The 365,529-nt window shown below is 71.4% G+C and carries 310 protein-coding genes, 2 tRNA genes and 9 pseudogenes; 153 read left to right on the forward strand and 168 right to left on the reverse strand.

Annotated features, from left to right (window positions below; all coding sequences use genetic code 11):
• Window positions 1–98 precede the first annotated feature (98 nt).
• Window positions 99–1,592 (reverse strand): SDR family oxidoreductase, encoded by a 1,494-nt coding sequence (locus tag P3T35_RS11695; RefSeq protein WP_101379223.1) that lies wholly within the window; start codon window positions 1,590–1,592, stop codon window positions 99–101.
• A gap of 351 nt (window positions 1,593–1,943) precedes the next feature.
• On the reverse strand, window positions 1,944–3,269 hold the full coding sequence (locus P3T35_RS11700; RefSeq protein ID WP_101379224.1) for a deoxyribodipyrimidine photo-lyase: 1,326 nt from the start codon (window positions 3,267–3,269) through the stop codon (window positions 1,944–1,946).
• Window positions 3,270–3,424: 155 nt separating this feature from the next.
• Here P3T35_RS11700 and P3T35_RS11705 point away from each other — a divergent pair, with 155 nt between their 5' ends.
• A complete protein-coding gene (locus tag P3T35_RS11705; protein WP_280705765.1) occupies window positions 3,425–3,805 on the forward strand; it encodes an integrase core domain-containing protein in 381 nt (126 codons plus the stop codon).
• A 204-nt stretch (window positions 3,806–4,009) separates the two neighbouring features.
• Here P3T35_RS11705 and P3T35_RS11710 read toward each other — a convergent pair whose 3' ends face one another.
• Both P3T35_RS11710 and P3T35_RS11715 read right to left on the reverse strand, forming a co-directional pair.
• Window positions 4,010–5,047: a recombinase family protein gene (locus P3T35_RS11710; protein WP_101379225.1), complete on the reverse strand. Its 1,038-nt coding sequence runs from the start codon at window positions 5,045–5,047 to the stop codon at window positions 4,010–4,012.
• A gap of 234 nt (window positions 5,048–5,281) precedes the next feature.
• A complete protein-coding gene (locus tag P3T35_RS11715; RefSeq protein WP_101379226.1) occupies window positions 5,282–5,797 on the reverse strand; it encodes a hypothetical protein in 516 nt (171 codons plus the stop codon).
• Window positions 5,798–6,023: 226 nt separating this feature from the next.
• Here P3T35_RS11715 and P3T35_RS11720 point away from each other — a divergent pair, with 226 nt between their 5' ends.
• Window positions 6,024–6,242 carry a hypothetical protein gene (locus P3T35_RS11720; protein ID WP_143676741.1) on the forward strand — a complete coding sequence of 73 codons (219 nt, stop codon included), beginning with the start codon at window positions 6,024–6,026 and terminating at the stop codon, window positions 6,240–6,242.
• Between the two features lie 35 nt (window positions 6,243–6,277).
• Here the strand turns inward: P3T35_RS11720 and P3T35_RS11725 are convergent, their stop codons facing one another.
• The 4 genes from P3T35_RS11725 to P3T35_RS11740 form a co-directional block, all read right to left on the reverse strand.
• Window positions 6,278–8,635, reverse strand: a complete 2,358-nt coding sequence (locus P3T35_RS11725; RefSeq protein WP_101379227.1) for a lantibiotic dehydratase — start codon at window positions 8,633–8,635, stop codon at window positions 6,278–6,280.
• Complete coding sequence (locus tag P3T35_RS11730) at window positions 8,632–9,897, reverse strand: MFS transporter (RefSeq protein WP_101379228.1); 1,266 nt, start codon at window positions 9,895–9,897, stop codon at window positions 8,632–8,634. Before P3T35_RS11730 ends, P3T35_RS11725 begins: the two co-directional genes overlap by 4 nt.
• Before the next feature lie 136 nt (window positions 9,898–10,033).
• Window positions 10,034–13,471: a non-ribosomal peptide synthetase gene (locus P3T35_RS11735; RefSeq protein WP_101379229.1), complete on the reverse strand. Its 3,438-nt coding sequence runs from the start codon at window positions 13,469–13,471 to the stop codon at window positions 10,034–10,036.
• On the reverse strand, window positions 13,468–14,781 hold the full coding sequence (locus tag P3T35_RS11740) for a condensation domain-containing protein (RefSeq protein WP_280705769.1): 1,314 nt from the start codon (window positions 14,779–14,781) through the stop codon (window positions 13,468–13,470). Before P3T35_RS11740 ends, P3T35_RS11735 begins: the two co-directional genes overlap by 4 nt.
• A 340-nt stretch (window positions 14,782–15,121) precedes the next feature.
• Here P3T35_RS11740 and P3T35_RS11745 point away from each other — a divergent pair, with 340 nt between their 5' ends.
• The 14 genes from P3T35_RS11745 to P3T35_RS11810 all read left to right on the forward strand — a co-directional run bounded on the left by P3T35_RS11745 (window position 15,122) and on the right by P3T35_RS11810 (window position 32,172).
• A complete protein-coding gene (locus tag P3T35_RS11745) occupies window positions 15,122–16,267 on the forward strand; it encodes a radical SAM protein (RefSeq protein WP_101379231.1) in 1,146 nt (381 codons plus the stop codon).
• Between the two features lie 14 nt (window positions 16,268–16,281).
• Window positions 16,282–18,399, forward strand: coding sequence for a DegT/DnrJ/EryC1/StrS family aminotransferase (locus P3T35_RS11750; RefSeq protein ID WP_101379232.1), 2,118 nt, complete (start codon window positions 16,282–16,284; stop codon window positions 18,397–18,399).
• 70 nt (window positions 18,400–18,469) lie between these two features.
• Window positions 18,470–19,345, forward strand: a complete 876-nt coding sequence (locus tag P3T35_RS11755) for a phytanoyl-CoA dioxygenase family protein (protein WP_280705771.1) — start codon at window positions 18,470–18,472, stop codon at window positions 19,343–19,345.
• 5 nt (window positions 19,346–19,350) lie between these two features.
• Window positions 19,351–20,592 (forward strand): aldehyde dehydrogenase family protein, encoded by a 1,242-nt coding sequence (locus P3T35_RS11760; protein ID WP_143676742.1) that lies wholly within the window; start codon window positions 19,351–19,353, stop codon window positions 20,590–20,592.
• Entirely contained in the window at window positions 20,589–21,692 is a 1,104-nt protein-coding gene (locus tag P3T35_RS11765; RefSeq protein WP_101379234.1) for a hypothetical protein, read from the forward strand. The genes P3T35_RS11760 and P3T35_RS11765 overlap by 4 nt, the downstream gene beginning before the upstream one ends.
• Before the next feature lie 75 nt (window positions 21,693–21,767).
• Window positions 21,768–22,784 (forward strand): LD-carboxypeptidase, encoded by a 1,017-nt coding sequence (locus P3T35_RS11770; RefSeq protein ID WP_101379235.1) that lies wholly within the window; start codon window positions 21,768–21,770, stop codon window positions 22,782–22,784.
• A complete protein-coding gene (locus P3T35_RS11775) occupies window positions 22,784–23,047 on the forward strand; it encodes an acyl carrier protein (protein ID WP_101379236.1) in 264 nt (87 codons plus the stop codon). Before P3T35_RS11770 ends, P3T35_RS11775 begins: the two co-directional genes overlap by 1 nt.
• Window positions 23,044–24,525 carry an amino acid adenylation domain-containing protein gene (locus P3T35_RS11780; protein WP_101379237.1) on the forward strand — a complete coding sequence of 494 codons (1,482 nt, stop codon included), beginning with the start codon at window positions 23,044–23,046 and terminating at the stop codon, window positions 24,523–24,525. The genes P3T35_RS11775 and P3T35_RS11780 overlap by 4 nt, the downstream gene beginning before the upstream one ends.
• A gap of 34 nt (window positions 24,526–24,559) precedes the next feature.
• Window positions 24,560–25,534, forward strand: coding sequence for an aldo/keto reductase (locus tag P3T35_RS11785; protein WP_280705997.1), 975 nt, complete (start codon window positions 24,560–24,562; stop codon window positions 25,532–25,534).
• A 208-nt stretch (window positions 25,535–25,742) separates the two neighbouring features.
• On the forward strand, window positions 25,743–26,345 hold the full coding sequence (locus tag P3T35_RS11790; protein WP_180356344.1) for an IS5 family transposase: 603 nt from the start codon (window positions 25,743–25,745) through the stop codon (window positions 26,343–26,345).
• Window positions 26,346–26,636: 291 nt separating this feature from the next.
• On the forward strand, window positions 26,637–28,658 hold the full coding sequence (locus P3T35_RS11795) for a serine/threonine-protein kinase (RefSeq protein ID WP_180356345.1): 2,022 nt from the start codon (window positions 26,637–26,639) through the stop codon (window positions 28,656–28,658).
• Window positions 28,659–29,611: 953 nt separating this feature from the next.
• Window positions 29,612–30,322 (forward strand): transposase, encoded by a 711-nt coding sequence (locus P3T35_RS11800; RefSeq protein WP_180356347.1) that lies wholly within the window; start codon window positions 29,612–29,614, stop codon window positions 30,320–30,322.
• A gap of 423 nt (window positions 30,323–30,745) precedes the next feature.
• Window positions 30,746–31,360, forward strand: a complete 615-nt coding sequence (locus tag P3T35_RS11805; protein ID WP_101379242.1) for a GPP34 family phosphoprotein — start codon at window positions 30,746–30,748, stop codon at window positions 31,358–31,360.
• A 599-nt stretch (window positions 31,361–31,959) separates the two neighbouring features.
• Entirely contained in the window at window positions 31,960–32,172 is a 213-nt protein-coding gene (locus tag P3T35_RS11810; RefSeq protein WP_180356348.1) for a hypothetical protein, read from the forward strand.
• Window positions 32,173–32,298: 126 nt separating this feature from the next.
• Here P3T35_RS11810 and P3T35_RS11815 read toward each other — a convergent pair whose 3' ends face one another.
• On the reverse strand, window positions 32,299–32,982 hold the full coding sequence (locus P3T35_RS11815) for a response regulator transcription factor (RefSeq protein ID WP_101379243.1): 684 nt from the start codon (window positions 32,980–32,982) through the stop codon (window positions 32,299–32,301).
• Window positions 32,979–34,181 (reverse strand): histidine kinase, encoded by a 1,203-nt coding sequence (locus P3T35_RS11820; protein ID WP_180356349.1) that lies wholly within the window; start codon window positions 34,179–34,181, stop codon window positions 32,979–32,981. The genes P3T35_RS11815 and P3T35_RS11820 overlap by 4 nt, the downstream gene beginning before the upstream one ends.
• A 143-nt stretch (window positions 34,182–34,324) precedes the next feature.
• Here P3T35_RS11820 and P3T35_RS11825 point away from each other — a divergent pair, with 143 nt between their 5' ends.
• On the forward strand, window positions 34,325–35,053 hold the full coding sequence (locus P3T35_RS11825) for an ABC transporter ATP-binding protein (protein WP_101379244.1): 729 nt from the start codon (window positions 34,325–34,327) through the stop codon (window positions 35,051–35,053).
• A gap of 82 nt (window positions 35,054–35,135) precedes the next feature.
• Window positions 35,136–37,538, forward strand: coding sequence for an ABC transporter permease (locus P3T35_RS11830; protein ID WP_101379245.1), 2,403 nt, complete (start codon window positions 35,136–35,138; stop codon window positions 37,536–37,538).
• A 456-nt stretch (window positions 37,539–37,994) separates the two neighbouring features.
• Here P3T35_RS11830 and P3T35_RS11835 read toward each other — a convergent pair whose 3' ends face one another.
• Window positions 37,995–38,270: a DUF4873 domain-containing protein gene (locus P3T35_RS11835; protein ID WP_101379246.1), complete on the reverse strand. Its 276-nt coding sequence runs from the start codon at window positions 38,268–38,270 to the stop codon at window positions 37,995–37,997.
• Window positions 38,271–38,619: 349 nt separating this feature from the next.
• On the opposite strand from P3T35_RS11835, the gene P3T35_RS11840 reads away from it, so the two are divergent.
• From P3T35_RS11840 to P3T35_RS11850, 3 genes are all read left to right on the forward strand, one after another.
• Complete coding sequence (locus P3T35_RS11840) at window positions 38,620–38,907, forward strand: cytochrome P450 (protein WP_107503343.1); 288 nt, start codon at window positions 38,620–38,622, stop codon at window positions 38,905–38,907.
• A gap of 46 nt (window positions 38,908–38,953) precedes the next feature.
• Window positions 38,954–39,250 (forward strand): methyltransferase dimerization domain-containing protein, encoded by a 297-nt coding sequence (locus P3T35_RS11845; protein WP_101379247.1) that lies wholly within the window; start codon window positions 38,954–38,956, stop codon window positions 39,248–39,250.
• A 177-nt stretch (window positions 39,251–39,427) separates the two neighbouring features.
• Window positions 39,428–39,574, forward strand: coding sequence for a hypothetical protein (locus P3T35_RS11850; RefSeq protein WP_180356350.1), 147 nt, complete (start codon window positions 39,428–39,430; stop codon window positions 39,572–39,574).
• Between the two features lie 88 nt (window positions 39,575–39,662).
• On the opposite strand, the gene P3T35_RS11855 is transcribed toward P3T35_RS11850, so the two are convergent.
• Window positions 39,663–39,974, reverse strand: coding sequence for a hypothetical protein (locus tag P3T35_RS11855; RefSeq protein WP_143676744.1), 312 nt, complete (start codon window positions 39,972–39,974; stop codon window positions 39,663–39,665).
• On the opposite strand from P3T35_RS11855, the gene P3T35_RS11860 reads away from it, so the two are divergent.
• Entirely contained in the window at window positions 39,955–40,599 is a 645-nt protein-coding gene (locus tag P3T35_RS11860) for a transposase (RefSeq protein WP_218976637.1), read from the forward strand. The genes P3T35_RS11855 and P3T35_RS11860 overlap by 20 nt on opposite strands.
• Before the next feature lie 13 nt (window positions 40,600–40,612).
• On the forward strand, window positions 40,613–41,404 hold the full coding sequence (locus P3T35_RS11865; RefSeq protein ID WP_101379249.1) for a class I SAM-dependent methyltransferase: 792 nt from the start codon (window positions 40,613–40,615) through the stop codon (window positions 41,402–41,404).
• 201 nt (window positions 41,405–41,605) lie between these two features.
• Here P3T35_RS11865 and P3T35_RS11870 read toward each other — a convergent pair whose 3' ends face one another.
• On the reverse strand, window positions 41,606–43,081 hold the full coding sequence (locus P3T35_RS11870; protein ID WP_143676745.1) for an NADH-quinone oxidoreductase subunit NuoF family protein: 1,476 nt from the start codon (window positions 43,079–43,081) through the stop codon (window positions 41,606–41,608).
• Window positions 43,078–43,917: a hypothetical protein gene (locus P3T35_RS11875; protein ID WP_143676746.1), complete on the reverse strand. Its 840-nt coding sequence runs from the start codon at window positions 43,915–43,917 to the stop codon at window positions 43,078–43,080. Before P3T35_RS11875 ends, P3T35_RS11870 begins: the two co-directional genes overlap by 4 nt.
• Window positions 43,918–45,102: 1,185 nt before the next feature.
• On the opposite strand from P3T35_RS11875, the gene P3T35_RS11880 reads away from it, so the two are divergent.
• Window positions 45,103–45,411: a calcium-binding protein gene (locus P3T35_RS11880; RefSeq protein ID WP_101379251.1), complete on the forward strand. Its 309-nt coding sequence runs from the start codon at window positions 45,103–45,105 to the stop codon at window positions 45,409–45,411.
• 55 nt (window positions 45,412–45,466) lie between these two features.
• Window positions 45,467–46,630 (forward strand): hypothetical protein, encoded by a 1,164-nt coding sequence (locus P3T35_RS11885; protein WP_101379252.1) that lies wholly within the window; start codon window positions 45,467–45,469, stop codon window positions 46,628–46,630.
• A 527-nt stretch (window positions 46,631–47,157) separates the two neighbouring features.
• On the opposite strand, the gene P3T35_RS11890 is transcribed toward P3T35_RS11885, so the two are convergent.
• A complete protein-coding gene (locus P3T35_RS11890; protein ID WP_180356215.1) occupies window positions 47,158–47,403 on the reverse strand; it encodes a hypothetical protein in 246 nt (81 codons plus the stop codon).
• 29 nt (window positions 47,404–47,432) lie between these two features.
• Here P3T35_RS11890 and P3T35_RS11895 point away from each other — a divergent pair.
• A pseudogene (locus P3T35_RS11895) lies at window positions 47,433–47,603 on the forward strand (transposase); the annotation flags it as partial.
• Here P3T35_RS11895 and P3T35_RS11900 read toward each other — a convergent pair.
• The 3 genes from P3T35_RS11900 to P3T35_RS11910 form a co-directional block, all read right to left on the reverse strand.
• Window positions 47,593–47,844: a hypothetical protein gene (locus P3T35_RS11900; protein ID WP_101379253.1), complete on the reverse strand. Its 252-nt coding sequence runs from the start codon at window positions 47,842–47,844 to the stop codon at window positions 47,593–47,595. The pseudogene P3T35_RS11895 and the gene P3T35_RS11900 overlap by 11 nt on opposite strands.
• A gap of 482 nt (window positions 47,845–48,326) precedes the next feature.
• Window positions 48,327–48,797 carry an SSI family serine proteinase inhibitor gene (locus tag P3T35_RS11905; RefSeq protein ID WP_143676747.1) on the reverse strand — a complete coding sequence of 157 codons (471 nt, stop codon included), beginning with the start codon at window positions 48,795–48,797 and terminating at the stop codon, window positions 48,327–48,329.
• Between the two features lie 424 nt (window positions 48,798–49,221).
• A complete protein-coding gene (locus P3T35_RS11910; RefSeq protein ID WP_280706000.1) occupies window positions 49,222–50,397 on the reverse strand; it encodes a S53 family peptidase in 1,176 nt (391 codons plus the stop codon).
• 702 nt (window positions 50,398–51,099) lie between these two features.
• On the opposite strand from P3T35_RS11910, the gene P3T35_RS11915 reads away from it, so the two are divergent.
• From P3T35_RS11915 to P3T35_RS11940, 6 genes are all read left to right on the forward strand, one after another.
• Window positions 51,100–51,366: a hypothetical protein gene (locus tag P3T35_RS11915; RefSeq protein ID WP_101379256.1), complete on the forward strand. Its 267-nt coding sequence runs from the start codon at window positions 51,100–51,102 to the stop codon at window positions 51,364–51,366.
• Between the two features lie 83 nt (window positions 51,367–51,449).
• Window positions 51,450–52,310, forward strand: coding sequence for a haloalkane dehalogenase (locus tag P3T35_RS11920; protein ID WP_101379257.1), 861 nt, complete (start codon window positions 51,450–51,452; stop codon window positions 52,308–52,310).
• A 1-nt stretch (window position 52,311) separates the two neighbouring features.
• Window positions 52,312–52,830 carry a hypothetical protein gene (locus P3T35_RS11925; RefSeq protein WP_280705798.1) on the forward strand — a complete coding sequence of 173 codons (519 nt, stop codon included), beginning with the start codon at window positions 52,312–52,314 and terminating at the stop codon, window positions 52,828–52,830.
• 51 nt (window positions 52,831–52,881) lie between these two features.
• On the forward strand, window positions 52,882–53,250 hold the full coding sequence (locus tag P3T35_RS11930; protein WP_101379258.1) for a hypothetical protein: 369 nt from the start codon (window positions 52,882–52,884) through the stop codon (window positions 53,248–53,250).
• Window positions 53,247–53,918, forward strand: a complete 672-nt coding sequence (locus P3T35_RS11935) for an SMI1/KNR4 family protein (protein WP_101379259.1) — start codon at window positions 53,247–53,249, stop codon at window positions 53,916–53,918. Before P3T35_RS11930 ends, P3T35_RS11935 begins: the two co-directional genes overlap by 4 nt.
• 936 nt (window positions 53,919–54,854) lie before the next feature.
• Window positions 54,855–55,073 (forward strand): hypothetical protein, encoded by a 219-nt coding sequence (locus P3T35_RS11940; protein WP_180356216.1) that lies wholly within the window; start codon window positions 54,855–54,857, stop codon window positions 55,071–55,073.
• Window positions 55,074–55,155: 82 nt separating this feature from the next.
• Here P3T35_RS11940 and P3T35_RS11945 read toward each other — a convergent pair whose 3' ends face one another.
• The 6 genes from P3T35_RS11945 to P3T35_RS11970 form a co-directional block, all read right to left on the reverse strand.
• Window positions 55,156–56,163, reverse strand: a complete 1,008-nt coding sequence (locus tag P3T35_RS11945) for a cupin domain-containing protein (RefSeq protein WP_101379261.1) — start codon at window positions 56,161–56,163, stop codon at window positions 55,156–55,158.
• A gap of 183 nt (window positions 56,164–56,346) precedes the next feature.
• Window positions 56,347–57,360 (reverse strand): cytochrome P450, encoded by a 1,014-nt coding sequence (locus P3T35_RS11950; RefSeq protein WP_143676748.1) that lies wholly within the window; start codon window positions 57,358–57,360, stop codon window positions 56,347–56,349.
• A gap of 621 nt (window positions 57,361–57,981) precedes the next feature.
• Window positions 57,982–58,227, reverse strand: coding sequence for a hypothetical protein (locus P3T35_RS11955; RefSeq protein ID WP_101379263.1), 246 nt, complete (start codon window positions 58,225–58,227; stop codon window positions 57,982–57,984).
• 417 nt (window positions 58,228–58,644) lie between these two features.
• Entirely contained in the window at window positions 58,645–60,090 is a 1,446-nt protein-coding gene (locus tag P3T35_RS11960; protein ID WP_101379265.1) for a hypothetical protein, read from the reverse strand.
• Window positions 60,090–60,536, reverse strand: coding sequence for a hypothetical protein (locus P3T35_RS11965; RefSeq protein WP_101379266.1), 447 nt, complete (start codon window positions 60,534–60,536; stop codon window positions 60,090–60,092). The genes P3T35_RS11960 and P3T35_RS11965 overlap by 1 nt, the downstream gene beginning before the upstream one ends.
• Window positions 60,537–60,702: 166 nt before the next feature.
• Window positions 60,703–60,867, reverse strand: a complete 165-nt coding sequence (locus P3T35_RS11970) for a hypothetical protein (RefSeq protein WP_218976639.1) — start codon at window positions 60,865–60,867, stop codon at window positions 60,703–60,705.
• A gap of 29 nt (window positions 60,868–60,896) precedes the next feature.
• Here P3T35_RS11970 and P3T35_RS40395 point away from each other — a divergent pair, with 29 nt between their 5' ends.
• Complete coding sequence (locus P3T35_RS40395; protein ID WP_348533407.1) at window positions 60,897–61,175, forward strand: hypothetical protein; 279 nt, start codon at window positions 60,897–60,899, stop codon at window positions 61,173–61,175.
• Between the two features lie 125 nt (window positions 61,176–61,300).
• On the opposite strand, the pseudogene P3T35_RS11980 reads toward P3T35_RS40395, so the two are convergent.
• Window positions 61,301–62,693, reverse strand: a pseudogene (locus P3T35_RS11980) (HAD-IC family P-type ATPase).
• On the reverse strand, window positions 62,677–62,934 hold the full coding sequence (locus P3T35_RS11985; protein ID WP_143676749.1) for a hypothetical protein: 258 nt from the start codon (window positions 62,932–62,934) through the stop codon (window positions 62,677–62,679). The pseudogene P3T35_RS11980 and the gene P3T35_RS11985 overlap by 17 nt, the downstream one beginning before the upstream one ends.
• Window positions 62,935–63,513: 579 nt before the next feature.
• Here P3T35_RS11985 and P3T35_RS11990 point away from each other — a divergent pair.
• Entirely contained in the window at window positions 63,514–64,278 is a 765-nt protein-coding gene (locus P3T35_RS11990) for a DUF4118 domain-containing protein (RefSeq protein WP_101379267.1), read from the forward strand.
• A 343-nt stretch (window positions 64,279–64,621) separates the two neighbouring features.
• Here the strand turns inward: P3T35_RS11990 and P3T35_RS11995 are convergent, their stop codons facing one another.
• A complete protein-coding gene (locus tag P3T35_RS11995) occupies window positions 64,622–65,788 on the reverse strand; it encodes a nitric oxide synthase oxygenase (protein WP_218976640.1) in 1,167 nt (388 codons plus the stop codon).
• Window positions 65,789–66,061: 273 nt separating this feature from the next.
• Between P3T35_RS11995 and P3T35_RS12000 the strand changes: the two genes are divergently transcribed.
• The gene (locus P3T35_RS12000; protein ID WP_101379268.1) at window positions 66,062–67,498 is read left to right on the forward strand and encodes a DUF2254 domain-containing protein; all 1,437 of its coding nucleotides are present in this window, start codon (window positions 66,062–66,064) and stop codon (window positions 67,496–67,498) included.
• A 104-nt stretch (window positions 67,499–67,602) separates the two neighbouring features.
• Here P3T35_RS12000 and P3T35_RS12005 read toward each other — a convergent pair whose 3' ends face one another.
• Window positions 67,603–68,334 carry a DJ-1/PfpI family protein gene (locus tag P3T35_RS12005; RefSeq protein WP_101379269.1) on the reverse strand — a complete coding sequence of 244 codons (732 nt, stop codon included), beginning with the start codon at window positions 68,332–68,334 and terminating at the stop codon, window positions 67,603–67,605.
• A 167-nt stretch (window positions 68,335–68,501) separates the two neighbouring features.
• Here P3T35_RS12005 and P3T35_RS12010 point away from each other — a divergent pair, with 167 nt between their 5' ends.
• Entirely contained in the window at window positions 68,502–69,506 is a 1,005-nt protein-coding gene (locus P3T35_RS12010) for a GlxA family transcriptional regulator (RefSeq protein WP_101379270.1), read from the forward strand.
• A 622-nt stretch (window positions 69,507–70,128) separates the two neighbouring features.
• Here P3T35_RS12010 and P3T35_RS12015 read toward each other — a convergent pair.
• From P3T35_RS12015 to P3T35_RS12025, 3 genes are all read right to left on the reverse strand, one after another.
• Window positions 70,129–72,366, reverse strand: coding sequence for an exo-alpha-sialidase (locus P3T35_RS12015; RefSeq protein WP_101379271.1), 2,238 nt, complete (start codon window positions 72,364–72,366; stop codon window positions 70,129–70,131).
• A 265-nt stretch (window positions 72,367–72,631) separates the two neighbouring features.
• On the reverse strand, window positions 72,632–73,531 hold the full coding sequence (locus P3T35_RS12020) for a M48 family metalloprotease (protein ID WP_180356352.1): 900 nt from the start codon (window positions 73,529–73,531) through the stop codon (window positions 72,632–72,634).
• A 24-nt stretch (window positions 73,532–73,555) separates the two neighbouring features.
• Window positions 73,556–73,930: a BlaI/MecI/CopY family transcriptional regulator gene (locus P3T35_RS12025; RefSeq protein WP_280705817.1), complete on the reverse strand. Its 375-nt coding sequence runs from the start codon at window positions 73,928–73,930 to the stop codon at window positions 73,556–73,558.
• A 267-nt stretch (window positions 73,931–74,197) separates the two neighbouring features.
• On the opposite strand from P3T35_RS12025, the gene P3T35_RS12030 reads away from it, so the two are divergent.
• A complete protein-coding gene (locus tag P3T35_RS12030; protein WP_101379273.1) occupies window positions 74,198–74,797 on the forward strand; it encodes a cation transporter in 600 nt (199 codons plus the stop codon).
• A 166-nt stretch (window positions 74,798–74,963) separates the two neighbouring features.
• The gene (locus P3T35_RS12035; RefSeq protein ID WP_101379274.1) at window positions 74,964–75,695 is read left to right on the forward strand and encodes a hypothetical protein; all 732 of its coding nucleotides are present in this window, start codon (window positions 74,964–74,966) and stop codon (window positions 75,693–75,695) included.
• 466 nt (window positions 75,696–76,161) lie between these two features.
• Here P3T35_RS12035 and P3T35_RS12040 read toward each other — a convergent pair whose 3' ends face one another.
• The 4 genes from P3T35_RS12040 to P3T35_RS12055 all read right to left on the reverse strand — a co-directional run bounded on the left by P3T35_RS12040 (window position 76,162) and on the right by P3T35_RS12055 (window position 82,219).
• Window positions 76,162–78,741 (reverse strand): ABC transporter permease, encoded by a 2,580-nt coding sequence (locus P3T35_RS12040; protein WP_101379275.1) that lies wholly within the window; start codon window positions 78,739–78,741, stop codon window positions 76,162–76,164.
• Between the two features lie 60 nt (window positions 78,742–78,801).
• Window positions 78,802–79,587 (reverse strand): ABC transporter ATP-binding protein, encoded by a 786-nt coding sequence (locus tag P3T35_RS12045; RefSeq protein WP_101379276.1) that lies wholly within the window; start codon window positions 79,585–79,587, stop codon window positions 78,802–78,804.
• A 188-nt stretch (window positions 79,588–79,775) separates the two neighbouring features.
• Window positions 79,776–80,489, reverse strand: coding sequence for a response regulator transcription factor (locus tag P3T35_RS12050; RefSeq protein WP_101379277.1), 714 nt, complete (start codon window positions 80,487–80,489; stop codon window positions 79,776–79,778).
• Window positions 80,486–82,219 carry a histidine kinase gene (locus tag P3T35_RS12055; protein WP_101379278.1) on the reverse strand — a complete coding sequence of 578 codons (1,734 nt, stop codon included), beginning with the start codon at window positions 82,217–82,219 and terminating at the stop codon, window positions 80,486–80,488. The genes P3T35_RS12050 and P3T35_RS12055 overlap by 4 nt, the downstream gene beginning before the upstream one ends.
• A 168-nt stretch (window positions 82,220–82,387) precedes the next feature.
• Between P3T35_RS12055 and P3T35_RS12060 the strand changes: the two genes are divergently transcribed.
• A complete protein-coding gene (locus P3T35_RS12060) occupies window positions 82,388–84,463 on the forward strand; it encodes a potassium transporter Kup (protein ID WP_280705822.1) in 2,076 nt (691 codons plus the stop codon).
• A 145-nt stretch (window positions 84,464–84,608) separates the two neighbouring features.
• Here P3T35_RS12060 and P3T35_RS12065 read toward each other — a convergent pair.
• The 5 genes and pseudogenes from P3T35_RS12065 to P3T35_RS12085 all read right to left on the reverse strand — a co-directional run.
• A pseudogene (locus P3T35_RS12065) lies at window positions 84,609–84,863 on the reverse strand (zinc ribbon domain-containing protein); the annotation flags it as partial.
• Window positions 84,864–84,896: 33 nt separating this feature from the next.
• On the reverse strand, window positions 84,897–86,474 hold the full coding sequence (locus P3T35_RS12070) for an AMP-binding protein (RefSeq protein ID WP_101379280.1): 1,578 nt from the start codon (window positions 86,472–86,474) through the stop codon (window positions 84,897–84,899).
• Window positions 86,475–86,496: 22 nt separating this feature from the next.
• The gene (locus tag P3T35_RS12075; RefSeq protein WP_101379281.1) at window positions 86,497–87,738 is read right to left on the reverse strand and encodes an acyl-CoA dehydrogenase; all 1,242 of its coding nucleotides are present in this window, start codon (window positions 87,736–87,738) and stop codon (window positions 86,497–86,499) included.
• Window positions 87,739–87,800: 62 nt separating this feature from the next.
• Window positions 87,801–88,625, reverse strand: coding sequence for a 2,3,4,5-tetrahydropyridine-2,6-dicarboxylate N-succinyltransferase (locus tag P3T35_RS12080; RefSeq protein WP_218976641.1), 825 nt, complete (start codon window positions 88,623–88,625; stop codon window positions 87,801–87,803).
• Window positions 88,626–88,991: 366 nt separating this feature from the next.
• Complete coding sequence (locus tag P3T35_RS12085) at window positions 88,992–89,882, reverse strand: LysR family transcriptional regulator (protein WP_101379283.1); 891 nt, start codon at window positions 89,880–89,882, stop codon at window positions 88,992–88,994.
• 84 nt (window positions 89,883–89,966) lie between these two features.
• On the opposite strand from P3T35_RS12085, the gene P3T35_RS12090 reads away from it, so the two are divergent.
• Window positions 89,967–90,932: an EamA family transporter gene (locus P3T35_RS12090; protein ID WP_280705825.1), complete on the forward strand. Its 966-nt coding sequence runs from the start codon at window positions 89,967–89,969 to the stop codon at window positions 90,930–90,932.
• A gap of 57 nt (window positions 90,933–90,989) precedes the next feature.
• Here the strand turns inward: P3T35_RS12090 and P3T35_RS12095 are convergent, their stop codons facing one another.
• Complete coding sequence (locus P3T35_RS12095) at window positions 90,990–91,805, reverse strand: helix-turn-helix transcriptional regulator (protein ID WP_101379284.1); 816 nt, start codon at window positions 91,803–91,805, stop codon at window positions 90,990–90,992.
• A gap of 71 nt (window positions 91,806–91,876) precedes the next feature.
• On the opposite strand from P3T35_RS12095, the gene P3T35_RS12100 reads away from it, so the two are divergent.
• The 12 genes from P3T35_RS12100 (at window position 91,877) to P3T35_RS12155 (ending at window position 110,263) form a co-directional block, all read left to right on the forward strand.
• Window positions 91,877–92,593, forward strand: a complete 717-nt coding sequence (locus P3T35_RS12100) for an SDR family oxidoreductase (protein ID WP_101379285.1) — start codon at window positions 91,877–91,879, stop codon at window positions 92,591–92,593.
• Between the two features lie 1,031 nt (window positions 92,594–93,624).
• Window positions 93,625–94,590, forward strand: coding sequence for a glycosyltransferase family 2 protein (locus P3T35_RS12105; protein ID WP_218976642.1), 966 nt, complete (start codon window positions 93,625–93,627; stop codon window positions 94,588–94,590).
• Complete coding sequence (locus tag P3T35_RS12110; protein ID WP_101379286.1) at window positions 94,590–95,891, forward strand: GNAT family N-acetyltransferase; 1,302 nt, start codon at window positions 94,590–94,592, stop codon at window positions 95,889–95,891. Before P3T35_RS12105 ends, P3T35_RS12110 begins: the two co-directional genes overlap by 1 nt.
• Window positions 95,878–97,029: a glycosyltransferase gene (locus P3T35_RS12115; protein ID WP_101379287.1), complete on the forward strand. Its 1,152-nt coding sequence runs from the start codon at window positions 95,878–95,880 to the stop codon at window positions 97,027–97,029. The genes P3T35_RS12110 and P3T35_RS12115 overlap by 14 nt, the downstream gene beginning before the upstream one ends.
• A complete protein-coding gene (locus P3T35_RS12120) occupies window positions 97,026–98,114 on the forward strand; it encodes a glycosyltransferase family 4 protein (protein ID WP_180356353.1) in 1,089 nt (362 codons plus the stop codon). Before P3T35_RS12115 ends, P3T35_RS12120 begins: the two co-directional genes overlap by 4 nt.
• Complete coding sequence (locus P3T35_RS12125; protein WP_101379289.1) at window positions 98,111–100,072, forward strand: hypothetical protein; 1,962 nt, start codon at window positions 98,111–98,113, stop codon at window positions 100,070–100,072. Before P3T35_RS12120 ends, P3T35_RS12125 begins: the two co-directional genes overlap by 4 nt.
• Window positions 100,069–100,917, forward strand: a complete 849-nt coding sequence (locus P3T35_RS12130) for a hypothetical protein (protein WP_101379290.1) — start codon at window positions 100,069–100,071, stop codon at window positions 100,915–100,917. Before P3T35_RS12125 ends, P3T35_RS12130 begins: the two co-directional genes overlap by 4 nt.
• Window positions 100,904–102,316: a lipopolysaccharide biosynthesis protein gene (locus P3T35_RS12135; RefSeq protein ID WP_101379291.1), complete on the forward strand. Its 1,413-nt coding sequence runs from the start codon at window positions 100,904–100,906 to the stop codon at window positions 102,314–102,316. Before P3T35_RS12130 ends, P3T35_RS12135 begins: the two co-directional genes overlap by 14 nt.
• A gap of 13 nt (window positions 102,317–102,329) precedes the next feature.
• Window positions 102,330–103,601, forward strand: coding sequence for a glycosyltransferase family 4 protein (locus P3T35_RS12140; protein ID WP_101379292.1), 1,272 nt, complete (start codon window positions 102,330–102,332; stop codon window positions 103,599–103,601).
• Window positions 103,598–104,920: a UDP-glucose/GDP-mannose dehydrogenase family protein gene (locus tag P3T35_RS12145; RefSeq protein ID WP_218976643.1), complete on the forward strand. Its 1,323-nt coding sequence runs from the start codon at window positions 103,598–103,600 to the stop codon at window positions 104,918–104,920. The genes P3T35_RS12140 and P3T35_RS12145 overlap by 4 nt, the downstream gene beginning before the upstream one ends.
• Before the next feature lie 11 nt (window positions 104,921–104,931).
• Window positions 104,932–106,524 (forward strand): glycosyl hydrolase, encoded by a 1,593-nt coding sequence (locus P3T35_RS12150; RefSeq protein WP_143676750.1) that lies wholly within the window; start codon window positions 104,932–104,934, stop codon window positions 106,522–106,524.
• A gap of 34 nt (window positions 106,525–106,558) precedes the next feature.
• Window positions 106,559–110,263 carry a choice-of-anchor D domain-containing protein gene (locus P3T35_RS12155; RefSeq protein WP_101379295.1) on the forward strand — a complete coding sequence of 1,235 codons (3,705 nt, stop codon included), beginning with the start codon at window positions 106,559–106,561 and terminating at the stop codon, window positions 110,261–110,263.
• An 88-nt stretch (window positions 110,264–110,351) separates the two neighbouring features.
• Here the strand turns inward: P3T35_RS12155 and P3T35_RS12160 are convergent, their stop codons facing one another.
• The gene (locus tag P3T35_RS12160) at window positions 110,352–112,970 is read right to left on the reverse strand and encodes a SpoIIE family protein phosphatase (protein WP_280705846.1); all 2,619 of its coding nucleotides are present in this window, start codon (window positions 112,968–112,970) and stop codon (window positions 110,352–110,354) included.
• Between the two features lie 184 nt (window positions 112,971–113,154).
• Entirely contained in the window at window positions 113,155–113,424 is a 270-nt protein-coding gene (locus tag P3T35_RS12165; RefSeq protein ID WP_101379297.1) for a LapA family protein, read from the reverse strand.
• Window positions 113,425–113,466: 42 nt separating this feature from the next.
• On the opposite strand from P3T35_RS12165, the gene P3T35_RS12170 reads away from it, so the two are divergent.
• Entirely contained in the window at window positions 113,467–114,087 is a 621-nt protein-coding gene (locus P3T35_RS12170) for a hypothetical protein (protein WP_101379298.1), read from the forward strand.
• A 2-nt stretch (window positions 114,088–114,089) separates the two neighbouring features.
• Here P3T35_RS12170 and P3T35_RS12175 read toward each other — a convergent pair whose 3' ends face one another.
• The gene (locus P3T35_RS12175; RefSeq protein ID WP_101379299.1) at window positions 114,090–115,088 is read right to left on the reverse strand and encodes an amidohydrolase family protein; all 999 of its coding nucleotides are present in this window, start codon (window positions 115,086–115,088) and stop codon (window positions 114,090–114,092) included.
• A 198-nt stretch (window positions 115,089–115,286) separates the two neighbouring features.
• Here P3T35_RS12175 and P3T35_RS12180 point away from each other — a divergent pair, with 198 nt between their 5' ends.
• A complete protein-coding gene (locus tag P3T35_RS12180) occupies window positions 115,287–115,832 on the forward strand; it encodes a DUF1707 and FHA domain-containing protein (RefSeq protein WP_101379300.1) in 546 nt (181 codons plus the stop codon).
• Window positions 115,833–115,881: 49 nt separating this feature from the next.
• Here P3T35_RS12180 and P3T35_RS12185 read toward each other — a convergent pair whose 3' ends face one another.
• Both P3T35_RS12185 and P3T35_RS12190 read right to left on the reverse strand, forming a co-directional pair.
• The gene (locus P3T35_RS12185) at window positions 115,882–116,796 is read right to left on the reverse strand and encodes a hypothetical protein (RefSeq protein ID WP_101379301.1); all 915 of its coding nucleotides are present in this window, start codon (window positions 116,794–116,796) and stop codon (window positions 115,882–115,884) included.
• Window positions 116,797–116,810: 14 nt separating this feature from the next.
• Window positions 116,811–118,745: a glycosyltransferase gene (locus P3T35_RS12190; protein ID WP_101379302.1), complete on the reverse strand. Its 1,935-nt coding sequence runs from the start codon at window positions 118,743–118,745 to the stop codon at window positions 116,811–116,813.
• A gap of 681 nt (window positions 118,746–119,426) precedes the next feature.
• Here P3T35_RS12190 and P3T35_RS12195 point away from each other — a divergent pair.
• The 3 genes from P3T35_RS12195 (at window position 119,427) to P3T35_RS12205 (ending at window position 123,750) form a co-directional block, all read left to right on the forward strand.
• The gene (locus P3T35_RS12195; protein WP_101379303.1) at window positions 119,427–120,719 is read left to right on the forward strand and encodes an NAD-dependent epimerase/dehydratase family protein; all 1,293 of its coding nucleotides are present in this window, start codon (window positions 119,427–119,429) and stop codon (window positions 120,717–120,719) included.
• Between the two features lie 11 nt (window positions 120,720–120,730).
• Complete coding sequence (locus tag P3T35_RS12200; RefSeq protein ID WP_101379304.1) at window positions 120,731–122,308, forward strand: HlyD family efflux transporter periplasmic adaptor subunit; 1,578 nt, start codon at window positions 120,731–120,733, stop codon at window positions 122,306–122,308.
• 95 nt (window positions 122,309–122,403) lie between these two features.
• The gene (locus P3T35_RS12205) at window positions 122,404–123,750 is read left to right on the forward strand and encodes a glycoside hydrolase family 55 protein (protein ID WP_218976644.1); all 1,347 of its coding nucleotides are present in this window, start codon (window positions 122,404–122,406) and stop codon (window positions 123,748–123,750) included.
• Window positions 123,751–123,839: 89 nt separating this feature from the next.
• Here P3T35_RS12205 and P3T35_RS12210 read toward each other — a convergent pair whose 3' ends face one another.
• Entirely contained in the window at window positions 123,840–127,025 is a 3,186-nt protein-coding gene (locus P3T35_RS12210; protein WP_101379305.1) for a cytochrome P450, read from the reverse strand.
• Window positions 127,026–127,222: 197 nt separating this feature from the next.
• On the opposite strand from P3T35_RS12210, the gene P3T35_RS12215 reads away from it, so the two are divergent.
• From P3T35_RS12215 to P3T35_RS12225, 3 genes are all read left to right on the forward strand, one after another.
• Complete coding sequence (locus tag P3T35_RS12215) at window positions 127,223–127,915, forward strand: PAS domain-containing protein (protein WP_101379306.1); 693 nt, start codon at window positions 127,223–127,225, stop codon at window positions 127,913–127,915.
• A 76-nt stretch (window positions 127,916–127,991) separates the two neighbouring features.
• Window positions 127,992–128,065 (forward strand) — tRNA-Ile (locus P3T35_RS12220).
• Window positions 128,066–128,150: 85 nt separating this feature from the next.
• Window positions 128,151–128,720 (forward strand): SUKH-4 family immunity protein, encoded by a 570-nt coding sequence (locus P3T35_RS12225; RefSeq protein WP_101379307.1) that lies wholly within the window; start codon window positions 128,151–128,153, stop codon window positions 128,718–128,720.
• A gap of 10 nt (window positions 128,721–128,730) precedes the next feature.
• Here P3T35_RS12225 and P3T35_RS12230 read toward each other — a convergent pair whose 3' ends face one another.
• From P3T35_RS12230 to P3T35_RS12245, 4 genes are all read right to left on the reverse strand, one after another.
• Entirely contained in the window at window positions 128,731–129,282 is a 552-nt protein-coding gene (locus tag P3T35_RS12230; RefSeq protein WP_180356354.1) for an SMI1/KNR4 family protein, read from the reverse strand.
• Window positions 129,283–129,360: 78 nt separating this feature from the next.
• Window positions 129,361–131,796 carry a glycosyl hydrolase family 65 protein gene (locus P3T35_RS12235; protein WP_101379309.1) on the reverse strand — a complete coding sequence of 812 codons (2,436 nt, stop codon included), beginning with the start codon at window positions 131,794–131,796 and terminating at the stop codon, window positions 129,361–129,363.
• 307 nt (window positions 131,797–132,103) lie between these two features.
• Window positions 132,104–132,553 carry a universal stress protein gene (locus P3T35_RS12240; RefSeq protein ID WP_101379310.1) on the reverse strand — a complete coding sequence of 150 codons (450 nt, stop codon included), beginning with the start codon at window positions 132,551–132,553 and terminating at the stop codon, window positions 132,104–132,106.
• 198 nt (window positions 132,554–132,751) lie between these two features.
• Complete coding sequence (locus P3T35_RS12245) at window positions 132,752–133,432, reverse strand: pyridoxamine 5'-phosphate oxidase family protein (protein WP_101379311.1); 681 nt, start codon at window positions 133,430–133,432, stop codon at window positions 132,752–132,754.
• Between the two features lie 211 nt (window positions 133,433–133,643).
• Between P3T35_RS12245 and P3T35_RS12250 the strand changes: the two genes are divergently transcribed.
• Window positions 133,644–134,129 (forward strand): GreA/GreB family elongation factor, encoded by a 486-nt coding sequence (locus P3T35_RS12250; RefSeq protein WP_101379312.1) that lies wholly within the window; start codon window positions 133,644–133,646, stop codon window positions 134,127–134,129.
• A 24-nt stretch (window positions 134,130–134,153) separates the two neighbouring features.
• Here P3T35_RS12250 and P3T35_RS12255 read toward each other — a convergent pair.
• Window positions 134,154–134,732: pseudogene (locus tag P3T35_RS12255) on the reverse strand (molybdenum cofactor guanylyltransferase); the annotation flags it as partial.
• A 1,744-nt stretch (window positions 134,733–136,476) separates the two neighbouring features.
• Between P3T35_RS12255 and P3T35_RS12260 the strand changes: the two are divergent.
• The 4 genes from P3T35_RS12260 (at window position 136,477) to P3T35_RS12275 (ending at window position 142,470) form a co-directional block, all read left to right on the forward strand.
• A complete protein-coding gene (locus tag P3T35_RS12260) occupies window positions 136,477–138,765 on the forward strand; it encodes an FdhF/YdeP family oxidoreductase (protein WP_101379314.1) in 2,289 nt (762 codons plus the stop codon).
• Window positions 138,766–138,831: 66 nt separating this feature from the next.
• Window positions 138,832–139,695: a formate dehydrogenase accessory sulfurtransferase FdhD gene (gene fdhD, locus P3T35_RS12265; RefSeq protein ID WP_101379315.1), complete on the forward strand. Its 864-nt coding sequence runs from the start codon at window positions 138,832–138,834 to the stop codon at window positions 139,693–139,695.
• A 5-nt stretch (window positions 139,696–139,700) separates the two neighbouring features.
• Window positions 139,701–140,627 (forward strand): LysR family transcriptional regulator, encoded by a 927-nt coding sequence (locus P3T35_RS12270; RefSeq protein ID WP_101379316.1) that lies wholly within the window; start codon window positions 139,701–139,703, stop codon window positions 140,625–140,627.
• Between the two features lie 121 nt (window positions 140,628–140,748).
• The gene (locus P3T35_RS12275; protein WP_280705858.1) at window positions 140,749–142,470 is read left to right on the forward strand and encodes an FUSC family protein; all 1,722 of its coding nucleotides are present in this window, start codon (window positions 140,749–140,751) and stop codon (window positions 142,468–142,470) included.
• A gap of 3 nt (window positions 142,471–142,473) precedes the next feature.
• On the opposite strand, the gene P3T35_RS12280 is transcribed toward P3T35_RS12275, so the two are convergent.
• Window positions 142,474–142,680, reverse strand: coding sequence for a hypothetical protein (locus tag P3T35_RS12280; RefSeq protein WP_180356217.1), 207 nt, complete (start codon window positions 142,678–142,680; stop codon window positions 142,474–142,476).
• 140 nt (window positions 142,681–142,820) lie between these two features.
• On the opposite strand from P3T35_RS12280, the gene P3T35_RS12285 reads away from it, so the two are divergent.
• The 3 genes from P3T35_RS12285 (at window position 142,821) to P3T35_RS12295 (ending at window position 145,233) form a co-directional block, all read left to right on the forward strand.
• Window positions 142,821–143,105 carry a hypothetical protein gene (locus P3T35_RS12285; RefSeq protein WP_101384875.1) on the forward strand — a complete coding sequence of 95 codons (285 nt, stop codon included), beginning with the start codon at window positions 142,821–142,823 and terminating at the stop codon, window positions 143,103–143,105.
• Window positions 143,106–143,360: 255 nt separating this feature from the next.
• A complete protein-coding gene (locus P3T35_RS12290; RefSeq protein ID WP_180356355.1) occupies window positions 143,361–143,855 on the forward strand; it encodes a very short patch repair endonuclease in 495 nt (164 codons plus the stop codon).
• Window positions 143,856–143,889: 34 nt separating this feature from the next.
• A complete protein-coding gene (locus tag P3T35_RS12295) occupies window positions 143,890–145,233 on the forward strand; it encodes a DNA cytosine methyltransferase (protein WP_101379319.1) in 1,344 nt (447 codons plus the stop codon).
• On the opposite strand, the gene P3T35_RS12300 is transcribed toward P3T35_RS12295, so the two are convergent.
• The 3 genes from P3T35_RS12300 to P3T35_RS12310 are packed head-to-tail and all read right to left on the reverse strand — an operon-like array spanning window position 145,158 to window position 149,202.
• Window positions 145,158–146,060, reverse strand: a complete 903-nt coding sequence (locus P3T35_RS12300) for a DUF6339 family protein (RefSeq protein WP_101379320.1) — start codon at window positions 146,058–146,060, stop codon at window positions 145,158–145,160. The genes P3T35_RS12295 and P3T35_RS12300 overlap by 76 nt on opposite strands.
• Complete coding sequence (locus tag P3T35_RS12305) at window positions 146,057–147,061, reverse strand: hypothetical protein (RefSeq protein WP_101379321.1); 1,005 nt, start codon at window positions 147,059–147,061, stop codon at window positions 146,057–146,059. Before P3T35_RS12305 ends, P3T35_RS12300 begins: the two co-directional genes overlap by 4 nt.
• Entirely contained in the window at window positions 147,058–149,202 is a 2,145-nt protein-coding gene (locus tag P3T35_RS12310) for a helix-turn-helix transcriptional regulator (protein ID WP_101379322.1), read from the reverse strand. The genes P3T35_RS12305 and P3T35_RS12310 overlap by 4 nt, the downstream gene beginning before the upstream one ends.
• Window positions 149,203–149,733: 531 nt before the next feature.
• Between P3T35_RS12310 and P3T35_RS12315 the strand changes: the two genes are divergently transcribed.
• From P3T35_RS12315 to P3T35_RS12335, 5 genes are read left to right on the forward strand one after another with little or no spacing between them, the layout of a single operon-like run.
• Window positions 149,734–149,985 (forward strand): hypothetical protein, encoded by a 252-nt coding sequence (locus P3T35_RS12315; RefSeq protein WP_101379323.1) that lies wholly within the window; start codon window positions 149,734–149,736, stop codon window positions 149,983–149,985.
• Between the two features lie 58 nt (window positions 149,986–150,043).
• Window positions 150,044–154,807, forward strand: coding sequence for a DEAD/DEAH box helicase family protein (locus P3T35_RS12320; protein ID WP_101384877.1), 4,764 nt, complete (start codon window positions 150,044–150,046; stop codon window positions 154,805–154,807).
• Window positions 154,804–156,720, forward strand: coding sequence for a UvrD-helicase domain-containing protein (locus P3T35_RS12325; protein ID WP_101379324.1), 1,917 nt, complete (start codon window positions 154,804–154,806; stop codon window positions 156,718–156,720). The genes P3T35_RS12320 and P3T35_RS12325 overlap by 4 nt, the downstream gene beginning before the upstream one ends.
• Window positions 156,717–159,980: a helicase-related protein gene (locus tag P3T35_RS12330; RefSeq protein WP_101379325.1), complete on the forward strand. Its 3,264-nt coding sequence runs from the start codon at window positions 156,717–156,719 to the stop codon at window positions 159,978–159,980. The genes P3T35_RS12325 and P3T35_RS12330 overlap by 4 nt, the downstream gene beginning before the upstream one ends.
• Entirely contained in the window at window positions 159,977–161,842 is a 1,866-nt protein-coding gene (locus P3T35_RS12335) for a DUF1998 domain-containing protein (protein WP_101379326.1), read from the forward strand. Before P3T35_RS12330 ends, P3T35_RS12335 begins: the two co-directional genes overlap by 4 nt.
• A 68-nt stretch (window positions 161,843–161,910) precedes the next feature.
• Here the strand turns inward: P3T35_RS12335 and P3T35_RS12340 are convergent, their stop codons facing one another.
• Entirely contained in the window at window positions 161,911–162,906 is a 996-nt protein-coding gene (locus tag P3T35_RS12340; RefSeq protein ID WP_101384878.1) for a DNA cytosine methyltransferase, read from the reverse strand.
• Window positions 162,907–163,528: 622 nt separating this feature from the next.
• Here P3T35_RS12340 and lysS point away from each other — a divergent pair.
• Window positions 163,529–165,193: a lysine--tRNA ligase gene (gene lysS / locus P3T35_RS12345; RefSeq protein WP_101379327.1), complete on the forward strand. Its 1,665-nt coding sequence runs from the start codon at window positions 163,529–163,531 to the stop codon at window positions 165,191–165,193.
• A 42-nt stretch (window positions 165,194–165,235) separates the two neighbouring features.
• Here the strand turns inward: lysS and P3T35_RS12350 are convergent, their stop codons facing one another.
• The 9 genes from P3T35_RS12350 to P3T35_RS12390 form a co-directional block, all read right to left on the reverse strand.
• On the reverse strand, window positions 165,236–165,793 hold the full coding sequence (locus tag P3T35_RS12350; RefSeq protein ID WP_101379328.1) for an AAA family ATPase: 558 nt from the start codon (window positions 165,791–165,793) through the stop codon (window positions 165,236–165,238).
• A gap of 37 nt (window positions 165,794–165,830) precedes the next feature.
• A complete protein-coding gene (locus P3T35_RS12355) occupies window positions 165,831–166,688 on the reverse strand; it encodes a class I SAM-dependent methyltransferase (protein ID WP_101379329.1) in 858 nt (285 codons plus the stop codon).
• Window positions 166,685–167,521, reverse strand: coding sequence for a class I SAM-dependent methyltransferase (locus tag P3T35_RS12360; RefSeq protein ID WP_101379330.1), 837 nt, complete (start codon window positions 167,519–167,521; stop codon window positions 166,685–166,687). The genes P3T35_RS12355 and P3T35_RS12360 overlap by 4 nt, the downstream gene beginning before the upstream one ends.
• Entirely contained in the window at window positions 167,518–169,365 is a 1,848-nt protein-coding gene (locus tag P3T35_RS12365) for an amino acid--tRNA ligase-related protein (RefSeq protein WP_143676751.1), read from the reverse strand. The genes P3T35_RS12360 and P3T35_RS12365 overlap by 4 nt, the downstream gene beginning before the upstream one ends.
• Window positions 169,326–169,991, reverse strand: coding sequence for a hypothetical protein (locus P3T35_RS12370; RefSeq protein WP_101379332.1), 666 nt, complete (start codon window positions 169,989–169,991; stop codon window positions 169,326–169,328). The genes P3T35_RS12365 and P3T35_RS12370 overlap by 40 nt, the downstream gene beginning before the upstream one ends.
• Window positions 169,984–170,517, reverse strand: a complete 534-nt coding sequence (gene dcd / locus P3T35_RS12375) for a dCTP deaminase (protein WP_101379333.1) — start codon at window positions 170,515–170,517, stop codon at window positions 169,984–169,986. The genes P3T35_RS12370 and dcd overlap by 8 nt, the downstream gene beginning before the upstream one ends.
• A complete protein-coding gene (locus P3T35_RS12380) occupies window positions 170,514–171,011 on the reverse strand; it encodes a deoxycytidine deaminase (RefSeq protein ID WP_101379334.1) in 498 nt (165 codons plus the stop codon). The genes dcd and P3T35_RS12380 overlap by 4 nt, the downstream gene beginning before the upstream one ends.
• A complete protein-coding gene (locus P3T35_RS12385) occupies window positions 171,008–172,210 on the reverse strand; it encodes a cytochrome P450 (RefSeq protein WP_101379335.1) in 1,203 nt (400 codons plus the stop codon). Before P3T35_RS12385 ends, P3T35_RS12380 begins: the two co-directional genes overlap by 4 nt.
• A gap of 97 nt (window positions 172,211–172,307) precedes the next feature.
• Window positions 172,308–172,667, reverse strand: coding sequence for an ATP-binding protein (locus P3T35_RS12390; RefSeq protein ID WP_280705868.1), 360 nt, complete (start codon window positions 172,665–172,667; stop codon window positions 172,308–172,310).
• Window positions 172,668–173,021: 354 nt separating this feature from the next.
• On the opposite strand from P3T35_RS12390, the gene P3T35_RS12395 reads away from it, so the two are divergent.
• Window positions 173,022–174,155: a helix-turn-helix transcriptional regulator gene (locus P3T35_RS12395; RefSeq protein ID WP_101379337.1), complete on the forward strand. Its 1,134-nt coding sequence runs from the start codon at window positions 173,022–173,024 to the stop codon at window positions 174,153–174,155.
• A 21-nt stretch (window positions 174,156–174,176) separates the two neighbouring features.
• On the opposite strand, the pseudogene P3T35_RS12400 reads toward P3T35_RS12395, so the two are convergent.
• Window positions 174,177–174,713 (reverse strand): annotated as a pseudogene (locus P3T35_RS12400) (NUDIX hydrolase); the annotation flags it as partial.
• A 377-nt stretch (window positions 174,714–175,090) separates the two neighbouring features.
• Between P3T35_RS12400 and P3T35_RS12405 the strand changes: the two are divergent.
• On the forward strand, window positions 175,091–175,624 hold the full coding sequence (locus P3T35_RS12405) for a DinB family protein (RefSeq protein ID WP_280705871.1): 534 nt from the start codon (window positions 175,091–175,093) through the stop codon (window positions 175,622–175,624).
• Between the two features lie 15 nt (window positions 175,625–175,639).
• Here P3T35_RS12405 and P3T35_RS12410 read toward each other — a convergent pair whose 3' ends face one another.
• Window positions 175,640–177,043, reverse strand: coding sequence for an MFS transporter (locus P3T35_RS12410; protein WP_280706003.1), 1,404 nt, complete (start codon window positions 177,041–177,043; stop codon window positions 175,640–175,642).
• A gap of 632 nt (window positions 177,044–177,675) precedes the next feature.
• On the opposite strand from P3T35_RS12410, the gene P3T35_RS12415 reads away from it, so the two are divergent.
• On the forward strand, window positions 177,676–178,635 hold the full coding sequence (locus tag P3T35_RS12415) for a glycosyltransferase family 2 protein (protein WP_101379340.1): 960 nt from the start codon (window positions 177,676–177,678) through the stop codon (window positions 178,633–178,635).
• Here P3T35_RS12415 and P3T35_RS12420 read toward each other — a convergent pair.
• Window positions 178,625–178,756: a hypothetical protein gene (locus P3T35_RS12420; RefSeq protein ID WP_280705874.1), complete on the reverse strand. Its 132-nt coding sequence runs from the start codon at window positions 178,754–178,756 to the stop codon at window positions 178,625–178,627. The genes P3T35_RS12415 and P3T35_RS12420 overlap by 11 nt on opposite strands.
• Between P3T35_RS12420 and P3T35_RS12425 the strand changes: the two genes are divergently transcribed.
• From P3T35_RS12425 to P3T35_RS12450, 6 genes are all read left to right on the forward strand, one after another.
• Window positions 178,749–180,173, forward strand: a complete 1,425-nt coding sequence (locus P3T35_RS12425; RefSeq protein WP_218976645.1) for an NAD(P)/FAD-dependent oxidoreductase — start codon at window positions 178,749–178,751, stop codon at window positions 180,171–180,173. The genes P3T35_RS12420 and P3T35_RS12425 overlap by 8 nt on opposite strands.
• Complete coding sequence (locus P3T35_RS12430) at window positions 180,166–181,611, forward strand: aspartate aminotransferase family protein (RefSeq protein ID WP_280705879.1); 1,446 nt, start codon at window positions 180,166–180,168, stop codon at window positions 181,609–181,611. The genes P3T35_RS12425 and P3T35_RS12430 overlap by 8 nt, the downstream gene beginning before the upstream one ends.
• Window positions 181,608–181,991, forward strand: coding sequence for a hypothetical protein (locus P3T35_RS12435; RefSeq protein ID WP_101379341.1), 384 nt, complete (start codon window positions 181,608–181,610; stop codon window positions 181,989–181,991). The genes P3T35_RS12430 and P3T35_RS12435 overlap by 4 nt, the downstream gene beginning before the upstream one ends.
• Entirely contained in the window at window positions 181,988–183,445 is a 1,458-nt protein-coding gene (locus tag P3T35_RS12440; protein ID WP_101379342.1) for a GMC family oxidoreductase, read from the forward strand. Before P3T35_RS12435 ends, P3T35_RS12440 begins: the two co-directional genes overlap by 4 nt.
• Window positions 183,442–184,626, forward strand: coding sequence for an MFS transporter (locus P3T35_RS12445; protein ID WP_280705882.1), 1,185 nt, complete (start codon window positions 183,442–183,444; stop codon window positions 184,624–184,626). The genes P3T35_RS12440 and P3T35_RS12445 overlap by 4 nt, the downstream gene beginning before the upstream one ends.
• Before the next feature lie 175 nt (window positions 184,627–184,801).
• Entirely contained in the window at window positions 184,802–185,626 is an 825-nt protein-coding gene (locus P3T35_RS12450; RefSeq protein ID WP_101379344.1) for an SAM-dependent methyltransferase, read from the forward strand.
• A gap of 114 nt (window positions 185,627–185,740) precedes the next feature.
• Here P3T35_RS12450 and P3T35_RS12455 read toward each other — a convergent pair whose 3' ends face one another.
• Window positions 185,741–186,154, reverse strand: a complete 414-nt coding sequence (locus tag P3T35_RS12455) for an organic hydroperoxide resistance protein (protein ID WP_101379345.1) — start codon at window positions 186,152–186,154, stop codon at window positions 185,741–185,743.
• Between the two features lie 133 nt (window positions 186,155–186,287).
• On the opposite strand from P3T35_RS12455, the gene P3T35_RS12460 reads away from it, so the two are divergent.
• Both P3T35_RS12460 and P3T35_RS12465 read left to right on the forward strand, forming a co-directional pair.
• On the forward strand, window positions 186,288–186,767 hold the full coding sequence (locus P3T35_RS12460) for a MarR family transcriptional regulator (RefSeq protein WP_101379346.1): 480 nt from the start codon (window positions 186,288–186,290) through the stop codon (window positions 186,765–186,767).
• A gap of 37 nt (window positions 186,768–186,804) precedes the next feature.
• A complete protein-coding gene (locus P3T35_RS12465) occupies window positions 186,805–188,142 on the forward strand; it encodes a DUF2254 domain-containing protein (RefSeq protein ID WP_101379347.1) in 1,338 nt (445 codons plus the stop codon).
• Window positions 188,143–188,218: 76 nt separating this feature from the next.
• On the opposite strand, the gene P3T35_RS12470 is transcribed toward P3T35_RS12465, so the two are convergent.
• The 12 genes from P3T35_RS12470 to P3T35_RS12525 all read right to left on the reverse strand — a co-directional run bounded on the left by P3T35_RS12470 (window position 188,219) and on the right by P3T35_RS12525 (window position 201,882).
• Window positions 188,219–189,589, reverse strand: coding sequence for a hypothetical protein (locus P3T35_RS12470; protein WP_101379348.1), 1,371 nt, complete (start codon window positions 189,587–189,589; stop codon window positions 188,219–188,221).
• Window positions 189,590–189,691: 102 nt separating this feature from the next.
• Entirely contained in the window at window positions 189,692–190,558 is an 867-nt protein-coding gene (ddaH, locus tag P3T35_RS12475; RefSeq protein ID WP_101379349.1) for a dimethylargininase, read from the reverse strand.
• Window positions 190,559–190,625: 67 nt separating this feature from the next.
• Window positions 190,626–191,795 (reverse strand): hypothetical protein, encoded by a 1,170-nt coding sequence (locus P3T35_RS12480; RefSeq protein WP_143676752.1) that lies wholly within the window; start codon window positions 191,793–191,795, stop codon window positions 190,626–190,628.
• Window positions 191,788–192,285 (reverse strand): hypothetical protein, encoded by a 498-nt coding sequence (locus P3T35_RS12485; protein ID WP_280705888.1) that lies wholly within the window; start codon window positions 192,283–192,285, stop codon window positions 191,788–191,790. The genes P3T35_RS12480 and P3T35_RS12485 overlap by 8 nt, the downstream gene beginning before the upstream one ends.
• Window positions 192,282–193,532: an ATP-grasp domain-containing protein gene (locus tag P3T35_RS12490; protein ID WP_101379351.1), complete on the reverse strand. Its 1,251-nt coding sequence runs from the start codon at window positions 193,530–193,532 to the stop codon at window positions 192,282–192,284. The genes P3T35_RS12485 and P3T35_RS12490 overlap by 4 nt, the downstream gene beginning before the upstream one ends.
• Window positions 193,529–195,199, reverse strand: a complete 1,671-nt coding sequence (locus P3T35_RS12495; protein WP_280705891.1) for a class I tRNA ligase family protein — start codon at window positions 195,197–195,199, stop codon at window positions 193,529–193,531. The genes P3T35_RS12490 and P3T35_RS12495 overlap by 4 nt, the downstream gene beginning before the upstream one ends.
• A gap of 56 nt (window positions 195,200–195,255) precedes the next feature.
• Window positions 195,256–195,636 (reverse strand): cupin domain-containing protein, encoded by a 381-nt coding sequence (locus tag P3T35_RS12500; RefSeq protein ID WP_348533408.1) that lies wholly within the window; start codon window positions 195,634–195,636, stop codon window positions 195,256–195,258.
• Between the two features lie 28 nt (window positions 195,637–195,664).
• The gene (locus tag P3T35_RS12505; protein WP_348533409.1) at window positions 195,665–196,960 is read right to left on the reverse strand and encodes a SidA/IucD/PvdA family monooxygenase; all 1,296 of its coding nucleotides are present in this window, start codon (window positions 196,958–196,960) and stop codon (window positions 195,665–195,667) included.
• Between the two features lie 152 nt (window positions 196,961–197,112).
• The gene (locus P3T35_RS12510; protein WP_101379354.1) at window positions 197,113–198,195 is read right to left on the reverse strand and encodes an FAD-dependent oxidoreductase; all 1,083 of its coding nucleotides are present in this window, start codon (window positions 198,193–198,195) and stop codon (window positions 197,113–197,115) included.
• Between the two features lie 4 nt (window positions 198,196–198,199).
• A complete protein-coding gene (locus tag P3T35_RS12515) occupies window positions 198,200–199,153 on the reverse strand; it encodes a ParB N-terminal domain-containing protein (protein ID WP_218976646.1) in 954 nt (317 codons plus the stop codon).
• 170 nt (window positions 199,154–199,323) lie between these two features.
• The gene (locus P3T35_RS12520) at window positions 199,324–200,598 is read right to left on the reverse strand and encodes an MFS transporter (RefSeq protein WP_101379356.1); all 1,275 of its coding nucleotides are present in this window, start codon (window positions 200,596–200,598) and stop codon (window positions 199,324–199,326) included.
• A gap of 30 nt (window positions 200,599–200,628) precedes the next feature.
• Complete coding sequence (locus P3T35_RS12525; protein WP_101379357.1) at window positions 200,629–201,882, reverse strand: ATP-grasp domain-containing protein; 1,254 nt, start codon at window positions 201,880–201,882, stop codon at window positions 200,629–200,631.
• Between the two features lie 796 nt (window positions 201,883–202,678).
• Here P3T35_RS12525 and lysA point away from each other — a divergent pair.
• Window positions 202,679–203,956 carry a diaminopimelate decarboxylase gene (gene lysA / locus P3T35_RS12530; RefSeq protein ID WP_101379358.1) on the forward strand — a complete coding sequence of 426 codons (1,278 nt, stop codon included), beginning with the start codon at window positions 202,679–202,681 and terminating at the stop codon, window positions 203,954–203,956.
• A 33-nt stretch (window positions 203,957–203,989) separates the two neighbouring features.
• On the opposite strand, the gene P3T35_RS12535 is transcribed toward lysA, so the two are convergent.
• Entirely contained in the window at window positions 203,990–204,457 is a 468-nt protein-coding gene (locus P3T35_RS12535) for a MarR family transcriptional regulator (protein WP_101384884.1), read from the reverse strand.
• Window positions 204,458–204,553: 96 nt separating this feature from the next.
• Between P3T35_RS12535 and P3T35_RS12540 the strand changes: the two genes are divergently transcribed.
• Together P3T35_RS12540 and P3T35_RS12545 are read left to right on the forward strand one after the other, a co-directional pair.
• Window positions 204,554–205,402 (forward strand): alpha/beta hydrolase, encoded by an 849-nt coding sequence (locus P3T35_RS12540; protein ID WP_101379359.1) that lies wholly within the window; start codon window positions 204,554–204,556, stop codon window positions 205,400–205,402.
• 162 nt (window positions 205,403–205,564) lie between these two features.
• Window positions 205,565–206,374 carry an inositol monophosphatase gene (locus P3T35_RS12545; RefSeq protein ID WP_101379360.1) on the forward strand — a complete coding sequence of 270 codons (810 nt, stop codon included), beginning with the start codon at window positions 205,565–205,567 and terminating at the stop codon, window positions 206,372–206,374.
• Window positions 206,375–206,385: 11 nt separating this feature from the next.
• Here P3T35_RS12545 and P3T35_RS12550 read toward each other — a convergent pair whose 3' ends face one another.
• Complete coding sequence (locus tag P3T35_RS12550) at window positions 206,386–206,901, reverse strand: hypothetical protein (protein WP_101379361.1); 516 nt, start codon at window positions 206,899–206,901, stop codon at window positions 206,386–206,388.
• Between the two features lie 195 nt (window positions 206,902–207,096).
• Here P3T35_RS12550 and P3T35_RS12555 point away from each other — a divergent pair, with 195 nt between their 5' ends.
• From P3T35_RS12555 to P3T35_RS12565, 3 genes are all read left to right on the forward strand, one after another.
• The gene (locus P3T35_RS12555) at window positions 207,097–208,953 is read left to right on the forward strand and encodes an LCP family protein (RefSeq protein WP_101379362.1); all 1,857 of its coding nucleotides are present in this window, start codon (window positions 207,097–207,099) and stop codon (window positions 208,951–208,953) included.
• Window positions 208,954–209,155: 202 nt separating this feature from the next.
• On the forward strand, window positions 209,156–210,868 hold the full coding sequence (metG, locus tag P3T35_RS12560; RefSeq protein ID WP_101379363.1) for a methionine--tRNA ligase: 1,713 nt from the start codon (window positions 209,156–209,158) through the stop codon (window positions 210,866–210,868).
• 10 nt (window positions 210,869–210,878) lie between these two features.
• Entirely contained in the window at window positions 210,879–211,883 is a 1,005-nt protein-coding gene (locus tag P3T35_RS12565) for an NAD-dependent epimerase/dehydratase family protein (RefSeq protein WP_101379364.1), read from the forward strand.
• Here the strand turns inward: P3T35_RS12565 and P3T35_RS12570 are convergent.
• Together P3T35_RS12570 and P3T35_RS12575 are read right to left on the reverse strand one after the other, a co-directional pair.
• Window positions 211,840–212,703 carry an ABC transporter permease gene (locus P3T35_RS12570; protein WP_101379365.1) on the reverse strand — a complete coding sequence of 288 codons (864 nt, stop codon included), beginning with the start codon at window positions 212,701–212,703 and terminating at the stop codon, window positions 211,840–211,842. The genes P3T35_RS12565 and P3T35_RS12570 overlap by 44 nt on opposite strands.
• A complete protein-coding gene (locus tag P3T35_RS12575) occupies window positions 212,703–213,668 on the reverse strand; it encodes an ATP-binding cassette domain-containing protein (protein WP_280705902.1) in 966 nt (321 codons plus the stop codon). The genes P3T35_RS12570 and P3T35_RS12575 overlap by 1 nt, the downstream gene beginning before the upstream one ends.
• Before the next feature lie 157 nt (window positions 213,669–213,825).
• Between P3T35_RS12575 and P3T35_RS12580 the strand changes: the two genes are divergently transcribed.
• Window positions 213,826–215,034, forward strand: coding sequence for a cytochrome P450 (locus P3T35_RS12580; protein ID WP_348533410.1), 1,209 nt, complete (start codon window positions 213,826–213,828; stop codon window positions 215,032–215,034).
• Window positions 215,031–215,279, forward strand: coding sequence for a ferredoxin (locus P3T35_RS12585; RefSeq protein ID WP_180356356.1), 249 nt, complete (start codon window positions 215,031–215,033; stop codon window positions 215,277–215,279). The genes P3T35_RS12580 and P3T35_RS12585 overlap by 4 nt, the downstream gene beginning before the upstream one ends.
• A gap of 48 nt (window positions 215,280–215,327) precedes the next feature.
• Here the strand turns inward: P3T35_RS12585 and P3T35_RS12590 are convergent, their stop codons facing one another.
• Both P3T35_RS12590 and P3T35_RS12595 read right to left on the reverse strand, forming a co-directional pair.
• Window positions 215,328–217,250, reverse strand: a complete 1,923-nt coding sequence (locus tag P3T35_RS12590; protein WP_280705907.1) for a Xaa-Pro dipeptidyl-peptidase — start codon at window positions 217,248–217,250, stop codon at window positions 215,328–215,330.
• Window positions 217,251–217,380: 130 nt separating this feature from the next.
• Window positions 217,381–217,657 (reverse strand): annotated as a pseudogene (locus P3T35_RS12595) (DUF1876 domain-containing protein).
• Window positions 217,658–217,878: 221 nt separating this feature from the next.
• On the opposite strand from P3T35_RS12595, the gene P3T35_RS12600 reads away from it, so the two are divergent.
• The 4 genes from P3T35_RS12600 (at window position 217,879) to P3T35_RS12615 (ending at window position 222,076) form a co-directional block, all read left to right on the forward strand.
• Complete coding sequence (locus P3T35_RS12600) at window positions 217,879–218,589, forward strand: hypothetical protein (RefSeq protein WP_101379369.1); 711 nt, start codon at window positions 217,879–217,881, stop codon at window positions 218,587–218,589.
• A 163-nt stretch (window positions 218,590–218,752) separates the two neighbouring features.
• Window positions 218,753–219,460 carry a class F sortase gene (locus P3T35_RS12605; protein WP_101379370.1) on the forward strand — a complete coding sequence of 236 codons (708 nt, stop codon included), beginning with the start codon at window positions 218,753–218,755 and terminating at the stop codon, window positions 219,458–219,460.
• A 94-nt stretch (window positions 219,461–219,554) separates the two neighbouring features.
• Window positions 219,555–221,165: an alpha-amylase family glycosyl hydrolase gene (locus tag P3T35_RS12610; protein ID WP_101379371.1), complete on the forward strand. Its 1,611-nt coding sequence runs from the start codon at window positions 219,555–219,557 to the stop codon at window positions 221,163–221,165.
• 56 nt (window positions 221,166–221,221) lie between these two features.
• Window positions 221,222–222,076: a polysaccharide deacetylase family protein gene (locus tag P3T35_RS12615; RefSeq protein ID WP_101379372.1), complete on the forward strand. Its 855-nt coding sequence runs from the start codon at window positions 221,222–221,224 to the stop codon at window positions 222,074–222,076.
• A gap of 30 nt (window positions 222,077–222,106) precedes the next feature.
• Here the strand turns inward: P3T35_RS12615 and P3T35_RS12620 are convergent, their stop codons facing one another.
• Window positions 222,107–223,006, reverse strand: a complete 900-nt coding sequence (locus P3T35_RS12620) for an alpha/beta fold hydrolase (RefSeq protein WP_218976647.1) — start codon at window positions 223,004–223,006, stop codon at window positions 222,107–222,109.
• A gap of 315 nt (window positions 223,007–223,321) precedes the next feature.
• On the opposite strand from P3T35_RS12620, the gene P3T35_RS12625 reads away from it, so the two are divergent.
• The 4 genes from P3T35_RS12625 to P3T35_RS12640 are packed head-to-tail and all read left to right on the forward strand — an operon-like array spanning window position 223,322 to window position 227,221.
• Complete coding sequence (locus P3T35_RS12625; RefSeq protein WP_101379373.1) at window positions 223,322–224,191, forward strand: nuclear transport factor 2 family protein; 870 nt, start codon at window positions 223,322–223,324, stop codon at window positions 224,189–224,191.
• The gene (locus P3T35_RS12630; protein ID WP_101379374.1) at window positions 224,191–225,174 is read left to right on the forward strand and encodes a TIGR03619 family F420-dependent LLM class oxidoreductase; all 984 of its coding nucleotides are present in this window, start codon (window positions 224,191–224,193) and stop codon (window positions 225,172–225,174) included. Before P3T35_RS12625 ends, P3T35_RS12630 begins: the two co-directional genes overlap by 1 nt.
• A 55-nt stretch (window positions 225,175–225,229) precedes the next feature.
• Entirely contained in the window at window positions 225,230–226,651 is a 1,422-nt protein-coding gene (locus P3T35_RS12635; RefSeq protein ID WP_280705911.1) for an MFS transporter, read from the forward strand.
• 30 nt (window positions 226,652–226,681) lie between these two features.
• Complete coding sequence (locus P3T35_RS12640; protein WP_101379375.1) at window positions 226,682–227,221, forward strand: cupin domain-containing protein; 540 nt, start codon at window positions 226,682–226,684, stop codon at window positions 227,219–227,221.
• 23 nt (window positions 227,222–227,244) lie between these two features.
• On the opposite strand, the gene P3T35_RS12645 is transcribed toward P3T35_RS12640, so the two are convergent.
• Window positions 227,245–228,063, reverse strand: coding sequence for an SDR family oxidoreductase (locus P3T35_RS12645; RefSeq protein ID WP_101379376.1), 819 nt, complete (start codon window positions 228,061–228,063; stop codon window positions 227,245–227,247).
• 264 nt (window positions 228,064–228,327) lie between these two features.
• On the opposite strand from P3T35_RS12645, the gene P3T35_RS12650 reads away from it, so the two are divergent.
• The 3 genes from P3T35_RS12650 (at window position 228,328) to P3T35_RS12660 (ending at window position 231,422) form a co-directional block, all read left to right on the forward strand.
• Window positions 228,328–229,197 (forward strand): 3-hydroxybutyryl-CoA dehydrogenase, encoded by an 870-nt coding sequence (locus tag P3T35_RS12650; protein WP_101379377.1) that lies wholly within the window; start codon window positions 228,328–228,330, stop codon window positions 229,195–229,197.
• A gap of 98 nt (window positions 229,198–229,295) precedes the next feature.
• Entirely contained in the window at window positions 229,296–230,534 is a 1,239-nt protein-coding gene (locus tag P3T35_RS12655; protein ID WP_101379378.1) for a glycosyltransferase 87 family protein, read from the forward strand.
• A 108-nt stretch (window positions 230,535–230,642) separates the two neighbouring features.
• Window positions 230,643–231,422 (forward strand): alpha/beta hydrolase, encoded by a 780-nt coding sequence (locus tag P3T35_RS12660; protein ID WP_101379379.1) that lies wholly within the window; start codon window positions 230,643–230,645, stop codon window positions 231,420–231,422.
• Between the two features lie 53 nt (window positions 231,423–231,475).
• On the opposite strand, the gene pheT is transcribed toward P3T35_RS12660, so the two are convergent.
• The 7 genes from pheT to infC all read right to left on the reverse strand — a co-directional run bounded on the left by pheT (window position 231,476) and on the right by infC (window position 238,977).
• Window positions 231,476–233,995: a phenylalanine--tRNA ligase subunit beta gene (gene pheT / locus P3T35_RS12665; protein ID WP_101379380.1), complete on the reverse strand. Its 2,520-nt coding sequence runs from the start codon at window positions 233,993–233,995 to the stop codon at window positions 231,476–231,478.
• Entirely contained in the window at window positions 233,995–235,116 is a 1,122-nt protein-coding gene (gene pheS, locus P3T35_RS12670) for a phenylalanine--tRNA ligase subunit alpha (RefSeq protein WP_101379381.1), read from the reverse strand. The genes pheT and pheS overlap by 1 nt, the downstream gene beginning before the upstream one ends.
• A gap of 117 nt (window positions 235,117–235,233) precedes the next feature.
• The gene (locus tag P3T35_RS12675; RefSeq protein ID WP_280705917.1) at window positions 235,234–236,361 is read right to left on the reverse strand and encodes an ATP-binding protein; all 1,128 of its coding nucleotides are present in this window, start codon (window positions 236,359–236,361) and stop codon (window positions 235,234–235,236) included.
• An 80-nt stretch (window positions 236,362–236,441) separates the two neighbouring features.
• Complete coding sequence (locus P3T35_RS12680; protein ID WP_101379383.1) at window positions 236,442–237,317, reverse strand: RNA methyltransferase; 876 nt, start codon at window positions 237,315–237,317, stop codon at window positions 236,442–236,444.
• A gap of 101 nt (window positions 237,318–237,418) precedes the next feature.
• Window positions 237,419–237,805: a 50S ribosomal protein L20 gene (rplT, locus tag P3T35_RS12685; protein ID WP_101379384.1), complete on the reverse strand. Its 387-nt coding sequence runs from the start codon at window positions 237,803–237,805 to the stop codon at window positions 237,419–237,421.
• Between the two features lie 105 nt (window positions 237,806–237,910).
• A complete protein-coding gene (gene rpmI / locus P3T35_RS12690; RefSeq protein ID WP_101379385.1) occupies window positions 237,911–238,105 on the reverse strand; it encodes a 50S ribosomal protein L35 in 195 nt (64 codons plus the stop codon).
• Window positions 238,106–238,251: 146 nt separating this feature from the next.
• Complete coding sequence (gene infC, locus P3T35_RS12695; protein ID WP_101379386.1) at window positions 238,252–238,977, reverse strand: translation initiation factor IF-3; 726 nt, start codon at window positions 238,975–238,977, stop codon at window positions 238,252–238,254.
• Window positions 238,978–239,405: 428 nt separating this feature from the next.
• Between infC and P3T35_RS12700 the strand changes: the two genes are divergently transcribed.
• On the forward strand, window positions 239,406–239,750 hold the full coding sequence (locus tag P3T35_RS12700; protein WP_101379387.1) for a DUF1844 domain-containing protein: 345 nt from the start codon (window positions 239,406–239,408) through the stop codon (window positions 239,748–239,750).
• A gap of 30 nt (window positions 239,751–239,780) precedes the next feature.
• Here the strand turns inward: P3T35_RS12700 and P3T35_RS12705 are convergent, their stop codons facing one another.
• Window positions 239,781–240,524: an SseB family protein gene (locus P3T35_RS12705; protein ID WP_101379388.1), complete on the reverse strand. Its 744-nt coding sequence runs from the start codon at window positions 240,522–240,524 to the stop codon at window positions 239,781–239,783.
• Between the two features lie 49 nt (window positions 240,525–240,573).
• On the opposite strand from P3T35_RS12705, the gene P3T35_RS12710 reads away from it, so the two are divergent.
• Window positions 240,574–241,662, forward strand: a complete 1,089-nt coding sequence (locus P3T35_RS12710) for a glycosyl hydrolase (RefSeq protein WP_101379389.1) — start codon at window positions 240,574–240,576, stop codon at window positions 241,660–241,662.
• Window positions 241,663–241,839: 177 nt separating this feature from the next.
• A complete protein-coding gene (locus P3T35_RS12715) occupies window positions 241,840–243,036 on the forward strand; it encodes an alanine racemase (RefSeq protein WP_101384888.1) in 1,197 nt (398 codons plus the stop codon).
• Between the two features lie 44 nt (window positions 243,037–243,080).
• Here the strand turns inward: P3T35_RS12715 and P3T35_RS12720 are convergent, their stop codons facing one another.
• Entirely contained in the window at window positions 243,081–244,277 is a 1,197-nt protein-coding gene (locus tag P3T35_RS12720; RefSeq protein WP_280705920.1) for a DUF2510 domain-containing protein, read from the reverse strand.
• A 241-nt stretch (window positions 244,278–244,518) separates the two neighbouring features.
• On the opposite strand from P3T35_RS12720, the gene P3T35_RS12725 reads away from it, so the two are divergent.
• The 9 genes from P3T35_RS12725 to P3T35_RS12765 all read left to right on the forward strand — a co-directional run bounded on the left by P3T35_RS12725 (window position 244,519) and on the right by P3T35_RS12765 (window position 255,405).
• Window positions 244,519–245,592 (forward strand): cation diffusion facilitator family transporter, encoded by a 1,074-nt coding sequence (locus P3T35_RS12725; protein WP_101379390.1) that lies wholly within the window; start codon window positions 244,519–244,521, stop codon window positions 245,590–245,592.
• 54 nt (window positions 245,593–245,646) lie between these two features.
• A complete protein-coding gene (locus P3T35_RS12730; RefSeq protein ID WP_101379391.1) occupies window positions 245,647–246,219 on the forward strand; it encodes a hypothetical protein in 573 nt (190 codons plus the stop codon).
• 406 nt (window positions 246,220–246,625) lie between these two features.
• On the forward strand, window positions 246,626–247,174 hold the full coding sequence (locus P3T35_RS12735; RefSeq protein WP_101379392.1) for a GNAT family N-acetyltransferase: 549 nt from the start codon (window positions 246,626–246,628) through the stop codon (window positions 247,172–247,174).
• A 33-nt stretch (window positions 247,175–247,207) separates the two neighbouring features.
• Entirely contained in the window at window positions 247,208–248,056 is an 849-nt protein-coding gene (locus P3T35_RS12740; protein WP_101379393.1) for a PhzF family phenazine biosynthesis isomerase, read from the forward strand.
• An 89-nt stretch (window positions 248,057–248,145) separates the two neighbouring features.
• Window positions 248,146–249,054, forward strand: coding sequence for a 5'-3' exonuclease (locus P3T35_RS12745; RefSeq protein ID WP_101384889.1), 909 nt, complete (start codon window positions 248,146–248,148; stop codon window positions 249,052–249,054).
• Window positions 249,055–249,114: 60 nt separating this feature from the next.
• Window positions 249,115–249,750 carry a hypothetical protein gene (locus P3T35_RS12750; protein ID WP_101379394.1) on the forward strand — a complete coding sequence of 212 codons (636 nt, stop codon included), beginning with the start codon at window positions 249,115–249,117 and terminating at the stop codon, window positions 249,748–249,750.
• Between the two features lie 6 nt (window positions 249,751–249,756).
• A complete protein-coding gene (locus tag P3T35_RS12755) occupies window positions 249,757–251,037 on the forward strand; it encodes a hypothetical protein (protein ID WP_101379395.1) in 1,281 nt (426 codons plus the stop codon).
• A 13-nt stretch (window positions 251,038–251,050) separates the two neighbouring features.
• Window positions 251,051–254,179 carry a hypothetical protein gene (locus P3T35_RS12760; RefSeq protein WP_143676755.1) on the forward strand — a complete coding sequence of 1,043 codons (3,129 nt, stop codon included), beginning with the start codon at window positions 251,051–251,053 and terminating at the stop codon, window positions 254,177–254,179.
• Between the two features lie 188 nt (window positions 254,180–254,367).
• Entirely contained in the window at window positions 254,368–255,405 is a 1,038-nt protein-coding gene (locus P3T35_RS12765) for a sphingomyelin phosphodiesterase (protein WP_101379397.1), read from the forward strand.
• A 65-nt stretch (window positions 255,406–255,470) separates the two neighbouring features.
• On the opposite strand, the gene P3T35_RS12770 is transcribed toward P3T35_RS12765, so the two are convergent.
• Window positions 255,471–258,338 (reverse strand): DEAD/DEAH box helicase, encoded by a 2,868-nt coding sequence (locus tag P3T35_RS12770; protein ID WP_101379398.1) that lies wholly within the window; start codon window positions 258,336–258,338, stop codon window positions 255,471–255,473.
• 184 nt (window positions 258,339–258,522) lie between these two features.
• On the opposite strand from P3T35_RS12770, the gene P3T35_RS12775 reads away from it, so the two are divergent.
• Complete coding sequence (locus tag P3T35_RS12775) at window positions 258,523–258,900, forward strand: hypothetical protein (RefSeq protein ID WP_101379399.1); 378 nt, start codon at window positions 258,523–258,525, stop codon at window positions 258,898–258,900.
• Between the two features lie 34 nt (window positions 258,901–258,934).
• Here P3T35_RS12775 and P3T35_RS12780 read toward each other — a convergent pair whose 3' ends face one another.
• The 6 genes from P3T35_RS12780 to P3T35_RS12805 all read right to left on the reverse strand — a co-directional run bounded on the left by P3T35_RS12780 (window position 258,935) and on the right by P3T35_RS12805 (window position 265,841).
• A complete protein-coding gene (locus tag P3T35_RS12780; protein ID WP_101379400.1) occupies window positions 258,935–260,083 on the reverse strand; it encodes an aminotransferase class V-fold PLP-dependent enzyme in 1,149 nt (382 codons plus the stop codon).
• Window positions 260,084–260,202: 119 nt separating this feature from the next.
• A complete protein-coding gene (locus P3T35_RS12785; RefSeq protein WP_101379401.1) occupies window positions 260,203–261,171 on the reverse strand; it encodes an oligopeptide/dipeptide ABC transporter ATP-binding protein in 969 nt (322 codons plus the stop codon).
• Window positions 261,168–262,142 carry an ABC transporter ATP-binding protein gene (locus tag P3T35_RS12790; RefSeq protein ID WP_180356357.1) on the reverse strand — a complete coding sequence of 325 codons (975 nt, stop codon included), beginning with the start codon at window positions 262,140–262,142 and terminating at the stop codon, window positions 261,168–261,170. The genes P3T35_RS12785 and P3T35_RS12790 overlap by 4 nt, the downstream gene beginning before the upstream one ends.
• Window positions 262,139–263,128, reverse strand: a complete 990-nt coding sequence (locus tag P3T35_RS12795; protein WP_101379402.1) for an ABC transporter permease — start codon at window positions 263,126–263,128, stop codon at window positions 262,139–262,141. The genes P3T35_RS12790 and P3T35_RS12795 overlap by 4 nt, the downstream gene beginning before the upstream one ends.
• Window positions 263,125–264,078, reverse strand: coding sequence for an ABC transporter permease (locus tag P3T35_RS12800; protein ID WP_280705931.1), 954 nt, complete (start codon window positions 264,076–264,078; stop codon window positions 263,125–263,127). Before P3T35_RS12800 ends, P3T35_RS12795 begins: the two co-directional genes overlap by 4 nt.
• A 20-nt stretch (window positions 264,079–264,098) precedes the next feature.
• Complete coding sequence (locus P3T35_RS12805) at window positions 264,099–265,841, reverse strand: ABC transporter substrate-binding protein (RefSeq protein ID WP_101379403.1); 1,743 nt, start codon at window positions 265,839–265,841, stop codon at window positions 264,099–264,101.
• A 240-nt stretch (window positions 265,842–266,081) separates the two neighbouring features.
• Here P3T35_RS12805 and P3T35_RS12810 point away from each other — a divergent pair, with 240 nt between their 5' ends.
• Both P3T35_RS12810 and P3T35_RS12815 read left to right on the forward strand, forming a co-directional pair.
• Window positions 266,082–267,527, forward strand: a complete 1,446-nt coding sequence (locus P3T35_RS12810; RefSeq protein WP_280705934.1) for an aminopeptidase P family protein — start codon at window positions 266,082–266,084, stop codon at window positions 267,525–267,527.
• Between the two features lie 160 nt (window positions 267,528–267,687).
• The gene (locus P3T35_RS12815) at window positions 267,688–268,743 is read left to right on the forward strand and encodes a porin PorA family protein (RefSeq protein ID WP_218976648.1); all 1,056 of its coding nucleotides are present in this window, start codon (window positions 267,688–267,690) and stop codon (window positions 268,741–268,743) included.
• A gap of 60 nt (window positions 268,744–268,803) precedes the next feature.
• Here P3T35_RS12815 and P3T35_RS12820 read toward each other — a convergent pair whose 3' ends face one another.
• A complete protein-coding gene (locus P3T35_RS12820) occupies window positions 268,804–269,031 on the reverse strand; it encodes a hypothetical protein (protein WP_143676756.1) in 228 nt (75 codons plus the stop codon).
• Between the two features lie 4 nt (window positions 269,032–269,035).
• Between P3T35_RS12820 and lanKC the strand changes: the two genes are divergently transcribed.
• The 4 genes from lanKC to P3T35_RS12840 all read left to right on the forward strand — a co-directional run bounded on the left by lanKC (window position 269,036) and on the right by P3T35_RS12840 (window position 274,204).
• Window positions 269,036–271,660 (forward strand): class III lanthionine synthetase LanKC, encoded by a 2,625-nt coding sequence (gene lanKC, locus P3T35_RS12825; RefSeq protein WP_101379405.1) that lies wholly within the window; start codon window positions 269,036–269,038, stop codon window positions 271,658–271,660.
• A gap of 127 nt (window positions 271,661–271,787) precedes the next feature.
• A complete protein-coding gene (locus P3T35_RS12830; protein ID WP_180356358.1) occupies window positions 271,788–271,925 on the forward strand; it encodes a hypothetical protein in 138 nt (45 codons plus the stop codon).
• 159 nt (window positions 271,926–272,084) lie between these two features.
• On the forward strand, window positions 272,085–273,059 hold the full coding sequence (gene pip / locus P3T35_RS12835; protein ID WP_101379406.1) for a prolyl aminopeptidase: 975 nt from the start codon (window positions 272,085–272,087) through the stop codon (window positions 273,057–273,059).
• Between the two features lie 182 nt (window positions 273,060–273,241).
• Window positions 273,242–274,204 (forward strand): hypothetical protein, encoded by a 963-nt coding sequence (locus tag P3T35_RS12840; RefSeq protein ID WP_101379407.1) that lies wholly within the window; start codon window positions 273,242–273,244, stop codon window positions 274,202–274,204.
• 30 nt (window positions 274,205–274,234) lie between these two features.
• On the opposite strand, the gene P3T35_RS12845 is transcribed toward P3T35_RS12840, so the two are convergent.
• The 5 genes from P3T35_RS12845 to P3T35_RS12865 all read right to left on the reverse strand — a co-directional run bounded on the left by P3T35_RS12845 (window position 274,235) and on the right by P3T35_RS12865 (window position 277,523).
• Window positions 274,235–274,606 (reverse strand): hypothetical protein, encoded by a 372-nt coding sequence (locus P3T35_RS12845; RefSeq protein ID WP_101379408.1) that lies wholly within the window; start codon window positions 274,604–274,606, stop codon window positions 274,235–274,237.
• Window positions 274,607–274,670: 64 nt separating this feature from the next.
• Window positions 274,671–275,099: a roadblock/LC7 domain-containing protein gene (locus P3T35_RS12850; protein WP_348533411.1), complete on the reverse strand. Its 429-nt coding sequence runs from the start codon at window positions 275,097–275,099 to the stop codon at window positions 274,671–274,673.
• A gap of 79 nt (window positions 275,100–275,178) precedes the next feature.
• Window positions 275,179–275,799 carry a transcriptional regulator gene (locus P3T35_RS12855; protein ID WP_143676757.1) on the reverse strand — a complete coding sequence of 207 codons (621 nt, stop codon included), beginning with the start codon at window positions 275,797–275,799 and terminating at the stop codon, window positions 275,179–275,181.
• A 146-nt stretch (window positions 275,800–275,945) separates the two neighbouring features.
• On the reverse strand, window positions 275,946–276,332 hold the full coding sequence (locus P3T35_RS12860) for a hypothetical protein (RefSeq protein ID WP_101379411.1): 387 nt from the start codon (window positions 276,330–276,332) through the stop codon (window positions 275,946–275,948).
• Window positions 276,333–276,554: 222 nt separating this feature from the next.
• The gene (locus P3T35_RS12865) at window positions 276,555–277,523 is read right to left on the reverse strand and encodes a threonine/serine dehydratase (protein ID WP_101379412.1); all 969 of its coding nucleotides are present in this window, start codon (window positions 277,521–277,523) and stop codon (window positions 276,555–276,557) included.
• A 153-nt stretch (window positions 277,524–277,676) separates the two neighbouring features.
• Here P3T35_RS12865 and P3T35_RS12870 point away from each other — a divergent pair, with 153 nt between their 5' ends.
• On the forward strand, window positions 277,677–278,174 hold the full coding sequence (locus P3T35_RS12870; RefSeq protein WP_101379413.1) for a GNAT family N-acetyltransferase: 498 nt from the start codon (window positions 277,677–277,679) through the stop codon (window positions 278,172–278,174).
• Between the two features lie 8 nt (window positions 278,175–278,182).
• Here P3T35_RS12870 and P3T35_RS12875 read toward each other — a convergent pair whose 3' ends face one another.
• Window positions 278,183–279,196 (reverse strand): NADP-dependent oxidoreductase, encoded by a 1,014-nt coding sequence (locus P3T35_RS12875; protein WP_101379414.1) that lies wholly within the window; start codon window positions 279,194–279,196, stop codon window positions 278,183–278,185.
• A gap of 39 nt (window positions 279,197–279,235) precedes the next feature.
• Entirely contained in the window at window positions 279,236–279,949 is a 714-nt protein-coding gene (locus tag P3T35_RS12880; RefSeq protein WP_101379415.1) for a type 1 glutamine amidotransferase domain-containing protein, read from the reverse strand.
• A gap of 165 nt (window positions 279,950–280,114) precedes the next feature.
• Between P3T35_RS12880 and P3T35_RS12885 the strand changes: the two genes are divergently transcribed.
• The 3 genes from P3T35_RS12885 to P3T35_RS12895 all read left to right on the forward strand — a co-directional run bounded on the left by P3T35_RS12885 (window position 280,115) and on the right by P3T35_RS12895 (window position 282,411).
• On the forward strand, window positions 280,115–281,023 hold the full coding sequence (locus tag P3T35_RS12885; protein WP_101379416.1) for a LysR family transcriptional regulator: 909 nt from the start codon (window positions 280,115–280,117) through the stop codon (window positions 281,021–281,023).
• A 333-nt stretch (window positions 281,024–281,356) separates the two neighbouring features.
• Window positions 281,357–281,770 carry a cytidine deaminase gene (locus P3T35_RS12890; RefSeq protein WP_101379418.1) on the forward strand — a complete coding sequence of 138 codons (414 nt, stop codon included), beginning with the start codon at window positions 281,357–281,359 and terminating at the stop codon, window positions 281,768–281,770.
• A gap of 71 nt (window positions 281,771–281,841) precedes the next feature.
• Window positions 281,842–282,411 (forward strand): hypothetical protein, encoded by a 570-nt coding sequence (locus P3T35_RS12895; RefSeq protein ID WP_143676758.1) that lies wholly within the window; start codon window positions 281,842–281,844, stop codon window positions 282,409–282,411.
• Window positions 282,412–282,431: 20 nt separating this feature from the next.
• On the opposite strand, the gene P3T35_RS12900 is transcribed toward P3T35_RS12895, so the two are convergent.
• Both P3T35_RS12900 and P3T35_RS12905 read right to left on the reverse strand, forming a co-directional pair.
• Entirely contained in the window at window positions 282,432–283,316 is an 885-nt protein-coding gene (locus P3T35_RS12900) for an aldo/keto reductase (RefSeq protein ID WP_101379420.1), read from the reverse strand.
• A 14-nt stretch (window positions 283,317–283,330) separates the two neighbouring features.
• On the reverse strand, window positions 283,331–284,272 hold the full coding sequence (locus tag P3T35_RS12905; RefSeq protein WP_101379421.1) for an NAD-dependent epimerase/dehydratase family protein: 942 nt from the start codon (window positions 284,270–284,272) through the stop codon (window positions 283,331–283,333).
• A gap of 71 nt (window positions 284,273–284,343) precedes the next feature.
• Here P3T35_RS12905 and P3T35_RS12910 point away from each other — a divergent pair, with 71 nt between their 5' ends.
• The 6 genes from P3T35_RS12910 to P3T35_RS12935 all read left to right on the forward strand — a co-directional run bounded on the left by P3T35_RS12910 (window position 284,344) and on the right by P3T35_RS12935 (window position 290,025).
• Window positions 284,344–285,258, forward strand: a complete 915-nt coding sequence (locus tag P3T35_RS12910; RefSeq protein ID WP_101379422.1) for a LysR family transcriptional regulator — start codon at window positions 284,344–284,346, stop codon at window positions 285,256–285,258.
• Between the two features lie 97 nt (window positions 285,259–285,355).
• Entirely contained in the window at window positions 285,356–285,844 is a 489-nt protein-coding gene (locus P3T35_RS12915) for a glutathione peroxidase (protein WP_101379423.1), read from the forward strand.
• A gap of 85 nt (window positions 285,845–285,929) precedes the next feature.
• Window positions 285,930–286,721 (forward strand): prolipoprotein diacylglyceryl transferase, encoded by a 792-nt coding sequence (gene lgt / locus P3T35_RS12920; RefSeq protein WP_180356359.1) that lies wholly within the window; start codon window positions 285,930–285,932, stop codon window positions 286,719–286,721.
• Window positions 286,722–286,811: 90 nt separating this feature from the next.
• On the forward strand, window positions 286,812–287,765 hold the full coding sequence (locus tag P3T35_RS12925) for a MerR family transcriptional regulator (RefSeq protein WP_101384892.1): 954 nt from the start codon (window positions 286,812–286,814) through the stop codon (window positions 287,763–287,765).
• Window positions 287,766–287,869: 104 nt separating this feature from the next.
• Window positions 287,870–288,625 (forward strand): response regulator transcription factor, encoded by a 756-nt coding sequence (locus P3T35_RS12930; protein WP_180356360.1) that lies wholly within the window; start codon window positions 287,870–287,872, stop codon window positions 288,623–288,625.
• Window positions 288,622–290,025 (forward strand): HAMP domain-containing sensor histidine kinase, encoded by a 1,404-nt coding sequence (locus P3T35_RS12935; protein WP_101379425.1) that lies wholly within the window; start codon window positions 288,622–288,624, stop codon window positions 290,023–290,025. The genes P3T35_RS12930 and P3T35_RS12935 overlap by 4 nt, the downstream gene beginning before the upstream one ends.
• 110 nt (window positions 290,026–290,135) lie before the next feature.
• On the opposite strand, the gene P3T35_RS12940 is transcribed toward P3T35_RS12935, so the two are convergent.
• From P3T35_RS12940 to P3T35_RS12950, 3 genes are all read right to left on the reverse strand, one after another.
• Window positions 290,136–290,759 (reverse strand): hypothetical protein, encoded by a 624-nt coding sequence (locus P3T35_RS12940; protein ID WP_101379426.1) that lies wholly within the window; start codon window positions 290,757–290,759, stop codon window positions 290,136–290,138.
• Window positions 290,760–290,918: 159 nt separating this feature from the next.
• Window positions 290,919–291,944, reverse strand: a complete 1,026-nt coding sequence (locus P3T35_RS12945; RefSeq protein WP_101379427.1) for a nitronate monooxygenase — start codon at window positions 291,942–291,944, stop codon at window positions 290,919–290,921.
• A 324-nt stretch (window positions 291,945–292,268) separates the two neighbouring features.
• The gene (locus tag P3T35_RS12950) at window positions 292,269–292,913 is read right to left on the reverse strand and encodes a TetR/AcrR family transcriptional regulator (protein WP_101379428.1); all 645 of its coding nucleotides are present in this window, start codon (window positions 292,911–292,913) and stop codon (window positions 292,269–292,271) included.
• A gap of 142 nt (window positions 292,914–293,055) precedes the next feature.
• Here P3T35_RS12950 and P3T35_RS12955 point away from each other — a divergent pair, with 142 nt between their 5' ends.
• Together P3T35_RS12955 and P3T35_RS12960 are read left to right on the forward strand one after the other, a co-directional pair.
• Window positions 293,056–294,141, forward strand: coding sequence for a hypothetical protein (locus P3T35_RS12955; RefSeq protein ID WP_101379429.1), 1,086 nt, complete (start codon window positions 293,056–293,058; stop codon window positions 294,139–294,141).
• 239 nt (window positions 294,142–294,380) lie between these two features.
• Window positions 294,381–295,316, forward strand: coding sequence for a hypothetical protein (locus P3T35_RS12960; RefSeq protein WP_101379430.1), 936 nt, complete (start codon window positions 294,381–294,383; stop codon window positions 295,314–295,316).
• A 685-nt stretch (window positions 295,317–296,001) separates the two neighbouring features.
• Here P3T35_RS12960 and P3T35_RS12965 read toward each other — a convergent pair.
• Both P3T35_RS12965 and P3T35_RS12970 read right to left on the reverse strand, forming a co-directional pair.
• Window positions 296,002–296,646: a response regulator transcription factor gene (locus P3T35_RS12965; RefSeq protein ID WP_101379431.1), complete on the reverse strand. Its 645-nt coding sequence runs from the start codon at window positions 296,644–296,646 to the stop codon at window positions 296,002–296,004.
• Entirely contained in the window at window positions 296,643–298,325 is a 1,683-nt protein-coding gene (locus P3T35_RS12970; protein ID WP_348533412.1) for a sensor histidine kinase, read from the reverse strand. Before P3T35_RS12970 ends, P3T35_RS12965 begins: the two co-directional genes overlap by 4 nt.
• Window positions 298,326–298,508: 183 nt before the next feature.
• On the opposite strand from P3T35_RS12970, the gene P3T35_RS12975 reads away from it, so the two are divergent.
• The 3 genes from P3T35_RS12975 (at window position 298,509) to P3T35_RS12985 (ending at window position 301,219) form a co-directional block, all read left to right on the forward strand.
• Window positions 298,509–299,582 (forward strand): FtsX-like permease family protein, encoded by a 1,074-nt coding sequence (locus tag P3T35_RS12975; protein ID WP_101379433.1) that lies wholly within the window; start codon window positions 298,509–298,511, stop codon window positions 299,580–299,582.
• 118 nt (window positions 299,583–299,700) lie between these two features.
• Complete coding sequence (locus P3T35_RS12980; RefSeq protein ID WP_101379434.1) at window positions 299,701–300,411, forward strand: ABC transporter ATP-binding protein; 711 nt, start codon at window positions 299,701–299,703, stop codon at window positions 300,409–300,411.
• Between the two features lie 430 nt (window positions 300,412–300,841).
• Entirely contained in the window at window positions 300,842–301,219 is a 378-nt protein-coding gene (locus P3T35_RS12985) for a YrdB family protein (protein WP_101379435.1), read from the forward strand.
• A gap of 506 nt (window positions 301,220–301,725) precedes the next feature.
• On the opposite strand, the gene P3T35_RS12990 is transcribed toward P3T35_RS12985, so the two are convergent.
• The 18 genes from P3T35_RS12990 to P3T35_RS13075 all read right to left on the reverse strand — a co-directional run bounded on the left by P3T35_RS12990 (window position 301,726) and on the right by P3T35_RS13075 (window position 317,964).
• Entirely contained in the window at window positions 301,726–302,448 is a 723-nt protein-coding gene (locus P3T35_RS12990; RefSeq protein ID WP_101379436.1) for a GntR family transcriptional regulator, read from the reverse strand.
• A gap of 91 nt (window positions 302,449–302,539) precedes the next feature.
• Complete coding sequence (locus tag P3T35_RS12995; RefSeq protein WP_280705957.1) at window positions 302,540–303,577, reverse strand: ornithine cyclodeaminase family protein; 1,038 nt, start codon at window positions 303,575–303,577, stop codon at window positions 302,540–302,542.
• 104 nt (window positions 303,578–303,681) lie between these two features.
• Window positions 303,682–304,740 (reverse strand): proline racemase family protein, encoded by a 1,059-nt coding sequence (locus P3T35_RS13000; protein ID WP_101379438.1) that lies wholly within the window; start codon window positions 304,738–304,740, stop codon window positions 303,682–303,684.
• The gene (locus P3T35_RS13005; protein WP_101384894.1) at window positions 304,740–306,086 is read right to left on the reverse strand and encodes an aldehyde dehydrogenase family protein; all 1,347 of its coding nucleotides are present in this window, start codon (window positions 306,084–306,086) and stop codon (window positions 304,740–304,742) included. The genes P3T35_RS13000 and P3T35_RS13005 overlap by 1 nt, the downstream gene beginning before the upstream one ends.
• A 26-nt stretch (window positions 306,087–306,112) precedes the next feature.
• Window positions 306,113–307,117, reverse strand: coding sequence for a proline racemase family protein (locus tag P3T35_RS13010; RefSeq protein ID WP_101379439.1), 1,005 nt, complete (start codon window positions 307,115–307,117; stop codon window positions 306,113–306,115).
• A 55-nt stretch (window positions 307,118–307,172) separates the two neighbouring features.
• Complete coding sequence (locus tag P3T35_RS13015) at window positions 307,173–308,036, reverse strand: dihydrodipicolinate synthase family protein (RefSeq protein ID WP_101384895.1); 864 nt, start codon at window positions 308,034–308,036, stop codon at window positions 307,173–307,175.
• Between the two features lie 175 nt (window positions 308,037–308,211).
• On the reverse strand, window positions 308,212–309,645 hold the full coding sequence (locus tag P3T35_RS13020) for an FAD-dependent oxidoreductase (protein ID WP_101379440.1): 1,434 nt from the start codon (window positions 309,643–309,645) through the stop codon (window positions 308,212–308,214).
• Window positions 309,626–309,940, reverse strand: coding sequence for a (2Fe-2S)-binding protein (locus tag P3T35_RS13025; RefSeq protein WP_101379441.1), 315 nt, complete (start codon window positions 309,938–309,940; stop codon window positions 309,626–309,628). The genes P3T35_RS13020 and P3T35_RS13025 overlap by 20 nt, the downstream gene beginning before the upstream one ends.
• Before the next feature lie 13 nt (window positions 309,941–309,953).
• Entirely contained in the window at window positions 309,954–311,114 is a 1,161-nt protein-coding gene (locus P3T35_RS13030) for an FAD-dependent oxidoreductase (RefSeq protein WP_101379442.1), read from the reverse strand.
• Window positions 311,115–311,242: 128 nt separating this feature from the next.
• Complete coding sequence (tatC, locus tag P3T35_RS13035) at window positions 311,243–312,205, reverse strand: twin-arginine translocase subunit TatC (RefSeq protein ID WP_101379443.1); 963 nt, start codon at window positions 312,203–312,205, stop codon at window positions 311,243–311,245.
• A gap of 70 nt (window positions 312,206–312,275) precedes the next feature.
• On the reverse strand, window positions 312,276–312,536 hold the full coding sequence (locus P3T35_RS13040; RefSeq protein ID WP_101379444.1) for a twin-arginine translocase TatA/TatE family subunit: 261 nt from the start codon (window positions 312,534–312,536) through the stop codon (window positions 312,276–312,278).
• 126 nt (window positions 312,537–312,662) lie between these two features.
• On the reverse strand, window positions 312,663–312,839 hold the full coding sequence (locus P3T35_RS13045) for a hypothetical protein (protein WP_180356361.1): 177 nt from the start codon (window positions 312,837–312,839) through the stop codon (window positions 312,663–312,665).
• Between the two features lie 6 nt (window positions 312,840–312,845).
• Window positions 312,846–313,097: a hypothetical protein gene (locus P3T35_RS13050; RefSeq protein ID WP_101379445.1), complete on the reverse strand. Its 252-nt coding sequence runs from the start codon at window positions 313,095–313,097 to the stop codon at window positions 312,846–312,848.
• A complete protein-coding gene (locus P3T35_RS13055) occupies window positions 313,094–314,047 on the reverse strand; it encodes a WYL domain-containing protein (RefSeq protein ID WP_101379446.1) in 954 nt (317 codons plus the stop codon). Before P3T35_RS13055 ends, P3T35_RS13050 begins: the two co-directional genes overlap by 4 nt.
• Window positions 314,044–315,039: a WYL domain-containing protein gene (locus P3T35_RS13060; RefSeq protein WP_101379447.1), complete on the reverse strand. Its 996-nt coding sequence runs from the start codon at window positions 315,037–315,039 to the stop codon at window positions 314,044–314,046. Before P3T35_RS13060 ends, P3T35_RS13055 begins: the two co-directional genes overlap by 4 nt.
• A 162-nt stretch (window positions 315,040–315,201) precedes the next feature.
• Window positions 315,202–315,576 carry an FKBP-type peptidyl-prolyl cis-trans isomerase gene (locus P3T35_RS13065; RefSeq protein WP_101379448.1) on the reverse strand — a complete coding sequence of 125 codons (375 nt, stop codon included), beginning with the start codon at window positions 315,574–315,576 and terminating at the stop codon, window positions 315,202–315,204.
• A 149-nt stretch (window positions 315,577–315,725) separates the two neighbouring features.
• Window positions 315,726–317,048, reverse strand: a complete 1,323-nt coding sequence (locus P3T35_RS13070; RefSeq protein WP_101379449.1) for an FKBP-type peptidyl-prolyl cis-trans isomerase — start codon at window positions 317,046–317,048, stop codon at window positions 315,726–315,728.
• 154 nt (window positions 317,049–317,202) lie between these two features.
• A complete protein-coding gene (locus tag P3T35_RS13075) occupies window positions 317,203–317,964 on the reverse strand; it encodes an FKBP-type peptidyl-prolyl cis-trans isomerase (RefSeq protein WP_280705962.1) in 762 nt (253 codons plus the stop codon).
• On the opposite strand from P3T35_RS13075, the gene P3T35_RS13080 reads away from it, so the two are divergent.
• Entirely contained in the window at window positions 317,954–318,223 is a 270-nt protein-coding gene (locus P3T35_RS13080) for a hypothetical protein (protein WP_280705964.1), read from the forward strand. The genes P3T35_RS13075 and P3T35_RS13080 overlap by 11 nt on opposite strands.
• Before the next feature lie 69 nt (window positions 318,224–318,292).
• Here the strand turns inward: P3T35_RS13080 and pafA are convergent, their stop codons facing one another.
• The 7 genes and pseudogenes from pafA to arc all read right to left on the reverse strand — a co-directional run bounded on the left by pafA (window position 318,293) and on the right by arc (window position 325,625).
• Window positions 318,293–319,654, reverse strand: coding sequence for a Pup--protein ligase (pafA, locus tag P3T35_RS13085; protein ID WP_101379450.1), 1,362 nt, complete (start codon window positions 319,652–319,654; stop codon window positions 318,293–318,295).
• A 149-nt stretch (window positions 319,655–319,803) separates the two neighbouring features.
• Window positions 319,804–320,562: a proteasome subunit alpha gene (prcA, locus tag P3T35_RS13090; RefSeq protein ID WP_101379451.1), complete on the reverse strand. Its 759-nt coding sequence runs from the start codon at window positions 320,560–320,562 to the stop codon at window positions 319,804–319,806.
• A 66-nt stretch (window positions 320,563–320,628) separates the two neighbouring features.
• Window positions 320,629–321,471 carry a proteasome subunit beta gene (gene prcB / locus P3T35_RS13095; RefSeq protein ID WP_101379452.1) on the reverse strand — a complete coding sequence of 281 codons (843 nt, stop codon included), beginning with the start codon at window positions 321,469–321,471 and terminating at the stop codon, window positions 320,629–320,631.
• Window positions 321,472–321,491: 20 nt separating this feature from the next.
• A pseudogene (locus P3T35_RS13100) lies at window positions 321,492–321,887 on the reverse strand (endonuclease VII domain-containing protein); the annotation flags it as partial.
• Between the two features lie 12 nt (window positions 321,888–321,899).
• On the reverse strand, window positions 321,900–322,118 hold the full coding sequence (locus P3T35_RS13105) for a ubiquitin-like protein Pup (protein WP_101384897.1): 219 nt from the start codon (window positions 322,116–322,118) through the stop codon (window positions 321,900–321,902).
• 105 nt (window positions 322,119–322,223) lie between these two features.
• Window positions 322,224–323,735: a depupylase/deamidase Dop gene (dop, locus tag P3T35_RS13110; RefSeq protein ID WP_101379453.1), complete on the reverse strand. Its 1,512-nt coding sequence runs from the start codon at window positions 323,733–323,735 to the stop codon at window positions 322,224–322,226.
• 123 nt (window positions 323,736–323,858) lie between these two features.
• The gene (gene arc, locus P3T35_RS13115) at window positions 323,859–325,625 is read right to left on the reverse strand and encodes a proteasome ATPase (RefSeq protein WP_101379454.1); all 1,767 of its coding nucleotides are present in this window, start codon (window positions 325,623–325,625) and stop codon (window positions 323,859–323,861) included.
• A 223-nt stretch (window positions 325,626–325,848) separates the two neighbouring features.
• On the opposite strand from arc, the gene P3T35_RS13120 reads away from it, so the two are divergent.
• Window positions 325,849–326,151: a ferredoxin gene (locus P3T35_RS13120; protein ID WP_101379455.1), complete on the forward strand. Its 303-nt coding sequence runs from the start codon at window positions 325,849–325,851 to the stop codon at window positions 326,149–326,151.
• Window positions 326,152–326,198: 47 nt separating this feature from the next.
• Here the strand turns inward: P3T35_RS13120 and P3T35_RS13125 are convergent, their stop codons facing one another.
• From P3T35_RS13125 to P3T35_RS13135, 3 genes are all read right to left on the reverse strand, one after another.
• Window positions 326,199–326,807, reverse strand: coding sequence for a hypothetical protein (locus P3T35_RS13125; protein WP_101379456.1), 609 nt, complete (start codon window positions 326,805–326,807; stop codon window positions 326,199–326,201).
• A gap of 147 nt (window positions 326,808–326,954) precedes the next feature.
• Window positions 326,955–327,911 carry a tRNA (adenine-N1)-methyltransferase gene (locus P3T35_RS13130; protein ID WP_101379457.1) on the reverse strand — a complete coding sequence of 319 codons (957 nt, stop codon included), beginning with the start codon at window positions 327,909–327,911 and terminating at the stop codon, window positions 326,955–326,957.
• Between the two features lie 49 nt (window positions 327,912–327,960).
• Window positions 327,961–329,403, reverse strand: a complete 1,443-nt coding sequence (locus P3T35_RS13135; RefSeq protein ID WP_107503346.1) for a site-2 protease family protein — start codon at window positions 329,401–329,403, stop codon at window positions 327,961–327,963.
• An 11-nt stretch (window positions 329,404–329,414) separates the two neighbouring features.
• On the opposite strand from P3T35_RS13135, the gene P3T35_RS13140 reads away from it, so the two are divergent.
• Together P3T35_RS13140 and P3T35_RS13145 are read left to right on the forward strand one after the other, a co-directional pair.
• Complete coding sequence (locus tag P3T35_RS13140) at window positions 329,415–330,362, forward strand: RecB family exonuclease (protein ID WP_101379458.1); 948 nt, start codon at window positions 329,415–329,417, stop codon at window positions 330,360–330,362.
• Window positions 330,363–331,034: a response regulator transcription factor gene (locus P3T35_RS13145; protein ID WP_101379459.1), complete on the forward strand. Its 672-nt coding sequence runs from the start codon at window positions 330,363–330,365 to the stop codon at window positions 331,032–331,034. It abuts the gene before it with no gap.
• A 78-nt stretch (window positions 331,035–331,112) separates the two neighbouring features.
• On the opposite strand, the gene P3T35_RS13150 is transcribed toward P3T35_RS13145, so the two are convergent.
• The 3 genes from P3T35_RS13150 to metH form a co-directional block, all read right to left on the reverse strand.
• On the reverse strand, window positions 331,113–332,741 hold the full coding sequence (locus P3T35_RS13150) for an ABC transporter substrate-binding protein (protein WP_101379460.1): 1,629 nt from the start codon (window positions 332,739–332,741) through the stop codon (window positions 331,113–331,115).
• Between the two features lie 267 nt (window positions 332,742–333,008).
• Complete coding sequence (locus tag P3T35_RS13155; protein ID WP_101379461.1) at window positions 333,009–333,713, reverse strand: HAD family phosphatase; 705 nt, start codon at window positions 333,711–333,713, stop codon at window positions 333,009–333,011.
• A gap of 91 nt (window positions 333,714–333,804) precedes the next feature.
• Window positions 333,805–337,308 carry a methionine synthase gene (gene metH / locus P3T35_RS13160; protein WP_101379462.1) on the reverse strand — a complete coding sequence of 1,168 codons (3,504 nt, stop codon included), beginning with the start codon at window positions 337,306–337,308 and terminating at the stop codon, window positions 333,805–333,807.
• 137 nt (window positions 337,309–337,445) lie between these two features.
• Between metH and P3T35_RS13165 the strand changes: the two genes are divergently transcribed.
• Together P3T35_RS13165 and P3T35_RS13170 are read left to right on the forward strand one after the other, a co-directional pair.
• Complete coding sequence (locus P3T35_RS13165; RefSeq protein WP_101379463.1) at window positions 337,446–338,492, forward strand: hypothetical protein; 1,047 nt, start codon at window positions 337,446–337,448, stop codon at window positions 338,490–338,492.
• A 15-nt stretch (window positions 338,493–338,507) separates the two neighbouring features.
• Window positions 338,508–339,317 (forward strand): alpha/beta hydrolase, encoded by an 810-nt coding sequence (locus P3T35_RS13170; RefSeq protein WP_101379464.1) that lies wholly within the window; start codon window positions 338,508–338,510, stop codon window positions 339,315–339,317.
• 51 nt (window positions 339,318–339,368) lie between these two features.
• Here the strand turns inward: P3T35_RS13170 and P3T35_RS13175 are convergent, their stop codons facing one another.
• A complete protein-coding gene (locus tag P3T35_RS13175) occupies window positions 339,369–340,010 on the reverse strand; it encodes a DsbA family protein (protein WP_101379465.1) in 642 nt (213 codons plus the stop codon).
• Window positions 340,011–340,212: 202 nt separating this feature from the next.
• On the opposite strand from P3T35_RS13175, the gene P3T35_RS13180 reads away from it, so the two are divergent.
• The 4 genes and pseudogenes from P3T35_RS13180 to P3T35_RS13195 form a co-directional block, all read left to right on the forward strand.
• The gene (locus P3T35_RS13180) at window positions 340,213–340,911 is read left to right on the forward strand and encodes an HAD family hydrolase (protein ID WP_101379466.1); all 699 of its coding nucleotides are present in this window, start codon (window positions 340,213–340,215) and stop codon (window positions 340,909–340,911) included.
• Window positions 340,912–340,991: 80 nt separating this feature from the next.
• The gene (locus tag P3T35_RS13185; protein WP_101384898.1) at window positions 340,992–341,774 is read left to right on the forward strand and encodes a GNAT family N-acetyltransferase; all 783 of its coding nucleotides are present in this window, start codon (window positions 340,992–340,994) and stop codon (window positions 341,772–341,774) included.
• Between the two features lie 113 nt (window positions 341,775–341,887).
• On the forward strand, window positions 341,888–342,928 hold the full coding sequence (locus P3T35_RS13190; RefSeq protein WP_101379467.1) for a PAC2 family protein: 1,041 nt from the start codon (window positions 341,888–341,890) through the stop codon (window positions 342,926–342,928).
• Between the two features lie 233 nt (window positions 342,929–343,161).
• Window positions 343,162–343,914: pseudogene (locus P3T35_RS13195) on the forward strand (slipin family protein); the annotation flags it as partial.
• 56 nt (window positions 343,915–343,970) lie between these two features.
• On the opposite strand, the gene P3T35_RS13200 reads toward P3T35_RS13195, so the two are convergent.
• From P3T35_RS13200 to P3T35_RS13220, 5 genes are all read right to left on the reverse strand, one after another.
• Window positions 343,971–345,428 (reverse strand): APC family permease, encoded by a 1,458-nt coding sequence (locus tag P3T35_RS13200; protein WP_101384900.1) that lies wholly within the window; start codon window positions 345,426–345,428, stop codon window positions 343,971–343,973.
• 291 nt (window positions 345,429–345,719) lie between these two features.
• Complete coding sequence (mshC, locus tag P3T35_RS13205) at window positions 345,720–346,949, reverse strand: cysteine--1-D-myo-inosityl 2-amino-2-deoxy-alpha-D-glucopyranoside ligase (protein WP_101379468.1); 1,230 nt, start codon at window positions 346,947–346,949, stop codon at window positions 345,720–345,722.
• 125 nt (window positions 346,950–347,074) lie between these two features.
• Window positions 347,075–347,872 carry an SCO1664 family protein gene (locus P3T35_RS13210; protein ID WP_101384901.1) on the reverse strand — a complete coding sequence of 266 codons (798 nt, stop codon included), beginning with the start codon at window positions 347,870–347,872 and terminating at the stop codon, window positions 347,075–347,077.
• Window positions 347,873–347,955: 83 nt separating this feature from the next.
• Window positions 347,956–348,525, reverse strand: coding sequence for a DUF3090 domain-containing protein (locus P3T35_RS13215; protein ID WP_101379469.1), 570 nt, complete (start codon window positions 348,523–348,525; stop codon window positions 347,956–347,958).
• Window positions 348,526–348,582: 57 nt separating this feature from the next.
• A complete protein-coding gene (locus tag P3T35_RS13220; protein WP_101379470.1) occupies window positions 348,583–349,284 on the reverse strand; it encodes a histidine phosphatase family protein in 702 nt (233 codons plus the stop codon).
• A 70-nt stretch (window positions 349,285–349,354) separates the two neighbouring features.
• Here P3T35_RS13220 and P3T35_RS13225 point away from each other — a divergent pair, with 70 nt between their 5' ends.
• Window positions 349,355–350,251, forward strand: coding sequence for a CorA family divalent cation transporter (locus P3T35_RS13225; protein WP_180356362.1), 897 nt, complete (start codon window positions 349,355–349,357; stop codon window positions 350,249–350,251).
• A 10-nt stretch (window positions 350,252–350,261) separates the two neighbouring features.
• On the opposite strand, the gene P3T35_RS13230 is transcribed toward P3T35_RS13225, so the two are convergent.
• On the reverse strand, window positions 350,262–351,308 hold the full coding sequence (locus P3T35_RS13230) for an LLM class F420-dependent oxidoreductase (protein ID WP_101379472.1): 1,047 nt from the start codon (window positions 351,306–351,308) through the stop codon (window positions 350,262–350,264).
• 150 nt (window positions 351,309–351,458) lie between these two features.
• On the opposite strand from P3T35_RS13230, the gene P3T35_RS13235 reads away from it, so the two are divergent.
• Together P3T35_RS13235 and P3T35_RS13240 are read left to right on the forward strand one after the other, a co-directional pair.
• The gene (locus tag P3T35_RS13235) at window positions 351,459–352,454 is read left to right on the forward strand and encodes an aldo/keto reductase (protein ID WP_101379473.1); all 996 of its coding nucleotides are present in this window, start codon (window positions 351,459–351,461) and stop codon (window positions 352,452–352,454) included.
• Between the two features lie 10 nt (window positions 352,455–352,464).
• Complete coding sequence (locus P3T35_RS13240) at window positions 352,465–354,630, forward strand: AAA family ATPase (RefSeq protein ID WP_280705981.1); 2,166 nt, start codon at window positions 352,465–352,467, stop codon at window positions 354,628–354,630.
• 86 nt (window positions 354,631–354,716) lie between these two features.
• On the opposite strand, the gene P3T35_RS13245 is transcribed toward P3T35_RS13240, so the two are convergent.
• Window positions 354,717–355,325 (reverse strand): hypothetical protein, encoded by a 609-nt coding sequence (locus tag P3T35_RS13245; RefSeq protein ID WP_101379475.1) that lies wholly within the window; start codon window positions 355,323–355,325, stop codon window positions 354,717–354,719.
• A gap of 443 nt (window positions 355,326–355,768) precedes the next feature.
• Between P3T35_RS13245 and P3T35_RS13250 the strand changes: the two genes are divergently transcribed.
• Window positions 355,769–355,963: a DUF5703 family protein gene (locus tag P3T35_RS13250; protein WP_220140391.1), complete on the forward strand. Its 195-nt coding sequence runs from the start codon at window positions 355,769–355,771 to the stop codon at window positions 355,961–355,963.
• A 115-nt stretch (window positions 355,964–356,078) separates the two neighbouring features.
• Here P3T35_RS13250 and P3T35_RS13255 read toward each other — a convergent pair whose 3' ends face one another.
• The 3 genes from P3T35_RS13255 to P3T35_RS13265 form a co-directional block, all read right to left on the reverse strand.
• Entirely contained in the window at window positions 356,079–356,861 is a 783-nt protein-coding gene (locus tag P3T35_RS13255) for a chaplin family protein (protein ID WP_348533413.1), read from the reverse strand.
• A gap of 211 nt (window positions 356,862–357,072) precedes the next feature.
• Window positions 357,073–357,267 (reverse strand): chaplin, encoded by a 195-nt coding sequence (locus P3T35_RS13260; protein WP_280706013.1) that lies wholly within the window; start codon window positions 357,265–357,267, stop codon window positions 357,073–357,075.
• 227 nt (window positions 357,268–357,494) lie between these two features.
• Window positions 357,495–358,826 carry a M20/M25/M40 family metallo-hydrolase gene (locus P3T35_RS13265; protein ID WP_101379479.1) on the reverse strand — a complete coding sequence of 444 codons (1,332 nt, stop codon included), beginning with the start codon at window positions 358,824–358,826 and terminating at the stop codon, window positions 357,495–357,497.
• Window positions 358,827–359,064: 238 nt separating this feature from the next.
• Between P3T35_RS13265 and P3T35_RS13270 the strand changes: the two genes are divergently transcribed.
• Window positions 359,065–359,149 (forward strand) — tRNA-Leu (locus tag P3T35_RS13270).
• 187 nt (window positions 359,150–359,336) lie between these two features.
• Here P3T35_RS13270 and P3T35_RS13275 read toward each other — a convergent pair.
• The 5 genes and pseudogenes from P3T35_RS13275 to P3T35_RS13295 form a co-directional block, all read right to left on the reverse strand.
• Window positions 359,337–360,462, reverse strand: a pseudogene (locus P3T35_RS13275) (integrase core domain-containing protein).
• 382 nt (window positions 360,463–360,844) lie between these two features.
• The gene (locus P3T35_RS13280) at window positions 360,845–361,138 is read right to left on the reverse strand and encodes a hypothetical protein (protein WP_143676759.1); all 294 of its coding nucleotides are present in this window, start codon (window positions 361,136–361,138) and stop codon (window positions 360,845–360,847) included.
• Window positions 361,139–361,592: 454 nt separating this feature from the next.
• Window positions 361,593–362,678, reverse strand: coding sequence for an integrase core domain-containing protein (locus P3T35_RS13285; RefSeq protein WP_101379480.1), 1,086 nt, complete (start codon window positions 362,676–362,678; stop codon window positions 361,593–361,595).
• Window positions 362,679–363,018: 340 nt separating this feature from the next.
• Window positions 363,019–363,702, reverse strand: a complete 684-nt coding sequence (locus P3T35_RS13290) for a hypothetical protein (RefSeq protein WP_101379481.1) — start codon at window positions 363,700–363,702, stop codon at window positions 363,019–363,021.
• A gap of 167 nt (window positions 363,703–363,869) precedes the next feature.
• On the reverse strand, window positions 363,870–365,288 hold the full coding sequence (locus P3T35_RS13295) for an RHS repeat-associated core domain-containing protein (RefSeq protein ID WP_101379482.1): 1,419 nt from the start codon (window positions 365,286–365,288) through the stop codon (window positions 363,870–363,872).
• Window positions 365,289–365,529: the final 241 nt, after the last annotated feature.

The raw sequence follows: 365,529 nt of genomic DNA on the forward strand, positions 1-365,529 counted from the left end.
CCAGCCCCCTCGATCGAGACCGAACCAGCCACCTGGCCCGCCTCGACCTCACACTCACCGCCTGACACCGAATTAGGCAACGGAGTCCTTCAGGCACCTCAGGAGGCTGCCTGGGCATGCTCGGTGATGTTGCGGGCCATCCCGCCAAAGACGACCGAGTGGAAGGGTGCGACCGACCACCAGTAGGCGTGGCCGGCCAGTCCGTGCGGGTGGAACAGCGCCCGCTGGCGGTAGTGCGTGCCGCCCTCGCCGTCCGGGGTGACCGACAGCTCCAGCCAGGCCAGGCCAGGCAGTCGCATCTCGGCGCGCAGTCGCAGCAGCCGCCCCGGTTCGATCTCCTCGACCCGCCAGAAGTCCAGCGCGTCGCCGACCCTCAGCCGCGCCGGGTCACGCCGCCCACGGCGCAGGCCGACACCGCCGACCAGCCGGTCCAGCCTGCCGCGCAGCGCCCAGGCGAGCGGGAAGGAGTACCAGCCGTTGTTTCCCCCGATGCCTTCGACGATCTGCCAGACGGCGGACGGGGATGCCTTGACGGCGCGTTCCTGGACGTCCTGGTAGAGGCTGCCCCCCGCCCAGTCGGGGTCGGTGGGCAGAGGGTCGCTGGGCGCACCGGGCAGTGAGGCCGAGGACCAGCGGGTGGCCACCTCGGCTTCGCGGATCCGGCGCAGGGCGAGCGCCACCGCCCGGTCGAAGCCGGTCAGGCCGCCCGCCGGGTCGGGCACCCAGCGGGCGATGTCATGCTCGCCGCACACCACCTCGTGGCGCAGCGACTCGACCAGCGGCCGGGCAATGGCGTTCGGCACCGGGGTGACCAGGCCCACCCAGTGGCTGGACAGCCGTGGCGTGAGCACTGGCACCGGTACGATGACGCGTCGGTGCAGCCCCGCGACCCGGGCGTAGCGCCGCATCATGCCCTGGTAGGTGAGGACCTCGGGCCCGCCGAGGTCGAAGGTCCGGTTGACCTCGGGTGGCAGCTGGGCCGCGCCGACCAGATAGCGCAGCACGTCGCGTACCGCGATCGGCTGGATCCGGGTCCCCACCCAGCTCGGGGTGACCATCACCGGCAGGCGCTCGGTGAGGTAGCGCAGCATCTCGAACGACGCGCTGCCGGATCCGATGATCACCGCGGCGCGCAGCTCGGCGGTGGGCACGCCACTGCGCCGCAGCGTGCGGCCGACCTCGGCGCGCGAGCGCAGGTGCGGAGAGAGCTGCTGTTCGGGCACGCCGCGAGGGATCAGCCCGCCCAGGTAGACGATGCGGCCCACGCCGGCCGCGGCTGCGGCCTCGCCGAACGCGCGGGCAGCCGCGCGGTCGGTCTCCTCGAAACCGGGCCCGGTGCCCAGCGAGTGGATGAGGTAGTAGGCCACATCCACCCCGTCGAAGGCGCCGGAGAGCGTGTCAGGCCGGGTGACATCACCGGTGGTGGTCTCGACCTTCGCCCGCCACGGCTGGTCGCGCAGCCGGCCGGCGTCGCGGACCAGGCAGCGCACCGCGTGGCCGGCCGCGAGCAGTTCGGGCACCAGGCGGCCGCCGATGTAGCCGGTGGCACCGGTCACCAGGCACCGCGGCGGGGTGTGCGGCTGGTGGTTCATGCCCGCTCCTCCTCCCGGTGGCCGCAGGCCGCCGGGCACTGCCGGGTTCCCGGGTACTCGGTGGACCCAGACTCTCGCACGGCATTCGGAGCCCGCAACCGGGCGGATTGGCGATTCCGCCGACCAATCCGGCCGGTTTCCGGTCAGGAACAGCCGCTCCGGCGCGCCGGCGGCGGCCGGGCCGTTCGCGGCGGTCCTCCCGCGAACGTCAGGGTGCCGTACGACTGGCAGCGCCGGCCGGCCCCGCTGCGCGCCGCCGCGGTGGACCGCACCGAGCAGGCCCCGCCGATCACCTGGGCCCTGCGGGTCGCCCGGTCCTGAGCACGGGGCGGGGCGGTCTCGGCCCGGGGCTCAGTCCAGGCCGCGGGCGTGCCGCAGCCGGTCGGTGAGCGCATCCGGGGCGATGATCGGGTCCGGGTAGCCGTGGCGGTCGGCAAGCAGCCAGGGCCGGTGCACGGCCCGGCCCGGCACATGGGCGAGCTCCGGCACCCAGCGGCGCACATAGTCGCCGTCCGGGTCGTAGCGGTCAGCCTGGACCAGCGGGTTGAGGATCCGGTTCGGGCGGGTGTCCGTCCCGGTACCGGCCACCCACTGCCAGTTCAGCTGGTTGTTCGCCACGTCTCCGTCCACCAGCAGGGACAGGAAGTGGCGGGCGCCGATCCGCCAGTCCAGGTGGAGCGACTTGGCGAGGAAGCAGGCCGTGAGCAGCCTGGCCCGGTTGTGCATCCAGCCCTCGTGGGCGAGTTGACGCATCCCGGCGTCGATGATCGGGTAGCCGGTGCGGCCCTGCCGCCAGGCCGCGGCCTCGCGCTCGTCGTGGTGCCACGAGTCGTGCCGGGTGCGGTAGTCCCGGTACGCGGTGTCGGGCCGGGCGGCGAGCACCTGGTGGTGGAAGTCCCGCCAGGCGAGCTGCCGGACGAAGGCCTCGGCGCCGTCCCCGCCGCGTCGCGTCGCGCGCGCTGCCAGCTCGCCGGCGGACAGGCAGCCGAAGTGCAGGTACGGGGAGAGCCGGGAGGTGCCGTCGGCGGCGAGCGCGTCGTGCACGTCGGCGTAGTCGTCGAGGTCCCACCTCCGCCACCGCGCCCGTCCGGCCGTCTCCCCGCCTGGCGGCAGCGCGGGCGAGGCCGCCGGGGCCGTGGGCAGATCGTCGCCGTGCACGGTCTGCGGGGTGTGGAGCGTCCGGGGGGCGGACAGCACGGCGCGGCGAGGGACGCGCTGCCAGGCGCGGTGGTACGGGGTGAACACCGCGTAGTGGTCCTTCCCCGCCGGGGTGACCTGGCCGGCCGGTACCACGGTCAGCACGGCGTCGTGGACGTGCAGTCGGCCGCCGAGCAGCTCGCGCAAGCGGGCCTCACGGCGCTGGGCGAACGCGCTGACGCCGACCGCGAGGTGCACGCTGGCCGCGCCGGTCTCCTGCGCGATCCGGGCGGTCTGCTCGGCGGCGTTGCCGTGGCGCACCACCAGCCGGGAGCCGATCCGGCGCAGCGACGCGTCCAGGTCGGCGAGGCAGCCGGCGAGGAAGGCCCGCCGGTTGGCGGTGGCGAAGCCCGCGGCCTCGACCGCAGTATCCACCACGAACACCGGGACGACCTGGTCGGCGGCGGCGCGGGCGGCGTGCAGGACGGGGTTGTCGTGCAGGCGGAGGTCCTGGGTGAACAGGGCGACGGAGACGGTCATCGGGGGCCTCGGAGCTGGTAAGTACGGCTGGGCGAGCGGTCGAGCGGCCGGTGTGCGGTCGGCTGGAGAAAGGTGTCGGGTACCCGGGTCGGCGTGAGCCTGGGGAATGGGCCCTGCAGCAGGCACGGAATCTCACCGCTGACCTGGGCCTGCGCATGGATTCCCGACGCTTCCTGCTGCGCGACCGCGACAGCAGGTACAGCTACGCCTTCGACGCCGTCTTCGAGGCTGAAGAACTGGACGTGATCACGAGCGCGCCACGGGCTCCTCGGATGAACGCCCACTGCGAGAGGATCATCGGCACCATCCGGCGCGAAACGCTCGACCACGTCCTCATCCTCAACGAGGCCCACGCCGGGCGCGTCCTGGCCGCCTATCAGCGGCACTACAACGAGCACCGCCCGCACCAGGCCCGCAACCAACTACCGCCCGGCGCCCGTGAACAACCCGCCACCGAACAGGGCCTCGACAGTCGCAGAATACTGCGCAGCCGAATCCTCGGCGGCCTGATCAACGAGTACCGTTATGCCGCTTGACCAGCGGCGATGACTCTTCGAGCGGCACAGGTCTGGCTATCGCTGACCCGCTACGCGGGAGTTTCGTTTCCTCTCCCGGCTGAAGCCGGGGGTATCCACGAAAGGACCCTGATGACTCAGCATCATGCGATTTACCATCGCTCGAAGGAGTGAATCGGAGTCGCCTCCCTAACGCCACCGGCACGGCACTGGCAGAATGATCACTTAAGTCAGCTGGACTTCGATCACTGCTGGTAGTCCTGCGATCATCGGGGAGCACCCAGATCCAACTCCCCCGACACCCCCGACCGTCGTCGGCTCACGGTCTGTGTCCGGCCTCGGACACCGACCGTAAGCCCACGGCACTTTTTGCTTTCCCGAGTCGTAGGTCAGGATCAGCCCGAGCTGCCGGTAGAGCTCGACACGGTCGGCGGGCTCGGCGGCGGCGAGGACGGTGACCAGGTTGCAGTGACTGCGGGCCAGGGCTGCGATGTCGTCCCGGGTGAGTTCGCCGGTTCGGGCGGTTCGGGCGGCGCGGAGTTCGGCTTCGGCGCGGGCGCGGGTGGCCTGGGTTTGGGTGATCCACTGGGTGATGACGGCCGGGTCGGCGCCGGCTTCGAGAGCGGCGCGGTGGGTAGCAAGTTTGGCGTCGCAGTCGGCGATCGTGTTCTTGGCGTGTTCGGCGCAGGCGGTGTGGTTGTTCGGGGCGGGGTTGAGGTTCTGGGCTGCGGCGAGGAGGTCGATGGTGTCGTCGAGTCGGTGGGGGGCGAACATCTTGGCGAGCCAACGGTCGAGCGGGCCGAGGATGTCCTTCTCGCGTAGGTAGACGTTGCGCGGGTGCTGAACGCGGTTGGCGAGGGCGTATTCGGCGGGGAAGCGGCAGCGGTAGTAGGCCTCGCCGTGGGACCAGTTGCCCTGCATCTTGCGCATGCAGTCGATGCAGATGAAGGAGCCGCGCAGGAGGTAGAGGTTCCTGGTGCGTTCAACACCGTGGGCGGCATGGGTGCGGACGCGGGAGTTGATGATGTCCTGGACCTGGGCGAAGGTCTCGTCATCGACGATCGGCGGGTGGACGATGCGTTCGGAGACGATCCACTTGTCTTGGGTGTTCCAGCGCAGGGTGGTGGTGTAGCCGAGGGTGACGTCCTCGATGTCGAGGAGGGTCTCGTCCTTGCGCTGCTTGTTCCAGACCTGACGGCCCGTATAGCGGGGGTTGGTCCGCCCGGGTGAAGTCGCAGACGGGACGCGGCGCGACCAGTGCACCCACCGCGTTCTCGCGGGGGCGTGCCACCCTGTTCACCCCCGACCCCTGGCCGGGCTCGACCCTGCGCTTGGGCGTGCCAGCCGCTGGTTCGGACTCGGTGACGGACACGGCCTGCTGAGCAGCCGCCAAGCGACGGTAGAGGCGAGCGGCCGGGGCCGGCCGGCGGCGCACGTCGGGTGGTAGGCCGTGAAGGGACCGGTTCACTCAGCCGACACGGCCTCCACGTCCTTGTCTCATGGCTCAACCAGCGTCGCCACGCCTTCTGGGCTCCAGGCGACGCGCAGGTCCCGGTTGTCCGCGTGGGCCCGCCAGCCGTGCATCCCGGCGTCGTAGTCGACGCAGATCAACGCGGCGCGAACCCGGACTGGGCGGCGCGGGGAGACGGTCTCGTCCCATGCGAGGACATCCAGGACCGCGCGGCCGTCCAGCACCGCCCAGCCCGGGGCCGCGACCTGCCGGGCCCAGATCGAACGCACCTGCAGCTGGATCATCGGCGGCCCGCCGTACTCGACCTTGTGGCTGAACCACATGCCCGGGCTGTCATCGGTGATCATGGACTCCACCACAGCCGCGGGTACCTCCGGCACCCGGGACGAGTCATGGCCCGACCGGTCCCGGCCGGCCTTGAAAGCCGGCTCCGGCGCCGGGTGCTGCGCATACCCCATCGCCTCGTAATCGTGGGCGAATCCGGCGCGCACCGCACCCACCACCGCCTCGCCGATCAGCTCCCGCGCCTCGCCGACCTTCACAGCCCACCGCCCTCTTTCGGTTCAGGCATCAGCAGTCCCGGGCCCCGGGCAAGGTATCGCACACCCGGACGCGGCCCTGCCCGGAAACCGCGCAACAACACCCGGGAGAGCAGCCAGGCACTGACACTCTGGTGTCCCGTCAGGAGCGACTACGGCGCGCCGCCGGCCGCGTCGGGAAGGCCCTAGACGGGGCGGGCAGCTGCTACTGGCCGAGCTGAGCACCGCGGTGACAACGCACAGCGGGAAGCCGCCCTGGTGTGCCTGGGACCGCTCTTCTCCGGTGCTCCGGTTCGCCGGTGCGCAGCGTGGCGTCGGCGACCTCGTAGACCAGGTCCTCAACTGGCAGCTGCGCCAGCGCGAGGCGGCCCGGGCCCGAATCTGCGCCGCGCTTCTGCGTCTTGACGTCATCGGCGGAGGGCTGCGGATCGGCTCAGCTTACCTGTAGCAACTTAGTAGATCGTCCCATTCGTTGAGTTCACGTCAGTGGGCCGGATCGCCGACCGCCGCCGGGCCTCGGGTGAGCACCAGGCGGAACTCCGAGGTGTAACGCCGGTCCTGGGCATCCGGCAGCCACAGGCCGTCGAGGTCGGGGAGCATCTCGCCCACCGTGAGGTGCTTCGCGGCCTCCTCGGGCGGGGCGCCGCGGACCGCCTTGGCCAGCAGCTCCACCAGGACCGGGCTGGTGAAGTCCACCGCCACCGGCTTCACCTCGTAGGGCACCTTCCAGAAGGCCCGTTCGGGCAGGCCCAGTTCGGCCCGCCAGGCCCGGGCGGCCAGGAAGCGCCGCCGGACGTCCTTGACCCGGGTCCACGCCAGCTCGGCCAGCGGGATCCGCCAGGTCTCGCGGCACAGCACCATCCGGTCCACGGTGATCCGCGGCCGGTGGGCGACCGGTGCCAGCAGGCCGAACGCCCCGGAGACGGCCGCGCACAGGAACTCGCCCAGGACCTCCAGCAGGTCGAGGTCGCCGCCGTCCGGGCCGCGCACCAGCAGGGCTCCGTCGGCGGCCTGGTACGCCGTCAGGCCGGCGGCGGGCAGCACCGTCCCCGGGCCCTCGACGCTGTCCTGGCCCTCGCTCCAGGTCCAGTAGCGGTAGTCGGGCGAGAGCAGCCCGGCGGGCGGGGCCATCCGCGAGGTCACGAACGGGGACTCCTTGGGCTGCACCGCGTAGATCCGCCGGCCAGCGTAGTCCGCCTCGGCCCGGGCGAGCAGCCGCTCCGGCGCGTGGTGGTGCGCCACGAAGGCGGGCTGGTCCAGGCTGTTGATGGCCGGGTGGACCTCGCCCAGCACCAGCAGGAACTCGCCCCGCGCCAGCGCCAGCCGATCGGCGGCGTGGACCATCAGGTCGGGACTGTGGTGGGCGGCCGCCGCCCAGGGCAGCGGGCCGGGTGGGAAGGCCCGGGCCACCCGGTCGGCGAGTTCCGCGCTGCTCCACCGCGGTCGCTGCTCGGGCCCCTCGGCCGCCGGGCCGAGCACCTGCGACCAGCGGCGCTGCAGCTCGGCGACGGCCTCGGCGACCGGTGGCGGCACGGACCGCGCACCGACCGTCAGCCGGTCGGCGGCGAGTGCGAACAGCCGTGCCAGCGGCATGCCGTCCGCCGCCGCGCGCCGGTTGCCCAGCAGCTCGGCGAAGACCGCGCGGTAGTTGTCGGCGACCCGCCGCACCAGCCAGTCGGCGCTGTCCAGCACCAGCCCGAGCGGGCCGGCCGCCGCGTCCAGCAGCCCGGCGCCGACCTGGACGTCGACGTCCCGGACGGCGTCCTCGTAGATCAGCGTCCGACCGGCGTACATGGTGCCGGCCCGGCGGGTGGCGGCCGCGCCGGTCGCGCTCTCGAAGCCCGCGGAGAGCCGGTCCAGCGCCTCGCCCAGCCTGGTCGCGTCGCCGGCGGCCGCGCTGACCTCGTCGCGCAGCGCGCACAGCCGCTTCAGCGGAGCGAGCGCGCGCTCGCGCAGCCCGGGATCACCGATCGCTTCCAGGCGCCGGCGCAGGGTGTGCTCGGGCTGGGACTCCGCGGGGCCGAGCAGGTCCAGCCGGAGCAGTCCCCGGTCAGCCAGGTCGGTCAGGCGGAGCAGGTCGTCCGGCTGCCCGTCGAGGTCGGCGAGCACCTCGGCGACGGTGCGCCGGCCGTCGCACCGCAGCAGCAGCGCGCGCTCGCGCTCGGCGAGTACGACGGCCGCCCGCCGGGGCCGGGCCACCAGGGAGCCGCGCAGCAGATGGGAGGCGGGCCGGCGGGGCACCAGCCAGGGCAGCACGCCCGGCAGTCGGCCGGTGCGCTCGGCGAGGGCGTCGACGGCCCAGCCCTCGAAGCAGGTCCGGCGCGAGCTGAGCAGGCCGGTCCCCGGCCGCACCAGCACGCTGTGCGGGCCGTCGCTGAGCCAGGCCCAGCCGATCGGGCCGAAGAAGCCGATGGTGTCGTTCTTCAGGCAGTAGCGCTGGAGGTAGGAGGCGAGCGTCAGTTCACGTCGTCGGGTCTGGGCGTTCCAGGGGCTCACGGCGTCCAGCCGGTCCAGCACGTTGCGGGCGGCCTCCCGGTTCTGCCAGGTCACCGCCTCCCGCACGGCCGGGGAGGCGGCCTGCTCGGCCAGCGCCCGGGACAGCTCGGGCTGCGCGACCTGCCAGAGCTTCTCGTAGTGCTGCGCGGCCTCGGCCTGGTCGGGCAGCCCGAGCGCGGCATCGGCCGCCGCGGCGAGGTCCGGCGCGCGCAGCGCGTCGAGCTCGGCGGCGGGAAAGCCGGCGGACCGGAGCATGGCGTCCGGCCAGGCCCTCCAGCCGGAGGAACCCAGCGGGACCAGGGGCGGCGGATCGGCCGGCGAGGCGGTGTGCGGCGGGTGGGTCACTGAGCTGGCTCCGGGTTCAGGACGGGCTCGGGGACGGGCAGTTCACGCATGGTCCGCAGGGGCGAGAACAGGATCACCAGGAAGCACGACGCCCCTCCCAGTGCGGCGATCCACAGGGTCGGCCGGGCTCCCCAGGCCTGTCCGAGCACGCCGGCCACCAGTCCGCCCAGCGGCATGCTGCCCCACACCAGCACGCGCCCGGCGGAGCTGACCCGGCCGAGCAGCCGGTCCGGCGTGGTGGCCTGGCGGTAGCTGACCACCGAGACGTTGAAGACCACCATCGCGACCCCGGCCACCGCCTGCCCCGCGCAGACCAGCACCAGCAGAGCGCCGTGGCCGGCGAGCGGCGCGGCCAGTCCGGCCACCCCGGCGACGGCCGCGCTGCCCCACAGGGCGGGCCCCCGCCCGAACCGCTCGACCAGACGGTTCACCAGGAACGACCCGAGCACCCCACCGACCCCGCCGCAGGCGAAGACCACGCCGATGGTGGACGGCGAGAACCGCAACTCGCGGGCGAGGACGAGCACCAGCATGGGCTCGCCCATCATGTAGAAGAAGTTGAAGGTGCTGGTGCAGACCGTGGCGCGCAGCAGCAGCCAGTGGCCGAACAGGAACCGCAGGCCCTCGGCGATCTCCTGGCCCAGGTGCGTGCCAGGGCGGGCGGGCGCGGCGGGCTCACGGCGTCGGATCCGCAGCACGCACAGCACCGCCCAGCCGTAGCCGCCCGCCGTGGCCAGCAGCGCGTACGGAGCCCCGAGCCATCCGATCATCAGACCAGCCAACCCGGGACCAGCGATCCGCGCGACGGACTGCGCGCTCTGCAGCCGGGCGTTCGCGTCGACCAGCTGCTCGGCCTCGACCAGCCGGGGCAGGTAGCTCTGGTAGGCGCATTCGAAGAACACCGTCAGCACGCCCACCACCAGGGCGACGGCCAGGAGTTCGGGCATGGTCAGGACCCTGAGCCGCCACAGCAGCGGGACCGCGCCCAGGGCCAGCAGCCGTCCGGTGTTGGCCCACAGCATCACCGGCCGCCGCCGCGCCCGGTCCACCCAGGCCCCGGCGGGGAGCCCGATCAGCAGGAACGCCGCCGTCTCGAAGACGGTGAGCAGCCCGACCTGGAACGCGTTCGCGTGCAACAGGCCGATGGCGGCCAGCGGCAGGGCGATCGGCGCGATCGCCGCGCCGAGCTGGCTGAGCGAGTCCGCCAGGAAGAGCCTGGTGAAGTCCGGGTTCCGGAAGACGCCGACGGATGCGGCGGGCATGGCACTCCAGGGTGCTGGTGCGCGGGAGGCGCGGTGGAACGTGGTCTCTAGTGCCGACACCTCGGTCGAGCGCGGGTGCCGGCGCCTCAAGCGGGCGCGGACGACGACACCTCGGTCGAGCGCGGGTGCCGGCGCCTCAGTCGAGCGTGGAGGCGATCAGCCGCTGCGCGAGGGCCAGCCGGTCGGCGGCCGGGAGCTGGGCCAGGGCGGGCCACAGCACATCCCCGGCGCCGGTCGGCCGACCCGCCGAAGTGGGCGGTGCGGCGGCGGGGGCGAGCTGCTCGGCGGGGGCGACCGGTGCCGGGCTGCTGTCCTCCCCCGCCCAGGCCTTGATCAGCAGGCCGACGTCGCCGCACTCCAGCAGCTCCGTCAGGGTGACCTCCAGCCCGTGCTCGCGCACGGCGATGTTCACCAGCCGGGCCGCCTCCAGGGAAGACCCACCGAGTTCGAACCAGGCGGCGTCCAGGGTGGACGAGCGCAGCAGCTCCTTGGCGCGGGCGGTGAGCGCGGTGCCGGCGGCTGAACCAGCGGCGGGCACGGGGGTGGAGAGCATTGTGACGTCGACCTTTCCGTTCGGGGTGAGAGGCAGCCGCGCGACGCAGCGCAGCGTCAGGTGGCGCAGGTAGCCGGGCAGCGCGTCGCGGACCTGGCCGATGACCTCGGTCCAGTCGGTGCCCACGGCCGGGACCAGGACCAGTTCGAGGCGGGTGCGGTCGGCCCCCTCGACGACCACCGCCGCGGCCTGCCGCACCCCGGGCTGGGCCAGCGCGGTGGCCTCCAGCTCGCCCAACTCGACGCGCACGCCGGAGACCTTGAGCTGGCGGTCCAGCCGGCCCAGGTAGTCCAGCGCGCCGTCGGGCCGACGGCGCACCAGGTCACCGGTGCGGTACACCAGGTGGACCCGGTCGCGGTGCGGGTCCGGGACGAACCGGCAGCGGGTCTGTCGCGGATCACCGTGGTAGCCCAGCGCCAGCGCCGGACCGCCGAGCCAGAGTTCGCCCGGCTCCGACTCCGGCACCGGGGTGCCCCGATGGTCGACGATCCGGGTGTCGAAGTACGGCAGCGGCCTGCCGATGGGCGGCTCGCCGGCCCCCGGCGTCACCCAGTCGGCCACTGAGACGATGGTGCACTCGGTCGGCCCGTACAGGTTGAGCACCCGGAACGGCAGGTCCTGGGCGGTCACCGGGTGCAGGCGGTCGCCACCGGAGCCCAGCACGCGCAGCGCCGTCCCGCTCGGCCAGGGGCACTCGACCAGCAGCTGCGCCACCGGCGCCGGTGCGAAGGCGACCTCGACGCGCTGCTCGACCAGCCACTGCGCGAGTTCGTAGGGGTCGGCCCGCAGCGGATCGGGGATCAGCTGGATCCGGGCACCCGCGGTGAGGGCCGGCCACACGTCCCACAGCGAGGCGTCGAAGCCGATGCTCGCCCCCTGGCTGACGACCGTGCCGGGGGCCAGCTCCAGCGTCTCGCGCCCCCACGCCGCAAGTCGGCTCAGGGCGTCCCGGCCGATCACCACGGCCTTCGGGGCGCCGGTGCTACCTGACGTGAACATCGTGTAGGCGGGCAGGTCCACGGCGGCCTGCGGGTCGGGGGTGCCCGAGTCCCAGGGCTCGACCGCGCCGCGCAGTTCGGCCCACCGAAGGACCGGTGCGCCGCCGAGCCGGTCGGGGCCGTCACCGTCCAGGTCGACGACCAGCCGGCAGCCCACCCGCTCGACCATGGCGTCCAGGCCGGCGGGGTAGCGCCGCCGGTCCAGCGGGACGAACGTGGCGCCCGCGTGCAGGACGGCGTACTCAGCGGCGAAGAACCGCGCGGACGGGGTGCCGATCAGCCCCACCACCGCCGGGCCGCTACCGAGCCGCCGCGCCAGGGCCTCGCCGAGCGCGGGGAGTTCGGCGTAGCCGATCTCGTCGGTGTCGTCCCGCAGGGCGGTCAGCGCGCCGTCCGCCCGGGCCGCCCGCAGCACCAGGGCGACCACGTCGGGTGCCCGGTCGGCGGCCCCGCTCAGGTCAGCGTCGTCCTCGAAGCCGGTCAGCGCGACCAGAGCACGGACGAACTCGTGCCACAGCAGCCACAGTTCGTCGGCGTCGACGTGGCTGCGGGTGGCCTCGAACAGCAGCGTGGTGTGCTGCTCGGCCGCACTGCGGTCGACCAGCGCGATGGCGTTGACCGGGAACTTGGCCGCGCCGTTGTAGGCCCCCACTTCCACCTCGGCCTCCCGACCGCCGAGCCGGATCCGCGACTGCAGCTGCTCGTGCATGCTGAACGCGGCCTGCACCAGGCCGCGGTCGGTGCCGCCGCGCACGCCGGAACCCAGCGCAGCCACCAGGTCGGGCAGCGGCACGTCGGCGCGGGCACTCGCCCGGGCCAGTGCCCGCGCGGTCGCCGCGAGGACCTCGGCCGGAGCCGACCCCGCGGCGGCCCGCACCACGACCGGCGCGGTGGAGACGAACATGCCGACCGTGTCGTGGAGTTCGGCCGGCCGGTTGCCGACGGCGGTGCCCACCAGCAGAGGTCCTGCGGCGTCCGGGCGGCGCACGGCGGCCAGGGCCTGTCCGAAGGCGGCGAACAGCACGGTGAAGTACGAGACGCCCTGCGCCCTGGCGGTCGACTCGGCGGCCCGGGCCAACTGCCGCGGCAGGGGCAGCCGCAGGTGGTGGTCGGCCTCCGCGGTGGGCGCGGGCAGCTTGGGGAAGAGCTCGGGGAAGTCCTCGCGCAGTTCCTCGAGCACCTCGTCCGCGACCGCCGGACCCCGGCGCTGCGCCACCGCCCGCGCCTGGCGCCGGGCGTAGTCGAGGTAGCGCCCGTCGACGGCGGTCGGCCCGCCGTCCGCCAGGGAGCGCAACAGCAGGTTGAACGACTCCCCGTCGTGGACCAGGTGGTGCTCGGAGTGGACCATTACCGCCCTGCCCTGCGGCAGGTGCACCAGCGACCAGCGCACCAGCGGGCCGCCGTCCAGCTCGAAGGAGCGGTCGGCGCCCACCGCCGCCAGCAGCGCCTCGCTGGAGTGCGGCAGGTGGTCGAGGTGCAGCTCGTGGATCTCGGCGGCCCGGCGGGACTCCTGCGGGGTGGCCGGCCGCTGCCGCGGCTCGCCGTCCACGACGACCAGCCGGACGCCGAGCCCGCGGTGGTGTTCCAACAGGCCGTACAGGGCCTGGCTCAGGGCGGCCGGGTCGGGGGCCCGCTCGAAGCGGAACAGGGCGTGGAAGTGGTAGCGGGTGGAGGCGGGTTCCAGCATCGTCTGATACCACACCAGGCGCTGCTGCCAGCTGAGCGGCACCTCGTCGTCGGTGGGGTGCGGCTCGGCGGACGCGTCGGCGGCGGCCGGGGCGAGCGGCGCGCTGCCGGCCTCGCGCAGGGCCAGCCCGAGGTCGGGCGCGGTGACCAGCTGCACCGCCGACACGTCGAGCCGCAGGGTGGTGCGCAGGAGGAACGCCAGCCGGGCGCCGTCCAGCGAGCTGCCGCCCAGGGCGTGCAGGCTCTGGCCGTGGAGGTCCTCGGTGGCGCAGCCGAGCAGGGCCGCTGCCTCGCGCAGGGCCGCCGCGGGGTCGGACGTGAGAAGGCGCTGGTTCATCGGTGCGGAGCCTCCGGGCGCGGGGAAGGGGCGGCGAGGATCCGGCCGAGGTCGCCGACCGGCTGGTCCAGGTTGTCCGCCATGGCGTGCAGGACCCGCAGCAGGTCGCGTGCCAGGGTGGCGGGAGCGGGCCGGTCGGTGGCAGCCGGGTGGCGTTCGACGGTGATCCGGGGGCGCTCGGCAGCGAGGATCACGGACACCGTCAGCGCGTTGGGCGCGGCCCCCGGCGCACTCGCCGTCACCCGCAAGCCCCCGCCGGGCTGCGGGCTGCCGGAGCCGACGGCCAGCACGACGTCGAAGAAGGACGCCTCCCCGGCCGCCGTGACCGAGCGCGGCAGCCCGGTCAGCTCCGGCAGTCGGGTCAGCGGCGTGTACTTGTGGGTCTGCACCTCGATGAGCCGGCGCCGTGCGTCGGCCACGACCTGGCGCAGCGTCATGTCGGGGTGCGCCTCGGTCACGACCGGCAGCACGTTGAGGAACAGGCCCACCAGGTCGAACCCGATGGCGGGATGGTCGCGCAGCGACATCGGCACGCCGACCGCGACGCGGCTGCCGCAGCCGTAGTGCCGCAGCAGGGCCGCGAGCGCCGCCTGGACGGTCATCGCCGGGGACGCGTTGGCGCGCCGCGCCAGCTCGCGCAGTGCGGTCAGGTCGGCGGACCCGAGCCCCAGGCTGTGGCGCGGTGGCGCCTCGTCGGCGTCGGGCGCGGCCATGGTGACCCGCGCCGTGGGCGGTGGCTGGTAGCGGCCGCACCAGTACGCGCGCGACCCGGACGCGCTCTCCTGCGCGGTGAGCACCGCCCGGACGGCGTCCTGGTAGCGGGCGGCGGAGAGCTCCGGCGAGAGGGCCGGCCCCGGGAGCGCCCGGCCGAGCAGCAGGTGCCCCAGGTCGTCGGTGAGCCGGCCGACGGCGGCCTCGTCCACCAGGACGTGGTGCACCGCGAGCAGCAGCCGGGTCGGCTCGCCGTCCCGGCCGGCTGGTGCCACGGCCAGCCGGACCAGCACCTCACCGAAGGCGTCGAAATCGGGTACCGCCACCTCGGCCGACGGTGCGAGGTCACGGGTGGCGGGCGGCAGGTCGTGGTAGCCGCGAACCTCCTGGCACACCTGCCCGTCGACCACCTGATAACGCACGCGCAGCGCCGCGTGAGTCTGCAGCAGCATCTTCCAGGCAATTCGGACGGATTCCACCGGAATCGATCCGGGAATGGCGATGGTGAAAATCAGCGAACCACTGCCGAGCTCCTCTGAGATTTCCGAGCTGAGCAGCTGCAGACACTGGGCCTGAGTGGCTTCGAGCGGGTCGGGCAAAAGGTCTCCCAGGGTCGGCAGAGTGCTCTCTGCACGGCTTGGTCAAAACCACGTGCGGGACGCTAGTAGCACTGGCAGGCCACTGTCAATGGGTTGTGACTGATACTCATATAGAACCCTTCATAAGGAACTTGACCACCGTGCATGCCGACACCGACCGCACCGTCATGACCTCATTTGGATACGCCCCACTCCATTGACAGGTCCGCACCCATGCCGGACGATCAAGCCCCGGGAGCTGCCGTTACCGACGGCAGCCGGCTCTTCGGGGAGTGATTGCGTGGACCAGGAAAAGGCGACGCCCATTTACGACATTGCGCGCCCCAGCAACCCGGACGATATGCCCAAGGTGTCTCTCGACCAGGCGCACGCGCCCAACAAGGTGCTCGCCCACGATGACCTGCTGCGGCGGTTCGCGCGGGGCGAGGAAATCCGTCCGATCCATATGCGGATCGGCATCATGGGTGCCTGCAACATGCGGTGCAACTTCTGCAATTTCCACTCGCCCAATGAGAAGAGCTTCTACGATCTCTTCTCATTCAAGGACTCCATCGCCACCGACGCCGCCATCCGGCTGATGGGCGAGTTCGCCGCCACCGGCGGGCGGGCCGTGACCTTCTGCGGCAGCGGCGAGTGCACCATCCACCCCGGTTACCAGGACATCGCGCGCGCCGGTCACGCCGCCGGGCTGCGCCTGGGCCTGATCACCAACGGGTCCCGGCTGTCGAAGCCGGACATGGCCGCCTGCATCGCCGAGACCCACACCTGGGTCCGGATCGGCATGAACGCCGGCACCAAGGCCACCTTCGAGGAGATCACCCGGGACCACGACGACACCTTCGACACATTCCTGACCACCCCGCGCGCCCTGCGCGAGGCGGCCGTCGATCCCGAGTTCCGGATTGGCTTCAACTTCGTGATCACGCAGCAGAACTACCAGGAGATCCGCCAGGCGGCCCGGATCGCACACGATTCGGGTGCCCACTACGTGCGCTTCGAGCCGGAGTTCTACAGCGCGATGGGCCACGAGACCATCGAGTCGGTCATGGCCGAGGTCTCCGAGGCGCTGCAGGAGGTCGCCCAGCTCTCCAACGAGGAGTTCGAGGTCTCCGTACCCAAGCTCGACCGCGGTCCGATGGACCAGGTCGAGGCGGTCGAAGGCGACTTCGAGCACTGCCACTACAGCCGCTTCGTGACCGCGGTCGGCGCCGACGGCAACCTCTACCCCTGCCCGCAGGTGCACCTCAACAGCCGCTACCAGATCGGCAACGTGCTCCAGGACGGCTACCTCACCGTGCTCGAGGGCGGCAAGCGCGCCGCCTGGGAGGCGGAGAACCCGCAGCGGACCGACCTGTGCAAGTCCTGCTTCTACCGCCCCCAGAACGAGCTGCTGGAGTGGCTCAAGCGGGGCCAGGTCCAGCTGGACGAGGCGCTGGACGCGTACCGGGTCGAGATCCCCGCCACGCTCCACGCCGACTTCGTCTGATCGGGAACCGAACCGTGCACTCTCTCCGGCTGGCACGCGACTTCGAGCGTGCTGCGACGCTGCGAACTGCGACGCGCGACCGCGGCGGGTCCGCCGCGGTCGCGCGCTCGGTCCGCGCGGCGGTGGCCCGGCTCGCCCAGGTGGACCCCGACGCCCCCGTGGCGGCGCTCGAGGTGCTCCGCCACCAGGTCGAGCACCGCGACGGACTACGGGTCGAGGACTACGAGTTCGCCTCCACGGGGCGCACCGGCATCCGGGCCACCCTGCTGGTCCCGGCCGACCTCACGGCGCCGCGCGGCGCCGTGCTGGTCTCCCCCGGGCGGCGCGCGGTCCTGGAACAGGTCACCGGCGCACATCCGGCCGACTACCCGGACCGCAACATCGCCGAGCGGCTCTCCCGCGCCGGGCTGGTCACCCTCACCCTGGACTACGGTCTGGACGGGGTGCTGCCCGCCGCGGACCTGGCCGGGCGCGACGAGGCCGCCGTGCTCGCCCTGGCATTCTCGCTGGGCGGCCGGCCGCTGCTCGGCGCCCTCGTCGAGGACAACCTGGCGGCGCTGGCCTGGCTGCGTGAGCACCCGGCCGTGGACCCGGGGCGGGTGGGGCTCTTCGGCCACAGCCTCGGCGGCGCGGTCGCCCTGCACACCGCGCTGCTCTCCCGCACGCCGCTGCCGCTCTGCGTGGCCGCCCACTTCGGCAGCTACCCGGCGCTCTACGCCCAGGCGTTGAGCGGCAACGCGGTCGCGGCGCTGCCCGGCATCCTGCGCCACGCGGACCTGCCCGAGCTCTACGCGGCCCTGGAGCCACGGCCGTTGCAGATCCAGTACGGGACCAAGGACCCGGGGCTGCTCGCCGCGGACGCGGCCGCGGCCGCCGACACCCTGCAGACCGCCTGGCCCGCCGACGCCCAGGAACGGCCGCAGGTGCTCGGGCTGGAGATCGGTCACGCCACCGACACCGCACGGGCGTTGGAGTTCTTCGAGCGGTCGCTGGCTCGCCCGTCGGCGAGCCGGCCCACCGTGCCACCGCTGCGGGTGCGCTTCGACCTCGAAGCCCGGCTCGCCGTGGCCGACCGTGTCGACGACGCGCTGGCCTCGGGCGTGCTCACCCTGGGCCCGGTGCTGGCCGACTTCGAGTCCCGGGCACAGCCCTGGGTCGGCCGCCCGGCGGCCGGCGTCAGCTCCGGCTCGGCGGCGCTGGAGATCGCCTTCCGGGCGATCGGCGTGACCGGACGGACCGTCCTGGTGCCCGTCAACACCTTCTTCGCGACCGCGGCTTCGGCCGTCCGAGCCGGCGCGCGGGTCGACTTCGTCGACATGGAGCTGGACGGCCTGGGCCTGGACCCCGACGCGCTGGAGGCGGCGCTGGAGCGCCACCCCGACACCGCCGCGGTGGCGGCCGTCCACATCGGCGGGGTGGTCTCGCCGTCCCTGGAGCGGGTCCGGCGGCTGTGCGAAGCGCGCGGCATCGCCCTGGTCGAGGACGCGGCACACGCCATCGGCTCTCGACTGAACGGCCGACTGGCCGGTACCTTCGGCGAGTTCGGGGCCTTCTCGCTCTACCCGACGAAGGTGCTCACCAGCGCCGAGGGCGGCATCGTGACCGCCGCCACCGAGCATGGCCTCGACGCGGCACTGCGGCTGCGGGACCACGGGAAGACCGGCTTCGAGTCCATGCTGCACGACTCGCCCGGCGGCAACTGGCGCCTCAGCGAGGTGCACGCGGCGGTCGGCCTGGCCCATCTGGACACCTTCGCCGAGATGACGGCCGAGCGGCGGCGGCTGGCCGCCTGGTACGACGAGGCACTGGCCGACCTGCCCGCGCTGACCCCGTACCGGGTCCCGGACGGCGTCGAGGCCAACGGCTACAAGTACCTGGCCTACCTGCCCGAGGGCGTCGACCGGACCGACCTGAAGCAGCGACTCCGTGCCCGCCACGGCGTCAGCCTGGCCGGCGAGGTCTACTCGACACTGCTGCACCAGCAGCCGTACTTCGCCCCGCAGAACCCGGGCGACGACGCCTTCCCCCGTGCGTGCTGGTTCGCCGACCGGCACATCGCCCTGCCGCTGTTCCCGTCGATGACCACGCAGCAGCAGGAGCTGACGGTCGCGGCGCTGCGCGCCGAACTGTGAGTTCCCACCGGGTCGGCACCCCACGCGGTGCCGGCCCGGCATCCGACATCGGCACCCACCAGAGGATGACGTGAGGTCCACCCCAGCGGCCGGCGCCGTGCTGACGTCCAACGGCGAGAAAATACCCTTCGACGAGGCGCACTTCGCGCCGATGCGGGACAGCAGCGAACTGCTGGGCAACCGCACGGCCCTGCGCGCCCGACTGGACGAGGACGGCTACCTGCTCCTGCGCGGCGTGCTCGACCAGCAGGACGTGCTCGACCTGCGGCGCCGCTACTTCGAGTTGCTGCCGGCCGGCTACCTGGCCCCGGACACCGAGCCCGTGGCCGGCCTGTTCTCGGGGACAGTCCCGGCCGAGCTGTCCCAGTACGGCGTGCACGGGCACCCCGCGCACGGGTTCGTCCGCTCGGAGCGGTTCCAGGAGTTCTGCTCCGCACCGGCGTTGAGCGCGCTCACCGCCGCCCTGCTGGGCGGGCCGACGGAGCTGCTGCCCCGGCGGATCCTGCGCCACTTCTGGCGCGGCGCGAACCGCGCCTCCCGTGCCCACACCGACTACGAGTACATGAGGCTGGGCACCGACCAGGTGCTGACCACCTGGATCCCGATCGGCGACTGCCCTGTCGCGACCGGCGGCCTGGTCTACCTGGAGGGCGGTCCCCTCGACCCCGAGCAGCTGAGCCGGCTGCGCAAGGTCACCGACCGCGTCCACGACCAGCGGCCGATCAGCCACGACCTGGCCCACACCGCCCGGGAGACCGGGCGGCGCTGGCTCTGGGCCGACTTCTCGACAGGAGACCTGACGGTGCACTCCCCGCACATCGTGCACGCCACGCTGGACACCAGCACCGAGGCGATGCGGCTCTCGACCGACCTGCGATTCCAACTCCGCGGCGAGCCGGTGGACCACCGCTGGACCACCGCCTGGTCCGCCGACGACGGGGCGTGAACACCATGGCGACCGAGACGACGTCCGACACCCGGCTGATCCCGCTCTTCCGGCGGGGACGGTGGTACGAGTCACTGGACGCCCAGGAGGTGCCCGGCCGGGCCGGCTGGCGCCTGTCGCTGGCGCCCGCGGTGATGGCGAAGGGCGACGCGGCGCACTCCCAGCGCTCCGCCGCCGGTCGTGCCGCCCTCCCGCTCGACGCCCGCGGGCACGTGCTCGCGGCGGCCGTGGAGCTCTTCGCCACCGGCGAGGTCCAGCTCGGCCCGCTCGGGACGCAGTCGGCTACCGACTTCCATGAGCAGCTGCGGGCGACCGTCGGCCTGCCGACCCCGCTCACCGACCGCTGGACCGCCATGCTGCGCCAGCAGCTCGACGAGGCGACGGCGGCCGCGACGGGCGGCGCCGGTCCCGCCGCCACTTACCGGCGGACCCTGGTCGCGTTGCCGGCCAACACCTTCACCTGCCTGGCCGCCGTCATCCAGGCCGTCCTCGACAGCGAGGAGGTCTGGATCCGGCCCAGCCGCCGCGAGCCGATCTCCGCCCTGCGCTTCGCCGCCGCGCTGCTCCAGGCCGGCTGGCCGAGCGACCGGCTCGGCTTCTACCCGACCGCGCCCGACGTGCTGCCCGCCCTGATCGACCTCACCGACCGGCAGGTCGTCTTCGGCGGCGACCAGATCAGCGAACGCCTGTCCGGACTGGCGGACCTTGACCTGCGCGGCCCCGGACGCGGCCTCGCGCTGGTTCCGGCCGGGGCCGACCCGCGCGAGCGGGCCGACTGGCTGCTGCCGCTGCTGGCGGCCGACAGCGGACGCTTCTGCAAGAACGTCTGCACCGTCCTGTGCGAGGACGACCCGGAGCCGCTGGCCCGGGAACTCGCCGCGCGCCTGGACGCGATCCGGCTCGACCCCGCCGACCCGGCGCTGCCGCAGGCCGCCCAGGTCGACCCGGCGCACGCCCGGGCGCTGGCACGCTCGATCGAGGAGCGGCTGAGCCCGGCGGACCGGGTGCTGACGAGCCGTCCACTCGTCCACGAGGGCGAGCACGGCACCTTCCTGGCGCCCGCACTGGTCCTGCTCGACGATCCGGGCAGTCCGGACCGGCCGCACCCGCTGCTGGCCTACGAAGTCCCGTTCCCGTTCGCGTCCATCTGCCGCACGGACCCGGCGCTCACCGCCACGACCCACGACGGGTCGCTGTTCGTCTACCGGATGCCCGACCCCGCACCCGCCCCAGGAGGAGCCGCGTGACCGCGCCCCAGCCCGCCCCGGCCAGCCCGCTGCCGCTGATCCAGGAACGCCTGTCGACCGTCGGCGGCGACCTGAACGAGTGGACGCTGCGGACGGTCCACTGGCACTTCTCCGAGGCCACCGGCTCGCCGTTCTGGCTGCGACGCCGGTCCGAGCTGGGCTTCGACCCGCTCAAGGACATCGTCGACTTCCGGTCCCTGGAGCTGTTCGGCCACTTCGACAAGAAGCTGCTGCGTGACGGCAACCCGCGGGACCTGCTGCCGCGTGGGCTGCACGGCAAGCCGTTCCGGGTCTTCGAGACCGGTGGCACCACCGGCGAGCCCTGCCGGGTCGTCAACGTCAGCAAGCTGGATGAGGAGGTGACGGTCTACCAGGTCATGCTGGAGATCCGCGGCCTGGCCGGCGGGGACATCGTCGCCATGACCCCGAGCGGTCCGCACCAGTACGCGCACTTCGTGGCCAGGCTCGCGGACCGCTGGTGCGGCTCGGTCGGGTTCATCGACTTCGACCCGCGCTGGGTCAAGGCCGAACTGCGCAGGGACGGCGGGGCCCAGGACTACGTGGCCCATCTGCTGGACCAGACCAAGGTGCTGCTGGAGCGCCAGCGGCCCTCGCTGCTGTTCACCACCTCCAAGCTGCTGCTGGCCCTGGTCGCCGAGCTCGACCGGCCGCTGCGCGAGTACGGCGTCCGGGCGGTCTGCACCGGCGGCACCTCCTGCACGCCCGAGGAGGTCCGCTACGTGCAGGAGGAGCACCTGGAGTCGATCGCCTGGATCGACACCTACGGCAACACCCTGGTCGGGCACGCCCTGATGGCGGACCCGGTGAACCCCGGCGATCCGCGCACCTATCACCTGCCACCGCCGCTCGCCGTGATGAAGGTGGTCGACCCCGCGGACACCTCGCGCGAGGTGGAGTACGGGCAGCGCGGACGGGTGGTGACCACGACGCTGCTGGAGGACCTCTTCCTCCCCAACCTGCTGGAGCGGGACAGCGCGGTCCGGGTCCCCGCACACCCGTGGTTCCCGTGGGACGGCGTGCGAGACGTCCAGCCGTACCTGGAGGTCGACGGCGAGAGCGCGGTCGAGGGCGTCTACTGACCCGCAGTCCCAGTCGAAGACACCGCCGCCCTGCGTGGGTTGGGGGTGGCAAGCACCGCAACGCCGAGGAGATACATGCTGCGCGCAGTACGTCCGCCAGACCCGGTCGGCCCGGGTGGTCACATCCGAGTGGTCAGCCCGGGCCTGCCGACCCTCGCCCACGTCCCGGAGCGCGGCGAGCGGGCCGAGGCGGCCCTGCACGGCCTCGGCTACCGGGTCAGCTTCTCGGAGCACGCCTTCGGGATGGCGGCGGACGGCATCACCTCCGGCACGCCCGCCGAACGCGCCGGTGACCTGCTGGCCGCCTTCGCCGATCCGGGCGTCGACGCCGTGCTCATCTCCGACTCCGGCACCGGCAGCCGCGACCTGCTGGCCCTGCTGGACCCCGAGGTCCTCGCCCGCACCCGCAAGCCGCTCATCGGCTTCTGCGACACCGTGTACCTGCACCACCACCTCGCGCTGGCGCACGGGACGGGGTCCTACTACGGCTGCTCGCTGGTGGTCCACCTGGGCGACGCGCCGGGCCCGTTCCCGGAGACGGTCGACTACCTGGGCCGCGCCCTGGCGCTCGACTCCCCGCTTCGCTGCCGGCCGGTCGGCCCGCGTGCCAGGCCACTGGCGACCTGGCACGATCCCAAGATCGAGTCGGCTCCCCGCGAACGCGACTACCCGGCCGGCTGGACCTGGCTGCGCGAGGGCTCCTGCGAGGCTCCGCTCTACGGCGGCGAGATTTCACAACTCCCGGGAGTCGTCAAGGAGTTCGGGCTCGACTACACTGGAGCGCTGTTCTTCTGGGACATCACCGAGGAGCAGACCCGGCCGCTGGGCGAGCTGCTGGAGCGGCTCTGCTCCGCCACCGACCTGCGCCGTCTGGCCGGCATGGTCGTCGGCGCCAACCCGAACATGGACCCGCAGGACTGGGCGGAGCTGGTGGCGGCCGAACTGGCGCGCCAGCTGCCGGACGCCGACTACCCGGTGCTGGTCAACTCCGACCTCAGCCACGCGGCACCCTCTTGGACCGTGCCGTTCGGCGAACAGGCGGTCCTGGACCCGGTCGACGGCCTGGTCTTCCCTCGACACGGAGCCCGGTGATGACGACGCCCCTGGCCACCCAGCAGATCGTGGAGATCTTCAGCGCGCTGCTCGACAGCGACGACGTGCGCGAGGACGACTCCTACTTCGACGTCGGCGGCACCTCGATCACCGCCCTGACGCTGGTCGCCCGCCTCAACCAGGCCTCCGGCGCCCGGCTGCGGCTGCGCGACGTCATCCGGTCGCCCAGCCCGGCCGCCCTGGCCGCGGCCCTCGCGGCCACCGCGGCGCGGGAGGCGGCGGTGCAGGAGGCGGCCAAGTGACGGACATCGCCGGGCAGTTCCTGCGGCGCGCGGCCTGGCAGCCGGAAACCGTCGCGGTGGTCGCGCCGGGCGGATCGCTCACCTACCGCGAGCTCGCCCAGCGCGTGAACCGACTGGCCGAGCAGCTCACCGCGCTCACCGCACCGGGCTCACTGATCGCCCTGGAGGCCTCCAGCGGACCCGCCGGCCTGCTCGCCCTGCTGGCCGCCGGGGCCGCGCGCCGGGCCCTGCTGCCGCTGGACCTCTCCTACCCGCGGGCCCGGCGCGACACGGTGCTGCGGGACGCCCGCCCGGCGCTGGCGCTGCGCGAGGAGGACTCCGAGCTGGTCCCGGACCCCCTGGCGCCACCGGTCGGGGTGCCGCCCAGGACCGGGCTGGAGCAGGTGGCATACGTCATGTACACCTCGGGCTCGACCGGCACGCCCAAGGGTGTCGCGGTCTCCCACCTGGCCCTGTCCGAGCGGATCGCCGGACTCGCGCGGACACCCGGACTGGCGGCGGGCGAGTCGATGCTGGCGCTGACCGCGCTGTCCTTCGACATCTCCCTGGCCGAGCTCCTGCTCCCGCTCCAGGTCGGCGGCACCGTGGTCGCCGCCGACCCCGACGCCCGCACCGACCCCGACCTGTTCACCGAACTCGTGGACCACTACCGGCCCGACGTCGTGCAGGCGACACCGAGCTTCTGGCGGCTGGTGACGGCAGCCGGCTGGCCCGGCCTGCCCCAGGGCCGCATCTGGTCCGGCGGCGAGGCACTGACCGGACCGCTGGCGGAGCGGCTGCTCCCCATGGCGAAGGAGCTCTGGAACCTCTACGGGCCCACCGAGGCCACCATCTGGGCGACCGCGCAACTGGTCACGGATCCCGCCGCGGTGGGCCTCGGCGAACCGCTGCCCGGCACCTGCCTGCACCTGGACCCGGAGCCGGAGCCGGTCGACGCGGCCCCCGGGGGCGACACCGTGGGAGAGATCCTGCTGTACGGCGCCGGACTCGCCGAGGGCTACCTGGACCGGGAGAGCCTCACCGCCTCGCGCTTCGCCGACTGCGCCGTGCCCGGCGGCCCGCGGCGCTGCTACCGCACCGGGGACCGCGGCCGCCGCCGCGCCGACGGCAGCCTGGAGTTCCTGGGCCGGATCGACCAGCAGGTGAAGATCAACGGCCACCGGGGCGAGCTGGGCGACATCGAGACCGCCTTCGAATCGCACCCGGCCGTCAACGAAGCCGTCGCGGTCCTGCTGCCGCCGGACGACGCCGACCGGCTGCCGGCGGAGCTGGTGATCCTGGTCATCCTCGCCCAGGCCTCCCCCGCCACCCCGCGCGAGCTGCGCGGCTGGGCCACCGACCGCCTCCCCCGGGCGCTCGTGCCCGCACGCATCACCGTCACCGGCGAGCTGCCGCGCACCCCCGCGGGCAAGACCGACCGGACCGCCGTCCATGCCGACCTCGTCCGTCGGTACCGTCCAGGAGCCACCCGTGCTTGAGGCCTACCGCGCCACCACCGACCGCTACGACCGGATGCCCTACCGGCGCGCGGGAGCGAGCGGCATCAGCCTGCCCGAAGTGTCGCTCGGCCTCTGGCACAACTTCGGCGACACCCAGCCGCTCGATGTCCAGCGCGCGGTGCTGCGCCGCGCGTTCGACCGCGGCGTCACCCACGTCGACCTCGCCAACAACTACGGCCCGCCGTACGGCTCGGCGGAGCGCAACTTCGGCTACCTGTTCGCCCAGGACTTCCGGCCGTACCGCGACGAGCTCTTCCTCGCCACCAAGGCCGGCTACCACATGTGGGCGGGCCCGTACGGCGAATGGGGTTCCCGCAAGAACCTGCTGGCCAGCCTCGACCAGTCGCTAAGGCGGATGGGCGTGGACTACGTCGACGTCTTCTACTCGCACCGCTACGACCCCGACACCCCGTTGGAAGAGACGATGGGAGCCCTGGACACGGCCGTGCGCCAGGGCAAGACGCTCTACGCCGGCATCTCCAACTACGGCCCCGAGGAGCACGACCGGGCCGTCCGGATCCTGCGGGAGCTGGGCACCCCGCTGCTGCTCAACCAGGCTCCCTACTCGCTGCTCGAACGAGCCCCGGAGCAGGGCCTCCTCGACGTGGTGGACCGGACCCGCACCAGCCTGATCGCCTACTCCCCGTTGGCACAGGGGCTGCTGACGGACCGCTACCTCGACGGCGTGCCCGCCGGCTCGCGCATGGCCACCAGCCACTTCCTCCCCCCGCAGGCCCGCACCGAGCACCTCCTCACCCGACTGCGCGCCCTCGCCGCGGTCGCCGACGGGCGCGGCCAGACCCTCGCCCAGCTCGCGCTGAGCTGGGTGCTGCGCGACCCCCGGGTCTGCTCGGTCATCATCGGCGCCAGCAGCGTCGCCCAGCTCGACCAGAACCTGGACGCCGCCGGCGCCCCACCCCTGCACCCGGACGAGCTCACCGCCATCGACGCGGCCCTGCGCACACCCGGGGCAGTCGAGCCGGACTGACCCGCGCGCCACGCTCCTTCCCGGCAGCGAACCTGTGGTCAGAAGCGATTACCAAACCGGGGGACATGGCTGCCGATCGAACCTCTGAGCGGATCGGGCTCGTTCGGGTGATCGCTCCGCGGTCAGTGCATGAGAGAAGGGCCTCCTGCGCAGTTCGGTGATGTCGAGTCAACGAACCAATCAGGAGGCCCTGGTGCCCCACTGTGGCGTGTCCGCACTGTCCGCGTCCAGTTCCGGCATGTCGTGCGATTGCCTCGCACACCGGCTCGGGAATGCCACTGACCAGCCGGATCGCACCCGCCGCTACAGCTTCGACCTGACCGACGCCGAATGGGCACTGGTCCGGCCGCTGCTTCCGGTCCCAGCCTGGCTGAACGGGCAAGGGGGCCGTCCTGAGGGCTTCTGCCACCGCCAGATGCTCGACGCGGTGCGCTACCTGGTCGCCGAGGGCGTGCGCTGGGCGAGCCTTCCCGCCGACTTCCCCAACTGGCGGGCCGTGTACCGGTTCTTCCGCCGCTGGCGCGACAACGACCTGGTCAAGGAACTCTACGGCCGGCTCCACGCCCGCCTGCGCGAGCTGGCCGGCAAGAAAGAAGAGCCCACCGCCGCGATCATCGACTCCCAGACGGTGAAGGCCGACGCCACCGTGCCCGCCGGCACACGCGGCTTCGACGCCGGCAAGAAGACCAACGGGCGCAAGCGCCACATCGCGGTCGACACCCTGGGCCTGCTTCTGGTCGTGATGGTCACCGGGGCATCCGAATTCGGTAACCCTCAACCCACCTGTCGTGGGGAAAAGCGTGACCGCTGACACGTCAGTCAGACTGAGAGTCAGGCCCCGAGCGATGCCGGGCTACATCCTCATTGTCAGACTGGGACAAGGCCATCGCGCACCTCTCACTCAACGAGCATGCCTACTCGCAGAGTTGCGCGATGGCTCCTTTATGACCAGGGGTTACACCAAGATCCCTGCTACACCACTTGGTGGGACGCCATCAAGCAGTGGCCGGTGCTTCGGATCCCTGGATGTCGGCGTCACCGAATCAGTAGCCTGTCTGCAGAGGGTCATGGACTCGGGTGCCGGGCGGGTGATGGGGGATCAATGTCGCAGCGGGTGATCGGAGGGCGGTTCCGGCTGATGTCCATGCTCGGGTCAGGCGGGTTCGGCCAGGTGTGGAGCGCCTTCGACGAGAAGCTGGGCGTCGAGGTGGCCATCAAGCAGATCCGGCTCGATCCGTCCGCGACCGACGTCGAGCGCGCTGCGACGGTTACCGACGCCGAAAACGAAGCGCGCAACGCTGCCAAACTGCGCGACCACCCCAACATCGTTGCCGTCTACGACGTCGTCATTGCGGCCGGGGAGCCGTGGTTGGTGATGCGGCTGGTGAAGGGACGCACCCTGGCACAGGAGATCAGAGCTCGTGGCAGGCTCCACCCGGACGAGGCCGGGAAGATCGCAGCCGGAGTGCTCGCCGCTCTCGGCGCCGCACACGCGGCCGGAATCGTGCACCGCGACGTCAAGCCCGCCAACATCATGCTCGCCGACGACGGCACCGTTCTGCTGACCGACTTCGGCATCGCCAAGCAGCACACCAACACCACCCAAGCAGTGGTCATGGGGACTTTGCCCTATATGTCTCCCGAACGGCTCAACGGGAAAGACCTGCCGGCCGGAGACCTGTTCGCCGTGGGTGCGATCATCTACGAGATGACCGAGGGCGTCTCGCCGTTCGCTCGCGCGACTCCCACGGCGATCATGTCGGCGGTGGCCTTGGAGCAGCCGCCTCCTCCGCAACATGCCGATCGCCTAACCGCGTTGATCCTTGCGCTGTTGGAGAAGGATCCCGCCAAGCGCCCTAACGTGACGGCGGCGCAGGTGCTTCTGACCGGCCGCAGCGCGTTTCCCACCGAGGAAGCGACGATCGACGCTCCGGCCGTCCAGGACCAGGATGTCGTGTGCACCCGCGTCGACCAGGAGCTCACTCGCCGGTGGCGTCCGAGTCGGCGTGGTGTCTTGGTGGCTGGGCTGGGCCTGGCCACCGCGGCGACGATTCCGGTGGCTCTTACGATCTACCCGTCTTCGCGCTCGACAGGTGCGAGTAAGCGCCCGATCGCCGCTCCAGACACGACCAGCGGCTCTGTGCGGCCGCAGGGCCCTGTGACGCTTTCGGACGGCGGCAGCGCCTCGCCACTCGCAGTGTCCTTCAACCCGGCCAGTACGCTGCTGGCCAGCGTCGGCGAGGACGGTGCGGTCAGGCTGTGGAACACGGCGACCTGGAAGTCGGCCAAGACCTTCGCGCACCAGGCCGTCAACCCATGGTCGAAGCCGCTTGACCAGGTCATCGCGTTCAATTCCCGCTTCACGGCCGCGCTGTCCCTCGCATTCAGCCCGGACGGGGCCGTCCTGGCGGTCGGCAACGGTGATGGGACGATCAGCCTGTGGAACATCGCGGACGGCACCGAGACCACGCTGCCCTACCTCGACCCGGTCGAATGGAACGGGGCGACCAGTTCCGTATCCTTCGCCCCCGGCGGCGGGAGGCTCGCGGCCACCTACGACGCGCCAGCCATCAGGATTTGGGATGTGGCTACTCGGACCAGCCTCGCCACCCTGACCACCGGCGACACGAGCTGGGTAGCCCAGGTGGCGTTCAGCCCCTCCGGGCAAATCCTGGCCAGCGCTAGCGGCAACGGCAATCCGAACAACACCGTCACCGACGGCCGGCTCCAGCTGTGGGACACCTCCTCCCGAACCAGGATCGCCACTCTGACCGACTCCAATTCCCCCTGGCAGTCCCTGGCGTTCAGCCTCGACGGGAAGACGCTGGCGAACCTCCGCAGCGACGGGGAGATCACCCTGTGGGACGTCGCGGCTCGCACGGCGACCGGGACTCTCGCCAGCTCTGATTCCGGAGTGACGTGCGTTGCGTTCGGCGCCGGCGGCGTTCTGGCGGGTGGTTTCAAAGACGGCACCATCACCCTGTGGGACACCGGGTCGGGCAAGAGCATTGATGTCCTCGCCACCGGCACCGACAGCACCGTCAACTGCGTTGCGTTCAGCCCAGACGGCAAGACCATTGCCAGTGCCGCCAAGAACCTCACCGTATGGACACTCAAGCAATAGCAACTCGACTCTCGACGCTTTCGCTGATCGTCGTTGGCATCGCTCGGGTGGGTGATGTGGCGTCATCCGGCAGCGCGGGCCGGAGACAGCAGAGAAGTATCGGTGGTGCTTACGTCTCCTCCGGGGAGGGACCCGCCGATGCTTCCGGATCCGACCGTACCGGCTTCGCTGCTCGCCGTGTTGGAGTTGGTGCGGGGCAACTTCACCGCGCCGACGTTCCGGACCTTCGCAGCGCTGGTCACGGGACTGATCGCGCAGACCGGTCGGTGCACGGTGACCGGGATGCTGAGTGGTGCGGGGTTGACGCGGGCCTGGTCCCACGACCGCGCGCACACCTTCTTCTCCCGCGCCGCCTGGAGTCCGGACATCCTGGGCATCTGCCTGTCCCACCTGATCGTGCGCCGTCTGCTGCCCGAGGAGGCGGCGCTGACCGTTGCGGTGGACGACACCCTGTTCAAGCGGCGAGGGAAGAATTTTCGGCGCGGCCTGGCAGCACGACGGGGCGGCCAAGGGCCCCAAGCCCATCGGGCGCGGGACCTGCTTCGTCGTGGTGGGCCTGGTCGTCGAACTTCCTTTCCTGGCCCGGCCGGTGTGCCTGCCGGTGATGGCTCGACCGTGGCGGCCGAAGCAGGAGCAGTCCAAGGTCGACCTCGCCGCGTCCATGCTCCGCTTCCTGGCGGCCTGCCACCACGACCGGCGCATCCACGTCGTCGCGGACGCCGCCTACCACGGAAAGTCCCTGCGCGAGTTGTCCGCGAGCTGCACCTTCACCACCCGGTTGCCCACCAGCGCGTTGCTGTACGACCTCGCCCCGCCGCGCACCGGAAGACGAGGCCGCCGTCTCTCCCCACGATCCGCAGGCCCGCTTCAGCCACAAGCCCGGCAAGGCCGAGTGGGTCGGCTACAAGGACCACCAGACCGAGACCTGCGACACCGGCCTGCCGAACGTGATCGTGCACGTCGCCACCACGCCGGCACCCGAGCAGGACATCGACGCCCTGGAACGGATCCACTGCGACCTCGCCGCACACGACCTGGCCCCGGCCGAGCACCTGGTCGACGGCGGATACATCAGCCCCGCCACCATCCACCGGGCCAGGACCGAGTACGGAATCGACCTGGTCGGCCCCGTCCGGCTCCCATCCCGGTCACGGGCACTCCCGGGCTTCGACAAAGAGGATTTCCATCCCAACTGGGAAGAACGAACGCTTACTTGTCCCAACGGCGCCACCAGCCCGCCCTGGAAACCGACCCTCGCCGACGGTCAGCCACGCCTGTCGGTACTCTTCCCACGCGCTGTCTGCCGGGCCTGCGACGACCGCCCGAAGTGCACCGGAAACGTCGACGGCAAAGGCCGCCACATCCTGCTCCTGCCACAGCCTCTTCAGGAGATCCAAAACCGCGTCAGGAACGAGCAGAAGACCAGGGCCTGGCAGGACCGATACGTCATGAGAGCCGGCTGCGAGGCCACTGTCTCCGAGACCGTGCACGCCCATGGCCTGCGCAACTGCCGCTATCGCGGCACAGCGAAGACCCACGTCCAGCACGTTCTCACCGCAGCCGGAACCAACATCATCCGCCTCAGCCAGCACCGCGACGACGGCGGATCAACCGACCCCAACGAGGCCAGAGCACCCGCCTCCAGCATCTGTGCCAACGACTGAGCGACGGGACTCGAACCCGTCGCTCATGAAGATCACCAACAGCATCAGTTCCGTGATCGGTGCCGTGGTCCTCCTCGCCCACCTCTGTTGGTCATAGGGCATCTTCCGCCCGCTGTGGGAGGCGGCCACCGAGCACACCCGCCCCCACACAGCGGGCTGGCCGGCCGCAGGCAGCGCCGCTGCCTGGCAACGAGTCGCCCGTCGATGCGGTGGCGTAGGCCTCGGAGCCGATGGGTGCTCCAGCATCATGACCACGCAGGCTTGCTGAGTTACAGTCAGTGATATGAATCCAGCGATGGGGCAGGACTTCGTCGACGCTCTTGTGGCCTACACGGAGGCGTGCAACGGCTCGACAAGGTGTGAGGCGGCCGGGTACGTCCTCGGCCTGCCGTGCCGACTCTCCGGATCGAGGTGAACTGCCCTATGACCACCGCACGGGATCTGATGATCACCGCCGTGGACGTGGCGCCCAGCCACCCCGTGGAACAAGGCGACCTGTCACTGGCGCTCGCCGGGGCCGAGGTGATCGATCTCCTCGATGCCCGGGCACTGAGCCTGGACGACGATCGCATCGTGCCCGGCTACCGCCCTACCACGGCCGATCCCCTGCTGGACCAGGCCGCAGCGGCGCTGGTCCGCGAGACGCCGTACGAGTCGGTCGAGGACTGGCTGTGGCGCCGCGGCCGCGGCCTGTCCGCAGCCTATCTGGCGACCCTCGAATCGGAAGGGCTACTCAATCGGCAGCCCCGCCGCGGCATCCCCCTCCTGGCCGGTCGGATCGTGCTGGCCGATTCCGCGGAGCGGCGCGCCGCGGCCGCCCGTCGGGCCTCCGACGAACCCGTCCTGACCGCCCTCGCGGCGGCCCTCGGGCTCCGTGGTGGGGACCGCACGCAGGCGGTGGACCCCCCGAGTGTGGACGACGAGGGCGTGGACACCGTGCTTGCCTCCGTCCACGACGCACTGATGCACCTGGAGGCCATGCGTCAAAGGCGCGCGATCGAGCAGGCCGCCTTCGACAACGTCTGGCGAGGTTACTGAGGTGATCCGCGGAAGGCTGTGGACAGGCCCTACCGGGCGCCGGGACTGGTGGGCCCGCGTGTTAGAGGTGTCGCGTGTTCACTGCTGGACGACGCGCCGAACTACGCAGCGTTTCCGTCGAACGGTGCCGCCGGGCTGTCACTCCGGGGCTCCGAGGGCGGCTTGTGTGTGGACGATCACGTAATTACGTGACGCTGATCATGAAGATCGTGGGGAATTGCACGACCGCTGACACCTTGTCGAAGTGTGAGGCCTCAGAAGCGATTCCCAAAGCGGACGTAGCTTCAGTTTTCGCTGTTCAGGCCTGTAGTCGCCGCCGGGTAGGCGGGCTGGAACGGCTGTGTTCACGCTTGCTCTGCGCGGGGTGGCGGATGCCGGTGGTGGTGAGACTGTTGGAGGAACGCGAACGGGCCGCGCTGGCCCGGGCGGAGGAGTTGCGCGCCGAGCTGGGACACTCAGTTGACTCGACATCACCGAGCTGTGCAGGAGGCCCTACCTTTATGCACAGACTGTCGATCGATCACCCGAACGAGGCCGATCAGCACAAATAACCGAACTGCAGGCGTGTTAAACGGATTGAGAATCGCTTCTGAGATTTTATGACGGATGCCGTGATGCTGGAGCGGATCGCCGCGCGACGTGCTGACCTGGGTCTCCTGGAGGAGCAGGTGGTGAAGCAGCTCGCCGAGGTGCGGGTCGAGCGGGGACGAGCTGGTGGTGGCCGAACGCGTGGTGCAGCGGATCAGCGAGCAGGGCTGCGGATCAGCGAGCAGGGCTTCGGGGAGTACCTGTCCCTCGCGCCGGCGCCCTAGGAGGCGCAGGTGGGGTCCGTGACTTCCTGAACAACCTCGACTCGGATCCCGCTGCGGCCAGGTGGGTGTGCTGGCGCTTCTGGAACGCGGCGAACTCGTGGTCTCGATCGTCCTTCTCATCCTGTCCTACCGTCTACGCGGCACGAGTCCGGCCTCGAAGGCGGTGATCGCCAGGTGGACGCGGTCCCGAGCTTCGAGCTTGGCGAACAGACGCGCGACATGCGTCTTCGCCGTCGCCGCGCTGATCACCAACCGCTCGGCTATCTCAGCGTTCGACAATCCCTGTCCGACCAGTGCCAGCACCTCGCGCTCCCGGTCGGTGATCCCCGCGATGAGACGTGAGTCCGCGGCGGGCTCGGCGTCCGGCTCGGGGGCCGCGGGGCCGGACGTTCCGGCGAAGTCCGCGATCAGCCGTCGGGTCACGCTCGGCGCGATCAACGCGTCGCCGGCCGCCACCACGCGGATCGCGTCCAGGATCGCGTCCAGGGCCATGCTCTTGAGCAGGAATCCGCTGGCCCCGGCGCGCAGTGCGCCGTAGACGTACTCGTCGTCGTCGAAGGTCGTCAGCACCAGCACCTTGGGCGGGTCCGGCTCGGCGGTCGCCTGCCGGGTCGCCTCGATCCCGTCCATGCCCGGCATCCGGATGTCCATCACCACGACGTCCGGCCGCAGCTCACGCACCAGGCGCACCGCCTCGCGGCCGTCGCCGGCCTCGCCGACCACCTCCAGGTCGTCGGTGTCGCCGATCAGGATCGCGAGCCCGACCAGCATCAGCGGCTGGTCATCGACCAGCAGTACCCGCACGCTCATGCCGGGAGCCTCGCCGCCACCCGGAAACCGCCCTCCGGACGCCGGCCCGCGCTGAACTGACCGGACAGCAACGTCACCCGCTCGCGCATGCCGAGCAGGCCGAAGCCGCTCCCGCCGACCGCAGCCGGGGGCCTCGGACGGCCGGGCCCGCCGGGACCGTCGTCCCCGTCATCCACCACCTCGATCGTCACTCCGGTCGGCTCGTAACCGACCGCGACCCGGCACGTCCGCGCACCGGAATGCCGCACCACGTTCGTCACCGACTCCTGGATGATCCGGAACGCCGACAGTTCGATCTCCGGCGGCAGCGGACGCCGCTCGCCCTGCCAGGTCACGTGGACCCGGACCCCGGCGCCGGCCGTGCGTGCGGCGAGCTGCGGGACGTCGGCCAGGCTGCCGGCCGGCGCCAGCGGAGCGGCTCCTGGCATGGCGTCGTCGGGCTCGGCGCGGCGTAGCGCTCCGAGCATGCGCTGCAGCCCGAGCAGCGTCTCCCGGCTGGTGGTCTCGATGCCGGTCAGCGCCTGCCGCGTCTGCTCGGGCTTGGTCTGAACGACCCGCGCCGCCGCTCCCGACAGCACCGTGATGATCCCGATGCTGTGCGCGACGCTGTCGTGCAGTTCGCGGGCGATCCGCAGCCGCTCCGCCATGACGGCGCGGGCCGCGGTCTGCTCGTGCAGGGCTTCGAGGTATTCGCGGCGTTTGCGGTACACCCCGCCGAAGACCCATGCGACCGCGAACACGAACGCGAACTGCCCGGCCCCCCGGGCCGCGTCGCCGACGGGTTCCCCGTGGGGGACGAGGGTGCGCTCGACGAACGCGATCGCGACGGCCGCGACGGAGCCGACGGCGGCAGCCGTCGGCCGCCGGGCAGCGAGGTACCCGGTCAAGAGCGGGAGCAAGAGGGGCAAGATCACGGGCCGCGCGCCGAAGAGGTCGCCGAGGGCTACTTCTTCGACCAGGACCGCCGCGAAGACCGTCGCGGGCAGCCGACGAACCAGCAGGATCGGAAGGGCGAGCCCGACGCAGAGACCGATCATCTGGTCGGGCCTGACCTCGGGGAACCGGCGCTGGATCTGACTGACCGGCATCGTCAACAAGAGCAACAGCGCGTAGAGGCAGGCGGCAGCCAGCACCACGGCCCGCGACGTCAGCCAGGCCACGGGTGCCGATGTCGAGAAACGCCGGAGCAGCTCTTCCATACGGAGATCGTATGGATCGACGTCACCTCAGCGCGTCACCCCGGGGGTGTACGCGGGGTACGCCGCCGGGCCGATGGCCTGGGGGAGGGGTGACATCCGCCGGCCGACGCGATGGATCATGGTCCGTTCCTAGGTTGATGGCCATGACGAATGAACCGATGATCGCTCTCCAGGACGCGACGAAGAAATATGATGACGGCCCGCCCGCGCTGGCCGGGGTGAACCTGTCTGTGGCGGCTGGTGAGTGCGTGGCGATCCTCGGCCATTCCGGCAGTGGCAAGTCGACGCTGCTGAACCTGGTCGCGGGTCTGGACAAGCCTTCCAGCGGCACCGTGACCGTCAACGGAACCCGGGTCGATCAGCTCGGCGAGGCCGGTTCGGCGAAGTACCGGCGGGCTTCCATCGGCATGATCTTCCAGTTCTTCAACCTGCTCGATGACCTGACGGTGCTGGACAACGTGATGGTTCCGGCGCAGTTGGCCGGGATGGGCAAGGGCGAGGTGAAGCGGCGGGCGACCGAGTTGCTCACCTCGCTGGGTATCGACCGGCACGCCAAGGCCTACCCGCAGCGGCTGTCCGGCGGTCAGCGGCAGCGGGTGGCGGTGGCCAGGGCCCTGATGAACCGGCCGGCGTTGCTGCTGGCCGACGAGCCGACCGGCGCGCTGGACTCGCGCTCGGCCGAGGACGTGCGTCAACTGTTGCTGGATCTGAACGCCGAGGGTCAGACCATCCTGCTGGTGACCCACGACATCCAGCTGGCCGCGGACACCGCGCGACGCACGATCGAGCTGGTGGACGGTGCCGTGGCCCGGGACGTGGTCAACACGGTCAGCGGCGCCGCCTCCAACAGCTCGGCGGGAGCGGTCCGATGACGCGGCCCCCAGCGCTGCCGTCCCAGTGCCTGTACGAGGTTTCCTTCCGGGCCGTGGCCCGTCTGCTGCCGGTGGCGGGCCGATGAGCGCCCTGGGCAAGGTCGTGCGCTCCGGCGTCGGCCGGCGTCGTGTGCAGTCCTTCGTGATGGCCCTGACGACGTTCGCGGCCGTCACCTCCTCGGTGCTCTCGCTCGGTCTGCTGGTCGTCGTGCAGGCTCCGTTCGAGCACGCCTTCAAGGCCCGCAACGGCGCGCACCTGTCCGTCCAGTTCGACGGCTCGAAGGCCACTGCCGCGCAGGCCGCCGCCACCGCGCACACCGCCGGCGTCACCGAGGCGTCCGGGCCGTACCCGGTGACCGCCGCCCTGACCACGAGCTTCGGCACGGACTGCACCGCGAACTTCGCCCCGGGCATGCCGATGGCCGGTCACACCAACGAGCCGGTCGTCGCCGCCACCCGACCCGACCTGGCCGGCACCTCCGGCCTGGACCAGCTGGCCCTGATCCAGGGCAGGTGGCCGACCACCGCGAACGAGATCGTCCTGTCCTCATGGGACCGTATCTGCCCAGACGGTTCCGTGGTGTTCGACTCGCTGCCGGGCAAGCCCTCGTTCAAGGTCGTCGGCCTGGCGAACTCGCTGACCAACACCGCGACCGGCTTCCTCACCGCCGACGGCTTCGCGCGGTTGACCGCCGCCGGCGCCAAGACCGACGAGCAGATGCTCTACCGGTTCGCCAAGTCCGGGACCGACGCCGACCTCACCACGGACAAGCAGGCGATCGCCGCCGCCGCGCCGGCCGGCTCGGTCGAGAGCGGACAGTCCTACCTGGCCGTGGAGAAGCAGGCCGTCGGCAACGCGAAGTCCTACGTGCCGTTCCTCGTCGTCTTCGGCATCCTCGGCCTGTTCCTGTCGGTGCTGATCATCGCGATCGTGGTCAGCGGCGCGGTGGTCTCGGGAATCCGGCGCATCGGGATCCTGAAGTCGCTCGGCTTCACCCCCTGGCAGGTGGCCCGCGCCTACGCCGCACAAGCCCTGATCCCGGCGACGATCGGCGTGGCGGGCGGCACGCTGTTCGGCAACCTGCTGGCCGTTCCGGTCCTGAACGATGCCAGCAAGGATCTCGGTGCCGCCAGCACCAGCCTGCCTGTGTGGGTCAGCCTCGTCGTGCCGATCGGCACCTTGGTCATCGTCGGTATCACCGCGCTCATCCCGGCACTTCGGGCCGGCCGACTGCCGGCGGTGCAGACCCTGGTCGTCGGCCGCGCCCCGAAGGCCAAGCGCGGCCAAAGCGCGCAGCGCCTGGCAAGCAGGCTGCCGCTGCCCCGGCCGATGTCGTTGGGACTGGCCCAACCGTTCGCCAAACCGGCCCGGGCCGCGCTGGTCGGCGCCGCGGTGCTGTTCGGCGCGGTCAGCGTCACCTTCGCGACGGGGCTGGAGACCGCGTTCACCAAGTACACGGACACGGGTACCTCCGGTTTCAACGCCGCGTCGATGATCGTGGTGCCCGCCGGCACGCCCACCGGTTTCCACTCCCCCGGCGGCGGTCCTGCCAACCCCCACCTGGACTCCACCAAGGTGGCCGCCGCGCTCGCCTCGATCCCGGGCACGAAGGCCGCGTTCGGCTGGGGCAACAGCGGCGCGACCGTGATCGGCGCGCCGACCGGGGACTACACGATGGTGGACACCACCACCGGCGACCTGTCCTGGACCAACCTGGAGCTGGTCAACGGCCGCTGGTACCAGAACCCCGGCGAAGCCGTGATCAACGACCACCTGGCCTCGGCGGCCGGCAGGCACGTCGGCGACACCGTCACCGTGGTGCAGGACAACAAGCGACTGCCGCTGCGGATCGTCGGCATCGACTTCGATGCCAGCGGCAACGGGGTCGTGATGACCGATTCGGCCACGTTCACCGCCGCCGGTCTGACGCCGTACATCACCCAGTTCAACGTCAAGCTGGCCGGCAACGTCAGCGGCGCGGACTGGTCCGCCTCGGCCACCCCCGCGCTGACCCCGCTGCACGCCGCGGCCACCCCGAACATCACGTACGAGAACCTCACGGTGCTCACCATGAGCGCCCTGGTGGCCACCCTCACACTGATGATGATCGCGGTCGCCGCGCTCGGCGTGCTGAACACCGTGGTGCAGGACACCCGGGAACGGATCCACGACCTGGGGATCTTCAAGGCCCTCGGGATGACGCCCAAGCAGACCATCGCGATGGTGCTGACCTCGGTGAGCCTCACCGGCCTGGTCGCCGGGCTGATCGGGGTCCCGATCGGGATGGCGGTGGAGAAGGCGACGCTGTCCCAGATGGTGAGCGCGCTCGGCAGGAACCTGCCGTCGAGCGTGACCCACGTCTACACCCCCGGGGCACTGCTGCCGCTGCTGGCCGGCGGGATCGCGATCGCCCTGCTCGGGGCACTGCTGCCGGCCGGCTGGGCGGCGCGCTCCCGGACCGCCACCGCGCTGCGGACCGAGTAGAACCGGTCGCTCGTAGCACTGAGAAGCGATTCCCAATCCGTTTAACACGCCCGGCGTGATGGTGCCCGACGAGCACCACACCCGGGCGTTCCACGACCGGGACGAGGGCCCGCTCGCGGGCTGACCGGGAGCACGGGCAGCGATTGGTCCGCCGGATCGCCACCGCCACAGCGACCTCCGGCGCCCTCTCCCCGTCCTCGCCGTGGCCGGGGTCCGGCAGGAGTTGCCGGCCGACCGGATCCGGCCGACCGGCTTCCGGGCCGGGGATCATTCGCAGGACCGACCCGGTAGCGCATCCTGGAAGGAGGGTCTGACCGCTACCGGGACCGATGCGCGGGCAAACGGCGAGTCTCCTTGATCACCACCTTGCAGGGCAGGACCGTGGCCTTCCTCGCGGCGCCCAAGGGCGTCGAGCAGATCGATGGCACCGTTCGCGGGGCTCGTCGGCTCAAACCCTCAGAAGGGTGCCGCGCTGCGTCCGACGATGTCCAGGCCGCCGGAACCGTTGGTGGCGACCTCGACGAAGGCGGCTTCGCCGCCCTCCGGCATCCGCAGGCGGCCCTCGCGGACCTTCTCCATCAGCTCGAAGTCCTCGTCCCGATCCGCCTGAACGTGCCCGCCCCAGCTCAATGGGCCGTCGGGCGAGCCGCGAGTGGCCAGATCTGCATGGACCACGATCTCGAAGCCCCGATCGATCAGGGTGGCCCATCCGCGATATCGGTTCTCGCTCACCCCGCCAGTCTCCACCGCCCGGCCCGCGTCTGCACACTGTGTCCGACTCCTCGACGGCAGGCAGGCTGGCGTGCGGAGGGCACGCCGAACCCCAGCTGCCCGGGGCAAGGGCAAACGACGACGCTGACCGCTGGACCGACGAGCCGCCAGTCCACAGCAACTCACTCCTCCAGGTGACGCCCCGCAGCCTTCCGTCGCTGCCTGCTCGCGGCCAAACTGCTGGAAGGACTAGGAACCGGGCACTACGCCGGCCGCTCCTTCGGAGAGACGAACCGGTGTCCGTCACCGCGCTCCACGAGCAGTCGGCCGCGGCGATGGCCGACCGGGTGGCCGAGATCGCCACGGCAAGATCCGCCGGGGCGAGGTCGTCGTCCTGTTCCTCGCGGCGGCCAACCGTGACCCCGGCGTCTTCGCGCACCCCGATGACGTCGATCCGCAACGACGCAGGGGCGTTCATGTGGCGTTCGGCCGAGGCGCTCACGCGTGTCTGGGTGCGAGCCTGGCCGCTTCGCAGCTGCGAGCCGTTCTCACGGCGATGTCCGGCTCAGGTCTCAGCCTCACTGCGGCCGCGGCGCCGGTGTTCGACCTGACCGCGACCCTGCGTGGACCGCACTCCCTACCCGTGTTCGTCCGCTGAGCTGACCGGCCGTTCCCCTGGATCTTCGAGCGAAGGACCTGCCACCGTGGAATCCGAGCGCAGCCGAGCCGGACACCTCGCCGCTCTCCTGGACAGCCATATCGTCACCCAACTCATCGCGTCCGCAGTCCGGTTCAAGATTCCGGACCAGCTGGCCGGCCGGACGCTGACGGAGGAGCAGCTCAGCGGAGCCACCGGTATCGGCGTACCCGTGCTGCGCCGCTACCTGCGGGCGCTGCAAGGGCTCGGACTGGTCGAGGAAGTCGGCGCCGCCCAGTACCGGGGCACCGCACTCGCGGACCTGCTCCGCAGCGACTCCGGTTCCTCCACGGACATTCATTGATGGCGGGGGACGACTACTACGGCGCCTGGGCCGAGTTGGACCACGCCCTGCGATCCGGTGAGTCGGCGTTCGAGCGCCGCTACCGGAGCTCGCTGTGGGACCGGCTGAACGAGCAGAGCCAGGTCGCAGAGTCCTTCACCCGCACCATGCAGTGGAACAGCGAACGCGCCCTCGGCGATGGTCCTCGGCCTGTACGACTTCTCGGCGGCCAGGACCATCGCCGATCTCGGCGCAGGACACGGCACGCTGACGGCCGGACTGCTCGACCGCCATCCGCAGCTGCGCGCCATCGTGCTCGAACAACCTTCCGGCAGCGGTGTTTGACGCCCGTACCAGGCCTTCGGCCAGGTACGGGCGTTCTGTCTTCAACTCCCTGCCTGCTCCCTGGTGCTGGTGATCCTCGGGGCGGCAGTCAGCCGATGAAAATCCTCTCCTCTCGGTCGGTGTTGGCGATCAGGGTCTGCGCTTCCGGGTCGTAGGTGAGCGTCAGGTTGCCGTGACGGAGGTACCCGATGCAGTCGGCAACGCTCGGCGTCTCAGCCATACCAGGTGAGACGGCGGCGACGGCGGTAGGCGTGAGCCGGATCGCGAGGGCAGGCAGGTGCGGCAGGATGCTGTCCTCGGGGACGTAGGCGTTGCGCGGCCGGTCGGGTCTCGGGGCGGCGCTGGTCTGGCCGTGCCGGCAGCGGTAGCCGGGGCGCTGGTTGGCCCAGCAGGACTCCACCGAGGTCCGCCGCCGGGTCACCGTGACGCACCGCGGCCGGGTCACCGTGACGCACCGCGGCCGGCGCGGCCGCAAGGGCAACCGTGAGTGGGACCTGCGCAACCGGCTCACCCGTTCCGCCGCCCGGATGCGCGGCGAGCACGTCGACGCTCTCCTCGACGAGCTGTCCAACCTGCCCAAGGCGATTGGCGAACCGATCACCGCGGCATGGAACGCCAAAGAAGACCTCTTGGACCTGCTTGCCACCGCCCGGACCGCCCGGACCGGGAACAGGTCCGCGATCTGCTGTACCGGTTCTACCCACGCTGCGCCGACGCCGGCCTTCCCGAACTGCAGTGCCTGGCCACAACCGTCGAGACGTGGCGGCCAGAGATCCCGGCCTTCCTGCACACCGGGCTCAGCAATGCCGGCCGGCTCCGAAGGCACCAACCGGGTCATCAAGACCGTCGCCCGCGGCGCCTATGGCTTCCGTAACCCCGTCAACCAGCGCCTACGCACCCGCTGCGCAACCACCCGGCAACCCGTGGGCACCTCGACGCCCGCTAATTTCGTTGAGCCCGCACCTGTGATCGTGTTGGCTAGCGGCGTCGAACTGTCGGTACCGCTCGTGTCCGCTTGGTTGTAGCAGGGAGTTAAACGTGCAGGACCTTGCCGTCGACCCCGGTGCCCATAATCGGGCAGCCTGGGACAAGTATGTCCAGGAGGGCAACGAGTGGTCGAGGCCGGTGAGTGCTGAGGATGTCGAGCGCGCCCGCATGGGCGACTGGTCGATTGTTCTCATCGGGCGTGAGCCAGTCGACCGTTCCTGGCTGCCGACGGACCTGACCGGCAAGGACGTGTTGTGCCTGGCCTCCGGCGGTGGCCAGCAGGGTCCGGTCCTCGCCGCCGCAGGGGCGCGGGTCACCGTGTTCGACAACTCGCCCCGCCAGCTCGGCCAGGACCAGATGGTGGCGGCGCGCGACGGACTTGACCTGCGCACCGTCCTGGGTGACATGCGCGACCTCAGTGCCTTGGGCGACGCAGCATTCGATGTTGTGTTCCACCCGGTCTCGAACCTATTTGTACCCGACTTGGCACCGGTGTGGCGTGAGTGCTTCCGCGTCCTGCGACCGGGCGGAACCCTGCTCGTGGGCTTCCTCAACCCTGATGCGTACTTGTTCGACCACGAGGCGCTCGACGAGCGCGGCGAGCTGGTCGTCGTGCACAAGCTGCCCTACAGCGATGTCACGCAGTACTCCGCCGAGGAACGCGCCACGAAGTTCGGCGCGGATGCCCCTCTTGAATATAGTCACACCCTCACCGACCAGATCGGCGGGCAACTCGCCGCGGGGTTCGTCCTCACCGGCTTCGCAGAAGCACCGGACCAATCCAACGCATCCGCCCAATACATGTCGAACTATTTTGCGACGCTGGCGGTCAAGCCAGGCTGACCCTGCCGCGGCGCCGGCCGCGACGGCCGTGAACAACCAAATGCCATTCGAAGATTGGCCACTGGTTTATTCGATATGGCCAATCTCCGACTGGCCAATCTCCGACTGGCCAAGTGGAGCGCTGTGCCAGCCGACCCCCACTAACTTCGCTGACCCCAAAGACCTTGACTGCCGCATGGTCGGCTACGCGGTCCCGGCACGTCATGGCTGGATACGCAGCGCCAGCGCGGGGCACTGGTTGACGGCACGGCGGGCGTCGTGTTCCTGCCAGGCGGCGACCGGGATGGTGGAGGAGGCGGGGTAGCCGTGCGGGCCGAGCCGGATCAGGTCGGGGGCGAGCACCGCGCACAGGCCGTGGCCGTCGCAGCGGGACCAGTCCACCTCCAGGCGCACGCCCTCCGCACGAGGCAGGGGCAGCGCCCCTCGGACCGCGCGACCGCAGCCTGGGCCGGACAGGTGCGCGTCGACGTCCTGGGCGAAGACGTCGAGCGCAGTGAGCACGAAGCGGGCCGTGCCGTCCGGGTGCGAGCAGGCTCCGCCGCCCTGGGCAGCGCCGAGGGCGCGCCGGGCGTCCTCCACGGCTGTCGGCGGGGCGCCGCCCGCGGCCAGCGCGGCGAGCGCCTCGGCGGCGTCCGGCAGCCCCCGTCTGCACGGCCCGCACTGGCCGGCCGACTCGGCCGCCAGCCAGGCCGCGACCCGGGCGATCTCACCGACCGGGCAGGTGTCGGACGGGAGCGGGACGATCGCGCCGGCGCCGAGTGTGGCACCGAGACCGGCCAGGCCGGCGCGGGAGAGCGGCGCGCCGACCGCGTCCAGGGGAGGCAGCCAGGCTCCGTGGTAGCCGCCCACCAGCACGCCCTCCCCCGGGGCCAGGCCGAAGGCGTCCAGCACTGGTCCCAGCGGGGTCCCGGCGGGCACCTCGGCCACCAGCGGGTCGGCGCCCGGCCGGTTGACGGTGAGCAGGATCGTGCCGGGCTCGGCAGCGGTGCCGACCTCGGCGTACCCGTCCGGTCCGAGCCGGGCGGCGATGGCCAGCTGCGCCCAGGTCTCGGCGTTGGACAGCAAGGTCGGGCGGCGGCGCACGCCGCCCGTTCCACCGTCGGCGGCGCGCGCCTTCAGCGGCGCCGGCAGCACCGGCAGGCCGTTCACGCCCCGGATCAGCGCCCCGGACTCCCCCGAGACGAAGCGCTCGGGCAGGCAAACGGTTCGGGTCGGACAGGGCAGGTCGCGCTCGTCGAGCGCGGCCGGGACCGAGATCTCGCCCGGGCCGCCCGCCCCGACGCCGATCACGATCTCCTCGGCCCCGAAGGCAGCCGCGGCGAGGCAGGCGCCGTCCAGCACCAGGTGTGGTACGCGGGCGAGCAGCATCTTGTCCTTGGCACTGGGCGGCTCGCCCTCGGTGCCGTTGACGACGATGACGGGCGGGGCGCCGGTGCGGTCGGCGGTGGCCAGGGTAGCCCGAGCCTTGCGGGCGAACGGGAACCCGGCGCCGCCGCGTCCGCGCAGGTCGACGGCGTCGGCCAGGGTCAGCAGGGCGTCTCGGTCCAGCGGGGCAAGCGGCGGGTGGACGCGGGTGTGCGCGGCGAGGTCGAGGCGCTGGTGGCGGTCGAGGCCCGCGGTCAGCCGGGCGGTGCCCAGCCAGCGCACCTGCGGCAGCGTGAGCGCGGCGCCGCTCACCAGTTCCTCCCGAGCTGAGCCAGGCGCAGTGGCCTGGGGTTCGGCGACGCGGCGTGCTTGGGTGGCCTGGACGGCTGGGCGGTCGGCCTGGAGCGCAGCGCCATCGCTGCGCCGGACCCGGCGGCCAGGGTGATCGGCTGGGCGTGGGCATCGCGCCGCGCGGATGGCGCCGACATGTGGGCGAGCGCGGCCGGCTGTTTGGTGGCGGGCCGGTAGGCCTTCGAGCCGCGCTGCCTCCGGGCGCGGGTGTGGTGGCGACCCAGGTGGGCGAGTGCACGCACGAGCAGCGCGAGCGCCACCACGGCCGCGCACAAGCCGTAGCCCCACAGCACCCAGGCATGTGCCTGGCGACCCGCCGTCAGCCCGTGCGCCAGCGCGATCGGCCAGCAGGCGTAGGCGGTCGAGTGCAGCACCCGCCACAGCCAGGGGCGACGGCTGCCGGCGAACCGGCCGCGCAGCACGCCGGTGGCGGCCACCAGGACGAGCAGGTCGGAGGCGACGGTGCCCAGGCTCACCGCGAGCGCCGTGCCACCGGTGAAGGGGACGACCGCGGTCTGCGGACCGGCGTGCCGTTCCGCGATCTTGACGGCGACATGGATGGCCAGGAAGCCGAGCGCCGCGACGGCGCTCGCACGGTGCACCGACTGGACGGCCACCCGCAGCCGGGCGGTGAGCACCAGGCGGTCGGTGGCGGCGAGCCCGCACACCACCACGGCGGTCAGCGACAGCAGGGTGAACACGCCGGCGAAGTAGTCCAGGAAGGCCATCATCCGGCCGCCCACTGTGGCTGGCGCGCTGCCGAGGGAGGCCGCGACATCTGGGGCGAAGCTGGACATGTGTGCACCTTTTCCGTGGGATCCGGCCGCGCGGCCGGCTGCGGCGCCCTTCGGGAGCGCAGCGGCCGACGCGGCACGAATGGCCCATTGTTAGCGGGCGTTCAGCCGGGGACAACGGCCCGCGCATACGACTCCCGACCGTAGGAGAGCTGTGCGGACACCCGGACTTCGCTGGAGCCGCCCGGTGAAGGCAGCTACGACCGTCCGTAGGACACGCTGGAAGCCGCGTAACTGGCCTCACATCCCACGGGCACGTCCTGCTACGAATCGGTATAAAACGGCTCCATTCCGTAATGAGCGTCGCCGGTCGAGGCCCCGCCAGCGACGCCGCCGCCGTCCCGCGCCGCCGTGCCGGGCGGCTACAAGGCCTCCAGGCGCTCGATCAGGGGGCGCATGAGCGGCTGCAGGACAGTGGTGGCGGGGGCGGGGCGGTCCGGGGCGCGGGCACCGACCGGCGCGCAGGTGGGCCAGCCCCGGGAGGGCTCCATCGCTCTGCAGTGGTCACGCTCAGCGCAGGCTGCTGGTGCTGCCGTCGAGACCAGCAGCACCAACACGCGCCAGTCAGAGCAGTTCCAGTACCCCCCCACCACCCCCGACCGCCGTGGGGTGACGGCCTGTGTCCCCCTCGATCACATAGCCCTCAGGTCGCCCTTTCAGAAAGGCCCGAGGTCGTGGCTCGGCGCCGGCGCGGTGAGGGGGAAGAAGCCGGGCCTACCGGTGCCGCTGCCGGCGAAGCGGTAAGCCCGGCAGGTCATGTCGACGTCGTGGCCGACCGGGTCACTTATGGGATCGCGGTAAGTGACGACGGGGGAATCCAAGACCACGAAGCCGGTATGGGGTGTGTCGTTGTCACGGCAGTAGCGAGCCAGGGCGGTCGTGATCGCGGAGTGGAGGACCGAGCGCACGCCCTTGCCGCGGCTGGAGCGCAACCGGTTCCCGGTCCGCTGATGGGCCGCACCATACTGAGCCAGAGCTGTTCCAGCGGTATCACCATCACCCCGAGCTGCTGTAGGCCCGTCAGGCTGGTCGACCGTCGGCTTGCTCTGCGCGCCGGGAAAGCGTCGTGAGACCGCCCCGCTTGGTCGGCCTCGTCCAGCCTCTGCCAACGAGGTGGCCACCCTCAGGAGTAGAGAACCTCGGCTTTCCTACCCCGGGAAGGCGACACGCTGGATACGCTCTGCGGTCATGAGCACGATGAGCAGGGCGCAGCTGGAGGCGATGGCTGAGGAGGCCACGGTCGACTGTTACGACGAGGACGAGGCGCTCTCTGGTTGGCACGCGATGTTCGAGGAGCACCTGGCCGTGCCCTTCGCGACGGCGGTGCTCGGGGTGGAGGTCGTCGTTGAAGAGGTCGATCTTCGTGGCAGTCAGATCGTGGCTGTCTGCTCCCACGGGGCGCATCGACAGGTGATTGGCATCCTTGACCTGCCGCTTCCGTCGCCCGCGCCCGAAGGTGCGGAGTGGATCGAGGCGTTCTGCCGGTGGGCCTCCTGACGGTGCCCGTCCGTATCAGTCCCGACAGTCCCGTGAGCGCGGTGGAGCAGGTCCGTTGAGTGAGTATCAGTACTACGAGTTCCTGGCCGTCGACCGCCCGCTCAGCGCGGCCCAACTCGCCGAAGTCCGCGCACTGTCCACCAGGGCACGGGTGACCTCGACCAGGTTCACCAACAGCTACCAGTGGGGCGACTTCCGCGGCAGCCCGGACAGGATGATGGAGCGGTACTACGACGCCCATCTCTACGTCGCCAACTGGGGTACCCACAGGGTGATGATCCGGCTGCCGAAACACCTGCTGGACCTGCGGACCGCGCGGCAGTACTGCTTCGAGGAGTCCGTGCGGGCCTGGTCCTCCGACCGGCACGTGCTGCTCGACCTGAGCAGCGAGAACGACGAGGGTGACTGGGACGAGGACGCCGAGGACTCACTCGCCGCGCTCATCGGCGTGCGCGCGGAACTGGCGACCGGAGATCTGCGCTCCCTGTACCTGGCCTGGCTGTCCGCACTCAGCGGCTGGGAACTTCGCGAGGACGATGAGGAGGAGTTCCAGAGCGAGGTCGAGCCGCCCGTCCCGGCGGGCCTGGCCACGCTGAGTGCACCGCAGCGCGCCCTGGCCGACTTCCTGCGGGTCAACCCCGACCTGCTGGCCGTCGCCGCCGACGCCAGCCCCGCGCAGGCAACGACGACAACCTCGGAGGGCGACCTGACCCGGTGGGTCGAGGCCCTGCCGGCGGCGGAGAAGAACGCCCTGCTGCTGCGCGTCGTCCGAGACGAGGACCCGCCTGTCCGGGCCGAGCTGCTGCGTCGCTTCCACAGCACCACGCGGCAGGCACCGGCCGACGCGATGAGGCGTACAGCAGCCCAGCTCCTTGACGCCGCGGCTGTCCGTCGCGCTGAACGGCAACGCCTCGCCGCCCAGCGCCAGGCGCAGGAACTGGCCCGCCAGGAGCAGCGGGCCGCGCTCGCCCGCGAGAAGCGCCTGACGAACCTGGTCGGCCAGCAGGAGCAGACCTGGCTGCGTGTCACCGCACTGATCGACACCAAGAAACCGCATGAGTACGACACCGCCGTCGAGCTGCTCAAGGACCTGCGCGCGGTCAGCCAACGCACAGGTAGTCCCGACGAGTTCAGCCAGCGCCTCGCGCTCCTGCGCCAGCAACACCAACGCAAGTCCAGCCTCATCGAGCGCTTCAATCACGCCGGACTCACTGCCTGAACCACTGCGGCAGCCCCCGGCGGGAGAGCGGCATCCACCACCCGCCCGCCGGGGGTTCCCGGGCGACAACGGAACGGGTCCGTTCGGGGGCGCCAGTGCTCGACGGAGTCGTAGGCGACCAGCACTCGGTGCTGAGCCTCCGCGGGACACGTCCAGGGAACTGCGCACCGCGATCTGGGACGCCTACCAAGAGGCCCACGCGTACCCGAGCGGCTGACCCAGTACGGCTGCAACTACTCGCCCGACGGCCGCGATGCACCACCCGGGGCGGCAACCCGGACACACCGCTACCAACGGCGCAGAACCTTCCAACGCTCCTCGAACACGGCCAAGCCATCGGGGCCGAGCAGGTGCCGGTACGGAGCCGGCGGGTTCAGGCAACAGTCAGCCTCGCAGGCGGCAGCCAGGGTGGCGAGGCGCTCGGCCAGCTCCAACGGGTCGTTCCGCAGCTGCTCGCACAAATCGAGGTGGAGCGCCGCAAGTTCAGAGCCGATCTCGACCGACTCGTTGTCGTACGTACGCCAGTCCTAGCTGAGGACCCGGGCGAGATGGTCCCAGCACTCGACGACGTACTCAACCGCATCGAGCAACTCGCCCGACGGCGGGCGCAGCACCTGGGCTCGAAGTTCCGCAAAGACGGCGCGCATGGCGGTGGTGAGGGCCTCGCGGTAGCGGGCGAGCTGCTGGTCGCAGGCGGCGACCGCGGCTCGTGCTTCGATCTCGGTCGCCTGGGACTGCGCGGGGGCCGGGTGGAGTCGGCGGATGGGCGGCACGGTGGCCGGGGGCGAAGACGAGGGCGAGCCAGCCCGACGTCGTCCAGGTCTTCCCCAACGACGACGCGCTCCTGCGGCTGGTCACCGCCGTGCTGTTCGAGATGCACGATGAGTGGATCGCCTTCCCGCGTCGCTACCTGCCCGAGGCCGGCATGGAACAGATCTACCCCACTCACGACGAACTTCCGTCTACCGCATGACCGTTGGCATGCGACCACTCCACCGGCCCATGGGACACGACCCGTCAAGGAGGGCGCAGGCATGGGGCCTGCGGCGCCAGGGCAGGGCGCGGGAGTGGCCGATGTCGAAGAACTCGGCGACGGTGCGGCCCTCGGCCGGGGCGATGAGGGTGGTGGCGGGGGTGAACTGCCAGTTCCTGGACGCCACGGGGTCCTGGAGGTCTTCGGTCGAGCAGCGTCCGGCGAACGCGAAGTGGCGCATCTGACTGGGTCCTTGTCGGATGGAAGGAGCAGGCCCGTGGCGATCCCGTGGCCGGCTGGTGCGGTCGACCACCGGACCGTGATCGGTCGTTCCGTCGTCACTCGGACGGGCGAGGTGCTCCAGCTCCGTCACCCGAACGACGTGCCGGGGCCTTGCTTCTGACGGTGCTCGATGAGGATCCGCAGAAGGAGGGCAGCAGCCTGGCGAAAGGACGTTGACAACCAGGTAAACGCCGGAGACAGCCTCTTCCTGACGCTCAGCCATCGCGCCGATCTTCAAGACCTCGCCGATCGTGGACTCTCGCGCCGCCTACAGCAGCGCCGACTGACAGGCGACCGGCGACGCTGTCTTGCGAAGATCGAACACCGGGAGACCGCATGGGCCACCGGATGAGGGAGATGTTCCGGCGAGCGCGGCCGGCGCCGGGGGTTCCCCGGCCGCCGGCCGCGCTCGCCGGGCCGTTCACCTCCCTGCGGCGTCGGTCAGAATGCGAAGACTCGCCCGGTCGCGCGCCACAGCGCGCACTCGTTGGTGAACGTCTGCTGGTACGCGATGGGTTGAGCGCCCCACAGGCCCGCGGCGGTCGCGGTGACCGGCAGGTAGAGCTCCGGACAGAAGGTGTGGGACGGCACCAGAGCGCTGAAGTCGCCTTGTGCGCCCAGCAGTTCCGCACAGGCGGCCGCGGCGTCGGGGTGGTCCCCGGTCGGCGCCGCGCCGCCGCAGTCGAGCGTGACCGTGCGGGCCGCTGCGGCGGTGTTCGGGGCGGTCGCCGCCACCGTCAGAAGCAGCAGGTCGGGCCCCGGGTCGGCGGCAGAAGCAGCGGCGCCGGGAGCGGTGGCGGTGGGCGTGGTGGCGACCGGGGCGTCGGCGGCGGCGAGCGGGGCGCTGCCGGCCACCAGCGCCGCGGCCGCGACGACGCCGAGCACTGCCTTGAGGACACTGCGAGTACGCATATCGAACTCCTTTGGTCGACTGTCCGGACGGACTCGGCAGTATCAGCACAGGGGCTTGTCATGGACACAATTGATGGGCGGACGGCAGCCACCCACCACGGCCGTCCCCGTGGCCGGATCCCGCCCTCGCAGTCGCCACGGTCACCCCCCGACTTCACTCCCATCCCACCCCGCACCGGCGCGCCGAATGCGGCAGCCCCACCACTTCGGCGAGTCGGCCACGCACGAACGGCTGAGATGGACACCATCCGTGGAGTCCTGATCCACAATCAGTGACGAATGGTCAACTTTCAACATCTCCAACGGCGAAGGCCGGCCACCGCGTGCGGCCGGGAGGCCTCGCGCGGTGGCCGGCCGGTCACTCGGCTGGCGCTGGTGGATCAGACCGGAATCGGCCGGAAAGCGAACGGGAAGCGGACGGGAGTTAGCCGCTGAAGGCTGCAGTCCCGTTCGGGGTGCCGAGCCCGGTCGGGCCGTCGTAGCCCGGGCCTGCGGTACACAGGTAGGAGCCGCAGTCACCGTTGGAGCCGGTGGTGACGTCGTTCAGCGCGGAGGTCTTGGCGTACAGGTCGGCGGCCGGCGTGGTGTTCGCGCCCGGATTGCCGGCCAGCGCGTAGACGCTCGCGATGATCGGCGAGGAGGCGCTGGTGCCGCCGTAGACCTGCCAGCCGGAGGCGCCGTAGGTGTCGTACACGGCCACGCCGGTGGCCGGGTCGGCGACGGCGGAGACGTCGGCCACCGTGCGGTTGCCGCAGCCGCTGTCCGTCTGCCAGCTCGGCTTGGCCTCGTAGGCGGAGCAGCCCGAACCGGTGCCCTCGGAGGCGCTGGTGCCCCAGACCGACTCGCTCCAGCCGCGGGTGCTGGAGTCCTTGGTCAGCGAGGTGCCGCCCACGGCGGTGACGTACGGCGAGGCCGCCGGGTACTCGACGCCGTAGGCGCTGTCGCCCGCCGAGGCGGTGATCGCAACGCCAGGGTGGTTGTAGTACGAGCTGTCGGCCGACACCTCGTCGGCCGACTCCGAGCCGCCGTAGCTGTTGGAGACGAACTTGGCGCCCAGCGCCACCGCCTTGTTCACCGCGGTGCCCAGGTCCTGAGTGCTGGCCGTGTTCGCCTCGACCAGCAGAATGTTGCAGTTCGGGCAGGTGGCGCTGACCATGTCCAGGTCGAGCGATATTTCGCCGGCCCAACCGGAGTCGGGAGAGGGGTAGTTGGTCCCGCCGTTCTCGTCCACCTTGCTGAAGCACCCATTGGCGGTGCTGCACGCACGCAGGCCGAACTGGCTGCGGTAGGCGGCCAGGTCGGCTTCGGCGTTGGGGTCGTCCTGGGCGTCGACGATCGCCACCGTCTCACCGGCGCCATTGGAGGCGGCTGCGGAGGCGAGGTTGTACGCGCTCTGGATGTCGGTGGGGCCGTAGCCGGACACCGTGGCGGCGGCCTGCGCGGCGGCGGTGTGGGTGGCGGCGGCCGGGTGCGCGAGCCGGGTGCTGACGGTGGTTCCGCCGGTGACGTGCAGGGCGTTGCAGGCCAGGTAGCCGGCGTGCTGTGGGATGGCGCAGGATCGGGTGAACGTCACGTTGTGGTGCGCGTTGCCGGCCGCCATCGTGGTGGCGGAGGCAGCCTGGGTGCCGAGGCCGAGGCCGGCGATCGCCAGACCGGTCGCGGCGGTGAGAGCCAGCGTGGTGCGCCGGCCGTTCGGGGTCATGTGGGTACGCAAAGACGTGCTCCTCTGTGCGGTGCACCAAGCAGCGCACCAAGTGGGGGGAGACCGTGCGGGCGTGGGGTGCCGGCCGGCCGACCGCGCCCGCCTCCGGCGCCGTGGGGGTGTCAGAGGCTGGTCAATTAGGCGGCTGCGCAAGAGAGTAGAAGCACGTGACCATGACAACAATGGCACTCCCAGGAAACGTACAGAATCCACGCAGGTGCGCCAGTGTCGGGCCCTGACCTGCACTCACGTCCGCAGGTTCCACACCTGACGTGGTGTCGCATGCCGGTTCGGTGCCACCGTCCGGGGCGGCGGCTTCCGCCTCCGGATACCCGACGAGCCGAAGACCGCCGCCACCATGCTCGCCCTTGACACGGCCTGGCCTACCGTCACCAATTCTCATGAGCGCCGCATGCATGACTCCCGGCTACGAGAGGGCGAACCGGAGCCGGGCGGGGCGCACTACTTCGTTCCCCGGGTCGCATCGTGCAGGGTGGGCGACCCGCGCGCGGGACGCGGCTCGCCGCCGGCACGGAAGCCAGGGCGACGTCCTGATGGACAGGGATCGCGTTCGCTTCCGCGAGCCCCTGAGGAGCCGTCATGTCCGGCAGGTTCGACCGTCGCGGTCTTGCTGATCCCATGTGGGCGGAGAGCCTGTGGAAGTTCAGCCGACCGGCAGCTGTCCTCGCCCGGCCCCGGCCGGAATGGCAGCGCCTGTCAGCCGGGTTGACGGCCGACGACGTGCTCCACCAGCTGGAGGTCGGGTACTACGACGCGGACCGCAACAACCTGGTGCAGGTCATCACCCACCGCCGGCGGCTCCGTCCTCATGTCGGCGTCCTTGACGGTGTGGCGACGGGCCATTGAACACAGTGTGGAGACGGCCAGTTCGGCGGAGCCTGCCACATTCGGCTACTACACATGTAGTGTGGCAGTCGAGGGAGGGTCCGATGCTGATCGACTTCATTCCCGACGGGAGTCTGTACCCTTTCGAGTCGCGCTGGTTCGACTCGTCCGTCGGTCGGGTGCATTACATCGACGAGGGGGCCGGGCCGCCGCTCCTGTTCTGTCATGGCGCTCCGACGTGGAGTTTCCTCTACCGGCACATCGTGAAGGCCCTACGTGACCGGTACCGGTGCATCGCCGTCGACCATCTGGGTTTCGGACTGTCCGAACGTCCCGCGGGTTTCGGCTACACGATCGCCGAGCACACCGCGATCCTCGGCGAGCTGATCGACCACCTGCGGCTCGACGGCTTCGTTCTGATGGGACATGACTGGGGCGGACCCATCGGTCTGGGTGCGGTCACCGCGCGCGCGGATCGGCTGCGAGGGATCGTGCTCGGCAACACCCTGTTCTGGCCGATCGAAGCGATGGCCAATCGGGCGTTCAGCATGATCATGAGCAGCCGTCCGATGCAGCGGCGGATACTCGAAGAGAATTTCCTGGTCGAGCGCGTCCTGCTCGCAGAGCTGGGGCGCAAGCTCACCGCGGCCGAGGCCGACCACTACCGTGCGGTGCAGCCCACCGCGGAAGCCCGGCGCGGACTCGCCATGATGCCCAGGGAAATTCGCGCCGCGCGGCCCCTACTGGACCAACTCGCCCGGGACGTACCCGTCCTGCTCGGCGACAAGCCGGTCCTGGTGGTGTGGGGTATGCGGGACATGGTGTTCCGTCCGAACGCCTGTATCCCGCGAATTCGTGAGTCCTTCGCCGATCTCGACGTAGTCGAGCTGCCAGGTGCACGGCACTTCATCCAGGAACACGCACCGGACGCGATCGCGGCGGCGATCGCGAAACGGTTTCCGTGAGTTGGGAACTCGCCCTCAGCGCCGCTGTACCGGGACGGCCCTGATCATCGCCGGCAACAGCGCTACCCTCGCCGAGCAGAACCGCGGCGCCTGGGACCGGGAGCTGATCGCCGAGGGGCACGCCCTGGTCCGCGCACGCCTGGCCTCCGGCGAGGCGCCGGGGCGCTACCAGATCCTCGCCGCGATCAACGCCGTCCACACCGACGCTCCTGGCGTCCGCGACACCGACTGGTCGCAGGTCGTCGCGCTCTACGACCAGTTGGCCCGGCTCGACCCCTCGCCGATCGTCCGCCTCAACCGGGGGATCGCGCTCGCCGAGCTCGACGGCCCGGACGTCGCGCTGGCGGACATCGATGGTCTGCCGCTGGCCGGCTACCACGCCTTCCATGCCACCCGCGCCGACCTGCTGCGCCGACTGGGCCGCAGCGAGGAGTCGCGGGCGGCGTACGACCGGGCGATCGCGCTGGCAGGCAACACCGCCGAGACGGCCTACCTGACCCGCCGACGCGACCAGCTGTAGGCGCATCAATCCCATTGCCCGTCCGCGCACCCGCCTGACACGATCACGCGCATGGTGATCCCGGGGGACCTGGTCGGTCGGCGACTGGACCGTGTGGCGTGCTCGTGGTTGCACGCGCGCGGGCCCTCCGACGCGCTGGAACTGCTGCACATGTGGCTGACGCTGGATGGGCTCCGGGTGCGGCCCGCCGACCAGCATGCCGGCGTGTACACCGTCAGGATCGAACACACGCGCGCGAACGACATCGAGACCATCGGGCTCCCGGAGAGCGTGTCGGCGCTGCGGGCGCTCGGCGAACGCCCGGTGCGATTGGAGGCCATCGACAGCCCCGACCGCTGCTGGCACTTCGCGCTCTTCCTGGCCGACGGCGGCTCGTTGGTGGGCTGTGCCGGCGTACGACGAAGTGGAGCAGCGGCATGAACCCCACGACCTGGTCCGGCGTCCGCGAGCGGGTCCTGGCACTGCGCGAGGCCCCGAACGCGGCTCAGGTGTTCGGCGCGCGCGGGCACCGCTTCGAGTTGCTGCCGCCGTTGAGCGAGGTCGAAGTGGCGGAAGCCGAGCAGGAGTTCGGTGTCGGCCTCCCTGCGGACTACCGCAGCTTCCTACTCGAGGTGGGCGCAGGCGGGGCCGGTCCGCACTACGGTCTGTATCCACTGCAGCGCGACGAACGCGGCTGGGCCTGGAACGAGGGCCGGGGGGTACGCAGTGACAACTCTCTGCTGCCCCAGCCGTTCCCCTCCCCTGCAGAACAAGCCCGCCTGCGCGCGGCGTACGACGCTCGCGAACCGGTCGAGAGCGCTTTCCCCGACGAGCCCGCGTTCCGCGTGGCGTTCCGTGCCTGGGACGACGAGTGGGAGGCGCTCAGCGCGACGTTGACCGCAGGCGCGGTCTGCCTGAGCCACGAAGGATGCGGCTACTTCGACTGGTTCGTGGTGACCGGCCCTGAGCGCGGCACGGTGTGGGTGGACCTCGGAGCAGCGGACGGCCCTCTCCAATCGCTTGCCCGTACCCCCCACGAGCGGCTTGGCTTCCGCGAGTGGTACCTGACCTGGCTGACCGCTGCCACCCGACAGGCCCACGGCCGGTGACCGAGCCCAACGGCGGGGTGCCCCCAGTCACCACTCGCCGTCGCTCGCCAGCATCACCTGCAGACGGGCCAGGCGCTCCGCTACGAACGCCGGGTGCATCCCCCAGCCGCAGCCCGGCCGGGGTCAGCGGTCTCGCCAGACGCTGTTCGAGCACGGCAGCGACCTCGTGCCCGCGACGCGCGTAATCGCGCCCGCAATGGTCGATGCGGCGCTCGTGGGAGGCGCGGCGGCCGTCGCCCCCGTCGGGAACGGATAGCCGTCCCTGGGGAGCGGGCCTGTCGGGGGTTGCGCGATGCAGCCGCAGCGTGTGCTGATAGAGCGTGAATTGACCCGCCGCGAGCAGCGGGCCTTGGTCTCGGGCGCCGATTCCGCAAGTGCCCGCGAAGGCCGGAACCGCAGCTCCCCCTCCAGCGCCTGGTGCTCAGCAGCCGATTCGGCGCCTCGTCCGGTCCGGAACCTGCCACCGGTTCCGGACCGGACAGGACCTCTGGGGCAGGGCCAACGACGCGCTCAGCGGCAGGGGCGTGAGGTGGTACTGAGGTCTAACCCGGCTGTCCGTCCACAGCGGAGCGCACCTGGCGACCTGGTGTCCGGAGCGGGTCAGACATCGTTGGAGGCATCTCGTCGGCCAGTAGCGGGGGTGCTGAGACCCGGGACAAGGCCCGCATGCGCAAGCTGCGCGGGCCGGATGTGCCGGCGAGTGCAGGGCGGACTTCTGCCGGGGAGGTGGGCTGCAGGCTCCAGCCGGCCGCGATAGTGGCGACCGCGAGTACGGCTTCGGCCGTTCCGAAGGTGTCGCCGATACATTAGCGGGGGCCTGTGCCGAACGGGATGTATGCGGAGTCAGACGGTGAGGGCATGTCGTCGTCCCGCCGCCCGGGATCGAAGCGGGCCGGGTACAGGTCAGGGCGGCGGTGGATCGGGTAGGGGCTGCAGATGACGGTGGTGCCAGCGGCAACGAACGCGGGAGACAAGCGCGGAGACGAGCGCCGAGCGATCCGACCGCAGCGATCCAGGCCTTGCGTTCAGCACCCGTACGCGGAGACGCAGTTCGAGTACGCCTTCGCCCAGGGGCAGCCCAGGGAGCCGCTGTTGGAGCCCGTGCAGCGCGGCGGCCGGGATCTCGCCTTCCAGCAGGCGGCCGGCGTCCCGTAGTTGTGGGGCGTGCGGGATGACGCCGAGCTTGGTCAGCAGCGCCAGCGGTTCACCTGGGCGGGCTTGTCGCTGTGGCTGTGTGTCAGCCCCCGGCGCGTGCCGCGTCGCGCAGCCTGCGCCAGGTGCGGCTGACGGACGCCACCCCGGTGCGCCTGGCGCCGGGTCCACCGGGCTCCCAGTTCCGGGCCGTCTCGGCGAATGTCTCCGCCCGCGTCGTCGCGGCCGGTCGCCGCGCCTGCGTGGCCCGGGTGGCGAGTCGCAGGTCCGCTGGCTCGATCGTGTCGAGCTCCGCCCGGACGTGGCTGAGCAACGTGGCGCAGGCGTCGGCGATCGCGGCCTCGCCCAGCGGGCGCGCCGGGAGGTCCAGCCCTTCGGACAACCGCTGCTCCAGGGCCGTCCGCAGGTCCTGCAGGGAGATGTCGCGGATCGTCAGCGACAGGTGGGCGGACAGTCCGGCGGCGCCCACCGCACGGTGCGCGAAGCCGCGCGGGATGTAGAGCACGCTGCCGGGCTCAAGGACGCTGTGCAGGAGCCGCGGGGAGTGCTCGTCGTCCGGGAGCTCTCCCGGCGACCAGTCCGCCACCGTCGGCGCGTCATGGACGTACCAGGTCTTGCGCCCGGCCACCTGGAGGACGAACACGTCGGCGTCGTCACGGTGCACCGCGAGGCCCTGACCGCCGGCGGGCGTGACGAAGAAGAACGCCTCCACGCGCCGGTCGAGCTCGTCGGACAACCGCGCCAGCAGATCGCCCGTCGGGCGGTGCCACTGGTCGACGCATCGCAGGAGCAGCGTCGCCCCGGCGCGCAGGAGTGCGACGACCTTCGCGCGGTCGGCGAAGCCGTGGTGCGTTGTGCCGTTGACCACGCGCGGCGTGGTGTAGGCATCGGGCGGGACGGTGACCTTGTTGGAGCGGACCATCTCCAGGTAGGGGGTGCGCAGCAGGCCTCCGTCGAAGGCGGCGTCCAACTCGTCGAGGTCGAACGGCGAGGCGAGTGTCTGCGGTGTGAAGACCGCGGGCTTGCGCTGCCACTGGCTGCCGGTGAAGCTCTTGACGTCGCCGACCCAGTCGGCCAGCGTGGGCGATTCCATGGTGTTTCCCGTGGTGTCAGGGTGTTCGGTGCTCGCGGCCGGCAGCGCCCGCCCGGAACGGGGGCGTGTGCGGGCTCCGTGCCGGGAGGGGTTCTGCGTGGTGGTCACCCTGCCCTCGTCGAACGGCGGGCGGAGCAACGGCGGGCGGAGCAACGGCGGGCGTGGCAAGGGCCCGACGCCGGGTCATGCGCCGGTTTCCGCGACGAACCGCACGGAGAGCAGGGAGCGCAGAGGGACGTGCGTCTCGTCCCGCGGGCTGCGAATGGCGAGTCGATGGTCGAAGGCCGCGGTCAGTAGGCGCTCGGCCAGGGGCACGACCAGGTGCTTGGCCCAGCAGCGGGCACCGTCGAACCCGAACGGCATGAACGCGGGCGTGTTCTCCGGGTCCGCCACCCCGGCCCACCGCTCGGGCCGGAACTCCAGCGGGTCGGACCAGTAGTCCGGGTGGCGGTGCATCAGGAGTGGGAGAAGCGCGACGCGGTCCTCGGGACGGATCTCGGGGTGCAGTCCGGTGTACGCGTCCCCGCCCATGCGGAACAGCATCCAGGCGGGTGGGAGCAGCCGCAGCGTCTCCCACAGGACCGCGGTGAGGTCTGCGCGGGGTTCCTCGTGTTCCCGCGCCGGCCCCATGAGCCACAGCGCGTTGCCGGCCAGTGCGGCCACGCCGTCGCAGAGGGTGGCCGTCGCTCGCCGGTACAGCGCGATGGCCTGCCTTCTGTCCTGGGTGCCGGAAGCGACGCGGATCTGCTCGGCCAGCGCGGTGCCCTTGCCCTCGGCAGGGGATCCCGGCCATCCGGTGACGGCGCGGTCGACGATCCGGGAGAGCATGTCGGAGCGCGTGACGCCGCGTTTCGACAGCAGGGAGACCGGCAGGGGGTCGGACGAGAAGAGCCACTGGCGCAGGTAGGAGGTGGCCGCGTAGGGCCAGGCGCCGGACAGCCCGCGCGCCGGGGGCGGCGGAGTCCGGATGCCCGCCATGACGTCCTGCCCCAGCGCGCGGATCGTCCGTGTCGCAGTGTCGTGGTGGATGTCGGCTCCTGCGGCGGGCTTGTAGACCGAGCGCTCCGTTGCCAGCACAGGACGCGCCGCGACGATCTCGGCGATCAGGTGGCAGTCGGAGACGCCGACCGTGGTCGCGTCGATCCGGAATACCTTCTCCCCCCGGGCCAGCAGGTCCTGAATCCGCGGGGCGTACACGATGGAATGGTCGCGCACCGCCGCCGGCGCCATTTCTTCCACGAGAATTCCGCCTCCACTGGAACGGCGATGAATACATTCCCCGCGACAGGCGGAGAAATCCGGGCATGGAACGGGCAGGACCGCCGCTGCGCGCCGCGGCCCGGTCCGCGGCGGAATCCGACACGATCGTGGCCGCCAGGGCCGGGCAGGGCGACAGGCACTCTGCAACATCGGCGGAGGCAGCGGCACGGCCGCGTCCTCCGCCGACGGCGGTGCATCAGATCACGTGCAGGATCCACGCGTGGTTGGCGAGGTCCTCGTCCTGCTTGAACTTCTTGACGAGCGCCTTGATCATCTTCATTACTGACTCCATTCCCGGGATTGCGGGCAAAACAAGAAGTGCCCGCACCATCATCGAAATTCAGCATTTCGGTCCGAAAACCGAACGGCCTCATGAATCCCAGACCATAACCGAAGGCGAGCCTCCCCTGACAGCCCTTTTCGACGGACGCCGATGCGATCTGCACTTTCAGGCAGGACATGAAATAGATGTGAACCGCCGGTGATGTCGTAGCCGTAGGGGATGCGGCGACGTCGCACTCGCCGGTCGGCGGCTCTCCGATGAAATGTGCGGCAGTGTCAAGCGCTCCAGAGGGGGACGGTCTTGTCCTGGCTGCCGCTGGCGAGCAGCTTGCCGTCGCGGCTGAACGCCACCGACGTCACGGGTGCGCGGCGGCCCGAGCGTGTCGTGACGGCGCTGTGGGTCGCCACCTCCCACCGGTGGACGGTGCGATCGTCGCTGCCGCCGGCCAGGATCTTGCCACTGGGGCTGAACGTCACTGACCGCACGGGCTCTTGGTGGCCCGTGCGGGATGCGAAGGGCATGCCGTGGTTCTGAGCGGCAACGGGGACGTCCACAGCTGAACGGCGAACTTATGGCTGGCGTCTGGGCAGCCCGACCGTATCCCGCAGTGCCAGCCCGCCCCGCCGGACAGTCCGGATGCACGCCAGCTGGCACAGACCCCGGAGACCGAACGCACGTCCATCTACGAGGTCCGGGGCACCCGGCTCGCCCTGCAGCTTGCCAAGGCGCTGCACGAGGCCGGCCCCATGCAAGCGCTCCTGCGTGACGAGCTCAGTCGTGGTCGCCACCGCAGAATGCCTGACGGGGCATCACCTACTGCCGGCCGCCTCCTTCGGCCGGTGTCGCCGCGCTGCCGGTACGGAAGTGTCGAGCGCAGAAGTCCAACTGATCGAGGAGGCTGCCGTCTGAGACTCCCCCTACCTGTCGGAGCAGCCGGCTCAGGAGCTCGTGTGCAGAGCTGGGTTGAGAGTCGCCAGGATGGAGTCCGAGACGGTCTGCGGAGGCGGGTGTGGACTCGGCGGTGGTGTCGGGTCGACCGGATGCGTCGGCAGGTCCGGCCCGAGCTCCGGGGGTGGCAGCACGGGAGGGCCACCGGATGTCGGTGGGGCGTGCTCGGTCGGTAGCGGTGGGAGCGGCCTGGTGGGGACGGGCGGTCGGGTGGAGGTGTCGTTCGGGGCGTGGGACTGGGATGGCGGAGTCGAGGCCTCGCCGTGCGTCGCTCTGAAGTCGCCGATGGGGGCGGGAAAGTGGCCCATCTCATGGGACAGGCTCGAGAGGTCCGTATCCAGCGGTGGCAGTGGCGGCAGCTCATGGGGCAGATCCCCGACCGGCCCGAGCTCGATCTCCGACGAGCCACCGCCCGACGAGCCACCGCCCGACGAGCCGCCGCCCGGTGGGCGCGGCCCCTCCAGCTTGCCGTTCAGCCAGCCCTCGATGTGGTCCGCCGGCGAGATGGAGAACTTGTTCCCGGGGTTCATCGCCCCGTGTCGCGCACCCCATGCCCCGGCGAACGCGCCGTTGGCCGCGCCGGACACATAGTCGCCCGACAGCCCGAAGGCCGCGTCCTGCGCCGCGCCTTCGGCCATCCCGGTCAGGGCCCCGTAGCCGGTGTTCCAGACCAGATCGGCCGCGCCCTTGGTGAGCCTGCCGGGCTCATGGCCGGTCAGCGAGGTGAAGCCCTTCCCGAGGCCCTTGCCCAGGCCCTTGGAGAGGCCCTTGCCGAGCCACCCGGCGCCGACGCCGACAGCGCCACCGATCGCACCGTTGATGGCGGCGGTGCCCAGCTCACCGCCGTCGATCGACTTGCGATGGTGCTGACCCAGCTCGATCACCTGGGCCAGCAGGTCGAAGCCGACCTGGGCCAGCACCGACTCGCTGACCCGGGTCACCGCGCTGATCAGCGCTTTGCGCAGGAACGCCCACACCATGGCCCTGGTGAAGGCGATCTCCACGGGCGCCGCCTCCGCTCCGCCGAAGAGGAACATCGCTGCGTCGATGGCCAGTTGGATGGCGAGGACCACCAGCGCGCCGATGATCTCGATGCGCAGGGTCTCGATCTCGTTCGCCATGTTGTTCAGCGCGTCGGCGGCGGCGTCGCAGCACTGCGCGATGAGCGGCAGCGCGGCGTCGTCGGTGGTGGCGAGCTTGGCCAGATAGGTGTCGACGGCGTCCTTGGTGCTGCCGCTCAAGCCCTGGTCGAGCCGGGACTTGGCGTCCGTCAAGTCCCGGACCGAGTCGCGGATCAACTTCGCCGTCTCGGTCCAGGCGTCCGCCTCGGCCCGCAGCGCGGTCTCGTTCCCGGTGGGCCACTTGTTGCCCACCAGGATCATCAGCAGGTTCTGCAGGTCGTCCGGTAGCGAGGCGTTGGGGGCGTCGACCGCCATCACGCGCCTCCAGTACCGGGAGGCGGGAACGACTGGGCGAGTTCACTGGTCTTCTCGTCGCCGTTCTCGAGGGTGCTGTGGGCGGCGCCGAGGGCTTCGGCGAACTTCCGCAGGGTGTCCGGCAGCGCCTGCACGGCCTTCAGCAGATCATCGCGCGGCTGGGCGAAGACCTGGTCGAAGCCCTGGCCCAGGGCGGGGTCGTCACCCCAGGGCGCCGCGCCGAACAGGGCGGCGGAGCTCAGAGTCGTCCATGCGGCGGCCATGGTGTCGGCCGCGTTGCCGGCGTCGATCCCGGCCTTGCCGACCTGGGCGAAGTCGACCACCAGAGTGCCGTCGAGTGTCGGCAGCGCCGGTGGTGTCGACCCGTTGTACGGCGGGTCCCCGGTGGGGGCGTTGCGGTAACCGCCGGTGGGACCGGGGACGTCGGGCAGTGGAGGGGTCGGCACCCGTCCAGCTCATCTGACTTCCGGTCCGGTTCACCCGCTCTTGACGGGATCCCAACGATCAACGCTCGGGCCCTGATGCGATATTGACGCGGCCTCAGCTGATGAGGCCCGCTCAGCCGCAGCCCGTTGTTGCTGCTTTGTCGCCGGCAGCTCCCCGCCGCAACGGCTACGGATGCGCGTCGGCGCCGTCCGGATGCCTCGCGGGTGACCAGGTGGACGTCGATGGCAGGCCCTCGTCGAGCATGCGGTAGCTCTTGCCCATGCCCGGGGCGGCTCCGAGGTAGATCTTGAACCGGCCCCGTCCGGTCCGGGCCTCGGACGGCTGCGTCACCACACAGCTCCTGGGCCGGAGCGGGTCCGATGTCAGCCGAGCCGGGCGAGGGCGAGGTTGAGCGTGACCACGTCCACCCGGGGTTGGCCGAGGAAGCCGAGCGGGCGGCCCTTGATGTGCTCCTCGATCAGCTGGTGGACCGCCGCAGTATCCAGACCCCGTGCCTTGGCGACCCGGTCGACCTGCTCATAGGCGTAGGCGGGCGAGATGTCCGGTCGAGGCCGGAGCCGCTCGCGGTGAGCGCGTCCGGGGGCACCTGGCCGGCGGGAACGCCGTCGAAGGCGGCGGCCGAGGCGCGGCGGTCGTGAACCGTCTGAGTCAGGCTGCCGTCGTTGGGGCCGAGGTTTGAGGCGCCCGAGGCCAGCGTCGGCAGGGGGCGTGCCACGGCGGTCTCCTTCGGTCGGTGCGGGCTCGGTGCGGGCTCAGGGCTGGCTCAGTGCAGGCCGGGGACGAACTGGACGACCAGGTCGATGAGTTTGATCCCGAGGAACGGCAGGCTCAGGCCGCCGACCCCGTACACGCCGAGGTTGCGGCGCAGCAGCGCGGAGGCCGAGGACGGCTTGTAGCGCACGCCGCGCAGGGCCAGCGGGATGAGGCCGATGATGATCAGCGCGTTGAAGACGATCGCCGAGGTGATCGCGGACTTCGGGCTGTGCAGTCCCATGATGTTGAGGTGGTGCAGGCCCGGGTAGACGCTCGCGAACATCGCGGGGATGATCGCGAAGTACTTGGCGACGTCGTTGGCGATCGAGAAGGTGGTCAACGCGCCGCGGGTGATCAGCAGTTGCTTGCCGATCTCGACGATCTCGATCAGCTTGGTGGGGTTGGAGTCCAGGTCCACCATGTTCCCGGCCTCCTTGGCGGCCGAGGTGCCGGTGTTCATCGCCACCCCGACATCGGCCTGGGCCAGGGCCGGCGCGTCGTTCGTTCCGTCGCCGGTCATCGCGACCAGCTTCCCGCCGCCCTGCTCCTGGCGGATCAGGGCCATCTTGTCCTCCGGTGCGGCCTCGGCGAGGAAGTCGTCCACTCCTGCCTCGTCGGCGATCGCCCTGGCGGTCAGCGGGTTGTCACCGGTGATCATCACGGTCCTGATGCCCATCGTCCGCAGGTCCTCGAACCGCTCCCGGATGCCGTGCTTGACCACGTCCTTCAGGTTGACGACCCCCAACACCCGTGCCGGCTCGGCCGTGTGCTGGACCGCCACCACGAGCGGAGTGCCGCCCGCCGAGGAGATTTCCTCGACCAGGCGGCCGCTCTCCTCGCCGGCCCGGCCGCCGTTCGCCTCCACCCAGGCGACGACCGAGCCGGCCGCGCCCTTGCGGAAGTTGCCGACCTGATCGGTTCGGTTGCGGTGGAAGCCGCGGATCAGCGCTGCCACCACCGCGATGCCCACTGCGGCGGACAGGAAGTTCTGCACCGCCAGACCGGCCATCTGCACCAGGTGGCCCATGGTCGACAGCCCGAGTAGGACTGCCAGTTGGTGTTGGTGACGAAGGAGGCGGCGGTGTTCACGCCGTCGCCGGGCTCACTGCGGGGAAGCCGAGGCAGAGCCAGAGGGGGTTCTGCAGGCGCTGGAACGCGTAGAGGAAGAGCACCGAGACGGCCGAGAAAGCGAGCACACTGCGCAGGTACGCCGTCCATGTCTGGTCGTAGTCACCGTGGACGCCGATCAGCCGGTAGGCACCGCGCTCGAACCGCAGATGCCTCCGGCTGGTCAGCAGGTGCGCCAGGTAGTCGCCCAGCGGACGGTACGACAGCGCGAGCGCGGCCCGGCCGCCGCGCCCGGCGCGAGGGCGCGGTGCGCTCACGTCAGCGCGGGCGTCCATGTCGCTGAGCGCGAAGTACAGGTCGGCGCTGCGGACGGCCCTGGGGCGCGGCCCGGTGGCCGATGTCGTCGATGCCCTGCCGGGCTCCGCCCAGCACGGTGGCACTGACGGCCGCCGCGCCCGGCCGGACGGCGACGCAGAGCGCGCTGAGGCCGCGCACCAGGCGCGGCGTGGTCCACCAGGAACGGGCCGGCGGCGCCGACCAGCGTGCGGGGCCCGGCCGCCATGCCAGGCCCCGCACACCTTTCCCTCGGCGCACGGGAGTGCGAGCGTGCGGCGCGGGTACCGGCTGCGGCTCGGTCGAACCTGGGCCCGTCTCCCCCGACGGGTTCGTCTTCCCCGGTTCGACCGTTCCGGCCGGTACCCGCTCTCTCATGTGCCGCGCGCTCCCCGTCACCTGGCTGCCAGTGCCGGCCCCTGGGCGTCGCCACTGGTGGATGGCACCGGTTGGACTCCCCCACGGAGCGATCCCGAGCCTCTCGAGAGCTGACGCTATGCGGGCGATCACCGGCCATGACCGTTCCTGACGCGTTCTTCGCGTGGCCAGGCGTGATCTTGACGCGTCGCTAGCACCAGGCGATCGCCACCGCGATCCGGCACCGGTGGCGGACCCCCGCCCGGACCGCAGCGCACTCCAACGAGCCGAGCCGAGCCGCGCACTCGCCGAGGCGGCAGGCTTCGTACCGGTGCCCGAGAAAGTCGCCTCCTGCGTCGGGGCGGCCGTCTGAGGCCCGTCTCACGCAAGGATCCCGTCAATGCTGCGCGGCTACCGGTTCCGGGGCGGGGTGAGCCTGCTACACCGGAGATCAGGAGGTGCGCGATGCGCCGAATTCTCAACCGGCTCTCCGCCCGGGGACCGCTCGCCCTGCTCGCGGCCGTGGCAGCCCCGATCGTCCTGTGCGCGGTGCTGCTGCCGTTCCGTGGCAGCCTGGCCAACACCAATGTGGCGCTGCTGCTGGTCGCGGTGGTGGTCGCGGTGGCCGCGCTCGGGCACCGGACGGCCGGTGCTCTCGCCGCGGTGGGCGCCGCCGTGTGGTTCGACTTCTTCTTCACCCGTCCGTACGAGCAGTTCGCCATCAGCAAGTCGGCCGATCTGGCGACCGCTGTCCTGTTGCTCGCCGTCGGCCTCGCGGTCTCCCAACTGGCCGCCCGCGCCCGCCGCTTCAAGGTGGTCGCGATCACCGACGCCGGCTACCTGGCTCGGATCCACGACACCGCGGTGCTCGCCCGCTCGGCGAACTCCGCGCTCACCGTCGTGGACCACGTCCGCGACGAGCTGATCGACCTGCTCCAACTGCGCGGCTGCCGCTTCGAGTACGGCTCCCTGCTCGGCCACCCGCCGCGCCTGGAACACGACGGCTCGGTCCTGACCGGGCAGCGCAGCTGGGACGCAGACCTGCTCGGACTGCCCGAGGAGGACGTGGAACTGCGTCTCGTGGGCGGCGGCCGGTACATCGGCCGGTTCATGCTCGAGCCCACCCCGGGCACCAAGCCGTCCCGGCAGGCTCGCCTGGTCGCGGTCACCCTGGCCGAGCAGGCCGGGGCGGCACTAGACACCATGCGCCAGCCGGTGAAAGCAGCCTGAGTGGAGTGTGCCGGGGGCGCGGCGCGGCTTTCACCCGTCGCCGCGCCCCCTCCCTCAACACTGGCCGCCGATGCGGACCCGGTGTGGACCACCGAGTTGAGAAGGGCCATCGGCTGGATTCCACCCTCGTCCTTCCACAAGCGGGGCGGAACCCTTCTCGCGGCCGACGCTATGCGGCGGTGCCCGGGAGCTGTGGATTCCTGACGATCTCCTGGCGCTCCTGGGCCCGTTCCTGACGGGGTCATAACGCCCTGCCTTGTGGCAACGGCAGGGGCACTGCCGCAATGAGTCTGCGATGGGTCAGGGTGGCGTAGCGTGTTGGCCTGCCGCTGAGCGGCGCCGCTCAGCCGTCCGTGCCGGACGGCCAAAGTGTCGGCTGTGGTGCGAAGTTGGGGTGCACTCGGGTCGGCTCGTAGCGGCGCTGCCAGACCGGCGTGGTCGACCCGCTGGTAGCAGGCACGATCGCGGACCAGTCGGCCGGGCAGCCGCGGCCGTGCTTATGCTCGCGCTCCTCGTGCCGGACGAACTGCTTGGTGGCGAAGTGGTGGTCGATGATCGACACGCCGGCTTGGTCGTAGGAGTGCAGCACGGCCGCGGTGAGCTCCAGCAGCGCGCGGTCCCGCCACAGCGTGCGGTCCCGGGTGGTGTCCAGGCCCATCCCCCGGGCCACCGCCGGGAGTTTGTCGTAGCGATTGGTGTCGGACAGGTTTCGGGCACCGATCTCGGCACAGGTGTACCAGGCACTGAACGGCGCCAACGTGTAGCGCAGGCCGCCCAGTTCGAGAACCTGGTCGGAGATCGTCGGAAAGGCGTGCCAGCGCAGTCCGAGCGCTTCGAACCACGGGTACTCCGGGTGGCTGATCCGCACCTCGGGCACGGCATCCGACGGCAGCTCGAACCACCTGGGCTCACCTCCGGGCCACTGCACCACCAGCGGCAGCACGTCGTACTCGGTGCCCTGCCCGCGCCACCCCATCCGCTGGACGGCCTCGGTGAGCTCCACCGTCCCGGGATCGCCCACCACCGACCCGTCGTGCTGCCGGTAGCCGGCGTAGCGGATGAGCTGCCCGTTCCACACCCGCGGACCACCCGGCATGCCGGGCTCAGTCGGCGTGAAGACGGTCAGCAGCAGGCGGACCTTCCCACCGTTCCAGGCCAGCCGCAGGTGCTCGACCAGCACCTCGAACAGGCCGCTCTCGTCGCAGCCGCCGACACCGACTTCGCGGCAGTCCCAGACCTCCAACCCCTTCCAGTAGAACTTGCCGATGCACTGCGGGTTGTTGCGCCAGGCGATCCGGGCGCCCTGCAGGAGCTCCTGGTCGCTCTGCCGGTAGCCGCCCGTGGCGGCCAGTTCGGCCGCGATCTCCCTGGTCCGCTGCTCAGCGGCCTCGGCCGAGAGGTGCCCTTCCGCGACGAGCTGTCGCAACAGGTCGGCGGCCTCAGCGGCCACCGGACCGACGGGCTGGGTGGAGGGTACGGACTGTGCTGCGCGCAGGTGCGAGGTCTTCACGATGATCCCCTTGTCAACGGCGAGAGGTAGGCACCCAGTTCACACATACGAAACACCTGACTGCGTCCGGACACTACTCACGGAGGCCGACGTTCCCCTGTCCCGCCAAGCCGATTTGACGAAACCCATGCACCCGACCACGTCACGGCCGTGGTGCCGGTCAAGTCGGCGACCGCAGTGCAGACTTGACAGTAGCTCGGGTAGGCTCGGTGGACGGTGCGCCGGGAAGCCTGGTCGGCAGTGGACGACGTCCTGCCCAGAGGAGCTTCACCCGTGCCCGTCACTCCGTTCTCGACAGTTCGTCAGAACACCTCCTTCAGTGGGTCTTCCTGGCGTCGCGAGCGGCTGCGCACCAACCTCTGGCTGGTGCCGGCGGTCGAGGCGCTGCTCTTCGCGTTGCTCTTCGCGGGCACCATCACACTGGACCGGTTCGCCTACGATGGCCGGTTCTCCTTCGCCGACTGGGTGCTGAGCGGGACGGCCGACGGTGCCCGGCAGATCCTCACGACCATCGCCGCCGCGCTCATCACGGTGGTCGGGCTGGTCTTCTCGATCACCATCGTGGCGCTGACCCTGGCCTCCACCCAGTTCGGTCCGCGGATGCTGCGCACCTTCATACGCGACCGGGGCACCCAGCTGACGCTGGGAACCTTCGTGGCCACCTTCTTCTACACAGTGCTGGTCCTGGCCGCGATAAGCCCCGGTCCGCACGGCGATTTCGTGCCGCACCTGTCGATCACCGTCACGCTCGCCTCCACCCTGGTCGACCTCGGGCTGCTGATCTACTTCATCCACCACATCGCCACCATGATCCAGCTGCCGCAGGTCATCGCGGTCATCGCCGACGACCTGGCCCGGGCGATCGAGGCGCAGAGCGGCGCCGACCAGGAGCCGCCGACCGGCGCCGACTGCGGACCCACGGCCGTCGACCTGCTGCGCTCGGTCGACGAGTCGGGGACGGTGATACCGACTCCGGCCACCGGCTACCTGCAGTTCCTGAAGCACAACGAGCTGGTCCGCCTCGCCGAGGCCGCCGACGCGGTGCTCCATCTGCCCTACCGTCCGGGCCACTTCCTGGTACAGGGGCAGCCGCTGGCCGTGGTCTGGCCGCCCACGGCCGCGCCCCGGCTGGCTGCGCAGCTCGCGCGGGTGCAGGTGACCGGGCCGTACCGCACCTTGACCCAGGACGTGTCCTTCGGCTTCGACCAGCTGGTGGAGATCGCCATCCGCGCCCTCTCCCCCGCCGTCAACGACACCTTCACCGCGCTGACCTGCATCGACTGGCTGAGCGACTGCCTCTGCCGGATCACCCACGGCTGGCACCCGCAGCGCGTCCACCGCGACCGCGCCGACCGGATCCGCGTCCTGACCTACCAAGCCGACTACGACCGCCTGGTCCAGCGCGCCTTCGAGAAGATCCGCCAGTGCTCGGCCGGCATGCCGGCCGTGATGATCCGTCAACTCGACGCCCTGTGCCGCGTCATGGAGCAGACTGCGATCCCGCGTCGGCGTCAGGTCCTGATGGACCAGGGCACGATGATCTGGCGCTGCTGCGAGGCGTCCGTACCGGAGCCGGCCGACCGCGAGGACGTGCTGCGCCGCTACGAGGCGCTGCTCGCACGCCACCGGTCGGAGCACTTCTCGTCGCCCGAGCACGCGCTCAGCGCGAGGCCGCCCAGCAGCAGGACGGACCCCATGGCGTACTGGTAGCGGGCTCTGGTCGTACGGAGCATGGAGTCCGTCCCTCCTGGGACAAGGCCTCGTGCCGAGGCGGGTTGATCGAAGGTACTGGGTGGGCCGGGGACGCCGTCCGCTCAGCCCGCGAGGCGGGCGAGCAGCTCCGGGTGGTCGGCCAGGGCGTCTGCGAGCACCTGCTGGGCGAGCGGCTGGTAGCGCTCAACGTCCGTGCCGGCCCAGTCGATCGGGCCGAACGGCGGCTGCGGGTCGTACTCGATGAGCAGCTGGATCTCGCGCGCCGTCTCCTCGCCGGCTACCCGGGCGACGAGCTGGAGCGCCATGTCGATGCCGGCCGAGACGCCGGCGGCGGTGACGTAGCGGCCGTCCTCGACCCAGCGTTCCGCCACCGGCGTCGCACCGAAGCGGGTCAGGAGGTCGCGGTACCACCAGTGGGTGGTGGCTCGGCGGCCCTCCAACAGGCCGGCGGCGCCCAGTAGCAGTGAGCCGGTGCAGACCGAGCCGACCAGGTGGGCCTGGCTCGCGGCCTGACGCAGGCGGTCCAGCAGGTGCCCGTCGGCCAGCGCCGTGAGCGTCGGCGCGAGGCCTCCGGGGACCACCAGCGCGAACGGCTCGGGAACCTCGTCGAAGGTGTGGCTCGGCAGCACCGCGAGCGGGGTGTCGGTGCGCATCGGCTCGATCCGCTCGCCGAGCACCACGGTGCGGAAGTCCTGCGACAGGTCCTGCAGCGCGGAGCAGACCTGCAGCGGGCCCGCCAGGTCGAGCAGGGTGATGCCCGGGTAGGTGACGAAGGCGATGGTCCGGATCGGGGTCGCGGGGCCCGCGGTCGCTCCGGTCAGGCTCTGGGACATGGGTTCGGCTCCTGGTGTGGTGATACGGCTTTTCGGGGTCCGGCGGCCTGTTCGGCTGCCCGACTCACCGTCGCCCACGCCGCGCGCCGCCCCGGGCCGTACCCGGGCACTGTGTCCGAAATCCTGCGATCCCTGTCTGTCAGACCGGCCGGCGTAGGCTGCGCGCCATGACAGCCCCCACCCGACAGGTCGTGATCATCGGTTACGACCAGTGCGAACTCCTCGACATCGCCTGCGTCAGCGACACCCTGGACGCCGCCAACCGACTCGGCGCGGACCCCGGTTACCGAATCCGGCTGGCCTCCGCACAGGCCCGCCCGGTGCGTTCGGCCGGCGGGCTGGCGCTGGTGAGTCAGGCCGCGGTCGAGAAGCTCCGCGGCCCGCTCGACACCCTGGTGATCGCCGGCGGCCCCGGCCACCTCGACGCGGCCGCCGACCCCTCGCTGCTGGAGCAGGTGCGCCGGCTGGCGCCAATGAGCCGCCGGGTGGCCTCGGTGTGCACCGGGGCGAGCGTGCTGGCCGCGGCCGGCCTGCTCGACGGGCGGCGGGCCACCACCCACTGGGCGTACGCCCGCAAGCTCGCCGACCGGCACCCGGAGGTCACGGTGGACCCGCGCCCGCTGTACGTCATCGACGGCGAGGTCTGCACCTCGGCCGGGGTGACCAGCGCCCTCGACCTGACGCTGGCCCTGGTCGAGGACGACCACGGGCCCGATCTGGCCCGCTCGGTCGCCCGCTGGCTGGTCACCTACATGCAACGACCGGGCAACCAGGCCCAGTTGTCGCCCTATGTGAAGGACGCCCCGCCCGCCCACCGGCTGCTGCGCCAGGTGGTGCGGTACATCACCAGCCACCTGGACGCCGACCTCTCCACCGCCGCCCTCGCCGCCCGCAACGACGTCAGCGAGCGGCACCTGTCACGCCTCTTCCTCGACCAGCTCGGTGAACCGCCCGCCCGCTACATCCGCACCGCCCGCACCGAGGCCGCCGCCACCCTGCTGACGAGCACCGCGCTGCCGCTGACCGCGGTCGCCCGGCGCTGCGGGTTCCGCTCCACCGAAACGCTGCGCCAGGCCTTCCTGGCCCACTACGGCACCACACCCTCCGCCCACCGCACCGCGCTGGGCCCAGGGACGGCGCATCAGGCCCACTCGCCGAACGCATCCCGCTAGGCCGGAGGGGGTCGTCCCACCGGTGCTGGAGGCCGACCGTTCCCGGCACCGAAGGCCGCAGCATCTCGCCGATCCCACCGGGGAACCAGCGGACAGCGCGTATCGTCCAAGGCGCACCCAACCCCGTGACCTGACCAGAGTTCGGAGATCGACAGATGAACAGGCGCACGGCAGCCCTCGCCGCCGGCACGGCGGTCATGGTCGCGCTCGCGGGCTGCGCGTCGACCGGCGGAGCGTCGCACAGTCCTGCCGCGCACTCCCCGACGACCTCATCGGACACCGTGCCCACCGCTGCCACCACTGCCCCGTCGGACGCTGCCACGCCCTCCGCCTCGGCTGCGTCACCTCCTGCGTCACCTCCTGCGGCCGCTCCGAGCGCCGCGAGCCCGTCCCCCACCCGCGCCGCAGCGTCCTCCTCCGCCCTCCCGGCATCGCCCACGGGTGCCGCTCGGCCCACGACTGCCGCGCCCGGCACAGCCGGACCTGGTGACGTCGAGAACCCGGTCGACCCTGTGCACGGCACCCTCGGCGGGCCGACGCGACCGACCGGCTGAAGTACCGAGGCGTCAGAGGGCGGCCGGCCCACCGGGAAGGGTGGGCCGACCGCCCTGCTGTCAGGCCGTCAGTTCCTGACAGGCAGTGAGCCGAAGCCCGCCCGATGGCTGCCCACCGTGGACAGGACGGGCCCGGTCGTGGCGGGCGTCGTCCCGGCACGCAGGGCCAGACCGCCCTGGACGGTGTACATGGCCTCGTCGAAGGCCTGACCGTTGGTGGGGGTCTTGCCGACGGCGAAGACCGAGACGCTCCTGCCGTTCACCACGGAGCAGGAGATGTAGTCGCCGACCATGCTGCCCTGGGTGCTGCCGGCGACCTGGGAGAGCGACATCGGTCCGGCGACCGTCTGCGGGGTGCTCCAGGTGGTGCCGCCGTTGGTGGAGGAGATGAAGCCGACCTCCAACTGGCAGGTGGCCGTGGTGCAGTTGGCGTTCGGGTAGAAGTAGTAGTAGACCCCGAGCTTGGCGGTCGTGCCGGAGGTGGTGTGGTCGACACCGAAGCCGGGGATGAAGTGGTCCGCGCCGCTGGTGACCGCGTCGATCGGAACCCGGGTCACGGCCGACCAGGTGGCCCCGTCGGTCGAGGTCGAGTAGACGATGTCGTTGGACGAGCAGCCGGAGCGGAAGCGGCAGTCCTGCCAGGCGACGTAGATCTTGCCGCTCGCGTCGATCTCGGCGGAGGGCAGCCCGCTGCCGTCGCGCAGTCCACCCGCGACGGTCGCGTTGGTGATGTTCGAGACGAGCACGGAGGAGCCCCAACTCGCACCGCCGTCCGCGGAGGTGAAGGCGCGGACAGAGGAGCCGTTGGTGGAGAACGGGACAACGACGTTGCCGTTCGGCTGGACCAGCGGCTGGCCGCCGAGTCCGGCGTCGCCGCTCGCGGGCGAGGCGGGGGCGGACCAGGTGGCACCGCCGTCGGTGGAGGTCGCCATGATCACCGCGTTGCCGGAGGAGGTGAGGTCGACCTCGACGTAGCAGTTGCCGTAGTGCGGACTGGTCGGGGTGCTGTCGCAGACGATCCAGTCCTTGTCGTAGCCCTGGCCGTCGTTGCCGACCGCGATGACCGGGTTCTGCCAGGTGAGCCCGTCGGCGGAGCGGCTGACGGAGACCCCGGCGCCGTTGACGTTGGCGTCGATGACCAGGCCGGCGATCATCCAGGTGCCGTGCTTGGCGTCGTAGGCCACCGTCGGGTCCGAGACCCGGGCCCAACTTCCGCCGCCCTGGTAGGTGGTGATGCCCGGGAGCATGCCGTGCTGCCAGGTGGTGCCGCCGTCGGTGGAGGTGACCCAGCCGGTGTCGGAGGCACCGCCGTCGGTGAACCGGCCGACCTGGGAGGCACCGACGATGGTGTTGCCGACGGCGAAGGTGTCCGGCTCCAGCTCGGTCGCGTGCTGGCTGGTGGAGTTGGTGAACGGATCGGTGCTGACCTGGACCAGGCTCGGTCCGCTGCCGTTGACGGTCAGGCTGAAGGTCGCGGTGTGGGTGGCCGAGGTACCGGTGCCGGTGATGGTGATCGGGTAGGTGCCACCGGGGGTGCTGCCGGAGGTGGTGACGGTCAGGGTCGACGAGCCGCCCGCGGTCACCGAGGCGGGACTGAAGGACGCGCTGGCGCCGCTGGGCAGGCCCGAGGCGGAGAGCGCGACGCTCTGGGCGGAACCGGAGGTCACCGCCGTGGAGATGGTCGAGGTCGTCGAGCCGCCCGCGCTGACGCTCGCCGCGGCGGGGCTGTCGGTGAGGGAGAAGTCGTTGGCCGTCGTGCCGCCGGTGAGCGTGACATCGTCGTAGAGGGTGTAGGTCGGGTCACCCGGGTAGTTGTCGTCCTTGCTGCTCAGCGTCAGCGTGTAGTTGTGCCCAGCCGTCAGCGTGCTGGTGATCTGCTTCCATCCGCCGCCGCTGGTACAGGTCTTGGGCAGCACCGTGGCGGTGGTGTTGCTGGTCGTGTCCTTCAGGGTCGCGGTGGCCCAGTCGTAGGTGACGGTGTCCGGGCAGAAAACGTCGTACCAGAAGCCCAGTTGCGGACTGCCTGACGGGGCGGTGAAGGACTGGCTGACCGAGGACGTGCCGTTGGTCGGGGCGGTGCCGCCGACCTGGGCCGCGTAACTGCCGCTGTGCGGGCCACTGGTGGTGACCGAGGTGGTGCCGGCCGTCGTCCAGCCCGAGAGGTTCCCGCTCTCGAAGCCGCCGTTGGTGATCGAGGTCGCCGCCTGAGCCGGGCTCGCGGTGAGCGCGACGCCGGTCAGGACGAGCGCCACGGAGGCGGTAGCGGCGAGGCCGCGTCGCCAGCTGGGCAGGTGGGGTCGTTTCATCCGGATCTCCTGTGTCTGGGCCGGACTTGGTGCGTCGGCCCGTTCGCGCCTGTGGGGGTAGGTGTGCTCGACCGTGCGGAGGTGCGGAACGACGCGGGGCGGACCGCAGTGCTGTGGCACTGGGCCCGCCCAGGTCAGGTGGAAGGACGCTCACGCAACGTGCATGCGTGTTCGTGATTCGGAAGTCTGGCCCAGGACATGACATCGCACAAGATGTGCGACCGACATCCCCCCGGCCGCAGGACGCGCCCCTCAGGGACGACAGCTACGGAATGAGCACGTTCAGACAACGGACGAGCGCGACGGTGACGTCGATCAAGGCAACTGAGGTGACCAGCAAGGCAGTTGCGACAGGCCAGAGCAGGCTCCAGCGACTCGGCCGGCACGTCGTCCGCAGCGCGCCGACGCGGGCGGCCATGCGGTGGCGCACGTAGGCGAGAGCCTCCGGCGACCCCGGGACGCAGGTGGTGGCGAGTGCGGCCCGGGCCAGCGAGCGGGCGGCGAGCTGCCGCGAGGCCACCGCATCCGCTGCCTCTTCATCGGCCCAGCGCTCGATGCCGAAGGCGATCTGGTCACGCACGCGGTTGAGCAGCGGATTGAGCGCGGCAGCGGCCTGGGCGAGTGCTGTGTAACGGTGGTGATGGTGAGTCAGATGGGCGCGCTCGTGAGCGAGCAGGACAGCGCGTTCATCGGCGCTCAGGGCCCGCAGCATCCCGACCGTCACCACGATCCGCGCGGGCCGGCCCGGCAGCGCGTATGCGTCGGCGTGATCCCCGGCCAGGACGATCAGGTCTCCCGCGGCCGGACTTGAGCGCACCACCGACAGCGCCCGGCGTCCGCTCGCGCGTCGCCGGCCCGTGACGGCGAACCGCACCACGACGACGGCGAGTACGACGACGGCGACCGCTCCGAGGCCGCCGGGGACGGGGTCCGCCGCAGCCAGCGCCGCCGGACTGCTGTGCGCGTACGCCTGCAGCTGCGAGGTGCGCGCGAGGCCTCCGACGGCGAGCACCGCCAACCCCCACACCGTGGCACCGGCCGCGACCGTCGCGAGGCAGGTGAGGACGCGAACCGCGGCCGCCGGCGCCAGATGACGGGACACGGCGGACGCGAGCCACGCCAGGACCGCAGGAGCGAGCAGCAGCGCGTAGACGGTGAAGTACACGGGCAGCCCTCCTGCACGGAAGTCCTAGTCGCGGGCGTCGAGCAGATCCCGCAGTGCTCGCTCGTCGTCCGGGTCGAGCCCGTCGACGAAACGCTGAAGTACCGCAAGGCGGTCGGCGCCGCGCGCCAGCGCCTGGTTCATCTCGGAGGCGACCTCCTCGGCCGGCCCCCTGCGCGGGAGGTAGGCGTGTGCCCGGCCGACCCGCTCACGATCGACCAGGCCCTTGGCGTGCAGCCGGCCCAGGACGGTGAGCACGGTCTTGTAGACCAGCGCCGAGCCACCGAGCGCGGCATGCACCTGACCCGCTGTCATCGGTGCGCCCCCGGCCCACAGTACGGCCATGACTTCGGCCTCCAGCGCGCCGCTCTCGCGCCGCTGGTCCCGGGACTGCGCACCCACGCTGCTCTCCGTTCGCCCGAGTCCGTTGTCGATCTGCCGTCGATGGCGTGACTGTACCCAGGCCCAGGGGTGGCGATCCGTCCGCGCCTGTCACTGTGGGGGGAGGACCGCCCGCCGATGCCCGGACGGCGACCTCTACGCGGCCACCCACGGCCACGGCATCTGGTCCTTCGACCTCAGCAAGCTCCCCCACGGTAATCCTGGACTCGGGTACCGGACGCAAGCCCGATACCGCGCTACGACCGACGAGCCTGAGAGGATCACGCGGTGACCGCTTCGAATGAGATCTCCCGCCAGGCCCTGCTCCGCCGCGGCTTCTTCCTGGAGTACGCCACGCTCGGCTGGAACGTCGTCGGCATCGCGGTCCTCGCGGTGGCGGCGATCTCCGCCCGGTCGGTGGCACTGGCCGGGTTCGGCCTGGACTCGCTGATCGAGATCGGCGCCTCCACCGTGGTGATCTGGGAGCTGTCCGGCACCGGCCAGGCCCGGCAGGAGCGCGCGCTGCGGCTGATCGGCATCGGCTTCGCACTGCTCGCGCTCTACCTGCTGGTGCAGTCAACCGTGGTGCTGGTCATCGGCTTCCACCCGCACCACTCCACACTCGGCATCGTGTGGACCGCGGTGACCGCGCTGGTGATGTTCGCCCTGGCCGCCGGCAAGGCCCGCACCGGAGCCGCACTCGACAACCCGGTGCTCAGGACCGAGGGCCGCGTCACCCTGATCGACGGCATCCTGGCCGCCGCCGTCCTGCTGGGCCTGGCCCTCAACGCCGCCGCGGGCTGGTGGTGGGCCGACCCGCTGGCCGGCTACGTCCTGGTCTACTACGCCGTTCGCGAGGCGAAGGAGATCTTCTCCGGCCACCACTGACCGCGCGGACAGCGCCGGCTGCCGGAGCTCGTTATCGCTTGACCTTCGAGACGGGTCAAGAGGTCTACGGTCGCGGCATGACGACCTTGCGCAGCTCCCAACTGGCGGAACGCTCGATCAACAATTCAGTGTCGCTCGCCAGTTCGGCACTGGTAGCGTCCTCGACGTGGCAAAGCTGAACCAAATCATCGCCGTCGAAAAGGGCGTCAAGTCCAAGTCCTTTCAGGAGCTGACGCAGGCCCACCAGGACTTGCAGAAGCCCGCGCTGCTGGCCGGGATCTCCCGCACGTACCAGCCCAAGGACGAGGAGGGTGAGCAGCTGCCGCCGGAGTCGACCCGGGTGCAGCTGAAGGCCGAGGACATCCTGCGGTCCACCGCGGGCACCCTCACCCGGCTGTTCGACGTGACGGCTACCAAGGACTGGGCCAACGTCGGTGCCAGTGCGGACGTGGTGGTGGATGGTCAGGTGCTGCTCGCCCAGGTGCCGGTCCCGTACCTGCTCTTCCTGGAGAAGCAGCTCACCGATCTGTTCACGTTCGTGAAGAAGCTGCCGGTGCTGGACGCCTCCGAGTCCTGGAACCTCGACCCGTCGACCGATTCCTGGAAGACCGAGCCGGTGCGCACCATTCGGACCAAGAAGGTGCCGCGCAACCACGTCAAGGCCGAGGCCACCGAGAAGCACCCGGCCCAGGTCGAGGTCTACTACGAGGACATCGCGGTCGGCTACTGGACCACGGTCAAGTTCTCCGGTGCGCTGCCTGCCCGTCGGGTGAACGAGCTCGCCGAGCGGGTGGAGAAGCTCCAGCAGGCGGTCAAGTTCGCCCGCGAGGAGGCCAACGCGGTGGAGGTCACCGACCAGCGGGTGGGCGACGCCGTCTTCGGCTACCTGTTCCGGTAGCCTCATGATCGCCCGCCCGGGGAGCCGGGCGGGTGCGCCGAGCGCTAGGAACCCGTCCGGGAAACCGGGTGGGTGCGCTGCACGGTGCGAAAAGCTGACACTGATGTTGAAGCTGACCAGGAGTCACAGTGGAGGTTCGAATCCTCCCCCCGGCACCACCGGCCGGGGTAGCCCAAGCCAGGCAGAGGCAGGCTCCATCAAACTCAGACTCTCGCTCCAGTCTCAGCATTCGCCGCCGAACGCCGGATCGACCGGGTGTGGACGAATATCGACGAATGCAGGTTCAAGTCCTGTCTGTGCCGCTCCGTGGCACGGTAGTTCAAAGGCAGAACGCGTCGATTTCAATCTGATCCGCGACCCTTAAACGTGCCGGCGTGCGCAATTGGGCGGCACACAGGGGCCCGGGAGCTGGCTACGCTCCCGGGTCCTCTCGCGCTCCAGGTGCCTTCCTCGGTGGCCGGATGCGCTACTGCGCGTTGATCGCCCGCAGCATGTTCAGGCGGGCCGCCCGCCGGGCCGGCCAGACCGCTGCCAGCACCCCGATCACCAGGCCGAGCAGCAGGAACAGGCCGAGCCGCGGCCAGGGCAGCACGGTCTGGTACTGCGGAAGCGAGGCCTTGGTGAGGCTGCCGCACGCCCAGGCCAGGAAGATCCCCGTGCCGATGCCCAGGGCCGCGCCGAACAGCGAGATCACCACCGATTCCAGGCGCACCATATGCTTGACGCCCCTGCTGTCGAGGCCGATCGCGCGCAGCAGGCCGATCTCCCGGGTCCGCTCGAAGACCGACATGGCCAGGGTGTTGATGACGCCGAACACTGCGATGACGACGGTCATGCCGAGCAGGCCGTACATCATGTTGAGCATCGCATCACTCTGGCCGGACTGCGCCTTCGTCAACTGCTGCTGGTTCTGCACCTTGAGGAGCGGACTGTTGCCGAGGGCCTCGCGGATGTCCTGCTCGAGGCCGCTGGTGTTCCGGTCGGTCGCGGCCTTGACCAGAATGCTGTCGAACTTCCCTCGGTCCGCGTACCGCAGGGCATCGTCCATGGTGCCGATGGCGCCGCCGACGGCGTGGGACTGCTGGTAGACACCGACGACGGTCAGCTCCTTCTTGCCGTGGCCGACGAAGCCCTCCAGCGTGCCTTGGAAGGTGTCGCCCTTCGACAGGCCGGTGACCTTGGCCAGCTTGTCGGAGAGCACGACCTTGCCGGGGCCGAGGTCTGCGAGCGAGCCGCTGCTGAACTTCAGGTCGGTGACCCTGCCGAGCCGCTGCGGGTCCGCGCCGGTGAGCGTGGTGAACTCGCCCCGCGCGCCCAGGGTTGCGGAGGCGAGCGGCACCGACTCCGCGACACCCGGGACTCCGGCGACCTTCGCGCCGAGTGCGGGGTCGATGCCGCCGGAGGCGGTGTTGGACACCTTGTAGTCTGCGGTCAGGCCCCCTACTGCCGCCGCCTGGAGAGCGGCGCTGGTAGAGCTGCCGGTCACGCTCAGACCCGTGATCAGGGTGAGCCCGATCATCAAGGCGGAGGCGGTGGCGGCGGTGCGGCGCGGGTTGCGCAGCGCGTTCTCCTTGGCGAGCTTGCCGCTGACGCCGAAGAGCCGGGTGGTGACCGCCCCCGCGAGCCGGATCAGCGGCCCGGACAGCAGCGGTGCGATCACGATCATGCCGGTCAACGTGAGCACGGAGCCGAGTCCGGCGGTTTCGAGGTTGGTGTCGGCTCCGTCCGTCCGCGTGGAGACGTACAGCATGGTGAGGACGCCGACGCCGGTGAGCAGCGCGCCGAGGCTGTTGCGGAGCACCAGGCTGCGCCTGGGCGGCGTCTGGTCGACGGTGCTCAGCGCCTCCACCGGTGCGACCTTCGCGGCCTTGCGGGACGGCAGCCAGGCGGCGATCACGGTGACGCCGACGCCGACCAGGAGGGACCGGACGAGCGCGTCGGTGGAGATGGCCAGGGGACCGTCCGGCAGGCCCGCGCCGCTCGCGTTGAGGAGTGGCCTGATGACGGTCGCGATAGCGATTCCGAGCGCGATGCCGGCTGCGGAGGCGCCGAGTCCGAGCAGCCCGGCCTCGGTGAGGACCGCACGGACGACCTGGCGGCGCGAAGCCCCTACGGCGCGCAGCAGCGCGGTCTCACGGCTTCGCTGGGAGATCAGCATGGTGAAGGTGTTGGCGATGACGAAGACGCCGACGAACAGCGCGAGTCCGGCGAAGGCCAGAAGCATCCGGGTGAGCGCCTTGGTCTGCTCGGCGATCTGCTCCGCCTGCTCCTTCGCGAGTTGCGCTCCGCTGGTGACCGTGATGCCCTCGGCGGGCAGCAGCGTGCGGATCTTGCTGGTGAGTTCCTGATTGTCGGTGCCTGGTGCGGAGCCGACGGCCAACTCGTCGTACTGGCCGGCCTGCAGGAAGAGTTGCTGTGCGGTGCCGGTGTCGAAGAGCGCGAGGCTGCCGCCTGCGGTCACGCGCGGGTCGTCGGTGTTGACGGTGCCGACCAGCGTCTTGGTGAGTGTGGGGCCCTTGGTGGCGAAGCGGACGGAGTCACCGATGCGGTAGCCGGCCTTCTCGGCGGTACGCCGGTCCAGAGCCATCTCTCCGCCGGCGGTGGGGGCGCGTCCGGCGCTGACGGGGAAACGGCTGTCCCGGTCCGTGCCCGGTGTGTCCGGTGAGTAGTTGGTCGCCAGGTTCTGCCAGCTGTTGTCGGCGTTCAGCGGCCGGCCGTCCTTGGCTGCCAGGGTGGCGGTGCCGTCGACGATGGGGTGCACGGACGTGACGCCGGGCACAGCACGGACCTTGTCGGCGAGCTCACTGGTGAGCGCCGTGAACCGGGTGTCGTCCGCCTCGTTGTCGGGGTTGCGCTGGGATTCGGCCTGCACGGATACGGCGACGTCCTTGAGGTTCTTGGCAGAGGCGGCGCGAAAGGCCTGGGCGACGGTGTCGCCGAAGACGAGCGTGCCGCAGACGAAAGCGACGCCGAGCGTGATCGCGAGGGCGGTCATGACCAATCGGGCTTTGTGCGCGAAGACGTTGCGCAGGGCTGTACGCAGCATGGCGGTGGTCCCACTTCTAGGGTGCGTGGCGGAGGTGCGCGCGAGGTACGGGCGGTCGGGTCAGCTCGTGCGGGCCTTGGCGTCGAACTGCCTCATCCGGTCCAGGACGCCCTCGGCGCTCGGTGCGAGCAGCTCGTCGGTGAGTCGGCCGTCGGCGAGGAAGACCACGCGGTCGGCGTAGGCGGCGGCCGCCGGGTCGTGGGTGACCATCACGATGGTCTGGCCCCACTCCCGTACGGAATCCCGCAGGAAGCCCAGGATCTCGGAGCCGGCCCGGGAGTCCAGGTTGCCGGTCGGCTCGTCCGCGAAGATGATCTCCGGCCGGGACGCGAGGGCGCGGGCCACGGCGACACGCTGCTGCTGGCCGCCGGACAGCTGAGCGGGGCGGTGGCCCAGTCGCCCGGAGAGGCCGACGGTCGCCAGTAGCGTGTCCAGCCACTGCTGGTCCGGCCTGCGGCCCGCGATGGCCATCGGCAGCGTGATGTTCTCCAGCGCCGTCAGCGTGGGGAGCAGGTTGAACGCCTGGAAGACGAAACCGACGCTGTCCCGGCGCAGCCGGGTGAGCTGTCGGTCGTTCAGGCTGGACAGCTCGGTGTCACCGATCTGTGCGGAGCCTGCGGAGACCGAGTCGAGACCCGCCATGCAGTGCATCAGCGTCGACTTGCCGGAGCCGGACGGCCCCATGATCGCGGTGAACCGGCCGCGTCCGAACTCCACCGAGACCGAGTCCAGGGCGACGACCTGGGTGTCGCCCTGGCCGTAGACCTTGCACAGCCCGGTGGCCCGAGCGGCGGCGGAGCCCGTGGAGGAGTAGGCGGGTACGGGGGCGGCTGCCTGCATCGACATGTCAGCTCCGGAGTTACGGGGATGAGGTTGGGTGGCTGCTTCTCATCCTCGATGCGCCGTGCCGGCGAACCGTCAGCCTCAGGGCGTGACTGCGGCGTCTGTCGAAGGTCAGGCCCGGGGGCGCGCGTAGTCCTCGGGGCGGACGGCCGTCTCTGTCCTTCGGCAGAGCCGGCGGGCCGGGTTGCTGCTCAGGGCAGCAGCCCCGCGTGGTGGGCGAGGACCGCCGCCTGAACCCGGCTGTCCGTGCCCGTCTTCACCAGGACGGCGCTGACGTGGGTCTTCACCGTGCCCACGCCGATGCCCAGTTGACGGCCGATCTCCGCGTTGGCCAGGCCCTGGCCCAGCAGTGCGAGGACGTCGCGTTCCCGGCCGGTGAGCGCTGCCAGCCGCTGCTCGGGGACGGAAGCGCAGGCCGGTACTGACGCCCCCTCGGGTCCCGGTCTGCCGGAATCTGCGTTGAGCATGCGTTCGATGACGGTGCGGGTGACCTTGGGTGAGAGGACCGCGTCGCCCGCGGCGGCGGCCCGTACCGCGCTGATCAGCTCCTGCGGGCCCTCATCCTTGAGGAGAAAACCGGTGGCGCCGGACCGCAGCGCACGCGTCACGTTCGTCTCGTCGCCGAAGGTGGTGAGCATGACGACCTGCGGTCGGGGGTGGAGAGCGAGGAGCCGCTCGATCGTGGCGAGCCCGTCGAGCACGGGCATCCGGATGTCGATCAGGGCGACGTCGGGACGGGTCTCGCCGGCGACCCGCACGGCCTCCTCGCCGTTCGTCGCCTCGCCGACCACCTCGATGCCTTCGGCATGACGCAGGATCAACCGGACGCCGTGCCGGATCAGCTCCTCGTCGTCGGCGAGCAGGACCCGGATCGGGCGGTGGTCGGAAGCAGGAAGGTCGGTCATGGAGACTCCCACGGTGGTGTACGCGACACCACGGGCACGGTGAAGCGGTCGATCGTGGCCAACGTATCGCCACGGAAGCAGAACCGGGTGATGTCAAGGTGGTCGGGGACCTCCTCGGCGCCCGCGGCACCGGAGTGCGCACGGCCGGCGCCCGCGGTCGGCGGCGGGGAGTCGACGAACGAAATCGTCGAGTACATGCAGCTCGTCACGGACTGCGGGTGGGCCGGCTCCCGACCCGTCGCCGCCGCACGCGCCAGTGAGCTGTCCCCGTAGACGGCTTGTTCCACCATCGTGCGGGACATCCCGATCCGGGGCAGCTCAGGATCGCGACCGCGGGGGGAGTCGGGTTCCGGGAACGCCTGGGCGACCAGAAAGAGGCCGCACATCATCAGCACGCCCACGCCGATGAGGCCGAGGAGCCCGCTGAGAGCCTTCATGGCACGGCGTTGGACACCGGCGGATACGTGGTCGGAGCGCGGCTCGGACGCCGATTCAGGCAGCGGAGCGCCCGTGGCGGCCAGACTCGCTCCCGGGGCCGGCCGCGCCGGGATCCGTGCCGTCACCGCGAAGCCACCGGCCGGCGTCGGGCCCACCTCCAGGGTGCCGCCGAGCAGCGCGACCCGTTCCCGCAGCCCGATGTGGCCGCGCCCCGAGCCCAGACCGGTCTCCGCCGGCGGGGCCACGGGCGGGGGCCCGTTGCGAACGAGCACCGCCACACGGTCGTCGGTGTGGGTGACCGCCACGGTGACACGGGCTCCGGCGGCGTACCGGTGCACGTTGGTCAGCGACTCGCGCACCACGCGGTGCACCGCACGCCGCACCTGGGCCGCGCGGTCGTTCAAGTCGGGGCCGTCCCAGGTGAGATCGACGGGTATGCCGCCCGAGCGCGACTCCTCGGCCAGTGCCTCGACATCGGAGCGGGTACCCGTCGTGTCGGTCAGCGCGTCGGTCCCGGTGTCCCGCCCCAATGGTCCCAGGACACCGAGCACTTCGCGCAGTTCCCGCATCGCCTCCACGACGGCCCGGCGCACCAGGGCCGCCTCGTCGCGCAGTTCGGGCGACTGCTTCTGCAGTGCCATCTCCAGGCCGCCGGTGTGCAGCGAGATCACACTGAGCCGGTGACCGATCAGGTCGTGCATCTCCGCGGCGATCCGGGACCGTTCATGGATCCGCGACTCGCTCTCCGCGAGCCGACGGGCCGCCTCCGCGGCGGCGGCACGTTCCCGAAGCGCCCGCAGCAGCCGGTCCTCCTGCCCGCCAGAGCTGCCGAGAAGTCCCGGCACCACCAGCGTGGTGGCGGCGAGTACGGCCCCGACCGCGAGCCCGAACGAGTGGCTGCCGAGCCCGATGCCCGGGGCGAAGGCCGCGCAGGTCAGCGTCGCCAGCACGGCCGAGGCGAGCAGCACGGCGCTCCGGCGCCGAGGGGCCGTCAGGTGCTTGACCGTGGTGTACGCGGTGATGGCGGCCGGCAACCCGGCGGTGGGCAGCAGGCCCACGACTGCGGAGATGCCCAGCAGGCTCATCGTGGGGAAGCGACGGCGGACGGCCAGCAGGACCAGGGCGGCGGCACCGAGCAGCAACTGAATCCCGCCGGACGAGCCCCGGCCCCCCAGGATCTCCTGGGTGAGGACCATCAGCAGCGCGCCGCCGCTCCCTTCCGCGAGCGCGCGCCACAGTCCCCTGCTCGGTCTGCCGGGGGCCGTGAACGGATTGCGGGAGATGGGGGCCATCGGCCAATTGTCGAGGGCGGCGGTGCGTTTCCGTCTCCGACCTGGGGATGAGGTACTGCTCTGCCGAAAGCCAGAGGCGCAGGCCGCCGAGGTCTGCCGTGAAGTGGGCAGCGCCGAGGGCGTGCGCTTGGCCGTGAAACAGCTGGGCATCGCCCGACAGGCGCTGCGATGAACCTCAACAGCTCGGGCCACCCCCGGAACGTGTTCTCCGAGGCCGGGGCCCCACCCCCGATCGAGCCGTGCGTATCATCGTCGCTCATTATGCGTATAGAACCCGCCAAGAGCGCGCTCGACAGCCCCACTGCCACCGAACCCGGCGGCGCGCCCCATGGCAACAGCCCCCGCAGCCTCCGCCCTGGCATGGCAGCTCTGACTCTCGGTGCGCTGGGAGTCGTCTTCGGTGACATCGGCACGAGTCCGCTGTATGCGATCCAGACTGTTTTCACTGCCGACAACAACGCGGTCGGGACGACGCCGGACCAGGTGTACGGGGTCATCTCGCTGGTGTTCTGGGCGATCACCCTGATCGTGTCGGTCAAGTACGTGACGTTCATCATGCGCGCCGACAACGGCGGCGAGGGCGGCATCATGGCGCTGACCGCCCTCGTCCAGAAGCTGCACTTCAAGTCGGTGCGCAGCAAGGTGATCCTGGTGGCGCTCGGGATCTTCGGGGCGTCGCTGTTCTATGGCGACGGGATGATCACCCCGGCGATCTCGGTGCTGTCGGCGGTCGAGGGGCTGAAGGTCTCGGCACCGGGTCTGAGCGACTTCGTGATCCCGGTGACGATCGCGGTGCTGGTGGTCCTCTTCGCGCTGCAGCGCTACGGCACCAACCTGGTCGGCAATCTGTTCGGCCCGGTCATGACCGTCTGGTTCCTCGTCATCGGCGCTGCCGGCGCGGTCGAGCTGGCGGGCCACCCGGCGATCTTCAAGGCGCTGTCGCCGGTGTACGGCGTGCAGTTCATCGTGAACCACGGGATGATCGCGTTCGTCGCGCTGGCCTCGGTCGTACTGGCCGTGACCGGTGCCGAGGCGCTCTACGCGGACATGGGCCACTTCGGCCGAGCACCGATCCACCGTGCCTGGTTCTTCATCGTCTTCCCGGCCCTGACGCTCAACTACCTGGGCCAGGGCTCGCTCATCCTGCGCTCGCCGTCGGCGATCTCGAATCCGTTCTTCCTGCTGATGCCGGGCTGGTCGCAGTTCCCGATGGTGATCCTCGCCACCGTTGCCACCGTCATCGCCTCGCAGTCGGTCATCTCCGGCGCGTTCAGCGTCACCCGCCAGGCGGTGCAGCTCGGTGTCCTCCCCCACCTGACCATCCGGCACACCTCTGAGCACGAGGTCGGCCAGGTCTACGCGCCGCTGATCAACTGGGGTCTGTTCGGCGCGGTCGTGGCCCTGGTGCTGGGCTTCGGCTCGTCCGCCTCGCTCGCCGCCGCGTACGGCTCGGCGGTCACCGCCACCTTCGTGCTCAACACCGTGCTCTTCCTGGCCGTGGCCCGGGTCATGATGCGCAAGCCGCTCTGGATGATCGTGCTCGGCGCCGTCGTCTTCCTGACCAGCGAGGTCGCGTTCTTCGCGGCTAACCTCACCAAGGTCGTGCACGGCGGTTGGCTGCCGCTGCTGGTCGCGTTCTCGGTCTTCACGATCCTCATCACCTGGCAGCGGGGACGGAAGATCGTCACCCCGAACCGGACGGCGCTGGAGGGCCCGCTGCGCGCGTTCGTCGACGAGGTCGACGCGATGGAGCCGCCCGTGCACCGGGTCGACGGCACCGCCGTGTTCCTCAACGCCAACGCCGAGACCACCCCGCTGGCGCTGCGCGCCAACGTCGAGCACAACCACACCCTGCACAAGAACGTGGTCATCCTGTCGGCCGTGGTGGAACGGGAGCCGCACGTCCCCGAGGCGGAGCGGTGCGTCTTCGACGACCTCGGCCACAGCGACGACGGCATCACGCACCTCACCGCGCGCTTCGGCTTCATGGACGAGCCGAACATCCCGCAGGTCCTGCGGCTCGCCTCGCAGCACCCGGACGCGGGCCAGATCCACGGGCTGAACGTGGACGAGGTGTCCTACTTCCTGTCGCGGATGACGATCATCAGGAGCGACGCGCCGGGCATGCGACGCTGGCGCAAGAAGCTCTTCATAACCATCGCCAACAACACGAGCAGCCCCGTCGCGTATTTCGGGCTCCCCAGCGACCGGTGCGTCATCATGGGCGCCCAGGTCTCGGTGTGATGCGGTAACGCCGGGCAGGAGCCTGTTGCCGTACGCACGTCCGTGCGTACGGCAACGGGTGGCGGGCGGTGACGGCGCTATGACTTGACTTCCGCTCCCCGGCCTGAAGGCCGGGGATTCCTACCACGGTCGTCTGACCGTCTCGGTGGGTTCCTGCTTCGCCGCGCTGCGCCGGTACGAGTACCGGTCCTACCTGCGCTCCGCAGGCTGTCACCGCCAGTCCGGCGGCCTGGGCGATGTCGACCGCCGCGTTGATGTCCCGGTCCAGGACGCTCCCGCGCGCCCCGCACGCCCACTCCCGGACGTTGAGCGGCTTGGGGCCGTCCTGGACGCCGCAGGCCGAGCAGACCTGTGACGTGGGCTCGAAGCGGCCGATCCGGTGGAAGGCCCGCCCGTACCGGGACAGGGCTGGACAGCACCGCTGCATTTCACCTCAGCTGACATCAAGTGGCTTGATGTCAGCCTGGCTAGGCACGTCTGCCTGGCGGCTGGTCACCTGCCGACGGAGGAGCTTCTTGTCGGGTTTGCCGGCGTCGGTGAGCGGGAGTGCGGGGAGGAAGGTGATGTGGGCCGGTTCGTGCAGGGGACCGCGCCGGGTGCGGACCAGGTTGCGGAGCTCGTCCGGGTCGAGCCGTGTACCCGGGAGGGGCACGACGACGGCGTGGACCCGTTCCACCTGGTTGGCATCAGGGACGCCGAAGACCGCGCTCTGGCCCACCTGGGGGTGGGAGTTGAGCAGGTCCTCCACCTCGGAGGTGTACACGTGGCCGCCACCGGTGTTGATCAGGTCCTTCAGTCGGTCGACGATGTACAGATAGCCCTCGTCGTCCAGGTAGCCGATGTCGCCGGTGTGCAGCCAGCCGTCCTTGAGGACTTCGGCGGTCAACTCCGGCTGTTTCCAGTAGCCCAGCATCAGGCTGTCCGAGCTGACGCAGACCTCGCCGCGCGCACCGGCGGGCAGGTCCCGGCCCGACTCGTCGCGGATCACCACCCGGTAGCCGGGGGTGATCCGGCCGACCGAGCGCAGTCGCTCCGGACGGCTCGGATCGTGGTCGGCGGCATCGAGGACGCTGACGATGCCTGCCTCGTGCTGCCCGTAGAGCTGCACCAGCACCGGGCCGAAGCGCCGGATCGCATCGGTGAGCCGGGCCGGTGATGCCTGGCAGCCGCCATAGGTGATGCGGCGCAGGCTGCTGGTGTCGGTGCGCTCGGAGCGCGGGTGATCCAGCAGTTGGTAGAGCAGTGGCGGCATCAGGAACACGTCGGTGATGCGTTCCTGTTCGATCGCCGCCAGGACGGTGCCCGCGTCGAAGTCGTCCAGCAGGACCGCACTGCCGCCGGCCCGCAGCACCTTGTCGATCATCTGTCCGGCGGCGTGGGCGATGGTGGTGCAGACCAGCAGCCGTGGCGGGTGCGCCGGGTCGCCGGGCAGGTCGGGGCCGAACCGGCGGACCTGCTGGTAGCCGATGCAGATCCCTTTGGAGTGGCCGGTGGTGCCGCCGGAGTGGCGGATGGTCCGGACGTCCTGCGGCCGGGCCCGGCTCGGGAACGGGTCGGCCGGCTGGGCGGCAGCGAGGGCCAGCAGGTCGGTTCCCACCGCGCTGGGGCCGAGGACCAGGAGGGCCCCGACGGGCGCGTGCTCGGTGATCTCGGCGGCCCGGTCCGCGTGGCGGGGATCGACGATCAGCGCGTGCGTCTCGACGTCGCGGACCATGACGGCCTGTGTCTCGGCGGGCAGCTTGTTGTAGAGCTGGTTGACCCGGCAGCCGACCAGGTTGGCGGCGTAGCGCGCGGCGACGGCCTGCGGCAGGTTGCCGCTCAGCAGCGTGACGGTGTGGCGGCGGTCGATGCCCTGGGCGTGCATGGCCCGTGCCAGGCGGTGGGTGAGGTCGCGAAGTTCCCGGGCGGTGGTGGGCCGCCCCTGGTGGACCAGTGCCTCCCGGTCGGGTGCGGCCCCCAACTCCTCGATGATTTCAGTGACTTCGGTTCGGGTTGGCGGGGTGGCTGGCATCAGCGGTTCCTTGCGCCTTGGTTCAGTGGTGGGCGAGGAGCTCGACGGCTGCGGGCTGCTCCTCGGGCTGCTGCTCCTCGATCTGCTCCTCGGTCAGCAGGGAGTGGGCCAGCACGCTGTAGAGCGTGTCGTTGGGGCCGTCGGCGATGCGCAGCCCGCGGATGTCGCGAAGTCGCTTCTCCATCGGGGTCTGCTTGGTGTAGCCCTCGCTGCCGTGGAGTTGGAGGGCGAGGTCGACGGCACGGTAGGCGGCGTCGGTGGCCAGCGCCTTGGCGGCGGAGCAGGCGGCGACATCGCTCTCGCCCTGGTCGATGCGCTCCAGGAGTGCGAAGCACCAGGCGGTGGCGGCCTCGACCTCGGCGGCGGCGGTGCCCAGCCGGGCGGCGACGGAGGGAATGCCGGCCAGCGGCATCCGGCCGACGGTGCGGCTGCGGGTGCGGGCCGCGGACTCCCGGATCGCTGCCGCGGCGGCGCCGAGGCACACCAGGGACATCATCAACCGCCAGGCGGAGAAGTGCGCGTCGAAGATCCGGCGGCCGTCGCCGGGCTCGCCGAGGAGGAAGTCCTTGTCCAGGCGGGTGTCGACGAAGTGCAGGTGGCCGAAGCTCCAGCCGCGCATGCCCAGCGGGTCGGTCGTCTCGGTGAGCACGCCCGCGGCGTCCATCGGGACCCAGACCGCGGAGAGCGGCACGGTCCGCAGGTCGATCCGGTCGACGTCCTGCCGGTCGACGAGCTTGCAGAAGACGACGAAACCGTAGGCTTCTTCGACCCGGCTGATCAGGCCCTTGGAGCCCGACAGCGTGAAGTGGTCACCGTGGTCGACCAGTACGGTGCGAAAGCCCCGCAGGTCCGACCCCGAGTGCGGCTCACTGGCCGCGATGCCCACCAACTTGCCTGCCGTGACGACCTGTTCGCGGGCGTGACGAGCAAGAGCGGGCGAGCCGTAGCGCAGCGGCATCGCGGCGTGCCCGGTACTGAAGATCTCACGGGCGTCACAATCCCGTTGCCCGGCAAGGAACATGGCCATGCCCTGGGCCACCCGCCCGGTCACACCCGGCTCGTCCGGCTCGTCCGGGGAGGCGACGTCGATGCCGGTGAGCCCGGCGGCCGATGCCCGCGCCCGCAGGGCGAGCCAGTCGGGCCGGGGGTCCCCCTCGCAGACCGGCGCGGGCAGGTGGGTGTCCAGAAAGGCCGTCAGGCGGGACCGCAGCTCCCTGAGCTCGGGGTGACGGGCCAACAGGGGGATGATGCCGGTGGCAGGCATGGTGAGGGTTCCTTGGGAAGTCGTCAGCAGGCGGTGTGACGGGCGGCGCTGCCCGGGGGGTGTCAGAGGATGACCGGCGGCTGCGCGCGGACCGCGTCGTTGAGCTTGGCCTTGTCGTGCCGCTCGCCCTTCTTGAGGTGCTTGATCACCAGCAGGCAGGGCAGCCCGAAGGTGCCGCCGTCGAACTCGCGCGGACGGCTGGCGGGGACGGCGACCGTCCACGGCGGCACCTCGCCGCGGCTCAGCTCCTCGCCGGTGGCCGCGTCGATCACGGGGATCGTGTCGGTCAGCAGGGCTCCGGCACCCAGCAGCGCGCCCTCGCCGACCCGCGCCCCGCTGTAGACCATCGAACGGGCGCCGATGAAGGCGTCGTCCTCGATCACCACCGGCTTGGCCATGGGAGGCTCGATCATGCCGCCCAGCCCGACCCCGCCGGACAGGTGGACGTTCCGGCCGATCTGGGCGCACGAGCCGATGCCGACCCAGGAGTCCACCAAGGTGCCCTCGCCGACGTACGAGCCGATGCCGATGTGACTCGGCATCACCACGACGCCGGGCTCCTGGTAACTGCCCCGCCGGATCACCGCGCCCGGCGACACCTGGACCCCGGAGCCGTCGATCCGGGACTTCAGCGGGATCTTGTCGGCGCACTGGAAGGGGCCGAACTGCGAGGCCTGCGGCGACGCCTGCTTGTAGAGCAGGAGGATCGCGTTCTTCAGCCAGTCGTGGACCACGACCTGACCATCCATCAGCTCGGCGACTCGCGCACGACCGGTGTCCAGCAGGTCGATCGCCGCGTCGACGGCGGCCACCGCCTCGGCGGACTGCAGCAAGACCTCGTCCCGCCGCTCCCAGAGGTCTTCGAGCTCGCTGCGCAAGCTCGCCACATCGACACCACGATTCCGCATCGCACCCCACGCTTTCCAGGTTGAATGGGCGGCCCTTCCGGTGAGCGCCGGGGCCGCCGGCCGGACGGCCCGCACGCACTGCCCCCGTGTACGGTCTCCGGCTATGGCGCGCGACGCCCGCCGCTCCCTCCGCAGGCGTCCGCACATGATTGGCACGGCGAGTTACCTGTCGGTAACGGCGTGCCAGGGACAGCCTGGCACACCTGCGATTCGTAGATCAAACTGGCTGAATATCATCGATGTTAAGGTTGAAAAGTAAATTTTTGCCCTTCCCAAAGGCGCCCTATGGGCGCCAAGGGAAGGGGGTCATCGGCGGGAACGGTCGGCTCTGCGCGCGATCGAGGGTCATCGGCTCGCGGTGGCGTTGAGCAGGTCGGTCACCAGCGCGAGCGGCGGCCAGTCGAGGCGCCCGTGTCGGGCCACCGCGTACGCGCGCAGTTCGACGTCGGGGGTGGCCAGCGGGAGGAGCCGCACGCCGGGCAGGGTCGGGAAGTCGACCGGCAGCAGCGCCACGCCCAGGCCCGCCGCGATCATCTCCTGCACCAGGTCGAGGCTGTCGGCCTGGTGGGTGACCCGGGGCCGGAACCCCGCCATCGAGGCGAGCGTGCGGATGACCTCCTCGTCCGCCGTGTTACGGGAGTTGACGATCCAGTCGTGCGTCCGGAAGCGGGCGAAGACGTCCAGCGTCGTCCCGTCGCCCGGCTCGGCACCGGCCGGCACGCCGAGCCCCCACCTGGCGGTCCACAGCGGGGTCGCGCTGACCGTGGGATCGTCGGCGGCCGGAGCCAGGTTGTAGTCGTAGGTGAGCGCGAGGTCCGCCTCGTCGGCGGCCAGCAGCTCCAGCGACTCGGCGGGCTCGTGTTCGCGGATGAGGACGTGGACCTGCGGACTGGTCGCGGCGAGGTCGACCACGACGGGCAGCAGGTATCCGCGGATGGCGGTGGCGAAGCCGGCGACCCGCAGAGTGCCGTTGGGCTCGGCTCCCGGGGCCAGGTCGCGGTGCGCCGTCTCGACCGCGGCGAGGATCGTCACCGCGTGCTCGGCGAGCCGCCGACCCGCCGGCGTCAGCCGGACCAGCCGCCCGGCGGGCTCGATCAGCGCGGTGTCCATCTCGCGGGAGAGGGCGGCGATCTGCTGCGAGACCGTCGAGGTGGTGATGCCGAGCACATCCGCGACCGCGCGCATCGAGCCCAGCCGGGACAACTCCGCCAGGATCTGCAGCCGCCGTGTGTCCATCCGGCCATTGTTCAGCTTTTGCGAACGGATTGTCCATGATCGGCACGTGGACGGAAACGGTACGCGCGTCATGTACTGGTGGCCATGAGCCCGCTGGAAGCCGTCGCCCGCCCCTCCTCCACCCGCCCGCACCTGCGCACCGCCCAGGGCGGAGCCCTGATGGCCATGGCGGCGATGTCCTCGGTCCAGCTCGGGCTGGCCCTGTCCGTACCGCTCTTCGCCCAGCTCGGCGCGGTGGGCACGGCCGGACTGCGACTGGCCTGGGCCGGCGTGCTGATGCTGGTGCTGATACGCCCGCGCCCGCGCGACTTCGCCGGCCGGGACCTGCTGGCCTGCGCCCTGCTGGGCCTGGTGACCGCCGGCATGGTGCTGCTCTTCATGCTGTCCGCCGCGCGCATCCCGCTGGGCACCGCGAGCGCGCTGGAGTTCCTCGGCCCGCTCGCGGTCTCCCTCCTCCGCCCCGGCGGCGGGCGCAGGCGCTGGGCCGCGTCGGCCGCCGTCGGCGTCGTCCTGCTGACCGAGCCCTGGCACGGCGGGATCGACCCGGCCGGGCTCGGCTTCGCACTCGGCGCGGCAGCCTGCTGGGCCGGGTACATCCTGCTGACCCAGCGCGTCGGCGACCGGGTCACCGGGCTGAAGGGACTGGCCGTCTCGCTCCCCGTGGCCGGCGTGATCGCCACCCTGGTCGCCGCGCCGTCCGAACTCAGCCACGCGACCTGGCCGCTGGTCCTCGTCATGCTGGGGCTGGCCGCCCTGAGCACCGTCCTGCCGTTCTCCCTCGAATTCCTCGCCCTGCGCCGCCTCACTGCGGGAGCCTTCGGCACCCTGATGAGCCTGGAACCGGCGATCGCGCTGGTGATGGGCATCCTGGTGCTCGGCCAGATCCCCGGCCCGGCACCGGCGGCCGGCGTCATCCTCGTAGTGATCGCGGGCGCGGGCGCCACCCGCACCGGAGGCCGGGAGACGGCGGCGGCGGAGGCCGGGGCGGCAGCGGCCGACGCGGAGGCAGTCCCCGAGCGCGACGTCCGGGAGCCGGCGCTGTGCGCCTGAGGGTGATTGCTGCTCACCGCAGCGGGCGCCTATGGAGACCGGTGCGCGTGCTTCGTTTCAGGTCGCCTGGCCGGCCAGCCGGCGTAGGGCCCGCATGGCTGGTGATCCGGGGTCGGCCGTCACGAGGACGACCTCCTGGTCGTCCTCGGGCACGAGCAGCACGTCGCAGTTCAAACGCAGCGCACCGGCTTCCGGGTGGTCCAAGGTCTTGGTGCGGTGCCCGGGGGCGTGGACCGGACGGGTCTCCCAGATCTGCCGGAACTCCGCACTGCCGGCGTGCAGTTCGGCCAGCAGGGCGGCCAGCCGCGGGTCATGCGGGTAGCGGTCCGCGGCCCGGCGCAGCCGCGCCACCACGATGTGCCCGAACTCCTCGGCGCTGGAGCTCTCGTACGTCCGCCGCCCGCCCAGGAAGCGGCGCCTGGCCAGGTTCGTCGTCCCGCCTGCGCGGTCGGTGCCGAGCAGTGCCCGGGCCAGGGGGTTCCAGGCGACGACGTCGTACGCCGCGTCGGTGACGATGGCACCGGTCTCCGGCAGCCGTTCCAGCATCCGGGCCACGTGGGGGCGCACCCTGCGCACGACGCTGGTGCCGGGCGGCACGGTCGAGCCCGCCAGGCGGAACAGGTGGCCGCGCTCGGCCGGTGTGAGCCGCAGCGCGTGGGCCAGCGCGTCCAGGATCCGGGGCGACGGCCGCGGCCCCCGGGCCTGCTCCAGCCGGGTGTAGTAGTCGACCGACATGTGGGCGAGCTCCGCCACCTCTTCGCGGCGCAGGCCCGGTGTGCGGCGGGCTGTGCCCGTCGCCACCAGGCCGATCTCGTGCGGACGCAGGGCCGCGCGGCGGTCCCGCAGGAAGTGGGCCAGCTCCTGGCGCGCCACGTCGCCTCCTCCCACTGCCTGGTACAGGCTGTCCCTGGCAGGCTACCCACAACCAGGGAAGCGTGGTTGCCATGAACGAACGCACAGCTCTGGTCACCGGTGCCAACAAGGGCATCGGCAAGCACATCGCCCGGCTGCTCGCCGCCGAGGGCCTCACCGTGTACGTGGGCTCGCGCGACCCCGGGCGCGGGCAGCGGGCCGTCGAGGAGATCGGCGCCGGCGCCCGCCTGCTGGTCCTCGACGTGACCGATCCCGACGGCATCGCCCAGGCCGCGGCACAGGTTGACCGCCTGGACGTGCTGGTCAACAACGCCGGCATCTCACCGTCGCTCGCCCCGCCGGTCGACACCGCCGTCGAGGAGTACCGGCGCACGTACGAGACCAATGTGTTCGGGGTGGTGGCGGTGACCGATGCCTTCCTGCCCGCCCTGCGCCGGTCCCCGCACCCGCGCATCGTCAACATCTCCAGTGGCACCGCGTCGCTGACCTGGAGCACCAACCCCAATCCCCAGTTCACCCCGGGGAGCGGCGGTGCCGCCGCGTACCGGTCGTCCAAGGCCGCCCTCAATGCCCTCACCGTCCTCTACGCGCAGACGCTGGCCGGGGACGGTTTCAAGGTCAATGCGCTCGCCCCCGGCCTGCGGGCCACCGATCTCAACGCCCGGGCCGCCGCTGCCGGGGGCGACCCGGCCGAGGCCGCGCAGGGCGCCCTCCGCCTGGCCCTGCTGCCGGACGACGGCCCCACCGGCGGCTTCTTCTCCTGGGACGGGACGTCCGTGCCCTGGTGACCGGTCATGGGCGGCGTCGCCACTCGGAGCACACCAGCTCCACCGTCCTGACACTCCAAGCACCTTGGTGTGACCGCGCCGTGGGGTGACGGCAAGACACTGGTGTCACCCCACGACCACTTCGGGTACCACATTGACACCAGTTAACTTGTGACCGTTTTGTCCAGCTATCAGGAACGCGTTGATTTACGAGATCACCTGATTTACTGGTTTTCCCGTGCGGCGACTGCAAGGATGACAGGCAGCTGGCGAAGGGCCGATCCCTGGTGAAGGGAATGTCATATGCCTGTAACAGACGGATGCGGCCCCTTCATCACCATCGTGGGAAGCTGACAGGCGGACGGGGCCCTGAGGGAGGGCTCCGTCGCACGTCCCGCCATAAGCCCGGGGAGCATCTGGGAATGTCGCGCAAATGTCGATCTTCGCCGCTCATCAACACCATCGGCATGCGGAGAACCGTTGTCGGCATCGGGGCCGCACGCACTGCACGGTGCGCTCCGGAGCAGCGGCGAGCCCTGCCATGGTGTCTGAACAGCTAGTTGACGATTCGTCAGCAACGGTCAGAGGCGAGCAGGTCAGGGTGCCATCGGCCGTTGGGCTCTCGTTCAGCAGCTGATTGCGCCGGGCCGCCGGGCAGGCCGCGATACTCCTAGTCACCCGCCGCACCGGCCCGCGACGTCCGCGGCCGCGGGGTGGCGGAATTCCCTGGCGCCGTGGGCGTGTTCGGCGTGCTCGCATTCTGCTTTCCGTCTGTTCCGTGGCTTGTTTCCGCCTGCCCTTTTTCCCGCCCTGGAACCTCGCCCTCTCAACTCCGCAGGCCCGTCGACAAACCCCCGTCGGCAAAGGCTCGTCGACATACCCCCGTCGGCAATCGCTCGTCCGTAAAAGCTCGTTGACAGACGCTCGTCGACATCCACCATCGCCTCGCGCCACCGGCATCCGTCGTTTTCGAACGCCTTCGGCGGCGGGCCCGGAGGCCAAGAATGCGCCAAAGAAGGTCCGACCCCAGTGATATGGACAGTGGAGGCCTCATGAAGCCGATACGCGCGACCGCGACCCACATCGCCGCCGCCCCTCCCGGGATGGCCGATGGGACCGGTTCGCTCCGCGGAGCCGTCGCCGCCGGTCGCCGGTTACGGTCCGGCCGTGCCTGGTCCGGCGAGGAGCCGGTCAAACTCTCACTGCTGATGCCGGCCTACAACGAGGAAGAGACCATCGCCGCGGTCGCCGAGGCGCTGCTGTCCCAGGACTACCCGTTCGAGATCGAGCTGATCATCGTGGACGACGGCAGCTCGGACCGAACTCCCCTGCACATCGCGCAGATCGACGACCCACGGGTGATCACGTACCGCCATCCACGCAACTTCGGCAAGGGTGCGGCGCTGCTGACGGCCGCCCAACTCGCCTCCGGTACCCATGTGCTGCCGTTCGACGCCGACCTGGAGTACGCCCCCGCCGACATCCCGCGCCTGGTGGAACCGGTGCTGGCCGGACGCTGCGACGTGGTCTACGGGGCGCGGCTGTTCGGGGCGAACACGGTCTACCAGTCGTACCGGTTCGCGATGGGCAACAAGATGACCACGCTGGCGGCGAACGTGCTGTTCGACGCGCACCTGGCCGACATGCACACCTGCCTCAAGTTGGTGCCGCTCGGCCTGTTCCGGGCGCTGCGGCTGCAGGACACCGGGTTCGGCCTGGACAGCGAGCTGACGGCCCGTCTACTCCGGCTCGGAATCCGGCCGTTCGAGGTGCCGATCAGCTACCACAGCCGCTCGCACAACGAGGGCAAGAAGCTCACCTGGCGCGACGGGTTCGGCTGCCTGGTCACGCTGGGCCGGGTCCGGTTCGGGCGCGGGCCGCGGAGCATGGCGCAGTTGCTGGACGCCGCGACGGACGCGGCGGGCGCGGCGGGGCACGGACCGTCGGCCGTGCCCGAGGGCCGGCCGGCGGCGGTGGGCGCCCCGTCGGACGAGCAGGCGTCCAGCGGAGTGGCCTGATGCGGCTGCACGTCACCGACGCAACCGGCGAGCGGGAGGGACGCCCCCGAGGTGGCCACGGGCAGCGGCTGGAAGGCGAGTTGACGGTCCGTCGGATCGGCGACTTCGCCGGGCTGGCGGCCCTGCACGAGCCCTGGCGGGCGCTGCACCAGCGCGTCGACTCCCGCAATCCGTACGCCGCTCCGGAGTGGTCCGAGGTCTGGGCCCGGCACTTCAGCAGTGAGCGGGAGCTCAATGTGCTGGCCGTCGAGCGCGGCCCGGAACTGGTCGGCGTGGCGCCCTGCTATCTGCGCCGGCTCGGCCCGGTGCTGCGGACCGTGCACCTGCTGGGCGCCGGCCGGCACGATGAGCTGACCGAGCTGCCGGCGGTGCTCTGCGCCGCGGAGGACGCGCGGACGGTGCTGCGCGCGGTGGTGCGGCACTGGTGCGAGCGTTCGGCGGAGTGGGACTGGCTGGACCTGCCGCTCGGCGCCGAGCAGGGCTGGCTGGAACCCGAGTGGCTGAGCGGGCCGGTGGCGCTGCGCGGACTGATCCGGCATCGGACCACCCGCCCCTCGGTGGTGCTGCCGCTGCCGGCCTCGGTCGAGGCGCTGCGGCCGGGCCTGAAGCGCAATGTGAAGGAGAGCGTGCGGCGGGCCCGAAACCGGCTGAACCGCAGCGGCCGGGAGTGGACCGTCACCACCCACCGCAGTCCGTCGCAGGTGGCCCGAGCACTGCCGTGGCTGGCCGACCTGCACGCGGCGCGCGCACAGTTGGCGGGCCGCCGACGGCACGGCGATGTGCTGGCCGACCCGCGCCACCGCGACTTCCTGGCCGAGGTGCTGCCGCTGCTCGCCGAGCAGGGGCGGGCCGAGATCCTCACTCTGGACGTCGAGGAGCGGCCGGTGGCGGCGCTGCTGGTGCTGCACGCACCGGGCGCCGGCTATCTGGGCGTCAGCGGGGTCGACCCGGCCTGGTGGAGCGTCAGTCCGGTGACGCTGCTCCAGCTGACGGCCGCCGAGAACGCGGTGCGGTACGGGCGCGGCGAGTTCAACCTCTCGCTCGGCCCCGATGTCGCCAAGCTGCGCTGGAGCGAACGGATCGTCCAGCACCCGGAGTTCACGGTCTGCGGGCCCAGCACCCGGTCACGGGCGGGCTACACCGCCTATGCGGCCGCGGCGGCGGTCGCCGGGGTCCGCCGGGAAGCCGCGCGGCACCGGATCCACGGCGGGAGCACCAGCAGCGCAGGCGCCGACGGCAAGGGCGCCAACGGCAAGGGCACCGACAGCAAGGGCAAGGAGGGGATCCATGGCGGGCAGTGAACGCCGGCCGAGGGTGTGCGTGGTCGGCTCGGGCTGGCGGTTCACCGGCGGGCTGAGCCACTACACCTGCCGACTGGCCGGCGCGCTCGCCGAACACGCCGAGGTCTCAGCCCTGTTGATGCGCCGGCTGCTGCCCGCCTTCCTCTACCCGGGCCGCAAGCGGGTGGGTGTGAAGGTGGCGGCCATCGACTACGACGAGCGGGTCGACGTCTACGACGGCGTGGACTGGTTCTGGCTGCCCAGCCTGCTGACCGCGCTGCGCCGGCTGCGCCGCAACCGCCCCGACACCATCGTCTTCCAGTGGTGGACCGGCACCGTGGCGCACACCTACCTGGTACTGGCGGTCGCGGCAAGGGCGTTGGGCGCCCGGGTGGTGGTGGAGTTCCACGAGGTGCAGGACACCGGGGAGATCCGGATCCCGTTCGTCGCCGGCTACACCCGCTGGTTGCTCTCCGCGCTGCTGCGCCGCTCCGACGCCTTCCTGGTGCACTCGGCGTACGACGAGGAGCTGCTGCGCGGACTGTTCGACCTGTCGGGCCGGCCGGTCACCGTGGTGTCGCACGGCCCGTTCGACCACTACGCGGTCGAGCGCGTGCCGTCCACCGACGGCGCGTTCCGGCTGCTCTTCTTCGGCCTGATCCGGCCGTACAAGGGACTGGACCTGCTGATCTCGGCCTTCGACCGGCTCTCCCCCGAAGAAATCGAGGGAGTTCGGCTGACCGTGGTGGGCGAGACCTGGGAGGGGTGCGTGGAGCCGATCCGGATGATCGAGAACTCCCCGTACCGGGACCGCATCACGCTGGTCAACCGCTATGTGTCGGACGAGGAGGCGAAGGCCCACTTCGCCGCGGCCGACGCCCTGGTGCTGCCCTACCGGCGCTCCTCCGCGAGCGGTCCGCTGCACATCGCGATGAGCAACGGACTGCCGGTGGTGCTGAGTTCGGTCGGCGGGCTGGTGGAGGCGGTCGGGGACTACCCCGGGGCGGTGCTGGTGCCGCCGGAGGACGTGGACGCACTACTGGAAGGTTTGCGCAAGGTGGTCACCATGGCCGGAGAGCACTTCTCCGACCCGCACAGCTGGGAACGGAACGTCGAGGCCGTCATCGGCACCGCGCGGGCGGAAGGCGGGGAACGGTGAGGCTCGCACTGGTCAGCCCGGGGTACCCGCCGACCCCCGGGGGCGTGGAGGCGGTGGTCGCGCAGACCGCGCGGGCCCTGGTGCGGGCGGGGCTGAGCGTGGAGGTGCTCGCCCAGCAGCCTCGCCCGACGGGCCCCGCGGTCAGCACCGAAGACGGCGTGCTGGTGCGGCGGTTCGCCGCCAACCGCGCCGAGAACTACCGGACGGCGCCCGGCCTCTACCGTCATCTGGCCCGCCACGCTGCCTCGTTCGACGTGGTGCACGGGCACAGCTACCACGCGCTGACCGGGGTGGGCGCCGCGCTGACCCTGCAACTGCGCGGGCTGCGGGTGCCGTTCGTGCTGACCCCGCACTACCACGGCACCGGCCACACGGCGGCCCGGGCGCTGCTGCACCGCGCCTACCGGCCGGCCGGCCGGGCCGCGGCGGGCCGGGCCCGCGCGGTGCTGTGCGTCTCGCGGCCGGAAGCCGAGCTGTTCGCACGGGACTTCCCCGCGGCGGCCGGCAAGGTCGCGGTGGTGCCCAACGCGGTGGACCGCCGGGCGCTGCTCGCGGCGGCGCCGCTGCCCGACGAACCGCCCACGGTGCTCAGCGTCGGTCGGCTGGAGCGCTACAAGCGGGTCGACCGGGTGATCGAGGGGTTCGGCCGGCTTGCGGATCCCGAGGCGCAGTTGGTGATCATCGGGGACGGGCCGGACCGGTCGCGGCTGGAGCGGTTGGCGGCCGGCACGGGCGCCGGGGTGCGGATCCGCTTCCTGGGCCGGGTCGGCGACCTGGAGCTGCGCCGCTGGCTGCGGACCGCGGCGGTGCTGTGCAGCCTGTCGGAGCACGAGGCCTACGGGCTGGCCCCGGCCGAGGCGCTGGCCACGGGAGCCTGGGCGGTGCTCTCGGACATCCCGGCGCACGCGGAGCTGCCGGCGGCGAGCGCGGTGCGGCTGCTGCCGGAGGGCGCCTCGCCCACCGAGCTAGCCCGCCGACTGGCCGACTGCCTGGCCGGACCACCCGCGCCGGGCAGCGAGGCGATCCCCGACTGGGACGCCGTCGCGGCCCAACTGGTGGGCGTTTACCGCGAGGTGGCGGCATGAGCAACTCGACACTGCTCGCTGAGGAGTCCGCCGCCACGCCCGACGGGCCGCCGGGCAGCCCGACGGCCAGGCCGGACCACCGCGCGCCACGGTTCGGTTCGCCGCTCGCCTGGGCGGTGCTGTGGCTGACCGCCACCGCCGGTGCGGTGCTGATCGCCGTCGCCTTCTCCATGGCGGCAACCGATGGCGCGGACACCGCGCACTACGCGGTCTTCTGGGCCGGCATGCTGCTCTTCTTCTGCCCTGCCGCAGTGGTTCTGACGGCTCCTCAGATCGCGCCGAGGGTGCGGATCGGCTGGCTGCTCGGCTACGGGCTGTTCAGCTACGTGCCCAAGCTGCTGCGCAATCCCGGGCAGCCGCTGTTCCATGACGAGATCGCACACTGGCGCCAGGCCACCGACCTGGCGGCCAACGGGCAGCTGTTCGCGCAGAACCACCTGATCGGCATCGTCGCGCGGTTCCCCGGCCTGCACATCGTCACCGCCTCGATCAGCGACGCCACCGGCCTGACGGTCTGGCAGAGCGCCCTGGTGGTGATGGTCGTCGCCCATGTGCTGGCGCTGTTCGGCGCGTTCCTGCTCGGCGAGGCGCTGTTCGGCTCGCTGCGCGCGGGCGCCCTGGTGGCGCTGGTCTACAGCCTGAACTCCAGCTTCATCTACTTCGACACCGAGTACGCCTACGAGTCGCTGGCGATGCCGTTCTTCCTGTGGTGCCTGGCCTGCCTGGCCAAGGCGCACCGGGCGAAGGAGCGGCCGGAGCGGCTGCGCTGGACGGTCGGCGCGGTGCTGGCCGGCTGCGGCGCGGTGCCGACCCACCACCTGACCACGGTGCTGATGACCGCGCTGCTGGTACTGCTCACCGTGGTGGCGACGGTGGCCGCGCTGCGCGGCACGGCGCCGCGCGAGAAGGCGGTGACCATCGGCACGGTGGCGCTGCTGGTCGGCGGCGCCGGGGTGCTCTGGCTGGTGCTGGCCGCCCCGGCGACCTTCGCCTACCTCTCCCCCTACATGGGCGGCGGCGCCAAGCAGTTGCTGCACATGTTCTCCGGCGGCAAGGGCACCCGGTCGCTCTTCAAGGCGAGCACCGAGCCGTTCTACGAGCGGTACACGGCGTTCACCGTCCCGCTGCTGAGCTTCGCGCTGGCCGCCTGGGCGCTGTGGCGGCGGCGCCGGCAGCCGGGCGGGCTGTTCGGCGGGGACCCGCTGATGCTGGGCCTGAACCTGTTCGGGCTGCTCTACTTCCCCTCGCTGCCGTTCATCATGGTGGAGTTCGGGGCCGAGGGCGCCCGGCGCACCTGGGGGTTCACCTGGATCGGGCTGGGCGTGCTGCTCACCCCGGTGCTGATCCTCGCGCTGGACCGGCTCGCCGAGCTGCGCGGGCGGCGCTGGCGGGCCGGCGCGCTGGTGGCGGTGCTGGTGGCCGGCGATGCGCTGATGGGCAATGTGGCGGCCGGGCTGGACGAGGACTACCGGTTCCCCGGCACCCCGGTCTTCGGCTCCGACACCCGCTCGGTGACCGCCGAGGCGGTCGGCACGGCCGCCTGGTTCAAGGCGCACCTGGGGGCCAAGCTGCACGTGGTCTCCGACCGCTACACCGGTCTGGTGCTGGTCCGCGAGGCGGACGCCGAGCCGGCCCAGCCGGCCAAGGGCTTCCCGACCTACGACCTGTACTTCAACTCGACCCCGCCAACGCCGTTCCTGGTCCGCGAGTTGGACTCGTCGGACTACACCTATCTGGTGATCGACAAGCGGACAGCGACCCAACTGCCGGAGATCGGCGTGTACTTCGAGCCGGACGAGCCATTCGCGTTCGGCGGCACCAGCCCGATCGGCGTGCGGAACCTGGACCGCTACAACTACCTTCCGTGGACCACCAAGGTCTACGAGAGCGACGCCTACGCCATCTACCGCTTCGACTTCAAGGCGATCCACGCAACCGTCCCCGGGGAGGCGCGATGACCAGCACACCCGAGACGATCGGCGGCAGCGGCCGCGACGGCGGCCGCTGGTCCGGACTGCCGCTGTTCGCCACGCAGGCCGGTCTGGTCCTGCTGGCGCTGATCGGCGAGTCGGCGGTGCCGGGCGGCCCGGCCCGGGCCGTGCTGGTGCTGCCGGTGCTGCTCTGGTCGCCGGGGCGCAGCCTGGCGGCCGGACTGGGCCTGGCGCGCGGCGCGGGGCGGTTCCTGACCCCGCTCTGCGTGCTGCTGAGCATCGTGGCGCTGATCGCGGCCGGGCTGCTCTGCTTCGTGGCGCTGGGCCGGGTGCGGCTCGCCGTGCTGCCGCTCGCGGTGAGCACGGTGCTGCTGCCGCTCTGCCTGCTGGAGCGGCGCGCCGAGCGGCCCCGGCTGCCCGAGCTGCTGGCGGGCGGGCGGCGGCACGCGGTGTACGGGGCGAGCGTGCTGGCCGCGGCGGCGCTGCTCTGGGCGGTCGCCGCGCGGCTGCCGACCACCCCGCAGCAGCCCTACCTGTCGTTCTCGCTGGGCGCGCCGTACGCGCAGGTGCCGGGCGTGCTGCCGGGCACCGCGGGGCAGCGGCTGGACATCCCGGTGGTGGCGGACGCCACCCGCCCGGCGGACCTGGCCGGGCTGACGGTGTCGGCCGGCGTGGACGGCACCGGTTGGAGCGCCCCGGCCCCGCTGACCGGCACCACCCCGGGCCAGGGCACCGCCCGGCTGCAAGTCACGGTGCCGCAGGGCGGCTGCCTGCACCGGGTGGAGCTGCGGCTGAGCCGCGGGGCGGAGCAGCTGCGCAGCGTGGACCTGTACGTCAGGACCGGGGAGGGGAGCGGCTGTGGCGACGGCTGAGGCCCCGCTGCCCGAGGCCTCGTTGCCGTCCGCGCAGCCGTCAGCCGACAAGTCACCAACTGACGGCTCGTCAATCGGCGGACGTCCATCCGACAAGCCGTCGGATCGCGGCGCGCTGCGCTCGCTGACCGTCAACAGCCTCGGCATCATGGCCACCACCGTGGTCAACGCGGGCCTGGGCTACGGCTACTGGACGCTGGCCGCGCGGATCATGCCGAGCGCCGAGGTCGGTCTCGGCTCGGCGGCGACCTCCGCACTGGTGATCATCTCGCTGGTGGTGCACCTGGGCGCGGGGGTGGGTCTGATCGCCCGGCTGCCGCAGCGCGGGACGGCCGAGCAGTGGCGGCTCACGGTGGTGGCCACGCTGGCGGCCACCACCGGCGGCACCCTGCTGGTGGCCGCGGTGGCGGAGCTCCCGCTGGGGCTGCTGGTCGCCCCGCTGGGCCCGTTGACCCGCGACCCGTGGTTCGCTCTCTGGTTCGTGTTGGGCGCGGCCGGCTGGACCGGCTCGGGCGTGCTCGACTACCTGTTCATCGCGGAGCGCCGGGCCGGCCTGATGCTGGTGCGCAACGCCGCGACGGCGGTGGCCAAGCTGGGCGGGCTGGCGGTGGTCGCGGTCGCGGCGCCCAGGACGGGCGCGATGGGGCTGCTGCTGACCTGGTCGCTGAGCGGTCTGCTGGGCACCGGGGCAGGGCTGGTGCTCTGCCACCGCCGGGTGCGGCCGCTGGGCCGGGTGCCGCTGCGGGCGGCCGGGGCCGAGCTGTTGCTGCTGGCCCGCCCGGCGCTGGGCCACCACGCGATCAGCGTGGCGGGACTGGTGCCCACCTATCTGCTGCCGGTGGCGGTGACCGCGCGGCTCGGTGCCGGGGCCAATGCCGCGTTCTTCATCACCTGGATGATCGGCAGCGCCATCTTCATGATCAGCCCGGCGGTCTCCTCGGCGCTCCTCGCCGAGGGCAGCCATCTTCGGCACAGCGCGGAGGGCGGCGGGCAGCGCGGGGGGCTGCGGCGGATCGCGCTGCGCTCGCTGGGGGTCACGGTCGCCTCGATCACCGTGCCGGCGGGGGTGCTGTGCGCGATCGGCCACCCGGTGCTGGGCATCTTCGGTGCGGGCTACCGGCAGGGGTACGGGCTGCTGGTGGTGCTGGTGCTGTCGGCGTTCCCGGACGCGGTGAGCAATGTGGCGGTCGCCACCCTGCGGGTCCGCGGCCGGCTGAACCGGGCGGCCGCGCTCAACGCCGTGATCGCGGCCATCGCGGTGGCCGGCACCTGGTTCAGCACCCCGCCGCTCGGCATCCTGGGCGCCGGCGTCTCCTGGCTCGGCGCCCAACTGGTGGGCGCGCTGGCCGTTCTGGTGTTCCACCGGCGGTTGCTGCCGCCCAAAGACCGAAACGACTGAAAGGCCGTCACCCGTGCGGATCCTCCAGCTCACCGACTTCTACCGACCGACCATCGGCGGTCTGGAACGCCATGTCGAGTCCCTCTCCACCGAGTTCGTCCGGCACGGCCACGAGGTGACCGTGCTGACCCTGCGGATCGGCGACCGTCCCACCAGCGAGGTGATCGACGGCGTCCGGGTCGAGCGGGTGCCCAGCTGGTCGGGGCGGCTGTCGGGCCTCTACGCGGACGCCTCGCGCCCGTTCCACCCGACCGTGCCGGACCCGGGCGCGCTGGCCGCGCTGCGGGCGGCGGTCAGACGGCTGAAGCCCGACATCGTGCACAGCCACAGCTGGCTGCAGTACTCGTACTTCCCGCTGTTCCGCCGCGCGGCCGAGGCTCCCGGGCACGTGGTGACCCTGCACGACTACGGGCTGAGCTGCGCCAAGAAGACCAACCAGCAGGACACCGGCCCCTGTTCGGGCCCGGCGCTGGCCAAGTGCGTCAAGTGCGCGGCGGCCGGCTACGGCACCGTCAAGGGCGTCGCGCTGGCCGGCGGCCTGCACGCCTCCCGGGCGCTGCACGGCCGGGCCGACGCCTACGTCGCGATCAGCACCGCCGTGGCGACGGCCTCCCAGGCTGCGCTGCTGCCCGAGACCGACCTGCGGGTGATCCCCAGCATGGTGCCGCGCGGCATCGCCGAGCTCGCCCACAGCACGGCCCGCCCCGACTTCCTGCCGGCCGAGGACGGCTATCTGCTCTTCGTCGGGGCCCTCGGGCCGCACAAGGGTGTCGACGTGCTGCTGAAGGCGCACCGGCGGCTGCGGCACAAGGTGCCGCTGGTGCTGATCGGCACTCCGCGCGCGGACACGCCGGCGATCGACGACCCGGCGGTGACGGTGGTCCGCGACGTGCCGTCCGCGCAGGTGATGGCCGCCTGGCGGCGCGCCTCGGTGGCGGTGGTGCCCTCGGTCTGGGAGGAGCCGCTGGGGCAGGTCGCCGTGGAGGCGATGCTGGCCGGCCGCCCGGTGGTGGCCTCGAACGTCGGCGGACTGCGGGACGTCGTCGAGGACGGCGTGACCGGCCTGTTGGTGCCGCCGTCGGATCCGCAGGCACTGGCCGACGCGATCGACCGGCTGCTCGCCGATCCGCAGGAGCGCGCGCGGTTCGGCGGCCGCGGCCGGGAGCGGGCCGCCGCCTTCACCGTCGAGGTGGTGGCTCCCCAGGTGCTCGACCTGTTCACCGAGGTGCTGGCGCGCCGTCGCGCCCACCAGACCCCTGTCCCACAGAAAGTGAGTCAGCGATGAGGATGACTGTCGTCGGCACCGGCTACCTCGGCGCGACCCACGCGGCCTGCATGGCCGAGCTGGGTCACCAGGTCGTCGGCCTGGACACCGACCAGGCCAAGATCGAGCGGCTGACCGCCGGTGAGGTGCCGTTCTACGAGCCCGGCCTCGCCGAGTTGGTGCAGCGTCAGATCACTGCGGGCCGACTGGAGTTCACTACTGACCCAGCTCGTGCGGTGGCCGGATCGCAGGTGGTCTTCCTCTGCGTCGGCACCCCGCAGAAGCACGGCGAGTACGCCGCCGACCTGAGCCAACTGCACGGCGCCACCGACACTCTGGCGCCGCTACTCGACCAACCCTGCCTGGTGGTGGGCAAGTCGACGGTGCCGGTGGGCACCGCGGCCGCGCTCGCCGAGCGGATCCGGCAGCTGGCCCCGGCCGGGGCCGACGTCGAACTGGCCTGGAATCCCGAGTTCCTGCGCGAGGGCCACGCGGTGGACGACACGCTGCGGCCCGACCGGCTGGTGATCGGCACCGCCTCCGGGCAGGCCGAGAAGACCCTGCGGGAGGTCTACGCCCCGCTGCTGGACGCCGGAGTGCCGCTGCTGGTCACCGACTTCGCCACCTCGGAGCTGGTGAAGACCGCCGCCAACGCGTTCCTGGCCACCAAGATCTCGTTCATCAACGCGATGGCCGAGGTCTGCGAGGCAGCCGGGGCCGATGTCTCGCAGCTGTCCGCCGCGCTCGCCTACGACCCGCGGATCGGCGGCCGGTTCCTCAACGCCGGGCTCGGCTTCGGCGGCGGCTGCCTGCCCAAGGACATCAGGGCGTTCATGGCCCGGGCCGGCGAGCTCGGCGCCGACCAGGCGCTGACCTTCCTGCGCGAGGTCGACGAGATCAACATGCGCCGCCGGGTGCGCACCGTGGACCTGGCCCGGGAGCAGGCCGGCGGCTCGCTGCTCGGCCGGCGGGTCGCCGTGCTGGGCGCGGCCTTCAAGCCCGAGTCGGACGACGTGCGCGACTCCCCCGCGCTGCACGTGGCCGCCGCCGTGCAACTGGCCGGTGCCCATGTGCGGGTGTACGACCCGCAGGCGATGGCCAACGCGAAGCGCACCTTTCCCGGCCTCTCCTACGCCGACTCGGCGCAGCAGGCCGTCGACGGCGCCCATGTGGTGCTGCTGCTGACCGAGTGGCAGGAGTTCCTCGACCTCGACCCGGCCGGGCTCGGCAGCCTGGTGGCGGAGCGGCGGGTGGTCGACGGCCGTAGCTGCCTGGACGCCGACCGCTGGCGCGCGGCGGGCTGGACCTACCGCGCGCTGGGGCGCCCCAGGCAGGGCTGACCGGCCGCGCAATGGTGACTCGGAGATTCGCCAGGGGCCGGCGGTGGCCGGTGCTGCTGCTGGTGGTGGCGCTGCTGACCGCGCTGGCGGTGCACTTCGCCGGCTCGGACGGCACCGGCGGCGGCGCGGCGCGGCATGCCACCGCCGTGCCCGCCTGCACGCCGTGGCAGGCGGCGGCCACCGGCCCGGACGCCGATCCGCAGTCAAGCGCGCGCCAGTTCGCCGCGCGCTCCCGGCTGGCCGGCCTCAAGCTGCTCAGCTACTACCCGGCGCAGGCGCCGTGGAGCCGGATGTGGCAGGACTGGCATCCGGGCCGGATCGACGCGGACTTCGCCCGGATCAACGGGCTGGGCGCCAACGCGGTGCGGCTGATGGTCCATGCGAAGACCTTCGGCTACCCCGCCCCGGACCCGGCCCGGCTGGCTGAGCTGCGGCAGACGATCGAGCTGGCGGCCCGGCACGGCCTGGCCGTCCAGCTCACCCTGTTCGACTGGTGGGACGACTACAGCGACCTGGCCGGCAGCGACCGCTGGGCGCACGGGGTGCTCGATCCGTACCGCGACGACCCGCGGATCGCCTTCGTCGAGCTGAAGAACGAGGTGGACCCCGGCGACCGGGCGGCGGCCGACTGGGTGCGCCACGAGCTGCCGGTGGTCCGGCAGGCCGCCGGCCGCATCCCGGTGACCGTCTCGGTGACCGGCTCCGACCCGGTCGCCCGGCTGGCCGCGCTGCGCGACGTGCTGGCCGACGACCCGCCCGACTTCTACGACCTGCACTACTACGGGGAGGCCGGCTACGCCCGCACGGTCTTCGAGGCCGCCGAGGCGGTCGTCGCGCCGGCCCCGCTCTACATCGGCGAGACCGGCACCGCCACCGGCCCCGGCGACGGCGCTGCGCAGGCCCAGGCCGAGGCCGCCCAGGACCTGTACCTGCGCACGGTCGAGTGGGCCGCCAGGTCGGCCGGCCTGCCCGCCGCCGCGCCCTGGATCTTCCAGGACATCTCCCCCGGCGATGTGCCGGAGGGCGCCTCCCGGGCCCCCGAGGACCTGGACTTCGGCCTGCTGCGGGCCGACGGCAGCGAGAAGCCGGCGGCGGCCTCGCTGCGCGCCCAGTTCACCGGCCCGGGCATCGGCACCGACTTCAACGGCGACCTGTCCGGCGGCCAGGACGGCTCCCCCGACGACTGGACCGCCCACGACGCCTCCGCCGCCCAGGCGTTCTGGGACCCGAAGGACGGCCACCGGACGCCGGGCAGCGCCGTGCTCAGCGGCACCTCCGGCGATTCCGGGCAGAGCCCGTCCTTCATGGTGGAGCCGGTCGAGCAGCCCACCGCCGCCGGCCAGCGGGTGCGGCTGACCGCCTGGGCGCGCGGGGTGCACGCGACCGGGCGGAGCACCGTCGCGATCACCTGGTTCGACCGCAACGGCAGCTACCTGGGCGAGGACGAGTCGCCGCCGCTGCCGGCCGGCAGCAGCGGCTGGCGCCTGCTCAGCGTCGACTCAACCGCCCCGGCCTGTGCGGCGGCGGCCGTGCTGGCGCTCAAGTCCCGCGGCAACACCGGTCAGGCGCGGTTCACCGAGGTCGCCTTCACCGTCCATCCATAACCCCGTCACCGATGCTCCGCCAGAAGGGACACCCATGCCCAATCCGCCCTCCCGTCCACTGCGCTCCTTACTCGCCGGCGCGCTGTTCCTCGGCATAGCCCTGACCTCCGGTCAACTCACCCTGGCCGCACCGGCGGTGGCCGACGAGACCACCGTCTCGCAGGACACCCTGCGGACCGGCTGGGACCAGAACGAGCCGGGCCTGACGCCCTCCCAGGTGGCCGGATCCGACTTCGGCCGGCAGTTCTCCACCGCCGTCGACGGCCAGGTCTACGCCCAACCCGTGGTCACCGGCGGCACGGTGGTGGTCGCCACCGAGAACGACAAGGTCTACGGCGTCGCGGCGGCCGGCGGCGCGACCACCTGGTCCCGCGACCTGGGCTCGCCGTGGCCCGCCTCGGTGCTCGGCTGCGGCGACCTGACGCCGAACATCGGGGTCACCTCCACGCCCGTGGTGGACAGCGCCACCAACACCGTCTACCTGACCGCCAAGGTCGACGACGGCCCGGACAGCTCGCACCCGCACTGGTACGTGCACGCGCTCGACGCGACCACCGGCGCGGAGCACACCGGCTGGCCGGTGACCGTGCAGGGCTCGCCGGTCAACAACCCGGGCCGCACCTTCGACCCGCTCTACGCGATGCAGCGCCCCGGCCTGCTGCTGATGGGCGGCACGGTCTACGCGGCCTTCGGTTCGCACTGCGACCTGGGCAACTACGTCGGCTACCTGGCCGGCATCAACACCACCAGCCGCGCACTCACCCTGTGGGCCACCGAGGACGCCTCCAGCAGCGCCAAGGCCGGCCTCTGGATGAGCGGCGGCGGCCCGGTCTCGGACGGCGCCGGACGGATCTTCGTCACCACCGGGAACGGCGTCTCCCCCGCGCCCGGCCCCGGCACCAGCCCGCCGGGTCAGCTCGCCGAGTCGCTGGTGCGGGTCGGCGTCAACGGCGACGGCTCGATGTCCGCGCAGGACTTCTTCAGCCCGTCCAACGCCGGCGTGCTGGACCAGAACGACACCGACTTCGGCTCCGGCGGCCCGATCGGCCTGCCCGGCCCGGCCTTCGGCACCACCGCCCATCCCCACCTGATGGTGACCGTCGGCAAGGACGGCCGGATCTTCCTACTCGACCGCGACAACCTCGGCGGCCGCTCGCAGGGCCCGAACGGCACCGACGCGGTGCTCGGCACCAGCGGGCCGTTCGAGGGCGTCTGGGGCCACCCGGCGGCCTTCGGCGGCACCAGCCCGTTCGTCTACACGGTGGGCAGCAACGCGCCGCTGCGGGCGCTGGCCTACGGCACCACCGGCTCCGGCCAGCCCGCGCTGACCAGTACCGGCACCAGCAGCGGCACCTTCGGCTACTCCTCCGGCTCGCCGATCGTCACCTCCAGCGGGACCGACCCGTCGACCGCCCTGGTGTGGGTGGAGTACAGCGACGGCGCCAACGGGGCCAACGGCCAACTGCGCGCCTACGACGCGGTGCCGGTCAACGGCGTGCTGAACCTGCGCTACTCCGCGCCGATCGGCACCGCCTCGAAGTTCGCCGTTCCCGCGACCGACAGCGGGCGGGTCTTCGTCGGCACCCGGGACGGCCACCTGCTCGCCTTCGGCCGCCCGTCCGGCGCCGCGCTGAGCGGCACCGCCGTGGACTTCGGCGACGTGCCGGTGGGCAGCACCGCCAACGGCACGGTGACCGTCACCGCCACCCGGACCGTCACCGTCTCGGCGCTGACCGCGGGCGCGCCCTTCGCCGCGCCGCAGAATCCGGTCCTCCCCGCGACCCTGACGGCGGGTCAGACCCTCAGTGTGCCGGTCTCGTTCAGCCCAACCAGCCCTGCCGGGGCGATCGGCCAACTGGCCCTCACCACCGACGCCGGCACGCTCAGCGTGGGCCTGAGCGGCTACGGCCTGCAGTCCGGGCTGACCGTCACACCGGCCGCCCTGGACTTCGGCGAGCTACCCACCAGCCTCACCAAGACGCTGGGCGCGACCTTCACCAACACCGGCAGCACCGCGGAGACGGTCTCCGCCACCACGGCGCCCGGCTCGCCGTTCCAGACCGGTGACCTGCCGCCGGCCGGCACCGTGCTGCAGCCCAAGCAGTCGCTCATCGTCCAGGTGACCTACGCCCCGACCGCCGCCCGGAGCGACACCGGTTCGCTCGCCGTCACCAGCACGAGCGGCACCGCCACACTGAGCCTGACCGGCAGCGCGGTGGCCGGGCAGGCCGTGCTCACCCTCACCCCGGCCGGCACCGACTTCGGCTCGATGCTGGTCGGTCAGACCGCCCTGCGGTCCTTCGACATCAGCAACACCGGCAACATCCCGCTGACCATCACCAAGGCCGCTCCGCCGGCCGCCCCGTTCGCGGCGATCAAGCCGGTGGCCGAGGGCCAGCAGCTCGGCCCGGGGCAGGTGATCCACCAGACCGTCAGCGTCACGCCCACGGCGGTCGGCACCGTCACCGGCACTTACCAGATCACCTCCGACGACGGCCGCGGCCCGCAGCCCGTCACGCTGACCGCGACCGCCACCGCGCCGACCACGCCCACCCGGGTGACCGTGCCGGCGCCGGGCGCGGGCGGCTGGCAGCTCAACGGCTCTGCGGTGCTCTCCGGCACCGACCTGCAGCTCACCCAGGCCGTGGCCCACCAGGCCGGCTCCGCGGTCTACCCGACACCGGTGCTGACCGACGGGCTGACCGCCGACTTCACCTCGGTGATCGGCGGCGGCAACGGCGCCGACGGCCAGACCTTCGCGCTGCTGGACCCGGCCGCCGACACGGCCAAGTCGCTCGGCTGGTCCGGCGGTGGGCTCGGCTACCAGAGCCTGACCGGCGTGGCCGTCACCATGGACACCTTCAAGGCCACCGGCGCACCGTCCGGCAACTACATGGCGATCACGGTCAAGGGCGGCACCGGCTTCGTGCAGACCGCGACCAACGTCCCGAACCTGCGCTCCGGACCGCACGCGGTCTCCGTCTCGGTCAGCGGCACCACCCTCACGGCGTCGATCGACGGCGTGCAGGTGCTCAACGCGAGCGTGCCCACGCTGCCGCCGGCCGCCCTGGTCGCCTTCACCGGCGGCACCGGCGGGCTCGACGACATCCACACCGTCCGCGATGTGAACATTCAGGCCAACGGCTATGCGGTGGCCCCGCCCGGCCCCAACGGCTGGACCGACAACGGCTCGGCCGCGATGTCCGGCACCGACCTGGTGCTCACCCAGGCGGTGGCCAACCAGGCCGGCAGCGCATTCGCCGCCACCCCGGTCGCCTCCGCCAACCTGCACGCCCACTTCACCGCGCAGATCGGCAACGGCAGCGGCGCCGACGGCCTGGCCTTCGTCCTGCTCGACGCGTCCAAGGCCGGCCCGACCGCGCTCGGCGGCTCGGGCGGCGGCATGGGGTACGCCGGACTGCCCGGTGTGGCCGTGGTGCTGGACACCATCAAGCACACCGGCGACCCGTCGAACAACTTCGTCGCGGTCGCCACCGGCGCCGTCAACAACCGCCTGCAGTACGCGGCGACTTCGACCACCGTGCCGCAGCTGCGCCAGGGCACCCACACGGTCGACGTGACCACCACCCCGGCGGGCCACCTGCAGGTGGCGATCGACGGCAGGCAGGTGATCGACACCCCCGTCACGCTGCCGGCCAATGTGCTGACCGGGTTCTCCGGGGCCACCGGCGGCTACACGGACGTGCACACGGTGCGGGGGGTGAGCATCGGGTACTGAGGCACCACCGCTGACGGGCTCGCGGGGCGGGGACGGCCGTCCCCGCCCCGCGAGTCGTCCGGGTGGCCGGCGTGCGAGCCGCGCGTTCCTACCCGTTCTCGTCCGAATCGGTGGTCGAAGGGGGCAGCGACTGCTCGGCCCAGATGATCTTGCCCTGCGGGGAGTACCTGGTGCCCCAGCGCTTGGTGAGCTGGGCCACCAGGAACAGCCCGCGGCCGCCCTCGTCCGTCGTCGCCGCGTACCTCAGGTGCGGGGAGGTGTTGCTGCCGTCGGCCACCTCGCAGGTCAGGCCGCGATCGCGCAGCAGCCGCAAGCGCACCGGCGGCGAGCCGTAGCGGATCGCGTTGGTGACCAGTTCACTGAGGATCAGCTCGGTGCTGAACTCCAGCTCGGCCAGGCCCCATTCGTCCAGCTTCGCGGCGGTCCACGCCCGGATGTCGGCGACGGCGGCCGGGTCGAACGGCACCTCCCGATCGGCGACCCGCTCCGCACCGAGCACCCGCGTCTTCGCTATCAGCAGCGCCACATCGTCCTGTTGGCGGGCCGGCAGCAGGTCGTCGAGCAGGGTCTGGCAGTTCTCCTCGGGCGGCCGGTCCTGGCGGCCGGAGAGCGCCTGGCGCAGCAGCTCCATGCCGATGTCGAAGTCCCGGGTGCGGTCCTCGATCAGCCCGTCGGTGTAGAGGACGATCTGGGTGCCTTCGTCCAGGTGGACCTGCGCCGTCTCGAACGGCATCCCGCCGCCCGCACCCAGCGGCGGGCCGATCGGAAGCTCCGGGAAGACGACGCTGCCGTCGGGCCTGAGCAGCGCGGGTGCGGGGTGTCCGGCCCGGGCGATGCTGCAGAGCCGGGAGACCGGGTCGTAGATCGCGTACAGGCAGGTGGCTCCGGTGACGCCGGTGCCGGTACCGCTGTCGGTCTCCTCCTGGTCGATGCGGTCCACCAGCTCGTCGAGGTAGCCGAGCAACTCGTCCGGCGGGAGGTCGAGGGTGGAGAAGTTGTGCACGGCGGTGCGCAGCCGGCCCATGGTGGCCGCGGCGTGCAGCCCGTGGCCGACGACGTCGCCCACGACGAGGGCGACCCGGCTGCCGGGCAGGGGTATCACGTCGAACCAGTCGCCGCTGACTCCCGACTGTGCGGGCAGGTAGCGGTGTGCGACGCCGAGGGCACTCTGCTCCGGGAGGGCGCGCGGCAGCAGGCTGCGCTGCAGCGTCACCGCCATGGCGTGCTCACGGGTGTAGCGGCGGGCGTTGTCGATGCTGACGGCGGCCCGTGCGGCCAGTTCCTCGGCCAGCGCCAGGTCCTCGTCGTCGAACGGCTCGGGCTTCTGCGCCCGCCAGAAGTTCGCGACGCCCAGGATGATGCCGCGCGCCGTCAGCGGAGTGGTGATGAGGGAGTGGACCCCGTAGTCGACGATCTGCCTGGTCCAGTCCGGGTCCTGGGCCTGCCAACCGGGAGCCGCCGAGAGGTCCGGAACCACCTGTGACCGCCCGCTGCCGAACCCCCGGGCCTGGGGGCTGGACGGGATGAAGGCGATCAGCCTGCCGCGCGGGTAGAAGGGATCGTCCTCGCGGATCCCGTGGACCGTGACGCGCCGCAGGTCCTTCCCGGTGCCGGTGGGCTCGTCGCCCTGCAGGACGGGGTCGGCGAGGTCGACGGTCACGAAGTCCGCGAGGCCGGGAACGGCGACCCGTGCCAGCTCCTCGGCCGTGCGCACCACGTCGAGGGTGGTGCCGATGCCGACGCCCGCCTCGTAGAGCAGCGCGAGGCGGTTGCCCGCCACCTCGGCCTTGCCGGACAGCGCGAGGAGCTCGGTGGAGTCGCGGATCGTCGCGACCGTTCCCATCCCGCCGCCGTGGCGGTCGGTCGGCCGCTGGTTCACCACGAGCAGCCGGCCGCCCGCCGGAAGCACCTCGTCCGTGGCCACTCTGCCGGACAGCAGCAGTTCCGCGGCGTCCGGGTCGAGGTCACGCAGTTCGCCCAGGTGCCGGCCCTCCGCATCGGCCGGCAGTCCCAGCAGCTCCCTCGCCTCGTCGTTCGCCAGGAGCAGCCGCCCGTCCTGCCCGACGATGACCACGCCCTCCCGGACCGCGTGCAGTACGGCGTCGTGGTGCTCGTACATCCGGGTCATCTCTTCCGGCCCCAAGCCGAGCGTCTGCCGCTTCAGCCGCCTGGCCACCAGGGCGGTCCCGGTCGTGGCCACCGCGAGTGCGGCGGCGCCGGCCCCGAGGATGACGGGCAGCTGCCGGTTTCCGGCCGTGGTGACGTGGTTGACCTTGAGCCCGGCCGACACCAGGCCCACGACCTTGCCGTCGGGTGCGGTGACGGGAACGATGGCCTGGACCTCGTGCCCGAGCGGCCCGTACACGCTCTCCGTGTAGACATGGCCGGCCAGGGACGGGCCGATCGTTCCGACGAAGTGCTTGCCGATCTCACTTGGGATGGGGTGCGTGTAGCGGATCCCCTGGGTGTTCATGATCACGATGAAGTCGACGCCGGCCGGTCCGCGCGCCGCCTCCGTCAGCGGCTGGAGGATCGCCGTCGGATCGGGCGACTCGAGCGCCGGAATGATCCCGGGCGAATGCGCGAACGATTCCGCGACGGCCACCGACCGGTTGCGGGCCTCCGTGTCACTGGAGTTCCGCTCCTGGAGGACCAGCGCCAGGATCGCCCCGAGGACGAGCAGCAGCACGACCGCGACCTGCAGCATGAATACCTGTCCGGCAACGCTGCGGGACTTCTTCCGAAGGTCCCTCTTCGCATTCGGCGACTGCTTCGATACGGTCCGGATTCGGTCGGCGTATTCGACCATGCGTCATTTCTAACACTGCACTACGGGCAAGTACGAAGCCGTTTGCGGATGTGCGGACGCGCAATCCGCATGAGGCTTCGTTTCAGCGCTCGGGCCGGTCGCGGTTCGCCCCGCGGCGGGCCAGGAACCAGCCGATCAGAAGCCCGGTAGCCAGCGTCACGGTCAGGACCGCCCAGAGCGGGAGCGTCACGGTGCTGACCCAGAGCCGGACGGAGACCGAGCCGGTGTTGGCCGCGATGAACCAGACGGCGAGTACCGCCAGGACGGCCATCCCGATCGTGCGCAACCGTACGGTTCGACCCTTCACCGTGATGGAGGAGCGGCTCTGCGGCGGACGGGTGTTCTTCGCCATGGTTCCAGTATGTGACGGGGTCCTCGGTCCGACCATGTCGCCATGGACATCGAATCGCTCGCACGCACCCGCCGCGCGCTGCACGCCGTCGCGGAGCTGGTGATGGCGGGCCCGCAGTTCCGCAGCAGCGGCACGATCAGGCTGCGCGCCGCCCTCGGCGGCTTCGCCACAGTGGCGGAGCCGAACGTGCAGGTCGTCGCCGCGGACCTGGTGGTGCCCGGGCAGCGCCTCTTCCTGGAGCGGACCAGCTGTGCCGCGCTGGGGGCCGCGATCGGGGTGGTGCCCGGTGCGCCCGAGGGGCTCTATCAGGGCGGCTCCGGTGTCGGCCCCGAGGACGTGATCGAGGCCGAGCCGCAGTCGGCACATCTGCTCGCGCACGCCTTCGCGGTCGGCGACGCCGCGCTGCGCCGCGGTTTTCCCGGGACGGAGCCGGTCATCTGGCCCGAGCATTTCGACATCGCCGTGACCGTGGCCGGGGTCGACTACGGAGTCTCCCCGGGCGACGACTTCCAGGCGGAGCCGTACGCCTACGTCGGCCCGCCCGTCCGGCAGCAGGGGGAGTACTGGAACGCGCCGTTCGGGGCGGCGGCCGTGGTCGGTGAACTCGGCGGTGTCGACGGCCTGCTGGCCTTCTTCGAGCAGGGCCGTCGGCTGGTCGGCTGACCTCACCCCGTCAGCGGTGCCAGGCGGGCGGCGAGCTGCGGGAAGAGCGGCAGTGCGTTGTCGGCGGCGATGGCGCGCCGGGTCTGGTCGCTGAACCCCGGATAGTCGGCCAGGCCACGGCTGTTGGCGGTGATCAGGGGCTCGGGGCTGAAGGGGTGGTCCGTGCCGAACAGCAGGTGCCCGGGGTCGGCGAGCTCCAGCAGGGCGGACAGCGAGTGGGGGTTCGCACCGAGGGCCACGTCGTAGTAGAGCCCGCGTAGTTGGGCCAGGACGCTCTCGGGGCTGAGGTGCGCTCCGGGGGTGAGCGCGGGCTGCGCGGCGAAGGCGGAGATCCGCCAGGCGAGCGCGGGGACGGCTCCCCCCGCGTGCGGGAGGATGATGCGCAGGTTCGGATGGCGGGTCAGCGCGCCGGTGTAGATGAGATGCGTGACGGTGCGGGCGACGTCGAAGACGAACTCCACGAGCGGCGCCGGGTGCCCGAGGCCGGTCTGCGCGAAGCAGGCCGGGGCGGTGGGGTGGAGCAGGATGGTGGCGCCGCGCCGGTCGAGCTCGGCCAGGACCGGGTCGAAGGCGGGCTCGCCGAGGTAGCGGGCGGCGTAGTTGGTCGCCAGGATCACGCCGTCGAGCGCGAGGTCGCCCAGGCTGTGGTCGATCTCCGCCAGGGCCGCGTCCACGTCCGGCAGTGGCAGGTGCGCCAGGGCGCCGAAGCGACTGGGGTGCTGGTCGATGATCTCGGCCGCCGCCTCATTGAGACGGCGGGCGAGTTTCGCTGCGCCGCCCCGCCCGGCGAGCCGGTGCGCGGTGGGCGACGGGACCGACAGGACCTGGGCGTCGATCCCCTGACGGTCCATGAAGTCCAGCGCACCGGCCAGGCTCCACTCCGGTACGGGGATGCCGCCGTCGAAGCTGCTCAGCCCGGCCTCCCGGGCGGCCTGCAGATAGGCGGCGGGCAGGAAGTGGGCGTGGACGTCGACCCGGGTGGGGGTGGCCGTTGTGCGCATGGTGGTGATCTGCTCCTCGCCTATGGGTAGTCAACCAGGTTGACGACTTAGACGGTATGGGCGGCGAGCAAAAAGGTCAACCATGTTGACTATTGGCGGAGCGGCCGCAGCAGACGGGCGGGTCCGTAGTGTCCTCGAACTGCCACAGCTGCGGCCGGGCGCTGGACGGCCGGGCATGACGGCGCCGACAATCGGCGCATGAGGCCTGCCGAGTTCCCGACGTACGAGGTCCGGCCGTCCGAGACCGATCGGGAGCGGGCGCTCGAGGTGCTGCGGGAGGGTGCGAGCAGCGGCAGGCTGTCGCACGACACCTTCCTCGGCCGGATGGAACTCGTCCTGCACGCCACCAGCCGCGCCGAGTTGGACACGGCGCTGGCCGGCCTCCCGCTCGGCCGGCCGCTGGAGACCTTCCTGCTGCGGACGGTTGGCCGGGTCTCCGGATTCCGGGCGCGGCTCGTCCGGGCCTGGCGCACCGAGCGGCTGCCCGGCCTCGACTTGCCGCAGGCCGGGGCCCGGACGCTGACGATCGGCCGGACCCCCGGTTCTGGACTACGACTTCAGGACTCCTCGGTGTCCCGGCGCCACGCCGAGCTGCGGCGCGAAGGCGACGGCTGGGTGCTGTACGACCTCGGCTCGGCCAACGGCACACATGTGAACGGGCGCCGGATCGCGGGCGCCGTGCGGGTCCGCGCCGGGGACCAAGTGCGGTTCGGCAACCAGGAGTTCCGGCTGGCAAACGGTTAGGGGCGTCGGGTTGGGCAGCTGAGGGGCGCGCAGTGCCCGTGCCGGCTCGCTAGCCCAAGTCCCGCAGCGCCGTGAGCGCGAGCTGCGGGAACGGCCCCTTGCAGACCTCGCAGGCCGGCGAGTGGGCGGGGTCGTTGAGCCAGAAGCCGTCGACCTCGGGGCGCACCGCCTGGGCGGCGCGGTCGATCGCGGTAGCACTGGCCTTGGCGCCGGAGGGGTTGGTGCTGATGCCGGCGAGAACCTTGAGTCGCGGATTGGCGGCGCGGGCTTGGGCGGTGGCGGCCTTGACGAAGGAGGCGAAGAGCGCGGGATCGTTCTCCGCGCCCTGCGCCTGCAGGTCCAACAGGTCGGCGGAGCTCGCGACTTGGCCGAGCAGGCCGAGTCGGAGGAACGCGTCGAACTTGCCCCCGGCCGGCGTCTGCGGGCTCAGCTTGTCGACCAGGTCGGTGGCCGGGGCCGCGATGAAGAGCAGGTGGTGCTGGTGGACCAAGTCGGCGGCCAACTGGTCGTAGTGGGCCGGATCCGCCTGCTCGCCCTGCGGAGTGAGCGACCAGTGCTCGTTGTCGTAGAGCACGGCGCGGATCCGCGGGTCCAGGCTGTTGCGGGTGAACGCGGACTTGAGCGCGGCGTAGCTGGTGAAGTTCGCGGTCGGGGTGCTGCTCCAGCCGGCGGGGACGGACCAGTGGGCGTCGCCGGTGAGGACATAGGCGTTGGGGGTGTCGAGCAGCTTGGCGGTGGCGGGGTCGGTGGCGACCAGCTCGTCGAGGGTGCTGCCGCTGATGATCCATGAGGCCCCGTTGGCGGCGGCGGAGCCGCTGGCGGACGGGACGGCGGTCGGCGGGCTGCCGCTCGGTGTGCCGTGGGCGGCCGGGTGGTCGGGCCGGGCGGCCAGCACGGCGTAGGCAGCGACGGCGGCCAGGATCAGCAGCAGCGCGAGCGCCGCGATCTGTCGCGCAGTTGTCATCGGGTTCCGTGGCCTCATCGGGTTCCGGGCTCTCGTGCGGGGGCGGGCAGCAGCGCGCGGATCGCCGGCGGCAGCCGCACCGGGCGGGTGCCGCAGGCCAGCAGCGACTCCAGTTGGAAGAAGCGCTTGAGGAAGGCGAAGGCGATGAACAGCGGTGCCCAGACGAGCAGTCGCCAGCGCCGGTAGTAGAGGATCACGCAGAGCCGGGGCAGCAGCGCGGGCAGTTGGGCCAGCACGAAGACGACCAGGAATCGCGGCACGTTGTGCTGCATACCCGGGTGCAGCACTCCGTACAGGACGGTCAGGATCAGCACGAAGAAGTGGATCGGGTAGGCCAGCTTGCCGCCGGCCGCGCGCGGCAGTTGGAACCAGAAGCGCGGCCCGGGCGCGCCCTGCCCGAACGGGGTGAAGCGCGCGAAGGTCATCATGTTGCCGAGCCCCCAGCGGAACCGCTGCACCCGCAGCTGTCCGACGGTGGCCGGCACGTCCTCGTAGGAGACCCCGCGCGGGTCCAGCACCGCGCGCCAGCCGAGCCGGGCCAGCGCGCAGGTGAATTCGGCGTCCTCGCCGAACATCCCGTGCACGAAGCCGCCGAGCTCGGCGACCGGCGCGCGGCGGAAGCCGCAGAAGGTGCCGGGGATGCACGGCACCCCGTCGACCGTGCTGACGCAGGCGAGCGAGTAGCCGTAGGTGAAGAGCTGCTCCATCGCGCGCATCCGGTCGATCCAGGTGGCGTACGGCTCCTTGGGCAGGGTCAGCAGGCCGACCGTGCCGACCCGGGGGTCGGAGAGGAAGTGCGGCATGGTGTGCACGAAGGCGTTCGTGTCCAACGCGCAGTCGGCGTCGACCCGGTAGACGTAGTCCGCGGTGCAGCGCTCCAGCGCGAGGTTGAGCGCCTTGGCCTTGCCCGCGTGGGCACCCTGGATCACCACGCCGGTGGCGTGCCGGTAGCCGGCCACGACGGCCTCGGCGAGCGCGCGGGTGTCGTCGGTCGAGCCGTCGTCGCACATCACCACGTGCACCGGTCCGCCGTACGCCTCGGCCGCCCGGTCGATCGAGCGCAGCAGCCGCTCGATGCCGGCCGCCTCGTTGTACGCCGGGATGATCACGTTCAGGGCCGGGCGCTCCGGTCCGAGGCGCGGGCGGCGGGTGGTGCTGAGGCGGACCAGCCCGAGCAGGGCGTAGGTCACGTCGGTGACCGCGAAGCGCAGGCTGGCCAGCACCAGGAACTGCGCGACGGGATGGCCGCCGACCTGTTCGACGAGGGCCAGCGCGAGGCCGCCGACCAGGCTGAGGGTGGCGACCAGGCAGCACGCGAGGACCAGGTTGTCCGGCCAGTCGCCGCGCCGCAGGTTGGGCAGCGGGGTCAGCCGGGGCAGTTGGTAGGCGGTGAAGCTGAGCCGGTAGACCAGCAGGTAGCCGAGCGTGGTCTGGAGCACCAGGGCGAGCAGCGGGGCCGGGCCGAGCGGCAGGCCGGTGGCGGCGCCGACCAGTGCGGTGAACACCTCGGTGAGCACCGACATCGCGACGAACACCGGTGCGTGCGCCAGGATCACCAGCCGCCGGCCGATGGTGGCGGGCAGCACCAGCGCGATCGTGACGAGGTAGCCGACCACGGCGGCGGGCACCAGCGGCGGCAGGCTGTTGGCGTACATCGCGGTCAGCCGGGTGTCGCTGTCGGCGGCCGACAGCGTGTCGGCGACCACCGCGCGGTACGCCTGGTCGAGCTGCGGGTGCCGCAGTGCCACGATCAGCACGCTGACGGCCGCACCGACCAGCAGGAAGGCCAGCGCGCGCGGCACTGAGGGGCGGCGGATCGGCGGCAGCTTGACGATCCGCCCGGCGCCGCGGTCGGAGTCGTCGAAGCGCCGGGAGAGCGGCAGCCGGATGATCAGCAGCAGCAGGGCCAGGTCCGCGGCGAACAGCGCGATGGCGGTGGGGTGGTACATGACTGGTCCGTCACCGGCCTCGGGGCTCGGCCTCGACGCGCTCCGCGAGCGCGCGTAATTCCCCGTCGGAACGGGCCCTTATTTCCATGGAGCCTTCCCTTCCTGGGACGAGTGGTACCCAGGTATACAGCGGATGCTCATTCGATGGCAGCCTTCCTGACAAAATTTCTCAGCTGCATGGGCGAGGTTAGCGAAAGGCACCTGACGTGCCATCGGGTGCCAGTTTCCCGGCGTCCGCTTGTGGCGATCTTGAATAGCCGCTCGGGGGATCTTGAATAGGCGTCGGCGACGGCCATATTGCGCCAGTGGCTCGAACATGCCAAAGTTACCCACCAGTCCAGATCAGTCGGCCGCCCTATGGCTACACCAGCCATGACCTGCTGAAATGCATGATGATCAAGGCTGCGGGACGCATTGTCGGGGATCACTCGCTGTACTGGACACGTCACCGAAGTTCTGGCAGAGTCGCTGAACGTCCGGCGGCCCCCCACTTCGGCTCGCCGCCCCGCAGCCGCTTTCAGAAGCGCCGCTGCGCATTTCCCGGAACGACCGCACTGCTTGCTCTGGCAGCAATCGCGTCGCGCCGTCCTGCGTTTCCCGCACCGTGGTCCTGCACGACCAGCACCGTTTTCCGCACCGCGTCGTCGGCGCGCTCGCGGCCATTTCACAGGGAGTGTACACATGCGTGTCCTGGTACTCGGTGGCGACGGATTCTGCGGCTGGCCGACCGCACTGTATTTGTCCGACCGCAGCCACGAGGTGACGATCCTCGACAACCTGAGCCGGCGCGCGATCGACCTGGAGCTGGAGGTCGAGTCGCTGACCCCGATCCGGCCCATCGGCGAGCGGCTGCGCGCCTGGCGCGAGGTGTCGGGTCGGGAGATCGGCTTCGTCCGGCTCGACCTGGCCACCGAGTACGACCGGCTCGCCGAGCTGCTCCCCCGGCTGCGGCCGGAGGCCATCGTGCACTTCGCCGAGCAGCGCGCCGCGCCGTACTCGATGCGCTCCACCCAGGCCAAGCGCTACACCGTCGACAACAACGTGCGCGCGACCCACAACCTGCTCACCGCACTGGTCGCCACCGGCACCGACGCGGCGCTCGTCCACCTCGGCACGATGGGCGTCTACGGCTACGGCTGGTCCGGCTCGGCGCCGATCCCGGAAGGCTATCTGACCGTCAAGGTCCCCACCCCGGACGGCGACCTGGACCGCGAGATCCTGCACCCGGCCAACCCCGGCTCGGTCTACCACCTGACCAAGACGCTCGACCAGCTGCTGTTCGCCTTCTACGCGGCCAACGACCAGCTGCGGATCACCGACCTGCACCAGGGCATCGTCTGGGGCACCCAGACCGCGCAGACCGTGCGCGACGAACGGCTGGTCAACCGCTTCGACTACGACGGCGACTACGGCACGGTGCTCAACCGCTTCCTGATGCAGGCCGCGCTGGCGCACCCGCTGACCGTGCACGGCACCGGCGGCCAGACCCGCGCCTTCATCCACCTGCGCGACACCGTCCGATGTATCGAGATCGCGCTGACCAACCCGCCGGCTCCGGGGCAGAAGCCGATGGTCTTCAACCAGGTGACCGAGACGCACCGGGTCAGCGACCTGGCCAAGTTGGTCAGCAGCCTGACCGGGGTGCCGGTGGCGAACCTGCCCAACCCGCGCCGCGAGGCGGTGGAGAACGACCTCGTGGTGCGCAACGACCGGTTCCTCGCGCTCGGACTCGAGCCGACCACGCTGTCCGAAGGGCTGCTGGAGGAGTGCACGGAGATCGCCCGGCGCTACCGGCACCGGGTGGACCTCAGCAAGATCATCGCCCGGTCGGTCTGGCGCTCGGGGATGGCGACGGCGGACGACCTGCTGACGGACCTGCCGGCGGACGGGCCGACGGGCCTGACGGCGGACGGGCCGACGGACCGGCCGGCGGCTGCGGCTGATGGTTCGGCGGTCGCCGAGCCGCTGCGCTAGGGAGGGCGGCGATGGCCAAGTCGGCGCGCCCCATGCGCGGGATGAACGCCGCGCTCGCCAGCGGCGAGGCGGGGGTCGGCGAGATCCGGCCGGCCCGGACCGCGATGAGCGTCAAGCAGCTGTCGGTGGCGCTCTGCGTCGCACTGGTCGGTGCGGGTATCGGTGTCGGGACATACCACGCGATCGCCTCGCGCCCGGTGAGCTTCAGCGGCCAGGTCACCCCCGAGCACGCCTACTACCTCAACTTCCAGAACACCGGCACGGTGCAGACGCTGACGGTGCGTCCGGGCGACCACGTGAAGGCGGGCCAGGTCCTCGCGACCCAGGTGAGCAGCGTGGCGGCGGCGAACGTCGCCGCCGCGCAGGCCGCCGTGGACGCGGACACCGCGCTGCTCGCGCAGGACCGCAACCCGCAGACCACCGCCAACCAGTCCACCCAGGACCAGCTGGACGTCGCCAAGGCGCAGGCGGCGGCGAACACCGCGCAGGGCGCACTGGCGCTGGCGGCGAACAGCACGCAGAACAACGTGGCGGCGCAGACCACGGTGGTGACCTCGGACCAGACGACGCTGGACAACGACAACGCGCGCTACGCGCAGTACTGTTCGGCGACCGCCTCGGCGTTGGCCCCGACCTCGCAAGCGCCGGGCTCACCCGCTCCGGGCACAGTGGCTCCGGTCTCCGTGGCTCCGGGCGCGGGCATGCCGGTGCCCGCTGCCGCGCCGGCCAGGACGCCGACCGGTAGCCCCACGGCCACCCCGCCCCCTTCGCACTCCCCCTCCCCCTCGCCGACCCCGTCGCCGGCCGGTTCCACCCCCGAACCGAGCTCGAGCGCAACGTCGTTCGGACAGGAGCAACTCTGCAACGACCTCCAGTCGCAGATCGAACGGGACGGCGCCGCACTCGCCCAGGCCAAGGCGAGCCTGGCCTCGACCCAGTCCACCGGCCAGGCGCAGCAGCAGCAGGACGAGCAGAGCCTCGCCCAGAGCGAGGACACGCTCCAGGCCGCGCAGGCCCGGGTCGCGGCGCAGGGCACCGCGCTCACCCCCGCCTCGATCGCCCAGGCGCAGTCCCAGTTGGCCTCCGCCCAGGCGCAGTTGGCGGCCGATCAGCTGGCCCTCAAGCAGGCCACGATCATCGCGCCGGCCGACGGCATCGTCGCCGACACCGCGGGCGCCGCCGGCGACACGGTCGGACCGGAGGGCGTGCACGCCTACGAGGGCCCGGCGGCGCAGTCCGGCACGCTGGTCAACCAGGAGCCGGGCATCCAGCTCTTCGTGCCGAGCGCCGCGCCCGGCAGCAACGCCGGCAGCACCCAGGCCACCTACTCGGCGCTGCTCACGGTGTACGCCGGCCCGCTCAGTGTCACCGCGCAGCTGCCCGAGGCGCAGATCGCCTCCGTGCACCAGGGCCAGGGGGCCACTTTGAGCTTCCCCGCGACCGGGCGCGCCGTGCCCGGTCGGATCAGCGAGGTGCGACTCGACCCGGCCCGGGTGCCGGGCGCGACCTACTACAACGTCACGATCACCACCGACGCGCAGCGGGCGGGCGCGCTGGCCGGCATGTCGGTGGACGTGACCATCGGCTGACCACGGCCGGCCCACTGCTGTCCTACGGCCGACCTGCTGTTGTCCCCGGCTGACCTGCGCCGACCCCCCTCGACCCCAGATGAAGGTGAAGACCCGTGTCCAGCAATCCCAGCCGCCGAACCGCGCTCCGGCTCGCTGCCGCAGGTGGCGGCGCCCTGGCCGCCGCCGCCCCGGGCGGGTCGGCCGCAGCGGCGCCGGCCGTGCACGCCACACCGCCGACCGTCTTCGACGTGGCGGCCTACGGCGCGGTCGGCGATGGCACCACCGACGACACCGCGGCGATCCAGAGCGCGCTGAACGCAGCCGGCAAGACCCCCGGCTCCCTCGTCAACTTTCCACCCGCAGCCGGTGGTTGCTACCGCACCTCCGGGTTGGCCGTGCCCGGCGGCGTGGCCGTGCTCCAGGGCCAGAGCTGCCTGAGCGCGGCGAACGCCCCGACCACCGCCGCACTCACCGGCTCGGTGCTCGCACCGCTCACCGCCAGTACCTCGACCCTGCTGGCGATCGGCAGCAGCGGCAACGGCGCCGCGGTCGCCACGAACCCGCACGGCCTGATCATCGACGGCCTCGGGTTCCTCGGCACCACCCCGGCCGGGTCCGGGATCACCGGCTTCTGGGCGGCCAGCGTGGTCGACACCTCCGACGTCACGTTCCGCAACTGCCGTGACCTGTACTGCGATCCGCCCGGTTTCAAGGGCTATCCGACCGGTGGCAAGGGCAACGGCGGCTTCGTCCGGTTCCTCTCCTCGGGTACCGGCAACTTCTTCTCGGTCAACGGCCGGCTGCTCTTCTGCTCCTCCTACGGCGCCGGCACCTTCCTGCTCGCCGACGGCCTGTCCGCCGCCTATCCCGGCGGCGGCAGCACCGACGGCCAGGTGATGGGCTGCCAGGTCAACGGCCACAACCACGGCGCGCAGTTCGGTCCCCTGCTGGCCGGCGCCGGCGGGTGGATCGTGTTGGAGAGCCACTTCTCCTCGGCGGAGGGCACCAACCACATCTCCTACGGTCTCGCGGGCCACCCGTGGACGCTGCGACTGGACGGCTGCTACTTCGACCTGATCCGCGCCCTCCCGGTGGACTGCCACGGCCGCGGCCTCCAGGCGATCGGCAACTACTTCCGGGCGCTGAGCAACAGCACGGCGATCGCCTTCGGACCGGGCCTGGCCACCAGCGGCAGCGACCCGGCGGCGGTGTTGACCGGCAACATCCTCGACCTCAACGGCGCGACGACCGTCGCCAGCTTCGCCCGTTTCGACGGCTTCACCGCCGCCGACTTCCCGACCAAAGCCGGCGGTCAGTACTCCGGCAACGTGGTGCACAACCACGGCGCCGCGATGCCGAAGAGCTGGGTCGGCCAGTTCGTGGACAGCAAGGCCGCGGTGATCCCCGGCACCTCCTCGGCCCGGCTCCAGCTGCAGGAGGGGCCGGTCCTGTCGGCCTGACAGGACCGGCGCTCTCGGCCTGACGGTCGGCCGAGGAAGGTGTGGCGGCTCGATGCAGCAGGGGCCGGGTGCCCGGTGGCGGGTGGCCGTCAGCCGGCGTAGACGTCCTCGACGTAGCGGCCCTGGTCGACCAGTTCCTGGAGCCACTGCCGGGCGGCGGCCTCGTCGGCGCCGGGGGTGTGCTCCAGGTACAGCCTCTGGAAGGCGTCCCGCACGCCGGGGGCCATCCGGGCGCCGTCTCCGCAGACGTACACCTCGGCGCCGGACTGCAGCAGCTGCCACACCTCCGCGCCCTCGGCCGCGATCCGGTGCTGCACGAAGCGCAGCCCGTTCGCCGGGGCCTCGCTGAACGCCGGCCGCATCGACACCGCCCCCGCCAGTTCGGCGGCACGCAGTTCGTCCGCGTGCAGGTAGTCGGCGTCGGGGCGGTCGCAGCCGAAGTAGCAGAAGGCCGGGGCCAGTTGAGCACCGGAGGCGAGCAGGGCGCGGCGGTCGGCGATGGCACCGCGGAACGGCGCCAGGCCGGTGCCGGCGGCGATCATGATCACCGGGGTGCGGTGGCCGATCCGGAACGCCTCGCGGCAGGGCTGGATCCGGGCAAGGACGGTGTCACCCGGCCGGATGCGCGCGAGGTGGCCGGAGCCGGTGCCGCGGTAGGTGCCGCGGCCCGAGCGGGCGGGGGCTTCGAGCAGGGAGACCATCAGGTCGATCCGGTGCGGGTCGTTGGTCGGCGAGGACGACACCGAGTAGTGGCGCGGCCGGATCGGGGGCAGCAGCTCCAGCAGGACGGGCCAGGTCAGGGCCTCGCGCAGGGCCGGGTGGTCCTCGATGAGGTCGAGCAGCGTCCGGGAGTCGTCGGCGGCTATGGCCCGCAGCGCGGCCCGCTCGGGCGGGCAGGGGTTGAGCTCGGCCAGGGTGGCCAGTCGGTCGGCGGTCGGGCGGTCCTGCAGCTCGACGTAGTGGGTGAGCAACTCCCTTACGGTCAGCGGCCGGTCGACGGCCAGGCCGCTGCGGCGGGGCGCGACGATGCTGAGCAGGGTGTCCGGATCGGCGCCCAGCACCCGGGCGGCGCGCTCGACCAGGGCGGGGTCGTTGGCGGGGAGCACGGTGAGGTGGTCGGCGGTGCGGAAGGTCTGGCCGTCCGGCAGCGCCAGCCGGACCAGGCGCTTGACCCTCGGGTAGGCCGGGTCGGTGAGGGTGTCGACCGAGGTGACGGTCATCGCGGTCATGCCGTGCCGGGCCGCCAGCGCGTCCAGCGGGCCGCCGGTGACCTCGGTGACCTGGTACCCGTCGGGCTCGGGTGCGGTGGCGGTGCTGTCGGGGTCGCCGTGGCGCTCCAGCAGAGCGGTGCGCAGCGCGGCGGTGAACGCCTTCACCGTGCCGGCCAGGTCGCCGGAGGCGTCCGCCGCGGCCCGCTCCAGCAGCCGGGTGCCGCCGAGCGCGGCCAGCCGGTCGTCGATCAGGGTGGGGATGCGCTGGTAGGTGGCGGCCCAGTTGCGGTCGCCGACGCCGAGTACCGCGTAGTCCACCCCGTCGGCGGCGCCCTCGGCCGCGGTCTCCAGCCAGCCGACGAAGGCCGCCGCGTCGTCGGTGGGTTGGCCGTTGTACGAGGCCGCGGTGATCACCACGGTCCGGTCGGTGGGCAGCGCGCCGGTGTGCGCGTCGAGCGGGGCAATGGCGGTGTCGCAGCCGATCTCGGCGGCAGCGTCGGCGAGTTGCCGGGTGAACTCGCGGCAGGCGCCGTAGTTGGAGCCGTGCAGGAGCAGCACCCCGGTGCCCTGGCGGACCCGGGCGGGCAGGCCGGCGTCATCGGCCGGTTGGCCCTGGGCGGCGGCCGCCGGGTGTGCCACGGGCGTGCGCGACGCCGGGGTGGGCGTGCGCCGGGCCAGGGTGAGGGTGAAGTCGTCGGGCTTGATGGTGAGGGTCTGCTTGATCGCCAACTGGTAGTCGGTGTGGTCGATCAGCCGGTAGCGGTGGACCAGCATGGCGAGCAGCATGGTGGCCTCGTGCAGGGCGAACTGCCGTCCGATGCAGGCGCGTTCGCCGGTGCCGAAGGGCTTGAACGCTTGCGGGGAGCGGGCCGCCTCGAGCTCCGGGTCGAACCGGGCGGGGTCGAACAGCTCCGGGTTGTCGCCCCAGACCGGGTCGCGGTGCAGCATCGGGGTCAGCACCAGCACGGGCTGGCCGGCCCGCAGCGGGATCCGGCCACCGAGCAGGGTGTCCTCGTGGGCCTGCCGGCTGAACCCCGGCGCGGTCGGCCACAGGCGCAGCGACTCCAGGAGCACCTGGCGGGTGTAGCGCAGGCGGCCGATGTCCTGGTACGACGGGTCCGGGTCGGCCTGGTCGCCCCACAGCCCGTCCACCTCCTGCTGGAGCAGCCGGAGCGCGGTCGGGTGCTTGACCAGGTGGTAGAGGGCGAAGGCGAGCATGCCGGAGGTGGTCTCGTGGCCGGCGATCAGGAAGGTGATCACCTGGTTGCGGATGTTCTCCGCGTCCAGCGTGGTGCCGTCGGCCGGGTGGGTGGCCTCGAGCATCAGGCCCAGCAGGTCCTCGACGTGGTCCCGGCCTCCGTCATCGGTCTCACCCTTGGTGCGGGCGGCGATCACCTCGTCGACCACCGAGGCGAGGTAGTCGGCGTCGATCCGGAACGCCTCGTCCCGCTCGGAGTAGTCAATGCCGGGCGCCCGGGAGATCCGCGTCATCGCCCATTCCAGGCAGCGCACCATGCCTTCGACGAACGGGTGCGGTTCGGCGCTCTCGAACGAGCCGAAGTCGAAGCCGAACCCGGCCAGTCCGATGGTGTCCAGGGTCATGCGGGTCATGTCGCCTGGCACGTCCACGGGTTCGCCGGCGGCCGCCCGGCGGTCCCAGGAGTCGAGCAGGCGGCGGGCGACCCGCAGCATCACCGGGTGGAAGGTGTGCATCGAGCCGAGCGCGAAGGCCGGCATCAGGATGTCATGGGCCTTGAGCCAGTTGGGCTCCTCGTTGTAGGCGGTGAACAGGCCGTCCCCGGTGAACTCCCGGACGTTCAGTAGACCCGCTCCGATGCCCTTGGCGAACCGCCGCTCATCCGCCAGTTCGGTGACCAGGTCAAGGCTGCTGACCATCACGATGTCGTTCCCGTGCATGCGCTGGACGAAGGCCGGACCGTACTGCCGGGCCAGCCCCATAAGACGCAGTATCGGCGCGGCGGCCGGGCCGGCCTGGGAGACGTCCACCACGGGGATCGGGCCGTCGGTGCTGACGGCATGCGGGGTTAGCAAGGTCTCGGTCATGACGCGGGTCGCCTTCCGCAGTAGGAGATCACCAGTGCCGCGCGGACGGGTGGATCCGTCGGCGGCCGTTATCCACTCTGGGCTTCCCGAGGCGGCTTGGCGTCCCGCCGGACTACATGATTCTGTAGTGTCGGCGCCGAGGACGTCTTGCTTTCACGGCGTCAGATGTGGCACGCACCAAGGAGCGGAGTGCCGGTATGGATCGTGTGGCAGGCGAAACACCGAGCCAGGCGCTCCCGGAGGACCCGCGCGAGCTCGCGATCCTCTGGCGCAACCGGTTCCTGATGCTGTTCGACCACCTGCCGCTGCCGATCGCGGTGTGCGACACGGCCGGCCGCATCCACGTCGTCAACCGGGCGATGGGCATCGAACTGGGCGTACTGCCGGGCCACTTGAGCGGGCGAAAGATCCTGGAGCTGCTCCGCCCGCAGGGCCGCAGGCCACTGCGGCCGGTCATGGAAGCCGTCCGACTGCAGCGCCGCTCCCAGTACCCGATCGAGGTGCTGTGGGCCGCCGCCGACGGCACCGAGCGCCGGGGCGAGCTGACCATCGAGCCGGTCAGCGACCTGCCGGACGACGACCCGAAGCTGCTGCTGTGGCTGCGCGCCCTGGGCCCTCCGGCCACCGCACCGGCCGACCGGCCGACCGAGCGGGTCAGCCCGGTCGAGGCGCGCATCCTCGCCGCGGCGGCCCGTGGCGCCACCACGGCCCAGATCGCCAGGGAGGTCGACCTGACCGTCGACGGCGTCAACTACCACCTGACCCGCCTGACCCGCCGCTGGCACGTCCCCAACCGCACCGCCCTGGTGGCCCGCGCCTACGCCACCGGAGTCCTCGCCCCCGACACCTGGCCGCCCCGCCCGAGCGCGGATGGCACACCATCGGGGTGACCGGCGGGTAGCGGCGCAGAAGGCGGAATGAATTTGTGAGACTGGCGGCTCGTCGGTTAACGTTTCCGCGCGGCAAGGGCCTATAGCTCAGACGGTTAGAGCGCTTCCCTGATAAGGAAGAGGCCACAGGTTCAAGTCCTGTTAGGCCCACCGGCACGGAACGCCCGGAGTGGAAACCCACTCCGGGCGTTTCGGCGTTCAGTAGTTCGGCGCGTCTGAGGAGGAGGGGCGAGGCATGGGCCCGCTGATCGACCGCGCTCGGATGGAGGCGGTCTTCGCCCCCGAAGACCTGCTTGCCTCAGCGGACGAGGTACTGGCCGGGATCGCCCACGCGCCGACGCGCGCTTTCCTGCGGGACGTCGGCCTTCCGGACCGCGTCGGGTGGTTCGAGTCGGATCAGCACCTCGCGGACGGCGAGCTGCTGATCGGAGGCGAGGCCTGGCAGCGAGTCGCGGAGCGGTATCCCGGGTGCCCGTTCGACATGTCGGTGTGGCTGGCGCTCGGAGGCATCGCCCTCGACGACGTGATGGTGGATACGGTGACCGGCGTCGTGTACTGCATCCCCGACGGGGGTGCTCCGCACCGTCTGAACAGCAGCGTCGACGCACTGGCGTACTTCCTGCACGCTCTCGAGGTGGAGCGCGACAACTACGATCCGGAAGCCGACGGCGACGGCCTCGACCCGCACGGCGCCGAGGAGCGGCTGCTCGAACGGATGCGCGCCGCCGACCCGATCGCGCTGGAGAACCCCCGGTCGACCTGGTACATGGTCCTGCGCTACGTGCGCAACTGGATGCAGGACTAGCAGAGCCCCCCTACTGCGACTCGCTGAAGGCTTGGAAGGGTTCGAAGGTGTGGGGAGTGGTGGGGAAGTAGTGGTCACTGAGGATCTCGGACCGGATCTCCCCGGTGAGGGCGGAGCGTAGGAACCGGGCAAAGCCCATGTCGAGGTACTCGTACCAGTCGCCGCGGGCCTCGTTGATCACGATGGTCCAGTCGTCGGGGTCCTGCCCGGGCTTGGCCAGCCAGTAGATGAACTCACCGTTGTCGGTCGATGCCCAGGGGATGAAACGGGCGCCGGGCTCCCTGAGTTCGGCGGGCTTCTCCTCCGAGCTGTCCCAGAGGTAGTCGAACGCCTCGGTCCGCTCCTCGACGTTGCCGACCAGGTCGCAAGAGCGGTTGGCGCAGTCCGGTTCCAGGACGTAGAGGTAGCCGTCGACGTAACCGCCGCCGCGCAAATCGATGAATTCCTTGTAGTCGCTGGGAAGTTCGGTTCCCAGCCGCTCAGTGGTGGAGACCCAGTCCTTCGGTCTCCCAGTGGGGAATCCTGGGAGAAGGCGGGCCAGTTGCTCAGCGGCGTTCTTCACAATGGTTCCTACTGCGGCTCGTTGCCGATATTCAGCGGGCAAGCTTACGGCCCCCGGCCATGCCCGAGGAATGGCGGCTCACAGTGCGAAGGTGTGGCTGCCGCCCGGCGGGACCAGCACGGTGGTGCCGCGGAAGCGGACCGGCACCGGGGTCTGGTGGTCGGCCGGGAGGCTGACCGTGGCCGTGTGGCGGTCCACGGCGATCCGGATGCCCCAGTGCTTCCGGTAGTGCAAGTCGAGGGCCAGGCTGCTGAGTTCGGGGGGCAGCTGCGGGTCCAGCCAGAGCGCGTCGTCGCGGAGCTCCAGGCCGGTGTAGCAGCGCTGCAGCAGGTCCACCGCGCCGGCCATGGCGCCGAGGTGGATCCCCTCGGCGGTGGTACCGCCCTGCAGGTCGAGAAGGTCACTGGTGAGCGCGTCCCGGAAGAACCGCCAGGAGCCGCCGCGGTCGACCCGGGTCAGCACCCAGGCGTGTACTACGGCGCTGAGGGTCGACCCGTGCACGGTGCGGCGCAGGTAGTACTCGGTGGTGCGGCTCAGCAACTCCTCGTCGGCCGGGCAGCCGAGTCGGCGCAGCAGGTCGCGCAGCTCCGTCGGGGAGAAGAGGTAGGCCAGCATCAGCACGTCGGCCTGCTTGGAGGCCTTGTAGTTGTTGACGCTGTCGCCCTCGGCCTCCAGGATCCGGTCCAGCCGCCGCGGGTCGGGGTAGCGTCGCCGATAACCGTCCCAGTCGAGTTCGGCGAGGCGCTCGTAGCCGTCGAACTGGCTGAGCACTCCCTCGTGGAACGGCACGTGCAGCCGGCGGCCGACCTGCTGCCAGCGGTCCAGCTCGGTGCCGTCCAGGGCCAGCCGCTCCAGGAGTTCGGCGCGGCGGTACCCGGGGAGCAGCTCGACGCATTCCAGGGCGCGGGCCAGCACCCAGGAGGCCAGCACATTGGTGTACGTGTTGTCGTCCAGTCCCGGGTGGTCCGCCCACGGGTAGGCATCGTGGTACTCGTCGGGGCCGAGCACCCCACGGATGGAATAGTGCTCCCGCTCCGGGTTCCACTGGGCACTGGCCGACCAGAAGCGGGCGATCTCCAGCAGCATCTCGGCACCGGTGGTGGCCAGGAAGTCGAGGTCGCCGGTCGCCTGGTAGTACTGCCAGATGTTGTAGGCGATGGCCGATCCCACATGGCGCTGCAAGTGGGTGTGATCGGGCAGCCAGCGGCCGGACAGCGGGTTGAGGTGCAGGCGCTGTGACTCCTCGCGGCCGTCGGTCCCGCTCTGCCACGGGTACATCGCCCCGTGCAGCCCCGCCTCCCGTGCCAACTGCCGTGCGGCGTACAGGCGTCGGTGCCGGTAGCGCAGCACCGCCCGGGCCAGCTCCGGGAAGCGCAGGTTGAGCACCCGCAGTACGAACAGCTCGTCCCAGAAGACGTGCCCCCGGTAGGCCTCGCCGTGCAGCCCCCGGGCCGGAATGCCCGCGTCGAGGTCGGTGGAGTGCTCGGAGTAGGTCTGCAGCAGGTGGAACAGGTTGAGGTGGAGCGCCATGGCGCCGTCGAAGTCGGCCTCGATCCGGCAGCGGCGCCACAGTTCGGCCCAGCGCGCGGCGTGGGCGGTGGTCAGCTCGGCGAAGTCGGCTGCCTGGGCGGCCAGCCAGTGGACCGCCCGCCGCGGTGCTCCGATGGCCGGGTCCCGCGAGGTGGCGACGGCGACGGTCTTCTCCACGGTGACCGGCCGGCCGGCAGCCAGTTGCAGGGTGAGCAGTTCGGCTGCCCAGCCGGGGCGCAGCTCGGCGGCCCGTTCGACGTCCAGCGGCGTGCCGTCCTGGTGCACCCGGTGGCGGACGGCCAGTGCGATGGCCAACGGCGCGTTCTCCGTGACCACTTGGAGCCAGAGCACCCCGTCGTCGGTCCGGCCCTGCCCGTCGGGGCGCAGGTGGCGGCTGGTCAGACCCCGGTAGCGGGCGACGCCGGCGTTGGCCATGGTGCCGTCCAGCGCTGAGCGGATCTCGACGGTCCCGGACCAGTTCTCCGCCCGTAACTCGGTCTGCAGCGCGACCAGATGGGGCTGCGCCTGGCTGGCGATCCGCCGCTGGACGAGCCGGGTGCGCCGCCCGCTGCCGTCCACCACCAGCAGTTCGCGGGTCAGCACTCCGCGGCGCAGGTCCAGGTCGAGCCGCTGCTCGGCCGGCGGCCCCGCGAACCACTCGCCGCCCGCGGGACGGAACGAGAACGCCTGCCAGTCGGGGCAGTTGACCAGGTCTTCGTTGACCACCTCGCGGTCGCCGACGGGTGAGGCGGCTCGGTCGTACACGCCCGCCAGGTAGGTGCCGGGGTAGTGGATGCCGTCGGCGTGCGACTCGGGCGCGGCGGCCCGGCTGACCAGGTACCCGTTGCCGACCGCGCAGAGCACCTCGCGCACGCCCTCCTCCGACGGCTCGAACCCCTCGAAGCGCAGGTGCCACGGGTCGCTCGACCGCGCCCGCTCGGCGACCGGGCCGGGCGTGCCGCCACCACGCACGCCAGCTGCCATCCCTGCACTCCTCCGGCACTCTTTCAGCGGTCGGGGCTCTGCCGTGCGGCGGCCCCGCTCTCCATCGTGCGCACCGGCGGGCCGGGTGCGCACGGCGGGCCGGGTGCGCACGGTAGCGGGTCGGCGGAGGCTGGAATCGAGGGGGTACTCGAGCGCGTGCGGATTCCGACGGAAGTGACTCGATCACCGGTTCTGCCTGGACGAGATGCCGGACGCCTATGACGTCTTCAGCGACGCCGGGAGCACGGGGGCGCTCAAGGTGGCGCTGTTCCGTACCTGACGTGCTCAGCGCCTCGCACCTGGCCGCTCAGTCCGCGTGTTCCGGCCGGACGATCACCACGGGGCAGGACGCGTGGATGGCGCAGCGCTGGCTGACCGAGCCCAGCAGGGCGCGGGCGAAGGCGCCGCGGCCCCGGTTGCCGACCACCAGCACGTCCGCACCGTCCGCCGCCGAGATCAGCGCGTCGGCGGGGTTGCCCCGGACCATCAGCCGCTGCACCGGCACCGGTGGCTGCCCGCCGAGGGTCTCCGCCAGCTCGGCATCGAAGTTCCGGCGCGCGAGGTCTTCGTCCATCCGGGTGTCGACGGCCGGCGCTCCCCAGCCGTAGTCCATGGGAACCTCGATCGCGCCGACCACGTCGATGGTGCCGCCGATCCGCTCGGCGTAGCGCACCGCCCAGCGCAGCGCGGCCCGCGAGGAGGGCGAGCCGTCGATGCCGACCACCACTCTCGGGGGTGCCGTCTCCGCTTCGGTCATTCCGTTCACCTCGCCTCAGCGCTCGGACACACTCATCGGTCAAACACACTCACGGGTCAGACACACTCATGGGTCAGACACACTCATGGGTCAGACACCCTCATCGGTCTCGGACACACTCCACGCTGCGCCCGTGCGCCTTGGTCCGCCAGCAGGGGGCGATACCGCTCGCCGCACTGCCCTCGCGTGCACGGCCGGTCAGGCGGCACCCGGCAGGCTGGTGACCCGCCGGCCGGTGACCTGGCCCGGGCGGATGCGGATCCACAGCGGCCGTTCCCCGCCGGCCCACGGCTGTGCGAGGGCCTCGTCCCGCAGTCGCCGCACCTCGTCCGGATCTGTCACTCGTTCGGCGGTGCCCATCAGCAGCACGCTCCAGGCATGGCTGCGCTTCTCGTCGATGCGGTCGGCCTGGAAGGACACCTCCGCGCCGTCGTGGACCGCGGTCGCCGCCCGGGGGTCGGTCCGGTAGACGATCGTCTTCCGGTCGACCGCGTAGTTCACCGGGAACACGGCGGGGCCGGGATGGGTGGGCAGGGCGATCCGGCCCACGCCGTGGGTGCCGAGCAGGTCCCAGCAGTCATCCTCGGTGAGCCGGATGACCGCCGGATGCGGCGCGGGAGCAGTTCGCCCGGGCGGCAACTCGGCGCGCCCTTCGAGGAGTTCCCCGTACGACAACCCGAGCGCCGCCGCGATCCGCATGAAGCCGGCCGAGTCGAACGCCGGTCCGGCCTTCAGCAGGATCTTCAGATAGTGGGGCGACATCCCCGCATCGCGCGCCAACTGTTCCGGGCTGAGGCCGAGCTGCGCCCGGCGGTCGGCGACCCGCGCGGCGATCACCTCGGGGTCGTGCTCGATGCCGGGCCCGGGGGTCGTCTCCATCGGGTCTCACCCTCTCGTCGTGCGTGGTCGCGGCATGGTGGCTACCGACTCAGCGTGCTGGACGGCACCGTCGAGCACCACCCGTCGGCGAGCACCACCGGCCCCGGGCGCCGTGACGCCGTGGCGCCGTGACGCGACCGGGCGATATGCTCCGTCATAACCCATTTGTGCCGCTTCATCCGACTGCCCTGCCGACACCACGGGAGCAGAAGTGACCACTGGACCCGCCGGCCCCGCGCCGATCAGCCCCGAAGCCCGCCGAGCGCTCGAAACAGAACTCGCCGACGTACGCACCGAACGCGCGGCGGTCGCCGCGACGCTGCGGGGCGGGGAGGGTGTGGGTGATCGGGCCGACGAGGCCGACGAACTGCAGCGGGTCTCGGATCTGGCCCGCCTGGACCGCCGGATCGGCGAGATCGAGGGGCGGTTGACGGAGGGCGCCATCGCCGGAAGCCCCCGGACGGGCACGGTCGGCGTGGGCAGCGCGGTCACCCTCCGGTTCGCGGACGGCGCCACCGAGACCTTCGAGATCAGCGAGATCGCCAACGAGATGGACGACTCGCTGGTCACCGACGACAGCCCGCTCGGGCTTGCCCTGCTCGGCCGCCGGGCCGGGGAGACGGTGGCGTACGACACGCCCGGCGGCCGGATGAGCGCGACGGTGGTGTCGATCGGGCAGGGGCGGCCGCAGGCCTGATCAGTCGCCGAGCGTCGCCGTCTCCCGCTCGCGGGCGTGGGCGAGTTCCTCCCAGGTGTCGCAGTCGTAGGCCGCCTCACCGGGGTCGGCCAGCCGTGCGGTGTCCAGCGGGGCGACCAGCCGGCGCAGCGGGCGGCCGGCGGGCGCGCCGAGGGCGGCGAGCGAGGCGCGCAGCGGGGCGGTGCGGTAGGCGGCGGCGAGCGGCTGGTCCCGGCCGGTGGCGTCGACCAGCATCACGGCCTCGGCGTCGTCCAGTGCCGCCAGCAGGCGTTGCACGGTGCGGCGGTCCAGGAACGGGAGGTCGGCGGCGAGCAGCAGGACCCGCTCGGCCGTCACCAGGGAGAGCCCGGCCGCGACCGCCGCCACCGGCCCACCGCCCGGGGGCTCCTCGCGGGTCCAGGTCACGGCGGCCGGCCCGGCCTCACCTCGTCCGGTCTCGCGCTCAGGACCCACCACGACGGTGGTCCCCGCACCGGCGCAGGCGTCGAGCACCCGGTCGAGCATGCTGCGCCCGCCGACCGTCAGGCCCGGCTTGTCCACCCCGCCCAGCCGCTCGGCGGCGCCGCCGGCCAGGACGAGCGCGTCGTACTCGGGCTCGGGCATCGGGTCTCCTCGTGTCACGGTCGTCCTCGCCGTCGATTGTCCCGCGCCAGGTCAACCACCTGACGCCTCCGCAGCGCCCGCCCCTCCCCCGGCAGCAGCCGCCCCGCGCACCCCATCCGCGGTCAACCACCACCCCCCACCGTGCCGCCCGCCCCTCCCTCATCCGAAGCCATGCCCCCCGAGATCGGCCGCCTCTGGACGCATCAAGCGGTCACCGAGCGCGTGGCTGGCAGCAACGACCGCGGAGCTCACCTCAGCGCGTGCTCGATGTTCTCGCGGTTTGCCTCCGCGTCCGCCAGCGGCGTGACAAGCTCTGGCCGTCCGGATCTGCAACAGGGCCGGGCACCGGCTTGATGGGGAGGAGTATTCAGTGGGCAGGACCGTGCGGGCAGTTGGCCGCTCACTGCGCCGCGCACTGGTGTGGTACTCAGGGCCGGGACAAGCCTCCGCGCCCAAGTTCCTGGAGGACGTGCAGGCCGCGCTCGACGCTACAGCAGTGGGTCGGCGTATATCGCCAACCTTGAGAGCCGAAGTCGATGCAGGCTATGGTTCGTTGAGAGTCTTCAACCGCTTGAGGTACATGATCGCGCTATATGCGCTACTCATAACGTCTGTTGAAACCTCCGTCGCGCACAGGCTCCTGGGTAAGGTCCTCATGCCCATGAACAGCTGGCTGCAGTCGTACATCGTGGCGGCAATCGGGCTGCCCTTCGTCTACTGCGGGGTGTGGGCTCTCGACGCAATCGCCGTGAAACTCACCCGTGGCAAGTGGGGGTCCTTCAGGACACTGCGACCCATCCTTCGGGCGCTGGTAGCGTGCCCCTCCGATAGCGAAGAGCACGTTCCGCTGCCGCGACTGCTCCGCACCACCGAACGAGCGATACGACTTGCTCGGCGGCGCCGAGCGACAGTGCCCCGGTTCTCGCACCGGCACCGCGCACTCAAGAACCACGCCAACGCGGTAATAGCCGCACTCCGGGCCGCCGAGAGCGGATTGGACACCAATCCCGATCTGGCGCGAGCCGACCTGGCCGCGAAGCTGCACACCATCGCCGAGCAGTACGCCGACGCCCGTATCGGCGCCCTCCTGCCAGAGTCCGAACTCACCGGCATCGAACCGCAGCGCAACTGGGAGGCTGCGGCTCGCAGTCCTGGCCGTCATCTTCCCGAGCCTGACGTGGGCAACGCTTGCCGTCGGCATAACAGGGCCGGCCCAAATTGCGGTGCTCAGCAGCGGCATGCTGCTGGCAGGCGTCCTACTCTTCGGCCGGGACGGACTCGACACGTTCAAGGAAGTCCTGTCCATACTCCGCGGCGGCTCGTAGCGGGTCGCCGTCTTCCGTTCAGGGTTTTGAGCTCCAGGCCTCGCTGTCGCCCTCGCTGAAGGTGCGGTCTCGACGAGTTCGAGATCGCCCGGCACTCGTGCTGCGGATAGACCGGGCGCTTACCCAGCGATCACTCCGTGCCGTCGAATACCAGATTTCGCCCGACCCATCATCATCAGCCTCGACGGTGAAGCCAAAGAGGGATCAGGGCCCGCTCGATCGGCCCTACCTATCGCCAGCCACCGAACACCCCACCGCAAGCCCCTGCCTGATAGGCACCGCCTATCAGGCCATAGCCGCTACCTCTTTGACATTCCACCACCGAAGCACGGAAACTCTCGCCGGCGGATGCGCGGAGACCACGGCAAGGAATCCACGGGAAATCAGCGGGAGAGCTGCGGAGAAGGACGGTGCGGACGATGACCGGCAACGAGGACCCGAGCGACCACCTCACCGTCACCCCGCCCAAGACCTGGGCCACCGGCCTGCCCGCGGTGGCCCACGCGTTGGAGTACTCGCTCTCCCAGACGTCGGTCCGGCGCACCGCGCTGACGCTGCTGAACGTCAACCAGGTCAAGGGCTTCGACTGCCCGGGCTGCGCCTGGCCGGAGCCCAAGCCGGGCCGGCGGCACCGCAACGAGTACTGCGAGAACGGCGCCAAGCACGTCAACGACGAGGCCACCTCGCGCCGGATCCACGCCGACTTCTTCCGCGAGCACTCCATCACCGAGTTGGACGGCAAGTCGGACTACTGGCTCAACCAGCAGGGCCGCCTCACCGAGCCGATGGTCAAGCGCCCTGGCGCGACCCACTACGTGCCGATCGGCTGGGACGAGGCGCTCGGCCTGCTCGCCGGCGAGCTGCGGGCGCTGGACTCCCCCGACCAGGCGCTGTTCTACGTCTCCGGCCGGTTGAACAACGAGGCCGCCTTCCTGCTCCAGCTGTTCGCCCGCGCGTACGGCACCAACAACCTGCCGGACTGCTCCAACTTGTGCCATGAGTCGAGTGGTTGGGGCCTCCGCCAGTCGCTGGGCATCGCCAAGGGCAGCGTCTCGTTGGACGACATCCACAACTCCGACCTGATCTTCGTGGTCGGCCAGAACCCGGGCACCAACCACCCCCGGATGCTCTCCGCGCTGGAGGAGACCAAGCTGCGCGGCGGTCGGATCGTCGCGGTCAACACCCTGCCCGAGGCCGGCCTGATCCGCTTCAAGCACCCGCAGAAGGCGCGTGGTGTGATCGGCCGCGGCACCCCGATCGCCGACCAGTTCCTGCACATCCGGGCCGGCGGCGACCTCGCGCTCTTCCAGGCGCTCAACAGGCTGCTGCTGGAGGCCGAGGACGCGGCGCCGGGCACCGTGCTCGACCACGCCTGGATCGAGCAACACAGCACCGGTTTCGAGGAGTTCGCTGCCCATGCCCGCTCGATCTCCTGGGACGACATCCACGCCGCCACCGGGGTGACCCGCACCGAGATCGAGCAGGTGCACCAGCGGGTGCTGGCCAGCGGGAGCGCCATCGTCTGCTGGGCGATGGGCATCACCCAGCACAAGCACGGCGTGGCGACCATCCGGGAGATCGCCAACTTCCTGATGCTGCGCGGCAACATCGGCAAGCCCGGAGCCGGCGTCTGCCCGGTGCGCGGCCACAGCAATGTGCAGGGCGACCGCACCATGGGCGTCTGGGAGCAGATGCCCCAGCCCTTCCTGGACGCCCTGGGCCGCGAGTTCGGCTTCATCCCGCCGTCGCACCACGGCCTTGACGCGGTGCGCGGCATCCAGGCGATGCTGGACGGCGACGCCAAGGTTTTCGTGGGAGTCGCGGGCAACTTCGTCCGGGCCACCCCGGACAGCACCGCCACCGAGCGGGCGATGCGCAACTGCCGTCTGACGGTGCAGATTTCGACCAAACTCAACCGCTCGCACACGGTCTGCGGCGAAACCGCGCTGATCCTGCCCACGTTGGGCCGCAGCGACCGCGATGTGCAGGCGAGCGGCGAGCAGTTCATCACCGTCGAGGACTCGATGAGCGATGTGCACGCCTCCCGCGGCACGTTGCCGCCGGCCTCCCCGCAGCTGCTCAGCGAGGTCGCGATCATCTCCCGGCTGGCCCGTCTCACCCTCGGCGAGCAACCGGCCATCCCCTGGGAGGAGTTCGAGGCGGACTACGACGCGATCCGCGACCGGATCTCCCGAGTCGTGCCCGGCTTCGAGGACTTCAACGAGCGGGTCCGGCAGCCCGGCGGCTTCAACCTGCCGAACCCGGTGAACCACGGCACCTTCCCCACCCCCAGCGGCAAGGCGGTGTTCAGCCGCAACGCCTTCGAGATGCCGCAGGTGCCCGAGGGCCATCTGCTGCTGCAGAGCCTGCGCTCACACGACCAGTGGAACACCGTTCCGTACGCACTCGACGACCGGTACCGCGGCATCCACAACGCCCGCCGTGTCGTCATGGTCAACCCGGACGACCTGGCGGAGCTCGGCATCGCCGACCGCGCGGTGGTGGACCTGGTGAGCGTGTGGCGCGACGGCGTCGAGCGGCGCGCGGCGGGCTTCACGGTGGTCGCCTACCCCGCGAGCCGCGGCTCGGCCGCCGCGTACTACCCGGAGACCAATGTGCTGGTCCCGCTGGACAGCACCGCCGACGTCAGCAACTGCCCGACCTCCAAGGGCATCGTGGTCCGCCTGGAGCCGGCCCCCACCGCCTGAGCCTTAGGCTTCACAGCGATGGCACCCCCGCAGGGCGTAGAACCCGCAGGACGTAAGGAGCGAACGATGGGCCGAGTGACCGCGCGACGGCGGGTGCTGCGCTTCAGGGACGGCGCGTTCTCCGAGCGGCCCGACACCCTCGCCGCCGAGGAGCCGATGGAGATCCGGGTCGGCGGCCGCCCGCTCACCGTCACCATGCGCACGCCCGGCGACGACTTCGACCTCGCCGTCGGATTCCTGGTGAGCGAGGGCGTGCTGCACCACGCCGACCAGGTGGCGGGCATCCGCTACTGCGCCGGTGCCACGGCGGACGGCGGCAACACCTACAACGTGGTGGACGTCGCCCTCGCCCCGGGCGTCGCCGCCCCCGACGCGTCGCTGGAGCGCAACTTCTACACCACCTCCTCCTGCGGGCTGTGCGGCAAGGCCAGCCTGGACGCGGTCCGCACCACCGCGGCCTGGACCGTCGCCGAGGACCCGCTGCGCACCACCCCCGAGGTGCTGTCCGCCCTGCCCGACCGGCTGCGGGCCGCCCAGCGGGTGTTCGAGGCCACCGGCGGCCTGCACGCCGCCGGCCTGTTCACCGCCGACGGCGAACTGCTGGTGCTGCGCGAGGACGTCGGCCGGCACAACGCGGTGGACAAGGTGGTCGGCCACGCCCTGCGGGAGGGCCTGCTGCCGCTGCGCGAAACCATCCTGATGGTGAGCGGCCGGGCCTCCTTCGAGCTGGTGCAGAAGGCCGTGATGGCGGGCATCCCGATGCTGGCGGCGGTCTCCGCCCCGTCCTCGCTGGCCGCCGATCTGGCGGCGGAGAGCGGGCTGACCCTGGTCGGCTTCCTGCGCGGCACCTCGATGAACGTCTACACGGGCACCGAGCGGCTGCAGCCCGTGCCGGGCACCGATCGGCTGCAGCCCGCGCCGGTGGGCTGACCCGGATGCTGTTCCGCCAACTCGAGTACCTGGTGGCGCTGGCCAGGGAGCGCCACTTCGCGCGCGCCGCGCAGTCCTGCTCGGTCTCCCAGCCCACGCTGTCCGAGGCGATCCGCAAGCTGGAGGAGGAGTTGGACGTGCCGCTGGTGCGGCGCGGCCGCAGCTACCAGGGCCTCACCCCCGAGGGCGAGCGGATCGTCCTGTGGGCGCAGCGGATCCTGGCCGACCGGGACGCGCTGCGCGACGAGGTCGGCGCCCTGCGCAGCGGCCTGACCGGGCGGCTGCGGATCGGCTCGGTGCCGACCGCCTCCGGCGCCGCCGCGCTGCTCACCAGCCCGTTCTGCGCGGCGCATCCGCTGGCCACCGTCGAGTTGCTGACCGATCTGCGCTCCACGGACGTGGAGCGGCGGCTGCGCACCTTCGAACTCGACGCCGGGATCACGTACCTCACCGACGAGCTCGGGGACGGGTTCCAAACCGTCCCGCTCTACCAGGAACGGCATGTGCTGCTCACCAGCACCGTCGACGACCTGGCCGGCCGGCCGACCGCGACCTGGGCCGAGGCGTCCCGGCTGCCGCTCTGCCTGCTGGCGCCCTCGATGCAGGGGCGGCGGGTGATCGACGAGGTCTTCGCCGAGGCCGGGCTGCGGCCGGAGCCGAGGGTCGAGACCGACTCGGTGGCGGCGCTGTTCGCCCAGGTCAGGACCGGTCGCTGGGCCAGCATCGTGCCGTACGCCTGGCTGCACGTGTTCGGGGTGCCGCGCGGCATGCGAGCGGTGCCGCTGGTCGAGCCCAGCCGGTCGGTGCCGATCGGGCTGGTGATCAGCGACCGGGAGCCGACCTCGGTGATGGCCCGCGCGCTGGCCCGGACCGCCCGGCAGCTGGCCATCGCGTCCGTGCTGGAGCAGCTGCCCGGTACCTCCCCCGAGTGAGCGCGGCGTCGTGACGGCAGACTCCCGCTGCGTTGTGCAGGCAGACTCCCGCGACGTCGTACCGGCAGACTCCTGCGGCGTTGTGACCGCAGACTCCTCGGACCGGTGCTATACACCCGATATGCCCCATTTTGCAGCGCCTGCGGGCGGCTGGCGGCGCGCGATGGTGCGGGTGCTCTCGCCGCGCGGCGTGCTCGCCCTGCACCGGGTCGAGGGTGCCGCGCTGTTCGCGCTGCGGGCAGCGCTGGCGATGGCCCTGCCGGCGCTGCCGCTGGTGCTGAGCGGGCATGCCAACCTGGCCGTCTACGCGATGCTCGGCGCCTTCACCACCACCTTCGGGCGCAACCTGCCGTACCTTCGGCGCGGTCCGGTGCTCGCCGTGGTCGCGCTGGCGATGACGGCGTGCGTGGCCGGCGGCTCCGCGCTGGCCGCGGCGGCGCACCCGCACGCGGGCGGCTTCGGGGCGGCCCTGGTGGTCCTGGCGATGGCCGCGGTGGCGGGGCTGGCGAAGTTCGCCTGTGACGCGGCGCGGCTCGGCGGGCTCGGCGCGGTGATGCTGCTGTTCTCCTTCGCGGTGGCGGCCAACGGCTCGCCCGACCCGGCCGAGCTGCTCCCGCAGGTCGCCGCCGCCGCGCTCGGTGCCGCGCTGGCCTGGGCGCTGGCGATGGCCGGCCGGCTGGTGACCCCGGAGCATCCGCAGCGGCTCGCCGTGGCCGCCGCGCTGCACGCCGTCGCCGACCTGCTGGACGGCAACGGCAACCGGGCCCGGGCGACCGTGGCCGTGCTGCAGGCGTACCAGTCGCTCGGCAGCGCGCCGCCGACGGCCGCCGCCCTCCCCGGCGAACGGCCCGGGCTCTGCCTGCACCTGGCCGACCTGTCATGGTCGCTGCTGATCGGTGCCGCCCGCCGGCCGCACGCCGACTTCGCCGCGCTGGCACCGTATCTGCGCCGGCAGGCCCGGCTACTGGCGGACTGGCGGCGCCGGGCGCCCGCACTGCTGCCGCAGCTGTCGGTGCCCGTGACGGCGGCTCGGGCCCACTGGTCCAAGGCGTCGGCCGATCCCGGCACCCGGTCCGCCGCCGAACTGCGGGCCGCGGAACTGCTGACCGGCAGGCAACGCAGTCACCACAGCCGGCTGGCGGTGCTGGTGGTGCCCGCGCTGCGGATGGTGCTGGGCACCGGGGTCGCGGGCGGTCTGGCGGTGGCCCTCGATCTCGGGCACGGCTACTGGGCCGCGATCTCGGCCGCCGCCGTGCTGCACTCGGTCGACGTCCGCACCGCGGCACAGCGGGCTGTCCAGCGCACCCTGGGCACGGCCGCCGGGCTGGCCATCGCGCTCGGGGTGCTGGCGCTCCATCCGACGGCGACCTGGCTGGTACTGGTGATCGTGGCGCTGGAGTTCCTGCTGGAGTACCTGGTCGCCCGCAACTACGGCCTGGGCGTGGTCTTCCTGACGCCGCTGGCGCTGCTGCTCTCCGATCTCGCCTCCCCGACCTCCACCGAACGACTGCTCCACGACCGGGCGTTGGGCAGCGTGCTGGGCATCACCGTCGGCCTGGCCTGCGCCCTGCTGGTGGTCCACGACCAGGCGGCGGTCCGGGTGCAGCGGGCGCTGGCGGCCTGCGGGGAGGCCACCGAGCGTGCGGAACAGGCGCTGGCCCATCGTGCTGAGCAGCAACTTCCCGCCATCCAGGCGGACTTGGCCTCGGCGGTGGTGGAACTGCGGGCGGCCGACAGCGCGGCGGCGGGCGAGCTGTGGCCGGCCGAGATCGACCCGGCCCGGCTCGCGACCGCCGAGCAGCGCGCCTACCTCCTACTGGAACGACTCAGCCGGCAGCGGTGACGGTCAACCGGCAGCGGTGATACGGACCTTGAGGTGCTTCATGATCGGCTGATTGCTCTCGGTGCTGTAATCGCCAAGCGCGCACGGTGACACGCTTCGCGGCCCCCAGCCGGCCGCCGGACGGTGATACGGCTCGAACTCCGGCTCCCCGGTCGGCACGGGCCCCACCCGGTGCTCCAGCTGCTGCTGCTCGTCATCGGAGGCGTTCACACCACTCACCCTTCGGCCGTGCGGACCCCTGCGCCAGGCTAAGCCGCTCCCCCACCCCCTGCCACGCGACTCGCCCGCTTGCGGGGCCCCCACCAGCACGTTTGAGTGGAGAGAGGCCCTACACACCCGAGGTGACCGTCATGGCGCACCACCACCACAAGTCCAACAAGCAGATCGAGGGCAACCCCGACACCGGCCACCCCCGCGGCATGCCCCGCCGCCCGGACGAGGAAGAACTCGACCAGCGCACCGAAACCGACCGCGAGCAAGCCGGCCTCCCCACCGACCCCGACAACCCCGACGCCGACTACCAGAACGAGGCCACCGAACTCGACCGCGAGGTAGCCGAGGGCGAGGTCCAGAGCGACCCCCGCACCCACCGCAAGGACCGCCCGGACTTCCCGCCCAGCCACTACGAGAGCTGAACCGGGCGCGGGGAGGGTCGGCCTCAGCACGGGGTGAGACCGACCCACATCGTGCGCTCGGCGTCAGGCACCCGCCTTCGCGCCGACGGTGGGTGCGCGGTCGTAGGGCTACTTTGCGGCAGGGCAGCCAAGGGCACGCCGGGCCATGCGAGTTGGCTCGTCAGTGCCGTTGTCACCCTCAGGCCTCAAGCCGTCAACCAGATCCAACACTGGTGGCCCGAGCTACCCAGGGACACCTCGCGCCAAAATGGGAGCATGCCCTCTCTGAAGACCACTCCGAAGATCCGCGCTCGGATGAGCAAGCAGCGCAGCCGAAACACAGAGATCGAGCTAGCCATCCGCAGCATCCTGCATGCCGCCGGACTCCGGTACCGGCTCCATCGCAGACCGCTCCAGGGCGTGCGCCGCGAGGCCGACATCGTCTTCGGCCCGACGCACGTAGCAGTCTTCGTCGACGGCTGCTTCTGGCATGGCTGCCCCGAGCATGCAACGTGGCCGAAGAACAACGCCGTGTTCTGGCGGGAGAAGATCGAGAAGAACCGTGCCCGGGACCGCGACACCGATGCCCGCCTCGCCGAGGCAGGTTGGACATCGGTCCGTGTCTGGGAGCATGAAAGCGCCGCCGAGGCAGCCAAGCGGATCATCACTGTGATCCGCGAACGGCGGACGGCATCAACAGCGCCGGGGGTTGGTCAGGCGTGCCCTACCATGGCCGGTGGGCGGAACATGGCGGGAGAGCGGGCGGAATAGGTGCATCGGCCGCCGCCGGCTAGACTCTCGCCACATGACCAGCTCGGACGCAGTCGCTCCATTCCTCAAGGATCCATACATTCTGGACCTTTTCGCCGGTCCGGGCGGTCTTGACGTAGCCGCGCAGATGCTCGGCGCGAAATCGCTCGGGATCGAGTGGAGCAAGGACGCCTGCGAGACGCGCTATCGGGCGGGGCTCGAGACGTGGCATGCGGACGTCAGTGCAGTGCGTCGGGACCGGTTTCACGAGCTGCCCAGCGAGCTGAACGTGCTGGCCGGCGGTCCCCCCTGTCAGACGTACTCGGTGGCGGGCAACGGCCTGGGGCGTAAGGCCCTGGACAAGGTCGAGAAGATCCTTCACGCGCTGATGGAGCGTGTCTCCGACGAGGAAATCGACAAGCGGCTGGAGGAGCTGGGCGATGATCGCAGAACCGCTCTGGTCCTGGAACCCATCCGGTACGCGATCAAGGCCCTCAGCTGCCCGAAGCGGGACGAGCGACCGTTCGATGTGATCGTCCTGGAGCAGGTGCCTCAGGTCAAGGCCCTCTGGGGGGTCTACAAGGACGCCTTGGCGGCGGGCCTGCCCGGCAAGGGCGAAGCAAGGGTGAAGTATGAGGTCGCCGAAGTCGCGACCCTGCACACCGAGGCGTACGGCGTTCCGCAGACTCGCCGCCGCACGATTCTGATCGCGCGGCTCGCCAAGCATGGTGCCCCTCGCCTGCCCCTCCCCACCCATCACATCTACAACCCGCACAAGCCCGAGCGGGGTGGCCCTGGGGACAAGAAGGCAATGGCGCAGGCCGGACAAACCGTACTGTCGGTCGACGGAGGCCAGGCGCAGGTCAGGCCCTGGGTCACGATGGGGGAAGTACTCGATCGCAAGGCCCCATTTCAGGTGCGGTCGAATTACGGCAGCGGCGGCGACCCGAAGAAGCGCGGCATCCGGACGGACCTGCAACCGTCGTTCACCGTCACCGGGAAGGTCTCCCGTAATGCCGTTCAACATGCGAACGGCACCCCGCACACCCCAGACCGCCTGACTATCCCCGAAGCCGGAATCCTCCAGACGTTCCCGCCCAACTACCCCTGGTGGGGAGGTGACCGGTCGCAGCAGGTGGGCAATGCCGTACCCCCGCTGTTCGGCATGCACGTGCTGGCGGCAGCGCTGTCCCTCCCGCTCCCGCCGGAGGAGAAACTACGGGAGAGCTGGCCCGAGACCGACGAAGCGGTCCGCTCCCGCCTCCGCAAGGAGGGCTGTGGGGTTCCGGACAAGTGCGGTCCCGACTGTCCGAAGCCCGAGGATCAGTCCTCCCCCCCAGCCTCCTCCGACTCTTCCCGCCCTCGGACCATCGCGTCCGCGAAGAGGTCCGCGAAGTAGTCCACCAGCACACTCACGGCCGGCTCGGGTGCAGGTTCCTCGCGCGGGCCGGTCGGAAGCACATTCCGTGACACCTGGCGGGCGATCTCGGCCTCGTCGATCCAGTCGAGCAGCGATCGGGAGTCCCGCTCGACGTCGGGGGCGATTACGTCGTACATCAACGTCGCGGCAGCGGCGTTGATGGCTCCGGCGAGGGCGTTGACCTCCCGGCCAGTTGTGATCACCCCCTTCACCACCAGCTGGACGATCGCCTGAGCGGTAGGCCGGTGGTTGATCACGGACATGCGCAGGGCGGTGTTGAGGATGTCCTGGTTGCCGCAGGCCGTGACGACGGGGTCGTAGTCCGAGCCATCGCGGAAGAGCTCGGCCGCCCACCAGAGGCGGGCGAAGGCCTGCTTGTGGTACTGCCCCCGGAAGCGGTCGGCGGCCACCCTGGCGACCTTGCCGTCCTTGGGTTCCGGCAGGTGCCGCCAGATCACGTAGTCCGGGGCGACGCCGAGCGCAAGGTAGTTCCAGCAGCCGGGGTCGGCGGCCTCGCGCCGGGTGAGCCGAAGAGCCGCATGCAGACGAGGAGCCAACCACGCGTCCGCCTGAGTGACCTTGAGCCCGCTGTGCCGGCAGTAGGCCATGGCGTCCTCGGCCAGGTCCCGGATGGGCTGCAGGTCGCCACGCCGGTCGGTGTTCGGCAGCGGCTCGGTGGCCTGGTTGAGTTTGATGCTCGGCACGTCCTCGCGGCCGGTGAGCAGTCCTTCGGTCAGGAACTCCGCCACCTCGGCGTTGGGGAGCAGCGCGAGACGCTCCGGGAAGTAGCTGGGCCGGTCGGTCATGCGTCGTCCCCCTGCGTGAGGCGTTCCAGGTCGCGAATGGTGGTGGACAGCGTCCGCGGGACGCCGGCACGCCGGGAGGCTGCAAAGTGGATTCGGGGTTGGAGTTCTCCCCAGCCCGTGGCGGCGGCTCCGGTGCGAGCCGCGTGGACCTCCCGCAGGGCCTGCTCCGGCTCGCGGTCGGGGTACATGTCGGGGAGCATCTCCCTGAGTACCTCGCCCTGCCAGCCGTGCGGGAACAGCGGGGCGCCGTCTTCCTCCACCTCGAGGTCGCCGACGGCAGAGTGGAAGACAGCGGTCCAGACCTCGGAGCACATCTGGGCAAGGAGCAGTTCCCGGATGGTCTTCTCCGGACCGGTACCGCCGTCGGCACCGATCAGGTCACCGAGCCCGTCGAAGTCGGTGTTGACGCGTACGACGGGGATCCGTCCGGTGGTGTCGACCACCCAGGGGGAGTCCTTGAAGCGCTGCAGCCGGCTCGCGCCGGACGCGAAGCCGACCATTTTGACGTCGAGTTCGCGGGAGAGCGAAGGCGCGGCCTCGATGACGTCAACGAACCACTCCACATCGGACGTGGCGATCACCCGCCCGGGGACACCGTCCACGGTGGCTACGACGTGCACAGTGAGGGAGGCACGGTCGAGGAGGTCGCAGCGGCTGAGGCAGAGCTCAGCGGTCCGCTCACGGCCACCTTCGGAGACCGAGGAGAACTCCACGGCCGTACGGGTGTTGGTGGCACGCTCGGCGAGGACAGCGACGACCCTGACGTCCTGCCAGGGCCCCGACGGGTCCAGCGCCTTGGCCGGGAGGCCGGCGGAGAGGCGGAGTCGGGCCTGGGTCCAGTCGAGGCGGTCCTCGTCGGGCCCGAGGGCCACGACGCGCTCGACGCTGGAGAGGTACTTGCTCTCCACCTCCTCCCAGGGCTCGCCCTCGGCCTTGAGCTTGGCACTCTCCACGCGCCAGGACACGTTGCCGGTGAGCCGCCGGTACGGGTAGACCTTCACGCCTGCTCCCCCTTTCCGGTGCGGAGTTCGACCACGAGTCCGGTGAGTTGAGCCCGGACCGGATGACGCGAGACATCGGTGACGCCCCGGAAGACCGCCTTTCGGGTGCCGGGGGTCAGCTGCAGCGCCCCGTCGACGACCTCGCAACCGCTGACCGCGACGAGGTCCTTCCAGGGGGCGGCCGGGCGGGGGCCGGAGCGCACGTCGAACTTGGCGACCGGCGTGACCGGTCGGTCCGTGTCAACACCGGACGGCACCCGCACGTCGACGGTGACCGACCAGGCTCCGGTCTCGTCGATCAGCGCGTCCACGTTGTCGAGTTCGGGCAGGGCCGCAGCCGCGATGGGGCGTGTCTTCCTCGTGCCGCCGCCCACCTTGAGACGGCTGGCGATCTTGGCCTCTCCACCGCTGCGACTCTTTGCCCGGGGCACGGCGACCAGGTCACGCACGGCCGTGTTCGCAGCAGTGGTCAGAGCAGCGATGCGCCGGTATGCGGAGGGCGAGTAACTCAGGCTGAGTTCCTCGGTCTGGCCCCACTTGTCGTGCTCAGGCGGTTCGGAGGCACGAAGGAACTCCTCGGCCGCCTCGGCGCCGGGGGCGGCCCGCCCCGCCGCACGGCCGGTGAGGAGGATGGCCTGGAACGGGTTGGTGCCGATCGGGACGTTGGTGACTGCACTGTCCTTGACGGTCATGCGATTGCCCCGCATGGAGATCAGCCGGTTGGTGCGGTCGTCGCCGTCCTCGGCGTGGGTGACCAGGAGCACCGCCTCATGGGGCATGCCACCGCGCGACTGGCCGCCGTGGAGCGGCACATTGAGCGGCACGGTGGTGCGAGCGACCTGGCCGCGAGCCGTGAGGCGATCGACGGTCTTGCCCTCCAGGAAAGTGCGCAAGGCGCGGGTACGGGAGGGCTGGGCGACAGCCGGATCGACATGTTCCTCGGGAATGAGGACCTCGCCGTTGCGAAGCGTGCGGACGGACGCCTCCAGGTGCGGCTTGTGGTCACCGCCGCCGGTCATCGCGGCCCAGAAGTTGCAGCCGAGCGCGTCGACAAGTCGGGCATGCATTCGGTGGACGGAGTATTCGTCCTCGCCGGCCTCCTCCTCGTCCACGGTGTCGTTGACGGGCACCAGACTGGCGACGTCATGAGCGCCGACGATGAGGAATGAAGTGCCGGGCGCCGCGCTCTCACGGGTGAGGTGGAGCTTCTCGACGGTCTCCTCATCGGCCCACCAGGAACGGACCACCTCGGCGGACTCGGTGGCCGGGTCGGGGCGTCCGAACCAGGCCGGGCCGGCGAGTTGCCTGCCTTCGACCTCACGCCAGGGGAGGTCCAACCGCCCGATGAGCCGGCGCTCGGTGCGACCCTCGTGAGGTTCGGAGAGCGTGGAGTTGATCAGCACGAGGCCGAGGCGGCTGGTGGCCCACAGGGTGGCCTTGCCCAGGCCATAGGAGCCCCCTGCCCCCGCATCCCGCTTTTGGCTGTCGAGTTGTCGACGCACGACGGCAGCGAAGAGCCCGTTGTCGTAGTCGTCCCCGGTCAGGCCGGTGGCGTTGTAATCGTCGACGCGGAGCAGCACCAGGCGGTCGTGCTGGTACATATCACGCAGTCCGGCCGCGATCGTGCGGGAGACTTTGCCCTGCTGTCCGCCGTCGGCAGTGAGCGCCTGATAGTGCGGGAGGAGGCGCTCCCAGTCGATTGCCTCCCGGAAGCGGGCCAGGGCCTCACCCCGGAGTTCGTGCAACGTGTAGCGGACCCGGACGGGCTCGCCGGTGTCGAGGCGCGCGTCGAGACTGTTCTGCGTGGCCTCGCGGGCCAGGACCGAGACATCGGCCTCGAAGGCGAACGCGGCGGCATTGCCGTACTCGCGGCCGCCGTCGGCGTGAGCCGGCCGGTGGTACCAGGAAACCGGCAGCCCCAATTGGGCGTCGGTGCTTCGAGTGTGGATGGTCTCCAGGTCGGTGTTGAGCAGCGCCGCAATGCGCCGGATGGTCTCGTCCCGGGGCACGGAGCGGCCGACGATCCAGGCCGACACGGCTGCGCGGGTCAGGCCCAGCTCGTCCGCCAGATCGGTCTGGCTCTTCTTGGCGTTCTGTAGCTGGCGCGCCAACCAGGGGCCAAAGTCCTCAGCCGCCTTCACGTCCCACCCTGCTTTCGCATGCCTTGTTTCACGAGGTCAGAGCCACCGTATCGCATAGCTGTTGACAACGTGGCCGCTTGTCAAAAGTTGTTTGACGGACGAGGCGACCGATGGGGATGAGTGTGAAACAAGGTCAAAATGGAACCTGGGATTCCATCCCCTTTCGCCCGAATTTCCATGAAAATCCGACACTTTCGGTCGCGAGATCGGCGCGCGAGTCCTGGTTGCGCACGACGGGAACTCATGATTGACTCATCGTCAGCTCGCTCGGGAGTCGGTAAACGCCCTCTCTCAGGGCAGAGTTATGCCCCTTCACTACCCCTGGCCCACTGTCGAGGAGTGAAGGGATCAGGCCCATCCATAGCCTGGTACATTGCACGATGCGCCGCCTCGCACATCGGGGGGAATTCCTCCCTGCCCGCCCTCCGGAATCCGTCCATGGATTTCCGCACGGCCAGTTCCTCCCCTGCACCATCTCGCACCATTTCTCTCGTGAAACATCTCCACGAATGCGAAAGCGAAGGTACCTCGATGGCACTGCAGAAGACCCCGCTCAACCGTATTCGCACCATCGTCACGGCGTACGACCGTCTCGCCGACGACCCGCAGGCCCAGGAGACCCTTCTCGGCCTGATGGGCGGCATCGACGCGGGCACGGTCGACTCCTATCGGACTGTCCTCCTTGACTCCGACACTCCCTCCCGTCGCCCGATCCGGAACCCGAGCAGCCGTCGGCGCGTCACCGATGTCCGCGTCATGTTCACTGTGCAGCTCGCCTGTTGACAGGTAGTCAACCGCCGCCCCTCGCCGCCCACCCTTGCAGCTTGAAGTGGAACCGTTCGTGGCCGATCCGCAGTCGTCTGTCATCCGCACCGTCGTCGAGCAGTCCCGTCGTGTCCTGGACACGTACGGCGTCGACCCGGGCCTGATCCCCGAGCACGCCAACGGCGAGCGCCGTATCACCCAGGGCGGATACGGCGACCGGCAGCTCTTCGAGCTGGTCCAGAACGCGGCCGACGAGATGCGCGACGAGCCCGGCGGCCGGATCCATGTCGTCCTCACTGACACCCACCTGTACTGCGCCAACCAGGGAAACCCGGTGGAGCCCGAAGGGGCGGAGACCATCCTGCGGATGAGCACGTCCCGTAAGCGCGGTGGGCAGATCGGCCGGTTCGGCGTGGGCGTGAAGTCGGTCCTGGTGGTGACCGACGCCCCTGAGTTCTTCAGCCGCACGGGCAGCTTCGGCTTCGATCGGGCCTGGTCGTACGAACTGATCCGGAATGTGCCCGGGGTACGAGAGCGCCTCGGCGACCAATTCGAGGCACCCGTGCTGCGCATGGCCCGCGAACTGGACATGGCGGCCGAGCGCCTGCGGGACCAGGTGCTGGACGAACTGCTGGAGTGGGCGACTACGGTGGTCCGCCTGCCGCTGTTGCCCGGCGCGGCCGATCGGCTGGGCAAGGATATGCACGGGCACCAGGGCGCGGCCGGCCATGACACCCGTGAGGAGTTCCCTTCCGGCTTCCACTTGTTCTCCCCGCACGTGGGCCACGTGGTCTTGGAAGATCGTCGGCCCCGCCTGATCGCGCGCCGGTCACTCCACTCCGAGCAGGAGGGCGGTCTGTACACGATCCACGAGGAGCGCGTCGGCAAGCCGCCGGCCGACTCGCAGTGGCGGGTCTTCACCCTCACCCACGAGCCGACCGAGGTCGCCCGCCGCGACGCGGGGGAATTGCACGACCGGGTGTCCATCGACCTGGCGTGGGCGGTGCCGGCCTACCGCGCGGACGAGCGAAGCGGTCTGCTCAGCGCTGCCGACGCCCGAGGGCGCGGCAGGTTCTGGTCCTTCTTCCCGACCAAGTACGAGATGACCCTCAGCGGCATCCTGAACGGTGCTTGGAAGACCAACGAAGACCGGCAGAACTTGCTGGACTCCTCGCCCTTCAACGTCGAGATGATCCAGGTCGCGGCCCGCCTGGTGGTCGAGTCGCTGTCCGAGCTCGCCCCCGCCGAGGACCCTGGCGCCTACCTCCCACTGCTGCCCGGGCGTACCAAGGGTGTGGAGACCATCAGTTGGGCCGACCGGCTTCTCACCGAGCAGATCTGGGCCGCCAGCACAGCGCGTCCGTCGCTGCCGGACCAGGACGGAGTCCTGCGCAGGCCCGACGATCTGAACATCCACCCGGACCTGGGGCGGGACAACACCTCGACCAACCGCTGGCTGCGGCTCTGGCACTCGTACGCCGGGCGGCCACGCAACTGGGTACACCCATCGGTCGAGGCCACGGAGCTGCGAGCGGGCAAGGTCCAGCACATCCTGGGCGCGGCCGGACGGCAGCGAGCCTCGATCGTCGAGTGGCTGGAGGCGCTGGTCTCCGACGGCTCGGCGCCGGCCTCGGCCGACGCGATCCGGATCGTCGCGGACATGGTCGAGTCGGGGGCCTCCTGCTCTGCTGATGCCCGGAAGGCCAGGATCGTGCTCACCGAGGAGCACGGCCTGGTCGCTCCGGTGGGCGCGATGGTGTACCGACGCACCGAGGAGGACGGTCTGCGGGAGTCGCTGGTCTACGTCGACCGCGACCTGTCCGATGACCCATCGCTCTTCTCCGCTCTGACCACCCTTGGCATCCAGCAAGCCGACGTCCGAGGGCGTTTCGTGAGCGTGCTCGACCAGGGCTTCACCTCCTACGGTCCACAGGAGTGGAACCGATTCTGGGAGCTGTTCCACCGTGCCGGCGCCTCGGTGGTGGGCCACGAAGTGACCAAGCGGGTGTCGACGCCGATGGACACCCTGAGGGTGCGTACGGCGGACGGTCGCTTCCACGCCATGCGTGACTGCCTGCTGCCTGGTGTCGTCGTCACCGCGGAGAGCGACCCCGGGATCGCGGTGGACATGCGGTTCCACTCCGACGACACCGGCTTCTTCCGCGAGTTGGGCCTGCGAGACCGACCGACCTCCGGTCACAAGCCTGAGGCGGAGCCCTGGTTCGAGGAGTACCGGGAGGCCGCGCACGCGGCATACTGCCGCACCCTCGACGACCGGGCGAGCCGGCCGAGCCTGACTCGGGTCAGGATCGAGGGCGCCCCCGTCGCTGGGCCGCTGCACCTGCTGCCCCGACTCTCGGAGGAGGCACGCGCGGGCTTCCTCCAGGCGCTGCCGGAGGATGCGCTGATCGAGCACTGGACGCTGCAGATCGGGACGCAGGCCGGCACACGTCGGATGGCGCAGTCCCCGATCCGGTGGATGCTCACCAAGCATGGTCGCGTGAGGACTTCGCAGGGCCTCAAACACCTCAAGGAGGCCGTCGGTCCGCAGCTCGACGCTTACCGTGACGTGCTTCCAGTGGCGTCGATCAGCCAGGAGAAGGCTCGCAAGCTGGGGCTCGCTGACAGCGTCGAGAAGGTCCGCCCCCAGCAGTGGGAACAGCTCCTGGAGGAGCTGCAGGCCAGCGAGGACGACGCATTCATCGGCTCCACCTACGCCCTGCTGACCCGGCTGGACATCGACTTTCCCGACTCGCTGACCCGCTGTCGGCTCGGTGATGTCTGGGACAGCCGTGAGGATGGCGAGATCGCCGTCGCGGCGAGCTCGGAGGAGTACCGCTCGCTGCAGGCCTGGCGAGTTCCGGCGCTGCTGATGCCAGACCAGGAGTCCGCCGACCTCATGATCGAGAAGTGGGGCATGCTCCGGCACGACGACGTCGTCAGCCGGGAGACCCGACATGAGTCGACGGTGGCGGCGGTCCCACTCTCCGAGGAATTCCCCACGCTGCGGCAGAAGATGGGAGTCTCGGTCGGCACGTACTCCCTGCTGCGCTGCTCTGCGCTGGAGGAGATCGTGCGCACCCCGGACGGTCCGCACCCGAGGCAGCTGGAGAGCGCCCGCCAGGGCAACGTGATCAAGGTTCTCGACTCGCTGGACCGGCTCGGCACGCTCCAGGCCGTGGACCGCGAGCTGGGTCTGCGGATGGGCGAGGCCACCTGCCGCGCCCTGCTGGACGCCCAGGCTCGCCAGGAGCAGGACGGGAAGGTGCGGTCCGCGCTGAAGGCGATCCGCGAGGCGGAGGATGTGACGGCCAAATTGGAGCTGATGATCGGCGCGGAGGCCCTGCGCGAGCGGCTGCCCACCGGCCTGATGGAGGCCGAGCGCCAGGAGCTGGACGGTCAGGAGCCCACCGGGCATCGGATCGCGCAGCTGGCGTTCAACGCGCATGGCGACTCCGTTCTCAAGATCCATGCCCGAGACATCCAGGAACGCTTCCCGAACGCCCCCTCGTCCTACATCGGCGGCCCGGCAGCGGTCTCCTTCGTGGCCGATCTCAGCCTGCCCGCGCCCTTCGCCGGCTACCGAGCCCCGGCTCTCGAACAGAGCCTTACGGTGGAAGGCCCCCGCGACTTCCCGCGACTGCACGACTACCAAGAACGGCTCGCCCTCAACATCTTCGAGATGCTGGACCGGCTGGCCCCGCAGCGTGCGATGCTGTCGCTGCCCACCGGCGCCGGTAAGACGCGCGTCACCGCCGAAGCCGTCATCCGCTGGGTCAAGCAGGCCGGCACGCTCACCGGTCCGATCCTGTGGATCGCCCAGACCGAAGAACTGTGCGAACAGGCGGTGCAGAGCTGGCAGTTCGTCTGGAGCAAAGCCGGTGCACAAGCCCGACTGACGATCAACAGGCTGTGGACCTCGAACGAGGCGGCGCCGGTCACCGACGGACCGCAACTGGTCGTGGCCACCGACGCCAAACTCCACGTGTGTCTGGACACCGAACGGTATGCCTGGCTCAGGAACGCGGCACTGGTGGTGGTGGACGAAGCACACGTGGCAACCAGCCCGCGCTACACCGAGATCCTGAGCCTGCTGGGCCTGACGCAGCACCGAACCGAGCGGCACTTGCTCGGCCTCACCGCTACTCCGTTCCGCGGACACAACGAGGAGGAGACCAGTCGCTTGGTCAACCGCTTCGGCGCACGCCGGTTGGACGAGGGAGTCTTCCCCGCCGACGACGCCTACGGATACCTGCAGGAGTTGGGGGTGCTGGCGCAGGTCGAGCACCGGGAACTGACTGGTGGCACCATCGTGTTGTCCCGCGAGGAGCGGGAAAGCGCGGAGCAGTTCAGTCTGCTGTCCAGGGCCGCCGAGCAGCGCCTGGCCGACGACCACGACCGCAGTCGCCGCATCGTCGCGGAGATTGCGGCAATGCCCAAGGACTGGCCAGTGCTGGTGTTCGCCACGTCGGTCGATCACGCCAAGTACCTGGCGGCCAGGCTGAAGGACCGGGAGATCTCCGCGTCCTCGGTCGACTCCACCACGTCCGACAACGACCGCCGCGCCCGAGTCCGGGACTTCCGTGATGGCAGGGTGCGGGTTCTCACCAACTACGGCGTGCTCACCCAGGGCTTCGACGCCCCTGCCACCCGTGCAGTGGTCGTCGCCCGTCCTGTCTACAGCCCGAACGTGTACCAGCAGATGATCGGGCGCGGTCTGCGCGGCCCCCGCAACGGTGGCAAGGACACCTGCCTCATCCTCAACGTCCGCGACAACATCAGGAACTTCGACACCGCCCTCGCCTTCACCAAGTTCGAGCATCTGTGGAGCAAGAAGTGATCGTCTCCTCGGAGGACGACCCCGTCCTCACGGCCGAGCAACAGGCAGTCGTGGACCAGCCCTGGGACACGCGCCTGTTGGTCACCGCCGGGGCGGGCACCGGAAAGACCCACACCTTGGTGCGCCGCATGGATGCGCTGGTCGGCCACATCGACCCGGACGAGGCCCTGGAGGCCTCCGAGTTGCTGGTCCTCAGCTTCTCCCGCGCCGCCGTCCGCGAGTTGCGGGACCGGATCGCCCGGCACGGTGAGCATGCGCGCCGGGTGCGGGTGCAGACCTTCGACTCCTGGGCGTACTCCCTGCTGATGCAGGCCTACCCGGACCAGGAGTGGTCAGCGCTCTCCTTCGATAAGCGCATCCGGGCGGCTACCGACGCAATCGAGAAAGGGGCGTTGGAGGCCATGGAGGCCGGCCCTCCCGCACACGTGATCATCGACGAGGTGCAGGACTTGGTGAGCGTGCGCCGGGAGATGGTGGAGTCGCTCCTCGATCGGCTGCAGGACGCCTGCGGGTTCACCCTCGTCGGCGACTCCGCCCAGGCGATCTACGACTTCCAGATCGAGGAGCCGGAGGAATACGCCGATCGATTCGACCTCTTCCTCCGCTGGGTTCGCGCCTCCTACTCCGACGGCCTGGTGGAGCTGCGACTGACCCGGAACTTCCGATCCGTCACCCCCGAATCCCGCATCGCGCTTCCGCTCGGCCCCGCCATCCAGGCCATCGGCAGCGCCCCCGAGGGCGCGGACGCGGCGGCCGAACAACTCCACGGGGAGTTGCGCGAGCTGCTGCTCGACCTGCCCGACCTGGACTCGCTCACCGACGCGTTCACCTTGGACTCGCTGCAGTCCTTTCCCGGTACCTGCGCGATCCTGACCAGTGACAACCGGCAGGCCCTGATCGTCTCGGAGCTGCTGCACACACAGGGGGTCCCGCACGCCCTGCGACGCTCGCTCCAGGACAGGCCCGTACCATATTGGGTCGCCGAACTGTCGCGTCGCACCGAAGCCGCCACACTCAACGAGGAGCAGTTGCGCGAGCTGCTCGGCGGGTTTCCTTTGCCCGAAGGCACCGACCTGGACCGAGTGTGGCGGGCCCTGCGGGTGGCGGCCGGCGGCACGGGTCGGGGAACGCTCGACATGACGCGGCTGCGCAGACTGGTGGCGGAGCGTCGTTTTCCGGACGAGCTCGCCGACCCGGAACCGGCCCGACTGATCGTGTCCACGGTGCATCGCTCCAAGGGCTCGGAGTTCGACCGAGTGGTCCTGCTCACCCCGCCGACCGTCGCCGAGCTGCGTCGCCGCAATGACGAACTCGACGTACCTGCCGAGGCGCGCGCTCTGTACGTGGCGATGACCCGAGCCAGGGAGGATCTGTACCGCGTCACCGCACCGGAGACGGTGACGGTGCTCCGGCACAAGCCGACCAGCCGTTGGTACCGGGGAGTCCCGAGCCAGCGCCACAGGTGGCGGCGCGACGGCGTCGAGGTGCGGGCAGGCGATGTGTCTGTCCTGGAACCGGCCGACGCCCTGAATGAAGCCCCTGGTGCCCAGTCGTACCTTCTCGAGCAGGTACGCCCGGGGGACGCGGTGACGTTCCGGCGGCGGGACGCCATCCCGATGGGCCCCGAGCAGAGCCCCCGGTACGCGGTGCTGCACAAAGGGCGGGAGATCGGCGATGCCTCCGAGGTCTTCAGGAATGAGCTGTACTCCGTCCTGAAGGTGGGCGCGACCTGGGAGATCCAGTGGCCCGAGGAGATCTCCGGCCTGCGGATCGACTGCCTGGAGTCGGTCGCGGGCAGCCCGGCTGCCGGGGCCAACGCGGGCCTGGGCAACCACGGGGTGTGGATCGCCCCGCGCATCAGCGGAATCGGACGGTTCCGGCGTCCCGCCGCGACCGAGGAGGAGCAGGAATGACCATCCATGCAGGACGGCACGCCGCGCACTACGAGGTCCGTGAGGACCTGGTGGCCCGGCTCCGCCGGGAGCTGCTGGGCCCCGACATCGACGCCTCCGCCGAGGACCGCGTCGAGGTCCTCGACCAGGACGCCCCGATCACCCGCTACCCCATCGGTGTACTCTTCCCCCGACCGGCGGACGCCGAGGCCGGACGTCGTCTCCGGGAGGACGCCGCCGAGGAAGAAGGCCTGGACGAGGAACCCGTCACGGGGGCGGACAGCCTCGACGAATCCGGCCCAGCCGCCGAACGTCCCAACGCCGGAGACCGACGGCCGTCCTCAGTCGGCCTGACCTTCGCGGTCGACCTCGCCGAGTGCCAGGAGATCGTGGTCTCGGCTCGCGCCGCCGTGTACGAGCCGGAGGACGCCGAGGGACGCAAGATCTCGGCCCGCCGCAGCGAGGCCCGCACCACCTCCGAGCAGCGGGAGCGCTGGCGTCGGGTGGAGCTGGAGCTGCCGGACACCCCGGTCGACGTCACGCGCCCGGGCCGCGGTGCCTCACAGAACCTGATCGACGGCATGGCCCGGCTGGACGTCCAGGTGCGCCGCCCGTCGCCGGAGACCGGTACGGTCACCGTGACGGTCACCCTGGTCAACATCCAAAAGGTCGGTGAAAGGGAACTCCAGGACGCCTTCGCCCTCTTCCAGACCGGGCTGACCGTCCGCGCCGCCAACGCGTCGAGCGCGTTCGTGGAGCGCCCCGCCGCTCTGTCCGCCCAGGACCCCGAGTTGGAGACCAGTCGGCTGCTGCACCGCCACGCCCCCACGTTCGCGGCCGGCCACGGCTGCGCGGCAATGTGGGACTGGGCCCCACCTCCGATCGGCCTCACTGATGTGGTGCGCGCGGCCGTGGCGGAGGTGCGTACTGAGTTCGTGCCCACCCACGAGGTGCTGCTCACCGATTCCAACCCGGCGATCGACGCCGGCTCGCTCACCATGGTGGGCCTCGCCGAGGCCGCCGACACCGAGGTGATCGCTGCCTTGGAGGGGCTGGCTGTCGGCTATGAGCGGTGGATCGCAAGGAAGCGGGACGAAGCCGCCGCGCTCACCGGGACCTCATATGAGAAGGCCGCGTCCGATCAGGTCCAGTCCTGCGGTGAGTCCCTGGATCGGATCCGAAAGGGCATCACGCTACTGCGCGACAAGCCCGACCTGATGCGGGCGTTCCGCCTGACCAACCGGGCGATGGCGACCCAGCGGGCGCGCAGTGCCTGGGTCAAGAAGGGCCGGGTCGGCGAGCCGGACCTGGCCTCCGCGCAATGGCGCCCCTTCCAGATCGCCTTCATCCTGCTCTGCCTGGCCGGAGTGGATGATCGGGAGCACCCCGACCGGGGTGTGTCGGACCTGCTGTGGTTCCCGACCGGTGGTGGCAAGACCGAGGCGTATCTGGGCCTGATCGCGCTGACTACCTTCCTTCGCCGGATACGGCTCGGAAAGGATGGCGGCGGTGTCACCGTCCTGATGCGGTATACGCTGCGCCTTCTCACCCTCCAGCAGTTCGAACGTGCGGCGATCCTGATCTGCGCCATGGAACGATTGCGTCTCGAGAACCCCACCGAGCTGGGCAGCGAGGAGATCTCCCTCGGCATGTGGGTGGGTCAGTCCGCAACTCCCAACTCGCTTGACGTGGCCGCCGAACAGCTCCGTTCGGCCCGCTCCGGCAGGGTGTTGCAACGCGAGAATCCCGTTCAGCTGCACGCCTGCCCGTGGTGTGGGGCCGCCCTCGACGCACACCACTACTCGGTCGACAAGAAGGCCGTCCGGATGAATGTGCGCTGCCCGAATACCGACTGCGCGTTCACTCGCGGACTGCCTGTCCACCTGGTCGACGACACCGTGTACGAGGCCAGGCCAACCCTGGTGATCGCGACCGTCGACAAGTTCGCCTCGATGCCGTGGCGCGAGAAGACCGCTGCCCTCTTCAACCGCGACCGTCAGGACCCGACACCGCCCCCGGAACTGATCGTGCAGGACGAGCTGCACCTGATCTCCGGGCCTCTGGGCACCTTGACCGGCCTGTACGAGACGGCTGTCGACGTGCTCGCCGACCGTCCCAAGGTGATCGCCTCGACCGCGACCATCCGCCGTGCCGCCGACCAGGGCAGGGCTTTGTTCTCCCGAGAGGTGCGACAGTTCCCGCCCGCCGGCCTGGACGCTCGCGACTCCTGGTTCGCCGTGGAGACCCCCGCGAGCGAGAAGGCATCCCGCCGCTATGTGGGTCTGCTCACCCCCGGCACCAGCCAGTCCACCCTGCTGATCCGCACCTACGCCACGCTGCTCCACCAGGCGATGCGGGCCGACGCCACTGACGAGGTGCGCGACGCCTATTGGACATTGGTCGGCTACTTCAACAGCCTGCGTCTGTTGTCCGCCGCCGAACTGCAAGTACACGACGACGTGATCGCCTACCTGGAGCACCTGGCGGACCGCGACGCCTGCGAACCCCGCTCCGTAAGCAACTATTCCGAGCTGACCAGCCGGGTCACCGCCAGCGACATCCCGGCCCGCCTGAAGCAGATCGAGCGTAGGCTGACCGACGGCGACACGGTTGATGTGCTGCTCGCCACGAACATGATCGCCGTCGGCGTGGACGTGGACCGCCTCGGCCTGATGGCCGTGATGGGCCAGCCGCAGACGACCGCCGAGTACATCCAGGCCACCAGCAGGGTAGGCCGTGCCCACCCCGGCCTGGTCGCGGTGATGCTCAACGCGGGCCGCTCCCGGGACCGTTCCCACTACGAGAACTTCCAGCACTTCCACTCAGCGCTCTACCGCGAGGTCGAATCCACCTCGGTGACCCCGTTCTCGGCACGTGCCCGCGACCGGGGGCTCCACGCGGTGATCGTCGCCCTGGCCCGCATCCTGATCCCCGCTGCCCGCGCCGACGCCGCCGCGGGGAACATCGATGACTTCCTGGACGAGCTGAGGGAGAAGGTCCGGCCGAAGATCCTGGAACGGGTCGAGCGGGTTTCCCCGCAGGGGACCGCCGCCAAGGAGCTCTCGCACGTGGCCGCAGCCTTCGACGAGTTCGTCGACTGGTGGTTCGCGGTGGCCGAGGCAAACGGCGGTCTGTACTACGAACCGAAGCGCGGACGCCACATTCCCTCGCTGCTCAAGCCCTACAACGACGCCATGGAGGGTGTCGAGGCGTGGGAGACCCTGTGGTCCCTCCGCGATGTCGACGCCGAGTCCGCCCTGTTCATGGAGGCATCCCGATGACCCCGCCCCCTCCCCGCCGCCGGCGCGGCACCGACAACTCCGCTGCACCGGCCCGCAACCTGCCCCGCCGTGGTGCGGTCCGTCGGGCCCAGGCCATCACCACCTACGGCGTGGGGTCTCTGATCGCCGTGGAGCAGGAGTCCTTCATCGTTGCGGGCATCGACGCTGCGGAGGAGCAGTGGCCGCGCGATGAATCCCCAGTGATCCGCGAACCACGCCTCGCCCGCGTACTGGGCGTGAGCCACTTTCGCCTCCCACCCGCCTCAGGGGACGACAGCCGCGACGGCGTCCGGGTCCGCCGCTTCCCCCTCTGGCATCACTGCCCCGAGTGCCACGCGCTCGACCACGTACGGAAGTTCAACTCGGCGCCCGGGCGCAACGAGTGCGCCGAGTGCGCCGAGGCCTTGGTGCCGTCCCGTTTCGTGGTGGCCTGCGAGGACGGTCACATCACCGACTTTCCATACTGGAAGTGGCTGCACCGGGGTCGTCGCGGCGACGGCGAGGCCGGCTTCTGCGGCGGCCGAATGAGCCTGCATTCCTCGGGCCGTACTTCCTCCCTCCGTTCAGTGATGCTCTCCTGCTCCTGCGGGGTGCCGGAAGTGTCCATGGAGGGTTCATTCCGGCGCAGCGCCCTCAAGGATCTGAACATCCGTTGCGAGGGCAAACGCCCCTGGCTGAAGGACGCCCCCGATGTTTTCTGCTCCCAGCCTCCCCGGACCCTCCAGCGTGGTTCTTCCTCCGTTTGGCAGCCGGTGCTCCGCTCGGCCCTGTCCATCCCACCGTGGAGCGACACTCGGGTGAACGAGCTGGACAAGCATTGGGACAAGCTCCGTGGCTGCTCCACCCTCGCCGAGATCGAGATCCATCTGCAGTACATCTTCGACAGCGTCCCTTCCCCGGTGAGTCCCCAGCAGGTTTGGGAGTTGCTCACCGCTATGGAGGCCGACGACCCCACCGGCGAGGACAATCCCGACATCGACCAGGAGCAGCGCTACCGGGCCCTTCGAGACCTGGAGTACGAGCGACTGTGCGCCGGCAATCCGGAGGACTCCGGCCACCACACCGAGCAGTTCATCTGTGAGCCCCCGTCCGGTGATGGGAAGCTACTGCCCCCTCTCGGCCTGGTCACCCCGATGCTGGTGAAGAAGCTTCGCGAGGTCCGCGCCCTCAAGGCCTTCACTCGGGTCATCGATCCCGAGACGTCTTCCGAAGGCCATGAGGCAGAGCTCTCCCTTGCCCCGACCGACTGGTTGCCCGCAATGGAGGTTCACGGCGAAGGGGTGTTCCTCCGGCTTGACGAGGAGGCGGTCGATGCCTGGGCCGAACAGCCGGCCGTGGCCACCCGCGTGGCGCGAATGCGGCGCCGCCACCAGCAGGTCCTTACCGAACGGGCGTCCGATCCGACCCGAGTCCCGCTCTCTCCCGCCACCCCGCGCATGGCCCTACTTCACACCCTTGCGCATGTGATGATCAACGAGTGGAGCCTGGACTCCGGATACCCGGCGGCCTCACTCCGTGAGCGGATCTACTCGGGTGACGAGATGACCGGTGTGCTGATCTATACGGCCACCAGTGACTCGGCCGGCAGCCTCGGTGGCCTGGTCGCCCAGGGCGAAATCGATCGCCTTGCCCGGGCCGTGCGTTCAGCTGTCCACCGCGCCGAGTGGTGTTCCGCCGACCCGCTCTGCATCGAGACCGAAATCTCCGGCGCGGGCGGCACCAACCTGGCCGCCTGCCACGCGTGCGTGATGCTCCCGGAGACCAGTTGCGAGCACAACAACAACCTACTCGACCGGGCCCTCCTCATCGGCACTCCGGAGGACTCGTCGATCGGCTTCTTCGCTCACCTGCTCACCGAGTAGCACCGGGCAGTGATGCTGGGGTGGGACGGCACACAGTGTCCCGCCCCGGCGCTCGGCGTCGGATCGGCTCAGACGACGGAGTGCCCCAGCACCGCCCGGATCGCGAGGCCGAGGGCCCGGCCCACCGGTGGCGGCGAGGCGTGGCCCACCTGGCGATAGCGGGCCGTCTTGCGGCCGGCGAAGGACCAGTCTTCGGGAAAGCCTTGCAGTCGTGCCACCTGCTCGATGGTCAGCGCCACCATGCCGGTGAGGCCGAGTGAGGCGTCCCAAGGAAACTCCGGCCCGGGAACCTCATCGGCCACGGTGCCGCCATTGACACGCATGCGGGCCCAAGCACGCTTCGACCCGGTCGGCCCCAGATCAGCACCACCACGGTTCCAGGAACCCCCGACCAGAGTTGGGGCAACCCGGTCAGCTTGCGCAGCCCAGGCGGCCGCGTAAGGCCAGCCTCGCGTGGCCATGGAGGCACCCAGCGCCTCGCCCACGGTGATCGGCGACATGGTGTCAGGCACCGGGGTGATGAAGTCGTCAACGGCATCCCCCCGGAATGCCACCAGGATCCCTTGCCTACGGTCCTGCGGGACGCCATGGCCCATCGCATTGAGGACGAACCAATGGTGCCGGTATCCGAGGTGCTCGAGCTCGGCTGCGACATAAGCCCGGATTGGCTCGTATGCGGGCTTGGAGACCAGGTCCGGGACGTTCTCGATGAGCAGAGCGCGTGGCTGTACGCCGTGCATGAGCATGATCGTCGCTTCGAGCAGCCGGAGCTCCTCGGTGCTGTCTTCACGTGCCACCGCAGCACTCGCCTTTACTCGAGGCAGACCGGCAGCCAGAAGATCCACGTCATAAGTCGCCTGGTGGTCCACCGGATCGAAGTCCAGAAGGTCTGCTTCGAGAACCCTCCAGTCGGGACGGTTCAGGCGCAACGTCTCGCAGGCCACAGCACGGTTGTCCAGAAGCAAAATGGGATCGAACCCGGCCTGCTCGAGGCCGAGCGCGAGGCCTCCTGCACCAGCGCACACGGCAAGGCAGCTGAGACGTTCGGGGTGAGACTCTTCCATGATCACCGTTCGTGTTGTGGGAACCGCGACTTGGGTGGGCTGGGGAGGCTACCCCGCCCATGCCTCCGGTGTCATTCCGTTGTCCGGACATCAAGCTTCGTACTCCCTCCCCACGGGCGCGGACACCGACGATTACCCGGTACCGCTACCGATGCGACACGATCCCCACCGCCTGGCCCGCAGCCTGACAATCAGTCTGACGGGGGGAACGCGGCTTGGAGAAGCGGGCCCACAGCAATGCCGAAGCCGCGCTTCAGGCCAAGTCAGGCCACTCCAGCAGAGTTGCCTGGCGAGCTTCTTCTCCTGGGGCACAAAAGGGTGACATGCCCCCGGGTCAGGACTGCTCAGTCACCACTGGCGAGCTGAGCAGCGCCTCATGCGGGCCCTAAGCGCCTCCGGCACGCGACGACCCGTGGTTCGCCTGGAAGGTCTCCGTGACTGCGTCCAGCACCCCGGCCGTGCAAGTTCTCCTCTCGCAAGGGCGATGCGAGCAAAGGCAAGGTGACGAAAGGTCAAATCGCGTTGAGTCTACGTTCGTTCGGGTAGTTGATCAGATTCCACTCCCTCCCTGCCCGTATCCTTCTTCTGTCCCACCGGGCGACATCGACTGAGGAGGCAGAACGTGGCAGGCGTGAAGCAAGGCGATTGGGTGGTCGCGGCAGCGGACCAGGTCATCGCCGAGGGCAAACGCCGCGGCCCCGACTCGCCCCTGGTCTGTGCGTCTGGTGTCAGTCCGTCCGGTCCGATCCACCTGGGCAACCTTCGCGAGATCATGGTCCCGCACTTCGTAGCCGACGAGATCCGGCGTCGCGGGATGGAGTGCAAGCACATCCTGTCCTGGGACGACTACGACCGGCTGCGCAAGGTCCCGGCCGGACTGCCCGCCTCGTTCGCCGAGCACATCGGGCGTCCACTGACCGCAGTTCCGGATCCGTGCGGCGAACACGAGAACTGGGCGGAGCACTTCAAGGTTCCGTTCCGGGCAGCCCTCGCGGAACTGGGCGTCGAGGTCACCGAGATCAGCCAGACCGAGATGTACGCCTCCGGCGCCTACCGCGAGCAGATCCTGCACGCGATGCGGAACCGCGAGCGGATCGACGCCGTCCTCGGCCGCTACCGCACCAAGCAGGCACAGACCGCAGAAGCCGAGCCGGACGACGACGAAGGCGACGAGCCCGCCGGCAACGCCTACTACCCGTACAAGCCGTACTGCGCGGCATGTGGGCGGGACACGACCGCCATCAGCTCCTTCGACGAGGGCAGTACCGAGATCCGCTACAGCTGCCAGTGCGGGCACAGTGACGGCTTCGCGCTCTCCGAGGGGAACGGGGGCAAGCTGGTCTGGAAGGTGGACTGGCCGATGCGCTGGGCGTATGAGGGCGTTACCTTCGAGGCCGGCGGGGTCGACCACTCCTCCCCCGGTTCCAGCTTCACCGTCGGCTCCCAGCTGGTGCGGGAGGTCTTCGGCGGCCAACCGCCCTCCTACCTCGGCTACTCGTTCGTCGGCATCAGCGGTGCCGCCAAGATGAGCGGATCGGCCGGTGGCGCTCCCACGCCCACCGACGCCCTGCAGATCCTCGAAGCACCGCTGCTCCGGTGGCTGTACGCCCGGCGGAAGCCCAACCAGGCGATCACTGTGGCCTTCGATCAGGAGGTCAACCGGCTGTACGACGAGTGGGACGCGCTCGGCCGGAAGGTCGCCGCCGGGCAGGCTGAGCTGACCGAGCTGGCAGTACGGGAGCGCTCGATCGGTTCCGCAACTCGAACGCTGCCGAGCACCGAGCTGGTCCTGCCGTTCCGCACGCTCGCCTCTGTGGTGGACATCACCACTGGCGACGAGGAGCAGACGCTCCGAATCCTGCGGGACTTCACGTCGGACCCGCAGCTGGCAGACCTGGACCAGGTCCGGCCCCGGCTCGACCGCGCACAGGCGTGGGTAGCCGGCTACCTGCCCGCCGACGAGCGCACGCAGGTTCGGATGGAGCCCGACCGCGCGAGGCTGGGACAGTTGTCGCCGACCGAACGCGAGGCGCTGAAGCTCCTGCTCGACGGGTTGGACGAGCACTGGTCCTTGCCCGGGTTGACCTCGCTCGTGTACGGGGTGCCGAAGTTGCAGGCCGGCCTGGCGCTGGACGCACCCGCGACGCCAGAGCTGAAAGCGGCTCAACGGTCGCTGTTCTCACTGCTGTACGCACTACTCGTCGGACGGGACACCGGCCCTCGGCTTCCCACCCTCCTGCTGGCTCTCGGTACGGAGCGCATCAGGACACTGCTGAGCGTGGCGTAACCAAGCGGGGCGGGGCAGCATCGGGCCCCGCCCCAAATTTGTTCACTCCTGCACCGCGGTACCAGGTTGTCGGCGGAGCCCGGTGCGGCTGAGGATCTCGTCCGCCACCGTGCGGGGGGCTCGCTCAGCGGTGTCCAGGTGCGTGGCGAACAGCGGCTCGGCCAACGCGGCGAGGCAGCGCTCGACTTGCAGGCCCTCCCAACTGAGTTCACCCCACTTGTCCGGGCCTTCGCCCCGGGCACGGAGGCGGTCCCGGATCGTCACAGCATCGGCGAGCAGGGTGAAGTGCCGCACATCGTGCCCCTGTTCGCCCAACGCCCCGACGATCTGCCCGAAGACGGCACTCCGGACGATGGTCATAGGTACGAGGAGTGTCCGGCTGTACGCCCGCGCCGCCTCCTCGATCAGGCAGCGAGTCAGAGCCGGCCAGACCGGCTCCAGCTCGAACTCCTCAGTCCGCAGCTGTTCCGGCAGCTGCGACCACAGCATGTGCCCTACCTGCTCCGGGTCGATGACGAGCGCTTCGGGCAGGTCGTCCGCGAGGATGCGGACCGTGGTGCTCTTGCCGACGCCGAACGGGCCGTTCACAAAGACGATCATTTGTTGCACCTCCGTCTCGGATGTTCCTGACGGCCAATCAGAAGAGCTCGACGAACCGGCGCGGGTAGGTGCTCGCGTTGTAGCGCAGAACGAGGACCGAGTAGTTCTGGTGCTCGCGCAGCCGATTGGTGGCTCGCTTGATCAAGCGCAGCCGGGAGAGCATCGCCGCTCGTACGAGCGGGTCCTCGACGCCGGACTGTTCGCATACCCGGTCGACCGTGGAGACGCTGTAGTGCTCGATATCGGCATCGCTCTCTGGCGCGAGCGCGTGGTCGGCCTGGTATAGGACGTCAAGTCCCTTGAAGAGCGCCCGGGCCTGCTCCCAGGTCTCCATGGGGCTGCTGATACCGAAGACGTCGCGGCGCAGTTCGGCGACCTCCGGAGGCAGCGGTTTGCTGCTCCAGAACGGCGAGGCGAGGACGTAGCCGCCGTCGTTCAGGAGGTGCGGGAGCCGCGCGGCCATGGCCTCGGGGTCGGGGAAGAAGCCCAGAGCCGCGCCAACGACGATGTGGCTGAAGGTGCGGTTCGGGACGTAAGTGGTCCCGTCAGCCTGAACGTACTGCAGTCGCAGGTCGCGGCCGGTGTCGCGGTGGTTGTACCGGGCGAGGGCCACGGAGTCGGCGGACAGGTCGAAGCCGGTCGCACTGCAGCCCGTGAGGCGGGCGAGTTCCCGCGAGGAGAAGCCGGTGGTGCAGGCGACTTCGAGGACGGTGGAGTTCTGGTCCATCCGAGAGTGCAGCGCCCAGGCATTGAGTGTGGCATAGGCGCCGGGCATGACGTTGGTCTGGTTGACCATGGCGACGAAGTCCGGGTAGCCCGCCGACCAGACGTCGTCGGCGCTTCGCGGGATCCTGGGGATCGGCCAGGCGCGGGAACGGGGGGAGGTCGTGGTCACGCGTTCTCCTTGACGGCTTTGAGGGTGAAGCTGAGCGGGAAGGGGTCACGGTCTATGCGCCACCAGCCGGGCCGCTGGTCGGGAACCATCCATGCCAGCGGCCGCCAGGGCAGGCGGGGGTGTTCGGCGAGCTCGGTGATGCGCAGTCCGGCTTCGGCGATAGCCGTGACGACCTCGGAAATCGGGTGGTTCCAGCGGTACTGCGCATGTCCGATCCGCTGGCAGTCGTCGACGTAGGTGCCGGCCTCGGCGTCGACGACGGGTTCGCGGTGGCGGAAGTACGGGTTGCGGGGCAGGTAGCCGGCGCCGTCGCGCTCGTCGTCCCAGATGAACAGGTGCGGGTGCCCTTCGGCGAGGAAGAACTCGCCCCCTGGTCGCAGGTGTTCGGCGATGGTGCGTGCCCAGGCCCTGAGGTCGGGGAGCCACATGAGGACGCCCCAGGAGGTGAAGCAGATGTCGAAGGTACGGCCGAGTCGGCAGGTGGAGACTTCGGCCTGCTCGAACTGCGCCGGCACGTCCAACTCCCGGACCAGCGCGTGAGCCTGGGCGATGGCCGCTGCCGAAAAGTCGATACCGGTGGCGTCGGCGCCGAGCCGGGCCCAGGAGAGGGTACCGAGGCCGAAGTGGCACTGGAGGTGCAGGAGGCTCCGGCCTTGGACGTCGCCAACTCCGGCTAGCTCCAGGTCGTCCAGCGCGAGGCCTCCGTTTCGGAAGCCGTCGAGGTCGTACCAACCACTGGCTGTGTGGAGCGGGACGCGCGCGTCCCACATCGCCTGGTTGCGAGCCAGCCAGTCGGCCTGGTCCAGGTCAGCGGCAGTCGCGGGCGGTTTCATTGCAACTGCTCCGGTCGAGGCGAGGGGACGGTCAGTGGCACGCCGTCCCGGCGGGCAAGCTGTACCAGTCGGGTGACGCTGAGTCCGATGCCGACGCAGGGTGGGACACCGCCTTCAAACATGGCGATGACCTGCCGGTAGTCGCGGTGGACGGGATGCGGGTCCCGGGCGAACTGCCGCTGGAAAGCATCGGCGAGCACCCCGGGATCGAGCTCGTTGCGACTGACCTCGGCCACTTCAAGGCCATCGACATACAGCCAGATCCGCTGGGCGGCCCGGCCTGTCCCGGCGATGAGCGGTGAGCCCGGGCCGGGGATGCTCTCGACGGCCACGAGCCCCTGCATCCGGTGCCGTACGGCGCTTCGCCACAGGCGGCGGGCCATGATGTCGGGGTCGTCGGTGCGGGCGGCGGTGACGGGGATCTGCTCGGCGGCCAGGGCACGGACCGCCGAAGCGTCAGACGGATCCACGCCGGAGAGCTCCCTGAAGGCGTCGTCGAAGGACAGTCTGCGCAGCGGTCCCCGCTGTGCGGTCACGCTGCGGATGAGGCTGACCGCGTACTCCGTCATCCTCGCGAGGTCGAGGTCGGCGGCGTACGCCTCCAGCATGAGGAACTCCTTGGCCGACTGCCCTCGTAGGCCCTCGTTGCGGAAGCTGGGGCCGATCTCGTAGCAGCGGCTCATTCCGGAGGCGATGATGTCCAGCAGGGCGAGCTCGGTGGTGACGCGGAGGTACTGACGACGTTCTGCTGCGGTGGCCCAGGTGCTGAAAGGGCGGGCCATGCCGCCGAAGTAACTGTCCGTCAGTACCGGGGTGATCACCTCGGTGAATCCGCCATCGGCCAGGTGCGTACGTGTCCGCCGCAGCGCTTTGCTCGCGGCAGCAGCCTTGGGAGCGGCCCGTAGGGCGCCGGGCTGGTGGCGCTCCAGGTCCGATACGAAGAACGTGGGCTGACCGGTGCTGCTGATCCCCTGGGTCCCGCGAACGGCCACCAGGTCTCCGGGTCGTAACCCCGCGGCCAGGTCACGTCCAATGGCGAGCTGCGCGGTGCGGCCATCCCAGTGCAGGTCTGCGAAGCTGATGCGGCGGTGCTTGCGGAGGGCGAGGATCCGTCCGCCGAGGCGGATCACGCCGTCCTCGATCTGTCCGTCCTGCCGTTCGGACAACGGGAACGCCTCGGATATCCCCGGCTGGCTCGCCCGGTGAAGGTGATCGCCCAGGTGGGCGACGAGCGGGTCCTCCGGCCCCACGAGCCGGAACAAGAGCGGACCGGCGTCGTCGGTACGAGGGTCGAGGAGCCAGGCAATCCGTCGTGACAGCCAACGCCGTTGAGGGTCATCGGCGGGCGGTAGGCGGCGCAGCAAGTAGCGGGCCGCGGCAGCCCTAAGCACGACCGTGCGGCACGGTATGGCCCCGGTCAGCGCGGGTATCGCCCGCCCGAGCCGCTCCAAGTCTGCCTGCCCTGAGGGCCAGGGCTCTGTCCCCGGAGCCATGGACACGGTGATCGCGTGGAGGAGCACGTCCTCCTCGGGAGGCCCATACGGCCGTTCCGGGCGGATGGCGGTCGGTAGCGGGGAGCCGCTGGTGTGACCGTGTAGCCGCACTGCGCGGTAGGGGCCCTGGGTGAGGAGGCTAGCAATGCCGGCGAGCAGGTCGGCGCCCTCCGGTACTTCGCCGCCATCCGCAGCGAAGAGTCCGCGCGCTGCGTCGAGCAGTTCCCTCGGGGCGTCCCACGTCGTCCTCGGGAACGCGGCATGGGTCGCCGCGATCTCTGCGGCGAGCAGGCTGTAGTCGGTAATCGTCCTCACGCCGACTCCCGCCGAACAGCGGTCCCGCTCCGCCACCACTGCACCGGCGCGTCGCCCTGGTGGAGCGGCCACACGAATTTGAGAGCCTCGACGTCCTGCTGGGCGAGGTCGACGTCATACGGGCATCCCCGAGCGGCATACGCGCGGCGGATCATCTGCCGTACCTCATCGGCGATGACTGAGCCTCGCGGCGTCGCATGCCGGTCGAACGAGGCCACCGGTTGGAGAAGCAGGAAGGTTGAACCGGAACCGAAGGTGAACCGGGGCGAGTCGGCCGGATAGCAGGGGGCGAAGGCCAGAGCGAACCACCTGGTCCCACACAGGGTCAGCCACCAGTGATCCACCCCGGCGTTGCTCAGTGTCTCCGCTGCAGCATCGCCGTCCGCTTCCAGCAACCCGGCGAGAATCTCGCGGGTGGTCGCGGCGAGAGCGCCCAAACTGAGACCGTGGCGGGCGTCAGTGAGCTCGATGAGGAGTCCGTCCAACTCGTCGGCGTCCGCGCGCGATGCGAGGTCCGCCAGGGTGCTGGCGGCGGCGAGCCCGGCAATTCGCGCGTCAGCACCACGGAACGGGGGTGCGGCTTCGATCCGTGCCCGGGTTGCGAAGGCACAGGCGGCCCGCTGCTGGATGTGCTGGAAGTCGGCGCCGGGTTTCTCAGCCATTCGCCACCGCCGCGTGGTCCTGGTAGCTGCGCGAGACCTGCGGGCCGTCCGCGTGCTGGTACTTGCCCTGGTAGAGCTCGATCGGGCCGTACGGCACCCAGAACGTGACCTGGGCGATGAGCATGCCCGGCCAGATCCGGACAGGCAGCGTGGCGTACAGCTGGAGCGTGGAGCGGCCGACGAATCCGAGGTCGATGAGGTCGGCGGTGACATGGACGAACAGGCCGAGGCGAGCGGTGCCCGACTTTGCGTGGATCAGCGGGACGTAGTGGTCGCTTCCGATCCGCTCGGCCGTCTCGGCGAGCACGAAGTCGCCCGGGGCGAGCAGGTAGCCGTCGTCCGGGATGTCGCGCAGCTCGTACGCGGGCTCACGGCGGGGGTCGAGGATCTCGTCCTGGTAGAGGGCGAGGCGTCGGCCCAGGGCGAGGTCGTAGGAGTTGGTGGTGCAGCGGGTGTTGTCGAAGGGCGCCACGGTGATGCGGCCGTGGCCGACCTGTTTGGCGATCTCCGGTCCGGTGAGGATCACTGGCGCGCCCCGATCCGTGACTCGCAGGGGTCGTTGAAGGCGGCGTATAGCGCCGGGGTCGGGCGGATGGTCCCGGTGTTGCGCCAGAAGGAAACCTGGCCGACGACCATGCCGGGGTAGATGCGGATGGGGCGGGTGGCGACGATCTCCAGCGTCCAGCGATGGCAGGAGGTGGTGTGACCGAGGTCGGCCGACAACTGCAAGAACAGGCCCAGGCGTCCCATCGAGCTGCGGCCGATCAGCGACATGGCATAGACGGAGCTGCCGATGGTCTCTGCGGTGTGGCCGAGGTACATCCGGTGCGGGCTGAGGACGTACCCGTTCTGGGGCAGTTCCAGTTCGACGAACCGGCCCTTGGCCTGGTCGTAGCGCTTGAGGCGTTTACCGAGGCGGTAGTTGTAGCTGTTCGGGTTGACGGCCTCTGGGTGGAACGGCTCGATGATGATCCGGCCGGCTTGTACCTCTTGGGTGATGAAGGGACCGGTGAGGATCACGCGGTGCCTCCCAACACGCGTTTGGAGGTCACCGGCAGGCGGGCTGCGGACCGCAGGACCTGAGACGGCCTCCAGCGGACTCCGGCGCGGTCGATGCTGAGCGCCTCCGACTCGCGCATGAATGCCTGGAGCAGCGCGGTGGCTTGCATGCGGGCCAGTGCCGCACCGAAGCAGGCGTGCGGTCCGTGGCCGAACCCGAGGTGCGGGTTGGGATGCCGCTCGGGGCGGAACTCCTCGGCGGAGGCGAAGACTTCCGGGTCGCGGTTGGCGGAGGCCTGGAGCAGAACGAGGCGCTGCCCGGCGACCACCGGAATGCCGAAGACGTCGGTGTCGTAGACGGCCGCACGCGCCGTGATCTTCGACGGTCCGTCGAGCCGGAGGACCTCCTCGACGAAACCGGCGGCGAACGTGTCGTCGGCGACAACTGCTTCACGGTGCTCCGGGTGGGCCGCCGCCGCGATGAAGAGGCTCGACATCAGGCTGCTGGTCGTCTCGTGGCCTCCGACTAGCAGAGCGATGCAGTTGGCGGTGATCTCCTCTGTGGTCAGGCGGTCGCCCTGGGCTTCTGCCTGTACCAGCCCGGAGATGATGTCACTGTCGGGCCTGGCGCGGCGCTCGTCGATGACGCCTTCGAAGTACCGGGCAAGGCGTTGCCAGGCGAGAGCAACGAGCCGTTGCTGTTCCACCGTCAGCTTCGGTTCCGCGACCAGAACCACGTCGTCCGACCAGGCCTTGACGACACCCTGGTCGGCCTCCGGGATTCCGAGCAGGGCGCTGATGGTGTGCACCGGCAGAGGCTCGGCCAGTTCAGTGACGGCATCCCCGCCGCCCTTCGCGGCGAACTCGACGACAAGTGTGTCGGCGGTCCGCACGATGGTGCTCCGGAGGTCGGTGATCTGCCGTGGGCTGAATGCCTTGGCCAGCAAGGCCCGAAGCCGCGGATGCAGCGGCGGCTCCGCATACAGCACCCAGGACGCGACCGGGGCCAGCAGTTCACGCAGCTCCGCCGGCAGCGCGCCGACCATCCCCGCCGCGGTGGGGGCGCAGATGAAGCCCGGGTCCCGTAGCAGGTGGCGGACCTCCCGGTAGCGCGGGAAGACGAGGCGTCCGTTCCCAAGGTCCGGACAGTCGATGGCCCGGGGGCCGGCAGCGAGTTCGGCAAGGGCGCTATCGGGCGCATCGCCTTGCAGCGCGGCCAAGACAGTTGCTTGATTCACTGACTTACTCCTTCCTGGTTGCTTGGCGCGGGCCTCGAAGGCCGTAACGACGTGCTGCTTGTCGGTCGCCGGAGCCCACTCAGAGCACCGCCCAGACGACCTTGCCGCCCTCCACCGGGTGCCAGCCCCACAGGCTGGTCAGCTCCTCGACCAAGTGCAGCCCTCTCCCGCCTTCGGCGGACTCGTCAGCGCAGCGTCGCTTGGGGGTGTCCGTCGCGCAGTCGAACACCTCGATTCGCAGGCTGCCGCCGCCGACCTCGACGCGGAGCTCGATGCCGCCACCCACGGCCGAGGCTGCTGCTGCGTTGGCCACGAGCTCGGTGGCGACGAGCGCGGCATCGGAACACGTCTCGGGGTCGAGCAGGCCCTCGAGGTACGCTCGGAGGCGAGCTCGTGCGAGCGGCACCGCCGAGAGTTCTGCCGGCAGTTCCCAACTCACTCGTGCGGGTTGTGTCGGGCCCGGCCTCAGCATGCTCAATGCCAGTGCGACACCCGTGCCCCCGATAGTCCTCTGCACCCGCACTCCCGCACCTTCCTGGAGACCTCACTGCGTGGCCGGCCCTAACGTGTTTGCCGCCCATGAACAGTGACTGCCTGTCATGACTTTGCTTCGGATCGTCGCGAACCGCCGCCAGGCGGCCGAGCAAGCGTTTAGCTTGGGAACCATGAGACTTGGCTTCAGGGTCGTATCGGTAGCCAACACCCCTTAACGTCACGGTGTTAACCATCAGCGACCTGCTGCGATACGACCTGGGCCGGCAACTGCGGTGTGGACTCGGGATGGTGGTGAGGGATGTCGGCTCGGCTTCGGCAAGCACGGAAGGAACGCGGTTGGTCCCAAGAGCGGCTGGTCCACGAGATCGAGCGATATGCACGGCAGAAGCTCCTCAACATCGCTTCTACCGCGAGCCTGCGCGTCTACGTATCGGAGTGGGAGAACGCACGTCGCTCCATCGGCCCGTTGTACGCCGCGATCCTGCGAGCCCTACTCGGGCTGACCGATCGTGAGCTTCTCGGCGGCGACACACTGGCGGCACAGCCGTTGGTTGTCGACGGTTACGACGATCTGATCAGCCGCATCGAGTCGGCCCACAGCCTCAGCCTAGGCATGGTCGACACCTTCATGAGGCAGACCGAGCTGCTTCGAACCGTCGATCGGCAGATGGGAGCTGCCGCCCTGGTGGACCAGATGCTGGCCCACCTGGCGGCACTGGAGGAGGCACTGACCTTCGCGGTCCTGCCCAGCGCGAGGGAGCCAATCGCCCGAGGCCTGGCCGGCGCGGCAACGCTGGCCGCGTGGCAGGCGCTTGACGTCGGAGCCACCGAGCGGGCTTGGCGACACTACGAGTTGGGAAAGCGCGCTGCGGCAGAGGCGAAGGAGCCGATGTACCTGGCCCACGCCATGGCCGAGCAAGCGTACGTGCTTTCGGCTGCAGGGAAGCCGGAGCTCGCTGTGCAGCTCGTTCAGGAGGCGCATCGCTCCGTCGGGAGCAATGCCTCGCCGCGCCTGAACGCGTGGCTGCACGCTGCCGAGGCCGAGCTACTCGCCCAGGCCGGCCAGGCAGACGCCTGCCGCCGCTCGCTGGACCGTGCTGCATCGGCACTCCCCGACGGAACCAGCGATCGAGACCCTGACATGCCCAGCATCTTCCTCAATCGCAACCATATGACCCGCTGGCGTGGGAACGTACTCGCGCGGCTCGGTGACGACGCCGCGATGAGCGATTTGTACGACGCTCTCGCAGGCATGGACTCGACATTCACCAGGGCTGCAGCCGGTCTGCACTGCGACCTCGTGCAGGCCCATCTCGCCCGTGAGGAACAGGACCAGGCCATCGGCCACCTACGGCAGGCCCGACATCTCGCCAACCGCACCGGCTCGGCTCGCCAGCCCGCCCGAATCGAGCAGCTGTCCACCAGGTTATGAGCCGGGGCGAACTGCCGAGGATTACCGCTTTCGATTGGCCAGGATGTGCAGGAGCGCGACCAGGGTGCCAGAACCCATCAGCTTCCCCTCCGCCATGAGAGCCGGGATCTCGGAAAGCGGCACCCAGGCGATACGACCTGCTTCCTCCCCCTCCTCGGGTTCTCCTACCAGCGTGGCCCCCTCGCCGACGAAGACCTCATGCGGGGAATCAACCATCCCGATCATCGGCTGGAAGGTCACCACATGCTCGAGGCTGTCAGGACGCCAACCCGTCTCCTCCTCGACTTCTCGCCGCGCCGCCTGACTACCGTCCTCCCCGGGATCGACGATGCCGCCCGGCAGCTCCCAGCCCCAGGCCTGGGGAACGAAGCGATAACGCCACAGCATCAGCACCCGGTCCTCCGCATCCAGCACCGCTGCTATGGCGACACGCTTCAGACGGACGACATGGTGCTCGAAACGCGGCACGCCCGGCGGTTCGACGTCGACCAGCGCGAGCTGCACCCAGGGGTTGTCGTAGAGCACGCGGTCCCCGTGGATCTTCCACGGCCGGAGCTCGTCCGTCTGATCGACCATCAGCTATCACATCCCCCGAGCGTGAGCGAAATCAGCACCCCATCAGCCGCAAAAGGCGCCGTGGCGGGCTGCCGCAGTCAGATAACTCTCAAACGGACCGGGCCTGTGTCGGCGGCGCCCCTGCCCGATGACCGCACACTACCGGCGCTCGCACTGGCCCGGCCAGGAGGACCGTCCTCCACGAGACACGTCTCAGCTGCCTACTGGAGGCTCTGGAGCTAGCCCTCAATGCGGCACAGGGCGCTTGCATACAGCTCCGAGCGGCGGAGATGCCGATCGCGCCAGACCTGCGCCGAAGCGGCACTCGGCAACCGGGCGGCGGTCTGGCGCAGGCATCCTCGTATCCCTAGCATGCACCCGTGACTGATGATCAACTGCGTACCGACACCAACACCCGCCCCGCCAGCGTCGATGCCAAGCCGCCGACCGTGGACTCTGACGAGAAGGCCACCCTGCTCGCCTTCCTGGACTACCTGCGCGAGGGAGTCGTCGCCAAGGCGCAGGGGCTGGAGGGGGACCTGGCGCGTGTAGCGGGGGTGCCGTCGGGGACGAATCTGCTGGGGCTGGTCAAGCATCTGACTGAGGCCGAGATGTACTGGTTTGAGTGGGTGTTTGAGGGCGCTGAGGTGGAAGTACCGGACTTCGGGATGGAGTTGGGCGAGGGGGACACCGAGGAGTCGGTGGTCGCCGGGTATCGGGCGGCGGTGGTGCGGTCGAATGCGATCGTCGCGCGGTGCGGCGACCTGGGGTGGGCGGCGGCGCGGGCGACGGGGAAGGGCGGGGTGCCGCGGTCGATGCGGTGGATTCTGGTGCACATGATCGAGGAGACCGCGCGGCACGCCGGGCATGCCGACATCCTGCGGGAGCAGGCGGACGGGGCGGTCGGGAGGTAAGGAAGAAGGAGGGCGTCAGGGCCGGCGGGCGTCGGCCAACGCGCACAGTAGGGCGCAGGCCTCGAAGGCGGTGGCGACCAGGACGCCCAGTTGGAAGGCGGCCGCCCAGTTGCCGTCTTGCGCGAGGTGGGCGAAGAAGACGGCGCCGGTGCAGGCGACGCCGATGGCGGTGCCGAGGCGCTGGGAGGTTTGCAGGACGCCGCCGGCGGTGCCTGCGCGGGCGAGCGGGACCGGGGCGAGGGAGAGGGTCACGTTCGGCGAGATGGTCAGCCCGGAGCCGATGCCCGCGAGGGCCAGGGGCGCGGCGGTGGCGAGGGCGGCGGAGTGCCCGGGGACCTCGTGGACGGCGAGCGCGGTCGCCAGGGTGCCGCTGATCACGGCGACCAGGCCCACGATGATCACCGTGCGGCCGTGCCGGCTGACCAGCCGGCCCCCGACCATCGCCGCGACACCCGAGCCGACCGCGAACGGCGTGATGGCCGCTCCGGCTTGGAGGGCGCTGTAGCCGAGGCCGCGCTGCAGGAAGAGGGTGAAGATGAAGAAGATCGGGGTGAACCCGGCGAAGTAGAGCAGGCCGAGCAGCACGCCGTAGCGGTAGCTGCGGAGGGAGAACAGGGAGAGGTCGACCAGCGGTAGCCAGCAGTGCCGCTCCCACGCGACGAAGCCGGCCAGCAGCAGGACGCCGAGCGGGATCAGCAACCACTTCGCCGCGCCCTTCCACTGCTGTTCCTGCACCAGCGGTAGCAGGATGGCCAGCAGCCCGGCGGCCAGCAGCGCCACGCCCACCAGGTCGATCCGGCGGCGGCCGCCCGCGGCGAGGCCGCCGCCGGTGCTGCGGGGGATCAGCCGCAGGGCCAGTACGAAGGCGACCACACTGATCGGCAGATTGACGAAGAAGACCCACCGCCAGCTGCTCTGACCGCCCGCCAGGCTGATCAGCAGGCCGCCGGAGAGCGGTCCGACGGCGGTGGCCAGGCCGACCGTGGTGCCGAAGTAGCCGAAGGCGCGGGCTCGGGCGGGGCCGCTGAACATCTCCTGGATCAGCCCGGAGATCTGCGGCCCGAGCAGACCGCTGGCCATGCCCTGGACCAGCCGGGAGACGACGAGCGCCGTCGCGGTAGGGGCCAGCCCACAGGCGGCGGAGGACACCGCGAACAGCACCAGGCCGACCAGGAACGCGGCGCGCCGTCCCCACAGGTCGCCGAGCACTCCGGCGGGGATCAGGGTGAGCCCGAAGGTGAGCGCATAGCCGGAGAGCACCCAGGAGAGGTCGGCCTCGCTCGCCCCGAGTCCTCGCTCGATCGAGGGCAGCGCGACGTTGACGATGGAGACGTCCAGCAGGCTCATGAACCCGACGAGCAGGCAGACCCCCAGCGCCTGCCAGCGGCGGCGCTCGGCTGACCGGGCGGCCTCGTCCAGCTCGGGCCCGCCGGAGGCGTCGCCGGTGGCACGGCTGGGCGGGGTGACGTCCAAGGCGCAGCTCCTGAGGTCGGGGCGGTCCGGTGCCGGGCCCGCCACCCGCCGAAGCACCCTGGCGCACCCGTCCCGATGACGCGTCACCATCCTGCCCCGCGTCATGGTGATCAGGCGGCCGCCATGCCCGGCTCGTGGTGGCCAGGTGAAGATCACAAGCATGTTCGAACCTGTTTGATTGTGATGAGTTTGGGTCTTCCGAGGCGGCCAGATCGCGATGGTCGCCGACCCGTCAAGCGGAAACCACAGCACTCGCCGAATCTCGACCCACTGCGACCGGAACCAGTCGATCAGATTCCAACGTTGACGGACACTCAGACAATGTGAAATTGTACAGACGCGTTGAGATCTTCCCCGGCCGACGGACATCGAAGTCCGCGAGGCCCGGTCGGTCGCCTAGAGCAGACCTGCCTGTTCGAAGTCCAGGACGCCCACTCCCCTACCGCACACCACATCGCCCCGGCGGCGGCCTGCCGCCGCGCTCCCACGCGGAGCCGGCCGGCCTGCCCGCGGGGCGGCGTGCGGTGCGCCCCGGGAGCGGGCCGTCACCGCCCACCGATCCCATTGAGAGGTGAGCCGTGCCGAAGACACGAGTCTTCGACGAGAGACCGCCGACGCTCAGCATCGTGATCCCCTGCTTCAACGAAACGGGGGCCCTGCACCAGACCCACGCCCGGCTCGCCGCGACCCTGCGCAGCATGACCGGCTACACCTGCGAACAGATCTATGTGGACGACGGCAGTTCCGACGGGACCTGGGAGCTGCTGGTCTCACTGGCACGCCGCGACCCGACCGTCCGAGCCGTGCGCTTCAGCCGCAACTTCGGCCACCAGGCAGCGTGTTTGGCCGGCTTGCGGGAGGCCGTCGGCGACGCCGTCGTGGTGATCGACGCCGATCTGCAGGATCCGCCCGAGCTGATCCCCGAGTTGGCCGCGCGCTGGCGCGAAGGGTGGTCGGTGGTCTCCGCGCGCCGACGCAGCCGGGACGGCGAGACCGCCTTCAAGAAGGCCACCGCCTACGCCTATTACCGGCTGCTGAACGCACTCTCCGACCACCCGACCGCCGTGGACACCGGCGACTTCCGCCTGATGGACCGTCAGGTGGTCGACCAGCTGATCCGGATCCGCGACAAGGACCTCTATCTGCGCGGCGCCGTCAGCTGGTTCGGGTTCACGGAGACCAGCATCGAGTACGACCGCGCCCCGCGGGTGGCCGGCGAGTCCAAGTACACCCTGCGGCGGATGCTCGCGCTCTCCCGCCGCGGACTGCTGTCCGGGTCGATCGCGCCGCTGCGGCTCTCCACCAGTCTCGGGGCCGCCGCGCTGGCCGGCGGGCTAACCACGGCCGTCGTCCGCCGGGATGCCCGACTGCTGCTGCGTCCGGCCGAGTTCGGCGTCCAGGCGCTGGCCATCGGCATCCTCGGCGAGTACCTGCACACGGTGTTCCGGCAGGTCCAGGACCGCCCCGGCTATGTCATCGAAGAACGGTTCGACCGGGCCGTGAGCCCGCTGCCCATCGTCGAGAGGGTCACCCTTTGAACACCCCCTTGAGTACCGAAGGAATCAACACCGAAGCCGTGAACACCGACGCCGTGAACACGGAATCGGTGAACACGGAATCGGTGAACACCGACGCCGTGAACACGGAAGCGGTGAACACGGAAGCACTGGAAAGCGGGCCCCCGGTCGACGTGGTCATCGTCGGCGCCGGCTTCACCGGCCTGTCCGCCGCGCTGGAGCTGGCCGGCCAGGGCCTGCGCTGCCGGGTCATCGAGGCCGCACCCGAGATCGGCGGCCTGGCCGGCACCTTCGAGGCCGACGGGCACCGGCTGGACCGCTTCTACCACCACTGGTTCTCCTCCGACCACGAGATGCTGGAACTCTGCGCCCGCCTGGGCATCTCGCACCTGCTGGAGGCGCACGAGACCCGCACCGGCGTCTACTACGCCAACTCCGTCTACCGGCTCTCGGCACCGCTCGACGTGCTGCGCTTCGCCCCGCTCGCGCTCTCCGACCGGATCCGCTTGGGCGTCATGACCCTGCGCGCCCAACGGGTGAAGCACTGGCGGGAGTTGGAGTCACGAACCGCCGAGGAGTGGTTGATCTCACTGGGCGGCCGGCGGGTCTACGAGGTGGTCTGGCGCCCGCTGCTGGAGGGCAAGTTCGGCAAGTACGCCGACCAGGTGGGCGCCACCTGGATGTGGACCAAGCTCCATCTGCGCGGCGGCAGCCGGACCAAGGCCGGCAAGGAGACGCTCTACTACCTCAAGGGCGGCTGCGAGGCCCTGCTGTCCGCGTTCCGCAGCCATCTGGAGGCGCTGGGCGTGGAGTTCCGCACCGGGCAGGCCGTCGAGGCGGTGCGGCTGGCGCACGGCGGCGTACCGGGCGTCCTGGCGGGCCACGGCGTGCAAGGCGTGCTGGCGGGCGGCACGTTCCACCCGGCCCGCCAGGTGCTGCTGACCTGCGCCCCGCAGGCCGCCGCTGAACTGCTCGACCGGCCGGAGGCCCACGGCCACCCGGCTCTGCCCGAACTGCTGCGCCGCTGGCGGGCGGTGGACTACCTGGGCAACGTCTGCCTGGTGCTGGAGAACAGCCGCCGGCTCTCCGACACCTACTGGCTCAACGTGAACGACCCGAGCTTCCCCTATGTCGGCGTGATCGAGCACACCAACCTGGACCGGCCGGAGCGCTACGGCGGCCGGCACATCGTCTACCTCTCCAAGTACCTGCCGACCGACGCCGCGCTGTACACGATGACCGACGAGGAGGTATTCGAGTACAGCCTGCCGCATATCCAGCGGATGTTCCCCGGGTTCGACCGCTCCTGGGTGGAGCGCTACCACGTCTGGCGGGCCGATTACGCCCAGCCGGTGATCACCCCGCACTACACCCGGACCATGCCCGCCGTGGAGTCGGCGGTCGGCGGCCTCTACCTGGCCGGCATGGCGCAGGTGTTCCCGGAGGACCGGGGCATCAACTACGCCGTCCGGGACGGCCGCCGGGTCGGCCGGCTGATCGCCGACCGCCGGCCCGCACCGACCGCGCAGCCCCTCGCTACCGGGAGTTCCCGTGGCTGAACTCGTACCCGAGCCGACCGACGGCCGGCTCATCACCATCGACCAGGCCGAGCAGTTGACCACCGACCAGGTCCACGAGCTCTACCGGCGCCACGTCAGCCGCAGCCAGGTCTCGCTGATCGGTTCCTTCGGCTTCGGCCGCGATCTGGTGGACCATGCCGAGGGCTGCTGGATCCAGCTGCGGGACGGGCGGCGGATCCTGGACTTCACCGGCGGCGTCGGGGTGCTGAGCCACGGCCACAACCACCCCAGGATCCTGCGGGCCCGGCAGCGGTTCCAGCAGTCCCGGCGGATGGAGGTGCACAAGAACTACCTCTCGCCCTACGTGGCGGCGCTCGGCCACAATCTGGCCGCGCTGCTGCCCGGTGACCTGACCGTCAGCTACTTCCCCAACTCCGGTGCCGAGGCGGTGGAGGGCGCGGTCAAGCTGGCCTACAAGTACCACCAGGGGCGGCGCGGCACGGTGCTGCACAGCGATATCGCCTTCCACGGCAAGCTGTTGGGCGCGGCCAGCCTGACTGCCTCGCCCGAGTTGCACTTCCCGTACCCGCAGATCCCCGGCACCGACCGCTTCGGCTACGACGACCTGGCGTCGTTCCTGCTCGCACTGGACCGGCACACGGCCTCCGACGGCGAAAGCGACGTCTACGCCGTGCTGTTGGAGCCGTTCAGCGCCTCCAGCCTGCGGGAGTGCTCGGCGGGGTTCCTGCGCGAGGTGCGGCGGATCTGCACCGAGCGCGACATCGTGCTGATCTTCGACGAGGTGTACACCGGCTGGGGCAAGACGGGTGCGCTCTTCCACTTCATGCACCACCCGGGCCTGGTCCCGGACATCGTGACCACCTCCAAGTCCTTCGGCGGCGGCAAGGCCTCGATCTCCGGCTACATCGCACGCGAGCCGATCTTCCGGGCCGCCTACGACAACCTGTCGGACGCGACCCTGCACAGCACCACCTACTACGGCTTCGGCGAGGAGACGGCCACCGCGCTGGAGGCGGTCGCCGTCGCGGTGGAGGAGGACTTCCCGGGCCGGGCCCAGGAGTTGGGCGAGCTGCTCGGCACCGGGCTGGCGAAGCTCGCGGCCCGGCACCCGCGGCTGGTGCACGACGTCAAGGGGCGCGGCGCGCTGCACGGGGTCTTCCTCAACCCCGGCCCCAAGCTGCCCGACGCGCTGCGTTCGATGCTGCCGACCACCGCCGCCAAGGATCCGCAGGCGCTGTCCAAACTGCTCACCGCTGCGGTGATCGCGGCCCTCTACCGGGACCACGGCATCCTCACATTCTTCGGCTCCAACCGGCTGATCGCGCTGATCGTCTCGCCGCCGCTGGTGGCCGGGGCGGATGAGGCGGAGCTCTTCCTGAACGCGCTGGACGAGGTGCTGGACCAGGGGCCGGTCCGACTGCTGGCCGGTCTGGTGCGGGAGAAGGCGACCGGATGAGCCGGCTCGCCACCACCCTGCGCGGTTCGGGGCTACCGGTCTGCTGGGCGGCCGAGTTCGAGGCGCTGCGGCCCACCGCGGCCGGCGACCGGGCGGTGCGGCACACGGCACTGAGCGTGGCCCGGATGCCGGCCGGCTACCGCTGGACGGTGGCCGCCGCACTGCGGCTCTTCCCGCTCGCCTTCCGCCTGATCGCGCACCGAGACCCCAGAACTGCTGATGAGTTGACGATCAGTCAGACCATGGCAAGGCTGCGCCGGGTCCCCGTATATGCCGAGGTGCTGCGCGCGACCACCGCGCTCGCGCTGTACGGCGCGCTGGACGGCACGGTGCCCGCCGAGCGCCCGGCCGTGCGGGTACTCACCGGGGACGCCCGATGAGCGACCTGATCGACTGCGACGCCCTGGTGGTCGGCTCGGGCGCGGGCGGCTCGGTCGCCGCGTTGGAACTCGCCCGCGCGGGGCGGTCGGTGACCGTGCTGGAGGAGGGACCGCGGGTCTCCACCGCCGAGTTGGCCGCCACCGCCCCGGCCGACTCGATGCGCCGGCTCTACCGCAACGCGGGCGCCACCGCGATCTTCGGCACCCCCACCATCGCCTATGGCGAGGCGAGTTGTGTAGGTGGCACCACGGTGGTCAACGGTGGTCTGCTCTGGGAGCCGTCGGCCGCGCTGCTGGATCGCTGGGCCGCCGCAACCGGTTACGGCGGCTACCGGCAGGCCGCCCTGGCCCCGCACTTCGCCGAGGTGGCCCGGCGGCTCGGCATGATCGTCCAGCAGCACGGCGACGGCAACGCGGACTCCCGGCTACTGGCCGGTGCCGCTGAGCAGTTGGGCTGGCGCTGGCAGCATCCGCAGCGCGTGGTATCGGGGTGCCGGCACCGCAACCAGTGCGCCACGGGCTGCCCGAGCGGTGCCAAGCAGAGCATGGCGCTCAGTTATCTGCCGCGCGCCGAGGCCGCCGGCGCGGTGATCGAGGCGGGGGTGCGGGTGCGCCGGATCGTCCACACCGGTGGCCGGGTGGTCGCTGTGGAGGCCACCGCCGCCGACGGGCGGGCCGTGCGCTACCGCCCGCGCACCGTCTTCCTGGCCGCCGGCCCGATCGGCACGCCGGTGCTGCTGCGCCGCAGCGGGATCCACCGGCGCACGGCGGGACGGCAGTTGGCGCTGCACCTCAACCTGCGGACGGTGGCCCGGTTCCGACAACCGGTAAAGGCCCACCACGGCACCATGTTCACCGCCCAGGTGCAGGAGTTCTCCGACCTCGGCCTGCTGATGATGCCGTCCAATCTGACCCGGGGCGGGCTGGGCGCGGCGCTCGCCGGACGCGCCCCGAAGACCGTCAACTCGCTGCTGGAGCAGTGGGATCACCTGGGGATGTACACCACCCAGGTGCGGATGCAGGGGTCGGCCGCGCTGCTCGGGGCGGTGGGCGGCGCACCGCTGCTGCGGCACGGGCTGACCCGGGCCGACCACCATGCGCTGCGGCTGGCGTTCCGTCGCACCGCGCGGCTGCTGTTCGCCGCGGGGGCCATCGAGCTGCTGCCGCCCAGCAGTTCGGCTCCGGCCCTGCGCAGCGCCGCCGAGGTGGACCGGTTCTGTGCCGAAGTGAAGCCCGGGGACTGGGAGTTGGTCTCGGTCCACGGCATGGCCAGCTGCCGGATGGCGCTACCGGAGCGCGGCGGTGTCTGTGACGATCGCGGTCGGCCGCACGGCCTGGCCAATCTCCACCTGTGTGACGCGAGCGTGCTGCCGGGAGCCTCCGGCATCAGTCCGCAGGGAACCATCATGTCCTTCGCCCATGAGATCGTGGGCCGCCATCTGGAGAGCATGTGACCGAAGCAGTGGCAGTGGAGCGCCCATTGGCCGGCAGCACCGGGGTCTTCAGCCGCACCGCCGTGGTGGCCTCATGCGCGGCCTTCGTGCTGATCGGCGCGCTGCAGGCGTTCTACGGGCCGGCCATCCCGGGGCTGCGGCCCAAGTTCGGACTCTCCCCGTCGGCGGCGGGGCTGGCCTTGAGCGCGCACTTCGTGGGCGGGGTGGCCGGGGTGCTGCTCTTCGACCGGGTGTACGGGCGGATCAGCAACCGCCGGGTGCTGGCCGCCTCGCACCTGCTGATGGCGCTCGGCGCGGCGGGGTTCGCGCTGGCGCCGTCCTGGCCGCCCGCGCTGGGCGCCGCGCTGCTGGCCGGGTTGGGCTTCGGCGGGATCGACTACGGCCTCAACCGGCTGTTCGCGGTCGGCTTCGGACAGCGCTCCACGGCGATGCTCAACATCCTCAACGCGCATTTCGGGATCGGCGCGATCCTCGGCCCGGTGCTGGTGGGCGCGGTGGGGGTGCGCCACTATCCGGTGGTCTTCCTGGTGTTCGCGGTGGCCTGCCTGCCCTTGGCGCTCTGCCTGCGCGGGGTGGGCGAGACCGAGCGGGCCGCCGAGGCGCCCGGCCCGGCTGATGCCCGCGGCCGCAGCCTGGCCGCGGTGCTGGGCGTCTTCGTGCTGCTCTATGTGCTGCACGTGGGCATCGAGGCGGGCGTGGGCGGCTGGGAGCCGACCCATCTGGAGACCATCGGCTATGCGACCGGCCTGGCGGCCACCGCCACCTCGGTCTACTGGCTGATGCTGACGCTGGGTCGGTTCCTGGTCGCGCCGCTGGCACTGCGCTTCTCGGCGCAGGCGATCATCGCGGTGTCCTGCGCCGGGATGACGGTCTGCCTGCTGCTGGCCACGGTGCGTCCGGCCGCGCCCTACGCCTACGCCGGGGTCGGCCTGTTCATCGCCCCGATCTTTCCGACCGGCCTGCCCTGGCTGAACCGGGCGGCGCCGCGGGCTCAGCGGGCCGGGGCGCTGGTGATCGCCGCCTCGATGGTGGGCGGGGTGGCGGCGGGCCCGGCGCTCGGCAAGGCGATCGAGTGGTCGGGGATCCGGGCGGTGCCGGTGGTGCTGAGCGTGGTGTCGGCGCTCTGCCTGGCCGCGACGGCCTGGCTGGTCCGGGCGACCCGGACGACCCGGGCGGACTGACGGGAGTTGCTCGGCGCGGCCTGGCCGTGCCGAGCAACCGACCCAGCCGCGCCGAGCGATCGACCCGGCCGTTGCCAGCGGACGTCTGATCGGAGATCATTTCGGCGCGTGGACCGCATGGACCGCGCGGCGAGACCCGGTTCGCCGCGTCTGTGCGACCGGAACGGAGAGTGACGTGCCCGAGCAGCAGACCCCCGCCACCTGGCAGCCCCCGGGCGTCGAGGCCCCCGCACCCAACATCGCGCGCGTCTACGACTACCTGCTCGGCGGCAAGGACAACTTCCCGTCGGACCGCGAGCTGGGCCGGCGGATCGAGGAGATGCTGCCGGAAGTGCACCTCGGGGTGCGGGCGCAGCGGGCGGTGCTGCGGCGGGTGGTGCGGCATCTGGTGGCCGATGCGGGGCTTCGGCAGCTGGTGGACATCGGCTCGGGCCTGCCGACCGCCGACAACGTGCACCGGATCGCGCAGTCGGCGGCCCCCGAGACCCGGGTGGTGTACGTCGACAACGACCCGATCGTGCTGTCCCACGCGCGGGCGCTGCTGGCCGACAACCAGCGGACCGTCGTGGTCGAGGGCGATCTGCGGGGGCCCGCCGAGCTGCTGGCCGATCCGGGGCTGCGCGCGCACATCGACTTCGAGCAGCCGGTCGGCCTGCTGCTCTGCGGGATCCTGCACTACGTCCTGGACGAGGAGGAACCGGCGCGCCTGCTGCGGGAGTTGGTGGACGCGCTGCCGTCCGGCAGCTACGTCTTCGTGCACCACCTGCTGGCCGCCGGGGACGACCCCGAGGCGGCGGCCGCCGAGGCGGTGCTGCGCCAGGGCGTCGGGCGGGCCCAGTTCCGTTCGCCGGAGCATGTGGCGGCGTTCCTGGACGGCCTGGAGCTGGTCGACCCCGGCGTGGTCACGGTGTCCGAGTGGCGCCCCGACGCCGACACTCCCGCACTGAGCGACAACCCGGTGCTGCGGCTGGCCGCGGCGGCGGTGGCCCGCAAGCCGTAGCGCGGCGGACCCGCAACCCAGCCCCAGACACCGAACCGCCCGGGTACGAGCACAGCTCTCGCACCCGGGCGGTTCGCGTTCGACAGTACCTGACAGCCCGTCAGGTCAAGCCGGTTACTCGATGACGAGCTCCACCGCGATGTTGCCGCGGGTCGCCTTGGAGTACGGGCAGACCTGGTGCGCCTGCTCCACCAAGGCGCGGCCGGTGGCCTGGTCGATGGCGTCGGGCAGCTCGACGCGCAGCACGACGGACAGGCCGAAGCCGGTGTCGTCCTTGCCAATGCCGACCTCCGCGGTGACGGCGGCCTCGGAGGTGTCCACCTTGGCCTCCCGGCCGACCAGGCCGAGGGCGCTGGCGAAGCAGGCGGCGTAGCCGGCGGCGAAGAGCTGCTCGGGGTTGGTGCCCTGGCCGTTGCCGCCGAGCGCGACGGGCAGCGCCAGCTGGACGTCCAGCAGGCCGTCCGAGCTGACGGCGCGGCCCTCACGGCCGTGGGTGGCGGTGGCGACGGCGGTGTACAGCGCGGTCATGGGGTAACCGTCCTTCTTCGTCGGATCGAGTCGGATCGAGTCGAGGGGTCGAGTCGTGCGTTCGTGTCACCAGAATGGCATCACACAATTCAGTTGTGCGCAACTAATTGGCCCGCATTGGTACGCTGAACCCATGACCGAGGACCTGGTGGACGACAGCTGGCTGCGCCTGGACAACCAGATCTGCTTCGCCCTGCACGCCGCCTCCCGCGCTTTCAACGCGCTCTACCGCGACGTCCTCTCCGAGCTCGGCCTGACCTACCCGCAGTACCTGGTGATGCTGGTGCTCTGGGAGCACGGCGAGCTGGGCGTCAAGCAGATCGGCGAGCAGCTCCGGCTCGACTCCGGCACGCTGTCGCCGCTACTCAAGCGGCTGGAGGCGAACGGGCTGGTGCGCCGGGAGCGCAGCGCCGTGGACGAGCGCTCGGTCACCGTGCGGCCCACCGCCACCGGCGCCGCGCTGCGCGAGCAGGCCGCCCGACTGCCGCGCCGGATCGCCGCCGCCACCGGCCTGGACGTGGCCGAGGTCGCCCAGCTGCGCGACCGGATCAACAAGCTGACCGCCGCCCTGGACACCGCCGAGCTGCCCGACTCCCCCGCCGCCTGCGGCTGAGCCTGCGATCACCAGCGCCACTGCCTACGCTGGAAGGATGATCAACCGGGTGCACCTGGAGTCGCAGTGGCGCCGGGAGGCGCTGCGGACCAACCTGTGGCTGGTGCCGATCCTGGAGGTGCTGTTCGCCGCCGCGCTGTTCTTCGTCACCTGGTGGCTGGACCGCGCCGCCTACCGGGGTTCGCTGACGCTGCCGCCCTGGGTGATCAGCGGCACCGCCGACGCGGCCCGGCAGATCCTGGCGGCCATCGCCGCCGCGCTGATCACCGTAGTGGGCGTGGTCTTCTCGATCATGATCGTGACGCTCACCCTGGCGTCCACCCAGTTCGGGCCGCGGATGCTGCGCGTCTTCATCCGGGACCGCACCACCCAGCTGACCCTGGGCACCTTCGTGGGCACCTTCGTCTACGCGATGCTGGCGCTGATCTCGATCGGGCCGGCCTCGCACGGCGACTTCGTGCCGCACCTGTCGATCACGGTCTGCATGGTGCTGGTGCTGGCCGACCTGGCAGTGCTGATCTACTTCATCCATCACATCGCGGTCTCCATCCAGCTGCCCCAGGTGATCGCCGGCATCGCGGCTGAGCTCTCCCAGGCCATCGAGGCGGGCGCCGGGGAGCCGGAGTGGGCCGGCTCGGTGACCCGCGGGCCGTCGGCGGACGAGCTGAACGCGCGGCTGGACGCGGCCGGCGCCCCGGTCCCGGCCCCGGCCAGCGGCTATCTGCAGTTCGTCCGGCACCGCAGCCTGGTGCGGATCGCCCAGGAGCTGGACGCGGTGATCCGGCTGGACCACCGCCCCGGCCACTTCCTGGTGCAGGGGCACCAGCTGGCCACCGTCTGGCCCGCCGAGGCCGCCCCCGCCCTGGCCCGCAGCTTCGCCCGGGCGCACCTCACCGGCCCCTCGCGCACCCTGGCCCAGGACATGGCCTTCGCCGTCGACCAGTTGGTGGAGATCGCCATCCGCGCCCTCTCCACCGCCGTCAACGACACCTTCACCGCACTCACCTGCGTCGACTGGCTGGGTGAGGGGCTGTGCCGGATCGCCGTCCAGTGGCAGCCCAACCCGGTGCACCGGGACGACGACGGACGGATCCGGGTGATCGCCCAACCGGTGAGCTACGAACGGCTGGTGGAGCGCTCCTTCGAGAAGATCCGGCAGGCCGCGAGCGGGATGCCGGCCGTGCTGATCCGCCAACTGGACGCGCTGGCCGAGATCATGCACGCGACCGTGGCCGCCGAGCAGCGCCCGGTGCTGCTCGACCAGGCCGAGATGATCGACCGCCTGAACACTGACTCGGTCACCGAACCGGCCGACCGCGAGGCCGTGCACCGCCACTACCTGATGGTGCTGGCGGTGCACGACGAGCTCGGCTGACGGCCCGGCCGGCGTCTCAGCCGGCGACTCGGCCAGCAACTCGGCCGGCGGCTCAGCCGGCGGCTCAGCCGGCGGCTCAGTTCTCCGGCGGCAGCTCGTAGAACAGCGAGGAGGCCAGCGCCCCGCCGCTGACGTTGATGATGCCGATGCCCGAGGAGACCGGCACGGCCCGGGCCAGGCACCCGCCGAAGCCGTCCACCCCGTTGAACACCCCCCAGGAGACCAGCCACGGCGCCCACTCCCCCCGCGGGTCGAGGAAGTACTCGATGGCCGGGTCCACCCGGCGCTGCAGCAGGTACGGGCCGTCCAGCGCCGAACGGACCTCCTGCTCCCACTGTGCGGCGGTGACCTTCTGGTCCCAGCCCAGCACCACTCCGCGACCGCCGTACGACAGGGTCGGCTTGAGGGCCAGCGACTCGCGGTGGTCCAGGGCGTAGCCGAGCAGGTCAGTCCGGGAGCCGTCCTCCAGGGTCACCTTGTCGTCGCGGACCATCCGGGTCCACGGCAGCAGCCGGTCCAGGCTCTCCAACTCGGCGGCGGAGAACAGGTGCCGGTTGCGCTCGTCGGAGAGCATCGCCAGGGCGCCCTTGCTGGTGAAGGCCTCGGTCTCCATCGGGGTGAAGATCCGCACCCAGCCGGCCTCGGCGGCCTCCAGCACCGGGCCCATCAGGGCGGGCGCCTCGGGCGACTCCAGGATGTCCTCGATCATGAAGCAGCGCACGACCAGGTCGATCGGGCGGCCGTCCAGCCAGACCCGGCGGTCCCGGACCTCCAACTCGCCGATGTGGCAGGCGTAGGCCTCCAGCCCGTACCGGCCCCAGCGCTCGCAGAGCAGCCGGTTGTAGGACTCCAGGGTCTGGTAGCTGGTCGGCCAGTCGGCCAGCGCCACCACCGGCTTGTCGGTGCGGGCGTAGCCGGACTCCAGCAGGGTGTTGGCCACCTGCACCTCGGTGGTGTCCACGTAGCCGAGCCGGTGCTCGGCGGCGAACTCGGCGAGCAGCGGGTGCTCCAGCAGGGCGGCGGCCATGTCGCCGTTGTCCATGCCGCCCAGCGCGCTGCCCAGGTTGCACTCCAGCATCTTGAAGTCGCCGTCCTCGGTGCAGTAGAGGTCGGCCCGGGACTGCCGGGTCATCCGCTCACCGCGGCCCGTCAGCACCGCCGAGACCTGCACCTCGGTCATCCCGACCGCGCGGGCGAAGGCGGCCAGGTCGCCGTCGAAGAGGCGGTCCGGCAGGCTCTCGACCGCGTCGTGCCAGACCCGCATGTCGTTCTCCAGGCGGACCTTCTCCCGGTGGCCGAGGAAGAGCGGGCGGGAGAGGAAGTCATTGCCGTAGAAGGTGGTCAGCTGCTTGGACTCGGGCATCCGCCCGATCAGCTCACGGGCCGTGGCGCCGGAGGCCTTGACCCGCTTCAGGTAGTCCTCCGTGAGGCTCACACGGTCGGTCATCATCGGTTCCTATCTCAGGAGTTCTCAGAAGATCCCAGCGGCTCGGGAGTTCTCGGGTGCTCTCGGGAGTTCTCGGGAGTTCTCGGGTGCTCTCGGGAGCTCTCAGGAGTCGCGGTCGCGCAGTTCGAGGGTGCAGCACTTGACGCTGCCGCCGGCCAGCAGCAGTTCGGACAGGTCGACGCCGATCGGGTTGAAGCCGCGCGCCTTGAGCTGCTCGCTCAGGCCGGAAGCCGCCTGCGGGAGCAGCACGTTGTAGCCGTCGCTGAAGGCGTTGAGGCCGAAGACGGCGGCGTCGTCGGCGGTGGCCAGCACCGCGTTCGGGTAGAGCTCGCGCAGCACGGCCTGGCTGCCCGGGGTGAACGCCTCGGGCCAGTACATGATTTCGGTGTCGGAAAGCACCGAGAGGGCGGTGTCCAGGTGGTAGTGGCGGGGGTTGACCAGGGTCAGGCTGGTGACCGGCAGGCCGAAGAACTCCTGCGCCTCGTAGTGCGAGCGCTGGTCGGTGCGGAAACCGGTGCCGGCCAGGATCCGGCGCCCGACCGGCAGGTAGTCGCCCTCGCCCTCGTTGATGAACTCCGGCCACAGCACGTCCTGGTAGCCGTTGCGCTGGAACCAGGCCAGGTAGCCGGGGCCTTCGGCGGTGCGCTCCATGTGCCGGAACCGGGCGGCCAGCACCTTGCCGTCCACCACGGTGGCGCCGTTGGCGGCGAACACCATGTCGGGCAGGCCGGGCAGCGAGTCGATCACCTCGACGGTGTGACCCAGCGACATGTACAGCTCGCGCAGCCGCTCCCACTGCAGCACCGCCAGGCCGGTGTCGACCGGCTTCTCGGGGTGCATCCAGGGGTTGATCGAGTAGTACACGTCGTAGTGGTTCGGACGGCACATCAGCAGCCGGCGCGGCCGGGCGGTCCGGGGCGCTGCGGGCTGCGGTGCCGGCTGGGGGTTGATGACCTCGGTGACGGGCATGGCGGTGATCCTTACGGTCGGAGTGGAGGCGTGAGGGGTGGCGAACCGAGGGGTCGCGGGCTGAGGGTCAGAGCAGGTCGAACCAGCCGTGGCCGAGCAGCTCGTCGACCAGCCGGGCCGGGTCGCCGCCGCTGTCGACCACCGCCACCTCGGGCAACTCGGCTGCGACATGGCCGCGTTCGAAGTCCGACTCGGTCAGGAAGACCAGGGCATCGGCCCCCAGGCCCAGGGACTCCGCACTGCGACGCAGATTCCCGGCCTTGGGCGCCCAGTTGACGACCCGCCGGGAGAACGCGGCGGCGTTGATCAGGACTTCGGGGCGCTCGCTGAGCACCCGTTCCACCGGGTCGGGAGTGTGGTGGTCGGTGGGCACCAGGTGGATCCCCTGCTCGGCCAATCTCTTGACGCAGCGGCCGAGTTCCACCGGCCAGTGGGAGGCCTCCGGGCCGAGCGCGAGCAGTCGGCGGGAGAGGCCGAGCCGGGTCTGGGCGACCCGGCGGACCTCCTGGGCCAGCAGCAGCAGCGCCGCGTCGGTCCAGCCGGTGGCGCCGGAGCGGGCCGCGGTGGGAGCGGTGGCCAGCAGTCCGGCCAGGTCGATCACCTCGATCCGACCATCGGCCTCGGCCAGGTCGAGCAGTCCGGCGTTCAGCCGCTGCCAGTGGCGGGTGAGCCCGCCGCGGGCGCGCAGGCCGACCACGGTGTCCCGCAGCCGCCGGGGCAGCGGGACGGTGTGCAGCACCAGGGTGCCGGTGCCGCCGGCCAAGGCGGCCTCGGCGAGCCCGGCCAGCCGGTCCAGCCGGTCGGCCAGGTGCGGGCCGAGCGGGGCCGGATCGGTCAGGTCGAACCGGTCCGGCAGGAAGTAGCGCTCGTCGACCAGGCCCACCACCAACTCGGCGCCGGCCTCGGCGAGTCCGGCGTCGAACCCGGCGTCGAACCGGCCGGCGGGCGACTCGGCCGACTCGGCCCGTTCGGTCGGCTCGGCCGGCTCGGGCCGGGCGCCGGCGGCCACCAGCACGGCCCGCAGCAGGTCCGGGAACGGCCCCGCCGGGCAGTCGGCCAGCAGCAGCAACCGGACCGGGCGCAGCTCGCCGCCCGGGTCGCGCAGCCCGGCGAGGGCTCGCCCGGCGGCGGCGAGCAGGTCGGTGTCGGTGCTCTGGGCGAGCGCCAGCCGGACGTCGGCGGCCGGTGCCTCGCCGGCCGCCACCGCCTGCTGGACGGCCTCGATCAGCTCAGGCATCGGACGCTGGCGGGCCCGCGTCACCGGTCCGCTGCCGCGGGAAGGGCACTTCCTCCAGGTACGAGACGCCGCTGGCGGCGTGCGCCCCGTAGCGCTCCCACACCTCGTGCAGCCGGATCCGGCCGTCCGGGAGGGTGGTCGGCTCGGACTGGCAGCGGCCGATGACCACTTGACCGTCGGCTTTGACCATGGAGTACGCGAACTCCAGGATGCCGTCCGCCCGGCAGACGCCGTTGAGCACGCCCCGGCGGGTGTCGCCGCCGCTGAACTCGCCCCAGAGCAGATCGCCCTGCTGACGGTAGAGCGCCGACCGGCCGGCCTCCTCGGGGTCCTCGCTGACCGGCCGGAACCGCCGGCCGTCATAGTTGACGGCGAGCTCCCGGCCGCTCACCTCGACCTTGATGGCGAGCTCCTGGCCGGTCGCCTCGGCGTCGACGGCGGCCTCCTGGCCGCTCGGCTCGGCGTTGCCGGCAGGTTCCCGATCGCTCATTTCGGCTCCACCGTGGCCTTGATCCGGTCGGCGAAGTCGGTCATGGTGTCCATCGCCTCCTGGTACGACGTACCGGTGGTTCCGAGGAAACCGAGGATCGAATTGCCGTGTGGTGGGCGGAGGTTGACGTCACCCGGCCGGGCAGTCAGCTTCAGCAGGAAGACCTGGTCGGAGGAGCTGACCTCCTCGGGCACCCGGATCTCCCGAATGGTGCCGCTCTCCTCGCTGATCAGGCACATCGCGGTGATGTGGGTGCCGGTCGGCTGGTAGTGCCGCACCACGGGCTTGACGCCGCGCGCCACGTCGACGACGGCCATGATCGGGTCGTAGCCGGCGGTCAGCCGGGCGATCTCGTCCAGCCCGCCGCCGCCCACCCGGGCCGCGATCTCCAGCAGGTACGGCTTGCCCTGGTGGAACCGGACCTCGGCGTGCGCGACGCTGCGGCGCAGGCCCTGGGCATGCAGACCGGCCTTGACCACCTCGTGGACGGCCGCCAGGTCCTCGGCGCTCATCGAGGTCGGCGCGTGGTGCACGTCATCGTCGAAGGTCGCGCCCTCCAGGGTGATCCGGTCCACCACCGAGCCGAGGTAGACCTCGTCGTCCCAGGCCAGCGCCTCGATCAGGAACTCCCGGCCGTCCAGGAAGGATTCCACCAGCAGGCCGTCCGGGCCCAGGTCGAGCCCGGCCACCTCGGCGTGGGACCAGTACATGCCGCCCAGGCCCTCGCTGGCCTGCTGGTAGCGCTCGGCCAACTCCTCGGCACTGTCGGCCTTGAAGACGAAGTTGCTGGCCGCGCCCAGGGTCGGCTTGATGATCACCGGGTAGCCGAACTCGGCGGCCGCGGCCTGCGCCTCGTCGGCGGAGGTGACGTAGCGGAACCGCGGGTGAGCCGCCTGGCCACGCTCATGTGCCTGCCGCATCAGGTACTTGTTGCGGCTGGCCTTGGCCGTCTCCACTCCGATGCCGGGCAGGCCGAGCGCGTCGGCGACCACGGCGGCGGCGATCACGCCCGCCTCGTTGAAGGTGAGCACGCCGTCGAACCGCTCGCTGCCGTGCCAGTCCTCGGCGAGCTCGACCAGCTTGGCCGCCTCCCGGCTGCCCGCGATCCGGTAGCGGTCGGCCGGCCAGAACTCCGGATCGCCTTCGCCGTTGAGGACGTAGAGGTCCACGCCCAGGTCGACCACCTGCTGGTAGCGCGACTTGTAGTACTCCTTGTTCTGGGAGCTCTCGATGGCGAGCAGCTTCATGAGCGGTCGTCCTTCTCCTCAACTGGCGACTCTACTGACGCCTTAGCCTTAACTGACGCCTCGATTGGCGTGACAACAGCGCCGGTTGGACCGACCGGCAGCCGGGGCAACCGGAACGGTACGATCTTGTCGGAGACCGGGCCGGCGGTCAGGGCGAGGTCGATGCCGGCCGCCCGGGCCGTCTCGGCGGTGTCCACCAGGATCGGCGCGGACCAGGCGAGCAACGCCCGCAGCCCGGCCAGCAGGTCGCCGGGCTCGGTCCCCGCGGCGGCCTGCTCGCGCAGCTCGGCCAGGTGCTCGGCGAGCCGTGCGGCGGCCCGTGCCACGCTGAACGCGCCCGGCTCGAAGCTGCCTCGCAGATCGGCGGCGAGTGCCGCCACCCGGGCCTGGGCCGCCGCGGAGACCGGCAGCGGAGCGCCGTCGTGCCCGGCCAGCGCGGCATCCAGCGCATCGCCCAGCTCGCGCCATGGTGCGATGAGCCGACGGTCCGTCAGAAGTGCGAGCCCGGCCCGGGTGAAGTTGGTGCGGGCCCGCTCGGGCAGCGTGAGCGCCAGGTAGAAGCGCAGCACATCGCGCGGCACGCCCTCCTCGATCAGCTCGGTGCCGCGGATCAGGTGGTTGCGGCTGGTCGAGAACTTGGCGTGCTCCAGCTCGTAGAACTCGTTGACCACGTTGGCACTGGGCCGGATGTAGCGGTCGCCGTGCGCCAGCAGCAGCACCAGGTCGAGCAGGCCCCAGTGGTAGGTGTTGTCGAAGCCGTGCAGGAACACCAGCTCAGCGCCCTGCTCGGCCCGCCAGTGGTGGTCGTAGGGCAGCGCCGGGTCCTGCCCGTTGGCCCACCAGGTGGCATACATGGAGGCCGCCATCGCCTCCACCCACGGGTAGACGATCTGCCCCGCTGTCGGGGCGAACGGCGCCGGCACGCCCCAGCGGCCCGGCACGGTGACCGGGATGTCCGGCAGCGGCCGCGACAGCAGCTGCTCGATCAGCTGCTTGGGGTGCGGCCGCCAGCGCGGCGTGACCTCGGCGAAGTGCGCCTCCAGCTCGGCACGGTACTCCTCCATCGGCAGCACCAGGATCCGCTCCTCGCGGATGGACACCGGCTCCTGCGGGTCCAACGTGCTGCGCGGGTCCCGTAGTTCGTCGTAGTTGTTGGGCGTGCCGCAGTCCTCGCAGGCGCCGCCGTTGCTACCGGCGCCGCAGGCCGGGCAGCCGCCGGTGAGCAGGCCGTCGTAGAGGTGCTGCCCGGACCGCTCGGCGTACGGCAGCCGCACGGTGCGCTCCCGCAGCCGGCCGGCGGCGTGCAGCGCGGTGACGAACTCGGTCACCGCCTCGCGGTACCGGGCGTCCACCGGCGGCAGCAACTGCTCGGTGCCGCTGGTGAGTTCGATGGCCACCCCGCGCAGCGTGCGCTCGATGGCGGCGGTGGCGCCGGCCGCCAGTCGGGCCGGGCTGGTGCCCTTGCGGGCGGCGCTGGCCACCACGTAGGTCTGGCTGTCGTCGGTGATGGTGGTCCAGGTGACCGGGGTGCCGGCGGCCCGCAGGTAGCGGGCGTAGATGTCGCCGACCAGGTAGGGACCGGCCAGATGGCCCACGTGCAGGTCGCCGTTGGGCGTCGGGGTGGCCGCGATCAGGATCCTCGGACGGGTCACTGCATCGTCGCTCACTGCCCCCTCGGTACCTGCCTCGTCGCTCACTGCGCGGTCGGCCGGCGTGTGCTCGGTCATTCGGCGCTCGCCTGGTGCCGGTCCAGGAAGGCGACGGCCAACTCGGTGTCCCACCAGATCGAGTAGAACTCCAGGTTGCCGTCGGCGCCCTTGGGGTTGAGGGCGAAGTGCTCGGTGTGGGGCGTGAAGTGCACGACGTCGCCGGCCTTGAACGGACGGCGCACCCCGTCGGCCTCGATCTCGCCCTCGCCCTTGGCGGCGATCCAGATCTCGTACTCGTGGTGCTCGTGCGGGCGCGAGGAGGTGCCCGGTTCGACGATCGACCAGCAGCCCTCGAACGGCGCGTTCAGCAGCGGCCAGGGCACCAGGCGCTGGGTGTACAGGTCGTACTCGAAGGTCAGCCCGTCGCGGTTCAGCGGGCGGATTTCCATGGTCATGGCGGGTCTGCTTTCGGTTCGGGAGGTCTCAGGCGACGTCGGCGAGCAGGCCGGTGCCCATCCGGTGTTGGAGCAGGTCGCCGACGATCTCGCTGGAGCGCATCGCCAGCACGCTCAGCAGCGAGTCGGAGATGCCGTGGGTGGCCTCGTTGACGCCCTGCAGATAGACCGAGGGGCCGCCCTCGGCGCCTGGCACGCACAGCCGGTAGTTGCGGTCGACGGTAGTCTCGGCCAGGCCCAGCCGGTCGGCCAGGCCGCGCACCAGGGCCGGCATCCGACTGTCGAAGCCGGTGCCCAACAGCACGTAGTCGGCCGCCAGTTCGGTGCTGGTGCCGGTCAGCCGGTCGGTCAGGGTGAGCACCACCTCGTCGCCCTCGAAGCGGGTGGCGGTGATGTCGGTCATGGTGATCAGCTTCAGCCGCTCGTCACCGCTGAGCCGCTCCAGGTAGCGCTGCCGGTAGAGCGTGTCCAGCATCGCCGGGGCCAGGCCCGCGTAGTTGCTCAGGTGCATCTCGCGCAGCAGCTGGTCCCGGGCCGGGCCGGTGGCCTGGAAGAACTGGTCGATGAACGAGCTGTAGTAGATCTCGTTGGTGAACTTGCTGGATTCGTAGTTCTTCAGGCCGATGGAGCGCATCACCATGGTGGTCGCGGCGGCCGGGAAGCCCTGGTGGACGGCCCAGAGCAGTTCGGCCGCGCTCTGGGCGCCGCCGATCACCGCGAACCGGTGCTTGCCGGCCGGGTCCAGGGCGGCGATCCGGGCCGAGTAGTCGGCGCTGTGGATCAGCCGGTCGGCGGGCAGCGCCGCGAACTCGGCGGGGATCCGCGAGTCCCGTCCGGCGCCGATCACCAGGTCGCGGGAGTGGATCTCGCTGCCGTCGGCGAAGCTGGTCAGCCAGCCCTCCAGTCGGCCGCCGGCGCCGTGCCGGGGGGCGATCGCGACCGCCCGGCGGCCGTAGCCGATCCGCACCTTGGTGAGCGTGTCGGCAACCCACTGCAGATAGCCGGAGATCTCCTGCCGATAGGGCGTGAACGTGCCCAGGTTGATGAATTCGTCCAACCGCCCCACGTTGTGCAGGTAATTGACGAACGAGAAGCGGCTGGTCGGATTGCGCAGCGTCACCAAGTCCTTCAGGAAGGACACCTGGCTCTGCGTCCAGGGCAGCAGCATGCCGCGCTGCCACACCACCGAGTCGTACCGCTCGGCGATGACGGTGCTCTCGGCGAGGCCGGCCGGAGCCAGCTCCTCCAGCGCCACTGCCAGGGCGAGGTTTGCCGGCCCGGCGCCGATGGCGAGCAGTTCAACGTCCTGGCGTGCCAAAGCCATCCCCTTTTCTGAGAATGTGGGAACCACCCCGGGCGACACTGCCGCGGGCGGGTGGCGGGTGATTGCAGCTGAATGCTAGTCAGCTCGATTTTTCTCGGACAAGGCGTTCAACTGAACGAATTTCACAGCGAGTTGACGACCGTTTGACAATTTCAGGAGGCCGGGAAGGCCTCGACGAGCATGGTCGCGGCATCCCGGGAATTGGCGAGCACGGTCTTGGCCGCGCCGCCGGTGCCGCCGGTGAAGGTGAACAGCGGGCCGTGCGGCAGCAGTCGGCGCAGCAGCAGCCCGGCGAGGCCGCCGGGCGGGGCCCAGCAGTCGGCCGCGGTGGCCGTCCTGGCGTCCGGGCCGGGCCAGTCGGCCAGGCCCAGCCGCTCGGCCGCGCAGGCCGCCACCTGGGCGGCCAGCTCGGGCAGCGGGGTGAGGGCGCCCGGGTCCATGTCCCAGCGGTCGGTGGGCAGTCCGAGCAGCATCCGGTGCGGGCCGTCCGGGCGGCCGTAGAGGCCGCTGGTCTCGTCCACGAACGCGCCCATCCCGGGCGGGAGTTGGCTGGTGCCGCCGAGGGTGTACTGGATCTGCTTGGCGCGCAGGCCCTGATCGGGCAGCCCCCAACTCCGCAGCAGCCGCGGCGTCCACGGCCCGGCGGCGACCACCACCGCACGGAACCGCTCGCCGCCCCTCGCTGCGGTGCGCAGCTCGCCGTCGGGTGCGAGCGCCGTCACCGCCTCGGCGCGGACCGTGCCGCCCACCGCCTCGACCGCCGCCAGCAGTCCGGCGCGCAGCCGGGCCGGTGACAGGCAGCCCGCGGCCGGTTCGACCACCGCCAGGGTGCCGGGCGGTAGCCCGCGGAAGGCCTTCAGCTCGGCGGCGTCCATCAACTCGGCGGCGCCAGGCAGCAGTTCACCGACCAGGTCGAGCACGGGCCGGATCGCCGCCTCGGTACTGCCGGGCGGCAGCAGATAGCTGGAGCCGAACTCCCGGTAGCCGGCCAGCTCGCGCAGCCCGGCATCGGCACGCAGCTCGGCCAGGCTGAGCGCGGCCGCCGTGGCCGCCAGCGGATCGGTCTCGAAGGCTCGTACCAGGCCACCGGAGATCGCCGTGGCGTCCCGGGCGACGGTGGCACCGCCGGTCAGTACCGTGACCGGGTGTCCCATCCGGGTCAACCGCCAGGCGAGCACCGCACCGGCCAGGCCGCCACCGATCACCGCGATCCCGCGGTCGTCGCGCAGTTCCATCGGATCAGCCGATCTGCCGTGCGCGGTACTGGAGTTCGAGCGAGAGGTTGTGCCAGATGTCCGAGCACTCCTGGGCCAGCTCGGCGACCACCGGCAGCAGGTGCGGCGGGATGTTGTCCAGTTCGCTCTCCGCCTCGCCGACCACCACCAGCCGCCGGTGCAGCCAGACCAGCAGGGCCCGCCCGTGGTCGGTGAAGCGCAGCGAGGGGTCGCGCCGCAGGCTCTCCAGGCCGGCGAACGGCTCGGGCCTGGCTTGCCGGGGCGTGGCCGGCTCGGTGGCGATCCGGCGCATCGCGGCCAGCTCGGCGGTCGGCTCGGCCGTCGCCGCTTCGGGCCGGCCCAGCGGGTCCTCCCCGCGGTCGAGCCGGGCCCGGATGTCGTGTGCGGTGCCGAGCGACACCCCGGCGGCCTGGGCGATCTCACGCAGCGAGGCGTCCGGGCTGTCCCGGATCACCGCGACGGCCCGCCGCCGGCCCTCGCCGCCGTCCACCGGCCGTAACCGCCCGTCGCGGCCCAGCCGACTGCCGCTGCGCGCCCCTTCGCCGATGGCCTGACGGCGGATCACCCCGACCGTGCTGGCCGCCAGCCCGGTGGCCCGGGCCACCGCCCGGTCGGCCAACTCGGGCTGGAGTTCGACGATGCGGCGGGCGGCCGCCTTGCGCTCGGCCAGCGACAGCGGCAGGCCGTGGGCCACATTGGCCTGCACGCCGAGGATGAAGGCCTCGGCCTCGGTGCCGTCGAAGAACTCGACGGTGATGGCGTCCGCGCCCCTGCTGTGGGCGGCGCGCAGCCGGTGCGCGCCGTCGATCACCCGCATGGTGGCGCGGTGCACCAGGATCGGCGGCAGTTCGGCGTCGGTCTCGGCGAGCCGCCGCACGTGCTCCTCGTCCACCCCCTGGAAGCGGGGCGAGTCGCCCGACTGCACTGCGTCGATCGGTATCTGCTCCACAGTTCTCATCCGTGCCCCCCGGGCAGCTGTTGTCCCAGAACCGTCACCGGGCGCCATGTCGCGGAGCCCGGAGTTGTACGCATCGGCGCCGGCTGGTCGGCGCCGCGCCGGGCGGGGTGGCCGCACGGCGCGCCGCCGGAGCCGCGTTGGATAGGAAGGACCCGCCGCAGCGCGGGTCGTCAGACGCCCTCGGCGACCGGCTCGGCCTCGGCCGCCGGCTGCCGGACGTCGACCACGGGCCGGACCGGCTTCATGCCGAGCGCCCCGAAGACGGCCGAGAAGACCGCGAACACCGCCACCACCGGCCAGACGCCGTGGTGGAGTTGCTGGAAGAGCACACCGCCGATCACCGGCCCGATCGCGGTGCCGGCGTTGAACATCACCTGGAAGCTGCTGATGTAGCGGGCCTTCAGCCGCTCGGGGGCGACGATGGCCGGGTAGGCGAAGATGGTGGGGCCGCCCAGGATCTCGCCCAATGTCCAGATCAGGGTGCCGATCAGGATCACTGCCGCGCCCAACGGCAGCCCGTAGCACGCCTCGCCGAGGCCGACCAGCGCGAAGGCGCAGCCCGCGCTGATCTTGATCGGCCAGTTCTGGGTGAACTTGGTCAGCGGCAGCTCGAAGAGGATCACGATGACGCTGTTGGCCGAGACCGCGAGGCTGTACCAGAAGACGTCCACATGCGCGCGGGTGACGTCCAGCGGCAGGGTCGACAGGTACTGGGTGTAGATGATCGCGTTGGCGAGCGTGGCCAGCAGGAAGAACACGTAGCGGGTGTCCCTGAACACCTGCAGATAGCTCTCCTTGGGCGCCTTGGCCGCGGCCGCCACCGGCTCGGCGGGCCGCTGCCCCAGCTTGCGCGGCAGGGTGGCGAAGGCCATCACGCCGTACGCCAGCGCCACCACCGCCTCGCCCCAGAACAGGATCGCGTAGCCGTGCCCGCCGAGGCGGAACAGCAGGAAGCCGAGCTGCGGGCAGAGCGTGGTACCCAGGTTGAGGCCGAGCCGCCAGATCCCGAAGATCATCACCTGCCGGTCGGGCGGGGTGAGTTCGGACAGCAGCGCTGAGGACGCGGGCCGGTAGATGGCCTGGAAGAGGCCGACCAGCACCACCGAGGCGACGATCAGCGGGAAGCTGTTGACGTAGTAGACCAGCACCAGCAGCAGCGCCGAGCCGGTCATGCTCAGCACGGTGGCATTGCGCGCGCCCAGCGCGTTGGCCAGCGCGCCGCCGACCAGGATCCCGAGCACCTGGCCGGCGCCGTAGCCGCCGAGCGCCAGGGTGGCCTGGTCGGCCGAGTAGCCGCGGGAGGTCAGGTAGAGCACCAGGAAGATGCTGAGGAACGCACCCAGCCGGCTGATCACCACGCCGGCCAGGATCGCCTTCACCGCGATCGGTGACTGCACGAAGGTGCTCCACGGCCCGGGGCCGGCGGTCTTCGCCTTCTTGCTCATCGGGCAGGTCTCTCCATCGGTGGGCCCCGCTCAGGCCGGGGTGACGACGAGTGCGGCGCCGGCTGCGTCCAGCGCCCGGTCGCAGGCCTGCCGGGAGGCGGCGGCGACCGTGGCGTAGGCGATCCGGCCCACCAGGGTGCCCTTCGGCGGCGGTGAGAACACCGCGCCGGGAGCGGCGATGGCCACCGCCCGGTCGACCTCGGCGGGCAGCCGCTCCTCGTCGAACCCGATGGCGCCGATGGCGGTGTCGTCCTCGGCGACGTAGAAGAACCGGATCGCCGTTGCCTGCGAGCGGGTCGCCGTGACCTCCGGTGCCAGGCCGCAGGCCACCCGGGCGGCCGCCAGGCCGGGGTCGATCCCGGTGGCCAGCCGGCCGAGGTAGGGGATCAGGTCGCCGCCGAGCCGGCCGTTGGCCTCGATCAGCTTGGGGCCGTCGGCGGTGAGCATGAACTCGCAGTGCGTCCAGCCGTCGGTGAAGCCGAGCGCGGCGTGGATGTCGGTGAGCAGGTCGGCGAAGCCGGAGTCGGCGAGCAGTGGGTCGGCGGCCTCGACCCGGTGGCCGATCTCCTCCGCGTAGGGCGGGTAGCCGACCACCTTGCGGCCGATGAACAGCGGGGTGGCCTTGCCGCCCTGCACCACCGAGTCGACGCTGATCTCCTCACCGACCACGCACTCCTCGACCAGGTAGGGCTCCGCGGAGTCGAAGACGATCGGGTCGGGCAGGGTGGCCGCGCTGGTGAAGGCGAAGCCCGCGCTGAGCTGCTCCGGGCCGTCGACCCGGATCACGCCGATGCTGGCGCCGTAGCCGCGCGGCTTGAGGATCACCGGGTAGCCGATCCGGGCGGCGGCGTCCAGCGCCTGCTGCTCGGTGGTCACCGGGATCGAGGCGGGCTGGGGCAGGCCGGCGGCGTCCAGCGCCCGGCGGGTCTGCCCCTTGTCGCGCATCCGCCAGATCGCGCCCGGGTCGCCGTTCGGCAGCTCGAGCGCCTCGGCGATGTGGGAGGCCGCGTGGATCCGGCCCTCGTCCCAGCAGAGGACTCCGTCGAACGGCTGCTCCCGGTGCAGTTCAGCGGCGGTGGCGGCCATCCCGGGGCCGTCATAGGTGTCGGGGACCACCGTCCAACCGCTCAAATACTCCTGCTCCCAGGTGGGCTCCACGGTGTGGAACAGGTGTATCCGGAACTCCGTGCCGATCGATCGGAGCAGGTACTCGCGGTACGACCGCAGGCCCGTCGCGACCAGGAGAAGAAGTGGCCGCGCTGCCACTTCGGTACCGGTGATCATTTCATCCCTTCCTGGGCTCCCTCATACCCGCGATCCAGAGAGCGGATCGGGCCGCCGTGAGCGAGTCCCCGCGAATTCGACCCACAAACTACAAGCGACCTGACACAGTGTCGACCACCTTGCCGACACTCATCGGATGCTGAACTCCATTGTGACGAAGCCGCGTAGCGCTCGCCGGGCCGCTTGTTGACGTACCGTCACCTCTGGTCACCAAGTTGAAACATCACCTTAAGGCCGGAGGTGACGTTCAACCGTCAAGACTGGATAGTCGAACGCCGAGTGACGGCTCGACAGGCTAGACTGGACGCGGGCCAGTCTGTGGAATTGTCCATTTCTCCGCATTGCCCGCCGCCGACATCGCAGGTCACGGGGCGAATTCCGGATCCGCCGGCCATTCACGGAATACCGCGGTTGTCACCCGGAATTCCTGTACCGCAGTGCAGTAGGGTTTCGGTGCGCAGGGCTTTGACGGGGCCATGTCGAATTTGGCCGGCACGATACGTGCGGCCGCCCGAGGGAACCCGGTCGCCGCCGTCGGCCCCGAAAAATTTTCTCCCGACCTCGCCCCGCCCGACTGGGATTCGTCCGCACCGCACCACCCCGCGCACGGACATGTTCCGCCGGTCCGCCGCCTGGGCCGAAACACCGTGGCCGGGGCCCCGGAGAGCGATTTCACCACCGCCGCGAGCCCCGAGTACGGTCCAGGAAGTGGACAGCCGAGCGCACCCGCCACTCGATCGCGCAGGATCGGCGCCGGCCACCCCGCCGCCCCCGACCCTGCCCTAAGGACCCACCAGTGACCACCGCGCCGTACGCCGCGACCGCCGAGCCCACCGACCCGCTGAGCGGACCGCGGCTCGCCCGCGTCGCCCAGCAGTACGGCACCCCGGCCTGGGTCTACGACGCCGACCGGATCCGCGCCCAGATCGCCCGGCTGCGCAGCTTCGACGTCATCCGGTTCGCCCAGAAGGCCTGCTCCAACACCCACATCCTGCGCCTGATGCGGGCCGAGGGGGTGCTGGTCGACGCCGTCTCGCTGGGCGAGATCGAGCGTGCCCTCACCGCCGGCTACCAGGTGCACGGGCCCGACGAGCCGGTGGTCTTCACCGCCGACCTGCTGGACCGGGCCACCCTGCGCCGGGTGGTGGAGCTGCGCCTGCCGGTCAACGCCGGCTCCCCGCAGATGCTGGAGCAGCTCGGCGCGGCCTCCCCCGGGCACCCGGTCTGGCTGCGGATCAACCCCGGCTTCGGGCACGGGCACAGCCGCAAGACCAACACCGGCGGCGAGCAGAGCAAGCACGGCATCTGGCACGAACACCTGGGTCAGAGCCTGGAGTTGGTCGACCGCTACGGCCTGGAGCTGATCGGCCTGCACATGCACATCGGCTCCGGAGTGGACTACGGCCACCTGGAGGCGGTCTGCGAGACCATGGTCAAGCAGGTGCGGCTCAGTGACCGGGACGTGCGGGCGATCTCGGCCGGCGGCGGTCTGACGGTGCCGTACCACCCCGGCCGGCCCGAGGTGGACACCGAGCGGTACTTCCGGCTGTGGGACGCGGCCCGCCAGGAGCTGGTGCGCGAACTCGGCCATCCGGTACGGCTGGAGATCGAGCCGGGCCGGTTCCTGGTGGCCGGCTCCGGGGCGCTGGTCAGCGAGGTGCGAGCGCAGAAGCCGGTCGGCAGCAACCACTTCGTGCTGGTCGACGCCGGCTTCAACGACCTGATGCGGCCCGCCATGTACGGCAGCAGCCACCGGGTCTCGGTGCTCACGCCGGGCGGCGAGACCCGCACCGAGGCGGTCCGGGACACCGTGCTCGCCGGGCCGCTGTGCGAGTCGGGCGACGTCTTCACCCAGGCCGAGGGCGGCGATGTGGAGCCGATCCCGCTGCCCCGGGCCGAGATCGGCGACCTGGTGGTCTTCCATGACACCGGGGCCTACGGGGCGAGCATGTCCTCCAACTACAACTCCCGCCCGCTGCTGCCCGAGGTCCTGGTCGACGGCGGGCAGAGCAAGCTGATCCGGCGCCGGCAGACCGTCGCGGAACTGCTGGCCCTGGAGACCGAGGTGGCCTGACCCCCGCCCCCCGCCGGCGCCGGCCCGGGCGGGCTAACCGTCCTGGCGCCGCTGCGCCACCAACTCCGCCACCCCACCCAGGAACCGCTGCACCACGGCGACCTCGTCCGGCGTGAAGTCCCGCAGCATGCCCACCAGCGCGCCGATCAGCGGGCCGAAGAACGTCTCGCCGAGCACCACCGCCTGCTCCTCCACCACCAGCAGGACCCGCCGCCTGTCCCTGTCGTCCCGGGTGCGGCGGACCAGGCCGAGCCGCTCCAGCCGGTCCAACAGGGCGGTGGTGCCGGCCGAGTTCAGCTTCAGCTGACCGCCCAGCCAGCCGGGGGTGGCCGGGGTGTCGGAGCGGGCCGCGTCCAGAAGGCAGATCAGGGCCCGCAGATCGGTCGGGTGCAGCCCGTTGCGCTGGGCGAACTCCCCACCCAGCAAGTCGAGTTCCACCGTGACCGCGCGCAGCTGGTGCACCACTGCGAACTCCGGCCCGGCGTTCGGTATCCGACGCATCTGCTGACCCATCTCCTGCTCCGGCGACCCAGGGGCTATTCTCTCGCTCAGCGAGATACTTGCCCAGCAACATATCTCCCTCAAGGGGGCTACACCATGACCGATCAGCAGCGCCGATGCCAGTCAGCCCAGGAAGCCGTCCTGGAGCGCTGGCGGGTGCCGGTCGAACGGATCGAGCTGGCTTCGGAGTTCGGCACCACCGTGGTCACCGCCTGCGGGCCGCGCGACGGCGAGCCGCTGGTCCTCCAGCACAGCGGCAGCACCACATCGGCCGTCTGGTTCGCCAACGCGGCCGAACTCGCCCGCACCCGGCGGCTCTACGCGGTGGACCGGATCGGCGAGGCCGGGTTCAGCCGCCCCGGACGGCGACCGCTGCGCACGGTGGACGACCTGCACACCTGGCTGGACGGCGTGCTCGACGGCCTGTCGCTGGCCGCCCCCGACCTGCTCGCGCACTCCTACGGCGCCGGGATCGCGATGAGTTACGCGCTGAGCCGTCCGCAGCGGGTGCGCCGGATGGTGCTGCTCGACCCCACCCAGGTCTTCGCCGGCTTCCGCATCGGCTATCTGCTGCACGCCCTGCCGATGCTGGCCCGGCCCAGCGCCGCACGGGCGCGGCGCTTTCTCGACTGGGAGACCGGCGGCCAGGAGCTTGACCCGGCCTGGCTCGAACTCTACGGCCGGGCCGCCGAGTTCCCGCGCGCCAAGTTCGTCATCCCGCCCCGCCCCAAGGCGGCGCGGCTGGCGGGCTGCCAGGCGCCCACCCTGGTCCTGCTGGCCGCCGAGAGCCGCTGCCACGACGCCCGCGCCGTTCAGGCCGCGGCCGCCCGGCTGCTGCCCGGCGCGCAGATCGGCCTGCTCCCCGGGGTCACCCACCACGGCATGCCCTACCAGCAGGCAGCTGAACTCAACCGACTGGTCGAGGAGTTCCTGGCCAAGCCGTGACTTGACGTGGTATGCCCGGGGCGGGCGCGCCGGCTGCCCGTACGGCCGTGGTCTTGAACTCCTCGCTCTTGGCCGGCCGTTTTGAAGAAGTACAGCCGCCCGCCTGCTGTCGGCCACCGCCGGGGCGACGGCTGACCATTGACACCGCTACCCTGGGTTGCCATGTACATGGAAAACGTGACCGAGATCCTGCACGAAGCCGCCGCCACCGCGATCCTGCCGCGCTATCAAGCGCTGGCCGCCGGTGAGATCACCGAGAAGTCCCCCGGCGAACTGGTCACCGTGGCCGACCGGGAGGCGGAGCAGCTGATCACCCGGCGGCTGCGCGAACTGCTGGACGCGCCCGTGGTGGGCGAGGAGGCAACGGCCGCCGACCCCGGGCTGCTGCGGGCGCTGCGCGAGGCCCCGGCCGCCTGGGTGGTCGACCCGCTGGACGGCACCGCGAACTTCGTGGCCGGCCGCCCCGAGTACGCGGTACAGGCGGCACTGGTCCGGGACGGGCGCACGGTGGCCTGCTGGATCGTCCAGCCCGCGCTCGGCCAGGAGTTCACCGCCGAGCTCGGCGGCGGCGCCTGGAGCTCGGGCGTGCGGCTGCACCGCGAGCCGGCGCCCGCCGAACCCGAGCAGATCCGCGGCGCCGCGCTGACCAAGTACCTGGATCCGGCGATCCGGGAGCACGTCGAGACCGTCCGGTCCCACTTCGCCCTGGTGGAGAGCGGCGCCAAGGCGGCCGGCGTCGACTACCCCCGCCTGCTCACCGGCGCCGTGGACTTCCTGCGCTACCAGCGCACCCTCCCCTGGGACCACGCCCCCGGCGCCCTGCTCGCCACCGAGGCCGGCGCCGTGGCTCAGCGCCTCGACGGCTCCCCCTACCGCCCCGACGACGACCGCACCGGCCTGCTGGTCGCCGCCGACCCGGCCTGCTGGACCCGGGTCCTGGAGCTGATCACGCCGCCGGCAGCCGGCGCCTGACCCGGTCCTTATTACTGGAGGCCGTACTCCGCGAGCCAGCCGCGCAGTTCGCCCGGCTCGACGGTGACCAGGCGGCCGCCGGTGAAACGGGGGTCGGCGGTGACCTCGGCGATGGCACCGGCCGGCGGCCGGAAGGCGCGCGCCTCGGCCTCGCTGTCGAACTCGGCCTCGGCCAGCGCCAGCGGGGCCAGCGGGGCGTCGAACACGTCGATGCCCAACGGCGGGACGCTGTAGCGGGTCTTGGCCAGCACGGCACCGGGCAGGGTGGCGAACACCCGGTACTCGGCGGGCGAGAGGTAGCAGGTGGTGGTCAACCCCCAGTCCGGCTGGTCACCCGGCAGCTTCTGGGTCAGCTTGTACACCGCCTCCCCCGTCTCCAGGTGGACCATCTCGCGCAGCCGCAGCCTGGTGCCGGTGAGGTAGCGGTCGGTGACCCGACGGGTGGCCGTCACCGCCCGCCGATCCGGCTCCCCCGCCATCAGGAACCGCCGCTCCCGCTCGACCCGGGCGTACTTGCCGTCAGCCATGAACCGCTCCCACTGCCAGAGACGTCAACACCGTTGTGTACGTTGGGGATACCAGCGGGTAGGCAGTTTACGTACAAGGCCTTCACAGGGTCCCCAGAAACTTAGGATCCTCACATAAACCTATGATTTCGAATTGATATAGTCTCCCGCCAAGAGTCCAGGGAGGACCTGGCAAAGCCCGCTTGGTGGACACCTATGACGCTTGACGGTAACCGCTCAACCGATGGTCAACCGACCGGCGGCAGCCCGGCGGAAGGCGGCCGTGCCGCTGCTCGCCGTGCTGCCCAGCAGCCCTCGAAGGGCGGACGCGGCCGACGGGCCGCGGGCAACGGCGGTGGCACCGGGAGCGGCGCCGGCGGTGCGGCGGCCGGCGGCCGCGCCCGCGGCCGCAAGGCCCCGTTGACCAAGGCCGCCAGGCGCAGGCGGGCGCTGAAGTACACCGCCTACGGGGTCGGCCTCACCCTGCTGGTCTCGGTCGGTGGCGGTTACCTCTACATCCAGGAGCTCAACTCCAACATCAAGAAGGGCAACCTGAACAACGGCGGCTCCGCCCTCGCCCCGGACTCCAAGGCCGACGCGTTCGGCCGGAAGCCGCTGAACATCCTGATGCTGGGCTCCGACGGTCGCAACAGCGCCCAGGACTGCCAGCTCGGCGGTGCCTGCGACGACAGCGCCCCGCACGCGGACGTGGAGATGCTGGTCCACCTCTCGGCGGACCGCAGCAACGCGTCGATCATGAGCATCCCGCGTGACACCCAGGCGAGCATCCCGGACTGCAAGGACAAGAACGGCAAGGTCCTCAAGGCCCGGCACACGATCATCACCGACAGCCTCAACGTCAACGACCCGGGCTGCGTGGTGGACACCTGGGAGCTGCTCACCCAGATCCACATCGACCACTACATGATGGTCGACTTCTCCGGTGTGGTGAGCATGGCCGACGCCATCGGCGGTGTGAACGTGTGCACCAAGGAGAACGTCAAGGACGACCAGATCCAGCACGACCCGGACGGCACCGTCCACGAGATCGGCTCCCACCTGGTCCTCCCGGCCGGCACCCACCCCATCAAGGGCGAGCAGGCTCTGGAGTGGCTGCGCACCCGGCACGCCTTCGGCGACGGTTCCGACATCGGCCGTGCCCAGGCCCAGCACCTCTACATCAACTCGATGATCCGCGAGTTCAAGTCGGCCGGCACCCTGGCCAACCCGGTCAAGCTCAACGACCTGGCCCAGGCCGCCACCAGTGCGCTCACGGTGGACAAGAGCCTCGGCACCGTCAGCGCGCTGACCAGCCTGGCGCTGGAGCTCAACAAGGTCCCGACCAACCGGATCACCACGGTCACCATGCCGTGGCAGTACGTGCCGGACCCGAAGAACCCGAAGAGCATGCTGGTGGAGACCACCCCGGACTCCCAGAAGCTGTTCCAGATGATCGTCAACGACGTGCCGCTCGACAAGAACGCGCCGCCGTCCGCCAACAACTCCCCCGCCCCGGCCGCGCCCTCCCAGGCCGCGCCGAGCAGCCCCCCGGCCGCGGCCGCGCCCTCCGTCCCGGTCGACAAGTCGACCATCCATGTCGCCGTGCAGAACTCCAGCGGAGTCACCGGCCGTGCCAAGGCGATCACCGACGCGCTGGTCCAGCAGGGCTTCACCCGTGCCTCAGCGGACGGCACCAAGGTCGCCAACGCGCCCACCAAGCTGCTCTACCCCGCCAACAAGGCGGACTCGGCCAAGACCGTGGCCGCCGCGCTCGGCCTGCCGGACTCGGCCCTGGAGCAGTCCGGCGAGTCGGGCACCTCGGTGACCCTGCGGGTCGGCACCGACTGGAACAGCGGCGACACCTTCGGCGCCGGTGGCGGCGGCAGCGCCCCGCAGGCGCCCGCGCCCACCGCCATGCCCAGCTCGGCCGTCCAGAACTCGCAGAACGCGGCCGACGACGCCAATCAGTGCATGGACGTCAACCCGGCCCCGTACACCTCGTGGAAGGACGGCCAGACCAACTACATCTACAGCTGGACCGGCCCCAACCCCCCGAACGTCCCCCAGCCCTGACCCGTCCTCAGCCCCACACCGCGGCCCCCGAGCTCCTCAGCCCGGGGGCCGCGCCCATACCCCGCGGGCGCCCCTGACCAGCCGGTACGGATGCCCACGTCCCGGCCGATAGAATGGCTCCATCCTCGGCGATGGCCGCCGACTGCCCGCCCGGCCCGCGCACGAGCCGGGCGGCGCCACCTAGATGAAGGAGCTTCCCCGGATGGCTCGACACCTGATCACCAGCGCGCTTCCCTACATCAACGGGATCAAGCACCTGGGGAACATGGTCGGGTCCATGCTCCCGGCGGATGTCTACTCCCGCTACCTGCGCCAGCGCGGCCACGAGGTGCTCTACATCTGCGCCACCGACGAGCACGGCACCCCGGCGGAGCTCGCCGCCAAGGCGGCCGGCCAGTCGGTCCAGGAGTTCTGCGCCGAGCAGCACGACGCCCAGAAGGCGATCTACGACGGCTTCGCGCTCTCCTTCGACTACTTCGGCCGCTCCTCCTCGCAGCAGAACCGCGAGATCACCCAGGAGTTCGCCCGCGAGCTGAAGGCCAACGGCTTCATCGAGGAGCGCGCGATCCGCCAGGTCTACTCGATCGCCGACGGCCGGTTCCTGCCGGACCGCTACATCGAGGGCACCTGCCCGCACTGCGGCTACGACAAGGCCCGCGGCGACCAGTGCGAGAACTGCACCCGCCTGCTGGACCCGACCGACCTGATCAACCCGCGCTCGGCGGTCAGCGGCTCCACCGAGCTGGAGGTCCGCGAGACCACCCACCTCTTCCTGCTGCAGTCCAAGCTGGCCGGCGAGGTCGAGGCCTGGATCGACGAGAACGGCAAGGACTGGCCGACGCTGGCCTCCTCGATCGCCCGCAAGTGGCTGACCGAGGGCCTCAACGACCGGGCGATCACCCGCGACCTGGACTGGGGCGTGCCGCTCCCGGCCGACGTCTGGCCGGAGCTGGCCGCCCAGGGCAAGGTCTTCTACGTCTGGTTCGACGCCCCGATCGAGTACATCGGCGCCACCAAGGAGTGGTCCGACGCCGACCCGGCCAACCGAAACTGGAAGTCCTGGTGGTACGAGACCACCGACGTGCGCTACACCGAGTTCATGGCCAAGGACAACGTCCCGTTCCACACGGTGATGTTCCCGGCCACCCAGCTCGGCACCCGCGCGCCGTGGAAGAAGGTCGACTACGTCAAGGCCTTCAACTGGCTGAACTACTACGGCGGCAAGTTCTCCACCAGCCAGCGGCGCGGCATCTTCACCGACGCCGCCCTGGAGCTGCTGCCCGCCGACTACTGGCGCTACTTCCTGATCGCCAACGCGCCGGAGTCGGACGACACCAGCTTCAGCTGGGAGCTGTTCTCGTCCACGGTCAACAAGGACCTGGCCGACACCCTGGGCAACTTCGTCAACCGGGTGCTCTCCTTCTCGCTGAAGCGGTTCGGCGACACCGTCCCGGCCGGGGACGCGCCGGGCGAGGCCGAGCGGGCGCTGGGCGCCGAGGTCGCCGGCCTGCTCGCCGAGTACGAGGGCCACCTGGAGACCCTGCAGTTCCGCAAGGCCGCCCAGGCGCTGCGCGCGCTGTGGAGCGCGGGCAACGTCTACCTGGAGTCCAAGGCCCCCTGGCTGGAGATCAAGACCAACCCGGAGGGCGCCGCGCTGACCCTGCGCACGGCGATGCAGCTGATCCACCTCTACGGCGTGCTGTCGGCCCCGTTCATCCCGGCCACCGCGGCCGCGATGCGCGCGGTCTTCGCCACCGATGACGCTGCCGTCGAGCCCACCTGGGTCAGCCCGGAGCAGGCCGCCGCGCTGGACTTCGTCCCGGCCGGCACCTCGTTCGCCGTCCCCCCGGTGCTCTTCGCCAAGATCACCGACGAGGACCTGGCGGCCTGGCGCGAGCGGTTCGGCGCCCAGTAGCCTCACCCGCATGCGGGTACTGGTGATCGGCGGTACGGGGTTCCTCGGCCACCACGTGGTGGCCGAGTTGGCCTCCCGGGGCCATGCGGTGTCGGTGCTCTCCCGTACGCCGTCGCCCGATCCGGGCCGGCTGACGGGCGACGTCGACCGGCTCACCGAGGACGAGTGGGCCGAACTGCTGGACGGCCACCAGGGCGTGGTGTTCGCCACCGGCGCCGACGACCGCAGTACGCCGCGCCGGCCGGCCGCCGCCCACTTCCACGCGCACAATGTGGCGCCGGTGCGGCGGCTGCTGGCGGCCGCCCGGCGGGTCGGAGTGGAGCGGGCCGTGCTGCACGGCTCCTACTTCACCGCGTTCCACCGCCGCCGGCCCGAGCTGCGGTTGGCCGCCCGCCATCCGTACATCCGCAGCCGGGTGGCGCAGGCGGCGCAGGCCCGGGCGGCGGCCGGGCCCGAACTGCCGGTGGCGGTGCTGGAGATCCCGTTCGTCTTCGGTGCCACGCCCGGTCGGCGGCCCCTGGTCGCCCCGCTGGTGCCCTGGCTGCGTTCCAGGGCTCCGCTGGCGGCCCCGCCGGGCGGCACCGCCGTCACCACCGTGGGCACCGTGGCCCGCGCCACGGCCGACGCGCTGGAGAGCGGCTCCGGGGCCGATCTGCCCATTGCCGACGGCAATCTGACGTGGCGTCAGCTGCTCGTCGAGCTCGCCGCCACGGCCGGGCGGCCCACGCCGCCGGCGGTGCTGCGGCTCCCGCCCGCCGCGCTCGGCGCCGCCCTGCGAGCGGTCGGGGTGGTCCATCAACTGACCGGTCGGGAGGGCGGCTTGGCGCCCCAGCACCTCGCGGCGCTGCTCACCCGCGAGCTATTCCTGGAGCCGACCGGCGACGGCGACCTGGCCGCGGCGCTGCGCGACACCGTGCGGGCGAGCCTCGAAGGCGCGAGCGCCAAGAACCCGACACTCAAGAGCGCGACCCTCAAGAGAGCACCCGGCGCCGGAAGTTCCGCAACCCGAGACTGAGGAAGAGCACGCAGAAGCCGATCAGCACCGGGTAGACGACATAGAGGTGCATGTGTTCGGTGTCGGTGAGCCCGGCCCGCATGCCCTCGGCGATGTAGATCAGCGGATTGACCAGCACCAGGACCTGCAGCCAGTGGAAGCCGCCGACATGGACGGCGGAGAGCTTGGTCCACTGGTAGTAGGTGCCGCCCAGGAAGACCAGCGGCAGCACCACGAAGCCGAACATCAACCCGATGTTGCGCGGTTCGAAGGTGGTGCCGAGCACCAGCCCGAGCGAGGTCATCGCCAGGCAGGCCAGCGGGATCAGGGTGACCACCACCCACCAGTGCACCGACAGCCGGGCGTGCACCCCGGGCGCGTGCACCACGGCGGCGATCGGGAAGACCAGCACCGCCGAGATCATCCCCTGGGTGGCCCCGGAGAGCACCCGGGACACCGCCACCAGCCAGAGCGGGCAGGGCGCCTGCACCCGGTCCTCGATCTCCCGGGTGTAGCCGAACTCCTGGGAGAGCTGGATCGCCACCGACTGGATGCCCTGGAACATGATGGTCACCGCGACCACCCCGGGCACCAGTACGGTCGCGAAGTCCGACTCCCCCGTCCGGCCGCCGCCGCTGCCCACGCCCTGCCCGATGGTCGGGAAGACGTACAGGAAGACGAAGACCAGCAGCAGCGGCTGCATCAGGGTCCGGCCGGCGAACTCGCCGAAGTTCTTGAACAGCACCCGCAGATCGCGCTGGATCAGCGCACTCAGCGCCGAGCGGGAGGCGGCCGGCACCGACCGCGCCGGCGTCACCGTGATAATCGTGTCGTCGGCCATCAGTCCCGCAGTTCCTTTCCGGTCAGGCTGATGAAGACGGTCTCCAGGGTCGGGGCGGCCACCGAGAGGTCCGCCACCTGGAAGCCGCCGCCCTCGGCCGCGTTCAGCACCCGCGGCAGCAGCCGGTTGCTGCCGGCCACCGTGACCTGGAGTTCCACCCCGCCGGGCAGCAGCCGGGTGCGGTTGACCCCGTCGACCTCGCGGGCCAGCAGCCGGGCCAGCTCGGCGGGCTCACCGGGCGCCTGCACGGTCACCACGGTGTCGGCGTCCACCGCCTGCTTGAGCGCGGCCGGGCTGTCCAGGGCCAGGATCCGGCCATGGTCGATGATCGCCACCCGGTCGCAGAGCTGGTCGGCCTCCTCCATGTTGTGGGTGGTCAGCAGAATGGTCTGCCCCTCGGCGATCAGCTCGGACAGGATCCCCCAGAGGGCCAGTCGGCTCTGCGGGTCGAGTCCGGCCGTCGGCTCGTCCATGAAGAGCACGGCGGGGCGGTGGAAGATCGCCCGGGCCACCATCAGCCGCTGGGCCATGCCGCCGGAGAGCGCCCGGACCTGGGAATCGCCCCAGCGGGCGAGGTGGAAGCGGTCCAGCAGCTCGTCGGCGGTGCGGCGGGCCGACCGACGGGAGTAGCCGAACAGCAGGCCGTGGAAGAACAGGTTCTCCCGCACGGTCAGCGAGCGGTCCAGGGTGTTCTGCTGCGAGACCACCGCGATCACCTGCTTGACCAGGGTGGACCGGCCGACCACGTCGATGCCGCCGATCCAGGCCTGCCCGGCGGTCGGCACCACCCGGGTGGTGAGCATGCCCACCGTGGTGGTCTTGCCGGCGCCGTTGGGGCCGAGCAGGCCGAACAGTTCGCCGTGGCGCACCTGGAGGTCCAGTCCGTCGACGGCCGGGGTCTCGGACTTCGGATAGATCTTGGTCAGTCCCGCTGTGCGAATCACCGCCTCGTCCACCGCAGGCACCTCCTGATCCTTTCTCCACGATGCGCCTGCCGCCCTCAGACCGGCAAACCGGCGCCCGGCGCAGTGCCGCGCGCCCCTCAACTGGCCGATAACGCCCCCTGGTTGAGGAGTGATCTGCCGTCTACCGTCAGTAGCCAGGCCTACTCCCGGAGGAACCGTGTCCCTCGACCCCAGCGACGCCGCACCCACCGAAGCCCTCATCCCGCTGCACTGCCGCCAGGCGATGCAGGCCGGCCCGCCCGAGCTCACCACCCTGCTCACCGGCACCCCGGTCTACCTGGTCCGCCGCCACGCCGACGTGCGCCAGGTGCTCACCGATCCGCGCCTGGACCGGGCCACCCTGTACGCCCCCGACGCACCCCCGCTCACCCCCTACCCCAACCTGCTGGACGACCCGGAGGGGCTGCTCAACCTCGACGGCCAGGAGCACCAGCGGCTGCGCCGCACCGTGCAGCGCGCCTTCACCCCGCGCGCCATCGCCCGCTGGCGGCCCTGGGTCGCCACCGTGGTGGAGGACCTGGTGAGCCGGCTGAGCGACGCCGCCCAGCCCGCCGACCTGATCAGCGCCTTCTCCCGCCCGCTGCCGGTCGCCGTGATCAGCCGGCTGATGGGCCTGGACGGCCTGGACCTCAAGCGGCTGGCCTACTGGAGCGACCACGCGCTCTCCGCCTCCGCCTACACCCCGGAGCAGGTGCAGGACGCGATCGTCGACTTCCTCGCCTTCGGCACCGCCCTGGTGGCCAAGCGCCGCGCCGAGCCCGGCGACGACCTGGTCAGCTCGCTGGTGCTGGCCGCCGACGAGGACGGCGAGGTGACGGAGCACCAGATCGTGCGACTGGCCATCGGGCTGGTGGTGGCCGGCCACGAGACCACCATGACCTCGCTCGGCAACGCCCTGGTCTACCTGCTCGGCGACGGCCGGGACGCCTGGGAGCAGCTGGCCGCCGGCGAGGACGAGGCCGGCGCGGCCGCCGAGCAGCTGCTGCGCAGCGTGCCGCTCGGCGAGAACAAGGTGCTGCCCGGGCTGCTGCGCCGGGCCAAGGAGGATGTGGAGATCGGCGGGGTGCTGATCCCGGCCGGCTCGGTGGTGGCCGCGGACACCTTCGGCGCCAACCACGATCCGCAGGTCTACCCGGCCGACTGGCAGGCGGAGCTGTTCAACCCGGCGGGCACGCCGCATCTGACCTTCGGCGCCGGCCCGCACCACTGCCTGGGCGCCTGGCTGGCCCGGATGGAGCTGGAGCTGGCCCTGCACCGGCTGGCCCGCCGGCTGCCGGGGCTGCGGCTGGCCGTGCCGGTGGCGGAGATCGAGTGGCGGCGGGGCCTGCTCACCCGCAGCCCGCTGACCCTGCCGGCCACCTGGTGAGCGCCGGGGACGCCCAGCAGGGCGAGCGGGGCAGCCTGACGGTGTCCGTGGACCGCCTGCGCTGTGCGGGCACCGGTCTCTGCGTGGCCAGCGCCCCCGATGATCTGGCCCTCAGCGACGGCCGGGCCCGCCCGCTGCGGGCGCGCACCGACGCGCTGGACGAGGTGGTGGAGGCCGCCGAGCTCTGCCCGATGGAGGCGATCACGGTGCGCCGGGCGGCGACCGGCGAGCAGCTCGCGCCGTGACGGCCCGGGTGGGGGCGGCCGATCGAGACCGCCCCCACCCTCGACTCATCAGCGGAGATCGGCCGGTTGGCGACCCGTCAGAACGGCGAGCGGAGCCGCCTGGCTCGCCGCCGCCCTGGGCTGCTGACTGCCCGGCAGCGCGCCGGTCCCGCCGACCAGCGGCAGCCGCAGCTCGGAGTGGCCGAGGTCCACGGTGAGCGTCGGCTTGGTGTCCGGCGGGTCGATCAGGCCGTTGTCGGTGCCGGCCACGATCAGCGCCAGCCGGTGCCCGGCCGGGACCACGTGGTCGGTCGGCGACAGGTGCACGGTCATCCGGTACGGCGTGCCCGGGGTGAGCGCCTGGCCGTGGTCGAGCGAGGCGTAGTGCCCGAGGTCGATCCAGCCGCGGCTGAAGACCGTGGCGCCGACCTGCGAGGTGTCGGCGGCGGTGTCCAGGAAGCAGCCGGTGTCGCCCGGGGTGCCTTCGCCCCAGCAGGAGCGGGTGGTCAGCGTGGTGATCCCCTCGCCCGAGCCCAGGTAGTTGCGGATCGTGGCGGGCCCGATGTCCACCAGCACCGCGCTCAGGTGGGCGCTGGTGGTGCTGGAGCCGACCGTGAGGGTCAGGTCGCCGCTGCCGGACATCCGCAGGTCGTGGTCGAGCGCCCCGGTGCTGAACACGGTCTTGTCGGGGGTGCTGCGGTCGACGTCGGCGGCCCAGGCGTTCTCGTCGCGGCTCGGGTCGTCGGTGAAGCCGACGGTGCCCGAGTTTGTCGAACTGCCGCCCAGTGTGCCGGGGTTCAGGTGCACGGTGGTCAACCGGGTGCCGGGCGCGGGCCACTTGGCGTCGGTGGACCACTGGTCGGGGGCGCGCTCGATGTCGGCCATCGGCTGGCGGTCGATGCCGTTGTCGACGCCCATCAGATAGTGGTCGAACCAGCTGTGCAGGGTGTCCACCCAGGCCGAGCGCCGGTAGTCGAACGGGTCGACGTGGCCGGTCTGGGAGAGCCAGATCTTGCGCGGCACCCCGCGGGCGGCCAGCGCGTCCCACCACTGCCCGAAGTGCACGGTGCGGACGTTGAGGTCCTGCTGGCCGTGCACCACGAAGACGCTGGCCTTCACCTTGTCCGCGTTGGCCACGTAGTCGCGCTGCTGCCAGAACGAGGTCCAGTCGCCGCTGTAGGGGGCGCCGGCGGCCAACTCGCCTTGTGTGGTGGCGCAGCGGGCGGTGGTGGCCGGGTCCTCGACATAGCTCGCCAGGTCGGCGGGGGTGCCCGGGTAGAGCGGAGCGCCCTGCGAGCGGTAGTAGTCGTACCAGGAGCTGATCGCGGAGATCGGCACGATGGTCTTCAGGCCGTCGACTCCGGTGGCCGCCACGCCGTTGGCGATGGTGCCGTCCCAGGACTTGCCGATCATCCCGACCGAGCCGTCGGCCCAGGAAGCCTTGACCTCGGTGCCGCCGGTGCGTGAACTGTGCGCGGTGGCACGGCCGTTGATCCAGTCGATGACCGACTTGGCACCGGCCACCTCAAGCGGGCCGCCGACGTCCTCGCAGCCGTCCGACCGGTTGGTGCCGGCCAGGTCGACCAGCACCACGGCGTAGCCGCGCGGCACGAAGTAGTTGTCGTAGTAGAGCGGGAACTGCACCGGCTCGCCGTTGGCGTCGTAGGTCTTGACCTGGCTCTCGTTGCCGCGCCCGCAGCAGGAGTAGTACGGGCTGGCGTCCATGATCACGGGTATCCGCCGGCCGTGGGCGGCCGGCTCCCGGGGCCGGATGATGTCGGCGGCGACCCGGACGGGTGCGCCGTTGACCACGGTTCCGGTGTCGACCCAGACGCTCTCCCGGATGGCGTCGGTGTAGGAGTAGACGGGCTGGCTGGCGCCGTTGTGCACGGAGCCCGCCCAGGCGGTGCCGACCGGGCCGAGCAGCGCGGCGGCGAAAGCGAACAGCACGGTGGCGATGACCGCCATCGAGGGTAACCGGTGGTGTCTCATGCCCGGGGACCGTACCCAGGCCCCGTCATGTTGACTCGTCAGCTCGGCGCGACCGGCCACGGCCCCTGACACGGACGTGGCTGCGGCCCGGTCCGGGGACCGGGCCGCCCGCCGGGTTGGTCACCGGCGGTCACAGCGGATAGCTGGGCACCTTCCCGAGCTCGTCGATCTCGATGTGGGCCTTGTCCAGCAGCTGCCTGGCCAGCTCCTGCAGTGCCCTGGCCGCCGCGACCTCCTCGCCGACCCGCAACTGCTCCGGGTCGGAGGGGTGCCGGCTGGTGTCGCCGCGCGCCCTCAGCTCCCGTCCGTCCGGGAGTCTGAGCATGGCCGCCGCCGCGGTGTGCGGGGGGCTCCTCCATGAACTCCACCTCGATGTGCCATCCGACCAGCGTCTTCGTCATCACCATCACCTCCACTGGTACCCCTCCAGGATGCACCCGCCGGGCCGCACTCGCTCACGGACGGTGAACGGGAATTCCGCCCATGTGGACGCAACGTCACACGTTCGCACGCGATGTAGTGGCAGCCGACCGCCCGGCAGCTGACGGTGGAGCAGAAGCCCGCGGATGTCCCCCGCCGACTGACTGTCGGCCCGTCCGTGTGCGCGTTGGAAAGGGAAATCCTCACCATGCGTCGTGTACAGCACCTCGCCCTCGCCGGTCTCACCGCTGCCGCGCTGAGCCTGGCCCCGGCTGCCATCGCCTTCGCCGACACCACGCCCGGCGGCGCCGTCGACACGTTCTCCGCGGCCCCGTCCTCGGCGGCCTCGTTCTCCGCGGCGCCGAGTGCCGCGGCCTCGAGTGCCGCGGCCTCGATCTCCGCGGCCTCGATGTCCGCGGTCCCGAGCTCCGCGGCCTCGATCTCCGGGGCCCCGACCTCCGGGACGACGGCGGACGACAACAAGAAGGTTGATGACCAGAAGCTCAGCGGCCAGGCGCTGGACGACAAGCAGCTCACCGACCAGAAGCCGCTGGACGACCAGAAGCTCAGCAGCCCGAAGCTGGACGACCAGAAGCTCGGCGCCCAGAAGTCGGACGACAAGCAGCTCACCGACCAGAAGTCGCTCGACGACCAGAAGCTCGGCGGCCTCAAGACGGACGACAAGCAGGTCACCGACAAGGACCTCAGCGGGCTGACCGCCAAGGACAACGCCCCCGCGGACGACCAGGCCGGCCAGCGCAACGACGAGCAGCGCCCGCACGGCGGCGTGCACACCGGTGGCGGCTTCGGCGCGCTGGCCGGTGACAACAGCCTGGCGACCGGCACCGTGCTGCTGACCGGCGGCCTGGTCGTCGGTTTCGTCGCGCTGCGCCGCCGCAAGTCCGCGGGCGCCCAGTAGTCACCCCGCACGTGGTCCGGCCGGCGGTCTCCCTCGGCCGGACCACCCGCCCCGCGCGCCGGCCCGCCCGTCCCCTCGGGCCCGGCGCGCGGCGGCGCTCCCGCCCACCGTCTCCGCCCGCCGCCCGCACGCCGCACGCACGCACGCCCAGAAAGGTCCGGCCATGCGCCTCCAGGTTCCGCCCGACGGCGACCCCGCTCCGTTCAACGACAAGCTGAGCCGTCGGCGCCGGAACGCGTTGTTCGCCGCGCTGCTGTCCTGCCTGCTCGGCCTGCTGATGCTCCACCGCTCGGCGGAGCCGCGCCCGGCGATGCCGCCGCTGCCGCAGGCCGCCGCGCAGGCCGCGGGCAGCCCGAGCGCCCAGGCCTCGGCCACCGCCCGGCGGACCTCCCCGGCGATCGTGGTTCCGGATGCCAAGCCGGTCCGGCTGTCCATTCCGGCGATCAGCGTCAACGCCCCGTTCACCGGCCTCGACCTGGCCCCGGACGGGGTGCTCAACGCCCCGCCGCCGAGCGACACCAACCTGGTCGGCTGGTACCAGGGCGGCACGGTGCCGGGTAACAAGGGCGCGGCGATCGTGCTCGGCCATGTCGACACCAAGACCGCGCCCGCGGTCTTCTGGGGTCTGAGCACGCTCACCCAGGGCAACACCGTGGACATCGACCGGGACGACAAGGTGACCGCCACCTTCACGGTGGACAGCGTGGAGGTCTTCGCCAAGGACGCATTCCCGGACGACCGGGTCTACGGCAGGACCAAGGACGCCCAGCTGCGGCTGATCACCTGCGGCGGCGCCTACGACCGCCAGCGCGGCGACTACACCGCCAACGTGGTGGTGTTCGCGCACCTGACCGGCCTGCGCGAGACCTGAGAGTCCTTCGGCAAACCGGCGAACCGGTCACGCCGCCAGGAGAACTGACGCATCATCGGTCAGTAGCCGTCCACCCGCTCCTGGAGGCCGTGCGATGACCGCCCCCGTGTCCGTGCCCGACTGGTTCGCCGAGGCCGTGCTCTACCAGATCTATCCGCAGTCGTTCGCCGACTCCGACGGTGACGGGATCGGCGACCTGCCGGGGCTGACCGCCCGGCTCGACCACCTCGCCGACCTCGGGGTCACCGCGGTCTGGCTGAGCCCGTGCTTCGCCTCCGAGTTCGGCGACGCGGGCTACGACGTCGCCGACTACCTGGCCATCGATCCGCGCTACGGCAGCAACGCCGACCTGGTCGCGCTGGTGGCGGCCGCCCGGGAGCGCGGCATCCGGGTGCTGCTCGACCTGGTGGCCGGGCACACCTCGCACCGCCACCCGTGGTTCCAGCAGGCCGTCCACGACCCGGCGGACGACCGCTACATCTGGTCGGACCGGATCACCGCCCCGGTGCACTCCTGGATCCCCAACCAGGGCCGCCGCGGCGGCTTCTACCGGGCCAACTTCTATCCGATCCAGCCCGCGCTCAACTTCGGCTACGCCCGCACCGACCCGGCCGAGCCCTGGCGCAGCCCGGTGGACGCCCCGGGTCCGCGGGCCAACCGGGCGGCGCTGCGGGAGATCATGGCGCACTGGTTCGAGCTCGGCGTGGCCGGCTTCCGGGTGGACATGGCCTCGTCCCTGGTCAAGGACGACCCGGAGCACGCTGAGACCGCCCGGCTGTGGCGCGAGTTGCGCGACTGGCTGGACGAGCACTACCCCGACCGGGTGCTGATCTCCGAGTGGGGCGACCCGGCCCGGTCCGTCCCGGCCGGCTTCCACGCGGACTTCTTCCTGCACTTCACCGGTCGCGGCCTGCGCTCGCTCTGGGACAACGGCACCGGCAGCCAAGGCAGTTGGGCGCACGGCGAGCCCTGCTACTTCGATCCGGCGGGCGGCGGCTCGATGGCCGAGTTCCTGGCCGCCTGGCAGGAGGCCGAACGGGCCGTCGACGGGCACGGCCTGGTCGCGCTGCCCACCGCCAACCACGACTTCTCCCGGCTGGTCTGCGGCCCGCGCACCCGGGAGCAGGTCGGCTGCGCGTTCGCCTTCCTGCTCAGCTGGCCCAGCCTGCCGGTGATCTACTACGGCGACGAGATCGGCATGCGCTACGTGCCGGGCCTGCCGGAGAAGGAGGGCAGCCAGCTCGGCACCGAGGCCCGGCAGGGCTCGCGCACCCCGATGCAGTGGGACGCCGCGCCGAACGCCGGGTTCTCCACCGCCGATCCGGCCGCGCTCTACCTGCCGATCGATCCGGACCCGGCCCGGCCCGACGCCGCCGCCCAGCGCACCGACCCGGACTCGCTGCTCCAGCAGGTCCGCCGGCTGATCCGGCTGCGCCGCGACACGCCCGCGCTCGGAACCGGTGGCAGCGTGACGGTGCTGCACGACGGATATCCGTTCGTCTACCGGCGCGGGCGCCATCACCTGGTCGTGGTCAATCCGCGTCGGGAGCCGGCGGAGCTGGTGCCGGCCGAGCCGGTGGGCCCGGTCACCGGTCTCGTGGTGCGCGGCGCAGCGGTGACGGACCGTCTGATCAGGGCGGACGGCTACGGCTACGGCGTCTTCCGAATCGAGCCGAGCGACGCCCGTCAGGGCGTCCGGGCCTGACGGACTGCCGACGTTCGGATCGCTGTCTGATTCCGGCGTATTTATGCTGGTTGTCGATGACAGTCGACCGCCGCAGCATCCTGCGCACCACCGCCCAACTGGCCACCCTGACCGCGGCCGGCGAACTGCTGACCGGCTGCGGCCAGGAGGCCGCCACCGGCGCCGGCGGGCCGCACTCGGCCGATCCGCAGCCGAACGGCGGCTCGCCGCTCGATCCGAACCGGATGCCGCACGCCAGCCCGACGGCCAGCCCCTCATCGCCGGGCAGCGCCCCGCCGTTCGCCGCGGCGCTGCCCGCGCTGGCCCCGAACACCCCGCAGGAGGTGGTCTCGGGGCCGCGCGACCGCCCACAGGTGGCGCTGACCTTCCACGGCCAGGGCGACCCGGCACTGGCCACGGCGCTCCTGGCGGCCGCCGAGCAGCGGGGCGCGCGGCTGACCGTGCTGGCGGTCGGCAGCTGGCTGGACCAGCAGCCGCAGCTCGCCGGGCGGATCTTGGACGGCGGCCACGAACTGGGCAACCACACCCTGAACCACCTGGACCTGGCCACCCTCGGCCCGGACCAGGTGTATGCCGAGATCAGCGGCTGTGCGGACCGGCTGAGGGCGCTCACCGGCTCGATCGGCCGCTGGTTCCGCCCCTCCGCCGCCCAGTTCGCCACCCCGGTGGTCAGGAAGCAGGCGAAGAAGGCCGGCTACGACCACTGCCTCTCCTACGACCTGGATCCGATGGACTACGCGGACCCGGGCGCGGAGGCGGTGCAGCGGCGGATCCTGAGCGGGATCAAGCCGGGCTCGGTGGTGGCGCTGCACATGGGGCACAAGGGCACCGTGGACGCCCTGCCCGCAGTGCTGGACGCACTGCGGCAGCGCGGTCTGAGCGCGGTGACGGCCAGCCAGCTGTGCAGCTGACCGGCCGTCGGCGGGGCTGGTGAGCCGCCGTCAGAGCGTGCGGCCGAAGTGCGCCGCCGCCAGGTCGAGGGCGGCGGTCACGGTCGGCTCGCCGTCGTAGAAGTCGAACTGGCCACCGGTCAGCCAGTGCAGCTCGTTCGGCGCGGTCAGGCCGGCGTGGAAGCGGTCCACGCCCTCCGGGATCGCGGCGTCCCGGCTGTGCACCAGCAGGGTGGGGACGGTCACCTCGGGGGCCACCGCGATCGGGTCGAAGGTCAGCCAGTCGGCCCAGCTGAGCACGGCGAACCGGTTGGGCCACTGCGGCACGGCGCCCCGGGAGCTGTCCAGGTAGTAGTCGAAGCTGCCGTACATGGGCGACCGCTCGTCCTCCGCGCTGGCGGTCGGCACGTAGTCCACCTCGCCGGTCTGCCGGTACTTCTCGGCCGCCGCCTCGCCGCGCGCGATCAGCCCGGCGACCACCTCCGAGCCGCCGTAGAGGCCCGCCAGCACCTCGGCGTTGTGCAGCCAGGGCGCGATCATGGCCTGCGAGCGGAAGCCCGCGCCGCGCGCGGAGGCCACCGCGGTGTAGCCGGCGCCCGCGCAGACGCCCAGGCCGCCGATCCGGTCGGCGTCCACGCCGGGCAGCGAGCGCAGGAAGTCGGCGGCGACGGCGATCTCCGCCACCTTGCCGGCCGGGTTCTCCCAGTCGCGCGGCGTCCCGTCGGACTCACCGGAGCCGGAGAAGTCGAAGGCCAGTGCGGTGTAACCCGCCGCGGCCAGCCCGGCGGCGTAGCGGGCGGCCATCTGCTCCTTGACCGACGTCCAGGTGCCGGTGACCACGACGGCCGGCGCCGGGGCGGCGGCGGCCGTGGGCGGACGGTAGAGGTTGCCGACGAGCTTGGTACCACCACTGGTGAAGGTGACCTTCTCAGGGCGGATGAGGTCGGACACGATTGTCTCCCTCCGGGGAAGTGGGGAAGTGCGGAAACTGAGGCCGGGCCGCCCGAGGGCGCACCGCAGCCGACTCACCACAAGCCAAGCATAGACAAAATCTTTGACACCGCGTCAATGTGACCAAGTATTGGGTTATCTTGCATAGTTGGACCTCGTAACCGGATTTCTGCCCATCTGATTTGACCAAGAACTTGACTGTGTCAGGCGCGGGCTGTTTGCCTCGACCCCGCAGGGTTCTCCGCTGTACAACCAGCCCCCGCCGCACCGCACCTGGCGCCCGCCTGACCGGCGGACTCCCGAAGGGAGCAGCACATGACACAGAGGCCACAGGATTCCCTCGACCGGAACGACATCGTCGAGTTGTGTACGAGATTCGGGTGGTTGTTCGACCAGCAGAACTGGCCGGCCCTCGCCGAGTTGTTCACCGACCGGGTGGTCGCCGGATCGCCCGGCGAGCAGTTCACCGTGACCCGGCAGCAGTTGGTGGACGACTGGTCCGCGCAGGTCGCCCGGGCCCGCTCGATCCACCGTCAGATCACCGACCACCTGGTCGAGGCCGGCACCGACGGAACCGCCACCTGCGCGGCCAAGTACCAGCTGCGGCTGGTCGGTTCGGCCGTCGACCGGGACCCGCGGGTGGAGACCAGTGGGCACTACCGCTTCGACCTGCGCCGCACCGGGGCCGGCTGGCGGATCGCCGGCATCACCGACACCGTGCTCTGGCGCAGCGGCGACCCGGCGGTGGCGGCCCAGCCCGGCGGCGAGGCCCAGCAGGTGGCCCGCGCCTTCCTGGCCGCGATCGCCGCCCGCGACCTGGAAGGCGCCTTCGCCTGCCTGGCCGACGACGTGGTGATGGACATGCCGCTCGCCCCGCCCGGCGCCCCGACCCGGCTGGTCGGCGACCAGGTCCGCACCCTCTACACCGGGGTCGCAGCCGTCATGAAGGAGATCGACCTCCCGGTGGTCCGCAGCGAGGCCTTCGCCGACCCGCAGTGGGCGCTGGTCGAGTACCTGAGCAAGATGGTCCTGCCGAACGGCGCCGACTACACCAACCACTACTACGGCATGTTCCAGGTGGTGGACGGCAAGATCGCGGTGCTGCGTGAGCTCTACGACACCTACGCCTACGCCGAGCAGGTGCCGGCGGAGATGCGGTTCGCGCCCAGCGAGGGGGAAGCCTGATGACGACTGCTCAGACGGGTCTGCTCGGGGTCGGTGTGCCGCTCTCGGGCGCCTGGGCGACTCCCGACAACCAGAAGGGGATCGCCGGGCTGGCGGAGGAGCTCGGCTACCACTCGTTGTGGACGTTCAGCCGCCTGCTCTTCCCGCTCTCCACCGACGACGCCGAGTGGACCTCCGAGTTCGAGCCGGCCTTCAACCACGGTGTGGCGGAGCCGGTCACCACGCTGGCCCAGGTCGCCGCCGTGACCAGCCGGGTGCGGCTCGGCTTCTCGGTGATCAACGCGCCGTTCACCGCGCCCGCGATGCTGGCCAAGCAGCTGATCCAGCTGGACCGGATCTCCGGCGGGCGGCTCGACGTCGGCCTCGCCCAGGGCTGGTCCCAGGAGGAGTTCATCGCCGCCGGGGTGCCGATGGGCCGCCGGGTGGCCCGGATGCTGGAGTACGCCGAGGTCATGCGGCGCATGTGGGAGGGCGAAATCGCCGAGTTCAAGGGCGAGTTCACCGAGCTGCCGCGCACCCTGGTGCGGCCGCGGCCGGACCAGGAGACCTTCCCGCTGCTGCTCGGCGGATCGACCCCGGAGGCCTTCGCCCGGGCCGGGCGGGTGGCCCAGGGCTGGGTCAGCCCCGGGTTCGTGACCCTGAGCGACATCGCCACCGCCTCCCGCGGTGTGCGGGCCGCCGCCGAGAAGGCCGGCCGCGACCCGCAGGCCTTCCGGGTGGTGGTGCGGGCCACCACGTTCCTCGACACCGACCAGCAGGCGCTGCGCCCGGACGGCGAACGCGAGCTGTTCCGGGGCCCGTTCGAGCAGGTGACCGAGGACCTCCACCGCTGCTGGGAGGCGGGCGCCACCGAGATCTTCCTCGACTTCAACTTCGATCCCGCGATCGTCGGCCCGGACATCACGCCCGAGGCCGCTCGCACCCGGGTCACGAAGGCCCTTGAGGCCTTCGCGCCCATGACCGCCGCGCGGCCACAGGGCTAGCGCGGAGCACCGACGAACCACCGCGAGCAGCGGCCCCGGCCGCTGAAGGGGCATCATGGACCGGACCACACAACCAGGAACCCAACAGGACACCCAGGCGGGAGCGTCCCCCGCCGCCACCCAGGCCGGCGCCACCGGCCCGCTGGTGGTCGCGGTCGCCTGTCTGGGGTTCTTCATCACCACGCTCGACACCACGGTGGTCAACGTGGCGCTGCCGGCCATCGGGCGGCAGTGGGGCAATCAGGTCTCCGGACTGCAGTGGGTGGTGGACGCCTACACCCTGGTCTTCGCGGCCCTGCTGCTCTCGGCCGGGTCGGTGGCCGACCGGATCGGCGCCTCCAAGGCGTTCGGCTGGGGTCTGGCCATGTTCACCGTCATGTCCGCGATCTGCGGCTTCGCACCGAACCTGGGCACCCTGATCGCCGCCCGGGCGGTGCAGGGCGCGGCGGCGGCCGTGATGCTGCCGGCCTCGCTCTCGCTGGTCCGGCAGGCCTACAGCGACCCGGCGGGCCGGGCCCGCGGCATCGCGCTGTGGACCGCCGGCGGTGGTGTCGCGGTGGCCGCCGGACCGGTGGTCGGCGGCGCGCTCACCGACGGGCTGGGTTGGCGGTGGATCTTCTTCATCAACCTGCCGGTCGGGATCGCGGCGCTGGCCGGACTGGTCAAGGCGCCCAAGTCGCGGCCCGGCACCGCCTCGCTCGACCTCGGCGGCCAGTTCACCGCCGTGGCGGCCCTGGCCGGGCTGGTCTTCGCGGTGATCAACGGCGGCGCCCACGGCTGGACCGCGACCGGCACGCTGCTCGCGCTGCTGGTGTTCGTGGTCTGCGCGGTGTCGTTCGTGGTGATCGAGAGCCGCCAGGAGCGCCCGGCGGTGCCGCTCAGCCTGTTCCGCCACCGTGCGGTGGCGCTCTGCACCTGCACCGGTTTCGCGCTGAACTTCAGCTACTACGGCTTCGTCTTCGTGCTCACGCTGTACTTCCAACAGTTGCGCGGGGCCTCGCCGTTGAGCGCCGGTCTGATGTTCGTGCCGATGACCGCCTTCACCACCGTGGTCAATGTGACCGCCGGGCGGCTGACCAACCGGTTCGGGCCGCGGCTGCCGCTGATCATCGGAGTGCTGATCCAGGCCGCCGGCCTGCTGGCGCTGCTGGTGGTCGGCCGGCACACCGCGATCGCCCTGGTGCTGGTGCTGCTGGTGCCGCTCGGCATCGGCGGTGGGCTCGCGGTGCCGCCGCTGACCACCGCGATGCTGGAGTCGGTGGAGCACGAGCGGGCCGGCCTGGCCTCGGGCATCCTCAACTCCGCCCGGCAGATCGGCGGCGCGATCGGGGTCGCGGTGTTCGGTGCCCTGGCCGCCAGCGGCTCGGGCTTCATCGCCGGCATGCACCTGTCCATGCTGGTCTCCGCGGTCGCCCTGCTGCTGGCCGTCACCGCCGTAGCGGCCCTGCTGCCGGCCCGACTGCACCACTCCGGCTGACTGACCGACCCATCCTCAGGAGGAAGAACCATGGAGATACAGCGGTTCGTCGCCGGCCGTCGGGCCGACGGCTCGTCGGTGGTGGACGCGCAGGGACCGGTCGACCCGGTCGTCCTGAGGGCGATGCCCGGCTATGAGTTCTTCCGGGTGTGGGGTGCCGACGGCACGCCCGCCGTCGGCACCGGCTCCGAGGCCGCGAGCTTCGAGCCGTACTTCCCGGCCAAGCCGGGCGCCTTCCGCTTCGTGGTGGTCAACTGGCCGCCGGACGGCGCTGCGGCGGCCCCGGAGGGCGACCCGGCGGAGCTGTTCGCCGAGGTCGAGCAGACCTTCCCGGGCATGCTGGCCGCGATCACCCCTGACGCGGCCGGGCGGCACGCCACCGACACCGTCGATCTGATGGTGGTGCTCCAGGGCGAGCTCTGGCTGGAGTTGGAGGACGGCACCGAGAGCAAGCTGACGGCCGGCAGCTGCGTGGTGCAGCGCGGCTCCCGGCACGCCTGGCACAACCGCAGCGACCAGCCCGCGCTGACCGCCTGCGTCTTCCTCGGTGCGGAGTCGGCCGCCGGCTGAGCCGACTCGGCCCAGGTGGCGGATCAGGCCAGCGGATCGTCGTCGCCGTACGGGCGCAGCCGCAGCGTGCGGGCGTCCAGGGCGCGGATCCGCTCGGCCTGTGCCACCAGCTGCTCCAGGTCGTCGCGGCCGGCGTGGATGAACCGCCCGTGCAGCGCGTCGAAGCGCCCACGGGCGGCGTCCACGACGACCGCCACCATGTAGGGGATGCTGTTCCACTCCGTCTTGTCCTTGAACATCGGCATGCCGGCCGTCATGTCGGTGGCCACCGCCCCGGGGCTGACGTCCAGCACCACCACATGGTGGGCGGCCAGCGAGTCGGCGATGTTGTCGGAGAGCTGGAGCAGCGCCCCCTTGGAGGTGGCGTAGGCGGTGTAGTGGCCGTCGGGCCGCACCGCGAAGCCGGAGTTGAGATTGATGACCCGGCCGCGGCGGCGCGCCACCATGCCGGGCAGCACGCTGCGCAGCAGATTGAACGGCCCCCGCAGGTTGACCTCGATCACCTGCCACCACTGCCCCGCGTCGACCTCCCAGACCGGCACCTCGGCCCGGTCCACCTGGCCGGCGTTGTTGACCAGCAGGTCGATCGGCCCGAGGTCCCGCTCGACGCTGCGCACCGCCTCGCGCACCGAGCCGAGTTTGGTCACGTCGACGGTCACGGCGATCCCCCGGGCGCCCTCCTTGGCGCAGGCCTTGAGCGTCCCGGTGAGGGTCTCCAGCGTCCGGCCGACCAGCCCCACGGCCATGCCTTCGGCGGCCAGCCCGAGCGCGATCTCCCGTCCGATGCCCCGCCCGGCCCCGGTGATCAGCGCGACCTGCCCCTCCAACGTGCCGCTGCGCATCGCCGCTCCCTCCACCGCCCTACCGGGTGCCGACCGCCCGGCCCGGTTCACCCGGACAGCATCGCGGCCGGGCCGGACCCCGGTGCCGGACCACACGGGCCCGGCTGCCGCGATCATTCGAATGGGCGTCATTCGAACGGCGTAATGGCCGATTGCGTGGGGCACTGGCCCCACCGAGGCGTGCCAGGTAGTACGGTCGAGCGACAACGGTCGAGCCGGCCGGGCGGCGATCCCGCCCATCCGGACTTCGGAAAGGCAAGTTGAGTGAGCGACATCGCGCGCGTAGGGGTGGTCGGCTGCGGCCTCATGGGGTCGGGCATCGCCGAGGTCTTCGCCCGCTCCGGACTGGACGTGATGGTCTCGGAGGCCAGTGCCGAGGCGCTGGAGTTCGGCCGGGCCCGGGTGGGCAACTCGCTGGACACCGCCGTCAAGCGCGGCAAGCTCACCGTCGAGCAGCGTGACGAGGCGCTGGGCCGGATCACCTTCACCACCGAGCTGGCCGACTTCGCCGACCGCGACCTGGTGGTCGAGGCGGTCGCCGAGATCGAGGAGATCAAGGTCCGGATCTTCCAGACCCTGGACCAGGTGGTCACCCGCCGGGACGCGGTGCTGGCCTCCAACACCTCCTCGATCCCGATCGTGAAGCTGGCCGCCGCCACCAGCCGCCCCGAGCAGGTGATCGGCCTGCACTTCTTCAACCCGGCGCCGGTGCAGCGGCTGGTCGAGGTGATCCCCACCCTGACCACCTCCGCCGAGACCACCACCCGGATCGAGACCTTCGCGGTCGAGGCGCTCGGCAAGGAGCCGATCCGGGCCCGCGACCGGGCCGGCTTCGTGGTCAACGCGCTGCTGGTGCCGTACCTGCTCTCGGCCGTCCGGATGTTCGAGTCGGGTGTGGCCACCGCCGCCGACATCGACAAGGGCATGGAGGCCGGCTGCGCCCACCCGATGGGCCCGCTGCGGCTGTGCGACCTGATCGGCCTGGACACCATCGTCTCGATCGCCGAGAGCATGTACGAGGAGTTCAAGGAGCCGCTGTTCGCCGCTCCCCCGCTGCTGTCCCGGATGGTGGACGCCGGTCTGCTCGGCCGCAAGTCCGGCCGCGGCTTCTACGACTACACCGCCACGGCCTGACCAAGCGGCCGGCCGTCGGGCTCGCCCACCGGGCGGGCTCGGACCGGTCGGTACTGTGGTACCCGAACAGAACAGATCGGGGAAGGCCGAGTGTGCTCATGACCACGCCGCAAGGGCGGCTCTCGGCGTTCCGGGCGGCGCTGCTGCGCCGAGCAGGCTGGGTGCTGGCCGTCTCACTGACGGTGCATCTGGTGATCACGGTGCTGGCCGGCGACATGTTCGACCTCAAGGTCTACTACCAGGGCTCCCCCAGCCTGGTGCACGGCACGCTGTACGACTTCGTGCTGCACCGCTCGGACCCGCACGCCCAGCCGCTGCCGTTCACCTATCCGCCGTTCGCGGCGGCGGTCTTCCTGCCGCTGGCCGCACTGCCCTGGCCGGTCGCGGCCGGCGTCTGGCACCTGCTGTCGCTGGGCGCGCTGTGGCTGGTGGTGCAGTGCTCGTTCCGGCTGCTCGGCCACCCGGACCCGCGCCGGCCCGCGATGCTCTGGACGGCCCTGGCGCTCTGGCTGGAGCCGGTGCGGCACAGCCTGGGCCTCGGGCAGATCGACCTGATCCTGGCCGCGATCGTGCTGGTCGGCCTGACCCGCGGCCGGTCACCCGCGGCCGGTGCCGGCGTCGGCATCGCCGCCGGGCTGAAGCTGGTCCCGGCCGTCACCGGCCTGTACTTCCTGGCGGCCCGCAAGTGGCGGGCGGCCGTCTGGTCGGCGGTGGTCTTCTTCGCCACCGTCGGCGCGGCCTGGGTGATCGACCCCAGGGACTCCTCCCGGTACTGGTTCCACGAGCTCTACGACACCAGCCGGGTCGGCCAGGTGGCCTCCTTCGAGAACCAGTCGCTGCGCGGCGCCGTCGCCCGCACCCTGGGCCATGACGGCGGCCTGTCCGCGCTCTACTGCGTGCTGGCGCTCGGTGCGCTGGCCGGTGGCCTGCTGGCGCTGCGGGCCGCCACCCGGCGCGGCGAGACCCTCGCCATGGTGGTCACCGTCCAGCTGCTCGGGCTGCTGCTCGGCCCGATCTCCTGGAGCCACCACTACGTCTGGTTCCTGCCCGCCCTGATCTGCCTGGCGCACGGGCCGATCCGGCGCAGCCGGGCCGGGCAGCTGGCGATCGCCGCCTGGCTGGTGGCCGCCGGCAGCTGGATGGTGCCGGCCGCCGGCAAGGCCGCCGCCCACCTGGCCCCGGGCGCGGCGCTGCCCTGGTACCTGGTGGCGCTCGCCTGGAGCTACCCGGTCTGCGCGGGGCTGACCTTCCTGGCCGTCGCCCGGGGCGGCCGCACGCCCGCGACGACGGCGCGGCCGCCCCGGCCGGCGCTGGTCGAGCAGGCCGTCCTGGACTGACCCTCGAAAAAACTTCCCGAGAAAGACGGCGGCGACCGATGAGTTCGGTCGCCGCCGTCCGTCTACCCTCCTGGAAGAGCCGGCCACAAGCCTGGAGAGGGCACACGCATGAGCTACGCCGAGGTCAACGGAGTCAACCTCTACTACACCGAGCAGGGCTCGGGCGAACCGCTGGTGCTGCTGCACGGCGGCCTCGGCTCCACCGACATGGTCGCGCCGCTGATCCCGGCGCTGGCCGAGCACCGCCGGGTGATCGCGGTCGACCTGCAGGGTCACGGCCGCACCGCGGACGTCGACCGGCCGATCCGCTACGAGACGCTGGGTGACGACATCGCCGCACTGATCAAGCACCTCGGCCTGGGCCGGGCCGATCTGCTGGGCTACTCGTTCGGCGGTTCCACCGCGCTGCGCACCGCGATCCAGCACCCGGAGCTGGTCCGGCGCCTGGTGGTGGTCTCGATCGCGTTCGCCCGGTCCGGCTGGTACCCGGAGATCCTGGAGGCCATGGGCGAGATGGGCCCGGAGTCGGCCGAGGCCATGAAGCCCTCCCCGATCTACCAGACCTACGCCGCCGTCGCGCCCCGCCCCGAGGACTGGCCGCTGCTGCACACCAAGATGAGCGACCTGCTGACCCAGGAGTACGACTGGTCCACCGAGGTGGCCGCCCTCGACGTGCCCACCCTGCTGGCCTTCGCCGACGCCGACTCGATCACCCCGGCGCACATGGTCGAGTTCTGGCGGCTGCTCGGCGGCGGCCGGCGGGACGCGGGCTGGGCCGCCGCGGACCGCCCGGTCTCCCGGCTCGCCGTGCTGCCCGGCGCCACCCACTACGACGTGCTGCACGCCCCGGCCCTGCTCCCGGCGGCCATCGCGTTCCTCACCGCGTGAAACAGCGTGGGGCCCCGGCCAACCGGCCGGGGCCCCACGGGTGTTGGCGGCGGTTACGCCCCGCGCAGCACCGCGCCGGTCCGCTCGGCGGCGGTGGCGACGGCGGCCTCGCGGGCGGCGGAGGCCTCGTCGGCGGTCAGCGTGCGGTCGGTGGCCCGGAACCGCAGCGCGTAGGCCAGCGACTTCTTGCCCTCGCCCACCTGCTCACCGGTGAAGACGTCGAACAGCCGGATCGCCTCCAGCAGTTCGCCCGCGCCGTCCCGCAGCGCGGCCTCCACCTCGGCGGCGGGGACCTCGCTGTCCACGATCAGCGCGACGTCCTGGGTGGCCACCGGGAAGGTGGACACCGTCGGCCCCTGCACCCGCTGCTCGCCGTCGGCGGCCAGCGCGTCCAGGTCGAGCTCCATCACCGAGGTGCGCTCCGGCAGGTGCAGCGCCTTGACCACCCGCGGGTGCAGCTCGCCGGCGTAGCCGACGACCCGGTCGGTGCCGGCGACCAGCAGCTCCGCGCAGCGCCCGGGGTGCCAGGGGTCGTTCTGACCCTGACGCACCGCCAGCTCCACGCCGGCCGCGCGCGCCACCACCCGGGCCGCCTCCACGGCGTCCGCCCAGCCGGCCTGCCCGCCCTTGCCCCACCAGCCGGAGGGCGGCCGCTCCCCGGCCAGCGCCACCGCGACGTGGCGCGGCTGCTTGGGCAACGCGGCGTCCAGCTCGGCCAGCTCGGCATCGGTCGGGCGCCGGTCGACGGCCGGGCGCGGCGCCACCTTCGACTCCGCGTCGGGCAGGAAGACCAGACCGGTCTCGAAGATCGCCAGATCGGTGTTGCCGCGGCCGACGTTGCGGCGCAGCGCCCCGAGCAGGCCCGGCAGCAGCGTGGTGCGCAGCGCCGGCTCCTCGTCGTTCAGCGGGTTGACCAGCTTGACGGTGCGGCGGCGGACGTCGTCGGCGGCCAGGCCCAGGTCGTCGAAGGCGGCGTCGCCGATGAACGGGTAGGCGTTGATCTCGACGTAGCCGGCCCCGGCCAGCGCCACGCCGATCCGGCGGTGCATCCGCTGGGCCGCCGTCAGCCCCTGGCCCGGCGGCACCTGGGGCATCCGGGCGGGCACGTTGTCGTAGCCCTCCAGCCGGATGACCTCCTCCGCCAGGTCGTTGGGGTCGGTCAGGTCGGGGCGCCAGGTCGGCGGGGTGACCTCCAGCAGGTCGGCCCCGATCACCGTGCAGCCGACCTCCTGCAGCCGGCGGGCGACCGTCTCCCGGCCGTACGGCATGCCCGCGACCCGGTCCGGCAGATCGGCCGCGATGGTGATGATGCGCACCGGGTGCGGGGCGGCGATGTCGGTGACCCCGGCCTCGGCGGTGCCGCCGGCGATCAGCACCAGCAGGTCGACGGCGCGCTGCGCGGCGGCCCGGGCCGCCTCCGGGTCGACCCCGCGCTCGAAGCGCTTGGAAGCCTCGGAGGGCAGCTTGTGCCGCTTGGCGGTGCGGGCGATGGCGACCGGGTCGAAGCGCGCCGCCTCGATGATCACCTCGGTGGTGCCGGTGACCTGGCCGGTCTCCGGGTCGGCCACCGGGTCGAGGATCTCGGTCGAGGCGCCGCCCATTACGCCGGCCAGGCCGATCGGGCCGGACTCGTCGCAGATCAGCAGGTCCTCGTCGGACAGCTTGCGCTTGACCCCGTCCAGCGTGGTCAGGGTCTCGCCGGCGCCCGCGCGACGGACCGTGATCGCGCCCGAGACGCGGTTCCGGTCGTAGGCGTGCAGCGGCTGACCGATCTCCAGCATCACGTAGTTGGTGATGTCGACGGTCAGCGAGATCGGCCGGATGTGCATCTTCTGCAGGCGGCGCTGCAGCCAGATCGGCGACTTGGCGGCCGGGTCGATGCCCGTCACGGTGCGGGCCACGAAGCGGTCGCAGCCGGCCGGGTCGGCGACCTTGACCAGGTAGCCGTAGGAGTTGGCCGGCGGGGTGTCCAGCAGCGCCGGGTCGGCCAGCGGCAGCCCGAAGGCGGCGGCGGCCTCCCGGGCCACCCCGCGCATCGACAGGCAGTAGCCGCGGTCGGGGGTGACGGCGATGTCCAGCACCTCGTCGACCAGCTGCAGCAGCTCGATCGCGTCGGTGCCGGGCTCGTAGTGCTCCGGCAGCACGATGATGCCGTCATGGTCATCGCCCATGCCGAGCTCGCGGGCCGAGCAGATCATGCCGGCCGAGGTGCGGCCGTAGGTCTGCCGGGCCGCGATCGGGAACGGACCGGGCAGCACGGCGCCGGGCAGCACCACGACCACCTTGTCGCCGACCTTGAAGTTCCGCGCGCCGCAGACGATCTCCTGCGGCTCGCCGGTGCCGTTGGCGTCGCCGACGTTGACCATGCAGTAGCGGATCGGCTTCTTGAAGCCGGTCAGCTCCTCGATGGAGAGCACCTCGCCGACCGCCAGCGGGCCCTTGAGGTCGGCGCCGAGCTGCTCGACGGTCTCGACTTCCAGGCCGGCCTGGATCAGCTTCTCGGCGACCTCGCGACCGGTGACCGTCGTCGGCAGGTCGACGTACTCGCGCAGCCAGGAAAGCGGGACGCGCATCAGATCTCCACCCCGAACGGGAGAGTGAAACGGACGTCACCCTCGACCATGTCGCGCATGTCGGCGACGTTGTGACGGTTCATCAGGATCCGCTCCAGGCCCAGGCCGAACGCGAACCCGCTGAAGCGCTCCGGGTCCACCCCTGAGGCCACCAGCACCCGCGGGTTGACCACGCCGCAGCCGCCGAGCTCGATCCAGCCCTCGGAGGAGCAGGTGCGGCACGGGCGGTCCGGGTTGCCCACGCTCTCACCGCGGCACACGAAGCAGAGCAGGTCGACCTCGGCGCTCGGCTCGGTGAACGGGAAGTACGAGGGCCGCCAGCGCAGCGGCAGCTCGTCGCCGATCAGCTTGGAGACCAGCAGCTCGATGGTGCCCTTGAGGTCGGCGAAGGTGATGCCCTCGTCCACCGCGATGCCCTCGACCTGGCGGAACACCGGGGTGTGGGTGGCGTCCAGCTCGTCGGTGCGGTAGACCCGGCCCGGGCAGACCGCGTACAGCGGCGGTTCCTTGGCCAGCATGGTGCGGATCTGCACCGGCGAGGTCTGGGTGCGCAGCACCATGCCGGAGTCGGCCGAGCCGTCGGCGGCGGCCACGAAGAAGGTGTCCTGCATGGAGCGGGCCGGGTGGTCCGGGCCCAGGTTGAGCGCGTCGAAGTTCAGCCACTCGGCCTCGACCTCGGGGCCCTCGGCGATCGAGTAGCCCATCGCGACGAAGGTGTCCTCGATCCGCTCGGCCAGCGTGGTCAGCGGGTGGCGGGCACCGCGCGGCACCCGGTCGTACGGCAGCGAGACGTCCACCGCCTCCTCGACCAGCACCCGGGCGTCGCGCTCGGCCTCCAGCTCGGCCTGACGCTGCGCCAGCGCCTTGTTGACCGCACCGCGGGCCTGGCCGATCAGCTTGCCGGCGGCGGCCTTGGCCTGCGGCGGCAGCGCGCCGATCTCGCGGTTGGCGAGCGCGAGCGGGGACCGGTCGCCGGTGTGCGCGACCTTGGCCTGCTTCAGCTCCTCCAGGCTGCCGGCGGCGGCGAAGGCGGCGACCGCCTCGTCACGGGCGCGCTCGACCTCTTCGGGCTTCAATGCCTCGACCTCCACCGGGTCGTAGGACTTGTTGGGTGCCGACATCTCGATGTTTTCCCGTGCTCCTGCTCGTCTTGGTGGCGTTACACCAGGTCGAGTGTAGTCGCGCCCGGTGGTTGCCCTGGTTGGGGACGGCCCGCCGGGCCCGTGGAGCCGGTCCTGTCAGACCATGAACTCGGGCACCCCGGCGGGCAGGATAAATCGGAACCGGGCGCCGCCGCCGAGCCCCCGGTCGATGCGGATGGTGCCGCCGTGAGCCTCGACGATGCCCTTGACGATGTAGAGCCCGAGGCCCGTCCCGCCGCGCTTGGAACCGCGCCAGAAGCGGGTGAAGACGCGCGGCATCGACTCCTCCGGAATGCCGCTGCCCTCGTCGCTCACGGTGACCGCCGTTCCCTCCACGACCCGCGGCGCCGTGCCCGGGTGCTCCCAACTGGCCGGCTCCACGATCTCCTTGGCCGGCGCCACCTCGATGGTGACAGTTCCCTCACCGTGCCGCACCGCGTTTTCCAACAGGTTGGCCAGCACCTGGTCGACCTTGTCCGGGTCGGCCCACTGCTGCGGCAGGTCCTCGGCGAGCCGGATGTCGAACCGCTCGGCCGGGGTCCCGGCGGCCACCTTGCCCGCCACCTGCCGGCGCACCGCCGCGGCCAGGTCGACCACCTGCTTGCGGATCTCCAGCCGCCCGGCGTCGATCCGGGAGATGTCCAGCAGTTCGGCGATCAAGCGGGTGACCCGGTCGGCGTCCGCGTTCACGGTCTCCAGCATCACCCGCTTCTGGCCGTCGGTGAACCGCTCCCACTTGTTGAGCAGGGTGGCCGTGAAGCCCTTGACGCTGGTCAGCGGGGAGCGCAGCTCGTGCGCCACGGTGGCGATCAGCTCGGCGTGGGCCCGCTCGGTGCGCTGCCGGGCCTCGGTGCCGCGCAGTGCCACCACCAGCCGGCGCACCGGCCCCTTGGCGTGCTCACGGACGTACCGGGCGGAGACCAGCACCTCGCGGTTGGAGCCGGGCAGCAGCAGATTGCGCTCCGGCTGCCGGCTGCGGATCGCCAACCCGCCGTACGGATCGGTCAGTTGCCACCAACGGCGGCCGTCCAGGTCCTCCAGCGGCAGTGCCTCGTCCAGCGGGCGGCCGAGGGCGGCCCGCGGGCTGATCCCGGTGAGCCGGGCCGCGGCGGCGTTGAAGCAGACCACCAGGCCGTTCCGGTCGGCGATCACCAGGCCGTCCGGCAGGTCATCCGGCCGCAGGTCCTCAAGACCAAGGCCGGACACCGCTTCCCCGGCGGCCATGGGCCGATCCTCGCCGCCGCTCATGGGCGTCCTCCCGATCCCACACGACTCGCGCATCCAGGCCCCCGCCTGGGACGACCCTAGCGCTCGGTGGCCGACTCGCGACACCCTGCGGGCGAACGCTGCGCGCGAGCGGAGGCATAGAGGCACACGGCGGCGGCAGTGGCGAGGTTCAGGCTCTCGGCGTGCCCGTGAATGGGGACGCGCACCACCTCGTCGGCCAGTGCGCGGGTCTGCTCCGGCAGCCCCCAGGCCTCGTTGCCGAAGATCCACGCGGTCGGGGCGCCCAGGGTGCCCTCGTCCAGCTCCTGGTCCAGGTCGCGCTCCCCCGCGCCGTCGGCGGCCAGCACCCGCACCCCGGTCTCCCGCAGCCGGGCCACCACCTGCTCGACCGGCACCCCGACGGCGACCGGCAGGTGGAACAGGCTGCCCACGGAGGCCCGCACCGCCTTGGGGTTGTAGAGGTCCACCGAGGCGTCGGTGAGCACCACGGCGTCCGCGCCGGCCGCGTCCGCGGTGCGCAGTACGGTGCCGGCGTTCCCGGGGTCGCGCACATTGGCCAGCACCGCGACCAGCTTGGGCCGGCGGCGCAGCACCTCCTCGAAGGGCGTGTCGAGGAACCGGCAGAGCGCCACGACGCCCTGCGGGGTGACGGTGTCGCAGATGTCGGCGATCACCTCGTCGGTGGCGGTCAGCACCGGCAGGCCGGCGTTCAGGGCCGACTGGACGATCTCGGCGTGCCGCTCGGCGGCCTCCGGGGTGGCGTAGACCTCGACCACGGCGTGCTCACCAGAGCCGGGCAGCAGCCCGTAGGCCACCGCCTCGCGCACCGCCTGCGGTCCCTCGGCGAGGAAGCGGCGCTCCTTGCCTCGGCCGGCCCGCCGGGCCAACTTGCGGGCGGCGATCACCCGGGGCGAGCGGAGCGAGCTGAGCAGGGGGGTGTCGGTGCTGGCCATGGTTCGCTTTCTGGTGGACCCGGTTGGAACGGGCGGACCCGTCAACAAGCAGACCCGCAGGCTCCCGAGGAGCCTGCGGGTCTACTGAGCTACGACGCCGATCAGGCGGCGACCTTCGGCGCGTTCACGTCGGTCGGCAGCGCCTTCTGGGCGGCCTCGACGAGCGCGGCGAACGCGTTCGGGTCGTTGACGGCCAGCTCGGCCAGCATCTTGCGGTCGATCTCGATGCTGGCGGCCTTCAGGCCCTGCACGAAGCGGTTGTAGGTCATGCCGTTGGCACGAGCGGCCGCGTTGATGCGCTGGATCCAGAGCTGACGGAAGTCGCCCTTGCGCTTCTTGCGGTCGTTGTAGTTGTAAACGAGCGAGTGGGTGACCTGCTCCTTGGCCTTGCGGTACAGGCGCGAGCGCTGGCCACGGTAGCCGCTGGCGCGCTCCAGGATGACCCGGCGCTTCTTGTGGGCGTTCACTGCCCGCTTGACGCGTGCCACTTCATTACTCCTTGGGTTGGACCACGGACTACTTCACGTGGTCCGTCTTCGTGTCGGTCGGGAAGGATCTGCCGGGCTCCGCAGCCGTCAGGCCGCGGCGGGCGATCACTTGCCGAGAAGCTTCTTGATCTTCTTGGCGTCCGCGGGAGCCATCTCGGCGGTGCCGGTCAGACGGCGGGTCAGCGTGGAGGGCTTGTGCTCCAGGAGGTGGCGCTTGCCGGCGCGCTCGCGCAGCACCTTGCCAGAGCCCGTGATCTTGAAGCGCTTGCTCGCGCCACTGTGCGTCTTCTGCTTCGGCATGTCGCCGTATCTCCTCGTCGGTCCGCCTGGGCCCGCGCGGTTTAACGCACACGGGCCCAAGCGCTGGGGGTTCTCCGGTCACCGGGGCGGGAGCCCCGGTACCGCGGTGGCCGGATCACTCAAGACCGGCCGGAGCCCCTGGGGGCTCAGGCGTCCTGGGCGACCTCGGCGGCCTGCTCGGCGTCGGCGGCGTCGTCGTCAACGCCGTCCTCCGCCAGGTCCTGGGTCGCGTCCGCGGCAGTGGCCTCAGCAGCGGCGGCGTCGTCGTCATCCTCGGCGGTGTCCGGGCCGCTGGTGCGGCCCAGGCGCTCGGCCTTGCGGGCGTCCTGCGCCGCACGGGCCTCGGCCATCGCCTCGGTCTTCTTCTTGTGCGGGCCGAGAACCATGATCATGTTACGGCCGTCCTGCTTGGCCGAGCTCTCCACGAAGCCCAGGTCCTGGACGTCGTTGGCGAGCCGCTGCAGCAGTCGGAAGCCCAGCTCGGGGCGGGACTGCTCACGACCGCGGAACATGATCGTGATCTTGACCTTGTCGCCCTGCTTGAGGAACCGGACGACGTGACCCTTCTTGGTGTCATAGTCGTGCGGGTCGATCTTCGGCCGGAGCTTCATCTCCTTGATGACCGTGTGCGCCTGGTTCTTGCGCGCCTCACGGGCCTTCATGGCCGACTCGTACTTGAACTTGCCGTAGTCCATGAGCTTGCACACCGGCGGCCGGGCGGTCGCCGCGACCTCGACCAGGTCGAGGTCGTACTCCTGCGCAAGCTCCAGCGCCTTGGCAAGCGGCACGATGCCGACCTGCTCGCCGCTGGGACCGACGAGTCGCACCTCGGGGACGCGAATCCGGTCGTTGATGCGGGGCTCGGTGCTGATGGGGCCTCCTCGGTTGCACCTTCTGCGATGCGGCCGTCAGGGGGCGGTCGCACGTAGTGGACTTCGACCACTGGGCGGGGCTTCATGCGTGCTGCGGTACTGCATGGCACCGCGGCACGAAAAAAGCCCCGCTCGCTAGCAAGCAGGGCTCCACACAACCGGAATGTCCGACCAAGGACATTACTGGCGACGCTCGGCCATCACTGGCCGCGGTCGCGGACCGGACCCGTCGACCGCGAGGCCGATCGGGTGGGAGACTGTCGGGCTACTCTTGCGAGCTGCCGGAGTGGAGCCTCCACTTGCTGGCCGGGCACGATGAAGCGCCAGGCCGGTCGCTAAGAACTGTACACGATGGCGGGACGGATTGTCGCCATCGCGTCCTTGTACCCTCCAGGAGTACCGATACAACCTGATGGAATGAGCCTGGCGTGAGCAGCGAGCCCGATTTCGACGACCTGACCCGCGACATCGCGGAGGTGCCGGCCGTCGAGGTGATCACCACCGTCGCGGTGCATCTGATGAGCGCGGCGGCGGTGAAGTGCGGGCTGGCCGAGGGCGGCGACAAGGACAAGGACCTCGACGAGGCCCGCAAGCTGATCACCGCGCTGGCCGGGCTGGTCACCGCCGGTGCGCCCGAGATCAGCAACTTCCACGCCGCCCCGCTGCGGGACGGGCTGCGCTCGCTGCAGCTGGCGTTCCGGGAGGCCTCGGTCGTGCCGGACGCCCCGGGCGCCGGCCCGGGTGAGAAGTTCACCGGGCCGGTCTACTCCTGAGGTCCAGTCCCCAGCGCGCTGGGGACTCGGTCAGGCGCGCTGGTAGAACCCGCTCCCCGCGGCCGCCGCGGGGAGCAGCGCGAGGTCGAGGCCACGGGCCAGCCGGACCCGCAGCACCGGGTCGGCCGCCAGCGCGCCGGCCAGCCGCTGCGCCACCTCGGCCACCGGGGCCCCGTCGGCCAGCGCCAGCGCCAGCGCCGCGTCGGTCTCGGTGCCCGGACGCAGCTGGGCCCCCAGCACCTGCGGCTCGGCGGCCAGCAGCGCGGTCAGCGCGGTGCGGACGTCCGGGTCCTCGGCCGGCGGCAGCCAGTCGCGGTTCTCGGCCACCGCGCGCAGCCGGGCGCCGGTGAGCAGGTAGGTCACCGGGCCGGCCGGGTCGATCAGCAGGGTGTCGGCCTGCTCCGAGTAGGCGGTCATGGCGGCCTGCGGCGCCGCCACCGGCGCCGGGCGGGCGTCCGCGCGCCAGGCGGACATGGCGGCGAGCGAGGTGAAGGCGGGCAGCGCCCGGCGGCCGTCCGGCGCCTGGATCACCGGCACCGCCATGTCGCTGGTCTTCTCGTGCTTGTGGCCCTGCGCGTCCACCTCGACCTCGCCGAGCAGCGCCACGATCGGCACCATCAGCCGGGCCCCGCGCAGCACGCCCAGCAGCGCAGGCTCGGTGGCCGGGTCGGCGGCGAAGGCGGCGAGCGCGGCGGTCAGCGCCGGGTCGGCACCGCCGTCGTCGCCCGCGAAGCCGGGGTCCGGAATGTTCTTGAGCTCGTTCCCACTGTCCACCCGGCGAGCCTAGCCGCTGGTCGCAGGCGGTCGGCGCACAGTGGTGGCCATGACCGAGGTACTGCTCGCGGTGGGCACCCAGAAGGGCCTGTTCCTGGCCCGCAGTTACGGCCGGCGCGACTGGGCCTTCACCGGCCCGCACTTTCCGATGAACGCGATCTACGCGATCGGCATCGACCGGCGCGGCGGCCGGACCAGGGTGCTGGTCGGCGCCGACAGCAGCCACTGGGGCCCGTCGGTGTGGCGCTCGGACGACATGGGCGCCAGCTGGAACGAGCCGGAGCGGCCGGCGGTGAAGTTCCCCGAGCACACCGGCGCCTCGCTGGTGCGGCTCTGGCAGCTGCAGCCGGCCGGCCCGGAGGCGCCGGGCGTGGTCTACGCCGGGACCGAGCCGGCCGCGCTGTTCCGCTCCACCGACCACGGCGAGACGTTCAGCCTGGTGGAACCGCTCTGGACGCACCCGCAGCGCGAGCAGTGGGGCGAGGGCTTCGGCGGGCAGGGCCTGCACACGATCCTGACGGACCCCCGGGACCCGGGCGCGCTGACCGTGGCGATCTCCTCGGGCGGCGTCTACCGCTCCACCGACGGCGGGGCCGGCTGGGCGCCGTCCAACGCCGGGATCAGGACGAGCTTCCTGCCCGAGGAGTACCCGGAGTTCGGGCAGTGCGTGCACAAGATCGCCCCGGACCCGACCGACCCGGACACGCTGCTGCTGCAGAACCACGGCGGGGTGTTCCGCAGCGACGACGCGGGGGCCAACTGGCGGCCGATGGAGGGCGGCCTGCCCGCGGTGTTCGGCTTCGCGGTGGCCGCCCACCCGCGCCGGGCCGGCACCGCCTACCTGGCCCCGCTGGAGGCCGACTACATGCGGATGCCGCCCGGCAAGCGCTGCCGGATCTACCGCACCGAGGACGGCGGCGGCAACTGGCACCCGCTCGCCCAGGGCCTGCCGGACGACGACCACTACGGCGTGGTGCTGCGGGACGCGCTGCGCTGCGACGACGCCGACCCGGCCGGGGTGTACTTCGGCAACCGCAACGGCGAGTTGTACGCCAGCGCCGACGAGGGCGACAGCTGGCACCTGCTTGCCTCGCACCTGCCCGACATCCTCTGCGTCCGGGCGGCCGTGGTCGGCTGAGGCCTGTTCGCGGCCGACGTCCGTGCACGGCTGACGCCCGTGCACGGCTGAGGCCTGTTCGCGGCCGTCGCCCGTTCGGGGCCGTCGCCCGTTCGCGGCTGAGGCCTGTTCAGCGGTACGGACGTGTGAAACCCTGCGCGCATGGCCCAGTTGACCACTGCTCCGACGGCCCCACCGGTGACCTCGCGCACCGCTGACCGGGCGCGCTACGACCGTGCCACCGCGCATCTGGAAGCGCCGCTGGCCATCGTCGACCTGGCCGCCTTCGACGCCAACGCCGCCGACCTGGTCCGCCGAGCCGGCGGCAAGCCGATCCGGGTGGCCAGCAAGTCGGTGCGCTGCCGGACGCTGCTGGACCGGGTGTTGGCGATGGACGGCTTCGCCGGGGTGATGAGCTTCACGCTGGCCGAGTCGATCTGGCTGGCCCGCAGCGGCGCCACCGATGTGCTGCTGGCCTACCCGTCGACCGACCGCGCCGGCTTCGCCGAGCTCACCGGCGACCCCGAACTGGCCGCCCGGATCACCGTGTTGGTGGACGACCCGGCGCAGCTGCAGCTGATCGACGCGGCCCGGACCGGCAGCGAGCCGGTGCGGGTCTGCCTGGAGCTGGACACCTCGCTGCGGCTGCTCGGCGGTCGGGTGCGGGTGGGCTCCCGCCGTTCCCCGCTGCACTCCCCCGAGCAGGTCGCGGCGCTGGCCGAGCTGGTGCAGCGCCGGCCGGGCTTCACCGTGGTGGGCCTGATGGCCTACGAGGGCCACATCGCCGGCGTGGGCGACCTGATCGCGGGCCGGCCGGTGAGATCACGACTGGTGCGGCTGATGCAGGCCAAGGCCGGCGCCGAGTTGGCCGACCGGCGGGCCGCGGTGGTGCGCGCGGTGCGGCGGGTGGCGGAGCTGGAGTTCGTCAACGGCGGCGGCACCGGGAGCGTGCAGCGGACGGCGGCGGAGGCGGCGGTCACCGAGGTGGCGGCCGGCTCGGGGCTCTATGTGCCGCGGCTGTTCGACAACTACCGCTCGTTCCGGGGCCGGCCGGCCGCGCTGTTCGCCCAGCCGGTGGTGCGGCGGCCGGGGGTCGGGGTGGTCACGGTGCTGGGCGGCGGCTACCCCGCCTCGGGGCCGGCCGGCCCGGACCGGCTGCCCGAGCCGTATCTGCCGGCCGGCCTGCGCTACGACGCGCAGGAGGCCGCCGGCGAGGTGCAGACGCCGCTGCTCGGCCCGGCCGCCGACGACCTGCTGATCGGCGACCGGGTCTGGTTCCGGCACGCGAAGGCCGGGGAGCTGTGCGAGCGGTTCGCCGAACTGCACCTGGTGGACGGCGACCGGCTGGTGGCCACGGTGCCGACCTACCGGGGTGAGGGGCGGACCTTCCTCTGACGGACCGCCGGTTACCCGGCGGTCCGTCAACTGCGGTGCACTGATCAGGTGTTGGAGCCACCGGAGGCGCCGCCGGACGGGCTGCCGGAGGAGCCGGCGCCGGCTCCGCTGAAGTCCTTGATCCCGCTGACGATGGTGTCCATCGTCGACACCGCCGGGGCCTTGTCGGCGATGTCGAAGCCGAACTGGACGGCGACCAGGTGCTTGCCGTCGGCGGTCGGGAAGACCACGTCCTGCACGGTGCCGTTGTTGCCCTGCTGAGCGTCGACCTGCCAGCGGACCAGGTAGCCGCTACGGCCGGCGACGGTGACCGCCTCGGACTTCAGCTCCTGGTGGGACTTGATGGTCGGGCCGTAGGACTGCGAGGCGACCTTCTGGATGTCCTGCTCCGCCGCGGCCTTGGGGTCGGTGCCGTCGACCTGGGCGGTGTTGACCCCGCCGAGCGTGCAGGTGGTGTTGCTGTTGCTGTTGGCACTGCTGCCGGGGCAGGTGTACTGGCCGATCTGCAGGGCGGCCAGGCCCGCGCTCGTGGTGCCGCCCTGCCAGCCGCTGGGGATCGGCAGCGAGATGCCGTCGGCCATGTCGATCGCCTGGGTGCCGTCGCCCAGCCCGGGCATGCCACCGCCGAGGCCGGGGAGGCCGGGGATGCCGGGGATGCCACCGCCGTTGCCCTGACCACCGCTGTTGCCGTTGCCCTGGCCGTTGCCCTGACCGCCGCTGTTGCCGCCGCCGGTGCCGTTGCCGCCGCCGCCCGGACCGCGGTGGTGGCCCGGGCCCGGGTAGGTGTTCTGGGGGGCGGGGGCGGCGGCCTGCTGGTGGTCGTGGTCGTGGTGGCCCACCGCGAGGTAGGTCGCCCCGGAGCCGATCGCCAGCCCGAGCACCCCGGCGATGGCGGCCGCGACCAGCGCCTTGCGGCCGATCCGGCTGAACAGCGAGGGCTTCTTCGGGGCCGCCTCCGGGTAGCCGGACATGTACTCCGTCCCGGCGGCCAGGTGCTCCGTGGTGTCGGTGAAGCCGATCGGCGGCTCGGGGAAGCGCACGGTGCCGTCGTCCGCCAGCACCGTGCCCTCCAGCACTGCGGTCGGCTCGCCGTCCGGGTCGGCGCCCGGCTCGGGCGCGCCCGGGCCGGGGCGGGTGGTGGTGGTCCAGCCAGTGCCGTCCCACCAGCGCTCGGGCCGGGGTGTCGTGGTGGTGTCCTTGGGGTCCGGGTACCACCCGGCAGGAATCTTCGCGTCGCTCACACCAGGAAATGTATGGGTCGACGGATAAACGCGAAATCAACTGAGCGGCACAATCCGTTCAATTCGTATGAGATTACGGTGAGAGTGCCTGCCAGGCGGCCCCTCGCACCCCTGTCCGCCCCAGGCGAATCCGGAACGACAACGGTCACCAATGCAGCCTTTGGATCTTTCTCCGATCTGGGGTTCACTTCGTGCAGGGCACCCGTCCTCGACCACCTTCGGCGTTTCAGGAGACGACGCGATGGCCGGCCACCTCGACCACTCGGACCACTCGGGCCACTCGGGCCACGATGCGCAGCAGCACGGGCACGCTCACGGGCACGGGCACGGCGGTCACAGCCACTCGCACGGCGTAGCGGCCGACGCCGACCGCCGCTGGCTGACCAGTGCGCTCGTCCTGATCGTGGCCTTCATGGCCGTCGAAGTGGTGATCGGCTACGCCGCCCACTCACTGGCCCTGATCTCGGACGCGGCGCACATGCTCACCGACGCCGCCTCGATCGTGCTGGCGCTGGTCGCCATGCGGCTGGCCGCCCGGCCGGCCCGCGGCGGCTACACCTACGGGCTCAAGCGCGCCGAGATCCTCTCCGCCCAGGCCAACGGCGTCGCCCTGCTGGTGCTCTCGCTCTGGCTGGGCTTCGAATCCGTCCAGCGGCTGGTCAACCCGCCACCCGTGCACGGCGCGCTGGTGCTGGTGACCGCACTGGTCGGCATCGTGGTGAACCTGGCGGCGGCCTGGTGCATGTCCAAGGCCAACCGCAGCTCACTCAATGTGGAGGGCGCGTTCCAGCACGTGCTGACCGACCTCTACGCGTTCATCGCCACCGCGGTGGCCGGTCTGATCATGCTGACCACCTCCTTCGTCCGAGCCGACGCGATCGCCTCCCTGATCGTGGTGCTACTGATGCTGCGGGCCGGGATCGGTCTGGTCCGGGACTCCGCGCGGATCTTCCTGGAGGCCGCCCCCGCCGGGGTCGACCCGAACGCACTGGCCGACCGGCTGGTGGAGTCCGAGCAGGTGGAGGAGATCCACGACCTGCACGTCTGGGAGATCACCTCCGGCCAGCCCGCCCTGTCGGCCCACATCCTGGTGGCCCCCGGCGGCGACTGCCACGCGGTCCGCCGCGACCTCCAACGCCGCCTGCGCGAGGAGTACGCGATCACCCACGCCACCCTCCAGGTGGACCACATCGGCGAGGACGACGACCAGGCCCTCCTGCAGATCACCGACGCCGGCGCCGCCCCCAGCACCATCCCCGACCACTGCGCCGACTCCCACGGCCCCATCCACCGCAGCGGGCCCCACCCGCACTGAGCCCCAACTTGCTCGGTAGTGGCACTAGTTGGAAGGCGTAGGCTACGTCACCGAGTGGTGGTCGATGTGCCTGCCGTTCGGCTAGGGGACGGCACCGTCCAACCGGAGATCGGCGTGCACGACCTTGCCGGAGCTCCCCAGGGCCACGCCCCACTGGCCTCCGGTCAAGTGGTGGACCAGTGCGAGGCCGCGGTGACCTTCGTCGAATTCCTCGGCAACGATCAGGCAGGGCGGCAGCGTGCGGGGACCGTCGCGAACCGCGATACGCACAGCATCGGGGGCTTGGCGGTGGATGGTGACGCGAAGGGTGGTCCGGCATCCGGTGTGCCGAACGGCGTTCGTCACCAGTTCGGAGATGACCGTCTGGGCGATGAGGCGTTGACCTCAGCCCGACTGGTAGGTGACCGGTTGCTGGAGGTGCGCTCGCTGGACAGCCTGTCGCTACTCGCGGTGGAGCGTAAGCGCCCGTGGGAGGCGGTCGCAGCGGCCAACGCCGCATGGGATCTGGCCGAGGCCTACGGCGGCCCCAAGGTCCGCGCGGTGGTGTCGCTACGCCAGGCCCGGGCACAATTGGCGGCCGGAGACCAATCTGCCGCCAGGCGAGCACTGTCACAGGCCATGGCATGACACGACCGCTCCGACAACGACGGCGACGCACCGCCGTGGACCGCGTTCGCCGGGCAAGTGGAGGTCGACTATGCGACTGCTGCGTGGCACGTAGAAGCCGGACAGCCTGCCTGTGCCATCCCGTTTCTGCGTTCCGCCGTCCGGCAGCTCAGCCCCACCTACAGCCGGAATGCCGCGCTGTACCGGGCTCGGCTGGCCGAAGTGCTGATGAAGGCGGGCGAAGTGGAGGGGCGTGTTCGGAGGCGGTGGCGAGTGCCGAGGCGGCGCAGGGCATCACCTCGGCCAGGCTCGGGGACCGTCTGCATGCAGTGGCATCCTGGGCCGCGATGATCGACACCGCAGCATCGCGTGACTGCGTGGAGCAACTGAGGGTCCTCGGGGTAGCCGCAAGGAAGCGGAGGGTCACATGAGCGTGACGGTACGGCTGTTGGACGGTCGCCAGACGGCGGAGCTGGAGGTGCAGCTCCGGACAGTGTTCGCCGAGGCGTTCGCCGAGCCGCCGTACGGGGAGGGGCCGGCCGATGTGGAACGGGCGTTTCGCCGTTTCCGCTCGCAGGTACGTCCCACGGGGTTCCGCGCTGTCGTCGCCTTCGACGGGGAGACCGTGGTGGGCATGGCCTACGGCTATCCGCTGCCGGTGAGCACCGGCTGGTGGGACACCGTCACCGAGCCGGTACCCGAGGCGCTGCGACACGAGGACGGCAAGCGCACCTTCGGCCTGTTCGAACTGGCGGTGCGCCCTGCGTGGCGCCGACAGGGTGTCGCCACCGAGATGCACCACCTCCTGGTCGACGGGATCGAAAACCAGCGGGTCCTGTTGAACAGCAGGCCGCAGGCCACCGCGGCGCAGGCCGCCTACCGGGCGTGGGGGTACCGGAGGGTGGGCGAGGCGATCCCTTGGGATGGTGCAGTGCCGCACGATGTGATGATCCTGGAACTGACCGCCGGGCAATAGCGGTTGCCAACCCGGCCCCGTACTCTTTCTACCATGATCAAGACCCTGCGCTACGCGGCTTTCACCACCGACCCGGCCGGCGGCAACAAGGCCGGTGTGGTCCCTGACGCCGATGGGCTGACGGATCGGCAGATGCTCGGGATAGCCGCCGAGCTCGGCTACCCCGAGACCGCCTTCCTCACCGCCCTGTCCGAGGGCGAGCGGCGCTACCGGGTGCGGTACTTCGCGCCGGCCATGGAGGTGCCGTTCTGCGGGCACGCCACGATCGCTGCCGCCGTCGCGGTGGCCGAGCGGTCCGGGCCGGGGGAGTTGGTGTTCGAGACCAACGCCGGCACCGTGCCGGTCGCGGTCGCCGCCGGCCCGGACGGGGTGCTGCGGGCCACTCTGACCAGCGTCGAACCGCACACCGCCGAGATCGCCCCGGCCGAGCTGACCGAGGCGCTGGCTGCCCTGCGCTGGTCCGCTGACGAGCTGGACCCCACGCTGCCGCCCCGGGTCGCCTACGCCGGTGCCCGGCACCTGGTGCTCGCCGCCGGCACCCGGGAGCGGCTGGCCGAGCTGGACTATGACGTCGAGCGGCTGACCACGTTCATGACGGCCCATCAGCTGATCACCCTGCAGCTGGTCTGGCCCGCCTCGGCCACCGTCTACCACGTGCGCGACCCGTTCCCGGTCGGCGGCGTCTTCGAGGACCCGGCGACCGGCGCCGCCGCGGCGGCCTTCGGTGCCTACCTGCGTGAGCTGGGCCGGGTGCCCGAGGAGGCCGAGCTGACCCTCCATCAGGGCGAGGACATGGGCAGCCCGGGCGAGCTGCGGGTCGAACTGCACGCCGGCGACCCGCGGGTGCGGGTGTCGGGCGCGGCGGTGCGGCTGCCCGACTGACGGGTCAGCCGAGAGGGCGGTGCGGCGGTGCGGCGCCCCCGCTGACAGTGGCACTTGGGATAATCGGGGGCGTGACCGCACCGCGTCTGATGCTCCTCGACTCCGCCAGCCTCTACTTCCGGGCGTACTTCGGTGTGCCCGAGTCCATGAAGTCCCCGGACGGCGTTCCGGTGAACGCCGTCCGGGGACTGCTGGACTTCATCACCCGCCTGGTCCAGGACCACCGCCCCGACCAGTTGGTCGCCTGCATGGACGCCGACTGGCGCCCGCAGTGGCGGGTCGACCTGATCCCCAGTTACAAGACCCACCGGGTGGCCCCCGAGGGCGAGCCGGGTGAGGAGGAGGTGCCGGACACCCTCGCGCCGCAGGTGCCGATCATCGAGCAGGTGCTGGACGCCCTGGGTATCGCCCGGGTCGGCGTTCCCGGTTACGAGGCCGACGATGTGATCGGCACCCTGGCCACCCGCGCCGCCGGCCCGGTGCAGATCGTCACCGGCGATCGGGACCTGTTCCAGCTGGTCGACGACGGCCGCGGCGTCCAGGTGCTCTATCCCCTCAAGGGCGTCGGCTCGCCGCAGGTCACCACCGATGAGCTGCTGCGGGAGAAGTACGGCGTCACCGGCGCCCAGTACGCCGACCTCGCCGTGCTGCGCGGCGATCCGAGCGACGGCCTGCCGGGTGTGAAGGGCATCGGCGAGAAGACCGCCACCCAACTGATCGCCGACTTCGGCGATTTGGCCGCCATCCGAGCTGCCGCCACCGACCCGCGCGCCAAGCTGACCCCGGCCCGCCGCAAGAACCTGATCGAAGCCGGCGCCTACCTCGACGTCGCCCCGACGGTGGTGCGGGTCGCCACCGACGTGCCGCTCCCCGCCTTCGACCCCGCCCTCCCCACCGAACCGCTGGACCCGATGGCCCTGGAGGAGCTCGCCACCCGCTGGGGCCTCGGCACCTCCCTCACCCGCCTGCTGGAAACCCTCGCCCGTACCCCGGCCTGAGAGCTGGACCTGCGGCGACGATCGGTGGGAGGGTGGAAGGGACCGAGAAGGGTCGAGCTGATGCGTAGGCCGAAGACCGACCAGTCCAAGACGATGGCGGCGGCCCAGCAGGGCGAGCCGACGGCCACCCCTCGCGCCGGTCCGTTCACCGCGACCCACGTCGTCCCTGACGAAGGCCTGCCGGTGTGGCAGGTCCCGGACGGCCGTACCACGCAGGTGGACAGCCTGGCGGCCGGCCTGCCGGTGCGGGTCGCCGAGCAGCGGCCCGACGGCTGGGCCCAGGTGGCGGGTGCCGACGGTCGGCAGGGCTGGGTGGACGGCCGCCGCCTGGTCGCCCTCCAGCCCGCACGGCCCGCACGGCCCGCGCAGCCCGCACAGCCCGCCGAGCCGGCGCAACCGCCACCGCGGACCCACCCGCCGCCCGATGCGGAGGTCGACCCCGAGATGGCGGCCACGATGGCCGCGCTGAACCGGGCCGTCGCCGTCTACGAGGGCCTGCTGGCGGACCTGCGGGCCGAGCGGATCGACTTCGCGACCTTCCGCCGCCGGGCCGCGCCGGCCGGCGTGGTGGAGGTCGACGGCGTGGTGTGGATCCTCGACCTGGAGAACGGCCAGTGGGTGGTCTACGACGGCATGCGGCTGTTCCCGACCGGTGTCCTCATCCAGGCGGGCCCGCAGCCGGAGACAGGAGGCTAGTCGGCCATGGACCCCGTGCAGCAGAACCTGATCGGCGACCTGGAGACCTTGCTGCATGGCGTGCAGAACATCCAAACAGGTCTCCTGGTCCAGGCCCGCGACCTGGTGCGCGACCCCACAGCGATCGCGCGCTATGGGCGGGTGGCGCACGATGCCTTGAACTGGGACCAGTCGAGACTGCTGCAGGGCCTGACCGAGCTCGGCGAACGGGCCGACAACATGGCCCAACTGGCCAGCCGGATCGGCCGGTTGCTGCAGCAGGCCAAGAACGCGAGCTCCAGCGGGGACCTGCTGCGGGTGATCCGGGAGTACATGGGCCCCAACAGCGGCTTCCAGAGTGTCGAGAGCTTCCTGCAGTCGCGCGGGATCATCCCCAACCCGTCCCAGTCCGTGGCGGTCGCGGAGCAGGCGGGCCAGACCATCGCGAGCACCATCCCCGACCTGGGGCGGATCCCCGGCCCCAACCTGCCCGCGCAGACCATGCAGTACGGGGCCACCACCGCCTCCGAGACCGCCGTGGCGGCGCAGGGCCAGGTACCGGCCGCGCTGGAGGGCGCGGCGTCCTCGGCGGAGGGGCTGGTGCCCGAGGTCGAGTCCGTCATCGAGGCCGCAGCACCACAGGTGGAGCAGCATCTCCCCGAGATCACCGCCGGCGGCACGGGCACGGCCACGGTGGCGGGTGCCTCCGGCTACAGCCTCGGCACCATCCTGCTGGGCGGCCTGGTCGGCCTGCTCCTGGTCGGCGGCGGCATCCTCGCCTACACCCAGCTGAGCAAATCCTCGCCGCCGAAGCCGCCACCCGCCAGCACGGCTCCGCAGCAGCCGGGCCTGACCGCCCCGGGCGGCGGCAGCGGCGGCAACTCCTCGACCAACCCCTCATCCTTCAACATCGACGGGACGTACAACGGCACGGTGAGCGGGACCAGTTGCGTCGCTCCGGCCTGCTACGTCGCGGTCACCAAGGTGAGCGATCCAAGCGGTCCCGCCGTGAGCCAGGCCGGGAGCATCCGCATCCTGTTCGTGGTGAACACCCCGCTGGCGCTCAACGGTGTGGCCAGCCCGCAGCACTTCTCCGACGGCCCGATGGACGCCTCGCTCCAGCAGGACGGCACGGTCCAGGGCTCCGGCACCACGACGGAGACCGACACCACCCCGGGCGGCGGAGGCGCCACCCAAGTTCCGTACGACCTGAGCGGCACCATCCACAACGGCCAGAGCGGCTCGCCGTCGTACGACCTCCAACTGACCGTCGACGGCGTGCCCTACACGCTCTCCGGCGCGCGTTGAGCCGGTGGCCGCCGTGCGCGCAACGCTGCTCCGGGGACTCGCCACCGGAGCGGTCTGCGCACTTCTCACGCTGGGCGTCGCGCCAGGCCGCGCGACCGCCAACACCGGCAACCCGACCGACCTGTGCGCCCTGCTGCCGTCCGGCCTGCCGCCGGTTGCGGGAGGGTCGGCCTCCCCCGTGCCCGTGCAGGCCGGCAACAGCTGCACCAAGCGCATCTACACCACCGACCCGGCCCCTGCCGGGGGTTACTCGACCGGCGGGACCGTCTCCGTGACGCTCTACAACAGCCCTGCCGAGGCCCGCGCCTTCGCCAGCGCGCCGGGCACCAACCCGTCGGACCCGGCGCGCCCCGAGACGACCTACGGCGAAACGGGCGAGCAGTTCGGCGGTGGCAGCACCGGCGCGGTGCCGACCCTGCTGTTCAGCCGCGGCTGCTACTCCGTGTACACCGACGCCGGTCAGGTGGTCAACGCCGATGGGACCTCGCAGGCGCTGCCGCCCGACACCATGAACCAGGTCGCCGCCCAGACCGACGCGGCCCTGCAGGCAGTGCCCGCCTGCCCGACCGCCGCGAGCGCCCCCGCCACGCCCACGCTGACCACCCAACTGTCCTGCGACACCAGCTCCTTGCAGGCTACCGGCCATGTGGTGTGCAGTACGAAGGTCTCGGGACAGGCCTCGGACGCGCAGCTGGTCTACGACTGGACCCTCGACGGCAAGGCGCAGACCGGCAGCACGCTCAGCGATCTGCCCCTGGACAACGTGCCGGCCGGCACCCATGAGGTGACCGTCATCGCGCGGGACACCCAGAACAACGTCAGTTCGGACCCGCAGAGCACCTCCTTCACCCGGGGCGCCGGTGCGACCGCGCCGTCGTCCACGGGCGGCAAGCACACCAACTACGCACCGGTGGCGGCCGGCGCGGCCGCGGCGCTGGCCGTCCTGCTCGGCGCGCTGGCCTTGCTGCGGCACCGCCGCAAGCGCGCCGCGCCGGCCGGGCCGCCCCTGGAGCCGACTGGGGACCCGCTCGCCGCCCATCTGGAGTCCGCGGCCCCCGCTGACGTCCATCCAAAGCCCGTGGTCGCCCCGGTAGTTGTGCCACCCGTGCGGGGACACCGCCGCAGGAGGCGGCGGCAGGAGCCGACGGCGGAACTCACCGTGCGGGTCAGCCCGTCCGTCCGCACTCGTGGGCACTACCCGGATGACCATCCCCATCTCTGGGGCGACGGCGTCGACTTGGTGTTCGCCGAGTACCAGGTCTCGGTCAGCCCGCAGGACTGGGTGCTGGACCACGTGGTGGAGCCGTACGGTCACCAACATCCGTTCAAGGCGCGCTCGTTGCTGCACGACGTGGCGGAGCGGGAGGCGCCGGTGGTCATCGCGGAGAAGCACGACCCCGCCATGCGGCACTCCTTCGCCGACGGGCGCACCGAGTTCCTCTCCCCCGCCCAGGCGCGGCCGGCGCCGCCGCCGAACACCCAGGTCGTGATCAGCTCCAAGTGGAGCCACGAGGACCACCGCATCGAGGTGCGGGCCGAACTCGACGTGGTGGTGCGCAACACCAGGACGGGCCGCACCAAGGAGCTCCACCGGGTCACCAGCAAGGAGGTGAAGATCACGGTGCTCGGCGCCGCGCCGCGGCTTGTGCTGCGGGCCGACACCGACCGCGGCCACGCCGACGGGCTCAGCCTGATCCGGGTGGCGCCCGCGCTCCACCTCTTCGGCCAGCGGGCCGGCTACCCGGGCGGCCTGGAGATCGTGGAGATCCCGGGCTCGGCGGACAGCCCCCGGCACGGCAAGCTCCATCTCGACGACTACTTCCAGATCGAGGGGGATCCGAGGATCGCGGGACACACCGTGCTCGACCGGCAGGGGCTCACCCTGCGCTGCCGCTTCCACCTCGAGGACGCCGCCATCAAGAAGCTGGGCTCCGGGCCGCGCGGCGGCTACCCGGTGACCTGCAACGTCCGGCCGACCGGCGAGGGCCCCAGCCAGGCGGCCGTGCTCGGCGACTTCGCCTGGATGGCCGAGCGGCACTACCGGGCCTGCCACCAGCACATCCACCGCGTGGCGAAGGACCGGATCGAGGCCGCCACGATCGGCCTGCGCCCGGCCGTGATCGAGCTCCACTCCGACGTCACCGAGCTGCCCCGCCCGGACGTCGCGACCGACGCGATGTTCCGGGTCCAGCTGGGCGGCACGGTGCGTTCGTCCCACGGCGAGCCCGTCCCGGGCAGCGTCATCCGCCTCGACCACGCGAAGGCCGAGGACTGGCGGCTCCTGCTGGCCTTCGAACCGCCCCGGCACCCGCCGCTCAGCCGCTGGGACCCGCAGGCCCGGCAGCACGAGCCGGTGGCCGTCGACCACGTGGACGAACTGGGGCGGCTCGCCTTCACCGTCCCGCCCGCCGACCTGCCCCCGGACGAGGACGCCGGCACGACCCGGCCCTGGTACGAGCACGACCACTGGCGCTGGGCCTACGACCGCGCCTTGCGCTACCTGCACGGCCAGTGCACCGAGCTGGCGGTGGCCGTCGATGCCGGCGCCGACCGCGCGCGGCGCGATCTCGCCGTCCGGCCGCCGTGCAAGCTCTACCTCTATGTCGACCTGGGCCGGCCGCTCACCCCGGAGGCCGCCGAACTCCTCGACGATGGCCACTGGTTGGCACCGGACCCGACCGGCCGGGTGATGGTCGGCCTGGTCGACGAGCTCGGGCAGGAGATCCGCACCGGTCTGGCGCCCGTGGGGGTCCTCTCCGACGAGAGTACGGCGGCCCACGGCTTCCACTACTGCCGGGGCTGGGACATCGGCAAGGCCGAGTACCAGCTCGCCCACGCCCGGTTGACCGAGTGGAAGCGGCACGCCGACCGCCGCGAGCTGCGCTACGACCCCGCCGGCCCGGCGCCGACCCACGGCGACGCCATCACCTTCGCCGCCGACATCGCCGGCCGGGTCGGCGTGGCGCTCCCGCCGGGCTGGGGCTTCGCCGCCGGCCCGGACGCCGTCGACCTCGGCCCCGATCCCCGGCTGGAGGTCAACCGGGGCGGCACGGCCGCCGACTACCGCAGCCCGTGGGAGTACGGCCCGCGTACGACCCCGGGCCTGCGGTCCCTCGGCAGCGCGCTCGGCACCTTCGACTGACCGGGCCGCCGGGCCCCTGAGCGGCCGTCAAGGTTGGCCAGACAGCTACCCTCGCAGCAGGCCTGCGTTGTACAGACACGTTGCCGCCGACAATTCGTCGGCTCTCGTTCTTCCCGATGTACCGACGGGTAGCTACGGTTCCGGGCGTCATGCACCGCTCACCCTCGTCCCCACGGAGCCGAACCCCCATGACCCTGCGCCGCACCGCCGCCGCGCTCGCCGCCACCGCCGCCATGACCGCCCTGCTCGGCGGCACCGCCCAGTCCGCCTCAGCCGCCACCCCCGCCGGCGCGAGCACCCTCTCCGTCTTCGCGTGGAACGTCGACCTGGGCACCTCCGTGGTCGACTGGAGCCAGAACGAGCAGGCCTCGACCCGCACCCCGGTGATCGAGTCGATCATCCGTCAGCACAACGACGACGTGGTGATCCTGGACGAGCTGTTCAACGACTCTTCGATCAGCGACATCAACGGCAAGCTGGCCGACCTGTACCCGTACCGGACCCCGGTGGTCGGCGGCACCTGCTCCGGCGGTGGCTGGAACGGCACCAGCGGCAACTGCTCCAGCTCCCCGTTCGTGATCAACGGCGGGACGATGATCCTCTCGAAGTACCCGATCACCGCCCAGTACCAGCACGTCTTCTCGAACTCCACCTACGGCACCTGGGACTACCACGCCGACAAGGGCGCCGCCCTGGTCCAGGTCGACAAGGGCGGCGTGAGGACCTGGGTGGCCGGCACCCACCTGCAGGCCGACGAGTCGGACACGTCCACCGACACCACCCAGGCCACCCGCCTCGCCCAGCTGGGCGAGATCCGCTCCTGGGTGAACGGGATCGTCGGCAGCAGCGCCCCGGTGCTGTTCGGCGGCGACCTGAACGTGGAGTACTACCACGGCCAGTCGCGCGGCGACTACACCAACGCCCAGAACGCGGTGGGCGGCGTGCTGGGCACCCCGGCACTGGACCCGAGCCAGAGCCTGACCACCATGGACTGCACCGTCTCGGCCTGGTGCCAGTACATGGCCGGCATCGAGACCTTCCCGGTCGACTACCGCGACGACCTGGACTACCTCGGCTACCTGAACGCCGCGGGCCGCCCGACCCCGGTGGCGCTGCCGCAGGTCAAGGCCGACTTCGACCCGCAGGCCGGCTGGACCGCCGGCCAGCTGGACACCAACTCGCCCAGCGACCACTACCCGGTCGAGGCGACCTTCCAGCTCGGCTGACGCCTGACGCATGAGGGCCCCGGGATCTCCCGGGGCCCTCATGCGTCGTCACGCCAAGCCGGTGGTCACCCCACCGAGGAGTACGCGATGATGCCGCGCCGCAGCCCGTCAACCGCCTTGCGGGCGGTGGCGCGCAGCTCGACGTCCTCACCGGCCGCGTCCTGGATCTGGCCGAGCACGTCGATCAACTGCTTGGTCCAGCGCACGAAGTCGCCGGCCGGCATCTCGGCGTCGCGCAGCACCTGGTCCAGGCTGTGGCCGAGCGCCCAGCGGTAGGCGGCCCAGGCGAAGCCCAGGTCGGGTTCGCGCTGGCCGACGCCCTCGGCGGTGTTGATCCGGTGCTGCTCCTCCAACGCGTCCAGGTGGCCCCAGATCCGGACCATCCGGCCGAGCGCCTCCTTGGCGCTGCCCTCCGGCACCCGGGGCGCGCCGGCGTCGTCGGCCTGGCGGGACTCATAGACCAACGCCGAGGCGCAGGCAGCGAGTTCGGCGGCAGCCAGGCCCTTCCAGACCCCCTCACGGATGCACTCGGAGGCCAGCAGGTCGAGCTCGCCGTAGAGCCGGCCGAGCCGCTTGCCGTCGGCGGTCACGGTGTCGCCGGACAGGTAGCCGAGGTCGGTGAGCAGCGCGCAGACCCGGTCGAAGGTGCGGGCGATGGTGTGGGTGCGGGACCGCATCTTGCGCTCCAGCACCTCGGTGTCGCGGTGCAGCCGGTGGTAGCGCTCGGCCCAACGGGCGTGGTCCTCGCGCTCGTTGCAGCCGTGGCACGGGTGCGCGCGCAACTCGGTGCGCAGCCGGGAGATCTCGGAGTCGTCGGCGGCGGCGGCCCGGCCCTTGCGGAACCGCTCGGGCTCCAGGTGGCCGGCCTTGGTGCGCAGCGTGGAGGCCAGGTCGCGGCGGGACTGCGGGCTGCGCGGGTTGAAGGACTTGGGGATCCGCAGCCGCTCGATGGCGACCACCGGATGCGGGAAGTCGATCATGGCGAGCCGCTTGACCTGGCGCTCGGCGGTGAGCACCACCGGGCGCGGGCCGTCCTGGTAGTCGGGGTGGCGCAGGCCGCCCCGGCTGCGGGTGACCGGCGGCAGGCCCGGGTCGAGGACCAGCGCGAGGCCGGCGAACCGGCCGGTCGGCACATGGATCACGTCGCCCGGCTTGAGCGCCTCGACCGACTCGACGGCGGCGGCCCGGCGCTGGCTGCTGCCCTCGCGGGCCAGCTCGTTCTCCCGGTCCTTCAGCTGCCGGCGCAGGTTCATGTACTCGTCGAAGTCGCCCAGGTGGCAGGTCATCGCCTCCTCGTAGCCGGCCAGGCCCTCCTCGTTGCGCTGCACCTGGCGGGCGATGCCGACCACCGAGCGGTCCGCCTGGAACTGGGCGAACGAGGTCTCCAGCAGCTCCCGGGAGCGGTGCCGGCCGAACTGCGCGACCAGGTTGACCGCCATGTTGTAGGACGGCTTGAAGGACGAGCGCAGCGGGTAGGTACGGGTGCCGGCCAGCCCGGCCAGCGCCTCCGGGTTGATGCCGCGCTGCCAGAGCACCACCGCGTGGCCCTCGACGTCGATGCCGCGCCGCCCGGCCCGGCCGGTGAGCTGGGTGTACTCGCCGGGGGTGATGTCGGCGTGGCTCTCGCCGTTCCACTTGACCAGCTTCTCCAGCACCACCGAGCGGGCCGGCATGTTGATGCCGAGCGCCAGCGTCTCGGTGGCGAAGACCGCCTTGACCAGGCCCTGGAGGAAGAGCTCCTCGACGACCTCCTTGAACCTGGGCAGCATGCCGGCGTGGTGGGCGGCGACGCCGCGCTCCAGCGCGTCCAGCCACTCGAAGTAGCCGAGCACGTGCAGGTCCTCGTCGGGGATGGCGGCGCAGCGCTCCTCGACGATGGTGCGCACCTGGCGGCGCTCCTGCTCGCTGTTGAGCCGCAGGCCGGAACCGAGCACCTGCTGCACGGCGGCCTCGCAGCCGGCCCGGCTGAAGATGAAGGTGATGGCGGGCAGCAGGCCCTCGGCGTCCAGCCGGTCGATCACGTCCACCCGGCCCGGGGTCCAGATCCGGTTGGGGCGGCCGTTCGGCATCGTGCGGCCGCGGCCGCGCCCGGCGAACCGGGGGTTGCGGTCGCCCTCGGAGCGGGCCAGCCGGACCAGCTCGGGGTTGACGGCCTTGGCGGGGTTCTTCTGGTTGCCCTTGGGCCGGCCGTCCACGTCCGGGTTGGAGAACAGGTCGTACATCCGGTTGCCGGCCATCACGTGCTGCCAGAGCGGCACCGGGCGGTGCTCGGAGACGATCACCTTGGTGCCGCCGCGCACGGTGTCCAGCCAGTCGCCGAACTCCTCGGCGTTGGAGACGGTGGCCGAGAGCGAGACCAGCGTGACCGACTCCGGGAGGTGGATGATCACCTCCTCCCAGACGGCGCCGCGGAACCGGTCGGCGAGGTAGTGGACCTCGTCCATCACCACGTAGCCGAGGCCGTTCAGGGCCTGCGAACCGGCGTAGAGCATGTTGCGCAGCACCTCGGTGGTCATCACGACCACGGGTGCGTCGCCGTTGACGCTGTTGTCACCGGTGAGCAGGCCGACCTTGGCGGCGCCGTAGCGCTTGACCAGGTCGGCGTACTTCTGGTTGGACAGCGCCTTGATCGGCGTGGTGTAGAAGCACTTGCGGCCGCTCTGCAGGGCCAGGTGGACGGCGAACTCGCCGACGATGGTCTTGCCGGAGCCGGTGGGAGCCGCGACCAGCACGCCGGATCCCGCTTCCAGCGCCTCGCAGGCTTCTATCTGGAAGGGGTCGAGCGGGAAGTCGTAGAGCTCCTGGAAGCCGTACAGCGCACTGGCCTGCTCCTGTGCGCGGCGGCGGGCGGCCGAGTAGGCCTCGGCGGGGCTCATCTCTTCGGCGGACAGGGCGCTGCTCCTGGGGTCACGGGTGTTGTGCTGATGGTCCATCTGAGCTTGAGGTTACCCGCCCGGACTGACATCGATCACACCGTTTTGCCCGCCACTAGCGGTCGCCTTTGATATGTGTTTGATCGAATTCGCTCAGCTGTGTTCAACGGTCAACGCACCGTTGCCGCGCTCCCTACAGTCATGGGCACCGATCAGTGGAAATAGGGAGAAAAGGGGACCGGCCGTGGTGGATGTGGAGACCGTACTCAAGGAAGCGATGACCATCGACGGCGCAATCGGCGTCGCCCTGGTCGACTACAGCAGCGGAATGGCACTGGGCACCCTCGGCGGCGAGGGCGGCGAGCTGAACCTGGACGTCGCCGCCGCCGGGAACACCGACGTGGTGCGGGCCAAGATGCGCACCATGGAACTGCTCAAACTGCACGACAACGAGATCGAGGACATCCTGATCACGCTGACCGGCCAGTACCACCTGATCCGGCCGCTGACCAAGCAGAACGGCCGCGGGCTGTTCCTCTACCTGGCGCTGGCCCGCAGCCGCTCCAACCTGGCGATGTCCCGCCATCAGCTGAGGCTCCTGGAAGCCGCCCTGGAGATCTGAACCCCGGGCGTCCGAACCCCGCAGGTCCGGTCGCTCAGAGTGCGGTCAGCAGCTTGGCCAGCCCGTCGGCCAGCGTCCGGTACTCCTCGGGCCGGTTGTACACCTGGGCGCTGACCCGCAGCACCCCGCCACCCGGCCACGGACGCACGGCGACCCGGGCGCCGAGCCGGTCCCGCACGGCCTCCATCAAGGGGCGCACCTGCTCCTCGGCCTCGGCCACCCCGGCGGGCAGCCGCACGGCGGCCATCGCCACCCCGGGGCTGAGCGGCAGCGCCGCCAGGCCCGCGCGCTCCACCAGCTGCCGCTGCCCGTAGCCGGCCAGCCGGGCGTTGTGTTCGCGCACCCGGTCCAGGCCCAGCCGCTCCAGCAGCGCGAGGGCGGCCGGTGCCGCCAGCCACCCTGTGTAGTCGGCCGTGCCGCGCCACTCCACGTTCCCCGGGAACCCGCCGGCGTGCTCCCAGGAGTAGGTGAGAGGCCGCACCCGGGAGCGCCAGGGTGCGGAGACGGCGAGCAGGGCGGTCGGGCGCGGCGCGAAGGCCCACTTGTGCAGGTTGCCGAACCAGAAGTCGGCCGGCTCGACGTCCAGTGCCACCGGCAGCATGCCGGGTGCGTGCGCGGCGTCCACCAGGGTGACCACGCCGCGGGCGGCCAGGGCGCGCAGCAGGGCCGGGGTGGCGAGCTCGCGGGCGGTGGGCGAGGTGATCTTGTCCAGGATGGCCGCCCTGGTGCGCGGAGCGACGGCGGCCAGCACCGCATCGGCCGGGTCGGCCGCATCCAGCGGCACCGGCACGGTGCGCACGGTCGCGCCGCACTCGGCGGCGCGCCGCTCGGCGGCCAGGTTGACCACGCCGTAGCCGTGGTCGGTCACCAGGATCTCGTCACCCGGCGCGAACGGGATGCTGTCCAGCGCCACCGCGACCGCCTCGGTGACATTGCTGAGCAGCGCCAGGCCGGCCGGGTCGGCGCCGAGCAGCCGGGCGAGCGCGGTGCGGGCGGCGGCGACCCGGCCGGGCAGCTCCCAGAAGAACCCGTCCGGGTCGGCCTCCTGCTCGGCCCGGAAGGCGTCCTGGGCCCGGCTCACCTCGATCGGCATCGCGCCGTAGGAGCCGTGGTTGAGGTGGGCGACGGTCGGGTCCAGCGGGAAGAGCTCGGCGGCGCCCTCGATGGGGTCGGGCGGGTTCATGGTGTGCCCTCTCACGTTCACGTTGCACTTGTCCGAAGCGATGCTGCACGTGTCCAAAACGATGGAGCCCGGCCGGGAGCGGTCCTCATGAGGGTCCCCACCGCGCCCGGCCGGGAGTTCTACGGGTGCTCCGGGAAGTGGCAGGCGACCTGCCGCTCCCCGGCGCCGGAGGTCAGCTGCAGCAGCGGTGGCTCACTGCGGCAGATCTCCTGCGCCTTGGGGCACCTGGGGTGGAAGGTGCAGCCGCTCGGCGGGTTCGCGGGGCTCGGCGGGTCGCCGAGCAGCACGATCCGCTCCCGGTTCCGCTCCGCCGCCGGATCCGGCAGCGGCACGGCGGAGAGCAGGGCCTTGGTGTACGGGTGCGCCGGGTTGGCGTACACCTGCTCCTTGTCGCCGATCTCGACGATCCGGCCCAGGTACATCACCGCGACCCGGTGGCTGATGTGCTTGACCACCGCCAGGTCGTGCGCGATGAAGACATAGGCGACCCCCAACTCCCGCTGCAGCCGCTCCAGTAGGCCGACGATCTGCGCCTGGATCGAGACGTCCAGCGCGGAGACCGGCTCATCGGCCACCACCAGCGCCGGCCGGGTGGCCAACGCCCTGGCGATGCCGATGCGTTGGGCCTGTCCGCCGGAGAACTGGTGCGGATAGCGCTCCAGGTGCTCGGGGGCCAGGCCGACCAGCTGGATCAGCTCCCGAACCTCCTTGACCTGCTGGGCCTTTGGCACGCCCTGGGCGCGCAGCGGGGCGCTGATGATCTGCTGCACGGTCTGCCGGGGGTTCAGCGAGGCGAACGGGTCCTGGAAGATGATCTGCAACTTGGCGCGCAGCGGACGCAGTTGGCGCTGGCTCAGGTCGCCGATGTCCTGGCCCTCGAACCGCACCCGGCCCGCCGTCGGGTCGAGCAGCCGGACCAGCATCCGCCCGGTGGTGGACTTGCCGCAGCCGGACTCGCCGACCAGGCCGAGCGTCTCACCGGCCCGGACCTCGAAGTCCAGCCCGTCCACCGCCTTGATCCCGGCGCCCCGGCGGCGCGCGGGGTAGGTCATGCCGAGGCCGCTGACCTGCATCAGAGGGGTTGTCATTCGGTCACCTCGGGGTGGCTGCAGGCGCTGCGGTGGGCCTCGGCCACCGCGATCAGCGGCGGGCGCTCGGCGGTGCAGCCCTGGTGGGGGGAGTTGGCGTAGACCGCGCAGCGCGGGTGGAAGGCGCAGCCGGACGGCGGGGCGAGCAGCGAGGGCGGGCTGCCGGGGATGGCGCGCAACTCTTCCCCCTCTGCGTCGAGCCGGGGCAGCGACTCCAGCAGGCCGCGGGTGTACGGGTGCCGGGGGGCCGTGAACAGCGTGTCGGCACCGGCCTGTTCGACGGCCGAGCCGCCGTACATCACCAGCACCTCGTCGGCGATCCGGGCGATCACCCCCAGGTCGTGGGTGATCATGATGATGCCGAGCCCCCGGTCGTCCTTCAACTTGACCAGCAGGTCGAGCACTTGGGCCTGCACGGTGACGTCCAGCGCGGTGGTCGGCTCATCGGCGATCACCAGGTCGGGCTCGCAGGCCAGGGCCAGCGCGATCATGGCGCGCTGGCGCATGCCGCCGGAGAACTGGTGCGGATACTCCCCCGCGCGGCGGGCCGGTTCGGGGATGCCGACGTCGCCGAGCACCTCCACCGCGCGGGCCCACGACGTCTTGCGGCTGGAGCCGAAGTGCTCCCGGTGCGCCTCGGCGATCTGGTCGCCGATGGTGAAGTACGGGTGCAGCGCGGTCAGCGCGTCCTGGAAGACCATCGCCATCCGGCGGCCGCGCAACTTGCGCACCGCCTCCGGCGCGGCGCCGATCAGCTCGGTGCCGTCGAACCTCACCGAGCCGGTCACCTTGGCGCCGCGGTGCAGGCCCATCACGGCCAGCGAGGTGACGGACTTGCCGGAGCCGGACTCGCCGACCAGGCCGAGCACCTGTCCCCGGTCCACCGAGAAGTCGACTCCCTTGACGGCCTTGACGATTCCGTCGGGGGTGTTGAACTCAACCGCGAGGTCGCGGACTTCGAGCAGTGTCACGACAGCCTCGCTCGCGGGTCGATCCAGGCGTAGAGGACGTCCACGACCAGGTTGGACGAGACGATGAAGAAGGAGGCCACCAGCGTGACACCCATGATCACCGGCTGGTCGGATTTGTGCAGCGCGTCGGCGAAGAGCTTGCCGACCCCGGGCAGGCCGTAGAGCTGCTCGGTGATGACCGCGCCGGCCAGCAGGCCGCCGAGGTCCATGCCGAGCATGGTGACCACCGGGGTCAGCGCGGGCCGCAGCCCGTGCCTGCCGACCACCCGCCGCTCGCGCAGGCCCTTGGCCCGGGCGGTGCGGACGAACGGCTCGCTCAGCGTCTCCAGGACCGAACTGCGCGTCATCCGGGCGTACATGGCCGCGGTGGCCAGCGCCAGGGTGAGCCAGGGCAGCAGCATGTTCTGACTCCAGCCGACCGGGTCGTCGGTGAAGTTGACGTACCGCGGATACGGGATCAAGCCGAGCTGCGCGCAGAAGAAGTAGAGCAGCAGCATCGCGGTGAAGTAGACCGGCATCGCGGCGGCGCCGATGGTGCCGATCATCAGCACCCGGTCCACCCAGCCGTTCTTGCGGAGCGCGGAGACCACACCGGCCAGCAGGCCCATAGCCAGCCAGAGCACCGCGGAGCCGATGGCCAGCGAGACGCTGATCGGCAGCCGGTCGGTGATCATGCTCCAGACCGGCATGCCGGTCTGGAAGGAGTAGCCGAAGCAGGGGAAGCCGCAGTGCACGGCGTAGCTGCCGGTGCCCATGGTGCGGCCGGCGAAGATCTCCCAGACGTAGTTGCCGAACTGCACGATCAGCGGCTTGTTCAGGCCCATCTGCTGGCGCACCTCGGCCACGTGCTCCGGGGTGCAGTCCTTGCCGCAGAACGCCTGGGCGGGGTCGTTCGGCAGCAGGTAGAAGATGGTGAAGGTGACCGCGCAGATCACCAGCAGGGTGAGCGCAATTCCGGCTAGCCGGCGGAGCAGGAAGGTGGTCATCCGTTACCGCCCTTCGGGTCGAGGACGTCGCGGAGTGCGTCGCCGAGCAGGGTGAAGCCGAGCACCACCAGGAAGAGGCAGGCACAGGGCAGGATGAAGAACATCGGGTCGAGCTTGTAGTAGAGCTGGGAGTCGGCGATCATCTGGCCCCAGGACGGGGTCGGCGGCTGGACACCGACGCCCAGGTAGGTCAGGCCCGCCTCGGAGCCGATCAGGGTCGGGATCGCCAGGGTGATGTAGACGATGATCGTGCTGCTCAGGTTGGGCAGGATCTCGCTGAGCACGATCCGGGCGCTGCTGATGCCGCTGGCCCGGGCCGCCTCCACGTACTCGCGGTGCTTCAGCGAGATGGTCTGACCCCGGATCACCCGGGCGATGTACGGCCAGGTGAAGAGGCTCATCACGATGATCAGCAGCAGGATCCGGTTGACGTCCTTGGCCACCGAGAGCAGCGCGATCATGAAGATCAGGCTCGGGAAGGACATCATGATGTCCATGAACCGGCTGATCACCATGTCGGTCTTGCCCCCGAAGTAGCCGGCCAGCACACCGAGCGTGACGCCGACCACGGTGATCAGCACGGCGGCGCTGAACGCCACCAGCAGCGAGATCTGGGCGCCGTAGAGCAGCCGGGCGAAGATGTCGTGGCCGAGCCCCGGCTCCACGCCCAGCCAGTGGCCGTTGACACCCACGCCGCCGAAGCTGCCGCGCGGCAGGCCGGCCAGGTAGGGGTCGACGGCGTGCTTGTCGGTGTCGGTCGGCCCCCACCCGGAGATCCCGGTCAGCACCGGGGCGAGCAGTGCGGCCAGCACGAAGAAGACGATGATGCCGAGGCCGACCATGGCGATCGGGCGGCGGCGCAGGCGGCGCCAGGCCGAGCGCCAGGGCGAGGCCGGGGCCTGGTCCTGACGCTCGGCCGGGTCCTGCACGGCAGGAACGGTGGTGGTCACCTTTTCGCAGTCCTTCGTGCTTACTTGACGGACTTCAGGCCGATGGTGGCGTAGTCGATCTCCGCCGACCAGATCGGGCTGCCGAAGGCGCCGGCGATGTTGGAGCCGACCAGCAGCGGCTTCTTCTGCCAGGTGACCGGGATCGCAGGGGCCTCGTCCATGACCTTGGCGTCCAGCGCGTTCCAGGCCTGGTCGGCCGCGTTGGTGTCGGTCAGGCTCTGGATCCGGTCGATCTCGGCGTCCACCGCCGGGTCCGTGAACCGGCTGGTGTCACCGTTGTTGCCGGTGTCGGTGATGATCCGGCTGTCGAAGATCATCGGCAGGAAGGTGGCGCCGGACGGGTAGTCCGGGCACCAGCCGTTGAGCGACATCCCGGTCTGCCGGCTCTTGTCGCCGATCGTCGAGGTGGCCACGCTGGCGTCGACGATGTTGAGGTTGACGTTGATTCCGATGTTCTTCAGCGCCGCCTGGACCGCCTCGGCCTGGGGCTTCTGGGCGTTGTCGGCGGTGAGGTCGGTGGAGAAGCCGTTGCTCAGGCCGGCCGCGGCCAGGTACTGCTTGGCCTTGGCCGGGTCGCCGCCGGTCGGGATCTTGAAGTGGTCGACCGCGGTGCCGCCGGTCAGCGAGGGCGGCAGGTAGGTGGTGGCGATGTCGGACAGGGCCGGGCCGCCGACGGCCGACTGGTAGGCCTCCTTGTCGATCCCGTACTCGACCGCCAGGCGGGCGTTCTGGTTGTTGAACGGCGGCTTGGCGGTGTCCAGTGTCACCATCGCCGTGCAGTTCTCGTTCTCGCTGACCAGGCGGGCCTTGACGTCCGGGTTGGTGATCACGTCGGCGACCTTGGCGGCGGACATGTCGGCGTACATGATGGCGCTCTGGTCATCGCCCTGATTGGCGATCAGGCGGTCGGCGATGCCCTCGGGGCTGCCGGACTGGTCCATCACGATCTTGTCCGGGTAGGCCTTGCGGACCGAGTCGGTGGACGGGTCCCAGTTGGTGTTGCGGACCAGGGTCAGCTGCTTGCCGCGGTCGTAGCCCTCCACCTTGTACGGGCCGGAGGAGAACACGTGGTTGCCGTAGGTGGTGCCGCCTTCGTGGGCCTTGGGCACCGGGGCGAAGGTGGGCAGCGTGACGGTGTAGCCGAACTCGGCGACCGGGCGCTTCAGATGGAAGAGGATGGTCTTCGCGTCCGGCGTCTCGATCGAGTCGTTGCCGAGCTCCTGGCCCTTCAGCGGGCCCTTGTAGTCGGCCGGGGCGACCAGGTACTTCTTGGCGTAGTCGGGCCCGCCGGAGAGGTCCGGGTCATAGGACCGCTCGACGTTGTACTTGATGTCGGCGGTGGTGATCGGGGTGCCGTCCTCGTACTTGAGGCCGTCCTTGAGGTGGAAGGTCCAGGTCTTGTCGCCGTCGCTGGGCTCACCGGTGTCGGTGGCCAGGTCGCCGGTGATCTGCAGACCGTCCTTGCCCGGCGCCGCCTTGAAGGTGGTCAGGGTGCGGTAGAGCAGCCGGATGCCGAAGTCCATCTCGGGCTCGGTCCAGTTGCGGGCCGGGTCGAGCTGGGAGATGTCCTGGTTGGACAGGATGTGCAGGGTGCCGCCCTTGACCGGCGTACCGCCGATGATCCCGTTGCCCTGGGTGGTCAGCCCGGCGCCGTTGGAGGCCTGGTCGCTGCTGCTGTCCTTGCTCTTGGAACACGCCCCGAGGCCGAGGGTGAGTGTCGCCGCGATCGCCGCCGCGAGGGCGGCGTGGGTACGCCTGGTCATGTGCAACTCCGCAATGGGGGGCCGAGTTTGGGCCGCGAACTCGGGCGGTCCGCCCATGGGGTAGCCGCCTTCGATGTGTGACCCGTAACATAGTAATGTGAAATTGCACTAGCAAGGGCTGGGCCGCTCCGTTATCCAGACGTATCCGGACGGAGCCTCAACTCCCTTGCCGTGCACACCGAAAGACGCAGATCAGGACTACCCCGACGGACAAAAGCCGCACCTGGAGGAGATGCCCCCGTGACCTCGCAGCCCACCCCGCCCAACGTCGGCAGCCACGACCTACCCATCTCCGCGGCCCTCGCCGCCTCCATGGCCGGCGGCTGGGCCGCCACGCCGCTGCCCGCCGACGCCCGGGTGGCCGGCCACGATCTGCTGCCCGCCCGCCGCGCCAAACTCTCCACCCACTTCCCCGGCGCCCGACTGGTCATACCTGCGGGCCAGTTGAAGGTGCGCACCAACGACTGCGACTACCGGTTCCGGCCGCATACCGGCTACGCCTGGCTCACCGGGCTCACCGGCGAGGACCAGGCCGGTAACGTGCTGGTGCTGGAACCCGGTGGCCCCGAGGGGCACGAGCCGGTCCTCTACCTGCGCCCCCGCTCGCCGCGCGACGGCTCCTCCGACGAGTTCTACCGCGACCGCCGCTACGGCGAGTTCTGGGTCGGCCGCCGCCCCGACCTGGGCGAGTCCGCCCAGCTCACCGGCCTGCGCACCGCGCACCTCGACGAGTTGGAGAAGCTGCTCGCCGGGCCGGCCCCCAGCGGCGGGGTGCGGCTGCTGGCCGGCGTCGACCCGTCGGTGGACGCTCAGCTCGGACTCAGCGACGGACTGGCGCCCGTACTCGGCGAGTTGCGCCTGATCAAGGACGCCTGGGAGGTCGACCAGCTGCAACTCGCCGTCGACCACACCACGCTGGGCTTCGAGGACGTGGTCCGGGCGCTGCCGACCGCCCTGCGGCACCACCGCGGCGAGCGGTGGTTGGAGGGCGTCTTCAACCTGCGGGCGCGCGCCGAGGGCAACGGCACCGGCTACGAGACCATCGTGGCTTCCGGCGCCCACGCCGGCGTGCTGCACTGGATCCGCAACGACGGCCCGCTGGACAGCAGCCAGTTGGTGCTGCTCGACGCCGGTGTGGAAACCGACACCCTCTACACCGCCGACATCACCCGCACCCTGCCGCTCAGCGGCACCTTCACCCCCGTGCAGCGCCAGGTCTACGAACTGGTGCTCGCCGCCCAGGACGCCGGCATCGCCGCGCTGCGCCCGGGTGCCGCGTTCCGCGACTTCCACCGGGCCGCGATGCGGGTGATCGCCGAAGGCCTGCACGACTGGGGCGTGTTGAAGGTCTCCGCCGAGGAGGCGATGCGGGAGGACAGCGGCCTCTACCGCCGCTACACCCTCTGCAGCAGCGGCCACATGCTCGGCCTCGACGTGCACGACTGCGCCAAGGCCCGCACCGAGACCTACCTCGACGGCGTCCTGGAGGCCGGCCAGGTGCTCACCGTCGAGCCCGGCCTCTACCTGCAGCCCGACGACGAGACCCTGCCGCCCGAGCTGCGCGGCATCGGGGTGCGGATCGAGGACGACCTGGTGATCACCGAGGACGGCGCGCGGCTGATGTCCAGCGCGCTGCCGAGGACGGTGGCCGGGATCGAGCAGTGGATGGGCGAGCTGCTGGGCTGACGGTTCGCCAAGCGGTGGGCGGCCCTGCGGGGTCGGACGGGTCGCCCACCCCCGCAGGGGACCGAATGGCTGAACCGTGGGCCGGTTCCCCCGCCGACACCCCGGTCCTGTCGGAGAACGGACCCCGGTGCGGAGGATCGTGTCCGCTATGCGACGAGCGATGATCTTCCGTTACGGCGCGGTGCTGATCGGCGCGCTGCTGATCGCGGGCGCGTTCCTGACCGCGTTCTGGGTGACTCCCACCTATGTGGCCCGGCTGCCTGACAACGTGAACGCCCAGCGCCCGCTGGCCGGCACCTTCAACACCCTGCTCGACCAGCAGGCCCTGGCCCAGGGCAACCTGGTGGGCGCGGTCAAGCACAACGTGCCGCTCGCCATCGACCGCAACGTCAAGGTGCTGAAGACCTCCGACGACTCCGCCCTGGTGAGCGACGCCCGGACGACCACGGCCGCGGGCACCCAGGTCGAGCAGACCACCTGGCAGTACGCGGTGGACCGCAAGAGCCTGGAGCCCGTGACGAACCACCCGAGCAGCTGGTCGGTGGTCGACGCCCACGGTCTGACGATCAGCTTCCCGTTCGGCACCAAGAAGCAGACCTACACCGGCTGGGTCCCGGAGAGCGCGACCACCGTCCCGGTGGCCTACAGCCACTCCGAGCAGCGCTCCGGCCTGAACACCTACGTCTTCCAGGCGACCATCCCCAGCAGCCGGATCACCGACGGCCAGGTGCTGGCCGGCCTGCCCAAGGCACTGCCGCAGAGCCTGCTCAGACTCCTCGTCCAGTTCGGCCCGCTGACCCCCGCCCAGCAGCAGGAGCTGACGACGCTGCTCCCGACGCTCGGCGATCCGGCGCCGCTGGCATACACCCTGCAGGGCAACGACACCTTCTGGGTGGAGCCGGAGACCGGCGCCGTGATCGACGTCAAGCGCACCCAGCAGCGCACGGCCGCGGTCACCGCCCCGAACGGCACCCTCGTCCCGTTGCTGCCGGTCGTCGACGCCACCTACCAGCAGACGCCGGCCGCCGTGACCTCCGCCGCCAACGACGCGAAGAACGGCCGGGACGACATCGAGCTGGCCGGCACGACGCTCCCGATCATCGCCGGCATCATCGGCGCGCTGCTGATCCTCGCCGCCCTGCTGATCCGCCGCCGTCGCCGCCCCTCCGAAGCCGCCGCCCCGGTGGAGCAGCCGCCCCAGGACACCGCCGACTGACGCACCGATTTCGGATCCGCCGCATTCGAACCTGATGAATGGTCGAATCCGTTACGGCCGTTACCGCTCATTCGACCAGCGGTAACGGCCGTACTCGTGGCAGGGGTTCACTTCGCGCGGGAAAATACGCACCGATAATGTCCTTCCGTGCAGGATCAACAAACCAGCGCCAACATCGTTGACGAGTTCGAACGGGCCCTGATTACCTGTCACCCATCGCCGCCGCCAAGGCATCAACGCGATGGACCGCTCTGCCATTTCCAGCAGACGATTGGGGCCGACCTTCATGGAAATGATCCCCTATCTCGTCGCCGACGAGATGTTCTACCGCCCACTGGATGAGGCGGACCCGTCCGCTGCGGGGACCGAATACCGCCCGTGCGAGCTGCCCGCCTCGTGGTCGACGCAAGCCAAGGGCATCTGGCAGGTCTGCACGCCCGAGGAGGGGATCCGGGCCAGCCGGGGCTGGAAGGTCCATGTCTCCGCGGCCCCGAAGCGCGCGCAGCACGTCCTCGACATCGCCTCGGCCATCTGCGTCGAGCAGGGCGTCGCATTCAAGTACCTGCGGAACTGGATGAGTTTCGGCTGGGTCCACCACAAGCAGGGCCCGCGCGTCCAGGGCGGCAAGTTCATGGCCGTCTACCCGCCGGACGTCGAGACCGCTCGCGCGCTGATGACGGCCCTGGCGGACGCGCTGGAGGGCGAGGAGGGGCCGCACATCCTCGGCGACCGGCGCTTCCGCGACGGGTCGGTGGTCGCCTACCGCTACGGGGCGTTCACCGAGATCGCCCGGATCCGCCCGGACGGCACCCGCCAGCTGCTGGTCGAGACCCCCGACGGCGCTCTCGTCCCCGACGAACGCAGGCTCAACTTCGCCCTGCCCGAGGGCATTCAGGACCCGTTCGCACCCGAGCCGTCCGCTGCCGGGTCATCCGCACCGAAGGAGGTCAGCTTCGAGGGGCTCCGCTTCACCAAGGTGCTGCGGCACGCCAACGGCGGCGGTGCGTTCCTCGCCGAGCGGGCGGCGACCGGGGAGACCGTCTTCGTCAAGGAAGCCCGCCGGCACACCGGGCTGCACTGGTCCGGAACCACCGCCGTGGAACGGCTCCAGCGCGAATACGACACCCTGCGGGCGCTCCACGAGGCGGTTCCCGGATTCGCACCCGAACCGATCGCGTACTTCCAGCGCTGGGAGAACTCCTACCTGGTGACCAGTCTGGTCGCGGGCCAGTCGCTGCAGGGCTGGGTGCTGAACAACTTCCCGTACTTCCACACCGGCGCCGACAGCGCCGAGATATCCGGCTACTACGAGCGGTGCCTGCGCATCTTCCAGCAGTTGTCCGAGCAGATGGAGCGCCTGCACACGGCCGGGTTCGCGTTCGTGGACGTCAGTCCGAACAACGTCATGGTCGACGACCAGGACGTGGTGCGGCTGGTCGACTTCGAGAGTGCGGGGCGGATCGACGGCCCGCTCGACCGGATGGGCACGCCGGGCTACTTCCCGAGCGTCGCCCAGAAGGGACTGCGCGAGCGGAACACCAAGGACCCGCGCTTCCTCGACGAATTCGGGTTCGCGGCGATCGCCCAACTGCTGCTGCTCGGGCCGATGCACTACGTCACCCAGCAGCAGCCGACCGCACTCCACCACCTGCTCGCCGCCACCAGGCCCGCCACCGAGCCGGGACCGGCCACCGAGCAGATCACCCGCGCCCGCGAGCACCTCTGGCAGGCGGCGACCCGCTTCGTCGACCCGCAGATCCCCAGCGCCCTCCCCACGCCCGAAGAGGTCGCCGCCTCCCCCGCCGAGCACCTGCGGGTGCTGCGCGACCGGGCCGCCGACGCCCTGCTCGCGATGGCCGCGCCCGAGGGGACCCCGGTCTTCCCGACCGTGCCGCGCGGCTACCTCAGCAACACGCTGTGCGTGGCCTACGGCACCGCCGGCGTGCTGCACGCCCTGCGGCTGGCGGGGCGGCAGGCGGATCCCGCGATCGTCAGCCGACTGGCCGACGATGCCCTCCGGGAGCCGGAGAAGCTCCCACCCGGCCTGCACACCGGACTCGCCGGCATCGCCTGGGTGCTCGCCGACCACGGCCGGCTCGACGAGGCGCGCACGCTGCTCGAAGCCGCCCGCAGCCACCCCCTCCTCGCCGAGCGGGCGACCCTCGCCGAGGGCACCGCCGGCGTGGCCCTGGCCCACCTGGCGCTGCACGGCCACGACCGGGACGAGAAGAACCTGCTGCTCGCCCAGGAACTCCGGGCCCGCGTCCCCGAAGGCGCCGACCTCGCGGCGCTGCTCGGCGACAACGACACCACCGGCCTGCTGCACGGACGACCGGGCATCGCGCTGCTCGACTACTACCTGCACCACCTCACCGCCGACGACCGCGCCCTGTCCCGTGGCCTCGCCCTGCTCGCCGAGGAGCGCGCCCGCGCCGTCCCCTACGACCACCTGGGCCTGAGCTTCCCCGTCTCCGGCATCGACGGCCGCCGGTTCATCTACCTCGGCCGTGGCTCGGCCGGCTTCGCCACCGTGGCAGCGCGCTATCTGCCGTATGGTGACGAGGAGTTGGCGGCAGCCGTCACCGAGTCGCTGATTCCGGCGTCGGTCCCGACGACCATCTACGGCGGCCTCTACGAGGGCCGGGCCGGGCTGGTGTACTCGCTCGCCGAGCACGCGGCCATCACCGGCTCCGCAGCCGGCCGCGCCGCCGCGTTCGACGCCGCCGCACGGCTCTTCTGCTACGCCGTGGAACACCCCACCGGCGTGCTCTTCCACGGCGAGTACTTCGCCAGGTACAGCGCCGACCTGTGGTCCGGCTCGGCGGGCGTGCTGCTGGCCCTGACCCGACTGCTGGACGACCGCCGCGACGCCTTCTTCACCCTCGACGGCCTCGTCGGCACCGCCGACCACCACTGAACACCGCCGACCACCACTGAGCCGCACCGCGAAACCAGTCCCCCGTGGGACCACAGATGTCCCGGGCCACCGGGCAACCGCCAGGTCGCAGGCCTGCCCTGCACCGACCGAGAGAGGGAGGAACCACATGAACGAGGTCCTTGAGCTCCAGCTGATGGAGACCGAGCTGTCGTACCTGGGCGCGGACGAGGCCGGGGCGTTCTGCAGCTGCTCCAGCGGCAGCACCGCCGGCTGCGGCTACGACACCAGCGCGACGATCGACTGACAACCGGTCAGATCCTGACGGCGCGGTCCCGGGTCATCACCCGGGGCCGCGCCTGGCCATGCCCGGTCGATATTCGCGCGACAGCGGTCAAATCACTGGCTAGCCTGGCAAGTTCGCCCTTCGTGACCTCAGGATTCGTGACCTCAGGAGGAGACTGCCATGGACCAGCCCCTGTACGAGCTGACCGGACCGCACGAACACGGCCTGCTCGATGTCGGCGACGGCAACCGGATCTACTGGGAGACCTTCGGCAACCCCGACGGCAAGCCCGTGCTGAACGTGCACGGCGGCCCCGGCGGCGGCGGACGCCGCAACCGGACCTCGGGCCTGAACCCCGAGGACTTCCGCATCATCCGGTTCGACCAGCGCAACTGCGGTGACAGCCTGCCGCACGCCTCCGATCCGTCCGTGAGCCTCGAACACAACACCACCGAGCACCTGATCGCCGACATGGAGCGCCTGCGCGAGCACCTCGGCGTCGAGCGCTGGCTGCTGTTCGGCGGCTCCTGGGGCTCGGCCCTGATCCTCGCCTACGCCCAGCGCCATCCCGAGCGGGTGTCCGAAATCGTCATCGTCAGCAGCTTCTTGGGCCGGCAGGAGGACATCAACTGGCTCTACAACGGGCTGCGCCCGCTGCTGCCCGGCGCCTGGGAGGCGTTCCGCGACGCGCTGCCCGCCGCGGACCGGGACGGCGACCTGCTCGCCGCCTACAACCGGCTGCTGAACAGCCCGGATTCGGATCAGGCAGTCCGCCTGCAAGCGGCCCGCGACTGGTGCGCCTGGGAGGACGCGGTGATCGCCCATGAGGCGCTCGGCCACCCGGGCGCCTACAGCAACCGGCCGGACGACGCATTGCTGGCCCTGGTCCGGATCTGCGCCCACTACTTCGCCAACAACGCCTGGCTCGAGGACGGCCAACTGATCCGCGACGCCCACCGGTTGGCCGGCATCCCGGGTGTGATGGTGCAGGGCCGGCTCGACCTGGGCTGCCCGCTGAAGGGTCCCTGGGACTTGGCCCAGGTCTGGCCCGACGCCGAGTTGAAGGTGATCGACGAGGCGGGGCACACCGGCAGCCCCACCATGCGGCAGACCGTGCTGGACGCACTTGCCCGGTTCGGCAAGAACGGTCGCTGAGGCAGAGCGAGTTCTGACGGCGCCGTGCGGCGACGGCCTTCCGCTGCCGGCCGCCGCACGGCGCCACGGCCGAGGACCACGGCTCACCCTGGCGGGGGATGGGGATACGACCCCGGCACGACGCGGCGGGGTGAGGCGGACGGTGAAGGTGGGGTTCCCACAGCTGAGAGAGGGGAACCCCGATGGATCGGTTCGACAGAGCAGGTCGGCCGGCCGCCTACGGGGCGGCACTGGTGATGGCGCCCTACACGGTGATCAAGGTGTGCTGGGTGGTCGGCGCCATCGCGGGGCTGCTGCCGATCGGTGCCGGCTTCAGCCTGGCCGGGTGGGTGGTGCTCAACACCACGACGATCGGCATGGCGGGGCTGGGGATCGGCATGGCTCTCGCACTCGTCCGACCCTGGGGGATGCGCGTCAAGGGCCCGCTGGTGGCGTTCGTCGCCTGGGTGGGCTCGGGGTTCCTGGTCGCCATGCTGCCGTACGTCGCGCTGGACTCGCTGCTGGGCGGCGGCTCGGGCGGCAACTCCGGTGGTAGCCAGGAGGCCGGCAACCAGGGTGCGTCGATGCCCGGTTGGGAGGCCGCGTTGATCCAGACCAGCTTCGTGGGGATGGGACTCGGCCTGGTGGTCGCCCTGCCCGCGTACGGTCGGCGGCGCTGGCCGGACGCGTTCGCCGGCCGGGTCGGTGACGGCCGTGCGGGCGACCCGCGCCGGGTGCTGTGGGCAGCGGGCGCGGGCACGGTGATCGGCCTGGTCTGGCTCTACTGGGCGATCGGCGGACCAGCCGGTATCGCGCACCCGGCAGCCCGAGAGATCAACTGGCGTCTGCTGAACGGGGTGTGCGGGCTGTGGGCGGTCACGGCCGCGGCCGCCACCTGGGTGATCGGCCGACGGCGGCCCGCCCGGCTGTCCCGCTGGGTGCCGTTGACGGTCGGCTGGTTGGGGACGGGCTCGCTCTTCGCGTGGAGCGGCTGGAGGTTGGCGATCACGTTGTACCTGGCGACGGCGCGCCCTAGCGGCGCGACGCTGCCGGAGAACCTCGCGGTCGCCGCCCTGCTGCATGCCGGCGCGGTGGCAGCGGGCGCGGTCATGGTGTCGGCGCTGGTCCGAACTCGCAAGCCGGCGGCGGGCGCAGCGACTCCATGACCGGACCCGGCAACGGTGACGGCTGCCCGCTCAGACCTCCAAGTCGCCCTCGATCCGGCGCAGCTGGTGGCGGGCCATCGCCAGGTTGGCCCGGTTGCGGTCCAGCGCCAGGTAGAGGAACAGGCCCTTGCCGGAGCGGCTGGTGAGCGGGCGGATCAGGTGGTACTGGTCGGTGAGCGTGATCAGGATGTCCTCGATGGCGGAGTTGAGGTTCAGCATCTCTATCGCACGCACCTTCGCCCGGACGACGTCGGTGTTGGCAGCGGCGGCCACGGCGAGGTCGAGCTCGCCCCCGCCCAGCGTGCCGAGGGCCATGCCGCTGTTGTAGTCGACCAGGGCGACGCCGATCGCGCCCTCGATGCTGCTCATCGCGTCCTTCAGGGCGAGGTCAGTGCTAGTCATGGGAGTGATTCCTTCGGGGTTGTGGGCAAGGTGGTGCGGAACAGAAGATCCGTCTGACGTCTCGTCAGACATCGAGTGGCGAGCCGGGAACCGGTGCCCGGCGCAGCTGCGCGTCGGCGAGCGCGGCGATCCGGCTGCCGGCCCGGCGGGCTTCGAAGTGCAGCAGGCCGACATTGACGTCCGGCCCGGTGAACAGGGTGAGCACGAGGAAGGCGCCGGCGGCGTAGGTGGCGGTGTAGCCGCGGTCGCCGCGACTGAGGAGTTCCAACAGGGCGCCCTGGCCGGTGGCTTCGGCCAGTCGGGCGCCGACGCCCAGCGCGGCGGCGGTCAGCGCGGCGACACCCTCCGGCTCGACACCGTCGGCGTCATGCGCGATGACCAGGCCGTCGACCGTCGCCAGCAGCACGCCGGTGAGCTGCGGCAGTCTCGCCCGCACCTCCTTGAGTTCACCCATGATGTCCGGCAGGGCGGCCGAGTCGAGTACGGGTGACATGGCCTGCCTCCTTCCTGATAGCTGCCGCAGGGCGCGCTTCATGACGGGCTTCGGCGGTCGACGGGGGCGAGCGGGAGCCTCACAGCCGGGCCTCCAGGGCGGCTCGAATCCGAAGCAGCATGGCCACGTTCGGATCTGACGGGTCGGCGGGTGGACGATCCGGCGCCGCGGCCGCCCCGGATCGGGGCGGCTCGGCCGGCGGCCGGGGCGGCAGGCGCAGCAGGCCGGCCGCGGCGAGCAGCCGGACGTCCAGCAGCACTCCGAAGGCGGAGCGGCCGAGCCGGGCCGCCAGCTGCGGTGGTGTCAACTGCCCGTCGGCGGCTGCCAGTAGGGCGCGCAGGCGGCGCCCGGGTGGCATTCCCGGGCGGACCTCGGCGGCGGTGACGGGGGCGGTGTCCAGGTCGGGCCGGGCCAACACCTGGTCGAGCAGCGCCCGTCGACGCCCGATCGCCTGGCGCAGCGCCTCCAGGGGAAGGGCGCGCGTCGGGCCGTCCGGCGGCGGTGCGGCGTGGAACTCGAACTCGCCGCCGGTTTGGCCGAGTGCGTAGTAGGCGGCATCCAGGAGCCGTTCCCGCCAGGTGAGTTCGGCCTCGAAGCGCCGTCCGGTCGGAGCGCCGAACGGGACATCGGAAACCAGCGGGCTGCGCGCCCCCGTGACGGCGCCGTCCGAGAGCCAGACGGTCCCGTTCGGTCCTCGCAAGGCCCCCGTGGCACCTCGCGCCCCGAGCTCCGCCAGCGCCGCCTCGAAGGCACTGACCGGATACCGGTTCCGCGACCACGGGCGCCTCGGCAGCGGCCGCCCGGCCGGCGAACTCGGCACCCCGGGGGCCATGGTGGTCACCGCGTTCACCGATCTGCCGCCAATCCCTCGGCTGCCACGGCTAGTTGGCGCCTTGCCAGGGCGAGGTTCCCGGCGGCACGGTCCAGTTGGAGGTGCAGCAGCAGCCGTGCGTCGAACCCGGCTGTCAGGAACCGGATCAGGTGGTACCGGTCGGGCGTGCTGACGATCACGTCCTCGGCGCCCGGGTCATCGGCGAGGGGGTCGGCGAACGAGGGCTGCAGCATGACCACGCGCGCCAACTCCGCGACGTCAGCGGCCCCGTGGGTATGGTCGCCGCCCGGCCCCTCCCCCGCGACGGCGAGCGCCAGCCCGCTCGTCCAGTCCACCAGGCTGGCGCCGCGCGCACCGGAAATTGTCATGACTTCGACAAGCATTCCGTCGATCTCCGGCACCGCTCATCCCTTCGCTGGACAGCACGACGTGCCATGGCCACCGCTTCGCCCGGTGACCGCTTCGGGGCGCTACGTTACTCCCGTTCGAGTGACTGCACGGGCTTTCGTCATGATCACTTGGCATATGACAGCATCTGCACAGGTGCCCCACAGAGGCCCTCACGGCACCGGAGCAACCCGATCCCGGGCGCGCCGCGACGCGCCCGGCGACCGGCGCTCCGGTCAGCTCTCGGGCCGGACCAGCGTGCCCGCATCGGTGTTGGCGCCGCACAACACCACGCAGACCTTCTCACCGGCACCCGGCCGGTAGCCGCGCTCCGGTGCGGCGGCCGGGCCGGTCAGGGCCGCCAGCGCGGTGGCGGCGGCGTGCTCGACCGCCAACCGCCACTGCTCCCACAGCGACTGGCGGGCCCGGACGATCTCGTCGTCCGTCACCAGCACCGACCGCACGCCGCCCTGCTGGGCGACGTGCAGCGCCATGGCGGAGGCGCGGCGGGCCCCGAGGGAGTCGGCGGCGACCGAGTCCACGGGGGCGTCGACCGGGCGACCGGCCTCGATCGCGGCATGCAGCGCACGGCAGTTCTCGGGTTCGACGGCGACCGTGCGGATGCCGTGCTGCCGGGCGGCCGTCGCCACCCCGGCGAACAGGCCGCCACCACCGACCGCGACCAGCACGGTGTCCAGGTCCGGAATCCGCTGCTGGATCTCCTCCAGCAGCGTGCCGGCCCCGGCCGCGATCAGCGGGTGGTCGTAGGCGTGCGCGGCCAGCGCTCCGGTGGCGGCCGCGAACTCCTCGCAGGCGGCCAGGGCTTCCGCGTACTCCGAGCCGACCATCCGCACCTCGGCGCCGTAGCCGCGGAGCCGGGCGACCTTCACCGCCGGCGCGCTCTCGGGCACGAAGACCGTGGCCCGCACGCCCTGCCGCTGGGCGGCCCACGCGCACGCCAGCCCGGCGTTGCCGCCCGACGCGATGGTCACCCCGGGCTCGGGGAGCGTGCCCGCGTCGCGGTGCGCCTGGATGAAGTTCTGCGCGCCCCGCGCCTTGAACGACCCGGTGTGCTGCATGAACTCCAGGGCCAGCCACACCTCACCCGACCCGCCGAGGTCCGCCGGGACCACGGTGACGGGGCGGATGCGTCCGGCGATCCGATCGCCGGCGGCCTTGATGTCGCCATAGCCGAGCTGGTGCACGTCGCTGCTCCTACCGGGAGGCCGAGGGATTCTCAGGTTCCAGTGGACCACTCCGCCGCAGCCATCGCCATCAGCCGATCACCACCCGTCGGTCCAGACCGAACCCGACGATCGCTGAACGCCCCTGCAGTGCCGTGTGGTTAGCATGCCATCATGTCCGTAGCAGATCTGATAGTCCGCCAAGCCGTCCTGGCGGACGAGAGCGCGCTGGCCGAGCTCAACCACCTGAGCTGGTCCTGGCTGAGCGACGTGACACCTCGGCCCGCCGTGAACGCGGCCCTCTTCGCCGACCAGCGGTCGCCCGACCAGTACCTGGTGGCCGAACGGAACGGCCGGGTGGTCGGCTTCATCCGGCAGGTACCACCGACCCCGCTGGCGACCAACCAGCACGTCCGGCAGGTCCAGGGACTCGCGGTGGAGCCGGCGGCCCGTGGCCACGGCATCGGACGCGCCCTGGTCGAAGCGGCCTGCGAGTCCGCCCGCGACCAGGGCGCGCGCCGGATGACGCTCCGCGTGCTCGGCCACAACCAGCCGGCCCGCCGCCTGTACGAGCGCTGCGGCTTCACCGTCGAGGGCGTCTGCCCTCAGGAGTTCCTGCTCGACGGGCAGTACGTCGACGACGTCCTGATGGGCCGCAGCCTGCTCCCCTGATGCCGCTCTCAGTCCTGGGCGAGCCGGACGAGCATCTTGCCGGTGTTGGCGCCGCGCATCATGGCGAGGAACGCGCCGAGGGTGTTCTCGATGCCGTCGACCAGGGTCTCGTCCGCGCGCAGCGAGCCGTCGGCGAGCCAGGCCGCGGCCCGCTCCAGGTACTCGGGGAACAGGTCGAAGTGGTCGCCGACGTTCATGCCGCGCAGGGTGAGGCGCTTGCCGATCGCCAGTGGCAGGGTGTTCGGCCCGGGCGGCGGTTCGGTGGCGTTGTACACGGAGATCGCGCCGATCAGGGCGACCCGGCCGTGCAGGTTCATCCGGCCGAGGGCCGCCTGCAGGTGGTCGCCGCCGACGTTGTCGATGTAGACGTCGATGCCCTCGGGCGCGGCCTTGGCCAGCTGCGCGGGCAGGTCGCCCTGCCGGTAGTCGATCGCCGTGTCGAAGCCGAACTGCTCGACGACCCGGCGGACCTTCTCCGGGCCGCCGGCCGAGCCGATGACCTTGGCGGCGCCGAGCTTCTTCGCCAGCTGCCCGGCCACCGAGCCGACGGCCCCGGCCGCACCCGAGACGAAGACGACATCGCCCTGCTTGACCGGGGCGGTGTCCGTGACACCCGCGTAGGCGGTCAGGCCGGTGGTGCCGAGCACGCCCAGGTACGCCTGGGCGGGGGCGAGCGCGGTGTCCAGCACCCGCACGGCCGGGGCGTCGACGACGGCGTACTCGCGCCAGCCGTTGAAGTGGGAGACGGTCGCCCCGACGGGCACGTTCTCGGCCCGGGAGGCGACGACCACGCCAACCGCGCTGCCGGTCATGGTCTCGCCCAGCTCGAACTGCGGGATGTAGGACGGGCCTTCGTTCATCCGGCCGCGCATGTAGGGGTCGACGGACAGCCAGGTGTTGCGGACCAGCACCTGGCCCGGCTCCGGGTCGGCGACGGTGACGGTGGTGAGGGCGAAGTCCGCGGGCGCGGGCTCGCCGACCGGGCGGGCGATCAGCTGCCACTCACGGCTGGAAACGGGCATGGTGTACCTCGATGCGTGCGTACGGAAGGTGATCGGTGGTCAGGCCAGCTTCTTCAGCAGCTCCGCGGCCAGCGGGGCCGACGAGGAGGGGTTCTGGCCGGTCACCAGATTGCCGTCGACGACCACGTTCGGCGCCCACGGCTCGCCGACCTGGACGGCCACGCCGGCCTCCACCAGGCGGGTCTCCAGCAGCCACACCGCCTTGTCGGCAAGGCCGGCCTGGGTCTCCTCGGCGTTGGTGAACGCGGCGACCTTGCGGCCCTTGAACGCGTTGGTCCCGTCCTCCTCGACCGCGGCCAGCAGTGCGGCCGGCGCGTGGCAGACCACGCCGAGCGGCTTGCCCGACTTCAGGGCCAGGGTCAGCAGCCTGCCGGAGTCGGCGTTGACGGCCAGGTCCTCCATCGGACCGTGGCCGCCGGGGTAGAACACGGCGTCCCAGTCGTCGAGGTTCGCGTCCTTGAGGTTCACGTCCTCGAGCCGGATCGGGTTCCGCAGCTCGGTCATCGAGGCGAGCTTGTCGGCGATCTGCTGCGCGCCCTCCTCACCGCCGTTGACCTGCGGGGCCAGGCTGCCCTGGTCCACGGTCGGCACCACGCCGCCCGGGGTCGCCACGGTGATCTCATGGCCCGCGGCCTTGAACGCCTCGTACGGCGCCACGGCCTCCTCGGCCCAGAAGCCGGTCGGGTGCTTGGTGGCGTCGTTCAGCGTCCAGTAGTCGACGCCGGTCATCACGAACAGGATCTGCTTTGCCATGGTCGAGGGCTCTCTGCGAGTGCGGTGGTTCACGTGCCGACCCCGCTCCGGGATCGTCGGCACGCCCATGGCCCCGAAACTAGACCTTCTCAAGTAATGCGACCAATGAACACACCGATGCCAGCCATCGGATATTCGATGACCGGCCGGGAATAGGCTCGGCGCATGGACGCTCACGACGGCCACGGCTCGGGACTGCTGGACCTGAACCTGCTGCGCACCTTCCTGGCCGTGCATCGCTGCGGCTCGCTCACCGCCGCCGCCCACCAGCTGGGCCTGTCCCAGTCGACGGTCACCACGCAGCTCCGCGCCCTGGAACGGCGGCTGGGGCGGGAGCTGTTCGCGCGGCGCGCCCGCGGGGTCACCCCGCTCCCCTACGCCGACGAGTTCGCCGCACAACTGTCGGCCCCTCTCGACCAGTTGGCGGTGTTCACCGGCGAGCGGCCGGGGCCGGTCGCGGCACCGGTGCAGCTGGCCGGTCCGGCGGAGTTCCTGAGCACCGTCCTGGTGGGGGCGCTGGCCCCGCTGGTGGCCGACGGGGTTCGCCTGCGGGTCAGCACCGGATTGACGGACCCGCTGCTGGAGGAGCTGCGGGCCGGGCAGCACGACCTCGTGATCGCCACGCAACGGCCCCGCGGCCGAGTGCTGCACGCCGAACCCCTCGCCGACGAGGAATTCGTGCTGGTCGCGGCACCGCTCTTCGCCGAGCGGCTGGCGGGCCGTGAGCTGCCCCAGGCGCTTGAGCGGCTGCCGCTGGTCAGCTACGCGGAGGACCTGCCGATCGTCCGCCGCTACTGGCGGCACGTCTTCGGCGTGCGCCTCCAGGCCCGGCCCGCCCTGACCGTCCCCGACCTGCGCGGCATCCTGGCCGCCGTGCTGGCGGGTGCCGGCTGGACCGTGCTGCCCAGCTACCTGTGCCGCGCCGAACTGGCCTCGGGCGCGCTCCGGTTGCTGCACCAGCCCGACGACCCGCCGATCAACACGGCCTTCCTGGTCACCCGTCCCGGGCAGTCCGCCAACCCCCATGTGGCGCTGGTGCACGACCGCATCCTCGCCGCCGTCGAGGACTGGTGAGCCTGGCACCTGCTCCAAGCGCCTTCAGTCCCAAGCGCGCCTTCAGTGGCAGGCGTCCGAGGTCCCGTCCAGCAAGTCGCGCACCACGGCTCGCTGCGCCGGCCTGAACGCGGCCTCCAGCTCGGCCGCGCGCACGCCGCCGACGCCGCGTTCATCCACGCCATGCACATCAGCGCCGCCGGGACGACGCTGATCGCGCTCACCGGGGCTGCCGTCCTGGCGAACGCGCTGCGCCCGGCCCGACCCCTGTCGGCTCCGATAATCGCTTGCGCACCCTCCTCATCCGGGGCAACGTCGCCTGACTCCCAGTGAAAAGTGAAAGCCGAGAAGACGATGACCACGCAGACCCCCCATGTCGACCAGGAGCTCATCGACGCCGCGGCGCAGGTCGCCCGCACCCGCTGCCGGGGTGACAACCACACCATGGCGGCCGCGGCCCGCACCCGCGACGGCCGAATCGTCACCGCGGTGAACGCCTACCACTTCACCGGAGGCCCCTGCGCCGAGCTGGTCGTCATCGGCACCGCAGCCGCCCAGGGCGCCTACGAGTTGGACACCATCGTCGCCGTGGGCGACCGCGACCGCGGGGTCGTGCCCCCGTGCGGCCGCTGCCGTCAGGTCCTGCTCGACTACTTCCCCGCCATCAACGTCATCGTCGGCGCACCCGAGCGCCTCCGTGCCGTCCCCATCACCGACTTGCTGCCCGAAAGCTACGTCTGGGCCGACCACCAGCTCGACGCCGACTGAACCCACGCGGCTCGGCCCGCCATCGGCAGCCCGGCCATCCGCTCAAGCCGATATGACGTAGTGTGCAGCCGGTGAACGAGCTGAACTTCCGAGGTAGAGACCGCCTGCGCCCGTCCTGGTCAAAGGGCGCGACGTTGGGCGTCCTGTTCGCCGTCCAAGGAGTTCTCGTCGCTTCCCGGCTCGGCCTGACGAGCGCCTGCTGGATGCTCGGCGGCACCGTCGCGCTCGTCGTTGCCGGCGTCTACGTCTCGTCCCGGAGTTGGACCACGGTCGGAGCCGCCGGCATAACCATCTGCTGGGGCTTCGGGCCCGGCAAGACCTACTCCTGGGACGAGATCCGCTGGATCGACGTGCGCGAGACCAGCAGCCAGTCCGGAACGACGCACGCGCCTCGGATCTTCCTCCAGGACGGGCGGCGCCGCTCCCTCCCCGGGCTCGCCCACAACGCCCTGTACCCGTACCCCGACTTCGAGACGGACTTCCAGCGGGTCGTCAACTGGTGGGAGCTGAGCACGGGGCAGGAAACCCGCACCCAGCCGCCGAAGAAGCTCCGCGATCGGGTGAGCCCGGTAGTGCTCGGGGTCGTTCTCGGGCTCGTCATCACGGCCGTCGTCTTCGCGGTCGTCTTCGCACAGGGTTAGGGGTCTACCGGTACGGCACCTCACCCCGGCAGGGCCTCCTCAAGCCGCGCCAGCTCCTCCGCGCTCAGCTCGAGGTCAGCGGCCCTGGCCGAGTCGGTGATGGAGACCGGGCGGCTGGCTCCCGGTAGCGGGATCACCGCCGGGGAGCGGGCGAGCAGCCAGGCCAAGGCGATCTGCTGCGGGCTGACGCCGTGGTCGGCCGCGATGCGGTGGAAGGCGGTACCGACGGAGGTGGGGCCGGACGGGCCGTCGAGGGCGCTGCGCGAGATGCCGCCCAGCGGGCTCCAGGGCAGGAAGGCCAGCCCCAGCCGGGCGCTCAGCCGCAGCTCCGCCTCACTGTCGCGCACGGCCGGCGAGTACTGGTTCTGCACGGAGACGAGTCCGTCCCCCAGGATCGCGTGTGCCTCGCGGATCTGGGCGGTGGTGACGTTGGAGATCCCGGCAGCGCGGATCGTGCCGGCGTCGAGCAGCTCGCGCAGCGCGCCGACGGACTCCGCCCAGGGCACGGCGGGGTCCGGCTTGTGCAACTGGTAGAGGCCGATCGCGTCGACGGCCAGGCGCTTGGCGGAGGCCTCGGCGGCTTGCTTGAGGTGTTCCGGGGTGCCGGTGACGGTCCAACCGCCGTCGCCGGGGCGGCCGCGGCCGCCCTTGGTGGCGACCAGGATGCCGGAGGTGTCGCCGCCGTAGCGGGCCAGGGCGCGGGCGATCAGCAGCTCGTTGTGGCCGACCTCGCCGGCGTGCCAGTGGTAGCTGTCGGCGGTGTCGATGAGCGTGACACCCGCGTCGAGGGCGGCGTGGACGGTGGCGACGGCCCGCGTCTCGTCCGGACGGTGCTCGATGGACAGCGGCATCGCGCCCAGGCCGATGGCACTGACGACGGTGTCCGCGATGGTGCGGTACTGCATGGTCGCTCCGATCCTCAGGCGTTGGGTGACGGTTCGTCGGTGAGGGCTTCGGCGACGGCGCCGGGCAGCCAGTCGCTGGTGCGGGAGAACGAGAAGCCCAGCTCCGTGGCGCGGGCGTTGCTCATGGCGTAGTGGCGGTCGAAGGAGAACGGCGACGCCCCCTCACCCGCCTGGACGGTCCGGAAGACGGGCGCCCGGCCGACCTGCGCGGCGATGATCGCGGCGAGTCCGTGTACGTCGAGCGGGCCGTGGGAGCAGGCGTTGACCGGACCGGTGAAGTCGGTGGCGGTGGCCGCCCACCGCAGCAGCTCCGCCAGCTCCTCGTAGTGGATGAACACCGTGGGCAGCGCCTTCGCGTGCACGGCGATCTCTTCGCCCCGGGCGATGCGCTCGGCGTAGTGCGCGAGCCGGCCGGTGAACTCCTGCGGGCCGCCGCCCAGCACGTGCGCGCTGCGCACCGAGGCGAACTCGAAGCCGCCGGCGCGGGTGAGGACGGCCTCCGCCTGGCGCTTGCCCTCGGCGTAGTGCGCCTCCAGGTACGCCTCGTCGTGCCAGGGGAGGTCCGCGGCCACCAGCCAGCCGGCCGGATCCACGAGTTCCTCCGGCACCGGCGCGCCCGGCGGGAGCGCCGGCAGCGCGGCGCTCGCCGGGTCGTAGACCTCGATCGTGGACGTCATGACGTATCGCCGGGTACGGCCGGCGAAGGCACGGGCGGCGATGGCGGCCTGCACGGGGGTGTAGCAGACCTGATCGACGACCGCGTCGAAGCTGCGGGAGCCGAGCGCGGCCGTCAGGGCGGCCTCGTCATCGCGGTCGACGACGAGGTGCTCGACACCGGCGGGCGGCGGGGCGGAGCCGCGGTTGATCACAGTGACCTGGTGGCCCGCCGCCTGCAGGCGCTTCACCAGGAGCTTTCCAAAGTACCGGCTTCCGCCGATGACGCAGATCGCTTGCATGCCCCCCATCCTGGAGAGTTATGGTCATCAGCAGAAGTGCTGACTTGCTGGAAACGTATTAAGGCAGACTGTTGATCGATGTGCAGCGGCTCCGCGTCCTGCGGGCAGTGGCGGAGCACGGCAGCTTCAACCAGGCGGCCGCCGCCCTGCGCCTCACCCCCTCGGCCGTCTCCCAGCACGTGGCCGCCCTGGAGCGCAGCCTCGGCGCCCAGGTCGTCGCCCGCAGCACCCGCGGCGTCACCCTCACCCAGGCCGGTCGGATCATGGTCGGCGCCGCCGAGTCCGTCGCCGCCGAGCTCGAGCACGCGAAGCAGCAGGTCGACCGGCTCAGCACGGGCCGAGTACAGCTCACCGTCGCCACCTTCACCAGCGGCGGCCGGCTCCTGCTGCCCGGCGCCCTCACCCGGCTCATGGCGGCCCACCCCCGTGCCGTGCTGCACGTCAGGGAGGGCGAGCCGGAGGACACCCTGCCACTCGTCCGCCAGGGCGCCGTGGACGTCGCGCTGGCCTATCACTTCGACGGCCCGCTGCCGCTCGGGCCGGGCTCCAACGCCAGCCTGGAGTGGACCCCGCTCCTGGAAGACCCCCTGCACGTCGTCCTGCCGGAGGGGCACCGGCTGGCCGGCAGCGAGGTGCTCGACCTCGCCGAGCTGGCAGCCGAGCCCTGGGTGCTCGGCTGCCTGAAGACCGAGGCGTACCTGCGCCGCTACGCCGAGCGCGCCGGCTTCGCTCCGGACGTGCGCGGGACCACCACCGACTACTTCTTCGCCCGCTCGCTCGTCGCCGCGGGCATGGGTGTCTCCCTGATCCCCTTCATCGCGCTCACCCCCGAGATCCCCGGCCTCCGTACCGTCCCGGTCAAGCCGCCGGGGCCGGTCCGGCACATCGGTGTCGCCGCGATCGGCCGCAGTGACCGGCCCCATGTGACGACGCTCGTCGAAGCCCTCCGCGAGCAGGCCTCGCGGCAGCACCGGCACGGAAGTTGATCCCGTATCGGGCTGCCCTCCCCCGCGTCACACCGTGCGACTACCGTGGTACGCGTTCCGCCCCACCAGCAGCGTCCCGCCTCGAAAGGGCCTCCTCATGAGCCTCTACGACATCCCCCTGCGCACCCTGTCCGGCGAGCCCACCTCGCTGGCCGCCTACAAGGGCAAGGCCGTGCTCATCGTCAACGTCGCCTCCAAGTGCGGCCTCACCCCGCAGTACGCCGGCCTGGAGCGGCTGCAGGAGCAGTACGGCAGCCGCGGGCTCACGGTGCTCGGCGTGCCGTGCAACCAGTTCGCCGGCCAGGAGCCGGGCAGCGCCCAGGAGATCCAGACCTTCTGCTCCACCACCTACGGCGTCACCTTCCCGCTCCTGGAGAAGACCGACGTCAACGGCGACCAGCGCCACCCGCTCTACGTCGAGCTCACCCGGTTCGCCGACGCCGAGGGCAACGCCGGTGACGTGACCTGGAACTTCGAGAAGTTCCTGGTCTCCGCCGAGGGCGCCGTGGTCGGCCGGTTCCGCCCGCGCACCGAGCCCGAGGACGCCACCGTCGTCGCGGCCATCGAGGCGCAGCTGCCGGCCTGACGCCACGCCGGCCGGCCCGCCCTCGCCGCCCATGACACCCGAGGGCGGGCCGGCCGCCTCAGGCGCCGCCGATAACCTCGACCACATGCTGCTTGCCGCCATCCCGTCCCCGCCCACCAACGGGTTCCATCTCGGGCCGCTCTTCATCCACTTCTACGCCCTGAGCTACCTCGTGGGGATCGGCCTCGCCGTGGCCCTCGGCCGGCACCGCTGGCGGGCGGCGGGCGGCGACCCGGCACTGGTGGACGACGTCGCCCTGTGGTGCGTGCCGGCCGGAATCATCGGCGGCCGGCTCTACTTCGACCTGACCACGCCCAAGTACATTCCGCCGCACTGGTGGGGCCCGTTCGCCGTCTGGGAGGGCGGGCTCGGCATCTGGGGCGGGGTCGCGCTGGCCACCGCCGTCGGCATCTGGCGGGTGCGCCGGGCCGGTGCCAGCGTGCCCGGCATGATGGACGCGCTGGCGCCGTGCCTGCTGATCGCCCAGGCCATCGGCAGGATCGGCAACTACTTCAACCAGGAGCTCTTCGGCGGCCCGACCAGCCTCCCCTGGGCCCTGAAGATCGACCCCGGCTACCGGCCCCCCGGCTACCTCCAGGACCCGACCTTCCACCCCACCTTCCTCTACGAGCTCATCTGGGACCTGGCACTGGCCGCGCTGCTGATCTGGCTCGGCAACCGCAAGCGGCTCCAGCCGGGCAGCCTGATGGCCCTCTATGTGATGGGGTACTCGGCGTTCCGCATCTTCGAGGAGTCGATCCGCGTCGACCCCTCGCAGTACTTCCTCGGTCTGCGGCTGAACTTCTACGTGGCGTCGGGCCTGGCGCTGTTCGGGCTGGTCTGGTTCATCGTCCTCCAGCGACGCAAGCGGGACTGACTGCCCCACGAGGCCCTCAGGAAAGCGGGTCGGCCCCGCCAGGAAACCGGGTTTGACCCTCCAGCGGCAGGAGACCGGACAGTGGTGGACATGCCCGACGACACCATCCTCCTCACCATCGGCGAACTGGCCCGGCTGACCGGACTGACGGTCAAGACGATCCGGTACTGGTCCGACGAGGGGCTGGTGCCGCCGACTGACCGAACCCCCGCCGGCTACCGGCTCTACGGTCCCGACGCGCTGCTGCGCCTGGGCCTGGTCCGTACGCTGCGCGACCTCGACGTGGACCTCGCGACCGTGCACAAGGTGCTGGCAAGCGAGTTGACCCTCGCCGAGGTCGCCGAGGCGCACGCGGCCGCCCTGGACACCCGGATCCGCGCGATGCGGCTGCACCGGGCCGTGCTGCGGACGGTGGCCGAGCGGGGCACCACCACACCCGAGGAGATCGCACTCATGCACAAGCTCGCCCGGCTCTCCGATGCCGAACGACGCAACCTGATCAACGACTTCATCGACGACACCTTCCGCGACCTCGATCTGGCCCCCGACTTCCTGCCGATGCTGCGGGGCGCGATGCCCGAACTGCCCGCCGACCCGAGCCAGCAGCAGATCGACGCCTGGGTGGAGCTCGCCGAGCTGGTGCAGGACCAGGACTTCCGGGCGGGCCTCCGGCGGGCCGCCACCGCCCAGGCGCACTCGGCGGCGGAGGTGGGTACGCCGCCCGGCGACGCCTCCCGGGGCATGGCGGCGCTGCTGACCGACCGGGTCGCCGCCGCCGTGGCAGCCGGCATCGCCCCCGACTCACCCGACGCCCGGCCGGTGCTGGACGAGTTGGTCGGGGCGTACGCCGAACTGGTCGGCCGCACCGGCGACGCCGAGTTCCGCCGCTGGCTGCTGGCCACCCTGGAGGCGTCCACCGACTCGCGGTACGAGCGGTACTGGCAGCTGCTCGGCATCATCAACGGCTGGCCGACGGCCGGCGGTGTGCCGGCGGACACCGCAGGTGCCGCCGCCTGGCTGATCCGGGCGCTGCGGGCCGGCTGACGGAACACCAGGGCGGGGCGGACCCGGCCGGGACGTCACGATGCCGGTGCCCGCCCCCCGAAGCCCCCGCCGGCCGCCCCTGCCGCGCGCTCTACGCTGGCCCGATGGCACAGGTCACCGAAGCCGCGGCACAGTCCGCACCGCTGTCCGTCCTGGTCGTCGAGGACGACCGGGACATCGCCGCCTTGCTCGGGCGGGGGCTCGGCCGGGAGGGGTACGCGGTCCGGCACGCCGGGACGGGGGCCGAGGCGCTCCGGGCACGACCGGTGCCCGATGTGGTGCTGCTCGACCTGGGGCTGCCCGACCTGGACGGCGTGGAGGTCTGCCGCCGGCTGCGCCAGGAGTCGGATGCCGCGATCATCGTGGTGACCGCCCGCGGGGAGGAGGCCGACCGGGTCGCGGCACTCGACGAGGGCGCCGACGACTACCTGGTCAAGCCGTTCGGGCTGGCGGAGCTGCTGGCCCGGCTGCGCGCGGTGCTGCGGCGGACCCGTCCGACCGTTAGCGAACTGCTGGTGCACGGCCCGCTGACGGTGGACCCGCGCACCCACCGGGTCAGCGTGCACGGCCAGGAAGTCGCGCTGACGCCGAAGGAGTTCGACATCCTGCACTGCCTGGCGGTCGATCCGGGGCGGGTCGTGACCCGTCAGGTGATCCTGGAGCGGGCCTGGGACGCGCACTGGTACGGACCGACCAAGGTGCTGGACGTCCACATGGCGGCGCTGCGTCGCAAACTGGCCGTCGACGGGCTGATCGAGACGGTCTACGGCCGGGGCTTCCGGCTCGGCGATCCCGCCGCCCTCGGCGGCCCGGCAACTGCCGCTGCCCCGGATTCGGCCGCTCCGGATTCCGCGCCGTGACCCGGCGCATCGCGCTGAGCGTGCTGGCTCTGGTGGCGGCGCTGCTGGTGCTGGCCGTGGTGCCGCTCGGCATCTCGATGAGCGACCGGGAGAGCGACGCGTTCCGGGGGCAGACGGCGGCCACGGCCCGCGCCATCGCCGCGGCGGCCGAGGAGCAGCTGTCCGACCACCGTTCCGACGCCGATGCCGCCGAGCAGCTCTCGGCCGCCGCCGCTCGCGGTGGGTGCGCCCAGGTGTTCGATGCGCACGGGGCCGAGGTGCTGTCCACGCCGTGCCGGGCGGTGCTGCCGCCTGGCGTGCTCGCCCAGGTGCTGGGCAGCGGCCGGCAGCAGTCCGTGCCGCGGGACGGCCGGCTGACCCTCGCCGTGCCCATCGGGGACAGCCTGCCACCCTCCGGGGCGCTGGTGTTCTCCCGATCGACCGACGATCTGAACGATCGGCTGATCACGATCTGGAGCTGGCTGGGCCTGTGCGGGTTGGGTGCCCTCGGCGCGTCCGTGCTGGTCGCCGTCCGACTGGCCCGCTGGGTCGGGCGCCCGCTGGCCGACCTCGACACGGCCGCCGGGCGCTTGGGCGAGGGAGACCTGGAAGCCCGCGCGGCGGTCCCGCAGGGCCCGCCAGAGGTGCGCCGCCTGGCCGCCACCTTCAACGCCATGGCCGCCCGCACCGAGAACCTGGTGCACGGCCATCGCGCGGTCATCGCCGATGTCTCGCACCAGTTGCGCACGCCGCTGACCGCGCTGCGGCTGCGCCTGGACCTGCTGTCGGCGGATGCCGAGGACGACACCACCGCCCAGGAACTCGCCCGGGCGCAGCACGAGGTCGCCCGGCTGTCCCGGCTGGTGGACGGCCTGCTCGCCGTCGCCCGGGCGGAGAACGCAGTGCCCCGGCCGGCTCCGGTCGCCGTCGACGAGGTCATCGCCGACCGCATCGGCGCCTGGCAGCCGGTGGCCGAGGAGCGCGGCGTGCGGCTCACGGCGGGCGGCCCGGGCTGGCTGACTGCGCAGCTGGCGGTCGGGGACCTGGAACAGGTGCTGGACAACCTGCTCGCCAACGCGCTGGAGGCCGTGCCGGACGGCGGGCTGGTCACGATCGAGACCGGCCGGGAGCCGGGGCGGGGCGAGGTGCTGCTGTCCGTCGTGGACAACGGCCCCGGGATGGACGACGCCGCCCGGGAGCACGCGTTCCGCCGCTTCGACGCCGGGCGGCCGAACGGGACCGGCCTGGGGCTGGCCATCGTGCACCGGCTGGTCACCGCCAACGGGGGGCGGGTCGCACTGGAGCCCACCCCGGGCGGCGGACTGACCGCCCTGCTCCGCCTGCCCGCCGGGCCGGCGGCCTCCCGGGGCTCGCGCCGCGAACGGCGGGCGCCGCGGGCCGGCGCGGCTCCCCCCGGCTGAGCCAGGGGCCGTTGACGACCGGCCTGCCCGGCCCGTTCAGCCCAGCCCGCCCGGTCAGCCCAGCCCGCTCAGCCCAGCGCGGTCAGCCCAGCCCGGTCAGCGCAGCGCGGTCAGCCCAGCTGCCAGGCGCTCGCGAGGTGCTCGCCCGCGAAGGCGAGGGCCGTACCGACGGCCAGGGCCAACGCCACCACCGCCCAGCGGCGGCCGACACCCGGAATCCGGAGCGCCTGACCGGCCAGACGCCGCCGCGTGGCGGCGAACAGCCGGGGCAGGTGCAGCAGGACGTGCAGCGAGGTGACGCTGATCCAGCCGAGGAACATGAGCTTGTGCAGCAACAGCACCGGGACCGGCCCGGCGGTGTCCTGGCCGACCAGCGCCAGGGTCAGCCCGGTGGCGAACAGGCCGACCGTGCTGGCCGCCACCAGCGGGCCGAGCAGCCGCCGCACCAACGGCGGCGCACCCTGGCGGCGGTAGGAACGGGCGCCCAGGTAGTAGCGGACGATGCGGTAGCCGGCGCTCGCGAGTTTCAGGCACGCCGGGCCGAGCAGCAGCAGCCCGACGAACACATGGACCGCCACCAGGCGGCTGATCGACAGGATGGTCCAGCCCTGGACGGCGAGCAGCGGCACCAGGAGCACACCCGTGACGGTGGTGAGCCGGGTATTGCCCCCAGGTCCACTCTCGTCATCGGCGCCGACGCCGTCCACCTGCGGAGCATCGCTCGTGAGGGTCACCAGACCGTCCTCATACTGATCCGGGCGCGCCTCGCCGACCGCGCCGCGATCCGGCGCGCTGCCGGGCCGTCAGCAGTGTGCCTGACGGGTGGTTAAGAACTGGTTCAGCTGCCTGGCCCCGGCCCCCTTGCGCAGCTGAATGCTCATGAATACCGCAGCTCAGACCGCCCGCCACAGCTCGGCCGTGATCTCCCCGGCCGGCCCCGGACGGGCGCTGCGGAACGCCGTACCCGCCCACAGGTGCATCGACTGCACATCCCCGGCCCGGGAGGCGGCCTGGCGCAGCGGGGCGGTGAGGTGGTGCACCTCCGGGTAGGCGTACGGCGCCCGGCCGGCGTGCCGGTCGATGAACGAGTTCCGCAGCCCGCGCGCCGCCCGCCCGGTGAACGCCCTGGTGATGGCGGTCTCCGCGAACTCCGGTGACCGCAGGGACGCCCGGTGCCCGGCAGAGGTGCCGGCCTCGTCGGCGAGCAGGTAGGCGGTGCCGAGCTGGACGGCTGTGGCGCCGGCGGTCAGGGCGGCAGCGATCGCTGGCCCGTCGCCGATCCCGCCGGCCGCGATGATCGGCAGGCCAACGGCGGCCCGCACCTTGGCGAGCAGCGCGAGCAGCGGCTCGGTGCCGGGCTCGGCCGCCACGCTGTGGGTGCCGCGGTGGCCCCCGGCCTCCGGCCCTTGCACGGCGAGCGCGGACATCCCCAGTTCCGCCGCGGCCCTGGCCTCGGCCACGCTCGTGACGGTGGCGACCTGGGCCGTGCCGACCGCGGCCAGCGCCTCGGCCTCGGCGGGGGTCGGCAGTCCGAAGGTGTACGAGACCACCGGCACCGGGTCGGCGACCAGGGCGGCGATCTTGGCGGCCCAGTCCTCGTCATCGGCCGGGATCTCCTCGGGCAACCGGGCGCCCAGCCGTTCGGCGTCCGGCCGCAGCTCCTCCCGGTAAGCGGGCAGCCCCGCCAGTGCGGCCGGGTCGGTGGCCGCCGGGACGAAGAGATTGACGCCGAACGGACGGTCCGTCAACTTCCGGGTCGCGGCGATCTGTTCACTCATCGCCGTAGCGCTCCGATAACCCGCGGCCAGGCTGCCGAAGCCACCGGCAGCGGCCACGGCCGCGACCAGTTCCGGGGTGGAGGCACCGCCGGCCATGGGCGCGGCGAGGATGGGGAGCGCGACGTCCTGGAGGGTGAACATGTCCTTACTCTACGAACCGTCAGCACCGGCGGGCAGGCAGCCGGGCATCACTTGCTCACCGGGGTCGCGCGCCTGTGGGGCTCGCGTGCTCGGGGGCCCGCGCGCTCGGGGGCCCGCGCGCTCGGGGGGCTCACCTTGCTCGAAGCGCTTGCCCGCTCAGAGCGATCGCCCGCTCGAAAGGTCCGCCCCGCTCGAAAGGTTCGCCCCGCTCAAAGGGGTCGCCTGCTCGGAGCGCCCGTTCAGAGCGATCGCGCGCCCTGAGGGCTCGCGTGCCCGGAGGGATCGCCCACTCGAAGGGATCGCCTGCTCGAAGCCTTCGCCCGCTCAAAGGGCGAGTGCCGCCGCCCGGAGCAGGGCCAGGTGCTCGGCCGGGCAGCCGTGGTCGGAGGCCAGCCGTACGGCGGCATCCGCTGCTGCGGCGGGCACCTCGGCGGCGTCCTGCTCGCTGCACCCGCGCGCCACCGCAACCGCCCCCTCGACCAGGCCCAGCACCAGTTCGCCGCGCAGCCGCAGCTCTGCCTCGGGCAGCGGCTGCAGCGGGGAGATCAGCTCGCGGTAGGCGGCGGCAAGGCGGCAGCGGGTCTGGCGGAACTCGGCGAACCGCTCACCGCGCACCTCCGGCAGCTGGTAGAGCGCGCCTAGGTTGGACAGGCCGCCGAGCAGCAGCTCCGCGTTGAACCGGACCAGCGCCCACAAGCGCGCGCCGGGCACCGGTTCGGCGGTGGTCAGCAATCGCTCCGCGTAGGCGGCGGTGGGGGCGACGGTGCCTTCGAGCAGCGTCGCCAGGATGTCGTCCTTGTTGGCGAAGTGGTGGTAAAGCGTCGACTGCCGGATGCCGGCCCGTTCGGCGACGGCCCGGGTGGTGGTGGCCGCATAACCGTCGCGGGTGAACAGCTCGGCCGCCGCAGCGAGCACCTGAGCTCGCCCGCCACGGGCGGCGGCGGGCGGCGAGAGGTCGCGTGAGGGCATTGCGCGATCCTCCCACACCTGCGCAGGCCACCGGGCGGAGTAACTGCGCAGAGCGATCCGCCCTGCCGCTGCGTAGTTTCGCAAGCGAACGACGACGTTCATCTCAGCATCTCCTCGGAGTTCGTCCCCTCGGAGTTCCCCCATGCGGATCCCCGCTCTACTCGCGGCGGCCGTGCTGCTGCCGCTCCCGCTCGCCCAGGCCGCGCAGGCGGCCGCACCACCTGCCACACCTACGCAATCCACGCAGGCCACGCAGGCCGTGCAAGCCGGTCAGGACGCTCAGGCCGTGCAAGCCGGTCAGTCGGCTCCCGGCGATCAGGCTCCTCGGCCTGGCGGGGCGGACCAAGCCGATCGCCCCACCGGCGCCTACGTACTGCCCGCCACCGTCGGCACCGCGCCGCGCAAGGTGATCGGCCCCGCGCTGCGTTCCGGTGCGGGCGCCCACCGGTCCGCGTACAGCAAGGACCTCAGCGTCAGCGTCAGTCCGCCCTCGTCCCCGACCGCCCCGGGCGCCGCCGGGACCGTCCAGGTGACCGTGTGCAACAACGGCACCGAGACACCGACGTCGGCGACCCTGGTGGTCAACGGTCCCGGCGACCCCGGCCTGACCCTGACCACCAACCACAGCGGACCGGTGGACGGGGGTTGGAACTGGATCCGCTTCCCGGTCGCCAAGGACCTCGCACCCGGCGGCTGCGAGACCTCGCAGATCTCCGCCAAGACGATCAGCACCACGCCCGGCCCGCGCAGCTACTCGGGCGGCACGGCCGTGGTCACCTGGGACCCGACGCAGAACCCGGATGACAACTCCGCGACTTGGAGCTTCGACACCTCAGCCCCCGTCACCAACGCGGCACTTGAGCTGTGGCGGCCGCCCAAGCCGGCCGCACCCGGCAACCCGGCCGACTTCGAGATCGTGGAGCGCAACCTCGGCCCGTCCACCGACTACCCATGGCGCGGCAGCCTGACCGCCACGCTGCCGGCCGGCTCCAAGTGGCTGAGCAGCGCCCCGAGTTACAACCCGTGCACCATTTCGCCGGACGGGACCACCGCGACCTGCAACGACATCGTCAACAACACCTGGTCCCAGTACAACCGGGGTTTCGCGCTCCAGGTCGACCCGGCCGCCCAGCCCGGCACCAGCATTCCAGTGACGATCACCCAGGAGGCACCGGCCGACCCGGCCCCGCACCGGTTCACGCTGACGGTGACGATCCCCGTCTGCTGAGTGCGACTCCCACCGCCCCAACTCCCCTATCTGGCGGGCTGCATCAGATTCTGCTGATGCAGCCCGCTTTGTCAGCACAAAGTCCCGCTCCCTTGTGTCGCGTCCGTAAAATCTGTCGTCTTGTCATGTCTTAGGTATAGACGCCTTCCCGGGCGAACTGGTTGGGTTGCGGCTGCACCACACGCACCCCCATCTTTCGCGTGTCCTGCACCGCGCCCTCACTCCGGGAGGACTCCCCCATGCCCATCCGCCCACTTGCCTCCGCCAGCCGCGCGCTCGCCGTCCTCGGCACCGCCGCCCTCGCCGTCGCCGGCTTCGCGGGCAGCAGCCCGGCTTCGGCCAGCCCCACCCACTTCGGGGTCAAGCCGCTGCACGGGCACACCACCGCGGCTGCCACGGCAACCAGCACCAGCACCCTGAGCGTTGGTTCCAGCGCCAGCCAGGGTGTCGTGTCTCCCACTCCGAAGGTCTACCTGGTCTTCTGGGGCTCCCAGTGGAAGAACGACCCGGCCGGGGTCGCCCCCGACATGCAGGCCATGTTCAAGGGCCTCTACGGCACCCAGGACACCTGGGGCACCATCCTCGACCAGTACTGTGAAGGCGTCGCCAAGGGCACCGTGACCTGCGGCAGCAAGGGCACCCACGTCCAGCACCCCACCAGCTCCCCGCTGGCCGGCGTCTGGTTCGACAACGCCGCCGCCGCGCCGAGCAGCGCCACCGCGGCCCAGATCGGGGCCGAGGCGGTCAAGGCGGCCGGACACTTCGGCAACAAGACCCAGGCGCCCAACCTGAACGCCCAGTACGTGGTGCTCTCCGCCACCGGCACCCACCCCGACGGCTTCCCGAACAGCGGCTTCTGCGCCTGGCACGACAAGACCAGCTCGTCCTACGGCACGCTGGCCTACACCAACATGCCCTACGTCCCCGACACCGGGATCGACGGCTGCACCACGCTGACCGACGGCCGCGCGCTCTCCGGCATCGAGTCCACCGAGACCCACGAGTACGCGGAGACGGTCACCGACTTCTGGCCCAGCATCGGCTGGAACGGTGGCAACGGCGAGATCGGCGACGCCTGCGTCAACATGGACTCGTTCGTCAAGCTCTCCACCGGTAGCTTCGACCTCCAGGGCCTCTGGTCCAACGCGGCGAACAACTGCGTGACCAAGGGCTGACACCTGGTCGGTGCCCCCTCGGCGCCGCCCGACGGTGCTGAGCTGCCCCTGACCTGACCTGACCTGACCTGACCTGACCCGCACTCGCTTCGCTCGCGGCTGACGCAGCGTGAGGCCGCCGCCTCACCACTGACGCCGCGAGCGAAGCCGTGCCGCAGCTGGCCACGTATCGTGCCTCAGCCAGCGGGCGACCTTGGCAATGCGAAGCCTCCCGCCGCCTCGGCCATGCGGCTGGCGCAGTGCGCGCAGCGGTCAGCCGGCGCGGCGGGCGGCTGGCGGTCACCCGCCGGCCAACGAGCGGACGCAGCGGCCGGCGAAGGCCTGGGGGCCACCGGCCAACTGCGCCGACGGCAAACAGGCCGACGTGAACCGCCAAGCACCGCCCGCGGGCCACGCACCGCCGGCACACTGCCCCGCACGCACAACCCCGGGCCCGCGACGGCACGCCGGCTGGCGGCCGGCCCGTCGCCCAACGGGCCTGGCGACTGGGCACCGCAGCTACCGCCTACGCCGCCCGGTACTGCCCACCGCGGTGCGCCGGGCCACCAGCGCTGTGCCAGCCGCGGCCCACCGAGCCCGCCAGTTCGGTGCACTGCACTGTGTGGGCCTAGAGCCACCCAGTGCAGTGCACCTCGCCGGCCGACCCCGCGAGCATCCGGCCGACCCCGCTTGACTTCGAGTCAGGTCAGGTCGGCCGGATCAGCCCTGCGGCCAACCCTGCGGCAATGGCCGCCGTACGGCTGTCCACGTCGAGCTTCTCGAAGATGTGCACCAGGTGCGTCTTCACGGTGGCCTCGCTGATGAAGAGCCGCTTGGAGATCTGCCGGTTCGGCAGACCTTCGGCGACCAGCTGCAGGATCTCCGCCTCCCGTGGCGACAGCGTCGGCCTCCCGTCGCGGACTCGACCCAGCAACCGGGCCGCGACCGGTGGCGCCAACACCGTCTCCCCTCGGGCTGCGGCCTGTACGGCCGCCACCAGCTCGTCCGGCGGGGTGTCCTTGAGCATGTAACCAGTGGCACCGGCCTCGACCGCGGTGAGGATGTCGGCGTCGGTGCTGTAAGTCGTCAGGATCAGCACCGCCGGTGGGTCCGGCAGAGCGGTGATCCGTCTGGTGGCCTCGACGCCGTGCATGCCGCCCGTCATCTGAAGGTCCATCAGCACCACATCCGGCCGCGGTTGACCGCTCTCCGCCAGCTCCGCCAGCAGGCTCAGCGCCTCGGCACCGTCTGCCGCCTCGCCGACGGCGGACAACTCGGGCAGTTCGTCCACCATGGCGCGCAGCCCGCGCCGGACCACCGGGTGGTCATCCACCAGCAGGACCCGGATCACGAGTGACTCCGCTCGCGGGTCAGCATGCCTCGGAGTCGCCGACACGGTACCAAGCGGCCGGTGATCAGCCTGGTGACGATGGGCGGGGTGGGTTTGATTCGCCTCGCATCGCGACGGTGGTGATCGTCATGTAGTGCGCCTGACTCGGAGCCCGTGGCCGCGTGCTCCCCGTCAGCGTGCGGCGAGGGCGCCTGGCCCTGGACCACCCCGTCCAGGTCGACCCCACCGCCGAAGCCCAGAGCCTCCGCGGCGAGATCGCCGACAGTCCAGTCAGCCGTGGCCGGCACGGCACCGCTAGCCGTGATCTCCCCACGGTCTGCTGCCAATCCGGGCAGTGGCTCCTGCCCGCCGGACCACTCGCCCTCGCTGTCGAGCGTCGAGGCCTTGTCGCTGGGCCGACTCCCGACCCCTGCCGTGTCCGCAGGCTCACTGCTCTCTTGCTCGCCACCCGGCAGGTCGACCGCCGGGATCGGGATGGCGACCGCCACCGCCGTGCCCTCGCCGGGGGCCGACTCTACGGTCAGCAGACCACCGAGCGCCGCCATTCGTTCACGCATCCCGTGCAGGCCGAAGCCGCGCTGCTCCCCGGTGCGGTGTGCCTGCGGGTCGAAGCCCACTCCGTCGTCGAAGACATCCAGCGTGACCTCGTCGTCCAGGTAGCTCAGGGTGACCGCGATCCGGGTGGCTTGGGCGTGCTGCACCGCATTGGCCAGTGCCTGCTGGGTCAACCGCAGCAGCGCCACCTCCGCTTCCACCGGCAGCGGACAGGGCTCGCCCTCCAGATGGAAGTCGGCGCCCCGACGTTCGGCCAAGCGCCGCAGAGCCTCGCTCAGGCTGGCCTCCTCCAGGGCCGGCGGGGTGAGCTCCCGGACGAACCGGCGGGCCTCGGCGAGATTCTCCGCCGCCGTACGCCCGAGCTCGCCGATCCGCTCCGCGGCGGTGGACGGATCCGCGGGCAGCGCCGCCTCGGCTGAGCGGGCCAGCAGCACGATGCTGGACAGGCCCTGAGCCAAGGTGTCGTGGATCTCGGCCGCCAAGCGCTGGCGCTCGGCCAGCCGACCGGCGGCGCGCTGGCTCTCGGCCAACTCATTGCGGGTCTCGGTCACCTCCTGAACCATGCGCATCGCAACGTCCACCGCGCGGGCCCGGGCGCGGCTCTCCCGGTAGAGCGCCGCATAGCCGGCGGCGGTGAGGACCGCGACTGCCAGCCCGGCCAGCGGGCCGACCACCTTGGCCGCGGTCAGCCCACCAGCGGTCTGCGCCTGGGCCGCCACCACTATCCCGGTGACCCCCAGCACGGCCGGAACCGCCAGCACGACGGACATCAGATGCAGCAGCACGAAGTAGAGGGGGAATGCGAGGTAGCTGAACTCCGGGTGCACGACCGTGAGCCCGGTCCAGAGCACCAGTACTCCGGCCAGCCAGGCGCCGGCCAACCGGCGGTCGGCCCGGATCCGCTGGCCCACCCCACCGAGGCCGTAGAGCGAACCGAGCGTGATCGCGGTCAGCAGACTGGTCTGCCCGAGCCCGCCGGTGACCAGCCCGCGCACCACGAGCACCATCAGCAGGGTGAAGAACAGCCCGTGCAGGGCGAGGTTCATCATCCGCAGGGCGGGCGTGCTCGCCGCATGCCCGGTAGGCACCGGGGCGGCGGGAGCGGAGTGGTCGAAGCGGTTCACAGATCCGAGCGTACGGCCTGGCCTGCGACGATCCACACGCCACAGCATCAATCGTTTGATGGATTCGAGGCTCCATCAAACGATGGGCCTCCAGACAAACCTTCTCATCGATACCGGGGCGGCCGGTCGAACGGAAGAGTGGATGGAGTCCAATCGACCGCCTCGATCCGTGGGAGAGCACCCATGTTCGTCGCCCTGCGTGACATCCAATTCGCCAGGGGCCGGTTCGCCCTGATGGGCACCGTGGTGGCCCTGATCACCACGCTGGTGGTGTTCCTCTACGGGCTGACCGGCGGTCTTGCCTCGGCCGCCTCCTCGACCGTCGCCCGGTTGCCGGTCGACCGGATCGTCTTCGGCTCGCCTCCGGGGGCCGCCCCCACCGTCTCGTTCAGTTCCAGCACGGTGGCCCCTGACCAACAGACCGGATGGGCAGCGGCGCCCGGGGTGCGCTCGGCGGCCGGGATCGGCCTGGCGATGACGCGCCTCACCGGTACCAGCTCGGCCACCTCGGTGAGCGTGCTCGGTGCACCGTCCGCCCTGTTGCCGCCGCTCACCTCCGGCACAGCCCCGACCGACGGGCAGGTCGCGGTCGGCGCCGACATCGCCGCGTCCAGCCACCTGACGGTGGGCCAACAGGTGCGGGTAGGCGCGCGCACCTTGACCATCGCCGCGATCACGGCCGACCGCTCCTACGCCCATGCGCCGACCATCTGGACCACGCTGGCCACCTGGCAGGCGGTGACCGGTCAGAGCCAGCCCACCGCCCTAGCGGTCTCGCTGGCGCCCGGGAGCGATCCGAGCGCCGTCGACCGGGCCCAGAACACCAAGGCCGTCACGCTGGACGACGCCGTGACCGGGATCGACGGGTACTCGGCCGAGCAGGGCAGCCTGCAGCTGATCCAGGGCTTCCTGTTCGCGGTCAGCGCCCTGGTCGTGGGGGCGTTCTTCACCGTCTGGACGGTCCAGCGCAAGCCGGACATCGCGATCCTCAAGGCGGTCGGGGCCGGCAGTGGCTACCTCGTTCGGGACGCACTGGCCCAGGCCGCCGCCGTCCTGCTGGGCGGGGCGCTGCTGGGCGGGGCCGCCGGCGCTGTCGGCGGGGTCGTTGCCACCGCCGCCGTGCCCTTCGATCTGAGCGCAGCCAGTGTGGCCGTTCCCGTGGCCGTGATGGTGCTGCTCGGCCTACTCGGCGCTGCCTTGGCCGTCCGCCGCATCACCGCTGTCGACCCGCTCACCGCCCTCGGGGCCAGCCGATGAGCACCAGCCTCGCGTTCCCGACCTCCAGCCTCGCCGACTCCCCCTCACCCATGCCCGCCGTCACCAACCCCATCCTCGTCACCCACTCCGTGGGGTCAGCCAGAGAAAGGGTCCAGCCGTGAGCTCCCTCACCGCCCCGGCCACCGTAGCCACCCGTACCGGACTTGCCCTGCACGGCGTCACCCTCACCTACCCCGACGGCGAGCAGCGCCTGACCGCATTGGACGACGTCGAACTGCGGGTCGCCCCCGGCGAGTTCGTCGCGGTGGCCGGCCCGTCCGGTTCCGGCAAGTCCAGCCTGCTGGCGGTGGCCGCCACCCTGCTCACTCCCGACCGTGGCCAGGTGCTGATCGACGATCAGGACGCGGGTGCCCTCAGCCCTGCCGCCCGCACCGCGCTGCGCAGGGAGCGGCTCGGCATCGTCTTCCAGCAGTCCAACCTGCTGGCCTCGCTGACCGCCGTCGAGCAACTGCTGGTCGTCGCCCACCTACGAGGGAAACGCCCAGCCACCGCGCGGGCTCGCGCGGAGTCGCTCCTCGCCTCCGTCGGTCTCACCGGCCCGAAGCAGCAACGCCGCCCGCATCAGCTGTCCGGCGGCGAGCGCCAACGGGTGAACATCGCCAGAGCACTGTTCGGCGATCCCTCGGTGCTCCTGGTGGATGAGCCGACGTCCGCTCTCGACCACGAGCGCGGCCGTCAGATCGTCGAGCTTCTGGCCGAGGTCACCGAACAGCACCGGACCGCCACCGTCATGGTCACCCACGACCACGAACTGCTGGGCTGCACCCACCGCGTCCTGGAGATGCACGACGGGAGGCTGACGGGATGAGGAGCCGACGGCGGCCAGCGGGGTCGTGGCTGGCTCCACCCACAACCGGCTCCCGGCACCGGCCCCCGGCCCCGGCCCGGAGCACCGGGCCGGGGCACCGGGCACCTGGCGCTCACTGCCGAAGGAGTCGGGCGTCCCCGGGTGCTCTGCCGCGAACTCGTCGCGTGCGGCCCGCCGTTCGGCCGTCCACAGCCCGTGTCGCGGATCTCCGCGGGCGATAGGCCGGACCTCCCACGACATCCGTTACGTCGACCGGTAGCCCATGCCTCCGCGTCGGCCGGCAGCCGTCGCCGCAGCACTCACGTAACCGATTGAGTTCCGGATACCGCCCTGCGATACTCGCGCAGCAATCAGCGTCACTCGCGCAGCGATCGGCGTCACTTGCGTAGCGATCGGCGCCCGCCCGGGCGCGGTATCAGGGGGAGCAGAGATGAGAATCGCCGCATCCGGCCCGAACGCCGGCCGGACATGGACGCCGCTGACAGTCGCCAACGCCGGACTCGCATTCGCCCTGGAAATGGGCTTGTTGGCTGCGCTCTGCTACTGGGGCTTCAAGACCGGTCGCAGCACCCCCGCGCGTATTCTGCTCGGCATCGGCGCCCCGGCGTTGGCGGGGTTGACCTGGGGCCTGTTCCTGGCCGCAGGCGGGCCGAAGTTCACGCTACCGCTGGTAGCTCAAGTCGTCATCAAAATAGCGGTGTTCGCGGTCGCCGCGCTGGCCCTGCGCGCCACCGGACACCCCACCCTCGCGTTGGTCTTCGGTGGCCTCGCTGTGCTCAGCGTCGCAGTGGAGTACGCGACGCGCTAGCGCGGCACCATCGACCCAGGGGGCCGAAGGGCGTAAAGCTACGAACTCGCACGGCGGTTGAGCCAGGACTTCTCAAGCGCCGAGACTTCTCAAGCTCCGACAGCGGCAGTTCGGGCACCGGACCGGTCTCGTCGTAGACGGCGATCGGGTCACCCGGCTCCGACCACGAGCCGACTGCCCATAGCCGGTAGACGAATTTCACCGCCCTCCGGCAGCGGAACCGTGAGGCTCACTGGCGCCGGCGGGCCGGGCACGCATCGGCCGATGTCTTCACCATATGGGCCGCCCTTGAAGACGGCATGCAGCCAACCCTGCGGCGGAGCTCCGCTCAGGTCGAGACGTCCGCCATGCCCACCCACCGCAGGTCCCTGCCACCACCGCCACGACAGCACCGCCACGGTGAGGGCCTTCCTAGCGCCCGCCCCCTCGTCCCGCCGGCTGCCGCCTCCTCCTCGTGGCAGCCGTAGCAGGAGGAGGGCGTCAGCTCAAGCTCGACCTGTCAGGACCTACCGCGTGCCGAGGCGCAGCGCCGGCTTCTCCGGGTCGGGCCCAGCGGCGGAGTCGGCCACCGGGTCGGCCCAGAGGGAGCGGACATGGCCGAGGTGGCGGGACATGCAGGCCTCGGCGGCGGCCGCGTCGCCGGAGAGCATCAAGTCGAGCAGCTCCAGGTGCTCCTCGGCGGAGGAGACCAGTTCGCCGCGGTGGTCGAGGCGGGTGAGGCCATAGAGGCGGGAGCGCTTGCGCAGGTCGCCGACGACCTCGACCAGGCGGGCGTTGCCGGCCAGGCCCAGCAGGGTGAGGTGGAACTGGCGGTCCGCCTCCAGGTAGCCGATCAGGTCGTGCTTGCGCGCGGCGGCCACGATCTCCTCGGCCACCGGGCGCAGTGCCTCCAGTTGCTCGCTGCTGGCGGTGTTGGTGACCCGGCCGACGGTCGGGACCTCGATCAGTGCGCGAATCCCGGTGTAGTCGTCGAGGTCGCGCTCGGTCATCTCGGTGACCCGGAAGCCCTTGTTGCGGACCGCTTCGACCAGGCCTTCGCGGGCCAGGTCGAGCATCGCCTCGCGTACCGGGGTGGCCGAGACCCCGAAGTCGGCGGCCAGCGCGGGCGCCGAGTAGACCACGCCGGGGCGCAGCTCACCCGAGATGAGCGCCGCCCGCAGGGCGTGCGCGACCTGGTCGCGCAGGCGTTCCTGGACGGAGATGAGGGGGCGGGGCTTTGACTCGGTCACTGCGGTCCTCCGGATGGTGCGGAGCACCAGTGTACAATGTCACGTTTCTTCGGGCGCTCACGGTCGATCCATCATGCCGCTTGACGCGCCATCAGGGAACGCCGGGGCCACCGCCGGCCGTCCAGGACGCCTGGTCCGCACGCCCACCCCACTCGCGGTACGCCGCTGCGGCCACCGCCAGATCCTGCCAGGCCATCCCCACACTCTTGAAGAAGCGCGGCCGATCCATCGGCACCGACATCGAGCCCTCGTACCTCGCGCCGTCGCACGCCCCGCCGCTCCCAGCACCGCCGCTCCCAGCACCGCCGCCCCCTGTGCAGGCGACCAGTTCAGCCAAGTTCATCCACCCCCGCGCGGCCTGCTCCCGGGCCGCCGGCACCGCTGCGACCTCGGGCGGCAGCGCGAGCAGCAGGTCTCCCGCCTCGCGCAGTGCCGCCGCGCGCGCCTCCACGTAGCAGGCGGAGCGCCGCACCAGCACGGTGTCGACCTCGCGCCCGGTCGGGGAGTGCGAGCCGACAGCGGCGACGGCGGCATGGTCGGGGACCAGCGCACCGTCGAAGAGCGGCTCGGTGGCGGTGGTGCAGCAGACCACCAGGTCAGCGTCGGCGACCGCATCCGGCGTACCGCGCGCGGCCGCCAGTCCGAGCCGCTCGGCGTGGTCCACCAACTCGGCCACCGGACCGTGGCGCCGCCCGACGACGGTGACCCGCTCCAGTCGACGTACGGCGCGCAGCGCGTCCAGGTGCCCGTAGGCCTGCGGACCGGTCCCGAAGAGCACCAGGTGCGCGGCGCTGGGCGCGGCAAGGCGGTCGAGGGCCACCGCGGTGACGGCCGGGGTGCGCAGTGCGGTGAGCGCCGCGCCGTCCAGCAGTGCCAGCGGCAGCAGGGTCGTTCCGTCCAGCAGCAGGTAACTGCCGGTGATCCGGGGCAGGCCCCGCTCGGGGTTCTGCGGTGCCACGCCGGCGATCTTCACACCGGCGTACTCCTCGGTCGCGGCCGGCATCAGCAGCAGTTCCCCGGCCGGCACCGGCACCCCGAGCCGGGCCGGGCAGGACTCCGGGTCGAGGCCGCCCCGCAGCACCTCGGTGAGCGCCACAACAGCGTCGGCGGGCCTCAGACGCACCGGCACCCCAGGCACCCCAGACACCCCAGACACCCCAGACACCCCAGACACCCCAGCCGAGTCTCCCGCGCTGCTGGTGGCCCCGCCAACTCCCCCGGGAACGGACCGCGTCACAGCAGGAACCCCGTCCCCAACTCGTCCCGCCCGTCGAGCACGAACCGGTGTTCGCCGGTGCGGTGCGCGAGGCCGGTCACCTCGGTCAGGTACGCCCGGTCGCGCTCACCGACCACCCGCCCGGTGAACACGCTGCCGATCACCGACTCGTGCCGCAGCTCCTGTCCGGGCCGCAGCGCACCCTCGTCGGCGAGCAGCGCCAGCCGGGCCGAGGTGCCCGAACCGCACGGCGAGCGGTCGATCTGGCCGTCCGCGAAGACGGTGACGTTGCGCTGCACCAGACCTGACGGGCCGTCGGCCAACTCCTGGTGGAAGACCACCCCGTACAGCTCGTACCGGTCGAGCAGTGCACCACGGATCTCACGCCCGAGCGCGGTCAGCTCCGGCAGTGTGCTCAGTGACACCTCCGACACCCGCACCGAGGCGTACACCGCACCGGCGTCCGCCAGGTCGACCGCCACCGACCCACCCGACAACCCGCTCACCAGCACCCCCCGCGCCAGCACCCGGGTGGGCACATTGCGGAAGGTCACCGCCGTGGTCCGCCCGGCGGCCCGGTGCACCACCGCGGTCACCCGCCCGGACGGCACGTCGATCCGGACCAGCGCCCGCCCGTCGTCCGGCGCGGCCACCAGCCCGCTGTCCACCGCCCAGGCGCCGAGCGCGATGGTGCCGTGCCCGCAAGCGGTGGAGTAGCCGTCCTTGTGGAAGAAGAGCACGCCGAGGTGCGCCTCGCCGTCGTCGGGTGGCACCAGGAAACCGCCGTACATCCCCACGTGTCCGCGCGGTTCCCTGGTGAGCAGTTGGCGCACTGTGTCCAGCGCGCTGGGCCGCGGGTCGGTCGGCCCGCCGCCGGCACCGATGGCGATGGCCCGGCGCTCGGCCACGGTGTCCCCCGCGATGGGCGGCAGCCCGGCCGGCACGATCCGAAAGGGCTCCCCGGCCGTGTGGTAATCGACGGTCTCGACAACCAACCCGCCGCTCACCGAGCCGCCATCACCCAGGCCGCCGTCCCCACCCGGGCCGCCGTCCCCACCCAGGCCACCGCCGCCCATCAGGCAGTCCCCGCCGGCAGCAGCGAGACGGTTCGGCTGGCGGTGTAGAACTCCAGCGCCGCCTGGCCCTGTTCCTTGGCCCCGTACGAGGCCGCCCCGGAGCCGCCGAACGGCAGGTGGAAGTCGACCCCGCTGGACGGCGCGTTGATCCGCACCATGCCGGCCGCGAGCCGGTCGGCGGCGGCCAGCGCCGCGTCCAGGTCGGCGGTGTGCACGGACGCGGAGAGGCTGTGCCGGTTGCCGTTGGCGAGGGCGACGGCCTCGTCCAGGTCGGCGGCGGGCAGCAGCACGGCCAGCGGCCCGAAGAACTCCTCGCCCAGCAGCGGGTGCCCCTGCGGCACCCCCTCCAGCAGCGTGGGCTCGATGAACCAGCCTGCCCGGTCCGGCACTTGGCAACCCGTCACGGCGAGCGCCCCGCCGGCCAGCGCCGAGCCGATCGCACCGACCAGCCGGTCCCGCGCTCCTTCGGAGATCACCGGGCCGCTCTCCACCGCGGCCAGCGCCTTCCCGAGCGCCTCGCGCAGCGGCTGATAGGTGTCGCCGACCGCGATCACCCGGCTGGTGGCGGTGCACTTCTGGCCCGCGTAACCGGCGATGGCGTACGCCAGGTGCGCGGCGGCCTGCTCGATGTCGGCGCCGGGCAGCACGATGGCCGCGTTGACGCCGCCCATCTCGGCCTGCACCGGCACGCCGCGCTCCGCGCTGGTGCGCACCACCGAGCCGCCGACCGCCGTGGAGCCGGTGAATGACACCACGTCGGCCGCCGCGACCAGGGCGCCGCCTTCCACCGCGCCGCCGGGCACCACGGTGAGGACGTCCGCCGGCAGGTCGAGCAGTTCGGCCAGTCGCAGCGCGCAGGCGGTGGCCTCAGGCGCGGGCTTGAGCACCACGGTGTTGCCCACGGCCAGCGCGGGGGCGAGCTTCCAGACCGGGATCGCCAGCGGGAAGTTCCACGGCGTGACCAGGCCGGCCACCCCGTGCGGTCGCCGCCTGGTGAAGAGCAGCCCGGCGCCGGCCGCCGTCTCGTGCACGGCACCGGTGGCGGCGTAGGGCGCCTGCGCGTAGTAGCGCAGGATGGCCACGGTCCTGGCCACCTCGCCGCGCGCCTCGGAGAGCGGCTTGCCGACCTCGCGAAGCGCCAGCTCGGCCAGTTCGCCGGCGTGCCCGGCGATCGCGTCGGCGGCCCGGTCGAGCGCGGCGGAACGGGCCGCGGCCCCGGCGGCGAGCCAGCCCGGCTGCGCGGCCCGGGCCCGCTCGACGGCGGCCGCCACACCATCGGCGCCGGCGGCCGGGACCTCGACCACCAGGTCGGTCGGATCCGCGGGGTTGTATGACGGAACACTCACACGAGCGGTCGCAGCGGTCTCGGCGGTCACAGCAGGAATCCTCCGGGGAACGGGTCGGTCGGGTCGAGGAAGTACTGCGCGGTGCCGGTGACCCAGGCCCGCCCGGTCACGGTGGGGATCACCGCGGGCCGGCCGGCCACCTCGGTCTCCTCGACCAGTTGGCCGATGAACCGGGTGCCGATGAAGGACTCGTTCAAGAAGTCCTGCCCCAGCGGGAGTTGACCGCGCGCATGCAGCTGGGCCATCCGGGCCGAGGTGCCGGTGCCGCACGGCGAGCGGTCGAACCAGCCGGGGTGGATGGCCATGGCGTGCCGCGAGTGCGCCGCGTCCGAGCCGGGAGCGGCGAGGTAGACGTGGTGCACGCTGTGGAAGGACGGTTCCAGCGGGTGCACCGGGCGCTGCTCGGAGGTGTTGATCGCGTCCATCAGGGCCAGTCCGGCCTGCAGGATCTCCTGCTTGCGCGCCCGCTCGAACGGCAGCCCGAACTCGGCCAGCGGCAGGATCGCGTAGAAGTTGCCGCCGAACGCCAGGTCGTACCCGACACTCCCCCAGCCGGGCACCTCGATCTTGCGGTCCAGTTCGACCGAGTACGAGGCCACGTTGCGGATGGTGACCGCGGTGGCGGCGCCGTTCTCCACCCGCACCTCGGCGGTGACCAGGCCGGCGGGGGTGTCCAGGCGCACGGTGGTGACCGGCTCGACCACCGGCACCATGCCGGTCTCCACCAGCACGGTGGCGACGCCGATGGTGCCGTGCCCGCACATCGGCAGCAGCCCGGAGACCTCGATGAACAGCACCCCGTAGTCCGCGTCGGGGCGGGTCGGCGGCTGCAGGATCGCACCGCTCATCGAGGCGTGGCCGCGCGGCTCGTACATCAGCAGGGTGCGGAACTGGTCCATGTGCTGCTGGAAGTGGACCCGGCGCTCGGCCATCGTGGCGCCGGATATCACCCCGAACCCGCCGGTGATCACCCGGGTGGGCATGCCCTCGGTGTGCGAGTCGACGGCGTGGAAGACATGGCGAGTACGCATGCTGACCCTTCGTCGGAGAACTCGGAAACTCGGGTAGTTCGGATGGCTCGAGCGGTCAGCGCAGCCCGTCGGCCAGCGCCTTCTCGGTGGCCGCGCGGACCGCCGTCTCGATGTCGCCGCTCAGCGGCGCGCGCGGAGCCCGAACCGGACCGCCGACGCGGCCCGCGATGTCCATCGAGAGCTTGATCGCCTGGACGAACTCGGTCTTGGAGTCCCACCGCAGCAGCGAGTGCAGCGCCCTGTAGAGGGGCAGCGCGGTGTCCAGGTCCTTGGCGACGGCGGCGCGGTAGAGCGCCGCGGTGGCCTGCGGCAGCGCGTTGGGGTAGCCGGCGATCCAGCCGACCGCGCCGGCCAGCGCCAGCTCCAGCAGCACGTCGTCGGCGCCGATCAGCAGGTCCAGGCCGGGGGCGAGTTCGGCGAGCTCGTACGCCCGGCGGACGTCGCCGCTGAACTCCTTGACGGCGACGATGTGGCCCGCCGCGTGCAGCTCGGCCAGCAGCGCGGGGACCAGGTCGACCTTGGTGTCGATCGGGTTGTTGTAGGCCACGATCGGCACGCCGGCCTTGGCCACCTCGGCGTAGTGGGCGCGCACCGCGGCGGCGTCGGCCCGGTAGGCGTTGGGCGGCAGCAGCAGCACCGAGCCGGCGCCGGCCTCGGCGGCCTGCTCGGCCCAGCGGCGGGACTCGGCACTGCCGTAGGCGGCGACGCCGGGCATCACCCTGGCGCCGTCACCGGCGGCCTCGACGGCGGTGGTGACGACGCGGGCGCGCTCCTCGGCGGTGAGCGTCTGGTACTCGCCGAGTGAGCCGTTGGGGACGACGCCGTCGCAGCCGTTGTCGATCAGCCAGCGGACGTGCTCGGCGTAGGCGTCGTAGTCGACGGACAGGTCCTCGCGCAGCGGCAGTGCGGTGGCGACCATGATGCCGCGCCAGGGGCGGGTGCGGTCGTGTGTGGGGTTGGTCACGAGAGCATCTCCTTGATGAGGTGTGACATTTTATAGAGTTGCCAGGACGCGCACAAGAGGGCACGTGGGGGCATGGCGGATCCTGACGGACGGACGCCCGACCAGAGCCCGGATCGAAGCAGAGCCCGGATCAGTCCTCCGGCAGCGCCGCGAGGTCGCCGAGCAGGACCGGGCAGGAGAGTGGACGGGAGTCGGCGACCGGCTCGGCCGTACCGGCCAGGCAGGCCACTGCCTGGGAGCACATCCGCCCCTGGCACCAGCCCATGCCGGCCCGGGTGAGGAGCTTGACGGTCCGGGCGTCGGTGGCGCCAAGCCGCTCGACCGCCTCGCCGATGGCCCCGGCGGTCACCTCCTCGCAGCGGCAGACCTCGGTCTCCGGGCGCAGCCAGTCGGACCAGCCGGGGCCCGGCCGGTGGGCGGCGGCCATCAGCTCGGCGAACGCGCGCAGTCGGCGGCGCTGGGAGAGCAGGGTGGTCGCCGGCGCTCGGCCGGCGATCGCCAGTGCGGCCAACTCACCTTCAGCCAGCGCGAGTTCGGCACCTCCGACGCCGCAGGTCTCGCCGGCCGCCCAGAGTCCGGGCACGCTGGTGAGCTGGCGGGCGTCGACCCGCAGCGCCACGGTGCCGTCCGGCACCACGCGGGTGGCGGCGCCCAGTTCGGTGGCGAGTTCCAGCTGCGGCACCAGGCCGTGGCCGATCGCCAGCGCGTCGCAGTCGATCCGCCGCTCGGTGCCGGGCAGCGGCCGCCAGTCGGCGTCCAGCCGGGCCACGGTCACCGCCTCGACCCTCCCCCAGCCTCCGTCCTGGGAGACCCCCATGCTGCCGTGCGCCTCGACGACGGCACTGGCGCGGCGCAGCCGCACCCGGTGCCGGGCCAGCGCCGCACCATGGGTGACGCCCTCCAGCAGCTTGGCGGGGGCGGCGGCGAGCACCTCGGGGCGGCGGGCGTAGCCGAGGTAGGTCGAGGCCTCGACGATCGCCGGCACCTCGGCCCCGGCGGCGGTGAGCGAGGCTGCGGCGGCCAGCAGCAGCGGGCCGCTGCCCGCCACCACGATCCGCCGTCCGGGCAGCACCAGGCCGGCCTTGAGCATCGCCTGCGCACCGCCGGCGGTGACCACCCCGGGCAGCGTCCAGCCGGGGAACGGCAGTTGGCGTTCATAGGCGCCGGTGGCCAGCAGCACGGCGGCGGCCCGCAGGGTGGCCCGGCCGCTTCCGTCGGCGCCGGTGGCGGCGTGCAGGCGCCAGGGCTCGCGCCGCTCCAGCAGGTGCACGTGGTGGTGCGGCAGGTAGTCGATCCGGCCGGCCTCCCGGTGGGCGGCGAGGCGGTCGGCGAGGTCGGCGAAGACCGGCCAGTGGTGGTGCAGCCGGTCGGGGCGGGCGGCCCGCAGGCCGGGGGCCGGGTGCCGGTAGTACTGGCCGCCGGGTCGGGCTCCGGCGTCGAGCAGCACGCAGCGCAATCCCTGGTCGGCGGCGGCCACCGCGCCGGCGAGTCCGGCCGGCCCGGCGCCGATCACGGCCAGGTCGTACGGGTCTCCGAGGCCGGCATCAGACGGCGAGGTCGGCATGGCCGTGGCCCTCCTGGGTGGTGACGATGTCGCCGGGCTCCGCCGGGAGCAGGCACGTGCGCTGGTTGGGGCGGCCGTTGACGGTGGCCAGGCAGTCGAAGCAGGCGCCGATCCCGCAGAACGCGCCGCGCGGCCGCCCGGAGATCCGGGTGCGGCGCCAGGCCACGATGCCCTCGGCCCAGAGTGCGGCGGCGATGGTCTGCCCGGGCAGCGCGGGGATCGGGCGGCCGTCGAACTCGATGGTGTGGGCGGGCTCGGGCTCGGCGGCGGCCAGCCTGGCGGGGGTTCGGCGCATGACGTCCTCGGGATCAGGCGAAGCGGTCGGGACGGAACGGGGCGGTGTCCACCGGTTCGGCGGTTGACAGGCGGCGGCCGGTCAGCTGCTCGGCGATCAGCAGGCCGGTGGCGGGGGCCAGCCCGATGCCGGCGCCTTCGTGGCCGCAGGCGTGCAGCAGCCCGGGCGCCCGGGGGTCGGCGCCGATCGCCGGCAGGTGGTCCGGCAGGTAGGGGCGGAAGCCCCGGTAGGCGCGCAGCACCCGGACGTCGGTCAGGAAGGGGAAGAGCGCCGCCGCCTGCCGGGCGAGCCGGCCCACGGCCGGAACCGAGAGGGTGCGGTCGAAGCCGACCCGCTCCCGGCTGGCCCCGATCAGCACGGTGCCGGACGGGGTGCCCTCGACCACGCCGGAGCTCTGCAGCGCGGCCGAGCCGCTCGCCACGTCGGCCACGTAGTCGGCGGCGTAGACCTTGTGCCGCACCACCTTGGGCAGCGGCTCGGTGACCAGCACGAAGCCGCGCCTGGGCAGCACCGGCAGCTCGACGCCGGCCAGCCGGGCGATCTGCCCGCCCCAGGTACCGGCCGCGTTGACCACCGCGCCGGCGGCCAGCTCGCGGCGCCCGGTGCGCACCCCGCGCACCGCGCCGCCGGGCCCGGTGAGCAGGGCGGTGACCCGCTCGTCCAGGTGCAGGGCGGCGCCTGCCCGGACGGCGGCGCGCAGCAGGTGGGCGGCGGCGAGGGCCGGCTGCACCTGGGCGTCCTCGGGGTAGTGGAAGCCGCCGGCCATCCCGGGGGCCAGGTGCGGTTCGTACTCGGGCAGGCGGTCGGCGCTGACCTCGTGGGCGGTCACTCCGGCGGCGCGCTGTTTGGCGGCGAAGGCGGCCAGGGCCTGCTGCCCGGCCGGGTCGGCGGCCACCACCAGCCCGCCCTTGGGCTCGTACTCGAAGGCCTCGCCGAGTTCGGCGGCGAGCTCGCGCCAGAGCAGTGCGGAGAACTTGGCGAGCTCCAGCTCCGGGCCGGGCTCCTTGTCGGAGAGCAGCAGATTGCCCTCCCCCGCCCCGGTGGTCCCCCCTGCCACCGGGCCGCGGTCGACGACGGCGACCGAGAGCCCGGCACGGGCGGCGTAGAACGCGCAGGCGGCACCGACGACACCGGCGCCGATCACCACGACGTCGTGGGTTGGTCTTGTGGGCACGTCAGTAATATGTCACATGGCGAACCGCCTGCCAAGACCCTGCCAAACGCCTCCTCGAAGATCCCCGCACAAACACCGGTGCCCCGGCCGCCGCAGCGACCGGGGCACCGTCAGGCACCGCCGACATCTCAGGTGACGTCGTCGTCCACATGCCCCCAGCTCTCCGCCGGACGGGCGGGCGCCGCCGAGGCCAGCGGGGCCGAGGAGGCGAGCTCAGCGGTGGAGGCGCCGACCGCCTCGGCGCCCGCCACCGCCGCCACCGACAGGTCCACGTGCGAGGCTTCCTCGTCGGACAGGTCGGCATCCGGGTTGTTGCGGCGCCGGCGCCGGTCGTTGAGCAGCGAGAAGCCGACCGCCACGAAGTACAGCACCCAGATCGGCGAGGCCAGGGCCAGCATGCTGACCGGGTCGGCGCTCGGCGTGGCGACGGCCGCGAAGACCGTGATGGCCATCACCATGCCGCGCCACCAGCCCAGCATCCGCTTGCCGGAGAGCACCCCGGCCAGGTTGAGCATCACCAGCATCAGCGGGAACTCGAAGGCCAGGCCGAAGACCAGCAGCATCCGGGTGGCGATGTTGAGGTAGTTCTCCACCGGCATGATCTGCTGCGCCCCGATCGGGGTGAACGAGCCGAGCACCTCCAGGGTGGTCGGCATCAGCAGGTAGGCGCAGGTGACGCCGCCGAGGAAGAGCGGCGTGCCGAGCCCCAGGAAGGTCAGCGAGTAGCGCTTCTCGTGCTTGTGCAGGCCCGGCGCCACGAACGCCCACACCTGGTAGAGCCAGATCGGCACCGCCGCCACCAGACCCGCCAGCAGGCAGACCTTGAGGGTGAGGTTGAACGGCTGGGTGACACCGATCACCGCCACCTGCGCGCAGTGCTTCATCCCCGGTTTGGGCTGCCCGTTCGGCAGGCAGGCGGGCAGCGGGTTCATCAGGAAGTGCAGCAGCCGGTCCTTGAAGAACGCCGCCGCGATGGTGCAGACCACCACCGCGAGCACCGCCTTGACCAGCCGGTTCCGCAGTTCGCGCAGATGATCGCCGAGGGACATCCGTCCGTCGGCGGTCTTCGGCGGCTTGGGAGACTTGCTCAACCCCGATCCTCAGAGCTCGTTGCGGCGCGGCCCGCCGGTCGGCGGCCACGGGTCCATCGGTTGAGCGCGGTCAGCGCTCGCCGCCGACGGATGGCTCGGCGACCGGCCGGGCGGTGGCGGTGTCACCGGGCGCGGCCTTGACGATCCGGGCCGGCTCGGCGTCCGCGGTGGGGCTCGCCTCCCGGGTGTACTCCTCGCGCAGCGCCGCGGTCTCGGCCTTGAGGATGCGCATGGACCGCCCGGCGGACCGGGCGAGGTCGGGCAGCCGCTTGGCGCCGAAGAAGATCGCCGCCATCGCGATGATGATGAGGAATCCCAGGACCCTGCCCATACGCGACTACCTACTTCCGGACGAGAGCTGCACCGAGGCCACAGGAGAGCCTAACCCGCGCGCCACGGCGGCAGGAGACCCCCGGTGGCCACCAGCAGGTGAAGTCATGGGGTTCCCGGCTGCCGTTTACCGCGTGCCGGCGGCCGCCGAGACCTCCTCGGCAGCGCCGGCCAGCGCCCGCGAGGCCGTGTCGACCTGCCGGGCCAGCCCCCGCACGTCCACCCACACCCGCATCGCGAGCACCCCCAGCACCAGCAGCCCAGCGGTGGCCAGGCCGACCACCGCCAGCAGGACCCAGGTCATGTTCCGTCACCTCTCGATCGGCACGAGCCGCATCGTCGACACTCCGGCGCCGGTGAGCGCCTCGACGATCTTCTCTCCGGCCGTCTTGCGCACCGCGGCGCCGCACTCCGGACAGGTGAAGCTGTAGAAGGTGCGCTCCTTGGTGGCGCCCAGCGCCAGCCGGAACGCGGCCGCCGGCAGCTCCACCTTCTCCCGGCACTGCGAGCAGTAGACCTTGAACCGGGTGGCTGGTTCGCCCGCCTCGTCGTCCTCGGTCACTCGGCGGCCTCGTAGCCCGCCAGCGCCGCCCGGGCCGCCGCACGCGCCTGCTCGGCCAGCGGCGCGGGCAGCACGATCCGCCCGTCCGCACCGAGCCGCAGCGCCAGGGTGCGCAGGCCGGACGGGTCGGAGCTGCGCAGGGTGATCCGCAGCCCGCCGTCGGGGAGCTCCTCGGCCAGGTCGTGGGTGTAGTACTCGGCCACCCAGCGTCCGCCGGGGCCGACCTCCACCACCACCTCGGGGTCGTCCGCGGCCGGGTTCACCAGGCCCTGGGAGAGGTCGCGCGGCTCCAGCCGGGGCGGGTCGGCGGGCTCGTCCAGCACCTTGATCTCGGCCACCCGGTCCAGCCGGAACAGCCGGCGGTCCTCCGAGGTGCGGCACCAGCCGTCCAGGTAGGTGTGGCCCTCGGTGAGCAGCCGGATCGGGTCCACCTCGCGCTCGGTCATGCCACCGCGCCCGTGCGAGTAGTAGCGCAGCCAGATCCGCCGGCCCTCGCTGAGCGCCCGGTCGATGTCGGCGAAGACCTGGCCCTCGGCCTCGAAGGTCACCCCGACCCGGGCGCTGCCCTCGGCGCTCTCCCCCGCCGCGTTCTCGATCTTGGCGACCGCACGGGTGAGCGCCTGCCGGTCGCGGTCCCGCAGGCCGGGCAGCGAGGCCACGGCGCGGGCGGCGACCAGCAGCGCGGTGGCCTCGTCGGCGGCCAGCCGCAGCGGCTGGGCCACGTCGTCGACGTTGTGCCACCAGATCCGCTCGCCGTCGGTGTCGATGTCCAGCAGGTCGCCGCCGCGGAAGCTGGTGCCGCACATCGGCAGCACATTGAGGTCGGCGATCAGCTCGCGCTCGCTGATCCCGAACGCCCTGGCCACCTCGGCGACTTCGGCACCCGGCCGCTCGCGCAGATAGGTGACCAGCGAGAGCATCCGCCGGGTCTGGTCGATCGCGTTACTCATGCCCGCTCACCCTCCACGGCGAATCCCTCAACGCCGAGTCCGGCTACCGCGCGCAGCCGCTCGATCAGCTCGGCGCGCAGCTCCTGCGGCGCCAGCACCACCACATCCGGACCGTACTCGGACAGATCGGCGGCCAGCCCGCGCCCGTACGGAATCTCCAACTCGTCCCAGTCGGCGTCGACTTGACGCTCCGCCAGGGCCTTGGCGCGCAGCGGGTAGGCGGACCCGCGGCGCAGCTTCACGGTGGCCGTGGCGGTCGCGCCCTCACCGGCGAACCGGGCCACGGTGGCGCGCACGTCCACGTGCTCGGGCACCGGCGCGGTGAACGCGCCCTGCCGGGAGCGCACCTTGCCCGCGATCCGGCTCAGCCGGAACACCCGGGAGGCGCCGCGGTCCCGGTCCCAGCCGGCCAGGTACCAGTGGCCGCGCCAGCACTCCAGCGCCCAGGGCTCCACCGAGCGCGGCTCCACCACCGCGGCGCCCGCCTTGCGGTAGTCGAAGCTCACCGGCCGCCGGTCCCGCGCCGCCAGCAGCAGCGGCTCGAACGCGGCCTCCCGCACCGGGATGTAGGGCTCCAGCGCGGTGCCCGCCGACGCCTCGGTGAACGGCACTCCGGCGGCCCGCAGCTTCTGCAGCGCGCCACTGGCCGCGCCGGACAGCCGGGCCTGCTGCCAGACCCTGGCGGCCAGGCTCAGCGCGGCCGCCTCCTCGGCGTCGAGCGCGATCTCCGGCAGCCGGTTGCGGTCCGGGCGGGCCAGGTAGCCGGCCTCCCCGTCCAGGGTGTTCTCGTCGACGTCGATCACCAGCCCGAGCTCGCGCAGGTCGTCCTTGTCCCGCTCGAACATGCGGTTGAAGGCGTCCTCGCTGCCCTGGGCCCAGGCCTCCCGGTAGGCCTCGATGGACTCCCGCAGCTCCCGCTTGGAGAGCGGACGTCTGGTGTTCATCAGGCACAGGGCGAGATTCATCAGCCGCTCTGCCTTGGCGATCGCCATCGCTGACCCTTCATAGTCGTCCCATACCGGGTGAGCCCGGCGGCCTCGACCGTACCGGTAGCGGGACCCGCGGCGAAAGCCGAGGCGGCGGCGCCGGGCTCGCACCCGTCACCGCCGCCCCTGGACCGGTCAGCAACCGGTCGGATCGTCAGACCGAAATGGTCAGACGTTGATCAGGTCGACCACGAAGATCAGGGTCGAACCCGCCGGGATCAGCGGGCTCGGCGACTGGTTGCCGTAGGCCTTGTGGGCCGGGATGACCAGCTTGCGGCGGCCACCGACCTTCATGCCGACGACGCCCTCGTCCCAGCCCTTGATGACCCGGCCGGCGCCCAGCGGGAACTTGAAGGTCGAGCCGCGGTTCCAGGAGGCGTCGAACTCCTCACCGGTCTCGAAGGTCACGCCGGCGTAGTGCACCTCGACCATCATGCCGGGCTTGGCCTCGGCACCGGTGCCCACCTCGATGTCGGTGATCTCCAGCTCGGCCGGGGCCGGGCCCTCGGGGAAGTCGATCTCCGGCTTCGTCTTCTGGCTCACAACTGCCTCATCTCATCGTCTCAACAACAACAGGACGGCGGACCGCCGCAGGTAAGGCTCCCTCGGGAACCACCGTACGGCTGTCCGCCGCCCACGTTGATCAGGCCCGGCCACAGGTCGCCCCGAACGGCCGGTCAGCCCCTATCTTGTCACCCCTGGGCCGGCTGGCCGATCCCGGCGTCCAGGATGTCCACCACGAACACCAGCGAGGCGTTGGCCGGGATGTTGCTGCCCTGCGGCGGGTTCGCGCCGTAGGCCTGGGCCGCCGGGATCTCCAACTCGATCCGGCTGCCGACGTTCTGGCCCGCCACGCCCTTGTCCCAGCCCTGGATCACGTTGCCGCCGCCGACCACGAAGCTGAAGGCGGTCTTCTTGTCCAGCGAGGAGTCGAACTCCTTGCCGTCCTTCAGGGTCACGCCGGTGTACTGCACGAGCGCCAGCTCGCCGTTCTCCACCTTGGGGCCCTTGCCCTGGATCAGCACCGAGGTCTTCAGATCGCTCGGGTCGGCCGGGTTCGCCGGCGGGGTGATCGTGTCGGCCTTGCCGTCGCCGTTCACCTTGACCGCCGCGAAGTCGGCCGGCGGCGGCGTCACGTCGCCGCTCACCCGGGCACCCGGCGAGTTGGCCCGCTGGATGTCGACGATGATCACCATGTCGTCCTTGGGCCCCACGCCCATCTTCTGGTTGCCCTGGTCGCCGAAGCCCGCCGCCGGCGGGGCCACCACCAGCACCCGGGTGCCCGCCTTCTGGCCGACCACCGCGGAGTCCAGCGCCGGGATCAGGTTGCCCAGGCCCGCCTGGAACAGCTGCGGCTTGCCCTGGTCCTGGTCGTAGGAGCCCGGGATGTCCTTGCCGGTCGTCCAGTCCTTGGCGGTGTAGGTGGCCGAGACCCAGTCGCCCTTGCCCACCTTGGCGCCGTCGCCCTGGATCAGCGGCTTCACCACGAAGGAGCCGTCCGAGTGCTGCGACGGCAGCGCGATGTCCGCCTTCTTGCCGAAGTCACCGGAGACCTGCGGGAGCACCTTGGCGTCCGTCTTGATCGGCGGCACCGGGGTCTTGGACGGGGTCTGGGACGGCTGGCTGGTCGCGCTGTCCGCGGCCGTGCTCTTGCTGTCGCTGCCGCTGTTCACCACGTAGAGGCCGATGCCGCTGCCGACCAGCAGCACGGCCAGCACCACGCCGAGCACCACACCCAGCTTGCCGCCGCTGCCCACGTTCTCGTAGTCGGCCTCGGAGGTCTGCTGCTTGCGCACCGTCGACGCGAAGACCTGCGGCTCGGCCGACTTCGCGGACGCCGGGCCCGGCACGTCCGTTCCCGGCTCCGACCAGCCCGCCTGCTGGGCGAGAATCGCCGGCGGAACCACGATCGACTCGCGCCCCGCGGTCGATGTCCCCGGGCCGGAGACCACCGGGTCGGCGAGCGGCCCGCTCGCGCTGTCGGCCTCGGTCGGGTCCGACGGATTCTCAGCCATTTCTCCCCATCCTCGCCTTTTGGATCACTGGACGCTGTGCGAATCGCCAGCAGTATGGCAGCTTGCCATGAAGGCGGGCACTCACCAGGTGTTCATGACACACCAGGAGCACCCGCCCGCGTGACAGCCGGCGCACCACGGTGGACGTCCGCGGCTACACAGCTTCCAGGATGTCGATCACGAAGACCAGGGTCGAGTTCGCAGGGATACCGTTCTGTGCCTGTCCGCCGTAGCCCAGCGACGGCGGGATCACCAGCTCCACCCGGCTCCCCACCGGCTGGCCCACCAGGCCCTTGTCCCACCCGGCGATCACACTGCCGGTGCCGATCTGCAGCACCTGCGCCCCGCCGTGGCTCCACGAGGAGTCGAACTGCTGGCCGTTGCTCCACAGCACCCCGGTGTACTGCAGCACCAGCGACTGGCCCGCCTGCACCGGCTTGCCATCACCCTTGATCAGCACATTGGTCTGCAGATCCGACGGCGCCGGCGTGTTCGGCGGAATCGTGATCGTGGGCGCGGCCTTGCCGTTGTCCTTCACCTGCGGCTGGTTCGCCGGTGGCTGGGTCATCGTCCCCGTCACCACCGAGTCCTGCGGCACCGTCTGCAGGATGTCCAGCGCGAACACCACGGTGTCGTCCTTGCCCACCCCCAGCTGCTGGTTGGTGGTGCTGCCGAACGCGGCCGACGGCGGCGCCACCACCAGCACCCGGCTGCCCACCTTCTTGCCCACCACGGTCTGGTCGAACGCCGGCACCAGCTGGCCGATCCCGGCCTGGTACAGCTGCGGCTTCGCCCCCGCGTCGTAGGAGCCCTGCACGTCCTTGCCCGACGTCCAGTCCTTCGCCGTGTAACTGACCGTCACCCAGTCGCCCCGGTTCACCGTCGGCCCGTCGCCCTCGACCGCGGTGGTCACCACGAACTGGCCGGTCGGCTGCCCCGGCGGCAGCGTGATCGTCGCTTTGCTGCCCACCGGCCCGCTCACCGTCGGCATCGGGGACGCCGACCCCACCGGAGTCGGCACCGACGGCGTCGATGACGTCGGCACCGGCGACGGCCCGCTCTTCACGGGCGAACTGCTGCTGCACGCGGCCAGCAGCAGCATCGGCAGGAGAACGAGCAACCCGGCTCTGCGGCGCACGGCGACCTCACTGTCAGTCACATTTACGGATCAGTAAACGTGACCAGACTAAAGCCGGCGCGCCCCGACCTCGGGGAGGACGGGGCACGCCGGCCGGAGAAAGGGCTCACATTCCCGCGATCAGCTTCTCCACCCGCTCGTCCACCGACCGGAACGGGTCCTTGCACAGCACCGTCCGCTGCGCCTGGTCGTTGAGCTTCAGGTGCACCCAGTCCACCGTGAAATCACGGCGCTGCTCCTGTGCCCGGCGGATGAAGTCGCCGCGCAGCCGGGCCCGGGTGGTCTGCGGCGGCACCGACTTCGCCTCGAAGACCTTCAGGTCGGTGGTCACCCGCTTGGCCTGGCCCTTGTTCTGCATCAGGTAGAAGAGCCCGCGGCGGCGGTGGATGTCGTGGTACGCCAGGTCGATCTGCGCGACCCGCGGGTTCGACATGCTCATCTGGTGCTTCTCCCGGTACCGCTCGATCAGCTGGTACTTCATGATCCAGTCGATCTCGGTCCCGGCCTTGGACAGGTCCTCGGTGCGCACCGCCTCCAGCGTGCGGCCCCACAGCTCCAGCACCCGGCCCACCGTGCCCTCGTTCAGGCCCTTGCGGTCGGCGAACTCCAGCGCCTTCGCGTAGTACTCCTCCTGGATCTCCAGCGCGCTCGCCTCCCGGCCGTTGGCCAGGCGCACCTGGTGACGGCCCGTCAGGTCGTGGCTCACCTCGCGGATCGCCCGGATCGGGTTCTCCAGCGTCAGATCGCGCATCACCACCCCGGCCTCGATCAGCCGCAGCACCAGGTCGGTCGCGCCCACCTTCAGCAGCGTGGTGGTCTCCGACATGTTGGAGTCACCGACGATCACGTGCAGCCGGCGGTAGCGCTCGGCATCCGCGTGCGGCTCGTCCCTGGTGTTGATGATCGGACGGGACCGGGTGGTAGCCGAGCTGACGCCCTCCCAGATGTGCTCCGCCCGCTGGCTCACGCAGAACACCGCGCCACGCGGGGTCTGCAGCACCTTGCCCGCGCCGCAGATCAGCTGGCGGGTCACCAGGAACGGAATCAGCACGTCCGCCAGCCGGGAGAACTCACCGTGCCGCGCCACCAGGTAGTTCTCGTGGCAGCCGTAGGAGTTGCCGGCCGAGTCGGTGTTGTTCTTGAACAGGTAGACGTCCCCGGCGATGCCCTCCTCGTGCAGCCGCCGCTCGGCATCCACCAGCAGACCCTCCAGGATCCGCTCGCCGGCCTTGTCATGCGTCACCAGCTCGACGACGTCATCACACTCCGGAGTGGCGTACTCCGGGTGCGAACCGACGTCCAGATACAGGCGAGCGCCATTGCGCAGGAACACATTGCTGCTGCGGCCCCAGGAAACTACGCGGCGGAAGAGGTACCTGGCCACCTCGTCCGGAGACAGACGCCGTTGTCCCCGGAACGTACACGTGACGCCGTACTCGTTCTCCAGCCCGAAAATTCGGCGGTCCATGCAGGGACTTTACGCTTCCGAAGGCCTTCTGAAACCGTTTCCGCCACGCCAATCGAATCACGATCCGACGGATGCCGAAATCAGTCGAACAAACGGGCGCGGCGGTGGGGTGCGGCACGCTCGGCACCGCACCCCACCGCCGCCCGGGTCTACTCGTCCTCGGACGACTCCGGCTCCGCCTGGTCAGCCTCCGCCGCGGCGCCCGGGTCCTGGCTCAGCAGCCGGCCCAGCTGCGGACCCAGGATCCGCTTGAACTTGCGCTGCTGCGGGCGCACCCGGTCCAGCACCGCGACCTCCAGTTGCTCCGGGGTCAGCGACCTCGGCGTGCCGCCGTTCGGATCCCGGGCCAGCGACTCCACGGCCACTTTCAGCGCCTCGGCCAGACTCATGCCCACCTGGTGGCGCTGCCCCAGGTAGTTCCCGATCGAGTCGGCGTTGCCACCGACCACCACCGAGTTCTGCTCGTCCACCACCGAGCCGTCCGGGGTGAGCCGGTAGATCTGGTCGTCGTCGGCGGTCTGGCCGACCTCGGCGACGATCAGCTCCACCTCGTACGGCTTCTCACCGACCGAGGAGAAGATGGTGCCCAGCGTCTGGGCGTAGACATTGGCCAGGCCACGGGCCGTCACATCGGCCCGGTCGTAGGAGTATCCGCGCAGATCGGCGTAGCGCACCCCGCCGATCCGCAGGTTCTCGAACTCGTTGTAGCGGCCGACCGCCGCGAACGCGATCTTGTCGTAGATCTCGGACACCTTGTGCAGCGCCCGGGAGGTGTTCTCGGCCACGAAGGCGATGCCGTCGGCGTAGGTGAGCACCACCACGCTGCGGCCGCGCGCGATGCCCTTGCGGGCGTACTCCGCGCGATCCGCCATGGCCTGCTGGGGCGAGACGTAGAACGGTGTGGACACCGGCGGTCGTCCCTTCTGGTTCGGGCTCCCTCGACCCTGCTGCGGGCACCGGGGAGCGGTGGCGGATTACTGGAGCGGGGCCTGCGGGCCGTCGGGGCGGGTGCGGCGCTCATCGGTGACCGACACCGCGATCCGCGCCACCTCCTCCTCGGAGAGCCTGCGCAGGCCCTCGTCGGTGATCACGTAGACGATCGGGAAGATCTTGCGGGCCAGGTCCGGGCCGCCGGTGGCGGAGTCGTCGTCGGCCGCGTCGTAGAGCGCCTGGATCACCAGGACGCCGGCCTGATCGGCCGTCAGTTCCGGGCTGTAGAGCTTCTTCAGCGAGCCGCGGGCGAAGACCGAGCCCGAGCCCGTGGCGGCGAAACCGCGCTCCTCGGAGCGGCCGCCGGTGACGTCGTAGGTGAAGATCCGGCCGCGCCCGAGGTCCAGGTCGTAGCCGGCGAACATCGGCACCACGGCCAGGCCCTGCATCGCCATGCCCAGGTTGCCCCGGATCATCGTGGTCAGCCGGTTGGCCTTGCCCTCCAGGGAGAGGGTGGTGCCCTCGATCTTCTCGTAGTGCTCCAGCTCCAACTGGAACAGGCGCACCATCTCGACGGCCAGGCCCGCGGTGCCGGCGATGCCGACCGCGCTGTACTCGTCGGCCGGGAACACCTTCTCGATGTCGCGCTGGGCGATCACATTGCCCATGGTGGCGCGGCGGTCACCGGCGATCACCACACCGCCGTCGAAGACCGCGGCGACGATGGTGGTGCCGTGCGGCGCCTCGAGGGTCAGCCCCTCGGGGAGCTTGCGCCGCCCGGGGAGGAGCTCGGGCGAGTGCTCAGCCAGGAACTCCATGAAGGAGGAATGTCCGGGGGTGAGGAAGGCAGCCGGTAGACGCCCGGTGCCACGAATGTTGGCTTCCACACGATTCCTTCCAGGTAGTCGGCAGCCCGCCGGAGCGCGTCGGGCCGATCCCTCATCTGCCCCAGCGCCGCGTCGCACGCGAAACAGAGGATGCCACGGACCCTACCCGTTTCGTGGTCGTGATCCACATGCTCAGCTCGACTGTCCTGACAGATCGGACAGAGGTGGCACTGATCCCGGAGCATTGCCTGAAGGCGCGCCTCGGAGAGGCCGTGATTCCTCGCGAAATGCCTGCGCCGGTTGTCGACCCCCCGGCAGGCCTTGCAGTAGGCGGCACAGCCGGCGCCGGCCGCAACAGCCCGCGCTGCAGGCGCGCGACAGCGCGCCTGCAGCCCGTTCCATCGGGGCCGATTCCTCGCGGAATCAGCGGCGGGCAGTGTCCGCTTGCATTTCGAGCAATGCGCCTCGGAATGCAGCTCGGATGCTGATTACTCTCCGCCCTTTTGAACGAAGCCCCGAACGAAATCCTCTGCGTTCGACTCGAGTACTTCGTCGATTTCGTCCAGTACCGCGTCCACGTCGTCGCTCAGCTTGTCCTGGCGCTCCTGGAGCTCGTCGGACTGCTGGACGTCTGCGGTCTGCTCTTCGGTCTCCTCGGTGGCGCGGTTGGCCCGCTGCTGACCGCCGCCGGTGTCCTTGGTCGCCATGCCCCTCACCCCTTTGCATCGTCGGTCGGTAGTACTGGTGGAACGTCCGGGCCCCACCAGGATGATTCCCCGTCAGCCGATATTTCACTCAAGGTAGCGGATCACTCACCCACCGGAGAGGACCCGGACCAGGTCCTCGGCGGTGCGGCAGCGGTCCAGCAGGTCCTTGACGTGGGCACGGGTGCCGCGCAGTGGCTCCAGGGTGGGCACGCGCTGCAGCGAGTCACGGCCGGGCAGGTCGAAGATCACCGAGTCCCAGGAGGCCGCCGCGACGTGCTCCGCGTACTGCTCCAGGCAGCGGCCGCGGAAGTAGGCCCGGGTGTCGTCCGGCGGCTCGTGGACGGCGCGCAGCACCTCGTCCTCGGTCACCAGGCGCTCGAACCGGCCGCGCGCGACGAGCCGGTTGTAGAGCCCCTTCTCCGCCCGTACATCGCTGTACTGCAGGTCGACCAGGTGCAGCCGGGGGTTGTCCCAGTCGAGCCCGTCGCGCTGCCGGTAGCCCTCCAGCAGCTCCCGCTTGGCGATCCAGTCGAGTTGCTTGGACAGGCTCATCGGGTCGCGCTCCAGCCGGGAGAGCACGTCCTCCCAGCGGATCAGTACGTCCTTGGTCTGCTCGTCGGCGTCGTGGCCGTAGCGGTCCTCGACGAACTTGCGGGCCAGCTCGTAGTACTCCATCTGGAGCTGGACGGCGGTGAGCTTGCGGCCGTTGCGCAGCGTGATGAGGTACTGCAGCGAGGGGTCGTGGGAGACCCGGTGCAGGGTGCGGACCGGCTGGTCGACGGCGAGGTCGACGGCGACGAAGCCGGCCTCGATCATGGCGAGCACCAGCGAGGTGGTGCCGAGTTTGAGGTAGGTGGAGATTTCCGAGAGGTTGGCGTCGCCGATGATGACGTGCAGCCGGCGGTACTTCTCGGCGTCGGCGTGCGGCTCGTCGCGGGTGTTGATGATGGGCCGCTTGAGGGTGGTTTCGAGGCCCACCTCGACCTCGAAGTAGTCGGCGCGCTGGCTGATCTGGAAGCCGTGGGCGGCGCCGTCCTGGCCGATGCCGACCCGGCCCGCGCCGGTGACGACCTGGCGCGAGACGAAGAACGGGGTGAGGTGGCGGACGATGTCGGCGAACGGGGTGGCCCGCTGCATCAGGTAGTTCTCGTGGGTGCCGTAGGAGGCGCCCTTGTTGTCGGTGTTGTTCTTGTAGAGGTGGATGGTCTGCCCGTTGGGCAGTTCGAGGGCGCGGGCAGCCGCCTCGGCCATGATCCGCTCGCCGGCCTTGTCCCAGAGCACTGCGTCGCGCGGGTTGGTGACCTCGGGCGAGCTGTACTCGGGGTGGGCGTGGTCGACGTAGAAGCGGGCGCCGTTGGTGAGGATGATGTTGGCGAGGCCGATGTCCTCGTCGGTCAGCTGGCTGGCGTCCGCGACTTCGCGGGCGAGGTCGAACCCGCGTGCGTCGCGCAGCGGGTTCTCCTCCTCGAAGTCCCAGCGGGCGCGGCGCGCCCGGTGCATCGCCGCCGCGTAGGCGTTGACGATCTGGGACGAGGTGAGCATGGCGTTGGCATTGGGGTGGCCGGGTACGGAGATGCCGTACTCGGTCTCGATGCCCATCACGCGCCTTACGGTCATCCGGCCCTCCTTGCCCGGTGCTGCCCGTCGCCCCGCCGGGTGGCGGGGCTCCGACGTCCCTGGGGTGGCACCGCGGCTGACGGAGCGTCGGGGCCGTCAGCCGCGGTTGGTGCGGGCGGCGGGTTAGAGGTACTGCCCGGTGTTCGCCACGGTGTCGATGGAACGGCCGGACTCGGCGCCCTGCTTGCCGGTGACCAGGGTGCGGATGAAGACGATCCGCTCGCCCTTCTTGCCGGAGATCCGGGCCCAGTCGTCCGGGTTGGTGGTGTTGGGCAGGTCCTCGTTCTCCTTGAACTCGTCCACGCAGGCGGCGAGCAGGTGGGAGACGCGCAGGCCGCGCTGCCCGTGGTCGAGGAAGTCCTTGATCGCCATCTTCTTGGCCCGGTCCACGATGTTCTGGATCATGGCGCCGGAGTTGAAGTCCTTGAAGTAGAGGACTTCCTTGTCACCGTTGGCGTAGGTGACCTCCAGGAAGCGGTTCTCCTCGGTCTCGCCGTACATCCGCTCCACCACCGACTGGATCATGGCGACGACGGTGGCGTCCAGCGAGCCGTCGTGCTCCTTGAGGTCGTCGGGGTGGAACGGCAGCGAGTTCTTCAGGTACTTGGAGAAGATGTCCTTGGCGGCCTCGGCGTCCGGGCGCTCGATCTTGATCTTGACGTCGAGACGTCCGGGCCGCAGGATCGCCGGGTCGATCATGTCCTCGCGGTTGGAGGCGCCGATCACGATGACGTTCTCCAGGCCCTCGACACCGTCGATCTCGGCGAGCAGCTGGGGGACGATGGTGTTCTCCACGTCCGAGCTGACGCCGGAGCCGCGGGTACGGAAGAGCGACTCCATCTCGTCGAAGAAGACGATGACCGGGGTGCCCTCGCTGGCCTTCTCGCGCGCCCGCTGGAAGACCAGGCGGATCTGCCGCTCGGTCTCGCCGACGTACTTGTTGAGCAGCTCGGGGCCCTTGATATTGAGGAAGTAGCTCTTGCCCTGCGGCTGCCCGGTGACCTCGGCGACCTTCTTGGCGAGCGAGTTGGCCACCGCCTTGGCGATCAGCGTCTTGCCGCAGCCGGGCGGGCCGTAGAGCAGCACGCCCTTGGGCGGGCGCAGCTCGTACTCCTTGAAGAGGTCGGCGTGCAGGTAGGGCAGCTCGACCGCGTCGCGGATCTGCTCGATCTGGGTGCCGAGGCCGCCGATCTGCCGGTAGTCGATGTCCGGGACCTCTTCGAGGACGAGCTCCTCGACCTCGGCCTTGGGCACGACCTCGTAGACGTGGCCGGAGCGGGGCTCCATCAGCAGGGCGTCGCCGGGGCGCAGCGTGATCCCGCGCAGCGGCTCGGCGAGCCGCACCACCCGCTCCTCGTCGGTGTGCCCGGTGACCAGCGCGCGTTCGCCGTCCTCCAGTACCTCCTTGAGGGTGACCAGCTCGCCGACGGATTCGAACTCGAAGGCGTCGACGACGTTCAGCGCCTCGTTGAGCAGCACTTCCTGGCCGCGCTGGAGGTCGTCCAGGTCGATGGTGGGGCTGACGTTGACGCGGAGCTTGCGGCCCCCGGTGAAGATGTCGGCGGTGCCGTCCTCGTTCTTGGTGAAGAAGGTGCCGAATCCGGCGGGGGGCTGGGCGAGCCGGTCGACTTCCTCCTTGAGGGCCACGATCTGGTCGCGGGCCTCGCGCAGGGTGGCGACGAGCCGCTCGTTCTGGGCGGTCACTCCGGCCAGGTTGGTCTGGAGCTCGACGATGCGGTCCTCGAGGACCCTCGAAGAGCGCGGGGCTTCGGCCAGCTTGCGACGCAGCACGGCGATCTCCTGCTCCAGGTACGAGACCTGTGCGGCCTCGTCGGAACCACGGGCGGGCTTTCCGGCACTGCGGTTGTAGTCGTCATCGTGGGCTGCCACGGTCCTCACCTCCTCCGGGGAGCGGGATGCTTCCAGACCCTACCTGTACCAGGGGTCGTGTAAACCCCTAGATCAAGAAAGACGGAAGGGGTGTGTCCGATCTTCACCCGAGTGTGCTTCCCCTCTGGCAGAGGGATACCCACCGCACACGCTCGGAAAGCGGCCGGGAGGTAGGGTCGAGCGAGTCAATACCCGATCGTGACCGTTGTGTAGGCAGGAACCGATGTCAGTGACCAGTGGGGCGGATGCCGCCGAGCCGCTTGAGGTGTGGATCGATCAGGACCTGTGCACCGGTGACGGTATCTGTGTGCAGTACGCGCCCGAGGTCTTCGAGCTGGACATCGACGGGCTGGCCTATGTGAAGGGCGAGGACGACGAGTTGCGCCAGCAGCCGGGCGAGACGGCGCCGGTCCCGCTGACGCTGCTTCAGGACATCGTGGACTCGGCGCGGGAGTGCCCGGGCGACTGCATCCACGTGCGGCGGGTGTCGGACCGGGTGGAGGTGTACGGCCCGGACGCCGACTAGCGTCCGGCGCCGTTCGACTGCTGACTGATCGTCAGGACTGCGTCGGGTCAGGTGGTGGCGGAAGGGACGCTGTGCTCGGTGCGGGTGAAGCCGGCGCCGTGCCGGGTCCAGTCGAGTTCCACGCTGAGGTCCGGGCAGCAACGCGGTACGTCGGCGCTGGAGTAGCCGCGGGCCTGGGCGGTGATGGTGCCGTCGGCGCGCAGGGCGAGCCGGGTGACGGTGTAGTCCTGGTGCCAGTCGAGCAGGACGTCGTGCACCTGGGGGGTGCCGCCGGGGCCGGCGGTGATGACGAAGACGCCGTCGGGGGCGGCACCGGCGCCGGCCGCGCAGTGGGCGGCGGCGATGGTGGCGGGGGTGCCGTCGCCGAGGTCGGCAGCGAAGCTGAGGGTGACGGTGGTGGGCAGCGGTCCGCAGTCGAGCGGCAGGGCTGCCTTGGCGGCGTCGGGGGCGGCGGTCGCGGGCAGGGGCTTGGGGGTGCCGCTGCCGGCGGCGGGAGCGGCGGCCGCGGCGCCCGGGTGCGCGCTGGGGGCGGCGGCCATGGTGCCGGTCGCCAGGGCGGCGCAGCCGGCCGCGACCGCGAGCCAGCGCCAGGGACCGGAGCGGGCGGCCGGCCCGGACTGGGAGGTGTGGTTCACGACGTCCGCTGCGTTGGGCAAAAGGGGTCCCCTCCACCGGCCGGAGTGTCTGCGTGTGGGGAGCATAGTCGCACATCAGTGGCAGTGCGTACGAATGCGACTCGCACGGACTTGGACACGCTGAAGGCCCATCGGATTCCGATGGGCCTTCAGGTGAACTGGCGGGGTTCAGTCCTGGTCGATGACCGGGGTGGCGGCCTTGGCGGCGGCCCGGGCGGCGGCGCGCTCGGCCAGGTTGAGCTTCGGCTTGTCGTTGTCGAAGTCCTCGCCGTAGGCGCCCTTGGCGGGGCGGCGCTGGCGCATCGGCGGCTCGACGCCGTCGGCGAGCCGGCGGGCGGTGAGCAGGAAGCCGGTGTGGCCGATCATGCGGTGGTCGGGCCGGACCGCGAGGCCTTCGAGGTGCCAGGTGCGGACCATGGTCTCCCAGGCCTGCGGCTCGTTGAAGGCGCCGTGCTCGCGCAGGGCCTCGACGGTGCGCGACAGCTGCGTGGTGGTGGCCACGTAGCAGCAGATCAGACCGCCGGGGACGAGCGCCTTGGCGGCGACGTCGAGGCACTCCCAGGGGGCCAGCATGTCGAGGATGACCCGGTCGACGTCGGTCTCGACCAGGTTGTCCTGGAGGTCGCCGACGGTGAGCTTCCAGGCCGGGTGCGGGCCGCCGAAGTAGCGCTCGACGTTGCCCCGGGCGATGTCCGCGAAGTCCTGGCGGCGCTCGTAGGAGGCGAGCAGGCCGGTGTCGCCGACGGCGCGCAGCAGGTAGGTCGAGAGCGCGCCGGAGCCGACGCCGGCCTCGACCACCCGGGCGCCGGCGAAGATGTCGGCCATGGCCAGGATCTGCCCCGCGTCCTTGGGGTAGATGACGGCCGCACCGCGCGGCATGGACAGGACGTAGTCGGGGAGCAGGGGTCGCAGCGCGAGGTAGGGCACGTTTCCCGTGGTGCGAACGACGGTGCCCTCGGGGGCGCCGATCAGTTCGTCGTGCGGGAACGCACCCTTGTGGGTGTGGTAGTTCTTCCCGGCTTCGAGCGTGAACGTGTAGTGACGGCCCTTGGGGTCGGTCAGCTGAACCTGGTCCCCGACCTTGAATGGCCCCCGCCTGCGGGTGGCACCGGTCGGTTCGGACATGCGGACAATCCTATAGCGAACCGGGTGCCGTCCCGGACCACTGCCATGGTCAGCGGCGGCTGAGCACGGCGCTGAGCCGGCGCTCCACGTCGGCGACGGCCAGCACCCCGTAGACGCCGCCGTCCGGGTTGACCACCAGGTACTCGCTGGCGGGGGTGGTCCGCAGGGCGGCGAGCAGCTGCTCGCCGTCCAGGTCGACGGCGAGCCGCAGGCCGGGCTCCAGGGTGCGGGCCAGGGCCCCGGCGGCCACCCAGGGGCGGCGGTGTTCCGGCACCTGGAGCACGGCCGCCTCCTTGACCAGGGCGATCGGGTCGCCGTGGCCGTCGCTGATCACCACGGCGCCGGCCTGGGCCTCGCGGGCCCGGCGCAGCGCCTCGCCGAGCGGGGTGTCGGCGGTGACCTGGACGGCGCGCCGGGTGAGGTCCCGCACGCCCAGCCGGGGCAGCGCCTCCTTGAGCCGGGCGTTGCGGACCGCGGTGCCGGCGCCGCTCCAGATCACCACGGCGAGGACCGCGGCCAGGCTGGTGTTCAGCAGTGACTCGCCGGTGCCGGGCCGGCTGCCGTGCTGGGAGTTGCCCCAGAGCGGCAGGCCGAAGAGCACCACCAGGGCGAGGACCCGGCCGCTCCAGGCGGCGGCGACGGTGCCGGTCATCGGCCGCCCGGTGACGCCCCACACCACGGCGCGCAGCATCCGGCCGCCGTCCAGCGGCAGGCCGGGCAGCAGGTTGAAGACGGCGACCACCAGGTTGGCCACGGTGAGGCCGGCGAGCAGCACCCCCGGCACGGTGTCGAACCGGACCAGGCCGGTGAGCAGCCAGCAGATGCCGCCGATGGCCAGCGAGAGCAGCGGGCCGACGAAGGCGAGCCAGAACTCCCGGCCGGGGGTCTCGGCCTCCTTCTCGATCTCGGAGACGCCGCCGAAGAACTGCAGCTGGATCCTGCGGACGCCGAGCCGGTAGCGCAGGGCGACCAGGGTGTGGGCGAGCTCGTGGATCAGCACGGAGCCGTAGAAGGCGACGGCGAAGGAGAAGGCGATCAGGTAGCGGGTGTAGCCGAGGTCGGGGAGGACGTCGGCGAGCTGCCGGCCGAACAGCCAGGTGATCAGCGCGGCGATCAGGAACCAGGACGGGCCGACGTAGATCGGGACGCCGAACGGCCGGCCCATCAGGATGCCGCCACCGGGCCGGTGGCCCTGTCCGGGGCCGCCCGGGCCGCCAGGCCGGTGGTCGTGTCCGGGGTCGCCGGGCTGCCGCGGTGGCTCCTGGGAGGTCTGCTGCCCCGTGGTGTCGCTCACCATGGCCCCTTCACCGGTCGTGTGGTCCCCGCTGGGTTCCGTCTTGTCGGCCACTCTGCTCCCGAACGCTACGTGCCGTACTCGAACGCTACGTGATGGCGTCGAGGGATGTCGGAGACCCCCTGCCGAAGTCCTACCCAGTTCCGGCGTCAGCCTCGCTGTGAGCGGGCTGTGAGCCGGATGGCAGCCGGACCCCATAGGGTCGGGGCATGCAGCAGACCGACACCGCCCGTCCGGCCCTCCCGCCGAGCGGGCTGTCCCCGTCGCGTGCCGGGGACTTCCTGACCTGCCCGCTGCTCTACCGGCTGCGGGTGATCGACCGCCTGCCGGAGCCGCCGAGCGCGGCGGCGACGCGCGGGACCTTGGTGCACGCCGTGCTGGAGCGGCTCTTCGACCACCCGGCGGTGGAGCGCACCCCTGACCGGGCGCTGTCGCTGCTGCGCCCGCAGTGGGAACGCCTGCTGGGTGAACGCCCGGAGCTGGCCGGGCTGTTCCCGGCGGCCGCGGCGAACCCCGAGAACCTGGACGCCGACGGTCCGGACGCCGAGAACCTGGACGCCGAGGCGCTGGACGCCGAGGGTCTGGACGGCGAGGCGCTGGCCCGCTGGCTGACGGACGCCGAGAAGCTGCTGGGCCAGTGGTTCCGGCTGGAGGACCCGACCCGGCTGGAGCCGGTGGAGCGGGAGCTCTACGTGGAGACCGTGCTGGACTCGGGACTGAAGCTGCGCGGCTACATCGACCGGGTGGACGTGGCGCCCACCGGTGAGGTGCGGCTGGTGGACTACAAGACCGGCCGGGCGCCCTCGCGGGACTTCGAGGGCAAGGCGATGTTCCAGATGAAGTTCTACGCCCTGGTGGTGTGGCGCTGGAAGGGCGTGATCCCGAAGCGGCTGCAGCTGGTGTACCTGGGCGGTGCCGGGGAGGTGGTGACCTACGACCCGGACGAGGCGGATCTGCGCTCGATGGAGCGCAAGCTGCTGGCACTGTGGGAGGCGATCTGCCGGGCGGTGGCCACCGGCGAGTTCCCGGCCACCCGCAACCGGCTGTGCGATTGGTGCGACCATCAGAAGAGCTGCCCGGAGTTCGGGGGGACTCCGCCGCCGTACCCGCTCCCCCTGCAGAAGACCGTGACGAGCATGTCGAGCAAGGAGTCTTAGGTGACGATCCGAGTGCTGCTGGTCGACGACCAGCCGCTGCTGCGCACCGGTTTCCGGATGATCCTGGAGGCGGAGAGCGATCTGGTGGTGGTGGGCGAGGCCGGCGACGGCCAGCAGGCGCTGGAGCAAGTGCGGGCGCTGCAGCCGGACGTGGTGCTGATGGACATCCGGATGCCGCGAATGGACGGCGTGGAGGCGACCCGCCGGATCGCCGGCCCCGGGCGGGACGGTCCGGTGAAGGTGCTGGTGCTGACCACCTTCGACCTGGACGAGTACGTGGTGGAGGCGCTGCGGGCCGGAGCCAGCGGCTTCCTGCTGAAGGACGTACCGGCCGAGGAGCTGGTGCAGGCGATCCGGGTGGTGGCGGACGGCGCGGCGATGCTGGCGCCGTCGATCACCCGCCGGCTGCTGGACATGTACGCCACCAGGCTGCCGTCCGGGGACGAGGCGCCCTCCCCCGCGCTCGGCGCGCTGACCGAACGGGAGATGGAGGTGCTGCGGCTGGTCGCCAAGGGGCTGTCCAACGCGGAGATCGCCGCCGAGCTGTTCGTCTCCGAGACCACGGTGAAGACCCATGTCGGGCACGTGCTCACCAAGTTGGGGCTGCGGGACCGGGTGCAGGCGGCGGTGTTCGCCTATGAGAGCGGGCTGGTGCGGCCGGGCGCGATGTGATCCCGCGAGGCCGTGTCGAGGGTCCGTCCGGGCATCCGGACGGACCCTCTTGCTACCGGGCCCGCTGCCGACGGACCGTCAGTGGCGGCCGATCTCGCCGAACCGGACGACTCCGGTGGAGTCCGTGGTGTTCTCCACGCCGGTGATGTTCGCGTGGTAGGCGAAGAACGACTTCTCCTGGAAGAGCGGGACCATCGGCACCTGGACGGCCAGCTCGGTCTGGATCGCGCCGAAGGTGGTGGCGGCCTGCGAGCGGTCGGTCTCGTGCAGCGTCTCGGGTACCAGCTTCTGGTCGATCTGCTGGTCGTCGAAGCCGTTGTGGAAGGCGCCGCCGCCGGTCACCAGCGGCACCACGAAGTCGTCCGGGTCCGGGTAGTCAGCGGTCCAGCCGACCGTGTAGGCCTGGTAACTTCCGTCCGCCCAGCCCTTCTTGAAGTTGCTCCAGTCCGACTCCTCGTTGACCGTCACCTGGAACAGGCCGCTGGCCTCCAGTTGCTTCTTGAGCTCGGCGCCCTCGGCGCCCTGGGCGCGGGCGCGGGACCAGGTGAGGGTGAACTTGACCGGTGTGGGGATCTTGGCGGCCGCCAGGAGTTGCTTGGCCTTGGTGACGTCGGGGTCGTTGTACTTGTCGAAGAAGGCGGTGTTGTGGCCGGCGATGCCGGCCGGGACCACCGAGTAGAGCGGCTGCACGGTGTGCGCGTAGACGTCGCGGGCCAGCGCCTGGCGGTCGATCAGCTGGGCGACCGCCTGCCGGACGGCCTGCTGGCCGACGGTCTGGTCCTTGGTGTTGAACACCATGAACCGGGTGTCGCTGCTGTCGGTCTGGGTGACGTGGATGTCGCCCTTGCCGCCGCTCTGCTGGTTGGTGAGCAGCTGGGCGGAGACGTTGGGGTCCAGGCTGTTGTCGGTGAGGTCGACGTCGCCCTTGTCCAGGGCGGTCTTCAGCTGGTCGGGCTTGCCGTAGAAGCGGACGTCGAACTTCTTGTTCTGGACCGTCTGGTCGCCCTTGTACTTGGCGTTGGCGGAGAGGCTGATCTTGCTGATCTCCTTGACCCCGCCGCTGCCTGACGCCTCGTCGACCGAGTCGATGGCGTACGGGCCGGAGCCGACCAGCTGGCTGTTGGGCAGCTCGTGGTCGGCCGGGAAGACCTGGTGGTCGACGATCGAACCGGCCGCGCTGGCCAGCTTGTCCGGGAGCACCGCGTCGGCCTCGGAGAGGTGGAAGACCACCTCGCTGTCGCTCTTGGCCTCGACCGACTTCACGCTGTCGAAGAGCGAGGACGGCCCGTTCACGTCCTTGATCTGCTTCATCCGGTTGATCGAGAACACCACGTCGGCGGCGGTCAGCGGGTGCCCGTTGGAGAACGTCAGGCCCTGGCGCAGCACGCAGTCGTAGGTCATCGCGTCGGCACCGGTGAACTGGCAGGACTGCGCCGCGTCCGGGACCGGGGTGGTGGTGCCGGCCGGGAACCGCAGCAGGCCCTGGAAGGTGTTCTGCAGGATCATCCAGGAGCCCAGGTCGTAGGCACCGGCCGGGTCGAGGACGGCGGTGCTGTCGGTGGTGCCCAGGGTGATCGGGCCGGAGCTGCTACTGCCGCTGCCGGTGATCGAGTTGACGGAGCCGCAGCCGGCCAGGGCGGTGGCCACCAGGGCCGCACAGCCCAGGGTCGCGAGTCGGCCGGGGGCGCGTCGTATGGCTGAAGTCATGCGTTCCTTCTCCGTGCGGTGGCCGGCCGAGGGCTGCCGGTGGGCAGCCGAGGGCCGGGGCCGCGGGTGGAGGCCGGTCGGCGGGCTGCCATGGCGTTCAGGACAGACCGCAGCAGCCTGCCACATCGCGGGCGGACGGCCGACCGGTCAGCGGACACGCTTTCGCATCAAAGATCACCGCAGTCGACGAGTTGTCAGCTCTGTCCTGTTTTGCCGGGTACGGCAGAGAGCTGACGTCCCGTCCAGGGGATGGCAACGAGACGAGCATCACACCTGGGCCGGGACCAGTGAGCGCAGCAGCTCCAGGTCCAGCTCGGCGAGCGAGCCCAGCACCACCCGGCCGGGCGCCGCCGGCACCGGGGCCACCGAGGGCACCGCGATCACCGGGCAGCCGGCCGCCTCGCCGGCCTGCACGCCCAGCGGGGCGTCCTCGATCACCACGCAGCGCGCCGGGTCGGCGCCGAACCGGGCGGCGGCCGCCAGGTACGGGTCCGGGTTGGGCTTGGTCCGCGCCACCTCGTCGCCGGCCACCGAGAAGGCGAACGGGTGGTCGCCGAGGTTCTTCAGCACCAGGTCGATGATCCGCCGGTGCGAGGCGGAGACCAGCGCGGCCGGGATGCCGTGCTCGCGCAGCAGGGCGAGCAGCTCGGCCGCGCCGGGCATCAGCGGCGCGCCGCCGTCCAGCAGCTCGACGAACCGGCCGTTGATCCGGTCGGCCAGCTCGGCCGGGCTGATCTCCAGCCCGGTGAGGCCGAGCAGGTAGTCGATCACCCGGGTCATCGGGCCGCCGACCAACTGGGCCCGGTGGGTGTCGTCGAGCGGGTGGCCGAGTTCGGCGAAGAGCGTGGACTCCGCCTGCCACCAGAAGTCCTCGGTGTCCACCAGGGTGCCGTCCATGTCGACCAGCACCGCCTGCAACCCGCTGGGGCCGCCCTCGCCGAGGGTCGTGGTGGTGGTGTCGACCGTGGTCATGCGGCACTCCCCTTCGCGCTGGGCCCCCGCCCGGGAAGACGGGGGCCATACAGCATACGCGCAGTTCAGCGAAGGGGACGTGATGAGCGGGTTACCGCGCGTTGAAGTACTTCGCCTCAGGGTGGTGGATGACGATCGCGTCGGTGGACTGCTCGGGGTGCAGCTGGAACTCCTCGGAGAGCACCACGCCGATCCGCTCGGGGCGCAGCAGCTCGGCGATCTTGGCGCGGTCCTCCAGCTCGGGGCAGGCGCCGTAGCCGAGCGAGAAGCGGGCGCCGCGGTACTTCAGCTGGAACATGTCGCGCACGTCCTGCGGGTCCTCGTCGCCGAAGCCGAGCTCGAACCGCACCCGGGCGTGCCAGAACTCGGCCAGGGCTTCGGCGAGTTGCACCGACAGACCGTGCAGCTCCAGGTAGTCGCGGTAGGCGTTGCCCTGGAACAGCTCATTCGCGGCCTCGGAGACCCTGTTGCCCATGGTGACCACCTGGAGGCCGACCACGTCGCGCTCGCCGGACTCCTCGGGGCGGAAGAAGTCGGCCAGGCAGAGCCGCCGCCCGCGGCGCTGGCGCGGGAAGGTGAAGCGGGTGCGCTCGGTGCTGCCGTCCTCGCCGTAGACGATCAGGTCGTCGCCCTTGGACGCGGCCGGGAAGTAGCCGTAGACCACGGCCGGCTCCAGCAGGCCCTCGGTCTGCAGCCGGTCCAGCCACATCCGCAGCCGCGGCCGGCCCTCGGTCTCCACCAGTTCCTCGTAGGACGGCCCCTCGCCGGTGCGGGCCGCCTTCAGCCCCCACTGGCCCTTGAACAGCGCGTCCTCGTCCAGCCAGGAAGCGTAGTCGGCGAACGGGATGCCCTTGACGATCCGGTCGCCCCAGAACGGCGGGGCCGGCACCCGGTTGTCTGTGGCCACGTCGGAGCGGATCTGGCCGAGGTTGACCTCCTCCGGCTCCGCCACCTCGACCCGGGCGTGCCGGCGCTGGCGCAGCTCGGGCAGGGCGGCGCCGGGCACGCCGCGCTTGACCGCGATCAGCGCGTCCATCAGCCGCAGGCCCTCGAAGGCGTCCCGGGCGTAGCGGACCTCGCCCTGGTAGACCTCGTGCAGGTCCTGCTCGACGTAGGCGCGGGTGAGGGCGGCGCCGCCGAGGATCACCGGGAAGCGGGCGGCCAGCTTGCGCTGGTTGAGCTCCTCCAGGTTCTCCTTCATGATCACGGTGGACTTGACCAGCAGGCCCGACATGCCGATCACGTCGGCGTTGTGCTCCTGGGCGGCGTCCAGGATCGCCGAGACCGGCTGCTTGATGCCCAGGTTGACCACGGTGTAGCCGTTGTTGGACAGGATGATGTCGACCAGGTTCTTGCCGATGTCGTGGACGTCGCCCTTGACGGTGGCCAGCACGATGGTGCCCTTGCCCTCGTCGTCGGACTTCTCCATGTGCGGTTCCAGGTGGGCGACCGCGCTCTTCATCACCTCGGCGGACTGCAGCACGAACGGCAGCTGCATCTGGCCGGAGCCGAACAGCTCGCCGACCACCTTCATGCCGTCCAGCAGCGTCTCGTTGACGATCTCCAGGGCCGGGCGCTGCGCCAGGGCCTCGTCCAGGTCGGCCTCCAGGCCCTTGCGCTCGCCGTCGATGATGCGGCGCTTGAGGCGCTCGTCCAGCGGGAGGGCGGCCAGTTCCTCGGCCTTGGAGGCCTTGACGGAGGCCGAGCTGACGCCCTCGAAGAGGGCCAGCAGGTGCTGCAGCGGGTCGTAGCCGTCGCGGCGGCGGTCGTAGACCAGGTCGAGGGCGGTCTCGCGCTGCTCCTCGGGGATCCGGGCGATCGGCAGGATCTTGGAGGCGTGCACGATCGCCGAGTCCAGGCCGGCCTGCACGCACTCGTGCAGGAACACCGAGTTGAGCACCTGGCGGGCGGCCGGGGAGAGACCGAAGGAGATGTTGGACAGGCCCAGGGTGGTCTGCACGTCGGGGTGGCGGCGCTTGAGCTCGCGGATCGCCTCGATGGTCTCCAGGCCGTCGCGGCGGGACTCCTCCTGGCCGGTGGCCAGGGTGAAGGCCAGGCAGTCGATCAGGATGTCCTGCTCGGCGATGCCGTATTCGCGGCCGAGCTGCTCGATCAGCCGCTCGGCGATCGCCACCTTGGCCTCGGCGGTGCGGGCCTGGCCGTCCTCGTCGATGGTGAGCGCGATCAGGGCGGCGCCGTGCTCGCGGGCAAGTTGAGCGATCCGGCCGAACCGGGTGTCGGGGCCGTCGCCGTCCTCGTAGTTGACCGAGTTGAGCACCGCGCGGCCGCCGAGCATCTCCAACCCGGCCTTCAGCACAGCCGGTTCGGTGGAGTCCAGGACGATCGGCAGGGTGGAGGCGGTGGCGAGGCGGCCGGCGACCTCGCGCATGTCGGCGACGCCGTCGCGGCCGACGTAGTCCACGCACAGGTCCAGCAGGTGCGAGCCGTCGCGGATCTGGTCGCGGGCGATCTCCACGCAGGCCTGCCAGTCGCCGGCCAGCATCGCCTCGCGGAACTTCTTGGAGCCGTTGGCGTTGGTCCGCTCGCCGATCGCCAGGTACGAGGTGTCCTGGCGGAACGGCACCGGCTGGTAGAGCGAGGCGGCGGACGGCTCGGGCCTGGGGTCGCGGGCGGTGATCGGGCGGCCCTGCACCCGCTCGACCACGTGGCGCAGGTGTTCGGGAGTGGTGCCGCAGCAGCCGCCGACCAGCGACAGCCCGTACTCGCGGACGAAGGTCTCCTGGGCGTCGGCCAGTTCGACCGGCGAGAGCGGGTAGTGCGCGCCCTCCTTCCCCAGCACCGGCAGGCCCGCGTTGGGCATGCAGGACAGGCCGATCCGGGCGTTCTTCGACAGGTAGCGCAGGTGCTCGCTGTACTGCTCGGGGCCGGTGGCGCAGTTCAGGCCGATGTAGTCGATGCCCAGCGGCTCCAGCGCGGTGAGCGCCGCGCCGATCTCGGAGCCGAGCAGCATGGTGCCGGTGGTCTCCACGGTCACCTGGACCACCAGGGGCAGGTCCACACCGGCCTCGGCCATCGCCTGCTTGCAGCCCAGCACGGCGGCCTTGGTCTGCAGCAGATCCTGGCTGGTCTCCACCAGTAGCGCGTCGGCGCCGCCGGCGATCAGGCCGGCCGCGTTCTGCCGGAAGCCCTCGCGCACGGTGTCGAAGGAGATGTGGCCCAGGGTCGGCAGCTTGGTGCCGGGGCCGATCGAGCCCAGCACCCAGCGGGTGCGCCCGTCGTCGTACGAGTCGGCGACCTCGCGCGCGATCCGAGCGCCGGCTTCGGACAGCTCGTGGATCCGGTCGGCGATGTCGTACTCGCCCAGCGCCGCGAAGTTCGCCCCGAAGGTGTTGGTCTCCACGCAGTCCACGCCGACCTCGAAGTACGCTTCGTGGACCGAGCGCACGATGTCGGGGCGGGTCACGTTGAGGACTTCGTTGCAGCCTTCCAGCTCCTGGAAGTCCGCCAGCGTCGGATTCTGCGCCTGCAGCATGGTGCCCATGGCACCGTCGGCGACGACCACTCGACTGACGAGGGCGGCTCGCAGGGCGTCCGCTCGGGACTGCTGGGCGGAAATGGGGACACTGGTGGCCATGGGGCATCTCCCTGGGTGCGACGGCTGTCGGCTATGCGGTCCCCCCGAACGGGGACGCACCCGGCCAGGGTATCCGGCTCGGCGGCCGGCGTCGTAGAGCGTCCCGCATGGTGGGCCGTTCGAGTGAGGGGGGATGGATGTCCGTACCGGTATGGCGGCAGGTCCGCGCGTGGATTGCGCGGCGTCGGCGGCGCCTGGCGGTGGTCGCGGCGGTGCTGGCCGCGCTGCTGGTGCTGCCGGTCGCGGCGGCCGGTCTGGCGCTGCGCTGGGCGGACAGCGGCACGCCGGCCGCGCAGGCCCGCAGCCGGGGCCGGGACGCCGTCTGGCTGGGGCACGCCTGGGTGGACGGGCGCAAGGGGCCGGCCGACCTGGCGGGCCTGCCGCAGCTGTTGCGCGGCGGCATCCGGGACGTCTTCGTGCACGCCGGGCCGCTGTCGGACGACGGCTCGCTGCCGGCCGAGCGGTATCCGCAGGCCAGGCAGCTGGTGGCCGCAGTGCACCGGGAGCTACCCGGGGTGCGGGTGCAGGCCTGGCTCGGTGACGTGGTGGCCCCCGAGAAGCCGGTTGGGCTGCACCTGGACGACCCGGCGGTGCGGGAGCGGATCACCGGCGCGGCCGGGCAGGTGCTGGGCGCCGGCTTCGACGGGGTGCACTTCGACCTGGAGCCGGTGCAGTCCGGCTCGCCCGGCTTCCTGGCGCTGCTCGACCAGGTGCACGCGGTGACGGCGGCCCGCGGCGCACCGCTCTCGGTGGCGGCCCCGCAAATCGACCCCCTCCCCCAACTGCACGCCGTGGCAGGGTCGTTGACGGGCCACCCGAAGTGGTGGTCGCAGGAATACTTCGGGCAGGTGGCCCGCAGGGTGGAGCAGGTCGCGGTGATGTCCTACGACACCGGGATGCCACTGCCGTCGCTGTACGGCGGCTACGTCGCCCAGCAGACCGAACTGGCGCTCCGAGTCACTCCGGAATCAGTGGACTTGCTGATGGGCCTGCCCGCCTACTTCGCCGACGAGTGGGGGCACCGCGGCTCGGCGGAGACCGTGCCGGCGGCGATACGCGGGGTGCGACTGGGGCTGAGCCGGCAGTCGCCGGACCGGCAGGCCTTCGGAGTGGCCGTCTACGCGGACTTCTCGGCCAGCGAACAGGACTGGGCGTCCTACCGGCAGGACTGGTGCCTGAGTTGATCTACGCTGCTGAGCATGACTGACGACCTCTCGATGGTGACGCCGCGTCAGACCGACGACGGCGGACGGGTGTACGAGGGCCTGGCGTATGCCGAGTTGCGGGGCTTCCGTCCGCTGCTGCTCGACCTGCGCCTCCCCCCGGGCCCCGGGCCCGCGCCGGTGGTGGTCTGGGTGCACGGCGGCGGGTTCCAGTGGGGCGACCGGCGCTACCCGTCGGAGGCGTTGACGCCGGACGCGTTCTGGCGGGCCGCGACCCGGGCCGGGCTGGCGGTGGCCGCCATCGACTACCGGCTCTCCGGCGAGGCCCGGTTCCCGGCCCAACTGGAGGACGCCCGGGCGGCGTTGGCGTTCCTGCGGCGCAACGCCGGGCAACTCGGCCTGGACGCCGGGCGGATCGGCTTCTGGGGCGAGTCGGCGGGCGGCGCGATCGCGGCGCTGGCCGCCTTCGCGGACGGCGCGGTGCGGGCGGTGGCCAGCTGGTGCGCGATCACCGACATGGGCGTCCGGCACCCGGAGCTGGCCGACTCCTCGGAGGGCCGGCTGCTCGGCGGGCGCCCGGTCGACCTGCCCGAACTCGTCGCCCTGGCAAGCCCGGTGGCCCAGGTGCCGACCGATCCGCCGCCGTTCCTGCTGCTGCACGGCACGGCCGACACCATCGTCGCACCGGCCCACAGCGAGCGGCTGCACCAGGCGCTGCTGGCCGCCGGCGGGCGGTCCGAGCTGGTGCCGGTGCCCGGCGCGGAGCACGCCTTCGGGGGCTACCCCGACGTGCCGGCCCTGGTGGAGCGCACGGCGGCCTTCCTCGCCGCGGAGCTGGCCGGCTGACGCGCGATCGGCCCGGCGGCACGCACGCCGCCGGGCCTGCCAAGCAAGGGTTCAGCTGAAGTCGAGGTCCCCGGTACGGGTCCGCTTCATCTCGAAGAACTTCGGGTAGCCGGCCAGCAGGCGGGCGCCGTCGAAGAGCTTGACGGCCTCCTCGCCGCGCGGGATCGCGGTGAGCACCGGGCCGAAGAACGCCACCCCGTCGATGTGGATGGTCGGGGTGCCGACGTCCTCGCCGACCGGGTCCATGCCCTCGTGGTGGCTGCGCTTGAGCGCCTCGTCCCACTCGGTGCCGTCGGCCGCCGCCGCCAGCTCGGCCGGCAGGCCGACCTCGGCGAGGGCCTCCTTGATCACCGCCTGGTAGTCCTTGTTGTCCTCGTTGTGGATCCGGGTGCCGAGCGCGGTGTAGAGGTCGCGCAGCACCCCGACGCCGTGCTGCTCGGCCGCCGCGATGCAGACCCGCACCGGGCCCCAGCCGCGCTGCAGCAGGTCGCGGTACTGCTCGGGCAGGTCGTCCCGCCCGGAGTTGAGCACCGACAGGCTCATCACCTTGAAGGTCAGGTCGAGGTCGCGCTCCTTCTCGACCTCCAGGATCCAGCGGGAGGTGATCCAGGCGAAGGGGCAGATCGGGTCGAAGTAGAAGTCGACCTTGGTCGGGCCGGTCTGAGTCGTAGCGGTCTGATCGGAAGTCGTCATGCGGCCACGATAGTTCGATTCTCGTCGAATTTCGATGTCATAGCCGGATCGTCATCGCGGGATCGGCGTCGCCGGATCCGCCGGCCGGTTGTTCGGCAAAGCCGTGGCTCGCCAGCGCGCCGTCCGGGGCGGTGGCCGCGGTGCGCGATGATCGGGGCCGGGGGGCCGCGGTGAGGGGCGGCCATCGGGGATCGGAGGGGCCATGGAACGCGAGCTGCTGGTGCTGTGGGACATCGACCACACCTTGATCGACGGCGGCACGGTGGCCAGGCGCGCCGTCGCCGCCGCCTTCCAGCGGGCCACCGGGCTGCCGCTGACCCGGAGTTGGAGCTACTACGGCCGCACCGAGACGGCCGCCGCCACCGAGCTGCTGCGGGCGCACGACCTGGATCCGGGCGACGGGCTGCTGGCCGGCTACCTGGACCTGCTGGTGGCGGAGATGCAGGACCGGGCCGCCGACCTGGCCGACGAGGGCCATGCGCTGCCCGGCGCCCGCGAGGCGCTGCGCGCGCTGGCCACCCGCGGCGGAGTGCGGCAGTCGGTGCTGACCGGGAACCTCCTGGTGCTCGCCGAACTGAAGCTGGCCGCCTTCGACTTGACGGAGCACCTGGACCTGCGGCTGGGCGCCTACGGCGACGACGCCTATGAGCGCACCGACCTGCCCGCCCATGCCTGGGCCCGGGCCGAGCGGGTGCTGGGCCGCCGGTTCCGGGGCAGCGAGACGGTGATCATCGGGGACACGGTGCGCGATGTGACGACCGCCCAGGCGGCGGGCGCCCGGGCGGTCGCGGTGGCCACCGGGATGGTGTCGGCCGCGGAGCTGGCGGCCGCGGGCGCCGATGCGGTGCTGCCCGACCTGCGGGACACCGCGGCGGTGCTGGCGGCCGTCACCGAGGTCTGACCCGGGCGCGGGCCCGCGGAAATCCGGTTGCCGCGCCGACCGGCAGGTGTTGGGGTGCGGGCATGGACGAGCAGCAGGTGATGGACGAGCAGCGGGTGCTGGAGCAGTACGACCGGGAGCTGCGCCGCGAGGTGGCGCCGGACGGTGTGGGGGCGGTGGTCGACCGGACCGGCGGAGTGGTCCGGCAGGACGGCGGCGAGCTCGGCTGGTCGGCGGTGCTCTGGTCCGGCCTGGACGAGGCCGGGGCGGATGCCGCGATCGCCGAGCAGCTGCGCTACTTCGGCGAGCGCGGCCGGGCCTTCGAGTGGAAGCACTACAGCCACGACCGCCCGGCCGACCTGGCCGACCGGCTGCGCGCAGCCGGCCTGGTCGCCGAGGAGCCCGAGACCCTGATGGTGGCCGAGAGCGCCGCCCAGGCCGTACCGGTGGTGCTGCCGGAGGGGGTGTGGCTGCGCACCGAGACCGACGAGACCGGCATCCGGCTGCTCGGCGAGGCGCAGGCGCGGGCCTTCGGCGAGTCGGACGTGCGCCGGCGGTTGGTGGACCAGTTGCTGGAGCGGCTCGCCGAGGCGCCGCAGACGCTCAGCGTGGTGGTGGCGATGGCCGGGGACGAGCCGATCAGCGGGGCCCGGATGGAGACCCTGCCGGGCGTCTCGTTCGCCGGCCTGTGGGGCGGCGGCACGGTGCCCGCCTGGCGCGGGCGCGGCATCTACCGGGCGCTGGTCGCACACCGAGCGGCGCAGGCGGTTGCCCGCGGTTACCGCTACCTGCAGGTGGACGCCCGCGAGACCAGCCGGCCGATCCTGGAGCGGCTCGGTTTCACCGCACTGAGCGTCACCACCCCGTTCCAGTACGAGCCCTGACAGGGGCGGCCGGCACAGTTGCCGAAGCCGGAACCCGAGGGGCATCAAAGCCCGTAGGCTGGGCAGGTAGGGTCCGTGGAACGAGGCGTTCCACGCGCGGAGGGAGACGCTGGGTGATCGAGCTGGAAGATGTTCCCGAGTTGATCGACCCGGTCATGGTCTGTGCCTTCGAGGGCTGGAACGACGCGGGCGATGCCGCCTCCACGGCGGTGGGTCATCTGGACGAGACCTGGGGCGGCAAGGTGTTCACCGCCCTGGATGCCGAGGACTATTACGACTTCCAGGTCAACCGGCCGACGATCTGGATGGACGGCAAGGTGCGGCGGATCACCTGGCCGACCACCCGGCTGTCGGTGGTCCGGGTGACCGAGCCGACCACCCGGGATCTGGTGCTGGTGCGCGGGATCGAGCCCAGCATGCGGTGGCGGTCGTTCTGCAACGAGCTGCTCGGCCTGGCGCACGAGCTGGGCATCGAGCTGGTGGTGATCCTGGGTGCGCTGCTCGGCGACACCCCGCACACCCGTCCGGTGCCGGTCAGCGGGGTCACCTCGGACGCCGCGCTGGCCCGTCGGCTGGATCTGGAGGAGAGCCGCTACGAGGGCCCGACCGGGATCGTCGGGGTGCTGCAGGAGGCGTTCACCCACGCGGGCGTGCCGGCCGTGACGCTCTGGGCCGCGGTGCCGCACTACGTGGCGCAGCCGCCCAACCCCAAGGCCAGCCTGGCCCTGCTGAACAAGCTGGAGGACTTGCTGGATCTGCGGATCCCGCCGGGCGAGCTGCCCGAGGATGCCCGCGCCTGGCAGCTGGGCGTGGACCAACTGGCCGCCGAGGACACCGAGGTGGCCGAGTACGTGCAGCAGCTGGAGGAGGCCCAGGACACCGCGGAGCTGCCGGAGGCCAGCGGCGAGGCGATCGCCCGCGAGTTCGAGCGCTATCTGCGGCGGCGGGACAACCAAGGGCCGGGCGGCGAGAAGCCGAGCGGCGGCCGGGCCAGCACCGGGCGGTCAGGGGACGCGTCCGCTCCCGGCGACGGGTCGGCCGAGGACGACGGCGAGGACGAGGACGGCGACACCGACGGCGAGGACCGCGACGCTGACGGCACGGACCGCGAGGACCACGACGCCGACGGCAAGGACGACTCCTCGCGCGACTGACGTGGCCTGACGCGGCGTCAATTCTCTTGCAGGGGACGGCCGATGGTCGGCACCGGGCAACCGCCGGCCATCGGCCCAGACCAGTGCACCGGTCCAGACCATGTCCTGTCAAGGGTCTAGACCACCACCGAGCCGCAGCAGCCTGGCGAGGGCCCGCCATCGGGGGCGCCGCATCGGCCCGCCGCCGGACTTACCCTGGAAGTCCGGTAACCGGGAGTGGCCGAGGTGACGCCATGGTGGTCGTGGATGTGGTCGTCGGAGTGCTGGTCGCAGTGGTCGTGCTCAGCGCGTTGGTGGCCGCGACGAGTGTGCGCGTGGTCCAGCAGTGGCAGCGCGGGGTGGTGTTCCGGTTCGGTAAGGTCCGCGACACGATCCGGCCGCCGGGCCTGCTGGTGCTGATGCCGGTGGCCGACCGGCTGCGCAAGGTGAACGTGCAGATCGTCACCATGCCGGTGCCGGCCCAGGAGGGCATCACCAGGGACAACGTGACGGTCCGGGTCGACGCGGTGGTGTACTTCAACGTGGTCGACCCGGTGAAGGCCACGGTCAATGTGCAGGACTACCAGTTCGCCATCTCCCAGGTCGCCCAGACCTCACTGCGGTCGATCATCGGCAAGAGCGAGCTGGACGACCTGCTGGCCAACCGGGAACCGATCAACCAGGGCCTTGAGCTGATGCTGGACAGCCCGGCGATGGGCTGGGGCATCGAGATCGACCGGGTGGAGATCAAGGATGTCGCGCTGCCCGAGTCGATGAAGCGCTCGATGGCCCGCCAGGCCGAGGCCGACCGGGAGCGGCGGGCCCGGATCATCACCGCGGACGGCGAGTTCCAGGCCAGCAAGCAGCTCTCCGCGGCGGCCGAGATCATGAGCGCCACCCCGGCCGCGCTCCAGCTGCGGCTGCTGCAGACGGTGGTGGAGGTGGCCGCCGAGAAGAACTCCACGCTGGTGCTGCCGTTCCCGGTCGAGCTGCTGCGGTTCCTGGACAGCGCGACCCAGGCCCAGGTGGAGACGGCCCGGACCCGGATCGCGCAGGCCCGGGATCAGGTCGAGGAGGCCGCTCCGGCCGCTCCGCCCGCCGAGGAGTCCGCACCGCCCGCCCCGGTGGCGGCACCGCCGGTGGACACCCCGCCGCTGGGCACCCCGTCGCTGGGCACCCCGCCGCTGGACGCCGCCAAGCCCGGACCGCGCCGGTAGTAGGCGCTCCCCCCGATCCAGTACCAGGCCATCGGCAGCAGTCCGACGGCCAGCGCGCCCAGCCCGATGGCCAGCTGGGTGCCCGGCAGGCTGCGGCAGTTCTCCACGAACAGGAAGGCCATGAACAGCGCCCCGGCCAGCGGCCAGACCCCGATGAACACCGTGTTGGCCACCGAGCGCAGGATCAGCCTGCGGTAGGCGATCACCACCGCCAGCCCGGCCAGCGCGTAGTAGACGGAGATCTGCAGGCCGATCGCGGCCACCGCGTCGGCGAGGATCTTGCTGACCGAGCCCAGCGCGTTGGAACCCACGAACAGCCCCAGCGACACCACGACCACCACGGCCAGCGCCACCCAGGGCGTCTGCCAGCGCCGGTGGGCCAGCCCGAAGACTGCGGGCACGGTGCGGTCCCGGCCCATCGCGAAGAGCGAGCGGGTCACCTGGATCAGGGTGGTCTCCAGGGTGGCGATGGTGGAGAGCATCACCGCCAGCACCATGATCTTGCCGCCGGCCCCCGGCCAGACCGTGTCGCCCAGGGTGGTGAGGAACGGCGGCGCGTCCTTGGCCGTCAGGTCCTGCTGGCTGATGATCAGATTGACCGCGATGGTGACGATCTCGAAGAGCGCGAACACCCCGAGCACCCCGATCAGCCCGCCGATTCCGGAGTTCCGGCGGCTGTCGGTGGTCTCCTCGCTGAGGTTGGCCGTGACGTCCCAGCCCCAGAAGTAGAAGGCCGCCACCAGCGCGGCCGCCGCGAACCCCTTGACCCCGCCGAAGTGCCCGAAGCCCCACAGCCAGTTCCAGGAGAACCGGGCCGCGTGCCCGCCGTGCACCAGCGCCGCGATGCCGAAGACGGCCAGGATCGCGACCTCCACCCCCGTCATGATCCACTGTGCCCGGGCGGTGATCCGGGCGCCGAGCAGCACCAGGCCGGCCATCACCAGGAAGCAGGCGGCCCCGACCCCGGTGGCCGCCCAGGTGTTGCGCGACAGCGAGTCGGAGAACAGCGACAGGGTGTACTGCCCGGCCGGCAGCGAGCCGGCCACCATGAAGATGGTCGCCGAGACCACCAGCGACCAGCCGGCCAGGAAGCCCAGCGCCGGGTGCAGCGCCCGGCCGACCCAGGAGTAGCTGGCGCCGGCGTTGACGTCGAGGCGGCCCAGGTAGTTGAAGGCCCAGGCGATGCCGAGCATCGGGATGGCGCACCAGAGCAGCGCGGCCGGGCCGATCAGCCCGGCGGCGCCGGCCAGCACGGCGGTCGTGGAGGCCAGTGAGTAGGCGGGCGCGCTGCCGGCCACCGCCATCACGACGGTGTCGGCGGCGCCGAGGACATCGGCCTTCAGGCCGGGATTTCTTGGTGCTTGCGGCACGAGGACCACCCTCCGGATCAAGGAGCGGCGAAAGTGGCCCATATGCTGGCGGCTGCCGTGCGGCGAAGGCAATGACCGCGACGGAACCAATCCGTCCGGACGATCGATCGCACGCATTCCGCGCTCAAGACCCGTTTCGGCCGCGAAATCCGCAGGTCAACGGCGAGGGGCCGCCGATCCGGTGTCGGATCGGCGGCCCCTCGCCTGACAAGCTGTCAGTTGCCCCTACAGCGCGACACCCAGTAGGGCGTCCACGGTGCGCGAGACCAGGCCCGGCGCGCCGGTGTCGCTGCCGCCCTCGGTGGCCTGGAGCGCTGCCCAGCGGTCCACGGCGGCCAGCGCGGCGGGCGCGTTCAGGTCGTCGGCGAGCGCGGCGCGCACCTCGGCGAGCAGCGCCTCGGCCGACGGGCCGTCCGGGCGGGAGACCGCGGCCCGCCAGCGGGCCAGCCGCTCGACGGCCGCGTCCAGGACCTCCTTGGTCCACTCCCAGTCGCTGCGGTAGTGCCGGGAGAGCAGCGCCAGGCGGATCGCGACCGGGTCCACGCCCTCGCGGCGCAGCGCCGAGACGAAGACCAGGTTGCCGCGGGACTTGGACATCTTGTGCCCGTCCAGGCCGACCATCCCGGCGTGCACATAGGCCCGCGCGAACGGGTGGGTGCCGGTGGCCGTCTGGGCGTGCGCGGCGCCCATCTCGTGGTGCGGGAACGACAGGTCGCTGCCGCCGCCCTGGATGTCGAAGCCCATGTCCAGGTATTCCAGTGCGATGGCGACGCACTCGATGTGCCAGCCGGGGCGGCCGTGGCCGAGCTCGGTGTCCCAGGCGGGCTCGCCCGGGCGGGCCGAGAGCCAGAGCAGCGCGTCCAGCGGGTGGCGCTTGCCCGGGCGGTCCGGGTCGCCGCCGCGCTCGGCGAAGATCGGCAGCATCTGCTCCCGGGTCAGCCCGGAGACCTCGCCGAAGTGCGGGTCGGCCTCGATGGAGAAGTAGATGTCGCCGTCCAGCTCGTAGGCGGCGCCGGACGCCAGCAGCTTCTTGACCAGCGGGACGATCCACGGGATCGACTCGACCGCGCCGATGTACTGGGCGGGCGGCAGGATCCGCAGGGCGGTCATGTCCTCGCGGAACAGTGCCGTCTCACGCTCGGCCAGCTTCGTCCAGTCCTGACCGGTGGCGACCGCGCGCTCCAGCAGCGGGTCGTCGACATCGGTCACGTTCTGCACGTAGTGGACGCGGTAGCCCGCGTCCCGCCAGACCCGCTGAGCCAGGTCGAAGGCGTTGTAGGTGGCGGCGTGGCCCAGGTGGGTGGCGTCGTACGGGGTGATGCCGCAGACGTAGATCCGGGCGGTGTCACCCTCGGGCACCAGCTCCCGGACGGTTCCGGTGGCGGTGTCGTGGATACGGAGCGGGAGTCCCTGACCGGGTAGGGCGGGAACCTCGGAAGCGGGCCAGGCATGCATGGAAAGGACTCTAACCTTCCGATCATTTAAGGGGCTAACCAGTCAGCAGAAACGGCTGAAACGAGCAGCCTCGATCATGAAGGTCGCAAGGCCGGGAATAATTCCCGGCCGACCGCCACGGTGACTCAGACCGGTGGCCAGGGGATCGAGGGCCACTCCTCCGAGGGCACCGGATGCCTGCGGCTGCGCAGCAGTTCGGCGGTCCGCTCCCGAGCGGCCGTCAGCTCAGCGGCCGTCAGGTGCTGGGCCAGCCGCGCCCCCAGCGCGCCGTCCAGCTCGGCGGCCAGCCGGCCGAGCATCTCCACCGCCTCCTCGGTCAGCGGCTGCTCCGCCCACCCCCACAGCAGGGTGCGCAGCTTGCCGGTGGTGGCGAAGGTCACCCCGTGGTCGATGCCGTAGATCCGGCCATCGGCGGCCGGCAGCAGATGGCCGCCCTTGCGGTCGGCGTTGTTGAGCACCACGTCCACCACGGCCAGCCGGCGCAGCCGCTCGTCGTCGGCGTGCACCAGCAGCGCCCGACGGCCCTCCCCCACCTCGGCCTCGACGACCGGCAGCCAGCCCGGCTCGGGGCCGCTCGGGTCCTGCAGCGCCAGCAGCGGGGCCGCCTGCTGGTCCGGCTCCACCCAGATCTGCACCATCCCCGGACCGAACGGCCCGTCCCGCAGCACGGTCGGCGGGATCAGCGGCCAGCCGGTGGCCGCCGCCAGCTCATAGGCCGCCGCCTCGCGGCCGGCCAGCGTGCCGTCCGGGAAGTCCCAGAGCGGGCGCTCACCGCGGACCGGCTTGTAGACGCAGAGCGCGGACACGCCGTTCAGCGTGCTGGAGCAGTAGAGGACGGCGTTGGAGGCGTCGGTGAGCTGCCCGTGCACGGTCAGCTCACCGGAGCGCAGCAGCTCCAGGGCGGCCGGCACGTCGGCGGCCAGCGCGGCGGCGGCCACCGGGTCGGCGTCGGGTATCTCGGCCGCGGGCTCCTCGGCCTCGGCTTCGGGGCTGTCCTGGTTGGTGTTCAGCGCTTGTAACCGTTCTGGCGCGGGCACAGGTGGCCCTCGGGGTCGAGCGGCAGGTTGCAGAACGGACAGGGTTTGCGGCCGGCCGCCACCAAGTCCAGCGCGCGCTTGGCGAACACCCGGGCCATCGCCCCGCTCAGCCGCACCCGCAGCAGGTCGGGACCGTTCTCCTCGTCGTCGAAGGCCAGTTCGGCGGCCTCGTCGTCCTCCGCGTCCTCCAGCACCGCCTGCGCCTCGACGACCAGGATGCCGTCGGTGGCGTCCCAGGCCAGCGCCATGGTGCCGACCCGGAACTCCTGCTCCAGCGGCAGGTCCAGCGGCGCGGTGTCGATCAGCTCGGACGGCGCGATCGCCGGGATCGGAGCCTGGCCGGCACTGCGGCGCAGCGCCTCGTCCAGCACCTCGTCGACCCGCTCGGCGAGCGCCGCCACCTGCGTCTTCTCCAGCAGCACACTGGTGATCCGGCCGCGCGCACTGGCCTGCAGGAAGAACGCCCGCGAGCCGGGTTGGCCGACGGTGCCGGCCACGAACCGCTCGGGCTGGTCGTAGAAGAAGACCTGTCGGGGCACTCTCTCGCTCCGGTGGTGTGAAGAACGGTGTCTTGAGAACGGGCTACGGGTGCGCTTTCACCCTACGGCGTCCGCACCCGTGGAGCCGCCGACCACGGCGTCGCCGGTGCTCGCGGCGGACGGCTTGGGGCGCAGGCCGGAGAGGTCTCCGGTGTCGCCCATCCGCAGCACGAACGGCCGCAGCGGGGTGTAGCGGATCGCGGTGATCGAGGCGGGGTCCACGTTGATCCGCTGGAAGTGGTCCAGGTGCAGGCCGAGCGCGTCGGCCACGATCGCCTTGATCACGTCGCCGTGGGTGCAGGCGATCCACACCGCGTCCGGCCCGTGCTCGGCGGCGATCTTCTCGTCCCACTCCCGGGCCGCCGCCACCGTGCGGTGGCTCAGCGCCCGCAGCGACTCCCCGCCCGGAAAGGCCGCGGCCGACGCGTGGTCCTGCACGGTGCGCCAGAGCGGCTCGGTGGCCAACTCGCGCAGCGGGCGCCCGGTCCAGTCACCGTAGTGGCACTCGCCCAGCCGGTCGTCCACGGTCGGCTCGCCCAGCTCGGGCCGGTCCGCCAGCAGCGGCCCCAGGGTCTGCCGGCAGCGCTCCAGCGGGCTGCTGACCGCGAGCGCCAGCGGCACCCCGGCCAGCCGCTCGACCAGCTTGGCTGCCTGCGCCCGGCCGGTCTCGTCCAGATCCACGCCCGGGGTCCAACCCGCGAGGATCCCGGCGGAGTTCGCGGTCGACCGGCCATGGCGTACCAGCAGCAGTGTGGGCATGCCCCAAGCCTAGACGGTGGCCGCGAGCCGCTCCGGGCCCCGGGCGGTACCGGCCGTCAGAATGGGAGCCGTGATCGTGGACTCGGCGCGCTACCGGGACGGCCGTCGCCTGGCCGGCCCCGGCACCGCCGCGCCGGACGACGGCTTCCTCTGGATCGGCCTGGCGGAGCCGGGCGAGGCGGAGTTCGCACAGGTGGGAGCGGTCGCCGGGCTTCCGGCCGCGCTGGTGGCGCAGGCCCTGCGAACGCCCCGGGCCGCCGGGGTGACCCGCTATCCGCAGGCGCTGCTGGTGGTGCTGCCCACAGTCGAACGGCCTGCGGGGCAGCCGCACGCACTGACGACCGGTCAGCTGCTGGTGCTGGTCGGCGACTCCTTCGTGCTGACGGTCCGCCATGGCCCGACCGGGCCGATGAGGGGCCTGCGGGCCCGCCTGGAGCGGCAGCCGCACCTGCTCGCCGGCGGGCCCACCGCCGTTCTCCACGAGGTCTGCGCCGCCACCGTCGACGGCTGCCTGACGGCGCTCGCGGCCGACCCCGGCTCCCGGGTGCTGCGCGCGGCGGCCCGGCAGGCGCTGGCGCCGCTGCGCGAGCTCGCCGGGGGGCCGCTGCCCGGGCTGCGGGCGAGCGCGGAACGGCTGGCGGCCGCGTGCGAGGCGGGCGCCGCGCCGCGGCCCGACGGGGCACCCCGGCCCGAGCAGGCACCGCACGCCGAGCAGGCACCGCAGCCCGACTGGCCACCGCACGCCGAGCCGCCGAGCAGCAAGCCGCCGAGCGGCGGGCTGCCGAGCGGCGGGCTGCGCCGGCTGGGCGGCTGGGTGGCGCTGGCCGTCCCGCCGCTGTTGCTGGGCGGGTACGCGCTCGCCGGCCAGGCCTCCGCCGGGCCGTACGGCTACCCGCTGGCGATCGGCGCCACCGCCCTGGTCTGCGGCACCCTGCACCGGCTCTTCAAACACGGCGGCTGGCTGTGACCGGGCGCCGTCAGGCCAGCCCCGCCAGCTCCAGGGCGTCCACCGCGGTGCGCAGCGCGGTCACCCGCTCGTCCAGGGTCCAGCCGGTCGGGGCCAGGGTCAGGGTGGTCACCCCGGCGTCGGCGTAGGCGCGCATCCGATCGGCGATCCGCTCCTTGGTGCCGAGCAGGGCGAAGGCGTCGATCAGGTCGTGCGGCACGGCGGCGGCCGCGCCCTGCTTGTCGCCGGCCAGGTAGCGCTGCTGGATCTCGGCCGCGGCCTCCTCGTAGCCCATCCGGCAGGCCAGCTGGTTGTAGAAGTTCTTCTCCTTGCTGCCCATCCCGCCGATGTAGAGCGCCGCGTGGTCGCGCAGCGAGTCGGCGGCCGCCGCGACGTCCTCGCCGACCGCGATGCTGACGGTGGGACAGAGGTCGAAGCCGTCGAGGGTCAGCCCGGCCTTGGCCCGGCCGGCCCGCAGCGGGGCGAGCGAGAGCTCGGCGTGCTCGGGCGAGAAGAAGATGCCCAGCCAGCCGTCGGCGATCTCGCCGGTCTGCTCCAGGTTCTTCGGGCCGATCGCGGCGATGTACAGCGGGATGTGCTCGCGCACCGGATGCACCGTCAGCTTCAGCGGCTTGCCCGGGCCGCCGGGCAGCGGCAGCGTCCAGTTGGCGCCCTGGTGGGTCAGCCGCTCGCGGGACATCGCCTTGCGGATGATCTCCACGTACTCCCGGGTGCGCCCGAGCGGCTTGTCGAACCTGACGCCGTACCAGCCCTCCGACACCTGCGGCCCGGAGACCCCGAGGCCGAGCCGGAACCGGCCGCCGGAGAGCGCGTCCAGGGTGGCCGCCGTCATCGCGGTCATCGCCGGGGTCCGGGCCGGGATCTGGAAGATCGCCGAGCCCACGTCGATCCGCTCGGTCCTGGCGGCGACGAAGGCGAGCACCGTGGCGGCGTCCGAGCCGTACGCCTCGGCGGCCCAGCAGACCGCGTAGCCGAGCTGGTCGGCCTCCTGGGCGACCGCGATGTTGTCGGCGTCCATGCCGAGTCCCCAGTAGCCGAGGTTGATGCCGAGTCGCATGACGTGCACGCCTTTCCCGAGGGGCCGTTGCGGGCCACGGTAGCCGTGGCCGCGGCGGTCTTGCTACCGACGGGTAGGCGTGGCGAGCGTCACATTGCGGCGGGCGACGGTTACGATCACGGTCACCAAGAGTGAGGGGGTCCTGCGCCCATGGAACGACGCAATCTGGGCCGCACCGGCCTGCGGGTCTCCCGACTGGGACTGGGCACCATGACCTGGACCCGGGACACCGACGAAGCCGAGGCCGCCGACCAGCTCAAGACCTTCGTGGACGCCGGCGGGACCCTGGTGGACACCGCCGACCTCTACGGCGACGGTGCCGCCGAGCACCTGCTCGCCCGGCTGATGGACGGTCTGATCCCGCGCTCGGAGCTGGTGATCGCCACCCGGGCCGGCGCGTCCACCGAGCCCGGCACCCGGGGTGCCGCAGCCACCGGCGGCTCCTCGCGCAGCGCCCTGCTGGCCGCCCTGGACGCCTCGCTGCGCCGGCTCGGCACGGACCACGTGGACCTCTGGCAGGTGCCCGCCTTCGACCCGGCCACCCCGACCGAGGAGACCATGCACGCGCTGGACCTGGCGGTCGCCTCCGGCCGGGCCCGCTACGCCGGGGTGGCCGGCTACTGCGGCTGGCAGCTGGCCAAGGCCGCCACCTGGCAGCTGGCCGCGCCCGGGCGGGTGCCGCTGGCCGCGACCCAGCTGGAGTACTCGCTGCTGCAGCGCGGCGCCGAACGCGAGGCGCTGCCCGCCGCGCTGGACGCCGGGATCGGCCTGCTCGCCTCCTCACCGCTGGGGCGCGGGGTGCTGACCGGCAAGTACCGGCACGGCATTCCGCAGGACTCCCGGGGCAACTCGCCCCACCTCGCCGGGTATGTCCAGCCCTATCTCGGCGAGCGGTCCCGGCGGATCGTGGACGCGCTCTCCACCGCCGCCGACGGCCTGGCCAGCAGCTCGCTGGCGGTGGCGCTCTCCTGGGTCCGGGACCGGCCCGGGGTGGCGGCCGCGATCGTGGGTGCGCGCACCGCCGCCCAGCTGCACACGGCGCTGTCGGTGGAGGCGCTTACGCTTCCGGATGAGATCCGCGGTGCGCTCGACGACATCTCGGCGCCGGTGCGTCGCTACCCTGATCAGGACTGGAACGAACTGTGAGTCAGCAACTGTGAGTCAGACGGACGAACCGGCGGCCGACGGCCCCGAGCCCGACGCGGGGACAGCGCAGGCTCCCTCGGAGGAGGCGGCCGCCGCCGAGACGCCGGTGCCCGAGCCCCGAGCCGCCGACGAGCGGCCCGCGGGCGGCCAGGCCCCCGCGGCGGGCGTCACCGGCTTCACGCCCCGGACCGTGGACCCGGCGCGCCGCGCCGCCGAGCTGGCCGCGCTGACCGAGGCCGTGCGGGCCGTGGAGCGGCGCACCCCCGACGCACCGTCACGCCCCGCCCCGGCGAAGCCCGGCTCCCCGGCCGACGCCCCCGCCGCTCCCGACGCCCCGGCCACCGCGGCGCCGGCGCCCGCGCCGGCGGCCACGCCCCGGCTGGAGCTCCCGGCTGACGCGCTGCGCGCCACCGTGCAGTTGCTCACCCACGGTGGAGCGCCCGCTGCGGCCGCCGAGCAGCTGGCGCACGCCGCCCTGACCACGCTCGGCGAGCAGGCGCCCGACACCCTCCAGCAGGACCCGTGGGCCCTGCTGGCGCTGCCCGGGGTGCGCCCCGAACAGGCCGACGGCTTCGCCAAGGCACTGCTCGGCCCCGCCGCCGGCCCCGATGACCCGCGCCGCGGCCGGGCGCTGGCCGTCTGGCTGCTGGAGCAGGCCGCGCTGCGCGGCCACTCCGCGCTGACCGCCGACGAGCTGCGCGCCGGGCTGGAGAAGCTCGGCCTGCCCGACCCGGAGCAGGCGGTGCAGGCCGCCGTCGAGGACGGCCGGGTGCTGCCGTTCCAGGAGGAGGAGACCGGTCCGGGCGCCCGCGAGGTCGGCGAGGACGAGGAGCCGCCGATGCGGCTGCTGCTGGCGCTGGACCGGCTGGCACAGGCCGAGGAGGAGACCGCCGAGGGCCTGGCCCGGCTGCTCTCCACCTTCGGGACGCCGGTCGAGGCAGCCGCGACGCCGGTCGAGGCAGCCACCCCTGAGGTCGAGCCGGCTGCTCCCGAGGTCGAGCCGGCTGCTCCCGGCGAGGCCGACTGGGAGGCGGCCGCCGGCGCGGCCGGCTCCGCCTCGGCCGCCGCGCTGATCCGCGCCGTCGCCGCCGACCCGCTGGTGCTGCACACCGGGGACGCCGCCTCGCGCGGTGAGCTCGCCGCCCTGCTGCGCGCCGCCCGCGCGCTCGGCCTGCGGGCCCGGGCCGCCGCCTGGACCGAGTACGGCCGCGATGCCCTGGGCGAGCCCGAGTCGCTGACCCTCGCTGAGCTGCTGCGCCCCGGCGCCGTCGAGCGCACCGAGGAGGGCGCCCTGGCGCTGGACCTGCTGATCGTCCAGGACGCCCCGCTGCTCGACCTGGAGCAGGCCGCCACCCTGGTCGAGGCCCTGGCCGACGGCACCCGGCTGGTGCTCAGCGGCGACCCGGGCCAGCTCTGGTCGGCCGGCCCCGGGCGGCTGTTCGCCGATCTGCTGGCCGCCAAGGTGTGCCCGCAGGTGGCCTCCCGCACCCCCGACCTCGGCCCGATCGGCGAGCTGGTCTCCGGCATCGGCGTTGGCGAGCTGACCACCGTGGAGGCGCCGGACAAGGAGGTGGTGATCGTCACCGCCCGCGAGTCCTCCGAGGCGGTGCACCGGGCCGTGCAGCTGCTCACCGAGTCGATTCCGCGTGCGCTGGGCATCCCCGCCGAGCAGACGGTGCTGCTGACCCCCGGCCACGGCGGCCCGGCCGGCACCCGGGCGCTCAACGCCGCCGCCAAGGCCCGGCTGAACCCCGGCCCCGGGCGGTTCGGCGGCTTCGATCCGGGCGACCGGGTGGTCTACTCGCCGCTGCCCGGGATCAACCATCCGGGGCGGGTGCTGGGCGGCGACCGGGACGGCCTGCGGCTGGCCCTGGCCGACGGCAGCGAGCTGGTGCTGCCGCCCGCCCAGGTCGACCGGCTGCGGCACGGCTGGTCGCTGACGGTCCATCAGGCGGCCGGGCGGCGCTGGCCGGCGGCCGTCGTGGTGCTGCCCGAGGAGGCGGGCCCCGGGCTGACCCGGCAGTGGGTCTACACCGCGTTCGGACGGGCCGAGCGGCACCTCTCGGTGGTGCACGCGGCCGGTCCCGCGCTGGCCCAGGCCGTGGCCGAGCGCCCCGCCACGCCGCGCACCACCCGGCTGCGCGCCCTGCTGGCCGAGAACGCCCCGCAGGACTGAAGCACGGGGCTGACGCATCGTCAGAAGCGTTTGGGGCGGCCCCCGGTCACGATCGCGGGAGCCGCCCCGACGTCTTGCGTCCTCGGTCAGCCGAGGCCGTCCTCCTCGTCGTACACCTCGCTGACGTCGAAGCGGCAGAGCAGCAGGTGCGGGTCCGGGCTGTCGAAGGGCTCGGCGAGCCACTCCCCCGGGTCGGTCGGGTCGGTGGCCGCCACCCAGATCGTGGCGTCGCCCTCCTCCAGGCCGAACTCCTCGGCCCGCGCGGCGATCTCGTCCGGCTCGTACTCGCCGAAGACCGCGCCGACCGCGGCCGCCGTCACCCCCTGGCCGCCGCGCTCGGCCGATTCGAGCGAGGAGTCCACCCGCTCGGCCTGCGCGCGCAGCCGGCGCGGGTCGGCGATCCGGTAGTCGCGGCGGATCAGCACGCTGATCGCCTCGGGCTCCTCCGGGCCCTGGTAGCTGCCCGGGCCGCCGTCGCCGGGGACCTCGAACGGGGTCACTTCGTCATAGACCTCGTAGAGCAGTTGGTCGTAGTGGATGGCCGCCGCAGCCAACTCCTCGTAGGCGGCGAAGACCGCGGGATCGTCTGCGGTGGTGGTGCTGGACACCGCTTCCAAATGGCGGTCGATGGCGGCCTTGACCGCCTCGGCGGCTTCGCGTACCTCGGTCCGGTTGAGCTGCGCGGCATCAGACATGGGACAGACGCTATCCGCACCCGGGCCCATGATGCACAGGGGCTACCGTCTCAGTTTGCGAAAGCCCGGCAACTTGACCCGCGATGTCCGAAGCGTGCGCTTCTGTGCCCGCCGCGGCGTTTCCTGGTTCCGCCCTCGGGAATTGATTACGCATCAGTTCGCGGAACCGGGAGAATGGCGCGTGACCGGTCAGGACGGTGCTCCGGGTGGGCGTGTCGCGCCCCGGCGGCGGTCGGCCCCGGGTCGGCTCCCGCAGGCCCGGCGCGGTGGCCGCGGGCTTGCCGCAGGGCCGGTGTCAGTGTCACTGGCAAGTCGTAGGCTTGCCCGCAGACAGCACTGAGCAGACATACCGAACAGACAGACCGAGCAGACAAGCCGAGCAGACAAGCCGAGCACAGAACGCAGCAGGCAACGCTGAGGAGGCGACGTTGACCCCACCGAAGCTGGTCCGGCAGCCCGAGTACGAGTACCAGTCGCTGCGCATGCCGCGCGGCACCACGCGCAACGCGGCCCGACAGCTGCTGACGGAGCACGCCGAGTACGGGCACTGGGAGCTGGACCGGCTGCGGCTCTATCCGGACGGCAGCCGCACGGTCCGGCTGCGGCGTCGGATCATCCGGCAGGTCCGCAGCTGGTGACCGCCGGCCGTCGACGGTAGCCGTCGGCCGCCGGGAAGTGCGTGCCTGGTTGCCCTTGCGGGCGAGGCCCGGTTGCGGGCGGGTAGGCACGCACTCCCCGCCCCCGGGAGCCCCGTCAGGAGGCCCTGCGCCCCTTGCGGTAGAGCACGCCGCCGGCCAGCAGCAGGCCCAGGCCCGCCGGAGCCAGCACGTCCAGGCCGCTGACCCCGGTGTAGGCCAGCTTGGTGGCGGCCGGCGCGGACTCGGCCGACACCTGGGTGGTCCCGGGTGCGGCCGACCGCCCGATCGGCGTCCCGTGGGTGTCGGCCACCGGGGCGCCCGGCGGCACGTTCGAAGCGGGCGGCACGTTCGAAGCGGGCGGCACGTTCGATGCGGGCGGCGCCGGCGGCGGGGTGTCGCAGCCGCCGGTGCACTGCTGCGGGGTCGGGGCCGGCGGCGGGGTGTGGACGCCTTGGCTGACGGACGTGTTGGCACACTCATTGCCGAACGCCGGGTTGAGCGCACCGATCACGTCGACCGAGTCGCCGCAGGCGTTGACCGGCACGTCGACCGGTACCTGGGCGTTGTTGCCGGAGCCGACGCCCGGTGACCCCTTGGCGACGCCGGAGGCCGAGCTGCCGGCCACCGAACCGCTGGTGCTGCCGTGACCGCCGGGGCCGTTCTGGTCCCCGCCGTGGTGGTGACCCGACGAGCTGGTGTTGGCGCACTGGTTCCCGAAGGCCGGGTTGAGCGCGCCGACCACGTCGATCGTGTCGCCGCAGATGTTGATCGGAACCTCGATCGGCACCTGGACGCTGTTCCCGGAGGCGACGCCCGGCGAGCCGACCGCCGCGCCCTGGGCGCCGGCCGCCGCATAGGCGTAGCCCCCTGCGGACGCCAGCACGGAACCGGTGGCCACCGCCGTGAGGATCCCTTTTTTGGCAACCTGTCGCATACATACCCCTGTCATGTGACGGTCGGAAATTCCGACGAATGCTTTTGCCGCCCACAATTCAACGAGCCATGCTCGAAAAGGTTGAGCCATCCGGCTGCATATCACCCGATCAGGTGGATTCAAACGCGAAGTGGGGCGGTCCCGAAGCGGGACCGCCCCACAGCAATCGCCGGGCCTACTGGTTGACGCAGGTGTTGCCGAACGCCGGGTTCAGCAGGCCGATCACGTTGATCGTGTCGCCGCAGACGTTGACCGGGATGTGCACCGGCACCTGGACCACGTTGCCGGACAGCACGCCGGGCGAGCCCACCGCGGCGCCCTCCGCGCCGGCACCCCCGGCCGCCGCGGCGGCACCGGCGGCCCCCAGCATCAGGCCACCGGCGGCGACGGTCACGGCAGCGATCTTCTTGACGTTCATCCATTCCTCCTGATCATCCGAGCGGCTCGGTCACCCGTGCCGCCAAATGAGTGAACGAGCCGCCGCCGAACGGGGGACGGTGGCCGTTGGTTTCTCACTCGCGCCGGTGATAACCGGCTCAGGAGATTGACGGAACATCAGAGGAGATCATGGTCGGCTCCCGGCGCGGGAACCCCTGCTCAGCAGGCGTCGATGAACCGGTCCAGCACCCGGACGCCGAACTTCAGACCCTCCACCGGCACCCGCTCGTCCACGCCGTGGAACATCCCTGCGAAGTCCAGCTCCGGCGGCAGCTGCAGCGGCGCGAAGCCGAAGCAGCGGATGCCGAGGTCGGTGAACGACTTGGCGTCGGTGCCGCCGGAGAGGCAGTACGGCACGGCCCGGGCGATCGGGTCCTCCGCCCGCAGCGCCTGCTGCATGGCGTCCACCAGCGCGCCGTCGAAGCTGGTCTCGATGGCCTTGTCCGAGTGCAGGCTCTCCCGCTTCACGCGCGGGCCGAGCACCCGGTCGAGCTCGGCGAGGAACTCCTCCTCGTACCCGGGCAGGAACCGCCCGTCCACGTGCGCGGTGGCCTGCCCGGGGATCACGTTGACCTTGTACCCCGCGCCCAGCATGGTCGGCTGTGCGGTGTTGCGCAGCGTGGTGCCGATCATCTTGGCGATGCCGCCGAGGATCCGCAGCGTCTCGTCCATGTCCTCCGGGTCGAGCGGCACGCCCAGCGCGTCCGACAGCTCGTCCAGGAAGGAACGGACGGTCTTGGTGATCCGCAGCGGGAACTCGTGCCGCCCCAGCCGGGCCACCGCCTCGCACAGCTCGGTGATGGCGTTGTCGTCGTTCATCATCGAGCCGTGCCCGGCCCGGCCCTCGACCGTCAGGCGCATCCAGTGCATGCCCTTCTCGGCCGTCTCGACCAGGTAGAGCCGCGCCTTGTCGTTGACCGTGAACGAGAAGCCGCCGACCTCGCCGATCGCCTCGGTCACGCCTTCGAAGAGCCCCGGGTGCTTGTCCACCAGGAACCGCGCGCCGTAGCTGCCGCCGGCCTCCTCGTCCGCCAGGAACGCCAGCACCAGGTCGCGCGGAGGCTTGCGTCCGGTGCGCAGCCGGTCGCGGACCACGGCCAGGGTCATCGCGTCCATGTCCTTCATGTCCACGGCCCCGCGGCCCCAGACGCAGCCGTCCGCGATCTCGCCGGAGAACGGGTGGTGCGTCCAGTCGTCGGCGTTGGCCGGAACCACATCGGTGTGCCCGTGGATCAGCAGCCCGGGCCGCGACCGGTCCTCGCCCTCGATCCGCACCACCAGCGAGGCCCGCCCCTTGGCCGACTCGATGATCGTGGGCTCCACGCCGAACTCGGCCAGCTGCTCGGCGACGTACTCGGCCGCCGCCCGCTCACCGGGCCCGGAGTTGTCGCCGTAGTTGCTGGTGTCGATCCGGATCAGGTCACGGCAGATGTCGGCGACCTCCGACTCGCCGTTCACCCGGGCCCCACCCGCCACCGTCGACTCGCTCATGCGCCCTCCTCGTCCATCGGCCGCTCTGACCGCGCTCCGGCCATCCTCCCCCAGTCACCCCGCCACCCCAAGGGCATCTCGCGCCGAACCTCCCCGATCCCAGTCGTCCACCCCCCAGCCACCCCCACTCCCCCAGGCTTTTGGGACCCCGCACCGTTCTTTGCTACAGTTATCCATGTCAGCGCGGCCGACGAGCGGTTACCGAAACGGGTACTACTCAGGCCGAGCGGACCACCTAGTCCGGGTGGCGGAATGGCAGACGCGCTAGCTTGAGGTGCTAGTGCCCTTTATCGGGCGTGGGGGTTCAAGTCCCCCCTCGGACACGACCCATTCGCCAACATTGTTGGCAAGGGAATGCAGGTCAGGAGCAATCCTGACCTGCATTTTGCGTTGTGCGTGGTTGTAGTCGCAGTGCAGGCCGAGAGCGGCGTAGGTCTGGCGCTTGATCTCGGGGTTGGCGTCGCGCAGGACGTCGACCATTGCGGCTGCCGAATACATCATCCGACCAGGTCAGGCGGCGTGCCGGTACTCGTGGATCACTCCGCCGAGCCGGTCATGTCGGCGTATGTCCAGGCGGGAGATCTGTCTGGGATCGGTGATCGGTTCGGGGACCGCTCGGAGGGGTGCCGCTTGATTCATGGCCTGGTGGGGCCGGTGCGCGTTGTGATGCTGCTCGAACTCGCGCAGGGCGTGGCGAAGGTGGCGTTCGTTCCAGATCAAGGTCCGATCCAGCAGCTCGTGGCGGCAGGTCTGCACCCAGCGCTCCATGATGGAGTTCATCCGCGGTACGCGGATGCCGGAGAGCACGACCTGGATGCCGGCGTCGCCCAGGATCTGGTCGAAGAGAGCCGGGAACTTCGCATCTCGGTCACGGATCAGGTAGTTGACGGTGGCTCCAGCGTCCTCGAGGTCCATGACCAGGTTCCGGGCGGCCTGATCGACCCAGTGGGCGGTGGGATGCGCGGTGGTTCCCAGGATGCGGACGATGGGGGCACCTCCCGGCCGAAGGCTGGGGGAGGGTGGCGTGCTCGATGACCGCGAGGATGTACTGGCGTTGGCCGGTCAAGGTGACGGTCTCGATGAAGTCGCACGCCAGGAGGGCGTCAGCCTGGGAGCGCAGGAAGTCGGCCCAGGTGGTGGCGCTGCGGTCGGGCGCGGGGTCGATCCCTTCGGCTTTGAAGATCTCCCAGATGGTGGAGGCGGCGATCTTGATGCCGAGGGTGGCGAGTTCGCCGTGCACGCGCCTGTAGCCCCACGACGGGTTCTCCCGCACCAGGCGCAGGACCAGTACACGGATCGAGCGGACAGTAGGCGGTCGCCCCGGTCGTCTTGGCCGGCAGGTGCGGGCGTGGCGCTGCTTCATCAGGTCACGGTGCCATCGAAGAACGGTGTCCGGTTGGACCAACAGTCTCAGGCGGCGCAGCACCTCGCGCGGCAGCGGGGCGAGGAGCGCAGCGAGCAAGGCGCGGTCCTCCGGAGCGAACCTCACCCTGTCCGCACCGAGCTGCCGCTCAAGGACAGTGAGCTGATGGCGCAGCACGAGGATCTCCACGTCCTTGTCCCGGTCGCTCATCGACAGCAGCCGCAGGACGGCAAGCGCGTTGGTGACAGTCAGGTATGCCAAGCGAAGCAACACAAGTGATCATCCTGCCGCAACCACCAGGCCAGTCCTTGAGCTGCATGGATGGCATTCTCGGCAGGCGCAATGTCGCCCAGACACCAGGAAACCAAAATCAGGGCGGCAACGGAGTCCACAGCCAGGAGATTCGAATGGCATTCACGTGCGTCCCTCTCCGCCGGGGCTGGTGCCGTAGGACCCCAGCCCCGGCGGAGAGGTTGTTGCGGAGTTAGGCTGTCCAACTAGTGCTCTGCGACTGACAGCGCGCTGCCATCAGAAGTCTGCTGACTGGCAGGCACGCTCGCGAGCGATATAGCGATTTTGGCCAGCACTCCAGACGCAAGTCGATGCCCTCTCTAATTTCAATCGGACCACTTAGCGGATAGCACAATCCCCCGGGCTAATTTTTGCCAAAAGCATCGTCAACCTTTGACAGCCAATCCGAATCTGCAAGTTCTGCCTCAACAAGCAGATCGCGCCAATCAATCTCCATAAGCCGAATCGCATCGAGAAGATTATCGATGCTACCGTTCGCGACGATCACAATAGCGGCTGCGAACCTCTCGCTGGCAGCCTGACCAAATACCCTAAGCTCAGCTTCTTCCAGTAGTGAAATAACAGAGCTCGCCTCCACTCCATATTGGTCCGTAATCACGGCAGCAATACGGTTTGTGACTGCCACAAATACCTCCACGAATCGACTGCAAAGTTGGAGAACTCTAGCCAGATTGGATGCCAGGAGCAAGACGCTCTCGATTATTGCATCGGGGGAAACAGGTAGTCTCCACTCCGGGTGTAGCCCGCCTCACCAAGCTGCCTTAGCTCCCGAGCAAATATGGTCTCTTCACCTTTCCCGTTTTTAGGTTTCCTTCCTCGGGCGAGGCAACATACACGGGCTGGCGCGCCTTAATTACCCCCTGGACCCATCGGTCGTTTTCATCTAGGGAATATTTATCACCCGGCAGTTCAAGAACTTCATGACCAGGCCAGGGTTTTGCCAGATGAACATCCTCCTGCCTCCCTATTACGGCAAATTCGTCGGTCGACGCCGAGGGGAGTGAGATGCAAAGTGAATTATGGACCAGTCGCCTGCCGCTCCTACGGTGTGTCCTGGGACCGTGTGAGGCTCGGAAAGTCATCGCCGCTGGTCAAGCTGCGTATCGGTACTCGTTGATGACACCGCCGAGAACGCGGGTGCGCAGGAGTCTGCGGCTCTCGAGGTCGTCCGCGGCGGTGGTCTGCTCGTGGGCGTCGGGTGGTAGCTGGTTGCGGGCGCGATGGGGACGGTGCTCGTTGTAGTGCTGCTGGTAGGCGGCCAGGACGTGCCGGGCGTGGGCCTGGTTCATGATGAGGACATGGTCCAGTGCCTCACGCCGGATGCTGCCGATCACCCGTTCGCAGTGGGCGTTCATCCGGGGAACTCGCGGCGCGCTCTTGAGGATCTCCATCTCCTCGGCCTCGAAGACGGCGTCGAAGGACTGCCCGTACTTGCCGTCGCGGTCACGCAGCAGGAAGCGCAGGGACTCCGTGCGCCTGCCGAGGACGGCGGCCACGTTCCTGGCCTGCTGCACCACCCAGTCACGGGTGGGGAGGGCAGTGACGCCGGCGCTGTGCAGGCGCCGGGTGCCGTGCTCGAGGAACGCCAGCGCGTACAGGCGCTGACCGCGCACCGTGTCGAGATGGAAGAAGTCGACGGCGATGATGCCCTCGGCCTGGGCCGCGAGGAACTCTCGCCAGGTCGGGCCGGTGCGGCGCGGAGCCGGGTCGATGCCCACAGTGTGGAGGATCTCCCGCACCGTGGATGCGGCGATCGGGTGCCCGAGGCGGGCGAGTTCCCCCTGGATCCGCTTGTGGCCCCACCCCGCGTTCTCCCGAGCCAGGCGTAGCACGAGGTTCTTGAGCGCCGCTCTCGTCGGCGGCCGCCCGGTGCGGGTGCGCCATGTGCTGTAGTCCCACTTCGCCGCGATGAGTCGACGATGCCACGCCAGCAGCGTCCCAGGCGTCACCGGGAAGACCGCCCGCCAACGGTGGCGGGGTATCAGGCTGGACAGTGCCGCCAGCCAGAACCGATCCTCCGGTTCATAGCGCACCGGGCCAGCGAGGTGGCGACGCAGCACCGTGTTCTCGTGCCTGAGCACGAGCAGCTCCGCCTCCTTGGCGGTGTCACAGCGCAGCAGCACCTTGGGGAAGGACAACAGCCTGCGCGCCACCTTGTACAGCATCGAAACGATCACGCGAACATGCTGCCAGCCGGGCTCGTCCCACCCATTTCACCTGCGGCGATGACTTTCCGAGCCCGACAAGGTGTCAGGCCACCCGAAGGCGCGGTGACGGCCTGCGGTGTTCCCGTCCATGTCGCCCATGGTGGTGAGAATGAGGGATGCTGCGCCCCAGTGCTCGTCCGTGTCGTAGTCGACGACGTCGTCTTCGACGTCCCAGCAGCTATCCTTTCGGCTTACGGTCTCGCCCGTCGCCGCTCCCGAGGCCGATCCGTCCCGCCAGGGCGGGAAGAAACCGTCCGAATCGGGGGAGCCGCCGGACTGCTGACCAGTCGGTGTGGGCGCCGTGGCAGGATCAGTTCGGCGCTGTTTCGAGCTGATCCGACTCCAATGCTGACAGGACCAGCGCGGTCACGGTCAGTACGGTGTCCCAGTCCTCCTGGATGAGCTCAGGAAGGTCTTCCAAGAGTGTCGGCGGCATCGTGCTGCCGACCGCGCTGGCCAGCAGGTGCGACAGGCGAATCCCTGGCCGGAGTAGGCAGAGACCGATGTCCCAACTTATTTGGCCCTCTTGTACGGAGACACCGAGGTGCTCGGCAGCCGTCAGGTTGTCGGGCGTCGCCGATGCGAAGGCGAGCAGTGCCGCCGTCACCTTGTCGCCGAGCTCCTCCGGTGGCGTATGAGGCTGCTCCCCGATCGCCCACAGGGCCGCGCGGAACTCGGCCTGAGCGGGGCGTGGAGCCGCCTCGCTGTCATGGATCGGGGGGGACCCGAGTGCGGATAGGACCAGCTTCGCGACCCGGAGAGCGCAGTCCCACTCCTGCTGGGGGAGGCCAGGCCACCGCTCCTGCACCTGTTCCGGTATGTCGGCACCGTCTGCTAGCCACAGCACGTGGTCGAGGCGGACCGCGTAGTCCTTGAGACAGAGGCCGAGATCCGAGCGCCCGAAGTCGTCCTCCTCTGCCGCGACGTCGAGTTGTGCGGCGGCTGCGAGATTCTCGGGGGTCTCCGTACCGAACGCCAGCAGCCCGTCGATCACGTCCGCGGCCAGCTGTTCTGGGGCCGTTTCCCATCGGTCGCCTACTGCCCACAGAGCGGCCCGGAACCGAACGCGGTCTCCTGGACCAGCTGGCGCGGTCTGTTCCCTCACTGTATTTGCCCTCCTCACATCGGCATGACCGAGCCTACGGCCGGTACCGGCGGGAATCACCGCCGCCTCCGCTTCGCGGCGTTGCCGCGGTCGATCTTCGAAACGGTTGTTTGCTCGACGAAGGAGTTGAAGTTGTCGATCTGGCTGGCTGGTACCTCGAAGCGTCCCGGCTCATTTGTGGGCTTGGTTTCGTACTGCTTGAGCCAATCGAGCACGCCGGGCTTGCAGCGGAACTCCATCTTGTGCGTGTAGTGCTTGGGCTGACCGAGATTTCCGGCGCTAAGGTCGGCGTTCGCCTTCGCGATCCACTTCGGCTGGTTCTGATGGGGTTTGAACTTCGGTACGAGGCCGCCCTTCCCGCCGTTAGCGGCCACGGCCTGCTTGGCTTCATCCTCACTGCCGTAGCGGATGATGATCTCGCATTTGTCCTTCTTCGCCAGTCCTAGCGGGTCGATCTCGGTCAGCGGGTTGCCGACGTACGCGTATGGATCGGCGGCGGGTTCGAGGCCGAGCGGGTCGGGACTCAAATAGCGTGCGGTGTGGGGATCGTAGTAGCGGTAGAGGTTGTAATGCAGGCCGCTCTCGCGGTCGAGGTACTGGCCGGGGAACCGCAGCGGGCAGTCCACGGGACTGTCCGAGGTTGAAGCCTCTCGGCCCCACAGGGTGCTGCGGGCGCGCCAGGCGATTGCGGCACGCTCGTCGATGAGTTCGGTCGGTGTGCCGGCCAGGTCGGTGACGATCATGTAGAAGCGCCGATCGATCTCACGCTGCGAGACGTCGCGCAGACTCACTCTCTGTGCGAGTGCTCGGTGTTCCTCTGGTTCCCAGTCCCAGGTGGTGGTCTGCACCGTGCCGACCCGGAGGTTGGTGTGGACTTGCTCAACCAGAAGGGTGTCGTCCCAGACGAAGACGGTCTGCTCCTCCACGTTCGTGCCGTCGGCGCTCAGCCGGTCCTTTGCGACCCGCCGGCCGAACGGATCGTAGAGGTAGCGCCACTGTTCTCCGCTCGGTGTGGTCAAGGAGAGAAGTCGGTCATCAGCATCCCAGGAGTACTCCCACACCCGGGTTCCGCCGGACAGAAGCCGCCGGGTCTGCCGGACGAGGCGACCCTGGCCGTCGTACTCGTAGCTGGTCCGGCCCGCTCGCTCGAGAAGGGCGCCGGCGTATTTGCGCTCGCCGAGAGTGTCGTTCTGGGAGGGTGCAGCCGGTGTTGGCCACCCGGCCTGGGTGAGGTTCCCAGCCTGGTCGTAAGCATAGGCCTCGTGCCAGTTCGCGCCCGTGACGGCGGTGATCCGGCCCGAAGTGTCCAGCGTGAGACTGCGGGAGAACCCTGCTGTGTCAGTGATTGTCGTGAGTCGGTCGTCCTGCCAACCGAACGACCGTTGCTGTACAGTCCGGGCGACCCCGTCCGCAGAGGTGCTGATCTGCTGCTCGATGAGCCGGTCGGCACCGCCCCACGTCTGGGCCAGCAACACGCCGCCGAGCTTCCGTGATATCTCCCGTCCCGCCCGGTCGTATCCGAAGCTGAGCGTGCGTGACCCCGCTGTCAGAGCGTCTATCCGGCCATGCGTTCCGTACGACCATGCGCTCTCGGCTCCGCTGGGTGTGCGGCGGGTCGTACGCCTGAAGGACTCCGTTGCCTAATTCGGTGTCAGGCGGTGAGTGTGAGGTCGAGGCGGGCCAGGTGGCTGGTTCGGTCTCGATCGAGGGGGCTGG

It is taken from the genome of Kitasatospora sp. GP30, from assembly GCF_029892145.1.
GTDB classification, from domain to species: domain Bacteria; phylum Actinomycetota; class Actinomycetes; order Streptomycetales; family Streptomycetaceae; genus Kitasatospora; species Kitasatospora acidiphila.

Bases quoted from the DNA above. Each gene is read 5' to 3' on its own strand.
- P3T35_RS13235 (WP_101379473.1), top strand. From the start codon at position 351,459: ATGGAACGACGCAATCTGGGCCGCACCGGCCTGCGGGTCTCCCGACTG.
- P3T35_RS11960 (WP_101379265.1), bottom strand. From the start codon at position 60,090: ATGGCGGTCGACGCCCCCAACGCCTCGCTACCGGACGACCTGCAGAAC.
- P3T35_RS11915 (WP_101379256.1), top strand. From the start codon at position 51,100: ATGTCCGGCAGGTTCGACCGTCGCGGTCTTGCTGATCCCATGTGGGCG.
- P3T35_RS12435 (WP_101379341.1), top strand. From the start codon at position 181,608: ATGAGCCGGCTCGCCACCACCCTGCGCGGTTCGGGGCTACCGGTCTGC.
- P3T35_RS12490 (WP_101379351.1), bottom strand. From the start codon at position 193,532: ATGAAGCTGCTCGCCATCGAGAGCTCCCAGAACAAGGAGTACTACAAG.
- P3T35_RS11850 (WP_180356350.1), top strand. From the start codon at position 39,428: ATGGTCCTCGGCCTGTACGACTTCTCGGCGGCCAGGACCATCGCCGAT.
- P3T35_RS13130 (WP_101379457.1), bottom strand. From the start codon at position 327,911: ATGTCCGAACCGACCGGTGCCACCCGCAGGCGGGGGCCATTCAAGGTC.
- P3T35_RS12840 (WP_101379407.1), top strand. From the start codon at position 273,242: ATGGATCGGTTCGACAGAGCAGGTCGGCCGGCCGCCTACGGGGCGGCA.
- P3T35_RS11920 (WP_101379257.1), top strand. From the start codon at position 51,450: ATGCTGATCGACTTCATTCCCGACGGGAGTCTGTACCCTTTCGAGTCG.
- P3T35_RS13020 (WP_101379440.1), bottom strand. From the start codon at position 309,645: ATGCCGACCTCGCCGTCTGATGCCGGCCTCGGAGACCCGTACGACCTG.
- P3T35_RS12105 (WP_218976642.1), top strand. From the start codon at position 93,625: ATGAAGCCGATACGCGCGACCGCGACCCACATCGCCGCCGCCCCTCCC.
- P3T35_RS12795 (WP_101379402.1), bottom strand. From the start codon at position 263,128: ATGACCACCTTCCTGCTCCGCCGGCTAGCCGGAATTGCGCTCACCCTG.
- P3T35_RS13260 (WP_280706013.1), bottom strand. From the start codon at position 357,267: ATGCTGGGGGCCGCCGGTGCCGCCGCGGCGGCCGGGGGTGCCGGCGCG.
- lgt (WP_180356359.1), top strand. From the start codon at position 285,930: ATGCTGCTTGCCGCCATCCCGTCCCCGCCCACCAACGGGTTCCATCTC.
- P3T35_RS13150 (WP_101379460.1), bottom strand. From the start codon at position 332,741: ATGACTTCAGCCATACGACGCGCCCCCGGCCGACTCGCGACCCTGGGC.
- P3T35_RS12335 (WP_101379326.1), top strand. From the start codon at position 159,977: ATGACCCCGCCCCCTCCCCGCCGCCGGCGCGGCACCGACAACTCCGCT.
- pheT (WP_101379380.1), bottom strand. From the start codon at position 233,995: ATGCGCGTCCCGCTTTCCTGGCTGCGCGAGTACGTCGACCTGCCGACG.
- P3T35_RS12340 (WP_101384878.1), bottom strand. From the start codon at position 162,906: ATGGAAGAGTCTCACCCCGAACGTCTCAGCTGCCTTGCCGTGTGCGCT.
- P3T35_RS12060 (WP_280705822.1), top strand. From the start codon at position 82,388: ATGAACCTCAACAGCTCGGGCCACCCCCGGAACGTGTTCTCCGAGGCC.
- P3T35_RS12770 (WP_101379398.1), bottom strand. From the start codon at position 258,338: ATGGACCATCAGCACAACACCCGTGACCCCAGGAGCAGCGCCCTGTCC.
- P3T35_RS12130 (WP_101379290.1), top strand. From the start codon at position 100,069: ATGACCAGCACACCCGAGACGATCGGCGGCAGCGGCCGCGACGGCGGC.
- P3T35_RS12830 (WP_180356358.1), top strand. From the start codon at position 271,788: ATGAACGAGGTCCTTGAGCTCCAGCTGATGGAGACCGAGCTGTCGTAC.
- P3T35_RS12165 (WP_101379297.1), bottom strand. From the start codon at position 113,424: ATGGCGAAGAACACCCGTCCGCCGCAGAGCCGCTCCTCCATCACGGTG.
- P3T35_RS12725 (WP_101379390.1), top strand. From the start codon at position 244,519: ATGGCCGGCCACCTCGACCACTCGGACCACTCGGGCCACTCGGGCCAC.
- P3T35_RS11735 (WP_101379229.1), bottom strand. From the start codon at position 13,471: ATGAACCAGCGCCTTCTCACGTCCGACCCCGCGGCGGCCCTGCGCGAG.
- P3T35_RS11830 (WP_101379245.1), top strand. From the start codon at position 35,136: ATGAGCGCCCTGGGCAAGGTCGTGCGCTCCGGCGTCGGCCGGCGTCGT.
- P3T35_RS12890 (WP_101379418.1), top strand. From the start codon at position 281,357: ATGACCACGCAGACCCCCCATGTCGACCAGGAGCTCATCGACGCCGCG.
- mshC (WP_101379468.1), bottom strand. From the start codon at position 346,949: ATGCATGCCTGGCCCGCTTCCGAGGTTCCCGCCCTACCCGGTCAGGGA.
- P3T35_RS12100 (WP_101379285.1), top strand. From the start codon at position 91,877: ATGAACGAACGCACAGCTCTGGTCACCGGTGCCAACAAGGGCATCGGC.
- pip (WP_101379406.1), top strand. From the start codon at position 272,085: ATGGACCAGCCCCTGTACGAGCTGACCGGACCGCACGAACACGGCCTG.
- ddaH (WP_101379349.1), bottom strand. From the start codon at position 190,558: ATGCCCGTCACCGAGGTCATCAACCCCCAGCCGGCACCGCAGCCCGCA.
- P3T35_RS12515 (WP_218976646.1), bottom strand. From the start codon at position 199,153: ATGAGAACTGTGGAGCAGATACCGATCGACGCAGTGCAGTCGGGCGAC.
- P3T35_RS12090 (WP_280705825.1), top strand. From the start codon at position 89,967: ATGAGCCCGCTGGAAGCCGTCGCCCGCCCCTCCTCCACCCGCCCGCAC.
- P3T35_RS12850 (WP_348533411.1), bottom strand. From the start codon at position 275,099: ATGTCACCCGTACTCGACTCGGCCGCCCTGCCGGACATCATGGGTGAA.
- P3T35_RS12845 (WP_101379408.1), bottom strand. From the start codon at position 274,606: ATGACTAGCACTGACCTCGCCCTGAAGGACGCGATGAGCAGCATCGAG.
- P3T35_RS12050 (WP_101379277.1), bottom strand. From the start codon at position 80,489: ATGACCGACCTTCCTGCTTCCGACCACCGCCCGATCCGGGTCCTGCTC.
- P3T35_RS11900 (WP_101379253.1), bottom strand. From the start codon at position 47,844: ATGCGCCACTTCGCGTTCGCCGGACGCTGCTCGACCGAAGACCTCCAG.
- P3T35_RS12625 (WP_101379373.1), top strand. From the start codon at position 223,322: ATGACACAGAGGCCACAGGATTCCCTCGACCGGAACGACATCGTCGAG.
- P3T35_RS13140 (WP_101379458.1), top strand. From the start codon at position 329,415: ATGCAGCAGACCGACACCGCCCGTCCGGCCCTCCCGCCGAGCGGGCTG.
- pheS (WP_101379381.1), bottom strand. From the start codon at position 235,116: ATGTCGGCACCCAACAAGTCCTACGACCCGGTGGAGGTCGAGGCATTG.
- P3T35_RS13025 (WP_101379441.1), bottom strand. From the start codon at position 309,940: ATGCGCCGAACCCCCGCCAGGCTGGCCGCCGCCGAGCCCGAGCCCGCC.
- P3T35_RS12005 (WP_101379269.1), bottom strand. From the start codon at position 68,334: ATGTCCCAGAGCCTGACCGGAGCGACCGCGGGCCCCGCGACCCCGATC.
- P3T35_RS12960 (WP_101379430.1), top strand. From the start codon at position 294,381: ATGCCCATCCGCCCACTTGCCTCCGCCAGCCGCGCGCTCGCCGTCCTC.
- P3T35_RS13070 (WP_101379449.1), bottom strand. From the start codon at position 317,048: ATGGCTGAGAATCCGTCGGACCCGACCGAGGCCGACAGCGCGAGCGGG.
- P3T35_RS12740 (WP_101379393.1), top strand. From the start codon at position 247,208: ATGATCAAGACCCTGCGCTACGCGGCTTTCACCACCGACCCGGCCGGC.
- P3T35_RS12955 (WP_101379429.1), top strand. From the start codon at position 293,056: ATGCGGATCCCCGCTCTACTCGCGGCGGCCGTGCTGCTGCCGCTCCCG.
- P3T35_RS12905 (WP_101379421.1), bottom strand. From the start codon at position 284,272: ATGCAAGCGATCTGCGTCATCGGCGGAAGCCGGTACTTTGGAAAGCTC.
- P3T35_RS12170 (WP_101379298.1), top strand. From the start codon at position 113,467: ATGGACATCGAATCGCTCGCACGCACCCGCCGCGCGCTGCACGCCGTC.
- P3T35_RS12680 (WP_101379383.1), bottom strand. From the start codon at position 237,317: ATGGCCAGCACCGACACCCCCCTGCTCAGCTCGCTCCGCTCGCCCCGG.
- P3T35_RS12010 (WP_101379270.1), top strand. From the start codon at position 68,502: ATGACAGCCCCCACCCGACAGGTCGTGATCATCGGTTACGACCAGTGC.
- P3T35_RS11730 (WP_101379228.1), bottom strand. From the start codon at position 9,897: ATGCCCGCCGCATCCGTCGGCGTCTTCCGGAACCCGGACTTCACCAGG.
- P3T35_RS13200 (WP_101384900.1), bottom strand. From the start codon at position 345,428: ATGGCGGTGGCCGGCAGCGCGCCCGCCTACTCACTGGCCTCCACGACC.
- P3T35_RS13040 (WP_101379444.1), bottom strand. From the start codon at position 312,536: ATGGGCAGGGTCCTGGGATTCCTCATCATCATCGCGATGGCGGCGATC.
- P3T35_RS11825 (WP_101379244.1), top strand. From the start codon at position 34,325: ATGACGAATGAACCGATGATCGCTCTCCAGGACGCGACGAAGAAATAT.
- P3T35_RS12590 (WP_280705907.1), bottom strand. From the start codon at position 217,250: ATGAGACACCACCGGTTACCCTCGATGGCGGTCATCGCCACCGTGCTG.
- P3T35_RS12930 (WP_180356360.1), top strand. From the start codon at position 287,870: ATGGCACAGGTCACCGAAGCCGCGGCACAGTCCGCACCGCTGTCCGTC.
- P3T35_RS12070 (WP_101379280.1), bottom strand. From the start codon at position 86,474: ATGCCAGCCACCCCGCCAACCCGAACCGAAGTCACTGAAATCATCGAG.
- P3T35_RS11705 (WP_280705765.1), top strand. From the start codon at position 3,425: ATGGATTCCCGACGCTTCCTGCTGCGCGACCGCGACAGCAGGTACAGC.
- P3T35_RS11785 (WP_280705997.1), top strand. From the start codon at position 24,560: ATGCCCTACCGGCGCGCGGGAGCGAGCGGCATCAGCCTGCCCGAAGTG.
- P3T35_RS13010 (WP_101379439.1), bottom strand. From the start codon at position 307,117: ATGCGTACTCGCCATGTCTTCCACGCCGTCGACTCGCACACCGAGGGC.
- P3T35_RS12045 (WP_101379276.1), bottom strand. From the start codon at position 79,587: ATGTCGATGCAGGCAGCCGCCCCCGTACCCGCCTACTCCTCCACGGGC.
- P3T35_RS12600 (WP_101379369.1), top strand. From the start codon at position 217,879: ATGCGTCGTGTACAGCACCTCGCCCTCGCCGGTCTCACCGCTGCCGCG.
- P3T35_RS12785 (WP_101379401.1), bottom strand. From the start codon at position 261,171: ATGACAACCCCTCTGATGCAGGTCAGCGGCCTCGGCATGACCTACCCC.
- P3T35_RS11770 (WP_101379235.1), top strand. From the start codon at position 21,768: ATGCTGCGCGCAGTACGTCCGCCAGACCCGGTCGGCCCGGGTGGTCAC.
- P3T35_RS12275 (WP_280705858.1), top strand. From the start codon at position 140,749: ATGCCCCATTTTGCAGCGCCTGCGGGCGGCTGGCGGCGCGCGATGGTG.
- P3T35_RS12145 (WP_218976643.1), top strand. From the start codon at position 103,598: ATGAGGATGACTGTCGTCGGCACCGGCTACCTCGGCGCGACCCACGCG.
- P3T35_RS13000 (WP_101379438.1), bottom strand. From the start codon at position 304,740: ATGGGCGGCGGTGGCCTGGGTGGGGACGGCGGCCCGGGTGGGGACGGC.
- P3T35_RS12175 (WP_101379299.1), bottom strand. From the start codon at position 115,088: ATGCGCACAACGGCCACCCCCACCCGGGTCGACGTCCACGCCCACTTC.
- P3T35_RS11745 (WP_101379231.1), top strand. From the start codon at position 15,122: ATGCCCAAGGTGTCTCTCGACCAGGCGCACGCGCCCAACAAGGTGCTC.
- P3T35_RS12015 (WP_101379271.1), bottom strand. From the start codon at position 72,366: ATGAAACGACCCCACCTGCCCAGCTGGCGACGCGGCCTCGCCGCTACC.
- P3T35_RS12525 (WP_101379357.1), bottom strand. From the start codon at position 201,882: ATGATCACCGGTACCGAAGTGGCAGCGCGGCCACTTCTTCTCCTGGTC.
- P3T35_RS12290 (WP_180356355.1), top strand. From the start codon at position 143,361: ATGCCCTCTCTGAAGACCACTCCGAAGATCCGCGCTCGGATGAGCAAG.
- P3T35_RS12565 (WP_101379364.1), top strand. From the start codon at position 210,879: ATGCGGGTACTGGTGATCGGCGGTACGGGGTTCCTCGGCCACCACGTG.
- P3T35_RS13230 (WP_101379472.1), bottom strand. From the start codon at position 351,308: ATGCGACTCGGCATCAACCTCGGCTACTGGGGACTCGGCATGGACGCC.
- P3T35_RS12985 (WP_101379435.1), top strand. From the start codon at position 300,842: ATGAGAATCGCCGCATCCGGCCCGAACGCCGGCCGGACATGGACGCCG.
- P3T35_RS12735 (WP_101379392.1), top strand. From the start codon at position 246,626: ATGAGCGTGACGGTACGGCTGTTGGACGGTCGCCAGACGGCGGAGCTG.
- P3T35_RS11955 (WP_101379263.1), bottom strand. From the start codon at position 58,227: ATGCCCTTCGCATCCCGCACGGGCCACCAAGAGCCCGTGCGGTCAGTG.
- P3T35_RS12975 (WP_101379433.1), top strand. From the start codon at position 298,509: ATGTTCGTCGCCCTGCGTGACATCCAATTCGCCAGGGGCCGGTTCGCC.
- P3T35_RS11875 (WP_143676746.1), bottom strand. From the start codon at position 43,917: ATGTCCAGCTTCGCCCCAGATGTCGCGGCCTCCCTCGGCAGCGCGCCA.
- P3T35_RS12655 (WP_101379378.1), top strand. From the start codon at position 229,296: ATGACCACGCCGCAAGGGCGGCTCTCGGCGTTCCGGGCGGCGCTGCTG.
- P3T35_RS12550 (WP_101379361.1), bottom strand. From the start codon at position 206,901: ATGGCTGACGGCAAGTACGCCCGGGTCGAGCGGGAGCGGCGGTTCCTG.
- P3T35_RS12640 (WP_101379375.1), top strand. From the start codon at position 226,682: ATGGAGATACAGCGGTTCGTCGCCGGCCGTCGGGCCGACGGCTCGTCG.
- P3T35_RS11820 (WP_180356349.1), bottom strand. From the start codon at position 34,181: ATGGAAGAGCTGCTCCGGCGTTTCTCGACATCGGCACCCGTGGCCTGG.
- P3T35_RS13060 (WP_101379447.1), bottom strand. From the start codon at position 315,039: ATGGCGATCGCCAAGGCAGAGCGGCTGATGAATCTCGCCCTGTGCCTG.
- P3T35_RS12245 (WP_101379311.1), bottom strand. From the start codon at position 133,432: ATGGAGACGACCCCCGGGCCCGGCATCGAGCACGACCCCGAGGTGATC.
- P3T35_RS12150 (WP_143676750.1), top strand. From the start codon at position 104,932: ATGGTGACTCGGAGATTCGCCAGGGGCCGGCGGTGGCCGGTGCTGCTG.
- P3T35_RS12880 (WP_101379415.1), bottom strand. From the start codon at position 279,949: ATGGCAAAGCAGATCCTGTTCGTGATGACCGGCGTCGACTACTGGACG.
- P3T35_RS12570 (WP_101379365.1), bottom strand. From the start codon at position 212,703: ATGGCCGACGACACGATTATCACGGTGACGCCGGCGCGGTCGGTGCCG.
- P3T35_RS13135 (WP_107503346.1), bottom strand. From the start codon at position 329,403: ATGGGGTCCGGCTGCCATCCGGCTCACAGCCCGCTCACAGCGAGGCTG.
- P3T35_RS12875 (WP_101379414.1), bottom strand. From the start codon at position 279,196: ATGCCCGTTTCCAGCCGTGAGTGGCAGCTGATCGCCCGCCCGGTCGGC.
- pafA (WP_101379450.1), bottom strand. From the start codon at position 319,654: ATGGACCGCCGAATTTTCGGGCTGGAGAACGAGTACGGCGTCACGTGT.
- P3T35_RS12630 (WP_101379374.1), top strand. From the start codon at position 224,191: ATGACGACTGCTCAGACGGGTCTGCTCGGGGTCGGTGTGCCGCTCTCG.
- P3T35_RS12180 (WP_101379300.1), top strand. From the start codon at position 115,287: ATGAGGCCTGCCGAGTTCCCGACGTACGAGGTCCGGCCGTCCGAGACC.
- P3T35_RS13220 (WP_101379470.1), bottom strand. From the start codon at position 349,284: ATGCCCACACTGCTGCTGGTACGCCATGGCCGGTCGACCGCGAACTCC.
- P3T35_RS12315 (WP_101379323.1), top strand. From the start codon at position 149,734: ATGGCACTGCAGAAGACCCCGCTCAACCGTATTCGCACCATCGTCACG.
- P3T35_RS11880 (WP_101379251.1), top strand. From the start codon at position 45,103: ATGAGCACGATGAGCAGGGCGCAGCTGGAGGCGATGGCTGAGGAGGCC.
- P3T35_RS12270 (WP_101379316.1), top strand. From the start codon at position 139,701: ATGCTGTTCCGCCAACTCGAGTACCTGGTGGCGCTGGCCAGGGAGCGC.
- P3T35_RS12350 (WP_101379328.1), bottom strand. From the start codon at position 165,793: ATGATCGTCTTTGTGAACGGCCCGTTCGGCGTCGGCAAGAGCACCACG.
- P3T35_RS13245 (WP_101379475.1), bottom strand. From the start codon at position 355,325: ATGTCTGATGCCGCGCAGCTCAACCGGACCGAGGTACGCGAAGCCGCC.
- P3T35_RS13180 (WP_101379466.1), top strand. From the start codon at position 340,213: ATGGAACGCGAGCTGCTGGTGCTGTGGGACATCGACCACACCTTGATC.
- P3T35_RS12660 (WP_101379379.1), top strand. From the start codon at position 230,643: ATGAGCTACGCCGAGGTCAACGGAGTCAACCTCTACTACACCGAGCAG.
- P3T35_RS13175 (WP_101379465.1), bottom strand. From the start codon at position 340,010: ATGACGACTTCCGATCAGACCGCTACGACTCAGACCGGCCCGACCAAG.
- P3T35_RS13045 (WP_180356361.1), bottom strand. From the start codon at position 312,839: ATGACCTGGGTCCTGCTGGCGGTGGTCGGCCTGGCCACCGCTGGGCTG.
- P3T35_RS13015 (WP_101384895.1), bottom strand. From the start codon at position 308,036: ATGGTCGCCACCGCACTGCCGCTGCGCGAGGACCTGTCCGTCGACTAC.
- P3T35_RS12330 (WP_101379325.1), top strand. From the start codon at position 156,717: ATGACCATCCATGCAGGACGGCACGCCGCGCACTACGAGGTCCGTGAG.
- P3T35_RS12075 (WP_101379281.1), bottom strand. From the start codon at position 87,738: ATGCCTGCCACCGGCATCATCCCCCTGTTGGCCCGTCACCCCGAGCTC.
- P3T35_RS12805 (WP_101379403.1), bottom strand. From the start codon at position 265,841: ATGACCAGGCGTACCCACGCCGCCCTCGCGGCGGCGATCGCGGCGACA.
- P3T35_RS12235 (WP_101379309.1), bottom strand. From the start codon at position 131,796: ATGGCAGCTGGCGTGCGTGGTGGCGGCACGCCCGGCCCGGTCGCCGAG.
- P3T35_RS12510 (WP_101379354.1), bottom strand. From the start codon at position 198,195: ATGGAACTGCGCGACGACCGCGGGATCGCGGTGATCGGTGGCGGCCTG.
- P3T35_RS12645 (WP_101379376.1), bottom strand. From the start codon at position 228,063: ATGCGCAGCGGCACGTTGGAGGGGCAGGTCGCGCTGATCACCGGGGCC.
- P3T35_RS11905 (WP_143676747.1), bottom strand. From the start codon at position 48,797: ATGCGTACTCGCAGTGTCCTCAAGGCAGTGCTCGGCGTCGTCGCGGCC.
- P3T35_RS12675 (WP_280705917.1), bottom strand. From the start codon at position 236,361: ATGGCCGCCGGGGAAGCGGTGTCCGGCCTTGGTCTTGAGGACCTGCGG.
- P3T35_RS11910 (WP_280706000.1), bottom strand. From the start codon at position 50,397: ATGGCGGCCGGCAACGCGCACCACAACGTGACGTTCACCCGATCCTGC.
- P3T35_RS12455 (WP_101379345.1), bottom strand. From the start codon at position 186,154: ATGACCGCGCTGTACACCGCCGTCGCCACCGCCACCCACGGCCGTGAG.
- P3T35_RS12885 (WP_101379416.1), top strand. From the start codon at position 280,115: ATGGACGCTCACGACGGCCACGGCTCGGGACTGCTGGACCTGAACCTG.
- fdhD (WP_101379315.1), top strand. From the start codon at position 138,832: ATGGGCCGAGTGACCGCGCGACGGCGGGTGCTGCGCTTCAGGGACGGC.
- P3T35_RS12215 (WP_101379306.1), top strand. From the start codon at position 127,223: ATGGATCGTGTGGCAGGCGAAACACCGAGCCAGGCGCTCCCGGAGGAC.
- P3T35_RS12485 (WP_280705888.1), bottom strand. From the start codon at position 192,285: ATGAGCGATCGGGAACCTGCCGGCAACGCCGAGCCGAGCGGCCAGGAG.
- P3T35_RS12055 (WP_101379278.1), bottom strand. From the start codon at position 82,219: ATGGCCCCCATCTCCCGCAATCCGTTCACGGCCCCCGGCAGACCGAGC.
- P3T35_RS11930 (WP_101379258.1), top strand. From the start codon at position 52,882: ATGGTGATCCCGGGGGACCTGGTCGGTCGGCGACTGGACCGTGTGGCG.
- P3T35_RS12260 (WP_101379314.1), top strand. From the start codon at position 136,477: ATGACCGGCAACGAGGACCCGAGCGACCACCTCACCGTCACCCCGCCC.
- P3T35_RS12605 (WP_101379370.1), top strand. From the start codon at position 218,753: ATGCGCCTCCAGGTTCCGCCCGACGGCGACCCCGCTCCGTTCAACGAC.
- rpmI (WP_101379385.1), bottom strand. From the start codon at position 238,105: ATGCCGAAGCAGAAGACGCACAGTGGCGCGAGCAAGCGCTTCAAGATC.
- P3T35_RS12160 (WP_280705846.1), bottom strand. From the start codon at position 112,970: ATGCTGCAGGTCGCGGTCGTGCTGCTGCTCGTCCTCGGGGCGATCCTG.
- P3T35_RS12615 (WP_101379372.1), top strand. From the start codon at position 221,222: ATGACAGTCGACCGCCGCAGCATCCTGCGCACCACCGCCCAACTGGCC.
- P3T35_RS12535 (WP_101384884.1), bottom strand. From the start codon at position 204,457: ATGCGTCGGATACCGAACGCCGGGCCGGAGTTCGCAGTGGTGCACCAG.
- P3T35_RS13265 (WP_101379479.1), bottom strand. From the start codon at position 358,826: ATGAGCGAGTCGACGGTGGCGGGTGGGGCCCGGGTGAACGGCGAGTCG.
- P3T35_RS12520 (WP_101379356.1), bottom strand. From the start codon at position 200,598: ATGAGCAAGAAGGCGAAGACCGCCGGCCCCGGGCCGTGGAGCACCTTC.
- P3T35_RS12500 (WP_348533408.1), bottom strand. From the start codon at position 195,636: ATGACCATGGAAATCCGCCCGCTGAACCGCGACGGGCTGACCTTCGAG.
- P3T35_RS13165 (WP_101379463.1), top strand. From the start codon at position 337,446: ATGTCCGTACCGGTATGGCGGCAGGTCCGCGCGTGGATTGCGCGGCGT.
- P3T35_RS11945 (WP_101379261.1), bottom strand. From the start codon at position 56,163: ATGGAATCGCCCACGCTGGCCGACTGGGTCGGCGACGTCAAGAGCTTC.
- P3T35_RS11940 (WP_180356216.1), top strand. From the start codon at position 54,855: ATGACGGTGGTGCCAGCGGCAACGAACGCGGGAGACAAGCGCGGAGAC.
- P3T35_RS12780 (WP_101379400.1), bottom strand. From the start codon at position 260,083: ATGAACCCGCCCGACCCCATCGAGGGCGCCGCCGAGCTCTTCCCGCTG.
- P3T35_RS12555 (WP_101379362.1), top strand. From the start codon at position 207,097: ATGACGCTTGACGGTAACCGCTCAACCGATGGTCAACCGACCGGCGGC.
- P3T35_RS12820 (WP_143676756.1), bottom strand. From the start codon at position 269,031: ATGAAGGTCGGCCCCAATCGTCTGCTGGAAATGGCAGAGCGGTCCATC.
- P3T35_RS12115 (WP_101379287.1), top strand. From the start codon at position 95,878: ATGGCGGGCAGTGAACGCCGGCCGAGGGTGTGCGTGGTCGGCTCGGGC.
- P3T35_RS12440 (WP_101379342.1), top strand. From the start codon at position 181,988: ATGAGCGACCTGATCGACTGCGACGCCCTGGTGGTCGGCTCGGGCGCG.
- P3T35_RS11695 (WP_101379223.1), bottom strand. From the start codon at position 1,592: ATGAACCACCAGCCGCACACCCCGCCGCGGTGCCTGGTGACCGGTGCC.
- P3T35_RS13155 (WP_101379461.1), bottom strand. From the start codon at position 333,713: ATGACCACGGTCGACACCACCACCACGACCCTCGGCGAGGGCGGCCCC.
- P3T35_RS12370 (WP_101379332.1), bottom strand. From the start codon at position 169,991: ATGGCTGAGAAACCCGGCGCCGACTTCCAGCACATCCAGCAGCGGGCC.
- P3T35_RS40395 (WP_348533407.1), top strand. From the start codon at position 60,897: ATGTCAGCCGAGCCGGGCGAGGGCGAGGTTGAGCGTGACCACGTCCAC.
- P3T35_RS13120 (WP_101379455.1), top strand. From the start codon at position 325,849: ATGTCAGTGACCAGTGGGGCGGATGCCGCCGAGCCGCTTGAGGTGTGG.
- P3T35_RS12085 (WP_101379283.1), bottom strand. From the start codon at position 89,882: ATGGACACACGGCGGCTGCAGATCCTGGCGGAGTTGTCCCGGCTGGGC.
- P3T35_RS11775 (WP_101379236.1), top strand. From the start codon at position 22,784: ATGACGACGCCCCTGGCCACCCAGCAGATCGTGGAGATCTTCAGCGCG.
- P3T35_RS12300 (WP_101379320.1), bottom strand. From the start codon at position 146,060: ATGACCGACCGGCCCAGCTACTTCCCGGAGCGTCTCGCGCTGCTCCCC.
- P3T35_RS12225 (WP_101379307.1), top strand. From the start codon at position 128,151: ATGGGCCCGCTGATCGACCGCGCTCGGATGGAGGCGGTCTTCGCCCCC.
- P3T35_RS11700 (WP_101379224.1), bottom strand. From the start codon at position 3,269: ATGACCGTCTCCGTCGCCCTGTTCACCCAGGACCTCCGCCTGCACGAC.
- P3T35_RS12755 (WP_101379395.1), top strand. From the start codon at position 249,757: ATGGACCCCGTGCAGCAGAACCTGATCGGCGACCTGGAGACCTTGCTG.
- P3T35_RS12285 (WP_101384875.1), top strand. From the start codon at position 142,821: ATGGCGCACCACCACCACAAGTCCAACAAGCAGATCGAGGGCAACCCC.
- P3T35_RS13185 (WP_101384898.1), top strand. From the start codon at position 340,992: ATGGACGAGCAGCGGGTGCTGGAGCAGTACGACCGGGAGCTGCGCCGC.
- P3T35_RS12915 (WP_101379423.1), top strand. From the start codon at position 285,356: ATGAGCCTCTACGACATCCCCCTGCGCACCCTGTCCGGCGAGCCCACC.
- P3T35_RS12710 (WP_101379389.1), top strand. From the start codon at position 240,574: ATGACCGAGGTACTGCTCGCGGTGGGCACCCAGAAGGGCCTGTTCCTG.
- lanKC (WP_101379405.1), top strand. From the start codon at position 269,036: ATGATCCCCTATCTCGTCGCCGACGAGATGTTCTACCGCCCACTGGAT.
- metG (WP_101379363.1), top strand. From the start codon at position 209,156: ATGGCTCGACACCTGATCACCAGCGCGCTTCCCTACATCAACGGGATC.
- P3T35_RS12545 (WP_101379360.1), top strand. From the start codon at position 205,565: ATGTACATGGAAAACGTGACCGAGATCCTGCACGAAGCCGCCGCCACC.
- P3T35_RS12210 (WP_101379305.1), bottom strand. From the start codon at position 127,025: ATGACCGAGACCTTGCTAACCCCGCATGCCGTCAGCACCGACGGCCCG.
- dop (WP_101379453.1), bottom strand. From the start codon at position 323,735: ATGACCGTAAGGCGCGTGATGGGCATCGAGACCGAGTACGGCATCTCC.
- P3T35_RS11935 (WP_101379259.1), top strand. From the start codon at position 53,247: ATGAACCCCACGACCTGGTCCGGCGTCCGCGAGCGGGTCCTGGCACTG.
- P3T35_RS11810 (WP_180356348.1), top strand. From the start codon at position 31,960: ATGACGGATGCCGTGATGCTGGAGCGGATCGCCGCGCGACGTGCTGAC.
- P3T35_RS12200 (WP_101379304.1), top strand. From the start codon at position 120,731: ATGGCCAAGTCGGCGCGCCCCATGCGCGGGATGAACGCCGCGCTCGCC.
- P3T35_RS12950 (WP_101379428.1), bottom strand. From the start codon at position 292,913: ATGCCCTCACGCGACCTCTCGCCGCCCGCCGCCGCCCGTGGCGGGCGA.
- P3T35_RS12470 (WP_101379348.1), bottom strand. From the start codon at position 189,589: ATGACCGACCGTGTGAGCCTCACGGAGGACTACCTGAAGCGGGTCAAG.
- P3T35_RS12185 (WP_101379301.1), bottom strand. From the start codon at position 116,796: ATGACAACTGCGCGACAGATCGCGGCGCTCGCGCTGCTGCTGATCCTG.
- P3T35_RS12110 (WP_101379286.1), top strand. From the start codon at position 94,590: ATGCGGCTGCACGTCACCGACGCAACCGGCGAGCGGGAGGGACGCCCC.
- P3T35_RS12945 (WP_101379427.1), bottom strand. From the start codon at position 291,944: ATGTTCACCCTCCAGGACGTCGCGCTCCCCATCCTCGCCGCGCCCATG.
- P3T35_RS12750 (WP_101379394.1), top strand. From the start codon at position 249,115: ATGCGTAGGCCGAAGACCGACCAGTCCAAGACGATGGCGGCGGCCCAG.
- P3T35_RS12745 (WP_101384889.1), top strand. From the start codon at position 248,146: ATGCTCCTCGACTCCGCCAGCCTCTACTTCCGGGCGTACTTCGGTGTG.
- P3T35_RS12610 (WP_101379371.1), top strand. From the start codon at position 219,555: ATGACCGCCCCCGTGTCCGTGCCCGACTGGTTCGCCGAGGCCGTGCTC.
- P3T35_RS12900 (WP_101379420.1), bottom strand. From the start codon at position 283,316: ATGCAGTACCGCACCATCGCGGACACCGTCGTCAGTGCCATCGGCCTG.
- P3T35_RS12540 (WP_101379359.1), top strand. From the start codon at position 204,554: ATGACCGATCAGCAGCGCCGATGCCAGTCAGCCCAGGAAGCCGTCCTG.
- P3T35_RS12465 (WP_101379347.1), top strand. From the start codon at position 186,805: ATGATCAACCGGGTGCACCTGGAGTCGCAGTGGCGCCGGGAGGCGCTG.
- P3T35_RS13055 (WP_101379446.1), bottom strand. From the start codon at position 314,047: ATGAGTAACGCGATCGACCAGACCCGGCGGATGCTCTCGCTGGTCACC.
- P3T35_RS13105 (WP_101384897.1), bottom strand. From the start codon at position 322,118: ATGGCGACCAAGGACACCGGCGGCGGTCAGCAGCGGGCCAACCGCGCC.
- P3T35_RS11815 (WP_101379243.1), bottom strand. From the start codon at position 32,982: ATGAGCGTGCGGGTACTGCTGGTCGATGACCAGCCGCTGATGCTGGTC.
- P3T35_RS12125 (WP_101379289.1), top strand. From the start codon at position 98,111: ATGAGCAACTCGACACTGCTCGCTGAGGAGTCCGCCGCCACGCCCGAC.
- P3T35_RS12815 (WP_218976648.1), top strand. From the start codon at position 267,688: ATGATCTTCCGTTACGGCGCGGTGCTGATCGGCGCGCTGCTGATCGCG.
- P3T35_RS11805 (WP_101379242.1), top strand. From the start codon at position 30,746: ATGACCACCGCACGGGATCTGATGATCACCGCCGTGGACGTGGCGCCC.
- P3T35_RS12360 (WP_101379330.1), bottom strand. From the start codon at position 167,521: ATGAAACCGCCCGCGACTGCCGCTGACCTGGACCAGGCCGACTGGCTG.
- P3T35_RS12040 (WP_101379275.1), bottom strand. From the start codon at position 78,741: ATGCTGCGTACAGCCCTGCGCAACGTCTTCGCGCACAAAGCCCGATTG.
- P3T35_RS12635 (WP_280705911.1), top strand. From the start codon at position 225,230: ATGGACCGGACCACACAACCAGGAACCCAACAGGACACCCAGGCGGGA.
- P3T35_RS12295 (WP_101379319.1), top strand. From the start codon at position 143,890: ATGACCAGCTCGGACGCAGTCGCTCCATTCCTCAAGGATCCATACATT.
- P3T35_RS12925 (WP_101384892.1), top strand. From the start codon at position 286,812: ATGCCCGACGACACCATCCTCCTCACCATCGGCGAACTGGCCCGGCTG.
- P3T35_RS12155 (WP_101379295.1), top strand. From the start codon at position 106,559: ATGCCCAATCCGCCCTCCCGTCCACTGCGCTCCTTACTCGCCGGCGCG.
- P3T35_RS12240 (WP_101379310.1), bottom strand. From the start codon at position 132,553: ATGACCGAAGCGGAGACGGCACCCCCGAGAGTGGTGGTCGGCATCGAC.
- P3T35_RS12395 (WP_101379337.1), top strand. From the start codon at position 173,022: ATGTCGGCTCGGCTTCGGCAAGCACGGAAGGAACGCGGTTGGTCCCAA.
- P3T35_RS12480 (WP_143676752.1), bottom strand. From the start codon at position 191,795: ATGCCTGAGCTGATCGAGGCCGTCCAGCAGGCGGTGGCGGCCGGCGAG.
- P3T35_RS12460 (WP_101379346.1), top strand. From the start codon at position 186,288: ATGACCGAGGACCTGGTGGACGACAGCTGGCTGCGCCTGGACAACCAG.
- P3T35_RS11795 (WP_180356345.1), top strand. From the start codon at position 26,637: ATGTCGCAGCGGGTGATCGGAGGGCGGTTCCGGCTGATGTCCATGCTC.
- metH (WP_101379462.1), bottom strand. From the start codon at position 337,308: ATGGCCACCAGTGTCCCCATTTCCGCCCAGCAGTCCCGAGCGGACGCC.
- P3T35_RS12190 (WP_101379302.1), bottom strand. From the start codon at position 118,745: ATGTACCACCCCACCGCCATCGCGCTGTTCGCCGCGGACCTGGCCCTG.
- P3T35_RS12505 (WP_348533409.1), bottom strand. From the start codon at position 196,960: ATGGCTTTGGCACGCCAGGACGTTGAACTGCTCGCCATCGGCGCCGGG.
- P3T35_RS13170 (WP_101379464.1), top strand. From the start codon at position 338,508: ATGACTGACGACCTCTCGATGGTGACGCCGCGTCAGACCGACGACGGC.
- P3T35_RS11760 (WP_143676742.1), top strand. From the start codon at position 19,351: ATGGCGACCGAGACGACGTCCGACACCCGGCTGATCCCGCTCTTCCGG.
- P3T35_RS12870 (WP_101379413.1), top strand. From the start codon at position 277,677: ATGTCCGTAGCAGATCTGATAGTCCGCCAAGCCGTCCTGGCGGACGAG.
- P3T35_RS11990 (WP_101379267.1), top strand. From the start codon at position 63,514: ATGCGCCGAATTCTCAACCGGCTCTCCGCCCGGGGACCGCTCGCCCTG.
- P3T35_RS12765 (WP_101379397.1), top strand. From the start codon at position 254,368: ATGACCCTGCGCCGCACCGCCGCCGCGCTCGCCGCCACCGCCGCCATG.
- P3T35_RS12195 (WP_101379303.1), top strand. From the start codon at position 119,427: ATGCGTGTCCTGGTACTCGGTGGCGACGGATTCTGCGGCTGGCCGACC.